416 protein-coding genes, 7 tRNA genes and 21 pseudogenes (1 of these 444 only partly in view) are annotated in these 449,698 nt (G+C 65.2%); 194 read left to right on the top strand and 250 right to left on the bottom strand.

Annotation, left to right across the window (positions count from 1 at the left end; all coding sequences use genetic code 11):
• The 4 genes in view from ACQCSW_RS03290 to ACQCSW_RS03275 are tightly spaced (at most 56 nt apart) and all read right to left on the bottom strand, a layout consistent with a single transcriptional unit that may run on beyond the window.
• Positions 1 to 125, bottom strand: the start of a protein-coding gene (locus tag ACQCSW_RS03290) for an enoyl-CoA hydratase (RefSeq protein WP_426989479.1). It extends 655 nt beyond the left edge of the window; only the first 125 of its 780 coding nucleotides appear in the window; the start codon lies at positions 123 to 125; its stop codon lies beyond the left edge, outside the window.
• Between the two features lie 56 nt (positions 126 to 181).
• Positions 182 to 1,126, bottom strand: a complete 945-nt coding sequence (mmsB, locus tag ACQCSW_RS03285) for a 3-hydroxyisobutyrate dehydrogenase (protein WP_426989478.1) — start codon at positions 1,124 to 1,126, stop codon at positions 182 to 184.
• Positions 1,119 to 2,252 carry an enoyl-CoA hydratase/isomerase family protein gene (locus tag ACQCSW_RS03280; protein ID WP_426989477.1) on the bottom strand — a complete coding sequence of 378 codons (1,134 nt, stop codon included), beginning with the start codon at positions 2,250 to 2,252 and terminating at the stop codon, positions 1,119 to 1,121. The genes mmsB and ACQCSW_RS03280 overlap by 8 nt, the downstream gene beginning before the upstream one ends.
• Positions 2,252 to 3,751 (bottom strand): CoA-acylating methylmalonate-semialdehyde dehydrogenase, encoded by a 1,500-nt coding sequence (locus ACQCSW_RS03275; protein WP_426989476.1) that lies wholly within the window; start codon positions 3,749 to 3,751, stop codon positions 2,252 to 2,254. Before ACQCSW_RS03275 ends, ACQCSW_RS03280 begins: the two co-directional genes overlap by 1 nt.
• Positions 3,752 to 3,916: 165 nt before the next feature.
• On the opposite strand from ACQCSW_RS03275, the gene ACQCSW_RS03270 reads away from it, so the two are divergent.
• Positions 3,917 to 4,723, top strand: a complete 807-nt coding sequence (locus tag ACQCSW_RS03270; RefSeq protein WP_426989475.1) for an exodeoxyribonuclease III — start codon at positions 3,917 to 3,919, stop codon at positions 4,721 to 4,723.
• A 34-nt stretch (positions 4,724 to 4,757) separates the two neighbouring features.
• Positions 4,758 to 5,771, top strand: coding sequence for a hypothetical protein (locus ACQCSW_RS03265; protein WP_426989474.1), 1,014 nt, complete (start codon positions 4,758 to 4,760; stop codon positions 5,769 to 5,771).
• Between the two features lie 93 nt (positions 5,772 to 5,864).
• On the opposite strand, the gene ACQCSW_RS03260 is transcribed toward ACQCSW_RS03265, so the two are convergent.
• The 5 genes from ACQCSW_RS03260 to ACQCSW_RS03240 form a co-directional block, all read right to left on the bottom strand.
• Entirely contained in the window at positions 5,865 to 6,917 is a 1,053-nt protein-coding gene (locus tag ACQCSW_RS03260; RefSeq protein ID WP_426990610.1) for a LacI family DNA-binding transcriptional regulator, read from the bottom strand.
• 97 nt (positions 6,918 to 7,014) lie between these two features.
• Entirely contained in the window at positions 7,015 to 7,269 is a 255-nt protein-coding gene (locus ACQCSW_RS03255; protein WP_426989473.1) for a hypothetical protein, read from the bottom strand.
• Positions 7,270 to 7,279: 10 nt separating this feature from the next.
• Entirely contained in the window at positions 7,280 to 8,170 is an 891-nt protein-coding gene (locus ACQCSW_RS03250; protein WP_426989472.1) for a carbohydrate ABC transporter permease, read from the bottom strand.
• Positions 8,167 to 9,204, bottom strand: a complete 1,038-nt coding sequence (locus ACQCSW_RS03245) for a carbohydrate ABC transporter permease (RefSeq protein WP_426989471.1) — start codon at positions 9,202 to 9,204, stop codon at positions 8,167 to 8,169. Before ACQCSW_RS03245 ends, ACQCSW_RS03250 begins: the two co-directional genes overlap by 4 nt.
• 7 nt (positions 9,205 to 9,211) lie before the next feature.
• Complete coding sequence (locus tag ACQCSW_RS03240) at positions 9,212 to 10,498, bottom strand: ABC transporter substrate-binding protein (protein WP_426989470.1); 1,287 nt, start codon at positions 10,496 to 10,498, stop codon at positions 9,212 to 9,214.
• Positions 10,499 to 10,624: 126 nt separating this feature from the next.
• On the opposite strand from ACQCSW_RS03240, the gene ACQCSW_RS03235 reads away from it, so the two are divergent.
• Positions 10,625 to 12,478 carry an alpha-amylase family glycosyl hydrolase gene (locus tag ACQCSW_RS03235; protein WP_426989469.1) on the top strand — a complete coding sequence of 618 codons (1,854 nt, stop codon included), beginning with the start codon at positions 10,625 to 10,627 and terminating at the stop codon, positions 12,476 to 12,478.
• Positions 12,479 to 12,560: 82 nt separating this feature from the next.
• Here ACQCSW_RS03235 and ACQCSW_RS03230 read toward each other — a convergent pair whose 3' ends face one another.
• The 9 genes from ACQCSW_RS03230 to ACQCSW_RS03190 all read right to left on the bottom strand — a co-directional run bounded on the left by ACQCSW_RS03230 (position 12,561) and on the right by ACQCSW_RS03190 (position 15,931).
• Complete coding sequence (locus ACQCSW_RS03230) at positions 12,561 to 12,875, bottom strand: hypothetical protein (RefSeq protein ID WP_426989468.1); 315 nt, start codon at positions 12,873 to 12,875, stop codon at positions 12,561 to 12,563.
• Positions 12,876 to 12,980: 105 nt separating this feature from the next.
• Positions 12,981 to 13,592 (bottom strand): hypothetical protein, encoded by a 612-nt coding sequence (locus ACQCSW_RS03225; protein ID WP_426989467.1) that lies wholly within the window; start codon positions 13,590 to 13,592, stop codon positions 12,981 to 12,983.
• Positions 13,589 to 14,158 (bottom strand): DUF6286 domain-containing protein, encoded by a 570-nt coding sequence (locus ACQCSW_RS03220; protein ID WP_426990609.1) that lies wholly within the window; start codon positions 14,156 to 14,158, stop codon positions 13,589 to 13,591. Before ACQCSW_RS03220 ends, ACQCSW_RS03225 begins: the two co-directional genes overlap by 4 nt.
• 74 nt (positions 14,159 to 14,232) lie before the next feature.
• The gene (locus ACQCSW_RS03215) at positions 14,233 to 14,610 is read right to left on the bottom strand and encodes a hypothetical protein (protein ID WP_426989466.1); all 378 of its coding nucleotides are present in this window, start codon (positions 14,608 to 14,610) and stop codon (positions 14,233 to 14,235) included.
• Positions 14,607 to 14,798 (bottom strand): hypothetical protein, encoded by a 192-nt coding sequence (locus tag ACQCSW_RS03210; RefSeq protein WP_426989465.1) that lies wholly within the window; start codon positions 14,796 to 14,798, stop codon positions 14,607 to 14,609. Before ACQCSW_RS03210 ends, ACQCSW_RS03215 begins: the two co-directional genes overlap by 4 nt.
• Positions 14,795 to 15,277 (bottom strand): Asp23/Gls24 family envelope stress response protein, encoded by a 483-nt coding sequence (locus ACQCSW_RS03205; protein ID WP_426989464.1) that lies wholly within the window; start codon positions 15,275 to 15,277, stop codon positions 14,795 to 14,797. The genes ACQCSW_RS03210 and ACQCSW_RS03205 overlap by 4 nt, the downstream gene beginning before the upstream one ends.
• Before the next feature lie 293 nt (positions 15,278 to 15,570).
• A tRNA-Phe gene (locus ACQCSW_RS03200) sits at positions 15,571 to 15,646 on the bottom strand.
• 48 nt (positions 15,647 to 15,694) lie between these two features.
• Positions 15,695 to 15,768: transfer RNA gene (locus tag ACQCSW_RS03195), tRNA-Asp, on the bottom strand.
• A gap of 90 nt (positions 15,769 to 15,858) precedes the next feature.
• Positions 15,859 to 15,931 (bottom strand) — tRNA-Glu (locus ACQCSW_RS03190).
• A gap of 168 nt (positions 15,932 to 16,099) precedes the next feature.
• On the opposite strand from ACQCSW_RS03190, the gene ACQCSW_RS03185 reads away from it, so the two are divergent.
• Positions 16,100 to 17,149, top strand: a complete 1,050-nt coding sequence (locus tag ACQCSW_RS03185) for a PHP domain-containing protein (RefSeq protein ID WP_426989463.1) — start codon at positions 16,100 to 16,102, stop codon at positions 17,147 to 17,149.
• Between the two features lie 53 nt (positions 17,150 to 17,202).
• Positions 17,203 to 18,147: a DMT family transporter gene (locus ACQCSW_RS03180; RefSeq protein ID WP_426989462.1), complete on the top strand. Its 945-nt coding sequence runs from the start codon at positions 17,203 to 17,205 to the stop codon at positions 18,145 to 18,147.
• 5 nt (positions 18,148 to 18,152) lie between these two features.
• On the opposite strand, the gene ACQCSW_RS03175 is transcribed toward ACQCSW_RS03180, so the two are convergent.
• The gene (locus ACQCSW_RS03175) at positions 18,153 to 18,782 is read right to left on the bottom strand and encodes a class I SAM-dependent methyltransferase (protein ID WP_426989461.1); all 630 of its coding nucleotides are present in this window, start codon (positions 18,780 to 18,782) and stop codon (positions 18,153 to 18,155) included.
• A gap of 73 nt (positions 18,783 to 18,855) precedes the next feature.
• Here ACQCSW_RS03175 and ACQCSW_RS03170 point away from each other — a divergent pair, with 73 nt between their 5' ends.
• Positions 18,856 to 19,284 carry a metallopeptidase family protein gene (locus ACQCSW_RS03170; protein WP_111907364.1) on the top strand — a complete coding sequence of 143 codons (429 nt, stop codon included), beginning with the start codon at positions 18,856 to 18,858 and terminating at the stop codon, positions 19,282 to 19,284.
• A gap of 10 nt (positions 19,285 to 19,294) precedes the next feature.
• The gene (locus ACQCSW_RS03165; RefSeq protein ID WP_426989460.1) at positions 19,295 to 20,215 is read left to right on the top strand and encodes a cation diffusion facilitator family transporter; all 921 of its coding nucleotides are present in this window, start codon (positions 19,295 to 19,297) and stop codon (positions 20,213 to 20,215) included.
• Here the strand turns inward: ACQCSW_RS03165 and ACQCSW_RS03160 are convergent, their stop codons facing one another.
• Genes ACQCSW_RS03160 through ACQCSW_RS03150 form a run of 3 tightly spaced genes read right to left on the bottom strand, consistent with a single transcriptional unit; the run spans position 20,216 to position 22,538 of the window.
• A complete protein-coding gene (locus ACQCSW_RS03160) occupies positions 20,216 to 20,713 on the bottom strand; it encodes a hypothetical protein (RefSeq protein WP_426989459.1) in 498 nt (165 codons plus the stop codon). It lies immediately after the preceding gene.
• Complete coding sequence (locus ACQCSW_RS03155) at positions 20,713 to 21,615, bottom strand: DUF692 domain-containing protein (protein WP_426989458.1); 903 nt, start codon at positions 21,613 to 21,615, stop codon at positions 20,713 to 20,715. Before ACQCSW_RS03155 ends, ACQCSW_RS03160 begins: the two co-directional genes overlap by 1 nt.
• A complete protein-coding gene (locus ACQCSW_RS03150) occupies positions 21,615 to 22,538 on the bottom strand; it encodes a TIGR04222 domain-containing membrane protein (RefSeq protein ID WP_426989457.1) in 924 nt (307 codons plus the stop codon). Before ACQCSW_RS03150 ends, ACQCSW_RS03155 begins: the two co-directional genes overlap by 1 nt.
• Before the next feature lie 263 nt (positions 22,539 to 22,801).
• Here ACQCSW_RS03150 and ACQCSW_RS03145 point away from each other — a divergent pair, with 263 nt between their 5' ends.
• Positions 22,802 to 24,265 (top strand): C40 family peptidase, encoded by a 1,464-nt coding sequence (locus ACQCSW_RS03145; protein ID WP_426989456.1) that lies wholly within the window; start codon positions 22,802 to 22,804, stop codon positions 24,263 to 24,265.
• Between the two features lie 61 nt (positions 24,266 to 24,326).
• On the opposite strand, the gene ACQCSW_RS03140 is transcribed toward ACQCSW_RS03145, so the two are convergent.
• The 6 genes from ACQCSW_RS03140 to ACQCSW_RS03115 all read right to left on the bottom strand — a co-directional run bounded on the left by ACQCSW_RS03140 (position 24,327) and on the right by ACQCSW_RS03115 (position 32,982).
• Positions 24,327 to 25,133, bottom strand: a complete 807-nt coding sequence (locus tag ACQCSW_RS03140; protein WP_354250137.1) for an ABC transporter permease — start codon at positions 25,131 to 25,133, stop codon at positions 24,327 to 24,329.
• A gap of 94 nt (positions 25,134 to 25,227) precedes the next feature.
• Positions 25,228 to 26,172 carry an ATP-binding cassette domain-containing protein gene (locus tag ACQCSW_RS03135; RefSeq protein WP_426990608.1) on the bottom strand — a complete coding sequence of 315 codons (945 nt, stop codon included), beginning with the start codon at positions 26,170 to 26,172 and terminating at the stop codon, positions 25,228 to 25,230.
• Positions 26,173 to 26,246: 74 nt separating this feature from the next.
• Positions 26,247 to 27,560 carry a LolA family protein gene (locus ACQCSW_RS03130; protein WP_426989455.1) on the bottom strand — a complete coding sequence of 438 codons (1,314 nt, stop codon included), beginning with the start codon at positions 27,558 to 27,560 and terminating at the stop codon, positions 26,247 to 26,249.
• A gap of 97 nt (positions 27,561 to 27,657) precedes the next feature.
• Positions 27,658 to 30,444 carry a PEP/pyruvate-binding domain-containing protein gene (locus ACQCSW_RS03125; RefSeq protein ID WP_426989454.1) on the bottom strand — a complete coding sequence of 929 codons (2,787 nt, stop codon included), beginning with the start codon at positions 30,442 to 30,444 and terminating at the stop codon, positions 27,658 to 27,660.
• A gap of 24 nt (positions 30,445 to 30,468) precedes the next feature.
• Positions 30,469 to 31,506, bottom strand: coding sequence for a universal stress protein (locus tag ACQCSW_RS03120; RefSeq protein WP_426989453.1), 1,038 nt, complete (start codon positions 31,504 to 31,506; stop codon positions 30,469 to 30,471).
• A 258-nt stretch (positions 31,507 to 31,764) separates the two neighbouring features.
• Entirely contained in the window at positions 31,765 to 32,982 is a 1,218-nt protein-coding gene (locus ACQCSW_RS03115; RefSeq protein ID WP_426989452.1) for an integrase catalytic domain-containing protein, read from the bottom strand.
• A 304-nt stretch (positions 32,983 to 33,286) separates the two neighbouring features.
• Between ACQCSW_RS03115 and ACQCSW_RS03110 the strand changes: the two genes are divergently transcribed.
• Positions 33,287 to 33,895, top strand: coding sequence for an FAD-binding protein (locus ACQCSW_RS03110; protein WP_426990607.1), 609 nt, complete (start codon positions 33,287 to 33,289; stop codon positions 33,893 to 33,895).
• Here ACQCSW_RS03110 and ACQCSW_RS03105 read toward each other — a convergent pair.
• Entirely contained in the window at positions 33,892 to 34,524 is a 633-nt protein-coding gene (locus ACQCSW_RS03105) for a copper resistance CopC family protein (protein WP_426989451.1), read from the bottom strand. The two genes, ACQCSW_RS03110 and ACQCSW_RS03105, sit on opposite strands and share 4 nt — an antisense overlap.
• 117 nt (positions 34,525 to 34,641) lie before the next feature.
• On the bottom strand, positions 34,642 to 37,035 hold the full coding sequence (locus ACQCSW_RS03100) for an ATP-binding cassette domain-containing protein (protein ID WP_426989450.1): 2,394 nt from the start codon (positions 37,033 to 37,035) through the stop codon (positions 34,642 to 34,644).
• 109 nt (positions 37,036 to 37,144) lie between these two features.
• Here ACQCSW_RS03100 and ACQCSW_RS03095 point away from each other — a divergent pair, with 109 nt between their 5' ends.
• Both ACQCSW_RS03095 and hutG read left to right on the top strand, forming a co-directional pair.
• Entirely contained in the window at positions 37,145 to 38,587 is a 1,443-nt protein-coding gene (locus tag ACQCSW_RS03095) for an NCS2 family permease (RefSeq protein WP_426989449.1), read from the top strand.
• Positions 38,588 to 38,749: 162 nt separating this feature from the next.
• Positions 38,750 to 39,733, top strand: coding sequence for a formimidoylglutamase (gene hutG / locus ACQCSW_RS03090; protein ID WP_426989448.1), 984 nt, complete (start codon positions 38,750 to 38,752; stop codon positions 39,731 to 39,733).
• Positions 39,734 to 39,767: 34 nt separating this feature from the next.
• Here the strand turns inward: hutG and ACQCSW_RS03085 are convergent, their stop codons facing one another.
• Both ACQCSW_RS03085 and ACQCSW_RS03080 read right to left on the bottom strand, forming a co-directional pair.
• Positions 39,768 to 40,433, bottom strand: coding sequence for a response regulator (locus ACQCSW_RS03085; RefSeq protein WP_426989447.1), 666 nt, complete (start codon positions 40,431 to 40,433; stop codon positions 39,768 to 39,770).
• Positions 40,430 to 42,037 carry a sensor histidine kinase gene (locus ACQCSW_RS03080; protein ID WP_426990606.1) on the bottom strand — a complete coding sequence of 536 codons (1,608 nt, stop codon included), beginning with the start codon at positions 42,035 to 42,037 and terminating at the stop codon, positions 40,430 to 40,432. Before ACQCSW_RS03080 ends, ACQCSW_RS03085 begins: the two co-directional genes overlap by 4 nt.
• Positions 42,038 to 42,287: 250 nt before the next feature.
• Between ACQCSW_RS03080 and ACQCSW_RS03075 the strand changes: the two genes are divergently transcribed.
• The 5 genes from ACQCSW_RS03075 to ACQCSW_RS03055 all read left to right on the top strand — a co-directional run bounded on the left by ACQCSW_RS03075 (position 42,288) and on the right by ACQCSW_RS03055 (position 46,320).
• Positions 42,288 to 43,298, top strand: coding sequence for a Bug family tripartite tricarboxylate transporter substrate binding protein (locus ACQCSW_RS03075; protein ID WP_426989446.1), 1,011 nt, complete (start codon positions 42,288 to 42,290; stop codon positions 43,296 to 43,298).
• Complete coding sequence (locus ACQCSW_RS03070; RefSeq protein WP_426989445.1) at positions 43,295 to 43,807, top strand: tripartite tricarboxylate transporter TctB family protein; 513 nt, start codon at positions 43,295 to 43,297, stop codon at positions 43,805 to 43,807. Before ACQCSW_RS03075 ends, ACQCSW_RS03070 begins: the two co-directional genes overlap by 4 nt.
• Positions 43,807 to 45,420 carry a tripartite tricarboxylate transporter permease gene (locus tag ACQCSW_RS03065; RefSeq protein WP_111907380.1) on the top strand — a complete coding sequence of 538 codons (1,614 nt, stop codon included), beginning with the start codon at positions 43,807 to 43,809 and terminating at the stop codon, positions 45,418 to 45,420. Before ACQCSW_RS03070 ends, ACQCSW_RS03065 begins: the two co-directional genes overlap by 1 nt.
• A 58-nt stretch (positions 45,421 to 45,478) precedes the next feature.
• The gene (locus ACQCSW_RS03060; protein WP_426989444.1) at positions 45,479 to 45,880 is read left to right on the top strand and encodes a universal stress protein; all 402 of its coding nucleotides are present in this window, start codon (positions 45,479 to 45,481) and stop codon (positions 45,878 to 45,880) included.
• A 182-nt stretch (positions 45,881 to 46,062) separates the two neighbouring features.
• Positions 46,063 to 46,320, top strand: coding sequence for a hypothetical protein (locus ACQCSW_RS03055; RefSeq protein WP_354249978.1), 258 nt, complete (start codon positions 46,063 to 46,065; stop codon positions 46,318 to 46,320).
• Between the two features lie 109 nt (positions 46,321 to 46,429).
• Here the strand turns inward: ACQCSW_RS03055 and ACQCSW_RS03050 are convergent, their stop codons facing one another.
• The 4 genes from ACQCSW_RS03050 to ACQCSW_RS03035 form a co-directional block, all read right to left on the bottom strand.
• Positions 46,430 to 46,666, bottom strand: a complete 237-nt coding sequence (locus tag ACQCSW_RS03050) for a hypothetical protein (protein ID WP_111907383.1) — start codon at positions 46,664 to 46,666, stop codon at positions 46,430 to 46,432.
• A 161-nt stretch (positions 46,667 to 46,827) separates the two neighbouring features.
• On the bottom strand, positions 46,828 to 48,420 hold the full coding sequence (gene hutH / locus ACQCSW_RS03045; protein WP_426989443.1) for a histidine ammonia-lyase: 1,593 nt from the start codon (positions 48,418 to 48,420) through the stop codon (positions 46,828 to 46,830).
• Positions 48,417 to 50,120, bottom strand: a complete 1,704-nt coding sequence (gene hutU, locus ACQCSW_RS03040) for a urocanate hydratase (RefSeq protein ID WP_426989442.1) — start codon at positions 50,118 to 50,120, stop codon at positions 48,417 to 48,419. The genes hutH and hutU overlap by 4 nt, the downstream gene beginning before the upstream one ends.
• A 262-nt stretch (positions 50,121 to 50,382) precedes the next feature.
• Entirely contained in the window at positions 50,383 to 51,222 is an 840-nt protein-coding gene (locus ACQCSW_RS03035; protein ID WP_426989441.1) for an IclR family transcriptional regulator, read from the bottom strand.
• Positions 51,223 to 51,461: 239 nt separating this feature from the next.
• Between ACQCSW_RS03035 and ACQCSW_RS03030 the strand changes: the two genes are divergently transcribed.
• Both ACQCSW_RS03030 and ACQCSW_RS03025 read left to right on the top strand, forming a co-directional pair.
• Positions 51,462 to 52,274 (top strand): GNAT family N-acetyltransferase, encoded by an 813-nt coding sequence (locus ACQCSW_RS03030; RefSeq protein ID WP_426989440.1) that lies wholly within the window; start codon positions 51,462 to 51,464, stop codon positions 52,272 to 52,274.
• Between the two features lie 28 nt (positions 52,275 to 52,302).
• Positions 52,303 to 53,217 (top strand): phosphotransferase family protein, encoded by a 915-nt coding sequence (locus tag ACQCSW_RS03025; RefSeq protein WP_426989439.1) that lies wholly within the window; start codon positions 52,303 to 52,305, stop codon positions 53,215 to 53,217.
• Here the strand turns inward: ACQCSW_RS03025 and ACQCSW_RS03020 are convergent.
• From ACQCSW_RS03020 to ACQCSW_RS03005, 4 genes are all read right to left on the bottom strand, one after another.
• On the bottom strand, positions 53,214 to 54,974 hold the full coding sequence (locus tag ACQCSW_RS03020; protein WP_426989438.1) for a DUF222 domain-containing protein: 1,761 nt from the start codon (positions 54,972 to 54,974) through the stop codon (positions 53,214 to 53,216). The two genes, ACQCSW_RS03025 and ACQCSW_RS03020, sit on opposite strands and share 4 nt — an antisense overlap.
• A 174-nt stretch (positions 54,975 to 55,148) precedes the next feature.
• Positions 55,149 to 56,120, bottom strand: a complete 972-nt coding sequence (locus tag ACQCSW_RS03015; protein WP_426989437.1) for an NAD(P)-dependent alcohol dehydrogenase — start codon at positions 56,118 to 56,120, stop codon at positions 55,149 to 55,151.
• Positions 56,117 to 56,350 carry a helix-turn-helix transcriptional regulator gene (locus ACQCSW_RS03010; RefSeq protein WP_354249984.1) on the bottom strand — a complete coding sequence of 78 codons (234 nt, stop codon included), beginning with the start codon at positions 56,348 to 56,350 and terminating at the stop codon, positions 56,117 to 56,119. Before ACQCSW_RS03010 ends, ACQCSW_RS03015 begins: the two co-directional genes overlap by 4 nt.
• Positions 56,344 to 56,817 carry a hypothetical protein gene (locus ACQCSW_RS03005; RefSeq protein ID WP_426989436.1) on the bottom strand — a complete coding sequence of 158 codons (474 nt, stop codon included), beginning with the start codon at positions 56,815 to 56,817 and terminating at the stop codon, positions 56,344 to 56,346. Before ACQCSW_RS03005 ends, ACQCSW_RS03010 begins: the two co-directional genes overlap by 7 nt.
• A 181-nt stretch (positions 56,818 to 56,998) precedes the next feature.
• Here ACQCSW_RS03005 and ACQCSW_RS03000 point away from each other — a divergent pair, with 181 nt between their 5' ends.
• A complete protein-coding gene (locus ACQCSW_RS03000) occupies positions 56,999 to 58,483 on the top strand; it encodes an amino acid permease (RefSeq protein ID WP_426989435.1) in 1,485 nt (494 codons plus the stop codon).
• 8 nt (positions 58,484 to 58,491) lie between these two features.
• Positions 58,492 to 59,112: pseudogene (locus ACQCSW_RS02995) on the top strand (LysE family translocator).
• Between the two features lie 84 nt (positions 59,113 to 59,196).
• Here the strand turns inward: ACQCSW_RS02995 and ACQCSW_RS02990 are convergent.
• The gene (locus tag ACQCSW_RS02990) at positions 59,197 to 60,060 is read right to left on the bottom strand and encodes an SDR family oxidoreductase (RefSeq protein ID WP_426989434.1); all 864 of its coding nucleotides are present in this window, start codon (positions 60,058 to 60,060) and stop codon (positions 59,197 to 59,199) included.
• Positions 60,061 to 60,183: 123 nt separating this feature from the next.
• Between ACQCSW_RS02990 and ACQCSW_RS02985 the strand changes: the two genes are divergently transcribed.
• Together ACQCSW_RS02985 and ACQCSW_RS02980 are read left to right on the top strand one after the other, a co-directional pair.
• Positions 60,184 to 60,585, top strand: coding sequence for a winged helix-turn-helix transcriptional regulator (locus ACQCSW_RS02985; RefSeq protein WP_426989433.1), 402 nt, complete (start codon positions 60,184 to 60,186; stop codon positions 60,583 to 60,585).
• A 321-nt stretch (positions 60,586 to 60,906) separates the two neighbouring features.
• On the top strand, positions 60,907 to 61,107 hold the full coding sequence (locus tag ACQCSW_RS02980) for a hypothetical protein (RefSeq protein WP_426989432.1): 201 nt from the start codon (positions 60,907 to 60,909) through the stop codon (positions 61,105 to 61,107).
• Between the two features lie 14 nt (positions 61,108 to 61,121).
• Here the strand turns inward: ACQCSW_RS02980 and ACQCSW_RS02975 are convergent, their stop codons facing one another.
• A complete protein-coding gene (locus ACQCSW_RS02975) occupies positions 61,122 to 61,871 on the bottom strand; it encodes a 3-hydroxybutyrate dehydrogenase (protein ID WP_426989431.1) in 750 nt (249 codons plus the stop codon).
• Between the two features lie 70 nt (positions 61,872 to 61,941).
• The gene (locus ACQCSW_RS02970) at positions 61,942 to 63,324 is read right to left on the bottom strand and encodes an MFS transporter (protein WP_426989430.1); all 1,383 of its coding nucleotides are present in this window, start codon (positions 63,322 to 63,324) and stop codon (positions 61,942 to 61,944) included.
• Between the two features lie 129 nt (positions 63,325 to 63,453).
• Here ACQCSW_RS02970 and ACQCSW_RS02965 point away from each other — a divergent pair, with 129 nt between their 5' ends.
• A complete protein-coding gene (locus tag ACQCSW_RS02965) occupies positions 63,454 to 64,437 on the top strand; it encodes a LysR family transcriptional regulator (RefSeq protein WP_426989429.1) in 984 nt (327 codons plus the stop codon).
• Positions 64,438 to 64,447: 10 nt separating this feature from the next.
• On the opposite strand, the gene ACQCSW_RS02960 is transcribed toward ACQCSW_RS02965, so the two are convergent.
• Complete coding sequence (locus tag ACQCSW_RS02960) at positions 64,448 to 65,413, bottom strand: spermidine synthase (protein ID WP_426989428.1); 966 nt, start codon at positions 65,411 to 65,413, stop codon at positions 64,448 to 64,450.
• Positions 65,414 to 65,530: 117 nt separating this feature from the next.
• Positions 65,531 to 66,127, bottom strand: a complete 597-nt coding sequence (locus ACQCSW_RS02955; protein WP_426989427.1) for a hypothetical protein — start codon at positions 66,125 to 66,127, stop codon at positions 65,531 to 65,533.
• Positions 66,128 to 66,329: 202 nt separating this feature from the next.
• Between ACQCSW_RS02955 and ACQCSW_RS02950 the strand changes: the two genes are divergently transcribed.
• The 4 genes and pseudogenes from ACQCSW_RS02950 to ACQCSW_RS02935 all read left to right on the top strand — a co-directional run bounded on the left by ACQCSW_RS02950 (position 66,330) and on the right by ACQCSW_RS02935 (position 69,599).
• Positions 66,330 to 67,358, top strand: coding sequence for a hypothetical protein (locus tag ACQCSW_RS02950; protein ID WP_426989426.1), 1,029 nt, complete (start codon positions 66,330 to 66,332; stop codon positions 67,356 to 67,358).
• A complete protein-coding gene (locus ACQCSW_RS02945) occupies positions 67,358 to 67,789 on the top strand; it encodes a phage holin family protein (RefSeq protein ID WP_426989425.1) in 432 nt (143 codons plus the stop codon). The genes ACQCSW_RS02950 and ACQCSW_RS02945 overlap by 1 nt, the downstream gene beginning before the upstream one ends.
• Positions 67,786 to 68,393, top strand: a pseudogene (locus ACQCSW_RS02940) (DUF3618 domain-containing protein). The gene ACQCSW_RS02945 and the pseudogene ACQCSW_RS02940 overlap by 4 nt, the downstream one beginning before the upstream one ends.
• 93 nt (positions 68,394 to 68,486) lie before the next feature.
• The gene (locus ACQCSW_RS02935; protein WP_426989424.1) at positions 68,487 to 69,599 is read left to right on the top strand and encodes a YihY/virulence factor BrkB family protein; all 1,113 of its coding nucleotides are present in this window, start codon (positions 68,487 to 68,489) and stop codon (positions 69,597 to 69,599) included.
• A gap of 196 nt (positions 69,600 to 69,795) precedes the next feature.
• Here the strand turns inward: ACQCSW_RS02935 and ACQCSW_RS02930 are convergent, their stop codons facing one another.
• From ACQCSW_RS02930 to ACQCSW_RS02920, 3 genes are all read right to left on the bottom strand, one after another.
• Positions 69,796 to 70,017 (bottom strand): hypothetical protein, encoded by a 222-nt coding sequence (locus ACQCSW_RS02930; RefSeq protein ID WP_426989423.1) that lies wholly within the window; start codon positions 70,015 to 70,017, stop codon positions 69,796 to 69,798.
• A 166-nt stretch (positions 70,018 to 70,183) separates the two neighbouring features.
• Entirely contained in the window at positions 70,184 to 70,861 is a 678-nt protein-coding gene (locus ACQCSW_RS02925) for an O-methyltransferase (RefSeq protein ID WP_111907405.1), read from the bottom strand.
• A 56-nt stretch (positions 70,862 to 70,917) separates the two neighbouring features.
• Positions 70,918 to 71,241 (bottom strand): thiamine-binding protein, encoded by a 324-nt coding sequence (locus ACQCSW_RS02920; RefSeq protein WP_426989422.1) that lies wholly within the window; start codon positions 71,239 to 71,241, stop codon positions 70,918 to 70,920.
• 120 nt (positions 71,242 to 71,361) lie between these two features.
• Between ACQCSW_RS02920 and ACQCSW_RS02915 the strand changes: the two genes are divergently transcribed.
• Both ACQCSW_RS02915 and ACQCSW_RS02910 read left to right on the top strand, forming a co-directional pair.
• Entirely contained in the window at positions 71,362 to 71,997 is a 636-nt protein-coding gene (locus ACQCSW_RS02915) for a TetR/AcrR family transcriptional regulator (protein WP_426989421.1), read from the top strand.
• 166 nt (positions 71,998 to 72,163) lie between these two features.
• On the top strand, positions 72,164 to 72,382 hold the full coding sequence (locus tag ACQCSW_RS02910) for a hypothetical protein (protein WP_354250003.1): 219 nt from the start codon (positions 72,164 to 72,166) through the stop codon (positions 72,380 to 72,382).
• Positions 72,383 to 72,441: 59 nt separating this feature from the next.
• Here ACQCSW_RS02910 and ACQCSW_RS02905 read toward each other — a convergent pair whose 3' ends face one another.
• The 5 genes from ACQCSW_RS02905 to ACQCSW_RS02885 form a co-directional block, all read right to left on the bottom strand.
• Positions 72,442 to 72,795, bottom strand: a complete 354-nt coding sequence (locus ACQCSW_RS02905) for a hypothetical protein (protein WP_426989420.1) — start codon at positions 72,793 to 72,795, stop codon at positions 72,442 to 72,444.
• Positions 72,796 to 73,222: 427 nt separating this feature from the next.
• Positions 73,223 to 73,534 (bottom strand): AzlD domain-containing protein, encoded by a 312-nt coding sequence (locus tag ACQCSW_RS02900; RefSeq protein WP_426989419.1) that lies wholly within the window; start codon positions 73,532 to 73,534, stop codon positions 73,223 to 73,225.
• Positions 73,531 to 74,358, bottom strand: coding sequence for an AzlC family ABC transporter permease (locus ACQCSW_RS02895; RefSeq protein WP_426989418.1), 828 nt, complete (start codon positions 74,356 to 74,358; stop codon positions 73,531 to 73,533). The genes ACQCSW_RS02900 and ACQCSW_RS02895 overlap by 4 nt, the downstream gene beginning before the upstream one ends.
• Positions 74,319 to 74,807: a hypothetical protein gene (locus tag ACQCSW_RS02890; RefSeq protein ID WP_354250007.1), complete on the bottom strand. Its 489-nt coding sequence runs from the start codon at positions 74,805 to 74,807 to the stop codon at positions 74,319 to 74,321. Before ACQCSW_RS02890 ends, ACQCSW_RS02895 begins: the two co-directional genes overlap by 40 nt.
• 47 nt (positions 74,808 to 74,854) lie before the next feature.
• Positions 74,855 to 75,763, bottom strand: a complete 909-nt coding sequence (locus ACQCSW_RS02885) for a glycerophosphodiester phosphodiesterase (protein ID WP_426989417.1) — start codon at positions 75,761 to 75,763, stop codon at positions 74,855 to 74,857.
• 50 nt (positions 75,764 to 75,813) lie between these two features.
• Here ACQCSW_RS02885 and ACQCSW_RS02880 point away from each other — a divergent pair, with 50 nt between their 5' ends.
• Positions 75,814 to 77,163 carry a DUF445 domain-containing protein gene (locus ACQCSW_RS02880; RefSeq protein WP_426989416.1) on the top strand — a complete coding sequence of 450 codons (1,350 nt, stop codon included), beginning with the start codon at positions 75,814 to 75,816 and terminating at the stop codon, positions 77,161 to 77,163.
• 91 nt (positions 77,164 to 77,254) lie between these two features.
• Here ACQCSW_RS02880 and ACQCSW_RS02875 read toward each other — a convergent pair whose 3' ends face one another.
• Together ACQCSW_RS02875 and ACQCSW_RS02870 are read right to left on the bottom strand one after the other, a co-directional pair.
• Positions 77,255 to 78,004, bottom strand: coding sequence for a LamB/YcsF family protein (locus ACQCSW_RS02875; protein WP_426989415.1), 750 nt, complete (start codon positions 78,002 to 78,004; stop codon positions 77,255 to 77,257).
• Positions 77,994 to 78,797 carry a hypothetical protein gene (locus ACQCSW_RS02870; RefSeq protein ID WP_426989414.1) on the bottom strand — a complete coding sequence of 268 codons (804 nt, stop codon included), beginning with the start codon at positions 78,795 to 78,797 and terminating at the stop codon, positions 77,994 to 77,996. Before ACQCSW_RS02870 ends, ACQCSW_RS02875 begins: the two co-directional genes overlap by 11 nt.
• 153 nt (positions 78,798 to 78,950) lie before the next feature.
• Here ACQCSW_RS02870 and ACQCSW_RS02865 point away from each other — a divergent pair, with 153 nt between their 5' ends.
• A complete protein-coding gene (locus tag ACQCSW_RS02865; RefSeq protein ID WP_426989413.1) occupies positions 78,951 to 80,300 on the top strand; it encodes an MFS transporter in 1,350 nt (449 codons plus the stop codon).
• Positions 80,301 to 80,348: 48 nt separating this feature from the next.
• Here the strand turns inward: ACQCSW_RS02865 and ACQCSW_RS02860 are convergent, their stop codons facing one another.
• From ACQCSW_RS02860 to ACQCSW_RS02850, 3 genes are all read right to left on the bottom strand, one after another.
• On the bottom strand, positions 80,349 to 82,682 hold the full coding sequence (locus ACQCSW_RS02860; RefSeq protein WP_426989412.1) for a glycoside hydrolase family 65 protein: 2,334 nt from the start codon (positions 82,680 to 82,682) through the stop codon (positions 80,349 to 80,351).
• 81 nt (positions 82,683 to 82,763) lie between these two features.
• Entirely contained in the window at positions 82,764 to 83,552 is a 789-nt protein-coding gene (locus ACQCSW_RS02855; protein WP_426989411.1) for an HAD family hydrolase, read from the bottom strand.
• A 525-nt stretch (positions 83,553 to 84,077) separates the two neighbouring features.
• Positions 84,078 to 84,695, bottom strand: coding sequence for an alpha/beta hydrolase (locus ACQCSW_RS02850; protein ID WP_426989410.1), 618 nt, complete (start codon positions 84,693 to 84,695; stop codon positions 84,078 to 84,080).
• Positions 84,696 to 84,846: 151 nt separating this feature from the next.
• Here ACQCSW_RS02850 and ACQCSW_RS02845 point away from each other — a divergent pair, with 151 nt between their 5' ends.
• From ACQCSW_RS02845 to ACQCSW_RS02825, 5 genes are all read left to right on the top strand, one after another.
• A complete protein-coding gene (locus tag ACQCSW_RS02845) occupies positions 84,847 to 85,104 on the top strand; it encodes a DUF6458 family protein (RefSeq protein WP_426989409.1) in 258 nt (85 codons plus the stop codon).
• A gap of 311 nt (positions 85,105 to 85,415) precedes the next feature.
• Positions 85,416 to 86,219: a DeoR/GlpR family DNA-binding transcription regulator gene (locus ACQCSW_RS02840; protein ID WP_426989408.1), complete on the top strand. Its 804-nt coding sequence runs from the start codon at positions 85,416 to 85,418 to the stop codon at positions 86,217 to 86,219.
• Positions 86,216 to 87,250: a 1-phosphofructokinase family hexose kinase gene (locus ACQCSW_RS02835; protein WP_426989407.1), complete on the top strand. Its 1,035-nt coding sequence runs from the start codon at positions 86,216 to 86,218 to the stop codon at positions 87,248 to 87,250. Before ACQCSW_RS02840 ends, ACQCSW_RS02835 begins: the two co-directional genes overlap by 4 nt.
• A 2-nt stretch (positions 87,251 to 87,252) precedes the next feature.
• Positions 87,253 to 89,280: a PTS fructose transporter subunit IIABC gene (locus ACQCSW_RS02830; RefSeq protein WP_426989406.1), complete on the top strand. Its 2,028-nt coding sequence runs from the start codon at positions 87,253 to 87,255 to the stop codon at positions 89,278 to 89,280.
• A 66-nt stretch (positions 89,281 to 89,346) separates the two neighbouring features.
• Positions 89,347 to 89,625 (top strand): HPr family phosphocarrier protein, encoded by a 279-nt coding sequence (locus tag ACQCSW_RS02825; RefSeq protein WP_426989405.1) that lies wholly within the window; start codon positions 89,347 to 89,349, stop codon positions 89,623 to 89,625.
• Positions 89,626 to 89,779: 154 nt separating this feature from the next.
• Here the strand turns inward: ACQCSW_RS02825 and ACQCSW_RS02820 are convergent, their stop codons facing one another.
• Both ACQCSW_RS02820 and ACQCSW_RS02815 read right to left on the bottom strand, forming a co-directional pair.
• Positions 89,780 to 90,211, bottom strand: a complete 432-nt coding sequence (locus tag ACQCSW_RS02820) for an SRPBCC domain-containing protein (RefSeq protein ID WP_354250020.1) — start codon at positions 90,209 to 90,211, stop codon at positions 89,780 to 89,782.
• On the bottom strand, positions 90,211 to 91,056 hold the full coding sequence (locus tag ACQCSW_RS02815; RefSeq protein WP_354250021.1) for a class I SAM-dependent methyltransferase: 846 nt from the start codon (positions 91,054 to 91,056) through the stop codon (positions 90,211 to 90,213). The genes ACQCSW_RS02820 and ACQCSW_RS02815 overlap by 1 nt, the downstream gene beginning before the upstream one ends.
• A 301-nt stretch (positions 91,057 to 91,357) precedes the next feature.
• Between ACQCSW_RS02815 and ACQCSW_RS02810 the strand changes: the two genes are divergently transcribed.
• Complete coding sequence (locus tag ACQCSW_RS02810; protein ID WP_426989404.1) at positions 91,358 to 91,624, top strand: DUF7218 family protein; 267 nt, start codon at positions 91,358 to 91,360, stop codon at positions 91,622 to 91,624.
• Positions 91,625 to 91,711: 87 nt separating this feature from the next.
• Here the strand turns inward: ACQCSW_RS02810 and ACQCSW_RS02805 are convergent, their stop codons facing one another.
• Positions 91,712 to 92,821: a Ku protein gene (locus tag ACQCSW_RS02805; protein WP_426989403.1), complete on the bottom strand. Its 1,110-nt coding sequence runs from the start codon at positions 92,819 to 92,821 to the stop codon at positions 91,712 to 91,714.
• 40 nt (positions 92,822 to 92,861) lie between these two features.
• Between ACQCSW_RS02805 and ACQCSW_RS02800 the strand changes: the two genes are divergently transcribed.
• Positions 92,862 to 95,387, top strand: coding sequence for an ATP-dependent DNA ligase (locus tag ACQCSW_RS02800; RefSeq protein WP_426989402.1), 2,526 nt, complete (start codon positions 92,862 to 92,864; stop codon positions 95,385 to 95,387).
• 122 nt (positions 95,388 to 95,509) lie between these two features.
• Here ACQCSW_RS02800 and ACQCSW_RS02795 read toward each other — a convergent pair whose 3' ends face one another.
• Together ACQCSW_RS02795 and ACQCSW_RS02790 are read right to left on the bottom strand one after the other, a co-directional pair.
• A complete protein-coding gene (locus ACQCSW_RS02795; RefSeq protein WP_426989401.1) occupies positions 95,510 to 95,770 on the bottom strand; it encodes a hypothetical protein in 261 nt (86 codons plus the stop codon).
• Between the two features lie 71 nt (positions 95,771 to 95,841).
• The gene (locus ACQCSW_RS02790) at positions 95,842 to 96,054 is read right to left on the bottom strand and encodes a hypothetical protein (protein WP_354250026.1); all 213 of its coding nucleotides are present in this window, start codon (positions 96,052 to 96,054) and stop codon (positions 95,842 to 95,844) included.
• Positions 96,055 to 96,556: 502 nt separating this feature from the next.
• Here ACQCSW_RS02790 and ACQCSW_RS02785 point away from each other — a divergent pair.
• Complete coding sequence (locus tag ACQCSW_RS02785) at positions 96,557 to 98,164, top strand: MFS transporter (protein ID WP_426989400.1); 1,608 nt, start codon at positions 96,557 to 96,559, stop codon at positions 98,162 to 98,164.
• Between the two features lie 215 nt (positions 98,165 to 98,379).
• A complete protein-coding gene (locus ACQCSW_RS02780) occupies positions 98,380 to 99,459 on the top strand; it encodes an FUSC family protein (RefSeq protein ID WP_426989399.1) in 1,080 nt (359 codons plus the stop codon).
• Here the strand turns inward: ACQCSW_RS02780 and ACQCSW_RS02775 are convergent.
• A complete protein-coding gene (locus tag ACQCSW_RS02775; RefSeq protein ID WP_426989398.1) occupies positions 99,425 to 100,192 on the bottom strand; it encodes an SDR family NAD(P)-dependent oxidoreductase in 768 nt (255 codons plus the stop codon). The two genes, ACQCSW_RS02780 and ACQCSW_RS02775, sit on opposite strands and share 35 nt — an antisense overlap.
• 67 nt (positions 100,193 to 100,259) lie before the next feature.
• Between ACQCSW_RS02775 and ACQCSW_RS02770 the strand changes: the two genes are divergently transcribed.
• Positions 100,260 to 100,484: a hypothetical protein gene (locus ACQCSW_RS02770; RefSeq protein ID WP_426989397.1), complete on the top strand. Its 225-nt coding sequence runs from the start codon at positions 100,260 to 100,262 to the stop codon at positions 100,482 to 100,484.
• 254 nt (positions 100,485 to 100,738) lie between these two features.
• Here ACQCSW_RS02770 and ACQCSW_RS02765 read toward each other — a convergent pair whose 3' ends face one another.
• From ACQCSW_RS02765 to ACQCSW_RS02715, 11 genes and pseudogenes are all read right to left on the bottom strand, one after another.
• Positions 100,739 to 102,595 carry an IucA/IucC family protein gene (locus ACQCSW_RS02765; protein WP_426990605.1) on the bottom strand — a complete coding sequence of 619 codons (1,857 nt, stop codon included), beginning with the start codon at positions 102,593 to 102,595 and terminating at the stop codon, positions 100,739 to 100,741.
• Positions 102,596 to 102,636: 41 nt separating this feature from the next.
• On the bottom strand, positions 102,637 to 103,242 hold the full coding sequence (locus tag ACQCSW_RS02760; RefSeq protein WP_426989396.1) for a GNAT family N-acetyltransferase: 606 nt from the start codon (positions 103,240 to 103,242) through the stop codon (positions 102,637 to 102,639).
• Positions 103,239 to 104,651, bottom strand: coding sequence for a lysine N(6)-hydroxylase/L-ornithine N(5)-oxygenase family protein (locus tag ACQCSW_RS02755; RefSeq protein WP_426989395.1), 1,413 nt, complete (start codon positions 104,649 to 104,651; stop codon positions 103,239 to 103,241). Before ACQCSW_RS02755 ends, ACQCSW_RS02760 begins: the two co-directional genes overlap by 4 nt.
• Positions 104,648 to 106,297 carry a pyridoxal phosphate-dependent decarboxylase family protein gene (locus tag ACQCSW_RS02750; RefSeq protein ID WP_426990604.1) on the bottom strand — a complete coding sequence of 550 codons (1,650 nt, stop codon included), beginning with the start codon at positions 106,295 to 106,297 and terminating at the stop codon, positions 104,648 to 104,650. Before ACQCSW_RS02750 ends, ACQCSW_RS02755 begins: the two co-directional genes overlap by 4 nt.
• A gap of 285 nt (positions 106,298 to 106,582) precedes the next feature.
• Positions 106,583 to 106,912, bottom strand: coding sequence for a GNAT family N-acetyltransferase (locus ACQCSW_RS02745; protein WP_354250032.1), 330 nt, complete (start codon positions 106,910 to 106,912; stop codon positions 106,583 to 106,585).
• Positions 106,909 to 108,252, bottom strand: a complete 1,344-nt coding sequence (locus ACQCSW_RS02740; RefSeq protein WP_426989394.1) for an acyltransferase family protein — start codon at positions 108,250 to 108,252, stop codon at positions 106,909 to 106,911. Before ACQCSW_RS02740 ends, ACQCSW_RS02745 begins: the two co-directional genes overlap by 4 nt.
• A gap of 207 nt (positions 108,253 to 108,459) precedes the next feature.
• Positions 108,460 to 108,864 carry a DUF1304 domain-containing protein gene (locus ACQCSW_RS02735; RefSeq protein WP_426989393.1) on the bottom strand — a complete coding sequence of 135 codons (405 nt, stop codon included), beginning with the start codon at positions 108,862 to 108,864 and terminating at the stop codon, positions 108,460 to 108,462.
• 99 nt (positions 108,865 to 108,963) lie between these two features.
• Entirely contained in the window at positions 108,964 to 109,815 is an 852-nt protein-coding gene (locus tag ACQCSW_RS02730) for a class II fructose-bisphosphate aldolase (RefSeq protein ID WP_426989392.1), read from the bottom strand.
• Positions 109,815 to 111,280, bottom strand: a pseudogene (locus ACQCSW_RS02725) (GntP family transporter). The gene ACQCSW_RS02730 and the pseudogene ACQCSW_RS02725 overlap by 1 nt, the downstream one beginning before the upstream one ends.
• Before the next feature lie 222 nt (positions 111,281 to 111,502).
• Positions 111,503 to 112,402: an NAD(P)-dependent oxidoreductase gene (locus tag ACQCSW_RS02720; protein ID WP_426989391.1), complete on the bottom strand. Its 900-nt coding sequence runs from the start codon at positions 112,400 to 112,402 to the stop codon at positions 111,503 to 111,505.
• Between the two features lie 61 nt (positions 112,403 to 112,463).
• A complete protein-coding gene (locus tag ACQCSW_RS02715) occupies positions 112,464 to 113,948 on the bottom strand; it encodes a four-carbon acid sugar kinase family protein (protein WP_426989390.1) in 1,485 nt (494 codons plus the stop codon).
• A 148-nt stretch (positions 113,949 to 114,096) separates the two neighbouring features.
• Between ACQCSW_RS02715 and ACQCSW_RS02710 the strand changes: the two genes are divergently transcribed.
• Both ACQCSW_RS02710 and ACQCSW_RS02705 read left to right on the top strand, forming a co-directional pair.
• Positions 114,097 to 114,801 (top strand): FadR/GntR family transcriptional regulator, encoded by a 705-nt coding sequence (locus tag ACQCSW_RS02710; protein ID WP_426989389.1) that lies wholly within the window; start codon positions 114,097 to 114,099, stop codon positions 114,799 to 114,801.
• A 105-nt stretch (positions 114,802 to 114,906) separates the two neighbouring features.
• On the top strand, positions 114,907 to 115,116 hold the full coding sequence (locus ACQCSW_RS02705) for a dodecin (RefSeq protein WP_056347910.1): 210 nt from the start codon (positions 114,907 to 114,909) through the stop codon (positions 115,114 to 115,116).
• A gap of 74 nt (positions 115,117 to 115,190) precedes the next feature.
• On the opposite strand, the pseudogene ACQCSW_RS02700 reads toward ACQCSW_RS02705, so the two are convergent.
• A pseudogene (locus ACQCSW_RS02700) lies at positions 115,191 to 115,867 on the bottom strand (helix-turn-helix domain-containing protein).
• A 198-nt stretch (positions 115,868 to 116,065) separates the two neighbouring features.
• Here ACQCSW_RS02700 and ACQCSW_RS02695 point away from each other — a divergent pair.
• The 3 genes and pseudogenes from ACQCSW_RS02695 (at position 116,066) to ACQCSW_RS02685 (ending at position 118,577) form a co-directional block, all read left to right on the top strand.
• Positions 116,066 to 116,887, top strand: a complete 822-nt coding sequence (locus tag ACQCSW_RS02695) for an aldo/keto reductase (protein WP_426989388.1) — start codon at positions 116,066 to 116,068, stop codon at positions 116,885 to 116,887.
• A gap of 1 nt (position 116,888) precedes the next feature.
• Positions 116,889 to 117,860 (top strand): aldo/keto reductase, encoded by a 972-nt coding sequence (locus ACQCSW_RS02690; protein WP_426989387.1) that lies wholly within the window; start codon positions 116,889 to 116,891, stop codon positions 117,858 to 117,860.
• Positions 117,854 to 118,577, top strand: a pseudogene (locus ACQCSW_RS02685) (NAD-dependent epimerase/dehydratase family protein). Before ACQCSW_RS02690 ends, ACQCSW_RS02685 begins: the two are co-directional and overlap by 7 nt.
• On the opposite strand, the gene ACQCSW_RS02680 reads toward ACQCSW_RS02685, so the two are convergent.
• Entirely contained in the window at positions 118,574 to 118,954 is a 381-nt protein-coding gene (locus ACQCSW_RS02680) for a nuclear transport factor 2 family protein (RefSeq protein ID WP_426989386.1), read from the bottom strand. The pseudogene ACQCSW_RS02685 and the gene ACQCSW_RS02680 sit on opposite strands and share 4 nt — an antisense overlap.
• A gap of 443 nt (positions 118,955 to 119,397) precedes the next feature.
• Between ACQCSW_RS02680 and ACQCSW_RS02675 the strand changes: the two genes are divergently transcribed.
• From ACQCSW_RS02675 to ACQCSW_RS02655, 5 genes are all read left to right on the top strand, one after another.
• Positions 119,398 to 119,625, top strand: a complete 228-nt coding sequence (locus tag ACQCSW_RS02675; RefSeq protein ID WP_426989385.1) for a helix-turn-helix domain-containing protein — start codon at positions 119,398 to 119,400, stop codon at positions 119,623 to 119,625.
• A complete protein-coding gene (locus tag ACQCSW_RS02670) occupies positions 119,540 to 119,833 on the top strand; it encodes a hypothetical protein (RefSeq protein WP_426989384.1) in 294 nt (97 codons plus the stop codon). Before ACQCSW_RS02675 ends, ACQCSW_RS02670 begins: the two co-directional genes overlap by 86 nt.
• A gap of 321 nt (positions 119,834 to 120,154) precedes the next feature.
• The gene (locus tag ACQCSW_RS02665; RefSeq protein WP_426989383.1) at positions 120,155 to 120,988 is read left to right on the top strand and encodes an aldo/keto reductase; all 834 of its coding nucleotides are present in this window, start codon (positions 120,155 to 120,157) and stop codon (positions 120,986 to 120,988) included.
• A gap of 132 nt (positions 120,989 to 121,120) precedes the next feature.
• Positions 121,121 to 121,387, top strand: a complete 267-nt coding sequence (locus tag ACQCSW_RS02660) for a GlsB/YeaQ/YmgE family stress response membrane protein (protein WP_058930334.1) — start codon at positions 121,121 to 121,123, stop codon at positions 121,385 to 121,387.
• 111 nt (positions 121,388 to 121,498) lie between these two features.
• On the top strand, positions 121,499 to 122,002 hold the full coding sequence (locus ACQCSW_RS02655) for a hypothetical protein (RefSeq protein ID WP_426989382.1): 504 nt from the start codon (positions 121,499 to 121,501) through the stop codon (positions 122,000 to 122,002).
• A gap of 149 nt (positions 122,003 to 122,151) precedes the next feature.
• Here ACQCSW_RS02655 and ACQCSW_RS02650 read toward each other — a convergent pair whose 3' ends face one another.
• On the bottom strand, positions 122,152 to 122,754 hold the full coding sequence (locus tag ACQCSW_RS02650; RefSeq protein ID WP_426989381.1) for a DM13 domain-containing protein: 603 nt from the start codon (positions 122,752 to 122,754) through the stop codon (positions 122,152 to 122,154).
• A gap of 123 nt (positions 122,755 to 122,877) precedes the next feature.
• Between ACQCSW_RS02650 and ACQCSW_RS02645 the strand changes: the two genes are divergently transcribed.
• Positions 122,878 to 124,827 carry a DUF222 domain-containing protein gene (locus tag ACQCSW_RS02645; protein WP_426989380.1) on the top strand — a complete coding sequence of 650 codons (1,950 nt, stop codon included), beginning with the start codon at positions 122,878 to 122,880 and terminating at the stop codon, positions 124,825 to 124,827.
• Positions 124,828 to 124,890: 63 nt separating this feature from the next.
• Here the strand turns inward: ACQCSW_RS02645 and ACQCSW_RS02640 are convergent, their stop codons facing one another.
• Positions 124,891 to 125,715 carry a putative protein N(5)-glutamine methyltransferase gene (locus tag ACQCSW_RS02640; protein WP_426989379.1) on the bottom strand — a complete coding sequence of 275 codons (825 nt, stop codon included), beginning with the start codon at positions 125,713 to 125,715 and terminating at the stop codon, positions 124,891 to 124,893.
• A gap of 255 nt (positions 125,716 to 125,970) precedes the next feature.
• Between ACQCSW_RS02640 and ACQCSW_RS02635 the strand changes: the two genes are divergently transcribed.
• Positions 125,971 to 129,039: an alpha-amylase family glycosyl hydrolase gene (locus ACQCSW_RS02635; protein ID WP_426989378.1), complete on the top strand. Its 3,069-nt coding sequence runs from the start codon at positions 125,971 to 125,973 to the stop codon at positions 129,037 to 129,039.
• A 94-nt stretch (positions 129,040 to 129,133) separates the two neighbouring features.
• On the opposite strand, the gene ACQCSW_RS02630 is transcribed toward ACQCSW_RS02635, so the two are convergent.
• Positions 129,134 to 129,826: a GntR family transcriptional regulator gene (locus ACQCSW_RS02630; RefSeq protein WP_354250048.1), complete on the bottom strand. Its 693-nt coding sequence runs from the start codon at positions 129,824 to 129,826 to the stop codon at positions 129,134 to 129,136.
• 140 nt (positions 129,827 to 129,966) lie between these two features.
• Between ACQCSW_RS02630 and ACQCSW_RS02625 the strand changes: the two genes are divergently transcribed.
• The gene (locus ACQCSW_RS02625; protein WP_426989377.1) at positions 129,967 to 131,748 is read left to right on the top strand and encodes an L-lactate permease; all 1,782 of its coding nucleotides are present in this window, start codon (positions 129,967 to 129,969) and stop codon (positions 131,746 to 131,748) included.
• Positions 131,748 to 134,573: an FAD-binding and (Fe-S)-binding domain-containing protein gene (locus ACQCSW_RS02620; protein ID WP_426989376.1), complete on the top strand. Its 2,826-nt coding sequence runs from the start codon at positions 131,748 to 131,750 to the stop codon at positions 134,571 to 134,573. The genes ACQCSW_RS02625 and ACQCSW_RS02620 overlap by 1 nt, the downstream gene beginning before the upstream one ends.
• A gap of 29 nt (positions 134,574 to 134,602) precedes the next feature.
• Here the strand turns inward: ACQCSW_RS02620 and malQ are convergent, their stop codons facing one another.
• The 4 genes from malQ to ACQCSW_RS02600 all read right to left on the bottom strand — a co-directional run bounded on the left by malQ (position 134,603) and on the right by ACQCSW_RS02600 (position 140,190).
• Positions 134,603 to 136,846: a 4-alpha-glucanotransferase gene (malQ, locus tag ACQCSW_RS02615; protein ID WP_426989375.1), complete on the bottom strand. Its 2,244-nt coding sequence runs from the start codon at positions 136,844 to 136,846 to the stop codon at positions 134,603 to 134,605.
• A gap of 114 nt (positions 136,847 to 136,960) precedes the next feature.
• Positions 136,961 to 137,965, bottom strand: a complete 1,005-nt coding sequence (locus tag ACQCSW_RS02610) for a LacI family DNA-binding transcriptional regulator (protein WP_426989374.1) — start codon at positions 137,963 to 137,965, stop codon at positions 136,961 to 136,963.
• A gap of 6 nt (positions 137,966 to 137,971) precedes the next feature.
• Positions 137,972 to 138,556, bottom strand: coding sequence for an HhH-GPD-type base excision DNA repair protein (locus ACQCSW_RS02605; protein WP_426990603.1), 585 nt, complete (start codon positions 138,554 to 138,556; stop codon positions 137,972 to 137,974).
• Between the two features lie 107 nt (positions 138,557 to 138,663).
• On the bottom strand, positions 138,664 to 140,190 hold the full coding sequence (locus ACQCSW_RS02600; protein ID WP_426989373.1) for an alpha-N-arabinofuranosidase: 1,527 nt from the start codon (positions 140,188 to 140,190) through the stop codon (positions 138,664 to 138,666).
• Between the two features lie 615 nt (positions 140,191 to 140,805).
• Between ACQCSW_RS02600 and ACQCSW_RS02595 the strand changes: the two genes are divergently transcribed.
• Positions 140,806 to 141,555, top strand: a complete 750-nt coding sequence (locus ACQCSW_RS02595; protein WP_426989372.1) for an ANTAR domain-containing protein — start codon at positions 140,806 to 140,808, stop codon at positions 141,553 to 141,555.
• Positions 141,556 to 142,116: 561 nt separating this feature from the next.
• Here ACQCSW_RS02595 and ACQCSW_RS02590 read toward each other — a convergent pair.
• Positions 142,117 to 142,189: transfer RNA gene (locus ACQCSW_RS02590), tRNA-Lys, on the bottom strand.
• A 203-nt stretch (positions 142,190 to 142,392) separates the two neighbouring features.
• Here ACQCSW_RS02590 and ACQCSW_RS02585 point away from each other — a divergent pair.
• From ACQCSW_RS02585 to ACQCSW_RS02575, 3 genes are all read left to right on the top strand, one after another.
• Positions 142,393 to 143,052: a hypothetical protein gene (locus tag ACQCSW_RS02585; protein ID WP_426989371.1), complete on the top strand. Its 660-nt coding sequence runs from the start codon at positions 142,393 to 142,395 to the stop codon at positions 143,050 to 143,052.
• Between the two features lie 268 nt (positions 143,053 to 143,320).
• A complete protein-coding gene (locus ACQCSW_RS02580) occupies positions 143,321 to 143,938 on the top strand; it encodes a DUF47 domain-containing protein (protein ID WP_426989370.1) in 618 nt (205 codons plus the stop codon).
• Between the two features lies 1 nt (position 143,939).
• Positions 143,940 to 144,953, top strand: coding sequence for an inorganic phosphate transporter (locus ACQCSW_RS02575; protein ID WP_426989369.1), 1,014 nt, complete (start codon positions 143,940 to 143,942; stop codon positions 144,951 to 144,953).
• A gap of 198 nt (positions 144,954 to 145,151) precedes the next feature.
• On the opposite strand, the gene pstB is transcribed toward ACQCSW_RS02575, so the two are convergent.
• The 4 genes from pstB to pstS form a co-directional block, all read right to left on the bottom strand.
• The gene (pstB, locus tag ACQCSW_RS02570; protein WP_111907468.1) at positions 145,152 to 145,931 is read right to left on the bottom strand and encodes a phosphate ABC transporter ATP-binding protein PstB; all 780 of its coding nucleotides are present in this window, start codon (positions 145,929 to 145,931) and stop codon (positions 145,152 to 145,154) included.
• A gap of 79 nt (positions 145,932 to 146,010) precedes the next feature.
• Entirely contained in the window at positions 146,011 to 147,123 is a 1,113-nt protein-coding gene (pstA, locus tag ACQCSW_RS02565; RefSeq protein WP_426989368.1) for a phosphate ABC transporter permease PstA, read from the bottom strand.
• Positions 147,124 to 148,056 (bottom strand): phosphate ABC transporter permease subunit PstC, encoded by a 933-nt coding sequence (gene pstC / locus ACQCSW_RS02560; protein ID WP_354250059.1) that lies wholly within the window; start codon positions 148,054 to 148,056, stop codon positions 147,124 to 147,126.
• A 102-nt stretch (positions 148,057 to 148,158) separates the two neighbouring features.
• Positions 148,159 to 149,280 (bottom strand): phosphate ABC transporter substrate-binding protein PstS, encoded by a 1,122-nt coding sequence (gene pstS / locus ACQCSW_RS02555; RefSeq protein ID WP_426989367.1) that lies wholly within the window; start codon positions 149,278 to 149,280, stop codon positions 148,159 to 148,161.
• 234 nt (positions 149,281 to 149,514) lie between these two features.
• On the opposite strand from pstS, the gene ACQCSW_RS02550 reads away from it, so the two are divergent.
• Positions 149,515 to 150,642 (top strand): FUSC family protein, encoded by a 1,128-nt coding sequence (locus ACQCSW_RS02550; RefSeq protein ID WP_426989366.1) that lies wholly within the window; start codon positions 149,515 to 149,517, stop codon positions 150,640 to 150,642.
• Between the two features lie 127 nt (positions 150,643 to 150,769).
• A complete protein-coding gene (gene radA, locus ACQCSW_RS02545) occupies positions 150,770 to 152,143 on the top strand; it encodes a DNA repair protein RadA (protein ID WP_426989365.1) in 1,374 nt (457 codons plus the stop codon).
• 47 nt (positions 152,144 to 152,190) lie between these two features.
• Here the strand turns inward: radA and ACQCSW_RS02540 are convergent, their stop codons facing one another.
• Positions 152,191 to 153,420, bottom strand: coding sequence for a beta-ketoacyl-[acyl-carrier-protein] synthase family protein (locus ACQCSW_RS02540; RefSeq protein ID WP_426989364.1), 1,230 nt, complete (start codon positions 153,418 to 153,420; stop codon positions 152,191 to 152,193).
• A 6-nt stretch (positions 153,421 to 153,426) separates the two neighbouring features.
• Positions 153,427 to 155,040 carry a peptide chain release factor 3 gene (locus tag ACQCSW_RS02535; RefSeq protein ID WP_426989363.1) on the bottom strand — a complete coding sequence of 538 codons (1,614 nt, stop codon included), beginning with the start codon at positions 155,038 to 155,040 and terminating at the stop codon, positions 153,427 to 153,429.
• 520 nt (positions 155,041 to 155,560) lie between these two features.
• Between ACQCSW_RS02535 and disA the strand changes: the two genes are divergently transcribed.
• Complete coding sequence (gene disA / locus ACQCSW_RS02530; protein ID WP_354250066.1) at positions 155,561 to 156,637, top strand: DNA integrity scanning diadenylate cyclase DisA; 1,077 nt, start codon at positions 155,561 to 155,563, stop codon at positions 156,635 to 156,637.
• Between the two features lie 133 nt (positions 156,638 to 156,770).
• On the opposite strand, the gene ACQCSW_RS02525 is transcribed toward disA, so the two are convergent.
• Positions 156,771 to 157,460 carry a hypothetical protein gene (locus tag ACQCSW_RS02525; protein ID WP_426989362.1) on the bottom strand — a complete coding sequence of 230 codons (690 nt, stop codon included), beginning with the start codon at positions 157,458 to 157,460 and terminating at the stop codon, positions 156,771 to 156,773.
• Between the two features lie 153 nt (positions 157,461 to 157,613).
• Between ACQCSW_RS02525 and ACQCSW_RS02520 the strand changes: the two genes are divergently transcribed.
• From ACQCSW_RS02520 to ACQCSW_RS02500, 5 genes are all read left to right on the top strand, one after another.
• Positions 157,614 to 158,588, top strand: a complete 975-nt coding sequence (locus ACQCSW_RS02520) for an A/G-specific adenine glycosylase (RefSeq protein ID WP_426989361.1) — start codon at positions 157,614 to 157,616, stop codon at positions 158,586 to 158,588.
• A gap of 65 nt (positions 158,589 to 158,653) precedes the next feature.
• Positions 158,654 to 159,085 (top strand): DUF3592 domain-containing protein, encoded by a 432-nt coding sequence (locus ACQCSW_RS02515; protein ID WP_111907478.1) that lies wholly within the window; start codon positions 158,654 to 158,656, stop codon positions 159,083 to 159,085.
• A gap of 3 nt (positions 159,086 to 159,088) precedes the next feature.
• Entirely contained in the window at positions 159,089 to 159,520 is a 432-nt protein-coding gene (locus tag ACQCSW_RS02510) for a DUF3592 domain-containing protein (RefSeq protein WP_426989360.1), read from the top strand.
• Between the two features lie 36 nt (positions 159,521 to 159,556).
• The gene (locus tag ACQCSW_RS02505) at positions 159,557 to 160,048 is read left to right on the top strand and encodes a hypothetical protein (RefSeq protein ID WP_426989359.1); all 492 of its coding nucleotides are present in this window, start codon (positions 159,557 to 159,559) and stop codon (positions 160,046 to 160,048) included.
• Between the two features lie 124 nt (positions 160,049 to 160,172).
• A complete protein-coding gene (locus tag ACQCSW_RS02500; RefSeq protein WP_426989358.1) occupies positions 160,173 to 160,466 on the top strand; it encodes a DUF3040 domain-containing protein in 294 nt (97 codons plus the stop codon).
• A gap of 52 nt (positions 160,467 to 160,518) precedes the next feature.
• Here ACQCSW_RS02500 and dhaM read toward each other — a convergent pair whose 3' ends face one another.
• The 5 genes and pseudogenes from dhaM to ACQCSW_RS02475 form a co-directional block, all read right to left on the bottom strand.
• Entirely contained in the window at positions 160,519 to 161,226 is a 708-nt protein-coding gene (gene dhaM / locus ACQCSW_RS02495) for a dihydroxyacetone kinase phosphoryl donor subunit DhaM (RefSeq protein WP_354250072.1), read from the bottom strand.
• Positions 161,223 to 161,855, bottom strand: a complete 633-nt coding sequence (gene dhaL, locus ACQCSW_RS02490; protein WP_354250073.1) for a dihydroxyacetone kinase subunit DhaL — start codon at positions 161,853 to 161,855, stop codon at positions 161,223 to 161,225. Before dhaL ends, dhaM begins: the two co-directional genes overlap by 4 nt.
• A 2-nt stretch (positions 161,856 to 161,857) precedes the next feature.
• Positions 161,858 to 162,858 (bottom strand): annotated as a pseudogene (dhaK, locus tag ACQCSW_RS02485) (dihydroxyacetone kinase subunit DhaK).
• A gap of 242 nt (positions 162,859 to 163,100) precedes the next feature.
• On the bottom strand, positions 163,101 to 163,616 hold the full coding sequence (locus tag ACQCSW_RS02480) for an amino-acid N-acetyltransferase (protein WP_426989357.1): 516 nt from the start codon (positions 163,614 to 163,616) through the stop codon (positions 163,101 to 163,103).
• A gap of 99 nt (positions 163,617 to 163,715) precedes the next feature.
• Positions 163,716 to 166,208: an ATP-dependent Clp protease ATP-binding subunit gene (locus ACQCSW_RS02475; protein WP_354250075.1), complete on the bottom strand. Its 2,493-nt coding sequence runs from the start codon at positions 166,206 to 166,208 to the stop codon at positions 163,716 to 163,718.
• Between the two features lie 107 nt (positions 166,209 to 166,315).
• Between ACQCSW_RS02475 and ACQCSW_RS02470 the strand changes: the two genes are divergently transcribed.
• Positions 166,316 to 166,585, top strand: a complete 270-nt coding sequence (locus tag ACQCSW_RS02470; RefSeq protein WP_426989356.1) for a hypothetical protein — start codon at positions 166,316 to 166,318, stop codon at positions 166,583 to 166,585.
• Between the two features lie 285 nt (positions 166,586 to 166,870).
• On the opposite strand, the gene ACQCSW_RS02465 is transcribed toward ACQCSW_RS02470, so the two are convergent.
• The 3 genes from ACQCSW_RS02465 to lysS all read right to left on the bottom strand — a co-directional run bounded on the left by ACQCSW_RS02465 (position 166,871) and on the right by lysS (position 169,060).
• Positions 166,871 to 167,200 carry a histone-like nucleoid-structuring protein Lsr2 gene (locus tag ACQCSW_RS02465; protein WP_111907486.1) on the bottom strand — a complete coding sequence of 110 codons (330 nt, stop codon included), beginning with the start codon at positions 167,198 to 167,200 and terminating at the stop codon, positions 166,871 to 166,873.
• A 145-nt stretch (positions 167,201 to 167,345) separates the two neighbouring features.
• The gene (locus ACQCSW_RS02460) at positions 167,346 to 167,525 is read right to left on the bottom strand and encodes a hypothetical protein (protein ID WP_426989355.1); all 180 of its coding nucleotides are present in this window, start codon (positions 167,523 to 167,525) and stop codon (positions 167,346 to 167,348) included.
• Positions 167,526 to 167,527: 2 nt separating this feature from the next.
• Complete coding sequence (gene lysS, locus ACQCSW_RS02455) at positions 167,528 to 169,060, bottom strand: lysine--tRNA ligase (protein ID WP_426989354.1); 1,533 nt, start codon at positions 169,058 to 169,060, stop codon at positions 167,528 to 167,530.
• A 67-nt stretch (positions 169,061 to 169,127) separates the two neighbouring features.
• Here lysS and ACQCSW_RS02450 point away from each other — a divergent pair, with 67 nt between their 5' ends.
• Entirely contained in the window at positions 169,128 to 170,015 is an 888-nt protein-coding gene (locus ACQCSW_RS02450; protein ID WP_426989353.1) for an alpha/beta fold hydrolase, read from the top strand.
• A 31-nt stretch (positions 170,016 to 170,046) separates the two neighbouring features.
• Here the strand turns inward: ACQCSW_RS02450 and ACQCSW_RS02445 are convergent, their stop codons facing one another.
• From ACQCSW_RS02445 to ACQCSW_RS02405, 9 genes are all read right to left on the bottom strand, one after another.
• Complete coding sequence (locus ACQCSW_RS02445; RefSeq protein ID WP_426989352.1) at positions 170,047 to 170,496, bottom strand: transposase; 450 nt, start codon at positions 170,494 to 170,496, stop codon at positions 170,047 to 170,049.
• Positions 170,496 to 170,705 (bottom strand): transposase, encoded by a 210-nt coding sequence (locus ACQCSW_RS02440; protein WP_426989351.1) that lies wholly within the window; start codon positions 170,703 to 170,705, stop codon positions 170,496 to 170,498. The genes ACQCSW_RS02445 and ACQCSW_RS02440 overlap by 1 nt, the downstream gene beginning before the upstream one ends.
• Positions 170,702 to 171,016, bottom strand: coding sequence for a transposase (locus ACQCSW_RS02435; protein ID WP_426989350.1), 315 nt, complete (start codon positions 171,014 to 171,016; stop codon positions 170,702 to 170,704). Before ACQCSW_RS02435 ends, ACQCSW_RS02440 begins: the two co-directional genes overlap by 4 nt.
• A gap of 214 nt (positions 171,017 to 171,230) precedes the next feature.
• Positions 171,231 to 171,917: an N-acetylmannosamine-6-phosphate 2-epimerase gene (locus ACQCSW_RS02430; protein ID WP_426989349.1), complete on the bottom strand. Its 687-nt coding sequence runs from the start codon at positions 171,915 to 171,917 to the stop codon at positions 171,231 to 171,233.
• Positions 171,902 to 172,873 (bottom strand): ROK family protein, encoded by a 972-nt coding sequence (locus ACQCSW_RS02425; RefSeq protein ID WP_426989348.1) that lies wholly within the window; start codon positions 172,871 to 172,873, stop codon positions 171,902 to 171,904. Before ACQCSW_RS02425 ends, ACQCSW_RS02430 begins: the two co-directional genes overlap by 16 nt.
• Before the next feature lie 100 nt (positions 172,874 to 172,973).
• Entirely contained in the window at positions 172,974 to 173,711 is a 738-nt protein-coding gene (locus ACQCSW_RS02420) for a GntR family transcriptional regulator (RefSeq protein ID WP_426989347.1), read from the bottom strand.
• The gene (locus ACQCSW_RS02415) at positions 173,708 to 174,508 is read right to left on the bottom strand and encodes a carbohydrate ABC transporter permease (RefSeq protein WP_426989346.1); all 801 of its coding nucleotides are present in this window, start codon (positions 174,506 to 174,508) and stop codon (positions 173,708 to 173,710) included. The genes ACQCSW_RS02420 and ACQCSW_RS02415 overlap by 4 nt, the downstream gene beginning before the upstream one ends.
• Before the next feature lie 89 nt (positions 174,509 to 174,597).
• Positions 174,598 to 175,485: a sugar ABC transporter permease gene (locus tag ACQCSW_RS02410; protein ID WP_354250092.1), complete on the bottom strand. Its 888-nt coding sequence runs from the start codon at positions 175,483 to 175,485 to the stop codon at positions 174,598 to 174,600.
• Positions 175,486 to 175,571: 86 nt separating this feature from the next.
• On the bottom strand, positions 175,572 to 176,894 hold the full coding sequence (locus ACQCSW_RS02405) for an ABC transporter substrate-binding protein (protein ID WP_426989345.1): 1,323 nt from the start codon (positions 176,892 to 176,894) through the stop codon (positions 175,572 to 175,574).
• Positions 176,895 to 177,134: 240 nt separating this feature from the next.
• On the opposite strand from ACQCSW_RS02405, the pseudogene ACQCSW_RS02400 reads away from it, so the two are divergent.
• Positions 177,135 to 177,987: pseudogene (locus tag ACQCSW_RS02400) on the top strand (alpha/beta hydrolase).
• A 34-nt stretch (positions 177,988 to 178,021) separates the two neighbouring features.
• Positions 178,022 to 178,852, top strand: a complete 831-nt coding sequence (locus tag ACQCSW_RS02395; protein WP_426989344.1) for an alpha/beta fold hydrolase — start codon at positions 178,022 to 178,024, stop codon at positions 178,850 to 178,852.
• Between the two features lie 143 nt (positions 178,853 to 178,995).
• On the opposite strand, the gene ACQCSW_RS02390 is transcribed toward ACQCSW_RS02395, so the two are convergent.
• Together ACQCSW_RS02390 and ACQCSW_RS02385 are read right to left on the bottom strand one after the other, a co-directional pair.
• Entirely contained in the window at positions 178,996 to 180,480 is a 1,485-nt protein-coding gene (locus ACQCSW_RS02390) for a DHA2 family efflux MFS transporter permease subunit (RefSeq protein ID WP_426989343.1), read from the bottom strand.
• 229 nt (positions 180,481 to 180,709) lie between these two features.
• Entirely contained in the window at positions 180,710 to 181,342 is a 633-nt protein-coding gene (locus tag ACQCSW_RS02385; protein WP_426989342.1) for a TetR/AcrR family transcriptional regulator, read from the bottom strand.
• A 125-nt stretch (positions 181,343 to 181,467) separates the two neighbouring features.
• Here ACQCSW_RS02385 and ACQCSW_RS02380 point away from each other — a divergent pair, with 125 nt between their 5' ends.
• Positions 181,468 to 181,737, top strand: a complete 270-nt coding sequence (locus tag ACQCSW_RS02380; RefSeq protein WP_426989341.1) for a hypothetical protein — start codon at positions 181,468 to 181,470, stop codon at positions 181,735 to 181,737.
• A gap of 821 nt (positions 181,738 to 182,558) precedes the next feature.
• Here the strand turns inward: ACQCSW_RS02380 and ACQCSW_RS02375 are convergent.
• The 15 genes from ACQCSW_RS02375 to dacB form a co-directional block, all read right to left on the bottom strand.
• Positions 182,559 to 183,488, bottom strand: coding sequence for a 4-phosphopantoate--beta-alanine ligase (locus ACQCSW_RS02375; RefSeq protein WP_426989340.1), 930 nt, complete (start codon positions 183,486 to 183,488; stop codon positions 182,559 to 182,561).
• A gap of 1 nt (position 183,489) precedes the next feature.
• Positions 183,490 to 184,380 carry a Rossmann-like and DUF2520 domain-containing protein gene (locus tag ACQCSW_RS02370; protein ID WP_426989339.1) on the bottom strand — a complete coding sequence of 297 codons (891 nt, stop codon included), beginning with the start codon at positions 184,378 to 184,380 and terminating at the stop codon, positions 183,490 to 183,492.
• Positions 184,373 to 185,950: a PH domain-containing protein gene (locus tag ACQCSW_RS02365; protein WP_426989338.1), complete on the bottom strand. Its 1,578-nt coding sequence runs from the start codon at positions 185,948 to 185,950 to the stop codon at positions 184,373 to 184,375. The genes ACQCSW_RS02370 and ACQCSW_RS02365 overlap by 8 nt, the downstream gene beginning before the upstream one ends.
• Positions 185,947 to 186,459 (bottom strand): PH domain-containing protein, encoded by a 513-nt coding sequence (locus ACQCSW_RS02360; protein ID WP_426989337.1) that lies wholly within the window; start codon positions 186,457 to 186,459, stop codon positions 185,947 to 185,949. The genes ACQCSW_RS02365 and ACQCSW_RS02360 overlap by 4 nt, the downstream gene beginning before the upstream one ends.
• Positions 186,440 to 186,973: a DUF3180 domain-containing protein gene (locus ACQCSW_RS02355; protein WP_426989336.1), complete on the bottom strand. Its 534-nt coding sequence runs from the start codon at positions 186,971 to 186,973 to the stop codon at positions 186,440 to 186,442. Before ACQCSW_RS02355 ends, ACQCSW_RS02360 begins: the two co-directional genes overlap by 20 nt.
• Before the next feature lie 3 nt (positions 186,974 to 186,976).
• The gene (gene folK / locus ACQCSW_RS02350) at positions 186,977 to 187,516 is read right to left on the bottom strand and encodes a 2-amino-4-hydroxy-6-hydroxymethyldihydropteridine diphosphokinase (protein ID WP_426989335.1); all 540 of its coding nucleotides are present in this window, start codon (positions 187,514 to 187,516) and stop codon (positions 186,977 to 186,979) included.
• Complete coding sequence (folB, locus tag ACQCSW_RS02345; RefSeq protein WP_426989334.1) at positions 187,513 to 187,872, bottom strand: dihydroneopterin aldolase; 360 nt, start codon at positions 187,870 to 187,872, stop codon at positions 187,513 to 187,515. The genes folK and folB overlap by 4 nt, the downstream gene beginning before the upstream one ends.
• 11 nt (positions 187,873 to 187,883) lie before the next feature.
• Positions 187,884 to 188,804, bottom strand: a complete 921-nt coding sequence (gene folP, locus ACQCSW_RS02340; protein ID WP_426989333.1) for a dihydropteroate synthase — start codon at positions 188,802 to 188,804, stop codon at positions 187,884 to 187,886.
• Between the two features lie 10 nt (positions 188,805 to 188,814).
• A complete protein-coding gene (gene folE, locus ACQCSW_RS02335) occupies positions 188,815 to 189,459 on the bottom strand; it encodes a GTP cyclohydrolase I FolE (protein ID WP_354250107.1) in 645 nt (214 codons plus the stop codon).
• Positions 189,460 to 189,469: 10 nt separating this feature from the next.
• Positions 189,470 to 191,536 (bottom strand): ATP-dependent zinc metalloprotease FtsH, encoded by a 2,067-nt coding sequence (gene ftsH / locus ACQCSW_RS02330; RefSeq protein ID WP_426989332.1) that lies wholly within the window; start codon positions 191,534 to 191,536, stop codon positions 189,470 to 189,472.
• Positions 191,537 to 191,657: 121 nt separating this feature from the next.
• Positions 191,658 to 192,725, bottom strand: a complete 1,068-nt coding sequence (locus tag ACQCSW_RS02325; RefSeq protein WP_426990602.1) for a LacI family DNA-binding transcriptional regulator — start codon at positions 192,723 to 192,725, stop codon at positions 191,658 to 191,660.
• A 96-nt stretch (positions 192,726 to 192,821) separates the two neighbouring features.
• Positions 192,822 to 193,373 carry a hypoxanthine phosphoribosyltransferase gene (gene hpt / locus ACQCSW_RS02320; RefSeq protein WP_426989331.1) on the bottom strand — a complete coding sequence of 184 codons (552 nt, stop codon included), beginning with the start codon at positions 193,371 to 193,373 and terminating at the stop codon, positions 192,822 to 192,824.
• A gap of 30 nt (positions 193,374 to 193,403) precedes the next feature.
• Positions 193,404 to 194,474: a tRNA lysidine(34) synthetase TilS gene (tilS, locus tag ACQCSW_RS02315; RefSeq protein WP_426989330.1), complete on the bottom strand. Its 1,071-nt coding sequence runs from the start codon at positions 194,472 to 194,474 to the stop codon at positions 193,404 to 193,406.
• A 96-nt stretch (positions 194,475 to 194,570) separates the two neighbouring features.
• Positions 194,571 to 195,704: a zinc-dependent metalloprotease gene (locus ACQCSW_RS02310; protein ID WP_426989329.1), complete on the bottom strand. Its 1,134-nt coding sequence runs from the start codon at positions 195,702 to 195,704 to the stop codon at positions 194,571 to 194,573.
• A gap of 245 nt (positions 195,705 to 195,949) precedes the next feature.
• The gene (dacB, locus tag ACQCSW_RS02305) at positions 195,950 to 197,434 is read right to left on the bottom strand and encodes a D-alanyl-D-alanine carboxypeptidase/D-alanyl-D-alanine endopeptidase (RefSeq protein WP_426989328.1); all 1,485 of its coding nucleotides are present in this window, start codon (positions 197,432 to 197,434) and stop codon (positions 195,950 to 195,952) included.
• Between the two features lie 154 nt (positions 197,435 to 197,588).
• On the opposite strand from dacB, the gene ACQCSW_RS02300 reads away from it, so the two are divergent.
• From ACQCSW_RS02300 to ACQCSW_RS02250, 11 genes are all read left to right on the top strand, one after another.
• Positions 197,589 to 198,077 carry an inorganic diphosphatase gene (locus ACQCSW_RS02300; protein WP_426989327.1) on the top strand — a complete coding sequence of 163 codons (489 nt, stop codon included), beginning with the start codon at positions 197,589 to 197,591 and terminating at the stop codon, positions 198,075 to 198,077.
• A gap of 204 nt (positions 198,078 to 198,281) precedes the next feature.
• Positions 198,282 to 199,610: a carboxylesterase family protein gene (locus ACQCSW_RS02295; RefSeq protein WP_426989326.1), complete on the top strand. Its 1,329-nt coding sequence runs from the start codon at positions 198,282 to 198,284 to the stop codon at positions 199,608 to 199,610.
• Positions 199,611 to 200,056: 446 nt separating this feature from the next.
• Complete coding sequence (locus tag ACQCSW_RS02290; protein ID WP_426989325.1) at positions 200,057 to 201,802, top strand: purine-cytosine permease family protein; 1,746 nt, start codon at positions 200,057 to 200,059, stop codon at positions 201,800 to 201,802.
• A 145-nt stretch (positions 201,803 to 201,947) separates the two neighbouring features.
• Complete coding sequence (locus ACQCSW_RS02285; protein ID WP_426989324.1) at positions 201,948 to 202,250, top strand: urease subunit gamma; 303 nt, start codon at positions 201,948 to 201,950, stop codon at positions 202,248 to 202,250.
• 9 nt (positions 202,251 to 202,259) lie between these two features.
• Positions 202,260 to 202,619, top strand: a complete 360-nt coding sequence (locus tag ACQCSW_RS02280) for an urease subunit beta (protein ID WP_426989323.1) — start codon at positions 202,260 to 202,262, stop codon at positions 202,617 to 202,619.
• Positions 202,616 to 204,358, top strand: a complete 1,743-nt coding sequence (gene ureC / locus ACQCSW_RS02275; RefSeq protein WP_426989322.1) for an urease subunit alpha — start codon at positions 202,616 to 202,618, stop codon at positions 204,356 to 204,358. Before ACQCSW_RS02280 ends, ureC begins: the two co-directional genes overlap by 4 nt.
• 24 nt (positions 204,359 to 204,382) lie before the next feature.
• Positions 204,383 to 204,865: an urease accessory protein UreE gene (gene ureE / locus ACQCSW_RS02270; protein WP_426989321.1), complete on the top strand. Its 483-nt coding sequence runs from the start codon at positions 204,383 to 204,385 to the stop codon at positions 204,863 to 204,865.
• Positions 204,846 to 205,538, top strand: a complete 693-nt coding sequence (locus ACQCSW_RS02265; RefSeq protein ID WP_426989320.1) for an urease accessory protein UreF — start codon at positions 204,846 to 204,848, stop codon at positions 205,536 to 205,538. The genes ureE and ACQCSW_RS02265 overlap by 20 nt, the downstream gene beginning before the upstream one ends.
• A 12-nt stretch (positions 205,539 to 205,550) precedes the next feature.
• Positions 205,551 to 206,168, top strand: a complete 618-nt coding sequence (gene ureG, locus ACQCSW_RS02260; protein ID WP_426989319.1) for an urease accessory protein UreG — start codon at positions 205,551 to 205,553, stop codon at positions 206,166 to 206,168.
• Positions 206,165 to 207,040 carry an urease accessory protein UreD gene (locus tag ACQCSW_RS02255; protein WP_426989318.1) on the top strand — a complete coding sequence of 292 codons (876 nt, stop codon included), beginning with the start codon at positions 206,165 to 206,167 and terminating at the stop codon, positions 207,038 to 207,040. The genes ureG and ACQCSW_RS02255 overlap by 4 nt, the downstream gene beginning before the upstream one ends.
• Positions 207,040 to 208,212: a HoxN/HupN/NixA family nickel/cobalt transporter gene (locus ACQCSW_RS02250; RefSeq protein WP_426989317.1), complete on the top strand. Its 1,173-nt coding sequence runs from the start codon at positions 207,040 to 207,042 to the stop codon at positions 208,210 to 208,212. Before ACQCSW_RS02255 ends, ACQCSW_RS02250 begins: the two co-directional genes overlap by 1 nt.
• On the opposite strand, the gene ACQCSW_RS02245 is transcribed toward ACQCSW_RS02250, so the two are convergent.
• Entirely contained in the window at positions 208,178 to 210,637 is a 2,460-nt protein-coding gene (locus tag ACQCSW_RS02245) for a phosphoketolase family protein (protein ID WP_426990601.1), read from the bottom strand. The two genes, ACQCSW_RS02250 and ACQCSW_RS02245, sit on opposite strands and share 35 nt — an antisense overlap.
• 187 nt (positions 210,638 to 210,824) lie before the next feature.
• Here ACQCSW_RS02245 and ACQCSW_RS02240 point away from each other — a divergent pair, with 187 nt between their 5' ends.
• Genes ACQCSW_RS02240 through ACQCSW_RS02230 form a run of 3 tightly spaced genes read left to right on the top strand, consistent with a single transcriptional unit; the run spans position 210,825 to position 212,798 of the window.
• Positions 210,825 to 211,442, top strand: a complete 618-nt coding sequence (locus ACQCSW_RS02240) for a hypothetical protein (protein ID WP_426989316.1) — start codon at positions 210,825 to 210,827, stop codon at positions 211,440 to 211,442.
• Positions 211,435 to 212,139, top strand: coding sequence for a hypothetical protein (locus ACQCSW_RS02235; protein ID WP_426989315.1), 705 nt, complete (start codon positions 211,435 to 211,437; stop codon positions 212,137 to 212,139). The genes ACQCSW_RS02240 and ACQCSW_RS02235 overlap by 8 nt, the downstream gene beginning before the upstream one ends.
• Before the next feature lie 59 nt (positions 212,140 to 212,198).
• Entirely contained in the window at positions 212,199 to 212,798 is a 600-nt protein-coding gene (locus tag ACQCSW_RS02230) for a hypothetical protein (protein WP_426989314.1), read from the top strand.
• 115 nt (positions 212,799 to 212,913) lie between these two features.
• Here ACQCSW_RS02230 and ACQCSW_RS02225 read toward each other — a convergent pair whose 3' ends face one another.
• Positions 212,914 to 213,180 carry a DUF1761 family protein gene (locus tag ACQCSW_RS02225; RefSeq protein ID WP_426989313.1) on the bottom strand — a complete coding sequence of 89 codons (267 nt, stop codon included), beginning with the start codon at positions 213,178 to 213,180 and terminating at the stop codon, positions 212,914 to 212,916.
• A gap of 368 nt (positions 213,181 to 213,548) precedes the next feature.
• Entirely contained in the window at positions 213,549 to 214,061 is a 513-nt protein-coding gene (locus ACQCSW_RS02220) for a helix-turn-helix domain-containing protein (RefSeq protein WP_426989312.1), read from the bottom strand.
• Positions 214,062 to 214,358: 297 nt separating this feature from the next.
• Here ACQCSW_RS02220 and ACQCSW_RS02215 point away from each other — a divergent pair, with 297 nt between their 5' ends.
• Positions 214,359 to 214,499 carry a hypothetical protein gene (locus tag ACQCSW_RS02215; RefSeq protein ID WP_426989311.1) on the top strand — a complete coding sequence of 47 codons (141 nt, stop codon included), beginning with the start codon at positions 214,359 to 214,361 and terminating at the stop codon, positions 214,497 to 214,499.
• A 113-nt stretch (positions 214,500 to 214,612) separates the two neighbouring features.
• On the opposite strand, the gene ACQCSW_RS02210 is transcribed toward ACQCSW_RS02215, so the two are convergent.
• From ACQCSW_RS02210 to serS, 3 genes are all read right to left on the bottom strand, one after another.
• Positions 214,613 to 215,473 (bottom strand): HAD family hydrolase, encoded by an 861-nt coding sequence (locus tag ACQCSW_RS02210; protein WP_426989310.1) that lies wholly within the window; start codon positions 215,471 to 215,473, stop codon positions 214,613 to 214,615.
• A 214-nt stretch (positions 215,474 to 215,687) separates the two neighbouring features.
• Positions 215,688 to 216,719 (bottom strand): hypothetical protein, encoded by a 1,032-nt coding sequence (locus ACQCSW_RS02205; RefSeq protein WP_426989309.1) that lies wholly within the window; start codon positions 216,717 to 216,719, stop codon positions 215,688 to 215,690.
• Positions 216,720 to 216,897: 178 nt separating this feature from the next.
• Positions 216,898 to 218,178, bottom strand: coding sequence for a serine--tRNA ligase (serS, locus tag ACQCSW_RS02200; RefSeq protein WP_426989308.1), 1,281 nt, complete (start codon positions 218,176 to 218,178; stop codon positions 216,898 to 216,900).
• A gap of 89 nt (positions 218,179 to 218,267) precedes the next feature.
• On the opposite strand from serS, the gene ACQCSW_RS02195 reads away from it, so the two are divergent.
• Positions 218,268 to 219,326 carry a diacylglycerol/lipid kinase family protein gene (locus tag ACQCSW_RS02195; RefSeq protein WP_426989307.1) on the top strand — a complete coding sequence of 353 codons (1,059 nt, stop codon included), beginning with the start codon at positions 218,268 to 218,270 and terminating at the stop codon, positions 219,324 to 219,326.
• 2 nt (positions 219,327 to 219,328) lie between these two features.
• Here ACQCSW_RS02195 and ACQCSW_RS02190 read toward each other — a convergent pair whose 3' ends face one another.
• From ACQCSW_RS02190 to ACQCSW_RS02180, 3 genes are all read right to left on the bottom strand, one after another.
• Entirely contained in the window at positions 219,329 to 219,538 is a 210-nt protein-coding gene (locus ACQCSW_RS02190; protein WP_354253219.1) for a hypothetical protein, read from the bottom strand.
• A gap of 124 nt (positions 219,539 to 219,662) precedes the next feature.
• Positions 219,663 to 220,601 (bottom strand): prephenate dehydratase, encoded by a 939-nt coding sequence (gene pheA, locus ACQCSW_RS02185; RefSeq protein ID WP_426989306.1) that lies wholly within the window; start codon positions 220,599 to 220,601, stop codon positions 219,663 to 219,665.
• A 39-nt stretch (positions 220,602 to 220,640) separates the two neighbouring features.
• Complete coding sequence (locus tag ACQCSW_RS02180; RefSeq protein WP_426989305.1) at positions 220,641 to 220,967, bottom strand: rhodanese-like domain-containing protein; 327 nt, start codon at positions 220,965 to 220,967, stop codon at positions 220,641 to 220,643.
• A gap of 111 nt (positions 220,968 to 221,078) precedes the next feature.
• Between ACQCSW_RS02180 and ACQCSW_RS02175 the strand changes: the two genes are divergently transcribed.
• Positions 221,079 to 221,822 carry a Type 1 glutamine amidotransferase-like domain-containing protein gene (locus tag ACQCSW_RS02175; RefSeq protein ID WP_426989304.1) on the top strand — a complete coding sequence of 248 codons (744 nt, stop codon included), beginning with the start codon at positions 221,079 to 221,081 and terminating at the stop codon, positions 221,820 to 221,822.
• Positions 221,815 to 223,269 carry an amidase gene (locus ACQCSW_RS02170; protein ID WP_426989303.1) on the top strand — a complete coding sequence of 485 codons (1,455 nt, stop codon included), beginning with the start codon at positions 221,815 to 221,817 and terminating at the stop codon, positions 223,267 to 223,269. The genes ACQCSW_RS02175 and ACQCSW_RS02170 overlap by 8 nt, the downstream gene beginning before the upstream one ends.
• Before the next feature lie 150 nt (positions 223,270 to 223,419).
• Here ACQCSW_RS02170 and ACQCSW_RS02165 read toward each other — a convergent pair whose 3' ends face one another.
• From ACQCSW_RS02165 to ACQCSW_RS02125, 9 genes are all read right to left on the bottom strand, one after another.
• Positions 223,420 to 223,881: a hypothetical protein gene (locus tag ACQCSW_RS02165; protein WP_426989302.1), complete on the bottom strand. Its 462-nt coding sequence runs from the start codon at positions 223,879 to 223,881 to the stop codon at positions 223,420 to 223,422.
• A gap of 115 nt (positions 223,882 to 223,996) precedes the next feature.
• A complete protein-coding gene (locus tag ACQCSW_RS02160) occupies positions 223,997 to 224,599 on the bottom strand; it encodes a DUF1349 domain-containing protein (RefSeq protein WP_426989301.1) in 603 nt (200 codons plus the stop codon).
• A 37-nt stretch (positions 224,600 to 224,636) separates the two neighbouring features.
• On the bottom strand, positions 224,637 to 224,852 hold the full coding sequence (locus tag ACQCSW_RS02155) for a hypothetical protein (RefSeq protein WP_426989300.1): 216 nt from the start codon (positions 224,850 to 224,852) through the stop codon (positions 224,637 to 224,639).
• A complete protein-coding gene (gene galE, locus ACQCSW_RS02150) occupies positions 224,849 to 225,871 on the bottom strand; it encodes a UDP-glucose 4-epimerase GalE (protein WP_426989299.1) in 1,023 nt (340 codons plus the stop codon). Before galE ends, ACQCSW_RS02155 begins: the two co-directional genes overlap by 4 nt.
• Before the next feature lie 2 nt (positions 225,872 to 225,873).
• Entirely contained in the window at positions 225,874 to 226,860 is a 987-nt protein-coding gene (locus ACQCSW_RS02145; protein ID WP_426989298.1) for an aldose 1-epimerase family protein, read from the bottom strand.
• Positions 226,861 to 226,899: 39 nt separating this feature from the next.
• Positions 226,900 to 228,669 carry a glycoside hydrolase family 35 protein gene (locus ACQCSW_RS02140; protein ID WP_426989297.1) on the bottom strand — a complete coding sequence of 590 codons (1,770 nt, stop codon included), beginning with the start codon at positions 228,667 to 228,669 and terminating at the stop codon, positions 226,900 to 226,902.
• Between the two features lie 73 nt (positions 228,670 to 228,742).
• Positions 228,743 to 230,098 (bottom strand): ABC transporter substrate-binding protein, encoded by a 1,356-nt coding sequence (locus tag ACQCSW_RS02135; RefSeq protein ID WP_426989296.1) that lies wholly within the window; start codon positions 230,096 to 230,098, stop codon positions 228,743 to 228,745.
• Between the two features lie 89 nt (positions 230,099 to 230,187).
• Positions 230,188 to 231,141 carry a carbohydrate ABC transporter permease gene (locus ACQCSW_RS02130; protein WP_426989295.1) on the bottom strand — a complete coding sequence of 318 codons (954 nt, stop codon included), beginning with the start codon at positions 231,139 to 231,141 and terminating at the stop codon, positions 230,188 to 230,190.
• A 3-nt stretch (positions 231,142 to 231,144) separates the two neighbouring features.
• A complete protein-coding gene (locus ACQCSW_RS02125; RefSeq protein WP_426989294.1) occupies positions 231,145 to 232,062 on the bottom strand; it encodes a carbohydrate ABC transporter permease in 918 nt (305 codons plus the stop codon).
• A 71-nt stretch (positions 232,063 to 232,133) separates the two neighbouring features.
• Between ACQCSW_RS02125 and ACQCSW_RS02120 the strand changes: the two genes are divergently transcribed.
• On the top strand, positions 232,134 to 233,219 hold the full coding sequence (locus tag ACQCSW_RS02120) for a LacI family DNA-binding transcriptional regulator (RefSeq protein WP_426990600.1): 1,086 nt from the start codon (positions 232,134 to 232,136) through the stop codon (positions 233,217 to 233,219).
• A 69-nt stretch (positions 233,220 to 233,288) separates the two neighbouring features.
• Here ACQCSW_RS02120 and ACQCSW_RS02115 read toward each other — a convergent pair whose 3' ends face one another.
• The 9 genes and pseudogenes from ACQCSW_RS02115 to ACQCSW_RS02075 form a co-directional block, all read right to left on the bottom strand.
• Positions 233,289 to 234,200: a carbohydrate ABC transporter permease gene (locus ACQCSW_RS02115; protein ID WP_426989293.1), complete on the bottom strand. Its 912-nt coding sequence runs from the start codon at positions 234,198 to 234,200 to the stop codon at positions 233,289 to 233,291.
• Entirely contained in the window at positions 234,197 to 234,352 is a 156-nt protein-coding gene (locus ACQCSW_RS02110) for a hypothetical protein (RefSeq protein ID WP_426989292.1), read from the bottom strand. Before ACQCSW_RS02110 ends, ACQCSW_RS02115 begins: the two co-directional genes overlap by 4 nt.
• Positions 234,336 to 234,963 (bottom strand): annotated as a pseudogene (locus tag ACQCSW_RS02105) (ATP-binding protein). The gene ACQCSW_RS02110 and the pseudogene ACQCSW_RS02105 overlap by 17 nt, the downstream one beginning before the upstream one ends.
• A gap of 61 nt (positions 234,964 to 235,024) precedes the next feature.
• A pseudogene (gene istA, locus ACQCSW_RS02100) lies at positions 235,025 to 236,023 on the bottom strand (IS21 family transposase); the annotation flags it as partial.
• Positions 235,977 to 236,936, bottom strand: a complete 960-nt coding sequence (locus ACQCSW_RS02095) for a carbohydrate ABC transporter permease (protein ID WP_426989291.1) — start codon at positions 236,934 to 236,936, stop codon at positions 235,977 to 235,979. The pseudogene istA and the gene ACQCSW_RS02095, both read right to left, overlap by 47 nt.
• Positions 236,937 to 237,006: 70 nt before the next feature.
• Positions 237,007 to 238,323, bottom strand: a complete 1,317-nt coding sequence (locus ACQCSW_RS02090) for an ABC transporter substrate-binding protein (protein ID WP_426989290.1) — start codon at positions 238,321 to 238,323, stop codon at positions 237,007 to 237,009.
• A 412-nt stretch (positions 238,324 to 238,735) separates the two neighbouring features.
• Positions 238,736 to 239,821, bottom strand: a complete 1,086-nt coding sequence (locus tag ACQCSW_RS02085) for a WxL protein peptidoglycan domain-containing protein (protein WP_426989289.1) — start codon at positions 239,819 to 239,821, stop codon at positions 238,736 to 238,738.
• A gap of 23 nt (positions 239,822 to 239,844) precedes the next feature.
• Complete coding sequence (locus ACQCSW_RS02080; protein WP_426989288.1) at positions 239,845 to 240,468, bottom strand: hypothetical protein; 624 nt, start codon at positions 240,466 to 240,468, stop codon at positions 239,845 to 239,847.
• Positions 240,469 to 240,572: 104 nt separating this feature from the next.
• Entirely contained in the window at positions 240,573 to 244,682 is a 4,110-nt protein-coding gene (locus tag ACQCSW_RS02075) for an RICIN domain-containing protein (RefSeq protein ID WP_426989287.1), read from the bottom strand.
• Positions 244,683 to 245,217: 535 nt separating this feature from the next.
• Between ACQCSW_RS02075 and ACQCSW_RS02070 the strand changes: the two genes are divergently transcribed.
• On the top strand, positions 245,218 to 245,421 hold the full coding sequence (locus ACQCSW_RS02070) for a hypothetical protein (RefSeq protein WP_426989286.1): 204 nt from the start codon (positions 245,218 to 245,220) through the stop codon (positions 245,419 to 245,421).
• A 94-nt stretch (positions 245,422 to 245,515) separates the two neighbouring features.
• Here the strand turns inward: ACQCSW_RS02070 and ACQCSW_RS02065 are convergent, their stop codons facing one another.
• Positions 245,516 to 246,115 carry a DUF4190 domain-containing protein gene (locus tag ACQCSW_RS02065; protein WP_426989285.1) on the bottom strand — a complete coding sequence of 200 codons (600 nt, stop codon included), beginning with the start codon at positions 246,113 to 246,115 and terminating at the stop codon, positions 245,516 to 245,518.
• A gap of 79 nt (positions 246,116 to 246,194) precedes the next feature.
• Positions 246,195 to 247,076: a nuclease-related domain-containing protein gene (locus ACQCSW_RS02060; protein WP_426989284.1), complete on the bottom strand. Its 882-nt coding sequence runs from the start codon at positions 247,074 to 247,076 to the stop codon at positions 246,195 to 246,197.
• 270 nt (positions 247,077 to 247,346) lie between these two features.
• Between ACQCSW_RS02060 and pgm the strand changes: the two genes are divergently transcribed.
• Positions 247,347 to 249,005 carry a phosphoglucomutase (alpha-D-glucose-1,6-bisphosphate-dependent) gene (pgm, locus tag ACQCSW_RS02055; RefSeq protein ID WP_426989283.1) on the top strand — a complete coding sequence of 553 codons (1,659 nt, stop codon included), beginning with the start codon at positions 247,347 to 247,349 and terminating at the stop codon, positions 249,003 to 249,005.
• A 117-nt stretch (positions 249,006 to 249,122) separates the two neighbouring features.
• Here the strand turns inward: pgm and ACQCSW_RS02050 are convergent, their stop codons facing one another.
• Positions 249,123 to 249,728 (bottom strand): malonic semialdehyde reductase, encoded by a 606-nt coding sequence (locus tag ACQCSW_RS02050; RefSeq protein WP_354251768.1) that lies wholly within the window; start codon positions 249,726 to 249,728, stop codon positions 249,123 to 249,125.
• A gap of 100 nt (positions 249,729 to 249,828) precedes the next feature.
• Here ACQCSW_RS02050 and ACQCSW_RS02045 point away from each other — a divergent pair, with 100 nt between their 5' ends.
• The 4 genes and pseudogenes from ACQCSW_RS02045 to ACQCSW_RS02030 all read left to right on the top strand — a co-directional run bounded on the left by ACQCSW_RS02045 (position 249,829) and on the right by ACQCSW_RS02030 (position 252,351).
• Complete coding sequence (locus ACQCSW_RS02045; protein ID WP_426989282.1) at positions 249,829 to 250,212, top strand: serine hydrolase; 384 nt, start codon at positions 249,829 to 249,831, stop codon at positions 250,210 to 250,212.
• A 99-nt stretch (positions 250,213 to 250,311) separates the two neighbouring features.
• Positions 250,312 to 250,469, top strand: a pseudogene (locus tag ACQCSW_RS02040) (transposase); the annotation flags it as partial.
• A 527-nt stretch (positions 250,470 to 250,996) separates the two neighbouring features.
• Entirely contained in the window at positions 250,997 to 251,470 is a 474-nt protein-coding gene (locus tag ACQCSW_RS02035; protein ID WP_426989281.1) for an acyl-CoA thioesterase, read from the top strand.
• Positions 251,467 to 252,351, top strand: coding sequence for a PaaX family transcriptional regulator (locus ACQCSW_RS02030; protein ID WP_426989280.1), 885 nt, complete (start codon positions 251,467 to 251,469; stop codon positions 252,349 to 252,351). Before ACQCSW_RS02035 ends, ACQCSW_RS02030 begins: the two co-directional genes overlap by 4 nt.
• A gap of 78 nt (positions 252,352 to 252,429) precedes the next feature.
• Here the strand turns inward: ACQCSW_RS02030 and ACQCSW_RS02025 are convergent, their stop codons facing one another.
• Positions 252,430 to 252,828, bottom strand: a complete 399-nt coding sequence (locus ACQCSW_RS02025) for a RidA family protein (RefSeq protein ID WP_426989279.1) — start codon at positions 252,826 to 252,828, stop codon at positions 252,430 to 252,432.
• Between the two features lie 134 nt (positions 252,829 to 252,962).
• Here ACQCSW_RS02025 and ACQCSW_RS02020 point away from each other — a divergent pair, with 134 nt between their 5' ends.
• The 6 genes from ACQCSW_RS02020 to ACQCSW_RS01995 are packed head-to-tail and all read left to right on the top strand — an operon-like array spanning position 252,963 to position 260,780.
• A complete protein-coding gene (locus tag ACQCSW_RS02020; RefSeq protein WP_426989278.1) occupies positions 252,963 to 253,856 on the top strand; it encodes a fumarylacetoacetate hydrolase family protein in 894 nt (297 codons plus the stop codon).
• A 5-nt stretch (positions 253,857 to 253,861) separates the two neighbouring features.
• A complete protein-coding gene (locus ACQCSW_RS02015) occupies positions 253,862 to 254,344 on the top strand; it encodes a cupin domain-containing protein (protein ID WP_426989277.1) in 483 nt (160 codons plus the stop codon).
• A gap of 5 nt (positions 254,345 to 254,349) precedes the next feature.
• Positions 254,350 to 255,240, top strand: a complete 891-nt coding sequence (locus ACQCSW_RS02010; protein WP_426989276.1) for an acyl-CoA thioesterase — start codon at positions 254,350 to 254,352, stop codon at positions 255,238 to 255,240.
• A 53-nt stretch (positions 255,241 to 255,293) separates the two neighbouring features.
• Positions 255,294 to 256,949, top strand: a complete 1,656-nt coding sequence (locus tag ACQCSW_RS02005; RefSeq protein ID WP_426989275.1) for an AMP-binding protein — start codon at positions 255,294 to 255,296, stop codon at positions 256,947 to 256,949.
• 14 nt (positions 256,950 to 256,963) lie between these two features.
• Complete coding sequence (locus ACQCSW_RS02000; protein WP_426989274.1) at positions 256,964 to 259,357, top strand: bifunctional salicylyl-CoA 5-hydroxylase/oxidoreductase; 2,394 nt, start codon at positions 256,964 to 256,966, stop codon at positions 259,355 to 259,357.
• A 52-nt stretch (positions 259,358 to 259,409) separates the two neighbouring features.
• Positions 259,410 to 260,780 (top strand): MFS transporter, encoded by a 1,371-nt coding sequence (locus ACQCSW_RS01995; protein WP_426989273.1) that lies wholly within the window; start codon positions 259,410 to 259,412, stop codon positions 260,778 to 260,780.
• Positions 260,781 to 261,024: 244 nt separating this feature from the next.
• Here the strand turns inward: ACQCSW_RS01995 and ACQCSW_RS01990 are convergent.
• Together ACQCSW_RS01990 and ACQCSW_RS01985 are read right to left on the bottom strand one after the other, a co-directional pair.
• A pseudogene (locus ACQCSW_RS01990) lies at positions 261,025 to 261,147 on the bottom strand (MerR family transcriptional regulator); the annotation flags it as partial.
• Positions 261,128 to 261,430 (bottom strand): annotated as a pseudogene (locus ACQCSW_RS01985) (DnaJ C-terminal domain-containing protein); the annotation flags it as partial. The pseudogenes ACQCSW_RS01985 and ACQCSW_RS01990, both read right to left, overlap by 20 nt.
• A gap of 249 nt (positions 261,431 to 261,679) precedes the next feature.
• Here ACQCSW_RS01985 and ACQCSW_RS01980 point away from each other — a divergent pair.
• Positions 261,680 to 263,032 (top strand): uracil-xanthine permease family protein, encoded by a 1,353-nt coding sequence (locus tag ACQCSW_RS01980; protein WP_111909299.1) that lies wholly within the window; start codon positions 261,680 to 261,682, stop codon positions 263,030 to 263,032.
• 42 nt (positions 263,033 to 263,074) lie between these two features.
• Here ACQCSW_RS01980 and ACQCSW_RS01975 read toward each other — a convergent pair whose 3' ends face one another.
• The 3 genes from ACQCSW_RS01975 to ACQCSW_RS01965 form a co-directional block, all read right to left on the bottom strand.
• Positions 263,075 to 263,938: an SGNH/GDSL hydrolase family protein gene (locus ACQCSW_RS01975; RefSeq protein WP_354251771.1), complete on the bottom strand. Its 864-nt coding sequence runs from the start codon at positions 263,936 to 263,938 to the stop codon at positions 263,075 to 263,077.
• Positions 263,935 to 264,753, bottom strand: coding sequence for a GAF domain-containing protein (locus tag ACQCSW_RS01970; protein WP_426989272.1), 819 nt, complete (start codon positions 264,751 to 264,753; stop codon positions 263,935 to 263,937). The genes ACQCSW_RS01975 and ACQCSW_RS01970 overlap by 4 nt, the downstream gene beginning before the upstream one ends.
• A 228-nt stretch (positions 264,754 to 264,981) precedes the next feature.
• Entirely contained in the window at positions 264,982 to 265,263 is a 282-nt protein-coding gene (locus ACQCSW_RS01965; protein WP_426989271.1) for an SDR family NAD(P)-dependent oxidoreductase, read from the bottom strand.
• A gap of 215 nt (positions 265,264 to 265,478) precedes the next feature.
• On the opposite strand from ACQCSW_RS01965, the gene ACQCSW_RS01960 reads away from it, so the two are divergent.
• Both ACQCSW_RS01960 and ACQCSW_RS01955 read left to right on the top strand, forming a co-directional pair.
• Positions 265,479 to 265,973, top strand: a complete 495-nt coding sequence (locus tag ACQCSW_RS01960; RefSeq protein WP_426989270.1) for a DUF6328 family protein — start codon at positions 265,479 to 265,481, stop codon at positions 265,971 to 265,973.
• A gap of 51 nt (positions 265,974 to 266,024) precedes the next feature.
• A complete protein-coding gene (locus ACQCSW_RS01955) occupies positions 266,025 to 266,330 on the top strand; it encodes a DUF6766 family protein (RefSeq protein WP_426989269.1) in 306 nt (101 codons plus the stop codon).
• A gap of 37 nt (positions 266,331 to 266,367) precedes the next feature.
• Here the strand turns inward: ACQCSW_RS01955 and ACQCSW_RS01950 are convergent, their stop codons facing one another.
• From ACQCSW_RS01950 to ACQCSW_RS01940, 3 genes are all read right to left on the bottom strand, one after another.
• On the bottom strand, positions 266,368 to 267,492 hold the full coding sequence (locus ACQCSW_RS01950; RefSeq protein ID WP_426989268.1) for a glycerate kinase: 1,125 nt from the start codon (positions 267,490 to 267,492) through the stop codon (positions 266,368 to 266,370).
• A 72-nt stretch (positions 267,493 to 267,564) separates the two neighbouring features.
• Positions 267,565 to 268,389: a class I SAM-dependent methyltransferase gene (locus ACQCSW_RS01945; protein WP_426989267.1), complete on the bottom strand. Its 825-nt coding sequence runs from the start codon at positions 268,387 to 268,389 to the stop codon at positions 267,565 to 267,567.
• A 53-nt stretch (positions 268,390 to 268,442) separates the two neighbouring features.
• Positions 268,443 to 268,829 (bottom strand): STAS/SEC14 domain-containing protein, encoded by a 387-nt coding sequence (locus ACQCSW_RS01940; RefSeq protein WP_426989266.1) that lies wholly within the window; start codon positions 268,827 to 268,829, stop codon positions 268,443 to 268,445.
• Positions 268,830 to 268,962: 133 nt separating this feature from the next.
• Between ACQCSW_RS01940 and ACQCSW_RS01935 the strand changes: the two genes are divergently transcribed.
• The 3 genes from ACQCSW_RS01935 (at position 268,963) to ACQCSW_RS01925 (ending at position 273,377) form a co-directional block, all read left to right on the top strand.
• Positions 268,963 to 270,588, top strand: coding sequence for an ATP-binding protein (locus ACQCSW_RS01935; protein WP_426989265.1), 1,626 nt, complete (start codon positions 268,963 to 268,965; stop codon positions 270,586 to 270,588).
• A 20-nt stretch (positions 270,589 to 270,608) separates the two neighbouring features.
• A complete protein-coding gene (locus ACQCSW_RS01930) occupies positions 270,609 to 272,147 on the top strand; it encodes a putative bifunctional diguanylate cyclase/phosphodiesterase (protein WP_426989264.1) in 1,539 nt (512 codons plus the stop codon).
• Positions 272,148 to 272,435: 288 nt separating this feature from the next.
• Entirely contained in the window at positions 272,436 to 273,377 is a 942-nt protein-coding gene (locus ACQCSW_RS01925) for an EAL domain-containing protein (protein ID WP_426989263.1), read from the top strand.
• An 88-nt stretch (positions 273,378 to 273,465) separates the two neighbouring features.
• Here ACQCSW_RS01925 and ACQCSW_RS01920 read toward each other — a convergent pair whose 3' ends face one another.
• The 4 genes from ACQCSW_RS01920 to ACQCSW_RS01905 form a co-directional block, all read right to left on the bottom strand.
• A complete protein-coding gene (locus ACQCSW_RS01920; RefSeq protein ID WP_426989262.1) occupies positions 273,466 to 273,654 on the bottom strand; it encodes a DUF6480 family protein in 189 nt (62 codons plus the stop codon).
• A gap of 143 nt (positions 273,655 to 273,797) precedes the next feature.
• The gene (locus tag ACQCSW_RS01915; protein ID WP_426989261.1) at positions 273,798 to 274,604 is read right to left on the bottom strand and encodes a glycerophosphodiester phosphodiesterase; all 807 of its coding nucleotides are present in this window, start codon (positions 274,602 to 274,604) and stop codon (positions 273,798 to 273,800) included.
• 27 nt (positions 274,605 to 274,631) lie between these two features.
• Positions 274,632 to 274,880 (bottom strand): hypothetical protein, encoded by a 249-nt coding sequence (locus tag ACQCSW_RS01910; RefSeq protein ID WP_426989260.1) that lies wholly within the window; start codon positions 274,878 to 274,880, stop codon positions 274,632 to 274,634.
• A 103-nt stretch (positions 274,881 to 274,983) separates the two neighbouring features.
• Entirely contained in the window at positions 274,984 to 275,802 is an 819-nt protein-coding gene (locus tag ACQCSW_RS01905) for an HAD family hydrolase (protein ID WP_426989259.1), read from the bottom strand.
• A 143-nt stretch (positions 275,803 to 275,945) separates the two neighbouring features.
• Here ACQCSW_RS01905 and ACQCSW_RS01900 point away from each other — a divergent pair, with 143 nt between their 5' ends.
• Together ACQCSW_RS01900 and ACQCSW_RS01895 are read left to right on the top strand one after the other, a co-directional pair.
• Positions 275,946 to 276,227: a glycerate kinase gene (locus tag ACQCSW_RS01900; protein ID WP_426989258.1), complete on the top strand. Its 282-nt coding sequence runs from the start codon at positions 275,946 to 275,948 to the stop codon at positions 276,225 to 276,227.
• A 14-nt stretch (positions 276,228 to 276,241) separates the two neighbouring features.
• Positions 276,242 to 276,628, top strand: a complete 387-nt coding sequence (locus tag ACQCSW_RS01895; protein ID WP_426989257.1) for a LapA family protein — start codon at positions 276,242 to 276,244, stop codon at positions 276,626 to 276,628.
• Between the two features lie 14 nt (positions 276,629 to 276,642).
• Here the strand turns inward: ACQCSW_RS01895 and ACQCSW_RS01890 are convergent, their stop codons facing one another.
• Together ACQCSW_RS01890 and ACQCSW_RS01885 are read right to left on the bottom strand one after the other, a co-directional pair.
• The gene (locus ACQCSW_RS01890) at positions 276,643 to 277,581 is read right to left on the bottom strand and encodes a PfkB family carbohydrate kinase (protein WP_426989256.1); all 939 of its coding nucleotides are present in this window, start codon (positions 277,579 to 277,581) and stop codon (positions 276,643 to 276,645) included.
• 173 nt (positions 277,582 to 277,754) lie between these two features.
• A complete protein-coding gene (locus ACQCSW_RS01885) occupies positions 277,755 to 278,015 on the bottom strand; it encodes a hypothetical protein (protein ID WP_426990749.1) in 261 nt (86 codons plus the stop codon).
• On the opposite strand from ACQCSW_RS01885, the pseudogene ACQCSW_RS01880 reads away from it, so the two are divergent.
• Positions 277,984 to 279,146, top strand: a pseudogene (locus ACQCSW_RS01880) (IS256 family transposase); the annotation flags it as partial. The gene ACQCSW_RS01885 and the pseudogene ACQCSW_RS01880 overlap by 32 nt on opposite strands.
• Before the next feature lie 58 nt (positions 279,147 to 279,204).
• Here the strand turns inward: ACQCSW_RS01880 and ACQCSW_RS01875 are convergent.
• On the bottom strand, positions 279,205 to 279,537 hold the full coding sequence (locus ACQCSW_RS01875) for a class IV adenylate cyclase (protein ID WP_426989255.1): 333 nt from the start codon (positions 279,535 to 279,537) through the stop codon (positions 279,205 to 279,207).
• Between the two features lie 75 nt (positions 279,538 to 279,612).
• On the bottom strand, positions 279,613 to 280,059 hold the full coding sequence (locus tag ACQCSW_RS01870) for a GNAT family N-acetyltransferase (protein ID WP_426989254.1): 447 nt from the start codon (positions 280,057 to 280,059) through the stop codon (positions 279,613 to 279,615).
• A 126-nt stretch (positions 280,060 to 280,185) separates the two neighbouring features.
• Between ACQCSW_RS01870 and ACQCSW_RS01865 the strand changes: the two genes are divergently transcribed.
• Positions 280,186 to 280,488 (top strand): antibiotic biosynthesis monooxygenase family protein, encoded by a 303-nt coding sequence (locus ACQCSW_RS01865; RefSeq protein ID WP_426989253.1) that lies wholly within the window; start codon positions 280,186 to 280,188, stop codon positions 280,486 to 280,488.
• A 116-nt stretch (positions 280,489 to 280,604) separates the two neighbouring features.
• The gene (locus ACQCSW_RS01860) at positions 280,605 to 281,132 is read left to right on the top strand and encodes a hypothetical protein (RefSeq protein ID WP_426989252.1); all 528 of its coding nucleotides are present in this window, start codon (positions 280,605 to 280,607) and stop codon (positions 281,130 to 281,132) included.
• Here the strand turns inward: ACQCSW_RS01860 and ACQCSW_RS01855 are convergent.
• Positions 281,115 to 281,959: pseudogene (locus ACQCSW_RS01855) on the bottom strand (IS5 family transposase). The gene ACQCSW_RS01860 and the pseudogene ACQCSW_RS01855 sit on opposite strands and share 18 nt — an antisense overlap.
• 258 nt (positions 281,960 to 282,217) lie before the next feature.
• Here ACQCSW_RS01855 and ACQCSW_RS01850 point away from each other — a divergent pair.
• Positions 282,218 to 282,652 (top strand): rhodanese-like domain-containing protein, encoded by a 435-nt coding sequence (locus ACQCSW_RS01850; RefSeq protein ID WP_426989251.1) that lies wholly within the window; start codon positions 282,218 to 282,220, stop codon positions 282,650 to 282,652.
• A gap of 15 nt (positions 282,653 to 282,667) precedes the next feature.
• Here ACQCSW_RS01850 and ACQCSW_RS01845 read toward each other — a convergent pair whose 3' ends face one another.
• From ACQCSW_RS01845 to ACQCSW_RS01835, 3 genes are read right to left on the bottom strand one after another with little or no spacing between them, the layout of a single operon-like run.
• Entirely contained in the window at positions 282,668 to 283,072 is a 405-nt protein-coding gene (locus ACQCSW_RS01845; protein WP_426989250.1) for a RidA family protein, read from the bottom strand.
• Positions 283,069 to 283,830: an IclR family transcriptional regulator gene (locus tag ACQCSW_RS01840; RefSeq protein ID WP_426989249.1), complete on the bottom strand. Its 762-nt coding sequence runs from the start codon at positions 283,828 to 283,830 to the stop codon at positions 283,069 to 283,071. The genes ACQCSW_RS01845 and ACQCSW_RS01840 overlap by 4 nt, the downstream gene beginning before the upstream one ends.
• Positions 283,827 to 284,843, bottom strand: a complete 1,017-nt coding sequence (locus ACQCSW_RS01835; protein ID WP_426989248.1) for a sugar kinase — start codon at positions 284,841 to 284,843, stop codon at positions 283,827 to 283,829. Before ACQCSW_RS01835 ends, ACQCSW_RS01840 begins: the two co-directional genes overlap by 4 nt.
• 210 nt (positions 284,844 to 285,053) lie before the next feature.
• Here ACQCSW_RS01835 and ACQCSW_RS01830 point away from each other — a divergent pair, with 210 nt between their 5' ends.
• From ACQCSW_RS01830 to ACQCSW_RS01815, 4 genes are read left to right on the top strand one after another with little or no spacing between them, the layout of a single operon-like run.
• On the top strand, positions 285,054 to 286,391 hold the full coding sequence (locus tag ACQCSW_RS01830) for an amino acid deaminase (protein ID WP_426989247.1): 1,338 nt from the start codon (positions 285,054 to 285,056) through the stop codon (positions 286,389 to 286,391).
• A gap of 10 nt (positions 286,392 to 286,401) precedes the next feature.
• The gene (locus tag ACQCSW_RS01825) at positions 286,402 to 288,060 is read left to right on the top strand and encodes an N-acyl-D-amino-acid deacylase family protein (RefSeq protein WP_426989246.1); all 1,659 of its coding nucleotides are present in this window, start codon (positions 286,402 to 286,404) and stop codon (positions 288,058 to 288,060) included.
• Positions 288,050 to 288,685: a bifunctional 4-hydroxy-2-oxoglutarate aldolase/2-dehydro-3-deoxy-phosphogluconate aldolase gene (locus ACQCSW_RS01820; RefSeq protein WP_426989245.1), complete on the top strand. Its 636-nt coding sequence runs from the start codon at positions 288,050 to 288,052 to the stop codon at positions 288,683 to 288,685. The genes ACQCSW_RS01825 and ACQCSW_RS01820 overlap by 11 nt, the downstream gene beginning before the upstream one ends.
• A 21-nt stretch (positions 288,686 to 288,706) precedes the next feature.
• Entirely contained in the window at positions 288,707 to 290,098 is a 1,392-nt protein-coding gene (locus ACQCSW_RS01815; RefSeq protein WP_111909330.1) for a GntP family permease, read from the top strand.
• 20 nt (positions 290,099 to 290,118) lie between these two features.
• Here ACQCSW_RS01815 and ACQCSW_RS01810 read toward each other — a convergent pair.
• Positions 290,119 to 290,225: pseudogene (locus ACQCSW_RS01810) on the bottom strand (IS982 family transposase); the annotation flags it as partial.
• Positions 290,226 to 291,219: 994 nt separating this feature from the next.
• On the opposite strand from ACQCSW_RS01810, the gene ACQCSW_RS01805 reads away from it, so the two are divergent.
• The 6 genes from ACQCSW_RS01805 to ACQCSW_RS01780 all read left to right on the top strand — a co-directional run bounded on the left by ACQCSW_RS01805 (position 291,220) and on the right by ACQCSW_RS01780 (position 295,507).
• Positions 291,220 to 291,522 carry an IS3 family transposase gene (locus tag ACQCSW_RS01805; RefSeq protein WP_426989244.1) on the top strand — a complete coding sequence of 101 codons (303 nt, stop codon included), beginning with the start codon at positions 291,220 to 291,222 and terminating at the stop codon, positions 291,520 to 291,522.
• A gap of 108 nt (positions 291,523 to 291,630) precedes the next feature.
• Complete coding sequence (locus tag ACQCSW_RS01800; protein ID WP_426989243.1) at positions 291,631 to 292,479, top strand: IclR family transcriptional regulator; 849 nt, start codon at positions 291,631 to 291,633, stop codon at positions 292,477 to 292,479.
• Positions 292,476 to 293,321, top strand: a complete 846-nt coding sequence (locus tag ACQCSW_RS01795) for a transporter substrate-binding domain-containing protein (protein WP_426989242.1) — start codon at positions 292,476 to 292,478, stop codon at positions 293,319 to 293,321. Before ACQCSW_RS01800 ends, ACQCSW_RS01795 begins: the two co-directional genes overlap by 4 nt.
• 28 nt (positions 293,322 to 293,349) lie before the next feature.
• Positions 293,350 to 294,084, top strand: a complete 735-nt coding sequence (locus ACQCSW_RS01790) for an amino acid ABC transporter permease (protein WP_426989241.1) — start codon at positions 293,350 to 293,352, stop codon at positions 294,082 to 294,084.
• Entirely contained in the window at positions 294,081 to 294,728 is a 648-nt protein-coding gene (locus ACQCSW_RS01785) for an amino acid ABC transporter permease (RefSeq protein WP_426989240.1), read from the top strand. Before ACQCSW_RS01790 ends, ACQCSW_RS01785 begins: the two co-directional genes overlap by 4 nt.
• Positions 294,725 to 295,507: an amino acid ABC transporter ATP-binding protein gene (locus tag ACQCSW_RS01780; protein ID WP_426989239.1), complete on the top strand. Its 783-nt coding sequence runs from the start codon at positions 294,725 to 294,727 to the stop codon at positions 295,505 to 295,507. The genes ACQCSW_RS01785 and ACQCSW_RS01780 overlap by 4 nt, the downstream gene beginning before the upstream one ends.
• A gap of 180 nt (positions 295,508 to 295,687) precedes the next feature.
• On the opposite strand, the gene ACQCSW_RS01775 is transcribed toward ACQCSW_RS01780, so the two are convergent.
• Positions 295,688 to 296,056, bottom strand: a complete 369-nt coding sequence (locus ACQCSW_RS01775; RefSeq protein ID WP_426989238.1) for a DAK2 domain-containing protein — start codon at positions 296,054 to 296,056, stop codon at positions 295,688 to 295,690.
• Here ACQCSW_RS01775 and ACQCSW_RS01770 point away from each other — a divergent pair.
• From ACQCSW_RS01770 to ACQCSW_RS01760, 3 genes are read left to right on the top strand one after another with little or no spacing between them, the layout of a single operon-like run.
• A complete protein-coding gene (locus ACQCSW_RS01770; protein ID WP_426989237.1) occupies positions 295,982 to 296,971 on the top strand; it encodes a dihydroxyacetone kinase subunit DhaK in 990 nt (329 codons plus the stop codon). The two genes, ACQCSW_RS01775 and ACQCSW_RS01770, sit on opposite strands and share 75 nt — an antisense overlap.
• A gap of 11 nt (positions 296,972 to 296,982) precedes the next feature.
• Positions 296,983 to 297,207, top strand: coding sequence for a hypothetical protein (locus tag ACQCSW_RS01765; protein ID WP_426990747.1), 225 nt, complete (start codon positions 296,983 to 296,985; stop codon positions 297,205 to 297,207).
• The gene (locus ACQCSW_RS01760) at positions 297,117 to 297,659 is read left to right on the top strand and encodes a DAK2 domain-containing protein (protein WP_426990599.1); all 543 of its coding nucleotides are present in this window, start codon (positions 297,117 to 297,119) and stop codon (positions 297,657 to 297,659) included. Before ACQCSW_RS01765 ends, ACQCSW_RS01760 begins: the two co-directional genes overlap by 91 nt.
• Before the next feature lie 70 nt (positions 297,660 to 297,729).
• Here ACQCSW_RS01760 and ACQCSW_RS01755 read toward each other — a convergent pair whose 3' ends face one another.
• Together ACQCSW_RS01755 and ACQCSW_RS01750 are read right to left on the bottom strand one after the other, a co-directional pair.
• Positions 297,730 to 298,455: a FadR/GntR family transcriptional regulator gene (locus ACQCSW_RS01755; RefSeq protein WP_426990598.1), complete on the bottom strand. Its 726-nt coding sequence runs from the start codon at positions 298,453 to 298,455 to the stop codon at positions 297,730 to 297,732.
• Positions 298,456 to 298,588: 133 nt separating this feature from the next.
• Positions 298,589 to 299,392: an alpha/beta hydrolase gene (locus tag ACQCSW_RS01750; RefSeq protein ID WP_426990597.1), complete on the bottom strand. Its 804-nt coding sequence runs from the start codon at positions 299,390 to 299,392 to the stop codon at positions 298,589 to 298,591.
• 1,056 nt (positions 299,393 to 300,448) lie between these two features.
• On the opposite strand from ACQCSW_RS01750, the gene ACQCSW_RS01745 reads away from it, so the two are divergent.
• The 3 genes from ACQCSW_RS01745 to ACQCSW_RS01735 are packed head-to-tail and all read left to right on the top strand — an operon-like array spanning position 300,449 to position 304,537.
• Positions 300,449 to 301,573, top strand: coding sequence for an S-(hydroxymethyl)mycothiol dehydrogenase (locus ACQCSW_RS01745; protein ID WP_426989236.1), 1,125 nt, complete (start codon positions 300,449 to 300,451; stop codon positions 301,571 to 301,573).
• On the top strand, positions 301,570 to 302,190 hold the full coding sequence (locus ACQCSW_RS01740) for an MBL fold metallo-hydrolase (RefSeq protein WP_426989235.1): 621 nt from the start codon (positions 301,570 to 301,572) through the stop codon (positions 302,188 to 302,190). The genes ACQCSW_RS01745 and ACQCSW_RS01740 overlap by 4 nt, the downstream gene beginning before the upstream one ends.
• A 28-nt stretch (positions 302,191 to 302,218) precedes the next feature.
• A complete protein-coding gene (locus ACQCSW_RS01735) occupies positions 302,219 to 304,537 on the top strand; it encodes an FdhF/YdeP family oxidoreductase (protein ID WP_426990596.1) in 2,319 nt (772 codons plus the stop codon).
• 126 nt (positions 304,538 to 304,663) lie between these two features.
• Here ACQCSW_RS01735 and ACQCSW_RS01730 read toward each other — a convergent pair whose 3' ends face one another.
• The 8 genes from ACQCSW_RS01730 to ACQCSW_RS01695 form a co-directional block, all read right to left on the bottom strand.
• A complete protein-coding gene (locus tag ACQCSW_RS01730) occupies positions 304,664 to 305,641 on the bottom strand; it encodes an ABC transporter substrate-binding protein (RefSeq protein WP_426989234.1) in 978 nt (325 codons plus the stop codon).
• Positions 305,642 to 305,716: 75 nt separating this feature from the next.
• Complete coding sequence (locus ACQCSW_RS01725; protein WP_426989233.1) at positions 305,717 to 307,750, bottom strand: ABC transporter permease; 2,034 nt, start codon at positions 307,748 to 307,750, stop codon at positions 305,717 to 305,719.
• Entirely contained in the window at positions 307,750 to 308,784 is a 1,035-nt protein-coding gene (locus ACQCSW_RS01720; protein ID WP_426989232.1) for a quaternary amine ABC transporter ATP-binding protein, read from the bottom strand. Before ACQCSW_RS01720 ends, ACQCSW_RS01725 begins: the two co-directional genes overlap by 1 nt.
• Entirely contained in the window at positions 308,781 to 310,334 is a 1,554-nt protein-coding gene (locus tag ACQCSW_RS01715) for an aldehyde dehydrogenase family protein (protein ID WP_426989231.1), read from the bottom strand. Before ACQCSW_RS01715 ends, ACQCSW_RS01720 begins: the two co-directional genes overlap by 4 nt.
• On the bottom strand, positions 310,331 to 312,028 hold the full coding sequence (betA, locus tag ACQCSW_RS01710) for a choline dehydrogenase (protein WP_426989230.1): 1,698 nt from the start codon (positions 312,026 to 312,028) through the stop codon (positions 310,331 to 310,333). The genes ACQCSW_RS01715 and betA overlap by 4 nt, the downstream gene beginning before the upstream one ends.
• 62 nt (positions 312,029 to 312,090) lie before the next feature.
• The gene (locus tag ACQCSW_RS01705; protein WP_426989229.1) at positions 312,091 to 314,586 is read right to left on the bottom strand and encodes a GcvT family protein; all 2,496 of its coding nucleotides are present in this window, start codon (positions 314,584 to 314,586) and stop codon (positions 312,091 to 312,093) included.
• Positions 314,587 to 314,656: 70 nt separating this feature from the next.
• Positions 314,657 to 315,616: a formyltetrahydrofolate deformylase gene (gene purU / locus ACQCSW_RS01700; protein WP_426990595.1), complete on the bottom strand. Its 960-nt coding sequence runs from the start codon at positions 315,614 to 315,616 to the stop codon at positions 314,657 to 314,659.
• Between the two features lie 68 nt (positions 315,617 to 315,684).
• Positions 315,685 to 316,035: a bifunctional 3-phenylpropionate/cinnamic acid dioxygenase ferredoxin subunit gene (locus ACQCSW_RS01695; protein WP_111908779.1), complete on the bottom strand. Its 351-nt coding sequence runs from the start codon at positions 316,033 to 316,035 to the stop codon at positions 315,685 to 315,687.
• Between the two features lie 233 nt (positions 316,036 to 316,268).
• Between ACQCSW_RS01695 and ACQCSW_RS01690 the strand changes: the two genes are divergently transcribed.
• Both ACQCSW_RS01690 and ACQCSW_RS01685 read left to right on the top strand, forming a co-directional pair.
• Positions 316,269 to 317,525, top strand: a complete 1,257-nt coding sequence (locus ACQCSW_RS01690; protein ID WP_426989228.1) for an NAD(P)/FAD-dependent oxidoreductase — start codon at positions 316,269 to 316,271, stop codon at positions 317,523 to 317,525.
• Positions 317,526 to 317,577: 52 nt separating this feature from the next.
• Entirely contained in the window at positions 317,578 to 318,714 is a 1,137-nt protein-coding gene (locus tag ACQCSW_RS01685) for an aromatic ring-hydroxylating oxygenase subunit alpha (protein WP_426989227.1), read from the top strand.
• A 57-nt stretch (positions 318,715 to 318,771) separates the two neighbouring features.
• Here the strand turns inward: ACQCSW_RS01685 and ACQCSW_RS01680 are convergent, their stop codons facing one another.
• Together ACQCSW_RS01680 and ACQCSW_RS01675 are read right to left on the bottom strand one after the other, a co-directional pair.
• Positions 318,772 to 319,581, bottom strand: a complete 810-nt coding sequence (locus ACQCSW_RS01680; protein WP_426989226.1) for an IclR family transcriptional regulator — start codon at positions 319,579 to 319,581, stop codon at positions 318,772 to 318,774.
• 135 nt (positions 319,582 to 319,716) lie between these two features.
• The gene (locus tag ACQCSW_RS01675) at positions 319,717 to 320,994 is read right to left on the bottom strand and encodes a LuxR C-terminal-related transcriptional regulator (RefSeq protein WP_426989225.1); all 1,278 of its coding nucleotides are present in this window, start codon (positions 320,992 to 320,994) and stop codon (positions 319,717 to 319,719) included.
• A gap of 131 nt (positions 320,995 to 321,125) precedes the next feature.
• Between ACQCSW_RS01675 and hxlB the strand changes: the two genes are divergently transcribed.
• The gene (hxlB, locus tag ACQCSW_RS01670; RefSeq protein ID WP_426989224.1) at positions 321,126 to 321,728 is read left to right on the top strand and encodes a 6-phospho-3-hexuloisomerase; all 603 of its coding nucleotides are present in this window, start codon (positions 321,126 to 321,128) and stop codon (positions 321,726 to 321,728) included.
• A 65-nt stretch (positions 321,729 to 321,793) separates the two neighbouring features.
• Entirely contained in the window at positions 321,794 to 322,417 is a 624-nt protein-coding gene (gene hxlA, locus ACQCSW_RS01665; protein ID WP_426989223.1) for a 3-hexulose-6-phosphate synthase, read from the top strand.
• Positions 322,418 to 323,045: 628 nt separating this feature from the next.
• On the opposite strand, the gene ACQCSW_RS01660 is transcribed toward hxlA, so the two are convergent.
• From ACQCSW_RS01660 to ACQCSW_RS01635, 6 genes and pseudogenes are all read right to left on the bottom strand, one after another.
• Complete coding sequence (locus tag ACQCSW_RS01660; protein ID WP_426989222.1) at positions 323,046 to 323,465, bottom strand: rhodanese-like domain-containing protein; 420 nt, start codon at positions 323,463 to 323,465, stop codon at positions 323,046 to 323,048.
• Positions 323,466 to 323,472: 7 nt separating this feature from the next.
• Positions 323,473 to 325,095 (bottom strand): beta-N-acetylhexosaminidase, encoded by a 1,623-nt coding sequence (locus ACQCSW_RS01655; protein WP_426989221.1) that lies wholly within the window; start codon positions 325,093 to 325,095, stop codon positions 323,473 to 323,475.
• A complete protein-coding gene (locus tag ACQCSW_RS01650; RefSeq protein ID WP_426989220.1) occupies positions 325,092 to 326,003 on the bottom strand; it encodes a carbohydrate ABC transporter permease in 912 nt (303 codons plus the stop codon). The genes ACQCSW_RS01655 and ACQCSW_RS01650 overlap by 4 nt, the downstream gene beginning before the upstream one ends.
• Positions 326,000 to 326,998: a carbohydrate ABC transporter permease gene (locus tag ACQCSW_RS01645; protein WP_426989219.1), complete on the bottom strand. Its 999-nt coding sequence runs from the start codon at positions 326,996 to 326,998 to the stop codon at positions 326,000 to 326,002. Before ACQCSW_RS01645 ends, ACQCSW_RS01650 begins: the two co-directional genes overlap by 4 nt.
• A 43-nt stretch (positions 326,999 to 327,041) precedes the next feature.
• The gene (locus ACQCSW_RS01640) at positions 327,042 to 327,650 is read right to left on the bottom strand and encodes an extracellular solute-binding protein (RefSeq protein ID WP_426989218.1); all 609 of its coding nucleotides are present in this window, start codon (positions 327,648 to 327,650) and stop codon (positions 327,042 to 327,044) included.
• Positions 327,651 to 327,813: 163 nt separating this feature from the next.
• Positions 327,814 to 327,876: pseudogene (locus ACQCSW_RS01635) on the bottom strand (hypothetical protein); the annotation flags it as partial.
• Positions 327,877 to 328,066: 190 nt separating this feature from the next.
• Here ACQCSW_RS01635 and ACQCSW_RS01630 point away from each other — a divergent pair.
• Genes ACQCSW_RS01630 through ACQCSW_RS01615 form a run of 4 tightly spaced genes read left to right on the top strand, consistent with a single transcriptional unit; the run spans position 328,067 to position 332,758 of the window.
• Positions 328,067 to 328,834 carry a TnsA-like heteromeric transposase endonuclease subunit gene (locus ACQCSW_RS01630; protein WP_426989217.1) on the top strand — a complete coding sequence of 256 codons (768 nt, stop codon included), beginning with the start codon at positions 328,067 to 328,069 and terminating at the stop codon, positions 328,832 to 328,834.
• On the top strand, positions 328,831 to 330,864 hold the full coding sequence (locus tag ACQCSW_RS01625; RefSeq protein WP_426989216.1) for a Mu transposase C-terminal domain-containing protein: 2,034 nt from the start codon (positions 328,831 to 328,833) through the stop codon (positions 330,862 to 330,864). The genes ACQCSW_RS01630 and ACQCSW_RS01625 overlap by 4 nt, the downstream gene beginning before the upstream one ends.
• The gene (locus ACQCSW_RS01620; RefSeq protein WP_426989215.1) at positions 330,858 to 331,874 is read left to right on the top strand and encodes a TniB family NTP-binding protein; all 1,017 of its coding nucleotides are present in this window, start codon (positions 330,858 to 330,860) and stop codon (positions 331,872 to 331,874) included. Before ACQCSW_RS01625 ends, ACQCSW_RS01620 begins: the two co-directional genes overlap by 7 nt.
• Before the next feature lie 2 nt (positions 331,875 to 331,876).
• The gene (locus tag ACQCSW_RS01615) at positions 331,877 to 332,758 is read left to right on the top strand and encodes a hypothetical protein (protein ID WP_426989214.1); all 882 of its coding nucleotides are present in this window, start codon (positions 331,877 to 331,879) and stop codon (positions 332,756 to 332,758) included.
• A 564-nt stretch (positions 332,759 to 333,322) separates the two neighbouring features.
• Here the strand turns inward: ACQCSW_RS01615 and ACQCSW_RS01610 are convergent.
• The 6 genes from ACQCSW_RS01610 to ACQCSW_RS01585 form a co-directional block, all read right to left on the bottom strand.
• On the bottom strand, positions 333,323 to 333,577 hold the full coding sequence (locus ACQCSW_RS01610) for a hypothetical protein (RefSeq protein WP_426989213.1): 255 nt from the start codon (positions 333,575 to 333,577) through the stop codon (positions 333,323 to 333,325).
• Complete coding sequence (locus ACQCSW_RS01605) at positions 333,574 to 334,635, bottom strand: ROK family protein (protein ID WP_426989212.1); 1,062 nt, start codon at positions 334,633 to 334,635, stop codon at positions 333,574 to 333,576. Before ACQCSW_RS01605 ends, ACQCSW_RS01610 begins: the two co-directional genes overlap by 4 nt.
• Before the next feature lie 12 nt (positions 334,636 to 334,647).
• Positions 334,648 to 336,444: a beta-galactosidase gene (locus ACQCSW_RS01600; RefSeq protein WP_426989211.1), complete on the bottom strand. Its 1,797-nt coding sequence runs from the start codon at positions 336,442 to 336,444 to the stop codon at positions 334,648 to 334,650.
• A 61-nt stretch (positions 336,445 to 336,505) separates the two neighbouring features.
• Positions 336,506 to 337,468 (bottom strand): hydroxyacid dehydrogenase, encoded by a 963-nt coding sequence (locus ACQCSW_RS01595; protein ID WP_426989210.1) that lies wholly within the window; start codon positions 337,466 to 337,468, stop codon positions 336,506 to 336,508.
• Positions 337,469 to 337,518: 50 nt separating this feature from the next.
• Positions 337,519 to 338,451: a carbohydrate ABC transporter permease gene (locus ACQCSW_RS01590; RefSeq protein WP_426989209.1), complete on the bottom strand. Its 933-nt coding sequence runs from the start codon at positions 338,449 to 338,451 to the stop codon at positions 337,519 to 337,521.
• A 25-nt stretch (positions 338,452 to 338,476) separates the two neighbouring features.
• Positions 338,477 to 339,358 carry a hypothetical protein gene (locus ACQCSW_RS01585; RefSeq protein ID WP_426989208.1) on the bottom strand — a complete coding sequence of 294 codons (882 nt, stop codon included), beginning with the start codon at positions 339,356 to 339,358 and terminating at the stop codon, positions 338,477 to 338,479.
• Positions 339,359 to 339,708: 350 nt separating this feature from the next.
• On the opposite strand from ACQCSW_RS01585, the gene ACQCSW_RS01580 reads away from it, so the two are divergent.
• The 4 genes from ACQCSW_RS01580 to ACQCSW_RS01565 all read left to right on the top strand — a co-directional run bounded on the left by ACQCSW_RS01580 (position 339,709) and on the right by ACQCSW_RS01565 (position 345,542).
• Complete coding sequence (locus ACQCSW_RS01580; protein WP_426989207.1) at positions 339,709 to 340,794, top strand: substrate-binding domain-containing protein; 1,086 nt, start codon at positions 339,709 to 339,711, stop codon at positions 340,792 to 340,794.
• A gap of 10 nt (positions 340,795 to 340,804) precedes the next feature.
• Positions 340,805 to 341,629, top strand: coding sequence for a sugar phosphate isomerase/epimerase family protein (locus tag ACQCSW_RS01575; RefSeq protein ID WP_426989206.1), 825 nt, complete (start codon positions 340,805 to 340,807; stop codon positions 341,627 to 341,629).
• Between the two features lie 794 nt (positions 341,630 to 342,423).
• On the top strand, positions 342,424 to 344,883 hold the full coding sequence (locus tag ACQCSW_RS01570; protein ID WP_426989205.1) for a polysaccharide lyase 8 family protein: 2,460 nt from the start codon (positions 342,424 to 342,426) through the stop codon (positions 344,881 to 344,883).
• A 401-nt stretch (positions 344,884 to 345,284) separates the two neighbouring features.
• Positions 345,285 to 345,542: a hypothetical protein gene (locus ACQCSW_RS01565; protein WP_426989204.1), complete on the top strand. Its 258-nt coding sequence runs from the start codon at positions 345,285 to 345,287 to the stop codon at positions 345,540 to 345,542.
• A 41-nt stretch (positions 345,543 to 345,583) separates the two neighbouring features.
• On the opposite strand, the pseudogene ACQCSW_RS01560 reads toward ACQCSW_RS01565, so the two are convergent.
• The 4 genes and pseudogenes from ACQCSW_RS01560 to ACQCSW_RS01545 form a co-directional block, all read right to left on the bottom strand.
• Positions 345,584 to 345,960: pseudogene (locus ACQCSW_RS01560) on the bottom strand (glycerate kinase).
• 185 nt (positions 345,961 to 346,145) lie between these two features.
• Entirely contained in the window at positions 346,146 to 346,985 is an 840-nt protein-coding gene (locus ACQCSW_RS01555) for a sugar phosphate isomerase/epimerase family protein (protein ID WP_426990594.1), read from the bottom strand.
• A 20-nt stretch (positions 346,986 to 347,005) separates the two neighbouring features.
• Positions 347,006 to 348,220, bottom strand: coding sequence for a dihydrodipicolinate synthase family protein (locus ACQCSW_RS01550; RefSeq protein ID WP_426989203.1), 1,215 nt, complete (start codon positions 348,218 to 348,220; stop codon positions 347,006 to 347,008).
• Positions 348,220 to 349,389, bottom strand: coding sequence for a Gfo/Idh/MocA family protein (locus ACQCSW_RS01545; protein ID WP_426989202.1), 1,170 nt, complete (start codon positions 349,387 to 349,389; stop codon positions 348,220 to 348,222). Before ACQCSW_RS01545 ends, ACQCSW_RS01550 begins: the two co-directional genes overlap by 1 nt.
• A 168-nt stretch (positions 349,390 to 349,557) precedes the next feature.
• On the opposite strand from ACQCSW_RS01545, the pseudogene ACQCSW_RS01540 reads away from it, so the two are divergent.
• The 3 genes and pseudogenes from ACQCSW_RS01540 to ACQCSW_RS01530 all read left to right on the top strand — a co-directional run.
• Positions 349,558 to 350,013: pseudogene (locus ACQCSW_RS01540) on the top strand (LacI family DNA-binding transcriptional regulator); the annotation flags it as partial.
• 1,396 nt (positions 350,014 to 351,409) lie between these two features.
• Positions 351,410 to 352,612: a tyrosine-type recombinase/integrase gene (locus ACQCSW_RS01535; protein ID WP_426989201.1), complete on the top strand. Its 1,203-nt coding sequence runs from the start codon at positions 351,410 to 351,412 to the stop codon at positions 352,610 to 352,612.
• Between the two features lie 218 nt (positions 352,613 to 352,830).
• Complete coding sequence (locus tag ACQCSW_RS01530) at positions 352,831 to 354,993, top strand: tyrosine-type recombinase/integrase (protein ID WP_426989200.1); 2,163 nt, start codon at positions 352,831 to 352,833, stop codon at positions 354,991 to 354,993.
• Positions 354,994 to 355,482: 489 nt separating this feature from the next.
• Here ACQCSW_RS01530 and ACQCSW_RS01525 read toward each other — a convergent pair whose 3' ends face one another.
• The 3 genes from ACQCSW_RS01525 to ACQCSW_RS01515 form a co-directional block, all read right to left on the bottom strand.
• Positions 355,483 to 356,055, bottom strand: coding sequence for a Tn3 family transposase (locus tag ACQCSW_RS01525; protein ID WP_426989199.1), 573 nt, complete (start codon positions 356,053 to 356,055; stop codon positions 355,483 to 355,485).
• A gap of 732 nt (positions 356,056 to 356,787) precedes the next feature.
• Complete coding sequence (locus ACQCSW_RS01520) at positions 356,788 to 357,066, bottom strand: hypothetical protein (protein ID WP_426989198.1); 279 nt, start codon at positions 357,064 to 357,066, stop codon at positions 356,788 to 356,790.
• A 647-nt stretch (positions 357,067 to 357,713) separates the two neighbouring features.
• Positions 357,714 to 359,660, bottom strand: a complete 1,947-nt coding sequence (locus ACQCSW_RS01515; RefSeq protein ID WP_426989197.1) for a DUF2264 domain-containing protein — start codon at positions 359,658 to 359,660, stop codon at positions 357,714 to 357,716.
• A gap of 177 nt (positions 359,661 to 359,837) precedes the next feature.
• On the opposite strand from ACQCSW_RS01515, the gene ACQCSW_RS01510 reads away from it, so the two are divergent.
• The 6 genes from ACQCSW_RS01510 (at position 359,838) to ACQCSW_RS01485 (ending at position 365,798) form a co-directional block, all read left to right on the top strand.
• Positions 359,838 to 360,950 (top strand): substrate-binding domain-containing protein, encoded by a 1,113-nt coding sequence (locus ACQCSW_RS01510; RefSeq protein ID WP_426989196.1) that lies wholly within the window; start codon positions 359,838 to 359,840, stop codon positions 360,948 to 360,950.
• Positions 360,951 to 361,083: 133 nt separating this feature from the next.
• On the top strand, positions 361,084 to 362,400 hold the full coding sequence (locus tag ACQCSW_RS01505) for an ABC transporter substrate-binding protein (RefSeq protein WP_426989195.1): 1,317 nt from the start codon (positions 361,084 to 361,086) through the stop codon (positions 362,398 to 362,400).
• 55 nt (positions 362,401 to 362,455) lie between these two features.
• Positions 362,456 to 363,388, top strand: coding sequence for a carbohydrate ABC transporter permease (locus ACQCSW_RS01500; RefSeq protein WP_426989194.1), 933 nt, complete (start codon positions 362,456 to 362,458; stop codon positions 363,386 to 363,388).
• Complete coding sequence (locus ACQCSW_RS01495) at positions 363,385 to 364,296, top strand: carbohydrate ABC transporter permease (RefSeq protein WP_426989193.1); 912 nt, start codon at positions 363,385 to 363,387, stop codon at positions 364,294 to 364,296. The genes ACQCSW_RS01500 and ACQCSW_RS01495 overlap by 4 nt, the downstream gene beginning before the upstream one ends.
• Before the next feature lie 107 nt (positions 364,297 to 364,403).
• Positions 364,404 to 365,312: a hydroxyacid dehydrogenase gene (locus ACQCSW_RS01490; protein ID WP_426989192.1), complete on the top strand. Its 909-nt coding sequence runs from the start codon at positions 364,404 to 364,406 to the stop codon at positions 365,310 to 365,312.
• A 195-nt stretch (positions 365,313 to 365,507) separates the two neighbouring features.
• Entirely contained in the window at positions 365,508 to 365,798 is a 291-nt protein-coding gene (locus ACQCSW_RS01485) for a transposase (RefSeq protein WP_426989191.1), read from the top strand.
• Positions 365,799 to 366,094: 296 nt separating this feature from the next.
• Here ACQCSW_RS01485 and ACQCSW_RS01480 read toward each other — a convergent pair.
• From ACQCSW_RS01480 to ACQCSW_RS01460, 5 genes and pseudogenes are all read right to left on the bottom strand, one after another.
• A pseudogene (locus tag ACQCSW_RS01480) lies at positions 366,095 to 366,316 on the bottom strand (FAD-dependent oxidoreductase); the annotation flags it as partial.
• Complete coding sequence (locus tag ACQCSW_RS01475; RefSeq protein ID WP_426989190.1) at positions 366,313 to 367,365, bottom strand: LacI family DNA-binding transcriptional regulator; 1,053 nt, start codon at positions 367,363 to 367,365, stop codon at positions 366,313 to 366,315. The pseudogene ACQCSW_RS01480 and the gene ACQCSW_RS01475, both read right to left, overlap by 4 nt.
• Before the next feature lie 286 nt (positions 367,366 to 367,651).
• On the bottom strand, positions 367,652 to 368,125 hold the full coding sequence (locus ACQCSW_RS01470) for an extracellular solute-binding protein (protein ID WP_426989189.1): 474 nt from the start codon (positions 368,123 to 368,125) through the stop codon (positions 367,652 to 367,654).
• A gap of 74 nt (positions 368,126 to 368,199) precedes the next feature.
• On the bottom strand, positions 368,200 to 369,150 hold the full coding sequence (locus ACQCSW_RS01465) for an ROK family protein (RefSeq protein WP_426989188.1): 951 nt from the start codon (positions 369,148 to 369,150) through the stop codon (positions 368,200 to 368,202).
• A 28-nt stretch (positions 369,151 to 369,178) separates the two neighbouring features.
• Positions 369,179 to 370,327: an ROK family protein gene (locus tag ACQCSW_RS01460; protein ID WP_426989187.1), complete on the bottom strand. Its 1,149-nt coding sequence runs from the start codon at positions 370,325 to 370,327 to the stop codon at positions 369,179 to 369,181.
• 117 nt (positions 370,328 to 370,444) lie between these two features.
• Here ACQCSW_RS01460 and ACQCSW_RS01455 point away from each other — a divergent pair, with 117 nt between their 5' ends.
• The 3 genes and pseudogenes from ACQCSW_RS01455 to ACQCSW_RS01445 all read left to right on the top strand — a co-directional run bounded on the left by ACQCSW_RS01455 (position 370,445) and on the right by ACQCSW_RS01445 (position 373,199).
• Positions 370,445 to 371,185, top strand: coding sequence for a copper homeostasis protein CutC (locus tag ACQCSW_RS01455; protein WP_426989186.1), 741 nt, complete (start codon positions 370,445 to 370,447; stop codon positions 371,183 to 371,185).
• Between the two features lie 76 nt (positions 371,186 to 371,261).
• Positions 371,262 to 371,351: pseudogene (locus ACQCSW_RS01450) on the top strand (molybdenum cofactor biosysynthesis protein); the annotation flags it as partial.
• Between the two features lie 843 nt (positions 371,352 to 372,194).
• Positions 372,195 to 373,199, top strand: coding sequence for an ATP-binding protein (locus ACQCSW_RS01445; RefSeq protein WP_426989185.1), 1,005 nt, complete (start codon positions 372,195 to 372,197; stop codon positions 373,197 to 373,199).
• Positions 373,200 to 374,031: 832 nt separating this feature from the next.
• Here ACQCSW_RS01445 and ACQCSW_RS01440 read toward each other — a convergent pair.
• Complete coding sequence (locus ACQCSW_RS01440; protein ID WP_426989184.1) at positions 374,032 to 374,703, bottom strand: GntR family transcriptional regulator; 672 nt, start codon at positions 374,701 to 374,703, stop codon at positions 374,032 to 374,034.
• A gap of 159 nt (positions 374,704 to 374,862) precedes the next feature.
• On the opposite strand from ACQCSW_RS01440, the gene glyA reads away from it, so the two are divergent.
• The 7 genes from glyA to purU (ACQCSW_RS01405) are packed head-to-tail and all read left to right on the top strand — an operon-like array spanning position 374,863 to position 383,673.
• Positions 374,863 to 376,251, top strand: coding sequence for a serine hydroxymethyltransferase (gene glyA / locus ACQCSW_RS01435; protein WP_426989183.1), 1,389 nt, complete (start codon positions 374,863 to 374,865; stop codon positions 376,249 to 376,251).
• The gene (locus ACQCSW_RS01430) at positions 376,248 to 377,468 is read left to right on the top strand and encodes a sarcosine oxidase subunit beta family protein (RefSeq protein WP_426989182.1); all 1,221 of its coding nucleotides are present in this window, start codon (positions 376,248 to 376,250) and stop codon (positions 377,466 to 377,468) included. Before glyA ends, ACQCSW_RS01430 begins: the two co-directional genes overlap by 4 nt.
• Before the next feature lie 27 nt (positions 377,469 to 377,495).
• Positions 377,496 to 377,813: a sarcosine oxidase subunit delta gene (locus tag ACQCSW_RS01425; RefSeq protein WP_426989181.1), complete on the top strand. Its 318-nt coding sequence runs from the start codon at positions 377,496 to 377,498 to the stop codon at positions 377,811 to 377,813.
• Complete coding sequence (locus ACQCSW_RS01420; RefSeq protein ID WP_426989180.1) at positions 377,810 to 380,773, top strand: sarcosine oxidase subunit alpha family protein; 2,964 nt, start codon at positions 377,810 to 377,812, stop codon at positions 380,771 to 380,773. The genes ACQCSW_RS01425 and ACQCSW_RS01420 overlap by 4 nt, the downstream gene beginning before the upstream one ends.
• Positions 380,766 to 381,401 carry a sarcosine oxidase subunit gamma gene (locus tag ACQCSW_RS01415; RefSeq protein ID WP_426989179.1) on the top strand — a complete coding sequence of 212 codons (636 nt, stop codon included), beginning with the start codon at positions 380,766 to 380,768 and terminating at the stop codon, positions 381,399 to 381,401. Before ACQCSW_RS01420 ends, ACQCSW_RS01415 begins: the two co-directional genes overlap by 8 nt.
• Positions 381,401 to 382,774 carry an L-serine ammonia-lyase gene (locus ACQCSW_RS01410; RefSeq protein WP_426989178.1) on the top strand — a complete coding sequence of 458 codons (1,374 nt, stop codon included), beginning with the start codon at positions 381,401 to 381,403 and terminating at the stop codon, positions 382,772 to 382,774. Before ACQCSW_RS01415 ends, ACQCSW_RS01410 begins: the two co-directional genes overlap by 1 nt.
• A 2-nt stretch (positions 382,775 to 382,776) precedes the next feature.
• Positions 382,777 to 383,673 carry a formyltetrahydrofolate deformylase gene (gene purU / locus ACQCSW_RS01405; protein WP_426989177.1) on the top strand — a complete coding sequence of 299 codons (897 nt, stop codon included), beginning with the start codon at positions 382,777 to 382,779 and terminating at the stop codon, positions 383,671 to 383,673.
• 131 nt (positions 383,674 to 383,804) lie between these two features.
• On the opposite strand, the gene ACQCSW_RS01400 is transcribed toward purU (ACQCSW_RS01405), so the two are convergent.
• Genes ACQCSW_RS01400 through ACQCSW_RS01390 form a run of 3 tightly spaced genes read right to left on the bottom strand, consistent with a single transcriptional unit; the run spans position 383,805 to position 387,241 of the window.
• The gene (locus ACQCSW_RS01400; RefSeq protein WP_426989176.1) at positions 383,805 to 384,788 is read right to left on the bottom strand and encodes a ribokinase; all 984 of its coding nucleotides are present in this window, start codon (positions 384,786 to 384,788) and stop codon (positions 383,805 to 383,807) included.
• Positions 384,785 to 386,212: an MFS transporter gene (locus ACQCSW_RS01395; RefSeq protein ID WP_426989175.1), complete on the bottom strand. Its 1,428-nt coding sequence runs from the start codon at positions 386,210 to 386,212 to the stop codon at positions 384,785 to 384,787. Before ACQCSW_RS01395 ends, ACQCSW_RS01400 begins: the two co-directional genes overlap by 4 nt.
• Complete coding sequence (locus ACQCSW_RS01390) at positions 386,213 to 387,241, bottom strand: nucleoside hydrolase (protein WP_426989174.1); 1,029 nt, start codon at positions 387,239 to 387,241, stop codon at positions 386,213 to 386,215.
• Positions 387,242 to 387,388: 147 nt separating this feature from the next.
• On the opposite strand from ACQCSW_RS01390, the gene ACQCSW_RS01385 reads away from it, so the two are divergent.
• The 5 genes from ACQCSW_RS01385 (at position 387,389) to ACQCSW_RS01365 (ending at position 392,676) form a co-directional block, all read left to right on the top strand.
• The gene (locus ACQCSW_RS01385) at positions 387,389 to 388,426 is read left to right on the top strand and encodes a LacI family DNA-binding transcriptional regulator (protein ID WP_426989173.1); all 1,038 of its coding nucleotides are present in this window, start codon (positions 387,389 to 387,391) and stop codon (positions 388,424 to 388,426) included.
• A gap of 54 nt (positions 388,427 to 388,480) precedes the next feature.
• Positions 388,481 to 389,590 carry a GTP pyrophosphokinase gene (locus ACQCSW_RS01380; protein ID WP_426989172.1) on the top strand — a complete coding sequence of 370 codons (1,110 nt, stop codon included), beginning with the start codon at positions 388,481 to 388,483 and terminating at the stop codon, positions 389,588 to 389,590.
• A 194-nt stretch (positions 389,591 to 389,784) separates the two neighbouring features.
• Complete coding sequence (locus ACQCSW_RS01375; protein WP_426990592.1) at positions 389,785 to 391,074, top strand: glycosyltransferase family 87 protein; 1,290 nt, start codon at positions 389,785 to 389,787, stop codon at positions 391,072 to 391,074.
• 61 nt (positions 391,075 to 391,135) lie between these two features.
• Positions 391,136 to 392,356 carry a glycosyltransferase 87 family protein gene (locus ACQCSW_RS01370; RefSeq protein ID WP_426989171.1) on the top strand — a complete coding sequence of 407 codons (1,221 nt, stop codon included), beginning with the start codon at positions 391,136 to 391,138 and terminating at the stop codon, positions 392,354 to 392,356.
• Between the two features lie 23 nt (positions 392,357 to 392,379).
• Positions 392,380 to 392,676 (top strand): hypothetical protein, encoded by a 297-nt coding sequence (locus ACQCSW_RS01365; RefSeq protein ID WP_426989170.1) that lies wholly within the window; start codon positions 392,380 to 392,382, stop codon positions 392,674 to 392,676.
• A gap of 47 nt (positions 392,677 to 392,723) precedes the next feature.
• Here ACQCSW_RS01365 and mptB read toward each other — a convergent pair whose 3' ends face one another.
• Entirely contained in the window at positions 392,724 to 394,343 is a 1,620-nt protein-coding gene (gene mptB / locus ACQCSW_RS01360) for a polyprenol phosphomannose-dependent alpha 1,6 mannosyltransferase MptB (RefSeq protein WP_426989169.1), read from the bottom strand.
• Between the two features lie 212 nt (positions 394,344 to 394,555).
• Between mptB and ACQCSW_RS01355 the strand changes: the two genes are divergently transcribed.
• A complete protein-coding gene (locus tag ACQCSW_RS01355) occupies positions 394,556 to 396,073 on the top strand; it encodes a SulP family inorganic anion transporter (protein WP_426989168.1) in 1,518 nt (505 codons plus the stop codon).
• Here ACQCSW_RS01355 and ACQCSW_RS01350 read toward each other — a convergent pair.
• From ACQCSW_RS01350 to ACQCSW_RS01340, 3 genes are all read right to left on the bottom strand, one after another.
• On the bottom strand, positions 396,070 to 397,221 hold the full coding sequence (locus tag ACQCSW_RS01350) for a diguanylate cyclase (RefSeq protein ID WP_426989167.1): 1,152 nt from the start codon (positions 397,219 to 397,221) through the stop codon (positions 396,070 to 396,072). The two genes, ACQCSW_RS01355 and ACQCSW_RS01350, sit on opposite strands and share 4 nt — an antisense overlap.
• 165 nt (positions 397,222 to 397,386) lie before the next feature.
• A complete protein-coding gene (locus ACQCSW_RS01345) occupies positions 397,387 to 398,040 on the bottom strand; it encodes a response regulator transcription factor (RefSeq protein ID WP_354251830.1) in 654 nt (217 codons plus the stop codon).
• A complete protein-coding gene (locus tag ACQCSW_RS01340) occupies positions 398,040 to 399,401 on the bottom strand; it encodes a sensor histidine kinase (protein WP_426989166.1) in 1,362 nt (453 codons plus the stop codon). The genes ACQCSW_RS01345 and ACQCSW_RS01340 overlap by 1 nt, the downstream gene beginning before the upstream one ends.
• A gap of 165 nt (positions 399,402 to 399,566) precedes the next feature.
• Here ACQCSW_RS01340 and ACQCSW_RS01335 point away from each other — a divergent pair, with 165 nt between their 5' ends.
• From ACQCSW_RS01335 to ACQCSW_RS01325, 3 genes are read left to right on the top strand one after another with little or no spacing between them, the layout of a single operon-like run.
• A complete protein-coding gene (locus tag ACQCSW_RS01335) occupies positions 399,567 to 400,682 on the top strand; it encodes an ABC transporter permease (RefSeq protein ID WP_426989165.1) in 1,116 nt (371 codons plus the stop codon).
• A 33-nt stretch (positions 400,683 to 400,715) separates the two neighbouring features.
• Complete coding sequence (locus ACQCSW_RS01330) at positions 400,716 to 401,471, top strand: ABC transporter ATP-binding protein (protein ID WP_426989164.1); 756 nt, start codon at positions 400,716 to 400,718, stop codon at positions 401,469 to 401,471.
• Between the two features lie 9 nt (positions 401,472 to 401,480).
• On the top strand, positions 401,481 to 402,185 hold the full coding sequence (locus tag ACQCSW_RS01325; RefSeq protein ID WP_426989163.1) for an alpha/beta fold hydrolase: 705 nt from the start codon (positions 401,481 to 401,483) through the stop codon (positions 402,183 to 402,185).
• Positions 402,186 to 402,200: 15 nt separating this feature from the next.
• Here the strand turns inward: ACQCSW_RS01325 and ACQCSW_RS01320 are convergent, their stop codons facing one another.
• On the bottom strand, positions 402,201 to 403,187 hold the full coding sequence (locus ACQCSW_RS01320; protein ID WP_426989162.1) for an MFS transporter: 987 nt from the start codon (positions 403,185 to 403,187) through the stop codon (positions 402,201 to 402,203).
• Between the two features lie 167 nt (positions 403,188 to 403,354).
• Between ACQCSW_RS01320 and arfB the strand changes: the two genes are divergently transcribed.
• Entirely contained in the window at positions 403,355 to 403,777 is a 423-nt protein-coding gene (gene arfB / locus ACQCSW_RS01315) for an alternative ribosome rescue aminoacyl-tRNA hydrolase ArfB (protein WP_426989161.1), read from the top strand.
• 174 nt (positions 403,778 to 403,951) lie between these two features.
• On the opposite strand, the gene ACQCSW_RS01310 is transcribed toward arfB, so the two are convergent.
• Genes ACQCSW_RS01310 through ACQCSW_RS01295 form a run of 4 tightly spaced genes read right to left on the bottom strand, consistent with a single transcriptional unit; the run spans position 403,952 to position 409,622 of the window.
• Positions 403,952 to 405,727 (bottom strand): biotin carboxylase N-terminal domain-containing protein, encoded by a 1,776-nt coding sequence (locus tag ACQCSW_RS01310; protein ID WP_426989160.1) that lies wholly within the window; start codon positions 405,725 to 405,727, stop codon positions 403,952 to 403,954.
• Positions 405,728 to 405,734: 7 nt separating this feature from the next.
• A complete protein-coding gene (locus tag ACQCSW_RS01305) occupies positions 405,735 to 407,435 on the bottom strand; it encodes a carboxyltransferase domain-containing protein (protein ID WP_426989159.1) in 1,701 nt (566 codons plus the stop codon).
• A gap of 19 nt (positions 407,436 to 407,454) precedes the next feature.
• The gene (locus ACQCSW_RS01300) at positions 407,455 to 408,804 is read right to left on the bottom strand and encodes an MFS transporter (RefSeq protein ID WP_426989158.1); all 1,350 of its coding nucleotides are present in this window, start codon (positions 408,802 to 408,804) and stop codon (positions 407,455 to 407,457) included.
• Positions 408,805 to 408,863: 59 nt separating this feature from the next.
• The gene (locus tag ACQCSW_RS01295; protein WP_426989157.1) at positions 408,864 to 409,622 is read right to left on the bottom strand and encodes a LamB/YcsF family protein; all 759 of its coding nucleotides are present in this window, start codon (positions 409,620 to 409,622) and stop codon (positions 408,864 to 408,866) included.
• 226 nt (positions 409,623 to 409,848) lie between these two features.
• On the opposite strand from ACQCSW_RS01295, the gene ACQCSW_RS01290 reads away from it, so the two are divergent.
• Positions 409,849 to 410,466, top strand: coding sequence for a GntR family transcriptional regulator (locus tag ACQCSW_RS01290; protein WP_426989156.1), 618 nt, complete (start codon positions 409,849 to 409,851; stop codon positions 410,464 to 410,466).
• A 17-nt stretch (positions 410,467 to 410,483) separates the two neighbouring features.
• Positions 410,484 to 410,819 (top strand): hypothetical protein, encoded by a 336-nt coding sequence (locus ACQCSW_RS01285; protein WP_426989155.1) that lies wholly within the window; start codon positions 410,484 to 410,486, stop codon positions 410,817 to 410,819.
• 70 nt (positions 410,820 to 410,889) lie between these two features.
• On the opposite strand, the gene ACQCSW_RS01280 is transcribed toward ACQCSW_RS01285, so the two are convergent.
• Positions 410,890 to 411,639, bottom strand: coding sequence for a LysR substrate-binding domain-containing protein (locus tag ACQCSW_RS01280; RefSeq protein WP_426989154.1), 750 nt, complete (start codon positions 411,637 to 411,639; stop codon positions 410,890 to 410,892).
• 112 nt (positions 411,640 to 411,751) lie between these two features.
• Here ACQCSW_RS01280 and ACQCSW_RS01275 point away from each other — a divergent pair, with 112 nt between their 5' ends.
• The 4 genes from ACQCSW_RS01275 to ACQCSW_RS01260 all read left to right on the top strand — a co-directional run bounded on the left by ACQCSW_RS01275 (position 411,752) and on the right by ACQCSW_RS01260 (position 413,920).
• Positions 411,752 to 412,156, top strand: a complete 405-nt coding sequence (locus ACQCSW_RS01275; protein WP_354252073.1) for a DUF5997 family protein — start codon at positions 411,752 to 411,754, stop codon at positions 412,154 to 412,156.
• Between the two features lie 185 nt (positions 412,157 to 412,341).
• Positions 412,342 to 412,611 (top strand): type II toxin-antitoxin system Phd/YefM family antitoxin, encoded by a 270-nt coding sequence (locus tag ACQCSW_RS01270; RefSeq protein ID WP_426989153.1) that lies wholly within the window; start codon positions 412,342 to 412,344, stop codon positions 412,609 to 412,611.
• Positions 412,608 to 412,991: a PIN domain-containing protein gene (locus tag ACQCSW_RS01265; protein WP_426989152.1), complete on the top strand. Its 384-nt coding sequence runs from the start codon at positions 412,608 to 412,610 to the stop codon at positions 412,989 to 412,991. Before ACQCSW_RS01270 ends, ACQCSW_RS01265 begins: the two co-directional genes overlap by 4 nt.
• 89 nt (positions 412,992 to 413,080) lie before the next feature.
• Positions 413,081 to 413,920 (top strand): DUF3883 domain-containing protein, encoded by an 840-nt coding sequence (locus tag ACQCSW_RS01260; protein WP_426989151.1) that lies wholly within the window; start codon positions 413,081 to 413,083, stop codon positions 413,918 to 413,920.
• Between the two features lie 127 nt (positions 413,921 to 414,047).
• On the opposite strand, the gene ACQCSW_RS01255 is transcribed toward ACQCSW_RS01260, so the two are convergent.
• Positions 414,048 to 414,428 (bottom strand): VOC family protein, encoded by a 381-nt coding sequence (locus ACQCSW_RS01255; protein ID WP_426989150.1) that lies wholly within the window; start codon positions 414,426 to 414,428, stop codon positions 414,048 to 414,050.
• Between the two features lie 158 nt (positions 414,429 to 414,586).
• Between ACQCSW_RS01255 and ACQCSW_RS01250 the strand changes: the two genes are divergently transcribed.
• The 3 genes and pseudogenes from ACQCSW_RS01250 to ACQCSW_RS01240 all read left to right on the top strand — a co-directional run.
• Positions 414,587 to 415,192: a hypothetical protein gene (locus tag ACQCSW_RS01250; RefSeq protein ID WP_426989149.1), complete on the top strand. Its 606-nt coding sequence runs from the start codon at positions 414,587 to 414,589 to the stop codon at positions 415,190 to 415,192.
• A 53-nt stretch (positions 415,193 to 415,245) separates the two neighbouring features.
• Complete coding sequence (locus tag ACQCSW_RS01245; protein WP_426989148.1) at positions 415,246 to 415,848, top strand: DUF6919 domain-containing protein; 603 nt, start codon at positions 415,246 to 415,248, stop codon at positions 415,846 to 415,848.
• 2 nt (positions 415,849 to 415,850) lie between these two features.
• Positions 415,851 to 415,985, top strand: a pseudogene (locus ACQCSW_RS01240) (FadR/GntR family transcriptional regulator); the annotation flags it as partial.
• An 83-nt stretch (positions 415,986 to 416,068) separates the two neighbouring features.
• On the opposite strand, the gene ACQCSW_RS01235 reads toward ACQCSW_RS01240, so the two are convergent.
• Together ACQCSW_RS01235 and ACQCSW_RS01230 are read right to left on the bottom strand one after the other, a co-directional pair.
• Positions 416,069 to 417,619, bottom strand: coding sequence for an APC family permease (locus ACQCSW_RS01235; protein ID WP_426989147.1), 1,551 nt, complete (start codon positions 417,617 to 417,619; stop codon positions 416,069 to 416,071).
• 53 nt (positions 417,620 to 417,672) lie between these two features.
• The gene (locus ACQCSW_RS01230) at positions 417,673 to 419,094 is read right to left on the bottom strand and encodes a flavin monoamine oxidase family protein (protein WP_426989146.1); all 1,422 of its coding nucleotides are present in this window, start codon (positions 419,092 to 419,094) and stop codon (positions 417,673 to 417,675) included.
• Positions 419,095 to 419,202: 108 nt separating this feature from the next.
• On the opposite strand from ACQCSW_RS01230, the gene ACQCSW_RS01225 reads away from it, so the two are divergent.
• Complete coding sequence (locus tag ACQCSW_RS01225; RefSeq protein ID WP_354252064.1) at positions 419,203 to 419,940, top strand: TetR family transcriptional regulator; 738 nt, start codon at positions 419,203 to 419,205, stop codon at positions 419,938 to 419,940.
• A 31-nt stretch (positions 419,941 to 419,971) separates the two neighbouring features.
• Positions 419,972 to 420,454: a hypothetical protein gene (locus tag ACQCSW_RS01220; RefSeq protein ID WP_426989145.1), complete on the top strand. Its 483-nt coding sequence runs from the start codon at positions 419,972 to 419,974 to the stop codon at positions 420,452 to 420,454.
• Positions 420,455 to 420,526: 72 nt separating this feature from the next.
• Here ACQCSW_RS01220 and ACQCSW_RS01215 read toward each other — a convergent pair.
• A tRNA-Leu gene (locus ACQCSW_RS01215) sits at positions 420,527 to 420,609 on the bottom strand.
• 331 nt (positions 420,610 to 420,940) lie between these two features.
• On the opposite strand from ACQCSW_RS01215, the gene ACQCSW_RS01210 reads away from it, so the two are divergent.
• The 7 genes from ACQCSW_RS01210 to pknB are packed head-to-tail and all read left to right on the top strand — an operon-like array spanning position 420,941 to position 430,265.
• Positions 420,941 to 421,684, top strand: coding sequence for an FhaA domain-containing protein (locus ACQCSW_RS01210; RefSeq protein ID WP_426989144.1), 744 nt, complete (start codon positions 420,941 to 420,943; stop codon positions 421,682 to 421,684).
• Entirely contained in the window at positions 421,681 to 422,163 is a 483-nt protein-coding gene (locus ACQCSW_RS01205) for an FHA domain-containing protein FhaB/FipA (protein ID WP_354252062.1), read from the top strand. The genes ACQCSW_RS01210 and ACQCSW_RS01205 overlap by 4 nt, the downstream gene beginning before the upstream one ends.
• A 2-nt stretch (positions 422,164 to 422,165) precedes the next feature.
• A complete protein-coding gene (locus ACQCSW_RS01200) occupies positions 422,166 to 423,803 on the top strand; it encodes a protein phosphatase 2C domain-containing protein (protein WP_426989143.1) in 1,638 nt (545 codons plus the stop codon).
• Positions 423,800 to 425,188 (top strand): FtsW/RodA/SpoVE family cell cycle protein, encoded by a 1,389-nt coding sequence (locus tag ACQCSW_RS01195; RefSeq protein WP_426989142.1) that lies wholly within the window; start codon positions 423,800 to 423,802, stop codon positions 425,186 to 425,188. The genes ACQCSW_RS01200 and ACQCSW_RS01195 overlap by 4 nt, the downstream gene beginning before the upstream one ends.
• Positions 425,185 to 426,645: a peptidoglycan D,D-transpeptidase FtsI family protein gene (locus ACQCSW_RS01190; protein ID WP_426989141.1), complete on the top strand. Its 1,461-nt coding sequence runs from the start codon at positions 425,185 to 425,187 to the stop codon at positions 426,643 to 426,645. Before ACQCSW_RS01195 ends, ACQCSW_RS01190 begins: the two co-directional genes overlap by 4 nt.
• Positions 426,642 to 428,309 (top strand): protein kinase domain-containing protein, encoded by a 1,668-nt coding sequence (locus tag ACQCSW_RS01185; protein ID WP_426989140.1) that lies wholly within the window; start codon positions 426,642 to 426,644, stop codon positions 428,307 to 428,309. The genes ACQCSW_RS01190 and ACQCSW_RS01185 overlap by 4 nt, the downstream gene beginning before the upstream one ends.
• 15 nt (positions 428,310 to 428,324) lie before the next feature.
• A complete protein-coding gene (pknB, locus tag ACQCSW_RS01180) occupies positions 428,325 to 430,265 on the top strand; it encodes a Stk1 family PASTA domain-containing Ser/Thr kinase (protein ID WP_426989139.1) in 1,941 nt (646 codons plus the stop codon).
• Between the two features lie 97 nt (positions 430,266 to 430,362).
• Here the strand turns inward: pknB and ACQCSW_RS01175 are convergent, their stop codons facing one another.
• Genes ACQCSW_RS01175 through ACQCSW_RS01165 form a run of 3 tightly spaced genes read right to left on the bottom strand, consistent with a single transcriptional unit; the run spans position 430,363 to position 431,959 of the window.
• Positions 430,363 to 431,004, bottom strand: coding sequence for an aminodeoxychorismate/anthranilate synthase component II (locus ACQCSW_RS01175; protein WP_111908708.1), 642 nt, complete (start codon positions 431,002 to 431,004; stop codon positions 430,363 to 430,365).
• Positions 431,001 to 431,171: a hypothetical protein gene (locus tag ACQCSW_RS01170; protein WP_181577402.1), complete on the bottom strand. Its 171-nt coding sequence runs from the start codon at positions 431,169 to 431,171 to the stop codon at positions 431,001 to 431,003. Before ACQCSW_RS01170 ends, ACQCSW_RS01175 begins: the two co-directional genes overlap by 4 nt.
• Before the next feature lie 2 nt (positions 431,172 to 431,173).
• Entirely contained in the window at positions 431,174 to 431,959 is a 786-nt protein-coding gene (locus ACQCSW_RS01165; RefSeq protein ID WP_426989138.1) for a class E sortase, read from the bottom strand.
• Between the two features lie 175 nt (positions 431,960 to 432,134).
• On the opposite strand from ACQCSW_RS01165, the gene ACQCSW_RS01160 reads away from it, so the two are divergent.
• Entirely contained in the window at positions 432,135 to 432,389 is a 255-nt protein-coding gene (locus ACQCSW_RS01160) for a cell division protein CrgA (RefSeq protein WP_354252055.1), read from the top strand.
• A 19-nt stretch (positions 432,390 to 432,408) separates the two neighbouring features.
• Positions 432,409 to 433,062, top strand: coding sequence for a DNA-3-methyladenine glycosylase I (locus ACQCSW_RS01155; protein ID WP_426989137.1), 654 nt, complete (start codon positions 432,409 to 432,411; stop codon positions 433,060 to 433,062).
• A 268-nt stretch (positions 433,063 to 433,330) separates the two neighbouring features.
• On the opposite strand, the gene ACQCSW_RS01150 is transcribed toward ACQCSW_RS01155, so the two are convergent.
• The 3 genes from ACQCSW_RS01150 to ACQCSW_RS01140 all read right to left on the bottom strand — a co-directional run bounded on the left by ACQCSW_RS01150 (position 433,331) and on the right by ACQCSW_RS01140 (position 435,893).
• Positions 433,331 to 433,804 (bottom strand): carboxymuconolactone decarboxylase family protein, encoded by a 474-nt coding sequence (locus ACQCSW_RS01150; RefSeq protein WP_426989136.1) that lies wholly within the window; start codon positions 433,802 to 433,804, stop codon positions 433,331 to 433,333.
• Between the two features lie 653 nt (positions 433,805 to 434,457).
• Positions 434,458 to 435,339 carry a rhomboid family intramembrane serine protease gene (locus tag ACQCSW_RS01145; RefSeq protein WP_426989135.1) on the bottom strand — a complete coding sequence of 294 codons (882 nt, stop codon included), beginning with the start codon at positions 435,337 to 435,339 and terminating at the stop codon, positions 434,458 to 434,460.
• An 8-nt stretch (positions 435,340 to 435,347) separates the two neighbouring features.
• Positions 435,348 to 435,893, bottom strand: coding sequence for a peptidylprolyl isomerase (locus ACQCSW_RS01140; protein WP_160675985.1), 546 nt, complete (start codon positions 435,891 to 435,893; stop codon positions 435,348 to 435,350).
• A 155-nt stretch (positions 435,894 to 436,048) separates the two neighbouring features.
• On the opposite strand from ACQCSW_RS01140, the gene ACQCSW_RS01135 reads away from it, so the two are divergent.
• Positions 436,049 to 437,032: a hypothetical protein gene (locus ACQCSW_RS01135; protein ID WP_426989134.1), complete on the top strand. Its 984-nt coding sequence runs from the start codon at positions 436,049 to 436,051 to the stop codon at positions 437,030 to 437,032.
• A 136-nt stretch (positions 437,033 to 437,168) separates the two neighbouring features.
• Positions 437,169 to 438,044 carry a glycosyltransferase family 2 protein gene (locus ACQCSW_RS01130; RefSeq protein WP_354252049.1) on the top strand — a complete coding sequence of 292 codons (876 nt, stop codon included), beginning with the start codon at positions 437,169 to 437,171 and terminating at the stop codon, positions 438,042 to 438,044.
• 20 nt (positions 438,045 to 438,064) lie between these two features.
• Here the strand turns inward: ACQCSW_RS01130 and ACQCSW_RS01125 are convergent, their stop codons facing one another.
• The 11 genes from ACQCSW_RS01125 to dnaN all read right to left on the bottom strand — a co-directional run bounded on the left by ACQCSW_RS01125 (position 438,065) and on the right by dnaN (position 449,391).
• Positions 438,065 to 439,009, bottom strand: coding sequence for a DMT family transporter (locus ACQCSW_RS01125; protein ID WP_426989133.1), 945 nt, complete (start codon positions 439,007 to 439,009; stop codon positions 438,065 to 438,067).
• A 70-nt stretch (positions 439,010 to 439,079) separates the two neighbouring features.
• A tRNA-Ala gene (locus ACQCSW_RS01120) sits at positions 439,080 to 439,155 on the bottom strand.
• Between the two features lie 72 nt (positions 439,156 to 439,227).
• A complete protein-coding gene (locus tag ACQCSW_RS01115) occupies positions 439,228 to 439,344 on the bottom strand; it encodes a DLW-39 family protein (RefSeq protein WP_220093096.1) in 117 nt (38 codons plus the stop codon).
• Between the two features lie 69 nt (positions 439,345 to 439,413).
• Positions 439,414 to 439,487 (bottom strand) — tRNA-Ile (locus ACQCSW_RS01110).
• 99 nt (positions 439,488 to 439,586) lie between these two features.
• Entirely contained in the window at positions 439,587 to 440,261 is a 675-nt protein-coding gene (locus ACQCSW_RS01105; RefSeq protein ID WP_426989132.1) for a DUF3566 domain-containing protein, read from the bottom strand.
• Positions 440,258 to 442,936, bottom strand: coding sequence for a DNA gyrase subunit A (gene gyrA / locus ACQCSW_RS01100; RefSeq protein ID WP_426989131.1), 2,679 nt, complete (start codon positions 442,934 to 442,936; stop codon positions 440,258 to 440,260). The genes ACQCSW_RS01105 and gyrA overlap by 4 nt, the downstream gene beginning before the upstream one ends.
• A gap of 59 nt (positions 442,937 to 442,995) precedes the next feature.
• Positions 442,996 to 445,086 (bottom strand): DNA topoisomerase (ATP-hydrolyzing) subunit B, encoded by a 2,091-nt coding sequence (gene gyrB / locus ACQCSW_RS01095; RefSeq protein WP_354252045.1) that lies wholly within the window; start codon positions 445,084 to 445,086, stop codon positions 442,996 to 442,998.
• A 374-nt stretch (positions 445,087 to 445,460) separates the two neighbouring features.
• Positions 445,461 to 446,018, bottom strand: coding sequence for a DUF721 domain-containing protein (locus ACQCSW_RS01090; RefSeq protein ID WP_111908392.1), 558 nt, complete (start codon positions 446,016 to 446,018; stop codon positions 445,461 to 445,463).
• Positions 446,005 to 447,213 (bottom strand): DNA replication/repair protein RecF, encoded by a 1,209-nt coding sequence (gene recF, locus ACQCSW_RS01085; RefSeq protein WP_426989130.1) that lies wholly within the window; start codon positions 447,211 to 447,213, stop codon positions 446,005 to 446,007. Before recF ends, ACQCSW_RS01090 begins: the two co-directional genes overlap by 14 nt.
• A gap of 45 nt (positions 447,214 to 447,258) precedes the next feature.
• Positions 447,259 to 448,143, bottom strand: a complete 885-nt coding sequence (gene gnd, locus ACQCSW_RS01080; RefSeq protein WP_426989129.1) for a phosphogluconate dehydrogenase (NAD(+)-dependent, decarboxylating) — start codon at positions 448,141 to 448,143, stop codon at positions 447,259 to 447,261.
• A 123-nt stretch (positions 448,144 to 448,266) separates the two neighbouring features.
• Positions 448,267 to 449,391: a DNA polymerase III subunit beta gene (gene dnaN, locus ACQCSW_RS01075; RefSeq protein ID WP_111908389.1), complete on the bottom strand. Its 1,125-nt coding sequence runs from the start codon at positions 449,389 to 449,391 to the stop codon at positions 448,267 to 448,269.
• Between the last annotated feature and the right edge of the window lie 307 nt (positions 449,392 to 449,698).

The following is a 449,698-nucleotide window of genomic DNA, read 5'->3' as shown; positions in this document are numbered from 1 at the left end:
ACGGCAGCCACCAGCTCATCCAGTGTGGCCTTGTTCAGCGCGTTCAGGGCTTCCGGCCGGTTTAAGGTCACCAGGCCCACCCGCCCGCGGCGCTCCACCAGGATGTTCCTGTACTGCTCTGTCATGCCTGACCCCTTACGTGGTTGGTCTTCCGTGCCGTCGAGCCAGGCTGCCGCCAATGCTACCGGCCTGACTTGTCCCGAATGTCCGTGATGATGCCGGAGAAGTCCCGATCTGCGCCGCCCTCAGCGGCAAAGGTATCGTAAATCTCCGAGGCCAGGGGTCCAAGGCGGGCGGCAACCCCGGTGCTTTCCAGCGCATTCAGGGCCAGTTTGAGGTCCTTGGCCATCAGCGCTCCGGCAAAGCCCGGCTGGTAATCCCGGTTGGCCGGGCTGGTGGGAACAGGCCCCGGCACGGGGCAATTGGTGGTCAGTGCCCAGCATTGGCCTGACGCCGCAGAGGCGACGTCGAACAGTGCCTGATGCGTCAGCCCCAGCTTCTCCCCCAGCACAAACGCCTCGCTGACGGCGATCATGGACACTCCCAGGATCATGTTGTTGCAGACCTTCGCGGCTTGCCCCGCCCCGTGATCGCCGCAGTGCACTATCCGCTTGCCCATCACCTCAAGCAGCGGTTTCACAGACTCGAAATCCTCCGGCGGCGCGCCCACCATAAATGTCAGGGTGCCGGCCTCGGCCCCCACCACACCGCCGGAAACCGGGGCGTCCATGGCACGGTGGCCGGCGCCCAGGGCGAGCGCGGAAGCTTCCCTGGCCTCGTCCACATTGATGGTGGAACAGTCCAGAAACAGCGTGTCCGGCCCGGCCACGGAGAGCAATCCTGGCTGTCCACCCACCCCGCGGTAGGCGTCCAGCAAGTGTTTGCCACTGGGAAGCATGGTCAGCACCACATCGGCTCCGGCAATGGCTTCCGCGGCGGAGTCCACTGTGGGGATGCCGTGTGCCCGCGCCGTTTCCAGGGCCGCCGGTACTACGTCAAACCCCACCACTCTGTACCCGGCCTGCACCAGGTTGATGGCCATGGGCCCACCCATATGGCCGAGGCCAAGGAAGGCGACATGCGCTTTTTGCGGCGCCGAGTCCATGGACGGAAGGTTCTCAGACATTTCCTGTCTCCTTTGACTGAAGTGCCAGCTCACGGTCGCCCAACGGCGCAAAGTACCTCTCGACGTCGGCCGCATTCACCTCGGAAAGTGCGGCCGGTTTCCATTGCGGGTTCCGGTCTTTGTCCACCACCTGCGCCCGGATGCCTTCGCGGAAATCAGGCCCGGCCAGGCATCGGAGCCCCACCCTGAATTCCTGGGCCAACGCTTCGTCCAGGGTCAGGCCCTTCACCCGGCGCAGCGATTCCAGCGCCACTTTGACAGCGATCGGCGATTTGGCTTCGATCGTGTCCGCAGCTGCCGCGGCAGCCACGCCGGATGTACGCAGCCCCCGGACGATCTCCTCGGCGTCGTCGGAGGCATAACAGGAGTCGATCCATTCGCGCTGGGCCTCCAGCGCTGAGCCCGGAGCCTCGGCCGTGAAGCGTACGACGGCGGCTTCCGCCGTTTCGTTTTCCAGCGCCGCCGCCAGTGCGGCGAGGCTGCCGGACGGCACCAGGTGGTCCGCGAGGCCCAGGAACAACGCATCACCGCCGCTCAGGTGCGCGCCCGTCAGTGCCGCATGGGTCCCCGACTCCCCCGGCGCGTGTGCAAGCAGCAGGGTCCCGCCGACGTCGGGCACAAAACCGATGGTGGTCTCCGGCATGCCCATCCGGGTCCGTTCGGTGACCACCCGCACCGAGCCGTGCGCGGAGATTCCCACGCCGCCGCCCAGCACGAGGCCGTCCATAAAGGCCACATAAGGCTTGGGGTACGCGGCAATCAGGGAGTTCAGCCGGTATTCGGCCTGCCAGAAGTCAGCCGTTTCCGTCCCGCCGCCAAGGATGTCCCGGTAGATCGCCACAATGTCGCCCCCGGCGCAGAGGCCACGCTCGCCGGCGCCTTGCACCAGGACGGTGCCCACACCGTCGTCGTCCGCCCAGGCCGTGAGCTGCCCCAGCATGGCGTCCACCATGCCGGCGTTCAGGGCGTTGACGGCCTTGGGCCGGTTGAGCGTGATGATGCCCAGGTGGCCGCGGCGTCCGAAGAGCACCTCGGCGGTACTGGCTTCCCCGACGCTTGCCTCCGCGGTGCCTGCTTCCGCACTGCCTGTTTCCGCACTGCCTGTTTCCGGCGGGAGACCGGTCATCAGCTGCCTTCCGGCATGATGAAGCTGGCGCCCTGGCGGATCCCGGACGGCCAGCGCGTGGTGACCGTTTTGGTCTTGGTGTAGAAACGGAACGCATCAGCGCCGTGCTGGTTCAGGTCGCCGAAACCGGACGCTTTCCATCCGCCAAACGTGTAGTAGGCGATGGGAACCGGAATGGGCACGTTGATGCCAACCATTCCCACCTCCACCCGGCTGGCGAAGTCGCGGGCGGCGTCGCCGTCGCGGGTGAAGATGGCCACGCCGTTCCCGAATTCATGCTCGGAGCATAGCCGGAGGGCTTCGTCGTAATCGGCGGCGCGGAGCACGCTGAGGACGGGTCCGAAGATTTCCTCCTGGTAGATCTTCATGCCCTTGGTGACGTGGTCGAAGAGCGTGGGTCCAACCCAGAAGCCGTCGTCGTATCCTTCCACCGTGAGGCCGCGACCATCGGCCAGCAGGGTGGCACCCTCGTCCACGCCGGACTGGATGTAGCCCTCGATCCGTTCCTTGGCACTCGCCGCCACCACGGGCCCGAAGTCCGAGTCCTTGTCCAGGCTGTGGCCCACCCTGAGGTGTTTGACGCGCTCGGTCAGCTTGGATACCAGCGCGTCCGCGGTCTTCTCCCCCACCGGGACGGCCACGGAAATGGCCATGCAGCGCTCGCCGGCGGAGCCGAAGCCGGCGCCGATCAGGGCGTCGGCGGCCATGTCCAGGTCCGCGTCCGGCATGATCACCATGTGGTTCTTGGCCCCGCCGAAGCATTGGGCGCGCTTCCCGTGGGCGGCAGCGGTGGCGTAGATGTACTGTGCGATGGGTGTTGAACCCACAAAGCCGATGGCCTTTACGCGGGGATCTTCCAGCAACGCGTCAACGGCTTCCTTATCCCCGTTGACCACGTTGAACACCCCGTCCGGCAACCCGGCCTCGGTGAACAGTTCGGCCAGGCGCAACGGAACCGAGGGGTCCCGTTCGGAGGGCTTGAGGATGAAGGCGTTGCCGGCGGCGAGGGCAGGGCCGGACTTCCACAGGGGGATCATGGCCGGGAAGTTGAACGGAGTGATGCCTGCGACCACCCCAAGGGGCTGGCGAAGCGAGTGGACGTCGATGCCTGCACCGGCGTCGTCGGAGAACTCGCCTTTGAGCAAGTGCGGGGCGCCCGCTGCGAACTCCACCACTTCAATGCCGCGCTGGATATCGCCCTTGGAATCGGCGAACGTCTTCCCGTGTTCAGAGGACAGCAGCGTGGCTAGTTCATCCATGTTCTCGTTGACGAGGTCAACGAATTTAAGCAGGATCCGGCCGCGGCGCTGCGGGTTCATGGCGCCCCACTGGACCTGCGCCTTCTCCGCGGCTGCCACCACATTCCGGACCTCCTCCCCGCTGGCCAGGGGCAGGCGCGCCTGGACCTGGCCCGTGCAGGGGTCAAAAACGTCACTGAAGCGGCCGGATGTCCCCGCCACCCGTTGGCCGTCCACATAATGGGATAGTTCGCGCACCATGATGCAATGCTCCTTCGCATGTGATCCAACTCATCTCTGAAAGCGAATATACTCGGACTTCCTACTAAATTCCAGACTCCCCCGGCAGCGGGTGGACAACGGCCTGCGCGGGCTTTCCCGGCCGCGGCAACGCCTCCGGGCAACAAGTTCGGTAAGTTAGGGACTGTGAAGATTGCTACCTGGAATGTGAACTCCCTCCGTGCCCGCGCCGACCGTGTGGAGGCCTGGCTGCAGCGCAGCGATTGCGACGTCCTGGCCATCCAGGAGACCAAATGCAAGGACGAAAACTTCCCGTGGGAGCTGTTCGAACGCATGGGCTACGAGGTGGCCCACTTCGGTGTGAGCCAGTGGAACGGCGTGGCCATCGCGTCCCGGGTTGGCCTTGAAGACGTGGAGCGCACGTTCCTGGACCAGCCCCCGTTCGGGAAGGCCGGCAAGGACCCCGTCCAGGAGGCCCGCGCCATGGCTGCCACGTGCGGCGGCGTCCGGGTCTGGAGCCTCTACGTGCCCAACGGCCGCTCCCTGGACGACGAACACATGCCGTACAAGCTCAAATGGCTCGCATCCCTCAAGGACCACGCCCAGGGCCTGGTCACCGCGAACCCGGACGCCCAGGTTGCCCTGATGGGCGACTGGAACATCGCGCCCCTGGATGAGGACGTCTGGGACATCGACCTTTTCCTGTCCCAGGGCTATACCCACGCCAGCCCGCCGGAGCGCGCGGCTTTCCACGCGTTTGCAGAAGTCGGCTTCACCGACGTGGCACGCCAGTACACGCCCGGTCCCGGCGTGTACACCTACTGGGATTACACCCAGCTGCGCTTCCCCAAAAAGGAGGGGATGCGCATCGACTTTGTCCTTGGCTCCCCCGCGTTGGCGGCCCGCGTCACGGGCGCATCGATCGACCGCGAGGAACGCAAGGGCAAGGGCGCCTCGGACCACGCCCCCGTTCTGGTGGACCTGGCGGACTGATGGCTGCAGCCGGGGCCCAGGAAGGGAGACTGTAATGACGGGCAACCTCTACCGGGGGCAGGCCGGCCTGCCATTCTCCTCCACCCTGCGCGTCTACGAACCGCTGGACGCCTTCCCGGAAGGACAGCGGAACGCCATCCGGACCGCCGGTGCCCGCACGGCCTCCCGGGCCGCCGTCGAAAACGCCGAACTGCTGGCCTCGCTGGGCCGGATCACCCGCTCGGGCGGGGACCCCTTCCCCACCGGGCGGACGGACCTGGTCCGGGTCACCAGCATTCCCGGAGTACCGCCCGGGCGGACCCCGCAGGCAGGAATGTCCGACGCCGGTGCTGCCGCGGGCCCCGGTGCTGCCGCCAGCCCGGGTGCCGAGGCCGGTTTGAGTGCAGGGACCGGCTCCGGTTCCGGCACTGAGCCTGACACTGGGGTCGCTGGGCACGACGCTGGGACCGGGCGCGTCCTGCTGTACTGCCCCAGCCAGCTGGTCCTGCGCGCCGGCCTCGCCGCCAATGCCCTCATGGAAGGCATCCACGGCCCGTTGGCCGAAATGCTGATTCCGGAAGAGCAGCGGGACAAGCACCAGGAACGGATTGACCAGGTCAAAGCCCGAGACGGCGCCATCCGCGTGCATACCCGCGCCTCCACCTGGGGCATCCCCTTCAGCTGGTTCTCGCTGTTTACGGAAAGCGACCATAAGGACGTGGTGGAATCGGGCGGGCGCATCCTCACCGTCAGGGTGTGGGCTCCCATCACCGAAGCCATGGAGCGGGCACGATACGCCGTGGCGCACCTGGCATTGGCCGCCCCGGACCTGGACATGCTGGACGACCTCGCCCAGCTGACCGAATGGCTGGCGCTGTTCCACGTCAATTCCATGGTGGAACTCGACTACGGCGCCGTGGCGGACAAGGTCTACCCGGACGAGTCGCCCATGGACATCCGGCTGGGCATCGAATGCCTGGCGGACGGCGACATGACGGGCGCGGCGGCGGCCTACCGCCGGCTGGCTTCCCGCTGGATTCCCATCCGGCAGCTCGCCCGCGCGTCCTGACCGCCGCGTCCTGAGCGCCACGTCGCGACAGCGGCGTCGCGACAGCGGCTTCCTGACCACGGCTTCCTGGCTGGGATGCCCCGCCACGCCTCCTCAGGAAGGAGGCGGCGCCGTCGTACGCCTGATGATGAGCTGGTGGGGCGCGACGGCGGACCGGACCGCCCCGACCGTGCCGTCCAGTTCATCGAGGAGCATCTTGGTGGCCAGCTCGGCCTGTTCATCGGGCCGCTGTCCCACTGTGGTCAGGCCCATCGCGTCGGCGAAATCGTGGTCATCGATCCCCACCACCGAGAGGTCCTCAGGGACCCGTACGCCCACGCGTGCGGCTTCGAAGATGACGCCCATGGCCATTTCGTCGGAGGCGCAGAAGATGGCTGTTGGCTTGGGGCCCGGCCGGGCCCAGAGGCGCCGGAATGCCTCCTGTCCGCTGCGGACCGTGAAGTCGCCCCATTCGTCCCACTCGGGGCGGGTGGGCAGCCCTGCTCCTGCCATGACGTCCTTGAAAGCCAGGATCCGCACGCGGGGAACGTCGAAGTTAAGGTCCGTTTCGTCGTCGCCATGCAGGAGGGCAATGTCCCGGTGTCCGAGGTCGATCAGATGCCGGACGGCTGTGGACGAGGCGGCGTAGTCATCGATGCCGATGTACGCACACTCCTCCACATGGCCGCCCACCACGATCAACGGGATATCAATCTTCTGGAGGTGGTCCAGCTCGTCGGGGCTGAGGGCCATACAAAGGACAAGCAGGGCGTCAATCTGTTTGTACACCATGGTTTTACTGAAGAGGCGTTCGCGGTTGCTGCCGTGTCCGCCCAGGTTGAAGAGGGAAAGGTTGTAGTGGCGGGCGTGAAGTTCGCGGTCCGCGCCCTCAATGGCCTTGGAGAAGAACCAGCGGCTCACGAACGGTGCCAGGACGCCAATGGTCTTGGTGCGGCCGGTGGCCAGTCCTGACGCCGACGATGACGCCACATAACCCAGGGCACCAGCCACCTCGAGGATCTTCTCCCGGGTGGCGGGCGAAACCCTGGGCAACCCGCGCACGGCCCGGGAAACGGTGGCAGTGGATACGCCTGCGGCTGCCGCCACGTCCTCAATGCTGACGCCGCTGTGGCCGCCTCGTTGAGACCTCTCAGTTGTCCGTGCCACCATTTCCCCTTTTAGACTGTCCGCAGAAGCCTAATGGCTCACTAGGGAATTGCCCCACCTCGCGCGCATCGGGGCACCGCATATGACGGACCAGCCGTCAGCCTCGGCGGGTCGCCGTCCTCTGGGGAAGGCGCCTGCGCAGCCTGATCATCCCGTAGAGCGCCAGCAACATGGCCAGCAGCCCCAGTGCCCAGCCGAGGGCCGGCTGCGCCGTCACCTCCATCCAGACGGTGACCACCAGGAGCACCACCGCCCAGAAGCCGAGGAATCCGATGATGATGTCGAAGTCCTCACCGGAGCGGACCCGGCGGTTTTCGCGCCGCACATTGCCGAGGTTGGACTTCTGGCTCACAGCTCCACCGTCACTTGACTGCACCGGCGGTGAGGCCCGCGACGATTTTGCGCTGGAAGACGAGTACCAGGATCACCAGCGGAATGGTGACGATGGTTCCGGCGGCCATGATGGCGGTGTAAGGAATCTGCATCGGCTGGGCGCCGGCGAAGTTCGCAATTGCCACTGTGACGGGCTGCGTCTTGTCATTGGAGAGCTGGCTCGCGATAAGGAATTCGTTCCAGGAGGAGATGAATGCCAAAATCGCCGTGGTAAAGATGGCCGGCGCCGCGAGCGGCATGATCACCTTCCGGAAAGCCTGCCCCTGGGTGCAGCCGTCCACGCGTGCTGACTCCTCGAGTTCCCACGGCATTTCGCGGAAGAAGGACGTCATCGTGTAAACGGTCAGCGGCAGTACAAACGAGATATTCGGAATGATCAGTGCCTGGTAGGTGCCGATCCAGCCGATGTTTGTGAACAGCTGAAACAGCGGGGTGATGAGGGCGACGCCGGGGAACATGGATGCCCCCAGGATGAAGCCCAGTACTAGGAACTTGCCCCGGAAGTTCAGCCGTGCCAGCGCGTACGCCGCAAAGACGCCGATCACCAGCGAGATGAGGGTGACCACAAGCCCGATGAACACACTGTTCAGCAACGCCTGGCCGAAGCGGTTGCCGAATGAAGTATCGAATGCCGTGTTGAAGTTATCTAGCGTGACATGCGTGGGCAGAATCGAGGTGTCGTAAGTGTAGGCGACTTCCCTGAAGGCCGTCACCACCATCCAGTAAGCGGGAGCGAGGCACCAGATCAGGATGACCGCGGCGCTGATATAGGTCCGCCCTTGCGCCCATTTCTCCCGGTTCTGGGCAGTCTTGCGGCCCCTGTCCTGCTCGGCGCGGAGGGCGGTCGTTGCAGTGGTCATTTCTTACCCTTACCCGTGCCGGTCTGCTGCTCCACGACGTTCGCCCCGAGGAACCGGACGAAGATGAAGGCGACAAGGAAGATGATGATGAAGGTGATGGTGGACAATGCGGCGGCCGCGTTGAACCCTTGCCTGATCTGGTTGATCACCAGGATGGACAGCGTGGTGGTGTTGTTGGCGCCCCCCGTGAGGATGTACGGAAGGTCGAACATACGCAGGGCATCCAGGGTGCGGAAGAGGACAGCAACCATGAGTGCCGGCTTCACCAGTGGCAGGGTGATCATTCGGAACCGCTGCCATGCAGAGGCACCGTCCACCTTTGCCGCCTCGTAGACATCGGCCGGGATCATCTGCAGGCCGGCCAGGATCAGCAGGGCCATGAAGGGGGTGGTCTTCCAAACGTCGGCGATGATGACTGCCCACTTGGCTGGCCATTCGCTGCCTGTCCACAGAATCGTGGTGTTGAACAGCTTGTTCGCGATGCCCTCAAAAGCGAAGATGAAGAACCACAGCTTGGCCGTCACGGCGGTGGGGATGGCCCAGGGGACCAGCACGGCGGCGCGCACCGCGCTGCGGCCCTTGAAGGTCCGGGCCATGATGATTGCCATCCAGAAGCCCAGCACCGTTTCCAGCGTTACGGTGACGATCGTGAAGAAAAACGTGGTGGCTGTGGCCGACCAGAACTGTGAGCCAAGCGTTCCCTGCGGGCATGAGAGTGTTCCGCCGCCCGGGGCCGCGCACTGCTGGGCCAGCCAGTTGACGTAGTTCTGGATGCCTGCCGGGCCGCCGGCCGTGAAGAGTCCCGTGAGGGGATCAAGGCCAGCATCCTTCTGGAAGGACATCACGATGGCGCTGATGATCGGGTATACGATCACGATGCCGAGGGCGATGATGGTGGGGGCCAGGAGCCAGGAAGCCCACCGGCCCTGGCTTGCGATCCTGTTGTCCTCGCCTACACCCTTGGGTGCGTGGTGGATTGGGGTCCCGCCCGACGCCGGTGACTTGACCGGCGTCGGGCCTACTTCGGTTGCCATGGCTGAGCTACGATCCTGCGCCAGCAGACTCGATGGACTTCTGCATGTCAGACAGCGCCTGCTCCACGGGCTTCTCACCCTTGATGGCCGCGTAGGCGTTTTCCTGAATGGCCTTGGTTACAGCTGGATAGAACGGCGTAACGGGGCGCGGCACAGCATTTTCGATAGACGTCTTCAGTACAGGCAGGTACGGAAGCTTGGCCACGAGTTCCTTGTCTTCGTAGAGCCGGGTGAGGACCGGAGCGAGCGACCCCTGCGTGGCGTAGAACTTCTGGGTTTCCTCGGACATGATGAACTTCAGGAAATCAAGCGCCGTGGCCTTGTTCTTCGAGTAGACGCTCACACCGACATTGTGGCCGCCGAGGGAGGAAGCACCGGGGCCGGACTTGCCGGGCAGTGGAGCCAGGCCGAGCTTGTCCTTGACGGTGGAGGAAGCTTCAGTGGTGGCCAGGTTGTAGACGTAGGGCCAGTTGCGGTGGAACAGCAGCTTGCCCTCCTGGAATGCCTGGCGGCCCAGCTCTTCCTTGTACGTGATGGCTTCCTTCGGAATGTTTCCGTCCGCATAGGCCTTGGCAAGATTTTCTAGGCCCGCCTTGGCACCCGCTGTGTTCAGGCTGGGCTTGCCGTCCTTGTCCAGAACGGATCCGCCGGCGGAGTTGATGGCCTCGGAAGCGTTCACCGTGAGGCCTTCATACTGTGCGTATTGGCCAGCGAAACAGCCGATGTTGTTGGCTTTAGCGATGGAGCACATGCTCATCATCTCGTCCCACGTCTTCGGCGGGGTGGGTACGAGGTCCTTGCGGTAGTAGAGCATGCCGCCGTCGGAGCTCTGTGGAGCCGTGTACAGGGTGCCCTTGTAGGAGGCACCGTCCACGACGGGCTTCAGGACATCGTCCGTCTTGACTGCCATCTTGTCCTTGAGCGGCTGAAGCCAACCCTTGGCAGCGAACTCAGCGGTCCACACGAGGTCAACGCTCATGACGTCGTAGTTGACGTTCTTCGCCTGGAAGTTCTGGACCAGGTCGTCGTGCTGCTGGTCCGCGCTTTCGGTCTGCTCTTTGAACGTGACCTTCTCGTTGGGGTGGGCGGCGTTCCACTTCTCGATCAGAGGGCGGACAACGTTACTGTTGTCCTTGCCCTGTACGTAAGTGATGGGCCCGCGGCCGTCCAGGTTGGCGTCGGCATCGGTGCCTCCGCCGCCGGTGGTCCCGCCGCCGCCGCCACCACAGGCGGAGAGCGTCAGGGCCAGGATGCCGGCTGTTGCTGCCGGGAGTAAGAAGTTACGGGATTTCATTGCTTGAGGCTCCTCGCTGAGTGACAAGTAAATAGTAGGTGCGCTTGATGTGGTGACCATCACACTAGTAACGTTGCGGTGAGAAATGCAAGCGTTTACATCAAAACGTTACACGAGAGGAACCAAATGCTCCCCACACCCGTTCCCACCCCCGGTTCCGGCATCACGGCATGGTGGGCCAGCGCTGTGGTGTACCAGGTCTACCCACGTTCCTTCGCGGATAGCAACGGTGACGGGATCGGTGATCTCCCCGGAGTTACGGCGCGTTTGCCTTATCTGCAGCGCCTGGGCGTTGACGCCGTGTGGCTTTCTCCGTTCTACAAGTCGCCCCAGGCGGACGCCGGCTACGACGTTGCCAACTACCGTGAAGTGGCCCCCCTTTTCGGGACCTTGGCGGACTTTGACGCAATGTTGCAGAATGCTCACGGCCTGGGACTCAAAGTCATTGTTGACTTGGTCCCGAACCACACGTCGGACGAGCACGTCTGGTTCATCGAGGCCCTGGCATCCCCACCCGGATCCAGGCAGCGGGACCGCTACATGTTCCGCCCAGGCAAGGACGAGGTCCCCGGTTCCGGCGACGGGAGCCTGGCACCGAACAACTGGAGGTCGATCTTCGGCGGCCCCGCCTGGAGCCGGGTCACAGAAGCCGACGGCACCCCTGGCGACTGGTACCTTCACCTTTTCGACACCAAACAGCCGGATCTGAACTGGACCAACGCAGAGGTGCAGGAGGAGATGCGCTCCGTGATGCGCTTCTGGCTGGACCGCGGGGTGGACGGTTTCCGCGTGGACGTCGCCCACGGCATGGTCAAGGAAGAGGGCCTTCCCGATTGGGAAGGCGTGGCGGCCATGGTGGAAGGCGCTTCCGACGCAGCCCGGGAATCTCATCACATGCCGCCCGGTGACGCCCCCGGCGCGCACACTGACGCGCAGGAGCCCCACCGTGCTGTGTCGCCGCAGTATCCGCCGTCGCCGTTCTTTGACCAGGACGGTGTCCATGACATCTACCGCGACTGGAACCGCGTGCTTGCCTCTTATGACGGCAACCGCATGCTGGTTGCCGAGGCTTGGGTGGAACCGGCGGAACGGCTGGCCCGGTATATCCGCAAGGATGAGATGCAACAGGCCTTCAACTTCGATTTCCTACTGGCTGGCTGGGATGCGGAGCGCATGGCCGAAGCCATCGAGTCATCCCTGGAGGCGGCCGCTTCCGTGGGGGCGCCGTCCACCTGGGTCGTCAGCAACCACGACACCGTCCGCCACACCACCAGGTTCGGGCTGAAGGATCCCACCATCTTTCCCAAGGGCGTCGGGGCCGGGGACGAGCAGCCGGACGAAGCCCTCGGACTGGCGCGCGCCCGCGCTGCCAGCCTGGTTTCCTTTGCGCTCCCCGGCTCTGCCTACGTCTATCAGGGAGAGGAACTGGGACTTCCGGAGCACACCACCCTGCCGGATGGGAGCCGCCAGGATCCCACCTTCTTCCGGACCAACGGCGCGGAAATCGGCCGGGACGGCTGCCGCGTACCTCTCCCGTGGAAAGCGGATGAGCCCGGTTTCGGCTTCGCAGCCACGTTCACCGGCGGGGCACAGAACGACGGCGGCACCTCCACCGGCGGCGAAGATCACGGCATGCCCGCGGCCCCGTGGCTTCCTCAGCCCGAAATTTTTGGCGAATATGCTGCAGACCGGCAGGAGGGCGTCGAAGGTTCCACACTGGAGCTCTACCGCTCCGCGCTGGCGCTTCGCGCCGACCACGGCATTGGATCCGGAACGTTCCAGTGGGCTGATGTCCATCAGCCCACGCGTGGTGTGCTGGCCTTCCACAACCGGGACGTCCTGGTACTGAGCAACCTGGGACCGGCCCCGGTCCCTGTTCCTCACGGGTATGCCGTGGCACTTTCCAGCGCTTCGGATGTTGCTGCACAGGCAGCATCATCCGTGCCGCCCAATTGCACGGTTTACCTGCTGGCCGTCTGACCCGGGACGCACCGCTGCCGGAACATCAAAAGACGCCGCGCTCCCAAAGGAGCGCGGCGTCTTTCCAGGCAAGGGCTACACGCTACTTGCCGCCCTTGAACAGCCCGGCGATCTTAGCGCCAAAGCCCTTCACATTCTCAGTCACATTGCCAGTGAGTTCCTTGGCGTTTTCAGTAACGTCGCCAGCAAGTTCCTTGGCGTTTTCGGCCACGTCACCGGCGAGTTCCTTGGCGTTCTCAGCCACGTCACCGTCGAAGAATTCCTTCACGTTTTCCGCAGCCTCGCCAGCGAATTCCTTCACGCTCTCTGCAGCCTCGCCAGCGAACTCCTTGGCCTTTTCTGCCGCGCTTTCGACGCCTTCGTTTGCTGCTCCGCTGCCAGTTACTTGCTCGCTCATGGTGTTCTCCTAGATTCCCCGGTCATTCCATCCGGACAGTGGTGGTGGCCCTTTGCCAGGCGATGTCCGCCGGCATCGGCACGATCAGATGTCCCCCGCATCACACTAACGGACGCGTTCGGCCCGGCTGAACCGTGTCCTGGCCCCGGCACCGATGTGGATCAGGACAGGCGTCGGCTTTCCCACCACCTGGTCCAAGGCATCCACGAGGGCAGAGACCTCGGCCGCCAGGAGGTGCGGCGCCACGCCCTGGCGCGGCTGGAGCCGGATTTTCAAGGCCGGGCTGCCCTTGACATCGTAAGTTGCCACCGTGGCACCCGCCAGATCGGGCCGTTCCGCCAAGGCGTGCTTCAACGCCTGTTCGGCCACTCCCCCGCTGATCCGCACGTCTCCGGCCACAGTCCCGGGATCGTACTCGGCCACCAGCAGGTTGCTCCGGCCTTTGCCCTGCTGCGCGATCCAGGCAACCATGAGCCCGATCAGAATCACCAGGGCAAGGGCCATCACAATCCAGAGCCAGCTTTCCGGCCGTCCCGGAATGCGGGTGTTATCGAAGGACTGGTTGACGCTGCGCCAGACCGATCCGGACCAGTCATGCCACCAAGTGCCGACTGGTGGAACCGTGGCCAGCAGGACGAGCAGGACGCCTACGGCGAGCAGCTTGAGTCCGAGGATGCCCAGCAGGATCCTGTTGAGGAGTGAGGGTGTGGACGTCATGCTCCAATCACTCCTACGGTGGAAATGTTGACGCGGACGTCAGGCAACGGGACCAGAGACATCCCGCTGAGCTCGTTCTGGACCGCGGACAGCACCGCCGCTTCGGCCACTGGAACCCCTGAGGTGGGGCGCACGTTCACGATGACCTGCCGCCGTGACACCACTACCATGACCTGTTCCGGGGTGACATTGGCGGCGAGCCGCGCGCTGCGCGCCAGGGCGGAGGCGATCACCTCGTCGTCGACCACCACTGCGGACGAGCTTCCGGTACCGTTCAGCACGTGCCGGGCGCGTCTTCCCGGCAGGATGGCGTTGAGCAGGAAAAACAGTCCGACCATGGCTACTACGGCGCCGCTGGCACCGAGCAGCAACGGCGGGATGCCCACCGGAAGTGCAACGATGCGCTCCGCCGCCAGTTGCGGTTCAATCAGCCAAGCCGGCTGTCCGATGGCGTGCACGGCCGATTCGAGAAGACCGTAGCCGGCCAGCCCCATCACCAGGACGGCTGCCAGCGTTGCCACTGCTGCCCGCGAGGAATGGGTTTCCCGGTAGACCACCCTGCGCATGTCGGGTTGCCGGTCAGTCCGGGCGCGGCTTGCTTGCCTCGAATCCGCCAAGTCCTGGTCAACTGATCCACCGCTCACTGGACCCTGCCTCCCTCGATCGGCTTCACGCCGCTGATGCGGATGTCCACCCTGCTGAGACGGGCGCCGCTGAGGGCTGTAACCGTCGAAAGGATCCTGGATTTAGCAGCGACCGTCCGGTCCCAAATGGAACCGCCGAACGCGGTGACCCGGCCGGCATCCCTGAGCACGGTAGCCAGCGGCGGGATCCTGATCGGTGACACCAGAGACAAAGCCAGCAGGCCGTCGTCGTCCGCCCAGTCCGCCCGGACGTCGTGGGGCTCCACACCGAGGGCTTCCGCGGCCGCCGTCCTGGCAAGGCTGGTCAAGGCCTGCGTGCTGATGCGGTTGTGTCCGCTCAGGACCTGCCCCGCGAAGGGTGCCGCTGACGTCATGACGAGGAGCGCCGGCCGGTGATGGCATCCAGGACGCCGCGCAGGTCAAGTTTCCCTTCCGCTGCGCGGCCCAGGAGGGCGCCGACGGCCATAAAGAGGAGCGAGACCAGGAAGCCCCACAGCCCGAACTGGAAGGACATAAACGCTACGAAGGCGCCCATGGCGATCCCCACAACGGTCAGATTCACAGCAGTGCCTCCCTCTCGACGACGGCGACGGCAGGGGCTCCGGCCTTCACCGGCGGCGCCACATAGACATCGGTTATTTCGACGTTCACTTCAATGACCTGCAGGCCGACGAGTTCCTCGACCGCGCGGTAAACGGCTGATCTGACCTGATTGGCCAGGGAATGCAGGGGCGTGCCGTAGGAGGCCACCAGACTGATGTCCACCGCCACCTGCGTCTCGCCGACCTCGGCGCGGACACCGGCAGCATGGTCCGAACTGCCGACGGCGTCCCGGATGGCTCCCAGCGCCCGGGACGGGGTCGAGCCCAAAGAATAGACGCCGGGCACGGCACGGGCAGCGATGCCGGCAACTTTTGCCACGGCGGTCTCAGCGATCACGGTGCGTCCATGCCCGGGCATGGACGCCTGGCTGGTGGCATGGTGGCTGGTAGCAAGCTGGCGCTCGACGCCCGCATCGGGTTGTGGGTTCTGGTATTCCATCAGGCACTCCCCCTTCTGTTGCTCCCAACCCTATCTCTAACGTGAGTTCCGGCGTCGGAATCTGCGGGAGAGTCCGCCTCCTCGCACAAGAGCCCGCCCCGCCCCAGTGCTGAGTTTTTGTCCACTTATTGCCCTGAAAAGCGCGAAAATCGGTGATTATCTGGACAAAAAATCCGAAGGTGGGGTGAAAGGGGAGGGAGGAGAAGGAGGAGAAGGGCGGGAGGGTGGGTTGCCCAGGTGGGTGCCGGGTTAAAGAAGAAAAGCACCAGTTCCGAAGAACTGATGCTTCCCAGTGGTGGCTCCGACCGGCGTCGATCCGGTGACCTTTCGATTTTCAGTCGAACGCTCTACCAACTGAGCTACAGAGCCTAGGTGACACGTCACCTTGACCGCCGGAATTTCTTCTGGCAATCAGAGCGACCCTGACGGGACTTGAACCCGCGACCTCCGCCGTGACAGGGCGGCGCGCTAACCAACTGCGCTACAGGGCCTTGATTTTCTTGCTTCGCGGCATCGCTACCGCTTTTTTCAAGACTTCCAGCTTACCAGACGTTTTCAGCCTGCCAGACCAGTTCCTTGCGTACCCCCAACGGGATTCGAACCCGTGCCGCCGCCGTGAAAGGGCGGTGTCCTAGGCCGCTAGACGATGGGGGCCAGAACCCGTTCGGCACAAAATAAAAGGCTTCGAGCCGAGGCCCTCAGTCTTTTCGTTTTGCAGTTGCTCCGAACTGGACTCTAAAACTATAGGGCCTCGGCGGGAATATCTCAAAATCGGCCCAGAGAGACCTGACCCAAGCGGCCGGAACAGGCGAAGATGGACAGATGGATGCCGTCGCCGCACTCAATGAAATTGCTTTCTGGTTGGAACGGGAACGCGCTGCCACCTTCAAGGTCCAGGCCTTCCGGAAGGCGGCCGGGATCATCGCCGGGCTTGACCCTTCCGAGGTGGCAGCCAGGGCCCGGGACGGCAGGCTCAAGAGCATGAAGGGCATCGGCGACAGGACATACCAAGTGGTCCTGCAGGCCGTGGACGGCGAGGTGCCCGAGTACCTTGAGGACCTGCGCCAGCGCGGCGTGGCACCCCTGGTGGACGGTGGGGCCGAGCTCCACGCAGCACTCCGCGGGGACCTCCACAGCCACAGCGACTGGTCCGACGGCGGCTCCCCCATCCAGCTCATGGCAGACGCCGCCCGCCTCCTGGGCCGCGAATACCTTGCACTGACGGACCACTCCCCCAACCTGACCATCGCCAACGGGCTCAGCGCCGAGCGCCTCACCGAACAGCTCGACGTTGTGGCCGCCATCAACGCCGCCTCCGCAGTTGACGGCAAAGAGGACGGATTCCGGCTCCTGACCGGCATCGAGGTGGACATCCTGGAAACCGGCGAACTGGACCAGTCGCCGGACATGCTGGACCGGCTGGATATTGTGGTGGCAAGCGTCCATTCGAAGCTTCGGGCGGACCGCCCCACCATGACCCAGCGGATGCTCCAGGGCATCCAGAACCCCCAGACCAATGTGCTCGGCCACTGCACCGGCCGCCTGGTGGAGGGCTCCCGTGGCACGCGGCCGCAATCGGACTTCGACGCCCGGGAGGTATTCGCGGCGTGCGCGGAATACAACGTGGCGGTCGAGATCAACTCCCGCCCCGAGCGGCAGGACCCACCGGACGACCTGATCCAGCTGGCCCTCGACGCCGGCTGCCTGTTCTCGATCGACAGCGACGCCCACGCTCCGGGCCAGCTCGACTTCCTCCAGCACGGGGCCGCCCGCGCCGCGCACAACAACGTTCCCGCGGAGCGCATCGTTACCACCTGGCCCCTGGAGCGCCTGTTGGAGTGGTCGGCCCGGGATTGGCAGAAACTCGACTAGACGTGACCGATTCCCGCCAGCTGCCGCCGATGCCGCGGGGATAGATTGGCAGCATGGTTTCAAGCACACCTTCCAGCGCAGCAACCACGGCGGCGCTTCGCCCACCACCGGCCCGTACAAACGCCCTCGGCGTCGCTGCCGTGGTGGTCACCGTGGTGCTCTGGGCTTCGGCATTCGTGGGGATCCGGGCCATCGGCCCCACCTTCTCCCCCGGTTCCCTGACCCTGGGCAGGCTGGCGGTTGCCGCCGTCGTACTCGGCGCACTGGTGCTGCCGCAGCTGGCCAAAAGCAAGGTGCTGCCCCGAGGCCGCGAATGGTGGCCCATCCTGGGGTACGGCGTGATGTGGTTCGGCGGCTACAATGTGGCCCTCAACGCCGCGGAACACCTGCTGGACGCCGGGACCGCCGCCTTGCTGATCAACGTCAACCCCATCCTGATCGCCATCATGGCCGGATTCTTCCTGAAGGAGGGCTTCCCGCGCTGGCTGATTATCGGGAGCCTGGTGGCGTTCGGCGGAGTTGCGCTGATCGCGCTCGGATCCGGCTCAGGTTCCGGGGAACGTTCGACGGCGGATGTGGCGGGCGTGCTGCTCTGCCTCCTTGCCGCCGTACTCGCCGCCGTCAGCGTCATCATCCAGAAGCCGGTGTTGCGGAAGTTCCCGGCGGGCCAGGCCACCTGGTTCGGCATCATGGTGGGGGCAGTCTGTTGCCTGCCCTTCAGCGGCCAGCTGGTGTCCGAGCTGCAGTCGGCACCGCTGCCGGCAACACTGGGCCTGGTGTACCTGGGCATCTTCCCCACTGCCATCGCCTTCACCACCTGGGCCTACGCACTGTCCCTGATTGACGCCGGAAAGCTGGCGGCCACCACATACCTGGTGCCGGGCACCACCATCCTGATCTCGTGGCTGCTCCTCAGCGAAGTCCCCGCCGTGCTGGGCCTCGTGGGCGGGGTGGTCTGCCTGGTGGGCGTGGGCCTGACGCGCCGCAGGTCCCGGTAAGCGGCTCAGCGAACCGCCGGCCGCGGCACTGCCGTACCCGCGATAATCGGCGTGGCCAGGGCAACCGCCGGAGCCTCAAACCTGCTGACTTCCGTGAATTCGAACCCGGCCTCGCCGATGGATGCCACCGTGTTCCGGTTGAGGTGGCAACCCGGCGCCACACATCGGCCCCAAAGACCGTCCAGCCTGTCCTGCCAGCGGCCCGCACGGCCCTGCCCGCGGACATGTTCCAGCACCGCGAGGGTCCCGCCGGGTTTGAGCACCCTGCGGGCCTCCAACAGGGCAAGCCGCTGATCCGGCACCGAGCACAGCACCAGGGTGAACACGACGGCGTCCGCAGCGCCGTCCGGCAGCGGCAGGTGCTCCGCATCGGCGTCGGAAACCTCCACCGGAACCAATGACTCCCCGAGTCGGGAGCTCAATCTGGCCCGCATGTAGCGGTCCGGTTCCACGAGGATTACCCGCTCGGCCTGACGGAAGTGCCGCAGGTTGGCCCCGGTGCCTGAACCGACGTCCACCACAGTTCCCGTCAGCCCGGAGAGCAGCCGCGCCCGGCGCGGAGCGAGCTCCCGGCGCTCCAGAGGGGCCGACAGCCTGTCATAGGCGGCGGCAAAAATGCGATGGCGGATAGACATCCGGCTCCTCACTAGGCAGTCAAGGACGGGTTTCAGTATGCGCGCCAACCCGGCTGCGGACTAGAGTCTGCTTATGCCCGCCAACCTGCCGCCCGGACTGCCCATCATCCCGGACGGCCCGCAAGAGCCGAGTCCGTTTGAGATGTCCGCTGACGATTTCGAAGCCGCCGTCACGGATGCCCTGGGCCTGATCCCCGCCAAGCTTGCGGCGGCCATGGACAACGTGGCGGTGTTTGTCGAGGACGACTACGTGCCCGGCCCGGGCGAGGACCCGGAGACCGTTCTGCTGGGTCTCTATGAGGGTGTTCCCTTGACGGAGCGGGATTCATGGTGGGATGCCGGTTCGTTGCCGGACCGGATCACCATTTTCCGCCAGCCCATCCTGGACATCTGCGGGTCCCGCGACGAGGTGATCCAGGAAGTGGCTGTGACGGTGGTCCACGAGATAGCCCACCACTTCGGCATCGACGACAGGCGGCTGCACGAGCTCGGCTGGGACTAGCCTTATAGGCATGGGACACGACCACAGCCACACACACGGGATCACGGCGACAGGCCGCCACCGCAAGAGGCTCATCGCCGTCCTGGCCATCACACTGGCGGTGGTGGTGGTCCAGGTTGTGGGCGCGGCGCTGTCCGGATCATTGGCCCTGCTGGCGGACGCCGGCCACATGCTCTCCGATGCGGCTGGCGTGACCATCGCACTCCTGGCCGCCTGGATCGCGGGACGCCCGGCGAGCGATCAGCGGACCTACGGCTACCAGCGGGCCGAGGTATTGGCCGCCCTGGCCAACGCGCTGATCCTGATTGTCATCTCGGTGGTCATCTTCACCGAGGCCATCCGACGGATCGGCTCCGCGCCCGATGTCCACACCGACATCATGCTCTTCGCCGCCATCCTGGGCGCCGTAGCCAACCTGGTCTCGCTGCTGATCCTGCGAGGCGCGCACCAGGACAGCCTGAACGTCCGGGGCGCCTACCTTGAAGTGCTGGGCGACCTGCTGGGCTCAGTCGCCGTTATCGTCGCTGCGCTGGTCATTCTGTTCACCGGCTACCAGGCGGCCGACACCATCGCCTCCGTGCTCATCGCCCTGATGATCCTGCCGCGGGCCTGGAGCCTGCTGCGCGATGTGGTGGACGTCCTCCTGGAGGCGACCCCCAAAGGCGTGGAGGTGCAGATGATCCGCGAGCACATCCTCAGCGTTGACGGAGTGGTTGACGTCCATGACATCCACATCTGGACGATCACGTCCGGCGTGCCGGTATTTTCGGCCCACGTGGTGGTGGAGGACGGCGTCCTTAATGCCCGCGGCGCCGACCAGCTCCTGGACAAGCTCACCACCTGTCTGGGCTCCCACTTTGACACCGAGCACTGCACTTTCCAGCTGGAACCCGCCAGCCACTCGGAGCACGAGTCGCGCCAGCACGCCTAGTCAGCGGGGACCGCTCAGCCAAACCCAGCGGCGGTGACTTCCGGCAGCCCACCAACGGGCACCCGCCACACGTACCCGGCGGAGCCCAACCCACGTGGCCGGGATCCGCTCCCCATCCATTCCCGGCGCGGTGTCCATCCGCAGCATCAGAGCCTCCCTGGTGGCAGCTGCGGGAAGGTTCCCCGCCCCATCCAGAAAATCGATCAGGCCGGCACCATCAGCAAAATAGCCAGGCCGAGCTTGGGGCTGGTGCGTAATGTGCCAGCCGAAATACAGGTCCCATAGTGCAGGATCGGCGCGTACGGCGGCCACCAGCGCCGGAAAATGCTGCCCCAGGCCACCCAGCCGTTTCCGGGCCAGCCCCAACCGGACAGCCGACACACGTTCGGGATCAAATCCCTCGGGAACAGGACCGTCGGCCACCAGCGCGGTCACCAGCTCCTGCTGCCGTACGGCCAACGCCGAACGTGCCGCCGCCAGCCTGGATTCCGCCCGCATCAGGCCAGGCCCCGGGCCTGAGCCCCCGGCGTCACGCGCGGAATACCGGCGGCGTCAGCAATAGCGTCCAGCTCAGCAAAGAAGACTTGCTCCGGCGGGAAATTGCCATCCCGCTCCAGCATCAGCGGCAGGGGCCCCGTGACCCTGGCGAGTTCGGCGGCAAGTTCCAAGACTTCCCGGGGTACCGGTTCCTGGTGTGTGTCCTGATAGAGGCCGTCCTGCACCGCTCCGCCGGCTAGGTGGCAGTACGCAATCCGTTCGAGCGGAAATTCAAGGAGGGCCTCCAAGGGATCCCGGCGGTTGTTTACGGCGTTGGCGTACACATTGGCCACATCGAGCACCAGCAGCGCACCTGTCCGCTCCAGCAGTTCGGACAGGAACTGTCCCTCGGTCATGGTGTTGTCCGGCCATTCGGCCAGTGCCGCGATGGGCTCCAGGGCGAGCGGCACGTCCAGGCCGGCCTGCGCCTGCCGCACATTGGCTGTCAGGACCAGCAACGAGTCGTTGTTCCGCGGCACGGGCAACAGGTGGCCGGCTTCAAGGAGATCGGCATGCGGTGCCCCTGCCGGGACCTGGCCGCCGGAGCGGACGAAGGCGATGTGCTCGCTGACGAACGGAGCACGGACAGCCTCTCCGGCTTTCCGCAGGTGCGCCAGCCGGGCTGGGTCCACCTCGCCGGCGGACCCCAGGGACAGTGAGATTCCATGGACGACGACGGTCGCACCGCCGTCGATCAGCTCTTGCAACGGTGCCGGGACCTCGATGCCCCGGCCGTGATTGTGCAGATTTTCAGCCACTGCCTCGACAAAGGACAGGCCTGACAGCCGCGCGATGGGTCCGGCCAGGCCCGGCCGCCAGCCGATCCCAAGGCCGGGCGATAGCAACCCACCGTCAGCCACCATCAGCCACCACAGCCGCCGCCACCACAGCTGCCGCCGCCGCTGCAGGACGAGCTGCCGCCGCTGCCCGAAGATGAGCCCGAGGATGACACCGGGTCCCCGTAATAGGTCCCCGCTCCGGCACCCGCGCCGGCCGCCGGAATGCCCATGGTGGCGGCGTAGGCAGGTGCGGCCACCCACAGGCCGGCAGTGCCAAAAAGCGCCGCGCCCAGCGCAACCCGTGCGGGGAAGGCTCCGGAGTAACCGGCCGGCCTGTCGGGCCGGAGGTCCTGGTTCTGCCGCCGGAGTTCACGAAGCGATTGGATACCGGGATGCGTGATGGTGGGGATTTTTAGGGCCAGGACAAACAGGGCGAAGAGGCCTGCGATGACTGCACCCACCAGGTCGGTGGTTGCGCGGCCGTTCAGCATGCCCGATACCACGCGCACCACACCGAGAACCAGAAGCAGGATGATGGCCCATTTCAGGACGCGAAGGACAAGCATGACGCCGCGGCTGCGCAACAGCCCGAGCCGGGCCAGTCGGGCGTGGCGGTCGTGGAGGCGCCCCTGGACGGAGGCATCGGCGCTGCAGGACTTAGGAGTGGCCGCTGCGTTCGCTGCGGCGCCGGAAACAGCCTGAAACAAGGGATCCTGCCAGTTGGCGTCCAGGAATCGCCGGTCTTCCGGCGACAATTGTCCGCTGCTTGGGTTAGTCCAGAGCCAATGGCTGACGGCCACCGCGTGGAGCGGGCCGCCGCTCAGGTAGGCCAGATCGAGCGGAACCAGGGAATGCGGGTCAACCTTTCGCCGGAGCGGGAGCAGACCGCCTGTGAACAGGCGAAGCAGAAAAATACTTACTCCCAGCAAAAACCCCGACGTCACGTACCACGCCAGAAAGTCTGGACCTTCGATGCCCCATGTCGGCTCCACGGCTAGCTCCCCCATCGCTGTAATACTGCCCCCAATGCTACGGCCCCGACGGCGGTTCGGGCATGGAGAGATCTACCCTGCGGAGGGAGTCGATTCCCCGACACGCCGGACCAGATGTGCCGGAATTACACTCTTGTTGTTTATGTTATTGATGTGACCAGTGTTGCCAAAGTGCACACGCTCACGTAGCCTCGGACTGCTGGGTGATCGGCAGAGGGGCTCCTTGTACCGCCACCAGACCTCGCTCCCCCAGCCTTACTACGTGCGAGGTTCTGCGAATGGGTTTGACCGGATCCGGCCTTAAGGCCGCCGTGCTCTGCACCGCCGCCGTACTTTTCGGCACCATGGCCCTCCCCGCCCACGCAGCGCCGCTGCCGCAGGCTCCGAGTCTCCAGCGCCCGGCGTCGCCGGAGCTTCCCACCCCGGAGGACATCGCCACAGCTAAGGCGAGTGAACGCGCGACGGCGGATCAGGTCGCCATCATCGAACGCCTCCTCGCAGACGCCACCAGCGCCCAGCAAGCCACGTTTGCCTTGTCGCTGCAGGCCAACAACGCCTACGGCGAAGCCCTGGTGGAACTGCAGGACCGCAGGATGGCGGCGGAAGTGGCCACGGCCAAGGCCACCGCTGCGACGCACGAGCAGGACAGGACCCGGAAGCAGGTAGGCCAGCTCGCCGGTGACCTCTACCGCAACGGCGGGCTGAACCCTACGCTGGGCACGTTCGTCAGCGGCAATGCGGAAGCCTTGCATCAGGCCGCGACGCTGGAAGCCATTTCGGCCAGCCGGAGCCGCGCCTTCGAATCGGCCGCATCCGCAGCGTCCGCAGCCCAGTCCCTGACGGCCGCCGCCGACGACGCCAACCGGGCCGCTGACGACGCCGCCCAGAAGTCCGAAGCCCGCAAAGAAGAGGCCGAACAAGCCAACGCCACCCAGGCCAAGGCCGTAGCCGAAGCCGCGGCGCAGCGGACAATCCTCGTGGATCAACTCGCCCAGCTGCGGAACACCACGGTGGCCCTCGAATCGGCACGCATTGACGCCTTGGACCGGCAGCGCGAGGAGGCCAGGCTCGCCGAACTGACTGCGGCTGCTGATCGGGCCGCAGCGGCGCAAGCAGCAGACCGGCCTGCCGCCGGACCGGCCGCCGGCGGGAACCTGCCGGCGGAACCTGCTCCAGCACCCGCGCCAGCCCCAGCACCCGCGCCAGCTCCAGCACCCGCGCCAGCCCCAGCACCCGCGCCAGCTCCAGCACCCGCGCCAGCCCCAGCACCCGCGCCAGCTCCAGCACCCGCGCCTGCACCGGCCCCTGCACCTGCTCCGGCGCCTGCGCCTGCGCCTGCTCCCGAGCCAACACCAGCCCCAGCGCCGGGCGGGTCCAACGAGACAGCCATCTCCGTGGCGATGTCCAAGGTGGGGGCGCCGTACTTCTACCACTACGGCGGCACCGGCCCCAACGGCTTTGACTGCTCCGGTCTCGTGCAAACGGCCTTCGCCGCCGCGGGCAAGTACCTGCCGCGCACCGCTGCGCAACAGTACGCGGCAGCTCCCGTTCACGTGCCGATCTCCCAGGCACGACGCGGCGACCTGCTGGTCTGGGGCTCAGCCCCGGGCTTCTATCACGTGGCCATCTACCTGGGCAACGGCCAGGTAGTGCAGGCGCTGAACCCGGACGAGGGTATCGGCGTGACCCAATTGAGCTGGATGGCCGGGATGCAGCTCCACCCTTACGCAGCCCGCTACTGACCCGGCCAGGGCCCCTGTCCGTGACTCCAGTCTCAGGGATCAAAGCGCAGGAAATCCAGACTCAGGACAGAACGTCCTTGGTGACGAACCGGCCATAGGCGAGCGCCCCGAACGCGGCCACGTAGCCTGCTTGCAGCACCGCGTTGCTGGCAAAAGAGTCCCACAGCACCGGCTGGCGCAGGACGTCAGCGAAGCCGAACCAGTAATGCGTAAACAGCCAAGGATGCAGCCATTCCAACTGCGGCAACTGGTCCAGCACCTGCGAGACCACTGACAGCACCACTGTGGCGGCCATGGCGCCGACGGGTACCACCGTCAGGGTGGACAGGAACAGGCCGATCGCCGAGAGTCCGGCCAAGGACACCGCAAGATACGCAGCAATCAGGACCAGCCGCAGCGCGGCCTCAGGGGGCTGGACGACGTCGCCGGACAGGAGCGTCACCGGCCCGACGGGGAACAGCGACGCTCCGATCGCCGCCCCGGCAAGGGCCACCGTGACGGGCGCGGCCAGGCAGAACGCCAGCGCTCCGGCGTACTTCACCAGCAGCAGGCGCACCCGCCCGGCGGGCGCCACCAGCAGGTACCGCAGCGTGCCCAGGCTCGCTTCGCCGGCGATGGTATCGCCCGCCACCACCCCAATGGTCAGGGGGAGGAACAGCGGGACGGAGACCAGCATCGCCGTGACCGCCACAAACAGCCCGTTCTGGCTGATCCGGTCCAGGAACGCCGGTCCCCTCCCGGGAGGAACGGATGACGAGAACCGGACGGCGACGGCGATCAGCACCGGTATCGCGGCGAGTGCCACCAGCATGGCCGCGGTCCGGCGGCGCCGGAATAGCGTCTTCAGCTCAGACGCCAGCAGGGACAGGCTCGACGGCGCACCCGAACCACTTTTGGCGTCGGAACCACTGCTGGCATCGGGAACGCTACGGGTTACCGGAAAACTGCCGGCCTCAGAAGCACTATTGGGCAATGTCGAACCCCTCCCCCGTCAGCGCAACAAAGCGCTCCTCCAGGCTTTCCCGCTCAACGGAAAAGCCCCGGACCCGCACCCCGGCCGCCACAAGCTCCGCCACAATGTCCTCCGGGGCCTCAAGCCGGGACGCAGCCGCGACGGCGGTCAGCACGTCCCCGTCCGGTTCAGGTGTTCCCTTTCCCGGGGACATGCCCAACCGCAGCAGGACCTCACTGGCCGTCCCGGCGTCGGGCGTTAAAAGGCGGATCCGGGTCTCGCCTGCCTGGCGGAGCTCCGCCAGCGGCCCCTGGGCCACAAGCCGTCCGGCGCTCATGATGGCCGCGTGCGTACAGATCTGTTCGACCTCCGCCAGGAGGTGGCTGGAGACGAAGACGGTGGCACCGTCCGCGGCCAGCGACCGGACGAGGCTCCGCACTTCCCGCGTCCCCTGCGGGTCCAGTCCGTTCGTGGGCTCATCGAGCACCAGCAGTTCCCGCGGCGACAGCAGTGCGTTGGCGATCCCCAACCGCTGCTTCATGCCCAGGGAGTAGGCATGGACCCGCTTGCCGGCGGCGTGTGAGAGACCCACCCGCTCAAGCGCGGCAGCAACGCGGGCGGACCGGCTAGCGGGCGCCGCGTGCCGGCTGGCGGCGTCCAGGCGGTGCAGGTTGGCGGTGCCGGAAAGAAACGGATAAAACGCCGGCCCCTCCACCAGCGCACCGACGCGTGGCAGGACCTCGTGCAGGCGCTGCGGCATCCGAAGCCCAAGGACGCTAACGGTTCCGGCCGACGCCGCGGCGAGGCCCAGCAGCATCCTGATTGTGGTGGTTTTGCCGGACCCATTGGGTCCCAGGAAGCCAAACACGGCGCCGTGGGGAACGGCGAGGTCCACGTTGTCGACCGCCAGCTGGTGGCCGAAACGCTTGGTTAGGCCTTGGGTCTCGATGGTCAGCCCGGCCGTTGCGCTCCCTCCAGCGCTGGTCCGGGCGGCGGCTATCCCGGCGCCAGCCGTCCCCCCGTCCGCGGTCACGCCGCGCCGGCGGCGGCCTGCAGCCGCTCCGCCGGGACCATCCCCACAAAGATCCTGCCGTCGTCGGTCAGCAGGACGTTGAGCAGTGCCGTGGACAGGAGCCGTCCGCCGGGCACGACGACGGCGGCCTGGGACAGGAGCGGATCCTTCAGCAATGATTCAGTCCAGGCGGCCCCCCGCCCGCCGGGTGCCGCAGGGAACCCGATCACGGCTTCCCAGCCTTTGCCGGTCACCGTTGGCCGGGGTGCATCACGGTGCCGCAGGCTAGTGTCGGTGCCGGGAATCTTATCCGGGGCGGTGGGCTGTTCCGGCGCGGGAACCTGATCCGGAGCTGTGGGCTGATCCGGGCCGCTGTCCGGAACTACTCCGGGCGTAATCCCACCGGGAACGGGCGGTAGAGCCGGCATGCCGGGCTGGAGCGGGAGCGGTGGTACCTGCAGCTCCTTGACCGTGGCGCCTGGCGGGGCAACGAACGTAAACACCGAGTCGTCCGGGACCGCCAGGGACAGGCTGGTGAAGCCAGCCTCGAAAGCCGGTTTTGCCTGGCCGCGTGCCATCACCGATACCCGCAGCGGCATTCCTGTCTCGCCGTCGACGGCGATGGCAACTTTCTCAACCAGCGTCCCCTGCGTCCTCGGCGCCAGTACCAGGCTGTACGCCGACCGGCCGGCGACTTCGACGTCCGGACCCACGGTCACTTCGGTCGAGCTGTCTACCGCTGCGAGGAACTTCCGGGCCAGGTCCTCGGGCGTCGGCAATACAGGTGGGCCCGGCAGGATAGGCATGGGCAGAACGGGCGACGGCAGGTCCGGGGCCGGCAGGTCGCCGGGCAGTGCGGGAGCTTCGGGGACCGGCAGCGGCAGGTCCCTGGCGAACGCCGGCAAGGCCAGGTGGGCGGCGCTGTTGTCCTTGGAGTTGTAGAACCACACGTCGCCGTCCCGCCGGATGACGTCCCGTTCAGCCAGCCGGTCCATCACCTGGACCCGCATCTTCGTTAGCCCATCCGTAAATATCCGGGCGCTGTGCTCACCGGCCAGGAACTCCAGGATTGAGGCGGCGCCACCAGCCGAGACCGGTCCGGACGTGGGACCCACAGCGGGCAGTTCGGGCAGGCCGAGCTCGGCGGATTGCTCGACTGTTCCGGAGAATGACCGGGTGCTGTGCTGGCCCAGGAGGGTCAGGACCTCAGCCGGAGACTTTTGCGGCAACGGATCGCCGGCCCGCGCCGGAATGGATCCCACCAGCACGCCGGCGGCGATCACTACAGGTACAGCTGCGGCAGGCATCCATCGCAGCCATGCGCGGTTCATGCCAGCCCCGCTTCATCCTTGGAGCCCATACTTCAGGTTACGCCTGGGGACCGCCGCGCACACGTTTCTTCTGGAAGTCATGCCGAGGGCACTCCGGCTACGAAGGCACCACAGTACCGGCGCCGCCGTCGACCGTTATTTCCTGCCCGGTGGAGAGCCGAAGCGTGGCGTCCGGGACGCCCACCACCGCCGGGATGCCGTACTCCCTGGCTACCACGGCCCCGTGGGAATTGGGCCCGCCCATCTCCATCACCAGTCCGCCCGCGGTGAGGAACAACGGTGTCCAGCCGGGGTCCGTGGACGGCGCCACCAGGATTTCTCCCGGTTCCAGGTGCGCGCCCACCGGGTCGAGGATCACGCGGGCAGTCGCCGTGACAACACCGGCCGACGCCGGGCTCCCGGTCAATGCGCCGGGCACGGTGGATGCCGCCGCAGCGTCGCCGGATGGTATGGCTTCCGGTTCCGTGCCGTCTGACAGCAGCACCCGGGGTACGTGGCGCCGTTCGAGTTCCAGGGCGTAGTCCGCGCGCCGCCGCTCTACCAGGTCGCGGAGGTCAGCTGTCCCTGTTCCGGAATTGAAACCGGCCCTGGCTTCGTCCAGATCCAGGAAAAAGATGTCATCCGCCTCGGCTACCGCCCCGGAAGCGGCCAGCGCTGTACCGGCCAGGGTCAGTTGTTTCCGCACTTCGGCGAGGCCCACCACCAGCTGATACTTGGGCAGTTCGCGCAATCCGGCGAAAAGTCGCGCCCGCCGCAGCGCCGCCCGGACCACCGTCCCGCGCAGCCGGCCGCGGCTCCGCGCCTCCGCCACGAGGCGGTCAACGCAGGCTTCGGCTTCTTCTGCGGCGTTGCTGAATTGGGCATCAGGCGCCAGCGCGGAACCCTCGAGCCGGAGATAGTTGGCCAGGACACCCAGGATGTGGGTGGAGTCATCGGACCAGCGCGGCATACCGACGTCGATCTCGGCCACGGCGCGGTGCCCGTACTGGCCCATAAACCGCGCCAGCCCGGACTGCAGCACGGCGGGCAGTTGGCCCGTGCGGAACTCTTTGGCCAGCTCGGCGGGTTTCCGGTCCGTCACGGCGGCGCGGGAACCGCCGTCGTTCCTAATCACCTGGGCGAGGCGCCACAGCTCCAGGTCCATCTCGGTGGTGACGTTGTTAGGCAGCCCGCGGAGCACAACCTGCAGGTCATCCCGCCGCCCGCCGCCCAGCAGTCTTCCGGCGAGTGCCAGCGCAGCGAAACCGAGCGCCGGGAGCGGCAGGATGGACGGCACCACCGAGAAGATGCGCGTGCCGAGCAGGTGTTCGGCGTGGTCCAGTCGCTGCAGCGGGGTGAGGCCGGCGGGCGGTTCGAGGGAGTCGGCGAACTCGCGCGCCCGCCGGTTGGTCCGGCGGAGGGCCGCGTCCGGGCGGAAGGCGGCCCGGAGCAGCGTCTCCGGAACCCTGGCATGCACCGCTGCAGGGACGACGTGCCGCAGCAAGCCCAGCGGCGTCCGGCGGGTCACCGAAAACCGCGGGTCCTCGAAAACCCGGCGCAGCACCGTGGCCGAGCGTGCTTCCATCACGTCAAAGACCCGGGGAACGATCCGCCGGCCGGTGGTGCTGCGGGCCACGGCGGTCAGGTCGAAGTAGATGCGCTGGGCCGCCACGGCATACTGCGACGGACCCTTGCGGGGCTCGGGCACATCGAACTGGGCCGCGCGGGCCACCGAGGAGGCAATGAGGCGGAAGGCTGACAGGCCCATGGGAGTGATGGGGCGGACCAGGCCCTGTGCCAGGCTGAAGCAAAGGTAAACGCGCGTGCCCTCCCCGTCGGACGCCCGCTGCGGGACGGGGAACAGCGTGGTGATGGGCCGCGACTGTGTCAGCCAGAGGCGCCCGTCGCCGGCGATGGCCCATTCAATATCCTGCGGCGAGCCAAAGTGATCCTCCACCCGGCGGCCCAGGGCAGCCAGTTCGGCGGCCTGCTTGTCCGTCAGGCAGGCCGCGGCCCCGCCATTGCTGATGGCCAGCGTCCGGGTGCCGCCGCCGGGGATCGGCCGGACCGCGATGCGTTTGTCCCCAAGCCGGCGTTCCAGCACGCGCCCGGTGAGTGGGTCAACGACGAAATGGTCCGGGTTCACCGCCCCGGACACCACAGCCTCCCCCAGCCCCGGGCTGGCATCGATCACGGCCTGGTGGCGGCGGCCCGTCAGCGGGTTGGCGGTAAAGAGCACACCGGCGGCGGTGGCATCCACCATCCTCTGGACTACCACGGCGAGCGCCACCGCGGCCGGGTCGATCCCCCGGCTTGCCCGGTAGCTGACAGCCCGGTCCGTCCAGAGGGAGGCCCAGCATTCACGCACGGCTTCCACGACGGCGGCAGACCCCACCACGTTAAGGTAGGTGTCCTGCTGGCCGGCGAAGCTCGCTGACGGAAGATCTTCCGCAGTGGCCGAGGACCTGACGGCTACCGGAACGTTGTCTCCCAGGGCTGCATATGCCTGTTCTACGGCGGCGGCTATCGCACTGGGGACCGGGGCCTTTCGGATCAGTTCCCGGGCCCGGGACGCCAGTGCAGCCAAGGCGGGGAGGTCGCCGTCGGGCGTTGCTTGAAGAGTCTCATGGACCTGGGCGAGCGGGCCGCCCCTTCGATGCGCATCCACGCCGGTGTACCCGCCCGCGGCGGCCCCGACCGCGGTGACATGGCCCGCGGCCGCCTGGCCAGTGGTGGCCTCGCGGTAGGCCTCCGTAGTGAGGCAGAAGCCGTCCGGCACGGGCAGGCCAGCGGCGAGCAACTCCCCCAGGTTGGCCGCTTTGCCACCCACCAGGGGAACCATTGCTGCCGTGACTGCCTCCAATCCGAGGATGGGAGGTGTGCTGCCGATGTCAGGCATTTTCATGCCTCCTGCTGCGAAGGTGAGGGGTTATGCGGCGCCGGGGATGGGTCCGTACTGCACCCGGTCCGCCAGCCGCGGATCGTCGCGGTCCGGAACCACCAGGACCGGACTCTTGGCATGGTGGAGCACGCCACCGGATGTGGAGCCCAGGAGCATGCCGGTGAACCCGCCACGGCCCCGGGTACCCACTACTACGAGCTCCACGTGCCGGCTGGCCTCCACCAGGACGTCCACTGCCGAGCCATCCAGCAGTTCCGACTCCACGGAAAGGTTCGGGTAATGGCTCTTGAGCCACGCCATCCCCGCGTCAAGTTGGATCCGGATGTCATCAAAGAGGGCTTTGCGGTCCATGGGGGCCGGGACCCAGGCCAAGGAACCGCTGAACTGCGGCACCGCACAGATCACGCGCAGGGTTGCCCCGAGCCGTTCAGCCTGGTCGGCGGCCTCCAGCACGGCGATCCGTGCCTGTTCGGACCCGTCCACGCCCACCACTACAACGTTTGCGACTTGCTTATGCCCTGGCTTGGCCTGCTCGGCCTTGATGCGCTTGTCTTCGGTGGTTTCGCCCAGCCGGTCCGAGCACACCAGCGGCACCGTCACCGTGGGGCACTTGGCGTGTGCCGGCAGGGCGCTGCTCACCGAGCCCAGCAAGCGGCCCACAAATCCGCCACGGCCGCGGGTGCCGAACACCAACAGATCAGCTGTCTCGGACATTTCCAGGAGCACGCCCGAGGCGTCTCCGTTCTCCACGGAGCCGTCAACCTCGATGTTGTAGCCGGAAACTTTGTCCAGCGCCTGCTTGACGATCGCTTCAGCGCCCTCGCGGATCACGGAATCATCCACGGTGGCGTACCCGCCATCCAGCCCGGACGCCGCAAAAATCGGTACTGAATACGCGGTGACAATATGCAAAGGCCGACGGCGGCGCTCGGCTTCCCGGGCTGCCCACACCAAAGCGCACTGGCCGTGGTCGGAACCGTCCACCCCCACAACAATCCCCACCGGAGCCGCCGAATTTCCGGCCCTGTCCTGTTCCGGATCCGGATGCAACTCATGTGCGCCCATGGGGCCGCCTCCTCGCGATACTGCCTTATGTTGCGGCTATTCTGCCAGACGCGGCGCGCTCCGCCCGCACCGGCCTCGATGTGGGCCCCGACGGGCTGGAGAACCCCGCTTCCGCTTCTCACTATTCTCGGTCCGTGGACACTTAGCAAGCGGCCGAGGGCCGCTGGATGGCCGGTTATCCACAGCCCGCGGCGAACGGAACGGGAAGCGTATTCATCGCGGAGAAGAATGTTTGTGTTTGGGCCCCGGGGAATCATGTCAAGATGCCCGCGTAGCGTTTATCGAAGAATCATTTGATTGTGCCCGGATGGTCGGTTGGCTTTTGGGGCCTTGCTTTGCCGTGGTGAGGGTGAGCAGTTCGGAGCATAGGGCTTGAACCTGACGTTGGATTGCCGCGGGATTCAGGGGCTTGTTCTCCCGCTTCAACTTCGCCTTCACGCTTGGCCGGACTGCGCCTTCGTCGGCCAGGACCCGCGCGTACGGGGTCGCCGGCCGGTCATACTTCTTGGTGATCTTTGCGCCGGTCCGGATCTTCTGGACGAGTTTCTGCTGGGGTCCGAAGTGATTGGTCAGCCGCCCCTGCAACGCCCAGATCCGGTTCAGCAGCTCGAGTTCGGCGGCCGTGTCGTAGCGGTGGTATCCGACGGTTTGCCGGACAACATGCCAGTTCTTCTGTTCCACATGCGCGCCGTCATTCTTGTTCCCGGACCTGGACCTGGTGAAGGTCAGTTGCTCCTGTTCACACCACCGCAGCAGCCCCCAATTGATGAACTCGCTCCCGTTGTCCGAATCGATCCCCCGGATCGGGAACGGGAACGCCGCGGTAGCTTCCTTGATCGCGGCGAACACCCATTTCTGGGCCTTGTTCCGCACCGACCGGGTCTCGGTCCACCCCGTGGAAATGTCAGTGATCGTCAGGGTGAAACAGAACTCACCCCTGGAATTGCCGCCCTCGTGCCCGACCAGATCAATCTCCACAAACCCCGGCACCGCATCGTCCCATTCGGCCCAGGTCCGCATCGGGATGGAGTCCTTGAGCAGTGTTCCGGGCTTGGTATGGGAGCGGCCCCTTGGGTCGAGTTTCCCCCGGTCTGCCTTGAGCCGGCGGTCGATGGTGGCCGGGGCGATCTTCAGCAACAACGCCGCCGTCCCGTCCCCGATCATCAGCTCCTTGAACCGGCGCAGCCGCGGCACCAAATCCGGCAGCGCTGCTGCCAGCAGACGCCCGCACGGGGTGCCCTGCACGGCCCAGCAGAACCGCAGCGCCTCGATCACGTCTTCCCCGTAGACCGGGGCCCTGGCCGGCCGGGACTTGACCTGCTTAAGCACCAGCGCCTGGCGCAGCGCCTTACGCGCATGGTCACGGTGCCACAGCGTCAGGGCACACAGCTCGTCCAGGATGGTCTTCTTGCCCGCACGGTCCGACCGGGCATATCGGAGGGCGGTGGTTTTCGTGACGGCCTTGCGTTCGCTCATCGAAAGCTCCATGGCTCACAGTGCCGGGCCAGCGGATACCACCCCAGCAGACGCGCCGCTACGCGGGCATTACCAAATGATTCTTCGATAGCAGCTACGCGGGCATCTTTGATGAGTCAACGCGTGGGCTATCCACGGCCCTGAATGTTCTGTAGTCTTCGAGGCATTGCCGGTCCGCCGACGCCCAATTCAAGGAGCGTCCCGGGCCGGTGCTGCGGCCGGACTTTGGGGGTAACGGAACGCGTGCGGGGCGACGCTGCCTGCATCCGGAAGCCTTTGAAGGAGGAAAACTGTAGTGTCAAGCATGCCTGTGAATGGCGGGACCGAACGGACCACCACGGTGATCATCGGCACGGGGCTCTCAGGCCTGGCTGTTGGCGCAGAACTGCGCCGCCGCGGCGTGGACGCCATCGTGGTGGACGGGCTCGACATCCTCGGCGCCGGACAACCGGCCAACACCGCTTCACTGCAGCGCTGCGACGCAGCAGACTCCGACTCCCTCCGGGAACGCAACGAGATCCTCCGCCACCTGCGCAACTACGCCGCCAGCCACCACATGGATGTCCGCAACACCACACGGGCAGTTCAACTGACCATGGTGGGCGGGGCATTGGACGGGTCGGCCCCGGGGTCCCCGTCCGGCCAGTGGGAAGTCCACACGCCCAACGGAATCCTGCTGGCAGACAACATTGTGCTGACCCGGTGCGCGCACAGCCAGCTGCGGCGCATGCTCAGCGACTTCGGCATCACGGTTGGCAGCAACCTGGTGGCAGCCATGCGGAAGATCGGCATCTACCTCGTGGGAGTGGGCGAGCTCATTACGCCCTCACCCAAGGAAGTCCTGCGTCAGGCGAAGACCGTAGGCCAGGCCATCTCGGCCACGGTCTACCCGGAAAGCGCCGCCGCCGTCTAGGCCTGTTCGTCGTCTTCGGCGTCGCTTCCTGCGGTGAGGCGGCGCTTCGCCAGGATTCCGATGGCCACCAGCAGCCCTACGGCCACTCCCGCAAAGATCACCAGGCTCCAAGGGAACGGTGCTGAGGCGTCTGCTGCCGGCGCCGGAGTTGCAACGGTTCCCGGCTGCGCGGTTCCCATCGTGGGAATAGCGGCCGACGGCGATGCTCCCGCCGCCGATGTTCCCGAGGGCGCGGCTCCCGCCGCAGCGGCGGTCGCCGTGAAGCCGAATGTCCCCTCGATCGGGTGGGAATCCGAGCTGACCACCCGCCAGGCCACGGTGTATGCGCCCGCCGGAGCGCCGGCCTTGAGCTTTTGGGTGGCAGTGCTGTCCACTATCTCGACGGCCCCGTCCGCCCATTCAGCCCCGGAGGAATCCTTGACCGAGAACTGCGCGCCGATGCCCAACGGGTTCTTGCTAAACGTGACGGACACCTGCGCCGGCGTAGTAGCCACCGTGGCGCCCTGCGCGGGGCTGCTGGACTCGGCGGCATCGTGTGCCGAAGCAGGGGCAGAAAATCCCATCAGCGCGGCGGCGAAAACGAAGGTCCCGAGCACAACGCTCAGCAACTGGCGGCGGATGGATCGCATCGGTGTACTGCTCCCTTGGGTTGGCGTCCTTCAAGCCTAGGCGAACTTCCCCTGGCAGCGGCGGCGCGCGCTGCCCGGCGCGCGCTGCCCGGGGCGCGCTGCCCGGGGCGCCGGTAATCAGCCGGCGACGTAAGCCGCGAGGTGCTTGCCGGTGAGCGTGGACTTGGCGGCCACGAGCTCAGCGGGCGTGCCCTCGAAAACGACCTTGCCGCCGTCGTGCCCTGCGCCTGGGCCGAGGTCGATGATCCAGTCGGCATGCGCCATGACCGCCTGGTGGTGCTCGATGACGATGACCGATTTGCCGGACTCGACAAGCCGGTCAAGGAGGCCCAGCAGGTTCTCAACGTCAGCGAGGTGGAGGCCGGTGGTCGGTTCGTCGAGGACGTAGACGTCACCCTTCTCGGCCATCTGCGTGGCCAGCTTGACGCGCTGCCGCTCGCCGCCGGACAACGTAGTGAGCGGCTGGCCGAGGGTCAGGTAACCGAGCCCGACGTCGACGAGACGGTCCAGGATGGTGTGGGCAGCAGGCGTGCGGGCCTCCCCTTCGCTGAAGAAGACCTCGGCCTCTGTCATTGACATGGCCAGCACCTCCGAGATGTTGCGGCCACCCAGCGTGAATTCCAGCACGGACGCCTGGAACCGCCGGCCCTCGCAGTCCTCGCATGTTGACTCGAAGGTGGCCATCACGCCCAACTCGGTGAAGATGACGCCCGCGCCGTTGCAGGTGGGGCAGGCACCTTCGGAGTTGGAGCTGAACAGCGCCGGCTTCACGCCGTTGGCCTTCGCGAACGCCTTGCGGATGGGTTCGAGCAGGCCCGTGTACGTGGCGGGGTTGCTGCGGCGCGAGCCCTTGATGGCGGCCTGGTCGACTACCACCACACCGTCACGTCCCGCCACGGAACCGTGGATCAGCGAGCTCTTGCCCGAACCGGCCACACCTGTAACCACGCAAAGCACGCCGAGCGGAACGTCAACGTCGACGTCCTGGAGGTTGTGGGTGGCGGCGCCACGGACTTCGAGGACGCCGGTCGAGGTGCGCACGGATCCCCTGACCTTCGCCCGGTCATCGAGGTGGCGGCCGGTGATGGTGTCGCTCCCGCGCAGCCCTTCCACACTGCCCTCGAAGCAAACGTTGCCTCCGGCAGTGCCGGCGCCGGGACCAAGGTCGACGACGTGGTCGGCGATGTCGATGGTCTCTGGCTTGTGTTCAACCACCAGCACAGTATTGCCCTTGTCGCGCAGCTGCAGCAGCAGCTCGTTCATCCGCTCGATGTCATGCGGGTGCAGGCCGATGGTCGGTTCGTCGAAGACGTAGGTGACGTCCGTGAGGGACGAACCCAGGTGGCGGATCATCTTGGTGCGCTGTGCCTCGCCACCGGAGAGGGTGCCGGCCGGGCGGTCCAGCGAGAGGTAGCCCAGCCCGATTTCGGCGAAGGAATCCAGCAGGTGCCGCAGGCCCTTGAGGAGCGGCGCAACCGACGGTTCGTCGAACTCGCGGACCCACTCGGCCAGGTCGCTGATCTGCATCTCGCAGAGATCGGCGATGTTCTTGCCCTGGATCTTCGAGGACCTCGCCTCGGGGCTGAGCCGGGTGCCCTCGCACTCGGGGCAGGCCTGGAACGTGATGGCGCGCTCCACGAAGCGCCGCACGTGTGGCTGCATCGCCTCGACGTCCTTGGACAGCATGGACTTCTGGATCTTGGGGATGACGCCCTCGAACGTGAGGTTGATGCCCTCAACCTTGATCTTGGTGGGCTCGGAGTACAGCATCGTCTCGAGCTGCTTCTTCGTGAACGTGGCAATCGGCTTGTCCATCGGGAGACCCATGCCCTCGAACAGCCGGCCGTACCAGCCGTCCATGCTGTAGCCGGGGACGGTCAGCGCACCGTCGCCGAGCGACTTGCTGTCGTCGTACAAAGCCGTGAGGTCGAAGTCGGAGACCGAGCCCATCCCCTCGCAGCGCGCACACATGCCACCCAGGTAGACAGCGTTCTGCACCACGGCCTTCTCGACCCGGCCACCGGCCTTCTCGGTGCTCATCACACCGCTGGCCTTCCGCGTCGGGACGTTGAAGGAAAACGCCGTGGGCGGCCCGACGTACGGGGTGCCCAGCCGGCTGAAAAGGATCCGGAGCATGGCGTTGGCGTCCGTGGCAGTGCCCACCGTGGAACGGGGGTTCGCGCCCATCCGCTCCTGGTCAACGATGATCGCCGTGGTCAGCCCTTCGAGGTGGTCCACGTCGGGCCGCGCCAGGTTGGGCATAAACCCCTGCACAAAGGCACTGTAGGTCTCGTTGATCATCCGCTGGGACTCCGCGGCGATCGTGGCGAACACCAGTGAGCTCTTGCCTGATCCGGACACCCCGGTGAACACCGTCAGGCGCCGCTTGGGAATCTCGATGCTGATGTCCTTGAGGTTGTTCTCCCGAGCACCCTGCACACTGATCAGATCGTGGCTGTCGGCGACGTGCGCCGCGGGGAGCTGCTGGTCTGTCGATGTGTCAGTAGTCATGGTGTCTCCAACATTTGCTCGGCATTGTGAGGTTCCTGACAGACATTCTAGGCGCGGCCCCCCCGCCCTCTAGGATCAAGTAACCCCAACAACACATCCCGGAGGACTAATGCTTAAGCAGGGCTCTGCCTTGGACCGGTACTTCAAGATATCCGAGCGGGGGTCCAACCTCTCCCGCGAGATCCGCGGCGGCTTTGCCACGTTCTTCGCCATGAGCTACATCGTGGTGCTTAACCCCCTGATCCTCTCCGGCCCGGATTCCAGCGGCAACACACTTGGTTTTGCCGCAGTGGCAGCTGTGACGGCTTTTGTGGCCGGTATCCTCACCATCCTGATGGGCGCCTGGGGCAGGCACCCATTCGCGCTGGCCGCGGGCCTGGGCGTGAACGCGTTTGTGGCCGTCACGGTAGCCACGAACCCGGGCCTGACGTGGCCGGACATGATGGGCCTGGTGGTCCTGTCCGGCGTGACCATGCTGATCCTGGTCCTCACCGGCTTCCGGACCGCCGTCTTCAAGGCCGTCCCTGACGGGCTCAAAACCGCCATAGTGGTGGGCATCGGTCTGTTTATCGCCCTTATCGGGTTGGTGAATGCCGGCTTTGTGCGCCGGATCCCCGACGCTGCCGGCACCACTGTTCCCGTGGGCCTGGGCTTCGACGGCAAGCTGCTGGGCTGGCCCACGGCCGTCTTTGTTTTCGGCCTGATCCTCACCATCGCCCTGGTGGTCCGCAAGGTCAAGGGCGCTATTCTGATCGGCATCATCGCCTCGACCATCATTTCCGTGATCCTTGAAATGACCCTCCACATCGGCCCCAGCTTTGACGGCACCACCGCCAACCCGCAGGGCTGGTCCCTGGTGGCGCCGTCCTTTACGGAGTGGAGCGCCCCGGACCTGTCGCTGATCGGCAAGGCCAACCCCTTCGGCGCTTTTGAACAGCTGGGCTTTGTGGCCGCCACGCTGCTGGCCTTTGTGATCCTGCTCAGCATCTTCTTCGACGCCATGGGCACCATGGTGGGCCTGGCCAACGAGGCCGGCACGGTGGACAAGGACGGCAACATCCCGGACGTGGACCGCGTGCTGCAGGTGGACGCGTTGGGCGCCATCGTGGGTGGCGGCGCCTCCGTCTCGTCGAACCAGATCTACGTTGAAGCCGGCGCCGGGATCGGCGAGGGTGCGCGGACCGGCGTGGCGTCCATCGTCACCGGCCTGCTGTTCCTGGTGGCCATGTTCTTCACGCCGCTGATCAACCTCGTTCCGTTCGAGGCGGTGGCCCCTGCCCTGGTGGTGGTGGGCTTCATGATGGTCTCCCAGGTGGGCAAGATCGACTGGCAGGACTGGGGAATCGCCATCCCGGCCTTCCTGACCTTGACCCTGATGCCGTTCACGTACTCCATCGCCAACGGTCTCGGCGCAGGCTTCATCGCCTATGTCCTGATCCGGACGTTCCAGGGCCGGGCTAAGGACGTCCACCCGCTGATGTGGGCGGTGGCCGGCGCGTTCCTGCTGTTCTTCGCCGTCGGTCCGATCGAGGCCGCACTGGGCATGCCCTAGCGCCCGCTCCCTCGCGTCCCCGCCGCCGAGATGGCATTTCGCGGCAGTGTTTTCGGGAAACACTGCCGCGAAATGCCATCTCGGCGCTGTGTTTCCGGTATTCCGGACAGCCCGACGGCGGCGCTGCTGGTTTTCGGGCCCGAGCTGCGGTGAGCTAGGGGCATGGTTTCTCCTGAGCTCACCGTTGACGTGCCCCCGCAGCCCTGGACAGGGCGGTTCGACGGCGACGGCGCCGAGCACCGTCGCTGGTGGCAGGCGGTTTCTCCCTACGCACCCGGCGCTGAATCGTCTGACAACCCGCGGCAGGCACCCGCCGCACACTCCGCCGCAGTCCCCGCGGTGATCCTGGGCTTTGCCAGCGACGAGGGTGTGCGCCGCAACAAGGGCCGGACCGGAGCTGCGCTGGCGCCCGCCGCCATCCGGGCAGCGCTCGCCCCACTCGCGTTCCACCTTGACCGCACCGTGTTCGACGCCGGGGACATCGTGGTCTCGGACGGCGCCATGGAGGCCGGCCAGGCCCGCGCCGGGCACGCGATCACCTCCATGCTCGACGCCGGCCGCCTCACCGCAGTGTTGGGCGGCGGGCATGAGACCGCGTTCGCAAGCTATCTGGGCGTAGCCGGATCAGACGCCGTGCGCGGCGGAAAGCGGCTGGGCATCCTGAACCTGGACGCGCACTTCGACCTCCGCGATGAGCCCCTGCCCAGTTCCGGGACGCCGTTCCTCCAGATGGCCGGAGCGGAAGCCGCCGCGGGGCGCGAATTCTGTTACGCCGTCGTCGGGATATCCGAGCCGAACAACACGCGGTCACTCTTCAACACAGCGGATCGGCTGGACGTGCGGTACCTGCTGGATGAGGACTGCACGGCGGAGCGCGTCCGGGCGTTTGTAGCGGACTTCCTGGCAGGCGTGGACGTGCTGTACCTGACGATCGACCTGGATGTCCTGCCGGCGTCGGTGGCTCCCGGCGTGAGCGCACCCGCTGCCTACGGCGTGCCGCTGCCGGTGATCAGCGCGGTCTGCCGGCAGGTGGCGGAAAGCGGCAAGCTCCTGCACCTGGACGTGGCCGAGCTGAACCCGCAGTTCGACATTGACGGCCGGACCGCCAAGGTTGCCGCGCGGCTGGTGAACACGCTGCTGCGCTAAGTCCCCCGGCTGGGGATACTGGCGGCCGGCGCGGCTAAACCTTCAGCACGTAACGCCGTTCCGGCCTGCCCACTCCGTACTTAAGCCGGACCTCCAGCACGCCTTCGTCGTGGAGGTACTCAAGATACCGGCGCGCACTGACCCGGGACGTGCCCAACTGGACGGCCACTTCGGCGGCGGACAGGTCGCCGTCGGCCTCTTTCAGGGCAGCTTCCACCAGCTTCAGCGTTTCGATGCTGCAGCCTTTCGGCAGCGGCCGATCGGTCCGGTCCAGCCCGAACACCCGGTTCACGTCCGACTGCTCCGCCACATCCTTGGCCGAGTCGAGGCCCTGGTAGGCGCTGCGGTAGTGCTCCAGCCGTTCCTGCAGGTCAGTCTGTGAGAAGGGCTTGATGAGGTAGTGCACAATCCCGCCGCGGAGGGCCTTGCGCACCGTGTCCACCTCACGGGCGGCGCTGATCACCAGGACATCCAGTTCCGGGGCCACCTCGCGCAGTTTGTTCATGAGGTCCAGGCCGTTGATGTCCGGCAGGTGGATGTCGAGCAGCACCAGGTCCGGCAGCAACCGGGCGGTTTCCGTCACAGCCTGGGCGCCGGTGTGGGCCACCCCGACGACGGCGAACCCGGGAGTGCGCTGGATGAACCCTGCATGGACCTTGGCCACCATAAAGTCGTCATCGACGATCAGGACTTTGATCATTGCTGCAGTCTCCGTGTTCGTTCCGGGCGGGTTCGTTCCAGGTGGGTTCGTTCCAGCCGGGCGGTGAAGACCGCCCCATTGTGGTTGGTTACCGTGAGGTCGCCGCCGCTCCGCCGGCAGACCACCCGGGAGAGCGCCAGGCCGAAGCCCCGGCTCCCGCCGGGGCCGGGGTCCTTGGTGGTGAAACCCTGCCGGAAGATTTCCCCCGCATCCCCCGTGACGCCGGGACCGGAATCACGGACGGTCACCGTCACGCCGCCGGCTGTGTCCTCCACGAGTACCCTGACCACTGCCTCTGGAAGCCCGGCGACGGCGTCGAACGCGTTGTCCACGAGGTTTCCGACGACGGTGGTCAGGTCCCGGGAGAGCTCATCGTCAACGCGCTCCAGCCCTGATTCCTGGTCGAGCTGCAAGGTGACTCCGCGTTCGGTGGCCAGGCTCGACTTCGCGATCAGGAGCGCGGCGAGCGCCGGGTCCTCGATGCGGCTGGTGACTTCATCGTTGAGCCGGGTCCTGTCCAGCGTGGCGCCGTTGACGAACTGGACCACGGAATCGTATTCCCCGATCTGGATGAGGCCGGAGATCACGTGCAGCTGGTTGGCGAATTCGTGGGCCTGGGCGCGGAGTGTGTCAGTGGCCGTCCGGGTGGCACCGAGTTCCCGCTCAAGTGCGGACAGCTCCGTGCGGTCACGCAGGGTGGTGACGGAGCCGATGTCGCGGCCGCGCGAACGGATGGGAACCCGGTTCAGCACCACCAGCCGGTCGCCAACGAGCACCAACTGGTCCGGCCCCGGCTGCTCGCGGGTGAGGACTTCCTTGAGGGCGGGCTCCACGGACAGACCGGCCAGCCGCTTGCCCACACAGTCAGCGGGGAGGCCCAGCAGCGCGCGGGCGCTGTCGTTGGCCACTGTGATGCGCTCGTACGGGTCCAGCGCCACCACGCCTTCCTTCAGGCCATGCAGCATAGCCTCGCGGTTTTCCACCAGCCCGGTGATTTCGCTGGGCTCCATCCCGAGGGTTTGCCGCTTCACCCTGCGCGAGAGGAGCAGCGAACCGGCCACGCCAAGGACGCTGGCTACTCCGAGGTAGGTGAGGAGGTTGGGAACAGCCTCGCCCAGCCGCTCCAATGCGGACGGATAGTTGCGGCTGATGGACGCAATGCCGATCATCTTTCCGGCGTCGTCCAAAACCGGGACGTGGGCTGACAAGGCCTCCGCGCCGGACCCGCCCACCACGCCGGTCCACGACCGGCGTTCCATCACGCGGCTGGGGCCAAGTTCCATCGGTTGGCCGAGCAGGCTGGGATCGGACGATGCAACCACCGTGCGGTCCAGCTTTGCGAGCGCCACGTTCGAGGATCCGGACACCGTCCGCACCGACTCGGCAACGGCGGGAAGGGCTGACCCGCCCCGAGGTTCCGCTGCTGGAAGCAGCTCACGCACAGTGGGGTTGGCCCCGAGCGCTTCCGCGGCGGACAGCGCCCGGCGGCCCTCGATCCGCTCGAATGCCGCGGCGGATTGTGCCAGCGAAATGGCTACCACGGCGACGAGGACCGCGAGGACGATCAGCAACTGCAGAACCAGGTACTGCCCCGCGAGGGACATTCCTCTTCGTCGAGTCACTGTGGTTTTTTCCTCTGGTTGTCGGGCCTCTCGTGGTCAGGGTACCGGAACTATACCCCAGCGCGCGCCTGCCCCCGGGTTGTGCGCAGGCGCCGGTGGACCGCCGGAAACGTGAACGCAATGAACTTAACTTTCTCTGCGTACACAAGAGTGATGCCGATCACTGACGGCCCTAGCATCGGAACTACAAGTCAGCCGCTGCTGATCAATTTTGATTGAGAAGAGGAACACCATGCGCCAGATCCGCGCATTGCGAATCGCCGCCGTCGCCGCCGGCATCGCCCTGATGGCCACCGGCTGCGGTGCCACCGGCAAAAGCTCCACCGACGGCGCCAGCTCCGGCGCCGCAGCAGGCCCCGTGACGGGGCTCCAGATCATGGTCCCCAACACTCCCGGCGGTGGCTACGACACCACCGCCCGCGTGGCGGCGAAAGTTCTCGACGACGAGAAGGTCGCCACCAACACCGAGGTCTTTAACCTTGCCGGCGCCGGCGGAACCGTGGGCCTGGCCCGCATCGTCAACGAAAAGGGCAACGGCGACCTCACCATGCTCATGGGCCTGGGCGTGGTGGGCGCGAGCTACACCAACAAGTCCGAGTCCAAGCTGACCGCCACCACCCCGCTGGCCAAGCTCATCGAAGAGCCCGGCGCCATCATGGTCAACAAGGATTCGCCCTACAAAACCATTGACGACCTGGTCACCGCCTGGAAGGCCGACCCCGGTTCCATCAGCGTGGGCGGCGGATCCTCCCCCGGCGGCCCCGACCACCTGCTGCCCATGCAGCTCGCCGGAGCCGTGGGAATCGATGCCACCAAGGTGAACTTCGTGTCCTACGACGGCGGCGGGGACCTTCTCCCGGCCATCCTCGGCAACAAGGTGGGTTTCGCAGCCTCCGGCGCCGGCGAGTACCTCCAGCAGATCCAGTCCGGCGAGGTCCGAGTCCTGGCAACCAGTGGCGAAAAGCGGCTCGACGGCGTGGACGCACCCACCCTCAAAGAGTCCGGAATCGACCTGGTGTTCAGCAACTGGCGCGGCATCGTAGCCCCTCCGGGCATCAGCGACGCGGACAAAGCCAAGCTGATCGCCGCCCTCGAAAAGATGCACGGCACCGACGCTTGGAAGGAAGCCCTCAAGACCCACAGCTGGTCCGACGCCTTCATCACCGGTGACGAGTTCAAAACCTTCCTGAGCGAACAGGACAAGCGGGTGGCGGACGTCCTCACGAAGCTTGGCCTGACGTGAGCTCCTCACCAACTTTGGCCTCACGGCTCAAAGGCCGCTCCGAGCTGGGGGTAGCCCTGCTGCTCGGAGCGGCGGGCGTCCTCGTCCTCGTCGACGCCATTGCCCTGGTAACCCCGTACTCGAAGTCGGATCCTGTGGGACCGAAGACCCTGCCTTACCTCGTGGCCGGTTTGCTGATCGTCTGCGCCATCATGCTGGCAGTCAACGTGCTGCGCGGTGGACAGGGCGAGGCCGAAGGCGGCGAGGACGTGGACCTCACGCACCCCGCCGACTGGAAGACCGTCCTGCCGCTGGCCGGAGCCTTCGTCGCCAACATCCTGCTCATCGACTGGGCAGGATGGGTGATCTCGGGAACGGTCCTGTTCTGGGGCAGCGCGTGGGCCTTGGGCAGCCGGCACTACATCCGTGACGGCATCATTGCCGTTGCCCTCTCCGTGCTCACCTTCTACGGTTTCTACCTGGGCCTCGGCATTCCGTTGCCCGCTGGCCTCCTGGAAGGGGTTCTCTGATGGATGTCTTCTCCTCCCTCATGGACGGCTTCGCCACCGCCCTGACCCCCATGAATTTCCTCTACGCCGTCATCGGCGTACTCCTGGGCACCGCCGTCGGCGTCCTCCCGGGCCTGGGCCCGGCCATGACCGTTGCCCTGCTGCTCCCGGTCACCTACGTCCTGGAACCCACCAGCGCCTTCATTATGTTCGCCGGCATCTACTACGGCGGCATGTACGGCGGCTCCACCACCTCCATCCTGCTGAATACACCGGGCGAATCGTCGTCGGTGGTCACGGCCATCGAAGGCAACAAGATGGCGAAAGCCGGCAGGGCCGCCCAAGCCCTGGCGACGGCGGCCATCGGCTCGTTCGTGGCCGGCACCATCGGCACCGCCCTGCTCGCAGTCTTTGCGCCGATCGTGGTGAAGTTTGCGGTCAGCCTGGGCTCGCCCAGCTACTTTGCCATTATGGTGCTTGCCCTCCTGGCAGTCACCGCCGTCCTTGGATCATCCCGGCTGAGGGGCTTTGCCTCGCTGGGGCTCGGACTCGCAATTGGCCTGGTGGGCATCGACTCCGTCACGGGCCAGCGACGGCTCACGTTCGGCCAGCCTTTGCTGGCTGACGGCTTGGACATCGTGGTGGTCGCAGTGGCCATCTTCGCCGTCGGCGAGGCACTGTGGGTCGCCGCGCACCTGCGCCGCAATCCTCTGCAGGTCATTCCCGTAGGCCGTCCGTGGATGGGCAAGGAGGACTGGAAACGGTCCTGGAAGCCCTGGCTCCGCGGAACGGCGTTCGGCTTCCCCTTCGGCGCGCTTCCGGCCGGCGGGGCGGAGATCCCCACGTTCCTCTCCTATGTCACTGAGAAACGCCTCAGCAAGCACCCCGAGGAGTTCGGCCACGGCGCCATTGAGGGCGTGGCCGGGCCGGAAGCAGCCAACAACGCTGCCGCCGCCGGCACCATGACACCCCTCCTTGCCCTGGGCCTGCCCACCAACGCCACGGCCGCCGTGATGCTGGCAGCGTTCACCTCGTACGGCATCCAGCCAGGGCCGCAGCTGTTCGCCAGCCAGGGGCCGCTGGTGTGGGCCCTGATCGCGAGCCTCTTCATCGGCAACTTCCTGCTCCTGATCATCAACCTGCCGCTGGCACCGCTGTGGGCCAAGCTCCTGCAACTCCCCAGGCCCTACCTCTACGCGGGGATCCTGTTCTTCGCCACGCTCGGCGCCTACTCCGTGAACCTGCAGGCATTCGACCTGGTCCTCCTGCTGGTACTGGGTGCGCTCGGGTTCATGATGCGCCGCTTCGGGCTTCCGGTGCTTCCGCTCATCCTTGGCGTGATCCTCGGGCCGAGGATCGAAGGCCAGCTTCGCAAGACGCTGCAGCTCAGCGCCGGCGACCCTGCCGGCCTGTGGAGCGAGCCGATCGCCGTCGGAGTCTACGTCCTCATAGCGCTCATCCTGCTTTGGCCCTTCCTGTTCAAGCTGATCCGCCGGAACCGCCCTGCAGCCATGCCTGCAGGGATCCTCGCAAAATCCGGATCCTCCGAACCGACGGACGCTGGAGGCAGCGGCAGCCATGGCAGCCACCGAGCCGATGCCACCTCAGGTGGCGACGGGGACGGCGACGGCTAGCCCGTCCTGGGCATCCGCCCCGCAGCAGAAGATCAACTTACAGAAAAGAGGTACAACCATGACGATCGTGGTGGGATATGTCCCTACACCCGAGGGCGAAGCAGCGCTTACGCAGGCCATTGCCGAGGTCCGGAAGAGCAACACCACGCTGCTGGTGATTAACTCCTCCAAGGGCGATGCCCTGGTGGACAACAGATACGCCCAGGAGCCGGAGATCCAGAGCATCGAAGACCGCCTGGCCACGCAGGGCATTGACCACGTGATCAAGCAGCCGGTCCGTGGCCACGATGCCGCAGCGGAGGTTCTTGACGCCGCGGAGGAGCACAACGCCGAGCTCATCGTGATCGGCCTGCGCCGCCGGACCCCGGTGGGCAAACTGATCATGGGCAGCACGTCGCAGAGGATCCTGCTCGAGGCTGATTGTCCCGTTCTGGCCGTCAAAGCGGGTATGGCGGGCTGATCCGGGCACCACCTTCGATCCGAAGTTTGTTCGCGCGACCCCGCCTTGACGGTGTGGTTCGGCGAACAAGCTTCGGATTTTGGGCGTCTGGGCGCGCGAGATAGCAGTCATCTGACATATGTAGAGCCGTAGCCGGTACAGTGGATCGAGCCCTTTGGCACGAGACACAGAAAGTTCGGCACATGACTACAGCTATATTTGAACGCCCCCTGGCCGCCGTCGCGGCCGTCGAAGCCCCGGCCGCCCTGTCCATCGACCTTCAGTTTTCCACAGCGCACGAGATGCACGAAGGCCTGGACAAGGCTGTTGCCACGCTGATCGAGCCGGCAAAAGACGCGGCCTGCGGCATCCTTGTTACGCGACTGCGCCCGGGACGCTTCACCGTGGCCCTGGACGAGTCGGTCCCCTTCGGTGAAACTTACGAAAGCATTGCGGCCTGAGCTGATTCGGCTTTCGGTCCGGGCTTCGATGCAGTCCGCGATCCACGCAAGAGTCCCCGCCATCCGGTAACGGAGGGCAGGGACTCTTTTGCGTTTTAGTCTTGCGTTCCTAGCTCCTGCGGACTTCTACACCGTCGGATTTAAGGAAAAGTTCCTTCTCTGACGGAGTGGCCGGCACGAGCCACAGCACGTTCCCGCTCTGCGATACTTCTTCCACTTCGCCCGCCGCAATGACGTGCGCGTGTTTGATGATTTCCACCTGGTCCCCAGCTTTGAGCGTTCCCCACTCCGAGATGGTGGCCGAATGGACATTGCGCCTCGACAGGACAGCCCCACGTGCTTTCATTTGAACTTCTACCCCTTTGTATACGTCCTGCGCCACAGCCTCGTTGATGTGACTTTTACTACACCTTCAGTTCTACTACACTTCCCCGCGTCGAATTGTTCGTGTTGCACCATATTTCGACATTGGCAGAATTTCGCGGCAGGACCGAAGAATATTCCCGCTCAGGCGAGAATTCCGACGGCGGATTCGGCGGCTGCACGGACCTTTCCTGAGGCAACCAGCCGGTCGGCCGCCTCCAGTTCCGGCGACAGGAACCGGTCGGTTCCGGGGCCTTCGACGACGGACCGCAGCACCCCGATCACGGCAGCGCCCGCCGGGCCCGGGGTGAGCTCACCGTCGGACAGCTGCGTCCGCATGTCGATGGCACGGGCACTCGTAACGAGCTCAATGGCCAGGACGCGGCGCAGGTTCTCCACGGCCTTGCGCAGCTTTCGGGCCGCGTGCCAGCCCATGGACACGTGGTCCTCCTGCATGGCGGAACTGGGAATGGAATCCACCGACGCCGGGACGGCCAGGCGCTTGTTGTCCGAGACCAGTCCGGCCTGCGTGTACTGCGCGATCATCAGGCCCGAGTCCACGCCCGGATCCGCAGCCAGGAACGCCGGCAGCCCGTGCGAGCGGGCCGGGTCAAGCATGCGGTCCGTCCGGCGCTCGGCGATGGAGCTCAGGTCCGCGACGGCGATGGCCAGGAAGTCCAGGACATAGGCCACCGGTGCGCCGTGGAAGTTGCCGTTCGAGCTGACCCGCCCGTCCGGCAGGACTACCGGGTTGTCGATCGCCGCAGCGAGCTCACGGGATGCCACGAGGGCGGCGTAGTCCACCGTGTCCCGCGCGGCCCCGGCCACCTGGGGGGCGCAGCGCAGCGAGTAGGCGTCCTGGACTTTGGAGTCCCCCACCCGGTGCGACGCCACGATCGGGGAGTTCGACAGCACGCGCAGCATGTTGTCTGCGCTGGCGGCCTGGCCGGGGTGCGGACGCAACGCCGCATGCAGCTCCGGCACGAAGACCTGATCTGTACCGAGCAGCGCCTCGACGCTGAGCGCGGCGGTGATGTCCGCCGTCGTCAGCAGCTGGCGGATGTCTGCGATGGCCATCAGGAGCATGCCCAGCATTCCCTCGGTGCCGTTGACCAGCGCCAGGCCTTCCTTCTCGGCGAGGGTGACCGGTTCGATGCCGTGGCCGGCGAGCAGCTCGGCGACGGGCGCCTCACCCCGCCCGCCGTACGTCACGCCGTCGGGCCCTTCCGCCTGCCCCTCGCCCATCAGCACCAGGGCGCAGTGGGACAGCGGGGCGAGGTCGCCGGAGCAGCCGAGCGAGCCGAACTCGCGGACCACCGGTGTGATGCCGGCGTTGAGCACGTCCACCATGGTCTGCAGGACGACGGGGCGGACGCCGGTGCGGCCGGATGCGAGGGTCTTGGCGCGCAGGAACATGATGCCGCGGACCACCTCGCGTTCCACGGCCGGGCCCATGCCGGCGGCGTGGCTGCGGATGAGGGATTTCTGCAGCTGGGTGCGCAGCTCGTTGGGGATGTGCCGGTTGGCCAGCGCACCGAAGCCGGTGGAGATGCCGTAGGCGGGTGTTTCGCTGTGCGCCAGTTCGTCGATGTGCGCACGGACCTTGGCCACCGCGTCCAGCGCTTCCTGGGCGATGGTCACCTGGGCGTTGTGACGGGCGACGGCGACAACGTCCTCGGGTGTGACGCCGCTGGAGCCGAGGGTGACGGTGAGCGGTGCTTGGGTGGTGATGGTCACTTTGTGATTCCTTCTTGCATCGGGATGCGGACGCCGCGCTCTTTGGCGACGTCGAGGGCGCGGTCGTAGCCGGCGTCGGCGTGGCGGATGACGCCCATGCCGGGGTCGTTGGTGAGGAGTCGTTCGAGTTTCTGGGCGGCGAGGTCGGTGCCGTCGGCGACGGAGACCTGGCCGGCGTGGATGGAGCGGCCGATGCCGACGCCGCCGCCGTGGTGGATGGAGACCCAGGTGGCGCCGGAGGCGGTGTTGAGCAGGGCGTTGAGCAGCGGCCAGTCGGCGATCGCGTCGGAGCCGTCGGCCATGGCTTCGGTTTCGCGGTACGGGGAGGCGACGGAGCCGGAGTCCAGGTGATCGCGGCCGATCACGATGGGCGCCTTGACCTTGCCTTCCTTGACGAGCTGGTTGAACAGCAGGCCGGCCTTGGCGCGGTCGCCGTAGCCGAGCCAGCAGATCCGGGCCGGCAGGCCTTCGAACTCCACTCGTTCCTGTGCCGCGTCGATCCAGCGGTGCAGGTGCTTGTTCTCGGGGAAGAGTTCCTTGATGGCCTTGTCGGTGACGGCGATGTCCTCGGGGTCCCCGGAGAGTGCAACCCAGCGGAACGGGCCGAGGCCCTCGCAGAACAGCGGGCGGATGTAGGCCGGGACGAAGCCGGGGAATTCGAAGGCGCGGGTGTAGCCGCCCGTGCGGGCCTCGTCGCGGATGGAGTTGCCGTAGTCGAAGACCTCGGCGCCGGCGTCCTGGAACTCGACCATGGCCTGGACGTGCTTCGCCATCGAGGCCTGGGCCTTTTTGGTGAAGCCTTCCGGGTCAGCGGCGGCCTCGCTGTGCCATTCCTCGACCGTGATGCCTTCGGGAAGGTAACTCAGCGGATCGTGGGCGGAGGTCTGGTCCGTGACGATGTCGACGGTGAGTTCGCCGGCGTTGTGGCGGCGCAGGATCTCGGGGAAGACCTCGGCGGCGTTGCCGACGTAGCCCACGGACCAGCCGCGGCGCTCTTCCTTGGCCGCCAGGACCTTGGCGATGGCGGCGTCGAGATCCGTTTCCACCTCGTCCAGGTATCGCTTGCCGACGCGGCGGCGCAGGCGGGTCTCGTCGACGTCGACAATCAGGCACGCGCCCTCGTTCAGGGTGACGGCGAGCGGCTGGGCACCGCCCATGCCGCCGCACCCCCCGGTCAGGGTCAGGGTCCCGGCGAGGGTACCGTCCTCGTCCCCGGTCAGTTTCCGGGCGATCGCGGCGAAGGTCTCGAAGGTGCCCTGCAGGATGCCCTGGGTGCCGATGTAGATCCAGGACCCGGCGGTCATCTGCCCGTACATCATCAGGCCCTCGGCCTCCAGCCGGCGGAATTCGGGCCAGTTGGCCCAGTCGCCCACGAGGTTCGAGTTGGCCAGCAGCACCCGCGGCGCCCATTCGTTGGTGCGGAAGACGCCGACCGGTTTGCCGGACTGGACCAGGAGGGTCTCGTCGTTTTCCAAGGTTTCCAAGGTGCGGGTGATGGCGTCGAACGCAGCCCAAGACCGGACGGCACGGCCGGTGCCGCCGTAGACCACCAGGTCATCGGGGCGTTCGGCCACCTCGGGGTCCAGGTTGTTCATCAGCATCCGCAGCGGGGCTTCGGTCTGCCAGGACTTGGCGGTGAGCTCAGTGCCGCGGGCTGCTTTGACCGGGCGGGCACCGGTAGTGAAATCGGCGGGTGCCATGAGGGCTCCTTCTCGTGTGGGTGTGTGTCGTGTTGGTGCGTGGGGAAGTGGTTCTATATCAACTAAAGCCGTTCCGGGCTGGGCCGGACAGGGCTTTCGGAGGGGTGGTGTCCGGGATTCCAGACCCGCCCCGCTCCTGTTGGATTCTGCTCAATCATTCGATTGGCTTATGGCGCGGGCCGCGATTTTCCGGACAGGCTGCAGCACAGGGCAGGAATGATTGAGCAGAATCCGACGACCACTGAGCCGTCGGCGGGCAGCGCTACTTGGCAGGGCGGCCGTGGATGCGCACCGACAGCTCGTCCGCTACTCTCTGGACCCGCGCGGCGAGCGCCGGCCATTGGTCCGCCGGCAATTTGTCCTCGAGGAACGTGACGGCGACTGCCGCCGTCGGCCATCCCACGTGGTCCGTGACAGCGGCGGCGATCGAGCCGAAGCCGGGCGTCACCTCGCCGTGTTCGGTGGCGTAGCCGCGCTGCCTGACCCGGTCCAGGTGCGAGGACAGCGCGGAGTACTTCATGATGGCGCCCTCCACCTCATGCCGGGCGGTAAACGCCTCGGCATTCGGGTAAAGCGCGCGGACCTGCGACTTCGGCAATGCCGCGAGAATGGCGCGGCCGCTGGCGGTGAGGTGGCTGGGGAGCCGGACGCCGACGTCGGTCACCAGGGACGGGCGGTTCTTGGCCCGTTCCTCCACGATGTACAGCACGTCGCGCCCATGAAGCACCGCGAGGTGCGCGCTCTCGCCGATCACGTCCACCAGCGATGCCAGCAGCGGCCGCCCCAGGCGGGACAGCGGTTCCTGCCGCGAATACGCCGAGCTCAGCTCGAAGGCACTGATCCCCAGCCCGTAGCGCTGCTCCTCGTGCAGGTGGAGGACAAATCCGTTCTCCTCCATCACCCCGAGCAGGTGGTAAACGCTTGAGCGCGGCAATCCCAAGGACGTGGCAATGCTCGACGCCGCCATCGGCCCCCGCTTCGAGGCCAGCAGCTTGAGGATACGAAGGGTGTTCTCGGCAGCGGGGACTTTGGACGCCGCCCTTAATTCACTGCCGGCCTCAGGCCTGGCTTCCGTGCTCGACACCACTGTGTCCTCCGTCATTTCTCGCGGGGCTTCCGGCCATGTCCGGGATCCCGTACTTAACCTTGCGCCCATGGCAGGTCCGTTCACCGCCATCCAAACACAGCATGTGTCCGGAATACCAGACTATGGCGTTCGGACCCGGTCCTGGTCCTGGTCCTGGTCCCGGTCCCGGTCCCGGTCCCGGTCCCGAGATGTTAGCCCCAGGTTTCCCTCCCGGTCCGCTCGGGTCCGGCGGCGCTGGTCGTAGGCTGAAGCGTATGGCCTCAACCACGGATATCCTTGCCGCGTATGATTCCCAGCTCCGCCGGCTGGTTCCACCAACGATTCCGACAGGCCACGACTATCAGCTGTTGGGCCCTCTACTACGCGTGACCGGACAGCGGCGGGGCTTCATCGAGCCGGCTCATGACCTCGGCGTGGAGGGCGGGATGCTCGACAGGCTGATCGTCGAGCAGCGTGACTACTTTGCCGGCCGCGGGGAAGCCGTCGAATGGAAGACCAGGGCACATGATCTCCCGAATGATCTGGAGTCCCGCCTTGGCGCAGCGGGCTTCGTGCCGGAAGACCGCGAGACCGTTCTGGTGGGTGAGACGGCTGCGATGGCGGGTGACCCGGCGGTACCGGAAGGAATCCAGGTGCGGCTGGCCAGCGAACGCCCCGACCTGGAGCGCATCGCGGCGATGAAGTCTGAAGTGTGGGCCGCCGACTACAGCTGGGTGGCCGCTGATCTGCAGCACCGACTGGCCTCCGACCCGGAAAACCTGGTGGTCTTCATAGCCGAGGCCTCAGGCGTTGTGGTGTCGGCGGCCTGGCTGGAGATCAATCCGGGTACGGACTTCGCTGGTTTGTGGGGCGGCTCGACATTGCCGGCATGGCGCGGGCGGGGGATCTACAAGGCCTTGGTGTCGGCGCGGGCTCAGCTGGCGGCTGCCCGTGGCGTGAAGTATCTGCAGGTGGATGCCTCCGCTGACAGCGAGCCGATCCTGCGACGATTGGGATTCAGGGCAATCACCACCACCACGCCGTTTGTGTGGACTCCTCCCGGAATCGGCAATTCCCATGCAACCTGAGTGGAGCCCCAGGATCGGCTGGGCTGAGATGCCAGACCATGTGCAGGCCGGCGTCGAACGGATTCTCGGCTCCCCCGTGGTTGAGGCGAAGGGCCAGCAGGGAGGATTCTCTCCTGGAACCGCGGACCGGGTCCTCACCGCCGCTGGCCAGCGCGCCTTCGTCAAGGCCGTCAGCCCGCAACAAAACGAGCACTCACCCGGAATCCACCGGAAGGAGGCAGCCGTTGCGGCCGCCCTGCCCGCCGGAATGCCGGTGCCGTCATTGATCGGAACCTACGACGACGGCGAATGGGTCGCCCTGGTGCTCAGCGATGTGGAAGGCAGGCATCCCCACATTCCGTGGCGCGCCGTCGAAGTTCGCCTTGTCCTCGATGCCCTGCTGCAGATTGCCCGGCAGCCGCTCCCGCCGGAACTCAGCCGGTTGCCCACTCTTGAATCTGAGTTCGCGGATCCGTTTCGAGGGTGGACCCGCATCCGGCGCAATCCGCCGGATGACTGCGATCCCTGGATCCTCCAGAACCTCGACAGACTAGAGCGCCTAGCGGAGCAGGGACTACGGGATGTGGCGGGCGCATCGCTGGCTCACACGGACGTCCGCGCTGACAACATCATCATCACCGCCACGAACGGGGCCGTTCTGGTGGACTGGCCGTGGGCTGCCGTCGGCGCAGCGTGGGTGGATGCCGTCACGGTCCTCGTGAACGTTCGCGTCTTCGATCACGCTTTCGATGTGGATGCGATGCTGGCTTCCCACGACGTCTTCACGACTCCCAACGCGACCAACGTCAACGGATTCCTGTCAGGCCTGGCCGCATACTTCATCGATGCTGCCCGGCAACCACCACCGCCCGGCCTTCCCACAGTCAGGGCTTTCCAGCAGCAGGGAGAAGCTGTCATTCATTGGCTGCGGGACAGACTGTCCTCCTCGGGTTCTGCGTTCTAGGACTGACGCTCCTGACTCCGCGCAGCCCGGAACAATGGGCCGCGCACTGCGCCACAGGCGAGGCTGCTGCGCTGGCAGCCTTTGAGAGGTCCCAGGAAGAAGCAGCCCGCGACGGGCTTTACTAAAGGTATTTGCGACACGTTTGCGGTCTCGGACGTCAAAAACAGCGCCCACTCCGGGAACGGGTCCTCGGGCAGGGGATCGTCTCGCAGCCGGTCTTCGGGCGGCTGGTCGTCCGGCGGGCATTCATCGTGATCAGGGTCTGGTTCTTCGATCGGCCACTGCAGCCCGACCCACTCCGGCAAGGGAAATACCGGGAGTAGTTCTTCGGGCATGGCTGGGCTTGGATCGTCTTGTCGTAACTGGTCCACTATCTGGTGTGGCCAGTGGGGTGGTTCCCAGTCGGGGTGTTCGCTGGCGTAGTGCCGTCCGGTGGGTGATATCCAGCCGGGTGGTTCATTCTTGGTGGCGCCGGTTGGTGTCCAGCCTGTCGTGTGGCGGAGCCTGTGGTGCTTGGGGCAGGGCTGGCCGAGATTGCTGATCCCGGTGGATCCTCCGCGCGCCCAGGCGAGGATGTGGTCTGCTTCGTTGTCCAGGGAGTGGTTGCCGCAGCCGGGGAACGGGCATTTGCCGTCGCGCAGTCTAAGCCATTGGCGTTGGGCTTTTGTGAGCCGGTAGCTGGCTCGCCCGATTTCCAGCGGAGCCCCGTCGCGGGGATCTGTCAGGACGCGGTGGAAGGAGTCCGCACCGTCGGCCATCAGTCGCCGGGCCATGGACGGCGGGATAGGCCCGTATCCGTCGAGGGTGGCCGGTTCATCTGTGACACCCAGCAGCGAGAGGACCGGAACCGTGATGAGGACCTGCGCCCGCGGTGACGGAACACCGCCATTCCCATCCACATCCCCGGCCGCATCACCGGTTCCGGCGCCGGCGAGGTTGTTGGTCAGGAGCCAGTTCGCGACGGTGTCGGCGCGGATCTGGCTGAGAGTCCGGTCCTCATGCGGTCCCTGCAACGCTCGGGCGGCGGCGGTGGTGCGGTCCCAGATCCCGGCCGCTTGATCGGCGGGGAGGTAGGCGGAGAGCCAAGCCATGCCATCGCGGTCAGGGGCATACTCCACCCGCCGATCCTGGACACCACGTGCGTGGCGTTTTTCGATGCTGAACGGATGATGCCGCTCCCGCCACGTCCGGGCCTTGTGCCGGAACCGCCCAGGCACGAGCTCACCCGCCGGGCACCCCCGCGCCGGATTCGCGACGTCCGGATCCAGGAAATGCGCCTCGAGCCCCGCAGCGGCCGGCCTGTCCAGGTTCACGGTTTCATCGACCATGATCCTCGCGTGCTGCCACGAAATCGTCCCCGCCTGCAGCGCCGATAACGTCAACGGCAGGGCCGTGGTGAGTTCGTGGGCCTCCGCTAGCAGGGCACCCGCGGCGCGTTCGCTGACCGTCAGCACGCAGGCGACCTCCGCGATCACAGCCATCTCCTGACCGGTGTGGTCCTGCGGCGACTCGGCCGGGCCCGCCAGGGCCTCGGCAGAGGCGGCATACACGGCGGCCGCGTGAACCTTCAGGGCCGCCATCTTCGCCTCCCCGCGGCCGACCTCAGCCAGAGTTTGCAAGGCAATATCGGCCCTCCGATGCAACGGATCAGGATCCCCGGAATCCGGCGATTCGGCAGCGCCACGCAACACCAGAGCCAGCTCAGCGAAGGACGCCGAAAGGGCCTCCGCCGTCGCCACAGCTCCTCTGCTATCCATACCCAAAGCATCCCCTGAGGGTCTGACAATAACGGCCTGGACGAATGCCTATGTGCATAACTCCGTTGGCATCATTTCCATGGCGCCAGAGCTGAGGGGTTCAGGTATCCCTCCGAGCGAAAGAGGGCGCCGCTTAGCTGTCCCTTCGTACCAAGTGTGGGAGGTTGAAGAGCGTCAGATGCTGACAACTACTTTGCCGCGGGACCGGCCCTCGTGCATGTATTCAACGGCGGCCGGCGCCTCAGCGAGCGCGTAGACCTTATCAACAGCAGGCTTCACGCTGCCGGCTTCAATGAGCGCTGTCAAAGCCTCGAGATCGCGGTAATTCTCCGTCGAGACTAGCCCTTTGAACTTCTGGCCGGAGAACAACGATACGAAGGGCGCGCCGAGGGACCGCTCAAACCCGCCGGTCAATTTCCCGCCGCCTTCGCCCCCAACGATCACCACCGTCCCCCGCGGCGCCAGCGCACGCCGCAGGACGGAGAGCGGCCTGTTGCCGGCGGCATCCAGGATGACGTCGTAAAGCAGCCCGGCACGGGCAAAATCGTCCAGGGTGTAATCGATGACGTGATCAACGCCGAGGGACCGGACCAGCTCCACTTTTCCGGTGCTGCAGACTCCGGTGACCACTGCCCCGAATGCCTTGGCCACCTGCACCGCAAAGGACCCCACTCCCCCGCCTGCGCCGATGATCAGCACCTTCTGGCCAGTACCGACCTGTCCGGCGTCGCGGACAGCCTGCAACGCGGTAACAGCAGAAATGGGCGCGACCGCGGCCTCCTCAAACGTAAGGGTTGCGGGCTTCGCGGCCACGAGATTCTCCTTGGCGCAGACCAATTCCGCGAAGGACCCCTCACACGTGCCGAACACTTCATCACCAGGCTGGAAGCGCGTCACGCCAGCCCCTACCGCCTCCACGACGCCGGCAACCTCGCGTCCGCGGACCGGCACCTTGGGCTTCTTCAGCCCGAAGCCGAAGAGCCGGATCAGGTAGGGCCGCCCGGTCATGAGGTGCCACACGCCCTGGTCGACGCCGGCCGCGCGGACCCGGATGAGCACCTCGCCGCTCCCCGGCGCGGGCTGCGGAATGTCCCGTAACTGGAGCACGTCGGCATTCCCGTAAACGTCCTGCACGATAGCCTTCATGATGCGTCTCCTTCGTGGTTGGGGTAATGGAACACGTCCTCGAGCGACACGCTCAACACATGGGCGACCTGGAACGCCATCTCCAGGGACGGCGAGTACCGGCCCTGCTCGATGGCAATGACGGTCTGGCGGGTGACACCCACACGCTCGGCAAGTTCGGCCTGGGTCATCTCGCCACGTTCGAACCGCAGGCGCCGGATGGAGTTGGTCACAAGGGTCGGCTTCACCACGGCTGGAACCCCCTGCGGTAAGCGACAGTCTTGGCCACGGAGCCCAGGATCGCGGATAGCACAAACGTCAGGTAGATGACGTTCGCGATCCAGAAGTGGTCCACCTCGGCCATCGCCAGGAGCAGCGCCGCGACGCCCCCGATGACCACAAACGACTGTCCGATGTACTCCCCGAAACGGGAGATCTCCCTGTCTCGCTGGTCCTTCTTGCCGGCGTCCCTGGGCGAGGAGATGCCGATCACAGCGTGCAGGGCGATGGACACACCAATGGAAGCTCCGATGGTCCACAGCAGTGGACCGACGTACGGAACCTCGGCAAGCGGCATCGTGCCGGCCAGGCCCAAGACGATGGCCAGGTACGCCCCATAAGAGGCCAATGCCACCACCCCCATGATCCAGGCGCTCTTCTCTTCGAAGGACATTTCCGCTCCTGCCATTTCCCAACAGATGTAAAACAAAGCTGACATGTCAAAAGTAAAGAAAACCAGACATGATGTCAAGAGTGTTGGACTCCGCCAGAAAGGAAAGGCCACACGCAGCCCCCAGTCTGAGATGGAAGACACCAACCGCCCGTGAGTCTCAGCACCTCGAGCGCGAAAGTGGTCTGCTGATTGGCGATCCCCCTCCCAATGACGAGAAGGTATTTCTATGCAGCAAGCACCAAGCACCGCCACGCAAGACGCAAGCCCAGCCGAAAAGCTCACGCCTGGATCCGGCGTCGCACACGTCCTGAACCGGGGACTGAACGTCCGCCATATCCGCTTTATGGCCCTGGGTTCGGCGATCGGCACCGGCCTGTTCTACGGCTCGGCCTCCGCCATCCAGAAGGCGGGCCCGGCGGTCCTGCTCGCCTACATCATCGGCGGAGCGGCCGTGTTCATGGTGATGCGGGCGCTCGGTGAGATGGCCGTCCGCCACCCCGTGTCGGGCTCTTTCGGCCAGTACGCCAGCCGCTACCTCGGTCCGCTGGCAGGTTTCGTGACCGGCTGGACGTATGTCTTTGAGATGGCAATTGTGGCCATCGCGGACGTCACGGCGTTCAGCATCTACATGGGCTTCTGGTTTCCGCAGGTGGACCGCTGGATCTGGATCTTGGCCATCATCTGCTTCCTGGCCGCACTGAACCTGCTCAGCGTTAAGGTCTTCGGCGAGCTGGAATTCTGGTTCTCGCTAATCAAGGTGGTGGCAATCATCGCCATGATCGTCGGCGGCGCCGCCATCATTGCCTTCGGTTTCCAGGCGGGCGGCTCCACCGTGGCACCGGGGCTCGGCAACCTCGTGGAGCACGGCGGGGTGTTCCCCAACGGCTTCGAGGGGCTTCTGGCCTCGTTCGCCGTCGTGATGTTCGCCTTCGGCGGGATCGAGACGCTCGGCATCACCGCCGGCGAGGCCGCGGACCCCAAGAAGGTCATCCCCAAGGCCGTGAACACGGTGCCGGTCCGCGTCCTGCTGTTCTACGTCCTGACCCTCGGCGTGCTGATGAGCCTCTTCCCCTGGAACGAAATCGGGACCAACGGCAGCCCGTTCGTCCAGATCTTCAGCGGCCTGGGCATCCCGGCCGCACCGCACATCCTCAACGCCGTGGTGATCACCGCCGCACTCTCCGCCATCAACAGCGACATCTTCGGCGCCGGCCGCATCCTGTTCGGGCTGTCCGGCCAAGGCCACGCGCCAGCAGTTTTCGGCAAGGTCTCGCGCCATGGCGTGCCGTGGATGACGGTAGTGATGATGGCCGGCATCCTCCTGGTGGGCGTGATTCTGAACGCGGTCATTCCCGAGGACGTCTTTATCCTGATCGCCTCGATTGCCACGTTTGCCACCGTCTGGGTGTGGGTCATGATCCTGGCTTCCCATGTCGCGATGAAGCGGGAGATCGCACGGAAGAGCCTGCCGGCGTCGGAATTCCCGTCCCCGTGGTGGCCGGCGGCCTCCATCCTGACCATCGCGTTTATGGCACTGGTCATCGCCGTCCTGGGCGCCTTCGAGGACACCCGCGTGGCGCTCTACGTGGGAGCGGTGTGGCTTGGGCTGCTGGTCCTCGCCTACCGGCTGTGGGTCAGAGGTAACGGACGACGCCGGGCCGAACTTGTGGACGAAACCTCACCACTGCCGGTGGTCACCCGCCGGAGCTAAGATCAGGCATTGTTCCGCTCTCAAACCTGCTGCATTTTGCGCTGGCATCCATGGTGCTGATCGCTGTGCCCGGACCCAGCATGCTGTTCGTGATCCGCCGTTCCCTGGCCCTTGGCTGGAAGGGCGGCGTCCTGACCGTACTGGGCAACTGGTGCAGGTGGCTGCAGTCGCGTTCGGCGTGGGCATTATCGTGGCGCAGTCCGTGGTTCTCTTCAGCGTGGTGAAGCTGGCCGGGGCTGCCTACCTGGTCTATCTGGGTATCAAAGCCATCCGGAACCGGCGGCACAACTCATTCGCGGATCGTCAGCCAATGGCCTCTTCGCCGCGACGGCTGGTGGCGGAAGGTTGGTGGTGGGTATCACCAACCCCAAGTCAGTGGTGTTCTTCGTAGCGGTAGTGCCGCAGTTTGTGGACTACCCGTCCGGGGCCATTCCGTTCCAGCTGGCGCTGCTGGGGCGGTGTTCCTGATGATCGCCATAGCTTCAGATAGCCTCTGGGCCATCACCGCAGGTTCAGCCCGCCAATGGTTCGCCCGGTCGCCCCGCCGGGTTTCAGCGGTGGAGGCAACAGGCGGGGCCTTGATGATCGGCCTCGGCGGAACGTTGGCCCTGACCGGCAGCAAGTCCTAGTTGCCCTGCCCTGAAGGCAGGGCAACTAGGACCCAGTGCCCACGGTGTCCGTCAGAGCCATGTGGCTCAGAAGGCGTGCAGGCTTCAGACCGCGGCGACGGCCGAACGGACGGCGACCGGCATTGGCGTCGTGGGCCGGCCGATCAGTTCGCGGAGGTCCGAGCCGCTGACCAGGAGGTCACCACGGGCAATGCCGAGGTCCGAGTCCGCCAGGATGTCGGCGAAGAGCTCCGGCACGCCGAATCCGGCAAGGAGTCCGGCGTAGTCGCTGGCCGGAAGATCCTGGTACACCACGGGCTTGTTGGCCGCGGTGCTGATTTCCTGGGCCAGCTCGGTGAGCGTGAAGGCGTGGTCTCCGCCCAGCTCGTAAACCTTGCCTGCCTGATTCTCGGCAACAAGCACGGCTGCGGCGGCCTCGGCGTAATCCACGCGGGACGCAGCACTGACCTTGCCTTCACCGGCGCTGCCGGCAAGCGCGCCCTGGGCCAGGGTGCCCTGCAGCTGGTCGGTGTAGTTTTCGAGGTACCAGCCGTTGCGGAGGATGGTGAACGGGACGCCGGAATCCTTCAGGATGGCCTCCGTTGCCTGGTGTTCGGCGGCCAGCTTCATACCGGTGGTGTCAGCGTTGGCGACACTTGTGTAGGCCAGGAGCTCCACCCCTTCGGCCTTGGCTGCCTCAATCACCGTACGGTGCTGGTCCACGCGCTGGCCAACCTCGCTGCCGGAAATCAGGAGGACCTTGCTGGCGCCTTGCAGTGCCAGCGCCACCGAGGCGGGGTCCGCATAGTCCATCGGCTTGACCTGGACGCCGCGCGCTGCGAAGTCGGCAAGCTTTTCAATGGACCGGCCGGCGGCCACTATCTCTGCTGCCGGAACGTTGCGCCGCAGGAGGGCCTCGACGACGTGACGGCCAAGCTGTCCGGTTGCTCCAGTGATGACGATGCTCATGGGTTGGTTCCTTTCACCATTTTTTAGGGGGTTACCCTCCACAACCAGCCATCCCGCCGATTACTTCCTGAAAGACAGTACGCACTTTTAGGTAAGGTACTCACCTTTTGGTAAGTTATGGATATGGACGCAACTGTATGGCCCGCCAGCCTGCCGGAAGGTCTCCGGGCACACCTGCCGGAAGGATTGGCCGACGGCGTGTTCCCGGCCGGGTGCCCCAGCCGCACCGTCCTGGACCACATCACCAGCAAGTGGGGAGTGCTGATCCTGCTGGCACTCTCGGAAGGTGAGCAGCGCTGGAGCGAACTCCGGCGCCGCGCAGAGGGAATCAGCGAAAAAATGCTGGCGCAGACCCTCAAGACCCTGGAGCGCGACGGCCTGGTGCTGCGGAAGGCCCAGCCGGTCATCCCGCCCCGCGTTGACTACAGCCTGACGCAACGCGGCTATGAACTATCCGGCCTGCTGGTTCCCCTGGTCACCTGGGCTTACAACAACGCTGACGACATCCTCAACGGCCAGCGCTGATTTCGGCCCGCCCTGATTCACTGCCAACGATGATCCCCGGACAGTGCTGACCGGGAATCCCCTAAGTAGGACTCCTCCGCGAAGACGAGTACCTGTTACTGGTGTGACTGGTGTGAATAGCGCCTAGCGTAAATGTAAGGTGCCAGCCAGGAATTGGAGGACCATCCTCTGCTGGGAGCGTTCCGGCAACCGCACCGACAGTGAGCGGACGAGCGCCGCGCTGAAGGAGTTGTACCGATGGTCAACGCTGCCCGTAATCCGGCCCAACACGAACCTCACCACGACCGCCGAGACGAAGCCGGCGCGAGACAACCGCGCCTTATGGCAAGGGCCTGGAACCGTGTCCGCACGGCGCCAGGCCCAGCAAGCCCCTACAAAATCGGTGACGCCGTGGTGGGAGACGATCCCTTCAGCGGCCGGCACGAGGGCACGGTGGTCTCTCGGACCACCGCCTTTGTTGGTGTGGGAACCGCAGAGGGCGTTGTCTACTACGATCCCCGCCAGGTCAGACGGCAGGAGTAGGCAATCCGCCCGGCCTACCGCGCCGACCAGCCGCCGTCCATTGTGTAACTGGACCCGGTGACCATGCCGGCGTGATCGGACGCCAGCCAGACAACCAGGGAGGCAACTTCCTCCGGTTCCACCAGGCGTTTCACGGCGGACTCGGTGAGCATCACCTTGGCCAGGACCTCGGACTCGGGGATGCCGTGCACTTTGGCCTGGTCTGCGATCTGCTTTTCGACGAGCGGGGTCCGGACATAGCCCGGGTTGATGCAGTTGGATGTGACTCCGTGCTCCCCGCCTTCGAGCGCCGTCACCTTGCTGAGCCCTTCCAGGCCGTGCTTGGCGGAAACGTACGCGCTCTTGAACGGGGAGGCCCGGATGCCGTGCACGGATGACACGTTGATGATGCGGCCGAAGCCGTTGGCGTACATGTGCGGCAGCGCGGCCCGGATCAGCAGGAACGGGGCTTCGAGCATGAGCGCGATGATCCGGCGGAAATCCGACGGATCGAACGCTTCGATGGGGCTGATGCGCTGGATCCCGGCGTTGTTCACCAGGATGTCGCAGTCCAGGCTCACGCTGGCCAGCGCGTCCACGTCCAGCAGGTCAACGGCCCAGGCGGTGCCGCCCACTTCATCGGCGAGTGCGGCAGCGCCGGCGGAGTCGACGTCGGCAACCACCACTTTTGCCCCGCGGGCGGCGAGCTCCCGGACACAGGCAGCACCAATCCCGCTGGCGCCGCCGGTCACCAGGGCCTTGCGGCCGTTCAGCGTGTTTTCCATTGCACTTCCCATCGTTTGCCTAGTCCTCAGTAGCTCAAGCGGCTCAAGCGGCTCAAGAGGCTCAAGCGGCTCAGCGTGAGCCGGTCGGGAGCAGTCCCTCGCGGGCGGCGTCGGCCTTGTCCACGTCCTCCAGCGCGATGCCCTTGGTTTCCGTCAGGCTCAGCACCGCCACCGTAGTGATAGCGCACGCAACCACGAGGTAGATGGCGGTGGGCAGCCAGGAACCGGTGTCCTTGAGCCACTGGATGGCCAGCAGCGGCGCAAGCGAACCGGCAAAGATCGAGGTGACCTGCGAGCCCAGCGATACACCCGAGTACCGCATCCGGGTGGGAAAGAGCTCGGCCATGATGGCAGGCTGGCCGGCATACATAAAGGCGTGCAGGCACAGGCCGACGGTCACGGCCAGGACAATCACGACGGCGTTGCGGGTGTCGAACATGGGGAAGGCGAAGAACGGCCAGGCCGCACCGCAGATGGCGCCGATGAGGTAGACCGGCTTCCGTCCCACCTTGTCCACGAGCCGCCCCACCTGCGGGATGACCAGGAAGTGGATGACGTGGGCGATCAGGAGTGCCAGCAGGAGCGAAGACGTGTCGTACTTGTGCACACTCTTGAGGTAGACGATCGCGAAGCTGACCACCAGGTAGTACATGATGTTCTCCGCGAAGCGCAGCCCCATGGCCTGCAGGATGCCCTTAGGGTATTTGCGGACCACTTCGAAGACGCCGTGGCTGACGGCCTGTTCCTTCTCCACCAAGGCCTTGGCCTCCAGGAAGATGGGCGCCTCGGTGACGTGGGTGCGGATGTAGTAGCCAACGAAGACAATCACGGCGGAGAGCCAGAATGCCACACGCCAGCCCCAGCCGAGGAACGCCTCGGGGCTCAGGGTGGTGGACATGATGAACAGGACCAGTGTTGCCAGGAGGTTGCCCACCGGCACGGCGGCCTGCGGCCAGCTGGACCAGAATCCGCGGGATTTGTTGGGGCTGTGTTCGGCAACCAGTAGCACCGCGCCGCCCCATTCGCCGCCGAGCGCGAAGCCCTGGATGAAGCGGAGGGCCACCAGCAGCGCCGGAGCCAGGTAGCCGATGTCAGCGAAGCCCGGGAGGCAGCCCATGAGGAACGTGGCCACACCGACGATCACGATGGTCAGCTGCAGCGTGGGCTTGCGGCCCAGTTTGTCGCCGATCTGGCCGAAGACGATGCCGCCGAGGGGGCGCGCCACGAAACCCACCGCGTAGGTGAGGAACGCCTGGATGATGCCGTCCAGCTCGTTGCCGGTGGCGGGGAAGAAGTACTTCCCGAAGACCAGGGTGGCGGCGGTGGCGTAGAGGAAGAATTCGTACCATTCCACTACCGTGCCCACCATCGAGGCGGCCACAATCTTCTTCAGTCCGGATCCCTTGGGTGCGGATCCGGCGGCATTGTCTGCCGAGCGCTGCTCTACGCTCATGAGTTTCTCCTTAGTGTCCACTGTGACACGCGCTGTGATCCACAGCACTAATGGCTCCACTGAGTATTACTGCACAAACATGCGCCTACAATGACCAATCCAGCACCAGGTGTGTGCACAATTGCAGATATGAAGGCGAATCCCGATGACCTCCTGGTCCTGCTCGAGGTATCACGCTCCGCAAAATTTACGACGGCGGCGCAAGCGTTGGGGCTGAACCACACCACCGTTTCGCGTCGGATAACCGCCTTGGAGAAGGCGCTCGGCGGCCGCGTCCTGGCCCGGGCGGCCGGCGGCTGGGAACTGACCGAGCTAGGTACGGAGGCTGTCCGGGTCGCCGAACTGGTGGAGGCCGCGGTGAGTGCGCTGGGACCGGCAGGCCAGGCACCTGACCCGATTACCGGCGTCGTACGCATGACGGCGACTGACGACTTCAGCGCCTACATCGCCGCACCAGCAGTGGCGCGGCTGCGCCGGAAACACCCGGGACTGAGCGTGGAAGTGGTGACCATGACCCGGCGCGCACTGCAGCAGCGCTCGGGCCTGGACATCGAAGTGGTGGTGGGCGAACCGCAGGTCCACCGGGCCGAAGCCGTCCAACTGGGCGAATACATGTTGGGGATGTATGCCTCGCGTGCCTACCTCGCCGAGAACGGGACGCCGGCGAGCGTTGCTGAGCTGACGGAGCACCCGCTGGTGTACTTTGTGGATTCGATGCTGCAGGTGGACGACCTGGACGCACCCCGGCGGCTGGTGCCGGCCATGCGCGAGGGGCTCACCTCCACCAACGTGTTTGTCCATGTGGAGGCCACCCGTGCCGGCGCGGGCATCGGATTCCTGCCGTGCTTCATGGGCGACCTGCACAACGACCTGGTCCGGCTGCTCCCCGATGACTTCGCCGAATTGCTCCCTTATTGGATGGTGCTGCGGCCGGATTCGATGCGCCGCCCCGCCGTGGCCGCCGTTGTGCAGGCATTGCGCGACCAGACGGCGGCGCACCGCGATGCCCTGCTGGGCAGGGCCCAGACTCCATCGATTGCTCCCCACCGGCCCTCTAACCTCACAAGTTCGGCCAGGGAACCCCGCCGGCGTGGACCCAAACCAGCCTCATAAAAAAGGGCTCCTACGGAGCAACCGACGGGGCGGCCGGGTCGTGACGCGCCGGGTCGTGACGCACCGGGGAGTTTGCGGCGAAGGCGCGCACCTGGGCGTCGTTCCAGATGTGGGCCGGGACGGCACCGCCCAGGAGCCGGCGGGCCAGCTGAGGGTCTCCGTCCAGCGGGGTGTCGCTGCCGGCCATCACCATGTTGCCGTAGCGTCGGCCCTTCAGCATGGAGGGGTCGGCGATGATGACGGTGTGTGCGAACGCGGCGGCAATAGTGGCGGCGTCTTCGCGAGCATTCAACAGGCTCGGGGCGTCGCCTGAGTTCACCACATAGATACCGCCCGGTGACAGGACCCGCTTGATGTGGTCATTGAACTCGGCGGTGGTGAGCGGCCGCGGCGTGAGCGAACCGGCAAACACGTCGCGGATGATGAAGTCGCGGCTGTCCGGCGTGAGCGTCTCGGTGACCTCGCGGGCCTCCCCCACGCGCAGTCGCAGCAGCGGCGCCTTGGGCAGGTCGAACCAGCCGCGGACATACTCGGCCAGTTTGCCGTCGAGTTCCACCACCACCTGCCGGGCGTCCGGATAGGCGGTGTGGAAGTACCGGGCCAGGGAACAGGCCCCGCCGCCCAGATGCAGCCCGCGCAGCCGCTCGGTCCCGCCCGCGGCGGGCGCGACCGCCTTGGCCCCGCCCTTTCCGGACTTCGGCGGCCAACGTGACTCAATTAGCGCCGCCATCCAGCGCATGTACTCAAAATCGAGGAATAACGGATCCGCGAGGTCGATGTGGGAGCTCATGACGCCGTTGATCTTCAGGAGCCACCCGTTGGAGTTGTCCTGGTCCGCAATGAGCTCGCAGTCGCCGGTATCAACGTAGTAGACGCCCTCAACCGGGCCATCAGGACGGGTTCCCTTGGGCACCTCGATGACACCCGCCGTCGGGCGCTGGCTGTTCCGGCCGCCTGACTTGCCGCGCTTTGCCATTACCCGTGTGCCGCTTCAGTCATGGATCAACCCTAGTTGTACACCCCAAATCGGCCCTCCTCCATGGCAGGCCATCAGCTTCGGGCGTTTGGCAGGGGTCCGACCAGGACGTACAGGCTAAATGCCGGAGCGCGGCGTGTCGCGATCGGCCCGCTCGCGACGCCTCCGCAGTTCCTCGGCCTGCGCAGGATCGGTGTGCGCATCGGCATCAGGGTAACCGTCACCATCGCCGTCGACGTCGCCACGGGACCGCACCCCTCCGGGCTGCGTTTCACCCGGGCGGGCTTCAGCTTGGCGTGCATCCAGGCGAGCATCCCGATCTGCACCCAGGCCTGCATCCGCATCCCGGCCCATATCCTCGCGCACGTCCGGGTCTATCGCGTTGGCCTTTTCGGTCTGCCTGGCTACCTCGTCACGGAGAGATCTCGCATCGCCGGCCTTCTGCTCGGCTTCCTGCTTCAGCCGTGCGGCATCGACCTGCGCCTGCTCCGCGTCAGCACGGGCGCGGCTCGCCCGGGCTTCCTTCTCACTCGCATCGAGCTCCACCTCCTCCGCCTTCCGGCGCATTTCGGCGGCTTTTTCGCGGTTCGATTCGTCCCGCTTCTGCTCAAGTGCCTGACGGCGACGCCCGGTCACCAGGAACACGACAAGAAGGACCACCACAACAATGCCAACTACCACCCAAACCCACGGTGCCACGTCCAAGCTACCCACCACTTTCCATTTCGCTGCGACCGGACACCGCAGCGCCGGACCGGCCGGCCGGCGCCACGGGACCGCTTGACATCAGTTACCTCGTCCGAAAATTAATTAGCAAGGGTACTTATGTTCCATTAGTAACCGTGCTTACTATTTTACGGCCAACATAGCTGATTCTTGATCAGCAACCGGCCTTCTTTGGAAAGAGAGAGCGAAGATGACAGAGAACCAAAGGCCCGAGGACTCGGCATTTACGGCTCCCCCGGGCGTTCCCAGCACCACAGGAGAACCCGGCATCACAGGAGAACGCAGCGCCAGCACGTTTCCCGCAACCGCAGCAACAAGCGCAGCCCCACCCGCAACCGCAGCGCCGCAGACGGGGGATGCCCTTGGCGCCTCCCGCACGGACGCTGTCAAGGAAGTGGCAGCAGACGTTGCGCGGACCGCGGCGGATTCGGCCCAGAGCGTGGCTGAATCCGCCAAGACCGAAGCGGCCAACGTCACATCCGAGGCGAAGGCTAATGCCAAGGATCTCCTTTATCAGGCGCGGAGCGACCTCACCGAGCAGGCTGGCGCCCAGCAGCAGAAGGTAGCCAATGGCCTCCGGTCACTTTCGGACGAACTGCACGCCATGGCGCGGGCGTCAGACCAGCCCGGAGTGGCCACAGACCTGGCCCGCCATGCCGCGGAGCGTTCCTCCTCCGTTGCCGCCTGGCTGGACGGCCGCGACCCCGGATCGCTCCTGAACGAAGTCAAGAGCTTCGCCAAGCAGCGGCCCGGGACTTTCCTGCTCCTGGCCGCTGGCGCCGGGGTCCTCGCCGGGCGGCTCAGCCGCAGCCTGAGCGCAGGCGCACCGGAGTCCGACACGACCAGGGCCGGCGGCCAATACGACGCGACCGGGCAATACGGCACCGGTGGCCAGTACGACGGCACCGGCGGTCAATCCGGCGCTGGCCCGGCCGGCTATACACCGTCGGGCGGTGGCACTGTCCCGCCGCCGCCGGTACAGTTGCCCGGCCCGGCCACCACCACGGCAGGGTTCGACGGCGGTGCGCGGGGGAGCAGCTACGGTGATCCTTCGCGTCCCGCCAGTCCCTTGGACAGCCCCCAACTCGCGGAACAGCCCTCCTCCGGGGACCGACTCGCCGACGATCCCCTGGGTGAACGGGACCTCGCCGACGATCCAATGGCCAACGCCCCCCTGACCCGGGACCGCTCGGCGGACGGTCAGACTGGCAGGCTGTGATGAGCAGCCAGATACCGGGGCCTCCCCCCTCAGCTGCGCACGCGAAGGCGGACAACACGTCGTTGGGTGACCTGCTCGGTGAGGTGACTCGCGACCTGTCTACTTTGATGCGCCAGGAAGTGGAGCTTGCCAAGGCCGAACTGAAGGAATCCGCCAGCAAGGCAGGCAGGGGCGGTGGCATGCTTGCCGGCGCCGGCGTAGCTGGCCACTTCTTGCTGCTGTTCCTGTCGATCGCACTCTGGGTCGCGTTGGGCGAGCTGATGGGACTCGGCTGGTCCGCCGTCGTCGTCGCAGTCCTCTGGGGCGCCATCGCCGCAGTACTGGCGTCCGTGGGCCGCAAAGAGCTCAAAGCAGTCAAGGGCATGCCCCAAACCGCTGAAACACTCCAGGAAATTCCCCCAACCCTAAAACCCGGTGAGGTAAAACGATGAGCGACAACCCGGACGATATCCGTTCAGATATTGAAGCAACCCGCGCCCGTCTGGGCACCAACGTGGACGCAGTGGCGGACAAAGTGACACCTTCGAACATCGTCCACCGCCAGACAGACAAGGTGAAAGACGCCGTCTTCGGAGTGAAGGAGAGAGTCATGGGAACAGCCGACGACGTTACCAACCGCGTGCACAGCGGAGTCCACGCCCGGACTGATAGTGCCGGCAATGCACTCAGCGATGCAGGCGCCGCCATTGGTGACGCTCCGCACCAGGTGAAGGCCAAAACGCAGGGTAATCCGATGGCTGCAGGCCTGATCGCGTTCGGGGCCGGCCTGCTCCTGTCCTCACTGATCCCTGCCAGCGAGAAGGAACGCGAAGCAGCAGATGCCCTCAAGACCGCGGCTGAACCGTTGACCACCGAGCTGACCGAGGCCGCGAAGGACATGGCCGAGGGGTTGAAGGAACCGGCACGGAAGCCATGGAAAACGTCAAGGCTACGGCAACCGATGCCGCCGAGCATGTCAAGGCCAAAGGGCAGGTTGCCGCTGCCGATGTCAAGGACCGTGCCGCTGACGCCAAGGACCACGTCCAGAACACGTAACGGCGCCGACGTCCCGCCAGCACCACGAAACAGGCCGCCCCCCCCTTTCCCTGGTGGGCCGGCCTGTCCATTACCAACCCGAGAGGACACCCCATGGCCGCTCTAGACTCATCCGAAACCAGCACTGCCAAGGCGGACCAAGCACCGGCGCCCGACGACTCGCGGAAACCGGACAGCCCTACCGATGTCACCAAGCCTTCCTGGAAGTACATAGCCAAAAAGACCCTTAGGGAGTTCAGCAAGGACCAGTGCCCGGACCTGGCTGCTGCCCTGACGTATTACGCCGTGCTGTCCTTGTTTCCTGCAATGCTCGCGCTCGTTTCTCTGATCGGCCTTTTTGGGGACCCGGAGAAAACAACCACTGCCCTGCTGGAGATCGTGCGGGGCTTCGCCCCTTCTGAGACGGTGAATACCGTTAGCGGCCCAGTTGAGGAGTTAGCTACCGCACCGGCGGCCGGGTTTACTCTGGTCATTGGCCTTGCAACCGCCCTCTGGTCCGCCTCGGGGTACGTTGGTGCTTTCGGTCGGGCAATGAACCGGATTTACGAGATCGATGAGGGCCGCCTTTTCGCCAAGCTGCGCGGGACCATGCTGGCCGTTACGCTCCTCGCCGTAGTCATCGTGGCCCTCCTGGCGGGCATGCTGGTGCTCAGCGGACCGGTGGCCGAGGCAGTCGGCGGTCTCATCGGGCTCGGCGGTGCGTTCCTCACCATCTGGAACATCGCCAAGTGGCCAGTGATGGTGGCGCTCATCATCTTCATCATCGCTGTGCTCTACTACGCCACGCCCAACGTCAAGCAACCGAAGTTCAAATGGATGAGCCTTGGCTCCGGGATAGCTTTGTTCATCTTCCTGCTGGCTTCGCTGGGGTTCGGCTTCTATGTGGCCAACTTTGGCAATTACAACAAGACCTACGGCGCGCTCGGCGGTGTGATCATCATGCTGCTCTGGCTATGGATCCTGAACATGTCGCTGCTGTTCGGGGCAGAGTTCGACGCCGAGATGGAGCGCGGACGCCAGCTCCAGGCCGGGATCGAGGCCGAAGAGACCATCCAGCTGCCGCCGCGGGACACCAAGAAAAGCGAGAAGATGCAGGAGCAGGAAAAGGACGACATCCGGCGCGGCCGCGACCTGCGTGAACGCCACCGGAGCGGCGCGGATCAGGCCGAACCGGACGCGCAGCCGGACAGGGCCAGGCGGGACTAGGCAGGGCCCGCCACTTGGAGGAAAATCAATATCAGCAGATTCCTTCAGGCTTCCCGGGTCTTCGTGTCCCGGGTGTCAGGCGGGGTCGGCGGCGAGGTGGCCTCTTCTGAGACCGAGGCCAGTCCCCCCAGTCGTCGTCGGCCCCCTCATTTTGTTCGCTTCTCAGCGTGCATGTGGTTCCATCGTTCGTGCTTGCTCAGCGTTCGAACGCAACGGCGGACTCCATGCCAAGGGCCAGCAGATAGGCGCCGAATCCCTGCGGCGCCCGGGCCTCGGTCCGCCCTGAGGTCAGGACGCGGACGGTGTCCGTGGACGTAATTCGATACCCGTACCGACGCAGCCGTGCGGCCAGCGCCCGGTCCTCCTGTGAGCGCTGACGGGGAAATCCACCAGCATGCAGGTAAGCCGAGGCCCGCACCCCGAAATTCGGACCATACACATGGGACCATCTGAAGGTTGCTAGCAAGGGTGGGTGACGCTTTCATCGTGTTCCTCCACTGCAGGCGGTTCCGGACGGGACATCGGCCGAACAGTCATCCTAAGCATACTTAGCAATATTCGGGATGAACGGGTGCGGTCAGCACTCAGCGGACGCGCGCCAAGGCGAACCCGTCCCAGCCTTTGGACCCGACAGTCTGGATCACGGTGGCGTCGAGCTGAGGATGTTGGCCCAGCACTTCCAGGGCGCTGATGATTCCGGGGGCGTTGACCTGGTCGATGGAAGGATCCAGGACCGCGCCCTCCCACACGGCGTTGTCCAGGACCACCACTGTTCCCGGCCTGCCCAGGCGCACGGCCCACTCGAGGTACGCTGCGTCGTTTTCCTTGTCCGCATCGATGAACACAAAATCGAACGGTTCCTGGCCCTCCGCCTGCAGCGCGGCCAATGTGTCCAGGGCAGCGCCCACCCGGACCTCAACCATGTCCGCCAACCCCGCTGCCTCCACATTCGCCTTGGCGATGTCCGCATGTTTGGCGAGATATTCGCACGTCACCAGCCGGCCGCCGTCGGGCAGTCCCTGCGCCATCCAGATGGTGCTGAACCCGGCCAGCGTACCGATCTCCAGCACCCGTCGGGCGCCGGACAGCTGGACCAGGAGCTTAAGCAGCTTGCCGGCGTTGGGCGTCACTTCAATGGGTGGCATGCCGGCGTCGACGGCGGAGCGCACCGCCTGCTTGAGCGCACTATCGGGATGCACCACGGTAGTCGTGAGGAAGTCTTCCACGGCCAGCCACCCTGGCTGGGTCTTGTGCTCAAACATGGCCACAGTCTGGCATGCAGGCAAGCGCCGGTCTAGGAGTCGGCGCAGAAACCAGTCTAGGAACCGTCTGCGAGGTCCTCTTCGAGGCGGTCCACCTTGGCGCTGAGCTCGCCCTTATAACCGGGCCGGATGTCTGCCTTGATGACCAGTGAGACGCGGCTGCCAAACTCTCCCACAGCTTCGGTGGCGCGCTTAACGACGTCGAACACCTCGTCCCATTCGCCCTCGATGGTGGTGAACATTGAGTCCGTCCGGTTGGGCAGGCCCGACTCCCGGACGATCCGCACGGCGGCCGCAACGGCGTCGTGCACGGAAGCGTCGGTGGGACGAGATCCCCCGGCGGGAGTACCGGACGGGGCGACTGAAAATGCAAGCAACATAGGGCAAGTCTGTCATGCAGCCCACCATGAAACGGGTTTGGCGAGGCTGGTGAAGCGTCACATAGCCGGCTACCCTCCGGTAACCATGATGGCTGCCTGCGGCATTGCTAACCTGAACGAATGAGCATTGCTGTCGTCCGCAAGCCACTACGCGCAGACGCTGCCCGGAACGTGGATAAGATCATCCTGGCCGCGCGCCAGTGCTTCCGCGAGCATGGTCCCGAGGTACCCCTCCAGACCATCGCACTAACGGCAGGCGTTGGCCCGGCCACCCTGTTCCGGAACTTCGCCGACAAGGAGGAGCTGGTCCTGGCCGCCCTCAACCGGCAGCTCCGCGAGACCGTGGACCCCGTCATGGCGGACGCGTTGGCTGACATCGACGCAACTGCGGGACTGCTGCGCGTCCTCGAAGCCATCATGGCCGCGGCCAGCGCTGATGCCAACCTGCTGGGCGCCGTTGCGGGCCGCCGCGAACTCCTCACCGGCATCACCGGCTCACTGATGGATTCCATGAGTATCCTGCTAGGCCGTGGCCAAGGTCAAGGCACCCTACGTTCCGATATTTCCATGACTGACATGTTCCGACTGCTCGCGATGCTGATCGGCGTCGTGGACACCATGGAGCCAGGTTCCGATGCCTGGCGCCGCCCCTTGGCACTGGTCGAGGACGCCATCCGCACTGAACGGCCCCACCGCCCGTTGCCTGCGCATGTGCCGCTGCCCGCCCCGCAACTACAGGGTCCACAGTTCACCTGACACCGCGCGCCTGAGCACGCGCCCCCAAGCCGACGCGGGCGCCCATTGTCGGTGTCCAAAACCTTGGATTAGACTCGAATAGGGTTACGCAGCCAGCCTCTGAATCTTCAGAGGGAGCTTTAATGAAACTCGTCCGGCGCAGCCAATCCAACACCATCACCCTCCGATGAACCACACGGATTTGTCCCGGGTCATCCACGACCCCCGCGGCCCGGAGGAGATCCTTCCTTCGCTGGCAGCGGAGGAATTGGCTAACCTGTTAGACGCCCTCTACCAAAACCTCGACACTCCCGCCCCGGAATTCGGTGCGCAGGCGTGGTACGAGCTAGCCGTCGAAGAAAGCGCCCGCCGGACCGGGTCGCCAGAGGATGAGCAAACGGCCTGACCGGCATACGCCCCAAACCCCGAGGGTGGCACTGCAGAGCCGACGATGATGAACCCCAGTCAGCCGCCGTTGCCCTCGGGGTCTTGTTCTTGGGCCCGGGATTCCTGGGGCTGGGGTTCTTCGGGCGGGGTTTCCTGGCGCCCGGCGCTGTCTTTCCCATTCGCCTTGCTGGGCTCCTGGCCGTGCTTGTGAGTCTCATGATCGTAGTGGTGAGGCACGTGCTCCTTGGCCTCCAACAGGTGCTGCTGCAGCTTCTCCTCCGCGTCGCGGCGACGGCGGGAAGTATCCCGCAGTTCCCGCGTCGATTCGGAGACACTGGTGTCGTACGCCGGCCGCGGCTTCGGGTCCGAACCCTGGGGGTTACCGGTGCCGCTGTCCGGGTCGGGTGCGTTGGGTTCAGGCTGATCATTCATCTAAGTGGCTCCTTTAGGCGTTGCAAAACCGCATCACGCCGACATTCTTCCGGCCTTCAATCGTCCGGTTCCGTTTCCCGGTTTCGGAGTTCGGCCCGTAACGCCGCGTGCAGAACGGTGATATTCGCGTCATGGCTGACGTCCAGAGCCAGCCTTATGCGCTCGGAGAGAAAATCCAGGTCCTCTGGCGGCAGGTCGGCCAGGGACCGGAACCGCGTAAAGAAGCGCTTGACCGGTAGCCCTGCTCGCCATCCGTCAGATGCCTGACGGCGGGCTTTGCCGGTTCTTGAACCGGCCGGGCGCAGTCTTATTTCCATGGTCAGCGCTCTCACGAGAGTCCACGGCCAACTGCATAGCCAGCCCAATGCTACAGCGCATGTGAGCCGCACCACCAGTGGTGCGGCTCCGGTTTTCACCGGAGGGGCCGTCAGTTCCATCCGATGAGCCGCAGCAGGGCTGCGGCACCGGCGCCCACCACAACTACCACCAGGAAGGGCGCCCGGCAAGCCAAAGCGACGGCGGCGGCGCCGAGGGCACCCAGCCGCGCGTCGGCGGCCAGCGTCTGGCCGGACGCCACAGTGTTGACAATGGTCAGGGATGCCAGAAGTCCGATGGTCATGGTGCCGGCAATACGCGACATCCGGGGGTCCTTCAGCAGCGTTGCCGGGACGAAATAGCCCACCAGCTTCCAGGCGTAGGCAAGGACGCACGCCAGCAACAACCAGATCCAGAGATTCATGTGCCCGCCTTCCCTGCCCGCCCGTGGCCCTCCCCGTGCAAGTCCCGATGCGTGTCCCTGTTTTTGTCCCGGCCCCCGTGGTGCCTGTCGTAAGGATCCACGTCCGGTTCCAGGCCTTCGTCACTGCGTCCGTGGCTGAACCAGCCGATCAGCGCAGCCACCACGGCGGCGATCAGGATGGGCACGCCCGCGGGAACGAACGGCACGGCAAGTACCGTGGCCAGGGCGCACACCACGGCAATCGCGGCCGGCTCCCGGCCCTTGAGGCGCGGCCACAGCAGGGCCAGGAATGCGGCCACGGCGGCACCGTCCAGGCCCCACTGTTTGGGATCGCCCAATCCGCTTCCTGCGAGGGCCCCCACGGCGGTGAAGAGGTTCCAGAGTATGTAGATGCCAATGCCTGCCGTCCAGAAACCACGGCGTTGCTCATCAGGATCAGTCTGCCCGCTGCTGGTGGCCGTCGACTCGTCAATGGTGACCTGCGCGGCGACATACCGCCGCCAGCCCGTCGGATGCAGGAGGGCGTTGAGCTGCATGCCGTAGATCCCGTTCCGCATGCCCAACAGCGTGGCCGCGCTCATGGCCGCAATACCGGAGCCGCCACCCGCCACCACACCGATGAACGCGAACTGGGAACCGCCGCTGAAGAGCAGCAGGCTGAGAGCCATGGTCTGCCAGAAATCAAGTCCTGAAGTGACGGACAGCGCGCCGAAGGAAACCCCGTAGAGGCCGGTGGCGATACTGATGGAAAGGCCCACGCGCACGGCCGGGGACTCGAGCAGCTTCACCGCCTTGGTCCCGGTTTCCGCAGGCTCCAGGCCCATAGGACCAGCGGCAGCTGAAGCGGCAACCTGACAGTATGCACCTTGCGCTGCGCCGGGGAACCGGCGGGGCCATAGGCGCGGCGAAGGGCGTCCACGTGGCCGGCCAGGAATACCGTGAACATTGCCGTCACGGCGGTGGCAGTTGCCCGCCGCGTCACCGGGATCAGTAGTCCGACGGCGGCACCCGCCTCCAGCAGTCCGCTCACCGCAATCCATTCCTCCCGTGACATCACCGCCAGGGGCCGCTTGCCGCCGTCGGGCGTTGGTGCTTCGCGCCCCTCCGGCGACTCGCCGCCAGCACTTGGCGTCTCCCTGCAAAGATAATCAGGGACCACTTGTTCGAAGAACCGTGGCTCGCGGAAGTGCTTCATGGCGCTGGTCATCAGCAGCGCGCTCATGGCCGCCGCGGAGACTGTTTGGGTGGCCCGGGGGGACCAGCGAAAAGGCATGTGTCCACTCAATCACAGCGCTGCCCCCGGGGACGAACAGCACCGGCTTAGGACGGCAGCTGGACCTGTTGCCCGCTCGATTGGAGCTGCGCCAGCACCCTGGCCGGTTTGTTCGTGGTGATCTCGTGGATCCCCAGCCCTTGGCAGAGCGCCACATCCCGCTCCGAATCCACGGTCCACACGCGGAAGCGGCGGCCGGATTCCAGCCAGCGCTGAACGGTCCGGGCGTGCTCGCGGACGTACATGATTCCCGGCCCCGCGAGTCCCACCTCGCACTCGTCCAGGATGCGTTCGCCTTCCTGCTGCGCGGCCTTCATCACGTTGGCGAGTGCGCCGCCCGCCAAGGGGCCGAGGCTCAGTTCGTCGCGGAGTTCGTCGACGTCGATGTCGTCTACCAACTGGCAGATGCATTCCGCCGGCACGCTCCGGAGCAGATGCTTCACCGAATCGGGGCTGAAGCTCATGAAGGTCACCCGGACGTTGTCCACCGTGGAGATTCCGGCGTCCCAGCCTTCGGCCCGGAGCACGTCCAGCACACGGTCTTCCAGTTTCAGCTGGTAGGGACTTGGATGCTTGAGCTCTATTGCCAGTCCGATCGGCCGGCCAGCGCCACGCAGGATGTTCAGGAGTTCCGGCAAGGTGAGGAACTGCTCAGACCGGGCGCCGTATTTTTCCGGGATCCGGGTGCCTTTCCAGGACGAAAAGTCCAGCAGCCGCAACTCCGCCAGCGTACGGTCCGCCACGGGGCCGGTTCCGTCCGAGGTCCGGTCAAGGTTGGCGTCATGGAGCAGCACGGCGTGTTGGTCCCGAGTGAGGTGGACGTCGCATTCCACCCCGTCCGCGCCATCCGCTATCGCCTGCAGGTAAGCGGCGCGCGTGTGCTCGGCAAATGCCGCGCTGGCGCCCCGGTGGGCAAACACCAGTGGCCGTTCCGGCACAGACTCCTCGAATGTCATGAGGACACGCTAGCGGACGCGGCCCGGCGGCGCGGGGCTAGGCTGGGCACATGCAGGTGAACTCTGAGCCAACTACCCGCCAGTCCCCGCCCGGGCCCGCAGGTCCCGAGCCGCTGTCCCCCAAGGCGGGGGCCGCCGTCGTCGGTCATCAGCTCAGCGCCGGGGACGCCGAAAAGGCGGCAGCGCTGCGGAAAATGAAGCTTCTGGCGCTGGGACTCCTGATTGCCATGGCGGTCGTTTTTGTGTTCGCGTTCGCGCTGCAGAAGGAGTATCCGTGGCTGCAGTACGTCCGCGCCGCGGCTGAGGGCGGCATGGTGGGCGCGCTGGCCGACTGGTTCGCTGTCACCGCGCTGTTCAAGTACCCCATGGGCATCAAGATCCCGCACACGGCCATTATCCCGCGCCGCAAGGACCAGATCGGGGCGTCGCTGGGTGAGTTTGTGGAGACGAACTTCCTGTCGGAGCAAGTGGTTCAGGACAAGCTGGCCAGCGTAAACGTCGCCCGGAAGGCCGGGCAGTGGCTCGCCGGGCCGGGTGGCGCCGAGCGTGTGGCGAAGGAGGGTGCCGCCGTCATCCGCGGTGCATTCAAGGTTTTGAACGACGACGACGTCCAGGCTGTCATCGAGGGAATGGTGCGTAAGCACCTGCTGGCCCCGCCGTGGGGACCGCCCGTAGGCCGGATGGCCGAACGGATTTTTGCCGACGGGCACCACCACAAATTGGTGGACCTGCTGGTGGACCGCGCCGCGGACTGGGTGGACGACAACCACGAGACCATCAGCCGGCTGGTGTCGGACCGCTCCCCCACCTGGGTCCCGCAGTTCGTGGACGGGCTGGTGGGCGACAAGGTGTACGTCGAGATCCTCAAGTTCACGCGCGCCGTGCAGTCCGATCCCAACCACCAGGTGCGGCAGCAGATCGACAAGTACCTGAACGACCTCGCGCAGGACCTTCAGCACGATCCCGCGATGATCGCCCGGGCCGAGGACATCAAGGCACAGGTTCTGGGAGATCCGGAGGTCCGCGAGTTGGCCTCCCGCACCTGGGGAACTATGAAGAGCGCCCTGCTCAGCGCCGTCGACGATCCGGACAGCGAACTGACGGTTCGGTTCAAGGCGGCAGTGCGCGATTTCGGCTCACGCCTGGTCAACGACGCCGAACTGGCCGGCAAGGTCAACGCCTGGATCGGCGACGCCGCCGGCTACCTGATGCGCACCTACCGCTCCGACATCGCTGGAGTGATCACCGATACCGTGGCCCGCTGGGATGCCGAGGAAACGTCGCAGAAGATCGAACTCCAGGTGGGCAAGGACCTGCAGTTCATCCGGATCAACGGCACCGTGGTGGGCTCACTGGCCGGGCTGGTCATCTTCAGCGCGGCGCACCTGGTCTTCGGTTAGCCCGGCCCTTCCAAAGCAACGCGGGGTCACTTACGGCCCATGTTGGCGCTCCGCATGGGCCGTAAGTGACCCCGCGTTGCAGTGGATGGGGCTACGCGAACGACTCCGGCTGTACGCCTGCCGCTTCGAGCCCGGCACGAACACCGGCGGCCATCTCCACAGCCCCGGGGGTGTCGCCATGGATGCACAGAGAATCGGGCCTGACCTGAACCACCGTTCCGTCCACTGCCACAACTTCGCCCTTCGTCGCGAGCCGCACGGCGCGCTCAACGATCGACTCGACGTCGTGCAGGACAGCACCCTCCTGGGAGCGCGGCACCAAGGTCCCGTCTGCCTGGTAAGCGCGGTCCACAAAGGCCTCAACAAAAACCGGGTGGCCAGCTTCCTTGGCCTGGATCAGCAGCTGCGAGCCCGGGAGTCCGAGGATCGGCAGGCCGGGGTCGTAGGCCTGGATGGCGGCAACCACGGCGGAGGCCTGCTCGGCGTCGTGAACCAGGCGGTTATATAGGGCGCCATGCGGCTTGACGTAGTCAACGGAGGCACCGACGGCGTGCGCCACGCCGTCGAGCGCGCCCAACTGGTAGAGCACGTCGCCGAAAAGCTCGTCGAAGGACATGTCCAGCGACCGGCGGCCGAAGCCAGCCAGGTCCCGGTATCCCACGTGCGCGCCGACGGTCACATCAAGCTCGAAGGCGGCTCGGCAGCTGTCCAGCATGGTGATGGGATCCCCCGCATGGAAGCCACAGGCCACGTTCGCGCTGGTCACCAGCCGGAACATAGCGGCGTCGTCCCCCATGTTCCACGAGCCGAACGATTCGCCGAGGTCAGCGTTAAGATCCAAGGTTGTTGCCTTCCAGAGTAAGTTTGTCCGGTTCCGCCGCCGTGGCCATGAGCTCCCCTGGGACAGTGTCCGGCATGGGGCCAAAAGCTTCCTTGGCGTTAGCCACCACGGCGCGGCCCATTATGAGGTTACCCGCACCGCCTACCACTGCGCCGATGCCAAACGGAAGCGCCCGGCCAAGAAACGCCGTTCCTTGGCGCTTGAGCAGATTCTTGAGGAAGGCCTTCTGGATCTTGTTCCGAATGGCCCCGAACCCCGAGGGCATGGACTTGGTCAGCGCGTTTCCCCACGCCTGCGTGGCGCTGGCTCCCTTGCCCATGGCCTGGCCGCTCAGGGTTCCCAGCAGGGCGGTGCCCTCTTCGCCCAGCATGATGGCCATCACCATGGTGCTGGCCTTTTCCGGGTTGGTCAGCCGGATGCCATGAAGTTCCGCCAGCGAGGTGGCATAAAGTGCCGTGGCTTCGAGGAAGCCAACGGTCGCCGCGGCGGAGAGTCCCAGGGAGGCCACGGTTCCGACGCCGGGTACAACGGCAGTAGCCCCGACCATCGCACCGCCGCCTGTCACCGCCCGCAGGTAGTCGCGCTCCAGGATCTCCGCGAGCTTGGCGGAGCTGGCGCGCGGGTGTTTGCGTTGCAGCCGCCGGACGTAAGCGAGTACCAGCGGCCGCTGGATTTCGACTGCCCGGAGGAGCACGTTGTGGACTCCGGGTTTCGGCTTGCCGTCGGCGTCGAACACCGCGTTATGGGCGGTCTCCTGTGCGATACGTACTGCGGCATTGCTGCGCTTGGCCATGGTCACCTCTGCTTCTGTACTGCTTGTGTCCGCTGGCAGTTTTGGCTGCGGCCCTGCCTTAACACTAAGGGTGCTTAAGACTAAGCGTTCCCGGCCCCAACCGAACCACGCCTTTGAGTTCCGCCGAAATCCAGCCGAGCCTAGACTTGCCCCATGCCCACACTCCAAGCCCTGCGGCCCTTTGCGCACCGCGAGTACCGGGTCCTCATCGCGGCGCTGGCCATCTCCATTTTCGGATCGGGAATGTGGGCCGTCGCCATGGTTTACCAGGTGATCCATCTTGGCGGCGGCCCACTGGAACTGTCCCTGGTGGCCACTGCCGGCAGCATCGGCCTGGTGGCGTTTGTGCTTGCGGGCGGGATCGCCGCTGACCGCGTGCCGCAGCGGCTCCTCATCATTTCCGTCGAAGGTGCCAACCTGGCCGTTATCGCGGCGATCAGCGGGCTGGCCATGGCAGGGTGGTTGCAGCTGTGGCATCTCGCCGTGGGCAGCTTTGTGCTGGGCGTGGGCGCCGCGTTCTTCTTTCCCGCCTACTCCGCGATCCTGCCGCGGATCCTGCCGCCCGAGGACCTGCTGGCCGCGAACGGCATGGAGGGGACCATGCGCCCCATCCTCCAGCAGGCGGCCGGACCCGCCGTCGCGGGCGTGGTGGTGGCGGCGCTCTCGCCGTCGCATGCCGTGACCGGGGTGGCCACCTGCCACCTGCTGGCGTTCATCGTCCTGAACTTCCTGGGGCGCCATGCCCTGGCGGCGCCCGCGAACGGTGCCGACGGCGGGGCTCACGGCGGGAGCACGACGGCCGGGGCAGACGCCGACGTCACCGCAACGGGCGCCGCGAAACCGTCCTTCTTCCACGACCTCAGCGAGGGCATCAGCTACACCGTCCGTACGCCGTGGCTGCTATGGACCCTGCTGTGGGCCTGCGTTTCGGTGCTGTTCCTGATCGGCCCCATCGAAGTGCTGATGCCATTCGTGGTCCGCGACCAGCTCGGCGGCGACTCTCGGATGTTCGGCTTCCTGCTTGCAGTTATGGGCGTGGGCGGGGCCATCGGCTCGCTCGCGACCGCGTCCCTGAAACTGCCGCGCCGCTACCTCACGGTCATGATGGTGTCCTGGGGTGCGGGCAGCCTGCCACTGGCCGCCGTCGGCATTCTAGACAGCTTCTGGACCGTGGCCGCCGCGATGTTTGTCTTCGGCGCCACGGGCAGCGTGGGCATGGTCATCTGGGGAACCCTGCTGCAACGACGCGTGCCCAGCCATCTGCTGGGCCGCGTCTCCAGCCTCGACTTCTTTGTGTCCCTCGCCCTGATGCCGGTCTCCATGGCACTGGCGGGACCGGCCGCCCAGGTGTTCCCCATCTGGGCGATCTTCCTCTTCGCCGGCGGCGTCTGCCCTGTCTTGGCGGTGATCGCCATGATCGCCGCCAAGATGGCCGCCGACGAACTGGCCCACCCGCTGGACCAGCCAGTTGAAGTGGAACGCACGACGGCGGCAGAAGACTGACGCCGCCCCTTCACCTGAGGCACACAGTCACCCCCGGGCGCAGGAGCCTCACCTCACAATGGGGAGGCTCGCCGTCGGGGGTCCGCTGGGGAAGACAGTACGTTCCGGAACCTCAAAGGGATCCAGGGCAACCCGGACCGGGTCCGCGCCGACGCTGTGCACGTGGCCGCGGACATCCACGTCCAGCGGCCCGCCGCTGCGGACGCTGAGCGTGAGTGCACCGGCGTCGAGCTCCACCAGCAGCAGCCGGCCCTGGATCTTCAGGTGGAAGGACAGTGCCTCCCACTCCGCCGGGAGCCGCGGATCGAAGAACGGCAGGTGGCCCTGGTCCCGGAGCCCGGCAAAGCCGGAGACCAGCGAGCTCCAGACACCCCCGGCGGAGGCGATGTGCACGCCGTCGATGGTGTTGCCATGGGTGTCGTCCAGGTCGATGAAAACGGCGTTCGTGAAGTGCTCCAAGGCAGCTTCGGGGTGCCCCACCTCGGCAGCCATGATGCCCTGCACGCAGGCGGACAGAGTGGAATCGCCGGTGGTGATGGGGTCGTAGAAATCGAATGCGCGGCGCTTTTCATCAGCGGAGAAATCCTGCCATTGCAGGAACATGGCCAGCACAGTGTCTGCCTGCTTGAGCACCTGGTGCCGGTAGATCACCAGCGGGTGGAAGTTCAGCAGCAGCGGGTACTTGGACCGCGGAGTGGTCCAGTCCCACGTCTCCAGGGTCATGAAGTCGTTGTCCTGCGAATAGACCTGCAGGTCATCGTCGAAGGGCAGCTGCATGCGGTTCGCGGCCTGCTCCCACAGTTCGCGTTCGGCGCCGTCGATCTCCGGATGGTCCAGCGCGGCGGCGGCGCGCAGGTTAAACCTGGCCATCACGTTGGTGTAGAGGTTGTCGTTCACAACCGCGGTGTATTCGTCCGGTCCGGTGACGCCGTGGATGTGGAAGAGCCCGTCCTTGCCGAAGAATCCCAGAGAGCTCCACATGCGGGCGGTTTCGATCAGGAGTTCGGCGCCCATACCCTCGCGGAAGGTTTCGTCGCCGCTGGCCCACAGGTAGCGGTTGGTGGCGAAGGCGATGGCGGCCGCGATGTGGAACTGCGCCGTGCCTGCTGCGTAGTAGGCGCTGGCTTCAAGGCCGTTGATGGTGCGCCACGGGAAGAGTGCGCCCTCCACGCTGAGCTCCTTCGCCCGGATCTTGGCGGCCGGCAGCATGTCGTGCCGGAACTCCAGGACCTGGCGGGCGCCGTCGGGGTTCGTGTAGGTGAGGTAGGGCAGGAGGTAGACCTCCTGGTCCCAGAAATAGTGCCCCTCATAGCCTGAGCCCGTGACGCCCTTCGCGGGGATGCCTGCGATGTCCGCCCGCGCGGTGGCCTGCGCCAACTGGAACAGGTTCCAACGGATGGCCTGCTGGAGTTCGGGCTGGCCGCCCACCACGATGTCCGAGGTGGCCCAGTACGCGCTGTAGTGCTCGCGGCTCTCGGTGAAGATGTCCTCCACAGTCCGGAGCCCGGCTTCGGCGGCCTCCGCCGCGTCCCGCGCCGAGTCCTGGACGCCGCGGCCCGCTGCATAGCTGACGCTCTTTTCCAGCCGGAACGGCTCGTCAGCGCGGACGGCCAAGACGTACCGGACGCTGCTGTCATCTTCGCCTGCCACGGTCTCGAACGGCTGGTGGCCGGCCGAGGTCCAGTGGTCCACGGCGATTCCCACGCGCTGCCCGGATTCCGCCGCTTCCCAGGAGAGACGGAGCGAGCCGTCGCCGCCGTCGGTCCTTACCGGCAGCAGGACCCGGCCTGCGTGCCGGCCTGCCCGGCGCGGGTCATGCGCCGAGTGGTCCTCCACAGGCTGGTCCTGGCGGTTGATGACGGACGACGTCACGTCGGCGGAGACCTCGCGGTCCGAAGCTACTTCCAGCGAGATGCCCAGGCTGCCGCGCGAAGCGAAGCCCACGGCGCGGCGTTCGGTGGTGGTCACCGTGGCACCGGACCGGCACAGCCAGGTGATGCGGCATTCGTAGATGCCGGTGGCGAAGTCAACGGAGCGGCGGTAGTCCAGGACGGCCGATTCGGCGAGGGTGAGGCTCTCGCCGTCGATGATCACCGTGAAGTTGTTCGCATCCGGGATGTAGATGATCCGCTGTCCCGTACGGGCGAATCCGAATGCGTTCTCCGCATGCTTGATATCCCAGATCTCGTGCAGGCCGTTGATGAAGCTGCCCGGAAGGTCGGCGTCCGCGGCCGCCCAGTGGGCGCCGCGGATACCCAGATGCCCGTTGCCGAGGGCAAAGAGCGTTTCCAGCGTGCCCGCGCTGCCCGGCTGGTGGTGTGTTTCCACAAGCTGCCAGGGGGTGTTGGGGAACCGTTCACGGTCCGCGGTAATAAGAGCCATGGTGTTGGGATCCTTTGGCGTTGTGCGGGGCGGGGAGGTGCTTCGCGTCTGAGGCCGGGGAGCGTCAGGCGGCGATTGGCGTTACAGCAGTTCGTCGAGGTCGTTGACCACACTCGTGGCCCCGGCATCGAGCAGGGTCTGCCGGCCGGCGCCGCGGTCGACGCCGATCACCGAGTGGAACTGCCCAGCGTGTCCGGCCTGGACGCCCGAGACGGCGTCTTCCACCACCACGCATTCTTCGCTGGGCAGGCCCAGTAGGTCCGCGGCGTACTGGTACGTGGCCGGACTCGGCTTGCCGGGCAGGCCTTCGGCCGCAGCAACCACGCCGTCAACCACTATTTCGAAGTGCCCGTTCAGGCCGGCGGCCTTCAGGACAGCCGGAGCGTTCCGGGATGAGGAGACGACGGCGACCTTGAGTCCGCGGTCCACCGCGGCTTCCAGGAAGCGCACTGAGCCTTCAAACGGTTCGACGCCGGCGCTGACGATGTCGTTGAAGACCTTATTCTTCCGGTTGCCAAGTCCCTGGACGGTGGCGTTGGCTGCGTCCTGCTGGGTGGCTTCCTGCCCGGCGTCCTCGGTGGAACCTTGACCGGCAGTGCCGTCACTTGGCGCGCCTTCGGGGAGCACGATGCCGCGCGACGCGAGGAAGTCACGGACGCCGTCGAACCTGGGCTTGCCGTCGATGTGATCGAAGTAGTCGTCCTCGCGGTAGCCGGGAACATCCGGACGGGACGCGAGGAAGCCCTCGAAGAGTTCCTTCCACGCCTGTTCGTGGACAGTAGCCGTGGGGGTCAGCACACCGTCGAGGTCGAACAGGATGGCAGAGGCCGTGGTCCAGTTGGTGCTTTGGGTTTTCAGAACGTCAGTCATGCGCGGTGTCCTCTCAGACGGCGGGCAACAGGCGGGATGTCACGGGCGGGTTAGTAGGCGGTACGTAAACAGGCAGATGTAGAGCGAGCAGAAAGTAGAGCGGCAGAAAAGCAGCGTGCCGCAAAGAGGGGCCCGAGCAGGAGCGGGGTGGGGCGGCCACGATGCCGCGGGGTCAGCAGGGGCGGCTAGGGGCCAGGGTGAAAACCGCGGCGGGCCGATGGGCTGCTGTGTAACGTCTTCTTCCATCATGGGCGCCTTGGCACAGCCTGACAACCTGGCGGAACAGGCGCAGCGGCGCAGGGCGCGCAGGAGGCCTGGCACGTGTCATGTGTCCGGCTTCCCTTCTGATGGTTTCAGCGGCCCGCAAAGTAGCAGTCCACCGACGAGTGTAAGTGCTTACAAATTTGGCGCGCAACTGTTTTTTCCCTGGCGTTCGCTCCGCCCACACCGAGGCCGGTATTGTGACGGAATTCTCGTCGGGGACACGCCCGATCAGCCGACGCGCCGTTCAACCAAGCAGACAGTTCAGCCCAGAACGTAGTGGCGCAGAAAGGCGCTGACGTCCACCATCTCCGTCTTGCTCATGGCGTGGCCCATACCGGGATACGTGCGGGCAGTCAGCCGGGTGGTTAGGTTGAGCCATTGCCCGGTGTAGGCCGTGGCGTCCTCATTGATCACCAGGTCCGCCTTGTCCCGCCCCCAGAAGAAGGGAGGCGGGGCGGTGAAGGATTCGGTCAGCGACAGCAGTTCGTTTTCCAGCACAAAACCGGAAAGCCCCACCGTTGCCTTGTAATCCGCGGGATGGAGCCGCAGCAGCGTGCTGGCCATGGCCATTCCCTGCGAGTAACCCAACAGACTCACGCTGCTGTGCTGGCCCCTGACGGAGTTGATCCACGCCTGGACGGTGTTGGTGGCGGTGATGACATCCGCGAAATCGTTGGCCAGGAAGTAGTCCAAGAGGAACCAGCCGTAGTGGTCGCCGATCACCATGGGAGCCCGCAGCGCAACACAAGTAAACTCGGCCGGCAGGTATTCGAACAGCCGCACCATCCGCGACTCATCGGTGCCGTAGCCATGCATCATGACCAGCAGCGGCGTGCCGTCCCGTTCAGCCTCCGGCTTGGACCAAACAACTGTCTCCATCAGATCAGCCTAACGAGCGGCAGGGCCCTGAACAGCCAAGACGCTGATGCGTCCTGGCTGGCCTAATCATTGAATCGCGCCCCGACGGGCTGTAACGTGAGCGTAAGACAGCATGCTTATCAAGTTCGGCACCACAGTTAAGGAGCAAGTCATGAGAATCGGTTCCTCCATCTTCCTTATTGCACTCGGTGCCATCCTGGCCTGGGCCGTCGCCCCAGGACTGATCCCGTTCATAGACCAGGTCATGGTCGGCTACATCCTGATGGCCGTTGGTGTCATCGGGCTGATCGCCTCACTCATCCTGGCCTCGCCGGGCCGCAGCCGCCGGGTCAGCGAAACCCGTTCGGCGGTTGATCCCAACACCGGCGAGCGCATCACCCGCAACGAAAGCCGCGACGGCGGCATCTAGGCTCCTCAACCACCCGGACGCCGGGCCGGACCGCAAAGGTCCGGCCCGGCTTTTCCGTTTCCGCGAGGAGTCCCGGCCCGGCTCACCCCGCCCCGACGGCCTTGAAAGCGAGTTTTTGTCCACTTATTGCGACTTCCGAGCCGTTCAACTCCCAATAAGTGGACAAAAACTCCAGGTGGTTCTGCGTTTTTATGGCTTTCGTTGACAAACCAACATAGACACAGATAAAGTCAAGTAATTCAACATCATGTGATGCCAGTCACTGGACTTCACAGCAGCTGGGATTCAGCACTTTACGCAATGGAGGGTACGTGTTCGCCGAAGAGCGCCAGCAGAAAATTGCCGAGCTAGTAGCCGGCACCGGCCGGGTCAGCGTGACCATGCTGGCGGAGCGCTTCCGCATCACCACCGAAACCGTCCGCCGCGACCTTGCCACCCTTGAAACCACCGGCACTGTACGGCGTGTCCACGGCGGCGCAGTGGCGGCCGACCGCTTCAGCACCACCGAGGAAAGCATCAACGAACGGACCATCCAGCGCCCGGACCAGAAGATGCGCATCGCGCAGGCGGCCCTCGCCCTGATCCCCCAGGCCAAGTCCGGCAGCATCCTGCTCGACGCCGGTTCCACCACCGAAGCGTTGGCCGACCTCCTCTCCCGGCGCGCCGCCGTCGTACCTTCCGCCACCGAATCCGGCGCCGAACTCGTGGTCATCACGCACGCCGTTCCCATTGCAGCGAAACTGTCCAGCGCTCCCGGAATCGCCCTCCAGATCCTGGGCGGCCGGGTGCGGGGCCTCACCCAGGCCGCCGTGGGGCAGTCAACCGTGGAGGCCGCGCACCGGATGCGCCCGGACATCGCCTTCATCGGCACCAACGGCATCCACCCCACCTTTGGCCTCAGCACCCCCGATCCTGAAGAAGCCGCCGTCAAGGCAGCCTTCGTCCATTCGGGCCGCCGCATCGTGGTGCTGGCCGATTCCTCCAAGCTGGACGCAGAAACCCTGGTCCAGTTCGCCTCCCTGAAAGATCTGGACACCTTGATTACAGACAGCGAGCCCAGCCCCGAACTGGCGGCGGCCCTGACCGAGGCCGGCGTTGACGTGGTGATCGCGTGATCGTCACCTTCACTGCCAACCCCAGCCTGGACCGCACCGTCGCCCTGCCCGGGCCGCTGGAACGCGGCGAGGTGCAGCGGGCCGTCTCTGTCAGCCAGGAATCAGGGGGCAAGGGCGTCAATGTGTCCCGCGCCTTGGTCGCCTCCGGACTGGAGACCCTCGCCGTGCTTCCGGGCGCGGAGAGTGATCCCGTGCTCGCCGGGCTGCGCGACGGTGGAGTCCCGTTCGCAGCCCTCCTCATCGGCGAGCCGCTGCGCACCAACGTGGCACTCACCGAACCGGGCGGCGTAACCACCAAGATCAACGAGCCTGGCCCCGTACTGAGCGAGGACCAGCAGGAAGCCCTGATCGGCCTGCTGCTGGAGCGCGCCCGCGGCGCAAGCTGGGTGGTCCTGGCAGGTTCCCTGCCTCCCGGCTTCCCGGCCGACTTCTACGCCACCGTCACCCGGCGGCTGCGCAACGGCGCCGGTTCGGGCACTGGTATCGGAGCCGACGGCGGCGCCCCGCTGATCGCCGTCGACTCCTCCGGCGGACCCCTCGTCGCCGCCGTCTTCGGCACGTCGCCGGATGGCACTTCACAGGACGGTGTGTCCGGGAAACCGGACCTCCTCAAACCCAACGCCGAGGAACTGGCGGAACTGGCTGCTGCAGCCGGCTTCGCCACGGCGTCCACCGCAGACGAACTGGAAGCGGATCCGGCGGCTGCCGCAGCGGCCGCCGCCGCCGTCGTACGTTCCGGTGTGGGTGCTGTGCTGGCAACTCTCGGATCCAAGGGAGCTGTCCTGGTAACGGCCGACGGCGCGTGGCTGGCCACGCATCCGCCGGTCGCCGCGGTCAGTACTGTCGGCGCGGGCGATTCATCGCTGGCTGGCTATCTGCTCGCCCACGGCCGGGGCGCCGCCCCGGCCGATTGCCTCCGTCAGGCGGTGGCACACGGTGCCGCCGCCGCCTCCCTGCCGGGTTCCACTGTCCCGGCAGTCCACCAAACCACCCCGGATGCCGTAACCATCACGGCCCTTCGAAAGGATTGACAGTGACTCAGCTCATTACCACCGAACTGGTCGAGCTCGACCAGAACCTGGGCACCTCGCCCGAGGACGTGATCCGGCACCTGGCCAGCAAAGTAGCTGCCACCGGCCGCGCGTCAGAAGTTGAAGGCCTCTTCGCCGACGCCTTCGCCCGCGAACAGAAGACAGCCACCGGCATCCCCGGCGGCATCGCCATCCCGCACTGCCGCTCTGCCGCGGTCATCGAACCCACGCTGGCCATGGCCCGGCTCAACCCCAAGGTGGACTTCGGCGCCAAGGACGGCCCTGCGGACCTGGTCTTCTTCATCGCCGCCCCCGAGGGCGCGGACCAGGAGCACCTCAAGCTCCTGTCAAAGCTGGCCCGCTCGCTGATCAAGAAGGACTTCACGGGGGCGCTGCGCGCCGCCTCCTCCCGCGAGGAAATCGTGGAACTGGTGGACGGCGCCCTGGCGGACAAGCCGGCAGCCCACGCGGCTCCTGCCGATGCTGCTCCTGCTGCCGGGGCTGGCGCCGCTGGGTCCGCTGGGTCTGCGTCCCGGCCGAAGCGCCTGGTGGCTGTGACCGCGTGCCCCACCGGCATCGCCCACACCTACATGGCCGCCGACTCGCTGGTCGCCGCTGCCCAGGAAATGGGCGTGGACCTGCAGGTGGAAACCCAGGGTTCCTCCGGCGCCAAGCCGCTGGACCCGGCAGTCATTGCCGCCGCTGACGCCGTGATTTTCGCGGTGGACGTGGATGTCCGCGGCAAGGAGCGCTTTGCCGGCAAGCCCGTCATCAACGCGCCCGTCAAGCGCGGCATTGACGAGCCCGCCAAGATGGTCCAGGAAGCTCTCGCTGCCGCTGACAATCCGAATGCGCGCCGCGTCCCCCACTTCGGGGCAGAGGAACAGGCTGAGAACGAGGCCACCGAAAAGGGTGAGCACATCGGCCAGAAGCTGAAGAAGGCGCTGCTGACGGGTGTCAGCTACATGATCCCGTTTGTGGCCGGTGGCGGTCTGCTGATCGCCTTGGGCTTCCTCCTGGGCGGCTACGACATCACGGGCGTCGCTGACAAGGTGGTGGTGGAGAACAACTTCGGCAACCTGCCCGAAGGCGGCCTCGCGATCTACCTCGGCGCGGTCATGTTCAAGATCGGCGCCCTGTCCATGGGCTTCCTGGTGCCCGCACTGGCTGGCTACATCGCCTACGCGATCGCCGACCGTCCCGGCATCGCGCCGGGCTTTGTTGCCGGCGCCGTCGCAGGCTTTATGGGCGCGGGTTTCCTCGGCGGCATCGTCGGCGGCCTGCTGGCCGGCTACATTGCGCACCTGATCGGGACCTGGCAGGTACCGCGCTGGCTGCGCGGCCTGATGCCCGTGGTGATCATCCCGCTGCTGGCCTCCATCTTTGCCTCCGGCCTGATGTTCCTGGTCCTCGGCGGCCCGATCGCCGGACTCACCACCGCACTGAACTCCTGGCTGTCGGGCATGACCGGCGCCTCCGCCGTCGTCCTCGGAATCATCCTTGGCCTCATGATGTGCTTCGACCTCGGCGGCCCGGTCAACAAGGTTGCCTACGCGTTCGCTGTTGCAGGCCTGAGTGCCGGCAGCGCCACCAACCAGGCACCGTGGCAGATCATGGCAACCGTCATGGCTGCCGGCATGGTCCCGCCGCTGGCGATGGCCCTGGCCACCGTCCTGGACAAGAAGCTCTTCAGCCTGGCTGAGCGTGAAAACGGCAAGGCGGCCTGGCTGCTGGGCGCCTCCTTCATCTCCGAAGGCGCCATCCCATTCGCCGCGGCCGATCCGCTGCGCGTCATCCCCGCCAGCATGGTGGGCGGCGCCCTCACCGGCGCTCTCTGCATGGCCACCGGCGTCACCTCGCAGGCACCCCACGGCGGTATCTTCGTGTTCTTCGCCATCGGCAACCTGGTGATGTTCGTCGTCGCCATCCTGGCCGGAACCGTGGTCAGCGCGCTGGCCGTGATCGCCCTCAAGCGTTGGGCAGCCGCCAAGCCCGCTGCTACCGTGGAGCCCGTTCCCGTAACGGTCTGACCCGGCCTTACCCACAACGATTCACGGCGCTGACCCAACGGGCGCCGAAAGACAAAAGGAGCAAAAATGCCAGAACGCGCCGCAACCGTCGCCAGCCGAGTAGGCCTGCACGCCCGCCCCGCCGCCATCTTTGCCGAGGCCGTCGGCGAGTTCGACCTGGACATCACCATCGCCCGCGCAGATGAGCCGGCCGATGAGGCAATGGACGCCGCGAGCATCCTGTCCCTCATGAGCCTTGGTGCCTCGCACGGCGACGTTGTGGTGCTCCGCGCCGAAGGTACCGGCGCGGACGACGCCCTGGAGCGCCTGGTCCGGATCCTGGAAACGGATCACGACGCCGAGTAAACAGCTTGACGCCAGCGGCCGCCGTCGCGCCTGTTCCCCTCTTGGGAAAGGTACGACGGCGGCCGTTGGCTTTAAGCGGCCCCACCCAAGTAGGTAGCAGTACGTGTCGTTATGGACGCTCATAACGACACTTACTACTACCCAGTTGGGCTGCTTAGCCGCGTTCGGCAATCTCCTTGACGTCCGCCACGAGCATGTCCCACATGCCCTGGGAGTGCTCCGCCGCGTCTTCGTTAGCGTTGTTGTCCTGCGAGAGCGTGAGCGTTGTTGCACCATCCTTGTCCTCGAGGGTCCAAGTGAGCGTGTGGTAATTTTCCGGCTTGTCCTCTTCACCGCCGAGCGGGCTGAAGTGCGTGTGGACCAGCTTGCGGCCGGGCTCTACCTCGAGGATCTCGCCCTTATCTTCGTAGGGTTTGCCCTCCCACTCGCCACGCCAGGCGATGGGCCCGCCCTCCGTCCAGTCGGTCACCAGGTCCGCGCCGAACATAAATTCCTTCACAGCGGCCGGATCGGTGATGATCTTCCAGACGCGGTCCGCCGGAGCATCAATGGTGATGGTGGATGTGGCCACAAGGTTCCCGGGCATTACCGGGCCTCCTTGGCGGTCAAGAGCAGATATTCCCATTCCATTTGCCATACGGCATCACCGTGGGCCTCGCCAAACGAATCGGCCAGTTCGGTAAGCGCTTTGTCCAGGGCCTGGGCCTTGTCCTGGTCGTCGCCGATGAACTTGTACACCGAGATGGTGGGACCGTAGTGGGACTTGAAGTACCGCAGGAAGTCCTCCGGCTGGTGGAAACTGCGGATGGCCAACGTGCGCTTTTTTGCCTGGATACCGGTGATCCTGTCGCCGAAGAGTTCCCGCACGTGGTCTTCGCTGCCCCACAGCGGCGGCGGCTGGGCGCCAGGCGGTGGCGGCGGGGCGAACGGTTTCATGGCCGCAAACATTTGCCCGATGAACCCCTCAGGCGTCCAACTGAGCAGGCCGATGGTGCCGCCGGGCTTGCACACCCGGACGATTTCGTCGGCCCCCGCCTGGTGGTGTTGTGCGAACATCACGCCTAGACAGGACGTGACCACGTCAAATGCGTCGTCCTCGAACGGCAGCGCCTCGGCGTCTGCTTCCACCCATTCAAGCCCGGCCCCGCGATCGGCAGCCTGCCGGCGTCCGGCGTCGAACAACTCCGGGGTGAGGTCGCTGGCCACCACATGGGCACCCATCATGGCCGCAGGGATGGCCGCGTTACCGGCGCCCGCAGCCACGTCCAAAACGTGCTGCTTCGGCTTGATTCCGCAGGCATCAACCAGGATGGCCCCGAGATCCTGCACTAATTCGCTGGCCAGTGCCGGGTAATCCCCCGATGCCCACATAGCCCGGTGCTTTTGCTTCAATGCCCGGTCTGCCTCGTCTTCTTCCGCTTTGTCATTCATGGTGGCGCCCCTCTCCTTTGACAGGCTTTTCCCTTGACAGGCTTCGAGTGACAGCACGCTGTTGCACAGGGCTGTAATGCGACCCATTGTGGCCGCAGCGGCACGGGCTGTAAAGCGTCTGGAGCTACGGGCTCCCCACGGAAGCAAGCAACCTTAGTGCTTCCTTGTGTTTCCAGAGTCCCGGAATTAGCGTGGAAACCTGACCAGCCAATACGGTGCGACGGCGTCCAGGATTTCTACAGGCACAATCACCGGTGATTGAGCCTGTCCGAGATCCCGGTCCCGGTTGAAGGAGGACGACATGCCCGGCAAGACGAACCCGAGCCTGAAAGATCCTGAACTCTACGAGGAACTGCGCGAGGACGGTGCGTCCAAGCAGAAGGCCGCCCGTATCTCGAACGCGGCCGCCACGAAGGGCCGCTCCGCGGTGGGCCGCAAGGGCGGGAAGTCCGGCGACTACGACGATTGGACCGTCCCGCAACTGAAGGCCAAAGCGAAGGAAATAGGCCTCACCGGCTACTCCGCGAAGAAAAAGAGCGAGCTTATCTCCGCCCTGCGGAACTCCTAGGCGGCGGCCATCTGCCTCAACGCAAAGTGTTCCCGGACCGAGGGTTCCCGGACCGCCCGCTCGCGGGCGGACTGCTCGCGGACAGCCTCAAGCACCCTTTCGCGCGGGCGTGGTGACGGCCTTCGCCGCAGGCTTCGAAGCGGCGGACTTAGCGGCGGTAGATTTTGCAGCGGTGGACTTAGTCGCCGTGGACTTGCTGACGGCAGTGGATGTGGCGGCGGTCTTGGTTCCGGAGGACTTCGCCGCAGCCGTCTTGGTTCCCGCGGCCTTTCCGCCGGCTTTGGCGGGAGCCTTCCCGCCGGAACCGTCGGCACCTTCTTCCGTGTCGGCGTCGTCCGCGTCCCCGGAGCCCGCATCCTCAGAGCCCGCATCCTCAGAGCCCGCATCCTCAGAGGCGGCAGGCTTCCCGCCGCCGCGCTTCCGTTCCAGGCTGCGCTTCAGCGCCTCCATCAGGTCGATGACCTCGCCGTTGCCGCCCTCACCCGCTTCTGCGCCGAACGTTTCGTCGGTATCGAGCGAATCGCCCTTCTCCAGCTTGGCCTCGATGAGCTTTCGGAGCTGCACCTGGTAGTCATCGGTGAAGCGCTCGGGTTCAAAATCGGCGGCCATCGACTCCACCAGGGCCGCAGACATTTCGCGTTCCTGGGCCGAAATCCGGATGGACGTGTCCAGCGCAGGGAAGCTGGCCTCCCGGACCTCGTCGGGCCACAGCAGGGACTGCAGCACCAGTACGTCCTCCTTGATGCGCAGCGCCCCCAGCCGCGTCTTCTCGCGCAGGGCGAATTGGACGATGGCCACACGGTCCGTATCCTCAAGCGCCCGGCGCAGCAGGACGTAGGCCTTGGGCGACTTGGAATCCGGCTCCAGGTAATAGCTCTTCTCGAACATCATGGGTTCCAGCTGCTCCGACGGGACAAACTGGACCACCTCGATCTCGTGGCTGTTCTCCGCCGGGATGGATTTGAGTTCATCCTTGGACAGGACCACCGTCCGGCCGTCGTCCTCAAACGCCTTGTCAATGTCCGAATAGTCGATGATCTTGCTGCACACCTCGCAGCGGCGCTGGTACCGGATCCGGCCGCCGTCGGCATTGTGAACCTGGTGGAGACTGATGTCGTGGTCCTCGGTGGCGCTGTAGACCTTCACGGGCACGTTGACCAGTCCAAACGCGATGGCACCTTTCCAGATGGCTCTCATCCCTCAAGTGAACATCACCCGCGGCCGGAGGTGAAGACCCATGGCCGGCCCTAAGGAACGCGTCAGGGTGGCGGGGCGGGAACTGACCCTCACCAACCTGGACAAAATCATCTACCCGGAGACAGGCACCACCAAGGCCGACGTCCTGGCCTACTACGCCGCCGTGGCCCATGTCCTGATTCCCGCGGCGGCCAACCGGCCCGCCACCCGCAAGCGGTGGGTCAACGGTGTGGGCACCGCCGGGCAGCCCGGCGAGGTGTTCTTCCAGAAGAACCTGGAGGATTCAGCGCCCGGCTGGCTCCCCCGCGCCGCCATCAAGCACAAGGACCGGACCATCTACTACCCGATGGTGAACGATCCCGCCACGCTCACCTGGTTCGGCCAGATCAATTCGCTGGAAATCCACGTCCCCCAGTGGCAAGTGGACTCCCACGGCAAGCAGCTGCACCCGGACCGCCTGGTGCTGGACCTCGATCCCGGCGACGGTGCCGGGCTGGAGGAATGCGCCGAGGTTGCCAGGCTGGCACGCGCCATCCTGCAGGACGTGGGCCTGGAACCTGTGCCGGTGACCAGCGGCAGCAAGGGCATCCACCTTTACGCCGGCCTTGACGGGACGCAGACCTCCGATCAGATCTCGGATTTTGCCCACGAACTGGCCCGCGCACTGGAAGCGGACCACCCGGATCTCGCCGTCAGCGACATGAAAAAGACACTGCGCAAAGGCAAGGTGCTGGTGGACTGGAGCCAGAACAGCGCCGCCAAAACCACCATCGTGCCGTACTCCCTGCGCGGCCGCCTCACCCCCACGGTGGCTGCCCCGCGGACCTGGCAGGAGATCGGTTCCCCCAAACTGCAGCACCTCGACTACAAAACCGTGCTGCGCCGGGTCAAGGCGGGCAAGGACCCGTTCGCCGCCGTCGGCCGCGGTGCCGGGCACCCTGGGGACACGGGGAACCCTAGTGCCAAGCCGGACGACGGCGGCGCGCACGCCCGCCTGGAGCGGTACCGTTCGATGCGGGACCCGGACGCGACGCCGGAGCCGTTCTCCGGCGCCTCAGGGACCGGGGATACCTTTGTGATCCAGGAGCACCACGCGAGCAGGCTGCACTTCGACTTCCGGCTGGAGCACGAGGGCGTGCTGGTGTCGTGGGCCCTGCCGAAGGGCGTCCCGGAATCCGGCGAGAAGTACCATCTGGCGGTCCAGACCGAGGACCACCCCCTGGACTATGCCTCTTTTGAGGGCACCATTCCCAAAGGCCAATACGGCGCCGGCGAAGTCACTATCTGGGACCACGGCACGTATGAACTGGAGAAATGGATCAACGGCCGGGAGGTCATCGCCACGTTGACCGGCGCTGCGGGCGGCGGTCTGGGCGGCACCAGGAAGTTCGCCCTCATCCACACCGGCCGGGGGCAGGGCGGAGACGGCGAAGGGCAATGGCTCATCCACCTCATGGACAAGGACCACCACACCTTTCATCCGCGGAGGGCTCCGGTGGAGGAGGATTCGGAGGGTGACCCTGCGGAAGCTTCGGCGGAGATCGACACTTCCGGGAATGAGCCTGCCGCGGACGATTCCCCGGCCCCGGCCGCGTCTTCCCCGCTTCGTGCTGAAGATTTCAGTCCTATGATGGCAACGTCCGGCACCGCCGCCGACCTTCACGGCAGCGACTGGCAGTTCGAGCTGAAGTGGGACGGGGTGCGTGCCCTGCTGGTCGCGGACGAAAAGAAGGTCCGGATCTTCAGCCGCAACGGCATCGACGTCACCGCAACCTACACGGAGCTGACGGACCGGACCTGCTGGCCGGAGGGGCCGTTCGTCGCCGACGGTGAGATCATCGCCGTCGGGCCTTCCGGGAAACCTGACTTCGGGCTGCTCCAGGGACGCATGAAACTGACCCGGCCCGGCGACGTCGCGAGGGCCCGTGCAACAATACCGGTCCGGCTGATGCTTTTTGACCTCCTGTCCGACGGCGGCGAGGACCTTCGCCGGCTGCCTTTCGCGAAGCGGCGTCAGCGGCTGGAGGAGTTCCATCACCCGTCGGAGTGTCCCGTGGAGCTGTCCGCCGTCCTGGACGAGAGGATCGAGCACATCCTGGAGAGCGCACAGGAGCTGGGCCTCGAAGGCGTGATGGCCAAACGGACCGACAGCCGCTACGTCAGCGGGCAACGGACCCGGACATGGATCAAGATCAAGCTGCAACAGACCCAGGAAGTCGTGGTGGGTGGTTGGCGGCCGGGCAAAGGCGGGCGGCAGAGTTCGGTGGGTTCGCTGCTGGTGGGTATCCCCGACGGCAACAAGCTGCGCTATGTGGGTCGCGTGGGCACCGGGTTCAGCATGCGCGAACTGGAGGAACTCCGGCAGAAAGTGGACGATCTGGCGCGCAAGACGTCACCGTTCGACGACGTTCCCAGCGAGGATGCCGCGGACGCCCATTGGGTGATTCCCCGGATGGTCGGCGAGGTGACTTTCGGGGAATGGACGGGCAGCGGCAAGCTCAGGCATCCGGTGTGGCGGGGCTGGCGGCTGGACAAGAACGCTGACGAAGTGGTGCCGGAGGCGTAGCACCTCCACGACGCCCAAATTTTCCCTGCGACACACAAAAAACCTGGCGACGCCCGAATACGGGTGTCGCCAGGTCTTTTGTGTGTCGTCAGGTCAGCTGCGCGTCGCCAACGTGGGTGGACCTAGGACGAGTGCGGCATCTGCGGGCGGCCGGTGCGGTGCACTGCCGTGACTGCAGCTTCCTGGCCCGTGCGGCCGTGGTCTGTACCCTGCTCTTTGGGGTGGCGGCGCTTGCCGTTGCCGTCCGGCCAGTGCTGCTCGCCGGCCATCGCCGTGGTCACCGCAATGGTGGCCGGTCCCGGCATGGACTGTGTTTCCATGCCTGCCGCGAGATGGTCCGCGACCTCCGGTTCGATTTTTGATCCAGCATGTTTTTCAGCCATTTTTCTTCCTTCCGCAATGAAATGAAGTGGTTACCCATAGGTAGGTCTGGCGTGCTGTCCGGGCGCTGGAATTACCAGCGGACCTTCTTTTCGGCAGGGCCCTGCTTGCCGCTGGCGTGCGTGGGCTTGTGGCTCTTGCCGACGCTCTGCAGGCCGGCGTCGCCGCCCCGGGATTTGCTGGCAAGCATGGCCCGCTGCGCTTCGGTCAGCCCGGCCCGGATGCCCTTGGCATCGGCGTCGTCCTGCGCGGATTCGGGCTGGCTGGGAGTGTTGTCTTCAGTCATTTGGTGGAACCTTTCTGAGGAGAATCAGTGTGTCTGACGAGATCAGCTGGACGGGGCCGGTGGTACCAGGCCGCAGGCGTCCGCCTACTCAAAAATCAGTGTTCCCATGGCTCAACAATAGGCAGTTTCAGGCTCGGTTGTGAACCCCCGGTTTCCGGCCCGCGTGTGGGGCCGGGTAGCGGTCTGAAAAGCGGCCGGGACTGGTGCCTGGATGGCCGTGGCGGCCATCACTTTTCCGCGCGATTCAGGGGAAAAATGGACCAAAAAAGGCGTCGTGAACAAAAAGATTCCGTAACGCTGGGCCTGAACCGCCCGAATCCCAGTGATAACGGGGCGAGAGCAGCCAAAAGAAATCCCTGAAAACCGGTGGAAACCGTCTCCGAGGAGGGCACTTTACGGTACAACCCTCTTATTTGCCATGGAATTCGCGTAAAATTGAAGGCCTGCCCAGAGCGGGGCAGCTACAAGTCGCAAGCAAATGACCTCCATAGGAGTCGCCCAAATGCCCACAGACCGAAGCACGACCGACTCTTCAGCAGGCGTGAACAACGCCAGCGGAACCAACAATGCAGTACCTAATAACGCACTACCAAGTGCGCGGAAACCTAAGATCCTTGCACACCGCCGGCTCAAAGAGTCCGACGTGAATGTTGTAAACAAGCCCATGCTGAAAAAAGCGCTCGGCGGAACCATCGTGGGTAACACTATGGAGTGGTTCGACGTCGGCGTATTCGGCTACCTGATCACCACCATGGGACCTGTCTTCCTTCCCGAGGCCGACAAGTCCGTCCAGACGCTGTTCCTGCTTGGAACGTTCGCTGCCACCTTCATTGCCCGTCCACTCGGCGGTGTTGTGTTCGGCTGGCTCGGCGACAAGATCGGGCGGCAAAAAGTACTCGCCGCAACACTGATGATTATGGCTGCGAGCACGTTCGCCGTCGGGCTGTTGCCCGGATACGCCCAGATCGGCATCTGGGCCGCTGCGCTGCTGGTAATCCTGAAGCTCGTACAGGGCTTCTCAACCGGCGGTGAATACGCAGGCGCCACCACGTTCGTGAGCGAATATGCCCCGGATAAGCGCCGTGGATTCTTTGCAAGCTTCCTGGATATGGGCAGCTACCTTGGCTTTGCCCTTGGTGCGGCGCTGGTTTCCGTCTTGCAGCTGACCCTCGGCCAGACCGCCATGGAGGAATGGGGCTGGCGCATTCCGTTCCTGGTTGCGGGTCCCCTGGGCCTCATCGCCATCTACTTCCGGAACAAGATCGAGGAATCCCCCCAGTTCCAGGCCACTCTCGATGCCCAGGAATCCATCGGGCAGGACGCAGCAGCAGCTGACGTGGACGCCGCCAAGACTCCGTTCGGAATCGTCAGGGCCTACTGGCGCTCCCTCATCGTCGCAATGATCCTTGTCGCGGCTGCCAACACCGCCGGCTACGCCCTGACGTCTTACATGCCGACGTACCTCACGGAATCCAAGGGCTACGATCCCGTCCACGGAACGCTGCTGACCATCCCCGTGCTGGTCATCATGAGCCTCTGCATTCCCCTGACCGGGAAGCTGTCTGATCGGATCGGCCGCCGTCCCGTGCTGTGGATCGGCGCCATCAGCACCGTGGTGCTGGCAACCCCGGCGTTCCTCCTGATCGGCATCGGCGACGTCTGGTCCACATTGGCAGGACTTGCCCTGATCGCCTTCCCAGTGACGTTCTACGTTGCGAACCTCGCCTCGGCTTTGCCGGCGCAGTTCCCGACAGCCAACAGGTACAGCGCCATGGGTATCGCCTACAACTTCGCCGTGGCCATCTTCGGCGGGACCACCCCGTTCATCGTTGCCGCGCTGATCACGGCGACCGGCGATGACATGATGCCGGCCTACTACCTGATGGCCACTTCGGCCATCGGCGCAGTGGCGATCTACTTCCTCAAGGAATCGGCGCAGCGCCCGCTGCCGGGCTCGATGCCCAGCGTGGACACCCAGGCGGAGGCACGCGAGCTTGTGGCCACCCAGGACGAGAACCCGCTGATCGATCTGGACGACATGCCGTTCGAAACCCAGGACATCACCGACGCCTCGGCAGCCTCGGCCGCCAAGGTTCCGGCCGGAGTCTAAGCAACAAACCACAACAGCAAACCGGCCTGTCCGGGCCGTCTTGTAGCCCGCGCTCAAAGGCCCGTCCCGCGCGCTTTCCTTGGGGGAAAGCACGCAGGGCGGGCCTTAGCCGTGCCCGGCCCGGCCCAACGACGCCCTGTGACCCACCTAATGGTGGCCATTCCGGGCTTCTGCTAATTTTCGAATACGGGCTTGATTGATAGGTGGTGTTGGCTGTGCGCAGAGTCATGGCCCATGCCCGCACCCTGCACGCTCTGGGCCCGGCGAACAACGACCGGCTTTCGGCCGTACGGGTTGCCCTCAGCGTGGCAGTGCCCTCCCTTGTACTCCTGGCCATTGGCCGCCCCGAGCTCACCATGTACGCAGTGTTCGGCGCCTTGACCGGCATGTACGGACGCTCGGAATCCCATCAGCTTCGTCTCAAGCACCAGTCGCAGGCGGCAGTGGTCCTGGTCAGCGGCATTGCGGTAGGCGTATTCCTGTCCGTCAACCACCTCCACTCCTGGTGGCTGGTCCTGGTGGAGGCTTTGCTGGCCGGTGTTGGCTCCCTGTTCTCCGACAAAGTCCGGCTCAAGCCGAACGGACCGTTCTTCGGCATCCTGGCACTGGGCGCCTGCGCCTCGGTCCCAACGAGTGTGCCTTTCCTGACGGCCGTGCTGATCGGTGCAGCTTCGGCCGGGTTCTCGATCCTGGTGGGCTTCGCCGGCTGGCTGCGGGTCCGGGCCTGGCAGGCGGGCGCCGTGCGGGACGTTCCGCGTCTCGGCGGTGAACTCCGGCAGTCAGCGCTGGTGCACGCCGCCCGCTATATCCTGGCCGTCGGTGCCGCCGGAACCATCGGAGTGCTCAGCGGCAGCGGACACCCGCACTGGGCGATGGCCGCGGCCGCCGTCCCCCTGGCAGGAGCCGACCTGCCCAGCCGCGTCCACCGCGGGATCCACCGCATCGTGGGGACGTTCGTCGGGTTGGCGCTGGTCGCCGTCGTACTTTTCCCGGGGCCGCTCTCCCCGCTGCAGTATTTCCCCGGCCACACCGCCGCCGTGCTGGCGCTGCTGGTGATCGCGTTCCAGTTCCCCACCGAGCTGTTCATGGCGCGGCACTACGGCTGGGCCATGGTCTTCTTCACGCCGGTGATCCTGCTGATGACGCAGCTTGCCGCGCCCGTGGACCCGGGCCTGCTGGTCACCGAACGCGCGGTGGAGACCTTCGTGGGCGCCGTGATCGGCATCGCCGTGGTGGTGGCCGTCCGCGCACCGAGGAAGACTACTGCTTCGGGCGGCGCGGCGGCCCGGACGTAAGCCGCGCCGGCAGCAGGCGCGAGATAGCGGCCACCAGTTTGTAGCGTTTGGTGGGGATCGAGACGCCCTTCCCGCGGGCGTTGTCGGCCAGGCCGTCCCGGACCACCCAGTCCGCCCGCAGCCACATCCAGTGCGGGGCCACCGACTTGTCCATGCCCATGCGGTCGTGGAACTCGGTGTGCGTGAAGCCGGGGCACAGCGCCGTGACGTGCACGCCGCGCGGCCCATACGCCAGGTTGGCCCAGCGGCTGAAGCTGACCTGCCAGGCTTTCGCAGCCGAGTAGCTGCCGCGGTTGGCGAAAGCCGCCACGCTGGCCACGTTGATGATCCGGCCGGAATGCCGTTCCAGCATCCCCTGCAGCGCGGCATGGCAAAGCTCCATGGGGGTCTGCACGTGCAGGCGCAGGTGCCGTTTCTCGTCCTCCAAGGAATTGTTTTCGAACGAATGCAGCAGCCCGATCCCCGCATTGTTCACCAGGACTTCAACCGGCCGAGCAGCGTCCGTGAGGCGCCCGACGACGGCAGCCACCCCGGCGTCGTCCGTCAGGTCGGCGGGCAGCACCTCAGCGGAAACGCTGTAATCACGCTCGAGTTCATCAGCGATCTGCCGGAGCCGGGCGGCGTCGCGGGCCACCAGCACCACGTGGTGGCCTTCCTGCGCGAGCTGGCGGGCGAACTCAGCTCCCAGGCCTGAGGTTGCCCCTGTCACGAGCGCTGTAATGGGTGTCTCCATGCGCCCAGACTAGCGGTGTTATGAAGCCGGCGGCTGGTACAGACCGAAGGCCGAGCCCTGGTCGTCTTTGCACACCTTGAATCTGCCGTACTCCGCCGCGTTGTCCTCCTGGGCCCAGCTCCGTGGCATCCACCGAGCCGCCAAGTTCACGCACCCGGGCCAAGGCGGCGTCGAGGTCCTCCACCCTGAAGAACAGGTAGGGCAGCGCGCCCTTGTCACCGCCGTGCAGCCCGCCGGGGATGCCGGGGGTGCCGATCACGGACCCGCCCTCACCGGACGGTCCGGGGCGTAAAGTCCCGGCGTGACGACGCACGGTCGGCACTCCTGCAAGCCGTTGCGCTGTGCGGGAACGCCGCCGAGCGCGCGGTGCTGGAGCGCAAGGTGGACGAGCTCAGCTGACCCTGGGCTGAGCCCACGGTCCAGCACTCGCAGCGGCCGACCCCGCTGCCGGATTCTGCTCCATCATTCCCTTATGCCCCGGGACCGGGCCCGGAATCACGGGCCCACCCGGCCGAAACCCGCGAAATGATGGAGCAGAATCCGACGCTACGCGAACCTGGCGAGCGGGTTGGCGAGCCGGCCGGCCATCTGCAGCCCTCCGGACGGGTCCGTGAGGTCAAGCATCTGCTGGTTGTTCCGCAGTTGCAGCCGGTTCAGGCACGACAGATCAAAGTCCGCGGCGAACAGGTCGTGGCGGGCGAACTGGTCCGCCAGCTCCGGGTTCTCAGCCTGGTAGTCCTGGATGACCCGCGCGGCCGTACCCCAGAACTCCTCCTCTCTGAGTTTCCCGTCCTCCACCAGCAGGGCACCGAGGAAGCGGAAGATGCAGTCGAACACATCAGTGAAGATGGCCAGCACCTTTTCGCCGTCGGGAATGTCCACCTGGATCCGTGATACCTCCTCGGGCAGGTCCAGCCTGTGCCCCATCACCACGATTTCCTCGGCGATGTCCTTCATAACTGCCCGCACGGGCACGCCGTCCTCCAACACCAGGATCACGTTCTCGCCATGCGGCATAAAGGCGAGTTCGTACCGGTAGAGGCAGTGGACCAGCGGGACGAGGTAAACCTCGAAGTAGCGGCGCAGCCATTCGGCGGGCTCCAGTCCGGAGCGCTCGATCAGGGCAGACACCATCGGCTTGCCGGCCGAATCGACGTGCAGCAAGGACGCCATGGTGGCAAGCTGCTGGCCGTCCTCCAGCAGCGGGAGCGGACTTTCCCTCCACAGCGCAGACAGCATCTTCCCGTAGGGCGAACCTTTGGCGGCCGCGGCCTCGTAGTAGCTGTTGTGGTAACCGATCGCAGCGATCTCGCTGATCATGGCCAGGCCGCGCTTCTGCAGGGCTTCGTCTGACCGGATCAGGTCCTGCAGCCAGTCATTGATGGCGGGAGTTGCCTTCATGTACTGCGGCGAGAGTCCCCGCATAAAGCCCATGTTCAGGACGGACATCGCCGTCTTGACGTAGCTCTTGGCGGGCGCGGCCGTGTTGAAGAACGTGCGGATGGACTGCTGGGCCTGGTAAATGTCTGCACCTGTCCCCAGGTGGATGATGTGCTGCTGGGCGATTTCGGCAGCGAACGTCACGGTGAGTTTGTTCTCCCACTGCCAGGGATGCACCGGCATCAGGAAGTACTGTGCGGGGTCCACACCCTGGGCCGCGAATTCGTCGTCAATCGACTGCAGCGCAGCGGCGCCGAGCTCGGCCTCCAGGTGGGCGCGGTAGTCCAGCCCGGCGCTGGCAGTGAAGACAGCCTTGCTGCGATGGACTCCGATCCACTCCAGGCGGACGGGAGCTCCGGTCTCCGGCGCGAACGCCCGGTAGTCACTGATGCCGAAGCCCAGCCGGCCGTTGTTGGCCACGAAACACGGGTGGCCCTCAGTCATGCTGCGTTCGATGGCCTGGAAGTCGGCGGCGGGGTCGGTGCCGCCCGTGACTCCTGCCGCGAGTTCCTCTGCGGACGGCTGTCCCAGCCATTGCTTGTAGGAGTGGCCAGCCAGCGTGCTGCTGACCTCCTCGAGGTATACCGGGAGCATCTCCTCGCGGATCCCCAACGTGTCCTTGAACTCGGTAATGAAGCGCAGGGCATCGGGGGCGGCATCCTCCCCGCTGCGCGTGCAGTGGATGGATACGGGGTCCACCGACCAGTGCTCCAGCTCAAGCACGCGGGCCGTGAACGAGTATGCCGTGAGGCCGTCGTCGCTGCGGACCACGTACACCGCGGGCTCCTCCGGACCTGTGGCACCCCCGCCGGAGCCAAGGCGCTGCGGCTCCAGGATGCGTTCGTGCAGGAATTCGGCGAGCGCCTTGCGGACCAGGTGGCGGTTGGCCGCAGCCCAGCGCTCCGGCGCGAGGTGGGGAACCGTATTGGCGGTGCTGTCCGGCCTATCGGCGGCGGCGTCAATGTCGGCGGGGTCAACGACAGCGGGGTCCAGCTCGATGGTGGTCACAGTGATGCTCCCTGGTGGATCGGGGCGGAAAGGTCATGGGAATGGTCTTGGGCGTGGTCTTGGGGGTGGCGCAGGCCTTCGCGCGCCGCGAGGTAGTCCTGGCGTGTGCAGAAGCTGAGCAGCGCTTCCTTGTCCGGCAGGTTGACCACCCCCGCCGGCTGGAAGCCCAGCCGCTCGTTAAGCACATGGATCTTCAAGTTTCTGGAGTCTGGTTCCACCACCACGCGTTCCACGCCTGGTTTTTCGAACAACCGTTCCAGTACGGCGTCCATCACCGCGGCCGTGTACCCCGGTTCGGGATCTCCCGACGGCGGCGCCACCAGAAGGTGCATGCCGATGTCGCCTTCCTGCACGGCATAGACCGCGGCCAGCGGCGAGGCGGCCGGCAGGTATTCCTCCATCAGGAAGACGGGGACGCCGTCGTCGTTAATCCCCAGCAAGGCATGGTGATGCCCCGTTGCCTGGATTTTCGAGTATTCCTCCACTACGCCGTCAACTGTGGCGGACAGCATCCCCCAGAACGACGCGTACGGTTGGGTGACCCAGCTGTGGAGGAGGGGTGCATCGGCAACGGCGTCAACACAGCGGAACGAGTAGCTCATGCGGACGCCTCCGCTGTCTGGATGGGAGCCGGTTCGGCGCTGAGTCCGGCCGGACCGGAGACTGAACCGGAGACCGGGCCCGCAGCATTTGGAACACTATGCGGCGGGCCGAACTGCTGGAACGCGATGCTGCGCTCCACGGGATAGACCTCGCGGCCGGTGATCTCACGCAGGATGCACGAATTGCGGTAGGCAGCCATGCCGAGGTCCGGGGTGACAAAGCCGTGCGTGTGCAGCTCGGCGTTCTGGACGAAAATTTCATCGGGTTCGACGCCGGTGCTGTAGTTGCGTGCCACGGCGAGCCGACCCGCTGTGTCCCTGGCAATCCGGTCCTGGATGCCGGCCAGGAAGTCCGGCTCCCGGTACGTGTAGCCGGTGGCGAGGATCACTGCTTCGCTGTCCAGTACGTAATCAGCGCCCTGTTCCTCGTGCCGGAGCTGCAGGGTGTGGGAACCGGCGGCGGGATCCCACACGGCGCCCGTGAGCGACGAATGCGTCAGCAGCTGGGTGTCCACCATGCCGGAGAGGCTCTTGGTGTACAGGAGGTCGTAGATGGCATCGATCAGCTCGGAGTTGATGCCTTTGTACAGGTTCTTCTGGCTCTTGATGAGGCCGTCGCGCTGGTCCTGAGGCAGTCCGTGGAAGTAATCCACGTACTCCGGCGAGGTCATCTCCAGCGTGAGCTTGGTGTACTCCAGCGGGAAGAAACGCCCGGACCTGGTGACCCAGTTCAGCTGGTAGCCATAGGTTTCCATGTCCTGCAGGAGCTCGTAGTAGATTTCCGCGGCGCTCTGGCCGCTGCCCACGATGGTGATGCTGCGTTTGGCCTGCAGCTCGCTCTTCCTCGACAGGTAGTCGGCGTTGTGGAGGACAAGTCCCCCGCCGTTCGCGGCCGCCTCGACTATTCCGTCACAGGCCGCCGGCACGTACGGCGAGGTGCCGGTGCCCAGCACCAGCCGCCTCGCCAGCAGCACCTCGGGCCCGTCCGGACCTTCCACCGAAAGGCAGTACACGCCGGCGTCGTACGTTAAATCCAGCACAGCTGTGCTAAAACGGACGGACCGCAGCTGGCCGGCCACCCACTGGCAGTACTGGTTGTACTCCGCGCGCAGCGGATAGAAGTTTTCTCGGATATAGAACCGGTAGAGCCGCCCGGTCTGCTTGAGGAAATTCAGGAACGAATACGGCGAGGTGGGGTCGGCCAGTGTCACCAGGTCCGCCATAAACGGCACCTGGAGATGGGCCGGCTCCAGCATCATGCCGGGGTGCCAGTCGAAGGATTCCCGCTGCTCCAGGAAGACGCCGTCCAGCCCGTCCACCGGCTCGCTGAGGGCGGCGAGCCCCAGGTTGAAGGGCCCGACGCCGATCCCGGCGAAGTCGAAAATGCGCGGTTCGGTGGAGGTGCTCATGCGGACACCTCGCTGGTGCTGGGGCTGGCACTGTCGCTGGCCAGCAGCTGCGCGCCGGAGCGGCGCAGCAGCTCGATGATCCCGCTGATGTCCTCCAGGGTCGCTTCGGCGTTGAGGAGGGTGAACTTCAGGTAGTGCCTGCCGGCCACCTTGGTGCCAGCCACCACGGCCTGCCCGGACGCGAAGACCGCCGCGCGGATGGCCGGGTTGAGGGTATCGGCCGCATCCTCGGAAAGCCGGCCGTGAGCATCGGTGAGACCGGCAGCGGCAAGGCCGGCAGGCGCATCAGTGCCGGACACAGTGCCGGACACGCGGGGCCGGTACCGGAAGACCAGCGTGCTGAGCTGCGGGTGGGCGGCGAGCTCGAAGTCGTCGTCGGCCGCCAGCACTGATCCCACGCGGGCGGCGAGATCGATCGCTTCATCAAACAGGGCGCCGATCGCATCCGCTCCCATGATGCGCAGTGTCAGCCACAGCTTAAGTGCGTCAAAGCGGCGCGTGGTCTGGATGCTCTTGTCCACCTGGTTGGGGATCTCGGCCAGGGCGGCGCTTTCCGGGTTCAGGTAGTCCGCGTAGTAGGTGACGTGCTGCAGCATGGCGCGGTCGCGGACCAGCAGGGCACTGGAGCTGACGGGCTGGAAGAACGTTTTGTGGAAGTCCACGGTGACGGAATCGGCCAGGCGGGTCCCGTCCAGCAGGTGGCGGTAGCGGCCGGAAACCATCAGCCCGCCGCCATAGGCCGCGTCAATGTGGAACCAGGCACCGTAGGCGCGGGCCAGGGCGGCAAGGTCTGCGAGCGGGTCCACCGCACCGAAGTCGGTGGTCCCGGCGGTGGCCACAACCGCCATCGGCACCAGCCCGGTGTCGTGCGTTTCCGCCATGGCCTCCGCGAGCGCTGCAGGGTCCATCTTGTGGTCCGCGGCGCACGGGACGGAGATTACGGCGTCGAAGCCCATGCCCAGCATGGACGCGGACTTCTGGATGCTGAAGTGGCTGTCTGCTGATGTGAAAATCCGCAGTTTTTCGAGCAGCGCGGGCAGTCGGAGTCCGGCGTTGGCCGGTTCCTGCCGCAGCCCGGCAACGGCGTGGTTGCGGGCGATCAGCAGTGCCTGCAGGTTGGATTGGCTGCCGCCGGAGGTGAACACGCCGTCGGCTGCCGCCCCCAGCTGCAGGCGTTCGGCGGTCCAGTCGATGAGCCGGCGCTCGATCATGGTGGCCCCGGCGCTCTGGTCCCAGGTGTCCATCGAGGAGTTCACCGCGGACAAGACGGCCTCCCCTACCAGCGCGGGGATCACCACCGGGCAGTTCAGGTGGGCCGCGTACTTCGCATCGTGGAAGTAGATGGCGTCCCGGAGGTAGACGGTCTCAAGCTCCTCCAGCGCCGCGGCGGTGTCCGGGAGCGGCTGGTCCAGGTCCACGGCGCCGATGCGCGCCTTCATTTCTGCAGGCCCGACGCCGGTGAACGGCCGGGTGGTGCGGTCCAGCCTGGTGGCCACGGCGTTGACGCCCTGCAGCACCTGCACCACGTACCGGGTGGAGTTCCGGGTGTTGAACAGATGGTTGGTGGCAGCGAGGGCCAGCTCCACACGGGAACCGAAATCCTGCCCGGGCGGGGTTTCGCTCACCCGATTTTCGTCCACGTACATCTCATCAACACGGGGCAGCAGCGGCACAGTGGTCATCCTTAGTTCGACGTTGGGGGGCTTTAGCAAGGCAAGCCTTACTTAGGTAAACCTTTTCGTCAAACTTTAGTGACTTATTTATCTGAACAGGCGTTCGTCGAGTCGTGTGCGCGTCATTGACTGGCCCCGATCGCTAATCGGGTGCAAAATACTCCGCGCGAACGGACACTTGAGGCCCTCCGGAGGAAAGTTTCCGGGGCTTAAGTGACCGCTCGCGCCCACGGAGAGGGGCTTAAGTGACCGCTCGCGCTAGTTGTCCGGCCAGTCGATGTGCTGTTCGTAGCCCTCGTGGGCGCGGAGGTAGCCGGCAATGAATGGGCAATGCGGGATGATCCGTTTGCCGGAAGCCACCACGTCGTCGAGCGCGAAATGGGCCAGCACTTTGCCCAGGCCCTGGCCCTTGAAGTCCTCGGCGGTGTCGGTGTGGAGGAAATCCACGTGTCCGGGCAGATCCCGGAAGAAGGACTGGACGGCGATCTTCCCGCCCACCCGCAGCTCGTAGCGGTGATGCTCGTCATCCCTGGACAGCGAGACGTCAGGGCTGAACTTGTCCTCTGTGGAAATCATGTTCTCAGTCATGGTTCGACATTGGCACTACTTGGCCCCGCTGGCAATGGCCCGTCACGCTGGCTGCCGACATGGTCCACCGGTTCGGCGCGGACATCGCCGGGGACGCGTTCCGGCATCCTGCCCAGCAACAGCACGGCCAACACAAAGCATGCTGCGCCGCCTCCGAGCAGGCCCAGCGTCAGGCCGTTGAGGGCAGCGTCCGCCACCGGAATGAAGACGACGACGGCGGCCGTCACCACCGCGGCGGCGGGCCGGCCGCGGGTGTGGACAGACGCCGTCGGACGTTCCTCAAGGCGGCCAAACACGGCCAGCACGGGGAGCAGCAGGGCGACAACCCCCAGGAGGACGAGCGGACGGGCCCACCACCATTCAGCGGTGCCTGCCGCGGGCTTGGGGAAGTCGGTGAGGAGCAGGAGCCCGGACATGGCCACGAGCAGCGGCAGGTGCCAGAGGTACACGGTCATGGAGCGGCGGCCGGCAACCATGACCACCGCGCGGATCCAGCGCACGCCGGAAACCCAGCCGAGCCCCGACCGGAAAAGCTGGAGAGCGGCAGCCTGGGAGACGCCCAAGAGCAGCAGGCAGAGGTTGGGCGGGTTGAGGTTGACCAGCATGTTTCCCGAGTAGAGACCCAGGCCGGTGACCAGCCCGAGCAGCAGGTTTGCCGCCAGGATGAGCCCAACCAGGCCGGAGCGCGTGAGCATGGCGAGGTGACCGTCGGCCATCAGGAAACCGAGCTGCTGCACGGCGCACCACAGGAAGACAAGATTTGCGTAGGCGAGCATCGGGAGCACTCCACGGAAGCAGTCGACGGCCACCACCAGGGCCGCCAAGGCGGCAAACGTCAGCCAGGGCGCGCGGTCATGGAACCGGCCCAGCAACGGGATGTTGAGCTGGGCTGCTAGGTAGGCGGCGAGGAACCACAGGGGCATGCCGGCTCCGGTGGCCATCAACTGGACCACCTGGGGGTCCACGCCGAGCAGCAGCGCCGCCGAGAGGCCCAGGAACATCATCGCCAGGAGAGCCGCCGCCGGGCGGACCAGCCGCAAGAGCCGTGCCTGGGCAAACTCGAAGCCGGTTCCGCCGCGGGCCTTCAGCCGCTGCCAGGACTGCAGGCCGGTGGTGCCGCCGGTCACGAAGAACAGCGGCATCACCATAAAGATCCAGATGACCGGCACGAACCAAGGCTGATCGCCCAGCGTGTTTTCCGTGGTCACGGTGCCGTCCGCGTGCAGGACGGGGCTGACCATCATGCAGTGGCCCACCACCACCAGGGCCAGGCAGACAAACCGGACAAGGTCGATCACCAGGTCGCGCTGGACCGCCTGCTCACCCTGTGGGGCCTGCATGGACCGTCTGGCCGGCCCATGCCGAGGGGTTGAATCCTCTTCCTTCACACCACTCACGTGCAGTCCCTACAAGCGCCGATGCTGTTGTTGACTCAATTGTCCGCCCGCGATGCGCTCCCGGCCAGAAGGCGTGCTCCCGGCGAGGAGGCGTGCTCCCGGCGAGGAGGCTGGGCAGCGCTTCAGCAGTGGTCGCCTAAGCCGCGACGCTCAGCCAGTAACGGCCAGCAACCCAAGCACGACGGCGAGCAACGGCGTCGCGCCTTGAGTTGCGGCGGCGCGGAGGTACTTTTTCCCACTGAGTGCCAGCACCACGGCGGCGAGCAGCATGGAGCCGCAGCAGCTGAAGATCAGCGTCCAGCCGATGACCTGCTGCGCCGAAGCGTCGGGGCCAAGCGCCACGCAGCCCACTCCGATGAACGCGCCGATGGCCAGGAACAGGTTGTAGAAGCCTTGGTTGTAGGCGAGGGGTTTGGTGGTCTCGGCGTCGGCCTGGGAGGCGAGGCCGAAGCGCTTCCACGTGGCCGGAGTGGTCCACGTGAGGGATTCCATGGTGAAGATGTACACGTGGAGCGCGGCGGCAATGAACGCAAAAAGGAGGGAGACCAGGATCATGTGCTGATCCTAGCCTCCCCGCTCACCTGCACCCCGGAGTTTTTGTCCAGATAATGCGACTTGCTCGCCTGCGAAGTCGCTTTAGCTGGACAAAAACTCTCAGCGGGTGAGCATGCCCAACGCCGACGTGGCGAATTCCCTGGCCGAACTGTTCCAGTGGCCCAGCAGGCCCTGGAGGTTCTCGCCGTCGGCCCGGTGCGCCGGCAGCTGTTCCTGGAGCGTGGACAGCACGCCGGCACGGAGTTCGGTATTGAAGTTCACCTTGCCCACGTTCATCGCGGCAGCCTTGACCAGCTCCCCCGCCGGGATGCCGGACGCGCCGTGGAGCACCAGCGGGATATGCGTCCGCACGGCAATGTCCTGCAGGACATCCCAGCGGAGCTGCGGCTCGCCCTTGTACTTGCCGTGGACGTTCCCCACCGCAACAGCCAGCAGTTCAGCGCCGGTCCGGGCCACAAAGTCCTCCACCTGGGCAGAGTCCGTCAGGCCAGCCACTGCCACACCGGCCTCGTCCGCGCCGAAGGCCCGGTCCTCGTCGCCGGCCAGGCCGCCGAGTTCCGCTTCAAGCACGACGTCGGCACCCAGTACAGCGCGCGCCTCGCGGACCAGCGCAATGTTGTCCTCATACGGCAGTGACGAGCCGTCCGCGAGGACCGAATCCGCCCCCGCTGCGACGGCGTCGGCCATCTCCTTGAGGTCTGTCGCGTGGTCCAGCTGGACCACCACCGGAACGGACGCGCCATCCGCCAGGCCGCGGAGCGCGGCGATCAGCCGCAGGCCGTTGGACGTGGCGGCCGTTTTGGGAGCCACCAGCAGGATGACCCCGTGGCCCGCATCCTCGGCCGCGCCCACAACGGCGAGCGCGGTGGTGAAGTCGTAGCAGGTGAAGGCGGGAACGGCCGAGCCCTGCTGGAGGGCTGTGGTGACCAGGTAGTCGAGTCGGGTGCGCATCAGACGCTCAGGCCTCCCACCAGGATCCAGGCCACGAAGGTCAGGAGGAAGCCAGCCACGCCCAGGACGGTGGTGAGGACGGTCCAGGTCTTGAGGCCATCCGAGACGGTGAGGCCGTAGTAGCGCACCACTGTCCAGAAGCCGGCGTCGGTCACGTGGGACAGGCCCAGCGAGCCGAAGCCGATGGCGATCACGATGACGGCGATCTGCGCCGGCGAGTAGCCGCCTTCCATCACGGCGGAGGTCAGCAGGCCGGTGGTGGTGACGATGGCGACGGTCGCCGAACCCTGGGCTGCTCGCAGTGCCAGGGAGATGACGAAGCCGAGCACAATCACCGGCAGGCCCAGGTGGTCCAGCGTCTGGGACAGCGCGGCACCGATACCGGAGGTCCGCAGGACCTCACCAAACACGCCGCCGGCCGCGACAACCATCAGGATGGACGCGATGGGAGGCAGTGCGCCTTCGAAGATCTCGCCGGTTTCCTTCAGGGACCAGTTGCGGCGGACCGCCAGCAGGAAGAAGGACAGTGCCACGGCCACCAGGAGGGCGAAGAACGGGTTGCCGATGAAGGCCGCCAGCCCGTACCAGGAGTTGTCTTGGGGATGGTGAGCGTGCCCAGGGTGCCGATGAGGATCTGCACGATCGGGGCGGCGATGAGGAAGATGATCAGGGCCGGGCGCGGCGGGGCGATGCCTACGGCGCCGGGGCCTTGGTGGCCGACCTTCACCAGGGAGTCGGAGCCGAATTCGTCCACCTGGGCCTTGACGCCGGGGAGGAGCTCGTACTCCTTGCGGTTCATGATGCTGGCAACCCAGTAGGACAGGAATCCGAGCGGGATGCAGATGAGCAGCGAGATCAGCGTGATGAGCCCGATGTCGGCGCCGAACACGCCGGCGCCTGCCACGATGCCCGGGTGCGGCGGCACGGCGACGTGGATGGAGAGCATGATGCCGGCCATCGGCAGGCCGAACTTGACCGGGTGCACGTTGGCGATCTTCGCAAAGGCGTAGACGATCGGGACGAGCACAATGATGCCCACCTCGAAGAACACGGGGATGGCCACCAGGAAGCCGACGGCGGTGAGGGCCACTGCGACGCGCTTGGCGCCGAGCTTCTCGGTGAAGTGCGCGGCGAGCGACTGGACGCCGCCGGAAACCTCGATCATCCGGCCAAGGACGGCGCCGAGCGCGATCAGCAGGGCTACCTTGCCCATGGTTCCGCCCACACCGTTGGCGACGACGGTGAAGACGTCCTTCAGCGGGATCTGCGAGGCCACGGCCACGGCGATGCTCACGGTCAGCAGGGCCACAAAGGCCTGGATCTTGAAGCGGATGATCATCACCAGCAGGACGGCGATGCCAACGGCCGCAATGGTGAGGAGCAGCGGAGTGCCAAGTTCTACTGCCGGTTTGATGGCGGGGGCGTCGGCCGCCCGCACCATCAGGGGGTTCATCAGGTGGTTCATGACGGTGTCTCCTTTGACGAGCCAGTCTTCCAGAAGACGGGCAATCAGGCGCTAACTGTTTCTGTTGGGGAACGCTGGAAGATACGACGACGGCGGAGGGGGGACCGCCGTCGTCGTACGTCCGGATCTTGGAGTTTTTGTCCACTTATCGCGACTTAAAGCGGTCCAGAGTCGCGATAAGTGGACAAAATCTCTCCAGGTCGCGGGGGGAGGTGGTGATGCTTAGGCGGTGCGCTTGGTGGGCGCGACGACCTTGATGACTGCCGAATCGTCGGCGGCCGCGAGGCCCTGGGCCTGGCCCAGGAGGTACAGCTGCTCGGCCGCGGCGGCAACGGGGGCTGCCAGGCCGGCGGCGCGGGTGGCCTTGCCGACGATGCCCATGTCCTTGACGAAGATGTCCAGGCGGGACAGGACCTCGGCGCCTTCCTCGGTGTAGGCCTCGAGGATGCGCGGGCCGCGGTTGGAGAGCATAAATGAACCTGCCGCCCCGGCTTCGAGGGCGGCGAGGGTCTTGGCCTGGTCGAGGCCTAGCGCGTCGGCGAGGGCCATGGCCTCGGCGGCGGCCGCAATGTGGACGCCGCAGAGGAGCTGGTTGACGGTCTTGAGGGCCTGGCCGTCGCCGGGCTTGTCGCCCACCACGGTGAGCGTGGAGGCCAGCAGCTCGAGGGCCGGGCGGGCCTTTTCCTGGGCTTCCGGGGAAGCGCCGACCACGATCAGCAGGTCGCCTTCGCCGGCGCGCCTGGGGCCGCCGGACAGCGGCGCGTCCACGAGCTCAACGCCGTATTCGGCCAGGCGTGCCACGGTGGCGGGGATCGCGTCGGTGCCCACGGTGCTGCCGAGGATGACAACGGCGCCCGGCTCCAGCACGGAGGCCACACCGTTCTCGCCGAAGAGGACATCGTTGAGCTGCTCGCCGTTGCGGACCGCCAGGAGCAGGGCATCGGCGCCCTTGGAGGCTTCCCGGGCGGAGGCGAAGGTGCGGATGCCGGCTTCTTCGGCGAGCTTCAGGCGCGGCTCGGCGATGTCGAAGCCGTGGACGGTGAGCTCGCTGGCCAGACGGGTGGCCATGGGCAGGCCCATGGCGCCGAGGCCCAGGACGGTGATGGTGTAGTTGCTGGTCATGGTGTTCTCCTTTGAATACTGGCTGGGCCCACGTGGGGGGCAGGCGGGGGGCAGACGGGGATTAGAAGGTGTTGCTGAGCTTGCGGGTGACGTCGGCGAGGGACTGGTCATCGCCCACGTTGCCGGCGAACACGATGTACGGGATGCCCTTGGCGGGGCCGTCCACCGGCTCCCAGAGCGAGACGATGCCCGGCAGCATGGGACCGCGGACAATGGCGTGGCGGATTTCCAGGCCATGCGCGGCGACGTCGGAGGACGTGATGCCACCCTTGGCGATGACGAACCGCGGCGGGAAGGTCTTAAGCGTCCGGTTCACCACGGCGACGACGGCGGCGGACACGGTGCGCGCGATCCGCAGGCTTTCGGCGGGATCGTCAGTCTTGATCAGCAGGCGGCTGGTGTGGACGATGACGTCTCCCCCGTGGAGCGCATCCACGACGGTAGCGACGGTCTGGTCGAGGTGGGCGTCCCCGGCGTCGCTGAGCAGCTTCTCGACGTCGATCTCCACAATGCGCGCGGCGCTGTGCTGCTCGGTGAGGGCCTTGAGCTGGCGGGTGGTGACGCCCACGTGGGAGCCCACCACGATCAGGCCGCCGGCCTCGGACGGGGTGTTGCCGGCGTAGGCTTCAGCGCCGGTGAGCTCGGTGCGGATTTCCTGGCCGATCCGGGCGCGGCCAAACGGCGGCCCCACGCGGTAGAGGAGCTTCTTGCCGCGGCGTTCGGCTTCTTCCAGGCCCAGGGACAGGGCGCGAAGGTCGTTCTCGGTGACGATGTCAGCGACGATCGGCGTGGAGTTGGTGGCGGGCTCGATCGCGTCGGCGATGGCGTTGGCGGTGATCTGCGGATCGGTAGAGGCGCGGATGATGTTCAGGTCAAGGACGATCACGGATTCCGCAGCGAAGCGGCCCTGCGACTTCTCTTCCACGTATTTGGTCATGTCCGAATTTGCGAAGCCGAAGCTGGCGTCCTTGGCGAATTCGGTCTCGGCCACGGGGGTGAGCTTGCCGGCGTCGTCCCCGGTGCCGCGCATGTAGTGCACGCCGCCGATGGTCACGCGGCCGGCGTCGGGGAACGCCGGCACCAGGACAACGCCGTCGGTGAATTCTCCGCTGACTTCAGCAACAGTTGCAGCGATGACGTCGGGCTCCAGCGGGTAGTGGCCGCGGAGGGTGGGGTCGCTGCGGCTCACGAACGCGAGCCGCAGGCTCGAACCGGCACCGGCATCTGCGGGCCCCGCGGCGGCCAGCGCATTGCGGACCACTTCCTCGTTGCGGGCTGCAGCTTCAGCGGGGTCCAGGCTCCGGGTGTTGGTGAGCACGTACACGGCGGGCTTCGCTTGGCCGAAGGCCCAGATGAAGTCCTCCACTTCCCAGCGGGTGAGCACGGGAAGATCCGCAATGGACTGCGTTCCGGTGGGGTCGTCGTCGAGCACTACGAGCATCCGGGGGGTCTCCGCACTGGACGCGGCTACGGCGTCGGCAACCAGGCGGGCGGGAATCCGGACTTCGGCCGGGAAGGCGGTCAGGATGTCTGCTTCAAGCGTCACAGTGCACTCCGTTGTGTGGAAATCTATAAGTAGTGAGGTAACTGTAAGATGTCTGACATCTAACATTTCAAAATTAGTGTGGCACAGGACATAGAAACGCGCAAGTAGACTTGTCAGACATATCTGGCGACGGCGGCAAGGGGGACATGTGGCACGGAAATCACTGGTGGGCGTTGTTGCAGACGAACTCCTGGACCGGATCATTGCCGGGGACTTTCCGCCCGGATCCAGCGTGCCCGGAGAGCTTGAACTCAGCGCCAGGCACGAGGTGAGCCGGATGACCGTGCGCGAGGCCATGAAAACCCTGGAAGCGCAGCGGATCCTCAGCGTGGAACGCGGCCGCGGCACATTCGTTAACCCGCTGAACCGATGGGCTTCGCTGGAAGCTGTCCTGCGGGCCGCGTCGGAGGGCCAGAACGAAGCCGCCGCCTCCGTTCAGCTCATTGAACTGCGCCGAATGCTGGAAACCGGGGCGTGCGAACTCGCGGCCGGCCGGATCAGCGACGCCGACATCCAGGCGCTGTTCGGCCATGTAGCGGCGATGCGCGCCGCCCATGAGATCAACGACGTTGCCGCCTTTGTGGAGGCTGATCTGGCATTCCATGACCTGATCCTGCGCGCCTCGGAGAACGTTTTTGTGGCGGTCCTTTTCGCGCCGCTGCACCGGGTGCTGGAAACGCGCCGGGCCGAAACATCGGCAGTGCCAACCATCCAGGAGCACGCTATCGGGCACCACCAGAACATTGCCGAGGCGCTGGAATCACGCGATCCGGGCCGGTCGCGGGAAGCCATGGACCTGCACATGCAACAGACCCTGGATGACCTCAAGAACCTTGTCCTCGAAGCTCCCTGACCAGCATCCACTCCGAAGTATTGGGTCTGGCCACGCCTGAGAAGTGCCACTAGTGTTCAAGGACGGCCCGCAACCGGGAATCGAAGGCGATCACGAGGAGCGAAGTTGTCCAACCACACGTACAGCATTACTGAAATTGTCGGCACCTCCGAAGAAGGCGTGGACGCTGCCGTCCGGAACGGGATCGCCGAGGCCGCCAAGACCCTGCGCAACCTTGACTGGTTCGAAGTGAAGGAAATCCGCGGCCACCTCGAAGACGGCAAGGTTGCCGACTGGCAGGTGCGGATCAAGCTCGGTTTCCGACACGAAGGCTGACCCTTCCAAGATCTCAGCAGTGATGGCCGCGTCCTTTGGGCGCGGCCATCACCGTTTAGCCTGTTTAGCTTCAGTTAGACGGGACGATGCCGCCTGCGCGCCCGATGCCGCACGGTGGTGCCGGCCCGGCTGCTGCTGGCGGCAGTAGCCTGCCCATTACTCCCGGTTTTCGGGGACCGCGGCCGGCGCCTCGGCCGCAAAATGCGGCGATGGAGCCGTACGCTGTCGGCGGGCCGCGTGGCTACGCGGTGCCCTGCCCACCGTTGACGGAAATGTTCGCTGTGGACAGCGAGTTCGCCGACCAACTGGGTGGCCTGCGGGTCGTTGGGATGCCGGCCGACATACACGCGGAGGGCACCAGCCGCTTCGGCGGCCCAGCACCATGGCCGGGATGTCCTCCACCGATTCCAGGAGTTGCCGCAGTGCCGGCCGTACTGCCTGCGCCGGTCCAGGGGAGCGTGTGCTGGCCGCACAGTTTTCCAGGAGGTCCATCATGTGCGCGTGTTGGCCCGTGTCCAGCCGGAGGGCGCGGGACACGGAGTCCAATACCGAGCGCTACGGGTGGATGTTCCTCCCCTGCTCCAGGCGGATGCAGTAGTCGGTGCTGACACCTGCAAGCCGTGCCACCACTTCACGCCGGAGGCCAGGAACCCGGCGCGCGCCGGGAGTGGCTTCCGCCCCCCGCATCTTCCGCACTCAGCCGGGACAGCATGGCCTTCAGGAATTTTCCGAACTCGGCGCTCTGACCCATGCCCCTATTCTGCACGGCCCTGGAAGGCACTTGCTACGACGAGGGTAGGACTGCCAGTCCTACCAAAAACAGGGACACGGTCAAGGACTGACTATCGGCGCGAAAGTACATAGGCTCGTACCGGAGCAATTCCCGAAAGCGGTTTCCGGCCGGACATCCCGTGCCAGGAACCACCCTTCAGCGCTACGAGGAGTCCCCATGTCAGAAATCTCGCTGAACAACGGCGTCACCATCCCCCAGCTCGGCTTCGGCGTTTTCCAGGTCCCGCCGGAAGACACCCAGCGGATCGTTGAGGATGCCCTGGCAGCCGGCTACCGCCACTTCGACACTGCCGCCGGGTACCGCAACGAAGCAGGCGTGGGCGCTGCCATCGCGGTCTCGGGCATTCCGCGCGAGGAAATCTTCGTGACCACCAAGCTCCGCAACGGCGACCACGGCCGGGCCCGGGACGCATTCCAGGACAGCCGCGAGGCGCTGGGTCTTGAGTTCGTGGACCTCTACCTCATCCACTGGCCGGTTCCGTCGCAGGGGCTCTACGTCCAGGCATGGAAGGACCTGGAGATCCTGTATGCAGCCAAGGAGATCCGTGCCATCGGCGTCTCGAACTTTCTCTCCGACCACCTGGACACCTTGCTCGAATCCACGGACGTGGTGCCCGCCGTGAACCAGATTGAGCTGCACCCCAGCTACCAGCAGGCCGAACTGGCCGCCAAGTGCCGTGCCCTCGGGATTGGTGTGGAGGCTTACAGTCCGCTGGGCCAGGGTGGCGATCTCAACGGAAACGCCGTCACCGCCGTCGCGCAGGCGCACAACGCCACCGCGGCGCAGGTGGTCCTGGCCTGGCATCTGGCCGCCGGCACCATCGTCATCCCCAAGTCGGTTGACTCGGCCCGGATGCGGGAGAATTTCGCGGCCGCGTCCCTGACGCTCACCACCGACGAATTCGCCTCCATCACCGCCCTCGAGCGGGGCGCGCGCATCGGTTCCGATCCCGCCGTCGCAACCTTTACGCAGCTGTAACATGCAGTACACGCACCTGGGCCGTTCGGGCCTGAAAGTTTCCCGGCTTTGTCTGGGCACCATGAACTTCGGCCCGCACACCGACGAGGCTGACGCGCACCACATCATGGATTCCGCCCTGGACGCCGGCATCAACTTCTTCGACACCGCCGACGTTTATGGCGGAAGCGGTCACCGCGGCTGGACCGAGGCGATCATTGGCCGCTGGTTCGCGAAGGGCGGCGAGCGCCGCGAACGGACCGTCCTGGCCACCAAGCTCTACGGCACCATGACTGACCGCCCCAACGAGTCCAAGCTGTCCGCACTGCACATCCGCCGTGCCCTGGACGCCAGCCTGAAGCGCCTGCAGACGGACTACATCGACATCTACCAGTTCCATCACATTGACCGGGACACTCCCTGGGACGAGATCTGGCAGGCCATCGAAGTGGCCGTTCAGCAGGGCAAGATCCTCTACTCCGGCAGCAGCAACTTCGCGGGCTGGCACATCGCCCAGGCACAGGAAGCCGCCCGCCGCCGGAACTACACCGGGCTAATAAGCGAGCAGTCCATCTACAACCTGTTCCGCCGTGAGGTGGAGCTGGAGGTCGTCCCCGCGGCACAGCAGTACGGCCTGGGCCTGATCCCGTGGTCCCCGCTCCAGGGCGGACTGCTGGGCGGCGTCCTGAAGAAGGAACGCGCGGGCGTCCGGCGCACCGAAGGACGCGCTGCAGAAACGCTCAAGAAGCACCGGGACCAGATCCAGCAGTTCGAGGATTTTGCGGACGGACTGCGGCACGAACCCGGCGACATCGCGCTCGCCTGGCTGCTTCACCAGCCTGCTGTCACCGCACCGATCGTGGGACCGCGCACGCAGGAACAGCTCGACGCCGGCATCCGGGCGTTGGACGTCACGCTCGACGCCGACGGCCTCAAGCGGCTCGACGACATCTTCCCGGGCCACCGCCCGGCACCGGAGGACTATGCATGGTGAATCCCTTGGATGCGGCGGCCGACACCGTGGCACCACAGAACATCCTCTTCCTCGGTGGCACCGGGGTGATCAGCGCCGCAGCGGCGGAACGCGCCGTCGCACTGGGACACCGGGTGACCATCCTCAACCGCGGCCAATCCGGCAAGCCAGCACCGGCTGGTGCGGAGGTCCTGCACGCGGACATCCGCGACCAGGACGCAGTGCGGGCGGTGCTGCAGGGCAGGGAGTTCGACGCCGTCGCGGACTTTATTGCCTTCACTCCGGATAGGCGCGATCCAGGGACTGCTCGGCCGGCCGCAGGCAGTGGGCGAGAGCTACACCATCACGTCGGATGAATACCTGCCCTGGAACCAGATCTACGGCCTGTTTGCGCGGGCGGCGGGGGTTGCCGATCCCGAGTTGGTCCATGTGCCCTCGGAAACCATCGCCGCGCACGGTGCCCGGCACAGTCCCCACCTGGGGCCAAGCCTCCTGGTCGACCGCGCCCACTCCGTAGTTTTCGACAACGCCGTGATCAAATCCTTGGTGCCTGGCTTTGCGGCCGCCATTCCCTTCGCGGACGGGACCCGGGAGATAGTTGACTGGCATGACAGCCACCCCGAACTGCAGGTTGTGGACCAATCGTTCATGGATCTGAGTGATGGGCTGATCAGGTGGCCGCGAAGGCAGCTGACTGACGGCACGGCCGCGGCGCCTCCTGTGGTGCCCCGGCGCTAGGCCTTTTCAACCCACTGGGCCCGCCATTCGGGTGCCTCGAAGGCTTCGCTCCAGTAGGCAGTCTCCTTGGCAATCCTGCCGTCCCGGAATTCGAAGATGAACACCGTTTCGTACTGTGGCCCGTTGTAGTCCAGCAGGGCTTCGGCCACTACCAGGTTCCCGCCGCTCAGCATCCGGCGTGGCGTGATGGTGGGCAGCTGCGGGAAGGCGTTGTAGATTCCCCGCCGGTTTTCCGCGCCGCGCACAACTTCCCCGGATTGCGGCCAATGCATCACGGCGTCGTCGTGAAACAGTTCGTCCATGACCTCAGTGCGGCGGTCGTTGATGCATGCGATCAGCCGGTTGACCACGTTCTCATTAGCGTTTGTTTCAACCACGATGTTGACCTGATTCCTCGACGTTTTAGTTTAGGGACCGCTAACCCTTGCATTGTGCTCCCTAAATCCGTCATGCACCACGGGACTAGCTCTCTCCGGGGTCTGTGCGCTCCCGCCCAGTTGCTTTTGGCCAACCAGCCGACATGCCGTGGCGCGGCGTAGTTTGCCGGCTTCGGAGTGGAGCAACCGGGCGGGAACGCACGCAGGGCCGCGTATTCGACCCGAGCCTCCCTGCAGGTCCTTGCCAGACCAATCGAATATCGATAGCCCTGCATTGTTATTCGATAGCCTAGGAGACCCAACGGGTAAGCTGCTCACCTCGCCCTGCGCGCCGTACTGGCGCTTGCGCTCTCCGGCGTTGTACTCCGGGTACTGCTGGCCCAGGCGGTGGCCCGCGACGCCGAGGCGAACCACCTGCGCGCCGAGCTGGGCGAGGTGATCTGATGCCGATCGTCGTTGACATCGATGTGATGCTGGCCAGGCGGAAGATGCCCGTGGGTGAGCTGGCGGACCGGATCGGGATCACCCCGGCCAACCTTACAGTTCTCAAGAACGGCCGCGCCAAAGCCGTTCGCTTCACCACGCTTGAGGCGCTGTGCGACGTCCTCGACTGCCAACCCGGGGACCTGCTGCGCTGGGAGCCCGGGGAAGAGGAAGCCGCGACGGCCTAACGACTGGAAGCGCGGCAGGCTGCTCACGGCCACGGACACCCGGTCCAACAACGGCACCAGAGGCACGCCGAGCCTCGTTGCAGACGTAGTGGGTGACTGGCTTATGCACGACCCGCAGTACCCGGGCGGAGATAGCCCGGCAGAACACCACCTACAACCAGCCGTCTTACGCGGACTTCTATCTGGCCTCGGACATGGACTTCGGTGATGTACCGCTGCGCGCGGCCTGGCTCCCGGGCAGCGTGAAGGCCCCTCCAGCAAACCATGCTGGACCTGGTTGAGTCCGGCGACGCAGGGGGCCCGGTCGCGAAGCAGCTGGCAGCGAGTGTGCAGCAGGCGGCAAAGGCAGTGGACGACGGCGGTGCCTCCCAAGCGGCATAGGCCATCCAGCGCTTCGTGAAGTTCCTGGACCAGCAAAAGAAGCCCGATCAGGTATCCGACGTGGCACGAACGGTACTCGACCACCAGGCCGGAAATATTCTCCGGGCATTCGAAGGCTAGGAACGCGAAAGCACGGCAGACTGTTGAAATGACTCTCTCACCGCTCATCACGCTCAATGACGGCTACAGCATCCCGCAGCTGGGGCTCGGCACCTGGCCGCTGGACGACGAACAGGTGACCGCCGCCGTCGTACATGCCCTGGAAGCCGGGTACCGGCACATCGATACGGCAGTGAAATACGGCAACGAGGAAGGCGTCGGGAACGGCATCCGCGCAGGTGGCGTGGACCGAAGCGAGATCTTCGTCACCACCAAGCTGGACGGCCAGTTCCAAGGCGAGGACCGCGCAGTGGCGGGGCTGGAGGGGTCGCTGACGCGCCTGGGGCTGGACTACGTGGACCTCCTGCTGATCCACTGGCCGCTCCCTGCGCGTGATGATTTCGTCTCGACGTGGAAAACGTTCGAGCGGCTGCAGGCGGAGGGCAAAGTCCGGTCCATCGGTGTCTCCAACTTCAAGCCAGCACACCTGGAACGGTTGCTGGCCGAAACCGACGTAGTGCCTGCCGTGAACCAGATCCAGCTGAGCCCGGAGATTACCCGCAAGGCGGAACGAGAGTTCAATGCCGGGCACGGAATTGTCACCGAATCGTACAGCCCGCTGGGCGGGTCAGGGGCCAGCCTACTGACCGCCCCCCTCCTTGCGCAGCTGGGCGAAAAATACGACAAGACACCGGCTCAACTGGTGCTGCGCTGGCATATTGAGCGGGGACTTGTAGTTATTCCAAAATCTGGAAATCCCGAGCGCATGCAGGAAAACCTGGACATCTTCGACTTCTCCCTGGACCGGCAGGATCTCGCGGAACTTGCCATCCTGGACGAGGGGCCGGGCGCCGGCAACGATTCGGACACGGCAGGGCACTGAGAGGGCCCCGAACAGGCTTTCCCGGAGATTCAGAGTGGCGAAAAGAAAGTAAGCATGATTAGTATTGGGGCAGAGGGATGAAGCGTGCCCGGGATCCGGGCACCTCCCTGATGTAGGAAGAAGGAACGAAAAATGGGTTTCTTTGCATTTTTGATTCTTGGCCTTATTGCCGGCGCGATCGCTAAGGCGATCCTTCCGGGCAAGCAGGGTGGCGGCTGGATCATCACCCTCATCCTCGGCGTTGTCGGTGCGTTCCTCGGCGGCTGGCTTGGCGGCCTGCTTTTCAATGCGCCGCTGCAGGAGTTCTTCTCACTGCAGACCTGGCTGCTCGCGATCGCCGGCTCGATCATCGTGCTGCTGGTTTACAGCATGGTCACGAAGCGCAGCGTCCGCAGCTAGCTTCGTCACCGGCATGAATACCGGCCCTGGGACAACATCCTGGGGCCGGTTTTCTTTCCCCCCGCCACGCGGATCGGGGACTGACACCTTCTCAACGAGCAGGAGTTCACTATGAAATCTAGACTTCTTTTGGGTATTGGCATCGCGGCAGGTTACGTCCTGGGATCGCGGTCGGGCCGGGCGGCGTACGACAAGCTCAAGGCCGGGGCTGCGGGTATCTGGGACAGCAAACCGGTCCAGGACAAGGTCAGTGCCGCCACGGAGGCCATCAAGGAGAAAGCTCCCGAGGTGGCGGACCAGCTGGGTGAGGCCGCCCGCCGGGCGGGCACCGTGATCGGCTCAGCCATGCACCATGACGCCGCGGCCAGTAATGGCAAGGCAAAAACGTCCGACGTCGACGCCTCGGTAGGTGCCTCCGGCACTGCTGCGGTTGGCAGCACTGCGGTTGGCGACCACGTTCCCGCCCACAGCACGCACCCGGAAACGGTGAATCTGGGAACATCTGACGTTGAATCCGACCCCGCCCTCAACGACACCCACGGCCAGGACTGGTCGGACGAAGGCGGCGCCACTCCTGCGGGTGCAACAACGAACGTTGACCCCAGACGGGAATGATCGAGGATCGTTGCCGGGACGTTACACGGGATTCGCCGTGTGACACGGAGGCCACGCTGAAGTTGTGCTAAAAATGATCGTTGCTGGCCGCCGCGCTCCTTGGGGGACGCGGCGGCCAGCAACGTTTCATGTCATGGCCACATGCCGGCTCAGGTGACCAGCTCGGCAGCACCGAACGACACGCTGAACTGAACGCACCAAAGGTCAACTGACGGGTACTTCGACAGATCAACGTCGGCGGGAATCTGGTAAACCTGATTGCCCTGATTTCCCTTGATCAGGCCGAGGTCGTAGTAATCAGCGGAGCCGGCGGTGAACCACCCGGCCGTCCCTTCCACCACGTGAGCGGCACTTACCCAGACGTGCACGTCCGGACCATTGGACGTATCCAGGTTTTCGAGCGTGAGGAGCCTGGCACCGTCAGGCTGCTGGACGATCCGGACGGTTCCCGTGGTCGTGTGTTCATGGCTGATCAGGGTACCCACAGCAAGCTGCATGGGGCCTGCAGGCAGGGGTGCCGGCGTCGGAGTCGGCGCAAGGGGTGTGGGCGTAGGCGGTGTCGGTTGTGCTTGCGCGGGACCGCTGGCCACGATGGGGAGCTGTTCATCCACCTTCACGTCCACAAAGAGGAGCCAGGGCTTGAACAGCACAAGCCCAATCACCAGTCCTACCGCTGCAACGGCCGCCGCAGCGATGATCCAGGTCCGGCGTCGGTTTGGAGTTTGCTTTCCGCTCATGGACTTTCCGCTCATGGAACCATCGTCCGCGTATCCGCTGTCCGGTGCAACGGACCAGCCGTAACCGGGCTAGCGGCCTTTTGGTGCGACGGCCGCAGTACGGTCATAAATGTCGTACCCCCTTGGCAGAGTGTTCCTATGGAAGCTTTCGGGGATCAGCTTGCGCGGAACGGCGGCACCACCGCCGTTCCGACGCCTGCCGGTTCGCCTGTCGGCGGCGCTTTCAACGCTGCACTATTCGACGGCGGCTTAAATGTCACACCCCCACGGCAGAGTACTCCCATGGAAGCTTTCGAGGATCAGGTTGCTCAGAACGGCGGCACCACCGCCTTTCTGACGGCCGACGCCGGGCTGGCTGCGGCGATCGTATCGGTGAACGCTGCCGCCGCGTCTGCTCCAGGGACGCTGGCAATGGCTGGCTACGTCGACGCCGCCGACTTCGCCGGCCTCGTCGAGGACCTCTCCCGGACCGTGGACTACCTCCAGATCCTCGCAGCCGGAGCCGTGGACCGTACCCGCACCCGCACCCGGGCCATCACCGCCGCCACAACAACCCGCACCACCCGGTCATGGATCACCGGCTGGGACAACGGAGCCGAAACCCTGAACGAAACCGACGCCACCTGGCCCGCCACCACCACCGCTGGAACCACGTGCCCGGTGCGGCGGTCACCGGCCGATGACGGCTGCAAGAACACCGCCGAATTCCTGCGCCTCCGGCTCCGGATCGGGCGCAGCGAAGCCCACCGCCGCATCCACCTCGCCCACAACATTCTGCCCGCCACCACCCTCACCGGAGACCCCGTACCCCCAATGAGGGAACACCTCGCAGCAGCCCTCTCCCCCACCGCCACCAGCAGCTCGACAGACACCAGCGCCGACGACGGCGCCGACGCAGTAACCCCGTTTCAGGCCGCGCCAGGGTCCGGGCCCGTGGTGTCCTCCCGGGCCGGGACCATCATCAGCGCCACCCTGGACCGCCTCAGGCACCACACCACCGCCGAGACCCTGGACCGGATCGAACACGACCTCACCCACACCGCCGCCACCGCGGACCCCGACTTCCTCGCCCGCGTCGCCCGCCGCTGGGCCGACACCATCGACGCCGACGGCACCGAGCCCACCGAAGAAGCACTCCGCCACACTCAAGGCGCGTTCATCCGCAAACCCCGCCACGGCCTCCACCACCTGGAAATCTTCGCCACCACCGACCAATACGAACACCTCGCCACCGTCATGAACGCCGCCACCAACCCCCGCGCCACCGCAGGCACAGGGACCGGCACAGCCACGGCCACGGAAGCCGCGTCCGGGTCCGGGACCGGCACTCCCGGCACCGGGCAGGGCAACAACGTCTGGCAGGACAACGACGTGGACCTGGACCGGCGCACCCGGTCCCAGAAACAACTCGACGGCATCATCGGCGCCCTCAAAGCCGTCCTGAGCACCAACCAACTGCCCACCACCGGCGGGAACCGCCCCCAAATCCTCGCCACCATCAACTACCTAGACCTCCTCCCCCACCACCGAGCCGCAGCCAACGGCACAGCCACCGACGCCGGCACCGGCCTGGCCGCAGGCACAGGCACAGGCACAGGCGCTGGCATACGCACTGGCACTGGCGTGAGCATAGGCGCGGGCGCGGGCGCGGGCAGCTTCACGTTCACCGGGCCCGTCGCGGCCACCACCTTGCGCAAACTCGCCTGCGACGCCGACATCATCCCCGTCCTGCTCGGCACCGGCGGCGAAATCCTGGACCTCGGCCGCAAAACCCGGCTCTTCACCCCCGCCCAACGCCTCGCCCTGACCGCCCGCGACCAAGGCTGCACCTTCCCCAACTGCACCATGCCTGCCCCTTGGTGCGAAGCCCACCACATCACCTACTGGTCAGAGCACGGCCCCACCAACGTTGGCAACGGAGCCCTGCTCTGCTCCCATCACCACCACCTCATCCACAAGGAACAATGGACCATCCACACCCGCAACGGCATCCCCTGGTTCACACCCCCACGCCACATCGACCCCACCCAAAAACCCCAACAAAACCACTACTTCAAACCACCACCCCCGCCGCCACAGCGCGAATAGACGCTGCCACAGCGCGAATGGGTAGCCGCCGTTGCCGGAATCGATACCTGCCGGCGCGCCGTTCTAACCAGCCCGTCCGACTACGACGGTGCCGTCCAGTTCTTCCGAGCGGACGGTCCTGGCCGCGAAGCCCGCACTCGCCAAGATCGACGCGGTCCCTACGGCCTGCCGCTCGCTGGTTTCGATGATGAGATTGCCGCCTGGTCGCAGCCATTCGTTAGCCTCCGCAGCGACGCGGCGGTGGAAATCGAGTCCGTCAGCGCCGCCGTCGAGCGACCACAACGGTTCGTGCTCGCGTGCCTCGTGCGGCATGGTGTTGATCGCGCCCGTCGGGACATAAGGGGCGTTGACCGCCAGAACGTGAATCTTCCCCTTGATGGCGGGCGGCAGTGCATCGAACAGATCGCCTTGGTGTACCTCACCACCCACACGGTCAATGTTCCGACGGGCGCAGGCCACCGCAGCCGGGTCGATGTCCGCTGCATGGAGCTCCAGCCCCGCAATCCGGAAGGCGATGGCAGCACCCACTGCACCGGACCCACAACAAAGGTCCACAACCATGGCGGGCTCCGAACCATTCCAGCGCTCCCGCATCGGGTCCGCCGAGAGCAGGGCTGCGGCCTCATTCACCAAAAGCCCGGTGCGGCGGCGCGGAACAAAAACCCCGGCATCGAGCTCAATCCGGAGTCCGCAGAACTCTGCCCAGCCGAGGATGTGCTCCAGCGGATACCCGGCAACGCGCCTTTCCACCGCCGAAGCGATCTGGGCCGGGCCGGACACTGCGGTCAGGAGAAGCTGGGCTTCCTCCTCCGCAAAGACGCACCCGGCCGAGCGTAGCCGCTCAGCGATCCCCAAAAGGGACTCAACATGAAATTCAGTGGCTGACATGGGTACACCTTTCCGCGATGATGGGCGCCGAGCGCCATCGCCCGCCTCTGAATGTACGCGAAGGTAGCCTCTGGCGGCCTGTCTCAAAAGACTGGATTTATTCAGTGCAAGCGCTTACAGTGTGCCGTGGTTCACATGGCGATCGTTCCCTGATTGCCTGCGCGAACCGCACATCTGACCGCCAACCGACGCCACCACACCCACATCTCCACAGCACCCTGTACTGCATCGCCGCTACCAGGAAGGTCTCCTGACGTGAATACACGCACCCTCAGAGGCTCAATCCAACGCCTCAACTACCCAATAACATCATGGCTGGGACTGCTCGCAGCAGCCGTGGCCGTGTCGGCTTCCGTCCTCCCTGCGCACGCGGCGCCGGGCCCGAAAGACCCGGGGTCGTCGTCGGCCCTTCACTCACTCCGCGCCCCGGTGACGGACGAGAATTTCTACTTTGTGATGGCCGACCGATTCAGCAACGGGGACACGACCAATGACGACGGCGGCTTGGGTAACGACCCCATGATGTCCGGCTTCGATCCCACGAAAAAGGGCTTCTATAACGGCGGCGACCTGGCCGGGCTGCTCGACAAGATCGACTACATCCAGGGTCTGGGCACCACGTCCATCTGGCTCACCCCCAGCTTCAAGAACAAGGCGGTGCAGCCCGAGGACAATTCAGCCGGCTATCACGGCTACTGGATCACCGACTTCACCCAGATCGACCCCCACCTGGGCACCAACGACGAGTTGAAGGCCCTCATCGACGAAGCCCACTCGCGCGGCATGAAGGTGTACTTCGACATCATCACCAACCACACCGCGGACGTGATCGGCTACGAAGAGGGCGCCCGCAAGACCTACGTTTCCAAGGACGCCGAGCCGTACAAGTCGGCTGCCGGCGACGAGTTCGATGACCGCGACTTCGCAGGGTCGAAGGATTTCCCGGAGCTTGATGTCAAGACGTCCTTCCCCTACGTTCCCGTTCTGGACCCGGCGGAACAAAACCTGAAAGTTCCCGCCTGGCTGAACGATCCCACGCTGTACCACAACCGCGGCGACACCACCTTCGTAGGCGAGGACTCCTACTATGGCGACTTCTTCGGATTGGATGACCTCTTCACCGAGAACCCCAAAGTGGTGGACGGCATGGAGGAGATCTACAAGACCTGGATCGGCGATTTCGGGGTGGACGGCTTCCGCATAGACACCATGAAGCACGTCAACAATGAGTTCTGGCAGGAATTCGGCCCGGAGGTGCTCAGCTACGCCAAGGCGCAGGGCAAGGACGAGTTCTTTATGTTCGGCGAAGTCTTCGACACGTCCAAGTCGTTCACCTCGCAGTTCACCACCCGCAACCAGATGCAGGCCGTGCTGGACTTCCCGTTCCAGGACGCCGCCCGCAACTTCGCCTCCAAGAGCCAGGACACCCGCTCCCTGCAGACCTTCTTCGCCGGCGACGACTGGTACACCGACGCCGACTCCAACGTCTACCAGCTCCCCACCTTCCTGGGTAACCACGACATGGGCCGCATCGGCAGCTTCATCGCGGCCGACAACCCGGGGTCAACCGACACGGAGCAGGTGGCCCGCGACCAGCTGGCCCACGAGCTGATGTACTTCTCCCGCGGAAATCCGGTGATCTACTACGGCGACGAGCAGGGCTTCACCGGCCCGGGCGGTGACCAGGACGCACGGCAGACGCTCTTCGCCAGCCAGGTGCCGGAGTACCTCGACGACGACCTGCTGGGCACCGATGCCACGCACGCCACCGACAACTTCAACGCCGATCACCCGCTGTACGCCAAGATCAGCCAGCTCGCCGCCCTGGCCAAGGAGCACCCGGCCCTGCGCGACGGCGCCCACCAACACCGCTACGCCTCCGAAGGGCCTGGGATCTACGCCTTTTCCCGCACGGACGCGGAGGACCAGCGCGAGTACGTGGTGGCCCTGAACAACAGCGAGCAGCCGCAGACCGCCGAGGTTCCCGCCTACATCGGCAAGCGCAATTACACACGGATTTACGGCACCGGCGCAGACGAGGTGAAGTCCTCCGCGGACGGCAAGCTGACGGTCACCGTCCCCCCGCTCTCCGCCGTTGTCTACCAGTCATCGGGCCGCATTCCGCACTCCAAGGCGGCTCCCGCCGTCGCGCTTCAGGAACCTGCCGCGGCACCTGCGGACAACGGCCGGATCAACGTAACGGCCGACGTCGGCGGGACTTCGTTCTACGAGGTCACCTTTGAGGCCAGGACGGCGGGCGGTGGCTGGGCGCCGATCGGCACCGACGACACCGCGCCTTACCAGGTGTTCCACGATGTCGCTGCCTTGGATGCCGGCACCGTGCTCGAATACCGCGCCACAGTGCTGGACAATGGGGGCCACAGAGCCACCAGCCAGTCCCGGACGGCGGCGGTTCCGGCGCCGGTCCTGACCATGCAGAAACCTGTGGAAGGCAGCAGCGTGGAAGGGTCAGTGGAGCTGAGCGCCACCGCAGATCCGGAGAAGTCCAGCCACGTGGTGTCCTTCGAGCGCAGCATCGCCGGCGGCGAATGGACCGCCTTGGGCTCTGATGACTCGTCTCCGGTGTACTCGGTGACCGATGACCTGGCAGCCCTGGACCTCGACGACGGCACCCTGGTCCAATACCGCGCCACCATGACCGGCCCCGGCTTCAGCGTGGCCAGCGAACCGCGGACGGCGACGGTGGGCGAGGCTCCGCAGCCGGACTCAGTGACCGTTGCGGGGTCGTTCAACGCCGAGTTGGGCTGTCCGAAGGATTGGGACGAAGCCTGCCCGGCGGCGTCCATGACCCTGGACCCGGCGGACAACATCTGGCGGCTGACAGTTGACTTGCCGCCCGGCCAGTACGAGTACAAGGCCGCGCTCAACGGCAGCTGGGATGTCAGCTACGGCGCTGATGGAGTCCTTGACGGGAGCAACATCGTCCTTGACCACCCCGGCGGACCGGTCACGTTCCGCTACGACAACCGCACGCACGCCACCACTGCCGTCTACGCTTCCCAGCAGCCGCAGGCGGTTTCGGCCGTGGGAAGCATGGGGTTGGAGCTTGGCTGCGCGGATGACTGGCTGCCCGGGTGTGACCAGACCCAGCTGACCCTGGACCCGGCAACCCTGGTGTGGAAGCTGATCGTGCCGGACCTGCCGGCGGGCAGCTACGAATTCAAGGCGGCTTTGGATCGTTCCTGGAGTGTCAGTTACGGGGTTGGCGGAGCATCCCCTGGTGCCAACATTCCGTTTGAGCACGACGGCGGAGCGGTCACCTTCCGGTACGACCACTTCACCCACCTGCTCACGGCGGGTTAGGGCCCAGCACTGCGTATCATCGCGATGCGGGGCGCCGGCGGTCGTTCCGAGGTTTCGGAGCTCCGCATGGTGACCCCGCTTTGCGGTGTGCCAGTTACTCCGGCAGCAACCCTGACGGGTACCCGGCCTCCGGACCGGCGCTTCCTCCCATAGCGGCGACCAGCCGTTCACGCGCCCGCCCAAGGTGTTCGTCCAGCAGTTCAGCTGCGGCCTCGCCTTGGCCGCCCTCTATCAGTTCAAGGATTTTCTGGTGTTCGGCCAGAATCAGTTCCGTGTCCAGGAGGTGCAAGGACTGGACCCGGACCATGCACAGCCGCACCTCACCCACAAGCGAGCGGTACATCCGGCTGATGCGCTCATTGCCCACTGCGTCGATCAGACTTGTATGGAAGCGCATGTCAGGTTCCACGACGTCCAGTGGTGCGCCCGTCTTCATTGCCGCGATGTCGCGGTTGGCCTGGACAGCCTCTTGCGGCACGTCTTTCGTGCGCGCCAACCGGCGGAGTACTTCGCTTTCCAGATATGCACGCGCCAGATAGATGTCCCGCACTGATTCCGGACCCAGGTCCACCACTCGTGCGGTCTTGTGCGTGCCCCGGTCCAGCAGCCCCTCCGCGACGAGCTTCTCGATCGAGGCCTTGGCGGTGGGACGTGCCACTTCATAGGACGTGGCGACGTCTGTCTCAGTGAGCGCCTCGCCGGAACCCAGCTCACCCGAGAACACGCGGCTCCGCAGATCCGCAGCGATCGCGTCCACGATTGAGACTGCTGCAATGCGGCCGGCCATGCACACTCCCTCTCCAAGGTCTTTCCCAGTTCCCCTAATCTTGCCAGACAAATCAACACATGCACTTGACCTACATGTGTACTTGTTAGACAATCGAGGGGCGCCACGGTGTTGTGACGCCTAACACAATCTGGAGACATATGTTTCAGCAGATCCTTGACCCCATTGCCGGGTCCCTAGTGATTTCGGCGCTTTGCGCGGCACTTCCCCTCGTCCTGCTCTTCGTTCTGCTCGGCGTTTTCAAGGTCAAGGCACCCAAGGCTGCCCTTGCCAGCCTCGCCCTGTCCCTCGTTCTGGCCATCGTCGGCTGGCAGATGCCAGTCAACCAAGCCTTGAGCGCCACCGCGGCCGGCATCTTCTATGGCCTGTTCCCCATCCTGTGGATCCTGGTCAACGCGCTGTGGATCTACCGGCTCACCGTGGCCACGCCCTGGTTCGAAGTGCTGGGGCGCACCATCCGTTCCATCTCGAACGACCTCAGGATCCTGTCCATCCTGATCGCCTTCTGCTTCGGCGCCCTGCTGGAATCCCTGGCCGGATTCGGCGCGCCCGTGGCGATCTCTGCCGCCATGCTGATGGCTGCAGGAATGAAGCCGTTGAAGTCGGCCATTGTGTCGCTGCTCGCCAATACCGCTCCGGTAGCCTTCGGCGCGATGGCCGCGCCGATCATCGCCCTGAACGGCGTCACGGGCCTGCCGCTGAATGAGCTTTCTTCAATGGCCGGACGCCAGACGCCGTTCATCGCCCTGATCGTTCCGCTTCTGCTGGTGTTCATCGTGGACGGCCGTCGTGGCGTGAAGCAGACCTGGCCCGTGGCCCTCGTGGCAGGCGTCGCCTTCGGCGCGGCGCAGTTTGTAACCTCCAACTACTTCGCCGTGGAACTCACTGACGTTGTGGCCTCCGTCGTAACTGTGGCCGCCGTGCTGCTGATGCTGAAGGTGTGGCAGCCAAAAGAAACCGTCGGAATGGGAGGCGCCGTGGAGGCCGCGGAGGAAGCAGCGCAGGCAGCTGCCGTCGGCGCCCGCGCAGGCGCAGGCGCCGGTTCCGCCGGTTCAGCGAGCGGAGCAGGCTCCGCCAGCTCAAAACACTCTGCCGAACCGCCCGCCTCGGGCAGCGCCGTGCCCACTGACAGCGCTGTGCCAACTGATAGTGGGGTGCCCACCGATAACACCCGGCCCGAACCGCGGCAGATCTGGATGGCGATCGCCCCTTACCTGATCATCATCGCGGTGTTCTCGGTGGCCCAGATTCCGTTCGTCAAGGCCTGGCTGAGCCAGGTTGGAAGCGTCACGTTCGCCTGGCCCGGGCTGGACATCACCGACTCGGCCGGCAAGCCTGTCGCGGCCACGAAGTTCAAGCTTGACCACCTCAAGGCGACCGGCACGCTGCTGATGCTCTCCGGCCTGCTGACCATGGTGCTTTACAAGATCACTGCTTCACAGGGCCTGCGCATCTACCGGGACACCCTGGTCCAACTGCGCTGGACGATCGTTACCGTGACCGCCGTCCTGGGCCTCTCATTCGTGATGAACCTCTCCGGCCAGACCACAACCCTGGGTTTCGCGCTGGCCTCCGCGGGCGGCCTCTTCGCCATACTCTCGCCCTTGATCGGATGGATCGGCGTCGCCCTCACCGGCTCCGACACGTCCTCCAACTCCCTGTTCGGCCAGATGCAGGCCACCGCTGCGGAACAGACCGGCCTGTCTCCGGTGCTGATGGCCGCTTCCAACTCGTCCGCAGGCGTGATGGGCAAGATGCTGTCCCTGCAGAACCTGGCGGTGGCCTCGGCGGCGGTGGGCCTTGACGGTGCTGAGGGCACCCTCTTCCGGAAACTTCTTGGCTGGAGCCTGGGCCTCCTGGCGCTCATCACTGTGCTGATCTTCCTGCAGTCCACCCCCGTGCTCGGCTGGATGGTCCCGTGATGACTCCGCTGGACCTCGCGGGCCTCCGGGCGGCGGTGCATGATCCCGCCCAGGTGAAGACCCGGGCAATCGACCTGCATGCGAACGCCCACGATGCCTCGCATTTCCTGCTGATCCCGCGGGCTGTGGTCACGGCCGCGAGCGCCGCCGAAGTCGGCGGGCTGCTGCGCGCCAGCGCCGCCCAGGGGGTGCCGCTGACCTTCCGCTCCGGCGGAACCAGCCTGAGCGGCCAGGCGGTTACCGACGGCGTGCTGGTGGACGTCCGCCGCAACTTCAGGGACATCGAAGTGCTCGACGACGGCGCGCGGGTCCGCGTCCAGCCCGGCGTCACGGTCCGGGCGCTCAACGCGAGACTTGCCCGCTACGGCCGGAAGTTCGGCCCCGATCCGGCAAGCGAGGCGGCGTGCACGATCGGCGGCGTGGTGGCCAACAATTCCTCCGGCATGAACTGCGGCACCGTGGACAACACCTACCGGACGCTGGAGTCCCTGACCGTGGTGCTGCCCTCCGGCACTGTCATCGACACCGGGGCAGCGGACGCCGACCAGAAACTCCGGGCCCTCGAACCGGAACTCTACGAAGGCCTGGACCGGCTGGCCGAACGGGTCCGGAACAACACGGACTCCGTGCACCGGATCAAGCAGCAGTTTTCGATGAAGAACACCATGGGCTATGGCTTGAACTCCCTCTTGGACTTCCAGAGCCCGGTGGACATCATGGCCCACCTGATCGTCGGCAGCGAAGGCACCCTGGGTTTCGTGGCGGAAGCGGTTTTCCGCACCATCCCACGGCTCCAGCACGCCGCCGCCGGCCTGCTGGTGTTCCCGGACCTTGAGGCCGCCAACGCGGCCCTGCCCGCCCTCGTCGAAACGGGGGCCGCAACCATTGAGCTGATGGACGCGCTGTCCCTGAAGGTAGGCCAGACGCTCAAGGGAACGCCCGCCGTCGTGCAGGACCTCGCGGTCCGGGACCATGCCGCCCTGCTCGTAGAGTACTCTGCCGGCAGCGCCGGGCAGTTGGCGGAACTCCAAGGGATCGGTGAGGGCATCCTCCCAGGGCTCAGGCTGTCCGCGCCAGCCCGGTTTACCGGTGACTCACGGGAACGCGGGCAGCTCTGGCAGCTGCGCAAGGGACTTTACGCCTCCGTCGCCGGGGCCCGTCCCCAGGGCACTACGGCGCTCCTGGAAGACATTGTGGTCCCCGTTCCGGTGCTGGGCCGGACCTGCCGGGAGCTGATCCGGCTCTTCGACAAGTACAGCTACGACAACAGTGTGATCTTCGGCCACGCCAAGGACGGCAACGTCCACTTCATGCTCACCGACGGTTTCGCCACCGCCGCAGAACTGGAGCGCTACAGCGCCTTCACCGAAGACATGGTTGACCTGGTCCTGGCCGAGGGCGGATCCCTGAAGGCCGAGCACGGGACAGGGCGCGTCATGGCACCCTACGTCCGCCGGCAATACGGCGATGAGCTCTACGACGTCATGCGCAGCATCAAGCAGCTTTTCGATCCCGCCGCGATGCTCAACCCTGGCGTACTGATGGACGAGGACCCGCTGGCGCACCTGCGGCACATCAAGACGGCGCCTCCGGTCGCCGAGGAGGTGGACCGCTGTGTCTCCTGCGGCTACTGCGAGCCGGTGTGCCCCAGCAAGGACATCACCCTGACGCCGCGCCAGCGGATCGTCACGCTGCGCGCCATCGAATCCGCGCGGCTGGCCGGGGACACTGCGCTGGTCAAGGAACTGGAAAAGGACTACGAGTACGAATCCGTGGACACCTGCGCCGTGGACGGAATGTGCCAGACCGCATGCCCGGTGGACATCAACACCGGATCGCTCGTAAAGAAGCTGCGGAAGGCCGACGCCGGCCCGCTCGCCAACGGGGCGTGGAATGCCGCCGCCAAGCACTGGGAAGGCGTCACCCGTGGCGCTTCACTGGCGCTGACTGTGGTGGACAAGCTCCCGGCCGCCGCCATCGCCCCGCCCAACAAGGCCGCGCGGGCAGTGCTCGGCACAGATACGGTGCCGCTGTATTCGGCGGAACTGCCGGGCGGGGGTTCCGTGCGGAAGCGTCCGACGTCGGCGGGCAAGGTGGACGCCGTCTACTTCCCTGCATGCGTGGGAACCATGTTCGGACCCGCGGGTGCGGCTCAGGACGGCCAAGGGCACGGCGTCCAGTACAGCTTTGAACAGCTCTGTGCCAGGGCAGGGATTACGCTCCTTGTCCCGGAAGGGATCGATGGCCTCTGCTGCGGCACGCCCTGGTCCTCCAAGGGTATGGCCGCAGGCCAAAAAACGATGCGGGAAAAGACTCTGGCAGCCCTCCGGAAGGCAACCAGGGACGGCGAGCTGCCCATCGTCTGCGACGCATCCTCCTGCACCGAGGGCCTGCGTCAGGCCGTCGAATCGGACAGGCCGGCAGCAGGGCCGCGTCCACTGCGCATGGTGGACGCCGTGGACTTCGCCGCGGAACGGATCCTTCCTGGGCTGCCCGACCACGGGAAGCTGGAGTCCCTGGCCCTCCACCCCACCTGCTCCTCCACCAGGATGGGCCTCAACGATGCCCTCGGAGCCGTCGCCGGCGCCGTGGCCGAGCGCGTGGAGGTCCCGGAAAACTGGGGCTGCTGCGCATTTGCCGGGGACAGGGGAATGCTGCACCCGGAACTGACGGCATCGGCAACCGAGAAGCAGGCCACAGAGGTGGCGGACATGGGCGCCGCGGCGCACGCCTCTTGCAACCGGACCTGCGAACTGGGCATGACCAGGGCAACGGGTGCGCAGTACCGCCACGTGCTGGAACTCTTGGAAGAGGTAACCCGCTGACCTAGGGCCAAGCAGGTTTCCGCCCAAGGTCAGCCGCGCAGCGCCTCCGCCATTGCGTCAAGGAGCGAGTTGAACCGCGGATTGCCGGGAAGATCGTCGATGAAAACGGGTTTTCCGGCCGGATCTCCCAGCGGGACCTGCCAGTTCGGGTACAGCGCCTCGGTGGTGCCGGGCTGGTTTTGCACCCGCCGCTCCCCCACGGCATCCACCAGTGCCACACCGAGAAGCACCGACGGCGTCTGGGCCAGCAGGCGGTGCAGCGCCTCTATGGTGCGTTCCTCGCTGCCGGGGCCGCCCCCAGAGCCAACGCCGGCGCCGGCGCCGTCCTCGGGCAGCAGGCCGCGTTCCCGCAGCAGCCCCATCATCTTTTCGAGCGTGGCTGTGTGCTCCGCACGTTCTTCCGCCTCGGAGCGTTCCAGGAGGCCCAGCCTGCTGCGGAGGGCCACATGGTCACCCGCCAGGTAGCCGGCGGTCGGCGGCAGGTCGTGGGTGTTGACGCTGGAGAGGGCCTGCGTCCGGTACCGCTCCGGCGGCAGTGGGGAATCGCCGTCGTTCTCAAACCAGAGGATCGACGTGCCAAGGATGCCGCGGGCAGCGAGGTAGTCGCGCACCCAAGGCTCGAAGGTTCCCAGGTCCTCGCCGATCACCACCGCGCCGCCGCGCTGGGCCTCCAGCGCCAGGATGCCGATCAGTGCTTCGTGGTCGTACGTGACGTAGGCGCCGTCGCGGGGAGAGTTGCCGGCCGGCACCCACCAGAGGCGGAACAGGCCCAGCACGTGGTCTACCCGGATGCCGCCGGCGTGCCGGAGCACGGTGGAGAGCATGTTGCGGAACGGCGCGTAGCCGGCCTCCGCCAGGCGGGCGGGATGCCACGGCGGCTGGTTCCAGTCCTGGCCCAGCTGGTTGTACATGTCCGGCGGCGCCCCCACGCTGATCCCGGGCGCCAGGACGTCACGGAGGGTCCAGGCGTCTGCGCTGCTGAGGTCAACGCCCACGGCCAGATCGTGCACCACGCCCAACCGCATCCCCGCCCGGCGCGCCGCTTGCTGCGCGTTCTCAAGCTGCTCATCACAGATCCACTGCAGCCAGCGGTGGAAGCCGATCCTGTCTGCCAGCTTTCGGCGCAGTGACTCCGCTTCAGGGGATCCCAGCGCGCAGTCCGGGTCGGCCCACAGGGGATCGTCCGGTGCCAGGTCTTCCCGGATGGCGGACCACAGCGCAAAGTCCTCCAGCCCGGAGCCGGAGATCCGGCAGAATTCGTCGAACGCTGCCTGCCTCGCCGGCGAGCGCCGGGCGTGATACAGGAGTTCCAGTGCCTGGAGCTTGGCTGAGTACACGGTGTTCCGGTCCAGCCGTTCGCCGTCCGTGTTCAGGACCTGGACCTGCTCCTGCAGCCTGTCCACCGTTGCACGCTTACGCGGCTTCAGATAGGCGATTTCCGGGATGGCCTCCACGCGGATGTACAGCGGGTTGAAGAAGCGCCGCGTGGACGGCGAGTACGGCGAGGGCTGGACCGGCGGCACGGGTTCCGCGGCGTGCAGCGGGTTGACCAGGACATAGTCTGCGCCACGGGCGCCGCTGAGCGTGGCCAGGTCCGCGAGGTCGGCGAAGTCACCGATCCCCCAGGACCGTTTGGACCGCACTGAGTACAGCTGGGTTGCCAGGCCCCACCCGCGACGCTCCACCAGGGAATCGGCGGTGGTGAGCCGCGCCGGAACCACCACCAGCGCGCCCTCGGCCGTGACGCCGTCGGACTCTGCCTGCAGCGTGTGCCAGCCCAGCGGCAACCCCTGCGGCACGGCGAAGGTGGCCCGGCCGGTCGGCACTCCGTCCACGTCCTGAGGCGTTACCCAGATGTCCTGCTGGACCGCTTCGACAGGTTCGCCCGCGCCCTCTTCCAGCACAACTGTCAGGCGGGCCGTGGCACCGTCCCGGACGTGGACGGGAACCAGCGCGGTTTCGCCCTGCTGAACCACGACGGCGGGCGGCAGCATCCGCCGCCACGGCGCCAGTTCCGCCTCGGCCAGGGCAGTTTCGATCAGTTCGTTTGTGCGGGCCGGGACACCCAGCGCCGCCAGGACCTTGGTCAGCGTCTCCGGGGCGACGCTGTGCGGAAGCCCGTCCCAGCCGTGGAACGACGTGCCAACACCATGGGCATCGGCCAGGCGTTGGAGGAGGTCCTGGTCCACGGGCTCACGACCGGCCGCATCACCGTCGCCAGGAGGAACGGGCGTTCCGGAGAACTGAGCGTACTGCTGGTCTGGAGCCTTCATGGATGTCCGCCTCGCCTGGTGTGATGGGCCCGAACTTACATTGCTTGCTGACACACGGGAGCAACACGCCACCGCGCAAGACTGTTGCAGCCAACGATAGTCCGGCTGCAGCCCTCAGGGCGCCGACTCCCGGATTTTCAGCGCAAAGCCAGCTTCTACATGAACGCCGTCTTCCCCCACCTCCAGCCCGTCAATCCGGTCGATCAGCAACCCGACGGACCGTTCCGCAATCTCGTCCATGCCGGGCGACACAGTGGTGAGCGACGGCGAGGCGAACCGTGCCTCGTCGATGTCGTCAAAGCCCGCCACCGCAACGTCCTGGGGCACCTTCACGCCACGGACGAGCAGTTCATGCATCGCGCCCAGGGCCAGGGCGTCGTTCAGGCCGAACACGGCGTCGAACGGAATGCCGCGCTCCAGGAGGCCGGCGACGGCGGCTGCTCCCCCGTCGCGGCGCCATTCACCGGGTGCCACGAGGACCGGATCAAACGGGACGCCGGCGTCCTCCAGCGCTCTCCGGTGACCGTTGAGCCGCAGTCCGGCAGATCCTGCTGACTCCCCAGTGTGGGCGCCGAGCACGGCAATACGACGGCGACCTCCCGCCACCAGGTGCGCGGTGAGGGCCTGGGCGGCGCCCTGGTTTCTCATGGTGACCAGATCCAGCCGGGGATCCAGAATGTGCTCCCCGAGCAGCACCACCGGCTTGGCGCCGCGGCGGGAGGCGACGGCGTCGGCCCCCATCACCAGGGGCGTGAAGAGCAGGCCGTCTGTCAGCTGCCGCAGCGGACCCTGCAGGGCGCCCAGTTCGTTGGCCCCCAGAGCACCGGACTGTTCCACGAGCACCCGGTAGCCACGCCGCTCCGCCACCGTCATCATCCGGGAGGCCAGCTCTGCGTAGTACGGCGCCGCGAGGTCGGACAGCACCAGGCCGAGCATGTGGGACTTCCCGGAGCGCAGGCTTCGGGCCGTCAGGTTCGCCTCATAGCCCAGTTCGGCGATGGCATCCTGCACCCGTTGCCTGGTGGCCGGCCGGATGAACTCGTAGTCGTTGAGCACGTTCGACACGGTCTTGAGCGAAACCCCGGCGGCGCGCGCCACATCGTTCATGGTCACGGCCATGCGCGGTCAGCCTTTGGCAGCCTTGGCCGCCGCCTTTGCTGCCTGCTTGCTGGCCCGCACCTTGGCGAGCGATTCAGGACTCACAATGTCGGCAACCGAGAGGAAGGCATCCTCCTGGCCGTAGTGGCCGGCGGCCTCGCGCCAGCCGGGCGCGCCCAGCCCGCGCTGCTTCCCTAGGAGCGCAAGGAAGATTTTTGCCTTCTGCTCCCCGAATCCGGGCAGTGCCTGCAGCCGGCGCAGCACCTCCGGGCCGTCGGGATCGCCCTTGGTCCAGATCAGCGTGGCGTCGCCGTCCCAGTCGTGCTGCACTGTCTCGGCGAGGGCCTGGACGCGCCCCGCCATGGAGCCGGGGAACCGGTGCACCGCGGGCCGTTCCTTGAACACCTCGACGAACGCCTGAGGTTCATACGCGGCCACCGCGGCCGGGTCGATGGACCCGATCCGGGCCCGGATCTTCTCCGGCCCGGCAAAGGCGGATTCCATGGTTACCTGCTGGTCCAGCAGCATGCCTGTCAGCAGCGCAAACGCGTCATCAGTCAGCAGTTTGTCGGCGGCCGGGTCACCGGTGATATGCAGTTCCATGGCCCTCATCTTTCCACCTCCGGCGGCCTGCGTCATGACCTTGAGTTTTTGTCCACTTATTGGGACTTCACCGTCGATTTTCGCGCATTATCTGGACAAAAACTCGGGGGGCACGCTTAGGAATCGAGCGCCAACCGGATCATGGACCAGGACACCGCCGGGAGTTCTGCGGTGAGCCGGCCGCCGTCGGCCTTGACGCTCACGTTGGCGGCGGGCAGGACCGACGTCGAATCCTCCACCGTTGCCCGCCAGTACAGGTCCTTGTTCGCGTAGGTGACCGCTTCCACCACCCGGACGCTGCCGAGGCCCGCGACGGCGGCGTCCAGTGTCAGGGGGTCCGTCGCCGAGCGGTTCACTGCGAAGATGACCGCCTCGCCCGCCTCGGCGTCCAGTGTTGCGACAGCCGACAGGGCAGAAAAGTCCTTTGTAGTTCCGCCGCTGATCAGCGGGGATTCGACGGCGAGCTGCAGCACAGCGCCGGCCGCGTGGCGGCTGGTGAGGGCGAACGGGTGGAAGGTGGTCTGTTTCCAGGCCCGGCCTCCCGGTACGGTCATGATGGGGGCAATGACGTTGACCAGCTGGGCCAGGCTCGCAGCGTGGACGCGGTCGGTGTTGCGCAGCAGGGTGATCAGGAGATCCCCGACGACGACGGCGTCCGCCACCGTATATTTGTCCTCCAGCAGGGCCGGGGCCACCGGCCAGTCCTTGCCGGTGGGTGCCTTTGATTCGGCGCGGCTCATGTGCCACACGTTCCACTCGTCAAAGGAGATGTTGACCTGTTTGGTGGATTTCCTGACCGACTTCACGTGGTCGATATGGCTCACGATGTCCCGGATGAAGAACTCCATTTTTTGTCCGGCGGCCAGATGTTCCTGCAGGTCACCGGCGCCCTCAAAGTACTGGTGGGCGGATATCAGGTCTATGACGTCGTACGTCTCGGTCAGCACCACGCGCTCCCACTCGCCGAACGTGGCCATGGTGGGCGCCGAACTGCCGCAGGCCACCAGCTCAAGGTCAGGATCGATCATGCGCATGCCGTGGGCGGTGTCTGCGGCGAGCCTGCCGTATTCGAGGGCGCTTTTGTGGCCGATCTGCCAGGGTCCGTCCATCTCGTTGCCCAGGCACCACATCTTGATGCCATAGCCGTTCTCAGCTCCGTTGGCCTTGCGCTGATCCGAGAAGGCAGTGCCGCCGTCGATATTGCAGTATTCGAGCAGGTCCAGCGCCGCCTGGGTTCCGCGCGTGCCCAGGTTGACCGCCATCATCGGCTCCACGCCCGCCTTGACCGACCACTTGGCGAACTCGTCAACGCCCACGAGGTTGGGATCGGTGGAGTGCCAGGCGAGATCAAGCCGGGCCGGGCGCTGCTCCACCGGGCCCACGCCGTCTTCCCAGCGGTACCCGGACACAAAGTTGCCGCCCGGGTACCGGACTGTGGAAACACCGAGTTCGCGGGTCAGTTCCAGGACGTCCGTGCGGAACCCGTCCTCGTCCGCCTGAGGGTGCTCCGGCTCGAAGATTCCGGTGTAGACGCAGCGTCCCAGGTGTTCCACGAAGGCGCCGAAAGTACGGCGCCGGACGGGTCCGACGGTGAACGCCGGATCGATGGTGAACTTGCCGGCGGCGGTCTTTGCTGTGCTCACTGTCAGTCCTTTGCTCCAGGGATTTACAACGTTGTACAAAAATCATTCTTGGCACTGCCGGCGTGAGAGTCAAGGACTCTGGCGGAGGATAATTCTTCAGCGCGGATTTGAGTAATCGGCCGAAAAACCAAGTACTACCTAACTTGAAAGACAAGTACCGATTACGCGGTCGCCCGGGCCCACGCCGGAACTACCTTCGACTAAGAGCTAAGACTCGCAAATCGCACTGGATTGGATGTCTCACTAGGGGGTTGTGGGAAGGATGAATACACGACGTGGCAGCCGCGTTTTCCCGTTCCTAGGAGTACGGGAAGTAAGCGGGGCCGGCGACGAGGAGGTCTTCGAGACCAAGGCCTCTCCCCCAGCCGTCGCCGGCCCTGTGTCTTCTACCGTTCATATTCATCGAACACCTCCAGTCGCTTCCCCGCGTCCCCTGGGGAGGCGGGCGTGAAGTCTTCCCGTTCCGGGGCTTCCCAAGCACACGCGTCGGCGGGCAGGCGGCCAGCGCCCGCTCATCCGACCCAACACGCAACCCAGCATGGAGTCCCCCATCCGGGGCCGGCAGCAATCCCGGACCGCAGACCCAACCCGGCACCGGCCGATCGTCCTGGCCCGGTGCCGACGGCGAAAGCGGTCACCATCGGGATGGCCAGCGCCGAGGGGCTTATTCCCGATCTTGCCACTGGCGCAAAGGACCTGTCGGAATCCCTGGAGATACTGGTCCACCTAGGAGCGGCCACGCTGAGCCGGCTAGCGGGTGTCCCCATCGAATGCGCCTTGGTCCTGAACCGGGTCAAATGCGTCAAAACCACCGCCGGAACCGGCACACAGACCGAACGGTTGGCCCGGTTGGAGCAGGAGGTCGGCGAGGGCCCCCTGCTGGAAGCCCTCGCCGGCACAGGTACCGCAGCCATGAACCATGTGGCCACCGACTTCCGCTGGGCCCGCTACAGGCTGTACCTGCAGGACGCCGGGTTCAACAGCGTCCTGGGCCTCCGGCTTTCCCTGGACGAAGGAACCGAGGCCGCCCTCGCTTTCTTCGCAGCAAGCCCCCAGGTGTTCCCGCTGCCGGTGATCGCCGAGGCCCGCGGCTTCACGGACATCGCGGCCCGCGGCCTCAGGCTGGTCCTTGAGTTGCAGTCGGCCAGCACCAGGGCGTCGGATCTGCAGTCAGCCTTGGAAAGCCGGACGTCCATCGACATTGCGTGCGGCGTCATCATGGCGCAGAACAGGTGCTCGTACAACGACGCGATTGACATCATCTCCAAGGCATCCAGCCACCGGAACGTCAAGCTCCGCAAGGTGGCTGAGGGCATCCTGGCGAACCTGCCGGGCGGTGCGCCGGACACTCATTTCGAGCACTAGGCTCCCGCCACGGGGCTTTCCGGGTTTCCGTCGATGTATTTGACGGTGCTTCTCATGAATACTTCGGCGTAATAGCTCGGGAGCGTAATTTACGGCGGAGGTTCTAGCGGTTGCGCCTCGCGGCTCCGTGGCTGGGAAGCACGACGCTGAGGAAGATGCCGAGGAGGCCGCGCCCCGCCAGAGTGCGGTCAGCAATCTCATGGCGAAGCCCGAGTACGAAGGCTGCCCGTCATTCCGAAGAACGCGAGCTCGTCATCGACCAGCCCTTCCGGGTTCTGCAGGGAATGTCCGCGGCGATAAGCAGAAAATGCTCACGGACAGTCAGGGACGGAAAGAACAGGTCGTCATCAAAGACCGCAGACACCTGCCGTCGAAACGGCACCGCATCAGGGTTCACGGGAAGCCCCCGCACCCTGACCTCGCCAGCCAAGGGAACCTGCCAGCCTACCGGCGCGAACTTTGCCGCTCGGCCCGGCTCCGGACAACGGGCCATTCGGCCGGGTCCACTGCCGCCGAACGAAAGAAGACCAGAGACGGAGTGTCTCTGGTCTTCTGCGTGGGTGGGCCCTGTGGGGATCGAACCCACGACCCACGGATTAAAAGTCCGATGCTCTACCAACTGAGCTAAAGGCCCCAGCTGACGGTCAAATGACCGATCAGCCCAGTCCATTTCTGGACGTAAAATACTTTACCCCACACACGGGGCGGCTTTGGCACGCAGGCGCGCGCCGCCGTCGTACGTTCCGGATTCCGCACAGCGTCACCGGCGCTGGCGCGGCGCATCCTGGCTGCGAACAGCACTCGATTTCCCGCGCGGCACAGGAGTAGCGTGGGGGCATGAGCGAACAATCAGGACCCAGTCACTACGGCGGAGCCAACCGGCATCACAAGCCCAAGCCGTTCGCCCCCATCGACTTTGAGCCGTTCGCCGGCGGTCCGGACCCTGCGCGCGTGTCCGAGGCCGCACACCTCGCCGCCCAGGCACTGGTGCGCCACGGACGCGACAGCGACGACCCCGTCATCACCGAACGCCTGGTCAAGCTGACGGACGAACAGGGCCTGGAAGCCATTGCGGAGATGTGGGCGGAAAGCCCGGCGCGTTCGCTGCCCGGTGCCCTCTGGCGGCTGTACGCCCTGCGCGCCGCCACCGTCCAGGACCCCGAACGGATCTCCGTGTACTTCCGCGCGGGCAAGGACACCGCGCAGGTTTCCAACGTGGTGGCCGGCGCCGCTGAACCGCCGGGAGCCGAAGAAATGCGGGCCATGGCTGACGCCATTCTCTCCGGGGCGTTCGACGGCGAGTTCGACGTCGCGCTGGAACGTTCCGCCGCGTTCTGCCGCGTGGTAGCACTCGGCCAGGCGACGATCGCCGACGGCGCCGAGCTCGGCAACGAGGCCCACGCGAGCAAGCTCACGCGCAACTCGCACCAGCTCGTGAAGACGGCTGAGGACCTTGAGCATGCGGCAAATGCGTGGCGGCTGGGCGAGCTTGACTGAACCACCGGCGCCCATCTGTCAATGTTGACTTGGGCCAAGCAACGTAGAACACTGAAACTGGTGTCGAGCCGCGAAACCCCCGGGCTTCAACAATTAGCCGCCTAGAGCGGCCTACCGCCGAGAGGCGTATCCGGTTCGGCACCATTTTTCATGCCTGTTTACAGGCCGCGGGCACCGGCCGGTAGAATCAACACAGCTGCTGGCCTGCGTCAAGTCACAAGTGGGCGGCCCCCGACCCCTGCACATCCCCGGAGACCGGTATCCCAACGTGAAGCTGCGCCTTTTTCCCCAGGAGCCCGCCGGGCTGACCCTGCTTTCCCAGATGGCCCAGCAAATTGTTCATGCCAGCGCCACCATGGCCGAGATCCTGGGCGTACCCGCCACTGAGCACGCCAAGCTGGTGGACGACATGCACAACCACGAGGCCAAGTCCGCCGAGTTGCACTTTGCCTTGCTGACCCACATGCGCACGAGCTTTGTGAACCCGCTCCCCCGCGAAGACATGTACGCACTGTCCCGCTACCTCAACGAGGCCCTCGAAAAACTGGATGGTGCCGCGGAACTTGTGTCCCTGTATCAGCTCGACCGCCTGCCGCGGCGGGCCGCAGACCAGCTCGAGATCATCAGCCGGCAGGCCGAGCTCACCGTGGACGCCATGCGCCGGCTCAACAACCTCGACGACCTCGAGGACTACTGGATCGAGATTCTCAGGCTTGCCAAACGCGCGGAACGGACCCACCGGATCTGGGTAGCGGACATGATCCGGGACATGAAGTGGGCGCAGTATTCCCGTAACCGCGACGTCGCCAACCAGCTGGTCGAAGTCACCAAGGACATGCGCCGCATCGCTACGCAGGTAGGCAGCATCATCGTCAAGGAATCCTGACGTGACAGCAGTGATTTTCGGCGTTGTGGTCCTGTTGACCGCAACGTTTGCCTTCCTCAACGGCTTCAGGGACGTCTCCACGTCCGTGGCGTTGGCTGTCCGCACCAGGGCGCTCACGCCCAGCGTGGCCGTGCTGCTGGCCGCCTTTTTCAACTTCGTGGGCGCCCTGATCAGCGCGACCGTAGTGGTTGTCATCAGCCACACCTGGATCCACCTGCCGGATGGCCAAAGCGGCCTCAGCATCCTGGTGGCAGCCTTGGCCAGTGCCTGCGCCTGGGGATTGCTCATGTGGTGGCGCGGCATCCCAGCGTCCTCCACGCACGCCCTGGTGGGCGGTCTCGCCGGTGCAGGGCTCGCCAGCCTGGCCGTGGGCGGAGTGGGAGTAGGCGGCGTTGACCAGTCCCTGCTGGTCCAGGTTCTCCTGCCGCTGCTGCTCTCGCCCGCCGTCGCCTACATTGGCGCGTACCTGTTGGTTTTCCCGGTGACCTGGGCGGCCCGGTATGCCCAGCCCAACGTCATCAACCAGCGCTTCCGCCGCAGCCAGGCCATCGCGGCCGGCGCCGTGGCGTTCGGCCACGGCCTGCAGGACGGCCAGCGGGTGGGTGCCGTACTGCTGCTTGCCCTGCTAGCGGCAGGCTATTCCGACGGCGAGAGCATCCCCCTGTGGGTGGCGCTGGTGTCCGCCCTGATGATCACAGTCGGAACGCTATTTGGCGGCTGGCGGATCTCCCACACCATCGGCTACAAGATCACCAGGGTGGACCCGTTGCGGGGCTCCGTGGCCCAGACTTTCAGCGCGGCGATGCTGTTTCTCGGGGCGATCGCGCTTCATTGGCCCCTCTCCACGACTCACACGGTGACCGCGTCAGTGTTGGGGGCTGGCGAGAACCAGCATTTCTCGGTCACCAACCGGAAGCTGGTCATGCAGATCCTGGTGCTGTGGGTCCTCACCCCCGCGGCGACCGCGGCCGGGGCGTTCGTGCTGGCCCTGGCGCTGTCACCGTTGGCGGCCTGAAGGCGGCCTAAGCGCAGCACCGTTGCGTAACGCAGCACCCTTGGCTTAAACACCGCATCGATTGCTCCGGCAGCGCCCTTCTGAGCTGTCAAAAGGGCACTGCCGGAGCAATCGATGCAAAGGGTGTCTGGGAGCCAGTGCTGGGCCCACAGCCGAAGGGGTCCCCGGGTGAGCTTGCGAGCCTGGGGCGGCTGGGGATTATCCGAAGCGGCCGGAGACGTAGTCCTCGGTGGCCTTCACGGTGGGGTTACTGAAGATGTTCTGGGTGTTCCCGTATTCGATCAGCTTGCCCGGCTTGCCGGTACCGGCGATGTTGAAGAACGCCGTCTTATCCGAAACACGGGCGGCCTGCTGCATGTTGTGGGTCACGATCACCACGGTGTACTGGTCCTTGAGATCGTTGATGAGGTCCTCGATGGCCAGTGTGGAGATCGGGTCCAGCGCCGAGCACGGCTCGTCCATGAGGATCACCTGCGGTTCCACGGCAATGGCACGGGCGATGCAGAGGCGCTGCTGCTGGCCGCCTGACAGGCCGGATCCGGGCTTCTCCAGGCGGTCCTTGACCTCGTTCCAGAGGTTGGCGCTCTGGAGGGATCTCTCCACCAGGACGTCGGCCTCGCCCTTGGAGATCTTCTTGTTGTTCAGCTTCACGCCGGCCAGCACGTTGTCCCGGATAGACATGGTGGGGAACGGGTTGGGCCGCTGGAAGACCATGCCGATCTGCGAGCGCACGGTCACCGGGTCCACGCCGGGGCCGTAGAGGTTTTCGCCGTCCATCAGGACTTCGCCTTCGACGCGGGCGCCAGGCAGAACCTCGTGCATGCGGTTCAGGGTGCGCAGGAACGTGGACTTGCCACAGCCTGAGGGGCCGATGAAGGCCGTCACGGACTTGGCCTCGATGTTGATGCTGATATCCTCCACGGCCAGAAAATCGCCGTAGTACACGTTCAGGTCTTTGACGTCGATGCGCTTAGACATGGTGTTCCTTCACTTGCTGGGGTACGGATTGAAGTCTAGGGTTTGGCCGCGAGGACCGGAATGGCCTGCTGAAAATTTTTCAACGGCCGGACTTGGGGGCAAAGATCCTGGCGATCAGCCGGGCGCCAAGGTTCAGGACCATCACCAGGATGATCAGCACCAGGGCGGCGCCCCACGCCCGCTGCGACGACGGGTCCGGGTTGGCCGGTGATGTGGGGTTCAGGATCTGGGTGTAGATGAATGTGGGCAGAGAGGCCATCCAGCCACCGAATACGTTGTTGTTGATGCTGGTGGCAAACCCGGCGGTGACCAGGATGGGCGCAGTCTCACCGATCACGCGGGCGATCGCCAAGGTGACGCCGGACGCGATGCCGGAGATCGCGGTCGGGATCACCACCTTGAGGATGGTGCGCCACTTGCGCACACCCAGCGCGTATGCCGCTTCGCGCAGTTCGTTGGGGACGATCTTGAGCATTTCCTCGCTGGAACGCACCACTACGGGGATCATCAGGACGGAAAGCGCGACGGCGGCGACGGCACCGGTTTTGGTGCCGGGCCCCACCACGGCGAAGAAGAACGCTGCGGCGAACAGGCCGGCCACGATGGACGGTATGCCGGTCATCACGTCCACAAAGAACGTGATGGCGCGGGCCAGGCGGCCGTCATTGCCGTACTCCACCAGGTAAATGGCGGTCAGCAGGCCGACGGGCACGGAGATCACGGTGGTTACCAGCGTGATCTGGATGGTGCCCAACAGTGCGTGGTAGATGCCACCGACCACAGGGGCGCCGTCTTCGACTGCCTTGTTGTCGTAAACGCCCGTGACGCCGTTCATGGAGCTGGTCAGGAAGCCCGGGGCGATCAGGCCGGGAACGCCGTTGACCAGCACCGTCCAGATCACGGAGATCAGCGGGAGCAGCGCGATCAGGAACGAGCCCACCACCAGGCAGGTGGCCAGCTTGTCCTTGGCCTTGCGGGAGCCTTCCACCACGGCGCTCCAGCCCACCAGGCCGGCGGCGAAGAGGATGGCCGAAACAATGCCCCAGCCGAAGGCGTTGAACCCGATCAGTGCAAGGATCGCGGCGCCCACGATGAGTGCGAGTGCCAGGACGACGTACGGCGCAAATGCGGGCAACTGGCCCTTGGTCAGGGCTGAACGCTTACTGCGCACGGGAGTGATAGTGGAGGACATTTAGTTTGCTCCCGAGAATTCTTTGTGCCGTGTGATGATCCAGCGGGCGATCATGTTGACTCCCAGGGTGATCACAAAAAGTACCAGGCCGGCAGCGATCAGCGTGCTGACCTTGAGGCCGCTGGCTTCGGGGAAGTTCAGGGCGATCTCCGCGGCGATGGTCTGGTTGCCGGACGTGATCAGGCTGGCGGTCAGGGCACCGGAGGAGAGGACCAGGGCAACAGCCATGGTCTCGCCCAGCGCACGGCCCAGGCCCAGCATGACGGCGCTGATGATGCCCGGGCGGGCGAACGGCAGGACTGACATTTTGATCATTTCCCAGCGCGTGGCGCCGAGGGCCAGGGCGGCTTCCTCGTGAAGCTTGGGCGTCTGCAGGAAGATTTCACGGCTCAGGGACGTGATGATCGGCAGGACCATCACCGAGAGCACAATGCCCGCGGTCAGGATGGTTTTGCCGGTGGCAGAGGCGGGGCCCTGGAAGATGGGCAGCCAGCCCATGTTCTCGGCCAGCCAGTTGTAGGCGGGGGAGATTTCCTTGGCGAGGAACGCCGCTCCCCAGGCGCCGTAAACCACCGACGGGATGGCAGCCAGGAGGTCCACCACGTAGCCAAGGCCGGAGGCGAGTCCGCGCGGGGCGAAGTGCGAGATGAACAGGGCCACGCCGATGGCGACGGGTGTTGCGATCACGAGGGCGATGACGGCTGCAATGAGCGTGCCAATAACGATCGGCCAGATGTAGGCGAAGAAGCCTTCGCCGCCCTGGATCTCGGCGGCCGGGGCGGTCAGCGCCGGAATGGCCTGGACAACGAGGAACAGGGCCACGCCGAACAGGACGGCGAGGATGAGGCACCCGGCGGCCAGGGCGGCGCCGGAAAAGATCTTATCCCCGGCGCGGCCTGCGCCCTGGGAACTGCTCAGGGGGGTGGCGGTCATTCCAGACCCTTCGGTTGTGGGTGGTGCCTAAATCGAGCTTGCAATGCCAAGTTCCCCGCCCCGCCTTTCGGCGTGGCGGGGAACATGGTTCAGGGACAGGTACTAGGACTTGACCTTGATGGATTCGATGGCCTTGACGGCCTTCTCGGCGAGGGCCGAGGAGAGCGGTGCGGACTTCGCGGAGTCAGCAGCTGCCTTCTGGCCGGCGTTGGAAACTACGTAGCTTTCGAAGGCCTTGACGAGGTCAACGGTTTCCTGCTTGTCGTAGGTGGTGCAGACAACGTGGTAGGAAACCAGGACCACCGGGTAGGCACCCTTTGCTGTGGTCTTGCGGTCCAGCTTGATGGCGACGTCGGTGGCGGAGCGGCCTTCGACGGGCTTGCCGGCTTCAACGGCCTTGGCAGCGGCGTCGGCGGAGATCTTGACGAACTCCTCGCCCACCTTGATGGACGCGGTGCCCAGCTTGCCGCCCACGGCGGAGTCATCCGCGTAGGTCACGGCACCCGGGGTGTCGGTAACGGTCTTGACGACGCCGGAGGTTCCCTTGGCGTTCTCGCCCTGCAGGGCTGCGGGCCAGATGCCGGCAGCCTTGTCGGTCCAGACATCGGCAGCAGCCGCGGCCAAGTAATCGGTGAAGTTAGTGGTGGTACCGGAATCGTCAGAGCGGTTCACCGGGGTGACCTTGAGGTCCGGGAGGGTGACGCCCGGGTTCAGGGCGGCGATCGCGGGATCGTTCCAGTTGGCGACCTGGCCACGGAAGATCTTGGCCACGGTGGCGGCGTCAAGCTTCAGCTCGGTGATGCCGGGGAGGTTGAACGCCACAGCGATCGGGGAGATGTAGACCGGGATGTTGATGGCACCTTCGGGGCCGCACTGGGTCTTGGAGCTGGCCAGCTCTTCATCCTTGAGGTACGCGTCGGAGCCGGCGAACTGGGCCGAGCCGTCGATGATTGCCTTGCGGCCTGCGCCGGAACCGTCCGGGGAGTACTGCACGGTGGCGCCGGGGTTGGCGGCGGCAAAGCCGGCCTTCCAGGCGTCCATGGCTGCGCCGGTGGAGGATGCGCCGATGCCGGTCAGCGTGCCGGTGACCTTGGGGCCGGCAGAAGTCTGGGTGCCTGCAGGCGTGGTGCCCGTGGCGTTGTCTGAACCGCAGGCGGTGAGCGCGAGTGCGCCGGCTGCGATTACAGCGATAGCCGCGTGGCGGCCGAAACGGAGTGCCTTCACTAGATGTACCCCTTCCAGGGATATTCAGTAGCGGGCAGGGCCGGAGACGCCCTGCAGCGCGATGCGTACGTTTTGTACCTTTAATGAAGGTATGGGCCGCAGGTAACGGGACGGGCAGCCACGGGTGAACAGAAGATTAACGACGGCGGCATATTGGCTTACAACTGGGGCGTCACCATTGCGCGCGTCACACTTTCGGTCTTAGGTGCCCGGGCGGCAAATAGACTGGTGGGCATGGCCGCAGCAGCAGGACTCTCAGCAAGCAGGCGTTTCCTGCGCGGACGCATCCGCACCGGCCTGGTCCGGAGCCGGAATTCACTTGTCCCCGCCGTCCAGATGACCTCGTGCGCAGTGGGGGCCTACGCCTTCGCCGAGTATGTTCTGGGGCACTCCGGTCCCCTCTTTGCAGCCACATCGTCACTGATCGCCCTGGGCTTCTCGCGTGACCCGCGGCTGCGCCGGGTGATGGAGGTGGGACTCGGCTGCACCATCGGGATCGCAGTAGGTGATCTGCTGCTGCACTGGCTGGGCAGCGGAATCTGGCAGGCCGCCGTCGTACTTCTGTTCTCCATCCTGCTGGCCCGTTTCCTGGACAGCGGCAACATCTTCACCACGCAGCTGGGGCTGCAATCCTTGCTGGTGGTGCTGCTGCCGGCGCCCGATGGCGGGCCCTTCACGCGCAGCCTGGACGCCGTGGCGGGCGGCCTTTTCGCCCTCCTGGTGACCGTCCTGATTCCCAAGGACCCACGCCGGGAGCCCCGCAAGGATGTCCGCAAATTGCTGCACGAGCTTGCCGAGGTGCTGCGGGAATGTGCCACCGCCCTGAGCAACAGCGACTCCACGCAGGCCTGGCACGCGCTGATCCGAGGCCGGAACTGCCAGCCGCTGGTGGACGCGATGCGCCATTCCCTGCGCGCTTCCGGCGAGGTGGCCATGCTGGCGCCGGCCCACCGCCGGCACCGCGACGAGCTGGACCGGCTGGAGAGTTCCCTTGACTTCATCGACCTGGCGCTCAGGAACAGCCGCGTCTTTGCGCGCCGGCTGACCAGCGCCATCAACCATGCCGCGCTGTCAGACAACGCCACCGAGAACATTGCAGACGTGCTCCAGGAAACCGCGGCCGCGATTGATGAACTGTCGCTCGGCCTGGCGGAAATGCACGACGGCGTGCGCCGCGCCCATCTGCGCACGGCCCGGCAGGACTTCAGCGAGATCGCGCTGCGGCTGCACCCCAAGCTGCTGGAGGTCGAGCGGCTTGAGGGCGAGACTGTGGTGATGCTGTTCCGGCCGCTCATGGTGGACCTCCTGGAGGCCACCGGCATGGAGGCGCGCGAGGCCCGGGACGTGCTGCCCGGCCTGTAGCGGTGGCGCCGGTGGTTGAGCGTGTCGAAAGCCGGTGGTTGAGCCTGTCGAAACCCCCGGGGGTTGATGGATCTCGACAGGCTCCATCACCAGAGGATTGTCGGTGCCCGCCAGTAGGGTGGAACCCATGGCAACAAAGACTTCCCGGGCGTCCAAAGCGCCGGCTTACAAGTGCGCCGAATGCGGCTGGACCACGGTCAAGTGGGTCGGGCGCTGCGGCGAGTGCCAGGCGTGGGGCACGGTTGAGGAAACCGGCGCCGCTGTAGCGCGTACGACGGCGGCCACCACAGTTCTGGAGCCGGCCCGCCGGATTGCCGAGGTGGATGCCACCACGGCGGCTTTCCTGCCCACCGGCGTGGACGAGCTGGACCGCGTGCTGGGCGGCGGCCTGGTCCCTGGCGCGGTCATCCTGCTGGCCGGGGAGCCTGGCGTGGGCAAATCAACGCTGCTGCTGGACGTCGCGGCCAAGTTCGCCCGCACCGCGCAGGACGTCCTGTATGTCACGGGCGAGGAGTCCGCCGCGCAGGTAAAGCTGCGCGCCGAACGGATCGACGCCGTCGCGGATTCCCTCTACCTCTCAGCGGAAACGGACCTGGGGCAGACACTGGGACAAGTGGAGAAGATCGAGCCCCGGCTGCTGATCGTGGACTCGGTCCAGACGCTCAGCAGCGCTGATGTGGACGGCAGCGCCGGCGGCGTCTCGCAGGTGCGTGAGGTTGCCGCGTCCATCATCGCGGCGGCCAAGCGCCGGAACATGACCACTTTGCTGGTGGGGCACGTGACGAAGGACGGGTCCATCGCGGGACCGCGGCTGCTCGAACACCTGGTGGATGTGGTGTGCCAGTTCGAAGGCGAGCGTCATTCCCGGCTCCGGATGCTGCGCGCGGTGAAGAACCGGTACGGGCCCACGGACGACGTCGGCTGTTTTGACCTGAATGAGAACGGAATCGAAGGGCTCACGGACCCCAGCGGACTGTTCATCAGCCGCACCAAGGAGCCGGTCTCCGGCACCTGCATCACGGTGACCATGGAAGGGCGGCGGCCGTTGCTGGCCGAGGTGCAGTCGCTGCTGGCCGAAAGCGCCAACTCCCAGCCGCGCCGCGCCACCAGTGGACTGGACAGTTCACGGGTGTCCATGCTCCTGGCGGTCCTGCAGCAGCGTGCCGGCTGCCTGCTGCACAAGGACGATTCCTATGTGGCCACGGTGGGCGGCGTGAAGCTGAGTGAACCGGCCACTGACCTCGCGGTTGCCCTGGCCGTCGCGTCCGCGAAGGCCCGCAAACCCCTGCCCATCCGGCTGATTGCCTTCGGCGAAGTCGGCCTGGCCGGAGAGGTCCGGCCGGTGCCCGGCATCAACCAGCGCATTCAGGAAGCGCACCGGCTGGGGTTCACCCACGCCGTGGTCCCGGCCAGCCACAACGGGCCGGGACCCGTCCCGGCGGGCTTCTCGGTCCGCGAAGTGGAGCACCTCACGGAGGCACTGAGCCTGCTTATCGGCTAGCGGCGCGGACTGATGAATCGGAGGCAAGGAAACGTCCACGCAACGGGCTAGCTCCCCGTAATCACCAAGGCAACACTGTGTCCGCCGAAGCCAAAAGCGTTCACCAGGCCGGCGGGGGCGGAACCGGGCGCCAGCGTGTGGGCCTTCTCCGTCACGACGTTCAGGTTCACCTCAGGATCCAGCGCCTCGACGTTCACCGTTCCGGGGAGCTGTCCGGTTTGCAGGGCCTGGACCACCACGACGGCGGCGAGCGCACCGGCGCCGCCCAGCAGGTGGCCGGTGTGGCCTTTGGTGGAGGTCACGGGCACGTCGGCACCGAAAATAGCGTTGATGGCCTGGGCTTCCAGCCGGTCCCCTACCGGGGTGGAGGTGGCGTGGGCGTGGACGAAGCCGATCTCCGAAGCCTTCATTCCGGCCGAGGCCAGGGCCTTCTGCATGACCCGCCGCTGCATGGCCGGGTCCGCGGCCACGATGTCGTTGGCATCGGAGGTTACCGCCCCGCCGGCCACTGCGCCGAGGATGGCGGCGCCGCGCGCCCGGGCGTGTGCCTCACTTTCAAGCACCACAATGCCGGCGCCTTCGGCGAGGACAAATCCGTCGCGGCCGCCGTCGAACGGGCGCGAGGCGCGCTGGGGTTCGCTGTTGCGTGTGGAGAGTGCCCGGATCTGGGAGAAACCGGTGATCACCAGGTCGTTGACTGAAGCGTCCACGCCGCCGGCAATCACGACGTCGGCCGCTCCGGAGCGGATCATTTCGGCACCCTGGACAATTGCTTCCGCGCCGGACGCGCAGGCGCTGACCGGGGTCCGGGCTCCGCCGCGGGCGCCGAGGTCAATGGAGACCCAGGCCGCGGGGCCGTTGACCATAAGCCGGGTGAGGGTGTGCGGCGAGACCCGGCGCGGGCCGCCGCTGGCAAGCGCACGGTCCTGTTCGAGGGTGGAACCGAGGCCGCCATAGGCGGAGCCGATCACTACGGCAAACCGTTCGGGGTCGACGTCGGGCGCTCCCGCCTGCTGCCAGGCTTCCCGGGCAGCCACCAGCGCCAGTTGCCCGCACCGGTCCATGCGCTTCAGCTCGCGCGTGGTGAGGTGTTCCGAAAGATCCGCGGTGACCTGTCCGGCCATGCGCACGGGCAGCTGCTCCGCCCAGTCCTCATCCAGCGCGGCGATGCCGGACTGTCCCGCCAGCAGGCCGGCCCAGGTCTCCGCCACGGAGGAGCCGAGCGGGTTGATGGTGCCGGCGCCGGTGATCATCGCACGGTGTTGGTCTGCAGACATTGGACGCTACTTTGCGGGGTTGTGGGTGCCGATGGGCACGAGGGTCAGATCGGGGTGGTTCTTCTCGATCCGGCGCAGGGCCCAGACGTCGTTGAACAAGGCGAGGTATTCGCCGTCGGACCTCAACAGCACCTCAGCGCCGGGCACGTTCGCCAGCGTGGGCATGGCGTCCGCCGTCGAAATCCTGGCGATGGAGTACGGCAGGCGTTCCAGCCGCATGGGGGCGCTGAAGTCATGCGCCATGCGGTCCTCCACCACTTCGAACTGCATCGGGCCGACGGCGGCAAGCACCGGCGCCTGATCGCCGCGGACGTCGGAGCGGAGCACCTGGATGACGCCCTCGTGCTCGAGCTGCTCGATGCCGCGGCGGAACTGCTTGAACTTGCTGGGGTCCTGGGACCGGGCCACCTGGAAGTGTTCCGGGGCGAACAGCGGGATGGCCGGGTACTCCACTGCGCCTTCGAGGAAGAGGCTGTCGCCGACGCGCAGCGTGGAGGCGTTAACCAGGCCCACGACGTCGCCCGGGTAGGCCTCGTCGATGACCTCGCGTTCGCGGCCGAACACCTGCTGGGCGTACTTGGTGGCGAAGGACTTTCCGGTGCGGGTCTGTGTGACCACCATGCCGCGTTCAAAAACTCCGGAGCAGACGCGGATGAAAGCGACGTGGTCTCGGTGAGCCTTGTTCATGCCTGCCTGGACCTTGAAGACAAAGCCGGAGAAGGACGATTCAACCGGGCGCGGGCTGCCCTCAATGTCCGGCCGGGGTGCGGCGTGCGGCGCGAAGTCAACCAGGGCGTCCAGCAGTTCCTTCACGCCGAAGTTCAGGGCGGCGGAGCTGAACAGGATGGGAGTGGCGGTGCCCGCATGGAAGGCTTCGACGTCGAATTCGAGATTGGACTCGACGACCAGGCCGGCCTCGTCCACGGCGTCGGTCCAGTTGCTGCCCTGCGTCTCCGCGGCCTCTTCGGGCGTGAAGTACTCGGTCAGCGCGATGTTGGCGCCGGAATTGTTGCGCTGGAAGCGGGCGAAGCGGTCCTGGCGGAGGTCCCAGACGCCGCGGAAGTCACCGGAGATGCCCACGGCCCAGGTCAGCGGCATGGGCTTCAGGCCGGTGCGCTCGGTGAGCTCGTCCATCAGCGCCAGGGCGTCCAGACCGGGCCGGTCCCACTTGTTGATGACGGTGATGATGGGCAGGTTGCGCTGCTTGCAGACCTCAAAGAGCTTCATGGTCTGTGTTTCCAGGCCCTTGGCGGCGTCCACGAGCATCACTGCGCAGTCGACGGCCGCCAGGACGCGGTAAGTGTCCTCGGAGAAGTCCGCGTGACCGGGGGTGTCCAACAGGTTGATGACGGTGTCCCGGTACGAGAACTGCAGGGCGGCGGAGCTGATGGAGATGCCGCGGTCCTTCTCCATCTGCATCCAGTCCGAGACCGTTTCCTTGCGGTTGGCCTTGCCGCTGGAGGCACCGGCGGTGCCGATCACCTTCGCATGAAGCGCCAAGGCCTCGGTGAGGGTGGATTTGCCGGCGTCGGGGTGCGAAATGACAGCAAAGGTCCGACGCCGGGCCGCCTGTTTGTGAATCTCGTTGACCCGGGCGGGGCTAAGGACATCTTGGGACACGGTGCTACTTTCGCTGCGATGGGGACGACTGCGGCCGGGACAACCCTGGCGCGTGAGAGGGAATAGGACTGGCCGAACGCCAAGTTCCAAGTTTATCGCAGTGCCGGGCTGGCGCCGAAGACTGAGCGCGCCCCGCTACGTCACAGAGGCTGCAGCGCGTTTCGACGCTCCTCTTCCCTTTCGACACGCATAATCCCTGGGGACCCTGATATACCCGGGTCCCCAGGGATCATGCGCGTCGAACTCCCGCTGCGGTCAGGCCTTGAGCTTGGGCTGCCATCTCCTGGTCGGCGCAGGGCAGGCGCACCGAAACGCCTCCCGGACAGCCGCCGTCGTACGCGTTCCCGAGGCACTTCGCGGCACCCCCTAACGAGGCACTTTGGGGCTTGTCCGTGCGGTTATTGCCGCTTCTTACCTCTATCATTGAGCTTGCGGGAAACTGAGTACTTTTGATCCTGCCGGCTGAGTGTAAAACCGGCATACCTGCGGGCGGCAGCCTGCACCTTTGAAGGGAACACCTATGGCTCGGAGCCCCGAAGAATCGCTCAAGGCGACTCTGGGCAGAGTGGCTCCAGGCACGCCGTTGCGCGATGGCCTGGAACGCATCCTCCGGGGACGGACCGGTGCGCTGATCGTACTGGGCTCGGACCGGACCATCGATTCCATCTGCTCCGGCGGCTTCGACATCGGCATCGACTTCTCCCCCACAAGGCTCCGCGAACTGGCCAAGATGGACGGCGCCATCATCTGCGACAAGGACGCTGGCAACATTCTGCGCGCCGCGGTGCAGCTGGTCCCGGACTCAAGCATCGAAACGCAGGAATCCGGCACCCGGCACCGCACGGCGGAGCGCGTGGCCATCCAGACCGGCGTTCCCGTGATCTCCGTCAGCCAGTCCATGCAGATCATCGCGCTGTACGTGAACGGGCTCCGCCACGTGCTGGAGGGATCCGAAAAGGTCCTGGCCCGCGCCAACCAGGCCCTCGCCACGCTGGAACGGTACCGTTCGCGGCTGGACCAGGTGACCAGTTCCCTGTCCGCCCTGGAGATCGAGGCCATGGTGACCGTCCGCGACGTCGCGGTCACCCTGCAGCGCCAGGAAATGGTCCGCCGGATCTCCGAGGAAATCTCGCAGTATGTCCTGGAACTTGGCGAGGACGGCCGCCTGCTGTCCCTTCAGCTCGATGAGCTCACGGTGGGCCGCGGCCCGGGCAGCGACGTCATCATCCGCGACTACGCCGGACCGGACGCGTCCGCCGAGGACATCGAACGGGCCGTCAGCGCGCTGGTGAACCTCGGCCCCACTGAGCTGATAGACCTGGGCAAGATCTCCGGGATCGTCGGTTTTGCCGGCGGCGAGGCCAACCTCGACGCCGTGGTGCAGCCCCGCGGTTACCGGCTGCTGTCCGGCCTCAAGGCAGTCCCAAACGCTGTTGCCGACCGCCTCGTGGACCATTTCGGCGGCCTGCAGTTCCTGATGGCGGCCACCATCGACGACCTCATGACCGTTGACGGCATCGGCGACCAGCGCGCCCGCACCGTCCGCGAAGGCCTGAGCCGCATGGCCGAAGCCAGCCTGCTGGACCGCTTCCTCTAAGCCTGCATCGATTGTCCCCACCGGCCCCCTCGCCTCGCAAGTCCCTACCGGCCAGGGAACCCTGCCGGCGTGGGCCCATGGCCCTTTCGAGCCCCCAAAAGGGCCCCTGTGGAGCAATGGATGGAGAGTGGAGTCAGCTGAGCTGGAACACAGTCTTGGGGCTGGCCCTCGAGCCGAGCTTGGCCGTGAAAATGTAGTATGCCCCGCCTGCTCCTGGTTTGGCTTCGATGGGGCTGCAGCCTTCCAACGTGCGGTTACGGGCCCACGGGAAGTTTGCCGTCTCGCTGGCGCCCGGGGCAATCGTCTTCACGAGGTCTTCGCTTTTGGCTTGGCAGTCCTTGGACGAGAAGATCCTGTCCGCGCCGCTGGTCACCAGGAACTCCATCTGGGACGTTCCGATGTTCACCTCGCACGGCACGGTTCCGCCATTGGTCACCTTCAGGGTGAGCAGCGGGTTCTCATCGGGGCCGTAGGCGGCTTTGTCGGTCGAAGCAGACACCGTCACCAGGTTTTGGTTGCAGGAAGGCGTAGGCGTGGGAGTGGGAGTGGGTTCGCTGCCCGCAGTTTCCGACAGCGAGGCGCCCGGGGCGGGGGCAGATCCGGTGGCGCCGTCGGTGGAGGATGCCGGCTCGGTGCCGCTGAAGGCACCGGCCACCGCAAAGCCACCGAAAGTGAGCGCCATCGCCATCAGAAGGGCTGTTCCCACAAAAAGCCGACGACGGCGGTAGACGGCCGCGCTCGGCTGCCGGGTAGCGCCGGAACCGCCCCTGGAACCGGGTGCGGATGCCGTTTTGCGTGGTGATGAATTGCCTTGCCTGCCCATCCTTCTAGGCTAGAGAACGCGCCGGATTCTGCCGTCCCACCACGCCGGTCCCCCGGCCACCGCTAACGTCACAGTTTGTCCGCGGCATCTTCGCGTGGGCTCCCGGGAATCCACTACAGTGTTGGGATCGACGCTACAACCCTTTCCCCAGTCATGCCCGCGGACGGCTCGTCCGGCACGGATGAACTCCGCCCCGACCAGCTCGCCGCGCTGCACCGCAGGATCACCGGCTGGTTCGCGGAGACGGCGAGGGATCTGCCCTGGCGTGAACCACACTGCTCACCGTGGGGAGTCCTGGTCAGCGAGATCATGCTGCAGCAGACCCCCGTGGTGCGGGTTCTGCCGGTCTGGCGGGAATGGCTCGAGCGCTGGCCCACGCCGGCCGCTCTTGCCGATGAGCCTGCCGGGGAAGCCGTCCGCTCGTGGGGCAGGCTCGGCTACCCCCGCCGGGCACTCCGCCTGCACGCGGCCGCCACTGCCATCGTCCGCAACCACGGCGGCAAGGTCCCTGGCAACTACACCGAGCTGCTGGCCCTGCCCGGTGTGGGCAGCTACACGGCCGCGGCCGTTGCCGCCTTTACCTTCGGACGCCGGGAGACCGTGGTGGACACCAACATCCGGCGTGTGCACGCGCGCCTGATTTCCGGCGTCGCGCTCCCCTCACCATCGCTGAACGCTGCGGAGATGCGGCTCGCGGCGGAACTCCTGCCGGACGACGTCGGGACCTCCGTGCGCTGGAACGCTGCGGTTATGGAACTGGGGGCACTGGTCTGCACGGCGCGGGCGCCTAAGTGCGCGGACTGCCCGGTGCGGGACGCCTGTGCGTGGCTGGCAGCCGGCGAGCCGCCGCCGTCGTACGTTCCCAAAGGACAGGCGTGGCACGGCACTGACCGGCAGGTCCGGGGTGCCGTGATGGCTGTGCTGCGGCTTGCGGACGCGCCGGTGCCGGCGGAAATGTTCCAGCGGGAGCCTGCCGACTTGGGCTTCGCGGCGGACGGAATCGGCGTCCCCCTGTCCGCACTGCACCGCCTGAACTCCGCGCCGGAACAGCTCGAACGTGCGATTGCCGGCCTCCTTGACGACGGGCTGGCCGAACTGCACCAGGGCGGCTACCGGCTGCCCGCCTGAGGCGTCTTTAGGGTGGCCCGCGGCTGAATGGCATACTTTCTGGTGACTCGAACCGGGGGAAATTCATGAGACTCGTGTTGTACATCATCTGGGCGCTGTTTGTTGCCGGTGTCATTTTTGCGCTGGTCCGTTCACTGCGGAAAACCAAGCGGCAGGAAAAACTGATCGCCAGCTGGCCAAAGGTGCGGGCGACCGTCACTGGAAACGTGGCGGGCTGGACACATGGCGGAGGCGGCTCAACGCGGAGCAGGCGCTTCTATCCCACCTACCAGTTCGCCGACCCCAACGGGACCCTATATGCGGGCGAATCCGAGGTCTCGTACGCCAACCAGCAGGCATCAGGATCGCTCCTGGAGGTGGCCTACAACCCGGCGAATCCCAACCAATCGTTCCAGGTGGCGTCCGAATCAAAAATGGTGATCGGGTGCCTGATGCCGGTCTTCGCATTTTTCGCCCTGCTGCTGTTCTGGGTCGCCGGCAACTTCCCGCTGGGCTGACCCGTGGACTCCCTGAAACTGCTGTTCATCGTGGTGCCCGGGCTTTTCCTTGCCGCGGGCCTGATCCTGATGGGGCTCTCCCTTGCCGCGTCTTTCCGCCGGAATCGTTCCATGGCGGGATGGCTTGAGGCTTCGGCCACCGTCACGGGAAACCTGCATGGCACGGACGGACCCGCGAGCAACGGCCGGAACCGGTTTGCGCCGTCGTACGAATTCTCGGACGCCGGGGGCAGGCGCTGGCTGGGGCAGTCCGATATCTACAGCCAGGACCAGGCGATCATCGGCACCCACATCCCGGTGGTCTACAACCCGGCCAATCCCGCCGAATCCACGCTGCCGGTCTTCGTTGTTGCCAAGGGCCGGCTGGCCACGGGTCTCATTATGGTGATCTTCGGGGCAGCGGCCATAACAATGTTTGCATCACTTTCCTGGTAGCAGTGCCGGCTTCCGGCTCCGGATTTAGGCTGAAGTATGGGCAAGCCCGGGGTACTTCTGGCACTGATGACGACGACGGTGCTCACCGCTGGCTGCTACTACTACCCCGTCCCGGCGCCGTGCCCCATGATTGCCCAGGCTACTGCAGTCTCGGTGACGGTGGCGCGGGAGTACGTGGCGCAGGTGGGATCGCTGCGCCTGAAGGCGTGCCAGGACGGCGTCTGCAAGGAAGCCGCCGTCGAGCTTATTCCCGGAACGGCATCCATTGACCAAGGCTGCGCACCGGACGGTGTCTGCTCTGCCACGGCCTCCCCGGACGGGACCATGATCGGGATGCTGATGCTGGAGTCCCTCACGGAGGCCCCGATGGCGCTGACCGCCACGGGTATTTCTCCGGGCGGATCGGCACTCCCTGTGCGCACCTTGGATTTCCGGCCCCGCGGCGCCTATCCCTTCGGGGAGCAGTGCGGGAGGTTCGTCACTGCTTCGGTGATCCTGGACGCCGGGGGCCTGCGACCGGCTGCGTGACTCTTGGGAGACAAGGCCCGCCTGCACCGCCCTTGACTTCCACTCAGGACACTTCTACGGTCTGTATTACTAGCATCGGCAACGCTGGATGTACAACAGGTTCGCCGCCCGGGAAGGGGTTACGATGCCACTCTCAGATAGGGAGCGGAAACAGCTCGAGGAGCTGGAATCGGGCCTGGCGGCAGACGACCCGAGGCTCGCCGAGGAACTCTCGTCCGGCTCCGTGGGCCTCAGGTTTGGGCGCCGCACCTACTTCGGTGCCATCGCATGCCTGCTCGGGCTGGTGTTGCTTATTGTCGGGGTCAGCACGCAGATCATCGTAATCGGCGTCGGCGGCTTCCTCCTGATGGGAGGCGGCACGTACCTGCTCGTGGATAAGCGCTCCTTCAGTCTGGGCCGCAGCAGCCAGGTCAAATAGGCGGCTAATCAGGCCGGCGCCTCTGCCAGCCACGCCCACATCAGTCCACGGCCTACGGCTCGCCGAAGCCCGCCTGCACCAGGCCGCCGACGTAGTTCAGGGCACGCTCGGCGTCGGGCCCCCAAGCCTCGATATGGAGCACGGATCCCTTGCCAGCCGCCAGGATCATCAAGGATGTCATTGAGGCGCCATCCACGCCGTTGACCGTGACTTCGGCGTTGAGGGACGCCAGACCGCCCGCGATCTTGGCTGCCGGACGGGCGTGCATGCCGGCCTCATTCACCAGTTCGAAGTCGCCGGTGAAGTCCGGCCCGGGACCCGTGACGGACCCTTCGGTGACGGTGCTGGCGGCGAGCACCGGCGAAGCAACCGCCACATCCGGCCCCAACCCGTAGACCGCTTCGGCGGCACGTTTGACTGCCTTCACATCGGCGCCACCCTGCGCGGCCACGGCGGCAGCCACGAGGCCTTCCACCAGGGGCGCGTCCGCCAGCAGTACACCGGCTGGCTCCTCAACGAGCTCCAGAGCCGATTCCGCCGTCATCACGGCCGATCCCAGGTCCGTCAGGACCACCACGCCATCGCCGCCGGCCGCCTGATCCAGGGCAGACATGACTTTCTCCAGGCTTGTTCCGATCCTGCCGTCGGCGGTGCCCCCGGCGGCGAGGATTACGACGTCGGGGGCCATCTGGGCGGCAAGCTCCACGGCGCCGTCGGCAATTTTTTCGCTATGGGACACCACCACCAGGCGTACCGTCACGCTGCGGCCCCAACAGCAGCCCGGAGAATGAGGGCGCTGGAGGCGGCGCCCGGATCACGGTGGCCCGCGCTCCGCTCCCCCAGGTAACTGGCGCGGCCTTTGCGGGCAACCAGCGGGTCGGTGGCCACGGCGCCGGCCTCAGCCGCCTCTGCGGCAGCGACCAGCACTCCAAGGACGGTGCCCGTACCGTCCGCCGCGGCGGCCTGCGCTGCCTCAGCGGCGGGGGTCCAGGCGTCGACCATGGTCTTGTCGCCGGACTCGGCCTTACCCCGGGCCACGATGCCGTCGCGGGCGGCCACGAGCGCATCGGCTAGGCGCCCCGGATCAATCTCGGCGGCGTCTCCCAAAGCGGTGGAGGCGCGCAGGAACGCGGTTCCGTACAAGGGTCCTGCGGCGCCTCCTACTTTGGACATCAGAGTCATGGCAGTCAGCTTCAGGGCCGCGCCGGGTGTCTCAGGCTGGGCTTCAGCCAGTTTCTCCAGCACAGCCTGGAAGCCGCGGTCCATGTTCTCGCCGTGGTCCGAGTCCCCGATGGCACGGTCAAGTTCGATGAGCCACACCCTGTGTTCCGCCATGGCCTGGGCGCAGAGCGTCAGCCACCTAACGGCCCAGTTCACGTCCAGCACCACGGTTACACGCCCCAGCGCAGGGCTGCGGTGTGCACGGGGGCGTCCCACAGCTGCGTCAGTTCATCGTCGAGCCGCAGCACGGAGATGGAGCAGCCCTGCATTTCCAGGGCGGTGATGTAGTTCCCCACAGCGAGCGTTCGACCGCGGCTCCACGTTCTGCGATCACCTGGGCAGCGCGGCGGTAGACGATGTAGAGCTCACTCAGGGGCGTGCCGCCCATGCCGTTGACGAACAGCAGGACTTTCTCGCCGCCGGTGATGCCCAGGTCGCTGAGGACCGGGTCAAGCAAGCGGTCGGTGATGCCGTCGGCGTTCTCCATCGGGATTTTGTGCCGGCCGGGCTCGCCGTGGATGCCGATGCCGATCTCGATTTCATCATCCGCCAGGTCGAAACTGGGCGTTCCCGCATGCGGTACTGTGCACGCGGACAGCGCGACCCCCATGGTGCGGACGTTGCTGTTGACGCGGTCACCGATCGCGGCCACGGCATCGAGGTTGTCGCCCCGCTCAGCCGCGGCGCCGGCGATTTTCTCCACCAGAACGGTGCCACCCACTCCGCGGCGGCCTGCGGTATACAGGGAGTCCTCCACCGCGACGTCGTCATTCACCAGAACCGTACGGATGTCCACACCTTCGGCCTGCGCCAGTTCCGCTGCGGTCTCAAAGTTCAGGACGTCACCGGTGTAGTTCTTAACGATATGGACGACGCCGGCGCCCGAGTTAACGGCGAGCGTCGCCGGAAGGATCTGGTCCGGCGTCGGCGAGGTGAACACCGCCCCCGGCACGGCGGCGTCGAGCATTCCCAGCCCGACAAAACCGGCGTGGAGCGGCTCGTGGCCGCTGCCCCCGCCGGAAACTAGTCCGACCTTCCCTGCCACCGGCGCGTCTTTGCGCGTGACGTACTTCGGATCGGCAGTGACGGTGACGAGTCCCGCGTGGGCCAGACCAAATCCCTCGACGGATTCGTCAACCACGGAACGGGGATCATTGATGAGCTTTTTCATGGCGGAACTCCTGGGGTGTGGGTGCTTCCTGGAGGATGCACTTTGACCCTACTACCGCAACATGAAGTCCGGTAGCCTGCGACGATCCGGTGGAAGCGGTAAGGGACAGCCCCCAATGACCGTCCCTTACGGCAGGACCCAAACTGCAACCTTGTCAGTTTATCCATCAATTCGCCATAAAGCTATCTTTGTCACAGGGTGACTTCTTGCCGCGGTCGCCCGGGCAGGATGATGAGGGGTGTCTACAGGGTCTTGATCATGCGGGTATTGCCCAGGGTGTTGGGCTTGACCCGCGCCAGGTCCAGGAACTCGGCAACGCCTTCGTCATGGGAGCGCAGCAACTCGGAGTAGACCACCGGGTCCACTGCCGTCTGGTCGGCCATGACCTCGAAGCCATGACGCTTGAAAAAATCCACCTCGAACGTGAGGCAAAAGACCCGCGCCACGCCCAGTTCACGGGCCCCTGCCAGCAGGCTTTCCACCAGCACGTGCCCCACCCCCTTGCCGCGCCACGCATCCGATGCGGCCAGCGTGCGGACTTCAGCGAGATCCTCCCACATAACGTGCAGGGCGCCGCAGCCGATGACTTCGCCGTCGTCGGCTTCTGCGATCCGGAACTCCTGGAGGCTCTCGTAATAGGCAACCGTCTCTTTCGCCATCAGGATCCGATGCTCAGCCAACGGGGCAACAAGGCCCTTGATGGCGGCCACGTCACTGGTACGTGCAGAACGGATACGGAAAGAGTCAGAGTCGGTCACACCACAATCCTACGAGGCAGGGGCGGCTGCGCATGACAACGCAAAGGCCCCGCCTGCTCCCGGTGGGAGCAGGCAGGGCCCTTGGCTGACGCAACGAAGTTAGACGCTCGGGGCGATCTCCGGGATGCGCGGCTTGGCGTTGCCGGCGAACGTGAACTTGGCGTCGTCGCCTTCGCCATCCACGTCCACTACAACGATGTCGCCCGCGTGGAGCTCGCCGAACAGGATCTTCTCGGAGAGCTGGTCCTCGATCTCGCGCTGGATGGTGCGGCGCAGCGGCCGGGCACCCATGGCGGGATCGTAGCCGCGGGTAGCCAGGAGCACCTTGGCCTTGGGCGTGAGCTCAATGCCCATGTCCTTGTCCTTGAGTCGCTTCTCCAGGCGGCCAACGAACATGTCCACGATCTCGATGATCTCGTCCTGGGTGAGCTGCGGGAACACCACAACGTCATCCACACGGTTCAGGAACTCCGGACGGAAGTGCTGCTTAAGCTCCTCCGTCACACGGGCACGCATCCGGTTGTAGCCGGTCTGTGTGTCTGTGCCGGACTGGAAGCCGGTGGCAACGCTCTTGGAGATGTCCCGGGTACCCAGGTTGGTGGTCATGATGATCACGGTGTTCTTGAAGTCCACCACACGGCCAGCGGAATCGGTCAGGCGGCCGTCTTCCAGGATCTGAAGGAGTGAGTTGAAGAGGTCAGCGTGCGCCTTTTCCACTTCGTCGAACAGGACCACGGAGAACGGGCGACGGCGAACCTTCTCGGTCAGCTGGCCACCCTCTTCGTAGCCGACGTAGCCCGGAGGGGCACCGAAGAGCCGCGAAACCGTGTGCTTTTCGGAGTACTCGGACATGTCCAGGGTGATGAGGGCATCCTCGTCACCGAACAGGAACTCGGCCAGGGCCTTGGCAAGTTCGGTCTTGCCGACGCCGGTGGGGCCGGCGAAGATGAACGAGCCGCCGGGGCGCTTGGGGTCCTTCAGACCAGCACGGGTACGGCGGATAGCCTGGGACAGGGACCTAATGGCCTCGTTCTGGCCCACCACACGCTTGTGCAGCTCGTCTTCCATGTGCAGCAGACGCGAGGACTCTTCCTCAGTCAGCTTGAAGACCGGGATGCCTGTGGAGTTCGCCAGAACTTCAGCGATCAGGTCCTCGTCCACCTCGGAGATATCGTCCATGCCGCCGGACTTCCAGTGGCGTTCCTTCTCCGAGCGCTCGGTGATGAGCTTCTGCTCCTTGTCCCGGAGCGAAGCGGCGCCTTCGAAGTCCTGGGCGTCGATGGCGGATTCCTTCTCCATCTTCAGCTTGGCGATCCGCTCATCCATGGCCTTCAGCTCCGGCGGAGCGGTCATCCGGCGGATACGCAACCGGGCGCCGGCCTCGTCGATCAGGTCGATCGCCTTGTCCGGCAGGAAGCGGTCCGAGATGTAGCGCTCGGAGAGGTTCGCAGCGGAGGCGAGGGCGCCGTCGGTGATGGTTACGCGGTGGTGCGCCTCGTAGCGGTCACGCAGACCCTTGAGGATCTCAATCGCATGCGCAACCGAAGGCTCCTTGACCTGGATCGGCTGGAAGCGGCGCTCCAGCGCGGCATCCTTCTCGATGTGCTTGCGGTACTCATCCAGGGTGGTGGCACCGATGGTCTGCAGTTCACCGCGCGCCAGCATGGGCTTCAGGATGGACGCAGCATCGATGGCCCCTTCAGCAGCGCCGGCACCCACAAGCGTGTGGATCTCGTCGATGAAGAGGATGATGTCGCCGCGGGTGCGGATTTCCTTAAGGACCTTTTTCAGTCGCTCTTCGAAGTCACCGCGGTACCGGGAGCCGGCCACCAGTGAACCGAGGTCCAGAGTGTACAGCTGCTTGTCCTTGATGGTTTCCGGGACGTCGCCGCGGACGATCGCCTGGGCGAGGCCTTCGACGACGGCGGTCTTGCCGACGCCGGGCTCACCGATCAGGACAGGGTTGTTCTTGGTGCGGCGCGAAAGGACCTGCATAACGCGTTCCATTTCGGATTCGCGTCCGATCACCGGGTCAAGCTTGTTCTCGCGCGCAGCCTGCGTCAGGTTGCGGCCGAACTGGTCCAGAACCACGGAGCCGGCAGGAGTGCCTTCGGGCTGACCGGGGCCGACACCTGCGCCGGTGGTTTCCTTGCCCTGATAGCCGGAGAGCAGCTGGATGACCTGCTGGCGGACCCGGTTGAGGTCTGCCCCGAGCTTGACGAGCACCTGGGCGGCAACACCTTCACCCTCGCGGATGAGGCCCAGCAGGATGTGCTCCGTGCCGATGTAGTTGTGGCCCAGCTGCAGGGCTTCGCGCAGCGAGAGTTCCAGCACTTTCTTGGCGCGTGGGGTGAAGGGAATGTGACCGGACGGGGCCTGCTGGCCCTGGCCGATGATCTCCTGTACCTGCTCGCGCACGCCGTCGAGCGAAATGCTCAAGGACTCAAGAGCTTTGGCGGCAACGCCCTCACCTTCATGGATCAGACCCAAGAGGATGTGTTCGGTACCAATGTAATTGTGGTTCAGCATGCGTGCCTCTTCTTGGGCAAGCACAACTACGCGACGGGCACGGTCCGTAAATCGCTCAAACATTTCGCCACACTCCTAGCTACGACGTACTTTGATGCTACGTGGCAGACCCACTCTTGGGGAGCGTGTTCGCCACAGGGGAAACATGACGTGTTCAACCTCCCGTCACCATGGCCGCCTTGGATCAATGCAAGGACCTCAGGCAAGGAGAACGTCATGGAAGTCATCACCCTGCTCATGACCGCCGCGAACGTAGCCCTCGCCGGGATCGGGGGCTCTACTACTCCTTCGCCTGCTCGGTGATGCCGGGGCTGCGCGCCACCGATGATGCGACATTTGTCAGCGCCATGTCCCGGATCAACGCCGCAATCCAGAATCCGGTGTCCGCGCTGAGCTTCGTCGGCGCATTCCTCGCCTTGGCGGGCTCGGCAGGCCGTTAATCGCCGAGACCCGCTAATTACAGACATTCCAGGCTCCCGCCACGCAAAGATTCGAGTGGGCGAATTCGAGCGGGCGTCCCAGACCGAAGGCTCAAACCGAATCGCCGGCTCATCCCAGGGAAATTGCGCGACGATTAGCCCAACGGTACGCCCGGAGGCCGTTAGTCAGCACGGGTTTTGCGCCTACTCAAGTCCGTCTTTAAGCATTCACAATTGGCATCAAAAAACCCTGCCCCCACCCGAAGGTGAAGACAGGGCCTAATACGCAGCCGGAGAGGCGGAAGGTCAGGAATTCGCCTTTTGGTAGGCTTCCTGGATTTCAGCCTGAATTCGGCCGCGGCTGTTAACCGTGTAGCCGTTATCCCGTGCCCATTGGCGGATCTGTGCGGAGTCGTTGGCGCGGGCGCCTGCAACCGCTTTGGTGCGGGTGGCCCTGCCGGCCGAGGTCTTGCGCCCGGCGGCAACAAAGCGCTCCAGGGCAGAACGGAACTCGGCCGCGTTGGCCGAGGACAGATCGATTTCGTAGCTGACCCCGTCGAGGCCAAAACGGACGTTCTCGTCCGCAGATCCGCCATCCAGATCATCGACGAGGATGATGTTTACTTTCTGTGCCATTAAATAGTCTTCCTCCCGGAAAGGTTCGGTTTGTCAGAAAATGAGGATGTTCCTGTAAAAAGTATGAACCTCTCTATGGCAACGCGTCAAAGCGTCGAATCGTTCCTGCGGATATCCACAGGAACCCGCAGAAAGTTCTTTCGATTTATTTATCAGGTTCCGGGTTCTGTTCGTTCAATGGCACACCGGAACGCGATTCCGCTTCGGCCTGGGCCCGTGCTTCGGCCTTACGCTCGGACTTATCGGCATTGAAGATGGATTTCATGGCGAACCAGAAAAGCAGACCCACCACCAGTGAGGGCAGGAGAACGGCTACATATTCCATGGTCAGTGCCCTTCAGGCTTCAGAAGTGGGAAAAGGATGGTCTCGCGGATACCGGCGCCGGTGAACAACATAACCAGCCGGTCAATACCCAAGCCGATGCCACCCATGGGCGGCGCGCCGTATTCGAGGGCGCGCAGGAAGTCCTCGTCCAAGTGCATGGCCTCGTCATCGCCCGCGGCCGCGTGCCGGGACTGATCGGTGAGCCGCTCCCGCTGGATGACGGGGTCGATCAGCTCGGAGAAGGCCGTGCCGCGTTCCATGCCGCCGATGATGAGGTCCCAGGCTTCGATCAGCCGGCCGTCCTCCCGGTGCGGGCGGGCCAGGGGCTGGGCGGACGGCGGGTAGTCGTACACAAAAGTGGGGTTCAGCAGGGTGGGTTCCACAATTTCGCCGAACAGTTCCACGGCCAGCTTTTCGGCGTCCCACTTCGGGTCCACCTTGACCTCGTGCTTCTCTGCGATTTCGCGCAGCACCTCAAGCGACGTGTCAGGCGTGACTTCCTGGCCTACGGCGTCGGACAGCCCCGGATAGACAGAAACCCAGGCCCAGTCGCCGTCGAGGTTGATCTCCCCGGCTCCCGTCTGGAGGGTGCGGCCGACACCCACGGCGTCAGCGGCGTCGAGGATGATCTCCTTGATGCGCTCGGCCATGACGAACTGGTCCGCCCAGGCTTCGTAGCACTCAAGGGTGGTGAATTCGGGGCTGTGGGTGGAGTCCACACCCTCGTTGCGGAAGACGCGGCCCATGTCGTAGACGCGATCGATCCCGCCCACAACAGCACGCTTGAGGTACAGCTCGGTGGCAATGCGAAGGGTCATCTTCTGGTCGAACGCGTTCATATGCGTCTCGAACGGGCGGGCCAGGGCGCCGCCGTGGACCAGCTGCAGGATCGGAGTTTCCACCTCGACGTAGCTGTGGCGGTGCAGGCTCTCGCGGATGGAACGGGTAATCGCGGCGCGGGTGTAGACCATTTCCCGGGCTTCGTCGCGCACCATCAGGTCCACATAACGCTGGCGGACGCGGGTTTCCTCGTTCAGTTCCGCGTGCAGCACCGGCAACGGGCGGAGTGCCTTGGAGGCCATGGACCATGACTCGGCCATGACGGACAGCTCGCCGCGGCGGGAGGAAATCACTTCGCCCTTAATGAACACATGGTCGCCGAGGTCCGCCAGCGCCTTCCAATCCGCGAGCGCTTCCTCGCCCACGTTGGCAAGGCTAATCATCGCCTGGAGCCGGGTGCCCTTGCCGTCAACGCCGCCTTCCTGGAGCGTGGCGAAGCACAGCTTGCCGGTATTGCGCACAAAAACCACGCGGCCGGTGACGCCCACAACGTCGCCGGTGGTGTCGTCAGCCTCAAGGTGCGCGTACTTCTCGCGGATCTCTGTGAGGGAATGCGTGCGTTCCACTCCCACCGGGTATGCCTCGGTACCGCGTTCGATCAGCTTGACGCGCTTGTCCATGCGGATGCGCATCTGTTCGCTGGCGTCGAGCGGCTCTGGGGCGTTTTTGGGGGCGGGGGTGTTTTGGGAAGTCACAATCCCCAAGTTTACCGGGAGTTCGCCCCACCGGTTCCCGGCGAACGCCCAGGCATAGACTCGGGCTGTGGAGACGTGGAAAGTTGAAGCGGAGGACGGCGGGCGCCTCGACGTGCACTCGTTCCGCACCCCGGCGGGACTGGGCCCGAGCACGGCGGCGGGACCTCCCGGCGTCGTACTCATCCACGGCACTTTGGTCACCGACGCCCTCTACCGGCCTTTTGGCCGGAAGCTCAGCGTCCTGCTGGGCCGGCCGGTGCACTGTTACAACCGCCGAGGCAGGGCGGGGTCAGCCCCGCAGCCGGCGGACTATTCGGTGAAGACGGAGGTCAGCGACCTTGCGGCGGTCATGCGCGAGACGGGTTCCACGGACGTGGTGGCCCACAGCTACGGCGGCTTCGTGGCGCTGCAGGCGGCCCGGACCCTGCCCATGGGCCGGCTGGTGACCTATGACGCCGCGGTATCGCTGTCCGGAAACCTGAGCCACCGCTGGCGGCCGGAGCTTGAGGATGCAGTCACCGCGGGGCAACTCAACCACGCCTGGGCGCACCTGGTCCAGGGCCTGTCCACGGCCGGCCCGCTGTCCTACCTGCCGCTCGGCGCGCTGCGCATGCTGAGCATCCTCTCCGCCAGGACCAACCTGGGCGCGGAAATGCGCCAACTGCTGCCCACGGCCGTCACCGAAATGCGTGCCGTACTCGACGCCGACGCCGAACTGGACAATTTCACCGCCCTCACCACCCCCATCCTGATGCTCAGCGGCGGCTGGAGTCCGGCCTACTTTGCCGAGACGGGCCGGCAACTGGCCGCCGCTGTGCCATCCATCAATTTCCAGGTGGTCCCCGGCCAGCTGCATGAGGGTCCCATCCGTCCCGGCAAGGGGCTGGTCGTGCGGATTGCCCGGTTCATCAACGGCAGCGACGGCCAGGTCCGGAGGCTGGGGAGGCGCCGGTAGGGCTTCATCGGAAGGCCGCTTCGCCGCGCGCCTACCCAGCCTCGGGCAAGGACCTGTCTTCGTTCAGCGGGATGTCGCGGTTGGCGGGGCGGACGCGCAGGGCCAGGAAGCGTGATGTCATGGCCGCGGTCCGGTTCCCGGGTCCGGTTTTGGTGCCGTGGCGCCAGGTGGCCTGGTGCAGCTGTGTCCGTCCCGCGGCGAGGGCGAGGTCCCGCGGCGAGGAAGGCTTCTCCCGGTACGGGTCCGTCCCGCGGGGCCCCCGCCCACTGCAGTGCGCGGGTCCGGGCTCCGCGGTGGCTGGGTGGGTGCTGGTGGAGGCCTTGAGCACGAGCATGTACCCGATACGCCGTTCGGTCAGGCCCTGGCGGAACGCGGTGATTTCCCCGTACCCGGCATCGGCCACGACCACCGGCGGGGCCAGTTGCCAGACGGCGGCCTCATCAATCATTTCCGGCTCTCCTGTCGTGAATGTGGGTGGCATTATTTCTGGTACGGGAGCCCGATCTTGATGGGGCCGCAGGCGAGCGTGATCAGGGCGAGTGCGGCGTGTTGGGTGTGGAATCCGTAGGACCTTCCGGTCATGGTGCGGATCTTGTTGTTCAGCCCTTCATCCCGGCCATTGGACAGGCCCCGGGTGACGGCCGCGTGGATCCCTTGGGTGTGGCCTCGGATGGTCGCTGCTGCCTTCATGAATGCGGGGAAAACCGGAGCCCGTGGCCGCCTCGCGCCATCGACCGATCATGTCCATGACGTCGGCTGAGTTCAGGTCCCCGGCGAAGATTTCCCGCCCTCACGGACTTGATGAATGCCAGGCCCATATCCATGCTTACCGCCTCAATCGTGGCCGTGTTCTCCGGGCCGATCTCCTCGAAGAACCCGTCCATCGTCGCAGCGTTTTTCCCCAGGGCGCCCCACACGATTTTCGAGGTCTCATGATCCGAAACCAGGGTCAGGTAATTGTGGTTTTTCTTCCACGAAATCTCATCCGCGCCCAGGTTCACCAGACCCTTGAATCGCGCTCCGGAACGGTTTGGGCAGTGTGAGAACTTCCAAACCTACCGGGTTACCCATGCTTTCTCATTTACCACAAAAATCCTGACCCACACATCTGTCAGGAGAGCCGTTTTAGCTCGGCTGCGCACCGAATCTGAGCTACAGGTTTGAACGTCCGGCAGCTGTTCGCTTCGTCGGAGCCGAACGCGACTCGACGGCCCGCTAGGCGGTGAGTGCATCCTTGAACCAGCCGGTGACGGAGGCTGGGTGTGTGATGGCCGTTCCTACCACCACAGCGAACGCACCGCGGTCAAGTGCGAGGCGGGCCTCGGCGGGCGTGCGGATACGACCCTCAGCGAACAGCGGCACCCCAAGATCAGCGGCGGCTATTTGGGTGATCAGGTCAAGATCCGGCCCCTGGGTCTTCTCGCGTGAACCCGTGTAGCCGGCCAGGGTGGTTCCGATGATGTCCGCACCGGCGTCGACGGCAGCAACGGCGTCGTCGAAGGAACCGCAGTCAGCCATGACGAGAGCGTTGGAGTCGGCGTGGACGGCCTTGATGGTGGTGGCGAGGTCCAGTCCATCGGGCCGTGGGCGCCGGGTGCCGTCGAGTGCCACGATGTGGGCCCCGGCGTTGGCGCAGGAAAGGGCGTGGCGCAGCGTGGGCGTGATGAAGACATCCCCGAGACCATCTTTCCAGAGCCCGATCACCGGTACTTCCACGGCGCTTCGTGTGAATTGGATGTCCGCGATCCCCTGCACTCGGACTGCGGCGGCTCCTCCGATGACTGCCGAGGCAGCGATCTGGGCTATGGTCCGGGGGTCTCGCATCGGCTCTCCGGGGTAGGCCTGGACAGAAACTATCAGCTGGCCTTTGAGCGTCTCGAGATCGATCAGTTTGCTGGGCACGGTAACTCCTTTTTGGGACCTTCTTGTCTCAATACGAGGCTGGCCGCGCCAACGATGGCGGCCTTGTTGCCGAGGCCGGCCGGGACAATACGCAGTCCTGACAGCGGCGGCATAAGTTCAGCTTTCGCCGCGGCCACCATGGTGTCCCACCACAAGTGTCCGGCGTCCGCCAGTCCTCCGGAGACAACGACGACTTCCGGGTCCATGATGTTTCCCAGGCCGCCGACAGCCTGCCCGGCGGCACGGGCGGCGTATGAAATGGCGGCACGCGCGATCGGTTCGCCGGTGTTAGCGCGGTCGAAGACCTGCCGGGTGTCCGAGGCGGACGGATCCCCTCCGGCACGAAGATAGTGGGCGTGGAGGGCAGGACCCGACGCTATTGACTCGACATGACCGTAGTGGCCGCAGGAGCATTTTAGCAGGCCCCCTGCTTCGTCAACGGCGTAGCTGGAAGCGAAGTGGCCGACATGGCCTCCTACGAACCGATGCCCCAGTAAGGGCTCTCCGCGGCTGATGAAGGACCCGCCAACGCCGGTTCCGAAGGCCACCATGAGCGTGCTTGAAGCACCCGCCGCGGCTCCCACCCATGCCTCGCCCATAGCGTGGGCGTGGACATCGTTGACAACGCGGACCGGCAGCCCGAGCCGGGCAGTGAGTGTGGTGGCGATCTGCGTTCCGGCCCAGCCGGCAATAGCATCCGTGGCGGAAATGACGCTGCCCTGTTCGGCGTTGATCACCCCAGCGGAGCCGATCCCAAGGGCGTAAACCGTGATTCCCATGGAAGCTGCCCGTGACCGCAGCCGGGATGCCAGCCGTTCGGTGGCGTCGAGAATTGCCTCCGGACCGCTTCGGTTCAGCGTGGGGGTCTCATCCGTGAACAGCAATGATCCGTCCGCCCCGACGACTCCGGCCGCGGTTTTCGTGCCGCCAAGGTCTATGCCAATTGCGTGGGACATGCCATTTCCTTTGCAAGGACGAAGAATGCTTTTCACCGTTGCGGCCCTACGGTTTGAGGCTGCATCCACGTCCGGGTGGCTGCTCCGACGGCGGGTCGGCTCATTTTTCGGGTTCCCGGGTCACGGCCAGCTGGAACGTGTATCGATCAGCCCGGTAGATTGTGCGGGCAAACTCGATCAGGTTTCCCTTACGGGACGAGCCGACGCGGGTCACGAGAAGAGCTGCCGCGCTGGGAGAGACCTCCAGGAGTCTGGCCGACTCTGCGTCAAGAGTGATGGCCCTGATTTCCTGGTCGGCCCGGACTATACCGTGCCCGCCAGCACTGAGCTGCTGGTAGAGGGATTCGCGCAACTGAAACTGTTCAATGTCAAGCACTGCGCGGGGCAGGTACACGTCTTCGATGGCCATGGGTTTGTTATCCGCCAGCCGAAGTCTGCGGATGTGGGTGCACTCCGACCCTGAGGGGATGCCGAGGGACCGGGCGATGCTCTCGTCGGCATGTTCGTAGGACAACCCCAGTATCCCGGAGGTGGCCTTATATCCGCGGTTGGCCATGTCTTCGCTGAACGAGGTGAGTTTGGGTGTCTTGTAGACGAGGTCCGAGGACCCCACGTAGGTTCCGGAGCCGTGTACGTTGTAGACGAGTCCCTCGTCTGCGAGTATGGCGATGGCCTGGCGTACGGTCATCCGGCTAACACTGTATTGGGCCATGAGTTCGCGCTCGGAAGGCAACGCATCGAAGGGCGACAGCGATGAGCGGATGAAGTCCCGCAAGGCGACGGCGACCTTTTCGTACTTATAGATTCTTGGCATGATGGATTGCTCTTGCGTGGTCATCCCTTAATTGCACCAGCTGTGAGGCCGCTTACCAGGTACCGCTGGGCGAAAACCGCGAAAATCAGGGGCGGAAGTGTCGAAAGAAACGAGGCGGCGGAGATATCTCCCCAGCGGATGCCGGTGCTGGTAATAAAGTTCGCCGCCCCCAGTGTCACAGGCGTCGCGTTCGACGTGGACAGTACCAGGGCGAAGAGGTAGTCGTTCCAGGAAAAGATGAAGACCAACACGGCGACCGCCACCATGGCCGGGGCCAACATTGGAAGAACGATGGCCGACAGCGTCCGGTAGACGCTGGCCCCGTCCACGGCTGCCGCTTCCTCGATCTCATTGGGGATGTCGCGAAGGCTGGCGGCCAGCAATATGACTGCGAGGGGGAGATTGAGGAAGGTGTTTGCGGCAATGAGGCCGGGGACGGTGTCCTGCAGGCCGAGCACGGAAAACAAGAGGAAGAACGGTACGACAAAGAAGATCGCGGGAAGTAACCGAAGTCCAGAGGCGCTGCTGATGATCCACCGGCCGCCGAATCCCAGTCTGACGATCGCGTATGTGGCGGGCACGGCGAGCAGGAGAACGACGAGTACCGTGCCGAGGGAGATCATGGCCGAGTTGAGGAAAAACTTTGGAAAATTGTATCCCGATCCGTACAACACATTCGCGTAATGGGCAATGGTCGGGGCCAAGGGCAGCGAAAGCGGGTTCTGCGCGATTTCGCCGTCGGGCTTCAAACTGACGAGGACGGAGTTAATCAGCGGGATGTTGACGCCGAGGGCTATTATGCCGACGATGGCCGTGAACATCCATCGCCGGTTGCCCTGGCCGCCCCGGAGTCGCTTCCGTGACACGGGAATTTCTGGTTGTGTCCTTACCAGGCGGTTTGTGGCGGAGCTCATTTTTTGACGTCCATTCCGGTGGAGGCAATGCGTTTGACCATGAAGGGCACGAACGGGAGGAGACAGATCAATACAACAAGCGCTGCCGCTGCGGCCTTTCCGAAGTCACCCGATTCGAATGCGGTCTTGTAGATGAAGATGCTCAGGGTGGTCGTGCTCGTGCCTGGCCCTCCCGCGGTCAATACATAAATCACGTCGAAGGTTCTCAGTGCGTCGATTGCGCGTAGGAAGAAAGCGGCGAAGAGGACGGGGGCCAGGACCGGCATCACGATGCTCCCGAGTGAGCGGAAGTAGCCGGCGCCGTCCATGGCGGACGCCTCGAGCAACTCGGTGGGGAAGGACTGGAGGCCTGAATAGATGATCAGAAAGGTAAATGGTGTCCATTGCAGTACGTCGAGAACGACCAGGAGCGGTACTACCGAGTCGGGGGAGAAAAGGGAGACGCTCAGTCCCAGCTGCTGCAGCACGGCGGGAACGGCGCCGATGTCTCCGTTGAGCAGGAGTCGGAACATGATCCCCAGCAGCGCCGGGGCCACCATGATGGGCAGCAGAATCATGGTGAAGAACACTTTTTTACCGGGGAACTGTCGGTTCACGAGTAGAGCTAGCCCGAATCCTAGGACCATTTCGATGCTGACTACGACGGCAGAGAAGCCGAGGGTGAATCCGGCCGATTTGGCGAATCCGACGCTGGTGAACAACGAGGCGAAGTTTCGGATGCCGTTGAAGTCCGTCGAGGGGTCAAGGAGTGTCGCCGATTGGAATGCCGTGAGAATGCCAGAGGACAGCGGGTAGAGAACAAAGATGAGGGCGAACAGGATCAGCGGGGTGCTGAGCAGTAGGGCGGCGGCTGATCTGCTGCTGCGTCTGGCAATGGAGGCCATGACTTATTCTTTCGTTGGTATCGGGCCGGGGGCGGGGTCTGCTGCTGCAGACCCCGCCCTAACGGTTGGTCAGAAGTTGTCCTGGACTAGCCGAGGAGCTCTTGAAGGTTAAGGTTTGCTGTTTTGACTGCTTCGTCCACCGGAGTCTGTCCAACCCATGCGCCGCTGAGGTCTTCAGCGATTTTGCTGTAGGCATTGAACGTTTTGGGGAAGACGGGTTCGGCAAAGCCGTGCTTTGAGATGCTCTCCGAAACCTGTGCAAACGCCGGGTTGATGGACTTTTTCGCTTCCAGGACCTGAGGCATGGCCGGGATGCCTCCTGCTTCGGCATATTGCGTCATGGCGTCAGGTGTCGCAAGGTAGGTCAGCCACTTCTTTGCGGCGCCCTTGTTGTTGCTGTACTTGTTGAGGGAAACGGCCAGCGCGTGTACGTGGGTCTTCCCGCCAGGAACAGGGGCGATAGCGATCTTGCCTGCCACCTGCGGCGACTTGGCCGGATTATTGAGGTCGGCAAAGGCCGCGGACCACTGGATGGCGAACGCCGCGCTTCCGGACTGCAGGGCCGCTTGGGTCTCGGGGAATTCTGCTTGGGAGCTGTCCGGCGAGGTCCATTTGTTCTTGTAGATGTCTGCGTACAGCTGGACTGCCTTCTTGCCGGCGTCGCTATCGAGGCTCGCCTGACCGTTGCTGGCCCAGTTTCCGCCGAAGCCCCACAGGATGTCGTTCCAGATCATCGTGTTATACAGCAGGTTCTTGCCCTGCAGGATTGTTCCGTACTGAGTGGGGGAGTTCACGTTCTCAGCCTTTGAGAAGAATGCGGCCATCGCCTTGTAGTCGTCCAGATCCCAGTTCTGCGGGTCCTTGGGTGCGCGGGCTGTTCCGAGGACAGCGGCGCTGATCTTCGCATACTCGGCCTGCGCGGAAGGATCCGTCAGCAACGCATCCACGAGGTCCTTGCGGTAGAGCAGGAAATGGTTGCTCACATCCAGCGGGAGGCCGTACAGCTCGTCTTTGTACTTGAGTCCGTCGACGGCGACCGGGAAGTAGTTCCCGGTGTCGATCCCCTGCAGCGGTTCCAGCGATCCCGCGAACTGGCCCACGTTATAAGACGCAGTCCAGTAGATATCCATGTCCGCGGATTTGGACGCCATGAGTGCTGTCTCCTTGGAGAACGTGTCCTGCCGGGACAGCAGCGACAGCTCGACCTTGATCCCGTCCTTTTTTCCCTGGTTGCTGTTATAGACGTCTACCACCTTGGCCATGGCGTCACCCTCCGGGCCAGGCCAAGCCACCATTTTTACTGTTCCTGTGGCAGTTTCCTCCTTAGTTCCTCCGGACGGGCTACAAGCGGCGAGAGCTGTTGCGGCCAGCAGCGCCGCCCCCACGACTGCGAGACTTTTCTTAATCATGACTCTCCAAGTGATCTAGACCAATTTCTATAGAAAGAGACTGACATCACAAGCTAGCCGTGTCAATAGCCGGAGGCTATTGACTAAACTCACCAACTGGTCCGAACCAGTGGTTCTGGTTCTATTCCGTGATTTGAGGGCGGTCGGGTCAAGGAGTCATCGCTGCGCAACCCGGGACCTGAACAGCCTGCTAGTAGTACTTAGCGGTCCAGCGCCGCTGGCGCTCCGTGGATGGGGAGCGTGAAAGAACGGACAGTCCCCACGCACGACGGCGGCTGGCTGGCTTTGTACAGCTACGGCAGCGAGGATGCGCCTGGAGAGCGCCGGGTGGTGGTCATCGGCGGAGCGTTCCTCACCGCCCTGATCTACCGGCCGTTCTCGATGGCATTGGCCGACGGGCTGGGCGACGGGTGGGCAGTGGACGTCTATGACCGGCGCGGGAGGGGTAACTCCACCGAGCAGCCGGCCGACTATTCCATGGCCACCGAAATCGCCGATGTCCGTACGGTCATGCATGCCACGGGCGCCCGTAACCTCCTGGGCCACAGCCTGGGCGGGTCGGTGGCGCTGAACGCTGTCCAGGAGTTCGCGGGCACACCCTACGAACCGGACAAACTGGCGGTCTACGATGCGGCGGTGAACATCGACGGCAGCATCGATATGTCCTGGCTGGACGACTTTGAAGCAGCGGTCAATGCGGGCAAGGTGGGGCATGCCATGGCCCGGATGAAAAAGGGCATGCAGCCGGGCACTGCACTTGCAATGGTCCCCGAGCCTGTGCTTGCAGGTCTGATGGCCGTGGTGTCCCGGACGAAGGTGAACAGGATGTTCAAGGAACTGATGCCCACCGGCGTCGGTGAGCTGCGGGCCGCATACGACGAAGCCGAGCATGTCAGGAACTTCGCAGTCCTGCCCGCGAACACGCACTTTATGGTCGGTGGCAAGCCCGAGCTACTACAGGGTCACGGCCCAGCGCCTTCATGCTGCCGTCCCGGGGAGCACGTTCGAGCTCTCACCCAAGGGCTTCCACGGCTCCATACCGGCCGCCGTGAAGGAACTTGTCACGGACATCGCGGAATACTTCAGGGGCTGAGGCATTCCGCAGGTTGCTCGGCTAGGCTCGGATCATGACGAGCAAGAACATCAAGACCCCCGACGGCGGCACGCTGGAGCTCTTGTCCACTGGTGCTGAACTGGCGTCCGCCGGCTCCGGCGTGGTTGTAGTGCCGGCCTCCATGGTGACCGCGGCCGACTACACAAAGTTCGCGCAGAAACTCAGCGCTGAGTTGGGCCGCCCGGTGCACACGTTCAACCGCCGCGGCCGGGGTTCATCGTCGCCGCAGGCCGAGGATTACACGCTGGACGCGGACATCCGGGACCTGGACGCCGTCATGAAACACACGTCCAGCACGGACGTCTTTGGCCACAGCTTCGGCGGCGCGGTGGCCCTGCACGCTGCCCGGACCCTTCCGGTGGAGCGGCTGGCTGTGTATGACCCCGCCGTGTCCGTGAACCACAGCGTAAAGGCCGACTGGACTGCTGAATACGAACGCGCCACGGCCTCCGGGGACGACGACCGCGCCCTGGCCGTACTCACCAAGGGCCTGGAGACCGGCGCCTTCTCACGGATGCCGCTGTCCATGCTCACCATCGCCAACAAGCTCACCGCCGGTACCCACGTGGGCAAACAGATGCGCGAACTGATGCGCACCGGCGTCCGGGAAATCAAGGCGATCATCGCCGCGGACATGCCGGCCGAGCCCTTCCTAAAACTGCCCCTGGAAACGCTGATTATTGTGGGCGAGAAGAGCCCCGCGTACTTCGGTGTTGCGTGCGGCCAGATCCACGATGTCCTGTCCGGCTCCAGCTACACCATCCTGCAGGGGGCCGGCCACGACAGCGTCCTCCGCGCCCCGGACAAGCTCATCACCGAACTGAGCGACTTCTTCGCCGGTTAGCCCGGTCGTGTCCCCGGCGCGAACGGACATTTAAGCCCCCGCACCCTGAAGCGCGAACTGGCAGCAGATGACCTCAAATCCGGGATTTGAGGTCATCTGCTGCCAGTTCGCGCCGTTGCGAGAGGTGGCGGCGGAGGTGTCCGTTAGTGGCTGCCGTGGCCGGGTGCGGCACCTTCTGTTTTGCGCATCATCGCGGAAAGCACGACGGCGGCGAGGGCTATGACGGTTGCCGTCAGGAACGCGGCGCTCATGCCGGCAACGAGCCCTGACGCGGCCGAGACCACGGCAAAGATGGACACCAACAGCGCCGTGCCGGCAGCACCGGCTACCTGCTGGGCGGTGCTCATGATCGCCGAGCCGTGCGAGTAGAGATGCGGCGGCAGCGGGTTCAGTCCGGTGGTAAATGCCGGAGTGAACAGCAGCGCCAGGCCGAAACTGAGGCCCACGTGGAGGGTGACGATCCACCAGACCGGAGTGCCGGCGTCGAGCATTGAGAACTGCCACAGGGCCAGCACCATCAGCACGGAACCGGTAACGGTGAGCGGCAGCGGCCCCACTTTGTCGAACAGCCGGCCGATGAACGGGCCCAGCAGGCCCATCGCCAGCCCGCCGGGAAGCAGCGCGAGCCCGGTCTCCAGCGAACCCAGCCCGCGGATTTCCTGCAGGTAGAGCGGCAGGAGGATCACGCCGCCGAAGAGCGCCATCATGGCCACCACCATCAGCAGCACGGAGACCGTGAACATCCGGAAGTTGAAGGCGCGGAGGTCCAGCAGCGGAGCTTCGGCCTTCTGCAGCCGGAGCTGGCGGAGCACAAAGACCGTCAGGCTGGCTACGCCGATGACCAGCGCGGCGATGGCTACGGTGTTCGGACCGCTTTGACCGCCGTGTCCGCCGCCGATCTGGCTGAGACCGTACACCAGGCCACCGAAGGCAGGAACTGTAAGAAGTACGGAGAGGAAGTCGAGCTTGGTCTTCTCAGTTTCGCCCACGTTCGTCAGGTACTTGGCGCCGATGGCCAAGGCGGCCAGGGCTACCGGCAGGACAAAGACGAACATAAAGCGCCAGGTGAAGTGCTCCAGGATCAGCCCGGAGACAGTCGGCCCCATGGCCGGTGCCACGGAGATGGCGATACTGACGTTGCCCATGACGGCGCCGCGCTTGGCCAGAGGCACCAGGGTGAGGATGGTGGTCATCAGCAACGGAAGCATGATGGCCGTACCGCCGGCCTGGATGACGCGTGCGAGGAGCAGGATCTCAAAACCGGGAGCCACTGCCGCCAGGGCGGTGCCGCCGGCAAACAGTCCCATGGCGAGCATAAAGACGGCTCGCGTGGACAGGCTTTGGAGGATGAACCCGGTGGTGGGAATGACCACGGCCATAGTGAGCATAAAGCCGGTGGAGAGCCACTGAACGGTGGGCGCGTCCACTCCCAGGTCAACCATCAGCCGCTGCAGGGCAACATTCATGATGGTCTCGTTCAGGATCACCACAAAGGTCGCCACGAGCAGGGTCCCGATGATGGTCACCGATTCGCGGGACATTTTCTCCGGTGCGGAGGACTTCGGCGCCGCCGCGTGCGCGGACTGCCCGGACTTGCCGGAGGCGTTCGAAGAGACTTCTGTAGACATGGGTGTTCCCTCAGGGAGTAAGAATGAAGTGTCGCGCGAGCATCGTCGCTGCAGATTCAAACACTGTACCGGCCGGAGTAATTCCGGCGCACAGGTTTTTTCTTCGGCACAGGAATTTTCCAACTCCCGGCGTACGCCTGTTCGGGAGGTGCCGTTCGCGCCATAGGCGGGGACTTAAGTGTCCGTTCGCGCCATAGGCGGGGACTTAAGTGTCCGTTCGCGCCGGGAGTCAGCTGCGGTGGTGCTCGATCAGCCAGCCAGCCATCTGTTGGGCCCGCTTCGCCGCTAGGGTGTCCCCCTCGGCGGCTGAGACGATGGACCCCTTCATGAGAATGTGCCACGACCGAGCGAAATCCTCCGGGCGGTCCAACCCGGCCTGCTCCGCGAGGGCCTGCACATGGCCCCTGATCCTGGCCAGGTACTCGATGCTGGCCAGGCCCAGCGGATGTGCCGGCCCCATCTCAAGCAGAATGTTGATGAAGGAGCACGCCTCGAAGTCGTCGCGCAGGAACCAGTCGCCGAAGACGTCGAAAATGGCCAGCAGCTGTTCAGTGGGGGTGGTGCCGCGCAGTTTGGCCTGGCCAACGATGGAATCAACTGTCCATATCTGGTCCCGCTGCTCCAGGAACGCGAGGACCAGCGCGTCCTTGGACGGGAAGTGCCGGTAAAACGTTGCCTTGGCCACGCCGGAGCGCTCGATCAGTTCATTCACACCCACGTCCCGCACACCGCGGCGGGAAAACAGTTCGTAAGCCGCAGCTAGGATCCGGCCCCGGGAATCGGCAGAGACAACTGCCGCCTCGGCGGGGAAATCCGCATGAGCCAGCGCGGGTTCGGCACTGTGGTCTGCATCGAAAATCATCGTAAGAATACTTTACCCCGAGGGCAGACAGACCGGTCTTACTCACGGTAATGTTTTCCCAGACGCTTATGACGCCGACAGGACCCTCCCCGAGTGCCCCGTCGGCTTGGTGCAAGGAGGCCCCGATGTCAGCAGAGCGAACCTACGGTTTTATCCCGTGTGATGACTATGACCCGTGGATGGAAAGTACTGCAGCGTCCGCCGAGGTCCGGCATTTCGCGCGGGAATCCCTGAGGTGGCAGGCGCAGGAAATCATTGATGAAGTGCTCCGCGGAACGGCTCCCGGCGAGGAGCTGGCCCGGGCCCGATTGCGCCGCTGCGTGGCCCGGAACCCTGGAAGGCCCGAACGTGCGCTCCTGCAGCAGCTGATGCTCAACCGCGACCTGCAGGGCTAGTCAGTGCAGTAGAGCAACACGTTCCTGCGCCCCGCGCCCGGATAACAACGCGGGGGCGTTACAACGTAAGGCTGCGGTCCACAAGGCGCCCGGCGGTCACATGCCCGCGCCCAAGCAGGGTGCAATGTCCATGGTGAGCCTCTGATCCCTCATTCATCCCGCTGTGAAAGGAACCGGCTGCAGGCTGACGGGACGGCGGAGTCGTCACCTCGAGGATACGCATTGCCGCGAATCCACCGACTATCCGGTACCGCCATGGGGCGGTCGTTCCTCACCGAAGGCATTCACCATTTCTGAGGTTGCCATCAGGTGGGCCAGTTGAGCCTGTTCCGGCGACCCCGGATGGGCGGCCAGGCAGCCGCGCAGACGCCATTTGATCTCGGACAGTTCCGGGGATTTGTCCGCCAGGACGGAGGCGACGATTTTGGGTCTCTCCGAAAGGTACGGCCTCGCTGACCACAACGGTGTAGGTGTCGTGTGCGTGGTGGGTCCCCAGAATCCCGCACAGGCCGGTGTTGGCTGCAAACGAGCGGGCCAAGTCCACGGCCGAGTTCAAATAGACGTCCAAGACGGACGCGTCATTCACTTTGACGAGATAAGACAGCCCGTCATCTACTGTGCGGATCATCGGATCGGTCCTCCGGAGAGTACGCCGAAATAAGGCGATGCCAGGGGCAGGGGCAGGGGCAGGGGCAGGGGCAGGGGCAGGGGCAGGGGCAGGGGCAACAATTTCAGCACAGCCCATGCACAGAACGACGAACAAAGATCCGAGGCCTTGCGTGCCACGAACCGCTTGCGTGCCACGAACCGGACGCTACATATCAGCTGCTCAGCGGCACGTTATCGATCAGCCGGACCGTCCCCACCTTGGCCGCGATGATAGCCAGGCCTTCGCCGCGGAACGGGACTTTCCGGCAGTTTTCGGCCACCGGCTCAAGGGTGCGGGGATCCACCACGTCGAAGTAGTCCAGTCCCACCAATGGCTGGGATTCCACCATGGCCTGGGCCGATTCGAGGTCCAGCGGCTGGTGGGCGGTTGCCCGCTCCGCCAGGAGCCGCAGGGCCCGCGACAACACCAGGGCGGCCTCGCGCTCCTCCGCGGACAGGAAGCGGTTGCGGCTGGACAGGGCCAGTCCGTCGGCAGACCGGACTGTAGGCACGGCAACAATTTCGACGGGGAAGTTCAGGTCCGACACCATCCGGCGCACCAACGCCAGCTGCTGGGCGTCCTTTTGCCCGAAATACGCCCGGTAGGCCGGCAATCCCCCCCCGGTGCCGGAGACGAAGGCCCCGGCGGCGGGCAGCCCTGAACCCGGGATGCCGTAGTGCAGCAGCTTGGCAACCACGGTGAGGGCCCCGTCGAAATGGCCTGGCCGTGAGGCACCTTCCCACTTCTCCCCCAAGGATCCGGCGGTCACGCGGACCAACGGCTCGCCGCCGGGATAGACCTCTTCCACCGGCGGTGCGAAGACCAGGTCCACGCCCTGTTCTTCCAGCAGGGCAAGATCGGCGTCAAGCATGCGCGGGTACCGGTCCAGGTCCACCGTGTCGCCGAACTGCAGCGGGTTCACGAAGATGGACGCCACCACTACGTCGTTCTGTTCGACGGCGGTGCGCGCCAGCCGGGCGTGCCCTTCGTGCAGCGCGCCCATGGTGGGCACCAGTCCCTGGGAACTGCCCCCCTTCTGCACCAGCAGCCGGGCACTCGCCTCCCGGAGCTCTGCGGCAGTTGTCACCAGTTGCGTGGGCATGTCAGTCTCCCCCGTCCAGGGCCGCGCGGAGGGCCCCCAATTGATCCGTTTTGAGCAGCCCCCGGCTGCTTGCCCGCCGTGCTGTGGCTCGGGCCATGGCGAGGTAAGCCTCGAGTACATCGCCGTGCGCACCGGCGTCGTACTCCCGCAACGCTTCGGCGTGTGCCGCCACTGTCCCCACGTCGCCGCGGGCCACCGGCCCGGTCAGCGCCGATTCGCCGGAGGCGAGCGCGTTCTCCAGCGTGGCACGCAGCAGAGGGCCCAGCATCCGTTCCGGCGCGTCCACGCCCACGTCGCGGAGCAACTCGGAGGCCTGCGCAACCAGGGTGACCATATGGTTCGAGCCATGGGCAAGGGCCGCGTGGTAAAGGGTCCGGTCCCCCTCGGCGATGGCCACGGGTTCGGCGCCCATCTCCACCACCAGCGCCTGCGCGATGGGCAGCATCGCGGCATCTGCGGTAACGCCGAAAGTGCAGTCCAAAAGGCGCGTCAGGTCCAGGCTCATGCCCGTGAACGTCATGGCGGGGTGCAGTGCAAGGGGGATGGCTCCGGCGGCGCGCACCGGGCGGAGCACCCCGACGCCGAATCTTCCTGAGGTGTGCGCCACGATCTGTCCGGGCTGCCACGCTCCGAGTTTGGCGAGGCCGTCCACCAGCCCGGCCAAGGCGTCGTCGGGCACGGCCAGGAGCACCAGTTCGGACCGTTCCACAATCTCCGGGATCTCCAGGATGGGCACGCCCGGCAGCAGCGTCTCTGCCCGTTCACGGCTGGCCTCGGACACCGCGGAAACCCCGACGACGGCGTGCTCGGCCGAGCGCAACGCGGCACCAAGGACGGCGCCCACTTTCCCGGCACCAATGATTCCGACGCCAAGGCGCCCGGGCTTAGCCACGTTGCGGGCCTTCCTGTTGGAGAGTTTGTTGCGGCGCGGGGGTATCGACCGGCTCAACCACCGGGGCTTCCGGGGTTTCGACAGGATCAACCACCGGGGCGGGCTCAACCACCGGAGCCACCTGCGCCAGCCATTGTTCGCTGGTCTGCCGCTTGCGGGCGAGCCGGGCGCGGGCGGACTGTGCATCAAAAAGGGCACGGGCCTCGTCAAGTCCGGCCTGGGTGAGCCGCGGCGAGACCGGCCCCGCCGTGGTGTGCAGGACAACGTCTGCCACGCCGAACCGCCGTGCGAGCGGACCCTGGTGCAGTGCCATTGACTGGGTGCGCTGGTGCGGGACCATCACCAGTTCCCGCCACCATCGGCCCGAGCGGATCAGCAGGGCGGTGCCAGTGGTGGCGAAGCCGTTGCGGCGCCAGCCCAGCGGCGCCAGGAACCTGCCGCGGCGCGGCGTGGTGACAAAACCGCCGTCGGAATTCAACCCCGAGAGCCCCGCCGCGATGACCTTTCCGGGCTCCGGTGTGCCAGGGTCCAGCAGAACGAGTGCGAGCATGCTCATCACGTCGGGCAGCTTGCCCACGGGCAGCAGCGTGGTCCGGGACGCCGTCTCGCCGTTGCTGCCGGCCGCGCCGTACCCGGCCACGTTGACCTGGATCCGGTACCAGCCGAAGATCCGCCACAGCGGGGACTGAGCCACTTTCAGCGCCTGGATCCTGCCCGGCGGGAGCGTCTGCGCCTGCGTGTCCAACAGTCCATACCGGAGCCGGATCCCGTCCGGCGAAATGGCCGCGGTGAAGTTGTAGCCCTTGTTAAAGGAGCCCCAGTAGCTGGCTGCAAGACCCAGCACCGCCGGGATCAGGTAGAAGAAGAAGCCGCGGTTTTCCGTCACGGCGGACAGGATCACGGAGGCAATGCCGCCCACCACCACAAAGAAGCTCTGCTCGCTGAGGAGCAGCGAACCGATAAGGCGCGACGGCGGCACGGACAGGACCGGATATTCGGGCGCCTCGGGTGCGGCCTCCTGCGGCCGGGCCGGGTCCGGGACCACGCCTGCGGCCCGCGCCAGGATGGTGGCCCGGAGCTGGCGGGCCTCGTCCATCCGCAGGTAAGCCAGTTTGACGGCCGATTCGCCGGCGTCGGCCACCTCAAACTTGAGTTCGGCCAGGCCGAAGATCCTGGCCACGAGGGGCTGCACGATGTCGATGGCCTGGACGCGGTCCAGCCGGGCCTGCCGCTGCTGGCGGAAGAGGAAGCCGGAGTTGACCCTGACGTACCCTTCGGAGACCTGGTACTTGGTGAAGTACCAGGTCAGGATGAAGCCCAGCACGGTCACCACCAACACGATGCCGCCGCCGGCGACCAGCCACGGTGCCCGGCCCGCGAGGTCCTCCCCGGAGATCGGACGGCCCTGCAGCAACCGCTCGAAAATGTCCCGTCCAAAGAAGAAACCAATGGCGGCCAGCGCCACCCAGCCGCGCACAAATGGGGACGCCGGGTGCACACGCAGCCACTCGCCGTCGGGCGCTACCGGAACCGCACTCGGAGCGCCGGCCTCCGGAACGTTAGCCGTCACAGCCCCGCCAGCCTCGCTTCGCCGCGGGCGGCGAGCTGCTCGCGCAGGCGTGCCCCCTCCGCAGCGGGCAGGCCGGGGATGGTGGCGTTGGTTCCGGGTGAGGCGGTGTGGAGTTTAAGCGTGCAGAGTCCCAACCCGCGTTCCACCGGGCCCACCCCGATGTCCACGTACTGCATGCGGCCGTAGGGAACCGCCATGGTCCGTTGGAAGAAAATGCCGTCCCGGACCAGCAGGTCATCGTCACGCTCGGCGTAGCCGATGGCGCGCACCTGGCGCGGGATCAGCACCAGCCGCCAGATGGCCAGGACCAGAGTCACCGCCGGGACGGTGACGGCCAGCCACAGCGGCGGCCACTGCCACCAGCCGAGCAGGACAAAGACGAGGGGCAGAGCCAGGACGATCACCGTGACCAGGTTCCCGATGGCCCACTGCACAAGCCGCACCGTGACGTATTTCGGGGACACCCGCTGCCATGAAATGCCCGGTGGATCAATCGCCTCTGTACGCATATTCGCCTTCCCCTGTGGCTTCGCCGACTACCCCGCGGCCGGGTTTCCCGTCACCGGGCGTTGCATCGCTGTCCTCGGGCGGGATCTTGCAGAACCGCTCCACCAGCAGGCCGACGACGATCATCACCAAACCGCCAGCAGCGATCGCGATTGCCACCCAGGTGATGCCCTGGTCACTGCGCAGGTTCCAGATGCGCAGCTGGTCCACGAAGATCCCCACGTGCCAGCCCAGCAGGACGGTGCCCGCGTAGGCGCAGGCCTGGGCAAGCACCAGGGTCCTGGCGGCAAGGATGGGGTCCAGCGCCTTCTTGCGTTTGGTGCTGTTGCGCCACCGGAGCACGCGGATGCCAAGAACCAGCGTGATGGCAACAATCACGCCCATGGTGGCCAGCGCGGTGGCCGGAAGAACCGGCGTGGCCATGCTGTAGCGTGTGGTCACCACGGTGGCCGACCAGCCCGCCACGGTCAGGACCAGGCCGATCAGCAGCAGGCGGACAGGGTTGATGGGCTTCACTGGTTACTCGACCGCCCCGGCTGTCGGGGCGCCGTCGTAGTCGCCGAAACCGTCGAACGGGGCGAGGTCGTCAAAGTCGGCGGCGCGGGCAGCCAGCTCGCTGATGCGTTCCCCGCCCAGGGTGGCCGCCGGGTCGATGAGCGACCACGGATACAGCACAAAGGCGCGTTCGGCTGCACGCGGGTGCGGCAGGGTCAGCACCGGGTCGTCACTGGTGAGGTCGCCGTAGGTGATGATGTCGACGTCGAGCGTCCGGGGCCCCCAGCGCACTTCACGCACGCGGAGGTGCTTGTTTTCCACCGCCTGGCAGTGCTTGAGCAGTTCCGCCGGGGACAGCGTGGTTTCCACGGTGATGACCATGTTCAGGAAGTCGGGCTGGCCGGCCGGGCCGCCAACGGCTTTGGTCTGCACCACCGGGGAAACGGCCTGCAGGCGCACCTCCGGCGGGTCCACCAGGTCAGCAACGGCTTCGGACAGGGTGTCGTTCCGCTCGCCCAGGTTGCTACCGAGGGCCAGGACGGCTTTGGTGTACCCGCCGCTCATGTTCTCTCCCGGTGCACGCTGACAGCCACATCCCCGAAGGGCACCTCGATGGGTGCCTTGGGTTTGTGGACGGTGATGTCCACGGCCTGGATGGTGAATTCTGCGAGCAGGCCATCGGCGATCCGGACGGCCAGGGCCTCGATCAGGTTCAGCGGCTCCCCCGTGATCCAATCCTTGATCCGCTCAGCCACTTCGCCGTAGTGGGCGGTGTCCCGGACGTCATCGGATACTGCGGCTTTGGCGAAGTCCAGATGCAGCACGGCGTCCACCACAAACGGCTGGCCCTCACGGCGCTCGAAATCGAAGACTCCGTGATGGCCGACGGCGGTGACACCGCTCAGCGTGATCCTGTCCATGGGTGCCCGGCCTAGGTGGTGGTAGGGGCGGCGGCCATCCGCGCGGCCACCTTGACGGCGTCAAGGCTTGGACCGACGTCGTGCACACGGACGGCCCAGGCCCCGCGGAACGCGCTGATCGCGGTGATGGCGGCCGTGGCGTCGTCGCGTTCCTCCGGGGCGGCGGACTTGCCGGCGACTGTAAGGAGTGTGCCCAGGAAACGCTTGCGGGAGGCAGCCACCAGGATCTTGTGCCCCAGGCTGTCCAGCTGGTCCAGGTGCTGCAGGAGCTCCCAGTTCTGGGCGTCGTTCTTGGCGAAGCCCAGACCCGGGTCAACGATGATCTGCTCTTTGCTCACCCCGGCTGCGTAGAGCTTGTCGCGGACGCCAGCCAGTTCTGCCACCACTTCGCCGGCCACGTCCTGGTATTCGGCGAGGGAGTTCATGGTGCGGGCGTCGCCGCGGCGGTGCGTGAGGACATACGGCACTTTGGACGCGGCTACGAGCTCGGCCATCTCAGGTTCGATGGTCAGCCCGGAAACGTCGTTGATGATGGCGGCGCCGACCTTCAGGGCAGCGGCGGCCGTGGAGGCGTGGGTGGTGTCGATACTGACTAGGGCGCCCGCTTTGACCAGGGCTTCGATGACGGGGATCACCCGGCGCTGCTCTTCCTCCGGGCTGACGTCCTCCGCGTCGGGGCGCGTCGATTCGCCGCCGACGTCGATGATGTCCGCTCCGGCGTAGAACATCCGCAGGCCGGCCGCGATGGCGGTGTCCGCCGTCGCGTGCTTTCCGCCGTCGCTGAAGGAGTCCGGGGTGACGTTCAGGACGCCCATGACCAGGGTGCGGCCGGTGGGCAGGTCCGCGAATTTCGCGGCAGGGCGCGGTTTGCGCAGGATGGGCAGCGGAGATGTCGCGGGCCCGGTTCCCGGGGCTGCAGCTAGTGAGTCCATGGTCTGTTACTTACCTTCCGAGGATGAGGCTCATGGCTTCGGCACGGGTGGCCGGGTCATGAAGCTGCCCGCGGACCGCGCTGGTGACGGTCTTTGCTCCGGGCTTGCGGACACCGCGCATGGACATGCACATGTGTTCGCATTCGACAACGACGATCGCGCCACGCGGCTTGAGGTGGCTGACCATTGCTTCGACGATCTGGGTGGTGAGCCGCTCCTGCACCTGGGGACGCAGGGCATAGATGTCCACGAGGCGTGCCAGCTTGCTCAGGCCTGTCACTTTGCCGTCGTGGGAGGGGATGTAGCCGACGTGGGCAACCCCGTGGAACGGCACCAGGTGGTGCTCGCACGTTGAGTAGAACGGGATGTCCTTAACCAGGACCAGTTCTTCGTGGTCCAGGTCGAAGGTGGTGGAGAGGACGTCTGCGGGATCGTGGTGCAGTCCCGCGAACACCTCGGCGTAGGCCTTGGCTACCCGCCTGGGGGTGTCCACAAGGCCGCCGCGGTCCGGGTCCTCGCCGATGGCCAGGAGGATTTCACGGACCGCCGCCTCAATCCTGGGCCGGTCAACCTTCTCGTGCTTTTTGTGGTGGGATCCGTCCTCCGCCGGGTGTCCGGCGGAGGCGGGGGCGTCGTCGTCGTCGAAGTGAGTCACAGAAGAAAGCTTAGCCGTGCATGCCGTCAGGCCCCGAGTCGGGGATGCCGCCCTGGAACGGGGCGTCGTCCGGGACACCCTGCGGGTGCAGCGGCTGCGCGTCCAGCGGTTCCTCGAGGCGGGCCTGCTTGGCTTCCTCCTGGGCTTCGCGCTCAGATTTCTCCAGGCGGGATTCCACGGGGCCGGCCTTCTGGACCGGACGGGTCTCCTTGGACAGCCACACCTCGCGGAAGTCATGCTTGCGGATGTCCGTGAAGATGTGCGCGATCTCGGCCTGGTTGAGGGTCTCCCGCTCCAGGAGTTCCAGGGCCAGCTGGTCCAGGACATCGCGGTTTTCGGTAAGGATGGCGTAGGCCTCGTCATGCGCCTGGTCGATCAGGCGGCGCACTTCCTCATCCACCACGTAGGCGATCTGGTCCGAGTAGTTGCGCTCGTGGCCCGCGTCGCGTCCCAGGAAGGGTTCGCCGCCGCCCTGGCCCAGGCGTACGGCGCCGACGCGTTCGCTCATGCCGTACTCGGTGACCATCTTGCGGGCCGTGGAGGTGGCCTTTTCGATGTCATTGGAGGCTCCGGTGGAGGGGTCATGGAAGACGATCTCCTCCGCCACGCGGCCGCCCATCGCGTAGGCCATCTGGTCCAGCAATTCGTTGCGGGTGATGGAGTACTTGTCGTCCTCCGGGACCACCATGGTGTAACCCAGGGCGCGGCCGCGGGGCAGGATGGTGATCTTGGTGACCGGCGCGGAGTTCCGCAGGGCAGCCGCCACCAGGGCATGTCCGCCTTCGTGGTACGCGGTGATTTTGCGCTCGTGTTCCTTCATTACGCGGCTGCGCTTCTGCGGGCCGGCCATGACGCGGTCGATGGCCTCGTCCAGGGCGCGGTCGTCGATGAGGTTGGCGTTGGAGCGGGCCGTCAGCAGCGCGGCCTCGTTGAGCACGTTGGCGAGGTCGGCGCCCGTGTAGCCGGGAGTCTTCTTGGCTACGGCCTTAAGGTCAACACCCGGGGCCATCGGCTTGCCCTTGGCGTGCACCTGCAGGATCTGGTCGCGGCCGATCAGGTCCGGGGCGTCCACCGAGATCTGGCGGTCAAAACGGCCCGGACGCAACAGTGCGGGGTCCAGGACGTCGGGGCGGTTGGTGGCGGCAATCAGAATGACGTTGGTTTTGACGTCGAAGCCGTCCATCTCCACCAGGAGCTGGTTAAGGGTCTGCTCGCGTTCGTCATTGCCGCCGCCGATGCCGGCGCCGCGGTGCCGGCCGACGGCGTCGATCTCGTCCACGAAGATGATGGCTGGAGAGTTGGCCTTGGCCTGCTCAAAGAGGTCGCGGACACGGGACGCGCCCACGCCGACAAACATTTCCACGAAGTCAGAGCCGGAGATGGAGAAGAACGGCACGCCGGCTTCGCCGGCGACGGCACGGGCCAGAAGGGTCTTGCCGGTTCCCGGGGCGCCGTAGAGCAGCACGCCCTTGGGGATCTTGGCGCCCACGGCCTGGAACTTGGCCGGTTCCTGCAGGAACTCCTTGATTTCCTGGAGCTCCTCCACTGCCTCGTCCGCACCGGCAACGTCAATGAAGGTCACCTGTGGCATGTCCTTGTTGACCATCTTGGCCTTGGACTTGCCGAACTGCATGATCTTCGAACCGCCGCCCTGCATCCGGGTCATCAGGAACCAGAACAGCGCACCAAGCAGGATGACAGGGATGAGCAGCGAGAGCAGGCCGGAGAACCAGTTGCTTTCGATCGGCTGGTCCGTGTAGCCGTTCGCGGGCTTGGCGTTAGTGACGGCCTTGACGACGTCGGCGGCGCGGGCGTCGACAAAGAAGAACTGGACGCTCTTGCCCTTGTCCTGCCCGTTGAGGTCCAGGTTGTCCTTGAGGGTCAGGTCAACGCGGTTTTCACCGTCGAAGATCCTTGCCTGCTCAACCTTGCCGCTGTCGGCGAGGAGCTCAAGGCCCTTGTCCGTGTCGATCCGTGCCGCACCACCGGGAGCCAGTGTTGCAAAGGCCACGAGAAGCATGGCGATCACAACAACGATCCAGATGCCCGGGCCCTTGAAGAAACTCTTAGCTTTCATCTGTTCGGGGGCTGGCCCCGTCCCTTCTGGTAGTGCTGCACGGCGAGTGGGTCTGCGCGCGTGTGGTGCTGCATCAGCTACTAGCTATACACCGTTCGGAGTAATTCACGCACGGTACTGCTCAAAAGTTCCCTCTGGGCGTAGCGGGATCCGGCGGCGGTCCCACAGATCCCCGGGTCACGAGCGGGCAGTCCAGAACCGTGGGATGCGGCGCGAGTCCGGCCAGATTGGCTTTGCCCTCGATGGCGTCAATCAGCGTGCCTGTGGCCCAGGCACCCATTTCGTAGTGCGGCAGAGCCACCGTGGTGAGGCCCGGATAGAGGTTGCCGGCGATGAGCTCCTGATCATCGAAGCCCACAATGGACAGGTCAGCGGGGATGGAAAGCCCCACCTCGGCCGCGGCCCGGTAGGCGCCCATGGCCATCCTGTCGTTATAGCAAAAGATGCCGGTGGGAGGTTTGGTGAGCTGCAGCATCCTGAGCGCCGCCTCGTAGCCGCCCTGCACTTCGGCTGGTCCGGTTTGAACGGGCGCGGTACCGCCGTCGAGCCCTGCCTCCCATAAGGTATCCGCAAATCCGCGGAGGCGGCCGCGGCTGAAAGGCGCGTCATCCGTGCTGTTCAGAAAGCCGATGCGTGTGTGACCGGCGGCCAGCAGGGCTGTGACCGCCGTTTTGGCCCCGCCTTCTTCGTCGGGGACAACGGCGGCGATGGATGACCCGCTGCTGACCGCGTTTACCAAGACCGCCGGGACGGTACCGAGGTTGCCGGGAACATCCAGAATGCGGTGGTACTTGGGGGCGCACAGGATGCCGTCCACCCGGCGCTCCAGAAGCGCCTCAACGTCTGCGTTCCGGGATCCAGGGCTGGCCGAAATGGAAGTGTTGACGATCATGAGATTATAGCCGCGGGCACGTGCGGCGTCGTCTGCGCCAAGTATGATCCTGCCCGCATGGGGCATGGTGGCGATGTCCTCACTGACCAAGCCAAGCAATCCCGTGCGCTGCGTGCGGAGCGCCTGGGCCAGGCGGTTGGGGCCATAGCCGAGCTGCGCCGCTGCAGACTTCACCCTTGCCCGGGTTTCGGTGCTTATCCGCGCGTACGAGACATCATTCAGGACGTGCGAGACGGTGGTGACGGACACTCCGGCGGCGACGGCGACGTCCTTGATGCCAATATTCTTGTTGCTCAGCTCCTCTTCCCCCGATCGCTTAAATGCAGCGAGATGGCATTTCACGGCAGTGTTCAGTCGTGGGACTGCCGTGAAAAGCCATCTCGGCGGGAACTGTTACTCGTAAACGTGCGGGGCGAGGGTGCCCACGAAGTCCAGGTTGCGGTACCTCTCGGCGTAATCCAGGCCGTAGCCCACCACGAACTCGTTGGGGATGTCGTAGCCGACGTACTTGACGTCGATCTCCACCTTGGCGGCCGTGGGCTTGCGGAAGGCGGTGCAGATCTCCACAGATGCGGTGCCGCGGGATTCCAGGTTGGTCTTGAGCCAGGACAGGGTCAGGCCGGAATCGATGATGTCTTCGACGATCAGGACATCCTTGCCCATCAGGTCCGTGTCCAGGTCCTTGAGGATCCGGACAACACCCGAGGACTGGGTACCGGAGCCGTAGGACGACACTGCCATCCAGTCCATCGAAACGTGGCTGTGGAGCGCGCGGGCGATGTCAGCCATGACCATCACAGCACCCTTGAGCACACCGACCAGAAGGATTTCGCGGCCTTCGTAGTCCTTGTCGATCTGCGCAGCGAGCTCGCCGATCCGCTGTTGGATTTGTTCCTTGGTGTAGAGAACGTGCTTGAGGTCTGCCTGGACGTCGTTTGAATCCACCAATGGCTCCTGTGTAGATGCTGGGTGCGACTATTCTTGGGGCGGTTTTTGAGGCCGGAATACTAGCTTCCCACAGCGGGCCGCTTCGCGGGGAACGCGGGCGCCGCCGCCGGGCCCGTTTGGGGTCCCGGGCCGTCTTTCCGCCGCGTCCCGCTGGGCCAACTCGGCGAGGGAGAGCCGGTACACGCTCACCCCGCCAGGCAGCTCCACGGGACCGGCGGAACCATGCCGCCGCAGCAGCGCTTCCGCCGCCAGAAGGCGCTGGTAGCTGGGCTGTTGGCCCCCGACGTCGGCCGCTGCCTTGGCGATGACCCGGAACCTGATGGCCGGGGAAAGTTCCCCCAGAGCCTCCTCCGGGAGGCTGATCTCCAGTCCGGACCGCTCGGCCAACTCGGCAAATGTGCGATCTGCCACGTCCTCCAGATAGTCGGCGTCCTGCTGCAGGATGGACGCCGTCCGGGCGAGCGATTCCGCCACGCCGGGCCCGAGCTTTTCCTCCAGCAGCGGCAGCACTTCCACCCGGGTCCGGGAGCGGGCAAACGACGGGTCGGAATTGCTGGGGTCATGCCAGGGCTCGAGGTCCTCGACGTCGCAGATCTCCAGGGTATCCGCTCGGCGCAGCCCCAGAAACGGCCGGAGCAACAGGCCACGGGCAGGCCGCATGCCAGCCAGCGAGCGCGTGCCGGAGCCGCGGGCAAGACCCAGCAGGACCTGTTCGGCTTGGTCGTCCAGAGTGTGGCCAAGCAGGATAGCGCCGGCCCCGTGCTCCTTGGCCGCAGCCTCCAGTGCTCCGTGGCGGGCATCCCGGGCGGCGGCCTCCGGGCCCATCCCGGTACTGGCGACGTTAACGGTCCGGAGGTCCACCGGGGAGAGGCCAAGTTCCTTCAGTGCCTGGACGGCGGCGCCAGCCACTTGGGCCGAGCCCTCCTGCAGCTGGTGGTCAACCACCACGGCGCCGACCGTCAGAGGGTGCCCGTCAACGTGGCCGCGGCGGGCAAAATAGGCTGCCACCGCCGCGAGGGCCATCGAATCCGGGCCACCACTGCAGGCCACCAGCACGTGCGCCGGATAGCCGGCGTCCGCCAGGGCGTTCTGGACCATTTTGCGCGCCTTGCCGACGACGGGCGCGAGCCGGCCGGGCCGTCGTCGTCCGCTTGAAGCCGTGCGGGCGTCCGGCACTTTTGGGGCGTGCGGCACCTACCGGCCCATCCGGTCAAGCCACAGCTTGGCGTCGTGGATTTCAGGCTCGGTGGGAAGGTTGTCCGCGGATTCCCACACCCGGTTGAAGCCCTCCATCCCGGCCACCTCCACTACGGCGCGGACAAACTTGGCGCCATCGGAATACTGGCGCATCTTCGCGTCCAGGCCCAGGAGGCTGCGGATGAATTTCTCCATCACGCCGCGGTCCTTGCCACGGTCGGTGAAGCGCTGCCGGATGGTCCTGACGGACGGGACGATGCTGGCGTCGACCGCGTCCATCACCACGTTGGCGTGGCCCTCCAGCAGGCTCATCACCGCCGTCAGGTGGGACAGGGACGCCTTCTCCTCGGGGTTCTGCAGCAGGTCCAGGATGGCGCCGCGGCCGGGAGTATTTCCTGTGGCGGTCCGGTCCTTGAGGGAACGCGCGGCCGCGGACGCACGCTCCATCAGCGAATCAACGTTGCCCAGCAGGTGCCCGCTGAGGTTGTCGATCTCGGAAAGCATGTGGTGGCGGAGCCACGGCGCGGCCGCGAACTGCACACGGTGCGTCTGTTCGTGCAGGCAGACCCAGAGCCTGAAATCCTCCGGCGTGACGTTGAGCTCCCGCTCCACCGCCACGATGTTGGGCGCCACCAGCAGCAGCCGGCCGGCGGCAGGCGCTTTGGAACCTTCGGCGAGCGCCGCGAACGGATCGTACTGGCCCAGGACCTTGCTGGACAGGAACGCCAGGACAGCGCCGAGTTGGCTGCCCGTGATGGCGCCGCTAACGCTGGCCACCGCCGGGCTGACGTTGCCGCGGCGGCTTTCGAGCATTTTTTCCATGGCGGGTTTGAGCATCACGGCGAAGCTCTGTGTGTTGGCCTTGGCCCAATTGGCCCGGTCCACCACCAGAACAGAGGAGTCGCGGAGGTCCCGTGCGGCTTCGAGGCCCGTGATCTCGTGGACGTGCGGAACCGAGGCGTCCGCGAGGCGGCGCAGGCTGTCCACAGCTTCGCCGATTTCCGCCGAGTTGAGTGTTGGCCCCGCGGAGGCCAGCCGGGCCGCCGTGGACGCGGCCAAGTCCCAGTTGATCAGGGCCTGGGCCGGGCTGGATGATACCGGGGCTGACGAATCACGTGCAGTGGACTCCATAGTCCCCATCACATCACAGCCGACGGCGGATGGTCCTTAAGTTCGCTGACCGGCGAACGGCCGCCTGGCACAGCTGGCGCACAGGATGCCGAAAGCGCCCTGCTAACAAGCGCGGGCACAGTAGTGACAGCCGAACCGTCCGCATCCAGGAGAACCCCATGATCCCGTACCGCCCCATCGCTCCCCTGTCCCCCGGGCCCCGCAGTGGCTGGAGATCGGCGGTCGCCGCCGTCGTGATGATATTCCTAGCGACAGCCGCAGCCGGCGAGCGCCGTGGCGGCCCGGTCCAGGGCTTCCGGGTTCCCGGCCGCGCCAGGCGCCAGACCGTTGCCTATGAAGGAGAAGACCAGGAGCCGCCCGTCTGCGTCCACCACGTAGCCGCTGAGTGCGATCACGGAGTTCAGGGTCCCGGTCTTGGCCCGCACCAGGCCGGCACCGCGGGCAGTGGCGTCATCCCCAAAGCGGGTGCCCAGTGTTCCGGTCAGCCCCGCTACCGGAAATCCATCCAGCGCAGCCCGCAAACGGGTATCGGTCCCGGTGGCGATGGCACCCACCACTTCCACGAACTGGCGGGCAGAGACCTGGTTGGCCAGCGCCAGCCCGGACACGTCCGCGACCCGCATGGTGTCCGTGGGGATCCCCAGGTCCGCGAGTTGTGCGCGGACTGCCACGGTGGCGCCGTCGTTACTGGCGGGCTCCCCCGCAGCCGCCGCTGCCATCCGACCCAGGACCTCTGCCAGGTAGTTGTCAGAGGTCTGCAGCATCAGGTCCACCTGCTGGCCGACCGTGCCGGACTGGACCTCGGCCAGGACCGCCGGCTCCTCTGCGGGAGGCCCATCGCCCGAAGGCGCGGTGTAACGCTCGACGCCGGCCGCTACCGTGAGTCCCGCAGCTGCACCTGCCGCCTTGAGCTGCGCGGCAAACGCCTCCGCGGCGGTGAGGGCTGAGTCCTGGGGGCGCGGGCCGGTGGTCACCGCCGGGTCAAAGCGCGCCGAGTTCAACGCCAGCGGGTACAGCGGGGCCACCTCGCCCGCCGCAACGTCCCCCTCAGCCCAGGCGGGGTTCAGGGCGGGGCCGCTGAACAGGGAATCGTCCACCAGGACCTTCAGCTCGCCAGTTGTTCCTGTAGCTTGGAGCGCGTTCACGGTGGCGGTGGCAAGGGTGGCGAGCCCGGCGTGGCTCATTACCTCGTTGGGCGCGGATTCCCCGGCGCCCAAGAGGACGTCGCCGCCGCCGGTCAGCACCACATCGTTGGCATCTGCACCGGCCAGAACTTTGGTACTGAAACGGTGGTCCGGCCCGATTGCCCGGAGGGCGGCCACCGCGGTGAGCAGCTTCATATTGGAGGCGGGGATCCGGCTCTCCGAACCGCCGCGATCAAACAGGACCTGGCCAGTGAGCGCATCCTGGACCAGCCCTGTGAAGCTGCCGTCGCCGTCGGGGGTTAACAAGGCATCCAACTGCGCGGCGACGGCGGAGGGCAGCGGCACGGACGCCGACTCCGAGAGCGGAGACAGGCCCTGCCGGGCGGAAAGCGTCGCCGGGAGCTGCTGCCAGGCAGGCACCACGGGCGTCGCCACTGGTGCCGGACCGACGAAAGCAGGGGAAACCAGCCACGCGGCCGGCAGTGCCAGGATGACGATCACGGCCACAAGCAGGGCGGTGGGCCAGGCACGCAGCCCGCGCTGGACGGTGCGCCGGAACGCGCCGGGGCCCGATGATTCCTTCATGCTGGTGCTGGTCCTCAAGTCCTGAAATTTCCCCGCAAGTTCCTGAAACCTGGGCCTCTCGCTATATCCTCAATAGTAGTCGGCGGCACGGACACTCCTTTTTGTTGTTCGTCTCCTGTGCCGCGAACCCCCTGCAATTGCCGAGGAGCATTCCATGAAGCATGACGTGACCATCGAGATCCCCAAGGGATCACGAGTCAAGTACGAAGTTGACCACGAGACCGGCCGCGTCCGCCTGGACCGCGTCCTCTTCACCTCCATGCAGTACCCCACGCACTACGGATTCTTCGAGGACACCTTGGGCGAAGACGGCGACCCGCTGGACGCACTGGTGCTCCTGCAGGACTTCGATCTGCACCCCGGCGTCATCGTTGAGTCGCGCCCCATCGGCGTTTTCAACATGACCGACGACGGCGGCGGAGACGCCAAGGTCCTGTGCGTCCCTGTTGACGCCCGTTTTGACCACATCCAGGAAATCAGCGATGTCAGCGAATTCCTGATCAAGGAAATCGAGCACTTCTTCACCCGTTACAAGGACCTGGAGCCGGGCAAGTGGGTCAAGGCTGAGGGCTGGGGCGACCGCGCCGCCGCCGAGGCCGAACTGGAAGCCTCCATCAAGCGTTACGTGCCGGCAGCCCACTAGTCCCCACCGTCTCCCTCACCTCGCTTCGCTCGGTCAGGGAACCCTGACGGCGTGGGCCCAGCCGACGGTGGGAGCCGGGTTCGCAAGAGCCCGGCACCCGCCGTCGTCATCTGTGAGTTTTTGTCCAGATATCGGGGCTTCAGCAGCGGCAAAGGCACGATATCTGGACAAAAACTCCGAAGGAATCTGTGGGATCGTTGCCCTGTGAGTTCCGAGCCTTCGTTTAATCCTCCGTGCGGCCCGATCACCGGGTGGCGGGACGGTGACGTGCTCCGCGCCACCGGGATCCCCTACGCCACGGCGGGCCGTTTCCAACCTCCCGTTGCACCGTCCGACTGGACCGCCGATTTTGCCGCCACCACCCTCGCACCAGCCTGCCCGCAGGGCCCTGTTCCGTTCCTAGACGACGTCCTGGGTACCCGGTATGGCGAACTCCCCGGAAGTGAAGACTGCCAGTGCCTGTCGATCACCGTTCCGTCCAGGCTTGCCGCCGGCGAGCAGGTCCCGGTCATGGTGTGGCTGCACGGCGGTTCCTACACGTCGGGCTCCGGCGACCTGGCGATCTTTGACGCCAAGTCCCTGGTGTCCGAGAACCGGGTCATCGTGGTTTCCGTGACCTACCGGCTGGGCCTGTTCGGATACCTGGCCACCGGCACAGGCCGGCCCGCGAACCTCGGCCTGCTGGACCAGCTGGAGGCGTTCCGGTGGGTGCAGCGCAACATCGCGGCCTTCGGCGGCGACCCGGGACGTGTCACCGCGTTCGGGCAGTCCGCAGGCGGCGACTCCGTAGCCCACCTCATGGCGACGCCCGAAGCGCCGTCCCTGTTCCAACGGGCCATCATCCAGAGTGCACCGCTGGGGATCACCCGCGGCCGGCACAAGATGAGCCGTGCCATGGGCATCGCGGCCGAAGCCGTCACGGAAGACACCCCTGCCATGGACGTCGTGGCCATTGAGGACCGCGTGTCGCAGGTGGCCCGGAAGTACGGGCTGATGGCGGCAATGCCGTTCGGCACGCAGTACGGGCACGCCCCGCTGCCGCCGGAATCACGCGTTGAGGCCGCCTGGAACGCCACGGCCCCGGGCATCGAAGTGCTGATCGGGCACACATCCGACGAGGCCCGCCTGTTCCTGCCACGGAGTCCCGTGGTCAGCCGACTGGGCAAAGTCCCGGTGCTGGGTGCGGCCGCCGTGAAAGCCATCAACTGGGCGGTGACGGAGGCGGTCTACGGCAGATCCGCCCGCAAGTTTGCCCGCCGTCACGCCCGTGCCGGCGGTAAGGCGTACAGCTACGTGCTGTCCTGGGGTGCGCCTGGGAACTACTACCGCGCCGCACACACCGTTGACCTGCCGCTGCTCTTCGGAAACCAACAGACCTGGGCCGCCGCCGGGCTCCTCAGGGGCGCAACCTGGGATGAGATCGACGCCGTGGGCCGTGAGATGCGTCGGCTGTGGGCCGCGTTCGCCCGCGGCGACGGCCTGGATGAGACAGGTGGCGTTCCGGGCGCACTTCAGTACCGGCAGGCCGCCTGAGGACGCTGGGCATCGATCTTGCCGCGGCGACCAGGAAAACGGCCGTCGCGGTCCTGGCATGGGACGCCGCCTGCTGGCCTACCGGGACACTGACCGCTTCGTCACCGGCACACCGGGCTGATCCCGCTCAACGTCTCTGCCGACAGGCTCGCCCACCCGGATCGCACGCGGCCGCAGCTTTGACCGCCGGCTGGATCCATGTGCCGTCCAGCCAACTGGCCGGTCTCAGAACCGTGCCGAGCCGGTGAGGCAGTATTAACGCAGCCGTTACAGAACGGTGACTGCAAAGACACAGCTCCCGAATAGTTTTGGTTGGAATGAGTTCCGGGGCCCGCCGACGGCCAGCTTCATCCCTAAGACGGGCATGTTGCTGTGCGACGCGGAGATAGGTGTTCCATAGAGGCAGGAAGCCGCCCCGGGGTACACCATTACCGAAAGCAGGGACGATGCAAGACCCCATTGAGCACGCGGCAGGGAGCGGCCGGCCGCCCCAAGGCCCAGCCACGGCAATTCTGGATCGAGGCGCCGACGGCGGCCGGGGCGGAAGCCCGGAAAATAGGCGGGACGCCGTCAGCGCGACCAAGGAAAGCCTGGAAGACTACACACTGCGTTTCGCGCCGCGTTCCTACCGCAAATGGGGCACCGGGGTGGTGGCCACCAGTGCGCTGGGCGGCATCGCCTATCTCGCCGACTTCTCCATCGGCGCGAACATTGGAATGGCATACGGAACAGCAAACGCACTGCTGGGAATTGTCGTCGCCGCAGCCATTATCTTTGTCACCGGATTCCCGCTCGCTTATTATGCCGCAAGGTACAACATCGACCTGGACCTGATTACCCGGGGATCGGGATTCGGGTACTACGGCTCGGTGCTCACCAATGTCATCTTCGCGGTATTCACGTTCATTTTCTTCGCGCTCGAGGGGTCGATTATGGCCCAGGGGCTCGAGCTGGGACTTGGAGTCCCGGAGGCGATCGGATACGCGGTGTCCACCATCATTGTGATTCCGCTGGTGATCTACGGCATGAACACCCTGGCCAAGCTGCAGGTGTGGACCACTCCGTTGTGGCTTCTGCTGATGGTCGTCCCACTCGTTTACCTGGTCGCAACCCACCCGGGCTCTGTGCAGGACTTCTTCAACTACGGCGGAGCGGACGGCTCCGGCGGTACCAGTTTCGCGTCCGTTATGTTGGCCGCCGGAGTCTGCCTCTCCTTGATTGCGCAGATCGCCGAACAGATCGATTACCTGCGCTTCATGCCTCCCAAGACCGCGGAAAACAGCCGATCCTGGTGGCGTGCCGTCATCCTTGCCGGACCGGGCTGGGTGATTTTCGGAGCGCTGAAGCAGGCGATCGGGCTCTTTATCGCCGTCTACCTGATCTCCTCCCTGGACCCTGCGGCCGCCAGCACGGCGAATGAACCGGTGCACCAGTTCCTTGGCGTCTATAAGGAGATGATGCCGCAGTGGCTCGCCATGGCTCTGGCAGTCGTCCTCGTCGTGATCTCACAGATCAAGATAAACGTCACCAATGCATACTCCGGGTCGCTGGCATGGACCAATTCCTTCACCCGCCTGACCAAGCACTACCCTGGCCGGCTCGTGTTCGTGATCGTCAACGTCACCATCGCCCTGATTCTCATGGAAACGAACATGTTCGAGTTCCTCAACACCATCTTGGGTTTCTACGCCAACTGCGCCATGGCATGGATCGTTACTGTCGCCACCGACATCGCGATCAACAAGTATGTCCTCAAGATCTCCCCCAAATATCCCGAGTTCCGGCGGGGCATGCTCCACGCCATCAACCCGGTCGGGTTCGTCTCGATGCTGCTCTCCGCCGGAATCTCCATCGCGATGTTCTTCGGCGCATTCGGGCCGACAGTCCAGCCGTACTCTCCCATCTTCTCCGTGGGAATCGCCTTCTTAGCCACACCCCTGATGGCTCTCCTGACCAAGGGCAGGTACTACCTGCGCCGCAGCCATGACGGCGTCGACCTTCCGATGCTCGATGCCGACGGCAACCCCTCCGATGTGATGCTGCGGTGCCACGTGACGGATCTGGAATTCGAGCGCCCCGACATGATCCTCTCTGCTGAGCGGGGGCCGGACGGGAAAAACCAGTACATCTCGTCGCTGTCCCTGTCCACGGACAAGACCGGGCGTTATGTCCTGGATGCCCATCAGCCGTAGCAGTCCTCCCTCCGGCAGGGTGCGAACACGCCGGAGGAGCTGATGGGAAGGGCCCACGAAACCTGCAGGAAATATCCCAGGACTACGCTGGCAACACCGCGGTGCCTTCATGCTGCCGTGTTGCCAGCGCAGAAGGGATTCACTGATGCATCTGATGCCCCGTGAGCAGGAAAAGCTTATGATTGTGGTGGCCGCCGATCTTGCCCGGCGCCGGCAGGCCCGTGGCCTGAAACTGAACTTCCCCGAGGCCGTGGCGGTCATCAGCTACGAACTGATTGAGGGCGCCAGGGACGGCCGCACGGTTGCCGAGCTCATGAGCTACGGCACCACCCTCCTCACCCGCGAGGACGTCATGGAGGGTGTCCCGGAAATGATCCATGACGTCCAGATCGAGGCCACGTTCCCTGATGGCACCAAGCTCGTCACCGTCCACAATCCGATCCGATAGGGCAGGCCCATGATCCCAGGCGAATACATCCTTCGGCCCGAACCCGTGACGGTGAACGCCGGACGCGAGGCGGCCGCCGTCGTCGTCACCAACACCGGTGACCGTCCCGTCCAGGTGGGGTCGCACTTCCACTTTGCCGAGGCGAACCCCGCGCTCAAGTTTGACCGGCAGGCCGCCTACGGCCGCCGGCTGGACATCCCCGCCGGGACCGCGGCGCGGTTCGAACCAGGGGACAGCAAGACCGTCCGGCTGATTGAACTCGCCGGCAGCCGCGAGGTACATGGGCTCAGCAACGCCGTGAACGGCCCGCTCGATGCGGCCAGTCCAGGCGTCCCCAACACCGACGCCGGTAAGGAGGACGCCCAGTGAGCTTCGACCTTCCCCGCAGGCAGTACGCGGACTTGTACGGCCCGACGACGGGTGACGCCATCCGCCTGGCGGACACCGAACTGTTCCTCGAAATTGAGAAGGACCTCACCGTCTACGGTGAGGAAGTCGTGTTCGGCGGCGGCAAGGTGATCCGCGACGGCATGGGCCATAACGGCCAGATGAGACGGGATGAGAACGTCCCGGACACTGTCATCACCAACGCAGTCATCCTGGACTACACCGGCATCTACAAGGCCGACGTCGCCCTCAGGGACGGGCACATCTTCAAAATCGGGAAGGCCGGCAACCCGCAGATCACCGATGGGGTGGACATCGTGATCGGGGCCAGCACCGAAATCATCGCCGGGGAACGGAAGATCCTTACCGCCGGCGGCGTGGACACCCACATCCACTTCATCTCCCCGGACCAGGTGCCCACCGCCCTCACCAGCGGCGTGACCACCATGGTGGGCGGCGGTACCGGCCCCGCCGAAGGCACCAAGGCCACCACCGTCACCCCCGGAAAGTGGCACATCCAGCGGATGCTGCTGGCCGCCGAGGGCCTCCCCATCAACATCGGGGTGTTCGGCAAGGGCCACGCGTCCGCCGTCGAACCGCTGGCCGAGCAGATCCGCGCCGGGGCCGTCGGACTGAAGGTCCACGAGGACTGGGGCTCCACCGCCTCATCCATCGACACCTCCCTCAAGGTGGCGGACGAATACGACGTCCAGGTGGCCATCCACACCGACACCCTCAACGAGTGCGGCTTCGTGGAGGACACCATCCGCGCCATCGACGGCCGGGTCATCCACACCTTCCACACCGAAGGCGCCGGCGGAGGCCACGCCCCGGACATCATCAGGATCGCCGGACTCCCCAACGTCTTGCCGGCGTCGACCAACCCCACCTTGCCGTACACGCGGAACACCATCGAAGAGCATCTGGACATGCTCATGGTCTGCCACCACCTCAACCCGAACATCCCCGAGGACGTGGCGTTCGCCGATTCCCGCATCCGCGCAGAGACCATCGCCGCCGAGGACGTCCTGCAGGACCTCGGCATCTTCGCCATTACTTCCTCCGACTCCCAGGCCATGGGCCGCGTCGGCGAGGTGATCACGCGCACCTGGCAGGTGGCGGACAAGATGAAGAAGCAGCGCGGGGTTCTGAAGGACCCCCGGGGGGATATCGCAGCTGGCGAGCACGGTTCCGAAAACAGCGACAACTTCCGCCTCAAGCGCTACGTCGCGAAGTACACCATCAACCCCGCCATCGCTCAGGGCATGGCCGACTCCATCGGCTCGGTGGAGGAGGGCAAGTTCGCGGACCTGGTGCTCTGGGATCCGGCGTTCTTCGGGGTCAAGCCGGAGCTGGTGCTCAAGGGCGGGCAGATCGCGTACGCGCTGATGGGCGACGCCAACGCCTCCATCCCCACACCGCAGCCGCGCACCATGCGCCCCATGTTCGCCACCTTCGGCAAGGCAGTTCAGCAATCGTCCATCACGTTCCTGTCCCAAGCCGCCATCGACGCCGGTGTCCCCGAGGAACTGGGCCTGGAGAAAATCATCCGGCCCGTCTCCGGCATCCGGACCCTGACCAAGGCAGACCTCAAATACAACGGCGCCACCCCGGACATCCAGGTGGACCCGGAAACATACCAGGTGACCGTGGACGGCGAGGACGTCACGTGCGAGCCATCCGACGTACTGCCCATGGCGCAGCGCTACTTCCTCTTCTGACGTCCCCACCATCCGGAGCCTTAAGTGATTATCGAAAAAGTCCTCGGCAACCTGCACGAGCTGCCCGCCGGTTCGTCCAAGTACGCCGGGCTGCACCGCGAGAAGGTGGTGCTGCCCAGCGCCCAGCTGGTCAAACGCATCCAACGCGTCACCACGGACCACGGCAAGGAGATCGGCATCCGGCTGCCCGCCGGCTCCGGGGACCTGCGCGACGGCGACATCCTGCACGTGGCCGAAACCAACATGATCGTGGTCTCGGTGCTGCCCACTGACGTCCTGGTCATTGCTCCGAGGACCATCCACGAAATGGGTGTGGTGGCGCACTCCCTGGGCAACCGGCATCTGCAGGCCCAGTTCTTCGACGCCAACTCCGGGTACGGCGCCGAAGTCATGGTGTGCCAGTACGACCACACCGTGGAGGACTATCTCAAGCACGTCGGAGTGCCCTACGACCGCCAGGAACGCGTCATGCCCGTCCCCTTCCGCCATGCCGAACACAGCCACTAGCCCTTTGGCCGGTTACCAGCTCGCGTTACAGCAGCTTACAGACTCTGCGCTTCCTACCGGGGCTTTTGCTCACTCGCTGGGGTTTGAAGCCTATATTGAGCGCGGGTTGGTCTCGGATGAGGGGAGCTTTGAGGTGTGGCTTTCTGCGTTTGTGGGGCAGCAGCTTTCCTATTCCGACGGGTTGGCTATCCGTTTTCTTTATGAGGGGTGGGATGTTGGGGAGCTCGATGTCCTGCTTTCTGCGCAGCTGTTGCCGCGGCAGGTGCGTGAGGCGAGCCTCAAGATGGGAAACCGTCTGCTGGAGATTGGCTCCGAGGTTTTTCCGTCGGCCGAGCTGGGACTGTACCGGGGGCTGGTGACCAGCGGCCGGGCTGCCGGCCATCAGCCGCTGGCGTTCGCCGTCGTCGCCCGTTCCCTGGGCGTGCCGCCCACCGAAGCGCTCGGCGCCTACCTGTTCGCCACCGTCACGTCGCTGACCCAGAACGCCGTGCGCGCCATCCCGCTGGGGCAGAACGCCGGTCAGCGTTTGCTGCGGAACGCGGCCGACGGCGTCGCTGCCGCCGTCGAGCGGATCGGCCGCCTGATACCGGACGACTTCGGAGCCGTCAGCCCCGGACTGGAAATTTCGCAGATGCGGCACGAGCGTCAACGTGCCCGCATGTTCATGAGCTAGCAGGAGGACAGAATGAGTGAACCCATCAAGATCGGCATCGGCGGACCGGTTGGTGCCGGCAAGACGCAGCTGGTAGAGCGGCTCACCCGCCACATGAGCCGTGAGATCTCCATGGCCGCCATCACCAACGACATCTACACGATCGAGGACGCCAAGATTCTGGCCGCCAACGGCATCCTGCCCGAGGACCGGATCATCGGCGTCGAAACCGGCGGCTGTCCGCACACCGCCATCCGCGAAGATACGTCCATGAACACCGCCGCCATCGAGGAACTCAAGGCGCGGCACCCGGACCTGCAGGTGATTTTCGTTGAATCCGGCGGCGATAACCTCTCTGCCACCTTCAGCCCGGAGCTGGTGGACTTCTCCATTTACATCATCGATGTGGCCCAGGGCGAAAAGATCCCGCGCAAGGCCGGCCAGGGCATGATCAAATCTGACCTCTTCATCATCAACAAAACCGACCTCGCACCCCACGTCGGGGCCGACCTTGCCGTCATGGAACGCGACTCACGCGAGTTCAGGGGCACCAAACCGTTCTGCTTCACCAACCTCAAGACCGACGAAGGGCTCGACGCCGTCATCGAATGGGTGCGCAGGGACGTCCTGATGCTCGACCTGGCCCAATGAGTACGACGGCGGCCACTGTTCGTCCGACGGCCGCGTCGCCTCGCGGCGTACTTGAGCTCGTCATCAGTGAACGGCGCGGGCGGTCGGTTGCCTCGAAGCAGTTTCATCAAGGCGCTTTAAGAGTCCTGCGGCCGCATTATCTCGATGATTCCGGGCAGGTTTGTTATGTCGTGGTCAATCCTGGCGGGGCGTTTCTTGGGGCTGATCGCTTCCTTGTTGAGGTCGAGGTCCAGGACGGGGCCTCGTTGGTGCTGACGACGCAGTCCGCGACGAAGGTTTATCGGACTCCCGGGTCCTTTGCGGAGCAGCGGATGACGCTGCGGCTGGGGAAGGACTCGCGGCTCGAGCTGCTGCCTGACCAGCTGATCGCCTACCGGGAGGCCAGCTACCGGCAGAACACGCATATCACGGTGCGCCCTTCGTCCAGCCTGGTGATGGCTGAGGTGGTGACGCCCGGCTGGTCGCCGGACGGTGCGGCCTTCCGCTACGAGGAACTGCGGCTTCGGACTGAGCTATGGGTGGTGGGACCGGACGGGACGGACTTGCTGGCGCTCGATAACCTGCTGATCCGGCCCCCGCTAAACGATGTCACCGGCATGGGCTTCATGGAGGGCTTCAGCCATCTGGGCTCGCTGATGGTGGTGGACAAACGGGTTGGTCAGGCGCTCGCCGACGATCTGCACGGCCTCACCGCTGGCCACGACGCCCATACCGGAATCTCCCTCACCCGCACCGTGGCTGGTACCACCGGGCTGGTACTGCGCTCGCTGTCCAACAGCACTGAAGAACTGAACCGGCTGGTGGGCGCCTGCACCGCCTTGCTCCGGGACCGCTGGCATGGGCAGGCACCCCTGGACCTGAGGAAATACTGATGAGCGCACTGACCCGGGTGGCCGTCATCTACCGAAGGCGGGGCACCCTGCCGCTCCGGACCCGGCTGCTCTTCACCTTCGGCGCGGTGGCCGCCCTCCATGGCGCCGCCGTCGGACTTCTGCTGGCGGGCGCCGCAGGAGCCGGCCAGCCGCTGGCGATGGGGCTCGTCCTGACCGCATACCTTGCGGGCGTGAAACACAGCTATGACTGGGACCACCTGGCCGCGATCGACAATTCCACCCGAAAGTTCGCCGCCGAGCACAAAGACCCGGTGAGCGTGGGCTTCGCGTTCAGCCTGGGCCACAGCTCCGTGGTAGTCCTCGCCGGGGTGATGCTGGTGTCTGGTGTCGCACTGGTGGGCAGCTTCATGGCCGAGGGAACTGCGGGCAATCTGCTGCTCGGGCTGATCGGGAGTGGCGTATCCGGGCTCTTCCTGCTGGCGATGGGCATCTTCAACGGTTCGGCCTTCTTCCGGACTGTCAAGGCTTACCGAGGCGCACTCAACGGAGCTAGGGTCACTCAAGCTGATCTGGCCGCGGGAGGCTTCGTGGCCCGGCTACTCACACGGCCCTTGGCCCGGGTCCACCATCCCCGGCACATCTTCGCGATCGGCTTCCTCTTCGGGCTCGGTTTCGACACCGCCACCACCATCGGGCTGCTGATTACGGCGACGGCGGCATCCCTCGCAGGCGTTTCCCCGCTCACCTTGCTCGCACTTCCGCTGGCCTTCGCCGCCGCCATGACGCTCTGCGACACGATCAACGGCGTGGCCATGATGCGGATGTACCGCTCGGCACTGGCCGATCCCCGATGCAAACTGGCCTTCAACGCGGTCATCACGGGCATCTCCGCCATGTCCGCCCTCTTCATCGCGGTCATTACCCTGGGCAGCATTCTCCAGTCGGCCCTGGGCCTCCGGGATCCGCTGACCGGGTGGCTGGCTTCCGTTGATCTGGGCGATGCCGGGCTGCTGCTGGTCGGGGTGTTGCTGGCCTGCTGGGCAGCCGCCTCTGTACGCTGGCGATTGGACCCCCCAAAAGGCGACGATGCACAAGGTGACGGTCGAGCGCATGGCAACGCCACCCGACTGGGTCCGAAACAGTCAGCGCGAAGTCAGGACGAGACGAGTCGCTCCGTTACACCCGGCGCTCGCCGAGCGACCAATTACTGATCTCCTCCGGGTCCTCTCCGTGGGTGCGGGTGTGTTCACGGGCCTGGATCCGGCGGTCCTGAAGGTTCTGCCGCAGCAGCGAGTGCTTTTCGGCCAGCCCGGGTACGCGGTCAATCGCGTCGATGGCCAGCTGGAAGCGGTCGATCCCGTTAAGCATGGCCATGTCGAACGGCGTGGTGGTGGTTCCCTCCTCCTTGTAGCCGCGCACGTGCAGGCCTTCCTGGTTGGTGCGGCGGTAGGCCAGCCGGTGGATCAGCGAGGGATAGCCGTGGTAGGCGAAGATGATCGGTTTGTCCGGGGTAAAGATGCCGTCAAAGTCCGACCCCGGAAGGCCGTGCGGGTGCTCACTCGCGTCCTGGAGCCGCATCAGATCGACGACGTTCACCACACGGACCTTCAGCCCCGGGACACCCCGCTTCAGGAGTTCGGCCGCGGCCACCGTTTCCACTGTGGGCACATCCCCGGCACACGCCAGAACAACGTCCGGGTCTTCCCCCGGCACCTCCGAACCCGCGAACTCCCAGATGCCCAGCCCCCGCCTGCAGTGGTTCGCCGCGTCGGCCGGTCCCAGCCACGTGGGCGATGGCTGCTTGCCGCTGACCACAATGTTCACGTAATCGGTGGATGCCAGGCAGTGCTCCATGACCGACAGCAGGGTGTTCACGTCCGGCGGCAGGTAGACGCGGATGACCTCGGCTTTTTTGTTCACCGCGTGGTCGATGAAGCCGGGATCCTGGTGCGAAAAGCCGTTGTGATCCTGCTGCCACACATGGGAGGAGAGCAGGTAGTTCAGTGACGCCACGGGCCGGCGCCACGGGAGCTTGCGGTGGACCTTGAGCCACTTGGCGTGCTGGTTGAACATGGAATCCACAATGTGGATGAACGCCTCGTAACAGCTGAAAACTCCGTGCCGGCCGGACAGGAGGTAGCCTTCCAGCCAGCCCTGGCACAGGTGCTCGCTGAGCACCTCCAGAACGCGGCCGGAGCGGGCGAGGTGCTCGTCGACGTCGTCAATCCGGTACTGCCAGACCTTGTCGGTCACTTCATAGACGGCATGAAGCCGGTTGGATGCCGTCTCATCCGGCCCGAAGAGGCGGAAGTTCTCCATGTTCAGCGAGATGACGTCCCGCATCCACGGGCCCAGGGTGACCATGGGGCTGATCCGTTCCGTTCCCGGCTCCGCGACGTCGACGGCGTGGGCGGCGTAGGCGGGCAGCTTCAGCGGTGTGCGGAGGAGTCCGCCGTTGGCGTGCGGGGTGGCGCTCATCCGGAGGTTCCCGGTAGGCGCATTGGTGGCTACGTCGGGCCTGAGCCGGCCCTCGGCGTCGAACAGCTCTTCCGGACGGTAGGACTTCAGCCACTCCTCCAGCTGTTTCCGGTGCGCTCCATTGGTACGGACTTCCGCCAGCGGGACCTGGTGGCTCCGCCAGGTGCCCTCCACCTGGAGTCCGTCCACTATCCGCGGTCCCGTCCAGCCCTTGGGCGAGCGCAGCACAATCATGGGCCAGTGCGGCGCAGCGCCGTTTCCGGGGGCACCGGCTGCAGTGCCGCCGTCGTGCGCTTTTCCGCCCGTCCCGTCCGCCCCGCCCCGGTGGGAGTCCTGGATGGCGCGGATCCCGGCCAGGCAGTTGTCGACGGCGGCCGCGAAGTCCCGGTGCGCCTGCTCCGTGTGGTCCGGGTCCTGGACGGTCACAAAGTACGGTTCGTGGCCGTAACCGCGCAGCAGCTGCTCCAGCTGTTCCTGCGGCATCCGCGCCAGGATGGTGGGATTGGCGATCTTGTAGCCGTTCAGGTGCAGGATGGGGAGCACCGCACCATCCGCGGCAGGATCCAGGAAGTTGTGCGAGTGCCAGCTCGCCGCGAGCGGCCCCGTTTCGGCCTCGCCGTCGCCGATCACGACGGCGGTGATCAGCTGGGGATTGTCGAACACGGACCCGTAGGCGTGGGCCAGCGCGTACCCGAGTTCGCCGCCTTCGCTGATGGAACCCGGGGTCTCCGGCGCTGCATGGCTGGGAATGCCGCCGGGGTAGGAAAACTGGCGGAAGAGTTCGGCCATTCCTGCCTCGTCAGAGCCCACCTGGCCGTAGATTTCCGAGTACGTGCCCTCGAGCCAGGCGTTCGCCACAACAGCAGGACCGCCGTGGCCCGGACCGGCAATGAAGAGCATTTCTTGGGCGTCCCGGCGGATCACGCGGTTCAGGTGTGCGTAGACAAAGTTCAGGCCCGGCGTAGTCCCCCAGTGGCCCAGGAGCCTGGACTTGGTGTGGTCCGCGGCGAGGTGCTCCCGCAGCAGCGGGTTGGAGCGCAGGTAGATCTGTCCCACCGAAAGGTAGTTCGCGGCCCGCCACCACCGGTCCACAAGGTCCAGGGTGTCCTGCCCCAAGTTGTCCTGCCCCAAGTTGTCCTGCCCCATACTTCCGGCCATGACCATCCTCACGTAGCTGCGCGCCGCCGTCAGCAGCTGAGCCTCCATCGCAACACCTATCGGTACGCGGCACAACCTCTTGGCAGGGCGGGCATTCCCCATGGTCAGGTGTCCCCATCGCGACATCCGGCGCGGCACGGTAAGTTGAACCTGTTTGATTTGGGCTGGAATTTCTTGGGGGAACATCGTGGCAGGACATCAGGGCGCGGACAACTTCGCCTATATTGCGGATCCAAAATTGCTGGAAAGCGTCCGCAAGAGAACCAAGGTCCTTGGCAACGGGACGTCTGTGGTCGAATCCACTGGCTGGCAGTCGTTGGGAGCGTGGGCCGTGGATTTCGGCCTCGTGGCGGTCATGGCGGCCGTCGCCTGTATTTCTGTTCTGGGTTCGGGTGCGGGGACGGCAGGCAAGGCCCTGGCTGCGGCCGGCGCTGTCTGGGTTGTGGCGCCGGGGCTGTACGGGTTCTGTTGTGCCGGTGGAATCTCCCTCGGTTCCCTGGCTACCGGCACGCGGCTGGTGCGCTTCGGCACCGGAGGGCGCCCGGGATTCTGGCGGGCAGGGTGGGTCATGTTTGCCAGGATGGTGCTTTTTCCCGTTGTCGTCCTCGTATTCCTCCTCGCGGCCGCCGGCGGCTCAAGCCCCTCCGGGGACGGCCCAAGAACCCGCCACATCACCCTTGACCGGAGGTTTCCCGTGCCGCCCCCGCCTGTCCACCCGAGCGTGGTGGGGGCCGCAGCGGAGGACGCCGCGGCCCGGCATCGCCAACTGCCCGGCCTCTACGACCAAGGCGGCCAGCGTGGCTGACGCCGGGAGAACCTGGCTGGTCCGCCGTGCTGAACGGCTATACGGAGACAAGCTGGGGCGGCTGCGGCACAGCGAGCTGTCCTGGCATATCGCTTGGAAGTGGCTGCCTCCTCTCGTAGTGGTCGGATTCATTTACGGCACGATTTTCCAGTTCACGGGGCGCCCCTCGTCCCAGCGTGACCCGGCTCTCTTCTCCGACATCCCGCTCTTCCTGGCGACGAGCCTCCTGACTGGACTGGTCCTGTGGTCCCTGACCCTCTTCTGGAGCTTCCGCCGGGTGCTGGTGTTCGACGGCGGCCTGTTGTACGGGTACGCCCAGAAACACACCGCCCGCGCCATCTTCTGGCTGGACCTCGATCCCCGGTCGCTGCGGACCGTCGAGGCCCCGGCCGGCGTCGCTGCGGACAGCCTGCTCAAGACCTTGAACAAAAACGGCAAAACCTCGTTGGGCGTGCGCGGGCGGTACGCAGTTGTGTTCCACGGAGCTCCCACGGCGCTGGCCGCCAGCGCCGTGGGCGGGTCCGGGGCACCTGAGCCGGGGTTCTTTACGTTCAGCACGGCAGGGGCACCCGACAGGCTTGTGACCGAGATCCAGCGGGCCATGGCGGAATCCGGCGTCCACCGGGAAGGATCTCCCGCGCTGCAGGCGCTGCATCCCGTTCAGATCAGCACGGCCACGAGGCTTGACCTTGCCTGAATCAGGACCCGTCGCCGACTTGCCTTGGGCCAACTACTAACCGGTAGTCTTTGATCCACATGTTCACGTTGACCATCAACCAGACCGATAGCCGGCGCGACGGCGACCGCGTCCCTCAGCTGCTGAAGGACCTGCGGCACATACCCGCGCGCCTGGATTTTGACCGGTCTGTGGAGGATGAAGTCCAGGGCATTGTGGACTGCCCGCATCAGGCGGTGGAGGCTGCCCTGATCGCCTTGCGCTGCGGCTCCTGGTACGTGGGTATCGGCGTCGGGCCGGTCAACGAGCCGCTTCCTAACCAGATCAAGGATGCCTCCGGCCACGGCCTGATCTATGCCCGGCGCGCGGTGGACCGGCTCCGCAACAGCAAAGAACGCATCCCGGTTGCCGTGGAAGGGCCGCTGGCGGACGTCGCCCACGAAGCCGAGGCCGTGCTGCGGCTCTTGGGCCATATTGTGCGGGACAGATCCGGGGCTGAATGGCGCGTCCTGGACCTCATGACGCCGGGCGTCCGCGGACAGCAGAAAGCCGTGGCCCAGGAACTCGGTATCACCACGCAGGCCGTCAGCAAGGCAGTGGCCAGGGCCCAATGGAACGAGGAACACGCTGCCCGTCCCGCCGCCGCACGGCTGCTGGCGCTCATCCTTGAGGTGCGCTGAACCGAGGTGCGCTGAACCGAGGTGCGCTGAAAGCAGCGAAGCCCATTCGTTCTGGGCCCCTGTTGCAGGCGCCGTTACTGCATGGCGCCGATGATTGCCCCCATTGCCGAGAACGTCACGATGTTTTAGCTGGCGTTGATGGCGTCAGGCTGCGGCGTTCGAAGAGGTAGTTGACGCCCAATGCGGCCGCCACCCAGGCCGCGCCGGTGGCCAGCCCGGCAAGAGTGCCGAATCCCGCGCCGCCGTCGCCGATAAAGGCGGCGAGCACTACGGCCATCACCGCTGCGAGCAGGAACGATCCCGCAAACACCCGCACCATTCCGTGCTTCAGCTGCTCATCTGTTAAGCCGGCCTCGCGTTGCCATACCTTAGCGATGAGCACCGACTACCAGAGCCCTCCCACGATGAAGCCCGCCAGCGCGGCCAGCAGCACGGCCAGCCAGTTGATGTTCACTTCCACCGCAGTCACCCTTCCCGCAGACGCCGTTCGGGGGCGCCGACGGGGTGGAGCCTACGGCAGCCTTCCCCCTGCGTCTTGTAGAAAAGCCGCACCGCGCGGCAGGCAGGGTCCGAACGCGCTGAGCGGACCGCCGTCGGGGTTTCCAAGGGAACGAACGTGGCGAAATCGGGGCCGAGTTGGCGGATGAGGCGGAGGTATTCCGACGGCGTGAATCCGCTGAAGTGCCGGAAAGTGCGGATCAGGTGGGGCTGGTCATAGTAATCGGCCAGGCCCAGAAGCTCCCGGCCGCCTTAACTGTCCGCTGGCAGCAGGGCTGCGGCATTGACGAAACGGTAGAAACGGCATACGTCGGCGTAGCTTTTGGGCGTGATTCCGCAGTCGCGGATCATGATCCGCTGCAGGGTTGAAGGGCTGATGCCCAGGCGGCGGCTCAGCTCGGCCACCGGTATGTCTTCCTCCGCCAAGAGGGCCACCGCCGCCCGCGTACGTTGGTCCACGCCACGACGGAGCCGGGACGTCAGGAAACCGTCAAGCGCCTCGAAAGCGGCGACCGGATCGGCGTCAGCCAGTCCGTCACGCAGGGCCGAAAATCCGGGCAGGAACCCGTCCGTGTCCTGCGCCGTGCCCTGCAGTTGCGACGGCGGCGCGTCAGTCAGCGCGGCGATGCCGTAAGGCTCCAGCACGGCCCCGATATTGACCAGCTGCGGCGGGTTTTCGCTGATGAGATAGGTGCGCTGGACGCCGGAATAGAAGCCGACGGCGACCTCCGCGGCGCGCCATTCTGTGGCGCCCCGCTCCGGCACCTCGGCAAACGGGTCGATCAGGGGGTAGGGCGAGGACAGGTTGAGAATCAGGTGCGCGGACGGGCCGGAAGGATCTTTTCGTACTTCGCAGTCGGAGCTCCGCGCACAAACCAGAAGCGCTTCCCAGACGCTCCAAGGCCAAAAAGAATTCCGCGCGATCGGACGACGAGTAGCTCCGATAAGTCCGATTCAGGGTCAGCGAAGCGGACGGACCGGAAGACCGGTACCTGCGCCTGGACGGCTGGACGAAGGGCAGCGCCCACCTCAACGGCTTCAACCTGGGCCGCTACTGGAGCCGTGGACCGCAGCGCACACTACGTGCTGGGGCCGCTCATCAGGAAAGGCAGCAACGTCCTGGCCATCCAGGAACTTCAAGGCAGCACCACATGCGACGTCCGCTTTGTCTCCGGGCCGGACCTCGGACCGGACGAGAGGTAGCCCCCAGCGGGGAAGCCCGCCCTCGAGGAGTTTGTCCAGATAATGCCCGTTTAGAGGCGTTAGGCAGCGTTATCTGGACAAAAACTCGAGGCAAGGCTGCGGCGGAAGCAGCCCTACGGCAGGAGGCTGCGCAGCACGTGCGCGGCGCCGTCGTCGAACACGGAAGCGGTGACCTCATCGGCCACCGCGATGACTTCCTCCGGGGCCTGGCCCATGGCGACGCCCCGGCCAGCCCAGCCCAGCATTTCGATATCGTTCCGGCCGTCGCCAATAGCTACTGTCCGGTGGGGTTCAGTCCCCAACTGGCCGCGGAGCCGTTCGAGCGCGCTGGCCTTGGTGACGCCGGCCGCGGCGATGTCCAGCCACGCCGTCCAGCCGACCGAGTAGGTGACGCCGGCCAGGCCGATCTCCTTGATCGTCGCGGAGAATTCTTCAGGCGTGTTTTCGGTGCTGAACACCACCAGGCGGACCGCGGTGGCCTCCAGCAGCGTCTGGAAATCGACGCCGATGGCCTCCACGCCGAAGCTGGCGTCCTGGAAGCGTTCCGTGGACAGGAAGTTGCCGTCCTCGTCCTCCAGCGCGTACTTGGCCGTGGGCAGCTTCTCCCGCAGCGCCCGGAGCGCCGGAGCCGGATCGAAGGTGGCCTTGTGGATGATTTCGTAGCCGTCAGTCAGATCCGGATCCAGCCGGAGCGTCACGCCGCCGTTGCAGCAGACGGCATAGCCGCGGTCGATGCCGATCTGTTCGATGATGGGCAGCGTGGCGTTCAGAGAACGGCCGGTGGCGATGAGGACGTCGTGTCCCGCGGCGACCACGGCCTGGGCGGCCTCCCGGACAGGGGCGGACATGTGGCCGTCGTGGTCCACCAGGGTTCCGTCCACGTCCAGGGCAACCATGAACATGGTGGTGCTGTTTTCGTTTGCGATCCGCTGGTCATCGATGCCAGCGACTGTGGTTTCAGTCAATGTAGTCATACATCCAGTAGACCAGAGACCCCTGACACCGGCTAGGACGCAGGCCACAGCGCCCATGAACACCCGGTAAATACTCACAGGGTTATCCCGGGGTGTGAGTGTTAACCTTCGGCACGCTGTCCGCCCGCGTGCCAGCCGTAGATTCTCCGCCGCGCGTCCCAGAAATTCCTAGTCTTGTTCGCAGATCCTGACCATGAAGACCCAGATACGCGAACTAGAGCCTGTTCCCTGGGGCCCGTGGATTCCGAGGGCGCAGGCCCGCGGACAGGAGTTTGCGCCTGAGCCGCTCAGGGTTATCCACATCGGACCAGCTCCAGCGAAAAAACCCATATCCAAGCGCACGGATCCGATCCTCGCGCAGCTTTTCGCGGTAAACAGCTTCTTCGGCGGTCAGGTCGCCACGGATGCCGGCATCAACATACTTGGCCTTGCCGTCGAACTCACCCACAACACCGTACTCCGGCCACCAGCAGTCGCTGCGGCCAATGAAGCCGTCGTCATCCCTAAGCTGGTGCTGGAGTACGGGCTGCTCAAAGCCGAGGAATTCGAAAGCAGCCCTGCTGTAAGACTCCCCCACCGATTCCGCCAGAGGACTAGCCAGCCGCGCAACCTGCTCCGCACGGCGCCGGGCGGCCCCGAACGGATGGGCTGCGAGGCCATCGGAGATGTCCGCCACGGCCAGCAGATTGGCGTCTGTGGCCAGAATGCCTTCGTCATGCAGCCGTCGAGCCAGCCCGTCAGCAACCACCAGAGCCTGGCTCAGCTTGCTCGACACCATGACATCCACTGCAGTCTGGATCAGCCCCGTGCATCGGAACTCACCCTGCACGACGGGTTCCACCGTGGTCCTCAGCCGGTACCGAAGCGGATAGGAACGCGTTTCCCGCACTTCTTTGGCTGCCGATTCCTCACCGAGAACCAGCAGTGGCGACCGCCGCGTCCCGCTGCGTCCGGGGAGTGTCGTTGCAAGTTCAACGAACGCGGGCGTCCTGAGGGTGGGCAGGCCGTTGGCCAGGGCAGCCGTTTCTCCGCACAGCACGGCGCCCTTGACTGATCTGGCAACCGCCGTCGTCGACCAGGCGAAGCGCTCCGAGGGGCGGGCACGAAGCCACTCCGGTGTGCTGACATAGAATCCGCGGCGGATCCTGACCAGCTTTCCTGCCCTGAAGTCGCGGTGGATGGAATCAGTGCCGGCCTGTGTACGCAGGATGGCAGCTGAATCAATCAGTCCGGGCATGATTTCCATGCCATCAGGCTGCCCGCACGTGGCCCGCCTGTCAGCAGGCCACAGGCGCTATGTGGACAAACCAGGCGTCGGAGGAAGTCGCGGAAAGAAGGCTCCTAGGCGTATCCGCGGATCCGGACCTTCAAGGTTCGGATCCGCGGACAAGCCCAGGAATGGTGCGGGGCCGGTGGGCCGGAGCCTAGAGGACGGGGAAGACTTCCATACCACCCAGGTACTTCTGCAGTGCGGCCGGGACATTGACCGATCCGTCGGCGTTCTGGTGGTGCTCCAGGATGGCCACGATCCAGCGGGTGGTGGCCAGCGTGCCGTTCAGGGTGGCCACGGCGCGGGTACCCTTGGCAACGCCTTCGTCGTTGACCACACGCTCGCGGATGTTCAGGCGGCGGGCCTGGAACGTGGTGCAGTTCGAGGTGGACGTGAGCTCACGGTAGGCGCCCTGGGTGGGGACCCAGGCTTCGCAGTCGAACTTGCGGGCCGCGGACATGCCGAGGTCGCCGGCGGCTGTGTCGATCACCCGGTAGGGAAGCTCGCACTTGGCCAGCATCTCCTCTTCCCAGGCCAGGAGCCGTTCGTGTTCGGCTGCGGCCTTTTCCACCGTGGTGTAGATGAACATCTCCACCTTGTTGAACTGGTGGACGCGGATGATGCCGCGGGTGTCCTTGCCGTGTGAGCCGGCCTCACGGCGGTAGCAGGAGCTCTGCCCGGCGAACCGGATGGGGCCGGCCGTCAGGTCCAGGATCTCGTCCGCGTGGTAGCCGGCCAGGGCAACCTCGGAGGTGCCCACCAGGTACAGGTCGTCCTCGGCGAGACGGTAGATCTCGGCGTCGTGCTTTACGTCAAAACCGGTGCCCTGCATGGTTTCGGGGCGCACCAGAGTAGGCGTGATCATGGGAACGAAGCCGGCCTCGATGGCCTGGTCCATGGCCATCTGCAGCAACGCCATCTCCAGGCGTGCACCCACGCCGCGCAGGAAGTAGAAGCGTGAGCCGGACACCTTCGCGCCGCGCTCCATGTCGATCGCGCCGATCAGCTCACCGATTTCCAGGTGGTCCTTCGGCTCGAAATCGGGGAACTCGCGGGGCGTGCCAACGGTTTTGACCACCACGTAGTCGTCCTCGCCGCCCTCGGGGACGCCATCCTCAATAAGGTTCGGGATGGTGCGCAGCAGTTCGTCCTGCTTGGCCTGGGCAGCGTCCGCTTCGGCCGATGCGGCCTTCACAGTGTTGGCCAGTTCCTTCACCTCGGCGAGCAGGGCCTTCTTCTCATCGCCCTTGGCCTGCGCCACCTTCTTGCCGAAGACGTTCTGCTCGGCGCGGAGGTTTTCAAACCGGATCAGGGCGGCACGCCTGGCGGAGTCTGCGGCGATGATCGCGTCCACCACTGATTCGTCTGCGCCGCGGGCGCGCTGGCTGGCACGGAACTTGTCCGGGTTTTCGCTGAGGTCTTTTACGTCGATCACCAGACAAGAGTATCGAATCCGGCGGAACCAACACTGCCCGGCCGGACGGGGGAATCGCGGCGCCGCGGCCGGGATACTGTTGAAGCACCATGAACGACTGGCTTCTTTACGTCCTGAGCGCGGCGGCGCTGGCTTTCGCCGTCTCCAGCTGGTGGGGCGTCCGCAGGCTCAAGGCCCTGCACATCCGCAGCGCAGTCCACGAAGAAGCACACGAAACCGGCCTCACCCAGCAACGCGTGGCGGTCATCCTCAATCCCGTCAAGGCACGTGCACCGGAAGCGAAGGAAGCCATCCAGCGCGCCTGCCTGACAGCCGGCTGGGACGAGCCCCTCTTCCTGGAGACGACCGCCGAGGACCCCGGATACTCCCAGGCCCGGTCGGCGTTGGACTACAAGGCCGACGTCGTTCTGGTGGGCGGTGGCGACGGTACTGTGCGGGTGGTGGCTGAGTCCCTCGCGCATACGGATGTGGCCATGGGCCTGATTCCCCTGGGGACGGGAAACCTCCTGGCGCGAAACGTGGAACTTGACGTCAACGACCTTCACGCCAACGTGCAGACAGCGCTTTTCGGCCACCAACGCTACATCGATACCGCACGGATGGGCATCGAAAATTCCCGCACGGGACACTCCTCCGAGCACGCGTTCCTGGTGATCGCCGGGATCGGCATGGACGCCGAAATTCTCGCTGATACGAATGACGGCCTCAAGAGAGCTGTGGGTTGGCTCGCTTATACCGAGGCCGGAATGCGTCACCTGCCCGGGCGGCGAAGGAAAGTATCAGTCGCGATGGATGACAAGCCGGAGCAGGTCCGGAACATCCGCAGCGTCCTCTTTGCCAACTGTGGGCTGGTCCCGGGCGGGATCGACTTCATCCCGGAAGCCATGATCGATGACGGCATGCTGGACGTGGTGGTCATGAGCCCCCGCAGCGCCATCGGCTGGCTGGCCATGTATGCGAAAATCCTCTTCAAACACAAGGGCAACCTGCCCATTATGACGATGTACCGGGCCGGGCGAATTGTCATCAAGTGCCCGGAGCCCATGCCCACACAAATCGACGGGGACACGTCCGGGTTGGCCACCAAGCTCACCGTCCAGGTGGAGCCGCGGTCCCTCCTGATAAGGGTGAAAGGCCTGCAGGCCTAGCCTCAGGCGGTTGCCTTCTTGACCGCTTCAGCCTCTGCGGCAGCCTTCGCGGCACGTGCCTCGGACTGCTCGCGGATCAGGGCCTGTTCCTCTTCGAAGCGCAGGCGGTCGGCGCGGTCAGCCTCATCGCCGTCCCAGTCCTGGTTGTCCGCCGCGGGCTTGGGATTAACGATCATGCCCTGGCCGTCATTATCTGTGCTGCTGGTACTCATGACCTGCTCCCTTCGTTAGGGGCCATCCCCCAAGTGGATCAAGCAAGCATACGCACAGTAACTATCGTGGGGAAGTACCTTGACCTACGCTGTGGGCGAAGCCCTAAGCGTCGTCAAGCTGCACTCATTCCCCCTGCAGAATCTGCCCGACCCACTCATGCGCCGCCCGGAATGCCTCGTCAGACGTGTGTTGCGCGACGCTGGAGCTTTGGGCGTCCGCCCGTCCATAGGAGCCTAGGAAGCGTGTGGCCGGGCTGATGCGGTGAAGACCGGCCAGGGCATCTGCCACACGGGCGTCGCCGATGTGGCCGTCAGCGTCGATGCTGAAGAAGTAGTGTCCCAGGTACTGACCGGTCGGCCGGGATTCGATCCGGCTGAGGTTCACGCCCCGCGTGGCGAACTGGTCCAGGATTTCCATCAGCGCACCCGGGCGGTCTTCCGGCAGCGGGACTACCACCGTGGTCTTATCCGCACCGGTCCGTTCGGGCAGTGCGCCCGGCTTGCTCACCAGGATAAACCGCGTTACAGCACCCGGATTGTCGCCGATGTTCTCCGCCAGAACGGTCAGCCCCGGCTGCTCCTGGGCCACAATGGGCGCACAGATCGCGGCGTCGTAGTGGGCGTCGTGGCCCAGGAGCCCCATTGCGGCCGCCGCGGTGGAGGAGCCGGCAACATATTCGGCACCCGGAATATTCGCGTCCACCCAGAGACGGCACTGCGCCCAGGCGTGGCCGTGGGTAGAGATCCGGCGGATATCCCCCACGTCCACGCCTAGACGGGCGACCAGCACAAAGCTGATGGGCACCAGAACTTCTCGGATGATCCGGAGTTCCTGCCCGCCCGCAATGGCGTCCAGGGTGGCCGTGACTCCGCCTTCCACCGAGTTCTCAATGGGGACCATAGCCGCGTCTGCAGAGCCGTGGCGGACCATGTCCAGCGCCGCGTTGACGTTGGACGCCGGGATGCGGGTGGCGTCGGCGGCATCCGGAACCTGCATCAGTGCCGCCTCGGTGAACGTGCCCTCGGGCCCCAGGAAGGTATACGTAACGGATGACGGGGGCATGAATTCCTCTGTGGTGACAGGATGCAGGTTCGGGCTGAACTACAGGATGAGTGGCTTGAGGCCGTTGTCGGACACGAGCGGCTTGCCGGACTCGAGCCACTGGTCCATCCCACCGGCCACATTGATGGCCGCATAGCCCTGTCCGGTGAGCCATTGCGCTGCCCGGAAGGACCGTCCGCCGGTGCGGCAGATGACATAGACGTCCTGGTCCGGGTTCAGTTCGTCAAGCCGCGTCGGAAGCTGATCCAGGGGGATGTGCACGGCGTCCTCAGCGTGCCCGGCTACCCATTCGTAGTCTTCGCGGACGTCCAGGATCACGGCGTCGGCTGGGACGTCGTTGACGGGCACGGTATCGAAATCGCTCATGGGGGTCCTCTTTCGGAGAATCAAGGGTCTCCGTCCAGCCTAGCGCCAGCCGATGTGCCCGTTCCTGAAACCGGGGACAAGTTACGCTGTTGATGACCCCTAGGAGAATCCTTGCCCGCTGACCAGCCCACCATCCTGGCCACCTCCGGAGGCTACAAGCCGGGCGTCCGGACACGCCTGGATTTTGACCGCCTGCTGCATTACGCCGTGGAGCTTTCCGGCGTCAGCGGACGGCCGCCGCGGGTCACCCACGTGGGTACGGCGGCAGGGGATCAGCACGGGTTCAATGCGGAAATGGACGAGGCTGCGCGCCTGGCGGGCTTCGATTTCAGCCACCTGAACCTCTTCACCATGCCCAACCACGCGGACCCGGAGGCTCACCTCCTGGAGCAGGATGTGGTGTGGGTGAACGGCGGCTCCGTGGCGAACCTGCTTGCCGTCTGGCGCGCCCACGGGCTGGACGGGATTCTCCACCGCGCGTGGCAGCACGGAGTTGTGCTGGCGGGGGTTTCGGCCGGATCCATCTGCTGGTACCAAGGCGGCACCACTGATTCGTTTGGGCCGGAGCTGCGTGCAGTGACCAATGGCCTGGCCTTCCTCCCCTACGCCAATGGCGTCCATTACGACTCCGAGGAAAGGCGGCGCCCGCTGGTGCACCGGCTCGTGGCTGACGGAAAGCTGGGGGAAACGCACTGCACGGACGACGGCGTGGGGCTGGTCTATCACGGCACGGAGCTTGTGGAAGCGGTTGCCGAAGTCCGGGGCAAGGGCGCCTACATCGTCACCGCGGAAGCCGGTGGGGCGGGTGGGGCCACCGCTTCCGAGAGACGCCTGGAGCCTCGCTTCCTTGGCTGACATCCACGAACTGAACGCCGTCCAACTCCGGGATGCGCTCCACGCCGGAGAGCTCTCAGCGCGGGACGCCACTGCACATTTCCTGGCACGAATTGCGGGGCAGAATCCGTTGTTGGGCGCCTTCGTCACGGTCACGGCAGATCAGGCGATGTCCGATGCCGCGGCCGCCGATGCCCGCTACGCCCGGTTCCGAAAAGACTTCGGGAACGACTCCGCGCAGGACTCCGTAGGCAGCGCGGACGGCCTGCCACTCCTGCACGGCATGCCGGTGGCGTTCAAGGACCTGACCGATGTCGCCGGCGTGGTGACCACCCACGGAAGCGCTGCACTTGACCACAAACCGGCGCCCGCCGACGGCGCCCTGGCCGCTGTCCTCAGGGCCGCAGGCGTTGTCTCACTGGGCAAGACGCAGGTTCCGGAGTTTGGACTTACGGCGTACAGCGAAAACCGCATCGCACCGCCGTCGCGCAATCCCCATGCCCCGAGCCGGAGTTCCGGCGGCTCCTCCGGGGGCAGCGCTGCCGCGGTGGCAGCGGGCCTGCTTCCGTTCGCGCCAGGGACCGACGGCGGCGGTTCCGTCCGCATCCCGGCAGCCGCCTGCGGCCTGGTGGGCCTCAAACCCGGCCGCGGCGTAGTGCCGTCCGGCGAGAGTTCAGGCGATCCCGCGCGCCTGGTTGTGGCGGGACCGCTTACCCGTAGCGCCGCCGACGCGGCCCTGCTGCTGGATGCGCTGGCGCCGGCCGCTGCCGGCAGTTATCTCCACGCTGTGGCACACGAACCGCGCCCGCTTCGCATCGGCCTGACCCTGGACAGCCCGTGGTCCACCACCTTTCCGTTCACGCCGGAACCCGAAGCCTTGGCTGCGTTGCAGGCGGGCCTCGAAATGCTGGAGCATGCCGGGCACGCCGTCAGCGAAGCCGCCATCCGCTATGACAACCGCTACCCGGACGCCTTCACCAGCGCGTGGACCGCCGCCGTCGGAACTGCCCGGATCAGTCCGCACCGCGAAGCGCTTCTGGCCCCGCTGACGCGCACGTTCAGGCGCCGGGCCCAGCAGCGCAGCGCCGCGAAGCTCAATGAATCACTGGCGTTCCTGCGGCAATTCGAGCGCGACACCATCACGCAGTACGGCGGCTGGGACCTGATGCTGATGCCGGCCCTAGCGCAGACGCCCCGCCCTGTGGGCTGGTTTACGGGCGCCACGCACGGTGACGAACCATGGCCGGCTGCGGAATGGCCCGGGGATGCCGACGGCGACTACCGCCGGCAGTGCGAATTCGCCCCGTGGTCCTCCATGGTGAATGTCTGCGGCCTGCCGGCCATCACAATTCCGGTGTACTGGACCGGCGGGCAACCGGCCCATGGCCTGCCGATGGGAATCCAGCTCGTGGGGCCGCCGGGATCGGACATGCTCCTGCTCCAGGTAGCGGCCCAGCTCGGCTTCTGATGCCAGTTTGAATTGCTCCGGGTGTCGACTCCGGGGCCGATCCGGAGGACGATAACGAGGAAAGACCGGCATCGCCTTAGACAGCGCCGGTGCCTTGGTTTCGATGAACGTGCCAACAGCGGGCTGACCTGGATACGACAGCCATCGTGTTCACACGTCAGCGAAAACAGCGCCTACTGGCTTCAGCTTGGTCTGTGGCATATTGGTCGCGCCACAGATGGGCCGGTTCGAACCCGGGACGGCTCCGGGCCTTGTCGATAGAGACGAGCGTTTCAAATTCGCCAAGCCCTGGACGCACACCGAGACGCCGGGGAAGTGGAGTGCGGCGAGCTCTGCTGCGGGGATCGCACTGCCGGTGTCCGACGCGGCGACGTCGTACACCTCGAAGCCGGGCACCGATTGCTCAAGCGCGAGCGCAACGGCCGTCGCTCCATCCCTTGAGTCGATGTAACTAAACGTCAGATCAAGGCGGTACGCGGGATCCGATGCCCGGGCGAAGGTGCCGTAGTCGCCCGGGGCGACAACATTGGTGAACCGAAGCGAGCTGATGCTCAGGTCCGCTTCCCAGCGTACGAGCTGGGCCCACATCGCCTCTTCCGCCACTTTGCCCAAGGCATAGGTGTCCGAGCGGTGCCCACGGAGCTGCCCACTGGACTGTGCCAGTCCGCATCCCGGTCCTGACCACCATGGTCGCGCGTCCCGAAATTGGTCGCGATTATCGAAGAGATTAGCTGCCGTCGCGCAGGTTTGAGGGCGAGTGACTGGTGAATTCGATGCTGTCGAAGCGCGCCACGCAACTGTCCCCCATCGGCGCCTGGGCCAGGAACCCCACGCGCACGGATTTGTCCGTGTGCAGTCGGAACACGCGTACGAAGCACCAGTCCAAACCATTGGCGGATGAATGGAAGGCCCATGCAGGGCCCAGTCGGCTGACCCGCAGATACGTCCATGGGCCCGAAACGAGATTTGCATTGGAGTCGTCGGAATACGTGTTGGTGACGACGCTGACGATCATGGCCTCCCCTTTGGGAGAGTATTCGAAACAGAGCTTGGCCCAGTGGTCCTTGTCCGCCCAGAGGCTCAGCACTCCAGCGTCAAAGGTTGTCCTTGGAGAGACAACCATGACCCTGGCCGACAGCGAGAAGTGCGCGGGAGCCGTAAAGCCCAGTGCCGAGGCGCGGTGTTGCTGCTCTCCTCCGATCGAATCGTTGCTCCAATCCACGCCCGGAGCAGCCGTGAGGGTCAGTGCGTTCCCGGCCTCGTCGTAGCTGACTTGACCTGCTGCGGATGTCCAGGCCAGTGGTGGTAGCCCTGCCATGTCGGGGATCATTTCCTACACCTTTCTGTTCATCAGACCAGGTCATTCTTCAGAATCTCTGCTTTTCATACGTGAAGCCGTAGGGAACGTCCGGGGACAGTTCGACAGTGAAGGACGCATAGTCAACCCTGGTAACCAGAACGCCCCGGCGACCGTCGCATTGGGCCACCAGCTCAGCTGCCCGGACGGCGGTGTTGAGGTCGTCATCCAGGGTGGTTTTGGTGGTGGCGGTGATGGTAGCCAGCAGTTCCGGGTCCTCGTTCATGGTTTCTCCTTTGAATGTGCGGTGGGGTTAGGACGAGGAACTGCCAAAGCGGCGATGCTGCTTTCATGGCCGGCTGCGATCCAGGCGCTCGAAATCATGTCGCGGAGGGAGTGTCGGGGCTTCCAATCGATATCGCGGAGCGCCAGTTCGCCGGATGCCACAATGCGGGCAGGATCGCCCGGACGGGCCGCACAGATTTGCGGGGTGAAAGGTACACCTGTAACTGCGGCCATTTCGGTCATGATCCCCCGGACCGAAACCCCGGAGCCGCTGCCCAGGTTGTAGATCGTCTCCAGCTCCACGCCGTCCTGCAGCTTTCGGGCAGCTGCCACGTGGGCTGCCGCGACGTCGGAGACGTGGACGTAGTCCCGGACGCAGCTGCCGTCAGGGGTGGAGTAGGCCGTGCCGAAGATCTTCGGTGTCTTGCCTGCTTTCAGGGCTTGGAACACCAGCGGGAAGAGATTATGGGGGCTCGTGTCGCTCACGTCCGGGGTTCCCGAGCCAACGACGTTGAAGTATCGCAGTGAGGTATGCCGCAGGCCGGTTGCCCGTGCTTGGTCAGCTATGAGCCATTCCCCGATGAGCTTCGACTCACCATAAGGGGATTCGGGGTTTGTGGGGGTCGTTTCGGTCACAAATTCAGCTGCGGTGTTCCCGTAGACGGCAGCACTGGAGGAGAACACGATCGCCTGTACGGAGGCCGCTTCCATGGCAGCCAGCAGGTTGCCGGTTCCGGTTACGTTCTGGAAATATGTGTGGAGCGGCCACTCGACCGAGACCCCTGCGTACTTGAAGCCCGCCAGATGAACCACACCGGCCACGTCGTGACGGGCAAAGGCGTCGTTGAGAAAGACGGGATCCAGCAGGGATCCTTCTTCGAAGGTGGCGCCGTTTGGCACGAATTCGCGGCGGCCACTGGACAGGTCGTCGATGACCACCACATCGTGGCCGTCATCCATGAGTGCCCGAGCTACGTGCGAACCGATGTATCCGGCCCCACCTGTTACAAGCCATGCCATAACTACTTGCCTCCTCTATCTTTGGTACCGCGTCGGTTGCTGAAGTTGTGTGAGATACCCCAGGATGAGCACCAGCTCTCCCCCGGATCGAGCCAGCGCAGGCCGGCCCCGGAGTTGAAGGCATCCGGAAGCGCGGTCATGGGCTCCAGCGCGATCGCCGTCCGCGAACCGCCGGCCCCCGGGTACTCGTTGGTTGTGTAAACCTGGGCGTACCCGTAGTTGTGGTCGCCCCACACGTCCACGGTGTCTCCATTGGGGGCCTCGAGGGTGTGCCGATACGTCCCGTCCGGAGCGGGCGTGAGATCCAAAAAGGCGGTGTCCAGGTCCAGGGAGCCCACTGTTGCCCCGACTGACAGGTCGAACGGGGTCCCAGCCACCGGCGCGGACCCTGTCGGGTTCAACCGTTCATCCACCACAAGGTATGAGGCGGCGTTGACGGTGAGTGCGAGATCCTCGGTGAGTGCAGCGCCCACCCGGACGTAGGGGTGTGAGCCGATGGCCACGGGAGCCGGCCGGGCTGAATCGTTGGTCACCACGTGCCGGACCGTGAGTCCCTCAGAAGTCACCGAATAGGTTGTCTCGACGTTCACGGCGAAGGGGTAACCCTCGCACGGCAGGACCTGGACACGAAGCGTCAGCCCGGTGTCAGACTGGCGAACCATCGTGTGTGGCTGGTCCTTTACCAGTCCGTGAAGGGCGTTGCCCCGCTGTGGTTCATTGACGTCCAGCTGTAGCACTTGCCCGTCGTGCGGCCATTGTCCGTCCCGGACCCTGTTGGGCCAGGGAATGAGAATCTGCCCTTCGCAGTGCTCCGGGAGCCCCGACTCCGGAAATTCCTCGATCAGCGGCTCCCCATCCACAGTGAGGCTGCGGATGGTGCCGCCGATCTCCGTCATGACCGCCCTGACCACATGGCCGTCACGGTCAGAACAGATCCCAAACTGCCGGCCTGTGGGTGAAGCCAGCCCGCTCACCAGCAGATCATTCATGGGCGGATCGTCCTTTGCTGTGTGTTGGTCGGTCGCATGTCAGAAGTCGGTATGGCCCAGGTCATGGGCTGCGACGAAGGAAACAGTCCGGGTGCTGGCTGTCTGGAGTTCAAGGACCGTGATCTCGTTGCCATGCTTTCGCAGCAGCGGCCCCGGAACGTAGAGCGTGGACTGGGGACCGCGTGACCAGTACCGTCCGAGGCAGAAGCCATTGATCCAGACGACTCCCTTGGTCCACCCGCTGGTGTCCAGGAACAGGTCTGCGGGTTCGAGGAGGTCAAAGCTTCCGTGCGCGAAGGCCGGACCTGTCACCCCGCTGTCCTGGCTCGACGATGCCTCCGCCAGTGCCTCATTGACGGGGCTGATGTCCTGCAGCTGAAGTGGAAGAAGGTCCCAGTCCCGAAGAATGGTGCCGTTAATCCTGGCTGCACCGATCAGGCCCTTCGCTTCCCCGAGCCGGGGTCCGTAGTCCACGCGCCCTTGGTCCTCCACCAGGATCTCCAGCGTTCCACTGGCATCGGAAGGTAGAGCCACAGAGTTCTCGTGGTGGTCCCGCGACAGGGTTCCGAGGATTTGCCTGTTGAGGAAGACCTGCGCGCGGTCACGGACCTCGTCAAAGGTCAGGACCGCGGGCCCCGTGAGGTCGATTCTGGTGCGGTATAGGGTGAACCCCGAGTAGTGTCCAATGTCGTCAGCGGTCCGCAGGCCACCGTGCGATGTCCAGTAGCCCAGCTTGTCGATGCACTCCCAGAGGGGTAGTGACTTGGTCAGTGGGACGGTCAGTTCGGCGCCCGGCCGCTGCGGTGCCGGGACATCGTCGTGGTCGAGTTCCGTGTACTTCGAGATCACGTCACGGAAGGCCCAATACTTCGGCGTGGGGTTTCCCGTTTCGTCCAAGGGCGCGTCGTAGTCGTAACTGGTCACGATGGGCTGATAGACGCCCTTGTCGTTCGCTCCGTTGGTGAGGCCAAAGTTGGTGCCGCCATGGAACATGTAGATGTTCACCGATGCGCCACGGCCCAGCAGCACATCGAGTTCTTCAGAGGACTGCTCCACGGTGGTGGTGTGATGGTGTGCGCCCCAGTGGTCAAACCACCCCACCCAGAATTCGGAACACATTAAGGGTCCGGTGGGTTGGTGGCGGCGCAGCGTGTCCAGCCGTTCGGCGGCGCGGGATCCGAAGGACCCTGTCTTGTGCAGCTCCGGTAGGCTGCCGTTGGCCAGCATGTCGTCCTGGGGCTGGTCGACAGTGGTGAAGGGCACCATCAACCCGATTTCCCGGTTGATTTTGACGAGCTTTTCCAGATAAAAGCGGTCAGCGCCGTAGGCGCCGTACTCGTTCTCAATCTGGATCAGGATGATCGGGCCACCGACATCCACCTGGCGCGGAACCAGGATCGGTGCGAGCTGCTCAAAGTACCGGGATACGGCCGTCATGTATACGGGGTCATCGGCACGGATGGCCGAAGCGCCACGGTCGAAGAGCCAGGCGGGCAGTCCCCCGTTGTCCCATTCGGCGCAGATGTACGGTCCGGGCCGGACGATCGCGTGCATGCCTTCCGCGGCGACGAGGTCGAGGAAGCGCCCCAGGTCCAGGCCGCCGGTGGTGTCGAAGGTCCCCGGGGCGGGAGCATGGGCGTTCCAGGGGATGTAGGTTTCGATGGTGTTCAGCCCCATCTGCCGCGCCTTCCGGATCCGGTCGGCCCAAAGATCCGGATGGACGCGGAAGTAGTGCAGGGCGCCGGAGAGGATGCGACGGGGCTGACCGTCAAGCATGAAGTCCTGCTCGCCGATAGTGAAGGTTGGCATGGGAGGGAATCCAATCTGATGGTGGAGCGGAGGTCCAGGGCCGCGTGGTGCGGCCCCGGACCTCCGCCGCGTCCTACTTGGTGGAAACGGTGAAGCCCTGCTGCTGGCCGTACTTGGTGGTGGCTTCCTGCCAGGCTTTCAGTCCGTCGTTCAGGTCGCTGCGGGAGCCGTAGGCCTGACCGACAGTGTCGCTGAAGATGCTGTTGGCGTAGGTCTGGAAGGGCAGGTAGTGCCAGCCCGGGACAACGTCCTTGGAGGCCTGGACCAGGACTTCGTTGATCTTCTGGCCGCCGAAGTACGGGTTGGCTGCGTTCAGGAACGAGTCGGTTTCCAGATCGGCAGTGGTGGACGGGAACCCGCCGTTTGCGGCGTGGATCTTTGCACCCTCGGGGCCGTTGGAGAACTGGAGGAACCCGTAGGCCGCTGCCTTGTTCTTGCTCTGCTTCAGCACGGCGTCGCCGCCGCCGCCGTTCTCGGCCGCTGCGGCCCGGCCCTTTTCATAGGTCGGCATGGGGGCTACGCGCCAGTTGCCGCTGCCGGCAGCCGCACCCGATTCCAGGCTGGCGGGCATCCAGGCGCCGATGATCAGCGTGGCGATGCTGCCGTCGGAAAGTCCCTTGTACCATTCGTCGCTCCAGCTGGTGACCGGCGCCAGCAGCTCGTCCTTGACCAGGGTGTTCCAGGTCCCGGTCCACTTCTTGGAGCCTTCGTCCTGGAGGTTGACGCCCACGTCAGTGGTGCTGTTGATGGTGTACGGCTGTCCGCCTGCCTGCCAGATCATGCTGGTGGCAAAGCCGGCGTCGCCGGTGTCGCTGGTGATGTACGCGTTGGGGTCGGCGGTGTGCAGGGTCTTGGCGGCCGCAACGTATTCGTCCCAGGTGGCGGGGACGGCGATGCCGTGCTTTTCGAAGACGTCGGCCCGGTAGAACATGGCCATCGGGCCGGAGTCCTGCGGGAGGGCGTAGATGCCGCCGTTGAGGTTCACCGAGCCCCAGGTGGAGGCCGTGTAGTCGTCCTCCAGTTCGCCGGCGCCGTATCCGTCCAGGTCAACCAGCGAGTCGGAAAGGGCGAACTGCGGTAGCGCGCTGTACTCGATCTGCGCGACGTCGGGGGCACCGCTGCCGGCCTTCACCGCATTCTGGAGCTTTGTGTAGTGAGTGTTGCCGGTGCCGACGTTTTCGAGGTTGACGTGGACCTTGGGGTACTTCGCTTCGAAGGCCTCCACGATCGGCTCGAGCTGCGGGGCCCAGCCCCAGACGGTGAGCGTCGTTTCGGTCTGCAGCGCTTTGGCGATGTCCTCGGCGCTTGCTCCCTCGCTGGCGGCGTTTCCGGTTGATGCGGAGCCGCCGCAGGCGGCGAGGCTGCCGACAAGGAGGCTGCCGGCCAGGACGGCTGCTGCTGCCCGCCGCAAATGGTTGGAGTTCTTCATGGTTTGGTGCCTTTCACGTCATTGTTCTTGGGACAGGTCATGCGTTTGGGGGAACGTACGACGGCGGGAGGCCGCCGTCGTACGTTCCTTTACTTCACGCTTCCGGCGGACAGTCCTGACTGCCAGTAGCGCTGGAGGAAGAGGAACGCGCCCACGATGGGCACAATGGTCAGCAGGGATCCGGTGATCACGAGGTTGTAGATGGCCTCGCCTCCGGCCGTGGTCGCCTGGGCGTTCCAGCTGTTGAGGCCCACCGTCAGGGGATACCAGGCTGATTGGCTCAGCATGATCAACGGCAGGAAGTAGTTGTTCCACGTGGCCACCACCGTGAACAGCAGGACCGTGATGAATCCCGGCGCGAGCATCCTCAGCGAGATGGTGAAGAACGTCCGGAACTCCCCTGCCCCGTCCATCCGGGCCGCTTCGAGCACTTCGGTGGGCACCGACTCGAGGGCGTAGATCCACACGAGGTAGAGCCCGAAGGGACTGATCAGCGACGGGATGATCACCGACCATGGCGTGTTGGTGAGACCCATTTGGCTGAACATCAGGAAGGTAGGGACGGCAAGTGCAGTCCCGGGAACGGCGACAGCACCCAGGACCACGGCAAAGACGCCGCGCTTGCCCGGGAAATCAAACTTGGCCAGTCCGTAGCCGGCCAGGGTGGCGAGGAACGTCGCCCCGCCGGCACCCACCACGACGTACAGCACCGTGTTAGCCAACCAGCGAAGGAATTCGCCGTCGTTGTACGTCAAAGCGCCGGTGATGTTCTCCCACAAGGCGAAGTCGCCGGAGAACCACAGACCGAATGAGCTGAACAGGGATGACTGGGTTTTCGTGGAATTAACGAGCAACCAGAACAGCGGAAGAAGGGCGTACACCGCCATCACGCCCATCACTATCGTGAGGAGGATCGACGAGCGTTTCCGGCTGGCACCCCCGCGGCGCGGAGCTGCGAACTTCGGAACTGGCAACTTCGACGCCGGCGTCATCCTTTCTGGGGACGGCGCGCCGGTCTCGGGAGGGCTCAAACGTATGGACATGGGCTAGGCATCCTTTCGCGAGCCGGAAATCTGGACAATGTAGGCAACGATCACGGTGAGGACGCCCATGATGATGGAGATCGCCGCTGCATAGTTGAACTGCTGGCCGGCAAACGAGAGGTTGAACGCGTACATGTTGGGCGTGAAGTAGGAGCTGATCGAGTTCGGGGCAAGGGCTTTGAGGATGTTCGGCTCATTGAACAGCTGGAAGCTGCCGATGACCGAGAAAATGGTTGCGATGCCGATGGCTCCCCGAATGGAGGGAAGCTTGATGCTCCGGATGACCCGCAGTGGGCCAGCACCGTCAAGGTTGGCCGCCTCATAGAGTTCGGCAGGAATGACCTTGAGCGCTGAGTAGAAGATCAGCATGTTGTACCCGGTGAACTCCCAGGTGTTAATATTCCCGATCGCAGTAAGGACCCAGCCAGCAGAGAGTGGCTCCGGAAGGTTTAGGCCGAAGAAGTCGTTGATGCTGCCGAACAAGCCAAACCTCGGACCGTAGATGAAACCCCACATCAGCGTCGCCACCACGGCCGGCACCGCGTATGGGAGGAAGATCGAAATTCGGAAGAACGACGCCGCACGCAGGCGGCCGCTGTCCAGTGCCAGGGCAGCAAACAGCGCCAGGAACAACATGATGGGAACCTGGACCACCAGGAAGACGGCCACCCTGGTCACCGAGTCCCAAAACTGCGGATCGGCAAGAGCCTGGAGGTAGTTGGCCGCCCCCACAAATCTGTCGCCCCCGACCATCTGGTTCTGGAAAAGACTCAGGTAGAACGCGTAGAGGACCGGGGCGATGAATACCAGCACAAAGACGAACATGAAGGGTCCGACGAACGCCCACCCCATCCAGCGTCCAGTGTGTTTCCGGGTTCTCACGGCGGGTGGTGCGTCGGCTACCGGCGACGTCGTTGTCATGATGATCTGAATCTCTTCTCGCTATGTTTACGCAAACATCTTGAGAAGAACTGTAGCATGTTTAGGTGAACATGCAAGAGGAAAGCACAAAAGCCAATTCCCCCGCCAACCCTCCCAACGGCACGCGGAAAGCGGGGTGGAGGTCGAACCGCGCGGCAAGGGGTCCGTCCATCGCGGACGTGGCGAAGGTTGCCGGCGTGTCCTCGCAGACCGTCTCGCGGGTTTCGAACGGCCTCACGAATGTCGAAGAATCCACGAGGAAGCGCGTCCTGGAGGCCATGAAGGAGCTCGGCTACCGGCCTAACAGGGCGGCGAGGGCGCTCAAGAGCGGCCAGTTCAAATCCATCGGGGTCATCATGTTCACGCTCTCAAGCTTTGGCAACATGCGCACGCTGGACGCGATTGCCACGGCCGCCTCGCAGGCCGGATACTCCATCACCCTCATCCCGCTGTCGGACGCTACGACCGGCAACGTCTCCGGGGCATACCACCGGCTACGGGAGCAGGAGGTTGACGGCGTCGTCATCATTTTTGAGGCCCACTTGCTCGACGATGCTGACATCACGCTGCCCGAGGACCTCCCAGCTGTCGTGATCGACTCCAACGCCGGGTCCGGCTATCCGATGGTGGATACTGACCAGGCCGAGGGCGCCCGCCTGGCCACGAGGCACCTCCTTGACCTCGGACATACACAGGTCTGGCACATCGGCGGCCCCACGTCGTCGTTCTCGGCGCTGCACCGGGCTGAATCCTGGAAGCAAACCCTGGAAGAAGCCGGGATCGACGCGCCGCCTGTCCTACACGGCGACTGGTCGACGGAATCCGGTTACCAACTTGGACTGGAGCTTGGCCGCAACCCCGAGGTCACCGCCATCTTTGCGGCGAACGACCAGATGGCGCTGGGGGCGATGCGCGCCCTGCACGAACTCGGTCGTGCCATTCCGGAGGACGTCAGCATCGTTGGGTTCGATGACCTCGAGGAGGCGACCTCCTTCTGGCCGCCATTGACCACCATTCATCAGAACTTCCACGCAGTTGGACGCCTGAGCATCGAAAACCTGCTCCAGCAAATAGCCGGCAACAGCCCGGCCAATGACGTCACGAAAGTGCCCACACGCCTCATGGTCCGCAACAGCACAGCCGCTCCTGCGCAGTGAGGGTCCGAGGCATGGCGAAGCTGCGGCCACGGGGATGACCCGCGACCGCAGCCAGCATGCTGTGTTCTGTTACCCCTTGCTGGAGCCCAAGGTGAGTCCGGCCACGAACTGTCGCTGCAGGACCAGATAGATGAGCAGGGTGGGAATGAGTGTGATCATGGCGCCGGCCGCGATCAGGTTGTAGTTGCTCAGGAACTGTCCCTGAAGGTTGTTGATGGCCGTGGTGATGGGCAGCCTGTCCCCGCTCTGGATGAACAGCAGCGGCCAGAAGAAGTCGTTGTAGATGAAGATGACTTCCAGGGTCCCCAAGGCCGCGAGTGCCGGACGGCACAGCGGGAGGATGATGTTCCAGTACTGCCGCCAGATACCGGCCCCATCCACCAGCGCCGCTTCCGTCAGGTCTGCTGAGAGCGCCTTCATGTAGTTGGACAGCACAAACGTGCAGAAACCGATCTGGAATGCAGTGTCCACCGCGATGACAGCGATGTAGGTGTTGAGCAGATTGCCTGAATCGCTGAACGAATAGGGCAAGGAAACATGCTTGAACATTTCGAACAGCGGCGCGGCCAGGACCTGCGGTGGCAGGAGGTTGCCGGCCGTGAACATGATCAGCAGGGTGATGTTGAATTTCCAGCTGACGCGTGAAACCGCGAAGGCCATCATGGACGCGAAGAGGAGCGTCAGCAGGACCGCGGGGACCGTGATCAGGACCGAGTTCAGGAAGTATTTGGAGAATCCTCCTTGGTTCCAGGCCTGCACGAAGTTCTCGAAGCCGAAGCTGCCTCCGACGCTGAAATAGCCGTACTTGTCGGTGTCGGCTTTGGGCCGGAGTGCCGTGTAGAGGGACCAGCCGAGCGGAGTGAGCCACATCGCGGCCATCACCATGAGGAAGATGTGCGTCCCGTAGTGGCGCTTGCCGCCTTTGCTAGCCTGGCCGGTTTTGCTGTTCTGGACTGGAAGGGTGCGGGCGATGACGCTCATGCCTCTTTCTCCTTGCCGAAGGTGCGGATGAGGTAGAAGACAATCGGCACCAGAGAGACCACCAGCAGCACGACGGCGAGGGCCGAACCGACGCCGATCACTTGGCCTTCGCCGATTACGCGCTGGCCAGCGCGGTCAGGTGCCCGTCTCAACCCAGATCGTGTTGTGGATGATCCGGTCCATGATCGCGTCCGCATGAACACCGGAGCCGAGGCGCTGGTGCCAGTCCTTCTGCGAATGCTGGGTGCAGAACACCGTCGACGTTTCGCCGTAACGGCGCTCCATCAGCTCCAGCAGCATGGTGCGCATCGACTCTGTCGGCCGGTCCATGAACGCGGCGTATTTACGGAGGAACTTCCGGACCCGCCGGGACTTGAGCGGCGATCAGGTTCCTCGAGGTCGGGCATGCGGACGTAGTGGGCGCGGACGCGGTGCTCGCAGGCGCGTTTGGCGATCGCGCAGCCCAGATACGACTTCCCCGACCCGGTGATTCGACGTTCTGCTGCCGGTCCACGAACGAGCAGGTGCCGAGCTGGCTCAGCAGCGGCCGGTTCAGGCCGCGCTCGTCGAGCAGGTCGATGCGGCGTAAATCCGCGTTCGGATAACGCAGCCCCGCCCGCCGGATCAGGCCGGCGACCTTGGAGTGCATGAAGGTGGAGTAGGCGTCATCGACGACCAGCCTCACCCGCTCTTCGAACGACAGACTGATCGACAGCGTCTCGTCCTGGGTGTCGATGGCCTCGAGCAGCTCGCTCGCGTTCATCTCCCTGAGCTTGCGTTTGGTCTCCCCGTCCACGGCTCAACGGGTCCCACCGGCGTAGTAGATACCGCGGGGAGCGGATCGGCCCTCGCAGCGCGAGCTGACAGGCCGCTTCGACCCGGGCCGGGGAGAACCGGCGCGATAGGCGCAGCACTGCCAACGCCGGGTCGAACCCGGCCTCCTCGATGGAGGCTGCTTCGAAGATTTTGCCGATCACCGTCACCGTGGCCGGGCCCATCCGGGCTGCCCAGTCCTCAATCCGGGCCCGGTCCCAGGCCTGCCAACTGCCCCCTCGGGCAGGTCCGCGTCGTTCGTCTGAAACTGATTCACCGTGCTTGCCGGCAGCAGCAGGTGGCTGGTCAGGCGCTCGTCAGCCTTATAGACCTCCAGCATTGTGTCCGTGACGCGAAGGTCAACGAGCGAGCCGATGTGGCTGAAGGGGACGGAGTAGAAGTTCTTCGCCCAGACCACGTGGGCGTTCTTGTTCACCTTGCGCCGGTAGGACCACGTGCTGATCTCGAACGGGGCTGCCGGCAGCGGTTGCATCAGCGGCAGTTCCTCAGTGGTGAAGACGCTCAGCCGGGACCCGGCGCGTTTCTGGAACGGTTGCCGGTTATAGGCATCGATCTGCTCATAGACCCGGGTGCGCAACTGCGCCAGGGACGTGAACTGCTCGTGCCTGAGCCCCGCGATGACCCAGTCGCGACATGAGAGACCGTGTTCTCGACGCTCGCCTTGTCTTTCGGAGCCCGAACTCTGCCCGGCAATACCGCGGCCGAGTAGTGCGCCGCCATCTCGCGGTAGGCGTCATTGAGAACGACCTCTCCCTCCCGGGGGTGGAGATCACCCCGGTCTTCAGGTTGTCGGGCACCAGGCGCGGGACGCTGCCGCCGAAGAAGGCGAACATCGCCGCATGGGCGCGCAGCCACGACTCCTGCCGCATATCCAGGCTCGCTTCCACGAACGCATACCGGCTGAAGGGCAGGCAGGCGACGAACAAATACACCTTCGAGATCTCACCCGTGGTCGGATCCAGCAGCTGCATCGTGGGACCGGACCAGTCGGCGTGCTCGCCATAGAGCGATCACATGGTTTTGGATCACCAGCGCGCTGAGCAGTTCCAGCCCGTTGGTACCGCGGTTGATGACGTAGACGATGTCGAACGCCCGCAGGGACTCGATGATGGTGATGACCACTATCACGATGTTTACCGGACGCATGGCCGGGAAGACCACGCGGAAGAACGTCTGACCCGCGTTGGCTCCGTCGATCGAGGCCGCTTCCCTAAGCGTTGGATCCACGCCCTTGAGGCCGGCCAAATACAGGATCATCACATACCCCGCGTGACGCCATGTGGCCGCGATCATCGCGGCCCAGATGTTGACGTTCGAATCGCCGAACCAGTCGACTGCCTGAGGGGTGCCGGCGGTGCCGAGCAGGTAGTTCAACAGTCCGCTGTCGCGGTTGTAGAACAGCTGCCAGATGATGCCGATGAGGGCCAAGGAGAGCATCACCGGGGTGAAGAAGATGCTCTGATAGATCTTGCTGCCCCGGATCTTCTGGTCCAGCAGCACTGCGAGCAGCAGGCCCAGCGGGGTTGCGATGAGCGCCAGGAAGGCGAGCCAGAGCACGTTGTGCTGGATAGCCGGCCAGAATGGCGGATAGTTCTGGCTGATGAACTCATAGTTGTCTGCTCCGCCCGGCCGGATGTCGGCAAGGTCAAGGCCGTTCCAACGGGTGAAGCTCAGCCCAATCGAGAACAGAGTGGGCAGCCAGACAAACAGCAGCTGAATGAGTGTGGGAAGACCGACCATGACCGCCAGGACGATCTTGTCGCGGCGGCTGAGCCGGCGAACCTTTCCGCTCCTTTTGCGTGGTTTTCCGGAAACAGCCTGGACGCCTGCTGTCCGGTGCTGGGCTCCGCCGGCGGGGATACCGCTATTGGGGGAAGCCGGTTTTTTGGCTGTGGTACTCATGCGAAATCCTTTTGGTGATGGGCGCAGGGGCCAGATTCGAAGTTATCCGCGTCTGGCCCCTGCGGGTCGGCTACTGTGCCGCGTAGAGCGATTTGGCCTGGGCCTCGAGGTTCTTCACATCGACGCTGCCGTCCTTGATGAAGGACTGCAAAGCAGGAATCATCACGTTGTTCGCCATGGCCGGCAACGCGTCGCGGTCCAGGAACTGGCTGATGTACTTCGCGTTGGCGATGGTGTCTGCGCACTTCTTGTTCAGCGGCGAGAATTTGGCAGTGTCTGCGCCCTTGACCGTGGGGATGTTGGAGGAATCCACGGCGGCGTAGGCATCCTGGCCTTCGGCGGAGCCCATGAACGCCATGAAGTCGCGGGCACCCTGGTTCTCGCCGCCCTTCTTGGACAGCAGCAAGCCATCGATGGGGGCTTCCACAGCGTCGGTTCCTTCCACTGCAATCTCGGGGAACGGGAAGAAGTCGATATCTGCCAGGACAGCCGGGTCCGTGAATTGCTGCGTCACGAACGAGCCCAGCAGATACATGCCGGTCTTCTTGGCTTCGAGGGCCTTGGCCGCATCCTGCCAGGTCTGGCCGAGGGCCGCTGGATCCTGGAAGGGCAGGAGTGCCTTCCACGTGTCGAAGACGTCGCTGACCTTCTTCTGGTCCCAGCTCTCCTTGTGGGCTGTCAGGTCGATGTGGAACTGGTAGCCGTTGAGGCGCATGTTGATGTAGTCGAACGTGCCCATGGCGGGCCAGCCATCCTTGTCAGCGAAACCGATGGGAATGATCCCGTCAGCCTTCATCTTGGCAGCCAACGTGGTCAGTTCGTCGAAGGTGGCCGGGACTGCATAGCCCTTTTCTGCCCAGAAGCTCTTCCGGTAGAAGAATCCCCACGGATAGTTGTAATTGGGAACCATGTACAACTTGCCGTCCGGGCCGGTGGAGGCCTTCTTCATGGCCTCCGAGAAGTTCCCGCCGATCTTCTCCCAGACATCGTCGACAGGAGCCAGCAACCCCTTTTCGGCGTAGTACTGCATGCGGTATCCGGCAAACCACGTGAACGTGTCATCCGGGCTGCCCTGGAGGTAGGAGTTGATCTTGTTCTGGAAGTCGTTGTGGGGCACCACGTTGGTGGCCACTGCAATGCCGGATTTCTTCGTGAAGGCATCAGCGACTGCCTTGTAGGCGTTCCGGGGAACTTCGTCCGAGGATCCTGAACCGAACGTCAGGCTGCTAGATGCAGAAGGACCGGCAGGGCCCGAACCGCCGGTGCAGGCAGAGAGCAGGGGAATGCCTGCCAGTCCCACGGCCCCGATCCCCAGCGTCTTGAGGAAAGTCCTCCGCCCTGGACCGGCATCCGCCGACGCCAGAAAGGGACCAAAATTTGTTGCCATGACTGCTCCTATGGATCGTGGTTCTGTGTGCATCGTCGCGCACGCATGTCTTGCATTTTTTGGTAAATACCGAAGAGCCTCAGTCTGCCCCTGCTAGGGCAGCAAGTCGCTAGTTTCTTCGTGGAAATAAGCCCTGACCGACCCCGACCTCAACCTCGATGTTCGCGTAAACATCAATGTACTTAAAGTTTACGTAAACATTAGGAGGTTGGCAATGGAATGAGCCAAATTTTGTCAGAAGAGGGAAGGTCGCCGGCATTCGGCCGCAGCACGCTCCTTTGCGCAGACCCGCAGAAGGACTCCGCCTCCGCGGGCGATGGAGCCTGAAACAGACACGCCGCGCACGTCGGCTCCTGTCCCGGGAAGAGCCGGGACAGGACATCCAATTCCGTTCCAACAAACTTCCCGAACTTCACCTAACCACCTGTCGGTGCTCTGCTTCACGGCGCCCGGTCTCGCGCGCCTCGGCAACGAGGCTCGCGAGCTGCTTGTCCCGGCGTCGCCGCCCCCAGAAGGATCCGGAAGTCACAAGGAACAGGGCAAAAATAATAACCAACTGCGGCACAGGGATCGCCCATACAGCGACGTCCTGCAGAAGCGGCTCCAGGCCATTGATCGAGCCGTCCGGGGCGACGACTCCCTGTGAGACGGTCAACGGCACGGTCATGATGCCAAGTGGCCACACCTGCCGGCTTTGAAGGTGGAGCGTTCGCCGGTCACCAGGCATGAGCTCCATCGGACGGGCCTCTTCAGTCCCTGCAGCGGGTGCACGCGAACCGTTCAGTGTGGTGGAACCGTCCACGGAGAGCCTGACGTTTCCGGTGTTTTCAAGGACGACGGAAAGTTCGACGGACCCCGGCTCGAAGGGGTTCCAGGACGTTTCATAGTTGCCCTCTGCCTGTGCCTCGAGGCGCGGCTGGACCTCTCCTGTTACCCGGGTCATCACCCGGAATCCAATACGACTTTCGACGCCCAGCCGTGCACCGTCCTGGGCGCCTTCGGAGAAAGTGGAGGCAGCGATACCCGCCGCGTGGTCGCCTGGAGTAGCGTTCCCGGGCACCTTGACGGTGAACGGCACCACCGTCGTCCCGCCTGCGGCCACGTTGACCGTCTTCTCCATGGAGATCCACGTGCCTGCGTCCATCGACTCCTTGTCCGACGGGAGCATGTTGAAGCGCCCCGTGGGGGTCAAGTACCCGTCCGCCGCCGTGAGGGAAAACGTAACATCACGGTCACCGAGATTCCGGACAGCGAAGTGGTCGCGGGCAGTCGCCCCGGGATCGAGTTCAAGCTCCACCCACGAGCGCCCGTCCGGGCCCGAGGCGCCAGACGGGCCCACGGCCCAAGTAATGGGAGTACTGCCGGTATCGTCGTTGGTGGCGGACGCTGCGGGCACGCCGCCGATGCCCGACAGGATGGTCCCAGCAACCACAAGGATGCCGATGACGATGCGGCGATTAAGGCCGACGCCGGCCCGGGCTCGTGTGTCAGGTTCCATGGGCGGAGGACGTTAGCGTCGGGCTATTCGAACAGCGACAGGGTCAGCTGCGCGGCATAGTCGCCGGGAGTGACCGTTGCAGGCGTACGCAGGAAGAGGTCCGCCGTCGCCGTCCATTGGCCTTCAGTCGCAATGGCGCCGGAATCGAATGCCAGCGCGAGTAGCTCCTGGTCAACCAGTCCAACCGCATTCGGCCCCGAGTCCATCGCAGTGCCCACCTGGCCGCCTTCAGCGATCAAGCCCAACTCCCCGCCGTCGATGAGCTGCGGCTGCCAGCCCAAGTGGGCGGCACTGATGGCGGGCTGACCCGAGCCGCCCACGAAATCGGTCGACGTTCCCAGGACGTACCAACCGGCGCCGAGGGGGATCTGATCCGCTGCCCGGGTGTCGGTAACCGTCACCGTCGGCAGCGTGCCTTTGAATTGCCTGACCATAGGTGTGGATCCGTCCTCGGTGAGCGTTGTAGTGGTGCCCGCAACGCTCATGGCCAGGACCCCGGGTTCTTCCGGTTGGCTGATCTGGACATTGACGTCCACGTCCTGGTCGCCGCGGTTCTCATCAGCCATGGCCATTCCGGCCACACCGAAAAGCATTGCCGTCCCGGCCGCGACGGCGGAGCACCGGACAGCGAATCCGATTTTGTTCATCTGACAAATCCTCTGCATGGGTCCGACCTAGGGCCGGGGTAAATCGGTCGGAAATGGGAGGGCAGTGCCGGTGGCCCGCCGGGTGACGGGCCACCGGCACTGAGTCAGTTGCAGGACACTGCGCCGTACGCCGCATTCTTAGTCACGGTGACCGGTTGCCCGTTCACCGTGCCCTTGGCCTCGACTGCCACGGTGCCGGCCGGTATGGTCTTCGCGCGGGTGGCGAAGGAGTAGACGGCACTCGCACCGGGATTGACCTGGGCGAAGGACTTGGTCCCGTAGACCGAGGTGAACTTCATCTGGACCGATGATGCTTCATTGTTGGTCGCCTGCACGTTCACCACTGCCTTGCCGGCAACGCACTTGGTGCTTGCTACCGCGGATACGTTCAGGGTCGGCGACGTCATGGGGGCCGGGACATGGTTGGCGATCATCAGCCAGCTGAGCTGGACGTCCGGCCCCCTCGTTGGGCTGAGCGAGAACGTAATCTTCCCGTCGGTACCTACCGTGACGTTCTGGTAGGCAGCGGACTGGTATTCCCCGCTGTAGGCGTGGTCGGCTTCCACCACGACGCCGTTGACGGTCACCTTGGCACCGCGGTTATTCCACTGTGCCCACGGGTCGTAGTAGCCGGCGTACACCGTGTAGGTTCCCGGTGCCAGATCGTTGAAGCGGTATGTGAGGTCGCGGCCTTGGGTGGCGTAGCGGAGCGTCGTGAAGATGTTGCCGTCGGCAGTGCCGGTAACGGCGCTGTCCTGGCTCTCGTAGCCCCACGTCTTGCCGGTTGCGGGGTCCGCGCCGTACGCCTGGTCGGCCTTGCTGTTCAGGACAGCTCCGCCCTGTGCGGCAGCGGCCATCAGCGCGGTCCAGTCGGACGTTTGCTGACCGCCGGCGTTCACTGCGTAGCGGACGCCCGCAGGCACAACCGGGATGGTGCGGGTGAACGTGCGGCCGCCAAAGCCGGCAAGCGTACCGGTGGCGGTGATGACTCCGGCCGTGTTGGTGTTGCCGGTGACCTGCCAGGTCACGGGCTGGGAGGTGCTCTGCCCGTTCTGGGTGACCGTCACGGTGTTGACGCTGAATGTCTGGCCCACATTGAGGCTGGCGGGAACTCCAGTCACGTTCCATGCGGCGTTGCCGCTGAGGTCCTCAAGGTGCCATTCGGACGGGGAGAGGATGCTGATGGACTTGCCGCCTTCGCCCATCTGGATGGGCAGCCAGACCATGGGCGCGGTGGCCAGGGCCTGGTCAGACCCGCCGTTCCAGCGGTCACCCATGTAGATGAACTTGCCGTTAGCGGCATCGACCGGAATGACGGAAGTGGGCTGTGAGTTGTTGGAGTTCCACGCGACATCGCTGCTGAACGGTTCGCCCTGATCAGTCCAGTCACCGAGGATGCTGGTTGCCGTGCCATACCTGGCCGGGTTCGGCGACCAACCGGTGGTTCCGGAGGTGATGTTGAAGTAACGGCCCTGGTACTTGAAGATGGCCGGCGATTCACGGGACTGGTTGACGAAGGTGCGCCGGAAATCGACGCCCTCCACTGCGGTGTCCGGTGATGCCGACAGGTTTGTGTAGTCCGCGTTGAGCTTCGAAATGAACATCGTCTTGTTCTCTTCGCTGGAGTAGATGATGTAGCCAGTGCCATCATCGTCCACAAAGAGGTTCATGTCCCGGGCCATGCCCGGATTGTTCGGCGCGAAGTTGGTGGGATCGCCGGCAGCTGCCTTGTGGAGACGGTAGCTGTCGATGTAGCGGAACGGTCCAAAGGGTGAATCGGAAACCGCGACGCCGGCATTGGCCTTCGCGTATTGCGCGGTCGACGTCGCCGAGGGGCCGTCGGCGTGGACCCACATGACCCATTTGTTGGTGGCCGCGTTGTAGATGACCTTGGGCCGTTCGAGGATGGGCGGGGTTTCGCCGTTGACCGGCACGGTTCCGAGGTCACGGTACACGGCGGTCTTCTGTGCAGCGGAGTAGCCGGAGTACAGGCCCTGGAAGTAGGGGTCGGTGGTGAACTGGTCAGCGGATGACATCGCCTTCAGGGCAACGCCCCGGTCCTTCCAGTTGTAGAGGTCGTAGGAGCTGTAGGCATGGACGCCCGGTGACGAGTGGTAGCCGTTGGTGCGGTCCTCGCCGTACAGGTAATAGATGGTGCGGCCGGTCTCGTCTTTGGAAGTGACCACTTGCCCGCCGTGCGCCTGGATCAGATTGCCTGAGTCGTCCTGCCAGTCCTGGCCGGGCCTGAAGCTCGTGTAGCCAGTACCTACGCTCGCACTCCGCAGCGTGAACGCCTGGTTGGCGCCGCCGTTCGAGGTCCACAACCCGATCCAGGAGCCGGAGGCCGTGGACTGGTTTGAAACATCCAATACCTGTTCGCGACCGGCGTTGAGGAGGCTGAACGAGGTCCCGTCCGTGGTGCTCAGGAGCCACTGGGCGGAGGTGTCCGTGGCGGCCTGGGCATCGGTGAGTGTACTCAGGACGGTGCCGTTGGCATCTGCTGCTAGGGCGCGTCCGTCAGCGAGCCTCAGGACGTAACGGTCACGGGTGGTGCCGTCCTCATCGGCGATCCGGGTGGCTTTCCAGACCTGGGTGGGTGAGGCGACGGAGTCGCCCAGCACAGTCGCCGGGCTTCCGGCCGACGCGGTCAGGGCCCTGCCGCTCTGGACGCCCACGAAGCTATAGGACTGTCCGTCCTGCAGTGCGGGCGCATCGGCTGCGACGCCGGATGCCCCGTTGATCACGAAGGTGGTGACGGAGTTGGCGGGTACCGTCAGCGTTGCCGAGCGGGTAACGGCATCGATGGCGACGGCGGTGCCGCTCACCAGTGCGTTGGCGGTGGGGTTGCTGGCCGGTGACTCGGTGGTAACCACCGGGGTAACGGTGGCGCCGGCGCTGATGGTGCCAAACTTGGACAGGTCCAGCTTGACGGTGCGGGCCAGGTCGGATTCGTTGGTGTGCACCATGACGAGCCCGGAGCCGTCGCTCTTCACTGCGGAGGTGGTGCTGGCATCGCTGGTGGGAATGATCCGGTCGCCCGGTGCGATGTAGTGGGTGAAGTTACGGATGGTGTTGTACTTCGAATTGACCGCGGTGCGGCAGGAAGGATCGGCGGCACCATCTGCGATGCGGCGGGCCGAGTTGCCGGCGGCGTTGCAGTCGAAGTCGATGAAGACGGAGCCCCAGTTCTTCTTCTCGACGAGCTCCATGTTGTAGAGATCCTCGACAGGCTGCCACAGCACCCAGGATTCGGGGTCGAGCTCGCGAAGATCATCGGTGATACGGGTGGCCATGCCGAGGCCGTTCTTTATGCTGTTCGGATTCCACGAGTCACCGCCCCAGTTGCCTTCCACTTCGCTCATCGACAGCGGCTTGTGGGCAGCCTTGGCGACGTCGCGGACCTTCATGCGGTCTCCGGTGGAGTACGTGTGGACGTTGAGCTGGCTCACGGCCTGCTTCGCTTCCGGGGTCCAGCCGTTCCAGTCTTCGATGAATTTGCTGGGGGAGGTCTCATCCGGACCGGAGACTTTTGCGCCCGTGGTGGTTCCGGCTTCCGCCAGCTCGGCTGCCATGGCAGTCAGCACCTGGGACTGCAGGGCGGGGCCGGCGTGGGCGCCTTCCTGTCCTCCGCCGTTCGGCTGGCCGTTGCCGCCGATGGTGGTCTTCCAGTAGTCCGTGTTGGGCTCGTTGAGGGGGTTGATCGTATCGAAACGGATGCCCGCGGTCTGCTCAACGTGCTGGGCGGCGGTCTTGAGGTAGTTGACGAACTTGCCGATTGCTTCGGGTTTGATCTGGTCTGCGTTCGGGTCGAGCCCGCCGCTGACGTAGCCGCTCTGCGTCATGAAGTAGGGGGGCGAGTTGCTGAATGCCTCCCACCTGGTCACTTTGTTCTTGATAGCAGCGATCCAGGCCCGCTGCGAAGCGTCGGCGTCGAGGTTGTAATCCGAGGCGTTGGCGCCACTCCAGGCTGCAAGGAACCGGTCCCGGTCCGCGTAGCTGGTGCTGATCGGGCCGGCCTGGTCCGAGAGTCCGGAAGCCGGGTTCCACCAGCCGGGAACGGCTCCGCCCGGGCGGAGGTAGTTGGGGATGTCGGTGGCGTTGCCGCCGCCGATGTTGTAGCGGGCGATGTTGAGGTTCAGTCCGTCGACACCGAAGACCTTGTCAATCAGATCATTGCGGATAGCCTCCGGATACTGGCCGGTAGCATTGGCCATCCAGGCGAGGCTCGTGCCCCACCCCTTAAACGCAGGTCCCGCCTGGGCGGGGTTCGGGGTCAGGAGTACAGGATTGTCCGCAGCGGTTGCGGCTGGGGACAGCAATGGGAGTGTAGCTAGGGCGAGGGTTGATGCGGCGATTGTCGCAACGATGCGATGACGCCACGCTGCGTTCGAGGTCGACAACATTGTCTAAATCCGATCCATTCATGTTTACGTTAACACGGGGGTGGTTACGTAAACATACCTGCAGCTGTGAAACCCGTCAAGACTGAAACTGCGCGCTTTGCGCGGAATGTAGCTCCGCTCTCATTCGGTATGCGCTTACCCAATTTGAGGCCCTTACCGCCTGCGGGAGAAATTTCACCTGCAGTGGAGCATTGCCCCGGGAATGGCCATAGGATCCCGATGCCGCACGGCTGCTTGGGCGTCCGCAACCGTTGCGGAAATTGGACTTCAAGGGGTCCCGTCCGGTATCGACTCCGCGACCGATCCGGAGGACGATTAAGGGGCAGTCACTATGAGGAGGTTTGTGATGTGTTATTCATCGATGGAGGATTTCGGGTGGCGCGCCAAGAAGGAAGCCGACCGGAAGCCCGAAGCGCGGCAGGAAACACCGCCGGACCGTCCGGAGCCGCATTACACGGCCCAGGACTTCACTTTCTGGGCCTTCCCGCGTCGCCGGAGGACCCACGAAGCCCAGGAACCGGCTGCTGAGCGCAGGCGTGAGACAGTCTGATTTTGCCAGTCAGGCCCACCTGAAGAAAGGCCCCCCAACGGGGGCCTTTCCGCTGCCTGGAGTCTGCTTAGGCCGGGGTCAGCTTCGACCGGGCTCAGTAACCGTAGGTGGAGCTGTACGCCATCAGTCCGATGATGAGGAGCAGCCAGAACGCTCCGTAACCCAGCAGGCAAAGGTAGCCAAGGACCAGCCCGGTGATGGACATGCCCTTGCCGGAGGGTTCACGGCGGAGGGCCAGATGGCCGGTGATGATTGCGGCGATCTGCGGAATCATGAACCAGCCAAGGATGACCGAGGAAATACCGAGGACCATGCTGGCGATGCTCAGGCCCTTGGGCTGCTGGGCCGGCATGCCGTAGTAAGCGGGTTGCCCATACCCCGGCTGGCCATACGGGCTGGCACCCTGGCCGTAAGGGCTTGCAGGCTGGGCATACGGCGAGCCGTACTGACCGCCAGGCTGGCTGTACGCGCCAGGTTGGCTGTACTGCCCCGGCTGGCTGTACTGGCCTGCGCCGTACTGGTTCTGGCCGTACTGATTCTGGTCGTACTGGTTCTGGTCATAAAGAGGCGGCGCCGGAATGCTGGGACCCTGCGGCGGCACAAACTGCGGCGGCTCGTAGCCTGCTGGCGAATCACCTGGTCCCTGGGCACCGGACCCTTGCGAATCAGGGCGCGGAGTTGGCTGGTCAGTCATGGTTTTTCCCCATTCGAAGTCTTCGTTTCCCAGCCTACCGCCGCCTGCATTACAGGCCTATCGCCGCCCTCTTCCAGCCCTACCGCCCCCAATACGGCAGCACGTAGACAGCAAAAACTACAAAAGCAGCCAGGAACATCAATTGGGTCATTCCACTGGCAGCACGCCGCTGGGCCTTCGACTTCGTGGCGCGTCCGGATCCGCCGCTGCCCGCCCCACTACGCGCCCCGCGGCCGGTGCCGTGGGCGAGTTGCCGGGGTCCCGGCCGGCCCCCTGTCTGCCCGGACCGCGGCGGCCCAGCCACCGGCGTCCGTGCGGCCGCCGGCTTCGCGGTCAGTGAGTTCACCGTCAGCGAGTTCACCGCGGGACCTTCCACAGCCAGTTCCTGCGTGAGCTGCTGGCCGAGGTGCGCAAACAGGCCCACCACCGTCTGCTGGTCGAGCACTGGGGGCAGCGCCAGGACGGCAGCAACAACGCGGTCCGCCCCTGCCACGGCGACGTCGGAAGTGGTGATCCCGAAGAGGTCCGGCTGCCCGGCGAGGCAAATCAACGGGCGGACGAACCGCCGGTGGGGCGGCGCCAGCACGGACGCGACGGCGGCGCACTGCGCCAACGCCCCGTCCACGGACTGTGTCCTGGCAAAACGGCCCTGCCACAGGACACCGGCGGAGACACGGACCTCGCCGGTCCAGTTCTTGGCATCAACCACCACCACCCCGCCGGGACCCACCAGCACATGGTCAAGGTTGGCTTTGGGCCGCCCGGGGAAGTGCACATCGTTGAGCAGGTACCAGCCGTGTGGAATGAGCCGGCTCAGCCTGTCCGCAACGAGCCGCTCGCCCAACGCACCGGATTCCCACGACTTCGTGGCACGTTCGGCCTGATCGAGTTGGCGTTTCAGCCGCTGCACGCGTTCTGCAGCCAGCCTCGACTGCTCGGCCGCGCCGTCTCCTGCCCCCATGACCTGCCCCCTGATTCCCGCGTGCGGACTTACTGCAGTGCCCGACGCCTACTGCAGAGCCCGACGGCGGCGCTCCCCGCCGTCGGGCATTCTTTCCTGAGTTTTTCCGAAAGTAGCAGCGCCGCAGCGAGCCGGTATATAGGTACTTTTATGGCCAGTACTCGCTTTAACTACTTGCTGCCCACAGTCCGGAGGGGACTTTCCGCGTCATAGGGGCCGGATTATGGACCGGGCGTTTTGACTCCAGCCCACGTCTGGCATGCTGGTGCCATGGCTAGCCGCGCGGGCACAGTTGCCCAACCCCAGGACCTTGTTGACATCACTGCGCTCCTCGACGCGTATTACGACATCACGCCCGATCTCGGTGATCCCGGCCAGCGCGTGGCGTTCGGTACGTCCGGGCACCGCGGCTCGAGTCTCAAGGCGTCGTTTAACGAAAAACATATCGTCGCGATCACGCAGGCGATCGTGGAATACCGTGCCGGGGAGGGCATCACCGGCCCGCTTTTCCTGGCGAAGGACACCCACGCCCTCAGCGAACCGGCGCAGAACTCCGCGCTGGAGGTCCTCGCCGCCAACGGGGTGCACGTGCTGATCGATGCGCGGCACGGCTACACCCCCACACCGGCACTGAGCCACGCGATCCTCACGTACAACAACAACCGCCAGCCGGGCACTCCGGAGGCGGACGGCATTGTGGTCACGCCCAGCCACAACCCGCCCGGAGACGGCGGCTTCAAGTACAACCCTCCGCACGGCGGCCCGGCCGACTCCGACGCCACGGGCTGGATCGCCAACCGCGCCAACGAACTCCTCGAAAACGACCTGCGCGGGGTGAAGCGCATCCCCGTCTCGGACGCCCTGGCAGCGGACAGCACCGGCAAGTTCGATTTCCTCAGCAGCTACGTTGACGACCTCCCGTCCGTGCTGAACCTGGACGCCATCCGCGAGGCCGGCGTCCGCATCGGTGCCGATCCCATGGGCGGTGCCGCAGTGGATTACTGGGGCGAGATCGGCGAGCGCCACCACCTGGACCTGACCGTGGTGAACCCCACTGTGGATCCCCAGTGGGCCTTTATGACCCTGGACTGGGACGAAAAGATCCGGATGGACTGCTCCTCACCGTTCGCGATGGCCTCCCTGATCAACAGGATGTCCGACGGCGGCAGTTCAGCCGCGTTCGACGTCGCCACCGGCAACGACGCCGACGCCGACCGGCACGGCATCGTGACCCCTGACGGCGGCCTGATGAACCCGAACCACTACCTCGCCGTCGCCATCGATTACCTCTACCGCAACCGCAGCGGCTGGAAACCCAACTCGGTGGTGGGCAAGACCCTGGTTTCGTCCTCGATCATCGACCGTGTGGCGGAAAGCCTGGGCCGCAAACTGGTTGAGGTCCCTGTGGGCTTCAAGTGGTTTGTGCCGGGACTTCTGTCCGGCGAAGGCGCGTTCGGTGGCGAGGAGTCTGCCGGCGCTTCCTTTAATAAGTTGGACGGCAGCGTCTGGACCACTGACAAGGACGGCATCCTGCTGGCGCTGCTGGCCTCGGAAATCACCGCCGTCACGGGCAAGTCACCGTCACAGCTGTACAAGGGCCTCACCGACCGGTTCGGCGCCCCGGTCTACGCGCGCATTGATGCCGCAGCGACGCGTGAGCAGAAGGCGGCACTCGGCAAGCTCTCGCCGTCGGACGTCACTGCAACGGAACTGGCCGGCGAAACCATCACCGCCAAGCTGACCGAGGCGCCCGGCAACGGCGCGTCCATCGGCGGGCTCAAGGTGGTCACGGAGAACGCCTGGTTCGCTGCGCGCCCGTCCGGGACCGAGGACGTCTACAAGATCTACGCCGAGTCGTTCAAGGGCGAGGAGCACCTCAAGCAGGTCCAGGCGGAAGCCAAGGCCCTGGTGGACGGCGTCATCGCCTAGCCTGCCACGGCACCTGGCGACACGCTAAATACCCGGCGACACGCAAATGCGCTGGCGCTCCTGGAATTCCTGGAGCGCCAGCGCATTTGCGTGTCGTCAGTCCGAAGCGGGCTGTGACTAGACGGTGCGGACAACGTCCTCGTAGCTGAACTTGGGCTTCGCTGCACCCCACGCGTCGGCGCCGGCCTGGCCGATGTTGACCACCAGGAAGCTCTTCTGGTCGCCGGCAGGGAAGAAGGCGGCGTCGATGGCGCCGAAATCGGCTCCGGTCATCGGGCCCGCGGCGAGGCCGATGGACCTGACGGCCAGGATGAAGTAGCCGGCCTGCAGGTGTGCGTTGTTGTTGCCGGTGGACGCGGCCAGGTCCGGAGCGGCGTCATACATGGCCTTCGGAGCGTTGTACTCGGGGAGGAAGTTGTCCCACTGCTCGGCCCAGGCAGTGTCGTAGCTGAGCACGGCAACCAGCGGCGCGGAGGCGGTCTTGGCCTTGTTGCCATTGGCCAGCGTGTCAACGAGCTGGGCGCGGGCCTCGTCAGAGCGGACGTAGGTCACGCGGAGGGGCTGGGAGTTGAAAGCCGTGGGGCCGAACTTGGTGAGCTCGTAGATGGCGCGGGCCTGGTCCTCGGTCACCTCACCGGTGAAGGAGTTGGCCGTGCGGGCCTCGGCAAAAATGGCGTCGACGGCGGCCGAATCGATAACCGCTTCTTCGTGGGCAATAGTCATGGCGTACCTTTCGCTGGGCCCGCTCATCGCAAATGATGGCCGGCGGTCTGCTTTCCATAGTTGTAACTTCAAGCACGCCTGTGCTCTTCCCAATACGCGCGTGACGTTCACCACAGTGGAGGCGGGTTTCCGCTTGACCCTTCCGGTGAGCCTGAGGAACATGGGCGGTATGGGCGAAGTCTGCCTGGTCGTGCTCCCCGCAGTCTTGCTGGTCACCGACCCGGTCCGCGTCGCCAGCGCCACCAAGTCCATGGTGGCCGTTTCGGTCCCGAAGCTGGTGGAGGAAGGCGTCATCCAGCTCCAGGACCCGGCGGGAAAGCACCTCCCCGAATTCGACACCCTGATGAAGCCGCCAGGCCCTGTCACGGTGGACCATCTCCTGCGGCACACCAGCGGACTCTTGTCACAGTTCAAGTGGCGGTTTTCGGTGTCGTGTTTATCCAAGGCGGGGCGACGTAAATTCACATACCTGTTGTCCCTTTGACGCCGCCATTGTTGGTTGTGGCGTACATTGAACCGGACTACCTGCGACCACGACATAGTTTCGGGGCGGAGTCAGATCGTCCGCGGAAATTGGCCGCGTGAGATGGGCCTTTCCCTCTACGCCAAGGGCCTGACGACAGCGCGCACTTCACTGAAACCTACGGCGCCGAAGTGTCAAAGGGAGACCATCAGCAGGATCACCGACAGGGTGCCCGAAGAGAGATGACCGCCTGGCAGAACCGGCCGCTGGAACCGATTCCGGAAGTATTGCCGCTTCCTTCCATGATGTGAATGGGTCGGCCGACCTTGGGCGTCGGGGGAAAATTTTCGAGGCCCCTGGGCCGCCGTGATCTTAGGTCAGGTTCCCCGGCAGTACCCCCAGCTGTGGCTCGAACGCTCCCAACCGGCCTTCGATCCGCTAAGCGTGTTGGGGCCCAGGGCGAGGGTTTGTGGTCCTCTCGGAAATTCGTTCCATAGGGTGAAAATTTGAGAAAGGACCGTGCCCGATTCAGAACCACGTGAACCTTGCCCGCTTCAGTCGAATCCAATCCGGCTTGACGAAACGGACCGCTTCATCCTCCACGAGCTCATACTGAATTCACGTTTTCCCAACAACGTACTGGCCAGCACCCGGAAAAATCTGGGGTTCGACCATTTGACTCCGACTCACGGCTCGCAGCAGTGATGGCTGCCCGTGTTGTGGCATATTTTAGACGGTCGTCGCCTTTCAGATATATACTGAAATGGCGGCATGGGGTCCACGCCATGCCGTTGAAAGGGGCGCCATGAACGACGAAGCCACACCAACCCGGCATGCAAGCATCGAACGCACCGTCGAATGGGTGGATACCGACGCTTCCGGCCACCAGCACAACTCCGCCATCATGCGATGGGTCGAATCCGCCGAAGCGGAGCTCTTCCGCGGCCTCGATCTGCCGGAATACTTTCCGAGCGCCCCCCGCGTCCAGCAGGTCGTCAACTTCAAGTCCAAACTGTGGTTCGGCCAACGCGTCACCGCGACTGTGGGGATCCAGCGGCTTGGCCGCACCTCAATTACATATGGTTTCGAGGTCCACGGCCACGCCCACGCCGGATCCGAGGGCGGAATCGCCGCCTTTGGAACCGTGACCGTTGCACACGTACCCTCCGGTTCTGCGGCTGCCCAACCCTGGCCCGCGAACATCCGTGAAGCAGTCAGTCCGCACCGGCTCGACAACGGCGGACTGGAGAGCGCCGGAATGGGGAGCTCGCTACCATGATGACCATTCCCGCCCCGCAGGTGCGTCACCAGCAACTCATCGTCACGATCTACGGCCTCTACAGCCGCAACCTAGGTGACGCAATGCCGGTCTCCGTACTGATAGAGATGCTCGGAGACCTTGGTTACGATGCGCCGGGCGTGCGCTCTTCCGTCTCGAGGCTGAAGGCAAAGGGAGTCCTCCAGAGCGTCCGCGCCAACAACGTCGCCAAATACGAACTCTCAGAGCAGGTCATGGATGTCTTCCATGAAGGCGACCAGAGAATCTTCGCTCCCGAGGCATCCAATCCCGAGAGTGGCTGGGTGCTGGCGATCTTCTCGGTGCCCGAGTCCTTGCGGAAGCGCCGGCACCAGCTGCGGACCGAGCTTTCCGGCCTCGGGTTCGGATCCGTGGCATCGGGCGTGTGGATCGCCCCTGCCACAGTTCTGGACCAGGCCAGGAAGCGGCTTGAAACGCGGGGCTTCAGCCAGTTCGTGGATTTCTTCCGGGGGGATTACCTTTTGGACGGCCCCATGCGGCCTAAAGTTGCTCACTGGTGGGACCTCACGGCGCTCGACGAGCAATTCGGGGACTTTCTCTCACTCTACGGCGGCGCCGTCCAACAGTGGTCTGCGCTGGTCGGTGAGGATCCTGGCGACGCCCTCACGGCATCGACCCCTGAGCTGCGGCGGGAAGCCTTCAGGTACTACATCCCCATGTTGACCCTGTGGCGCCGCTTCCCCTATCGCGATCCCAGCCTGCCCCTCGAGTACCTGCCGGAAGGCTGGAAGGGCCCGGCCGCGAGGAAAGCGTTCCTTTCCACACACCGGCTCATCGCCCCGCTGGCCGCAGCCCATGCGCATGAACTGATCCACAGCGGCGCCAGATTGGCTGCGCCGTAGCCCCATCAGGCTCTCCCCAACAAGAAAGAGCCGGCCGGGATTCACTCCCGGCCGGCCTTTCGCCAAAACTTCGGACGCCTATCGGCCCTGGATCACCGCGACGCCCTGGATCTCGATCAGGGCCTCTTTCTGCCACAGCCGGGTGACGCCGATTCCCGCCATGGCCGGGTACTCCGACCCCGCCATTTCGCGCCAGAGCTTCCCGATCTCGCGTCCGTTTGCCATGTAGTCATCCACGTCCGTGAGATAGATGGTCACGCTGACGAGATCCTCGGGCTGCCCCCCGGCCTTCTTCAGCGTTGTCAGGACATTGGAAAATGCCTGCTTGAACTGTTCAACGATGCCGCCCGGCACGATCTTCATTTCCTTGTCCAGCGCCGTCTGCCCGCCCAGATACACGGTATTCCCGGCAAGCATGCCGTGTGCATAGCCGGACGGCTTGGGCAGCGACTCGGGATTGATGGTCTTGTTGCTCATGCTGTTCCTCCTCGTAAATGGCGACTTCGAAAACTTCGAAAAAAGACCTGTGCAGATCCCTTCCACCGTGCTACGTTGAGCATATGTGACGATCGTAAAAAAGTCGACATATCGATTCGAAGGGAATGAAACGGATGAAACTGGCCACTTTGCGGACCGGCGGTAACAGTACGACGGCGGCCCTCGCCATGGGTGCCGACGCGTACCTGCCTCTGCCGTCCCCGGACGTCGGTGCGCTGCTCTCCGATCCGCGATGGCGGAATACTGTTGAAGCAATTGCTGCCGCGGCGTCGGACGCCGATGTGGTCCATGCCTCAGCCGCCGAGTTGGCCCCGCTGCTGCCTCAGGCAGGGAAGGTAATCTGCTGCGGGCTGAACTACAGCGATCACATCCGGGAGATGGGCCGGGAGCTGCCCGAGTTCCCCACGCTCTTCGCGAAGTATGCGGATACCCTGACCGGCGCAGCCGACGCGATCGAAGTACATGGCAGCTCGAAGGTTGATTGGGAGGCCGAGCTGGCCGTGGTCGTCGGATTGCCGCTGTTTCGTGCTGACGAGGAGCAGGCACGGCACGCCATTGCCGGCTACACCGTCGCCAATGACGTCTCCATGCGCGACTGGCAAAACCGCACCCTGCAGTGGTTCCAGGGCAAGGCGTTCGACTCCACCACCCCCGTGGGACCGGTCATGGTGACCACAGACGACGTCGACGGCGATTTCGACGTCCGCGGTTACGTCAACGGCGAGCTGGTGCAGTCGGGGAACACCAGCACTCTGGTGTTCAGCCCCGCGCGGCTCCTCTCCTATATCTCGCAGTTCACTGTGCTGCGCCCTGGGGACCTGGTCCTCACCGGCACTCCCGGCGGTGTGGGCATGGGGATGAAGCCCCCGCGCTTCCTTAAAGACGGCGATGTCCTCGCCACCGAGATCGACGGCATCGGACGACTGGAGAACAGCGTCCGAATCCACCAGAACGACGCCGGCGCGGCTGTCCGCACGCCGGTCACCGTAACCAGCACCAAGGAGTGAAATCAATGACTAACACCAGCACCGAATTCCTCACCGAGGGCGACAATTCCATCTACGCCGGAGCCGACGGCAAGGTTGTGCCCGTTGTGACCCGAGCCGGCGAGGAGGACACCAACACAGCACAGTCAGGCGACGCAATCCGTGTTTCCGGCGTCTCCATCCAGCACACCCCGGCCACCAAGATCTGGTTCGGCCAGGTTTCAAACGTCCCCGGCTACCGCTCCCTGCCCCACCACCACGGCGAGGCTGAAACCGGCGGCTACGTTCTCCGCGGTCACGGTCGCATCTACTACGGCGAGAACTACCAGGATTTCCTGGATATGAAGACCGGCGACTGGGTGTTCGTCCCGCCGTTCATGCCGCATGTCGAGGCCAACATGTCCGTCACCGAGGAACTGGTCTGGCTGACCGCCCGCACGCCGGAAAACATCGTGGTGAACCTCGAGGACGTTGCCGACCACACCCTCGCCGACTTCCGCAGGGCGTAGCGGACATGAACACCGGAACAGTGACGTCGGAGACCTTCCTCAAGGCCATCGGGCTGACGGCCGTCCAGGCGCAGGTTCACGACGAAGCCTACGAGGCAACTACTCAGTACGTCCCGTGGCCCAAGTCCTACGGCGGCGACATGGTGGCCCAATCGGCGGCCGCCATGATGCGCTCGGTCGACGCCGACCGGACGCTGCACTCCATGCACAGCTACTTCATGCGCCCCGTGGACATCGGTGCCACCGTGCGCTACGAGGTTGAACGCCTGCGCGACGGACGCGGCTACTCCACCCGCAGCGTCCGCGGCCACCAGAACGGCAAGACCGTCTTCGCCGCGATGGGGTCATTCCACGTTCCCGAGGACGGGACGGACTTCCAGCCGAATGCGCCCGCCGCCGTCGAGCCGGAATCCCTGCGCAGCGCCGCCGAGGTGCTGGAAGGCGTCGATGGTCCGGCCGCCGAATACTGGGCTTCCGGGCGCAGCTTCGATATGCGCCACATTCCCGGACCGGTGTACGTCGAGGTGGAGGGCGAGGCTTTGCCGCAGCAGGCCGTCTGGGTCAAGGCATTCGACCTGTTGCCCGACGCCGCCGACGAACGTGCCACCGCCAATCTGCACCGCGCCGCCCTGGCGTACGTCTGCGATTACACCATCCTTGAGCCGCTGCTCCGGGTCAACGGGCTGCACTGGTCCTCCCCCGGGCTGTCGACTGCCAGCCTGGACCACTCGATGTGGTTCCACCGGGATGGCCGCGCCGATGACTGGGTGCTCTACGCCCAGGAGGCCGTGTCCGGGCAAAACAACAGAGGACTGGCCCTGGGCCGCTTCTTCGACCGGAACGGACGCCTGCTGGCCACCGCTGCCCAAGAGGGCATGATCCGCGCCGGATCCTGACATCCCACCCGAAACACCACCAACCACCCGCCGCACCACTGAAAGGAATGGCCATGACAATGACATCGGCCCACGTGGACACATTTACCCGCGACCATCTGCCGCCGGCCGAGACCTGGCCGGCGCTCGAGTTCACCCTCCCGGAACTCCAGTACCCCGAGCAGCTCAACGCGGCGGCCGTTCTCATCGACGACGCCGTCGCCAAGCACGGCGCCGACCGCCCCGCGCTGCACACGCCTGACGGCACCACGTGGACCTACGGGGAGCTGCTTCTCCGGTCCAACCAGGTGGCCCAGGTGCTCACCGAGGACTACGGCGTGGTCCCGGGCAACCGGGTGATGCTGCGCGGGCCCAACAACCCGTGGATCGTTGCGGCCTGGCTCGGTGTGCTCAAGGCCGGCGCCGTCGTCGTCACTACGATGCCGATGCTGCGCTCCAGCGAGGTCGCTACGCTGATCGGGCTCACCCGGCCGACGGTCGCGATCTCCGACCATCGTTTTATGGACGAGCTGACAGTGGCGGCAGGCGACGACGTCGCGGTCCTCTCCTACGGGTCCGACGACGGCGCCGACCTCATCGCCCGCTGTGCCGCCAAGAGCGGCGAGTTCGCCACCGTGCAGACCGCCGCGGACGACGTCGCGTTGCTCGGTCCGACGTCGGGCACCACCGGTGTGCCGAAGGTGACCATGCACTTCCACCGGGACATCCTGGCCAACGCCGACACCTTCGCCCGCTACATCCTTCGCCCCACGGCAGATGATGTCTTCGCGGGTTCCCCGCCGCTCGCGTTCACCTTCGGCCTCGGCGGACTGGTGGTCTTCCCGCTACGGTTCGGGGCCTCATCGCTGCTGACCGAGCGGGCCGCGCCCGTGGAACTGGCCGAGAATGCCGCTGCCGCCGGGGCAACCATCCTCTTGACCGCGCCGACCGCCTACCGCGCCATCCTGAAGGCAGGACGCGGCGAGCTGCTCAGCCGTCTTCGCATCGCCGTCTCTGCGGGCGAACACCTGCCCAAGGAAACGTGGGAGGCCGTCCACAACGCCACCGGAGTCCGCCTGATCAACGGCATCGGCGCCACAGAGCTGCTGCACGTGTTCATCTCCGCTGCGGGCGACGACATCCGGCCCGGAACCACGGGCCTCGCCGTGCCAGGGTACCGGGCAGCCATCCTCGACGAGGAGGGTGAGGAGCTCGGGCCCAACCAGATCGGCCGGCTGGCCGTGATCGGCCCCACCGGGTGCCGTTACCTCGACGATGAGCGGCAGGCGAACTACGTCTGCAACGGCTGGAACGTCACCGGGGATACGTTCACGAAGGATGAGGACGGGTACTTCACCTATGAAGCCCGCTCGGACAACATGATCGTGTCCTCCGGCTACAACATCGGCGCTCCCGAGGTGGAAGCGGCTATCGACCAGCACCCGGACGTTGTGGAAAACGCCGTCATCGGCCGCCCGGACGCAGAACGCGGCAGCGTTGTCTGCGCGTTCATCGTCCTGCGCGACGGCGTCGAAGGCGACGCCGCCAAGCGCAAGGACATCCAGGACTTCGTCAAACAGACGATCGCCCCCTACAAGTATCCGCGGGACATCCGGTTCGTCGACGAACTGCCCCGCAACCCCAGCGGCAAGCTGCAGCATTTCAAGCTGCGTGACCGTCTCGACAACGAACCAGACCAGCTTGCGGCCGCAGGCCTGTGCCAGGCCTGAGAAGGAGCACCACCATGAAAATCGCAATCGTCGGAGGCGGCCCCGGAGGCCTGTACTTCGCAGCACTGATGAAGCAGCTGGACCCGTCCCACAACATCACCCTGTGGGAACGCAACGCCGCCAGCGACACCTTCGGTTTCGGCGTCGTGTTCTCCGATGAGACGCTCGGCGGCATCGGAAACGCCGACGCCGTTGTGGCCGAGTACATGAGCCGGCGCTTCGCCCGCTGGTCGGACATCGACGTGCACTTCGGCGGCGAGACGGTAACGGTCGGCGGCCAGGGGTTCGCGGCGATGAGCCGCAAGGAGCTGCTGGAGCTGCTCCAGCGCCGCTGCGCCGAACTCGGCGTCGACGTGCGGTTCAGCACCATGGCCCCGCCGATCGCCGAACTTGAGGCCGGCTACGACCTGGTCCTCGCCTCCGACGGTGTGAACTCGCAGATCCGCGCAACGTATGCGGACTCGTTCGGCCCGGACCTGGATCCGCGGCCCAACAAGTTCATGTGGCTGGGCACCGACCAGGTGTTCGAGGCGTTCAAGTTCTTCGTCAAGGAAACCGAGTGGGGGGTGATGCAGATCCACGGCTATCCGTACTCCGACGAGGGCTCCACGTTCATCGTTGAGATGTCCCCCGATGTCTGGGAGGCCGCCGGCTTCGGCGAAACTGCCGATACCGTCTTCGCCCCGGGCGTTTCGGACCAGCTGGCAATCGACAAGATCCGGTCAATCTTCGCCGAGGAGCTCGACGGCCACGAGGTGCTGGCCAACAACTCCAAGTGGCTGAACTTCACCACGGTGCGAAACCGGAGCTGGCGTCACGGGAACGTCGTGCTGCTCGGCGACGCCGCCCACACCGCCCATTTCTCCATCGGCTCCGGCACCAAACTTGCCATGGAGGACTCGCTCGCCCTCGCCGCCTGCCTGCACGAACACGCGGACCTGGAGTCCGCCCTGTCCGCCTACGAGATCGAACGCCGCCCCGTCGTCGAATCGACCCAGCGTGCCGCCCAGGCCTCGCTGGAGTGGTTCGAACGGATCAGCCAGTACAAGGACCAGCAGCCGACGCAGTTCGCGTTCAACCTGCTCACCCGCAGCCGCCGCATAACGCAGGAGAACCTGCGCCTGCGCGATCCGGAATTCGCCGAGGCCGTGGACCGGAATTTCGCCGAGTCCCAGGGCCTAACCGAGACGGCTCCTGCGATGTTCCAGCCGTACCGGATCGGCGGGCTGGAACTGAAGAACCGGATCGTGGTCTCCCCCATGGACATGTACTCCGCGGTCGACGGCGTTCCGGGCGACTTCCACAAGGTCCACCTCGGGTCCAAGGCACTTGGCGGTGCCGGGCTGGTCATGACGGAGATGGTGTGCGTGTCCGAGGCGGGGCGGATCACCCCGGGCTGCACCGGCCTGTATACGGACGGCCAGCGCGACAGCTGGAAGGAGATCGTGGGCTTCGTCCACGGCAGCTCGACGGCGAAGATCGGCGCGCAGATCGGCCACGCCGGCCGCAAGGCCTCCACCCGCGTGATGTGGGAGGGCATCGACGAGCCGCTCGAAGCCGGGAACTGGGAGGCCGCCGGCCCGTCGCCGCTGCCGTATGGCCCTGACAGCCAGACACCGAGGGAACTCGACCGCGTCGGAATGGAATCGATCAAGGCGGAGTTCGTCGATGCGGTCCGCCGCGCGGACCAGGCGGGGTTCGATCTCCTCGAGATCCACGCGGCCCACGGCTACCTGCTCTCCTCTTTCCTCTCGCCGGTCTCCAACCGCCGTACGGATGAGTATGGAGGCAGCCTGGAGAACCGCCTGCGCTTCCCCTTGGAGGTCTTCGAGGCCGTCCGCGCCGCCTGGCCGGCGGACAAGCCGGTCACCGTCCGCATCTCCGCGACCGACTGGATCGAGGGCGGCAACGACGCCGACGACTCAGTGGAAATCGCCCGGGCGTTCGTCGCCCACGGCGCCGCCGGCATCGACGTTTCCACCGGTCAGGTTTCCAAGGAGGAGAAGCCGTCCTTCGGCCGCAGCTACCAGACGCCGTTCGCCGACCGTATCCGCCAGGAAGTGGCCGGCCCGGCGGGAGTCGCCGTGATCGCCGTCGGAGCCATCTCCACCTACGACGACGTCAATTCAGTCCTGTTGGCTGGTCGCGCCGACCTGGTGGCACTGGGCCGCACGCACCTGTATGACCCGCAGTGGACACTGCACGCGGCCGCCGAGCAGGAGTACCAGGGCCCGGGAACCCAGTGGATTCCGCAGTTCCGGGCCGGCCGTCGCAAGCCGCCGAGCGCCCGCACTGATGCGGTCCGCCCACGGCTGTCCCTGTTGAAGGAGCCCGGGTCTGACTCATTGAACGCACACCTTCGCTGGACACCCGCCAAGGCCGCGGCCGAAGCTGTCCTGACCCAGTAGCAAAGCACCACCCGCATCATCTCTCGTACCTCCAAAGTGAACTGAGGGCAATATGGCTAGCGCACCTGCAAATGATTGGAATGTGCCGAAACGGACCACAGGAATTGTCCTGTTCTGTTGTTGGCTGGCGATTCTCGCCGAAGGCTACGACGTCGGCGTCCTCGGAGCGGTGCTCCCGGCGTTGGCCGAATACAAGGCATGGGACCTAACCCCGCTGCAGCTCGGCGGGCTCGGTGCCTATGCCTTGGTGGGCATGCTGATCGGAGCCCTGTTCATCGGCACGCTCAGCGACATCGTGGGCCGTAAGAAGATGCTCCTGGCATCGATGGTTATTTTCACGCTCACCCAGGCTGGAGCGGCCCTGGCCACGACTCCCGAAATGTTCGGACTCTTCCGGTTGATCGGCGGCCTGGGCATGGGCGGTGTCATCCCGGTGGCGGCTGCACTGACCATCGAGTACTCGGCCCCGAAGAAGCGCTCCTATAACTACGGACTGATGTACTCCGGGTACTCGCTGGGCATCGTCGCCGCGGCGCTGGTTGCACTGTTTGTGCTTCCGACGGCGGGATGGCGTTGGGTGATCGGCTTCGGCGCGCTGCCCATCGTGTTGCTGCCCATCATCTGGAAGCTGCTTCCCGAGTCCCTGGAGTATCTCGAATCCAAGGGGCGCCGGAAGGAAGCCCGTGATCTCGCGGTCAAGCTGAACATCAGCGAATACGCACCCGTGTCAGCCCCGGCGGCAGCCCCCACGGGCGAGTCTGCACCTTGGTGGAAGACCATCACCATCATGTTCTCCCCGAAGTACCTGCGGTCCACAGTGTTTTTCTGGATGGCGCTTTTCTGCGGCATGGTCCTGGTCTACGGATTGAACACCTGGCTGCCATCGATCATGAAGCAGGCCGGCTACGACCTCGGCTCATCGCTGACCTTCCTGCTTGTGTTTAGCCTCGCGTCCGCCGTCGGGGGCCTGGTCCTGGGCCGCGCAGCCGACAAGTACGGCCAGAAGCTGATTCTGGTGGTGTTCTACGTGCTCGGCGGTCTGGGCATCCTGCTGCTGATGTTCCCCAACAACATGGTGGTGAACCTGGTGTTCGTCGCATTCGCCGGTATCGGATCCATTTCGACGTCGCTGGTCCTGACGGGCTACATCGCCGACTACTACCCGGCCAAGATCCGTGGCACGGCAACGGGCTGGGCGCTGAGCTTCGCCCGTATCGGTGCGATCTCCGGACCGTTGATCGGCGGCTGGATCGGCAACGCGAAGCTGCCGTTCGAATACAACTTCGCCATCTTCGCCGGAATCGCTGTTGTTGCGGCCGGCGCTGTGGCGATGATCCCCAAGCGGCGAGTCGAGGACCCCGTATCCACGCTCGAGCTCGACGGCGATGCGGACGACGGGAGGGTCAAGGCGGCGGCCGTGTAGCCACAACGTCGCACTGAGATGTAGGGGCTCGCCGGAACACCGGCGGGCCCCTACCCGCCGGTGTACCTGAGGGGCATGAAATCCCCGGCCAGATCAGGACCCGGTGTGAGCATCCAGCGCTCCTGTCTTCTTCATGGCTAATCACCATGGACGGATCCACGAGAAGAAGAACCGATTTCAGTAACCTTGACGGCCCGGATCAGATCCCGGTTGGCCGTACGAATCCAAACGTCACCCCTTGAAACTCCTTTGACAGCCGCTGGACCTCACGGAGCATGTTGATGTCCCGCTGAGAGTAACGGCGGGACTTGCCCGCCGCACGGCTGGGCGAAACGATGCCCAGCCGGTCATACTGCCGCAGCGTCCGCGCCGGCGGTGGCAGCAGCAAACGCCTTGACGGCCTCTTCCGCTTCCGTGCTCAGGTTCTGCGGAACCGCGACGTCGATGGTCACCAGCAGGTCGCCGGTGACCTTTGCGCTCTTCACGCCATGGCCCTTGACCCGGAGCGCGCGTCCGGAGGGCGTGCCGGCAGGGACGCGGACCCTGACTTTATCGCCGTCGATGGTTGGGACTTCAATGTCGGCGCCCAAGGCAGCCTCCGGGAACGAGACCGGCACGTGGATGCGGAGATTGTCGCCGTCGCGCGTGTACACGGCAGGATACGGAACCATGGCCCTGACAACCCCGGACGCCAGGCGTCAGTTGACCATTACCCTCGCATATCCTCCTGAACCTTTTAACCTCACCCCCTACGTGCCCGGCAACGAGCTGGCCTGGGAAGTATTGAGGATCGGGAGGAAGGCATTCGACAGCAGCTGCTGATCCCTGGCCGGGCCGCGCGGTATTGTTGCACCGGAAGATCCCAGCCCCAGCGGCAACCCCCTTGAAAGGCCCCGACCATGAGTATGCTCGGAATGAAATGGAAGCTCCACGGCACCGGCAAATCGATTAAGCCCGGCCACGTGGTTGCTCCGGATGAGCGGCTGGCTTGGCCCCTGACCATCGGCGTGGGCATGCAGCACGTCGTGGCCATGTTCGGAGCCACCTTCCTGGTTCCCATCATCACCGGCATGCCGCCGGCCACCACCCTCTTCTTCTCTGGCATCGGCACTCTGCTGTTCCTGGTCATCACCAAGGGGCGCGTTCCCAGCTACCTCGGCTCCAGCTTCGCGTTCATCGCGCCCATTATGGCGTCCCAGCAGCAGTTCGGCGTGCCCGGCGCGCTGGGCGGAGTGGTGCTCGCCGGCGTCGCGCTGGCCCTGATCGGTGCGATTGTGCAGAAGTTCGGCGCAGGCTGGATCAACCGGCTGATGCCGCCCATCGTCACCGGCGCCATTGTGGCGCTGATCGGCTTGAACCTTGCCCCCGCGGCGAAGATGAATTTCGACGCCGCCCCCGTCACCGCCGTCATCACGCTGGCCACCATCATCCTGGTGAGCGTTCTTTTCCGCGGAATCGTCGGCCGGCTCAGCATCCTTGTGGGCGTGGTGGTTGGCTACCTGGTGGCCATGCTGCGCGGCGAAGTGAGCTACGACAAGATGGAGGCCGCCGCCTGGATCGGCCTGCCGCATTTCCAGACCCCCGAGTTCCATGTGGGCGTGCTGGGCCTCTTTGTCCCCGTGGTGCTGGTCCTGGTGGCCGAGAACATCGGACACGTGAAGTCCGTGGCGGCCATGACCGGCCAGAACCTTGACGGCGTCTCCGGCCGCGCGCTGATGGCGGACGGTGCAGCCACGGTCCTTGCCGGCCTGGGTGGCGGTTCCGGCACCACCACGTACGCGGAGAATATCGGCGTTATGGCGGCCACCAAGGTGTATTCGACGGCGGCGTACTGGGTTGCCGGCGTCTTCGCCATTGTGCTGAGCTTCTCGCCGAAATTCGGCGAACTGATTGCCACGGTCCCGCCGGGCGTGCTGGGCGGCGCCGCCACCATGCTCTACGGCATGATCGGCATCCTGGGCGTGAAGATCTGGGTGCAGAACAAGGTGAACTTCTCCAACCCCGTGAACCTGACCACGGCCGCCGTCGCGCTGATCATCGGCATCGCGGATTACACCTGGACCATCGGGGAACTGACGTTCACCGGCATCGCCCTCGGCTCAGCCGCCGCCCTGGTGATTTACCACGGCATGAAAGCCATCGCGAAGGCCCGCGGCTCGGTGGCTGAACCGGAAACGGAGCAGGCGGGCCTGCCTCCCGCCGTCAAGGCAGCCGTCAACGCAGCAGCCAAACGCTCGCCGAAGAAGCGCTGACCCGTCCGCAGGTGCGTCAAGCTGTTGCCTCAGGCTGTTGCGTCAGGCTGCGTGACCGCCGCCGATAAATGGTCCGGGCGGGGTTCCGATGCCGAAAACCGGACGCGGCTGAGGACGCTTGGCGGTCAGCTCCGCTTCTGGCGGGTGCCTCAGTTGCCGGATCGCCCAGGGAACGAGATATTCCCGTGCCCAGATGAGATCCTCGGTCCTGGCTTCCTTCCAGCTGTGGGGCAGCGGTGGCTTAGGCTCCAACGGCTCCAGTGTGTGCGGGACTCCCAGGGCCTTTAGCACGGCCGCGGCGATGGTGTGGTGCCCCAGCGGCGAGAAGTGCAGCCGGTCCGGATCCCACATGCCCGCGTTCGACAGTTCGCGCAGGAACCACAGGTCAACCATGACCGCGTCGTGGCGGGCGGCCACCGCGTGGAGGTTCTCGTTGAAGATGGCCACTTTGCCGCGGATCTGGCTGAAGACCGGTGTCGCCCCCCAGTCCGGCCCGGCAAAGAGCACCACGGTGGCGCCGGACCGGGCCAGTTGTTCCACGCCGTCGTCGATCTTTTCTGCCAGCCGGTCAGGGTCGCTGCGCCGGAAAACAATATCGTTGCCGCCGGCGGAGAGCGTAACCAGGTCGGGTTTGAGGGCCAGCGCCGACGCAAGCTGCTGGTCCAAGATCTGCTGCACCAGCAGGCCCCGGACGGCAAGGTTGGCGTAGGCGAAGTCAGGCTGGTTCGCACTGAGTTCCTCGGCCACGCGGTCTGCCCAGCCACGCAAACCTCCCTCGCTGCGCGGCTCGGGGTCACCGATACCCTCGGTGAAGGAGTCGCCCAACGCAACCAGCCGGTGCCACGGGTGGGGCGCCGGTTCCACAGAGGCGTTCTTGGCTGCAATGTCCTGCTTCCAGACGTTCATGCCGTGCTCCCTGTTTTGTAGGGTCCCTGGTGGAGTGCGCGTGTTTCAACTTCAGCGACTCCCCGGACGGCGGCATTTTCCCGGCCGGGTCCTGCCGGGTCCGGGCGCGAGGCAGCCACAATATTCAGGGCAGTCTCGCGAAGCCCCTGGCGGGTGTGCCGTGCGACGGTCCGGAGGTACTGCAGGGCCGCCTCATGGCCGAGCCCGTAATCAGATTTGAGGGTGCTCACTGCCAGGTCCATGAGCACCATGGAGCTTTGGGCTACCGCCAGTTGCGCGCCGGCTTCGGCCCGCTCCGCCACACACACCACCATCCGCAGCGAACGGGCCACCTGCCGCGCATACCGGCGCGTCCTGATGATGTCTTCACTGGTGAAGGCATGGGGAGTGGACGCATAGAGGCTCAGTGCGGCACTCCGGCCGGCAGCGGCCACAATCGGCATGGACAGCAGCGACCGGACGCCGTGGTCCGCGGCAGCGCTGGCATAGCCTGGCCACCGCCGGTCGAGGGCGACGTCGGCCAGGTGCACAAAATCACCCCCGCGCACGGCTTCCAGCACAGGTCCGTCCGCAAAAGAGCACTGTTCTTCGTCCGCGGCACGGGCGGCGGCGGTCCCGGCGGCGGCGGTCCGGGCCGATCCAGGGTGGAAGAAGGTGACAGCCCAGCTGATACCGCGGGAATCGCCATTGATGTCGCGCATGAACTCGCGAGTGACCGCAGCAAGGAAGTCCTCAACATCCGTGCTGTCGAACACCACATCCTGGGGGTCGGGAAGCGATTCCCAGCCCGGCTGCCCCGTTGTCTCCGCGGCCATGTTCCACGCCTAGGTTTGAAACGCGTGGCCCACTGCAAAACCTGTTTCTAGGATACGTCCGGGGACCGGTCCGCGGGCGGGGTCCAGCCACATAAAAACCCCAGTCCGGGCGCAGAACAGTGCCGCCCGGCACGCAGCCGGACGGCACAGCTCCACCGCCGGGCCGCTGGTCCGCTGGTCCGGCAGGGGCACTCAACGCGCTGGCCGGCGTCGAAACTTTCCTCCTCGTCATTCTTCGGTGATTTGTCCTTGGGGCGGTCGGTTCCGCTGCCGTCCGCCGGGCAGCAGCAGCGCGCTCTGGCGCGCTTTGCGGATCCAGTCGGCGGTGTCCTGGGCATCTTCCTCTTCTTCCGGAAGGTAGGAAATTGCGACGTCGGCCCCCTCGCGGGCGAAGGCGATGGCGGCAGCCTTGCCGATTCCGGAGTCGCCGCCGTTGATGAGCGCGGCCTTACCCTGCAGCTCACCGCGCCCTTCGTAGCTGAGTTCGCCGTGGTCCGCCTTGGGATCCATGGGCGCGGTGAGGCCCGGCTGCTTCTGTCCCTGCTTCGGGAAGGGCCCGGAGTGATAGCTGTCCCGGGGTCTGTGGGCGGGTCTGTCCGCTTCTGCGTGTCGCTCATAGTCCACCGCCCGGAGGAAATAATCAGTAAACTTATCAAACGTTGCCCCTGGCGCAACTTGGGCCTAGTTTTGGAGCACGGTGATACGCCCCGGAAGGGAGGAAACCAATGTCGGATGTTGAGGACTTCACCGGCAGCACCGGCCGGAATGAAACCCGGGAAGAACAGCTGGACCGGAACTGGGCCGAGCTGCTGCAGGAACTCAGGGTGCTGCAGACCGGGGTCCAGATCCTTGCCGGATTCCTCCTGACGCTCCCGTTCCAACAGCGGTTCGAGGACCTGGACGATTTCCAGGTGGTCCTCTATCTCGTCAACGTGGTGATCGCGACGCTGACCACCGCCTTTATCCTGCTACCCGTCAGCGTCCACCGCCGGCTCTTCCGCCAACGGCTCAAGGAAACCCTGGTCTCCAGCGCCGACACCATTACCAAGATCGCCCTGGCCGGCGTGGGGATGCTCAGTGTCGGGACAGCCGCCCTGGTCTTTGACGTGACGGCCGGCCGCACCGCCGGCCTGACCGCCGGCGGAATCCTGCTGGCGGCCCTCCTGGTCCTGCTGATCTACGTCCCGCTGCGGCTCAACAGGCGCGCAGCGGCACGGTAGACACGCCACCAAGCCAGCAAGGCGCCGGGGATCCAATCGAAGGAAGCGCACATGCGCAAGTGGGCCAAGGAACACGGGCTTTTGCTCGTCAACGCCGGACTGTTCCTGGCGTTTTTCGGCGGCCTGATCCTCTCCGGGGCTGCGGCATTCAGCGAGGATCAGGCGGCCCACGGGCAGCCGGGAGTCACGGCTCTGGAGTACCTGTCCACCGGCGATTTTGTCGAAGCCACGTTTGAGAACTGGGAATCCGAGTTCCTCGCCGTGGCGGTCCTGGTGGGCGCCTCCGTCTATCGCCGCGAATGGGGCTCACCGGAGTCCAAGCCGGTGGCCGAGCCGCACTACGAGACCGGGGCCTAAGCAGAAGCAGTAAGCACAATGCCTCTGGGCCGTGGCTTCAGGCGCCTTCCAGAACCTGGCTGGTGGCCCAGGCCAGGTATTTGGCGGCGTTGGCGACGGCGTCTTCCGGGCTGGACGCAACATCCAGCAGTTGCGCGGCGGCTACCACGCCGTGTCCCGCCAGGTCCTCGGGCGTGACCAGGATCCGCCCCGCCACCACGATCACGGGGATCCCGCGTTCCCGGGCTGCGTCGGCGAGCGCGATGGGGGCCTTGCCGGTCAGCGACTGCGAGTCCATGGATCCTTCGCCGGTGATCACCAGGTCTGCGTTGTCCAGCTGGTCGGCGAGGCCAGTGAGTCCTGCGACGAGCGCGAACCCGCCTTCCAGCCGGGCGCTGGTGAAGGCAAGGAACGACGCCGGGAAGCCGCCCGCCGCCCCGGCGCCCGGGATGTTAACGTCCCGGCCCGTGGCCTCGCGGAGCACGGACGCCCAGTTACGCAGACCGGCGTCGAGCTGTTCCGTTGCTTCGTCGTCGGCGCCCTTCTGGGCGCCGAAGATGTGGGCCGCCCCTGCGGCACCATAGAGCGGGTTCTGGACGTCCACGGCGATCCTGAACGAGACGGCGGACAGGCGGGGATCCAGTCCGGAGGTATCGAGGGCTGCAACGTCGGCGAGTGATCCGCCGCCCAACGGGACAACGTTGCCGGCCGCGTCCAGCGGCTTGAGGCCCAGCGCGCGCAGGGCCCCGCTGCCGCCGTCGGTCATGGCCGATCCGCCCAGGCCCAGCATAATCTCGGTGGCACCCGCGTCAAGGGCCGCGGCGATCAGCTGCCCGCAGCCGTAACTGTGGGCCCGCAGTGCGTTGGCGGGGGTGGGTTCCATCTCAGCCAGGCCGGAGGCCTGCGCCGTCTCGATGACGGCGGTAGCACCGCCGTCGGCGTTCTTCCGGATGGCCCAGGCGGCTCCCACGGGAGCAAGAATGGGGCCCACAACGGCGTTGAGCCGCTCCTCGTAGCCGGCCGAAACGGCAGCCTCCAGGGTTCCCTCACCGCCGTCGGCGATCGGGAACTGGTTGGCTACAGCATCCGGGTAGACACGCAGCGCACCTTCGGCGATGGCGGCGGCGGCCTCCGCGGCGGTGAGCGAGCCCTTGAACTTGTCCGGAGCGATGAGAATACGCATGCCGTCCATCATGCCAGCCAAGCATGGGAAAGCGCTTGCCCAATCCGGCATGCGGACAGCTCGGGACGCCCTCTACCGGCTGGCGTCGAGATCCTTGGCCTTGAGCACCGCAAAGTAGCCCGGCACGCTGCTTTTTCCCGCAGCGTCCATCAGCGGGTTGGTCTCGATGGTTGCAGCCCCGTCTTCCACGAGCGTCCACCGGTCCTTCGGCATCACGCGGGCAAGCTCCTCCGGTCCGAAGTGGCCGGGCATGGGCAGCTTCCGGATAGCCAGCTCCAGCGGGGCCGGGATGCTCCGCGGCGACGCACCCAGGTGCGCGACGTACTCCACCGGGTTGCCCTGGAAATTCGTCTCCGCCAGGAAGACTGTGCCGCGGGCGCCCACGAGCTGCCTCAGATTTTCCATAAGCGCCGCCTGATCGGCCGGGGCCAGGACGTGCAGCACGCCGCGGACAAAGACGTTGGCATCCGTGGATTCCACCAGACTCGCGCCGGCTCCTGGCTCGGTCATGTCACGCGCCAAGTAGCTGACACCGTCAACTCCTGACGATTCGTCACGAGCACGGCTCACCGCATGCGCAGACACGTCAACGCCCAGGACCTGCGGTGAAAACGCCATCAGGGCGCGGCTGAATGCGCCATGCCCGCAACCCACATCCACCACGGGAAGGCTTGGATCGAAGTGCCGCTGCAGGACGTCGCGGTAGCCCAGCAGTTCGTGGTCCGTGCCGGAATCCCACAGCACGTCGCTCCGGGCGCCCGTCCTGGCGATCCCTGCCCAGTACCTGTCCCAGGCCACGGCCCTGTTCTTGGGAGCAGCCCAGGACAGCCTGATCAATTTGGGCAGGATCAAGTACTTTCGCAAGGCGGAGAGCACCGGTTTCGCTGGGGATGACATCTTACAAATATAGGACCCCAACCGCGCCGCCGCGGTTTGCCGGCCTGATCCGTTCAGGCTGTGGCCGCGGGTTCCTTCAGCAGCCAGGCCATGGCGTCGTCGCGGGACGTAAAGAACCGGGTGGGGCAGGGCAGTTTGTTGATGCCTAGGATGAAGTTGGCCAATACTTTGTCAACCGGCGACGCCCCCAGCAGCGCAATGCGGGAGGCCTGGCAGGGGCGGCCAAAAACGGCACGGGCTCCCCGGCTGACCTGGGCCGTGGTGGCCATATCCACCAGCATCGGATGGCGGTGGGACCCGCACAGCTCGTTGACGTTCCGCATGGCGGCCTCGGCGTCGGATTCCGCGATGGACACGCCCCGCAGCCACTTCAGCTGGACAACACTTTGTTCATCCAGCGTCAGGTCCGCCTTGTTCGCTTCTGCAGGCTGACTCGTCACGATTACCCTCCGCGCATTTTTATAGGAACAGTGGTGCTCCGTCACCCTACAATGTACTCAGTCAGGAGCAAACGTGAGCTCACTCAGGAGCGAAGGGGGCAGGTTGCCAGCGGACACACCACATTTCGCAACCGTGCCATACCTGGCGGTCGTTGCGGACCCCGACGCCGGGCGCCGGGAATTCACGGCGGCGGCACTGGAGGCGGCGGGCTTCACGGTCAGCGCTGTTGGCAACGCCACCAGCCTGTCGGCCCTTCTGGACCAGCGCGAGCCCTCCGTCCTGGTCCTGGACAGTTCACTCTCCGACGTCGACGCGACCGCCCCTGTGCTGGTCCTCGTGGATCTCGATAGTCCGGCAGAGGTCAAGTCAGTGGAGCATGCCGGCATACGGGACTGCATCGCCAAACCGCCTGCTGCCAAAGAACTCGTCCACCGCGCCACGGCCCTGATCAACCTGGTCTCCCGCCGGAGTGAAGCACGGCAGGAAGCGGAGACGTTACGCGAAAGGCTGCGGCAGGTGTCGGCGGCGGTCCGGGGAACCAACCATCCGCAACAGATCGCCGACTTTGTGGTCAGGGGGTTCGGTGAGACTTTCGGCGCGGACCGGGTCTGGCTGACCACGTTCGACGACGACAGGGTGCCACCCATCACCGCCCAGTGGCACCGGCCCGGCCTGGCTTCGCTGCCTGAAGGAATGTTCACGGACGAAGACACGGTGCGCAGGACGGCAGACGTCCTGTGGGCGCGGGCTGAGGCCCTGACGGCGGACGGAGCGTTCGCGCCGCTGGGCACGGGCGACGTCCGGCTGCCGGCGGAACTCGCGAAACTGCGCGCCGCCGCGTCCGTGGCGGTCCCGATGGGGGACGGCAGCTCCTCGCTGGGAATTATCTGGATCGCCCTGCTGGATTCCCCCAGGGAATGGTCGCGGGCTGAGTTGGCACTGATCCAGCACGTGGCCGGCAATACCGCCCACGGCCTGATCCAAAGCCATCTGATCACCAGCCAGCAGCAGGTGGTCAAGCAGCTCCAGCAGCTGGACAAAGCCAAGACCGACTTCCTGGCCACCGTCAACCATGAGCTCCGCACACCGCTGACATCGATCATGGCCTACCTGGACATGATCCAGGAGAATACGTCCGATCCGGTGTCCAGCGAGGTCCACCAGATGTTGGACATCGTGGTCCGGAACACCGAACGGCTGCGATTGCTGATCGAAGACATGCTGAGCGTTTCCCGCAATGGGCATGAGCAAAGTCCGCTGCACCTGACTCCTGTCCGGCTGGCGCGGACGCTCGAGATCGTCACCGCTGCGCTCAGGCCGCTCGCAAAAGTTCAGAACGTCGCTATTGCCATGGCACCGGCCTCGGAGGATCCGGAAATCCTGGCGGATGAAGTGCAGCTGCAGCAGGTTTTCACGAATCTGGTCTCCAATGCCATCAAGTTCACCCCCGACGGAGGACAGATCGACGTCGTCAGTCTGACGCGGACAGATGCAGACGGCACCCGCTGGGCGACGGTCACCGTCTCGGACACCGGGATGGGGATCTCCAGTGACGAGATAGCCCACATCTTCACCCGCTTTTACCGCGCCTCGAACGCGATGTCCGGGGCGGTTCCGGGCACCGGACTCGGGCTCGCCATCACGCAGGACATCGTCCAACGCCACGGCGGCCGCATTGACGTAACCTCGGAGCTGGGTGTTGGCACCACTGTCACCGTGACCCTCCCCCTTGGAGCCCACGCGTCCCACGAAACCTGAACCCGGAAAGGAGGCACCAGATGTTCGCTGACGATGACCCCAGGCTCTCCCAGCTGTTCGATGGCATCGTCCGGCTTGCCTCCGGAGACCTCCAGTGGCGGATAGAAGTATCGCCGGCCCGGGACGAGCTCGACGCCATCATCATGGGCACCAACCTCCTGGCCGAGGACCTGCAGATCACTTACGAAGAGCTGGAGCAGCGTGTTGAGGTCCGCACGCAATTGCTGCACGAAGCCCACCGCGAAATGCAGATCATGGCCATGCAGGATCCCCTCACCGGCCTCGCCAACCGCTCGGCGCTTCTGGCTGCGCTGAAGTCCCCCCAGGACCACGACGGCGAGGCCCCCAGCCAGACCGTTCTCCTGCTCCTTGACCTTGACGCCTTCAAATCCATCAACGACACTCTCGGCCACACTGCCGGCGATCAGGTGCTGATCACTGTGGCCCAACGCATCCGCAGCGCGGTCCGGGCCACCGACGTTGTTGCCCGGCTGGGCGGGGACGAGTTTGCCATCGTTATGCCGGCCACGGGCGCCGACCAGGCCGCCGTCGTAGGCCAGCGCATCCTGGCAGCCATCAAGGAACCCATCGACCTGCCTGACCGGACCGTCCGCTGCGGGGCGAGCATAGGACTCAGCCTCGGGGAGGCTGGGCGGAAGGCCGAGGACCTGCTGATGGAGGCCGATGTGGCCATGTACGCCTCCAAAGCCGAGGGCCAGAACCGGCTCCACGTCTTCGAACCTGGGCTCCTGCTCATCCGCAGGCTCCGCAGCCAACTGCTGGAGGACCTCCGGGCCGCCATCAAGGGCCAGGGCCTGGTGCTGCACTACCAGCCCGTGATTGAACTGGGCACCGGGCAGATTGAAGGCGTGGAAGCTCTGATCCGCTGGGACCACCCCACCCGCGGCCGCGTTATGCCCGACGAATTCATCCCGCTGGCAGAAGACGCCGGGCTGATCTCCGAGCTGGGCCTGTGGGTACTCAGCACGGCTGTTGGCCAGCTTCGCCGTTGGATTGATGCCGAAGTGGTGGACAGCCGGTTTTCTGTCCGGATCAACATCTCCGCGACGGATCTGCAGAGCCTGCACTTCATCGAAGACGTCCGCGCCGTGCTCAAGGAGACGGGTGTCCGTCCCGAGCAGGTTGTCCTGGAGCTGACAGAAGCGGCCATCGTCAGGGGCAACGATCTGGACCGGTATTCCTTAGGCGGGCTTCGTGGGCTGGGCGTCGGAATCGAGATCGACGACTTCGGTACCGGATATTCCTCCATCAGCTACCTGCGCCGGCTCCCGGTGGACCGGGTCAAAGTGGACCGGTCCCTGATCGAGGGCCTGGGCACAGACCCCAGCCAGCCGGCACTGGTGGCTGCAGTCCTGCAGCTGGTGCGCGCCTGCGGGCTCGAAGCCGTGTGGGAAGGCGTGGAAACAGCGGAACAGGCCGAGCACCTCAGGAACCTCGGATGCCTGAGTGCACAGGGCTATTTCTTCAGTAAGCCCGTCCCGCCCGAACAGATTCCTGCGCTGCTGGCCGAAACTTCATCCGAGAGTAATAGAGCTTGATCGATTAAGGGCTGCACTTTTGGATCATCCCGATATAAGATCAAGTGGCGGTAACCGATTCTTTGAGGCTAGGAAGATCGGCATTAATCAGAAGTAGCGCATTCCGAAGGCATCTGGAAATTTGAAAATAAAGGGGCCAAGGAGCCATTACTTCGTCAACTGGGGGCGTTGCTAATGACGGTTCGCGTACAAGCTTGGGGAGTTATTGCTGCGGTTTTGGCGGATTCCGATCCTGCCGGGGCGGCAATACGTCAGCGCCTTAGCAGCCGCTTGGGGGAAAACCCCGGTATGCCGGAACGGGCCCTGCTGGAATATCTTCTGGAACGCCGGCAACAGGACACCACAGACGCGGAAACCCCCGACACCGCGCGCTTCCCGCAGCCTCCCAGCGTCATGCCGCCACAGCTTGCCGAGCGGCTGGATTCCCTGCGCAGCCTGTCGCGGATCAGCGCGCTGCTGGAAAACCAGATGCTAATGACCGCGTTCCAGCCGATCTACGGCCTCGAATCCAAAGGCGTTGTGGGCGTAGAGGCATTGTCGCGCTTTGTCAGCGACGACGGCGCAAGCGCGGAGCTCTGGTTCGCCGAGGCGGCCGCCGTTGGCTTGGGCGCCAACCTGGAATTCTCGGCCCTCGCGTCCGCAGCCGCCGCTGCCGCGAAACTCCCCGCGCACCTCTACGTCTCCCTGAACATCTCCCCCGCATCATGCCTGGATCCCCGGCTACCCGAATTGTTTGAACACATCGAGCTGCCAATAGACCGCATTGTGCTCGAATTGACGGACGAAATTCCGGACGAGGAATACTCGCATTTCGTTTCCGCAATTACGCCGCTCCGGGAACGCGGGCTGCGCATTGCAATCGATGATTCACACCCCAGCGCGGGCGCCCTAAGCCGGATGCTCCATCTGCGGCCTGACTTCATCAAGGTTGGCAGGAACGTGATCAGCGGCGTGGACACGGATGCCTCCCAGCACGCCTTGGCCGCGTGCCTGGTGGACTTTGCCGAGCAGATCGGCACCGTTCTCGTGGCGGAAGGGGTTGAAACGGCCGAGGAACTGAACGTCCTCACCGTGTTGGGCTTCAGCGCCGGCCAGGGCTACCTGCTGGGCCGGCCCTCCGTCCGGCCGAAGGACTGGGCGGCGTGGAATACGCCGCTCGACCCCGACGGGCTCCGACACCTCGCCGCCGCAGCCGATCACGCCACCCACCGTCCGGGCGGCTCCGACTGACGTTGACCGCACGGCGGCACAGGGGCTGCCAGCACCGATAGACCAACCCTCAGGCCACCGCGCCTCGAACAGGCAAACCCGTCCCGGGCTATTCGCTGTGCCCCTGGTCGCCGCTCATCTGGTCTTCCGCCGGCGGGGTTTCGCCCGGCGGCACTCCCCCGCCCGGCTCCAGTCCGGTGATATTTCCCTCTACGGGATCAGGATTGGCTGACGCTGCAGAGTCTTTGGACTGCTGAGACTCTTTCTCTGACTGATCGGAACCCGGCCTATCAGACACTGGCTGGTCCGGGTTCGTGGGATCAGCCGAAGAGGAAAAGGCGCCGGGTCTGAAGCCCGGCCCGGGTAGCTTGCCGGAAGGCGACGAAGACCCGTCCACGGGATTGGGACGCGGCTGACCGCACCCGCCACAACAGATCCGGGTCAGCTGCCGGGCCACTCGCCGCGTTCCTGCAGGACCTGCTTGAGCAGATCCGCGCGGTCCGTCACGATCCCGTCCACGCCCAGGTCGAGCAACCGGTGCATCTCGGCGGGGTGGTTGATGGTCCACACATGGACCATCAGGCCCAGGGCGTGCGCCCGCCGCACATAGGCAGGCGTCACCACCCGGATCGCCCCGTAGCGGACCGGAACCTGCAGGGCCTGGACATCCCGCAATGGGCCTCGCAGCACAAAGCGCAGCCAGGTGGCCGGAAGCACCGGGCCCAGCAGGACAAAAAGCGCGTTCGTCACCATCCCTGCCGACGACGCCACCGGACGGCTCAGCAGGTTCAGCACCGCCCGGCGGCGGCGGTCTGAAAAACTGGCCACGAGGACCCGGTCATGCGCGCCGTGCCGTTCGATGCCGGCGGCCAGGCTTTGCACGGAGTTCCAGTCTTTGACGTCCAGATTCAGCCTGGCAGCCGGGAAGGCCGTCAACAGGTCATCGAACAGCGGCACGGGCTCGCGCCCGCAGATCCGCGCGGTGGAAACCTCGGCGGCGGTCAGCTCGGAAATCCGGCCACGGCCATCGGTGACCCGATCCAGTGTGTCGTCGTGGAAGAGCAGCAGCACGCCGTCGGAAGTGGTGTGCACATCCGTCTCGAGGTACACATAGCCAAGTTCGGCGGCGGCCCGGAACGCGGCCATCGAGTTCTCCAGCCCCTCCCGGGAGAATCCGCGGTGGGCCATGGCGATGGGACGCGAGGGACGCGCAGCACCGCCGGAAGCATCGAAAAACGGCTCAGTCACGCTTGTGAGCGTACCGGAGCCGCTGGGCTATGCGTCCTGCGGCACAATCTCCACGCCGTCACTGCAGTGCAGGAGCGTGCGGCCATGGCCGGCGTCGAGATCCACCCACACAGCGGTATGGTCCCACGTGATGGCGTCCACGAACCCGCCGGTTTCGTATCCCGGGGCGAGGCGGACGCGCACGCGGTCTCCCTCTTTCAGTGCCTTCCAGTGCGCGGCGGGTTCTGCTGGGCGCAGCGGTGCGTTGGCCGCCCTCTGGTTGCCGTTCCTTGCCATGACTCCCCCTCAAGCTGCGGATGGTTATCCACCGCCCACGTTAGGGGGCAAACGTGAACGCAAGGTGAGCGGAAGCTGTGAATTCCGGCTACGGGAGCCGGGATCAGGACAGCCTTACCCCCAACGCCGCGAGCCTGGCCTCCAGAACCTGGGCCACGCCGTCGTCGTCAAAGTGGGGTGCCTGCTGCCCGGCGGCGCTGATGGCGTCCGGATGGCCGCTGGCCATGGCGTACCCGTGGCCTGCCCAACGCAGCATCTCGACGTCGTTGGGCATGTCCCCGAACGCCACGACGTCGGCCGCGTCGATCGAGAGGGTTTTGGCGTATTCCGCCAGGGTGACTGCTTTGTTGACGCCGGGGAGGGACAGTTCCAGCATCGCCACGGTCGGCGCGGAGTGCGTCGCGGACGCGAGATGGGCGACGGCGGGCCGCACGGCTGCCAGGAAGTCGTCCGCGGTGCCATCCCTGACAATCGCCAGGAACTTCACGACGGCGTCGTCCGGGGTCAGCGTTTCGGCCAGCGGGGCGGGGGTAAATTCGGCCAGCAGCTCGCTGGAACCGTTCTCGATGAAACCGGGCTCAAGGTGGAATCCGGTCAGCGTTTCCGCGGCGAAGAGCGCGGCGGGGCGCAGTTCCTTGATGATCCGCCGCAGTTCCAGCACCGCATCGATGCCCAGCGTCCGGGCGGAAACCAGCCGGTCCGCTTCGAGGTCCCACACCACGGCGCCGTTGGAACAGATGACCGTGCCGGTGTGGCCCAGCTGTTCCTCCAGCGGGTGGAGCCAGCGCGGCGGGCGGCCGGTGACAAAAACGAGTTCGATCCCGGCGTCCCGGCATGCGTGGAAGGCACGGACGGTGCGCTCGCTGATCTTTCCGTCGTGCCCAAGAATCGTTCCGTCAATGTCACTTGCTACCAGCCGCATCCTGCCAGTCTACGTGGGCGTGGAGTTTCCCGGGCCGTGCCGCTTCCTCCCTGACCGCTGGCCCCTTGGAGTCGCGCGGCGACGTTTTTTGACGCCGCGCGACGTTCTGTTGAGCCTGCGCGTCGTCGGCCGCCACCCGCATCGTGGCCGGCCAGACTTCCACTCCGAAGCGTCCGCTCGGCCTGAAAATCGGTATCGTAGACGGCATTCTGGCCCTGGGCCACAGCTTCCGCGACGCCGACGGCCGGCAGCTCTACGGCAGCGGCAGGGCCCTGGGCCGGATCCACACCATCCACCGGACCTCACTCCCCGAGCTGGCCGACACCGAACTCATCGTTGCCAGCGACGTCCACAACCCGCTGCTCGGCCCCAACGGTGCCTCCGCCCGTGACGTGTGGGTAAACGCCCGAATCCGGTGTAGCTGAGAGACAATGACGGTATGAGCTCAGAAGAACCGCTGCCACGTGCCGTTGTCCCGCCGACACCGGATTCCCAGCCCACGGTCCAGAAGCCCCCGGGTCAGCGCGCCGAGCCTGCCGCGCGTCCTCCCGCCGGTGCCGCTCCCGCCCGTGTCACCCGGGCCGCGGTCATCTGGAGTGCCGTGGCGGTCAGCCTCGCGGTGCTGGTGCTGCTGATCATCTTCTTTATCCAGAACCAGGACATGGTGGCTGTTAAGTTCCTTGGCTGGGAGGGCCGGCTTGCGCAGGGCGTGGCCTTCTTCATTGCAGCCGTCGGCGGCGGCATCCTTGTGGCGATCGCCGGCGGCGCCCGCATCCTGCAGCTGCGCCACAGTGAACGACGGCGGCGCAAAGTCACCGACGGCTAGCAACCCCGCCCGCGCTACTCCGCCGGAACCGCGTTCAGTTCGCCACGCGTGGGCGGGTTGGCGCCCGGGCGGGAAACAGTGACGGCCGCCGCGCGGGCAGCGTGGGCCAGGAGCTCAGCCAGACCCTCGGCCGGAAGCTGGCGCAGGTCCTTCCGGTTCTGCGCGCCGTCAAGGCCCCGGTCCACGATCCCCGAAAGCAGCGCGGCCATAAAGGAATCACCGGCACCCACGGTGTCGGCCACTTCCACGCGAGGCGCGTCAATCGCAGCTTCACCTGCGGCCGTAATCCCCCACGGACCGGCCGCGCCCCGCGTGACCACCACCAGGGACGGCCCCTCGGAACCGCCCAACGACAGCCAGCGGCGCGCTGATTCCAGCACGTCCACGCCCGGGTACAGCCACTCCAGGTCCTCGTCGGAGGCCTTAACCACGTCTGAGAGAGTGACAAATTTCTCCGCCTGCCGCCGCGCATAATCCACGTCGGAAATGATGCTGGGCCGGCAGTTGGGATCGAAACTGATCGTCGCGGCGGGGTGGGCGTGCTCGACGGCGGCGAGCACCGCTGCTGCGCCCGGCGCCAGCATCGTGGCGATGGAGCCGGTGTGCAGCAGGGTGGTTCCCTGCAGCATAAAGGCGAGGCGGTCCGCCAGGGCGGGAAGCTCCCAAGCGAGATCGAACGTGTAGGTGGCGGCGCCGTCGTCGTCAACTACGGCGGTGGCCACGCTGGTAGGCAGCTCGTCGGGGCCCAGCGGCAGCATGACGGAGCTGGAGCGCAGGTGCGCCGCCACTGAATCCCCGTAGGCGTCGCGGCCATAGCGGCCGATGAACTGCACGGGATGGTCGAGACGGGCCAGCCCTACCGCGACGTTAAGGGGGCTGCCGCCTACGTGGGCTTCGATTCCGGAGGCGCGCTGGACAACGTCAACAAGGCCTTCGCCGATAACTGTGAGCATGGTCATACTCTGCCAGACAAACGCCCGGCCCACACAGGCGTATTACACGTCCCCTACCATGGAGATATGACATCCCATGTCCTCCAGCCAATGACGGCTGCCATGTCGAACGCGTCCTCGCGGTCCGGGGCACCGGCGGCTACCGGCAATACAGGGTCCCCACCCTCGCCGTCTCACGGCAGGGCACCCTGCTGGCCGCCTACTACGGCCGCCCCAACCTCGATGACCTGCCGAGCCCGATCGACCTGCTGCTCCGCCGGAGCACGAACAACGGCCGGACCTGGGGCGCGCAGCAGGTGGTGCGGAAAGGCGGCGGCCTCAATGGCTACGGCGATCCGAGCCTCCTGGTGGACGTGGAGTCCGGCCGGATCTTTATGTTCCACGCAGCCGGAACGCGCGCCGGGTTCTTCGAAGATGCTGACGAAGACGGTCATCGAGACGGCCCTGGACGAGGAGATGACCGAGCATCTCGGCTATGGAAAGCACGAGACCGCGGCCAAGGACACCGCCAACTCGCGAAACGGCACCCGGGTCAAAACGGTCCTCACGGAAACAACCGGACCCGTCGAGATCGAGGTGCCGCGGGACCGGGACGGCACGTTCACGCCCGTGATCCTCGCGAAGCGCCAGCGCCGCCTGACCGGCGTCGATGAGATGGTCCTCTCGCCCTATGCCAAAGGTTTGACCACCGGGGAGATCAGCGCGCACTTCGCCGAGATCTACGGGGCGTCTGTCTCAAAGGAGACGGTCTCGCGGATCACCGACAGGGTGCTCGAGGAGATGGCCGCCTGGCAGAACCGTCCGCTGGACGAGGTCTACGCCGCGATCTTCATCGACGCCATCGAAGGTCAAGATCCGGGACGGGCAAGTCGCCAACCGGCCCATCTACGCCGCCATCGGCGTCACCTTGGACGGGGAGAAAGATATCCTCGGGCTCTGGGCCGGGACCGGCGGTGAAGGCGCGAAGTTCTGGATGAGCGTGCTCACCGACATCAAGAACCGCGGCGTGAAGGACAGCTTCTTCCTGGTCTGCGACCGGCTCAAGGGCCTGCCCGAGGTCGTGGCGAACGTGTGGCCTCTGACGACCGTGCAGACGTGCATTATCCACTTGATCCGGAACACCTTCCGGCTGGCCTCGAAGAAGGACTGGGACGCCCTCAAACGGGATCGTGTTGCCCATTTACACCGCCCCGAACGCCGCCGCGGCCAGGGCAGCGTTCGAGGAGCTCAGGGAGCGCTGGGGCAAGAAATACGGGGGGATCGTGCGGCTCTGGGAGAATGCATGGGAGGAGTTCATCCACTTCCTGAACTATGACGTGGAAATCCGGCGGGTCATCTGCTCCACGAACGCCATCGAATCCTTGAACGCGAGGTACCGGCGCGCCGTCGAGGCACGGGGTCATTTCCCGACCGAGCAGGCTGCGCTAACGTGCCTTCATCTGGTCACCCGGTCCCTCGATCCGACCGGTGCCGGCAAGACCCGATGGGCCGTGCGTTGGAAGCCAGCTTTGAACGCCTTCGCCATCACTTTCAGCGACCGATTCCCGGCAGCTGAAAACTACTAAATGAAAATGCCGGATACACCGTTAATGAGATAGTCCCTGCCTGCAGTCCAGATACCTTCTACTGCCGCGACGAGGCGGTGCGGCACTGTTTTCGAACTCGCCCAGCATCGCCGTAGGCATCAACCAAGACTGATCGGAGCCCGTCTGGGTCCGACGTTTCTGAATGGACATAGAACGAAGGCTTCGGCCCGATATTGTCTGCCCTGCGGTAGTAGATCAGCACTCCCTGGCTTTTGCGGAAAACTCGAAGCTTGAGACGGCCGTTCGGGCAGGTAAAGGAGGTGTCATCCTGGACAACGTACTCGGGTCCCTCATCTGCCAATGACGCGACTACCGGCAGCAGCTTTTCGAGACTACCCACGCGCGCTTCGATTTCGATGTCCGTTGGCATGATTCCACTAGACCTTGCCGTGATCGACGGGCGGGTATCCCGAGCTGCCCGTAAGCCGGTCCGCTCAGCGAACCTTTACCGGGCGGTAAAGGTAAAGAATGTCACAGGGGACGCCGCGGCTCCCTGTGCCCGGTAGAAGTCGAGAGCGTGCTTGTCTTCGTTGTCGGCTGGCACAAATACCTCGCCGAAGCCTGCTGACGCTGCGGCTTCGCGTAGTTCGAGAACCAGCCTGCTTCCAACGCCCTGCCTCTGGTGATCCTGGCGCACTGCAAGGTCATAGATGAATACCTCTGACGATGGGGATCGCGTCATTGGCAGAATGTGGGCGGTGATGCCGCCAACAATGTCGTCACCGGCGAATGCGGCGATGGCCCAAAACGAATCTCGATCGAGAAGCCAAACAAGATAGTCGTCGGAGAGCGGCTCGGCATCCTCTGCGAATACAGCAGCCATCATCGCGAACATGTCACGCGCCGCTGTCAGATCGCCTCGGACGAGCCGCTTTGTCCAGAAAGTAGTCACTTTGCAATCGTGGCATGCCCGATCCGCACGAACAATGCCGTCCGCAACAGCAACTTGGGCTCGAATCACCACTCTGGATTAGGTCCGTCACGGGAACGATCTTCGGGAATCTGCGAGACTTGCCCGATGATTACCGAACACGCGTTGCTTCCCGTTATTTCTGGCCAGGAAGAAGATTTTGAGGCAGCGTTCGATCGGGCTCGTTTGATTATTGCGTCGATGCCTGGCTTTGTCTCGTTGTCGCTCTCGCGTTCGATCGAAACTCCCTGCACCTACTTGCTGCTCGTGCAGTGGGACAGTTTGGAGGACCACACCGTTGGTTTCAGGGGATCCCCTCAGTATCAGCAGTGGCGGGAGCTACTGCACAGGTTCTACGAGCCGTTTCCCCTGGTCGAACACTACAAGCTCGTGAACTCTGCTCCCCAATAGAGAGCCCTTAGGCTGCCCGGCGGCCGTCGCCCCGGAAGGGGAACCTTCACCGAAACACCCCGCCATCTCGAAAGACGACCTTGAGCGGGACATCACTGATCCCCCGTTGACCGGTTGTGGCTGGCAGGGCAGGCTGTGGAGGACATCCATGGTACGGGATCAAGTACCTACGCACCTCGGCCGCCGTCGCGGCGCTGCTCGGGTTCGCCCTTGCCTGGTGCCAGCCGGCAGCCGGGCCGTTGACGGTGGGACCGACCGCGACGGTGCCAAGCCCGTCGTCGTCCGAGCTCGCGGCCATCGTCCAGGCTGCCGTCGAGGATCGCAACGGCACAGTTCTCGACGTTCCCACCGCCCCGCGCCTCGCCAACGGGCAGACGACGGCGGCCTACCGGGCCAAGCGCGAGCGGGACCTCCCAGTGGTGGCCCGGTCGAAGACCGGATTCAAATCAACCGGGTTCTGGTATACGTCCTTTTCGACGACGGTGATGGTGGAGTCAATCGACGTGACCGGTTCGGAGATGACCGAGGAATACCTCAGCTCGAAGACAAATGGGCCGCGCAGCGTCCCGGCGGGCTACTCGTTGCCGCAGACCGCGACGTTCCGGGCATCCGCGGACGGCTGGCAGCTAGGGCGTGTCTCCTAATAGTGCGCTCCAGATGATGACGGTGTGCAGAACGGCCGCTGAGCGGTAGGTGAGGGCCAGTTTGTCGTAGCGGGTGGCCAGGGAGCGCCATTGCTTGAGGGTGTTGAAACTGCGTTCGACGACATTGCGGCGCTTGTAAGCGTCCTTGTCGTAGGTGACGGGCCGGCCGCCGGAGGAGCCCTTGCGTTTCCGGTTGGCTTTCTGGTCTTCCTTTTCTGGGATGACGCATTCAATGCCCCGCCCGCGCAGGTAGCTCCGGATCGCTTTGGATGAGTAGGCTTTGTCAGCCATGGCCCGGTCCGGGCGGCCGCGCGGGCCGTCCGGGACCTTCCCGTTCGACTTTCAGGGCATCCATGAGGTTTTCAAACATGGGCGAGTCCCCGCCCTGACCGGGCCCCAGGAGCAGGACCAAGGGGCGCATGTTGCCGTCAACCAGGGCATGGATCTTGGTTGTCAGGCCGCCGCGGGAGCGTCCGATGGCATGATCATCCGGCTCATCAAGCAGATTCCTGTAATTCGAGAGGTCCCCCTGTGTGGCGGGGAAGGTTCGTGCCGTGCTGGTGGGCACGGTTCACCGTGGAGTCCACTGACACCTCCCAGTTGATCAGCCCTTGCGCGTCGGCACGGGTCAACAACGCAGCCAGTACCCTGTCCCAGATCCCGCTGGCGCTGTTGCGGCGGTGGTGCTTCCATACGGTCTTCCACGACCCGAAATGGGAAGGGAGATCCCGCCATGGAATACCTGCCCGGTAGCGGTAAATGATGCCCTCTGTCATCAACCGGTGGTCATTGAACGGCCGCCCCGGTTTCCCCGAGGAATCAGGCATCAACGGGGCAATGAACTCCCACTGGGCATCGGACAACAAGGCATAACGCGAACTCACCACTCAATTTTGCCAACAAGCCACCCCCAGCATTAGGAGACACGCCCTAGATAGCATCGCCCCTTCCGTGCACGGTGGCGGCTTGCCGATGTCCGTCCTCGAGGGCTGAGAACTGTCCGTCACAGGATCCCTCACCGAACAGGGACGCCAGGGTGGTTCAATGCGCGCCACGAAACTGCCGCCGTCGGGTAGGTTGTTCGCATGAACACCGCTGCCGAGTATTTCCGGGCCAAACTCCGATTCGAGATCGACATCATGGATGTTGCCGAGGCCTATCGCGGAGACGCCTTCGTGCTGGTCGACACCCGGCGGCGGGCCTCCTGGGAACACGGCCATGTGCCGGGTGCCGTCCATCTGCCGACCGCGGAGATCCCGGCGCGGGCGCCGGAAATGATCCCGGCCGGCAGCAAAGTGGTGGTTTACTCTTGGGGCCCTGGCTGCAACGGCAGCGCTGTTGCTGCATTAGCTTTCGCCGAGCTTGGTTACGAGGTGCGGGAGATGCTCGGGGGCATTGAGTATTGGGCCAGGAACGGCCTGCCCGTGGAAACCGCAGACGGCGTCAGGTCCGGGGCCGCAGACAGCCTGGTAACGGCGCACCAGCCCGCCGCCCCGGAACTGCCGCCGTCGACGTCGTAGCGAGTTCCGGAGGACCTACGCGGTAACCGCCAGCGCGTCGATTTCGACCAGCATCACTTCGTGCGGCAGGTCAACAAAAACGGTGGTGCGGCTGGGAAGTGCTCCGCTGGGGACGTTTTCGCGGATGAATTCACCGTAGACATCGTTCATGGCCGCGAAGTCGTCGCGGGTGGTGAGGTACACGCGGAACATCAACACGTCCTCCACAAACGAGCCGCCGGCTTCCAGGATGGCCTTGACGTTCTCGAGGGTGCGGCGGGTCTGGACGCGGACGTCGCCTTCGCCGATGTACTGGTTGGTGGCCGGATCCATGGGGCCCTGGCCGGACACCTGGAAGAGGCCGCCCTTCTTGATCCCCTGGGAGAAGACGTGGGCGGGGGCGGGCGCGTTTTCGGTCAGTACAACTGTTTTGTCGCTCATGGTGTGGTCCTTTCGTGGCTGATCCAGCCGAGGTCACGCGAAATGGCCTCGGTGCTGGCTTTGAGGTCGGGCAGCAGCTCCAGCAGTCCTTCATAGCTGAGCATCACCACCGGTACCGAACAGGAGGCTGCGGCCACGACGGCGCCGCTGGCGTCGCGGATGGGTGCCGCGACGCAATGCACGAAGGCTTCGTGCTCGGTGTTGTCGTGGGCCCAGCCCTGGATCCTGACCTGCTCCAGTTCGGCCAGCAGGGCCTCCGGTGAGGTCAGGGTATTGTCGGTAACTTTTATGTAGTCCAGTCCCGCCGCGATGCGCTCCTGCTGGCTGCGCGGCATGTCAGCAAGGAGGACCTTGGACACGGCGGCCGAGTGCAGCGACGCGGTCAGGCCGATTCGCGAGTACATCCGGACAGGGTGGTGGGACTCGAACTTGTCGATGTACACCACTTCGTTGCCCTCGAACGCCGCCAGGTGCACAGTGTGTCCGGTGCGGCCGTTCAGTTCGGCCAGATGGGGGTGGGCCACCTTGCGGATGTCCCGCTGCTCAAGGGCCAGCGAGGATAGTTCGAAGAGTTTGGAGCCAAGCTGGAACCGCTGGTTCTCATCGCGGACCACGAAGCGTTTCTCCTCCATGGTGTGCAGGAGGCGCATCACGGTGGTTTTGTGCACGGACGCTTTCGAGGCGAGCTCGTCCAGGGTGGCCGGCCTGGCGGCGAGTTCCGCCAGCAGGTCCATGGCCCGCATCAGGCTCTGGCTCATGGTGCCACGCTCCGCTTCCGGGTGCTGAAGTTGCCGCCCGAGACGTGTATGGCGGCCCACTGGGCATCGGTCGAGTCCAGGATGGCGGCGAGCTCCCCGGCGTCGGGGAGGGGGCCGCGGTCGCCGTGGACCGTGAGGGTGCAGGCGGCGGCCACGTGGCCCCGGCGCAGGCTGGCCTTCTGGTCCAGGCCGAACCGCCTGCCGCTGAGGTAGCCCGCGGCAAATGAATCGCCGGCTCCGACGGGTTCGAGCACGTCCACGGACAGGGCGGCAACTTCCTCCCGGCTGCCGTCGCGGAGCAGGGCGATGGCGCTGGCGGCTTCGTTCTTGACCACCAGCACGGACGGGTCCGGGAGCAGGCGGCGGAGCTCGGCCTCATCGGTGGTGCCGAAGGCGTGTTCCGCCTCGTCCTTGCCCACCAGCACCACGTCGGCAAGATTCGCCAGCCGCCGCAGCACGGAGCGGTCCTGGCCCGCCCAGAGGGCAGCGCGCCAGTTGACGTCGAAACTGATGAGCCGGCCCTGCCTCGGGGCGGCCAAGATGGCCTCCGTCAGCTCCCGGCAGCCCTCAGACAGGGCGGCCGTGATGCCGCTGAGGTGGATGAGCGCCGCGTGCTCCAGGAGACGTGCGACGGCAGGGTTGGCCAGCGTGGCCGGGCCCATGGCTGAGGCGGCAGAACCCTGCCGGTAGTACAGGACTGAACTGCCGCCGTCGGTGTCCGATTCCTGGGCCGGGACCTTCACGTACAGGCCGGTGGGCAGCTGGGGGTCAACCTCGACGCCGGTGACGCCCACGCCGTGGCCGCGGAGCTCATCGAGGATCCGGGTGCCGAAACCGTCCCGGCCCACCCTGCCCACCCAGTGGGACTCCAATCCCATGGCTGCCAGGCCCATGGCCACGTTGGATTCCGCACCGCCCACGCCGAAATGTAGCGAGGTGGCCTGGTGCAAGGGCACGGGCTGGTCGGGGGTGAGCATTGCCATCGTCTCGCCAATACACACAGCTGAAAGCATGTGAATCCTGAACTCCCTCTTGCGCTTTTCAGCGGCACTCGGCACGCCGCGGAACTAGCCGTCCGGCGGCGGATGGGGTCCCTTCCCGGTAGGCACCGGCCTTGACTCCCCGTCCGGCACCATGTTAGACATATCACCAACAGCTTTGCAACACGCGTTGCAAAATACGCAACGCAATCGAAGAATGCTCCCCCGAAGGGACCCAACTCTGTGAATACCTCCCTCTCCGGCGGCCACGCCGAAGCCCCGATCGCTGCGGACGCCGTTGCCAGGCTGAACGCAGTCGGGCTTGATTGGCGACACAAGGCCGTGCCCGCCACCGCTGCCGGACTCACCGCCGGTGACTTTCTCGGGACCGCCCCGCGCCTGGCCGATTTCCAGACCCCGCTGCTCACCCTCGACGCCGGTGCCCTGCGAGGCAATGCCGACCGCCTGGCCTCGTGGTGCGGCGAACACGGCGTGCTGCTCGCCCCGCACGGAAAGACCACCATGGCCCCGCAGCTGTGGGCCGAACAGCTCAGCCGCGGCGCGTGGGGCATCACCGTGGCCACCTTCGCCCAGCTCCGGGTGGCCCGCGAATTCGGCGTCCGCAGGCTGCAGCTGGCCAACAGCCTCACCGACCCGCACGCCATCGAATGGGTGGCCGGAACCGCCTCGGCGGAGATGCCCATCCTGTCGTGGGTGGACTCCACCGGCACCGTGGACGTCATCGACCGTACCCTCGAGGCCATCGGCAGCACCGCAGTCCTGGACGTCCTGGTTGAACTTGGCGGCACCGGCGGACGCACCGGAGCCCGCGGCGTTGACGCCGTCCTGGACGTGGCCCGGGCCGTCTCAGCGTCCGGGCACCTGAGGCTCGTTGGCGTGAGCGGCTACGAGGGTTCCCTGGCGCATGCCGCCGACGCGGACAGCCTGGCCGCTGTGCGGGCGTACCTCGGCTCGATGAAGGAGCTCCACGGGAAGCTTCTGTCCGAGGGCCTCTACGGCGCGGATACCAGCATCATCATCACCGCCGGCGGCAGCGCCTACTTCGATGATGTTGTTGATGTGCTGGCGTCCTGCATCACGGCAGGCACCGCGGAGGGCGGACCCGCCGTCGAGCTTATGATCCGCAGCGGCGCGTACATCATCCACGACGACGGGTTCTACCGCGGAATCTCGCCCTTTTCCCGCGACGGCGGCACCCCGTTTGCCGCCGGCATGCACGGCTGGGCGCGCGTGGTGTCCCAGCCCGAGCCCGGCCTGGCCATCCTCGACGCCGGCAAGCGGGACCTCCCGGTGGACAAAGGACTGCCGCGTCCGCAGCTGATCGGCTCCGCCCTGGGCGGCCCGATGACGCCGCTCACCGGCGCCCAGATCACCGCCGTCAACGACCAGCACAGCTATATGGCGTTCGACGCCGGCACCACCACGGTGCGCCCGGGGGACGTGGTGCGGCTGGGGCTCTCCCACCCGTGCACGGCCTTCGACAAGTGGACGCTCATTCCCGTGCTGGCGGATACGGACCGGGACCAGACCGTCGTGGATCTCATCCACACCTTTTTCTAGGAGCCGCCGGATGAAAACACTCATCAGCAACGCCGTGCTGGTGGACGGCACCGGCGGGCCCCGCCGGCCGGCGGACGTTCTCCTGGACGGCACCCTCATTGCGCAGGTGGCCCCCGCCGGACATCTCACGGCCGACGGCACCGGCGCCGGACGGACCATCGACGCCACAGGCCTGGTCCTCAGCCCCGGGTTCATCGACATGCACGCCCACTCGGACCTGCAGCTGCTCGTTAGTCCGGACCACTACGCCAAACTCAGCCAGGGCGTCACCACCGAACTGCTGGGCCAAGACGGCCTGTCCTACGCCCCCGTGGACGACGCCACCCTGGCCGGGGTCCGGGAGAAGATCGCCGGCTGGAATGACAACCCCGCCGACTTCGACTTCTCCTGGCGGACCGTGGGCGAGTACCTGGCCCGGCTGGACACCGTCCACGACGGCGGCCGGATCGCCACCAACGCCGCGTACCTGGTGCCGCAGGGCACGGTCCGGGCCATGGTGATGGGCTTCGCCGAGGGTATTGCGACGCCGGAGCAGCTGGAGCAGATGCAGGCGGTCATCCGGACGTCCATGGAGGAGGGCGCGGTGGGCATGTCCTCCGGCCTGACCTACACGCCCGGAATGTACGCCAGCACCGAGGAACTCGCGGAACTCTGCCGGACGGTGGGGGAGCTGGGCGGCTTCTACGCACCGCACCACCGCTCCTACGGCAAGGGCGCGCTGGCGGCCTACGCGGAGATGATCGGGCTGAGCCGCAGCACCGGCTGCGCCCTGCATCTCTCCCACGCCACCATGAACTTTGCCGAGAACAAGGGACGGGCCGGCGAACTGCTGGACCTCATTGATGAAGCGCTCGACGGCGGCGTGGACATCACGCTGGACACCTACCCCTACCTGCCCGGCGCCACCACACTCTCGGCAATCCTGCCCAGCTGGGCCTCCTCCGGCGGAACCGAGGCAACGCTGGAGCGGCTCAGCGACCCCGCCACCGCGGAACGGATCCGCGAAAGCGTGGAAATCTACGGTTCGGACGGCTGCCACGGCGTGGTGGCCGAGTGGGAAACGCTGGAAATCAGCGGTGTGCAGAACCCGGCGCTCGCCGCGCTCGTTGGCAAGACCGTCGCCGGCATCGCCGCCGAAACCGGGGAACCGCCCTTTGACGTCTTCGTCCGGATCCTGCGCGAGGACCGTCTGGGAACGGGCATCCTGCAGCATGTGGGCCACGAGGAGAACGTGCAGACCATCATGAAGCACCGCAGCCACACCGGCGGCAGCGACGGCATCCTGGTGGGCGCCAAGCCGCACCCCCGCTCCTGGGGTACCTTCAGCCGCTATCTGGGCCACTACTGCCGCGAACTGGGCCTGCTCACGCTCGAAGAGACCGTCCACCACCTCACCGGCCGCCCTGCAGCCCGGCTGAAGCTGCACCGGCGCGGACTTGTCCGCGAAGGCTACGCAGCAGACCTGGTGCTGTTTGACCCGGACACCGTCCGCGATGAAGCCACTTTCGACAACCCCCGCCAGGCATCCGCCGGCATCCACTTTGTGTTCGTCAACGGCACGGCAGCGATCGACGGCGGGCAGCCCACCGGCGCCCGCTCCGGCCGCGCCCTCCGCCGGCAGCGTGACGGACGCACCCGAATAGGAAGCACCGAAACCCATGACTCCTGAAGATTTCATCCGGCAGCTCGAAGCCGACCGCACCCTCGCGGTGGTGCGGGCGCCCTCCATCCCCGACGCCGCGGAACTCTGCAAGGCACTGGCCGACGGCGGTATCCGCACAGTGGAGCTGACCTTCACCACCCCGGACGTGCTCCGGCACGCCAAGCGGGCGGCGGAGACCGCCGCACAGCACGGTGCCGCCGTCGGAATCGGAACAGTGCTGACCGGCGACCAGGCCCGCGCGGCAATCGACGCCGGCGCGCAGTTCCTGGTGACTCCCGGCCTGCGGCCGGATGTCGCAGCGGTTGCCACGGCGGCGGGCATTCCGTTCAGCCTCGGCGCCATGACCCCCACCGAGGTGGCGAAGGCACTTGATCTGGGGTCCCAAGTGGTCAAGATCTTCCCCGCCAGGCAGCTCGGACCGGCCTACATCAAGGACCTCCAGGGTCCTTACCCCGGAATCCGGCTTCTTCCCTCCGGTGGCATCGATGCCGCCAACGCCAAGAGCTATCTCGACGCCGGCGCCATGGCCGTCTGTTGCGGAACCAGCGTTGTTCCCCCGGCAGCGGTGGCAGCCGGCGATTGGGCCGACATTTCGGCCCGGGCCGCCGCCTTCACCGGCATCCTTAACTGATCCCTCCCAGAAAGAACCCTTATGAACGAGTTTTTGACCTGGCTGCGGCACGACACCGCCGGCCTCCTCCTCCTCGCGGGAGTGGGCATTGCCCTCCTGCTGTTCCTGATCATCAAAGTCAAACTTGAGCCATTCATCGCCCTGGTGGGTACCGGCGTGATCGTGGCCCTGGTGGGCGGGGTCTCCGTGGAGGCCCTGGTGGGCTCCGCCACCAAGAGCAGCGACGCCCTGATTGAAAAGGGGTTCGCCGGAATCCTGGGTCACATCACAGTGATCATCGGCCTCGGAACGGTGCTGGGTGCCATCCTTGAACGGTCCGGCGGCGCCGAGGTGCTGCTGGGCCGCCTGGTGAAGATCTTCGGCGAAAAGGGCACCCCGCTGGCCATGGGCATCACAGGCTTCGTGTTGGGCATCCCGGTATTCTTCGACATCGGCATCTTTGTCCTGGCACCCCTGGTCTACGTGGCAGCGATCCGCGGCGGGAAGTCCCTGGCACTGTACGCACTGCCGCTGCTGGCCGGCCTGTCCGTGACGCACGCCTTCCTGCCCCCACACCCCGGCCCCGTTGCAGCGGCCGGACTGTTCCACGTTGAGCTCGGCTGGATCATCATCATGGGCCTGATCTGCGGTATTCCGGCGTGGTTTGCCTCGGGTATCCTCTGGGGCACCTGGATCGGCAAGCGCGTGATGATCGACGTTCCCGAGGACCGGATCATCGATGAGGCCGAGGAAGCCAGGGGCCACGAACCGTCCATCGGCCTGGTGCTGCTGGCCATCGGCATGCCGATGCTCCTGATCCTAGGCGGAACCTTCGGCAACATCTTCGCGCCCGAAGGCCCCATCAAGTCCACCCTGGTGTTCTTCGGCAACCCGGCCATTGCCCTGACCGTGGCAGTCCTGCTGGCCATGTGGCTGCTCGGCATCCGCCGCGGCATGACCTCGGCTGAACTCAGCGAAATCACCTCATCTTCGCTCCGCCCGGTGGGCATGATCCTGCTGGTTGTTGGCGCAGGCGCGTTCTTCGGCGCAGTGCTTTCGGCCACCGGCGTGGGCACCGCGGTGGCGGGATCGCTGTCCCAGGCTGGACTGCCGATTATCGTCTCAGCGTTTGTGATCAGCGCCGGCATGAGGATCGCGCAGGGCTCGGCCACCGTGGCCATCGTTACCACCGGCGGCATCCTGGCCCCCAGCCTGACCACTGGAGCCTTCTCCCAGCCGCAGCTGGCCCTGATCGTGGTGGCCATTTCGTCCGGGTCCATCATCGCCAGCCACGTGAACGACGGTGGTTTCTGGATCATCTCCAAGTACTTCAACATGTCCGTCAAGGACACGCTGAAGACCTGGACCGTGCTGGAAACCGTGCTCTCCGTGGTCGGCTTCGGCATGGCGGCCCTGATCTACCAGTTCGTCTAGATGATTGAGTCCGATTGGGTTTAGTGGTCGTAGGCGATGAGGGATCGTTTGCGGGGTGCGTTGACGCGCCGGTTGTGCCAGATGCCGGCGGCGAGGCCAGGAGGCGGGCTGCGACTCTGGCGTAGAGCGTGGCATTCCGCCAGACGGACAACGACGGGATCAGCCCGTCGTTGTCCGGTCACCGGACTCGTAGCCTACGCCCGCGGGGTGAGGTGGCCGTGTCGGTGACCAACAGATGGACCTTCCCCCGTTGTTTTTTGCCTGCTGGCGAAGCATCGCGTAGCTGTGCCTGACGGAGGCGGGGCAGCCTGAAGGGCAAGGTTGCACAGAAGGTGTGAGGAAACAGGCGCAGCGCCGATCGCCTTGTGTGCAACCGCAGCCGGCCGCAGGCGGGTTTCCCCGCCGGAGCGGGCACGTAGGATCCGAAGAACAGCAGCAAAATAGAGAAGAATGCTTTCCACTGCCCGAGCGAAGCGAGGTCCGCAGTCCCGGTGCGAGCCGGTGAGGAACCCTTGGGAGCCGCCGCAGTACCTGTCCGCCGCTACATCAGAACGGAAGCTGGCTGCGGAACGGTTTGCGGACATGTGCAGTCAGGAATTGACGGCCTGGTCATCAACGCGTCGGGGCAGCTGTATGCGGGCAGCCAACGCCTTTGGCTAAAGGTGAAGCACAGCGACACCTTCGACGGCATCTGTGGAGCCATTGTCGGGCTGATGACTCAACCGGCGGAGGTCGTCGCCGAACCAGCACTGGAAGGCCCTGGCTGCGGATCGTCGGCCGCTCAACACCACCGTGGGCGACAACAGCTCGGTTCCTGACGGGAGGACGCGCCAGGCGCCTTGAGGCCGATGTCCATGGCGCCACGGTGCAGGGCGCCACCTTGAACAACGGTTGACAACCATAGAAGGGTCAAAGGTACCACCACCTTGTTCGCCGCTCTGGAGGTGCTCACCGGCAAACTCAGCGCGAACGCCTTCTACCAAAAACACACCGACATCGAGTCCTCGATTTCCTGGGCCGGATCGCCCACGCCCACCCCGGGGTCGAGCTGCATGTCATCTGTGACAACTATGCGACCCATAAGCACCAGAACGCGAAGGACTGGCTGGCCGAACCCGCGCGTGACTCTGCATTTCACCCAGGCCAGCTGTTCCTGGCTGAACATGGTGGAGATCTTCTTCGGGATCATCACCCGCCAGTGCCTAAAACGCGGGGAATTCAGCTCCGTGAAAGAGCTGGAGGAAACCATGGAACGCTACATCGAAAACTACAACCAGGACGCCAAACCATTCACCTGGACCAAGTCAGCGGAGTATCTCCTGGGCAAGATGAAACGCAAACAAACCACTAACACGGAACACCAGGCAGTCAACAACTCTCCGAACCACTTCGAAACGAGCGTCTCTACGCCTTCCAGATCGTGAAACGTGGTTGTGCATGGCAAAAGACATTTTTGGTTAGTTGGCAAAAAGCCATTGCCTAGTCTGAATACCGCGTCTACGATAAAGCAACAAATGAAATGGAGTTTTGCAATGCAAAACATTGAAGACGAAGCGCTCCCCGTCAAACGTAATGACTCGTCGTCGCTGCGGAAGGCCTTGGGAATCCTGGGTGCACTGACGGGGCCCACAGCCTCAGGTCATGGTGCGTCCCTGAGTGAGCTTTCATTGGTCCTTGGGATGAACAAGAGCACTCTTCTTCGCCTCCTTGAACCCTTACGGGATGTCCAGCTTGTAGAGCAGAACCGTGACGGCCGATACCGTCTCGGCGTCATGGCGGTCACCTTGGGCGGCGCATACCTTTCCGGACTGGATCTGAGAGAGCAAGCGAGGCCCATACTGGAGCGCCTGGCTGCAACGACCGGCGAGACCGTTCATCTGCTTGTCTATGGAGAAGGCCAGGTGACATACATCGAAAAAATTGCTGGCCCGTCCTCTATTCAGATGGCGTCCAGAGTCGGAGACAGGGCACCGGCATATTGCACGGCCTCCGGAAAAACATTCCTTGCCTATCTACCCTCCAGCGAATTCGAGGCTGTGGTGGCCGCCGGCATGCCCGCGCGGACACCGCACACGATTACAACTGCAACGCGTCTGCTGGACGAGCTCGAAGCCATCAGGGAAGCCGGGTACGCGGTCGATGACATCGAGAATGAACTCGACATCCGCTGTGTCAGCGCGCCCGTTTTCGACCACAACGGTCACATAGTGGCCGCCATCAGCGCCTCCGGACCGGAGACCCGGATTCACGGCACCATCGTTGCGGCAGTGGCCCGCGCTGTACGCAACGGCGCCGATGACCTCTCCTTGCGCCTAGGTGCTCCCCAAACGCTACTTCCCGTTCACGCCAATATCGATCCAGAACAAGAGGCAACAAAATGAAAGTTTCCAAGCGATTCAGAGGCATCACAGCAGCGCTGACGGTGGCCGCCGCGACACTCGCAGTCTCGGCATGCACACCCATCGCAGGCGGCGGCCCGGGTGCCGCCGGAGGCGATTCCACGTCAGCACTGGCACAGATCCAGCAGCGGGGCACCCTGAAGGTTGCCGACTGCCTCAGTTTCGCGCCCTTCGGATTCAAAAACGACCAGGGACAGCCTGACGGCTACGACATTGACATCGCCAATGCCATGGCAAAGGATCTCGGGGTCAAGCTTGAGGTGACGGACACGACCTCAGCCAACCGCATCCCGAACCTCCAGACCGGCAAAGTCGACTTGGTGATCTGCAACTTCACCCGCAACGGTGAACGCGCAAAGCAGATCGAGTTCACGGACCCATACGTCGTTGCCAGCCAGGCTCTGCTGGTCAAGAAGGACAGCACGATCAACACCGTCCAGGACCTTGAAGGGAAAACCGTCGCCGCCGTCAAGGGATCCACCAACACCGACGTATTGAAGAAGGTCGGAAGCAGCGCGAAAACCCAGGACTACGACTCCTCCGCGGCTGCCATCCTCGCCGTGCAGCAAGGCCAGGCCGACGCCTTCATCGAGGACACCAACTTCCTGGCCTACCAGGCGAAGCTGGACAACACACTGCGTGTCACCAAAGACCAGCTGGTTCCGCTGGAATACAACGCCATGGGCATCAAGCAGGGCGACCAGGTCTGGCTGAACTGGGTCAACCAGTTCCTCTTCCGCTACAACGCATCGGGTGAGAACGCGAAGGCCTACCAGGAGCGGTTCGGCGTGAAACAGCAGTACCCGCTCAACCCCCAGTACTGATACCCATGGCACCGAACGGAGGTACCCCATGTACCAATGGCTAACCGTCTTCAGCTACCTGGAGGAATTCCTGCAGGCGGCACTGCTCACCCTCGAAGTCACACTGCTCGCCTTCGCCCTCGCGGTGGTTCTGGCCATTGCGGCCGCGCTCGGGAGGGACTCCCACAGGGCCGTTCTGCGCCTCGTGGCCGGATTCTATGTCGAAGCGATCCGTAACACCCCGGTCCTTCTGCAGATCTTCGTCGCCTACTTCGCCATCCCGGCCATGGGTATCAACCTCACAGCCTTCGCCGCCGGAATCATCGCCTTGGGCGTCAACGTCGGCGCCTATCTTGCCGAGGTGTTCAGGGCCGGCATCTCCTCGGTCCCGACCGGACAGATCGAAGCCGCCGGCATCCTGGGGCTGAACCAGCACACGATCTTCACCAGGGTGGTCCTGCCCCAGGCCCTGCGCAACGTCTACCCCGCCGTGATCAACAACCTGATCCAAATCCTGCTGGGCACATCCCTGCTTTCGGCCATCGCCCTGCCGGAACTGACCGGTACAGCGTTGACCATCAACTCGCGGACGCTGATCTTCCTGCCGGTCTTCGCCATGGCACTGGTGCTGTATTTGGTCCTCAGCAACGGGCTGTCCTTCATCGGAGCGCTCATCGGACGGGTCGCGTTTAAACCGGCCCTCGTACTACCCAAGGCAAACCTGGGCGCGCGGCTGGTGGCCCGGCGGGCGGCCTCGGCCCGGAAGAAAGAAATGGCCACATGAACCTCTCGCTCCTGATCCCGAGCCTGCCGCTCCTCGTGCAAGGACTGGGTGTGACGCTGGCACTGTCGCTGGCCGCCATCGCCGGCGGCACGCTCCTTGGCCTGGTGGCCGCAACCCTGCGGACATCCCGGCTGCCGGTTCTCTCCCAGATCGCCCGCCTCTATATTGAAGTCCTGCGCGGATCCCCGCTGCCGATCACCTTGTTCTTCGTCTATTTTGGCGCCGCGTACGCCGGCTACGACATGAACATCTTCGCCGCCTCCGTGGTCGGCATCAGCATCTACCAGGGCGCCTACATCGCCGAAATCATCCGCGGCGGCATCGAAGCCGTTCCCAAGGGCCAATGGGAGGCCTCCAGGATTCTGGGGCTGTCGACGAGCCAGACCTTCCTCTCGGTGGTCCTGCCCCAGACCCGCCGCATATCCCTTCCCCCCCTGGTCGGGCAGTACATTGCGCTGATCAAAGACACCTCGATTGCCTTCGTCATCGGACTGGCAGAGCTCGTCCGCCAGGGCCAGTCCGTGGTCGACAGAATAGGCCAGCCCGTCATCGTCTACCTGGTGATCGCCCTCATGTACTTCATCATCTGTTATCCGCTCTCACGCTGGGTGAGCGGCCTGTCCAAAAGGAGCCAAGCGGCATGACAAACCAAAACGCCGGGACCAGCCCGGTTATCAAACTCTCAGCCGTCACCCCGGTTATCAAACTCTCAGCCGTCACCAAGTCCTTCGGTCCGGCACAGGTCCTTAAGGGGATCGACCTGCACGTCAATGAAGGCGAAGTCCTGACCCTGATCGGAGCGTCAGGCTCGGGCAAGAGCACGGTACTTCGAATCATGAGCGGTCTTGAAACCTCCGACGGAGGGGAAGTTTGGGTCAACTCCGTCCCGCTGCACGACCCGCGCCGGGCCAAGGAAATACGCGGCCATGTCGGTATGGTCTTTCAGCAGTTCAACCTCTTTCCACACCTGACAGCCCTGGGCAACGTCACCCTTGCCCTGGTCAAGGCACGAAAGATGTCCGCCGTGGACGCCAAAGCCAAAGCGATGGCAGCACTGGAGCACGTCGGGCTGACGGAACGCGCGGGCAACTATCCCTCCCAACTCTCCGGTGGACAGCAGCAACGCGTGGCCATCGCCCGCGCCCTCGCCGTGGAGCCGGCCATCATGTTCTTCGACGAGGCCACCTCCGCGCTGGACCCTGAACTCGTGGGCGAAGTCACCGGCGTGATGCGCAACCTCGCCAGTGAAGGAATGACCATGGTCGTGGTCACCCACGAGATGGGCTTCGCCCGCCAGACCGCCGACCGTGTCGTCTTCATGGACCAGGGCGTCATCGCCGAGCAGGGAACCCCGGAGGAAGTGTTCGGCAACCCCCGCAACGACCGGACCAAGCAATTCCTGCACCGCGTCCTCGATGTCTGATCGCCCCTGGACCCAGCCGTCCCCGGGTGCGGACCCGCATTACAAGTCCGCACCCGGGGACGGGCGCAGCCCCCTTGCATAACGGCCGCTACCAGTAAGCCACCCAGCCAAACCGTGCAGTGCCCGGCTAAACGCCGGTGTTCTCCGATAAAACTGCGGTCTGAATGGGTGCGAGGCTGGTCATGGCTCGGTCGAGCAGCGGACCGCGCGCAGTCGCCAGGCGTCGGCGAGCGAATGGATGAGGAGCGCGGATGAAGCCGCACCCGGGTCGAGGTGACCTGCGCTCCGCTCGCCGAGATAGCTCGCGCGCCCCTTGCGCGCCACGAGTGGTCGGGTCGCGTTCATTCCCGCGGTGGCTGCGCTTGAGGCGGTGGTAAGCACCTGTGATATGTCGGTCGTACGAGACGCAGTCGACTGAGCTCCAAGGGCCGCGCTGAACAGGGTGTCCACCATCGTCTTGTCGCCGCGGTCCGCATGGCCTCGTGCGACTACGCCGACGACATCATCGCCGAGGCCCTCGACGGTCTCGCTCTCACATACCCGGAGCATGTTTCCTGGCACCCCGAGTCGAACGTCATCAGCCGCGCTAACCGCGCCGTCAACAAAGTCGGGCTCGTCTCCGGCGGCGGCTCAGGCCATGAGCCGCTTCACGCCGGGCTCGTCGGGACCGGCATGCTCGACGCAGCGGTCTGCGGCGCCGTCTTCGCCAGCCCCAAGTCCGAGCAGATCCAGGCTGGAACCCGAATCGCCCACAGCGGCGCTGGCGTGCTGCACATAGTGAAGAACTACACCGGCGACGTCCTGAACTTCGAAATCGCCGCGGAACTCGTCAGCGACGACGGCATCGGCTTGGACACCGTCATCGTTGACGACGACCTCGCCTCCCACGGTGCGTCCGATGGCCCGGGCCGCCGCGGCACGGCCGCTGTAGTCATAGTGGAGAAGATCTGCGGTGCTCTCGCCGAATCCGGCGCCGACCTCGCCACCGTTGCCGCTCGAGGTCGCGACGTCGTTTTACGATCGCGTAGCCTCGCTTTGGCGCTCGACGCCTGCACGCACCCGGGTGAGTCCCGCCCGGCATTCGAACTGGCCGCCGACGAGGTCGAGTTCGGCATCGGCATTCACGGTGAACGCGGCGTCTCCCGCATCCCGTTCGCGAGTGCAGATGAGCTCGTCGAACAGCTGACCACTCCCCTCGCAGGAGAGCTCGAGCTGGAGCGTGGACAGTCCGTCATCGCGATAATCAACGGTCTTGGCGGCGCGCACCCGTTGGAGCTGGCCGTCATCGCCCGACAGGTCCACCGCCTCCTCGACGCCCGCGGCATCGTGATCGCACGTTCCCTCGTGGGCTCGTATGTCACTTCGCTCGACATGCACGGTGTGTCCATCACCCTCACGGTCGCCGACGACCAGCTCGTCACCGCCTGCGACGCCCCTGTCCGCACCCCCAACCTCACGCGGTAAGGAAACACACGATGACCAACACACTCACCGGCACTCATGCGTTCGACTGGATTACACAGTTCTCCAACGCGTTCCACGGTGCACAGCAGACCCTGACCGATCTCGACCGCCTCGCCGGCGACGGCGACTTCGGAACGAACATCGCATCCGCGCTGCGCCGCACGGCCGACGGGCTCCCGGACCGCGAGATCGCCAGCTTCGCCACCGTGTTCGGTGCGACTTCACGGGGTTCCTAGCCACCGGAGGCACCAGCGGGCCTCTGTTCGGCATGTGGTTCCGCGACATCTCGCGATGCGCTTCCCCTGCTGGGGCGAACGCATCGAAACTCGCTTCCGGAGTAGCGGCCGGACTGGCCACGATTCAGAAGCTCGGAGGTGCGAATGTCGGTGACAACACGACGATCGACTCATTATCCCCTGCAAGCGACGCTCTCACTGCGGCTGCTGCTGCAGGGGAGTCGGTCGGAGAAGCTCTCATCGCGGCAGCGGCTGCTGCCCGTGCCGGAGCGGAGTCGACCGCGGACCTGGTCGCCTCTCGCGGTCGAGCCAGCTACGTCGGCGAACTCGCTCGCGGTGTCCTCGACCCAGGCGCCGTGACCATTGCACTGTTTTTCCAGACCGCAGCGGCGACCTGCGGCACAACAGCGGCACATGAACCACTCGCCTGGCTGAGTTCCGCATCTCAGTAGCGGCACGTTCGAGTGAGGCGGGAGAGTCGGCGGCCTGTACTTAGCCTTGATCCACCGATGTGGATCAAAGCTAAGCAGCCGGGACGTCCTTGAGTTTCAGGCGGATGCCGTCAAAGTGGCGCTGCAGGCGTTCGGACGCAAGGGCCTTGTCCTTGTTGGCCACGGCCTCGAAGATGTCCCAGTGGTCCTGCGTCTGCTGCTCGAGGTTGACCGGGCCGGTACCGAGGGCCAGGTGGATCGTGCGGTAAACCTGCCAGAAGACATCCATGAGGTTGATCAGCAGATCGTTGCTAAGGGGCGCGTACAGCCGGCGGTGGAACTCGGCGTCGTGCTCATATAGCGGCTCCCCTTTCTTGGCCGCGTTCTCCATGGCTTCCATGGTGGAACGCAGATCAGCCAGGTGCTCGTCGGTGAGCAGGTCAATGGCCGATCCGATCAGCCCGGATTCGAGGGCCTGGCGCACATCGATGAGCTCCATGGCTTCTTCGCCCTTGTGGCGGAGGGACAGCCGGCCGCGGAAGGTCAGGCCGGACACCAGGGCGCTGAAGTTGTTGGGTGCCACGAACATGCCGAAGCCGTGCCGGATCTCGATCACGCCCAGCGCCTGCAGCACTTTCAGGGATTCGCGGACGGTGTTCCGGCCCACGCCGAGTTCGGCGGAGAGCTCACTTTCGGTGGGCAGGGCGTCACCGACGTCCAGGCCGCGGTCCAGAATGAGGTCCATGATCCGCGTCTGCAGGGCATGCGAACGGAGCTGCGCGCTGAAACGGGCGGGCGATACTTCTTGCGATGTGATGGCCACGTGGGTCTCTTCCTTGCCGCGCTTAGGGGTCGCGACTCGTCCTACCTTCAAGGGTAACAGGAGATGGGACGTCCAATGTCTAGGATGGCGAACCTGTTTTTAGGAGTTCTTACCGGAAAGACCGAACCTAACCCAGGAGGGACCGGACCAGCTCGCGGCACGCCCGATAACCAGGCGTTTTGGGATCGATCAGCGCGTAATGGTCCCCGGGAACCCTGATCAGCCGGGTCTCCATGTGCGCGGTGGTTCCGGCGTTGACATAGGACTCGGACTGGCCCAGCGGAACGGTGGTGTCCTCGGATCCATGCACAGCGATGACAGGCACGGCCAGCGGAAGGGCGGTCATGGGGTCGGCGTATCTGTAGCGGTGCGGATATTTCGACGACGACCCGCCCAGGAGGTTGCTCACGGCACCGTTGCTGAGGTTCAGTTTCTCCGCCTCGGCCAGGTTGAGCAGGCCGGACTGGCTGACCACGCCGGTGAGGTGCACCGCTGAGGCGTCTGATGTCCGAGGCACTTGGCGGTCGGCGTCCGGCACTCCCAGCTGGGCGAGCTTGCCCCTGCCGGCTGCCCATGCAGCCAGGTGTCCGCCGGCTGAATGACCCAGCGCCACCACCGGACCAAGGTTCAGGGCATGGTCGGCCGCAAGGTCGCCGAGCTTGTCGATTCCGGCGAGCACGTCCGCGAAGGTATTTGGCCAGCCGCCGCCGTTTCCGGCCCGGCGGTATTCAAGGTTCCAGGCGGCCATGCCATGCGTGGCCAGGTCCCGGGCAATCGGCTCCCCCAGCTCTGCGCCGTACTGCGAGCGCCAGTAGCCGCCATGGATCACCACCACCACACCGCGGTGCTCGCCGCCGTCCGGCAGCGCCGGCAGGAAAAGCTCGCCCCATTGACTGGCGTCCTCGCCGTACTGGTACTTGTGCCGCTTCACTGCTTCCCCCTTGGCGCCGCCACCGGCGGTACCGTCCCGTTCGGCGCCGGGCGAACACGCGGTGCCGAGAGTTCCAACGGCCGCCGCGGCCGCCGCGCCAACCAGCGTGCGGAACACAAACGTCCGACGCCGCAGATCAGCCATGTGCCGAGCCTACAGCGTGCCTAGTGGCCAAGGTTGCAGATACGTCCCCGGCTGGCCCCACCAACCCCGATGGCGCTGACCGGCCTCCCAGGTAAGCCGGTGGCCGCCTTCACCACGGCAGTCCCCACGGCAAGGTTCAGGAAAATCTTTGCCCCTGACGAAGCCGCCGAACTGATGCCGGATACGCTGCATCCTGGACAACACGGGCTACCGTCCAATGGCTGCACGGCTGGATCCACTGCTTTCCGCCGTAGCGAACACGCCCTGATTCCATTTCTGCGGGCGCTCCCAGCCCACCCTCTAGTACATCGCAGGGACCACGCTCGGCCGTCCTGGAAGGGCGTATTGTCGATAGGTCGATAGTAGGAGATTTGGGCTGGCCCATGGGTCCGGGGTTGAATGTACGGACCGCGCGCGAAATAGATCGCGCGGCCGCCAGCCTAGTCGTGTGACCCCGGCGACGCCTGGAATTGAGGCCGCATGGCCGAGAATGATGCTGTGCCGACGGCGGAGCAATTACAGGACCTGCTTCTTGAGAGTCCGGGTTTCACAGAATTCTTCTTGGGACTGACAGCGATTTCCGCGTCCCCAGCCGGAATCGGCGGGTTTCCGCATCCCGCTCCACGAGGTTTTCCTGTTCGAACGTAGCCAGGATCCGCGACTTGCGTCCATGCTCCACCCGGACAGCGGAAGACCGCTGCAGAGGGCGCTCTATTGACACCCTCCGTGGCGGCTGACATATTTTCGAGTACGCGCTATGTGCATCGCGTTGTGTAATACGCAATAACTCACGTCCTCGCACCCAGCGGGCCAGGAGCTGCCGCGTGAGAACCTTTGAACCCGACGGGTCGGCTGGATTGCCAGCGGCGCCGTCGCCCAAGAGTCCCTGTACTCAGGAAAGGACACCAGCTAATGGTTCACAGAGTCAAGGCGGTCATCGCCAAGGAAAAGAACGCTCCGGTCTCGGTGGAGACCATCCTGGTGCCAGATCCCGGTCCGGGCGAGGCGCTGGTGGACATCCTCACCTGCGGCGTCTGCCACACCGACCTGCACTACAAACAGGGCGGAATCACTGACGATTTCCCCATCCTGCTGGGCCATGAGGCCACCGGCGTGGTCAGTGCCGTCGGTCCCGGCGTCACCGAGGTGGCCCCCGGCGACCGCGTGATCCTGAACTGGCGTGCTGTGTGCGGCGAATGCCGCGCCTGCGCCAAGGGCCAGCCGCAGTACTGTTTCAACACCCACAACGCGACGCAGAAGATGACGCTCGAGGACGGCACGGAACTCTCCCCCGCGCTGGGCATCGGCGCCTTCGCGGAGAAGACCCTCGTTGCCGCCGGGCAGTGCACCAAGGTTGACAACGACGCCGATCCCGCCGCCGTCGGCCTCCTCGGCTGCGGCGTCATGGCAGGCATCGGCGCGGCCATCAACACCGGTGAGGTCAAGCGGGGCGAATCCGTCGCCGTGATCGGCTGCGGCGGCGTGGGCATCGCCGCCATCGCCGGCGCCAAGCTGGCCGGCGCCACCACCATCATCGCCGTCGACATTGACGCCAACAAGGTGGACATGGCCAAGTCCCTCGGCGCCACGCACGGCGTGGACTCCAGCAAGGAAGACCCCGTCGAGGCCATCCGGGCCCTGACCGGCGGCAATGGCGCTGACGTCGTGATCGAGGCGGTGGGACGCCCCGAAACGTACAAGCAGGCGTTCTACGCGCGCGACCTCGCCGGCCGTGTGGTGCTGGTGGGCGTTCCGACGCCGGGCATGTTGCTCGAGCTGCCGCTGCTGGACGTCTTCGGCCGCGGCGGATCCCTGAAGTCTTCCTGGTACGGCGACTGCCTGCCTTCCCGCGACTTCCCGATGCTGGTCCAGCAGTACAAGCTGGGCAACCTGAACCTGGACGCCTTTGTCACCGAGCGCATCACCATAGACCAAGTGGAGGAGGCTTTCACCAGGATGCACGAGGGCAAGGTGCTGCGTTCGGTGGTGGAAATCCGCCCGGCCGCTGACGCCGGGTCAGGGGCGGAGACCGCATGAGCGTCACCATCGAGAACCTGGTCATCTCCGGGACGTTCGCGCTCGACGGCGGCACCTGGGACGTGGACAACAACGTCTGGATCGTGGGAAACGAGGACGAATGCGTGATCATCGACTCCCCGCATGATGCGGCGGCGATCATCGGCCAGGTCCGCGGCCGGAAGGTGAAAGCCATCCTGCTCACGCACGCGCATAACGACCACATCGGGGCCGCGCGTGCCGTGGCCGAGGCCGTGGACGCGCCCATCTACCTGCACCCCGGTGACCTGATGTTGTGGGAACACGTCTATCCCGGAGTCCAACCGGACCATGACCTCGCCGACGGCGATGAGTTCCAGGTGGGGGGCGCCACCCTGAAGGCCATCCACACGCCTGGCCACTCACCCGGCTCCACGTGCTTCCTGCTCGAGGGCGAAGGAACGGTCTTCACGGGAGATACCCTGTTCAACGGCGGCCCGGGTGCCACCGGCAGGTCCTACAGCGACTACCCCACCATCATCGAGTCGATCCGGGAACGGCTGCTCACCCTTCCGCCGGAAACCGTGGTCCGCACCGGCCACGGCGAAAACACCACCATCGGCGCCGAGCGGGAAACCCTGGCCCAGGTAGCACTGTGAAGCAGGTGGCCCAGTGAAGGTTGGACCGGTGAAGTTCGGGAAGCAGCCCGCCCCGGTCGCGGACATCAACGAGGACGAACTCGACGTCCACAAACCGAAGAGGGAAGCGGCCGGCGTCAAGGCGGTGATGGTTGCGCTGGAGCGCGCCGTGGCGCAGGCCGGCGTGACCCGCACGGCACATTCGTTGTTGCGGATCAACCAGCGCGGCGGCTTCGACTGCCCCGGCTGCGCGTGGCCGGAATCGGACAAGAAGCGCAAGGTTGCCGAGTTCTGTGAGAACGGCGCCAAGGCGGTGGCCGAGGAGAACACCCTGCGGACGGTGGGGGCGGAGTTCTGGGCCCGGCATTCCATCGCCGAACTCGCGGGAAAGACGGAGTACTGGCTTGGAAACCAGGGCAGGCTCAGCGAACCGGTGGTCATCCGAGAGGGCGAGACCCACTATTCGCCGATTTCCTGGGCGGAAGCCTTCGACCTGATCGGCGAACACCTCCGGGCCAGCACGCCGGACCGCTGCGTCTTTTACACCTCCGGCCGCACCGCGAACGAGACGGCGTTTATGTACCAGCTGTTCGCGCGGGCCCTGGGCACGAACAACCTGCCGGACTGCTCGAACATGTGCCACGAGTCCTCGGGCTCCGCGCTGAACCCGACCATCGGCATCGGCAAGGGGACCGTCTCTCTGGACGACATCCACGATTCGGAACTCATCTTTGTCGTCGGGCAAAACCCCGGCACCAACCATCCCCGGATGCTCTCGGCGCTGAAGGAGTGTAAGGACAAGGGCGGCACGGTGGTGGCGGTCAATCCGCTGCCCGAGGCCGGACTGTTCAACTTCAAGGATCCGCAGACCATTTCAGGGGTGGTGGGCGGCGGCACCCCGCTGGCTGACGAGTACCTGCAGATCAAGGTGGGCGGTGACCTGGCACTGTTCCAAGCCCTCGGCCACCTGCTGCTGGCGGCGGAAGAGCGGAACCCGGGCACCGTCGTCGACCGCTCCTTCATCGACGCGCAGACCGACGGTTTCGACGCCTACCGCGACGCCCGCGGCGAGCTGGACTGGGAGGAGACCGAGAAGGCCACGGGCCTGGCCCGGAATCAGATCGAGGACGTGGCCGGCATGCTGATCCGGTCCAAGGCCACGATCTTCTGCTGGGCACTGGGCGTGACGCAGCAGCCGCACTCCGTGGACACCATCAAGGAAATGGTCAACGTCCTGCTCCTGCAGGGCAACTTCGGCAAGCCCGGCGCTGGCGCCTGCCCGGTCCGCGGGCACTCCAACGTCCAGGGCGACCGGACCATGGGCATCTGGGAGAAACCCAAGGAATGGCTCCTCGACGCTTTGGACGCCGAGTTCGGCATCACCTCGCCCCGCCCCCACGGCTACGACGCCGTGGAAGCGATGGAGGCCTTCGAACGCAACGACGTGGACGTCTTTGTGTCCATGGGCGGCAACTTCTCCCTCGCCTGCTCGGACACGGAAACCCTGGAAGCGGGGATGCAGCGGATCGGCCTGACCGTGCACGTGTCCACCAAGCCGAACCGGTCCCACGTGGTGCACGGCCGCACCTCGCTCATCCTGCCCACCCTGGGGCGGACGGACAAGGACGACAAACACCCCACCGGGGCACAGTTCCTGTCCGTGGAGGACTCCATGTCCGTGGTCCATTCGACCCAGGGCAGGCTCCAGCCGGTGTCCGGGCACCTGCTTGCCGAGCCGGTCATCATCGCCCGGATGGCGGAGGCCACCTTCGGGCCGGACCACCTTGTGGACTGGAAGGCCATGGCCGCGGACTACGACGTGGTCCGGGATCACGTCTCCCGCGTCATCCCGGGCTTCCAGGACTTCAACGCCCGGATCCGGACCAAGAACGGCTTTGTGCTGCCCAACCCGCCCCGGGACACCCGGTCCTTCAAGACGGACATCGGCCGCGGCCGTTTCACCGTCAGCCCGCTGGAATACCTGACCCCGCCCGACGGGCACCTGGTCCTCCAGACCATCCGCAGCCACGACCAATACAACACCACCTTCTACGGCCTGGACGACCGGTACCGGGGGATCTCGGGCGGCCGCCGCGTGATCCTGGTGCACCCTGAGGACCTGGCGGAACTCGGCTTCCAGGACCGGGACCTCGTGGACGTGGTCAGCACCTTCCGCGGCCACGACCGGCAGGCGGACAAGTTCCGGCTGGTGGCCTACCCCACGGCGAAGGGCTGCGCCGCGGCATACTTCCCCGAGGCCAACGCCCTGGTCCACAAGGAGAACGTGGCACGGGAATCCAACACCCCCGGCTTCAAGGCCATGTTCGTCCGCTTCGTGCCGCATATTGAAGTGGCCGTGCCGAAGTAGCCCTCACCCAACCGCGCAGCCCGTACACAGCCAGCGTCAAGCTTGACCCAGAGGAGCCGGCAGCAAGTCACCCACCCACGGATCTCCGTGGGTGGGTGACTTTTTCCTGGCCCGGTTCGGTCGCGCTTAGTTGAGCCAGGAATCAACAAGCTGCTGATTCGCGTCCACCCACTTCTTAGCGGCAGCCTCGGGCGCCATGCCGCCCTGAATGTCCGTGGCAACGGCATTCTGGTCCTCATTGGTCCACGTAAAGGCTTTGGCCAGCTTGGCTGCAGGTGAGCCGCCGTCCTCGAACTTCTTGGAAATGATCTTGTTCAGGGTGTAGGCCGGGTAGTCGCAGGCCACCTTCTCCGGGTCGGCGTCGCAGCCTTCGGTCCACGCCGGCAGATTGACCTTCTTGAGTGGAACCTCGGACAGGAACCACTGCGGCTCGTAGAAGTAGCCCAGCAAAGGTGTCTTGTTCTGCTCCGCCGTCCGGAACGACTGGATCAGAGCCGCTTCCGAACCCGAGAAAACCACCTTGTAGTCGAGGCCGAGGTTTTTCACCAGCGCCTCGTCGTTGGTTACGAAGGCCGGGTCGCCGTCCAGGAGTTGGCCTTTTCCGCCGGATTCTGACGTTGCGAACATAGAAGCGTATTTGTTCAGGTTCTTGCTGTCGGTGATGTCCGGGTACTTTTCTGCCATCCATGGCGGTACGTACCAGCCGATATGTCCTTCATTGCCGGTAGGGCCGGCGTCGACAGCCACTTTCTGCTCCGTGATGTACTGCTTGACCAGATCCTCATGCCCCCAGTTTTCGATCACCACGTCCACTTCGCCGGATGCAAAGCCCTGCCAGGCGATCTGCTCGTTAAGGTCCTTCTGGACCACAGTGCAGCCGAGCTTGTTCTCCGCCACGTAGCTGTACACAGCGGCGTTGGCCGTATACCCCACCCAAGCGTTCATCGCGACATTAACACTTCCGCAGGGCGCGTCGGCCGCACCGGTGGCAGCAGCCACCTGGTTCACCGAGGCGCCGCCGCAGCCTGCCAGGAGCAGGGCGGCGGCCGCAGCTCCAGCCACCGCCGGGACGGTTCGTTTCAACAGCAGTCCAGCTTTTTTCATTTTTGGTCTCCTTGTTGGGGGAATGCGTGGGAGGTCCTCTATGCCCTGCGCCAGGCGCAGGACGGTTACATGCGGTTAGGTTGACGCTGAGTTGCTTGAGGGGATTTTCCGCACCGGGGTGGCTGCGGCAGCCTGGGTCATCCTGTCCAGCAGGATGCCGAGGAAGACGATGGCAATGCCTGCGGCGAGGCCCTTGCCGAAAAGCGCGCTTTGGACGAAGCCGGCGACAACGTCGTACCCGAGGCCGCCCGCCCCCACCAGCGCACCCACCACCACCATGGCCAGGACGTAGATCAGGCCCTGGTTGGCGGCAAGGGCGAGGGAGGGCCTTGCCATCGGAAGCTGGACCTTGGTAATGACTTGCCAGGGCGTTGAACCACTGGCGACCGCGGCTTCGACTACGGTGGGGGAAATCGCTGCGATGCCATCGGCCGTGATCTTGATGGCAACGGGGGCGGCATAGATAATGCCGGCGACGATCGCGGTGAAGCGGGTGGCTCCGAAGAGGCCCAGGAACGGCACCAGGTACACAAAGGCGGGCATGGTCTGGCCCGCGTCCAGCAGGGGCCGCAGGATCTGGTCCATCCGCTCGGACCGGCCCATGGCGACGCCGAAGACCACACCCAGGACCATGACCACGGCGGTGGCTACCAGCGTGCCGGCCAGGGTGACCATGGAGTCGCTCCACAGTCCGAGGTAGATGATCACGCCCAGGCATGCCGTGGTCAGGGCGGCGAGCTTCCAACCGCCCAGCGCGTAGGCCGCAACGGCAATGACGGCGACGAGGATATAGAAGGGCGTGTCCGTCAGCAGTGACTGGAACGGGTTAAGGATCCCGGTGGTGACGGCTTCCCGGAAGGACACCGTGAACAGGGACAGGTTGGTCTGCATCCACTGGCTGGCCGAGCCTACCGCCTGGACGATCGCCGTGCCGATGTTGAGGTCTTGCGGGAACACCGCAGCCCACAGCATGGTCCGGGAGAACTGCACCATGGCCAATGCCAGCACCAGGGTGACGCCGAGGAGGATGTACCTGGTCCTGCGGGAAACCCTGCGGTTCCGGGCAGCCCCCGGTTCCGCACGGCGGCTGGCGGCGGTGGTGACCCGGTCCAGCACGATGGCCAGCAGGACGATGGCGAGCCCGGCGTTTACGGCCGTGCCGACGTCGAGCGATTGCAGCGCGCGTACCACCACCTGGCCAAGCCCGGGCGCCGCGATCAGCGCCGCGATGGTGACCATGGACAGAGCCGCCATGGTGCTCTGGTTGATTCCCATGACGATGGTCCGCCGGGCCATGGGAAGCTGCAGGGTGACCAGCCGCTGCAGGCCCGTTGTGCCCAGCGAATCGGACGCTTCGCGGGTGTTCTCCGGGATGCTGCGGATGCCGTGGGCCGTCAGGCGGATAACGGGCGGTGCTGCGTTGATCACTGTGGCGATGACGGCCGACGCCGGACCGATGAGGAAGACCAGGGCAAGCGGGGCCAGGTACACGAATGTGGGCAGCGTCTGCATGAAGTCCAGCACCGGCGTGATCATCTTGGCAGCCCGGCCGTAGACACCGGCCAGGACACCGAGCGGGATCCCGACCAGAAGGGTCAGCAGCACCGCGGTGAGGACCAGTGCGAACGTGTAGGTGGCCTCGACGAACAGGCCCTGAAGGCCGAAGAAAGTAAAGACGGCGGCCGTCAGCAGTGCGACCCGCGCGTTGCCGATCGCGAAGGCGATCCAGCCCAGCAGGCCCACCGTTCCAAGCCAGCCGATCTCCGGCAGGCGCAGGCCCGTGGGAGTCGCAGCAAAGATGGTGATGAACAGGTTGGCCACGGCGTCGACGGCGGCACGCAAGGGCGTGAAGATGTACAGGAAGACGGGGTTGTCCGCGCGGTTCGCTGCTACCCAGGCGTTGAACTGGTTCAGGGACCGGTGCAGGTCCGTCAGCTCTGAGGCGGGCAAGGCCAGGGTTGCGGTTCCATGCAGGACAAGAAATCCCAGGATCCAGACGACGACGGCGCCTCCCAGCAGGATGGTACGGCGGCTCGGCCTGCGGCGCGGTTCACGGACGGGGACGGGCGTGGGTTGCGCCGTTGCCCGATCTCGGACGAGGGTAGACATTAGGCCGCTGCTTCCGTGGGCTGCAGTACCGAAAGGATGCTGTCGCGGTCGATCTGCCCCGTAATCCTGCCGCCCTCTTCCACCAGCACGGGGCAGGAGGAGTGCATGACCGCCGCTATGGCATCCCGGATGATCATCCGGGAGCTGAGGACCGGCGCGTCGCCCGGTGTACCGGCCGCCACGGGCCGGGTGATCCATTTCAGGGTCAGGACGTCCGCGCGAGGGACTTCGGACACGAAGTCCTCAATGTACTTATCCGCCGGGGACCCCACCAGATCGTCTCCCGTGCCGCACTGGACCGTCTCGCCGTTGCGCATGATCAGGATGCGGTCTCCGAGCTTGAGCGCCTCGGAGAGATCGTGGGTCACGAACACCATGGTCTTGCCCATGTCCTTGTGCAGCCGGATGACTTCCGCTTGCATGTCCCGGCGGATGAGCGGATCCAGTGCGGAGAAGGGTTCATCGAAGAGGATGGTGTCCGGATCGCCGGCCAAAGCCCGGCCCAGGCCGACGCGCTGCTGCATTCCTCCGGACAGCTGGTCCGGGTAGTGCTGTTCGTAGCCTTTCAGGCCCACCAGTTCGATGATTTCCCGGGCCCTGGCATAGCGTTCGTTCTTGCCCGACCCGCGGATCTGCAGGCCGTAGGAGACGTTGTCCAGCACGGTGCGGTGAGGGAGGAGGCCGAAGTGCTGGAAGACCATGGACATCTTCCGGCGGCGCAGCTCGCGCAGCTCGGCAACGCCTGCCTGCAGGACGTCCTTGCCGTCCACCAGGACCTGCCCGGAGGTGGGTTCGATCAGCCGGGTCAGGCAGCGGATCAGGGTGGATTTGCCGGATCCGGAAAGTCCCATGACCACGAAGACCTCGCCCTTGGCGACGTCGAAACTCAGGTTGCGGACGGCGGTCACACAGCCGGTGCGTTCCAGCAGTTCGGCGGAGTTGAGGGCCGAGAGTTCAGGATTGTCGGGAATCTTGTCGCCCCCCGGTCCGAAGACCTTCCAGAGGTTGCGCACTGAGATGTCGGGACTGTTCATTGCTGTACTCCTGCCTGTGGAGGCTCGAACCAGTGACTGGGCTTGGGGTTGATGTTTTGCCAGATGTGTTTGGTTTCGCGGTATTCCGCGAGACCTTGAAGTCCCAGTTCGCGGCCGTTTCCGGACTTTCCGAATCCGCCCCATTCCGCCTGCGGGACGTACGGGTGGTAGTCGTTGATCCACACAGTGCCGTGCCGGAGGGCGCCCGCCACGCGCTGCGCGCGGGATCCGTCATTGGTCCACACGGCTCCGGCCAGTCCGTAGGCGGTGTCGTTGGCCAGCATGATGGCTTCCTCTTCCGTGCTGAAGGTCTCCACAGTCAGGACCGGTCCGAACGACTCATCCTGGACTGCGTTCATGGAGGTGTGGCAACCGTCAAGGATGGTGGGAGGGTAGTAGCTGCCGAGTGCCAGCACACCGGCGTCAGGGATATAGCCGCCGCACAGAAGGTTGGCGCCTTCGTCGATGCCGGCCTGGACGAAGGCATGGACCTTGTCACGGTGCGCGGCCGAGATGAGCGGGCCGGTCTCCGCGAGCTCGTCGAAGGGGCCGCCAAGCCGGATGGCCTGTGCACGCCGCACCAGTTCCGCCACAAACCCGTCGTGGATCGATTCCTCGATGATGAGCCTGGTGCCGGCCGAGCACACCTGCCCCGAGTGCAGGAACACCGCGGTGAGGGCGTTGTCCAGTGCCGACTCGCGGTCGGCATCAGCGAAAACGATGTTCGGATTCTTCCCGCCCAGTTCCAGGGCAACCCGCTTCACCGTGTTGGCCGCGCTCTTCATGATGTTGATCCCGGTGGCCAGGCCACCGGTGAAAGAGACCAGATCAACGTCCGGGCTTTCGCTCAGGACTGCGCCGACGCCGGGACCGGGGCCGGTGACGAGGTTGGCTACTCCGGCCGGCAACCCGGCCTCGAGGAGCGTATCCATCAGCAGGATCGAAGTGGAGGGAGTCAGTTCGCTGGGTTTGAGGACGAAGGTATTGCCGGCCAACAGGGCCGGTGCCACCTTCCAGGAAGCCTGCAGAAGGGGGTAGTTCCATGGCGTGATGAGCCCGCAGACACCCACCGGGGCGTGGACCACCCGGCTGATGGTTCCGGGAACCCCGGTATCGATAACGCGGCCGGCGTCCGTTCCGGCGATGCCGCCGTAGTACCGGAAGCAGGCGGCGATATCGTCGATGTCGTATTCCGCTTCGACGTAGCGCTTGCCTGTATCGAGGGCTTCGGCCCGGGCGTAAAGCGCCTTGTCGCGTGCCAGCAGTTCGGCGGTGCGGAGCAGGACCTGTCCGCGTTCCTTTTCGCTGGTGCCGGGCCACGCTCCGCCGTCGAAAGCCCGGCGGGCGCTGGCGACCGCTGCCCCGGCGTCGGCGTCCGTGCATTCAGCAACTTCGGCCACTTGTTCGCCGTCGGCCGGGCATGTGATGATCCGCGTATTCCCGGCGGCCGATTCGCTCCACCGGCCGTCCACGAACAAGCCCCGCACCGGCGCCGCATCCTGGTCCACCACGGCCTGGCCGCCGCTTTCGGCAAGCTGGACGCCGCTCATGCGCGGCCCAGGCTTGGCGCGGCTTTGGGATCCGCGGCGGGTTCGTGCCGGTAGAAGGCCGCGTGCTCGGGTGCCAGCGGCGTACGTCCCAGGATGAGGTCGGCAGCCTTCTCCGCCAGCATCATGACCGGGGCGTAGATGTTGCCGTTGGTCACGTAGGGCATGGCAGCGGCATCTGCCACGCGGAGGCCCGAGGTGCCGTGGACCTTCATGGTGAGCGGGTCAACCACAGCCATGGGGTCCGAGGCCGGTCCCATCTTGGCGGTGCAGGAGGGGTGCAGGGCCGTCTCGGCATCCTTCGCCACCCACTCCAGGATTTCCTCGTCCGTCTGTACGGAGGAGCCGGGCGAGAGTTCCCCGCCGCTGTAGGGTGCGAGGGCCGGCTGGGAGAGGATGTCGCGGGTGACCCTGATGGCCTCGACCCATTCCCGCCGGTCCTGTTCCGTGGAGAGGTAATTGAACTGCATTGAGGGGTGGGCGGCCGGATCCGTGGAGGTGATCTTCAGGCTTCCGCGTGCGTCGGAGTACATGGGGCCCACATGGACCTGGTACCCGTGCTTGGCGTCGGCTTTCTGGCCGTCGTAGCGCACTGCCACCGGCAGGAAGTGGAACATCAGGTTGGGGTAGGAAACGTCCTCGTTGGAGCGGACGAACCCGCCTCCTTCGAAGTGGTTGGTGGCTGCGGGTCCCTTCCGGCCGAGCAGCCACTGGAGACCGATCAGTGGGTAGCGCCACAGGCTGAGGTACGGCTGCATGGATACCGGCGGCTTGCAGGAATGCTGGACGTACACTTCCAGATGGTCCTGCAGGTTTTCGCCGACGCCCGGCAGGTCCACCACCGGCTTGATGCCCAGCGACTTCAGGAGCGCAGAATCCCCCACGCCGGAGAGCTGCAGCAACTGGGGCGTATTGATCGCGCCGCCGCAGAGCACCACTTCCTTGGCATCGACGGTGTGCAGCCGGCCGTTCCGGCGGTAGGTGACCCCCGTTGCCGTTGTGCCGTCGAAATTGACCTTGGCCGCAAGCGCACGGGTGCGGACCGTCAGGTTCTTCCGGCCCTTGTTGGGGCGCAGGTAGGCGCGCGACGCAGAGAGCCGCTGGCCCTTGTGCACGTTCCGGTCGAACGGGCCGAAGCCCTCCTGCCGGTACCCGTTGACGTCATCCGTTCGCTTGTGGCCTGCCTCCTCCGAAGCCCGGAAGAAGGCCTGGAACAGGGGATTGCGGGCGGGTCCGCGCTCCAGGACCAGGGGTCCGTCGTGGCCGCGCAGCTCGTGGTTCGGAGCAGAGGCCAGCGCAGTTTCCATCCGCTTGAAGTAGGGCAGGCAGTGGGCGAAGTCCCAGGTTTCCATTCCGGCGTCGGCTCCCCAGCGCTCGTAGTCCAGCGGGTTGCCGCGCTGGAAGATCATGCCGTTGATGGAGCTGGAGCCGCCCAGGACCTTGCCGCGGGCGTGGGCGATCCGCCGTCCGTGCATGTGGGGTTCGGGATCGGACTTGTATTGCCAGTCGTAGAACCTGTTCCCGCTGGGGAAGGTCAGCGCCGCCGGCATCTGGATGAAAAGGTCCCACGGGTAGTCGCTGCGTCCGGCTTCAAGGACCAGCACGGTGTGCGTCCCGTCCGCGCTCAGCCTGTCCGCCAGGACGGATCCGGCGCTTCCGCCGCCGACAATCACGTAGTCGTAGCTCTCGTTCGTCATCAGGTAAATCTCCTTGGGGCGTGGTCTGGGAGTCGTGTTAAAGGGCCTGGATGGGTCCCGGTTCAGCCGCGCAGGCGTTCCATGCCCGGGTCCACCAGCGGCTCGGCGCTAACCGTTGCGGCGATCCGGGTGCCGAAGTATTCGATTTCCACGGCATCGCCCTCGGAGGCGCTGGCCGGGAGCCAGGCATAGGCGATCGGCCGCTTCACCGTGTAGCCGTAGGCTGCGCTGGTCACGTAGCCGGCGGCTTCGCCCTTGAAATACACGGGTTCCTTGCCCAGCACCACCGAGGTGCCGTCGTCGACCGTCAGGCAGCGCAGCTGCATGGCAGCCGGTTGCGCCCGGCGTTCGGCGAGGGCTTCGGCGCCCACGAAGGCGTCCTTGTTCTTGGCGATCGAGAAGCCCAGGCCTGCCTGGTACGGTTCGTGTTCGGGCGTCATGTCCGTCCCCCAGAGCCGGTATCCCTTTTCCAGCCGGAGGCTGTTGAAGGCGCCACGGCCGGCGGCGATGATGCCCTGTTCCTGGCCGGCCTCGAAGAGGAGGTCCCACAGCTTCAGTCCGTGTTCGGCGGTGGTGTACAGCTCCCAGCCCAGCTCGCCCACATAGGACAGCCGCATGGCCGTCACGGGGATGCCGCCGATCCGCACCTGCTTGGTACGGAAGTAACGAAGACCGTCATTGGTGAAATCATCGGTGCTGACCTTAGCAATAACTTCGCGTGCCAGCGGCCCCCAGAGCCCGATGCAGCAGGTGGATCCCGTAATGTCGCGGATCTGGACCCACTGGCTGACGTCATCAGCCGTCTGCTTGCGGGCCTCCCGCGTGAAGTAGTCGAAGTCGATGTTGCCGTTGGCGCCTACCTGGAACGTGGTCTCCGTGAGCCGCGCGATCGTGATGTCGCTGCGGACGCCGCCGTCGTCGTTCAACAGAAGGCAGTAGGTGACGGCGCCTGGCTTCTTGTCGACCTGCCCGGCGCTGAGGCGCTGCAGCAAGGCGAGGGCGCCGGGACCCGAAACTTCCAGCCGCTTGAGTGCCGTCATGTCGTAAAGCGCGACGGCGGTGCGCGTCTTCCATGCCTCGGCGGCGGAAATGGGGGAGCTGAACATTGCGGCCCAGGGGCCGCGTTCGGGCGCCTGCCATTCAGCCGGCAGCGCGTCCAGGAGCGGGCGGTTGGCCTCGAACCAGTGCGGGCGCTCCCAGCCGGCGGCCTCGAGGAAGAACGCTCCCAGTTCCTTCTGCCGGCAGTTGAACGGGCTGACGCGCAGCTCCCGGGGCGATTCGCGCGGCTGCAGGGGGTGCAGGACGTCGTAGATCTCCACGAAGTTCTGCTGAGACGTCTCGCTGACGTAGCTGTCCGCGGTCTGAACGGCTTCGAAACGTGAAACTTCGCACTCGTGAAGCGGGATGCGGGACTGGCCCTCGATCAGCAGTTCGGCTAGCGCACGTGCGACTCCCGCCGAATGGGTCACCCAGACCGCTTCCGCGACGTAGAAGCCCTCAAGCTCCGGGGCCTGCCCGATCAGCGGGCCGCCGTCCGGCGTGAAGGAGAAGATGCCATTGAAGCCGTCGGCGATCTCCGCACCGCGGAGGGCGGGCAGCAGTTGCCGGCTGTCCTCCCAGCAGGGCAGGAAGTCTTCTTCCGTGAATTCGAGCCGGGATGGCATGCGGTGCTCGGACATCTGACCGGGAGCCACTTCAGGCAGCCGGTCCAGGTCCACGGGCATAGGCCGGTGGGCGTAGGAGCCGATTCCCATCCTGTCGCCGTGCTCGCGGAAATAAAGGTCTTTGTCCTGGTGCCGGAGGATGGGCATCCGCGCCCCGTTGGAGGGGTCCAGGGGATTGGCGCCCACGAGTTCCGGCACCGCGGTGGTCTTGACGTACTGGTGGGCCAGCGGCAGCAGCGGCACGGCCATGCCTGCCATCGCTCCGATCTTGGGGCCCCAGAAGCCGGCGCAGGAGACCACGATGTCCGCCGGGACCACGCCGTCGGGCGTCTGGACACCGGTGACCTTTCCGCCGGCCTGCTCGATCCCGGTCACCGGCGTTGATCCGATGAACGTGACGCCGGCGGCCGTGGCCTTGCGGATCAGCAGCTGAACGGCGCGGGCTGCGGACGCGAGGCCGTCGGACGGGACGTGGAGGCCGCCGAGGACCATGTCCGGATTCAGCAGGGCGTAGTGCTTGCTGCACTCGTCGGCGTCGATGATCCGGCCTTCGATGCCCCAGGACGTGGCGTAGCCGAGCTTCCGCTTGAGGTCCTCAAGCCGTTCCGGGGTGGTGGCGATCTCCAGGCCGCCCACCTGGTTGAAGCAGGAGACACCCTCGTGGCTCAGGGAGAGGAGCTTGTCCACGGTGTAGGCGGCGAACTGCGTCATCGTCTTGGACGGGTTGGTCTGGAACACCAGTCCGGGCGCGTGCGACGTGGAGCCGCCAGCGAGGTTGAGTGGTCCCTGATCCAGTACGGTGACGCTGGTCCAGCCTCGGGTGGCCAACTCGTCTGCCAGATTCGCACCGACAATGCCGGCGCCGATGATGACGACGCGGGGTGTAGCGCTCATACGGAAGCTCCTGTTCGTGACTTGCTGCGTGTTGTGTGGAGGCGGCCCGTTCCCGGCCCGCGGTGTGGCTCTAGCGGAAGACGACGGTCCGGGAGCCGTTGAGGAGGACGCGGTGTTGGCAATGCCACTTCACCGCGCGGGAAAGGGCGATCGCTTCGGCGTCGCGGCCTGCCGTTACGAGGGAATCCGGATCCACGCCGTGGTCCACGCGGAAGACTTCCTGCTCGATGATGGGACCTTCGTCGAGGTCGCCCGTGACGTAGTGGGCAGTGGCCCCGACCACCTTCACGCCGCGTTCATAGGCCTGGTGGTAGGGCTTGGCCCCTTTGAATCCGGGCAGGAAAGAATGATGGATGTTGATGGCCCGGCCGTGGAGTTCCCGGCAGAGGCCGTCGGACAGCACCTGCATGTAGCGGGCCAGTACCACAAGGTCCGCGTCGTATTCGTCCACGAGTTCCAAGAGCCGGAACTCCGCCTGCGGTTTGGTGGACGCCGTTACGGGTACGTGGATGAAGGGAAGCCCTGCTGTTTCCGCCATCGGGCGCAGGTCCTCATGGTTGGAGACGACGGCGGCGATGTCCGCCCCGAGGCTCCCGGCGCGCCAGCGGAAAATAAGATCGTTGAGGCAGTGGCCGAACTTGGAGACCATCACCAGGATGCGCTGCGGCCTGTCGTCGTGGAAGCTGTAGGTCATTCCGAATTCGTCGGCGATTTCCGCGAAATCGGCGGACAGGGAATCAGCTGTGCTGTCCGCCCTGTCCGCCCTGTCCGCACCGTTACCGTTGGCGCCAGCCGCGCCGGCCAGGGTGCCGGTGAAGGCGGTCCGCAGGAAGAGAGTGTTGCTGACGTGGTCGTCGAACTGCTGGTGCTCGGCGATGTCGAATCCGCGCATCGCCAGGAAGCTGGACACGGCGTGGACGATCCCACTGCGTTCGGGACAGGCAACGGTGAGGACGAACGGCGTCGCCTGCTGCCCGGATGCTGACCGGGGCTGCCCGGCGGAGGCCGCGGAACGGGTCCGTTCCTGCAGCTCGTTGCTCAGTTGTAGGGTCAAGAACTTCACCTCTTAGCTTGAAATGGAGTACTGCGTGGTGGTGCCTAGACGTGGCCGTTGATGGTCAGGCCCGGTGGAAGGTTGGGCGCCTCGCTGGATTCCTCGACCATGATCTGGCCGTCCACGACGGAGACCTTGTGGACCCGTACGGGTAGCTTGGCCGGCGGCGCGTCCACTTCGCCCGTGCGGAGATTGAACTTGGATGCGTGAAGGGGGCATTCCACCTCGCAGCCTTCCACCCACCCGTCCGCAAGAGATGCGTCCTGGTGGGTACAGGTGTCGTCGAGGGCGAAGAGCTCGCCGTCCTCCGTGTGGAAGACGGCGATCGGTGGGGACGTGTCGAGACGGACGGCGCCTCCGGGGGCCAAAGCGGTGAGTGGGCAAGCAATGTGCATCTGATAAACCTCTTTCCCAGTTGACGGGCTCAGCCCGGCCGGCGGGTTGTGCCATCATCAACGCCGATCACAATACGCAACAGAGTGATCCATGCCACTCTGCCTTGTCAAGGGTTTCCCCTTAATAAGGCCGACCCTTGACACCCCCTAGTGGTCTGCGTCACGCTGTCTCGCATACAGAACGTTGTTGCGTCATACGCAATTAGTTGCATTCAGATAACAGGAAGGCGGCCATGCAGACATTGGCAATAGTGGGGGCATCCTTGGCGGGAATTTCAGCCGCCCGTGCCGCCCGCGCCCAAGGCTTTGCCGGAAGGCTCATCCTCATCGGCGACGAGCCGCACCGGCCCTATGACAGGCCCCCCCTGTCCAAGGATTTCCTCGCGGGAAAAATCAGTCCGGAACACCTTCGCCTGGAGACTCCAGAGGAAAGTGAAGGCGGAGATCCGCTCCAGGCCGAATGGCTGCTGGGATCACCGGCACGCAGCCTGGATACGGCGTCCCGGACGATAACACTCAACGACGGCACGGAAATAGAGGCCGACGGCGTGGTCATCGCCACCGGGGCATCCGCCCGGACCCTGCCGGAACTCGCCGGGCTGGCGAACGTCTATACCCTGCGGACAATGCAGGACGCGCAGGACCTCGCTCCCGAACTGGTGCCGGGGACCAGGCTCGTCATCGTGGGCGCCGGTTTCATCGGCGCCGAAGTAGCCTCCACCGCCCGCGCCCTCGGAGTTGAAGTCACCGTCGTTTGCTCGGGCGCCGTTCCGCTCAGCCGTCCTCTGGGTGAAGAGATGGCGGGCGCCCTGGCCGCGTTGCATGGAATTAACGGGGTGGAGCTGATTTGTGACGCGGCCATCGAGTCCTATTACAGCGGCGAGGGAGTAGTCAGCGGGCTCCGCCTCGCGGACGGCCGCTACGTGCCTGCCGACGTCGTCCTGGTGGCCATCGGGGCCGTACCCAACACAGCGTGGCTTGCCGACTCTGGCCTTGAAATCGGCGACGGCATCCTCTGCGATCCGATGGGCCGTACCAACGTGCCCGGCGTCGTGGCCGTCGGCGACTGTGCTGCCTGGCTCGACGAAGAGTCCGGAAAGCACCGGCGCGTGGAGCACTGGAGCGGTGCAGCGGAGCGCCCGGCCCTCGCCGTCACCGCGCTCTTGGATCCCGGGGCCGCGCACCAGCCGCTGAACCTGCCGTACTTCTGGTCCGACCAGTACAACGTCCGCATCCAGTTCGCCGGTCACGCCCGGGACGCTGACCGGGTGGACATCGAGGCCGGAGATCCCTCAACCCACAGCTTCGTGGCCGTCTACTACCGCGACGGCCGGCCCGTAGCCGTCCTTGGCGCCAACCAGCCCCGCCTCTTCACCAGGTGGCGCCGGCAGCTCAACGCCGCACGTGCAGCTGCAACCCAAGCCACTCCAGCCCAGACCGCCCCCGCCCCCGCCCCGCCTGTGCTGGCAGCATCCGCCAGTTTCGCCTGATCCCCCACAGACCTTCCAAACCCGACGTCAGTCACCGCAGAGGAGTAAAAGAATGACCACCGAAGTCTTCACGCCCAGCCTGATCCCCACCCTCCCAGGCCAGGCCTACGTCAGCGAAGAGATCTTCCGCGCCGAGCAGGAGCGGATCTTCGAGCAGATGTGGTTCTGTGCCATCCGCTCGGCCGACCTGGACAAGCCTGGCGCCTGGCGGACGGTCCAGATCGGGCGGGAGAGCGTGCTGATCAGCCGCACCCGCAAGGGCGGGATCCGCGCCTTCTACAACGTGTGCCGGCACCGGGGCGTCAAGCTGTGCATGGAGGAACAGGGTGAAGCTGCGCGCTCGTTCCAGTGCCCGTACCACGCCTGGACCTACGATTTCGAAGGCAAGCTCATCGCGGCGCCCAACCTCACCAAGATGCCGGATATCGACCGTGACGAGTACGGTCTGGTGAAGGTCCACATCCGCGAATACCTGGGCTACGTGTGGGTGAGCCTGGCGGACGAGCCGCCGTCGTTCGAAGAGGACGTGATGGGTGCCATCGAGGAGCGGCTCGGCGACCTGAAGGCGATCGAGGGCTACGACGTGGCCAACCTCAGCCTCGGCCGCCGCATCCGCTACGACGTGAAGGCGAACTGGAAGCTCATCATTGAGAACTTCATGGAGTGCTACCACTGCGCCACCATCCACCCGGAACTGACGGAGGTCCTCCCGGAGTTCGCGGACGGCCTGGCCGCCCAGTACTTCGTGGGCCACGGCGCCGAATTCGGCGAGGATATCAAGGGCTTCACCATTGACGGCTCCGAAGGGTTCGACCTGATTCCGGGAATCGAGGACGACCAGGACCGCCGCTACTACGCCATCACCATCAAGCCCACAGTGTTTGTGAACCTGGTCCCGGACCACGTGATCATCCACCGGATGTTCCCCATGGCCGCGGACCACACCATCGTGGAATGCGATTGGCTGTACGTGCCCAGCGTCGTGGAGAGCGGCAAGGACGTCAGCGCTTCCGTGGAGCTGTTTCACCGCGTCAACCAGCAGGACTTCGACGCCTGCGAGCGCTGCCAGCCGGCCATGGGCTCGAAGGTCTACGCCAAGGGCGGCGTGCTGGTGCCGAGCGAGCACCACATCGGCGCCTTCCACGACTGGGTGCAGCAGAAGGTGGGGGACGTCAAGCCTGTTGGTTGAGCTTGTCGAAACCAACCCTGGTGGTTGAGCCTGCCTAATCGGGCGGGCTCAACCCGTTTAACGCCGGGAGTAGCCCATCTTTGCGCTGAGCTGCAGGCCCGCCTGTTTCAGCGCCTCGAGGAGTCCCGGCGCCTTCTCCGGATCAAAACGGAAGGCCGGGCCGGAGATGCTGATAGCGCCGATGACCGAGCCCATGTGGTTGTACACCGGCACAGCCATCGAGTTCAGCCCGATCTCGAACTCCTCCCGGATGACGCAGTAGCCGTCACGGGCGACGTCGAGCAGCTGGGTTTCGAGCTCTTTCCTGTTGGTGATGGTCCGCGGAGTCCGGGCAGGGAGCCCGGTTTCCTTCAGGATCCGGTCCCGCTCATCCGCGGAGAGCGCCGCCAGCAGGACCTTCCCGCTGGACGTTGCGTGCAACGGGGTCAGACTGCCCACCCAGTCGTAGGTGGCCAGCGTTGACGGGCCCATGGCCTGGTCCACGTTGACGGCGTAGTTGGAGCGCAGGACCGCGAGGTTCACGGTCTCCTTGAATTCTTCCGCCAGGCTTTCCAGCACCGGCCGGGCTTCGCGGACCAGGCTGAGCCGCCCGGGGATGGAGCTTGCCAGCCGGAGGATGCCGAAGCCCAGCTGGTACTTCCCCCGCTCGCTGTTCTGGTGGACCATTTCCCGGCTGACTAACGAACCCAGCAGCCGGGAGACGGTGGATTTGTGGATGCCCATCTCTTCGGCGATGTCACTCACGCCGGCGTGGCCGTCCCGCGCCAGGATCTCCAGGACCGCCAGGGCCCGGTCCACGGACTGGACACCGCCGTGCTGGCCTGTGTCCGCATCAACGTCGGATTCGCGGTCATTGTTCGAAGCCATGATCCATACTCTCAAGTAGTGTGCGGCTTGCGTGCCCGCCACGAAGGCGCTCGGAGCGTCCTCTCGGTTAGTTCGACGCTTTCGATCCTATGCCGCCAGACGCATGGGAGCCGGCATTGCGTTACGGCGGCTGGTTCAGCGCAGACCGTTCCTGTGGGCCATCGCAACGGCTTCCGTTCGCGAGGAGGCACCCACCTTGCGGTAGATGTTGCGGAGATGGAACTTCACCGTGTTTTCGCTGATGTGCAGCTTGGCGGCGATTGCACGGTTCCGCTGGCCGGATGCCAGCAGTTGGAGGACCTCAAGTTCGCGGTCTCCGAGCTTCCAGTCGGAGACGTCGGCCAGCTGCCGGGCCGGCGGGTCCAGCGGGAGGGACACGGCGACGTCGGCACCCCAGCCGGGCATCACATCCACCGACATGCTGCCGTCCAGGGCCTCGACGCGCTGGGCGAGGCGGGCCATGGCGGGCGCCGTCGCGGACAGTTCGCCGGGACCGTCGTCGCGGACGTTGACCAGGAGGTTCTCGCCGTCGCAATCCCACTGCGTGCGGATCCGGCGGACTCCGGCCTGGTCCACCATGGCCAGGACCAGCCCACGGACAATCGCCCGGGCCGCATGGGCCACTTCGCCGGGGAGGGCGCGGCCGTTGACGGGCGGTTCGATGAACTGGACGTCGATCCCGCTGAAGTTCATGAGCGGTCTAAGGTCCTCGCGGAGGCGCTGGAACGCCGTGGCGACCGGCTCCTCCACCAGTTCCGTGGTGCGGTCGCTGAGCGTGCGGAGTCCAACCAGGGCCCTGGTCGCGGCGTCGGTGGCGGACTTCCGTGCCGCACCGTCACTGAGCGCGGGCGATCTCAGCGCGGCGAGCAGGGTTTCGAGGGTGGTGGAGTGCTGGTCCACCAGTTCGGCGGTGACCCTGACCCGCTCGGCCGACGCCGCGCGGGATTCGATGAGGTACGACGGCGGCGCGTCGGCCACCTTTTCCCGGATCCGCTCGGCCGCCAGCGTCCAGAGGTAGCGGAGGATCCATTCTGCCTCGGCTCGGTCTGCGGCGTCCGTCAGGGCTTGCGGATCTGCAAGGACCAGCAGGGCTTTGCTCGGCGAAGACAGAGCGAGGACCGGGCGCGGCCCGCCGCCGAGCAATACCTGTCCGCTCCAGGCCTCGTTCTCCCGGCTTTCGCCGGCCGCTAAGGCCCGGATGTGGTCCAGTTCGGCGATGGACACACGGCTGATGATGGCTTCGTCGCCGGCCTTCTTCTGGGGCCGTCCCGTGCAGTCCTCGGTGAAGATGACCAGGGCGCTGCTGCCGAGATAGGGCAGGGTGGCCTCCCGCAGCCGCTGCGCGATGGTGGCAAGCGGGGCGGTGGACAGGGCTGCGATGGCCTCGAGCAGGGCTGACTTGGGCGATTCCACCTGCCCAGTTTACGTGCGCGATGTTCATCTGCCTACCCGTTTAGGTAGTCACGACCGTCCGATTATGGCGTTGGATCCGCCCAACGGACGGGACAGGATGAAAGAGTCACAAACGAAGGAGGCTGGCGCCAATGAGTGTCATCGCAGAAACCAGTCCGGCCGGCCTGGCCGGAACGTCCAAGGCCTTTGAGCGGAACCGGACCCTGGTTCAGGACGAGATCAGGGCAGTATTCCAGCGCGTTGACCCGGCGCAGGTCGCGGCCCTCGTAACCGAGCTCAGGCTGGCCGACAGGATCTTCGTGACCGGCGCCGGACGCAGCGGCCTTGTCCTGAAGATGGCGGCCATGCGGCTCATGCATCTCGGGCTGACGGTGCACGTCGTGGGCGAGACTACGGCACCAGCCGTCCGCGCCGGCGACCTGCTGCTCGCAGCCTCCGGTTCCGGAACCACCGCCGGCGTCGTCAAGGCGGCGGAAACCGCGGCCGCCCAAGGTGCCCGGGTGGCTGCCTACACCACCAGCTCCGGTTCCCCTCTCGCGGCCATTGCTGCCGCCGTCGTACTTATCCCCGCTGCCCACAAGACGGACCACACCTCGGCCGTGTCACAGCAGTATTCGGGCAGCCTCTTCGAGCAGGTGCTGTTCACCACCACCGAAGCGGTGTTCCAAAGCCTTTGGGACGAGGATGCGTCGGCTCCGGAGGACCTCTGGCAGCGCCACGCGAACCTCGAATAGCCAAGCCGCGCCATCCCAACCCTGTTTCCAGCAAGACCGCTCCCCCAACCCGAAAGAGACCACACATGAAACTCCAAGTCGCAATGGACGTCCTGACCGTCGAAGCCGCCCTCGAACTCGCGGGCAAGGTCGCCGAATACGTTGACATCATCGAGCTCGGAACGCCGCTGGTTAAGAACGCCGGCCTGTCCGCCGTAACCGCCGTCAAGGCCGCCCACCCGGACAAGATCGTCTTCGCAGACCTGAAGACCATGGACGCAGGCGAGCTCGAAGCCGACATCGCCTTCAGCGCGGGTGCAGACCTGGTGTCCGTCCTCGGCGGCGCCGACGATTCCACCATCGCCGGCGCGGTCAAGGCAGCGAAGGCCCACAACAAGGGCATCGTTGTGGACCTGATCGGGGTGGCGGACAAAGTGACCCGTGCAAGGGAAGCCCGCGCCCTCGGAGCCAAGTTCATCGAGTTCCACGCCGGCCTGGACGAGCAGGCGAAGCCGGGCTACAACCTGGACGTCCTGCTCAGCGCCGGGGAGGAAGCGCGCGTGCCGTTCTCTGTTGCCGGCGGTGTGAACATCTCCACCATTGAAGCCGTGCAGCGCGCCGGTGCCGACGTCGCAGTTGTTGGCGGCTCCATCTACAGCGCGGACGATCCCACCCTCGCCGCCAAGGAGCTGCGGGCCGCAATCATCTAGCTGGAGTGGGCCGGCGCCGGCCAGGCGCCAGAAAACGTCCGACGGCGGTCCCCTCCTTGGTGGGGACCGCCGATTTGGTTGCGGCGCACCAGCATAGATTTAGTGAAGCTTCGGCTCATATCTGCGGTGTTTAGACGAACTGGTAGATCAGTGCTGCCATGCCGAATCCGACCACGGAGAGCACGGTTTCCAGGACGATCCAGGTCTTGAGCGTGTCCTTGACTGACATTGAAGTACTTGGCGATGATCCAGAAGCCGCCGTCGTTAACGTGGCTGGCGATGATGGATCCGGAGGAGATGGCGATCGCGATCAGCGCCAGCTACCCGGTCCGACCTGGCGTAACGGGTAGCGATGGTCTTCGTGACAGCCCTGCGTTCACTCATCGAAAGCTCCGTGGCTCACAATGCCGAAGCGGCGGACATCGGCCCGGCGGACACGCCGCTACGCGGGCATTCTCAGATGATTCTTCGAATACAGCTACGCGGGCGTCTTTGATGAGTCAACGCGGGTGGTTGACACGGAACTTCGCCCAGGACACCCAACCGGCCTGACGACGCGTGGATTCACGTGTCCTCACCCGTATTTGCGTCCTCGGGAAACTTGCGCGTCGCTAGCCCGCGTGCGCCGTCACCAGCCCGTCGGGCTTCCCTGGCTAACACCCGAGGCTGTCTCCACAGGATGGCCGTTCCGGGCCCAGTATTCGATGCCGCCGATCATTTCCCGCACACGGTAGCCCAAGGCGGCGAACGCCAGGGCCGCGAACGTGCTGCCGTTGCAGCCCGGCCCCCAGGAATAGACCACCACGTCGGTGCCGGCGGGAATCAGGTCCGGGGCGCGGGACGGGATATCGGCGGTGGGCAGGTGCACGGCACCGGGGATATGGCCGTGGTCCCAGGACGCACGCCGCCTGGTATCGACGAGCACGAATCCTCCGGCAGGGAAGTTCTCGGCCACATCCATGACGTCGATCTCAAACCTCAGTTTGGCGCCGAAGTACGCCTCTGCGTCATCGTCTACGGCCCCGACGGCCGCGCCTGCAGTAGTCACTTGTGTCCTATCCGGCGGCGGTGCGCTGTTCGGCGTCGTAGTCTCGTTTCCAGCCCTCCACCCCGGGCCGCTGCTGCCACGGGTTGGGTCCCGACACCGGCCGGTATTCCACTCCCATGGCGTCCAGCCGCATCAGGTGGGCTCCGGTGAGCCGGGCCAGGAACCCATCGTAGTCACGCTGTTCGGGCCGGGACCAGAACACCTCGGCGACGGCGCTCAGACGCGGATAGGCGGCGTAGTAGACGCGCCGCGGCGAGTCCAGGTGCTCGGTCCAGATGTTGGCCTGAGCGCCCAGAAGCTGGCCGGGGAACTCCGGATCCACGTTCTCCGGGAGCGGCTCGAAATCGTAAACGGCCTGCAGGGTGGTGACAAAACCGACCGGGACCGGCTCGGCGTCGCCGTGGGCCTGCCGGTGGTCGAGGTACAGCTTGTGCTCAGGGCACATCACGACGTCGTAGCCGTTCTTCAGGGCTTCGATCCCGCCCTCATAGCCGCGCCAGGACGCCACGAGTGCGCCGTCCGGCAGTCCGCCGTCGCCGATTTCGTCCCACACGGACGTGGCCCGTCCGTGCCTTTCAAGATGCATGGCCAGCTGCCGCACGAACCAGCTGTGCAGCCCGGCCACGTCGGGCAGCCCCAACTCGGCCGCCTTGGTCTTGGCCAGGTCGCTGGCCTGCCACTGGGTCAGCGGCACTTCGTCGCCGCCGAGGCTGATCCAGGGGGACGGGAAGATCTCCACGACTTCGTCCAGCACGTTGCGGTAGAACTCCAGCGAGGTGTCCGAAGTTTCCAGGACGGTTCCGCTAATACCCCAGCGGGTCCAGACCTCCACCGGCCCGGCGCCGGCGCCCAGTTCGGGGTAGGCGGCAATGGCAGCCTGGCTGTGGCCGGGCACATCGACTTCCGGGATGACGGTGATGTGCCGTTCGGCCGCGAAGGCCACCACTTCGCGGAGGTCCGCCTGCGTGTAGAAGCCGCCGTGCGGCAGCGAGTCGAAGACCCCTGCCCGCCAGGATCCGCGGGAGGATTCACGCCGCCACGCGCCCGTTTCGGTGAGCTTCGGGTAGCGGTTTATCTGGATCCGCCACCCCTGGTCGTCCGTGAGGTGCAGGTGCAGGACGTTGAGCTTGTGCATGGCCATCACTTCGATGAACCGCAGCAGGTTGTCCTTGGGCATGAAGTGGCGTGCCACGTCCAGCATGGCGCCCCGGTAGCCGAAGCGGGGGCGGTCCTGGATGGACGTCCGGGGAACCGGCCACGGGTCCGCGGACCGGTCGGCCGGAGCGGCGGGCGCCTGGCGCAGTGCCGCCGGGCCCATCAGCTGCAGCAGCGTCTGGGCGGCGTAGAACGCCCCGGCGGGCCCGCCCGCCTGGATCACGACGGCGGTGTCCACGTCCAGGCGGTACGCCTCGGCGTCTAGTTCCGGGTCCAGCCGGAGGCTGATGGTGGCAGAGGCCGCCGGGTCAGGCATCAGGTCCCAGCCGGTGGCCGCGCCCAGGGCACGGGACAGCCAGCGGCGTGCCGTGTTCAGTTCCCGATCGGCCCCCAGGGTGGTGGCACCGTCCAGTTCCAATACTCCGCAGCCGTCCTGCACTGACCACGGCGCCGGGACCAGGTGGTGCGCGGTCATCCTTTCACCGCCCCTGCCAGTCCGGATACAAGCTTGCGCTGTACAGCGATGAAGAAGATCAGCACGGGGATGGTCATGATCACGGAACCGGCCATAATGGCGCCCCAATCGTTCTGGTCGGGCTTGAAGAAGGTCAGCAGCGCCATGGGCAGGGTCTGGTTCTCCTGGGCCGAGATGATGAACGTCTTCGCGAACAGGAAGTCGTTCCACGTTGAGATGAAGGAGAACACCGAGCAGGCCACCACACCCGGCGCCACCAGCGGGAACAGGATGGATCTGACGAAACGGAAGCTGCTGGCACCATCCAGGCGGGCCGCCTCCTCAATTTCGACCGGCACCGCGGCCAAAAAACCGCGGAGCATCCAGATGGCGAACGGGATACTGAAGCCCACGTGAACCAGCACTAAGGAACCCAACTGGTTCAGCCCCACCAGTGGGATGGCTTCGCCGGCGTTGCGGAGCAGGAAGAACAGCGGGATGGTGAGTGCTTCCACGGGCACCATCTGGGACACGAGGATTATGATTAGCAGCTTGGTGCGCATCTTGAAGTTGTAGCGGGTCAGCGCCACCGCGGCCAAGAACGCCAGAATGGTGGAAATAACGACGACGGCCAGGGCTACGATCACGCTGTTCAGGAAGTACTGGCCGAAGTTGTTGACTGCCAGGACCCGGCCGAACGATTCGAGCGACGGTTCCAGAGTGAACGGCGCCGCATCGCCGGCATCCAGTGCAGTTTTGGGCTTCAGCGCCGAAAGCACCATCCAGAACAGCGGGAAAGCGACCACCACGGCGATGGCGAGCGCCGCGGCGTCGGCGCCGAACCGCCGTCGTCCGTTCCTGCGGAACTTCTGCGGCGCGTCCGCCGCGGAAGGCGCGTTGGTGCGGGGTGAAACGTTGATGGCGCTCACAGGGCTTCTCCCGTTCTCTTGAGGATGCGGAGGTAGACGAGGGTGATGGCCATGAGCAGGGCGGTCATGATGACTCCCAAGGCCGAACCGAGCCCGTAGAGGCTGGCCGCGAACGCCTGCTCGTAGCCGTAGACGTTGAGCACGAGGTTCTGCCCGGCGATGCCGCCGCCGTTGGTCATGATGTAGATCTGCGAGAAGATCTTGAAGTTCCAGATGATCGACTGGATGGTCACCACGATCACGATGGGCCGCAGCATGGGAAGCATGATGCTGCGCGCGATCCGGGGCATGGTGGCACCGTCGATCCGGGCCGCTTCGATGACCTCGGTAGAGATGGCCTGGATGCCGGCGTAGACGGTAACCAGGACGAACGGGAACGAGCACCAGACCACTTCGCTGGCGACGAGGCCGAAGCCTGACCATTTGTCGTAGGTCCAGGAATGGCCGTCGAACTGGGTCAGGCCGATTGACACGAGCGTCTTGTTGACCAAGCCGAGCGTGGGGTCGAAGAGGAACAGCCAGACGGCGCTGCCGGTGACGGCGGGAGTGGCCCACGCCCCCAGCGAGACGATGAACAGGGTGGAGCGGACCCACGGCCGTAGCCGGGTGGCCAGCACCGCGAGCGTGCTCCCCACCAGCAGGGTGAGGACAACGCAGGCGGCGGCGAACATCACCGTGTTGCCGAGCACCGTCCAGAACTGCGGGTCGGCGAAGAGCTTCTGGTAGTTCTCCAGCCCGGTGAACCGCAGCGGCGCCTTGCCGCTGACCTGGGCCTGCCGGTAGTCGTACAGCGAGACGTTGATCAGCTGGAAGATGGGGTAGCCCAGCAGGGCGATCAGGACGATGAAGGCCGGGGCGAGGTACAGCCACGGTTCCAGCCCGCGCTTGACCTTCGAACGCCGGACCGGCCTGCTGTCCGCCGTCGGGGTGCCGCTGGGCCGGGTGCTGTTGTTGCCGCGCGGCGATTCGGCCTGCAGCGGCGCCAGGGCCGTCATGCCGCGCCTCCCGGCGCGAAGGTGGATGAAGGAATGCGTGACATTACTTGGCTCCGAATGCCTTGTTCATGGCGTCGGCGGCTTCGGTGGTTGCCGTATTGACGTCCGCCTTGCCGGTGACGATCTTCTGGTACATGCCGGTGAAGACGCCCTGCGCGTCGATGGTTGACCAGGACTCCGTGACGGGGACTAAGTTGGTGCCGGCGCCGAGGGTCTGGATGAAGGGCGCCACCTGGGCGTTGGAGGCGGCCACATCCTTCTGGACGTCCGAGAAGGTGGGCAGGTTGCCCATGGAGTCGAACATCTTCTGCTGGTACTTCTTGCTGGCCAGCAGCTTCACGAAGTCGGCAGCCAGTGTGCGGTGGGTGCTGCTGTTGAAGACTCCGAGGTTGTTGCCGCCTGCAAAGGCCGGGGCAACGGAACCCGCCGTTTTGCCCGGAACGGCGACCACGGCGAACTTGTCCTTGACGGCGCTGGCCGCCACGGCCTTGTAGTTGAAGTCGCCGCCGATGGTCATGGCCGACTTCCCGGCAATGAACTGCTGGACGCTGGCGTTGCCGCCGAATTCCGCGCAGGTCTGGGCGGGGCAGATATCGTCCTTTAGGAGGCGGGTGTAGGCGGCCACGCCCTCGCGGGATTCCGTGGAGTCCAAGCCGGAGACGAGGTGTCTCCCTCTCTGGTGGCGATGCTGCCGCCGTTGGCCCAGAGGTACGGCATGGCCGAAAACTGGGCTGCACCGCCCACCGGATGCCGAGCATCCCGGGGTTGGCCGTCCGGACGGCGCGGGCAACGGTTTCAACGTCGGCCAGGGTCTTGGGGACCTCCAGGCCGAGTTGCTGGAGCAGGTCGGTGCGGTAGTAGAGGGCACGGACGCCCACGAACCAGGGGACGCCGTAGTTCTTGCCGTCGATTTCGGTGGTGGCCAAGTGTCCTGTCTCATCTAACTTGAGGCAATCTCACTACAGATGAGGCATTGCCCGTTTTTGTCTCATTGCTGTTAAGGCATTGGCGCGGCGTGTCTCACTTCACTTAAGGCATTGGCCGGTTTGGTCTCATTACAGTTGAGGCATGGGACACGCTGCGGCGGCCGAGGCTTATGCCGGACGCGACATTGCTCCAGGCACCCTGACCTACAGGGAGCAGTTTTCCTCTGCACCCAGGACGGGGCATCTTGCCGAGTGCTGGATGATCCCGTTTGAGAACTCCCTCCCGATACGACGCCTGACGGCCTTCAAGGGGCAACGCAACTTTGCCGGCCTCTGGTGGTGCGCCACGAACCAGCGGCACGTCGGCTTCGAATCCTGGTGCGAACGCGACAATCTGATGCTTCTGGACTTCGACCCCGACGTCGCCGGGTTCTCATCCCAGCCCTTCCGGATCGACTTGCCTGCCTCACTCCCCCAGAGTTCGCACGTGCCGGACTATTTCATCCGGCTGGCGGACGGTTCGGCCGTGGTGATCGATGTCCGGCCCGATAGCCGGGTGACTCCGGCGGATCAGGAGATTTTTCAGGCGACAGAGGACCTGTGCGCGACCGTGGGCTGGGCCTACAGGCGCCTGGGCGGCTTGCCTCCTGTTCTTCTGGCAAAACTGCAGTGGCTGTCCGGCTACCGGCACCCGAGGTTTTTTCGGGCATCGGCAGCGGCCAAGCTCCTGGACAGGCTCGCCGTGGATGGCCCGATGTCAATACGTAGCCTGGCCATTGCAACCGGTGACCCTGTCACAACCCTTGCACCGCTGTTCCACCTTCTCTGGAAGCAGCAGATCAGCACCGACGTGAGGCGCCGGGTCCTTCATTACGACACGGTGGTCTGGCTGAATAGCGAAGCGCCGTGACAGGCCATGCGGTATTGGCCCTCGGCGATGACGTTGAGCTCCGAGGGGTCATCTACCGGCTCACCGCCCTTGACGGGGACGTCGCCATGCTTGCCGTTGCCGGCGAAGCACCTGTCGCGATCAAAGTAGGGGCACTCCTGGCCGATGAAACCTTCAGGTTCGTGGGAACACGGCCGACACGGCGGCGGATAGCCGGTCCGTCACCGCTGTTCGAATCGTTGCCAGCCGACGTGCAGGAAAAAGCGCGGTGGATGGAAGGCCACATGACCGAGGTCCTGGACGGCGTCCCCTGCAACGCCGACCCGGGCCAGATCGCCAAAAGAACCTTCGATGTTGCATTCACATCCTTGCGGCAACTGCGCCATGCCTACGAGAAAAAGGGAATCCTGGGGCTGGTTGACCGGCGGCTCATCCCTCAAACGTCGCCAACGGGCCGGACGGACCCACGGGTTGTCGACGCCATTCTCTCTGTGCTGGAAGCCAACACCCATCAGTCCTCAGGAACCACCGACCGTCTGATGCGCCAGGTACGCAAGCAACTCGAAGCCATGTACGGGCCGGACATTGTTCCGTTGCCGTCGAGGGCTACCTTCCACCGCCTTATCGGCAGGCTCGCCGAGGGCCGCCACGCCACCGGGTCAGCCCGGACCCGGCGCACCCTTGCCCAGCAACCCTCTGGCCCGTTCGGTGCCGTCTACCCGGTCAGGCCCGGGGAACTGATGCAGATTGACTCCACCCCCTTGGACATCGCCGTTGAACTCGACGACGGCATCATCGGCCGCGTGGAATTGACCGCCATGGTTGATATCGCGACCCGCAGCATCCCGGCAGCCGTCATCCGGCCGACAACCAAGGCCGTGGACGCGGCGCTGCTGCTGGCCAAGTGTCTGACGCCCGAACTGATGCGGCCGGGGTGGGCCCAGGCGGCGTCGATGGCCGCCTCCGCCCTGCCCTACCGGTCAATGCGATCCATCGATGAACGGCTCGAAGGGGCCGCAGCGAAACCGGTCATCGTGCCCGAAACGATTGTCTGTGACCATGGCAAGGCCTACGTCTCGAACACCTTCAAGAGCGCCTGCCGCAGCCAGGGCATCAGTCTGCAGCCGGCCCACCCCGATACGCCCACGGACAAGCCGGTCATCGAGCGCACCCTGCAGTCCATCGGGACGCTGTTCGCCCAGTACGTCACCGGCTACCTTGGTTCCTCGGTCGAGCGGCGCGGCAAGAACGCCGAGCACCAGGCCGTGTTCTCACTGCTGGAGATCCAGGACCTGCTCGATGAATGGATCGTCACCGGCTGGCAGAACCGCCCCCACGACGGGCTGCGGGACCCCTTCACCCCCTCCCGGGTGCTGACACCCAACGAGAAGTACGCGGCCCTGCTGGCCGTCGGCGGCTACGTCCCGGTCCCCTTCGGGGCGGAGGACTACCTGGAACTGATGCCTGCCGAAACACGGGTGATCAACAGCTACGGGGTCAAAATCCGCCACCGCGTCTACGACACCGCCGAGCTGAATCCCTACCGCGGCCAGAAGTCCGGGATGAAAGCGCTCAAGGACCTCTGGGAGGTCAGGTACGACCCCTACGATGCTGGCTGCGTCTGGATCCGCAACCACCACGACGGCGGCTGGATCACCGCCTACTGGCGACACCTGTCCGCCTCGCCCCAGCCCTTCGGGGACGACATCTGGAACTACGGACGCCAGATCGTCGCCGGCCGTGGCATCACCAGCCCCTCCGAGGAAACCATCAAGGCCGCCGTGGCCGCCATCCTGGACAAAGCCTCACCACCGGCCCCGCCGCGGAAGCGGAACCGGAAAGACCAACGCGCCACCGCCCGCAACACCGCAGCCGTCAGTGCCCAACGGCCACGCCCCCACCGCGATCAGCCACCACCTCAACATGAGCCGGCCCCGCAGCCGGACGCAGCAGCTGAACCGGCGGAACACGAAACAGATGCCCCGCGGCTGGCGAAGATCATCCCGTTGAAGATCTACAACCCCCAGGAAAAGGCCGACGAGTGGTGGTAGAAGCAGCAGAACTTCCCAGCGCCAGCCGGGCGCCGACCACGACCCTGCAGGGCTGGCGGAGCTTCGTCAATTCAGTCCCGCCCACGATGGACCCGCCCGATACGGCTGCGCTGGCGGCGATGAGCGCTACGGAGCGCGAACACTACGACGAGCAACGTATCAGCTACCACTCCGAACTCGTCATCGTCGAAACCTCCACCCTGCGCTCCATCACCAACCAGGGCCGGCTGCTGATGATGCTCAACCAACGCGAGATCAGCGCCCGCCGCGGCCTGGTCGTGTCCGGCCCCTGGGCATCGGGCAAGACCACGGCCATCAAGCTCCTAGGCAAAACCCACGAACTGCTCATCAGGCGCAAGTACCCCACCCAGGACCGGATCCCCGTCGTCTACATCACCACCCCGCCGAAAGGCTCCCCGCGGAAACTGGCCAGCGAATTCGCCAACTTCCTCGGCCTGCCCCAACGCCCCCGCCAGAACGTCACCGACATCGCCGACGCCGTCTGCCAGGTCCTCACCAACGCCAAAACAGACCTCGTCATCGTTGACGAGATCCACAACCTGAACCTGGCCACCAGCGCCGGCGAAGACATGTCCGACCACCTCAAATACTTCACCGAACACATGCCCGCCACCTTCGTCTACGCCGGCATCAACGTCGAAAACTCCGGCCTCTTCACCGGACTCCGAGGACGGCAGATCTCCGCCCGCTCCGTACTGAAGACCACCGGCCCGTTCCCCACCGAAGAATGGGAGGCCCTGGTCGCCACCCTCGAGAACGGCCTGCGCCTGCACCACCACGAACCCGGTACCCTCACCGCCCAGGCCCAGCATCTGCACTACCGCACCGGCTGCAGCATCAGCAGCCTCTCCCACCTCATCCGCGAGGCCGCCATCATGGCCATCCTCACAGGCACCGAGAAGATCGACCGCGAACTGCTCAATGAGATCAGCATCGACCACGCCGCGGAATCCCTCGCACCCCGCCCACCCGCCACCACCAAACCCTAGCTATGAGGAACCGGCCCGTTATTCTGCTGCCCGCCCGGGCGCTGCCCCGCCCCGTCCGGCCCTACCAGGACGAGACCACACGCTCCTTCATCCGGCGGCTCGAAACCGCCAACACCCTGCAGCACGGCACGCTCCGGTCGCCGTTGAACGGCAGCCGCCGGCCCTGGATCGAAAGTCTGACAGCATGGACCGGCTACGACGCTGCCATACTCATGCTGGCCATGCCCCAACTCGGCATGCACAACCCGGATCCATCACTGCGCCGGAAACTGGCAGGGCGCCCCACCCGCACAACCCACACGGCCGCCTGCCACCGCTGCACCCTCGCCCGCGGCGCCGGCCGGTACGTGGAGGTCTACAGCACCCACGAACGGGTCATCTGCCCACTCCACGGCCTCTGGACCGGCGGCGTCACCGGCTTCACCGACCAGTTCTCCATCCGTGCCGCCCCGGAGATCACCGCCGCCTGGCAGCACCACCAGAACCTCATCACCCGGCACGGACGCCCGGGAGTCCGCAAGGCCTTCCACATCGCCAGCACCATCAACCGGCGCTGGTACGACCAGTTCCACCACTTCACCGCCACCACCGACACCTACGACGAACTGGCAGCCGACCAGCCCCGGCACGCCAACAATCAAGCCGTCGTAGCCGCCTCGCTCTACCCCGCCATCGTCACCCTCACCGCAGCCATCGCTTCACCCCACTGGGCCAAAATCGCCCACTCAAGCAGGCCGGACCTCTTCCTAGACAGGATCAGTGATGAAGTCACCGAAGGATGGCGGCCCCGCGGAGCCTTCGACCCCCTGCGGCATTGGATGGACACCGACTGGCTACCCGGATTCCGCGGGTCTGACGCCATCAGTGCACCCAAGCCCCGATGATCGACCTTGGCCATGAAGAGCCATCACACGGGTAAGTAGCCGGGGGGATTCTCACCCCCTGGCTCTCGCAGAATCGTACGTGACAGTCTCCTGTCATACGGCTCCCACAGGTCGGCTTCCGGTGGATTGGGTAAGGCCCCTGTGGACGAAGAGCCCGGGCTCTCGCTGTTGAACAGCAGAGAGCCAGGCCCACGCCTTAGCAGGCCTTCGCCGCAGTCGCTTGAACTTGTGCATCCCCCATCGAACAAGGTGCTGATGATCCGCGATGCAAGGCTAGACCTAGCCCTTGAGTGAGGGAGTGCGTTGGGACTTCGTCCGGCCTGTCGAAGAAGCGGGCGCTGTCTTGGCTTGTCTCATCTGTGAGCGTTTTATCCGGGTACGTGAGCTCAGGGATGAGGTCGGCTCGTTGAAGCCGATGTGTCCAGTGGAGCCGATTCCCAGCAGTTGGAGGTCGATTCCGCCGGAGGCTGTGATGCGTTCCTCGTAGCTGGCGCAGGCTCCCTGCAGGTCTGTGGCATTCCCGTCCGGGACGGACTCGTTCCGGATCCAGTCCGAGGGGCTTCGTCACTTCGCGGTCAATGACTGCGTGGTAGCTCTCTGGGTGGTTAGGGCTAATGCCCACGTATTCATCGAGTGCGAAAGCGGACAAACCTGACATGCCGTCCGGGCGGCGGACGGCCAATTCCCGGTAGACGGCAGCGGGGAGGATCCGGTAGCGACGCCGAGGACCTTCATGCGGCCGCTCGTAATCCGGTTTTCGATCATGTCTGCGACGTAGGCGCCGATGTCGGCGGAGGTATCGAGGATGGCGATTTTCATGGGTGTCCTTGGTGCTTCCTTAGGTCTAGGGTCAGTTGCAGGCTTGTGTCTTCTCCCAGCGCCAGTGGGCTCCCATCGGCGACACCTCCCGGGCTCCAGCGGGTGCCGGCGTCCGGGGAACCAGCCGCCCGGAATCCCAGGATGGCCGCCCCGATTTGTCCCGCCCGTGCGCCCAGAAGTGAGCGCTGCAGTGCTGGCGGGCGGCGCCAGGCCAGGAGCGATGACATGGCCTGTTCGAGCGGGTGCAGGAGTTTTTCGCCGGCTTCGGACAGTCCACCGCCGATGATGATCGTTCCGGGGTCAGTGAGCAGGGTGAGGGTGGCCAGCGCGAGGGCGAGGGCATGGATCCCCTCGCCCCAGATGCGCGCACCGGTGTCGCCTGCCTGGCCGGTTGCGATTTCTGCGGCGGTCATGGCCAGGTCTCCTCCCTGGCTGCGGTATCTGCGGACGAGGCCGGCACCGGAAAAGTAGGCTTCGAGGCACCCGCGTTGGCCGCAGGTGCATGTTTCACCGCCGGGGATAACGGGGATGTGGCCCAGTTCGCCGGCGGAGTGCGTGGCCCCGGTAATCACGGTGCCGTCGGTGATCAGTGCTGCACCGACTCCGGTGCCGATGGCGACGAAGACGGAGTTCTGGCCTGGAGCCGGTGGCAGGAGGCGGGCTTCTGCCAGTCCGGCGGCGCGTGCATCGTGGCTTATGAGAACGGGGAGGCTGAATTCTGCGGCCAGCAGGTTCGCGACAGGCATGGTGGTCCAGCCCAAGGATGAGGCGTATTCGACGACGCCGGTGGTGGAGTTCACCAATCCAGGAGTTCCGACGCCGATGCCGACGGGATGCAGCCCGCGCTGGAGCGATTCGGCCATTAATGCCCGGAGGATTGCCAGTGCGCGGTGCATAACACTTTTGCCGGGGCGGCCCGTGGGGATGGTCTGCGTGATGAGGGTGCGCCCAGCGGTATCCACCGCCGCGCCCTTGAGGGTGGTTCCGCCGATGTCCAGGGCCAGGGACACCTGCTGTGAGGGCGCATGGGTGTTCCATGCTGTTGTTGCTGTTGTCATAGTGGATCCCGGCTACAGTTCCGCAGCGCAGATTTTTCCCGTGCTGGGCGTGCCCAGGTCCGGCTTGATACGCAACTCAATGTGCGTGCCGTTCTTTTCCAGATCCAGGAGTTGGATGCGGTTGGTCCCTGCGTGAAGGAGGGGTGCGGGCACATAGAGGGTTACCTGTGGCCCGGCTTCCTGGTAGCGGCCCAGAAGGAAGCCGTTGATCCAAACGAATCCGTTACTGAAGCCAGGGAATGCCAGGAAGGTATCGGCAGGTGCGTCGATGTCCAAGGTTGCCGAGGCGAGGTGTTCGAGTTCCTCTGCTCCCCATTCGGCCAGCGGAATGGGAATCTGGGTCCAGTTGAAGGTGCGCCGCTGGTTCACGAGTACCCCGTCCAGGATTCCCTTGCCCCGGCCGATCAGTGGCCCGTAGTTGATCCTGCCCCGGTTCTCGACGAGGATCTCCAGTTGCACGGGGGATCCTGTCCCGGTGAGCATGAGCCCGTCGGCGGCATTTTGGTCATCGAGAATTCCGATGAAGCTGCCGTCCACCCAGATGTAGGCGCGGTCCGCGAGGCCCAGGATCCGCAGCGGTGTTTCCGCCAGTTTGTCCGGCCTTCCTGGAAGGACGGGGTGGGAGGTGTACAGAACCATGCCGGCGTCCAGTCCCAGCTGCTCAAAGCTCACTGGCCGCACACTCGTGACGGGACGGGCAGCTTCGCGCAGGAGCGAAAGCAGGGGTTTGCCCGCGGCAACCGGCACGGACTGCGCCGGGAGCACTGGCGCCGGTTCCAGGAGTGCGGGCGGGAGCGGCGGCGGATCGGTGATTCCCTGGGCACGGAAGAACTCAGCCCGCAGCGCGTGGTATTTCTCCGTGAGGACGCCGTTCTCTGCGATGGGGGCGTCCGAGTCGTAGCTGGTGGTGGTTGGCTGCAGTTTCGTGCCGTCGTGGTTTGCGCCGGAATACAGGCCGAAGTTGGTTCCGCCGTGGGCCATGTACAGGCAGATGGAGCCGCCAGGATCCAGGATTTTGCGAACCTCGTCGTTTGCTTCAGTGATGTCGCGGACGTGATGGTTCCCCTCTCCCCAGTGGTCGAACCAACCTCCCCAGAATTCGACGTTGAAGAAGGGCTCACCGGGGCGGCGGCGTTGCCATGTTTCCACTGCTTCATCTCCGCGGGAGCCGAGGGTGGCGGCCGCCCAGGTGCCGTCCAGGGCACCGCCGTCCAGGAAGTAGTCGGTTCCGCCGTCGGCAGTGAACAGCAGTTCGGTGATGCCCCGCTGCTCAAGTGCATTCCTGTTCCAGCGCAGGTATTGCTGGTCATCGCCGTAGCTGCCGTATTCGTTCTCAATCTGCACCGCGACGACGGGACCACCGTGCGCGGCCTGCCGCGGAATGATGATGGGCAAGAGCTGGTCGAGCCAGATTTCAATGGCGCTGGTGAACACCGGGTCCATGCAGCGCAGTCCGATTCCAGGTTGCCCGGTGAGCCAAGCAGGGAGCCCTCCGTTGTCCCATTCGGCGCAGATGAACGGGCCCGGACGGACGATGACGTCCAGGCCGACGTCGGCTGCGGTGTCGATAAAGGCCCCCAGGTCCCGCCAGCCGCTGAAGTCAGGTGCGCTGTCTTGCCGGGGCTGGTGGAAGTTCCAGGCCACGTAAGTGTCAACGGTGTTGGCGCCCATCGCCTGGAGTTTGAGCAGCCGGTTCCGCCACTGTTCGGGGTGGACCCGGAAGTAGTGGATGGCTCCAGCAAGGATCCGGTGGGGCTGATTGGACCGGAACAGCTGGGAGCTTTGGTAGCTCAGGATGGGGTCGGGCAACGGAATTTCCTTAGGCTGATGGGCGCGCTGACTACGCACTAACTGCTGGTGCGGGGTTGCGTCAGGCGGTGTGGGAGAGGACTTCTGCTTTAACCGGGTTCAGGAGGGGCCTGCCTGCGATGAACCGGGTGACTTCCCGGTACGCGGCTTCCCCGAGCCGGTGCAGCTCATTACCCTGGGATCCGGCGATGTGCGGGGTGAGCACGAGGTTCGGGGCGTCGAAGAGAAGGGATTCCTCCGGCAGCGGGTCCGGGTCGGTCACGTCGATGACGGCGTGCAGCCTGCCAGACTCGAGCTCCGCTGTCAGTGCCGCTGTGTCCACCAGTGACCCCCGGGCGGTGTTGATCAGCGTGGCGCCGTCCCGCATGAGGGACAGCGCATCTTTGTCGACCATATGGAAGGTCTCGGGGACCTCAGGTGCGTGGAGGGTGACGACGTCGCAGGTTCCCAGCAGTTCCTCCAGGGTGGCGGGCCGGGCGTCGAGGATGCCATGTTGCACGAACGGGTCGTAGAAGACGACGTCGATGTCAAAGGGTGCGAGCAGCTCTATCACTCTTCGGCCGATGCGCGAGGCACCGATGACGCCGACTTTCAGGCCGTGGTTGCCCCAACGCGCGGGCTCCACCTCGAAGGGGCGGTATTTGCGGCTGTGCATGTATTCGCGGGCGAGTTCCAGGACGCGCTTGCCGGAGAGGAGAATCATGGCCAGCGTGTACTCGGCCACCGGCAGGGCGTTGGTGTCTGCACCTGAGGTGACGGTGATGCCGCGGTTGAACAGTTCGTCAGTGGCAAACTCCTTGACCGAGCCGGCTGTGTAGATGACGGCTTTGAGGTGGGGCATCCGGTCCAGGATCTCCTCATCGAGCCGGGGGCAGCCCCAGCATCCGATGATGAGCTCGATGTCCTGCAGTGGGTAATCCGCTGCGTTGGCTTTGGTGAGCAGGGCCGGTTGCAGGTCCACCAGGGTCGTCAGGTCCTGGAACACCGATGAGGTGAAGAGTCTTTCCGGGAGGTCGGTTTCCATGGCGAGGACGGCTTTGGGCCGCCGCGCCAGGGGCGTGCGCTGGTTCGTGGCTATTTGAGGGCTCCTGACCCGATGCCGGCTTTCCAGAACCTCTGCAGGGAGATGAAGAGGATGATGACCGGGATGATGGTGACGAGCGAACCGACGACGACGAGCTGGGCGTACTCGGGGTCGCCGAGTGTCCTTCCGTGCCAGGAGTAGATGCCCAGTGCTGCCGGGAACAGGTTGATGTCGCTGAGCATGACCAGGGGGAGGAAGAAGTTGTTCCAGATGGCGCTGAAGGTCATGAGGAACAGGGTGACTATTCCGGGCTTCATCAGGGGCGCGGCGATGGTGAGGAAGGCCCGGAATTCACCGGCACCGTCCAGCCGTGCGGCCTCGATGATTTCCTTGGGCACGTAACTGGCGCTGAACATGCGTGCCAAGTAGACGCCGAAGAGGCTGGCGATCTGGGGCAGGAAGACTCCCCAGAAATTGTTGACCAGACCGAGGTTGGAAGCGAGCAGGTACAGCGGCATGGTGGTCACTGCGGCGGGCACGAGGACCCAGACCAGGACGAAACCGAACCAGCGTTCCTTGCCGGGGAAGTCGAATTTATCGAAGGCGTGGCCGGCGAGGAAGGATACGGCGACTGAGGCGCAGGCGCCGAGGCCGGCGTAGGCGCCGGTGTTGGCCATCCAGCGCAGGAAGGTCCCGTTTTCCCAAGTGAACAGCTGAGTTAGGTTCTCGATGAGGTTGAAGTCGGCGAAGGCGAACCCCGCGGTGCCGTGGAGGTCGGAGGTGTTCTTGGTCGACGCGACGATGAGCCAGCTCAGCGGCAGCAGGGTGTAGAGGCAGAACAGGCCCAGCATGATGTTTACCGCGAGTTTGGAGGACCAGGCGCTCCTGGACTGACGCCTCTTCGGTGCGGCTGCGGGGGGCAGGGCTGCGGGGGGCAGGGCGGTGGTGCCGGTCGTTGCCGGTTGTGTGGTCAGGGGGCTCATGATTCCACCTTTGATCCGAATTTGGTTACTCCCCAGGACAGTGCTCCGATGAAGACAGCAAAGAGCAGCGCTGTTGCTGCCGCGTAGCCGAAGTCGTGCTTGTCGAATGCGGTCTGGTAGACGAACATGTTCGGGGTCCACGTTCTGCCTTGAACGTTCCCCCGCCCGGGGGGAGGGTGATGTCCTGAGTTAATGCGAGCCGGCTTGAGGTGGTGTCGGTCGTGATGCGCAGCGCGTTGGTACCTGAGTAACCGTCGGTCTTGCCCACGGTGCCGGTTCCGGCTGCGTTCCAGCGGCCCCAGGCGTCCGGGATGGTTCCCGTGAAGGCTTCAAAGCTGCCGTTGGATGCCAAATTGGAGGCTTCGTCATAGATGCTGAAGTCAATGTCATCGAGCTGCATGGACCCCTGCATGGTATCCACCATCGGCTCGACGCGAACGGTGCTGGCACCAGTGGGGACGTCCAGGTAAGCGGTGACCTGGCGCCAGGAAGAGGCGGCATCAATCCCGTAGAACTGGCTGGGCGTACCGGGGAAGGTAACGCGGATCCCCGCCTTGCCGGTGCCCGTGAGGGTCCCCTTCTTTTGCCAGAACGTCAGGCGAAGCTTCTTCGCGGTAGCGGGCACCGCGGCGTCCTGTACCAGGAAGCCACGGCTGGTCGCGGTTCCGGTGGCGATCTGGACAGCGCCGCTGCCGTCCCGACCGGGAACCTGGGTGTAGGTGTCGGTGCCTGACGGAGTCCCCGTCCCCCATGATGTGGGCCCGGACGTGCCGAAGGCCTCGAAGGAGGCGTTGGTGACCAAGTTCCGGATAGCTGCCGTGGCGGAGGGGACCACCACGGTGGTACTCAGGGCAACAACGGTCAGTGCCGCTGCCAGTTGCCGCAATGTCTTCAGTGCGGATTTCATGTTCTTCCTGGGGATAGGGCCCGCCTTGAGGGCAGGGTGCGGTTACGCCAAGAGGGGCACCATTGCGGACCATATCCATGCCTTGGGGGCCGGAGAGGACATGAAGAAACAGAGGGACTCTGTGTGGTGCGCATCGTCCATTGAGCGATTTTTTGATGCTACAGGCCCCTGCGAGAGCTATCAATGAAAAAGATCATATGATCACTCTTGCCTCGATTGGTCGGTCGAAAAGGCCGTGAAACTACTCCCTCATGTCCGAATACGCAGTCATTATCGGGGATCGGCTGCCTCATGTGGGTATGATCAAATTGATCAACATTCGTTCAAAGGGGTTTGCGTTGGCGCGAAGTGTGACTGAGAGACGGCAAGCTATTCTCGACATCGTCCAGCAGGAAGGCTCTCAGGGCGTTCTGGAACTGGCCCGCCGGTTGAAAATCTCTGCGGTGACCATTCGCAGGGACCTGGAGGAACTCGCCGCGCAAGGACTGGTCCACCGGACGCACGGTTCGGTTGCGCCAGCTGCGGAGCCCACCTCGAAGGTGTTGGACCGGCCAATGACCATTGGCCTGGTAGTACCCCACAGCAACTACTACTTTGACGGCGTCATCGCAGGCGCTAAAGCGGCCGCGGCGTCAGCGGGAGCGAGGCTGGTCCTGGGGGTCTCGGATTATGACAAGGCCACTGAGATGAATCAGGTGGCCCGACTCATTAACAAGGGCGTTGATGGTCTCCTAGTCGCCCCTACCCCAGACTTCATCAGCGGCGAACTCGACGCCGAGCAGCAGCAATGGCTCGTGTCTCTGTCCGTTCCCGTTGTCTTGGTCGAACGACCTGTTGCCTCCACCGGGGTTGCTTCGATTCTGGACTCAGTCGGCTCCTCCCACTCCGCCGGAGCGGCCCTGGTGATCCGGCACCTGGCCGAACTGGGCCACCGCAAACTGGTCGGTGTCATGATCTCCGGTCCGAATACTCCGCAGGTCCGGTCGGGCTACTTGTCCGCGGTGGAGTCGATGGGGCTGGAATCGCGGGGGGTCATCGACGAAGGCGGCGCCGGATCCGCGGACGCCGCGGAGCTGCTGCTTCAGGCTGTTCGTGAGGGTGCCACAGGCATTTTCGTTCACAACGACCAGCTCGCTGTCCGGTGCATGATGTGGCTGGAGGACGCAGGTATCGATATTCCCGGAGAGGTTTCCCTTGCCGGCTACGACGACGTCATTGCCGGAGTAGCCCCCATCCCGCTGACGGCCGTAGCGCCCTGGAAAAGCGTCGTCGGGCACCGAGCGGTCCAGCGGCTTCTCAGCCGCATCGCGGAGAAAGCAGCGGGAGGGAACCCAACTCGGCCTAACCAACCCATGGCCACCGAGCACCTCGAGTTCGTCCCGCGGCTGCACATCCGCCAATCAACGACTGAGTTCTCGCCAGAGAGCCGTGTCTAGGATGGCGGGAATGAAGCTCGCATTTTCCTCCCTCGGGATGCCGGGAGCAGGGATTAATGAGCTGATTCGCTGCGCTGAAGCAGGAAAAGCCGAAGGCCTGGAGCTTCGAATCGCCGCTGGCGACGCAATCAGCCAAGACATGCCGGCGTCGGCCCAGCGATCAGTGAAGCAACGTCTCGAAGATTCCGGCCTCACACTCATAGCCCTGTCCAGCTACATACAAATCTGCTCACCCGAGCCCGATGAGGACGTCATCCGCGCCCTTCATCAATCGCTGGAACTTGCCGCTACCCTGGGAGCCGGCGGTGTCAGAATTTTTCCCGGTGCCGATAGGGGCAATGGCGAGACAAAGGACTGGGACCAGATTGCCGCCGGACGGCTGTCCGTTGCTGCGGAAGCGGCGTCCGGCTTAGGTGTCGACCTGCTCCTGGAGACACATGACTCCCACCCTACCGGCCGGGATATTTCCCGGATTCTGCGCTTGGTTGAACCGGCCGGAACTACCAAAGCCATTTGGGACGTACTCCATCCCTGGCGGCACGGGGAGCGTCCTGAAGAGACTGCCAGCGATCTGCAAGGCTCGCTGGCGTACTGCCAGTTCAAAGACGCGGTGCTCGGACCAGAACCAGGAAGCGTTATCCTTACGCTTCCTGGCCGGGGCGCCATTCCTATCACCGAAATTGCGCGTATTGCCGAAGAGGTAAGCCGGCGCCAGGGTGACCAGACCTTCTGGGCGTGTCTGGAGTGGGAGAAAGCATGGCACCCGTATCTTGAAGATCTGCCTGCGGCCCTGTCAGCATTTCGCGCCATCCTCAAGCCAGAGGCAACCCCTTGAGAGTTACGTCTGGGCCCCAAGGGGATGGGTTTTGCAGTGGCTGGGGCAGCCCTCCGAGCAGCTAACAGCTGGCCAATTTTGCGACCACCGACACCAAGAGTGTTTGAGACTTAGGACCGCATGGGTTGCATCAAACGACTGCGTTGCATGCGGCACAGCGAAAGGCAGAACAGCCGGCGATGCCAGAACCGGAACTTCTCAGAATCATCCTTGACCCCAGAGGGCCGGAGACGACTATCTCCAGCTTGTCGGATTTAGAACTCGCAAGACTACTGGATGCCCTCTACCGGAACCTTGATACGCCGAGACCGGAACCGACTGCCCTCTTCTGGTACGAAATAGGCGTCGGAGAAAGCCTCGGCAGAGCCAACATAAGCCGGTTTCCCACCTCAGGCTGAGCTGTACGTGCCGGTCCCGACCACTCGCAAACCTACAGTGGCCGGAATACGTGGAAAGGTCCTTTTGCCACCTCAAGCAACGGCGCACAGATTTTCGAACACTTCTCAGACGGCCCGTTCGGAGAGTTTCTCGTCCAGGCGGCCGTCCGGGAGAACGCGGTCTCCGTCTCATCTGTTAACACTCATCGCCCTCTCCTACTCTCGCCGCTAGTTCATCCCCTCACGAAACTTCCAAGCCCAATCCAGGGCGGAGGAAGACGGTTCGAAAGATTCGAAAGCGAGCAGCTAGCCTGATCCCCCCCACCCGGTCTACCCTCAGTGATGCGCCTCACGCCTAACAAAGGCCCCGAGCGAGCGCCGCACAAGTTTTCAGTGAAGTTCTGATGAGAGGCATCAATGACCACCCCTTTTTCGACGCCGGAAGCCGGTTCGATCGTGAACCGCCAGCTTTCCCGCCGCGGCCTGCTTCTGCTGGGTGCCGGTGCCACTGCCGCTGCTGCGCTGGCCGGACAAACGTTCTGGGCACCGCCTGCCCGGGCCGCCGATGAATTCGATGGCCTGCGCCAGCGCTGGGCCGACTACATCACAGGCGGTGCCGGCCTGGACACCTCCCATCCCACCATCGCAGCGCAGCTCCGATCGATGTCCGCGGATGCCGCGCGCTTCTGGGACAGCAGCGTCAAAAACCCTGCCGTGGACGGGCACATCTGGAGCGACTACCCGATGTCTAAGAGCGACGCGGCCAACACCAGCAACACGTACTCCCGCATCCTCGCCATCGCAAAAGCTTGGGCCACCGTAGGCACTGACCAGTTCGGCAACGCCGAGATCGCCGCGAGTCTCGTCGTCTGGTACCGCCGCATGTACACCGATTGGTACACCGTCAATCCGCCCAAGCGGACGGGCAACTGGTGGTTCTGGGAAATCGGCATCCCGCGCACGCTGGCCGATCTCTCCATCCTCGTTGATTCCCTCCTGACCATCGAGGACCGCAGGACCGTGAGGGACGCCATCGTTGTCCAGGTCGCAAACCCCAACATTCGCCGCGACATTCCGTCGCTTTCCGAGACCGGTGGAAACCGCGCCGACAAGGCTCTCGCCTGCATCCTGCGCGGCATCGTCGCCCGCAACGCTGATGACATCGCCCTGGGCCGCGACGCCCTGAGCGATGTTCAAGGTGGCGGCAAGGCGAGCCTCTTCCGCTATGTCACCGCAGGCAACGGCTTCTACGCTGACGGTTCCTACATCGACCATGACAAGCTGCCGTACGTTGGCACGTACGGCAACGTTGCGGTCGCCGGCGTCGCCCGCTCCCTTATGCTCGTAGCAGGCAGCACCTGGGATGTCACGGACCCGAACAAAACCGCCTTCCTGGACGCTGCCGTTGATTCCTTCGCACCGTTTATCTTCAGCGGCCGAATGATGGCAACCGTCCGTGGACGTGCAGTGTCCCGCCAGCGCGAGCAGGACTTCCACAATGCGTGGTCAACTGCGAATTCCCTCCTGCTCATTGCCACGCAAATCGCTGAGCCGTACCGCAGCACCTACAAGTCCCTGGCCAAGGGCTGGCTGACCAGCTGCGATGTTGACTACACCGACTTCGCAGGGCTTTCCGACCTCTCCCGGGCGCTCCCGCTGCTGGCGGACGCCAGCATCACGGGCCAGGGCGAGGCGCCTGGCCACCGCCAGTTCGGAGCCCAAGAGCGCATGGTCCACCGAAGCGTCTCTAACGGCGCCACCTGGGCCTACACCGTCTCCACATCCTCCACGCGGATTGGCCGCTACGAGTGGGGCAATAACGAGAACAATGTCGGCTGGCACCACGGGGACGGCGTCGGCTATCTGCACCTCACGTCCGACCAGGGCCAGTTCTCCGGGGGCTTCTGGCCGACAGTGGATCCCTACCGCATGCCGGGCACCACAGCGTCCCTCACGCCGCGCCCTAACGGCGCGATGAACGGTACCGGCATCCCGGGCGCTTCCAACAACTGGGGCGGCGGCGTTGGCCTCTCCGGCACATGGGGCACGGCCGGCATGAACCTCACCAACAGCCTCGGAAACGTGAGAGCCAAGAAGTCCTGGTTCCTGCTTGACGAATTCGTCATCGCGATCGGCTCCGACGTGCACGTCAGCGGCGCAGACGCGGAGACCGTCGTCGAGAACCGGTGCTTCCCGGCTAACGCCTCACCGCTGCTCACTGTGAACGGCGCCCCGGTGACATCCACGACAACCGGGCAAACCGCGTCGTACGCCCACCTGGATGGCATTGCCGGCTACATCTTCCTCGGCAAGCAACCCGTTCGCGCTACTGTGGCACAGCGGACCGGCACCTGGTACGAAATCAACTCTGGCTCGGACACCGGCGGAACCAAGGACCCGGTCACCTGCACCTACGCGACGCTCTCGGTGCAGCACCCGGCGGGCACCAGCGGCGGCAGATACGGCTACGTGATCGTTCCTGGCGCCTCCGCTGAGCGCACCCGCGACCTCGCAGGCGAACTCGAACTCGAGATCCTTCGCCAGGACGACTCGGCACATATTGTGCACGTCAAGCAGCAGGGCCGCTGGTTTATGTTCGCTCACTTTTTTACCGCCGTTGCTGACGGTCCGATCCGCTCCGACGCGCCTTGCGCAGTGCTGGTCTCCGGCACAGACCTGAACGCTCAGGTTGCCGTATCAGACCCCACCAAGTCGGTGGTGGCAGCGCACATCGAGCTCGAGCTCGACCGCCCGTACCGCAAGATCATCACCTCCCACGAGCGCCTCCAAGTCCAGGGCGGCGCTCGCGTGATGATCGATGCAAATCTATCCAAAGCCGCAGGCGCATCCTTCGAGGCAACACTGAAAGTCGTCTAGCCCACCGGCAGGCCGGCAAACAAGGGCGCCTTCCGGATTCTCGACCCACTCTGTCAGGTCCGCAAGGCGTTCCTTTTTTTCCCGGCTAACGGCGTACCAGACCGCTGACTTCGCCCTATCTGCACGTCCGAAGCCCGCGCTCGTTAAATCAGGTTGGTAGCGTCTATGCACCAAAGTTACCGCGTTGTCCCACCTGCTGCCTGAGACATTGCCAGCACCTCCCGTCATTTCTTGGACCCTGACAAGGGCTATTCCGTCAGCCTGAGAGCAATGAAGGATTATCGCTGCCGTGTGATTGGACAGCGCAGGCGGCGGATAACTTCAGACCAGCACCTCCTGGTGCCGCCGCCGCATGCCCTATCAGGGGAATGGTGAAATTCCTACGTATCGAAGGCGACGCCGTGAGTAGGACCCATCTTGATGAGTTCGTCAGGGACACCATCAACGGCGACCCGGGCAGTGAAAAGGGGTTGAGTTCCGAAGAACTCTTTGGGCTTTACACCAGCTGGTGCCTGCTCACCGCATGTCCGCAGGAATCCGCAGACGCCCTCTGGCAGGCAATTCTCCTCAGGGGTATCGTCCCCGGGCACAACACTCTTGCAATGACCGGGCCAGCCGCAGCAGACTACATTCTTTCAAGCGCGCCCGGGCTTGTTTGAGGATGGCGCGGTTGAGGGCTTTCGGCTTTCCCTGACACCCGCTATGGGTGGCTTGTTGGGCGCCCTTTGCGGCTCTCCCCCGCAGACTTCTGCATGTGTTCAAGGCCTGGCGCCCGGGCAGTTTCGATCAATGCGCTGGTGGCACCGGACGCATCCTTGCGCAAAGCCCACTCTGCCTCGATGGGCTTGCCTGTCGGTCCGGCTACGGTGGTGAGCCTTTTCTCATAGCCAGCGCAATACGCTGCGCCCAACGTACCCTCACCGCCGTCGGCGATGGGAAACTCAACAACCGTCGCCTTGGATACACGCGTCGGACGCCTTCTGCGATGGCGGAGGCCGCCTCACTCGCGGTGGATGAACCCTTGAATTTGTCGGGGGCGATCAAGCATGTCCCGTCCTCAGTCGTTGGGGGTCGCACGACGTTGCCTTGCTGGGTGTGTTGTTTGCACTGCTCTGGGAGACCAAGTCATTGCGGATGCAGGGTGCCAAAGCGCAGATGTTGTCCACATCAGCGGGCGCGGCAGGGCATATAGCTGCTCTCGCCTACCGCGGGGCCACGATGTTCATCTGGCCCCGCGGTCTGTGAACCGCGCAGTGTTGCGTTCATGAGTGGGGCAGTACAAGTTCCGCGTAGCGGTCCTTCATGGTCCCGAGGACGGTGTCGCCCTCGGCGTTCCAGATGTCCTGGTTGAAGATTTCCACTTCGATGTCTCCGGTGTAGCCGGCGTCGCGGACCCAGGTGCCGATTGTGGCGAAGTCGATGACGCCGTCGCCCATCATGCCTCGGGACAGCAGCGCGTCCGTTGCGATGGGGAGGTTGAAGTCGCACACCTGATAGGATGCGATCCTGTTTTCCCCCCCGGCCCGTTCGATCTGCATCTTCAGTTCCGGGTCCCACCAGACGTGGAAGGTGTCGATGGCGACGCCGACCGCCTTCGCGTCGTAGGGGGCGGCCAGGTCCAGGGCCTGCCCCAGGGTGGAGATCAGGGCGCGGTCCGCCGCGTACATTGGGTGCAGGGGTTCCAGCACCAGCCGGATGCCGTTTTTGACGGCGAACGGCACTAGGTCCTCGAGGCGGTCAGATATACGCTGGCGGGCAGCTGTCACGTCCTTCTCCCCCGGCGCCAGACCGCCGACCACCAGGAACAGCTCCTGCGTGTCCAGGGCCACGGCCTCAAGGATGGCAGCACGGTTGTCCGCCAGTGCTGCAGCCTGGCCGGCGGCGTCGGGCGCCGTGAGGAACCCGCCACGGCACAGCGAGGACACGCGCAGGCCGGCGTCCCTGATCAGCCTTGCGGACTTGACCAGGCCGGTATCGTGCACGATGTCCCGCCAGGGGCCGATCGCCGGGATGCCGGCACGGACGCAGCCGTCGACGGCCTCGGCTAGGGTCCATTTCTTGGTGGTGGCGCTGTTCAGTGACAATCGTGAAAAGTCGGACAGCCGTGAAAGGTCGCTCATACTCATACTCCCACTCCATTGATCCGCAGGAAATCCGACATCCGGGAGGCGGCCAGGGCGGGGTTCGGGAACAGTCCGGCCTGGTCTGCGAGTTCGAAGGTTTTCGCCAGGTGCACCACGGACCGCCCGGAATGCAGTCCGCCGACCATCTGGAAGCCGGGCTGCTTGCCGTTGAGCCAGGACATAAAGGCGATGCCGGTCTTGTAGTAGAAGGTCGGGGCGCTGAAGATGTGCTTGCCCAGGTCCCGGGTGGAGTCCAGGATGGCGCGAGCCTTGACGGCGTCGCCGGCGTCGTAGTTCTGCAGGGCGGCCGATGCGGCCGGGTAGATGGCGGCGAAAATGCCCAACAGGGCATCTGAGTGGTGCGTGCCGTCGCCGTCAATGAGTTCGGGATAGTTGAAATCGTCGCCGGTGTAAAGCCGCACGCCCTCGGGCAGGGCTTTACGCAGGGCCACTTCGTGGCCGGCGTCCAGGAGCGAGACCTTGACCCCGTCTACCTTGTCAGCGTGTGCCCGGATTAGTGACAGGAACGTGTCGGTGGCCCGGGCAACGTCGTCGGAGCCCCAGTACCCGGCCAGCGCCGGATCGAACATCGTGCCGAGCCAGTGCAGGATGACCGGCTGGTCCATCTCCTGCAGGAGGGTCGCGTAGACGTGCAGGTAGTCATCCGGGCCGCTGGCCACCTTTGCCAGCGCCCGGGATGCCATCAGGATCACCTTCGGCCCCGCTGCAGTGACGACGGCGACCTGCTCGCGGTAGGCGTTCAGGACTGCCTCGATGCCGGCCGCGCCGGAGGGAAGCGTTCCTAGGTCCAGCTGGTCGGTCCCGGCACCGCACGAGACGAGGTCGCGGACAGTCTTGCCGGCCGTTGCGGCAGCGCCCGAGGCAACGACCGAAGCTGCTTCGACGCCCGTGCGCTTGATGAGCTGCTGGGTTGCGTCCCAGTCCAGGCCCATGCCGCGCTGGGCGGTGTCCATGGCATCGGCGACGCCGAGTCCGTAGGACCACAGCTCGTGGCGGTAGGCCAGGGTTGCGTCCCAGTCCAGGCGCGGCCGGGCACCAGGTGTGTTTTCGGCGGTGACTTCGGGAATGACGTGGGCCGCCGCGTAGGCGTGGCGGGAGGTGATGGGGGCAGACGGCTTGGCCCAGGCGGGTGCCGATTGGAGGCGGTATTCGCGGGTGCCGCCGTCGTGGGTGGGAAGGATCAGGGATGTCATCAGAGTGTGATCTCCGGGATGTCGATGGTGCGGCGCTCGTCGTTGGACTGCAGGCCGAGCTCGGCGAGTTGGACGCCGCGGGCGGCGGAGAGCAGCCCGAAGCGGTGTTCGCGGCCCGCGACGACGTCGCGGAGGAATTCTTCCCACTGCAGCTTGAAGCCGTTGTCCAGTTCGGCGTTGGCGGGGACTTCCTGCCACTGGCTGCGGAAGGATTCGGTGACGGGCAGGTCCGGGTTCCAGACAGGTTTGGGCGTGTGGGCCCGTTGCTGGGCGACGCATTTGTTCAGGCCGGCGGCGGCGGAGCCGTGGGTTCCGTCGATCTGGAACTCGACGAGCTCGTCGCGGTAGACGCGGACGGCCCAGGAGGAGTTGATCTGGCCGATGACCGGGTCGCCGCCGGGGGTTTCGAGTTCGAAGATGCCGTAGGAGGCGTCGTCGGCCGTGGCCTGGTATTCGTTGCCGGCTTCGTCCCAGCGCGCCGGGATGTGGGTGGCGGTCTTGGCGTTGACGCTCTTGACCTTGCCGATGATGCCTTCCAGGACGTAGTTCCAGTGGCAGAACATGTCGGTGGTCATTCCGCCGCCGTCTTCCTTGCGGTAGTTCCAGGACGGGCGCTGGGCGGCCTGCACGTCGCCTTCGAAGACCCAGTAACCGAATTCGCCGCGGATGGAAAGGACGCGGCCGAAGAAGCCTTCATCGACGAGGCGGCGCAGTTTGACCAGGCCGGGGAGGTACAGCTTGTCGTGCACGACGCCTGCGGTCACGCCGGCTTCCCTGCCGATCCGGGCCAGCTCGATGGCTTCCTCAAGGGTCTCCGCCGTGGGCTTCTCGGTGAAGATGTGCTTGCCGGCGCGCATGGCCTTCTTCAACGTGGCGGCGCGGAGGCTGGTCATGGAGGCGTCAAAGACGATGTCAACGGTGGGGTCGTTAATGACTGCGTCCAGGTCAGTGGACCACTCGGAGACTTTGTGCAGCTCGGCCAGTTCGCGGATCCTGGCCTCATTGCGGCCCACCAGGATGGGTTCGATCTGGATCCTGGCGCCGTCCTCCAGCAGGAAGCCCCCGGCGTCACGGATGGGAAGGATTGAACGCAGCAGGTGCTGGCGGTAACCCATCCGGCCGGTAATGCCGTTCATGGCAATACGGATCGTCTTCGTTTCGTAACCCATGGGTTCGTCGCTCTCTGTCGGTCGAATCTACAGCGGGAAAGCGCATTCCCGCTCTTCAATGATGCACTTTGGTAGCTCTACTGGCAAGCGCATTCCCAAATTTTCTGGCGCCCTGTCACAATGGTGAGAGAGCGTCGGAAACGCTCACGCGTAGATCAGGAGATACATGTGGCTGCAACTACCTTGGTCGAGGTAGCGCATTCGGCCGGCGTCTCCCCCGCCACCGCTTCGCGCGTCCTCAACGGTTCCGCCAAGACGCCCGGCCCGGACATCGCGGAGCGCGTCCGGAAGGCGGCCGAGTCGCTTGGCTATATTCCAAATGCCTAGGCACAGGGCCTTGCCAAGTCGAGTTCGGGTCTCATCGGGTTGATCGTCCACGACATTGACGATCCCAATTTTTCGGCTATAGCCCGGGGCGTGCAGGCAGCTGCGCGCGATGACCACAAGATGGTGCTGTTGGCCACCACCGAGGGCACGCCTGCCGACGAGCGGGCCGCCGTCGCTGCCTTCGCCGCGCGCAGGGCAGACTCAATCGTGATTGCCGGCTCCCGCTCGACGCGTGTGCAGGACCGGGAAGGCAACGCACTGCTTGCCGCTGAGCTTGACCGGTACTGTCGTAACGGGGCTGCCTCCGCGAGTCCTGCGGATCCTGGCCGCTGTGTTCGCGGTTGCTGCAGCCGGCTCACTGGTGCTGGTGGCGCCGAACTCGTCGTCGCCCGGCCGGCCGCGGGCGACGTCTTCATCGCCTTCCTGAATAGCCTGGCGGCCGTGGCGTTGTGCCGCCGGAGTTCCGAATAAGCCTGGACATGACGAAGGGGCCGGCGGGCGGCCGGCCCTTCGTCGCTTCCCTCTGCAAAGGAAATCTGGTGTGCAGCGTCTCGCTACCTGTTGGTTAGAAGTTGTGATGTTCTTGGGCCCAGCCGGTATCCGCGGGCCCCGTTTGGTTCGCCGGCGGTGAGCAGACGAATTTCAATGACGTCTTCAGCCAGGCTGGGGTCGGCGTCTGGCTTGTCACCGGCAACACTATTCCGCCAACTTCGGCAGAGACCGCTAAAGGGAACGTGGCCTTCAGTGGCCCCTTCATGGATTATGCGTTTCCCACGTCCCGGTTTGAGGCTGGCCCTGCGATCTGGTCACGATGTTCGAAGAGCCGACGCCGGGTGTTGCTCGGCGGCGGACCTGGAACACGTCAAAGACCTTGAAGCCAGTGGAGCCACGGAGTTCTTCATCTCCACCCGGCGGATGAAACACGGACGCCCGGTCCCCGAAGCACCCAGGGGTAGGATCCCGGCAAATGCCACCCCGGCCGAGCGGATGGCCCGGAAACTGAAAACGAAGAAGGGCCGGACGGTCTACGCCCGGCGCAAAGCCATCGTGGAACCGGTCTTCGGACAGGTACACGCCCGGCAAGGCAAACACGTTCTGTTGCGCGGGCTAGAGAAGAATCGAGCAGGACGAAATACCGGCGGGCCAGGGTGATGTCCACTTTGGCCCCCGCGTCGGGTCCGTTGCGTTGGGCGGGGTCGGAGACATGGCTGCGAATGCGCCCAGTCAGAGGCCCTAGTCCTTCGGATTCTTCCGCGGCGATGCGCAGAAGGGCGACGGCGGCCAGTCCAGCGTGGTCGTAACTCAGTCCCACGGAGTCACCCGTCCTGGTTCTGTAACAGTCCCCATACGTCAGGGACTTCTTTCCCTTCGTCCCCGGTCCTCAGCATGTTCCTGACTGAAGCTTTCCAGGGCCAGAACCAGAGATGAGGTGTCCAAGAGGTCCACTGGCCGGGATCCCGCAAGCGTTCGGGAAGGGCCCACCATCCAGGCCACGAAGCAGTTGTGCGGGATCTTCAACGCCATCGCCCGCACGAACAAGTCTCGGACGGTTGGGTGGAGCTGGCCGCCGGCGAGAAACTGGAACCCCGGGCAGAATGTGCCATCGTCGATGATCTGTTTACCGGACTAAGTCGATGGTTAACGACGCGTGTCGCCGGCCCGGGACGAACCCTGTCAGCGTCATGCTTTGGTCATGGATCTCTCGGATCGCAGTTGGGATCGGCATCGAGCGGAGGGACTGACTGTCGCGAACGTCGGGCGGGTGATTCCTCGCTCCGGTGTTCCCGGGTTCGTGGTCCTCGACGCGAAGGGTGAGGAATTCGCTCCTGCCACGGAGTATCTGCTTGAGCTGGCAGCGACGGACCGTTCGCCTCAAACAATACGAACCTATGCCTTGTCGTTGCTTCGGTTCCTCCGATTTTTGTGGGCCGTCGGGGTTAGCTGGGAGCAGACAACGTCCCTCGAAGCGCGCGACTTCGTATTATGGGCGCGCCAGGCCGAGAAGTTCGTCGGGAATCGTAACGTCCCTCAGCGGCGTGGGAGCCGGAACCTTGTCACGGGAAAGAAGCATCTCGGAATGCGTTACTCACCCTCGACGATCAACCACACGACGACGGTGTGTAAGGAGTTTTACGCTTTCCAGCTTCGGATGGGAGACGGGCCCATCGTGAATCCTTTCGAGCTGCGCCGCGGGCGAGCCCATGCGCACCATGATCCTCAGCGGGAGTTTGCCCCGGTGCGGCGCCAGCCCTTGCGTCAGCGCGAGGCGCACCGGGTGCCAAGATCAATCCCGGATGGGAAGTTCAACGATCTGTTTCGCCGCTTGCGGTCCAACAGGGACCGGGCGTTGGTGGCGTTTTATGTCAGCAGCGGTGCACGGGCGAGCGAGCTGCTCGGGATCACGGGCGACAGGGTCAACGTGGGTGACCAGCTAATCGGCGTTTACCGCAAAGGTGGCCAGCTGCAATGGTTGCCCGCGGCGCCTGATGCTTTCGTATGGCTTCGGCTCTATCAGCTCGAAGGAGGCGTCGCCGGCCCGGATGAACCGGTTTGGCTCACGCTGCGGGGCGAGCCCCGTCCTCTGACCTACGAAGCCATGCGCGCCGTACTGAGACGCTGCAACGACCTGCTCGGTTCGAACTGGACGCTGCACGATCTGCGGCACACGTTCGCGATCCGAGCGCTCGAGGGCGGGATGGGCCTTCACGAAGTCCAGGAGTTACTGGGTCACCAGTCGCTGACTACGACCACGGTCTATGCGGTTCCGCATATGGAGGAAGTCATCGAGCATTACCGGACCCATCTGAGCAGCAGGACTTCCCCTGCCGCTGACAGTTCACCGGCCGGTCAGCCCTATAACCCCGATGAGTTGCGCGTGCTTTGGGGGAACCAGTGACAACTCCGCCCATCAATAAGATCCAGACCGCACGACGAAGCTGGAATGACCACACGCCGCCACCACAGGAACAACAACCGCCTGCACTGCCGCCCATCCCTTCTGGACCGCTGACCAGCGCCAGCATTGAGGACATCATCAACCGTCTTGAGGACTGCAGCCCGTACTGGCCACAGGTGCATGAGCACAGGGCGCGCATTCGGCGCTTACTCGGTCATTTGAGGCAGTTGCCGGGTGAATCCTGGCAGGACCGCTGGGCGCTGTTCGAGGGCCAGGTCGGGCATGACGCTCTGACGTGGCGGCTCAGAATAGCCGGCGGTTCAAGCAAGAACACGAAGAATCGCAACGAGGTCGAAGGGCTCAATGCGGCGATGGGACCGCTGCTGGCTCTGGACGTCATGCGCCCGTCCCACCGGTGGCTCGCGGGTCAGCGCTTTGCCTTCTGGAAAGCACTCAGCCGGTTCCGGGATCCCGCCCACACAGCTGAACTCGAAAACGCCCTCCTCCATGCGAAGGCTTCACCGGCCCAGGCCACTAGCGGGATCCTCACCTTAGGTCGCATTCAGGCCCATACAGGCAAATCGATCCGCCAGCTCACAGCCGAAGACATCCTCGACCTGACTACCCAGCTTCCCGGGAAGCTGATCGACGTCAGCCGCAGCGGGCTGACCGCCGTATGGCCTGTGCTGCACGGGCTGGGATGGATCAGACACGATTCCGGGACCATGCCCACACGGCTCCGCGTCGGACCGAAAACGGTGGATGAGATGGTCGACTACTACGACATCACCGGCCCCTGCCGGGAACCACTCATCCGCTATCTTCGGGTCCGGTCGGCTGGCCTCGACTACGCCTCGCTCTGTGCTTTGGGCAGGTATCTGGCCGGCCTCTTCTTCGCCGACATCGTCAAGCACTACCCTGACCAACGCAGCTTCGCACTGACCCCGAAGCAGGCGGCTGGCTGGAAAGCCAGGGTCAAACTCAAAGCCGACGGCTCGCCGCGCCGGGAAGTTTACAGCGTCTTCTTCTCCGTCCGGGCGTTCTATCTCGACATCAGCCAATGGGCACTCGAAGATGCCTACTGGGCGCAATGGGCAGCCCCAAGCCCCATAACCTTCGCCGAAACCCGCGGTTACGTGAAGCACCGGCGCGCCACCATCGCAACGATGCAACAGCGCACCCGTGAACTGGCTCCCGTGTTGCCCCGTCTGGTGGAGGCTGCCGAACAGGCCCTCCGCACGGCAGAAACAACCCTGGCGGATGCCACCACGGCCGGCACCGGCCAAACCATCGACATGAACGGTGAGGCTTGGGAAGTCTTCCAGAGCAGTGAACATGCGCATGTGCGGATTCGGCGCAATGGAAAGGACCGGGACCTGTCCTTTGAAGAGGACAACGCCTTCTGGACTTGGGCGCTTGTTGAGACACTTCGACACACCGGTGCACGGATCGAAGAAGTCCTCGAGCTGGTGCACATGAGCATCCAGCCCTATAAGGTTCCAGGGACCGGGGAGACCATACCGCTGCTGCACTTCGCTCCGAGCAAGACCGATACCGAGCGTCTGATGGTGGCAGGCCCTGAGCTCGTGCACGTGCTCTACCGAGTGCTTTCGCGTGTCACCAAGGACACGGGTGGTGCACCTCTGACACAGCGATGGGACTCAGCTGAGAAAGTGCTGAGCTCACCTCTTCCGCACCTGTTCGTCCGCCGCCGTGGCGCCGGACCGCCGAACGTGATGACGACGGCCACCGTATCCACGCTGCTCAATGACTTGGCGCGACGCGCGCATATCAATGTCAGCGGTGCCGAGGTGAGGTTCACCCCGCACGATTTCCGTCGCATCTTCGCGACCGAGGCACTTGCCAGTGGCCTGCCTCCACATATCGTGCAGGTGCTGATGGGGCACGCCAGTCTGGCGACGACTCAGGGATACGCAGCGATTTATCCCAGGGACATCATCCGGCACCACCGCACCTTCATCGAAAAGCGACGGGTCATTCGGCCCACCGAAGAATACCGCGAACCAACCGCCGCTGAATGGGACGAATTCGAGGCCCATTTCGTGCAGCGCAAACTCAGCCTGGGCAGCTGCGGCCGCGCCTACGGCACCGGCTGCCAACACGAACACGCATGCCTCCGCTGCGCCCTTCTCCGTCCGGATCCCAGCCAGATCAACAGGCTTCAGGACATCATCGACAACCTCGAAGAACGCATCACCGAAGCCGAACAACACGGCTGGCTCGGCGACGTCGAAGGGCTGCGCGTCACCCTCAACAGCGCCGAAATGAAGCTGGCACAGATGTATAAACTTCAAAGCCGCAATGACCGAGGGACCGTCGAACTCGGGACCCCACGAGTCAGGGAGGCAAGAAGCCTATAGAGACCGAACCAACAGTTACCTATCGTTCCTGATGCAATCTTGTTAGCTTTAGCCATGTATCGAGAAAAGTTGCATCAGTCATCCGTAGCTAGGTTAAGTTCCTTGAGATTGAGCTCGTTTCTCATTGGTACAAGTCTTGTTCTCTCCAGCATTGTGTTGTTTGAGTGGGACATGTCGGTGAAGACTTGGGTAGCCGGTGCGGTGTTCGCGTGCGCGCTCGTCTCCTTCTATCGGGGAACCCTTGCCTGGTTTGAGCTGAAACGTCGCGCGCGCCCGCTGCCCGGCCAAAATGCCAGCGTTGGCGATTGATGTCCATCTGGCGTCATAGCGGCGCCGCGCTGGCGGGAATGTCGCCTCAGTAGTCCGGATAAGAAGACCCGGACGAGCTGCCGCATCACCGGTTCGGGATCCTCCATCAGCTCGGAGAGCCGTTGACGGACCTGGCCCACCGCAGGCAGCGTGAACTCAGCCCTGATCCCTGCCCACACCTCATCGCTGATCGGTTGCCAGTTCACCGTGTGGCCTACCTAGAGCGCCGAGCTGGTCTTCCTGTCCCTCCCGGTAGGCCCGGTGCAGTTCGCCTTTGCGCCCGTGGAAGATTGGCCGGGCCAGGGCATGGCGGCCCTCTTGAAGGTTTCGCATGCCCTTCATCTCCCGCCGATATTGGGGGTCATCGACGAATGTCAGGACGTGGAGTGTTTTGAAGATACGCCCGTAATGAGCGAGAGCTTCGCCAACGTCGGTGGGGCGGCCGTCACGCTGGAGAACGCGGATGACGTCGTGGGCGGAGACTTCCCGGGTATGGACGGAGGCAACCACGCGCAGGATATCGGGCCAATGGCGGCGGATCTTCCCCACATCGATCCTGCCCCGGGCGGCCTTGTCCAGAGCGCCATAGTCGGCGCCGCCGTTGATACGCCACAGCTTTACATCCGGCAGATCGGCCAATACGGGCCTGTAGTCAAAGCCCAGGAGAGTAACGAGGCCGAACACGATGTCTGAATATGACCCCTCAAATTGGACCGTACCACTTCGGTCCGCTGCTGTTCGCCTGTGGATCATTTAGGCAGCTGAGCAAACGAGCACCAGCGCACCTTGGCGCTGACTAATCGGATACCCACCTCCGCGGCCCGAATCATCGATCGGCGCATAGTTCTGGCTAGTATCGGCTGCAGTTTCTAGAGGATGCGGCTGAGGAAAAGGCGCACTCCTACCCTGTCTTTCACCCCGTCCGGATCACGTTCGAGTCTTCAACGTGCCAGATGGAAACAAAACTCTGCTCTGACAGATCGATTCGACCTCCCTCGATAGCGACAAGGATTTCTTTTCCCTGCGCCCTGCCCTGATGACCCCACCGATAACGGCCGGCGCGGGCCACCTGGGCGATGGTCCGGGGATCTAGCACGTGTTGAAGCGAGATCCTACCAGTGGGGTACTTCTTCCACTTCTTGGAAACGAAGGATTTCAATAACCACCATCCGGAGCCCGCAGAAGCTGAGGAAACATTATGACCATTCCGCCGCAGATGCTGCTCCAGCTATGGACTCAGCGTCACGGCGCCGCTGACCCACTGTGCGTAGCTGTCGCGTTATCGGCGTGCCCGGGTGCGGTACGGCCTCAGCCACCTCGCGGGGAGACGGCCGCAACAGACCGCTTCCTCGTTTTCGCTCATAATCGGATCGTCCCACGTCACCGCGAAACTGCAAAGGCTGTGAGGCCACTCCGCTCAACCCCGGGAGACTCGGCCCGGACGACCGGATCCGTGAACAGCGGAGGGGCCGTCGGCGCTGCAGTTCATGGCTGTCTCCAGGGTGAGAATCCTGTGCGTGCGGGCAGCAGCGCATAGGCGGGGATCAGCCAGGCGGGCAGGAACACGCATAACTGCTCAGGCCCCCTCGCCAGGCGGGTGAGCAGGAAGTAGAAGACCGCCCAGCCGACGGGCACCGTAACGGCGGCGTTGAGGAGCCGTTGCCCTACCGCCAGGACCGTTGCCCAGCGGCTCTGCCGCCGGTCCTGCTGGCTGTCCGCCCGGGCACGGTCCCGATCGGCCTGGTCATCCTCACCGGGCGTCACTGCGTTTTCTCCTTCTGATGCCGGAGCAGAGTGTGATGGGAGTTTCTGGCTGGTTGCCACAACCTGCTCAAACTCTTCACCTACCGCACCCAAACCGGGGCAGCAACCCCCGGCCCGAGCAAAGAAGCCAGTGCCCGTCACGGCGTTGCCAAGGTCCCCCGGGCCCTCCAGGCCATACCGAGCATCCCTCGGGACCGCAAACGTCTACTCACGGAAAACCGGTGCGAGCCCTTCGGAATCAACAATCCTCGTGGTCGGAGCATCAAACAGCCAAACCACTACCGACGGTGATCCTAGCCAACCGGCGGCCTCTCAGCGCGGCACTTACTGTCGTCGCCGTTGTACACGCTGCCACCTCGTCCCCGGTGATGGCGGTGTCCAGGGCGCAGACTTCGTCGATGGAGCCGCTCCAGAAATCGCCGAGCTGGCCGCCGCATTTGGCGCGTCCCACTGACAGTGGACCGTTGCTGACACCGTCGGTGCCCGGCGGAACAGTGGCCACGTTTGCCCGTCCACAAAGAGGCTGAGGCCGGCCGGCCCACCCCGGCAATCAAAGCCACCAGCTAAAACTGAGACAGATTATTTGAACTGGGCGTCGCAACAATGCGAGATGCGCCTGATCCGCTATCCCGGTTGCCTGCGGCAGGTTAAAAGCCGAAGGATAGCCTCAGAATAAGGGGCACTGGGGCCGGGTGGTTTCCAGACAGAGTGGCTGCGGCACTTACCCGCGTTCCGTCGTAGCGCATGTCGAAGGCCATGGGAAAGAGCTCCGGCTCACCGACGCCCAAATAGATCAGGGACGCGAAGCAGCTCCGTGACCCCGTGAAGCTGCCATCCAGGTACCCGCAGGCCGCGTGGTCCCCCAATGGCGACACACCTTCAAAATGCATGTCCCCGGCCCCCGAGTATCCTGCCAGCGGCCATATGCCAGTCTTGAGCCCCTCGCGTTCCAGAAGCACACCGGGCGCACTTAGTGGCTCCGGATCATCGTCCCGTTTGTTCGTACGGGTAACCATTGCCTTGAGAGGCCGGGAATCAGCCAGCGGGTAGCCGCCCTCGCGGATGGCCAGCGTGACGCCTCGGGTCCCCGCACCGGAGTCAACCACGTGCACCCGCAGCTCGTAGCCGGCCGCCGCCGTTGTGCCCGTGGCCACCCGCCAGGGTGAATCGGCCTCATCCTCCGCGTCGGACCATACGGGGCGGTAGAAGCTGGCGGCCTGCCTGCCTTCCGCCCGCAGCCTGTGAATCCGGGAACGGCGGCTCGGCAATCCAGCTTCGTTCATGACTGCGAAGTGGTTATCAACCGGCCCGTCGGTGAACAGCGGTGCCGTGTGACTGGAGTAAGCCAGTCTTCGGTACTGGGGATCGTCCGGGCCGGGGCCATAGTATTTGTCGCTGCCGTGGTTAAGAAGGCGTGTAATGCCGTCGCTGGCCGTGGAGTGCAGCAGATAATTGGGCGCCGCACTGAACTGCACGTGATCGGCGGTTTCCACCGGCGCCGGTTCCTCGACGGCGGTCCAAACGGGGTGAGTGGCCGGCAACAGGAGTCCGACGAAAGCCTTGCTGCTCCAGTACGGCGACGCCGGACCGGAATACTCCTGCGTCATGGGTTCGAATGAGCCGAACCAGCCAAGAGTTGGCAGGCCTCCCGGATACGCTCCGCCGTCGAGGAAATACTTGGCGGCGCCGCTGGCGATCCTCCGGGTCTGGCCGGGGCTGAGGGGGCTGCACTCACGGGCTGCGCCAAGGAACAGGGGTGCGACAGCTGCATACCGGTAGATAAGTGAGCGGCCCTGGAATACAGGGGCTCCGTTGCCGCCGAAGAATAGGACATGATCCTTAAGGAATTCGGCGAGACGGCCGGTGAAGAGGTGATTCAGGGCAGGGGCATCAGGGTGCCGTCCTGAAGCGAAGGTGGACCACAGGATTGCGTACAGGTGCATTGCCCAGCCGCAGTAGTAGTCGAAGAAATCGCCGGTGCCGCCGTTGTCCCCGTCGCGGTACCAGCCGCCGTCGACGTACCACTCCTCCAGGCGGAGGAGAGCCTGCTCGATGTGCGCTTCATTGTGTTCGAATCCCGCCCCAGCAAGAAACTCCGCGATGAGGAGCTGGAAGAGCACCCAGTTGTTGTCCACACTCACACTTGTGGACGAACCTTGGAGCCAGGCGGCCACCTGGGCGTGCTCCCGTCCACTCAGCGTGTCCCACAGCCATGGTTTTGTCAGCTGCAGCGCCAACACCACGGAGGCCGCCTCCACCATTGGCTGCTTCCGGTCCTCGATAGGCAGCCAGGCCTGTGGACTCTCCGGATTTGTACCTGCCAGCAATCCGGCCCGGTAGACCTCAAGGTGCCGGTGGGGATCGGCTCCGTCAGCCCCTGCCACCCGGAACGCGGCGAGCATAAAGGTCCGGGCGAATCCTTCCATGCCGTCCGACAACGATCCTGACCAGGACGGCTTCCCGGGCAGTGAGATAAGGGACCTCGTGGTGGACACGTACGGGCGGACAGCCAGCAGCTGCTGGTCAGCGAAGGCCACCCAGTGGTCCCGGGTCCAGCCGGTAATGGGACTCCGCTCATAGTCCGGTGGCGGCATCAAAAAGCCACCAGCCGGGGCGCCGCCGTGACGCCCCGGGTCCGGGCTTTGGGGATGGGCCGCTTCCGGCCGTTCTGCACATTTATGTTTAGACATCTTGACTCCACACGATATGTCCGTTCTAGTTCATAATGACCGAATTGAACACTTTTGAACTAACTCCAACGGGGGCCAGGCATGTTGTCCGAGGATCGCCACGAAGTAATTCTCAGGGAACTGGCGCTGCGCGGCTCGCTGAACGTCACGGAATTTGCCGCGAGGATGGGAATTTCGGGCATGACAGTCCGGCGTGATCTGGCGGCTCTGGATTCCAAGGGATTGCTGCACCGTGTCCACGGTGGTGCAACGATGGGTGGGCCGGCCGGACCCAGCGGCGCAGGCCGGGCGTCCGGCAACTCCATGGCGGGCGGCTCCTGGCGCTCCGGATCGAGGCATCCGCTGGCCACCATCGGCATGGTGGTTCCGTCAGCCTCATACTATTTCCCCGGAATCATCCGGGGAGCGGAGGCTGCTGCCCGGGAGTCGGGCGTCCGGCTGGTGCTGGGGATTTCCAATTATTCGGGCCCGGAGGAGCGCCGCCAGATCCGCCGCCTGTTGGACAGCGGTGTGGACGGCCTCATGGTTACCCCGAGCGACGAGACTCTGGCCGGCAGCGAAACCTTGTTGCTGCTGGCCAATGCTGACGTGCCCGTGGTGGTGGTCGAGCGTTCCATCGAGGATGCCCTCGACGACGGCAGCCTGGAGTCCGTTCGCAGCGACCATGTCCGCGGAGCGGAGATCGCCGTGAACCACCTCCTCTCGCTCGGACACCAGCGGATTACACTCTGCATTCGGGAAGGAAGCCCCACCGCCTCCCGCTTGAGTGAGGGGTACTTTCTGGCTATGAAGCGTGCCGGCATTCCTCAGGATGAGGGCATGGTGGACAAGATTTCCCGCGCCCAAAGCGATCCCCAAGGGCGGCGGCAAATGATTGACCGCATTTTGGACTGGTGCGTTGAAAACCGGCTCACTGCCGCGATCGTCCACAATGACGAGGACGCGCTGCAGTTTGCCAATTCATGCCAGGAACGGGGGATCAGGGTTCCCGAAGATCTGGCAATCGTCGCTTACGACGACGAAATCGCCGCCCTCGGCGCTATTCCCCTGAGCGCCGTGGCACCGCCCAAGTATGACGTGGGCCACCAGGCGCTGACGATGTGCCTCAACCGCATTGTCCGGCGTCCCGGGGGCGCGCTGCAGCGTGTGAACCTGTCGCCCACCCTTGTCATCCGGGATTCAACCCGCAGCTAACAGTCTTGGCTTGGGCGTGTTCGTTTAAGTTCGAAACGTTGAAGATATTCACAATTGTCGCTTTCATTGTGGACAGTCCGGGTGGCCCGGAGTGCACCACGACTTCGCATCGTGAATTTCAAAGGAGAACACAATGAAGCGTCGCCAACTCTTGCTGGGGGCAGCCAGCCTGGCCGCCACCGCAGCCCTTTTGGCCGGTTGCGGCAGCGGCCCCACCGCAGCACCGTCCACGCCCACCCCCACGACCGATCCCACAGGCACCATCACCTTCTGGTCCTCTATGGCCGGAATGGACAAGGTGGCCGCGGCCTTCAACGCCAGCCAGGACAAGATCAAGGTCACCTTCGAGACCATCCCGAACGGCGGCGGAGGTGGTTACGCCAAGCTTTCCACTGCCATCACGGCCGGCAACGGACCCGACGTTGCCACAATCGAGTACCCGCAGCTCCCGCAGTTTGTCAGCAACGGCCAGATCCAGCCGCTGGATGGCCTGATCAACAAAGCCAACACTGTCGACAAGCTCTCGGATCAGATCCGTCACCTCATCCAGTTCGGTGACAAGACCTACGCCCTGCCATACGACGCCGCACCCATGATCATGTGGTATCGAAAGGACATGCTGGACAAGGCTGGCGTGTCGATCCCCAAGACCTGGGACGAGTTCGAAGCGGCCGGCAAGAAACTCAAGGCCGCCGACCCCAGCGCCTTCCTCGCCAGCTTCAACCCCAACGATCCGGCTCTGACCGCTGCGCTGTCCTGGCAGGCCGGCGCCAATTGGTTCGGCACGGAAGGCGACAGCTGGAAGGTCGGGATTTCCGATGACGCGAGCAAGAAGGTTTCCACCTACTGGCAGAAGCTCATTGACCAAAAGATTGTCAAGGTTGAAAACGCCTTCAGCGATGAGTGGACCGCAGACCTCGCCAGCGGCACGGTAGGAGGCGTCCTCGGTGCTAGCTGGAGTGCACCCGGCATCCAGAAACGGACCGAAGCCTCGGGCCAGCAAGGTAAGTGGATTGCCGCGGAGGTTCCCAACTGGGGCCAGCCGGGCGGTGCCTTCTATGGCGGCTCGAGCTTCAACATCACCAAGAGCAGCAAGAACCCCGCCGCTGCGGCCAGGTTCATCGAGTTCCTCTCTACCAATGAAGCAGCTGTTGCAGCCCGAGGCAACAACGGTTCCGCCTTCCTCGCCTACCCGGGTCTGACGGACGTTGCCAAGAAGACCTACAACGCCAGCTACTTCGGCAACGACATCTATGCGGTCTTCGACAAGGCCTACGCATCCATCACACCGGGCTGGCAATGGGGCCCGAACTGGGACATCACCAACACGGCGCTGAAGGATTCTTTCGGCAAGCTGGCGACCGGGGGCACAGTCGAGAGCGCTCTTGACTCGGCACAGAAGGCCACCGTGGCCGGACTCAAGCAGAACGGCCTTTCCGTCAAGGAGTAGGTTCCACCGACGGGGCGGCCTGTATCGGGGCCGCCCCGTTTCTTAGGAGATTTCTATGGCAAATCAAGCCGTCCTCACAGCCGCACGCACCAAAAGTCGGGCCACCTCCGGAACGGGTGGAAGAGCTGCTTCGCTTTTCCTCATACCGTTCTTTACGGTCTTCACCCTGGCCATGGTTACTCCCGTGGTCTACGCAATCGTTCTGAGCTTCTATGCCCAGCAGAAATCCGGTCTGGGCTTCGGAGAAGCCAAGACCTCGTTTGTGGGTCTGGAAAACTATGTCCAGGTTCTTCAGTCCGAGACATTCGTTGAAGGCCTTGGCCGGCTGGTGCTCTACTGCGCCATCTATATCCCCTGCATGGTGGGCGGGGCAATCATTTTCGCCTTGTTGTTGGACGCTGCCGTAGCACGCGCCCGCAAGCTCTTCCAGCTCCTGGTGTTTCTGCCACACGCCGTTCCCGGCGTCATCGCGGCACTCATCTGGTCCTACCTTTACAGCCCAGGCGTCAGCCCCTTGGTCTCGGCGCTGGCATCGGGAGGCATTCAAGTCAATTTCCTCGATGTCCACTACGTTCTTCCGTCAATCGTCAACATCGCAGTGTGGGAGTGGACTGGCTACAACGTGATCATCCTGTTCACCGCCCTGCAGGCGGTGCCGCGGGAAATCCTGGAGGCAGCCCGCGTTGACGGCGCCAGCGAAATCCGCACAGCCCTCAGCGTCAAGTTCCCACTGGTCCTGCCGGCCCTGGGGGTCATCATGCTGTTCACCATCATCGGAACGCTTCAGCTCTTCACCGAACCGTCGATCGTGGCGAAGGCAACGGCCTCCGTCACCGGCACCTGGGTCCCCAATCTGTGGGCCTATGATGCGGCCTTCAACAGGCACAATCTCAACCAGGCAGCCGCTGCATCGATCATCATCGCGCTGATCGCCGCCGTCATGTCCTGGGTGGTCACCCGATTCACCGCAAGGACAAATAAGTCATGAGCACAGATACCTTTCCGCGCACCTACCCGGACAAAGCGCCGAAATTGGCCAGGCGGAAGCACTGGGCAAAGAACGGCGGCATCGGCAGCGTTTTCACCGTCAATGCACTCCTGATCATCGGCTGTGCCTACATGGTGCTGCCTGTACTTTGGCTGTTCTCCGCCTCCACCAAGACGACGTCGGAACTCTATTCCTCGAACGCGTTTTCAGTCACGCAGTTCGCCCTTTTCGAGAACATTTCCGCCGTCCTGGCCCAGGATGGCGGGGTCTTCCTGACCTGGATGTGGAATTCCGTCTTCTATGCAGGGTTCGGTGCCATTTTCGGCGGACTCATCTCGGTGATGGCCGGCTATGCATTCGACAAGTTCAATTTCCGCGGCAAGAACTCCCTCTTTGGCGTGGTTCTTGTGGGCGTGCTGATTCCGAACACCGCGACCGTGCTGCCGATGTACCTGCTGGCATCAGTGGTTGGCGCCACCAACACCATCTGGTCCATCCTGATCCCGGTGATCTGCAACCCGTTTGGCGTCTACCTGGCCAGGGTCTACGCGTCGGCCTACGTACCCAACGAAACCCTGGAAGCAGCACGTGTGGACGGCGCCGGGCCCATCCGGTCTTTCTTCTCGCTGGGTCTGCCGATGATGATGCCGGGCTTTATCACCATCGGGCTGTTCCAATTCGTTGGTGTGTGGAACAACTTCATGCTGCCCCTGGTCATGCTTCAGGACCAGAAGCTGCTCCCGGTCAGCGTTGGCATCTCCATCTGGCAGGGTTACTCCATCCCACAGCCTGAGTTTGTGTCCCTGGTTATTACGGGATCGTTGCTGTCGGTTATCCCCCTGCTGATTGCTTTCATCATGTTGCAGCGCTTCTGGAAGTCCGGACTGACCGCGGGAAGTGTCAAATGAGCTTCCACCGCACGCCGTTGAACGTTGCCCTGGCCATGCCCGGCGACGTCGCGGACAGGCTCTTCACCACCCGGCAACTCGAATCGTTGGGCGCGGGACTCCGGTTGTTGAGCACCAGCCCCATTGGCGATTTCCATGAGGCCGGCGCCAAAGCAATTCTAGCCGAAACCGATGTGCTGATCACCGGCTGGGGTTGCCCGCCTGTGGGCCAGGAAGTTCTGGACATTGCGCCGCGGCTGCGTTACATACTTCATGCCGGCGGCAGCGTGAAACACCACGTGGGCGATGCCTGCTGGTCGCGCGGCATCCAGGTCAGCAACGCGGCCGACGCCAACGCCATACCGGTGGCCGAATTCACCCTCGCGATGATTCTGCTGGCCAACAAAGGGGTCCTTCAGACCGCACGTACCTTGCACACGGTCAAGGCAGAAGTCGTTCCTGAACAACTGTTTCCGGATATGGGGAACTACGGCAAGCGCATCGGAGTCGTCGGCGCATCCAAGATAGGCCGGCATGTCATCCGGTTGCTGCGTCCGTTTGAGCTGGAAATTGTGGTGGCCGATCCTTTCCTGAGCGCGACTGAAGCGGCCGAACTCGGAGTCGGCCTGGTATCCCTGGAAGAACTTGCGGAGACCAGCGACATTGTGTCGCTGCACGCCCCATCACTTCCCACGACGGTGAGTATGATCAACGCCGGGTTGATCGCCCGTTTCCGGACGGGAACAACGTTCATTAACACTTCCCGCGGTGAACTGGTGGATCAGGATGCGTTACTGACCAGACTGGAGCAGGGTGATCTTTACGCGGTGCTGGACGTCACCACGCCCTGGGTGCTGCCGCCCGATTCAGGCTTTTACAAGCTGCCAAATGTGTTGCTCACGCCGCATATGGCAGGGTCTCTGGGCACTGAACTCGAACGGCTGGCGGTTAGTGCAGTGGAAGAAGCACAACGGCTTTCCCGTGGCGAACCACTGCGGTTCCCGGTGCGCGTTGAGGATCTTGCCTTCACGGCCTGAGTCTCGATCCCCCGACGCTGGCTGCGGCGCCGCCAGCAGTCCCCAAGTCCGAAAATGAGGTGAGGTGCCTGTGGTTGGCGCGGGTGGGGGTATCCGGGGGCGAGGATCGTGAAGATTGGAAGTCAGGCTGCGGGGGTCAGGGTTACGGTTGCGCCCGTATGGTGATTTGAGACAGGGTTTAGGAGAATCTGTTTCATGTCTAGCCGTCGTAAATACAGCCCGGAGTTCAAGGCAGAGGCCGTTGAGTTGGTGGTTTCCTCGGGCCGTCCTGTTGTCCAGGTCGCGGCCGATATAGGGGTCAATGAAGGGACGTTGGGGAATTGGGTGCGGGTCTGGAAGGAAGAGCATCCGGAGGTCGCCGCCGATGAGCCGGGTCCGGTGGAGTGGGCGAAGTACAAGGCGCTGCAGGCCGAGAACGCCGAGCTGAAACGGGAACTAGAATTCCTGGGAAAAGTCAGCGCCTTCTTCGCCGCGAAGCAACGATAGACGACTACTACGCGTTTATCCGGCAGGAGAAGGCCAACTACAAGATCGACTGGATGTGCCGGCAGCTGGGGGTCCCCAGATCCTCGTATTACCGATGGACGATGCCGAAGGAACCGACCCCGACACAGGTCCGCCACGAGAAGCTGACCCTGGAAGTGGAGCGCGTTTTTGGACGCGAGAAAGGCATGGCCGGGAGGGACCAGATCACCATGATCCTGGGCCATGAGGGCGTCTCGGTGGCCCAGGGCACGGTGGGCGCCATCACGAAAAGCAGGGACTGCGGCCCGGTAGTAGTCGCGGATGCCGTCGCGCAGCGTCCGGTAGGAGGCTGTGACACCGAATTGCTCGACCCACGTATGCTCATCCGGCGGAACGGCCTGGCTGGTCAACTGCCCACCCAGCCAAGGGTATTGCTCCGTGAGCACTACCTTGCGTCCGGCCTTGAGCGCAGCCAAGGCAGCAGCGACACCGCCAAGGCCACCGCCGACGATCAGAACCTCGGTTTCAAGATGATTCACAGAACGTTTCCTTTGTTAGGTACGGCCAGCGTTGCGCCGTCCTTGACCTCGCAATCAAGGAGCGTGCGCAATTCAGACCCACTGGGGTTGTCGTTGCTGGAGAGGATCCGGCCGAGCAGCCCGACGGCGCTCGAGCCAAGGAGGCCCCTCGGTGGGCTAAGTCTTGTAAAATCAACGCCACGGCCATCCGCCTGAGACGTTTCTTCGAGGACCACCATCGACAAATCCCCGGGGATCGCGAGGCCGGCTTCTGTGGCCAGCCGGTACAGGGACTCCGCCCGCTCCGCCCTGTCCACGAACAGCACGGTCGGTCTGAATTCCCGGATCGCTGCCCAGTCCGCGGCGATATCTGTCCCGTCGCTCGCCCGGATGGCAACCTCAACAAAGGGAAGGGCCCGCAGATCGTCCATGGCTCGTTTGCGGTCGCGAACCGATTCGGCAGGACTGTCGAAATGAAGATAGTAGAAACGCTCATGTCCCAATTCGCGAGCCCGGCGTGCGAGCTCTGACGTTGCCGCAACATAGTCGACGCCGACGTAGGGCACTCCCTCGACATCGCGTCGGCCTACAGCGACAAATGGAAGCCGGCTTTCGACAAGCCGCAGGAGGTCGTCGTGGGCCATCTCCCGTCCGAGCAGAAGGCACCCGTCAGCCAAGGCAAGCCGGTTGTTCTCGTGAAAAATCCGCCGGCGTCCATTTTCAACCGGAGCGCTGGTGAACATCAACAGGTCGCAGCCCAGCTCCTCCGCTTTGGCCTCGATACCAAGAAGGAGCGGCGTATAGAAATCGGTGGAGTTATCCGCGAAGGCGGGCTCATAAGTGAAAACACCAAAGATCTTGTTTCCGACTCCAGCCAGCCGACGTGCTGCCGGATCGGCCACGTAGCCGGTCTCCCGGATGACGGCCATGACGCGGTCTCTCGTTCCCTTGGGAATGCGGCTGATGGCATCCGCCTTGCCATTAAGGACAAGGGAAACCACCGATTGGCTGACGGCGGCGCGTTCCGCGATGTGGCGCTGAGTGATGCGCCGGGCTTTCGGGTAGTCCATACGGTGGTTCTTCCCTCCCTGAAACCGTCCGTTTGCCTATCGAATCAACCTGCAAATGCGCATTAGCAGATTCTTATCCAAGATAACACTGTGATCTACGACACTGTCAAGGGTGGGCTCAAAGGAATGCGGGCAGCGGGACGCTGCCGGCATTCCGGAGATGCCAGGAGCTTGAAACAACGGCGTCGTACCCATCATTAGTCCAAGAAGCAGACGCGGTCATCTGGTCAGGATTCGACGGTTTGAGACAACTAAAGTGAGACAAATCGTGCCACCTTGTCTCACTTTAATTGCACAAAATCGCGTAATCCCGGGGGCGATCTGATTCAACTTGGTTGAGACGGGACACCAGGATCTTGCTGTCCAGGTCCCTGGCCTCGTCCCAGGCCTTGATGTCTTCAGTGACATTGGCCAGGCCGCCGGACGCCACGTAGCTCGCCAGGTCGGTGTTGCCGAATTCGGCGACGTCCGGGGCGCTGGAGGGATCGTTGAAGGCGGCCTTGAAGCGTTCGGCCCGGCTGTCAACGGGGATGTACTGGACGTCGATCTTGGCGCCGCTGTGGGCTGCCTCGAACTCGGCGACGGCCTCGTTGACCACGGCGGACTTTGGGTCCTGGTTGACTTCGGAGAACAGCCACACGCGGACGGTTCCGGTCTGCTCATCCGAGGACGAGACGGCGTTGTCCGAGGTGGGCGGGGCGCAGGATGTCAGTGCGAGGGCGGCCAGGGCGACTGCCGCGGCGGTGCGTGCGATTTTCAAAATTCCTCCATTGGAAAAGTGGGATAACCGGTTGTAATGTGCGGGACGGCCTGGCATTCCGACAGCCAGGACGTTCAGGTGAGGGCTTCGTGAGGGGTTTTTATCTGCCGCGACAGCGCCGCGGCGCCCAGCGCGGCCAGCGGAATGTCCGACGGGAGCAGCTCAAAGCGACCTGGGAGCCCAAGGGACTCGAGAAACTGGGACTTCTCGGCACGGTGTTTGAGTTCGGACCGGATGCCATTCAGCAGGGACGGTCCCAAGGCGGCGAGGCCTCCGCCGATGATGATGCGGTCGGCGCCCGTGGACAGCACGAGGACCTGGATCGCCAGGGCGACGCCGCTGCACAACACCGCAGCCGCTGAGCGGGCCTGTTCGTCGCCGGCGAGCGCTGCCGCGAAGGGATCCCGTCCGCCGCCCGGCGGCGGAGTCCACATCCGGGCGAGCGCAGACCCGGACGCGAGGGTTTCCAGGCAACCCACCTGGCCGCAGACGCAGGGGACGTCCCCACCTACCGGCAGGTGGCCGATTTCGCCCAGCATGCCGTCTGGTCCGCGCAGCACGCTGCCGTTCCGGACGACGCCGGCGGCCAGGCCGGTGCCGAGGTTCAGGTACGCGAGGGTCTCATTCCGACCGGAACCACAGGTCGCCGGTCGATGGGCAGTTCGGGCCGTGAGGGCGCCGTGGGCTCCGAGGGCTGCGGCCTTCACATCGTTCTCGACGGCGACAGGAGATCCGAGCAATTCCTCCAGCTCACCCGCCAGGTTGAGGGTTTCCACGCCCAGATTCACGGCGTGGAGGACCACGCCGGTGGACGGATCCACCAGACCGGGCATGCACGCCCCTATGGAGTCCAGCCGTTCACAACCGGCCTCGGACATGGCGTCCCCGGCCAGGGCTGCGGCCACCCGGACCACTTCGTCCCCGCCGTAGCCGGAAGGTGCGGTGCGAAGGGCCGCCAGCGAGCCGTCGTCGTGCAGTATCACGGCGGCTGTTTTGGTTCCGCCGATATCCAGTCCGAGCCTCATGACGCGGGTCCGGTCAGTATCGGTCCCATCAGGCAACGCCCAACTGGTTCCAGAGCACCAGCACGGAGGTTCCCCGCAGGACGATGTCGGGGGCATCGTCCGCCAGCCGGACGGACACCGGCGCCGGGTCCTGCTTCAGCAGCCGTGAGAGCAAGGTCGCCTCGACAGACTCGAGCAGCTGCCCGTCCAGCAGGTGCGGCGGTCCGCTTAGGACCACCTCCGAGAGGTCGAGGGCGCCGACTACCGGTGCCAGTGCGACGGCGAGCCGTTCGCCCGCTTCACGGAACAAAGCGTCGGCTGCAGCCTCCGGTTCGGGGCTTGCGGCCGCTTCGGCCATCTTCCGCTCCAGGTTGGGGACGGACATCCAGGTTTCCAGGCAGCCGGTCTTTCCGCAGTTGCACATGGCCCCGCCGTCGGTGCCGACAGTGACGTGGCCAATCTCGCCTGCGCCGGAGTGCGCGCCCCGGACACGCCGGCCACCCACGATCAGCCCGGAGCCGACGCCGCGGCCGATCTTCACCAGGATCATGTCGTCACTGCCGTCCCCGAAGGTGCACTCCGCGTGGACAGCGGCGTCGGCGTCGTTGGACACCAGCACCGGCAGGCCAGTGTGCTGCTGCAGCAGGTCCCGGAGACGCACGTTCTTCCAGCCCAGGTTGGAGGCCTCGACTACGACGCCATCAGGGTTGACGATGCCCGGGGTTCCGATGCCGATGCCCAGGAGCGGGGCGGTGGCCAGCTCCACGGCGTCGGCGGCGAGCCGGAGGACCTGGCTGACCACGGCGTCGCCAGTTTCCGGTCCGATGGAACGCTCGAGCCGGTCCACGATGTTGCCGTCAAGGTCCAGCACGGCGGCGCGCAGTACGCCGTTTTCCGCCAGGTCCATACCGATGATCTGCAGCCCGCGGCGGTTGAGGTCCACCAGGATGGCCGGTTTGCCCGGGCGGCCCTTCTCGGACTGGCCCAGCTCCACCACGTGGCCGCGTTCCATCAGATCGGCGACGAGGTCCGAAACGGTCACGCGGGTCAGGCCGAGAGCCCGTGAAAGATCCGCACGGCTCATGGGGCCGGAGGAGTGCAGGGTCTGGCGCACCAGTGAAAGGTTGCGTGCGCGGCCATCGGAGGGAAGGATGCCACTAGCCGAGCCGGCTGTGCGAACACCTGGAGATTCGTTCATGAATGTTAGTAAACTATACTAACATTCAATAAGCAATGGTTTCTTTGGCCTGATACTCGGACTCGATACTGACCGGGTGGGCCGCCGCGACTGACCGCCCTTCCACAGGAGCTTTCCGTGAAACTTGAAATTGCCGTGGTCAGTGCCGAGGGTGCGGGGATTGCCGCCGCTGAGGGTGCCGACCGGATCGAGCTGTGCAGCAGCCTGGAGCTCGGCGGCATCACGCCGTCCCAGGGCCTGATGGAGGCGGCCGCGGAACAGGTTGACGGCAGGCTGGAGATTCATCCGCTCATCCGCTGCCGACCCGGAGATTTCAGCTACTCCTCCGCTGAGCTGGACACCATGGAGCGCGAGATCCGCAGCCTGCTGATTCAGGGGGCACACGGGGTGGTGCTTGGGGCACTCAGGCCCGGCGGGGAACTGGATATTCCCGCCACGCGCCGCCTCGCTGAGTCCGCGCGGAACTCAAACCCGCTGGCGCAGCTTACGTTCCACCGCGCCATCGATCAGACCCCTGATGCAGTGGCAGCCGTGGACGTACTGGTGGACCTCGGCTTCACCCGGGTTCTGAGCTCCGGCCAGTCCGCGTCAGTGCACGAAGGCTTGGACACGCTCGCGCGGATGGCCCGGCGGTCTGCCGGACGCCTTCAGGTGATGGCCGGCGGAGGGCTCAGGATTGCCGACATTCCGGCCGTAAAGCGTTCCGGGACGGACGCCGTGCACCTGTCCGCTAAGCAGAAAGCGTCCCCCGCAGCACCCCGCGCTTTCTCACTGGGCGCCTGGAATGGAACCGATCCAATGGCGTATTACGTGACGGACGCGGCGGTGGTGCAGGCGGCCCGTGTGGCGTGCGGCTGAAGTCGAGCCGGCAAGTGCACCTGTCATCGCGATGGTGGATAGCCTTAGGGCATGACGGGCAAGCTACAGGTACGACGTGGAAGTCCTTCATCTGCTCGTGTCACCGGCGATCGCTTACTTCAGCCGCGCACGCGAAGGGGCGGTCGACGTCCCCGCCACAGACGCCGCCCAGGGGTCAAGACACCGCTAACCGCCGCCACCGTTCGTGTTGATCTAAAAGCCGCCATGGATGGCCAACGGTGAACTGCTCCCACGGTCCTGTCAGCATTCCCCTTCACATCATTCAGGACCAGCAAATTCGGATACAGGGGGCCGCCACTTACCTGGCGGAGGACTTCGATGATGCCGTCGCCATGATTCGTCGGGGCCTGGTTAAGCCTCGGGACTTCATCACAGCCACATTCCCGCTTAATCGCGCCGCCGAAGCTTTTGCCGCCGCCGTCTCGGGCCAACACATAAAGGTGCTTGTGACGTCAGTGACTTAAACTCACGGTCCTGAACGGCTCCGACGCCGCTATCCGCTGTGGCCGTCGCCCGAAGATCGCGTGAACGAGGTAAAAACGGCCTCAGCCGGTAGGCACAGCGCGACTGTGTAACAGGGGCTGCCATCAGGCAGCTCCTGTGGGGGAATTGCACTATATGGCGGCGGCATATTGCTCTGGCACTGCGTAACGCGGGGAATGCACCGGCGGTGCGCTGAATAGTTGGCCTGACGTCCTCCGGTCCATTGACATGGAACAACGACGCATTGGTGTACATTGCAGTCCGCGAACGCCCCGGATGCCGGCAGCGTCGTCAACGAACTGGACGAAGCCGCGCCGAGTTTTCCGAGTGCGGTAAGCAGCCATCCAGTGGTTATTGGCACCATACAACCTGTCCTTCTCTAAGTTGGGGCTCCGCGACAGCGTGGTCCAGCCCAATACTAGCAATATCTACCGATATCTATCGATATCTATCGTTTTGCTATAGTTGTATATATTTGGCTAGTCATTCGTAGAGGTGAGGCTGCATGGACCCTGTATCGAATCCCTACTCGCCCGGAGCAGGACGAAAACCGGCGGCCCTTGTCGGACGCGACCAGCCCCGCCGGGATTGGCAGGTTGCCATCGAACGTGTTGAAGCAGGTAGGACGGCTCAGCCTTTCGTTCTTTACGGGTTGAGGGGGGTGGGCAAGACAGTTCTGCTCTCGGATTTCCGCCGGTCCGCGAGCGACCGGGACTGGCTGGTCGCACAAGTCGAAGCGGGCGCCGGCAAGGCACTGCGCGGGGCGCTGGGAGAAGCCCTTCACGCGCCTCTTGCCGATCTGGCACGCCCGTCGGCCGGGCGCCGACTACTCAAGGCCTTGAAGACAGCCGTCAGCTTCAAAGCATCTTATGACCAGAGCGGAACCTGGAACTTCGGTCTGGACCTTGCAGGAGCCTCCGGTGGAGGAGCGGACACTGGCGTCCTCGAAACCGACCTCCGCAAGCTCATCCACGACCTGGCATTAGCTGCAGAGGAGGAGAACGTCGGCCTGGCCATCCTGATCGACGAAGCTCAGGATCTTGATCAGGCCGAACTAGTAGCGCTTTGCGCCATCGCCCACGCCGCCGCCCAAGATGACTGGCGTGTACTTTTCGCCTTTGCCGGCCTGCCGAGCCTGCCCAGAGTCCTCGCGGAAGCGAAATCCTATGCCGAACGGTTCAACTACGAAAAAATCGAGGAACTCCGCGGACCCGTCGCCTCGGAAGCATTGACGAAGCCCGCAGCCGAGGATGGGGTCGAGTGGGACGACTCCGCCGTCGCTCTAATCGTCAACGAAAGCGCTGGCTACCCGTACTTCCTGCAACAATTCGGACAGGACACGTGGAACGCCGCCACCGGCGTGAGCATCACATACGAGGACGCCCGCGTCGGTGCAGCTAACGGCCGGGCAGGCCCTGGACAGCGGATTCTTCCGCGCCCGATGGGACCGGGCAACCCGAGCCGAACAGAACTACCTCAGGGCCATGGCCGAAGACAGCGACAAAGGTAGCTCATCCGGGGAAATAGCAGCGCGCCTGGGACGTAGTCCGGCAAGTTTCGGCCCGATTCGCGCAAACCTGATCGCGAAGGGCCTCGTCTACGCTCCCGAACATGGAGTCATCGCCTTCACTGTCCCGGGAATGGCGTCCTTCATCAAACGCCAATCCAATTGAGCGTTGAGCTGCCGTGAGATGACAGGACACCACGACGTTCTCATCTCCGAACTTGCTCCTCCAACACAGCCGGCATGGACTCGCTAGGGCGGGGAATGCTAGCCTTAACTCGGCTGCGCTCATGTCCTATCATACTATCAACTTTACATAAGGCTCCTTATCGGCACTGCGGACCCATCGGCCCAAGCAGGGGTCCCCGGTAGCGCCCACGGTGTCCGTCTGGCCTGCCGCACGTTGGCGCTGTCAAGATCAATGAGTCCCGCCGACACCAGGTCAGTGCCTCCCGCGGCCGCCTTCCCGATCGACGTGCTGAGTCGCACGCCCTTCATTGCCCAGCGACGAGCTCTTCTGGAAGCGAATACGCCCAACATTGATACGCAGGGTGCCAGTAGAAGTGATCCTTTTGCAGAATCTGCAGAATTGGACTCTGTGATACCGCGTCACCCGTCCGGGTACCTGGACCCTTGAAGTCCGCCCCGCTACAGGGATCTGGGCCTATTCGAGGACTCGCTGGGCCGACGCCCGGATAGAAACGTCTACGAGTTTGGGGTGCCGTGTCGGCTGTTAATTCCGCGAATTTTCGAGGTTTCCTTGACATGGGTGCGGGCAGCGATCATCAGATCTCGAAAAGCTCGATCCCCGGGCCGCGGCTCAACCGACCGGGACGCTTTACAGCACCTTGCGGATGGTTTCCTCAAAGCTGGTGACGTGATGCAAGGCGAGCTCGCCTGCCTTCTCGGCGTCGCCCTCAGCGACCGCCTTGAGCAACTCCACGTGCTCCGTGATGTGGCCGCTGACCGAGGGAACCTTGTCCAGGACCAGGCACCAGATACGCGTCGCGAGGTTGTCGTAGCGGATCAACGTGTCTTCCAAATGGGGGTTGGCAGCCGCCCTGTAGATCAGCCGATGCACAGTCAGGTCATACCGCATGAGGTCCCGGGACTCCGCGGCGCTGGGATCCAGGGTCGCAATGGTGGCAGCGACGTCCAGGAGCTCCTGCCGCATCGCGCTGCTGGCCCTTTTGGCCGCCCGGCGCGCCGCCAGCGGCTCCAGCAATTCCCGGATCTCCGAGACATCCGCCAGCTCGGTGAAGTCCACATTGGTGGCAAAAGTTCCGCGCCGCGGATAGGAAACCACCAGGTGGTCCACCTCCAGCCGCTTGATCGCCTCGCGCACTGGGGTCCGGCCGAAGCCAAGCTCGGCCGCCAGCTGCCCGTCGTTGATGGGTTCACCGGGCCGGATCTCCAGCATGATCAGCTTGTCGCGCAGCTGCCGGTAAGCGGCCTCCGCCTGGGACGGCGCTTCGTCCTCGGCGGGAGGCATGACAGGAAGTGCTTTCAAGGCGGCCGCTCCGTTCTTCTCTACTAAGGTTCCGACTTACAAGCGGAAGCTCCGTGCCACTTTGCTTCCAGCTATTGACTCTCGTGTGACCTCAATCATACCATTGACCTCACACTGATATATCAGTCATCACAACAGTGGTATTTCAAAGGAGCATCCGTGGTTGAGCAGTTGAACGAGCGACTTTCCGCAGTCGATCCCGAGGTCCAGCAGGCCATTAATAATGAGCTGGGCCGCCAGCAGTCAACTCTGGAGATGATTGCCTCGGAGAATTTCGCCCCGTCCGCCGTGATGGAGGCGCAGGGCTCGGTCCTGACGAACAAGTACGCCGAGGGCTACCCCGGCAAGCGCTACTACGGCGGCTGCGAACACGTTGACGTGATCGAGCAGCTGGCCATCGACCGGGTCAAGGCACTGTTCGGCGCGGAATTCGCCAATGTCCAGCCGCACTCGGGCGCGCAGGCGAACGCCGCCGCCATGTTCGCCCTGCTGAACCCGGGCGACACCATCATGGGTCTGGACCTTGCACATGGAGGCCACCTCACCCACGGCATGCGCATCAACTTCTCCGGCAAGCTCTACAACGTGGTCCCGTACCACGTGAGCAAAGACGATCATCTGGTGGACATGGCCGAGGTCGAGGCGCTGGCCCTGGAACACCGCCCGAAGCTGATCGTCGCCGGCTGGTCCGCCTACTCCCGCCAGCTGGACTTCGCCGAGTTCCGTCGGATCGCCGACCTCGTGGACGCCTACCTCATGGTGGACATGGCGCACTTCGCCGGCCTGGTGGCCGCAGGGCTGCACCCCAACCCGGTGCCCTACGCCGACGTCGTCACCACCACCACGCACAAGACCCTCGGCGGCCCCCGCGGCGGAGTCATCCTCGCCAAGGAAAAGTACGCCCGCAAGATCAACAGCGCCGTATTCCCCGGCCAGCAGGGCGGCCCGCTGGAGCACGTCATCGCGGCCAAGGCCGTGGCTTTCAAACTCGCCGGCACCCCCGAATTCAAGGAACGCCAGGAACGCGTCCTGCAGGGATCCAAGCTGCTCGCCGAGAGGCTCCTCCGCGACGACGTGGCCGCGGCAGGCATCTCCGTGGTCAACGGCGGCACCGACGTGCACCTGGTCCTCGTGGACCTGCGGAACTCGGAGCTGGACGGCCAGCAGGCCGAGGACGCCCTGCACCGGATCGGCATCACGGTCAACCGGAACGCCGTTCCGTTCGACCCCCGCCCGCCGATGGTGTCCTCCGGCCTCCGGATCGGCACACCTGCCCTCGCCACCCGCGGCTTCGGCGCCGTGGAATTCACCGAGGTAGCGGACATCATCGCGACGGCGCTCATCGCCGCGGCCGGTAACGGCACCAACACCGACCCCGGGGACGGCACCGGCAGCAGTGCATCCCTCAGCGACGACACCGCCGTCGAACTCCGCGCCCGGGTCACCGCCCTGGCCGACCAGTTCCCGCTTTACGCGCATCTTTCCCAGGACGACAGCGGCGCCGAGATCGCCGCATTCGAAACAGCAATGATTGGAGCAGCCCAGTGAGCACGGACCAGCTTCCGGAACACCCGGATTTCCTCTGGCGGAACCCGGAGCCTAAGTCCTCCTACGACGCCGTGATTGTGGGCGGCGGCGGGCACGGCCTGGCCACCGCCTACTTCCTGGCGAAGAACCACGGCATGACCAACATTGCCGTCCTGGAAAAGGGCTGGCTGGCCGGCGGCAACATGGCCCGGAACACCACCATCATCCGTTCCAACTACCTCTGGGACGAGAGCGCGGCCATCTACGAGCACGCCCTCAAGCTCTGGGAGATCCTGCCGGAGGAGCTCGAGTACGACTTCCTGTTCAGCCAGCGCGGCGTCATGAACCTCGCCCACACCCTGGGCGACGTCCGCGAAAGCATCCGCCGAGTGGGCGCCAACAAGCTCAACGGCGTGGACGCTGAATGGCTGGACCCGGCCCAGGTCAAGGAACTCTGCCCCATCCTGAACATCAGCGACAACATCCGCTACCCCGTCATGGGCGCCACGTACCAGCCGCGCGCGGGCATCGCCAAGCACGACCATGTGGCCTGGGCCTTCGCCCGCAAGTGCGACGAGCTGGGCGTGGACATCATCCAGAACTGCGAAGTCACCGGCTTCCTCAAGGACGGCAACCGGGTGGTGGGCGTCAAGACCAACCGCGGCACCATCAACACCGAAAAGGTGGGCCTGTGCGCCGCCGGGCACAGCTCGGTCCTGGCGGAGATGGCCGGCTTCCGGCTCCCCATCCAGTCGCACCCGCTCCAGGCGCTGGTCTCCGAACTGCACGAGCCCGTGCACCCCACGGTGGTCATGTCCAACCACGTGCACGTCTACGTCTCCCAGGCCCACAAGGGCGAGCTGGTCATGGGCGCCGGCGTGGACTCCTACAACGGCTACGGCCAGCGCGGTTCCTTCCACGTGATCGAGCACCAGATGGCCGCCGCCGTCGAACTGTTCCCCATTTTCGCCCGGGCGCACGTGCTGCGGACCTGGGGCGGGATCGTGGACACCACGCTGGATGCCTCGCCGATCGTGGGCCTCTCCCCGGTGGAGAACATGTTCGTGAACTGCGGCTGGGGCACCGGCGGCTTCAAGGGAACCCCCGCGGCGGGACTGACGTTCGCGCACACCATCGCCACCGGGACCCCGCACCAACTGAACCAGCCGTTTGCGCTGGAACGCTTCGAAACCGGTGCCCTGATCGATGAACACGGCGCAGCCGCCGTCGCCCACTAGCCGTCGTCCCCTAGAAAGAAGACGCACATGCTGCTTATTTCCTGCCCCAACTGCGGCTCGCGCGACGAGACCGAGTTCCACTACGGCGGCCAGGCCCACGTGCCCTACCCGGAAAACCCCACCGGGCTGAACGACCGCGAATGGGCCGAGTTCCTGTTCTACCGCGACAACACCAAGGGCGCCTTCGCCGAGCGCTGGCTGCACAGCACCGGCTGCCGCCAGTGGTTCAACATGCTCCGCGACACCGTCACGTACGACATCCAGGCCATTTATCCGATGGGTACGCCCCGGCCGGCAACGGCCGCTGCAACCAGCATCACCGCCCCGGAAGGAGCAACCAAGTGACTTCCCAGAACGCCCGCCTCGCCGCCGGCGGACGCATCGACCGCACCATCTCCTGGCGCTTCACTGTGGACGGCGAGGAATTCACCGGACACCCCGGCGACACGCTCGCCTCCGCCCTGCTCGCCAATGGCAGGATCGCCGCCGGTAATTCGCTCTACGAGGACCGGCCCCGCGGCATCATGTCCGCCGGGGTGGAGGAAGCCAACGCACTGGTCAGGATCGAAGCACGGTTCCCGGGCCACGTGGCCGAGTCCATGCTCCCCGCCACCACCGTCACCCTGGTGGACGGCCTGAAAGCGGACCTGCTCAACGGGCTGGGCCGCCTGGACCCTGAGGAAGACCGCGCCGAATACGACAAGAAGTACGTGCACACCGACGTCCTGGTGATCGGCGGCGGCCCCGCCGGCCTGGCCGCCGCCCGCGAAGCCGTCCGCACCGGTGCCCGCGTGATGCTGATGGACGACCAGCCCGAACTGGGCGGCTCGCTCCTGTCCGGATCCACTGCGCCCGGACTGGCCGAGGCCATCGAAGGCATGCCCGCTCTGGAGTGGGTGGCTGACGTCGAAGCCGAACTCATTTCCGGAGCCGAAAGCACCGTCCTGAACCGCACCACGGCCTTCGGCGCCTACGATGCCAACTACGTCATCGCGGTCCAGAACCGCACCGACCACCTGTCCAGCCCGGCCGCCCCCGGCGTTTCCCGGCAGCGGATTTGGCACGTGCGTGCTAATCAGGTGGTGCTGGCTCCCGGCGCCCACGAACGGCCCCTGGTCTTCGAGAACAACGACCGCCCCGGCATCATGCTCGCCTCGGCCGTCCGCAGCTACCTCAACCGCTACGCCGTGGCCGCCGGGCAGCGCGTGGTCATCAGCACCACCAACGACAGCGCCTACGCCCTCGCCGCGGACCTGCGCGCCGCCGGCGTCAGGGTTCAGGCCGTGGTGGACGCCCGTCCAGCGCTGAGTGCGGTGGCTGCTGCCGCCGTCGAAGCCGGCACCCGGGTGCTGATCGGCAGCGCGGTGGCCAACACCGCCCCCGGTGTCAGCGCCGATGGCCGGCTGGAGGGCGTCACCGTCCGCAGCATCAACGACGACGGCGAACTCACCTCCGGCGTCGAACAGATCGCCTGCGACCTGCTGGCAGTCTCCGGCGGCTGGAGCCCGCTTGTCCACCTCCACTCGCAGCGGCAGGGCAAGCTGCGCTGGGACGAGGACCTGGCAGCGTTCGTGCCGAGCACCGTGGTCCCCAACCAGCAGAATGCCGGTTCCGGCCGCGGCAGCTTTGAACTCGAGGACTGCCTGGCCGAGGGCATCGCCGCCGGAGCGGCGGCCGCCATTGCGGCGGGCTTCACGCCTGAAAATTCTGACGGAGTCGTCGTTCCTCTCGTCCTCGGTGAGCCGACAGCTTCAGCCCCGACCCGCCAGCTCTGGCTGGTCCCCGGACAGACGGGCACGCCGGACGACTGGCACCACCACTTCGTCGACTTCCAGCGCGACCAGTCCGTGGCCGACGTCCTGCGCTCCACCGGGGCCGGGATGCGGTCCGTGGAGCACATCAAGCGCTACACCTCCATCAGCACCGCCAACGACCAGGGCAAAACCTCCGGCGTCAACGCGATCGGCGTCATCGCCGCCGCCCTCCGCCAGGCCGGCGAAGCGTCCCGCGGCATCGGCGACATCGGCACCACCACCTACCGGGCACCGTTCACCCCGGTGGCGTTCGCGGCCCTCGCCGGACGCCAGCGCGGAGAACTGTTCGACCCCGCCCGCGTGACCTCCATCCACCCGTGGCACGTCGCGCAGGGGGCACTGTTCGAGGACGTGGGGCAGTGGAAGCGGCCCTGGTATTACCCGCAGGACGGGGAGGCGATGGATGAAGCGGTGCTCCGCGAGTGCGCCGCCGTCCGCGACTCCGTGGGTTTCATGGACGCCACCACCCTCGGCAAGATCGAAATCCGGGGCAAGGACGCCGGCGAGTTCCTCAACCGGATCTACACCAACGCGTTCAAGAAGCTCGCACCGGGGTCCGCCCGCTACGGCGTGATGTGCATGGCGGACGGCATGATTTTCGACGACGGCGTGACCCTTCGCCTCGATGAGGACCGGTTCTTCATGACCACCACCACCGGCGGCGCAGCGAAGGTGCTGGACTGGCTGGAGGAATGGCTGCAGACCGAATGGCCGGAACTGGACGTGCACTGCACCTCGGTGACCGAACAGTGGTCCACCATTGCCGTCGTCGGGCCCAAATCCCGGGCGGTGCTGGCCAAACTGGCGCCGGACCTGGCAGCTGGCGGCGGGCTGGAAGCAGAGGCCTTCCCGTTCATGACGTTCCGCGAAACCACCCTCGCCTCCGGCGTCCGGGCGCGGGTCTGCCGGATTTCCTTCTCCGGCGAACTGGCCTACGAGATCAACGTGCCCGCCTGGTACGGGCTGAACACCTGGGAAGCCGTGGCCGCGGCAGGGGCCGAATTCAACATCACCCCCTACGGCACCGAAACCATGCACGTCCTCCGCGCCGAGAAGGGCTACCCGATCGTTGGGCAGGACACCGACGGGACAGTTACCCCGCAGGACGCGGGGATGGAATGGGTGGTGTCGAAGGCCAAGGACTTCATCGGCAAGCGCTCCTACGCCCGGGCCGATGCCCAGCGCGCGGACCGCAAGCACCTGGTCAGCGTCCTGCCCGTCGACGGGACGTTCCGGTTGCCCGAAGGCACCCAGCTCGTGGAGAAGGGGATCACCACGAACCCCGCCTACGGCCCCGTGCCCATGCAGGGCTTCGTGACCTCGAGCTACCACAGCGCCGCGTTGGGCAGGTCCTTCGCGCTGGCACTGATCAAGAATGGCCGCAACCGCATCGGCGAGACCCTCGTGGCCGCCGCCGGCGACCAGCTGGTTGACGTTGTTGTGGCAGAAACCGTACTTTTTGACCCCGAAGGGACCCGCAAAGATGGCTAACACAGCAGCAATCAATGGCATCAATGGACTCCGGGACATCCGCCGCAGCCCGGCCTCCCACCTGGCCGCTGCCCTGGAGGCCGGTTCCATCCAGGGGACGGTGGTCCTGAAAGAGGGCCCGTTCCAGACCATGGCGGGCGTCCGCGTGGACCCCCGCTCCGAGGAAGGCGCACGGATCGCCGCCGTTGCAGGCAGCCTGCCGGCACGCTGCGGCGACGTGGGCGGCACGGACCGCGTCACCGTCCTCTGGCTGGGACCATCCGAGTTCCTGGTGGTGGCACCGGAAGAGGCCCACGATTCCCTGGGCGGTGACCTCATCGGCTCCCTCGTGGCCGCGCTGGGCGAGGCTCCGGGCCAGGTGGTGGACCTCTCCGCGAACCGCACCACGTTCGAGCTTTCCGGCCCGCGGGCCCGTGCGGCCCTGGAAAAGGGCTGCGCCCTGGACCTGCACCCGCGCAGCTTCACCGTGGGAACCGCCCTGTCCACGGAGATCGGCAACATCCCGGTGGTCCTGCAGAAAACCGGCGAGGAGAGCTTCCGGCTCTTCCCCCGGGCCTCGTTCGCGGACTTCCTGGGCCGGTGGCTCCTGGACGCCATGAGGGAGTTCGCTTCCCCCGAGGTGCCCTGATGGCGCTCAGCGCCCTGGACCTGTTCTCCGTTGGCATCGGGCCCTCGTCGTCACACACGGTGGGCCCGATGCGGGCGGCCAAGCTTTTCGCCGACGGACTCAAAGGCGGCGGACACCTGAGCTCCACCACCCGGGTCCAGGCCGAACTGTTCGGCTCCCTCGGTGCCACCGGCCGGGGCCACGGCTCCGACAAGGCCGTGGTGCTGGGCCTGCAGGGCTTGGACCCGGAAACCGTGGACACCGCCACGGCCGACGACCAGGTGGCCGCCGCCGCGCTCGACGCCGAACTCAGGATCTGCGGGGACCACCGGGTGGACTTCAACTGGGACGAGGACGTGGTGCTGCACCGCCGCAAGTCCCTGCCCGCCCACCCCAACGGTATGACCTTCCGGGCGCTGGACCACACCGGCGCCGTCCTCAACGAACGCAGCTACTATTCCATCGGCGGCGGCTTTGTGGTGGACGGGGATGCCGACGCCGGCGACCGGGTGGTGGCCGACGCCACCGTCCTCCCCTACCCCTTCACCACCGCCGACGAACTCCTGGCCATCTGCAGCCGCGAAGGCATGTCCATCTCCGACGTGATGCTCGCCAACGAGCTGGTGTGGCGCAGCGAAGCGGAACTCCGCGAAAAGCTGCTGGCACTCTGGGCCGTGATGCGCGAATGCGTGGACAACGGCTGCGCCGCGGAAGGGATCCTTCCCGGCGGCCTGAACGTCAGGCGGCGGGCGCCGTCGTTGTTCCAGACCCTGACCGCGGACACCGGCGTCACCGACCCGTTCCGGGCGATGGAATGGGTGAACCTGTTCGCCCTTGCCGTCAACGAGGAGAACGCCGCCGGCGGGCGAATCGTCACGGCACCCACCAACGGCGCGGCCGGCATCGTCCCGGCGGTGCTGCACTACTACATCAAGTTTGTTCCGGGAGCCAACGACGACGGGGTGGTCCGCTTCCTGCTGGCCGCGGCCGCCGTCGGAATCCTGTTCAAGATCAACGCCTCCATTTCCGGCGCCGAAGTGGGCTGCCAGGGCGAGGTGGGCTCGGCCTGTTCCATGGCGGCCGCGGGCCTGTGTGAGGTCCTCGGCGGCACGCCGGAGCAGGTGGAAAACGCCGCCGAAGTGGGCATCGAACACAACCTCGGCCTGACCTGCGATCCGGTGGGCGGGCTGGTGCAGATCCCCTGCATCGAACGGAACGCCATCGCCAGCGTGAAAGCCATCAATGCCGCCCGCCTTTCCCTCCACGGGGACGGCAGCCACAAGGTGTCGCTGGATAAGGCCATCAAAACCATGCGTGAGACAGGAGCGGACATGAAAACCAAATATAAGGAGACCTCCCGCGGAGGCCTCGCCGTCAACGTGATCGAGTGCTAGCCATGACTGCTATCCAGGATGAGGCGTCGCTTGCGCGGCCCGTCACCACCGTTGAACACGTGCTGACCCTCGACTGCCCGGAGCAGCCCGGCATCGTCCACGCGGTTTCCGGCTTCCTGCTGGAGCACGGCTGCGACATCGTGGACAGCAAGCAGTTCGGCGAGCGCTCGGAGGGGCACTTTTTCATGCGGGTGCATTTTGCGTCCGACGGCGACGCCTCCACTGCGGATACGCTGCGGGCCGCTTTCGGCCCGGTGGCGGACCGGTTCGGGATGCGCTGGCGGCTTGAGCCGCAAGGTTCCAAGCGCCGCGTGCTGATTATGGTGTCCAAGTTCGGGCACTGCCTCAACGACCTGCTGTTCCGCGCCAGGAGCGGCGAACTGCCGGTGGACGTGGCGGCCGTGGTCTCCAACCACACGGACCATCAGACGCTGGTGGAATGGCATGGCATCCCGTTCTTCCACGTGCCGGTCACCGCCGGCACCAAACCGGCGGCCGAGGCCCGGCTGCTGGAACTGGTGGACGGGTTCGACGTGGAACTGGTGGTGCTGGCCCGCTACATGCAGGTCCTCAGCGACGACCTCACCCGCAAGCTGGACGGGCGCGCCATCAACATCCACCACTCGTTCCTGCCCAGCTTCAAGGGCGCCAAGCCGTATCACCAGGCCTACGCGCGCGGCGTCAAGACTGTGGGCGCCACCGCGCACTACGTCAATGCAGAGCTCGACGAGGGACCAATCATCTCCCAGCAGACAGTGGAGGTGGACCACACCTTTGGTCCGGAAGACCTGGTTGCGGCCGGACGGGATACCGAATGCAAGGCCCTCAGTAATGCCGTCCGATGGCACTGCGAAGGCCGGGTGATCCTGCAGGGAAACAGGACGGTAGTGCTGAAGTAGGAAGCTGGTACGCCCCATTTCGTGGGTTCCCTGCGCACACGATGTTGCAAAGCGTCGAAAGCGCAGGGAACCCACGAAACGGGCGCTAACGTGCGGTACAAGAATCGCCGTTCCGTCAGTCCGTCAGTCCGTCACAGAGAGCGGACACCCGAAGCGAGCACGCGCTCCACGTCCGCCACCTCCGGATAGGCTGCCTGCGTTCCCTTGCGGGTGGTGGCCAGCGCGGCGGCAATCGAGGCGAAGGTGGCGGCGTCAGCCAGCGGCGCGCCGGCTGCCAGGCGGGCGGCCACCGCCCCCGTGAAGGCGTCGCCCGCGCCGGTGGTGTCCACGGCCTTGACCTTGATGGGTGCCACCCGGACCAGCTGCTGCCCGGAAGGAGCCAGCGAATCCAGCACCACGGAGCCGTGGGCCCCCAGCGTGACCAGTACGCGCTGGAGTCCCCGCTCGGCGAAGCGCAGCCTGGCCGCTTCCCAGTCGCTGGCATCCGCGTCGCTGCCGGGAATCGCGGCGGAGCCAAGGAACAGCGACGCCTCATGGGCGTTGACCAGCAGGACGTCGGTCAGGTCCGCCAGCTGCTGCCGGATCTCCGCGTAAGGCGAGAGATTGAGCAGAACTGTGGCGCCCGCGTCGTGCCCTGCCCGGGCGGCGGCCTCAACCGTGTCGAGGCTGACCTCGAGGCAGAGACAGACCACCGCGGCGCCGTCGAACGTTTCCGCCGCGGCCGCGACGTCCGCCGGCGAGAGGGTGCCGTTGGCGCCGGCGGAGACGATGATGTTGTTCTCACCGCTGGAATCCACGGCGATGACGGCGACGCCGGTGGCCTCAGTTGTTGCGGTCCGCACGCCGGACACGTCCACCCCGGCGCCGGCAGCCGAGGACAGGAGCATGTCGCCATTGGCGTCCACCCCTACGGCACCGACCAGGCTGACCTCCCCGCCCAGCAGGCTGGCGGCGACGGCCTGGTTGGCGCTTTTACCACCCGGGTTCACGGCGAATCCGTTGCCGTGCACCGTCTCACCGGGCAACGGCAGCCGCTCGCAATAAATCGTCAGGTCCGCGTTCAGGGACCCGACGACGACGATCCCGCCTTGGGAGCCGGCCGTTGCGGCGCTCATTCGGTCACCTCAGCCTCGACGGGCTTGGGGATGAGGAGCGACGCGGCGAACGCGGCCACCGTGATGACCAGGCCCGTCACCACCACCGTGAGGTAGGACGCTTTGGCGTCCCCGAGTGCCGAGGTGGCCACCAGCACGGCGGGCAGCACCAGGAAACTCAGGCCGGCACCCAGGTTGAAGGCGCCCGCGTTCATGCCGGGCAGGAATCCCGGGTTTCCGTCGGGTGAGAGGACAACTCCGAGTCCGTTCAGCATGATGTTGACCGTACCGGCGTACATGATGCCCAGCAAGACCGTTCCGGCGATCATCATGGGCAGGCTGCTGAGGCCGAAGAACGCGATGATGGCGAGGGCGGCGATGCTGCCCAGCATGCCGATGCGCAGGACCTTGGTGTAGCCGAGCACCGGCGCGAGCCTGCCGCTGATGGGACCCACCAGCCAGCCGAGCAGGGCGTACGGGGTGAGGATGATCAGCGACATTTCGGTCGGGCCGATGCCGAATCCCGGGTCAGCCGCCTGCACATAGGCCGGCACGATCCCGTTGATGACGGCGAAGATACCGGTCATGGTCAGCGTGGTGGTCAGCAGCGGCGCCCAGGTGGAGCGCTGGCGCAGGTGGACCGTTTCCACCATGGGCTGTTTGGCGCGCTTTTCCACGGTCCAGAAGCAGTAGAACGCGACGGCGGCAACCACCACCAGTCCTACGGCCAGCAGGAGGGTGCCGGGTGCGAAGCCGCCCACCAGCTTGGAGCCCTCGTTGAGGGCGGTGAGCAGCGCACCCACGGCGACGACGATGAAGAACACGCCCAGCCAGTCCATGGAGGTGCCGGCGGCCGGCTTGCTCTCGCCGGCGAGGAAGGCGATCAGAGCCGTGGCGACGAGCACCAGGACCACCATGAGCCAGAAGATACTGCGGAACCCGAAGTGCTCGGCGAAGTAGCCGCCCACAAAGGAGTCGACGCCGGCCACACCGCCGTTGACCGCTGTGATGAGGCCCATGAGCGTCCCGTATTTGCGCGGGTTGCTGACGGCGGAGCGCAGCATGATCAGGCACAACGGCACCGTGGGGCCGCTCACGCCCTGGATGATGCGGCCCACAAAGAGCCAGGTAACGTCCGGGGCCATGGCCGCGATGACGGAACCGACGGCCATCAGGAGCATCATGCCGATCAGGATCTTCTTGCGTCCGATGATGTCGCTCAGGCGGGGCAGGAAGAGGGAGAACAGGGCGGCCGCGGTGAAGAACCACGTCTGGGAAAGGCCGATGACGGCCTGATCGGTGTTCAGTTCCTTGCCCATGGTGACCAGGGCGGGGCTGAGCATGGAGGCGTTGAGCTGGAAGGCGACGCACGCGGCCAGCAGGGCGACCATGAGGGCGGTGACGTTGCCCCGGCTGGTCTTTGCCTCGGTGAGGGTGGCGTTCATTTACTTGGCTCCCCTGGCTGCTTCAAGAACGGCCGGTTCAAGAACGGCCGGTTCGCCGATACGCACGAGGGCATCCGTGACGAGGTCCCAGAAACGGGCATGGTCCAGGTCAACGGCCACGGAGGTGGTGCAGTCGTCCGGTGCGGGGGCGCGGAAGTCGGCCACGGTCATGCCGAGCGTCAGTGTGCCCTGCAGTTCGATATCCACCGGAACCTTGCGGGTGGTGACGATGCTGGGATCGATCACGTAGGCCACGGCGCAGGGATCGTGCACGGGCGGGAAGTCAAAGCCCTGGGCGTCCTTGTAGGTCTGGGTGAAGAACTCCATCAGTTCCATCACGAACCTGGCGGGTCCGGTACCCACGGCCGCAATCTTCTCCACCACGTCCGGAGTGGCCAGGGCCTGGTGGGTGAGGTCCAGGCCCACCATCACCACGGGCCATTTTTCGTTGAAGACGATATGGGCGGCCTCGGGGTCGATGATGATGTTGAATTCGGCCACGGCGCTCCAGTTGCCAACGTGGTAGCCGCCGCCCATGAGGACAACTTCCTTGACGCGTTCCACGATGCGCGGTTCCTTGCGGGCTGCCAGCGCGATGTTGGTGAGGCCGCCGGTGGGAACGAGGGTGACGGTGCCCGGTTCGTGGGCCATCACGGTGTCGATGATGACGTCGACGGCGTGGCGTGGGTCCAGTTCGATGGTGGACTCGGGCTGCGCGGGGCCGTCCATGCCCGTCTCGCCGTGGATGGACGGTGCGGTTTCGATGGTGCGGACCAGGGGCCGGCCGCAGCCGGCGGCAAAAGGCACCCCGGTGATCCCGGCGATGGTCCCAACGGCGAGCGCGTTCCGGGTGACCTTTTCGAGTGTCTGGTTGCCCACAACGGTGGTGACAGCCAGCAGTTCAATGTTTGGGTTGCCGTGAGCGAGCAGGATGGCCACGGCGTCGTCATGCCCGGGGTCGCAGTCAAGAATGATCTTCTTGGCGGCGGGTTTCATCGGTTTGGATTCCACGTTAAATCTCCACGTCATTGGGGCCTGCCGGGGCAGTGGCCGAAAGTATTCAGTGCGATCATGGCACCTGCCCGGGCCGCGCGTCAAGCGCTTGACGTTGCTGCGCGTCAAGCGCTTGACACCTTGCTGTGTGGTTCTATGTCCCCCGTCTACTACGATCGGGGTATGGAATCCGTTGAGCAGGTGCAGCACCCTGGACGCACGGCGCGGATCACGGCGGCCATGGTCGCTGCCCGCGCCGGCGTCTCGACTGCGACGGTTTCCCTGGTGGCCAACGGCAAGACCGCCGGCCGCGTTTCTGAGGACAATATCGTCAGGGTGCGGGAGGCCATTTCCGAGCTTGGGTACGTGGTGGACGGAATCGGCAGCTCGCTGGCCAAAGGTGTCAGCTCCATCGTTATCCTCGTGTCTCCGGATATCTCCAACCCGTTTTTCGCCAAGGTGATCGCCGGTGTCCGGGAGTCACTCGGGGCTGATTACCAGCTGCTGCTGTCCGTCACCGACGCGGGTAAATTTCCGCAGGCCGGCGATGTGCGGAAGCTGATGGCGCTCCGGCCGGCCGGGCTGCTGGTGGGTGCCCCCAACGCCGAATTCCTGGAAGAACTTTCCGCCGCCGGCCCCGTGGTCCTGCTCGATGCCCCGGGGCTGGAGGCCTACGCCCCGTCCGTCAATCTGGACGTTGCGCACGGCGCGCGCCAGCTGGCCGCGCACTTGGCCGGGTCGGGCCACCGCCGGGTGGCCTACGTGGACAGCGTGACAGGCACGGCCACGTTCGCCATCCGCCGCGAAGCCTTCCTGGACGAGGCCGCGGCCCACGGAATATCGGTGGGGCCCGACCACATCATCAGTACCACCATCGACGTCGGTGCGTCCGCCGCCGCGTTCGCCGCCGTATGGCCGGCGTGGCAGCGGTCCGGGGTGACCGCCGTCGTCTGTTGCACGGACACTCACGCTTACGGAGTGCTGCAGGAAGCACGGGTGGCAGGCGTGCAGATCCCGGGCCAGCTGGCCATAGCCGGCTTCGATGATTTGCCGTACTCTGCAACGAGCAACCCCAGCCTGACCAGCGTGCACCTGCCGGCAACCTCCCTGGGACTGAAGGCAGGCGGGCAGCTGCGCCGGCTCATGGAAGGCCGCCGGCTGGAGCAGCCGCAGCTGACGCTGGAAAGCTCCCTGGTGATCCGCAACTCCACATCGGCATAAGGCCCACCGGAACATGACAACTCTGTGTCACACCCCCCGCCGTAAGCTGGGGGCATGCCGAGTAACTGGGACAGCCTGGACATCAGCCTGCGTGAATCCGTGCAGGAGAACGTGGAGATCTACGAGCGCGTCCGCCCTGCCCTGAAGCTGGTCACCAAGGACGTTCTCTACATCCTCCGCGACATTTTGAAGGACACCGAGGTCACGCCGCTGTTTGTCACCGGCCGCACCAAATCGGTGGAATCGTTCCGGGAGAAGATTTCCCGGATTGAGGACCCGCTGGAACCCGGCGGGCCACCGGTGCTGAAGTTCCCGGACCCGTTCCGCACCCTCAACGACATGGTGGGCGTGCGCGTCATCACCAAGCTGCCTACCGAGAATGCCCTCGTGGCCAACATCATCAAACGCCAGCGCCAGGTGTTCGACTGCCGCGGGGACCGCGAGAAGGACATCGGTTCCATTGAGTCCGGCACGTACGGCTATTCCAGCCGCCACCTGATCCTGCGCACCATCCAGAATGAAGCGGTCAGGGATTACCAGCAAGCCTTCAACCCAGATACCCCGGCCAATGGCAGCTACTTCTTCGAATGCCAGATCCGCACCGTCTTTGCCCACGCCTGGAGCGAGATCGAGCACGACATCCGCTTCAAGGCCGAGGACCCCCGCGCCTGGACGCCGCATTTCGACCGGCAGTTCACCGCCACCGCCGCCATGCTGGAAACAGTGGAGAGCGCCTTCGCGGACCTGCACGAACGCTATGAGGAAGTCCGCAGCTACTGGGACATGGAGGGCGAAGGCGCCGCGCAGCTCACGCCCAACCGGATCCGTGACGTCTGGCGCACACTCCTGCCGCACGTGGACCGCAAAGTCGATGACGACTGGGGCTGGGCGGCCGAGCTCATGGCAGCCCACGGCCTCAACCAGACCGTCCAGCTGGCCGGCCTGCTCAGCGCCCAGCGGATCACCGAGGTCCGCAAGGCGCTGGACCACCGTTACTCCCCCGGCCCGGACCGCCTGCTGGATGACCTCCTGCTCTGGCAGTACGGCACCAAACACATTGACCTCACCGCAGAGGAGCCCGACGCCGTCCCGCACCCGCGGCGCGACAGTCTCCTGCGGCGGCTGAAACAGATCGAGCGCTACCGCCAGACCAAGTCCGAGTAGACCAATCGCGGAGCCGCAGGATTATTGGGCACCACTGACATTCAACTACCCTTGACTCAAGGTGGAGGCTGTTGTAAGCGGACCTCCGATGCTCCCGGCTCCAGCCCAGCGGCAAGATCCGGCACCTGTTTTTGCCCCTCTCTGACAAGGATTCCGCCATTTCCACGGACGCATTCTTCGCCACGCTCACCCGGATCCGTAACGTCATCCTGCCTGCGGCCGCACGGTCCTGGCTGAACACGCCGCGTGGACTGCTCACGGGCTTCATCCTGGTGCACCTGGGGTTCCTGATCTTCGCGGCGCTGCTGTCCCTGCGCGGCGAAGCGTTCAGCGACACCTTCATTTACCGCGACTGGGCCCGGGCGGGCTTCGACGAAGCGAACCTCAGCGGCGGCCCCAGCCCGTGGGTGTACCCCATCCTCGCGCTGATCCCCATGGCACTGGCAGGACTGGCCGGCCCCGGACCGTTTTTCTTCCTGTGGGTGCTGATGACCACCATCCTCAACGGCTGGGCCCTGGCCAAGCTCACGGAGCGGGGCCACAAGCCGGACGCCATTCCGGCAGCCTGGTGGTGGCTTGTCTTCACCCTGCTCATGGGCTGGCTCGGCTTTGCCCGCGTGGACGGCCTCACCGCCCCGATCGTTTTGGTGGCCCTGGCCTACGGCGTGGGCCGGCCGTTTATCGCCTCGGTCCTGCTCGCCGCCGCGACCTGGGTGAAAGTCTGGCCGGCCGCCGTCATGCTGGCCCTGTTCGCCGTCGTCAAGAACCGCCTCCTGGTGGTGCTGGCCGGCGTGGCCACGTCAGCGGTGGTGGTGGCACTTGCCGCCACGATTGGCAGTGTGCCCAAGCTGCTGAACTTCCTGACCCAGCAGGGCGATAGGGGCATGCAGCTCGAGGCAACATTCACCACTCCGTGGCTGTGGCTGTCCGTGCTGAACATCGGCGACTCCCGGATGTACATGAACACCGATATCAACTCCATGCAGGTAGACGGCCCCGGCACCGCCGTGATGTCCGTGCTGATGCAGCCGCTCCTCATCCTTGCCGCGCTGCTCGTCGCCGGACTGACGTTCTGGGCGCTGCACAACGGCAAGCTCAACGGCAACGGAAAGATCGACGGCGGCGTTGACCGGACCGAGCTGCTGCTGGCCGGAGCCCTCACCCTGGCCACCGCCTTTGTGGTGTTCAACAAGGTGGGTTCGCCCCAGTTCATGGTGTGGCTGGCCCCGGCCGTGGCCGTGGGCCTGGCGCACAGCTGGCGTGAATGGCGGGTCCCCGCGGCCATGCTCATCGCCATCGCCGTGGCCACGTTCTTCATCTACCCGCTGTTCTACGATGCCCTCAGCCACAACAACCCCCTCATGGCCGGTGTGCTGACCATCCGTAACGTCCTCCTGGTGGTCCTGTTCCTGTGGTCCGTCCGGCGCCTGTACTCGCTGGGCAAAAAGACTTCCGCGTCCGTCCCCGCGCTCAAGGAGTCCTGAGATTTCCACGAAGTTCTTCGACCGGCTGGTCAGCGTCCGCAGCACCCTCCTGCCCGCGCGCGTGGTGGACTGGTTTGCCCGTCCGTCCAGCGTCTGGTGGGGCTTCGCAGTCATCCACCTGTATTTCCTGGGCTGGATGGCGTCGTTCTTCCTCAACGGCGATACGTTCAGCGACACGGAGCAGTACCGCCAGTGGGCCATGGACGGCTACAACCCGGACAGCCTGGACGGCAAGATCAGTCCCTGGGTGTACCCGGTGCTGGCGCAGATCCCCATCTTCCTCGCGAACATTGCCGGACCCAGCCTGTACCTCCTGTCCTGGTACCTGATCATCACAGCCCTCAACGCCGTCGGGCTTGCTTTTCTGACCCGCGGTCCGCGGAAGGTGAAGGGCATCGCCCCGGCCTGGTGGTGGCTGTTTTTCACCCTCTTTATGGGCTACCTCAGCTTCGCCCGGGTGGAGGGCATCACCGCCCCCATCGTGCTGATTGCCCTGCTGTACGCAGCCGAACGCCCCATGGTGGCGGGGATCCTGCTGAGCGTGGCCACCTGGCTCAAGGTGTGGCCGGCAGCGGTCCTGGTGCCGATCGTCATTGCCAGCCGCAAGCGGATCCAGGTGCTGGCGTCCGGCGTCGCAGTCACCGCCGTCGTGGGCCTGGGCACTTACCTTTCCGGCGGCCTGCCGCACATCATGGACTTCCTGACCAACCAGGGCGAGCGTGGCATGCAGCTTGAAGCCACGTTCTCCACGCCGTGGGTATGGCTCAGCGTGTTCAACATCGCCGGTTCCAAGATGGCCGACAACACGGCCATCAACTCCACCGAGGTCTACGGCCCGGGCGCCGACGTGGCCGCGTTCCTGATGCAGCCGCTGCTGATCCTCGCCGCTGTGGTGGCCGCGGTTCTGCTGGTCCGGGCACTGAACAGGGGTGCCGAGCGGGAGGAACTCTTCCTCGAGGGCGCGCTGATGATGACCACGGCGTTCATCGTGTTCAACAAGGTGGGTTCGCCGCAGTTCATTATCTGGCTGGCGCCGGTGATCATCGCGGGCCTGACGCACGACTGGGAGCGGTGGAAGGTCCCGGCGGCGCTGCTGATGGGAATCGCGGTGACCACCTTCGTGATCTACCCGCTGTTCTACACGCCGCTCATCCACGCCCACCCGGTCATGGCCGCCATCCTCACCACGCGCAACGTGCTGCTGGTAGTGCTCCTGTGGTGGTCCGTGAAGCGGACCGCGGAGCTTGGCCGCAAGTCGCAGACTGTGCCGCAGTCCGCCTGACCCGGGCGCACTAGGGTAGTGCCATGACTATGGGGGAAGACAACACAAACAGGCCTGGGCTCCGCCGCTTGCGGTCGCTGCTGGTACCGCTCTTTGCGGCCGCAGCGGTTGCCACCGGACTTGCTGCAGTCTTGGCGCCCCGGCAGGAAATCGGGTGGTTCGCCTACGCGCCCCTGTCCAACCAGACCTTTACATCGGACACGATAGTCCTGATGGACAGCGGCGCACGGACCGGTTACTTACTCATTGCTGTAGGCCTGCTGACACTGGCGTTCTGGCTGGGTTACCGCCTGGGACTTCGGCGCAAGGCGGCGTCTTAGTTCATCTCGCTGACTGGCAGGCCTTATTGACGGAGATGGCCCGCGCCTCAGCGGTCGCTCCGGCGCTGGTCCAGGACCCAGCGCCAGCCACGCCGGGCCCAGTCCGAGGGTTTGCCCTCGATCAGCAGCTTCCGCGTGTGGATGTCCAGGACCAGCAGGTAGAACGTGAACAGCAACGCCGTCACGAACGCCAGCGACGACGCGTCCACGGTCAGCTGCACAAAGGACCAGACGGAGAGCTGGTCCTGCGCGCCGAACACCACAAAGAATGTCACGCCCACGTAGAGGCAGCGGATCTGCCAGTCGTTCCGGATACCCGTGACGGCCAGGAACGGCAGGAACCACAGGATGTACCAGGGCTGGATGATGGGCGAGAGCATCACGACGGCGGTGAACGCCAGGGCCAGCCGGCGCACCGCCCGCGAGTAGTCGCCGCGGAACATCAGCAGCAGGACCAGGCCGATGGCCGCCCACTTCATGCCGGTCCGCAGCAGGTCCGCGATGGTGCCCCCCGGGAGACCCAGCCCGTTGCCGAGGAACTCAACCTGCTGCCCCAGGAAGCCAGACGGCGAATAGCCGGTGTAACCCTGCGTTGGGTCCATGATTGCCCAGACCCAGCCCAATCCGAGGTTGTACGGGATCCCGCTGACAGCCAGCACCGCGAAACTGATTCCCGCCGTCGCACCCCAAATGAGGAACTTCCGCGTCCACGAGGCGGCCGGCCCCGCCCACATAACCCCGATGAACGGGAGCAGCAGCACGGTGATCGGCTTGATCCCGATGGAGGCCGTGACCAGCAAGATTCCGGCCAGGTAGCGCTTCGTCGCGGCGAAGTAGACACCGGCGACGGCGAGGCCCACCATCAGCGCGTCGTTGTGGGCGCTGGCCACGAAACTGATGAGGAACAACGGGTTGGCCACCGCGATCCAGAGTGCCCGCGCGCCGTTGATGCCGTGCAGTTCGGCCAGCTTGGGCACGTAAATGACGCAGAGCAGGACCCCGACGCCGGCGAGCAGGCGGAACAGCAGCACGGACGCGTCGGGCTGTGCCCCTGTCAGCCCCACCACGCCGCGGGCGAGCCACAGGAAGTAGGGCCCGTAGGGGGTTCTGTTCTCGGCCCAGGCAGGGTCCGCGCCGAGCGCAAACCAGTTATTCAGCGTGGAGATGCCCACCGTGTAGGGGTTCTGGCCCTCCATGACCAGGCGGCCCTGGCCCGTGTAGGCGTAGACATCGCGAGAGAAGATCGGGACGGCCAGCAGGAGCGGCAGGGACCACGCGGAGATGGCGATCACCACCGACCGCAGGGAATGTTCGCCCCAGTCCCCCAGCCGCTGGCCCAGCCGGAGCCAGGACCGCATCAGGAGCATCGCCCCCACTGTCAGGAGCACGGTGGACAGCGTCACGCCCCAGCCCTCGGTCCGCAGCGCGATGACCACCGGCTGGCGGATCATGGGTGAGCCGTTGGCGATCCAGCCCGTTCCGATCGAGCCCACAAACATCATCAGGGCGCCGAGGAACCCCTGCCAGGTGGCGATGTACACCCGGCGCTTCGGGGGGGGAGCTACGGCGGGCGCGGCGGACTTCGGGAGCTCCGCGCCGGCCGCCGTCTTTTTCGACGGACCTGGGACGCTCTCCGAAGTGCTGATGTGTGAACCGCCTGCCGTCATGTCTTTTGTTGTCCCCTACTTAAGTTACGGCGCTGGCTGGACTAGCTATAGGCCGGTCTACAACCCAGTCATTTTAGCAGTTGGCTTAGCGCGTGCCCCAGACTGGGAGGGGCGGACGTGCCCCCTATTTCGCAATGAGGCGTCGCGCCGCCCGTCCCCGCCTATGAATGAAGCCACCTCTGCGGGCTTCACCAGCACGATTGGACCCAGCCATGGCCGTACCACGCGTCCCCGATGCCCGGACCAGCACGCCTCAGCAACTCCAATCAGTCCGCGCCACCCTCCGCTCGCCACGGCGACTGAAGACCGAGGCGCTGGCGGGCCTGGTGGTGGCGCTGGCGCTGATCCCGGAGGCGATCGCCTTCTCGGTGATCGCGGGCGTGGATCCGCGGATCGGCCTGTTCGCCTCGTTCACCATGGCTGTCACCATCTCCTTTGTGGGCGGCCGGCCCGCCATGATTTCCGCCGCCACCGGCGCCGTCGCCCTGGTCATCGCCCCGCTGATGCGCAGCCACGGCCTGGACCACCTGATCGCGGCGGTGATCCTAGCCGGCGTTTTCCAGATTCTGTTGGCGGTCCTCGGCGTCACCAAGCTGATGCGGTTCATCCCGCGCTCGGTCATGGTGGGTTTTGTGACCATCCTGGTGTTTATGGCCCAGATTCCTGAACTGATCGGCGTGCCGTGGATGGTTTATCCGCTGGTGGCGATCGGTTTGGTGATCGTAGTGGGACTGCCAAGAATTACGACGGCGGTGCCCTCACCGTTGGTGGCCATCGTAGTGCTCACCCTTTTTGCCGTGCTGGCAGGCGTGGACGTCCCCACTGTCCAGGACAAGGGCCAACTGCCGGAGAGCCTGCCGTCGGTGTTTATCCCCAACGTCCCGCTGACCTGGGAGACGTTCCAGGTCCTGGCGCCGTTCTCGCTGTCCATGGCCTTGGTGGGGCTGCTCGAATCCCTGCTGACCGCCAAGCTGGTGGACGACATCACGGACACGCGGTCCAACAAGACCCGCGAGTCCTGGGGCCAGGGCGTGGCGAACATCGTCACCGGCTTCTTCGGCGGCATGGGCGGCTGCGCCGTGATCGGCCAGACCATGATCAACGTCAAAGGATCCGGCGCGCGGAGCAGGGTGTCCACGTTCCTGTCCGGCGTCTTCCTGCTGGTCCTTGTGGTGGTGCTCGGCGACGTTGTGGGCCTGATCCCGATGGCCGCGCTGGTGGCCGTGATGATCTTCGTTTCCGCCATCACCTTCGACTGGCATTCCATTGCCCCACGGACGTTGCGCCGGATGCCCAAGTCCGAAACCGCCGTAATGCTCATCACCGTGGCAGTGGTGTCTGCGACACACAATCTGGCCATCGGCGTCGGGGCCGGCGTGCTGGCGGCCATGGCACTGTTCGCCCGGCGGGTGGCGCACTTCGTCACGGTGGAGCGGACCGTCGTCGAACTTAACGGCGAGAACGTGGCCACCTACACCGTGGACGGCGAGCTGTTCTTCGCCTCGTCCAACGACCTGTACACGCAGTTCGAGTACGCCCTGGACGCCGAACCGGACATCAGCCGGGTGATTGTGGACCTGCACGCTTCCCACGTCTGGGACGCCTCAACCATCGCGGTCCTGGACGCGGTGACGGAGAAGTACCGCCGGCACGGGCGGGCAGTGGAGCTGATCGGGCTGAACGCCGCCAGCGTCCTTATGCGCGAGAGGCTGGCAGGCAAGCTCAACTAGCCGGTCCGGTCGCTGTGAACGGTGCGGTTCCGGCCCAATGACTTGGCGATATAGAGGGCCCGGTCAGCGGAGGCGATGAGTTCCTCCAGGTCGGAGGTCCCGGCGTCGTACAGTGCTACGCCGTAACTGACGGTGGGCATCTCCATCCCGTCGCCGGTGGGGATCTGGGTAAGGCGCCTGCTGACCTCCTCGGCGATTTTCTCCGCCCGCCCGGCGGAGGCACCCGGAATGAAGAGGACAAACTCTTCCCCGCCGTACCTGCCCACCAGGTCCGTGGACCTGACGGTGTCCCGGCACGCGCCGGCGAAAGCCCGGAGCGCAAGGTCACCGGCGGCATGCCCGTGGGTGTCGTTGACTGCCTTGAAATGGTCCAGGTCAGCGAGGATCACGGCGCCCGCTCCCTGGGTCGCTGCCGGGCCTCTCAACACCGCCGCGGCCAAGTCCAGGAAGGCTTTGCGGTTGAGCAGCCCCGTCAGATCGTCCCGGGTGGCCACCATGTGCAGGGCCCGGGTCTGCTGTTCGCTGATGAGACCGGCCATGCTGAAAGACACCACCACCAGCAGCACCATGGTGAGCATGGTGGTGATTGCGGAGCCGAAAAACAACTCGAAGGTGGGTCCTCCGGGCCCATCCGCGAGAAACGCAATAAGGCGGCCCGTATAGAAGACGGACACCAGCCCGACAGATACCGTCATGGGGATCCGGACCCGGGTGTAAGCGGGTCCGGACGGCCACATCTCCCTTGTGGCCAGCCCAAACATCAGGGCCATCGAGGCCAGAAAGACCGGTCCACCTGCCCACGTGTTCGTGGCCGGACTGTCAAGAGCGCACGCCACCAGGGTCGCTGCCGGCGCAGCGACGAACATCAACGGCTCTGGCGGGGACCGCCGCAGCGTACGTGCGCTTGACCAGACGCTCACCGCTCCCGAAACCAACAGGACATGCCCCATTGGATTAGCCCACCGTTGAAGGGGCGTGCCATCGAGCAGGAATGCAAGGGCTCCGGTGAGAAACAGCGCCAGGGCCACGCACCACCAGCCGCTGTACGGTGCGTGCGTGGTGCGGTAGACGAAGAAGTAGAACAGCAGGCCAAGCAAAAGAGCCATCAGGGCGAACGCGACCCGCAGCGTTGTTGTATCCAGGACCATTTCAGAAGTTCCCCCCGACCGCCGAGTGATGCAGACCTCAGTATCGCACCGCCGTCGGACATTTTCGCCGCAGCCGGGACCGCCCCACCCGCAGAGTTTTTTGTCCACATATTCCGCTCTGGAGGTCATTCAGGGGCCGATATCTGCCCAAAAACTCGGGGGAGGTTACTGGCCCGGCGTGCGGATGATTCGTCGTTGCGTGGCCAGGGCGATGGCGGAAGTCCGGTTGTCCACGCCGAGCTTGCCGTAGATGTGCACCAGGTGGGTTTTGACGGTGGCCTCGGAAATGAAGAGCCGCCGGGCGATGGCGCGGTTGGTCAGGCCGGTGGCCAGCAGTTCAAGCAGCTGGACCTCGCGGGTTGTGAGGGCGGTTTCGGGGCTGCTGATCCGCGACATCAGCAGTGCCGCGACCTTGGGCGCCAGCGCCGTCTGGCCGGCCGCCGCCGACAGTACCGCCTGGCGGATCTGTTCCGGCGGGGCGTCCTTGAGCATGTAGCCGCTGGCGCCTGCCTCCACGGCGGCCAGGATGTCCGCCTCGGTGTCATAGGTGGTCAGGATCAGAACCGGCGGCGGGGAGTCCAGCTGCCGGATCGCGGCGGTGGCAGTAACACCATCCATGCCAGCGCCCATCTGCAGATCCATCAGCACCACGTCCACGCGCTCCCCCAGGGTCCGCAGCCGCGCGAGTTCGCGCAGCGCCGCGTCCCCGTCCGCGGCCTCGGCAGCCACGCTGAAGTCCTCGAATTCGGTGAGCATGGCGCGCAGGCCAGCGCGGACCACGGGGTGGTCATCCACCAGCAGAATACGGAGCTCCCCCATCAGTCTTGCTCCCCTTCCGGGCCAGGCAACGGCGGACCAGGCAGCGCCCCGCCAGACAGCGGCAACCGAATGGCAACGACGGTCCCCTCGCTGGGTGCCGTCTCCACGTCCAGTGAGCCGTTCAGGTCAGCCACCCGGGCAGCCAGCGAGCGCAGCCCGAATCCGCTGCCGTCTGCGCGGCCAGCCACGCCGGGACCCGGCGCTTCCGGCACAAAGCCCGTGCCGTCGTCGTACACGTCCAGGGTGACCTCGTCTCCGAGGAACGCGAGGGTGACGACGGCGGTGCTTGCCTTGGCGTGGAGCCTGACGTTGGCCAGGCTGGCCTGGGCGGCCCGGAGCAGGGTGACGCTGTACTGCGGCGGCAGCTCCGCCGGGTCGCCCACCAGCTCAAAACGGCAGCGGAGTCCGTCACCGCGCGCGGCGGCCAGGGTTTCGGTCTCGCCACAGAGCCGCTGCAGGCTTTCCGGGAGCGACGACTCCTGGAGCTGGGGTGAGGTGAGCCCGCGGACAAAGCTGCGGGCCTCCGCGAGGTTTTCCGACGCCGTCTGCCGCACCAGCGCAAACCGCTCGGCGGCGGCGGCAAAATCGCCGCTGGCCAGGGACTTCTCTGCGGCCCGCGCAACCAGGACGATGCTGGACAGGCCCTGTGCCAGGGTGTCGTGGATTTCGCGGGCGAGGCGCTCACGTTCAGCTGCGACGCCGGCCTCGTGCTGGGTTCTGGCAAGTTCGGCCCGGGTCCGCCGGAGTTCCGCCGCGGCCAGCCGCTGCGCCTCACTCTCTTGGTAGAGGCCCCGATAAGCCAGGCCGGTGACCACGGCGAACCCGGCACCCAGCATCGGCCCCAAAACCATGGGCTGGGTGGGCGACGGCAGGCCGCTGGCCACCCACTGCGAGGCCACGACGGCGGCTGTCATCGCTGCGATGGTGAGCAGTGCAATCCGCCGCGGCAGAACATGCAGGTGAAGGAAGAAGAGGGGAAAGGCGACCCAGGAGAACTCGGCGCTGCCAGCGAGGAGGACGCACCACAGCACCGTGACAAGGCCCAGCCACGGGGCGGCGTAGGGGTGCGGGTTGAAGCTGGAGCGGCCGGCGGCGAAGCGCTTCTCCAGGACGGTGCCGGCGAGATAGGCCGCAGCCAGGGCAAGGGCGAGTGCGGACCAGGCGAGACGCTGGCCGGCCGCTGTGCCTGCTGGCAATGCGGCGCCGGCCGCTCCGGTGGCGCCGTCCAGGCCGCCGTCCGCGAAGTGGAGCCGCAGGATGGCGACCAGCAGCAGCACAGCAAACCCGACATGAAGCGTCACCCGCAGGAACCGGAGGATGGCAGCCCCCGACGGGCTGGTCTGTGGGTCCGCGGCAGGCATTTCATCAGCTTATGCGCCGGCGGGGGCGTGCGGATCAACCAAAAGGTTGACCGCCCCGTCAGCCCTTTGTCCCGCCCGGCTCAACCAAGTCCCCGATGTGGGCCGGGCCGCTGCGCCGGAGAGTGGATTAAGAAGGAATTCCACCCCCACTGAAGGAAGTACAACGTGTTTCTCGCTATTCGCGATATCCGGTTCGCCAAGGGCCGATTTGCCCTGATGGGCGGTGTGGTGACCCTGGTAACGCTGCTCCTGGTGCTGCTGTCCGGCCTCACCGCCGGCCTGGGCGACCAGTCCACGTCAGCCATCGGGAAGCTCGGCGCTGGCCAGCCGGTGGACAGCATCGTTTTTGGCGCACCCGGCACCAACCAGCCCACGGCGTCCTTCACCGAAAGCGAAGTGACGGCGGCGCAGGTGGACAGCTGGAGGCACGTCCCGGGGGTGGCCAGCGCCGAGGCCCTGGGCATCAGCCAGTCCCGGCTGCAGGGCGGCGACGGCGGCACCACCAACGTGGCGGTGTTCGGCGTGGCCGCCGACGGGCTGCTCGCGCCGTCGCCGGTCCGGGCGGGGTCGGTGGTGATCGGCTCCACCGTCGCGGCAGACCTTTCGCTCGCCGTCGGAGACAAAGCCACGGTAGGTGGCACTGAATTGACCGTCACCGCCGTCGTGGATGACCAGTGGTATTCCCACACCGGCGTGGTGTGGACGGCGCTGCCGACCTGGACCGAGGTGGCGCACCTGGTGCCGGCTGCCGGCAGCGCGCCGGGGAGCATGCCGGTGGCGACCGTCGTCGCGGTCACCTACCAGGACGGGGCCGTGGTGGACGAGGCATCGGCCGATGCGATGGCCCGCACGGTCAGCACCAGCCGCACAGGTTCGTTCCCGGCGCTGGGTTCCTTCAAGAGCGAAAACGGGTCGCTGATGCTGATGCAGGCGTTCCTCTACGGGATTTCGGCGCTGGTGATCGTGGCATTCCTGACGGTCTGGACCGTACAGCGGACCCGGGATATCGCCGTCCTCAAGGCCATGGGAGCGTCCGGCGGCTACGTGCTGCGCGATGCCATGACCCAGGCCGCCATTGTGCTCTTGGCCGGTGCAGGCCTGGGCGGGGCAATCGGAATTGTAGGCGGGTTCGCCGCAGCCCAGGCCGCGCCTTTCCTTGTCACGCCGGCCACCACGCTGCTCCCCGTGCTTGGAATCGTGGCCTTGGGCCTGGCGGGCGCCGCGCTGGCAGTCTGCCGGGTGACCACCGTCGATCCGCTGATTGCCCTCGGCGGCAACTGAACTCCTTCTTCACCCTTCCGAAAGGTCCTTCCCATGTCTGTTACTACTGCAGCACTCCTCGCCACATCAACCGCCGGCCCCGCCCTCACCCACCCGCTGACCCTCACCAACGTCACCCTCGAATACCCGGACGGAGGCGGAACCATCAAGGCCCTGGACAGCGTCAGCCTTCAGGTCGCAGCCGGCCGGATGGTCTCGCTGGTGGGCCCGTCGGGCTCGGGCAAATCCAGCCTGTTGGCAGTCGCCGCCACCCTGGTCCGGCCCAGCAGCGGGGACGTGGTGATTGGCGGGATCAACACCGCCGGGCTGAAGGACAGGGAGCTGACCGCGTTGCGCCGGGAGAAGGTGGGCATCATCTTCCAGCAGCCCAACCTCCTGGCGTCCCTGACCGCCGTCGAGCAGTTGATGATCGGCCACCACCTGCGCGGCAAGCCCCTGAAGGCCGCGCGTTCGCGGGCCGCGGGACTCCTGGATCTGGTGGGCTTGGCCGCGTCCGGGGACAAGCGTCCGCACCAGCTCTCGGGCGGGCAGCGGCAGCGGGTGAACATTGCCCGGGCCCTGATGGGCAACCCGAAAGTGCTGCTGGTGGACGAGCCGACGGCGGCGCTGGACCACGCGCGCAGCGCGTCGATCGTCGGGCTGCTGCGCACGGTCACGGACGAGTTCCAGGTGGCCACGGTGATGGTCACGCACGACACGGAATTCGTCCCGCTGACCGACGCCGTGGCTGTGATGCGCGACGGCGGCCTGACCGCCCCGGTCTTACCCGGCGCCGGGGGCGCGGAGTAGGGTTCCTGCATGGACATCATCCTGGTACCCGGTTTCTGGTTGGACGCGTCGTCGTGGGAGAAGGTGACGCCGGCGCTGGTGGCGGCGGGGCACACTCCCCACCCGGTGACGCTGCCCGGCCTTGAATCCGTCGATGCACCGCGGGCCGGCATCAGCCTGCAGGACCATATTGGCGCCGTCGTGAATTTTGTAGATGGCCTCGATGGTCAAGTGGTGCTGGTGGGGCATTCGGGCGGGGGCGCGATCATCCACGGGGTGGCGGACGCGCGGCCTGACCGGGTGGCGCGGAACATCTACGTGGACAGCGGACCCCTGGGCGAGGGTGGCGCTATCAATGATGAACTGCCGGCCGATGGCGACGATGTTCCGCTGCCGCCGTGGGAAGGCTTCGAGGACGCCGACCTGGTGGACCTCACCGACGAGCTCCGTGCGTCGTTCCGGGCGCGCGCTATTCCGCAGCCCAAGGGCGTGGCCTACGGCCGGCAGCACCTGCACGACGTCCGCCGGTACGAGGTCCCCGCCACGGTGATCGCGTGCGAATTCCCGTCATCGCTCCTTACTGAATGGATCGACGCCGGCCACCCCTTCGTCGCCGAACTGGCCCGCATCCGCGACATCGAGTACGTGGACCTCCCCACCGGGCATTGGCCCCAGTTCACCAAACCTGTGGAGTTGGGCCAGGCGATCCTGGCAGCGGTGGAGCGCGCGGGGTGACCGCCGTACGTCGGATTACTTCGGCCCGGGAGCCTTGCGCTCCTTCCTGACCAGCCCGAGACAAAGGACGGCCGCTGCCGCGGAAACGACTGCAACGATCCCGAAGGGGACGGCGTCGTTGGCGCCACCGATGCCCACCAAAGGTGCGGCGATGCCTCCGAAGGCGTACCGGGCCAGCCCCAGCAATGAGGAGGCCGTCCCGGCGATATCGGGATAGTCCTTGAGTGCCAGCGAGGTCGCCGGCGGGCTGGTGACGGCCACACCGCTGACCATGGTGAACAGGGACAGGACGATGGCCATCAGCGGCAGGTGCAGGAGCGCCGTCGCCAGCAGCCCCAAGGCGCCGGCCGCCGTCATGACGAGGCCCAGGGTGAGCGTTCCCCGTTCGGACCACCGTTCAGAGAGTCGGCCGGCGATGAAACCGAAGACCATGAACGACGCCAGCAGGACCGCGACGCCGACGGCTGCTAGGAACAGGAAAACTCCGCGCCAGTCGGTGACGGTTGCGAGTTGCCCGCCGATGACCGGGCCAATGATGGCGGCCAGTCCCCCAAGAACCGTGAGGCGGCCGTAGTAGCGAAGCAGCTTGGCGCCCGAGTAGACATCCCGCCCGGCAGCTTGCGCGATGACGATGCCGACAGCTCCGGCCAGGCCCTGGACGAACCTGGCGACGATGAGAGTCTCGACGGTTGGGCTCACCGCACAGAGGGCCGATGTGAGCGTGTAGGCGATGACTCCGATCAGCAGCGGCGTCCGCCGCCCAAGGCGGTCCGAGAGTGGCCCTGCCACGACTTGGCCTATTGCGAGGCCCAGCAGACAGGCGGTGATGGTCAACTGGGCCACCGACGTCGTGCTTTGAAGCTCGGCGGTGAGGGCTGGAAGAACCGGCAGGTAGAGGTCCATGGAGATCGGACCGAAGATGGTCAGCAGGCCAAGCACGATCGCCAGGGGACGGCCCACCGCCTGCTCGCGTGCGGGAATCGGGGTTTCGACGGCGGTCACGCTGGCTCCGTTCGGGATGTGATGGGGCGGGACGGGGTTCACGTTCAATACAACGCGGTCATGCCGGCCCTAGCGAGGGCTCTGCCTATCAGGGGTCTGCCAGTACCTCCCTCTGCTGCGCCGGACTGAGGGCTTCGATCGCGCCCATAGTGTGCAACGCTGGTTGCATGGATCTGGAGGTGTCGCCCGCGCTCACGATTCCGGCGTCGGAACTCGGCTGGCGGTTCTCGCGTTCGTCCGGGCCAGGCGGTCAGCACGTCAACACGACGGACAGCCGCGCCGAACTCTCGTGGAACATCGCCGGCTCCGCCGTACTTACGGATGACCAACGGCAGATGCTGCTGACGCGTCTCGGACCACGCCTCGTCGCCGGGGTGATCACCGTGGCCGCCTCCGAGCAGCGCTCCCAGCTGCGCAACCGCGAGAGTGCCCTGGCCAAGCTCGCCGACCTTGTGGCTGAAGGTCTGGCACCCGAAGGCCCCCGCCGGCGGGCGACCAAACCCACCAGGGGTTCGAACCGCCGGCGCCTCGCCGCAAAGGAACAGCGGTCGGCGACGAAACGGCAACGGCAGCGGCCGTCCGCCGAGTAGCGCCGTCGAGCCTGCCGTCCCAGGCTCAAACGATCCCGGCACCCGGCCCTAACCCTGGTGTCCGCCTCCATCACGGACAGGTCAGCACCCACATACGGGGCAAGGTCCTTTTCTGCGCGTCCTTATCGCCGCGGTCTTGACCAGCCTATAGAACGGGTCTCAGAGCGTGAAGCATCAGCCGATCAGCGCCAGCACGGCCCCGGCGTTCACAACGCCGCCGGCTTCTGCGCGGATCCCGGTCAGCGTACCGGCGCGGTGGGCGGCCACCTGGGTCTCCATCTTCATCGCCTCAAGAACGACGACGGCGTCTCCCGCGGACACTTCGGCGCCCGGTTCCACGAGCCACTTCACCACAGTCCCGGCCATGTCGGCCCGCAACTCGCCGGGATCAGCGGCGCCTGCTGCGGCACGGCCGTTGGCCGCGCCATCCAAACCAGCCCCGTCAAGGGAAACCCCTGCGGGAACGGCCGCACCGGATCGCGCCCAGCCATCCAGCAGGTCAGCGGGAAGGCCGACGGCGAGGCGCCGGCCGTCGACGTCGACAGTAATGGTGCGCCGCTCACCGTCCGGGACGGACGTGCCGAACTCCGGATCCGCCGCGATGGATTCCGCGAAGTCAGTCTCGATCCAGCGGGTGTGGATGCCGAGCGCGGTCTCGGACGTGAAGTCCGGCGCCTGGACCACGGCCCGGTGGAACGGCAGGACGGTGGCCACGCCGGTGATTTCCATTTCCGCGAGGGCACGGCGGGCACGGCGGAGCGCCTGCTGCCGGTCGGCGCCCGTGACGATCAGCTTGGCCAGCAGGGAATCGAACTGCGGCGCCACAATGGAGCCGGAGCGGACCCCGGAGTCGAGCCGGATGCCCGGACCCGTCGGGCCGCTGAACGTGGCGATGGTTCCGGGCGACGGCAGGAATCCCCGGCCAACGTCTTCGGCGTTGAGCCGGAACTCGAAGGAGTGGCCGCGCGGCTTGAGATCGGCGGTGAAGTGCAGCGGCTCTCCGGCGGCGATGCGCAGCTGCTCCTGGACGAGGTCGACGCCGTTGGTCTCCTCGGTGATGGGGTGCTCCACCTGCAGGCGCGTGTTCACCTCGAGGAACGCGACGGTGCCGTCGGCGGCCACCAGGAACTCCACCGTCCCGGCCCCGGAATAGGAGGCTTCGCGGCACACTGCCTTGGCGGCGTCGTAAATCTGTTGGGTCTGCTGTTCAGTCAGGAATGGGGCGGGGGCCTCTTCCACCAGTTTCTGGTGCCGGCGCTGCAGCGAGCAGTCGCGCGTCCCCACCACCACCACGTTGCCGTGCTGGTCCGCCAGGACCTGGGCCTCCACGTGCCGGGGCCGGTCCAGGTACCGCTCCACAAAGCATTCGCCGCGGCCGAAGGCCACCACCGCTTCACGCACCGCAGAATCGAAGGATTCCTCGATCTGGTCCATCTCGCGGACCACTTTCAGCCCGCGCCCGCCGCCACCGAAGGCCGCCTTGATGGCGATCGGCAAGCCGTGCTCCTCGGCGAACTCGCGGACCTCAGCAGCCGAACCCACCGGACCGTCGCTGCCGGCCACCAAGGGGGCGCCGGCGCGGACGGCGATCTCGCGCGCCGTGATCTTGTTGCCCAGCTGACGGATGGCCTCCGGCGTGGGCCCGATCCAGGTGAGGCCGGCATCCAGGACCGCCTGGGCAAACCCGGCGTTCTCGGACAGGAAGCCGTATCCCGGGTGCACCGCGTCCGCCCCGGACTCCCCGGCCACGCGCAGCAGGTTGGGGATATCGAGGTAGGTTTCCGACGGCGCGTTGCCGCCCAGGCTGTACGCCTCGGTGGCGGCGCCAACGTGCATGGCGTCGGCATCAACGTCCGCGTACACAGCCACGGATTCCAGTCCGGCGTCCTCGCAGGCGCGGGCGATGCGGACGGCGATTTCTCCGCGGTTGGCGATCAGGACCTTGCGCATCAGTTGCTCACTTTGTCTGGGAAATGTCGGGGGCAGAATCGGTAAGGCTGGTGGGCAGCCCGTAGCCGGGGGCCCAGCGGAACCGGATGAACCCGCCGATGGGAACCTGGGCGGCCAGGTCCAGCTGGTGGTCCACCACAACGGCTATCACGGGGTAGCCGCCGGTGATGGGGTGGTCGGCCAGGAAGAGCACGGGCTGCCCTTCCGGCGGGATCTGCAGTGCGCCGGCCATGGTTCCCTCGCTGGGCAGCTCCCCGTCCCGGCTCCTCCGCAGCGGCTCGCCGTCCAGGCGCATGCCCACGCGGTTGGAGCGCGGCGTCACCGCCCACTCCTGGGCGCAGAGCGATTCCAGCGCGGCGGCATCAAACCAGTCATCGCGGGGTCCGGGAACGATGTCCAGGACCGTGACCCCGGTGTCCGGGAAGTCGGGCTGCAGTTCGGGGTTGCCCACCACGTTGGAGGACGTGGCGGCGCCGGCGCCCAGCAGCTGCCCGGCAGCCAGCTGTGCAGGCCCGATCCCGGACATGGTGTCCGTGGACCGGCTCCCCAGCACCGCATCCGCCGCCGCCCCGCCGCGGATGGCCAGGTAGCTGCGGAAGCCGAGCTCGGGCGCTCCGATGGTCAGGATCTCGCCGTCGAGCAGGGCAAACGCCGTGGCCATGGGCACCTCGCGCACCCGTTCTGACTGGTCACCTTCGTCCTCCGGAGCGTCTGAGTCGGGAACGTCCGACGGCGTCACTACAGTCAGTGCCGACGGCGCGCCGGCCACAGCCAGCACCTGGTCCCCCACGGCCTGCACGCGCAGCCCGCCGGCAACGGATTCGACGACGGCGGCCGACGGGTCGTTGCCCACGATCCGGTTGGCGCGGCGCAGGGAGGAGCGGTCCAGTGCCCCGGCTGATGACACCCCGAGCCCGGCGTGACCGGGGCGGCCGAGGTCCTGGATCAGGCTCTGGAGTCCGGGCGACAGGATCCGCAGGCCGGACCGGACGTCCGGTTCCTGCGCTGCGGATGCTTCTGAATCCGCCGCCCCAGCCTGCGGCTGTGCGACTTCAATGAGCTCGCGCACTGCACGGAACTGCACGCGGTCACCGGGCGCGGCCAGGGCCGGCTGCTCCCGGCCGAGGTCCCACATGGGGGCCGCGGTGCGGCCGATCAGCTGCCAGCCACCCGGGGACTTCCGCGGGTACACGGCCGAATAATTGCCGGCCAGGGCCACGGAACCTGCGGGGACGGCCGTCCGGGGCGAACTCCGGCGCGGAACTTCCAGCACCTGGTTCGCCCCCACCATGTAGCTGAACCCCGGCGCGAAGCCACCGAACGCAACCGTCCAGACCTGCCCGGTGTGGGCCGCGATGACTCCGTCAACGCCCAGCCCGGTGAGCCGGCCCACTTCGGCGAGGTCGTCGCCGTCGTACACGGTCTCGATGAGCACCAGCTTCCCCTCAGCGTGGGACCGGACCGTCAGGTCCATCTCCAGCAGCCGGGCCGCCATCCTGCGCGCCGCAGCGGGTGAATCCGCCTTGACCATCACGGTTTCGGCGGCGGCCAGGACGTCCACCTGGCCGGGCAGCGGCTGCTCCAGCAGGAGGGCCTGCAGGGCCAGGACGTCGTGGAGCCCGGAGAGTTCGGCGAGCACCGCCGTCGTACCTACCGGCCTGACGGCGAGCACCCGGGCCGCGGCAGCGGGCTTGCTGACTGTTTCCATGGGGATCAGGCCGCGCCGCTCAGGCGTGGCTACCCTGCGCGTCGTCGCGGTGCAGCAGGCGGAGGTCCTCTTCCGGCTGCGGGTTCCGGCCGATGGCCAGGCCCACGATGGTAACGATGGACGCCAGCAGCAGGTAACCGGCGATCAGGTACCAGGTGCCGGAGGCCGCGTAGAGGGCGGTGAAGATCAACGGCGCCACGGCACCACCAATCACACCCGCCAGGGTGTAGGCCAGGGAGCTGCCGGCGTAACGCAGGCGGGCCGGGAACTGCTCGGTGATGTAGGCAGCCTGTGGTCCGTACATAAAGGCGTGCAGGGCCAGGCCCACCACAACGCCGATGATCAGCATGACCTCGGACCGGCCCTGGATGATGAGGAAGAATACCGGGATCCAGGCGGCAGTTGCGGCGGCCGCAATGCCGTACACCATTCGGCGGTTGAAGCGGTCGGTCAGGGCGCCGGCGGCCGGGATCAGGAAGAGCTGGAACGCGGAGCCGATCAGGATGGCGGCCAGCACGTCGCCGGTGGTCATGCCCAGTTCCTTGGTGGCGTAGACGGCCACAAACACGGTGAAGAGCGCGTAAAGGACGTCCGGGCAGACGCGGGACAGTGCGGCGGAGATCAGCGCGCGGGGCTGCGTGGTGAAGACTTCCTTGATCGGTGCCTTCGGCTGGTCGCCGTGGGCCGCGATGGCCTTGAACACCGGAGTTTCCTCAAGCTTGAGGCGGATGATCAGGCCGAAGACCACGAGCAGAGCCGAGGCCAGGAACGCCACGCGCCAGCCCCACGAGAGGAATGCTTCAGTGCTGAGGGAGGCGGCGAGGATCGCCAGGACGCCGTTGGCCATAAGGTTGCCGGCGGGCGGGCCGATCTGGGCTGCGGAAGACCAGAAACCGCGCTTCTTGGGGTCGCCGAACTCGCTGGACAGCAGCACAGCGCCGCCCCATTCGCCGCCGACGCCGATGCCCTGGCCCAGGCGCAGGAGCACCAGGATGATGGGGGCCCAGATCCCGATCACGGAGTAATCAGGCAGCGCACCGATGAGGACGGTGGCGACGCCGATCAGCACCAGCGTGAAGACCAGGACGTACTTGCGGCCCACCTTGTCTCCGAGGCGGCCGAACACGATGCCGCCGATCGGGCGGGCGAGGTAGCCCACGGCGAACGCCGAGAAGGACAGCAGGAGTCCCACGAATTCATCGTTCGAGGGGAAGAAGATCTTGGGGAAGACGAGGGCTGACGCCACCGAGTAGATAGCGAAGTCGTAGTACTCCAGCGAGGTGCCGGTGAGGCTGGCGACGTACGCCTTGAGCGCACCGGGCGGCGGCTTCCTTGCCGCGGCCTTTGCTGCCTTGTTTGTGCTGGTCATGGTTTCCTCCGGGGGGATGAGGGGTGGTGCGGGGGCCTGTGTGCGGCCATGGGATGGGGCTAGAGGAACGAGCCGATGCTGACACCGGCGTCGCCGAGAGCGGACTTCACGGCAGTTGCCATTGCGACAGCCCCGAGTGAGTCACCATGCACGCAGATGCTTTCTGCGCGGATTTTGAGGATGGAACCGTCGATTGCGCGGACCGCTGATTCAGTGGCCATCCGTAGGACATGTTCCGCCACCCGTTCGGGATTCTCAAGGACTGCGCCGGGTTGGGAGCGCGAGACGAGCGTGCCGTCCGGGTTGTACGCCCGGTCCGCGAACGCTTCGGAAACTGCCCGAAGACCGGCTTTTTCTGCAAGCCGCAGGACTTCCGAACCTGGGAGGCCGAGGATCGGAAGGTTGGGGTCAGCCGATTTCACGGCGTCGACGACGGCCTGGGCCTGCGCGGTGTGCGTCACGATGGCGTTGTAGAGCCCGCCGTGCGGCTTCACGTACCGGACCCGGGCTCCCTCAGCCGCGGCCAGAGCCTGCAGGGCACCGATCTGGTACACCACGTCGTCGGCCAATTCTGTGGGGCTGATGTCCAGGAAGCGGCGACCGAAACCGGCAAGGTCCCGGTAGCCGACGTGGGCACCGATGACCACGCCGGCAGCAACCGCGTCGCGGCAGGTTTTCCGGATGACGCTGGGATCGCCGGCGTGGAATCCGCACGCGACGTTCGCGCTCGAAACCGAATCGAACATCGCCAGGTCATCGCCGAGGCTCCAGCGTCCGAAGGACTCGCCGACGTCGCTGTTCAGGTCAATCGTTGCCATTTGTGATCCCCGTCTCATTGAGTGGTCCTACTAGGATGCACTAAATCTACGGATTGTTCAACAATCCTTCGATTCAACAATGTGACGATCGTGTAAATTCTCGTGTATGGCCTCTTCAGACCCGCACGTCTCTTCTCCCCGCACCTTGACGAATGACTTGTCGGATCGGGGGACCAAGACCGCTGCAGGCCGCCTTCGGGTGGCAGTTCCGTCCGTGGCGGAGCGGGTGGCTGATGAACTTCGCCTCCAGTTGGCGGAGGGAGCCCTGCTCCCCGGAGCGCGGCTCACCGAATCCACCATTGCGGAGGACCTGGGGGTCTCCCGCAACACGGTGCGTGAGGCCTTCGCCGAACTCGCCAGCGAACGGCTGGTGGTCCGTCATCCCAACCGGGGGGTCTTCGTCGCAAGCCTGGAGGCAGGGGACGTCCACGACGTATATACAGTCCGCCGCGCCATCGAGGTCAGCGCCCTCCGCGCCGGAGGCAGCCCGGAGGATGTGGCCGCCGTCCGGGCCGCCGTCGAGGAAGGGAAGCGCGCCGCGGCAGCCGGTGACCACGAAGCCCTGGGCACCGCCAACCAGCACTTCCATGGCGCCATTGTTGCCATGGCCAAGAGCCCGCGGCTGAACAGCATCATGGGCCAGGTCCTGGCCGAGATGCGACTGTTCTTTCACAAGGCCACTGTGGACGCGCAGTTTTACCAGCACTATCTGAAGGACAACGAGACGATCTGCCTGGCCCTGGAATCCGGGGAACCGGACCGGGCGGCTGACCTTCTACTCGCGTATCTGGACCGCTCAGAGGACAACCTGGGCGAAGTGCACGGCGAAGCCGGAACAGACTGAGCCGGTAGGCTGAAGTGATGAAACGCCGCCTTGCCGCCCTGTCCGCCGTCCCCCTGATGCTCCTGCTCTCCGCCTGCGGATCGGTCCAGGAAGTCGCTGAAAACACCGCGAACGATGCCGCCTCCAAGGTGGCAACCGCAGCCTCGGACGAGGTCAAGAAGCAGGTCTGCACCGTGGTGGAGGACGGGCTGGTCAGCGTTCAGGACAAGGCATTGCTGGGCGGGCTGGTGTCCTCCGCGGACGCTGCCGGGGTCCCCGCGGAAATCACGACGCCGTTGGGCCAGATCGCCGAAGCCGGAGACCAGGTGCCGGCTGAGTCAGTCGCAGCACTGACGGAAGCCTGCTCGGCTTAGTTCGGACTGTTGCCGGCCTCCGGCAATGCCACCAGCTTCGGCAACACAGCCGGCACCGCCGGAAAATTTGCTAGCGCTTGCCTTTTTTGCGTGAGCCCTTGCCGCGGCCCTTGTCCGGATTCGGGGCGTACCGCTGGGCCACCTTCGGCTTCTTGACGGCTGGTCCGCGCCGGTCCGGCTTCGGTTCCTTCTTGGGCTTCTCCTGCTGGGCCGAGGGCTGCCGGGAGCTCGCCGCTGTGCGGCCGCGGACAATCCCGACGAATTCCTCAATGATGTCGTCTGTGGAATCGCTGGGCCAGGCCAGCGCGATTTCCGTGCCCGGGGCACCCGTCAGCCGGCGGGCCACGGTGTCCTTGACGTTGAAATGCCGGGCCACTGACATGGGCAGGATCACCAGGCCCGCGCCGGACGCCACCACCTGCATGGCCGCTTCCGGGCCACCCATTTCGGCGACGTCCAGAAAAGTCTCTGCCGACAGGTCGGCCAGTGCCACTTCCTCAAACACAGAAATCTCGTGCCCCTTGGGCGCCACCACCACGGGCTGCTCCTCATACAGGGGAATCACGTTTAGGCCGTCGCGCTCCACCGGAAGCCGGACAAAGCTGAGGTCCGCGGAACCGTCACTTAATACAGACAGCTGGGCGCCGTCGTCGGACATAAACGACTCCAGCGGGATGTCGAGCACGCGCTCTTCCCACCGGCGGATCCACTTGCCCGGAGTCACGCCGGCCACGTAGGCGAAGCGGAGCACGCGGGGCGACTCCTGCTCCGGCGATTCGGCGGGGCTGGCGTTCTGCGGGGATTCATTGTCTGCGGGCACGTCTTCACAGTACCGCCCGCGCGGCCCCGCAATGCCGGAACTGGTGCAGGGTGGGTGCAGAGCTGGTGCGGAGCTGGTGCCTTTCAGGCGGGCAGCCGGATACCCTTGAACCATGACCTCTGCAAACTCCCAGTCCATGAAGCCGGCCACCGTTGCCAAGAAGCTTGGCATCTACCTGCCGGCAACACCGCAGGAGTTCCAGGATTCAACCATCAGCCGCGCCGATTTCGCCGAACTCCAGTCCAACCCGCCGGAGTGGCTCGCGGAGCTCCGCCGCAACGGCCCGCACCCCCGGCCGGTGGTGGCCCAGAAGCTGAACGTCTCCATCAGCGGCCTGGCCCGCGGCGGTGTTGAGGAAGCCCTGACGACGGCGGAAATCACCGCACTGCTGCAGGCTCCCCCGGCATGGCTGGTCACCGAGCGCTCCACCCACGCCGCCGTCCGCACCGAAGCCCAGCGCGTCAAGGACGAGGCTGCCAAGAAGGACGCCAAGAAGGCCCGCGCCCAGGCCGAGTAGCCTCCGCTTTCTGAGTCACCTGCGCTTTTCCCAGGCTTGTTCGCGGATCCGAACCTTGAAGATTCGGATCCGCGGACAAGCCTCTGTTGTTGCCGGGGCCCGACGGTCGTAGCGCCGCCTAGCGAAACGTCTGGATTCTGTTGCTAACCGTAGAACAAGGGCTACATCAAGCGTAGAATGCAGGCATGGACAAGGTAGGGGTTCGGGAACTCAAGCAAAATCCAAGGGCTGTCCTTGAGCGGGTTGAGCACGGAGCCACTCTTGAGATAACCCTCCAAGGCCGGTCGGTTGCAGTGATCTCACCTGTAACGCATCGCAAGAAGTGGACTTCAGCCGCTGAAGTGGCAATGGCCCTGAAGCTTGCCCAGCTCGGCGCAGACCAGACCGGGTGGCTCACGGAACATGAAGAATCCAGAGATGCCGGTCCCCTTGTTGATCCGTGGACTACCCTGTGATCCTCCTTGACACGAATGTCCTGATCACACCACCGGCCGTGTGGCCGGCCGGCGCCGTGCTCGGCTCGAGCATCATCTCTCTGGCGGAGCTCCAATTCGGAATCCGATCGTCAACGTCTGAGGAGATCCGCCGCAACAGAGTGCACCGCCTTGCCGTCTGGCGGGAACTGATGGACTGGATTCTCTTTGACGAGCATGCCGCCGAGAGTTATGGCGAGCTGGCTGCGCGGGTCAAGCGCTTGAGGCCCCAACACGCCAGAAGTCAGGACATAATGATCGCCGCCCAGGCCCACTCGCTCGGCATTCCGTTGATGACCCGCAACGCCAGGGACTTCGAGTTGGTCGAAGATGTGGTGGAGATTCTAGGGGTAGGCGACTGAGAGCGGGGTCGATAATCCATCCCATTCCGGGGCACGTCCGGCCGCCGAAGCGATAGCCTGGACGCTATGCGCACGGGGAGCGAAACACTTTGACGGCCAGAGACTGGTCAGGAGCTGAAATCGCGGCAACTGTTGCCAGCTACCTGGAGATGCTGCGCTTGGAAGTGCTCGGGCAGCCCTACAGCAAGACGATGTTCCGGGACCGGCTACGGGCCCTGTTGAACAACAGGACCCACACCGCCGTCGAGTACAAGCACCAGAACATCTCGGCCGTCATGATGAGGCTGGGCCTTCGCCCCATCAAGGGATACCAGCCAGCCAAGAACTACCAGCACGCCCTGATCACTGAAGTTCAAGCGCAGCTGGCTTCCTCCCCTTCCATCATTGAGCAAGTCTTGGCCGAGGCGCTCCACACGCCCGACGCGGCAGCAATTGGCGCACTCGACTTCGAGTGGTCCCCGATCCCCAAAATCGTCCTCCCGGATGCCCGGGCCGGCACCCGGACAGCGCGACGCTACGACTACGCAGCAGTGGAAGCGAGCAACCGCAAGCTCGGCGACGGCGGCGAGGAGGCCGTCGTCGAACTTGAACGACGGCGGCTGCACAGTGCTGGAAAGCGCAAGCTTGCGGACTCGGTTGAGCATGTGTCCAAGACCCGCGGCGATGGTCTCGGGTACGACATCCTGTCCTTCGAAGAGAGCGGAAAAGAACGGCTCCTCGAGGTCAAAACCACAAAGTCGCGCGCCGAGACGCCGTTCTTCGTGTCCCGCAACGAATTACAGCTTTCCCAAGAGCAACCTGAGGTCTTCCACCTCATCAGAGTCTTCAACTTCGGCCCTACACCCCGCTGGTACCACCTGCCAGGCAGCATCGATACGACGTGTGAACTGCAGGAAAGCACGTTCCTTGCCGTACCGAAGGCCGGCTAGTGTCGCGTGCGTGCCCCCGCGCCAAGGCTGAGTAGTCCCGCTCGCGCTCGATCATAGGCTTGTTCGCGGATGCAGGCCCTGATGGTTCGGATCAGCGGACAAGCCTCTGTTGCTCCCGGCAGGAAACTCAGTCCTGGTGCAGCTGCACGAAGTTGCCGCAGCCGTCGTTGAAGACTGCGCTGATCCCGGACGGATCCTCTGACGGTTCGCCCTGGAACGTCACGCCGGCAGCCACCAGCCGGTTGTACTCGGCCTGCACGTCCGGAACTCCGAAGGTGATGGCGGCGATCCCGGCGTCGTGCAGTGCGTTCATGTAGTTCGCACCGATCGGGTTGTCGCTGGGCTCCAACAGCAGCCCCACCGACCCGGCATCGGCGCCCGGATCCTTGATGATGAAGAGGTTGTACTCGGGCATCGCCATCAGTGTCTCGAACCCGAGGGTCCCGGTGTAGAACGTATGGGCGGCGGCCGGATCCTGGACGTGGATGCTGCACATTTTCAGTCTCATGCTCCCAAGCTACCCGGCCCGCGGCAGGTGGGGGGAACCTCCAGCGCGGAAGCCCCGCCGGTTCTGCCGTGCCCCCATTGACCCCGGTGTCTGGAGGGGTTGCAATGGAAGTAGCAACCCGGAATCCTGGGCCGGGCCTGACGCGGGGAGGTGCCGCAGTGCCTGCATTTGCAGAATCCGTCCTGTTTGGAGCGTTGCAGCTGGGTTTCTGGGGTGCAGTGCTGGTGTGCGCCGTGGCTGCCACCGTCCTGGCTGTCCGCCGGCATTCAACGCCGGACCCTGCCGGCCGCGCCCCGGACCCCGTGTTCTGGGACGTCTTTATGGGCTCTGCGGTGGCACTTCCGGCGATCCTTATTCCCACGCTGTCGTCACCGTGGTCCGGCGCAGTCCTCGCCGCGTTGGGGACAGGGGCAGGCGTGGCCGCCTACCGTGGCAGCCCGCGGATCTTGGCTTGGCAGTCACGCCGCCGGCAGCTGAGGCAGGACCAGCCCATTCACACCGCCGCGCAGGCTGAACATGACGCACTCCTGTCCCGGTGGAGCCGCTACGAACTGGACCCTGCCAGCTGCATCGACTACCCCGCCATGACGGACGTCCGGCTGCCCGAGACATCCGCGCTGATCCGCGCCATGAGGGAGGCGGAGAAGCTGCGGGCGGTGCCGCACCAAGGGTACGCTCCCGCCGTCGTTCGCTTTGGCCTTGCCCTCGCCGCGGCGGAACGGGCTGCCGGGATCCCTGCCGGAACCACCGCCGGCAGACATTAACTGCTGTGTCGCCGCCGCTGGAGTCCCGCGGCGGGGCGCCGTAGCATCCGAGGATGGAACCCACAGAAGCGGAAGTCCGTGACCAGTTCGGCAGGCGCCTGGAGGATAAGGGGGCCTGGCGGCAGGCCATCACCCTTGCAGCGGCCGGGGAACTGACGGCGCGCTGGCTGGAGGGCAAGAGCGAGTACCAGGCGGCGACTTTCACTGTCCGCTACGACGCCGAAACAGAACCCATCGCGGCGGAGCTGTCCGCCCTGAACCGGAACGGGCTGTTCACCAAGGAGTCCCAGCCCGGGCTGCGTGTTGCCGGCAGCGTCCAGCGGCAGTACGTGACCGGCTTCTGCGGTGCAGAGGTGGCCGTGGAACTCCTGGCCCTCTCCACCCGCACTGAGCTGGTGACGGTGGCCCATGCCCCGGGCGAGGCCAGCAGCGCCGCCATCCCGGTAACGCTCGACGGCGACGAGGTAGTTACCGTCCTCGGCTCCAGCGAGACTCCGCTGGAGGAGGAGCAGATCCAGGACTGGGCGGAGGAAACCAATGAAACGCTGGCCCTGCTGCTCGCCGACTCCTGGTACGTGGAAGTCCTGGATCCGGTCTGGGGCCGGAATGATGTGCTGTTGCCCGCCGTCCTCGCCGCGCTGACTGCCCTGCAGTAGCCCAGGCGGTTCACGAGCACCGGTCCATCGCTGCCGCCATCGCCGATGGCCATGAGACCGCCGCCTCGGCCGCCATGCGCAGCCACCTTGCAAATTCCCGACGGCGGTTCAAGGCTTCGGTTCGCCCGCCCGCCTAGGCTTCTCGAGGCCACGGCTCAGCATGCCGAGGCCGAGGCAGGAGGAGCTAGGGCTGGAGCTTGGGCAGGAAATGCAGGAACGCTCAGTTCCCGCGGGCCAGCACCTGACCCTTGAAGAACTCGGGCCGCAGCCGGGACATCACCAGCATGATCACCACGCCCAGCAGGATCACGCCCATGCCCATGATGAACACCATCCCCAGCCCGCCCACCGATGATCCGGAGCCGTACTCGGGGTCCATGGAATCGACGGCGGTCTTGAAGAACATCACCAGCAGGATGACGCCGCCCAGAAGCGGCGCCAGGAACTTGAAGAAGAAGGCGCGGCCATTGCTGAACGCCTGTGCCCGGAAGAACCAGACGCATGCCAGGGCTGTGATGCCGTAGTAGAAGCAGATCATCATGCCCAGCGCTGTGATTGTGTCCCACAGCGCGTTCTCAGAGGTGGTCCGGGTAATGACGTAGAAGGCTGCAGCGGCAACGCCCGCGGCAATCGTGGCGTAGTTCGGGGATTTGAAGCGCGGGCTGACCTTGCCGAAACGGGCCGGGAGTGCCTTGTAGTGACCCATCGCCAGCATGGTCCGCGCCGGCGACACAAACGTGGACTGCAGCGAGGCGGCCGAACTGCTCAGAATGGCGAGGGACATCAGGATGGCGAACGGCCCCATCACCGGCCCGGACAGGACAGCAAAAATGCTCGACTGGTTGTCCGGATTCCCGGCGCCCAGGCCGGTTTCACCCACGCCTGCAAAGGACAGCGTTGCCAGCGCAACGGTCATGTAGATCACCACAATCACCACCACGGTGACGGTTGCCGCCCGCCCCGGAGTCTTCTCCGGATTTTTGGTTTCCTCGTTCATGGTCAGAGTGACGTCCCAACCCCAGTAAATGAAGATGGAGAGGGAAACCCCGGCAGCAAAGGCTGAGAAGGATCCAACAGCGAACGGATTAAACCAGTCCGGTGAAATGGCAGTCGCATCAAAAGCCGAGCCGTTGGCCACGTGGCTGAAGGCAGCAACGGCAAACCAGCCCAGCACCAGCAGCTGGAACGCCACCAATACGTACTGAACGCCCTTGGTGGCTTCCACGCCCCGATAGGAAATCCAGCAGGCCAGGGCGATGAACACCAAGGTGGTGGCGATGTTCAGCGGCAGGTTCTTGCTCAGCTCGCCCAGTTCCGGGTTCCCGAACAGCTGGGCCAGCATGAGGTAGAAGAAGTCGACGGCGACGGCCGCCAGGTTGGACAGCACAATGATGGTGGCCGCAATCAGCCCCCAGCCACCCATCCAGCCGATCCACGGACCAAAGGCGCGCGATGCCCACGTGAACGAGGTGCCGGCGTCGGGCATGGCACTGTTCAGTTCGCGGTAGCCGAACGCCACCAGAATCATGGGGATAAAGCCCACCAGGAAGATCGCGGGCAGCTGAACCCCCACTTCCGATACCGTTGGCCCCATCGCCGCGGTCAGCGTGTAAGCAGGCGCGATGCAGGAAACACCGATCACGACGGCTCCGACCAGGCCCACCGCACCGGCCTTCAGGCCCTTCCCGCTCAAGCCCTTTTCAGCCAGGCCCTTGTCCAGGGCGCCGTTCAAGGTGCTGGGTGGCTGTGCTCTCACTACTTTGGGACTCATGGCATTGGCTCTCGTATGATCATTCGACGCTGAATGGGTTGGGGCTGGTGCGGTCAGCCGACGGCGACCGCGGCCATATTTGCCGCACCGGAAGCGTCCGCCGCGGCCACGATGCGCGCCGCGGTGCGCTGACCCATGCGGACGGCTCCGTCCACATGCTGATAGCCTTCGGCGGCGAGGTCGGAGGAGCACCAGTAGATGGGGCCTACGGGGGCGTGCTGGTCCTTGCCATAACGGTGCAGGCCGCCCAGATCGTAGCTGGAGGCGTACGCGCCCCGGGTCCATTCCTCGGAGCCCCAGTCGGATTCGTAGTAGACCTCGGCGTCCAGCGCCTTGTCCCCCAGGAACCCTGCGATCGATTCCAGGACGGCGCGGCGGCGGTCCTCGGCACCCAGCTCAAAGACGGCGTCGGCCTTTTCATCCGAGATGAAGCCCACCAGCGTTCCCCGTGAATCGCCGTGGTTGGTGTTGTCGTAGACCTCCTGGACCAGCGAACCGGCACCGAAGCCCGTGCCGGACAGCCCGTCTTCACGCCAGAACGGCGTGCTGTAGACGGCGTGGACCTTGATCACAAGGCCCAGCGACTGGTGCTGGTGCATCTGGTGCTGCCGACGCGGAAGCGGCGGGTCAAAGGAGACGCGCGAGTAAAGGTTCGGCGGCACGGCCATGATCACAAAGTGCGCGTTCACTGTGGCACGCTCCGAACCAACGGTCACGCGGTGGCGGCTGCTGATTCCGTCGTCGGGATCCTCGCTCCAGTGGATGGTGCGCACCGGACTGTAAAGTACGACGTCGGCACCCAGTTCCGCTGCCTGCAGCAGGGACACCTGCTGCATCCCGCCGATGACCCGCTTGTCCAGGATGAAGTCCTCATCGGTGAGGTGGCTGAAGGACCCGGCGGAGGCGGCCATCAGCACCGCCTGCAGGGCCGAGAAGGCGTGCGCGGGCTTGGTGAGCATGCCGCCGGCGATGAACAGGCCGATGTTGTTGCAGGCCTCCTCATCGTTGGAGTTCCGGCGCAGCCAATGGTGGAAGGAGATGGTATCCAGTTCACGGGCCTTGGGGTGTGCCCAGGGCTCGGTGGCGCCGATTTCCGCGGCGAGGCCGTCCAGAATGCCGATGAGCTTGTCCATTTCCACGCCCGTGGTTTCACTCACCGGGAAGGAATCACCGGTGTAGCGGGTCTTCTTGCCGTCCGCGCCGACATAGACGGAGTCACCCTCACGGTAGCGGGAGTATGTCTTCAGGCCGAGCTCGTCCAAGAGTTCCAGCAGTGCAGTCTGGTCCGGGGAGACCCACTGGCCCCCGATTTCCAGCATGGCCCCGTCAACGTTGTCGGTCCAGGTTCGGCCGCCCACGCGGTCCCGTGCTTCCAGTACTGCCACGCTGAGGCCGGCTTTCTTCAGCTCGCGGGCAGCGGTGAGCCCGGAAGGTCCGGCGCCAACGATCACAACGTCGCGGTCAAGATTCAGCATGATGTCCTCTCTGTGGCCGTCCGAGTGACATGAACCACTAAATGAATGCCATTCATTTATTAGAACTATAGCTGCTACGCGGCCCGCAAGGAAGAGCCGGGTGGAATAATGCTCGGGATACTGCCCGCAGAAAGGCCAGCAATGCCGGCATCACCAGCCGATTCACGAAGTACCACTGAGCGCGAAACCGTTCCGAAAACTGGTGCGGTACGGCGCCGCGCGGGGCGGCCCGCCGCAGCCGTCCTGGACCAGGCGGGCATCACGGCAGCAGCCCTGCGGCTCATCGGCAAGAACGGCTACGACGGACTCACCATGGCCGCACTGGCCCGCTCACTGAACGTGGCGCCGTCGGCCCTCTACAACCATGTGGAATCCAAGCGGGACGTGCTCCTGCTCGTGGAAGACCACTTGACTGCCCTGGTGGATGTGACCGCATTCGCGGCGGAACCCTGGGATTCCGCGGTGCGGAAATGGGCCTGGAGTTACCGGGACGTCTTCGCGGAACACACGCCCTTGATTCCCGTCATCGCAGTACTTCCCGTGACGGACGCACCGCAGACCCTCGCCATGTATGAGACCGTCAGCGCCGGATTCGGCCGGGCCGGATTCCCGGAGGAGCGGATCGTGTCCGCCATCGTGGCCCTGGAATCATTCATCTTCGGATCCGCCTACGACGTCACGGCCCCCGCCGACATTTTCGATTCCGGCAACATGGCGGAGTCGACGCCGAGCTTCACGGGTGCCGTCCGAAGCCTGGCCGCGCAGGGGCACGAGAAACCTGCGGACGTGGCGTTCAGCCTGGGGCTCGAAGCGCTGATTGCGGGCTTCGGGGCGTTACGGGTGTAGAGCCGGCGGGAATCGCCAATTCACTTGGCGAATGCATTCAACTACGCCAGCGGAACGGACCGGTCGACATACAGCCACATCTCCGCGCACTCCTGTCCTGCGTCTCGCCCCTGTTCTGGACCATCCCTCAGTCCGGCCTCCACCCGCCCGCCCTCGCCCGGCCATCGCCATCTTCAACTCGCTGGGCAACCGGGGCGACTTTGTGGCCCCGTTCGGGTTCGGCATCATCAAGGAGAGCACTGGCAGTGTGGTTCCGGGCCGGTTCGTCCTGGCGGCGGCGTCCACGGTGGCTGCAGGCCTGGTCTACTTCCTCAAAGAACGGCGCAGCACGCCGTCGCCGTCGTCGGAGCGTGGGAAGGAATCGGAGCGCGGGACGGAGTCCGGCAAGGCACCCGTCCCGGCGGAGGCCTTGGAGCCAGTCATGGCCCGCCAGGAAAAGCCCCACCCAGCACGGATCCTAGGCTTGTTTGCGAAACCTAACCTTCAAAGCAAGGACCCGCGAACAAGCCTATGACCGGCGGCGCACTTGCCGGAGCCCAGACGCAAAGGAACCCCGGTCCGAAGACCGGGGTTCCTTTTGATTGCGTGCGCGAGGGGGGATTTGAACCCCCACGCCCTTTCGGACACTGGCACCTGAAGCCAGCGCGTCTGCCGTTCCGCCACTCGCGCGCAACTTCTTTTCCATGAATAACGGCCGGTTTCCCGGATCCGCAACCTTGTAAAAGCAGCGAGATCAAGCATAACGGACATCGGCGGCAAAACACCAATTGAGCCCCGGGCACGGTCAAATTCCCCGCCGGAGGGGGCCCGGCGGGGAGCGCGCAGCGAACTTTTCCGGAGGCCCGGCCGTTGTGGATTAAGGTCATTCACAGGCCTGCCCAGTAGTATCTGATGTAGTAGTGCCTGCCACTGCCAGGCAGGCCGCCGGGTTCTGAACTGCGTTGTTGGTTGAGTTCCGGAACGAAAACTGCCCCGCAGCCGGGGGGAAGGGAGAAGGACCATGGGATTGCTGGACAAGGTCGAGCGCGGCATCGAAAAAGCCGTCCGCGGTGTCTTCTCCACCGGTTCGCGCGCCCAGGTGGAACCTGTGGAAATCGCCAGCCGGCTCCGCCGCGAGGTGGACAACAAAGCCCTCACCATTGCCGCCGGCCGCACGCTGGCCCCCAACGTCTTCGACGTCCAGCTCAGTGACGACGACTTCAGGAGGGCCCAGGACTGGGGCACGCCGCTGGCCGAAGAACTCTGCGACGTCGTCATCAACCATGTCCGCAGCCAGGGCTACACCCTGCAGGGCTCGGTGCGGATCTCCTTCCGTCGTTCCGAGGAGCTGCGCGCTGGCAACTTCGAGATCGTCTCCTCCACTGAGAAGTCCAAGGCCGGACCCGGAGTCGCGTCGGCCAGGCCCAACCTGCCGGCAGCCCCCAGCCGCCCGCCCGTGCGGCTGCAGCCCGTCCTGGACATTGACGGCCAGCGTTACTCCCTCAATGCCCCGTCCGTCATCCTGGGCCGGTCTTCCGAGGCCGACATCCTGGTTGACGACACCGGCGTATCTCGCCGCCACCTCGAAATCCGCACCGCCAGCGGGGTAACCAGCGCTGTGGACCTCGGCTCCACCAACGGCAGTTACGTCAACGGCCATAAAGTGGCAGGCAGCACCGAACTGACCGACGGCTCCACCATCACGATGGGACGGACAAAGATCATCTTCCGCCTGCTTCCCGCCAACCCTGGTGGCCGCCCATGAGCGACCTGACCATCACTGCACTGCGGTTTGGCTTCCTGATCCTGCTCTGGGTCCTCATCTTCAGCATCGTTTCGGCCATGCGCCGGGACCTGATGGTGGGCCGCAAAGCCGCCGCCGGCACCCCGACCGCCCGGCAGGTCCGCAAAAATCCGGACCTGGCCGAGGCTCCGCCGCAGCCCCTCAAGCAGCAGGCCCACCAACTGGTGGTCACCGAGGGCCCGCTCAAGGGAACCACGATCCCCCTGGCCGCCAGCCCCATCCTGTTGGGCCGCGCGCAGGAAGCCACGCTGGTTCTTGAGGACGACTACGCCTCAGGCCGCCACGCGCGGCTGTTCCCGCAAGGCAGCCGATGGTTCATCGAGGACCTTGGCTCCACCAACGGCACCTACCTGGCCGACCAGCAACTTACCCGGGCACTGCCCGTTGAGCTTGGCGTACCCGTGAGAATCGGCAAGACGGTCATCGAATTGAGGCCATAGCCATGGCCGCTGACCTTCCCGCCGGCGAGTCCACGCCCGTCCAGCGGCCCCTCATCATGCACTATGCGGCGCGCTCGGATGTGGGACGCATCCGGGCCAAAAATGACGACTCGGCGTACGTCGGCCGCCATTTGGCAGTGGTCGCAGACGGAATGGGCGGCCACGCGGGCGGCGATGTTGCCTCCGCCGCCACCGTGCTGGACATGGTGCACCTGGACCACGGCGACTACGAGGGCGATGCCGGCACGGTCCTGGCCGACGAAATCCAGACAGCCAACTCACTGCTCTCCGAGCTGGTGCACATCAACCCCAAGCTCGCCGGCATGGGCACCACCGTCACGTCCCTGCTGCTTGCCGAGGGCAAGCTGCACTTCGCGCACATCGGGGACTCCCGGGCCTACCGCCTGCGCGACGGCGAATTTGAACAGATCAGCATTGACCACACGTTCGTCCAGCGGCTGATCGATGAGGGCCGGCTCCGTCCCGAAGAGGCCGAAACCCACCCGCACAAGAACGTCCTGATGCGCGTGCTGGGCGACGTTGACGCCAGCCCCGAGCTGGATCTGGACACCCTGGACGTCAAGCCCGGAGAGCGTTGGCTGCTGTGCTCGGACGGGCTCAACTATGTGGCCGGACACGTGGTGGAGCGGACAGTCCGCGAGACAAAGGACCTGCGCGAGTGCGTCGAAACCCTGGTTAACCTCACGCTTGAAGCCGGGTCACCGGACAACGTCACCGTTGTGATGGTGGAAATTACCGAGGAAACGCCCGACGACGTCAGTACCGCCGCCGTCGACATCATCCCTTCGCAGCTGCTCACCGAAGCCCCCGCCGCGGACATCGACTCGCCCGGTGCCGCACCTGGCCCCGAGGCGGCCGACGACAAAAAGCCCGCCGCCGATAAAGCCCCGGAAAAGCCAGCTGCCGAGGAACCGCCACCCTCCACCGACCCCCATCTCGGCGAGCACCTTTCGGCCGAAGTCCTGCGGCAGGAACTCGCATCGCGCCCGCACGAACTGGTCGGTGCTGCGGCCACCGCGGCCGAGTCGGGCTCCATTCCCACCATCGCCGGCCGTACCGTGGCCCGCCGGGCCGCCACCGTCCTGACTCACAAGGCCGACGCCCCTGTTGCGGAGGCGGATGACCTTCTGGGACAGCCCAAACCCCGCCGCTGGGTCACCATGTCCATCGCCGCGTCCGTGCTGGTGGTGCTGACCGTGGGCCTCTGGCTCGGCTATGCGTGGACCCAGACCCGCTACTACATCGGGGAATACGATTCCCGCGTGGCCATCTACAACGGTGTCTCCCAGCGGCTCGGCCCCATCCAGCTTTCCACCCTCGAAGCCGTAACAGAGATCCGGATGGATTCCTTGCCCCAGTTCTCCCAGCAGCGCGTCCGGCAGACAGTTCCCGCGCGTGACCTCTACGACGCCCAGCGGATCGTGAAGAATCTCGAAGGCACCGGCACCATTGCTCCGGCGGATGAGTGCCTTACGCCGTCGCCCTCTCCGGCCTCAACAACTCCGCCGGCGGCGACACCCGCCACGCCTGCCCCATCACCAGACCCGTCGGCTCCTGCGGCGGCCCCGGCCCCGTCCGCCTCACCCGGCCCCACTGCCACCTGCGAGGTGGGCCAATGAGCCAGCTCAGCACCATACCCAAACCCCGGCGCAACGTGGAGTTATTGCTGCTGGTCATCGCCCTGTCTGTGGGCATCGGCGCCAACATGCTGGTGGGCGTCGACCAGGAGAAGGCGTTCGATTCCGATTTCTGGTTCCAGTCCAGCCTGCTCGCGCTGGCAGCAGTGGTATTCCACGTGGTCCTGCGGATCCGGGCCAAATATGCCGATCCGGTAATACTTCCCTTGGTGGTTGCACTCAACGGCTTGGGTCTTGCCATGATCCACCGCCTCGACGCCCCCGGGGAGGACACCGGCAATAACCAGCTGCGCTGGACCCTGATCGCAATGGCCGTTGCCATCGCCGTGATCTGGTTCCTCAAGGACCACCGGGTACTGCGCCGCTTCACATACATCTCGCTGGCTGTGAGCGCGCTCCTGCTGATTCTTCCGCTGGTGCCCGGCATCTCGGCCGGCGAAATCCTGGGCGCCCGGGTCTGGGTCCGGGTGGGTCCCATGACCTTTCAGCCGGGTGAGATCGCCAAGATCACCCTGGCTATATTCTTCGCCGGTTATCTTTCCTCGAACCGCGACCTCATTCTGCTGGCCGGCCGCAAGATCGGCCCGCTGCAGTTCCCCCGGTTCAAGGACATGGGGCCCATGATCACCGCCTGGCTGGTGAGCATCGGCGTGTTGATTTTCCAGCGCGACCTCGGGTCGTCTGTGCTGTTCTTTGGCCTGTTCATCGTGATGATCTACGTGGCCACCAGCCGTGTCAGCTGGGTGGTGATCGGTGTGGCCCTGATCTTGGGTGGCGGCTTCGTGGCAGCCCAGGTGTTTTCCCATGTTGAAGTCCGCATCTACGGCTGGCTGAACGCCTTCAGCCCAGACGTGTACGAGACCGGCAGCCGGCAAGTCATCGAGGGACTCTTCGGCATGGCCAACGGCGGCCTGGTGGGTACCGGCCTGGGCCAGGGCCGGCCGGACCTGGTCCCCTTCGCCAACAGCGATATGATCATCGCCTCCATCGGCGAGGAGCTGGGCCTGATCGGACTGTTCGCCGTGGTGCTGATGTACGTGCTGCTGTTCACACGAGGGTTCCGGGCGGCCCTCGGCACCCGGGATGCCTTTGGGAAACTGTTGGCCTGCGGACTTTCCTTCGCCATCGCCCTTCAGTGCTTCGTGGTGATCGGCGGAGTCACACGACTGATCCCGCTGACCGGTTTGACCACGCCGTTCCTCGCCGCCGGCGGTTCATCACTGCTGGCCAACTGGATCATCGTGGGCCTGCTCCTGCTGATCTCCCATACGGCGCGGGGACCGGTGGACACCACCCCACTTCCACCCGGTGGCGCTGCGGAACCTGCAGGAATTGATACTCCCACCGAGGCGGTGAAACAAGCGTGAACCAAGCAATCCGTAATTCCTGGGTGGCAGCGATCGCCATGTTCGCCTTAATCTTCGGCGCCATCAGCTTCGTCCAGGTGGTGGGTGCCGATGACCTCAAAGGCAACCCCCTGAACCAGCGCGCTATTCTGCAGAATTACTGCAACGACCGCGGCGCCATCATCGTGGGCGGGGACCCCGTGGCCGAATCGGTGGAAGGCACCTCCGAGGTCTGCCAGTTCCAGCGGACGTACGCACAGCCAGCACTCTATGCAGGCATCACGGGCTACTTCTCGAAGAACTACGGTGCCACCGGCCTGGAAGTTGCGATGAACGATCAGCTGGCCGGCAGCTCAGACCAGCAGTTCTTCGACCGGATCGGCCAGCTGTTCCTGGGCAAACAGCCGAAGGGCGCCTCGGTGGAACTCACCATCGATCCCGCCGTCCAGAAGCTCGCCTACGACCTCATCCCGGACGGCCAGCGGGGATCCATTGTGGTCACAAACCCCAAATCCGGCGCCATCCTGGCCATGGCGTCCAAGCCGTCCTATGACCCCAACCTGGTCGCCACCCAGGACCCCGCCGCAGAAACCACCAACATCAATGAGCTGGTTAAGGTCCCCGGCATCAACCTGAACCAGAATGTCAGCGGCCCCACGGGAGAGCTGCTCGCTCCGGGATCGGTGTTCAAGCTGGTGGATACCGCTGCCGCCCTCAGCTCCGGGAAGTACAACAAGGACAGTGTGCTCCCCAATCCGGCCCAGATGCCCTTCCCGGGGATCCAGTACACGCTGCCGAACTATGCCGGGGGCAACTGCTATACCCAGGACACGGCCAGCTTTGCCTTCGCCCTGCAGCAATCCTGCAACACGCCGTTCGCCAGCATTGCCATCGACCTCGGACGTGATGCGATCGCCGAGCAGGCGGCAAAGTTCGGCTTTGGGGAGGAGCTGGGCGACCGGCTGAAGCTCGCCTACGCCAAAGGCAGCGGCTTCCCCGGTGACCTGAACGGGCCGGGCCTGGCCCAGTCTGCGATCGGCCAGAAGGACGTGCGCGCCACTCCGCTGCAAATCGCCCTGATGACCGCGGCCATCGCCAACAACGGCGTCCAGATGAGCCCCAGCCTCGTCAAGACCGTGCGGTCCCCGGACCTTCGGGTTATTGACGAGCCCCAGCCTAAAGCGCTCCGGACGTCCACCACCCCGGAAATTGCCCGGCAGATCACCGAATGGATGACCAGTGCGGTGAGCCAGGGCATCGCCCGCGGCGCGGCGGTCCCCGGTGTGCAGGTGGCCGGCAAGACCGGAACAGCTGAACTGGGCAACGGCCTGAACAACTCCTGGTTCACCGGGTTTGCCCCGGCGAACAACCCGGAGGTGAGTGTCACCATCGTCATGGAGGGTGTAGACATCACCACCGGCGCAAAGCTAACCAGTCCGAACGCGAAGAAGATTTTTGAGGCGGTGTTGAATAAGTGAGGCCTACAACGGGAATCACCCTCGGCGGCAGATTCCAGCTGACCACGCGGATTGCGATCGGCGGGATGGGAGAGGTCTGGAAGGCCAAGGACCAGGTCCTGGGACGCATCGTCGCCATCAAGGTCCTCAAGGAGGAGTACACCGGGGACCCCGGTTTCCTCCAGAGGTTCCGCGCCGAGGCACGCCACACGGCCCTGCTGAACCACGTGGGCATCGCCAATGTCTTTGACTACGGCGAGGAGGAGGGCTCCGCGTACCTGGTCATGGAGCTCGTTCCGGGCCAGCCGCTGAGCAGCATCATCGAGCACGAGCAGGTACTGTCCCCGGACCGGACGCTGTCCATGATCGCGCAAACCGCCCGCGCGCTTTCGGCGGCCCATGCCCAGGGGCTGGTCCACCGCGACATCAAGCCGGGCAACCTGCTGATCACCCCCGACGGCCGGGTCAAGGTCACCGACTTCGGCATCGCCCGCCTGGCCGACCAGGTCCCCTTGACCCAGACAGGGCAGGTGATGGGGACCGCCCAGTACCTCGCCCCCGAACAGGCCACTGGCCAGACCGCCACCGGCGCCTCGGACATCTACGCACTCGGCGTGATCGGCTACGAGTGCCTCACCGGGCACCGGCCGTTCTCCGGAGAATCCCAGATCGCCATTGCCCTGGCCCAGGTCAACGACGCCCCGCCGCCGCTTCCGGAGACCCTGCCCAAACCGGTCCGGGCGCTCCTGATGTCCATGCTGGCCAAGGACCCCAAGAACCGCCCGGAAAACGCCATCAAGCTGTCCGAAGCCGCGGAAGCCATCCGCAACGGCGATGTGAACGCCGCGCACGCCGCCGTTCCCGGCATGCTGCTCTTCGAGGCAACTACCGGCCCCATCACCGCACCGGTGGACCTTGCCACTGCGCCCACCGGCGTCATCGCCCAGAAGGACAGCAGCACGACGTCGACGTCCGCCCTGCCCGTGCTCGGCGCCGCTGCGGGCGGTGCTGCTGCCTCGGGCGCCGCCACTGGGGCCGGAAGCACGCTTTCGCGTGCGGACGCGCTAGCCGCGGAGCGCAGCTGGGTGCAGGAGGAGGAAACGTACGACGACGAACCCGCCGACGAGCCCGAGCGTCGCGGCCGCAGCCCTTGGACCTGGCCGTTGATCGCCTTGATCGTGCTGGTTCTGTTCGCGCTGGTGGGGTTCTTCCTGACACAGCAGGGGATTTTCTCCCCGGCGAACACCGTCACCAACCCGGCGTCCAGCAATCCGCCATCCACCCGCGCCAGCCCGTCAAGCACCTCGGCATCCGCTACACCTACCCCCAGCCGGACAACCGACACGCCCACGCCAACGCCCACCCCCACCACGGTGGACATCATTTCGGCGGCATACCTCGGCAAGGACTACCGTCAGGTCCAGGGGACGCTTGAAACCATGGGCCTGTCCGTGCGGGTCATCCCGCAGCAGAGTACTTCCGCTGCCGGAACGGTGTTGCAGGTCAATCCCACGGGCACAGTGCCCAAGGGCGCTGAAGTGACTGTGACCTACGCGGTGCCGACGCCCACCAGCAGCCCGACCGCTCCGCCGTCCTCGCCGGCCGCCTCGGCTGAGCCAACGTCCGCCCTGCCCAAGTGCAACCCCGGCCAACTGCCGGGACTGCCCGCAACCTGCGCACCTTAGCTGCCAGGTTTGACAGTGAATGAGTCGCCGCGTACGCCGCTCCACCGGGAGGACAGCCTCCCGGTGGATAACCAGCGTGTCCTGAGTGGCCGCTATGAACTCGGTGGAATCATCGGCCGTGGGGGGATGGCCGATGTCCACCGCGGAGTGGATACCCGGCTTGGCCGGACCGTTGCCGTCAAGCTGCTTCGCCCGGATATGGCCCGCGATCCGCAGTTCCAGGCGCGTTTCAAACGGGAAGCGCAGTCCGTAGCGGCGCTGAACCACCCGTCCATCGTCGCCATCTACGACACCGGCGAACACACGGTTCCGGACGGCTCGGAGGACAGTGTCCGGGTGCCCTACATCGTGATGGAGTTTGTCGAGGGAAGGACCATCCGTGACCTGATCCGGGCCAAGGAAGTCAGCATTGACCGGGCCATCGACTTCTGCCTGGGCGTGCTGTCCGCCCTTGAGTACAGCCACAAAGCCGGCATCGTCCACCGGGACATCAAACCCGCCAACGTGATGTATTGCGATGGCTCCAATTCCGTGAAGGTCATGGACTTCGGTATTGCCCGGGCCATCGCCGATTCATCCGCCACCATGACCCAGACGCAGGCTGTGGTGGGAACCGCCCAGTACCTCTCACCCGAGCAGGCCCGGGGCGAAACTGTGGACGCACGCAGTGATCTCTACTCCGCTGCCTGCCTGCTGTACGAAATGCTCACCGGCCGCCCGCCCTTCGTCGGTGACAGCCCCGTCTCCGTGGCGTACCAGCACGTCCGGGAAATCCCGGAGCCAGCGAGCAGCGTTAACCCGGAGGTCTCAGCCGCCCTGGACAGTGTCCTGGCCAAGGCCTTGCAGAAGAACCGGGCGGACCGTTTCCAGGACGCAGCCGCCTTCCGGCGTGCCTTGCGCGCTGCCCGGGCAGGGGTACCGGTTCCGGCGCTTGCCGCAACCGAGGCCCCCACCGATCCCAACGACCACGTCCCGACGCCGGAACGCGCGCCCGCAACAGAAGCGTTCGCGCTCACCGGTGCCAGTTTCCTGGACGATGCCCCCACCGGCCGGCAGCGCAACGCGGACGACACCCGCACTGACGGGAGCATACCCGTTATGGCGGCCGCCGCCCGCGAACCGTCGGATGTCGACGAACTGCCCCTGGACCTCCCGCCGGAACGTGAGCGGACCGCGCGGCAGAAGTCCCGTCGTCGTACGTGGATAGCTACCCTGGTGATCTTCACCCTGCTAGTCCTGGCCGGCGGCGGCCTGTGGCTGTTCCAGATGATGAACCAGCCTCCCCCCGCGCCCCCCAAGGTAGAGGTGCCCGTGGTCGCGGCACTGACGGAGTCCGCGGCCCTGCAGGAACTTTATGGCGCCAAACTCAGCCCAAAGATCCAACGCTACAAGCACGAGACGGTGCCAAAGGGAACCGCCATCGGAACGGATCCGGCGGGCGGAACGTCGCTGGATCCCAACGCGGAGGTGATCCTGAACATCTCAGAAGGCCCAAGCGCCGTCAAGATTCCGGAGACCCTTCCGGGCCAGACGGAGGCCGCGGCCCGGGACATCCTGCGCCAGGCCGGACTCGTGGGAGCCCCCTCCACCACCACCGCCAACAGCGCCACTGTTCCTGTCGGCAGGGTCATCACCACCAGCCCGGCTTCGGGGCAGATGGTGGGTGTGGGCACCACGGTGGAGATCGTCATTTCCACGGGGAAGGTGTCCATGCCTGAACTGCGCGGCCGCACGCGCGCCGAGGCGGAAACGGCGCTGAAGGAACTGGGCCTGGTCCCGAACGTCCAGGAAGTGGAAAACTCCCAGGTGGAAGCGGGCCGGGTCACGGATCAAAGTGACCCTGTGAATGCCGTCGTCGATCAGGGCAAGACAATCAATATTGTGGTGGCCAAGGAACCGGCCCCGCCGCCGACTTCATCGCCAACGGCCACGCCCTCAGCCACCAAAAAGGGCTGACCCCCACTGGCTTCTTAACGCAACGAGGGGTCACTTCGCGCCCATGTTCCCCTACGGGATGGGCGCGAAGTGACCCCTCGTTGTTTGTGTGTTCCGGTCAGTGCTGGATGAGCGGGCTCAGTGTGGCGGCGCGGGCGGCCGCTCCCGCCATTCCCAGGGACTCGAGCCAGTTGCCCAGCATCTGGTAGCCGCCTTCGGTCAGGACCGACTCCGGGTGGAACTGCACGCCGCACAGCGGCGCAGTGCGGTGCTGCAGGCCCATCACGACGCCGGTCGCTGTCTCGGCGGTGATCTCCAGGACGTCGGGGATGGTGTCCCTTACCGCTGCCAGCGAATGGTAGCGCGTCGCTGTCACGGGGGAGGGGAGTCCGGCGAACACGCTGGTGCCGTTGTGCTCCACCAGCGACGTCTTGCCATGCATCAGTTCCGGCGCGTGGGTCACTGTGCCGCCGTAGGCTTCAGCCAGTGCCTGGTGGCCCAAACAGACACCGAACATCGGCTTGGTGTTCGCACCGCACCACTTGATGAGTTCGATGCACACGCCAGCTTCGGCAGGATTGCCGGGACCGGGTGAGATGAGGACGCCGTCGCGCGTTTGGGCCATTTCGATGGCTTCTGCGAGGGTCACGTCGTCGTTGCGGACAACGGCGGTCTCGGCGCCGAGCTCCTGGAGGTAGCCCACCAGGGTGTAAACGAAGCTGTCGTAGTTGTCTACGACCAGGATTTTGGTTGTGGTCATGGCTGGCTTGCAGAACCAATCGTTGAGTCGGTGAATGCGGTGAACCCGGACATCCAGGGGAACAGGAACTGAACCATCAGGATCAGTGCGCCGGCGATGAGCACAAGCGAGGTGAATATCCGCAGCCAGAGGGGGCCGGGCAGGTGGCGGAAAATCCAACCGTACATACTCAGCTTCCTCCCACCGCTGCGGCTACCTGGGCGGCGATCTCGGCCGGCGGCCCCGCCGAGGCAGGCCGCCAGCTGTCCAGCAGCGCGTAGGCGATGATGCGTTCCTCGGCGCCGAAGCGCGGATTGCAGCTGGTCATGGTGAGGAAGCTTTCGGTGGGAGTGATGCCGGGACGGGTGGGGACCGGTTCCAGGACATCGGTCCGGGACGGCATCACAATCTGGTTGTTGCGGAAGACATAGATGTAATAGCCATCCTTGGTCTGGACGTAGATTTTGTCCCCCGGAACAAGGGTGTGGATATTGTCCAGGACGGCACCATGGGTTTGCCGGTGACCGGCCACGGCGAAGTTCCCGACGGCGCCGGGCATGGCCGTGTTAACGTAATGGCCAAGCCCCAGCGTATCCAGGACATCCCCGGTGGTTCCCTGCACGATGGGCCGGGTGTAGTTGGTGCCAAACCGCGGGATGTACATGATGCCGATGGTGCCGGCATGGCCTGGTGCCACGGAAACGACCGGGGCACCGTAATCCACGGGCGCTGCCGCTGGACCCGGTTCCGGGACTGCGGGCACCGTACCGCGCAGCCCCAGGGCGAATTCCTTGATGACTGCACTCTGCTTGGCGTCGGATTCCACGTTGGTCCACCACAGCTGCCAGCCCACAAAGAGCAAGAGAATAATGCCGGCCGTGATGAGAAGTTCGCCGAGCACCTGCACGGTCCCACGCAGAATAGTGGCGCCTGCGCCCGGAACAACGGCGGGCCTCGCCTTCTCCTGCAATACCACGCGTTCTCCTCCGGGGTGGCCGCGATGGGCGTTTGAGTGCCCTGAACTACGGCTAGAATTGACTGCTAGTAAGAATCCAGATTTGACCAAGATCGCGCAGACCGCTGGCAACTTCCTTCTTGCAGGATATCAAGCCCGAGACGCCGAGCTTGCTCCAGTCCGCCAAGGAGAGCACGTGCCCGAGTCAAAGCCACGCAAGAAGACTTCCAGCGCCGCGCAGCCCGCTTCCGGGGCTCAGACGTATAAGCCCAACGCTGTCTGGTTCAAGCCGGTGATGTTCGGCCTGATGATCATCGGGCTCTTCTGGATCATCACGTTCTACATCAGCGAGGGCCGGTTCCCTGTCCAGGCCTGGGAATCGTGGAACATCGTGGCCGGCTTCGGCATTGCCATCATCGGCTTCCTGATGACCACGCGCTGGCGTTCCTGACCCTGGCCGCCGGACCCGTATGACTCCCGCGGCCGCCGCCCAGCCCCGAAACGAGGGTGTGGACGGAACCGTCCTGGGCGACGACGGCCTCGCCCGTCCGCCGTGGGCCGCCGTGGATCCGCTGTTGCGCGAGTACTACGATGCCGAATGGGGCCTGCCTGTCCGGGACGAACAGGGCCTCTATGAACGCATCTGCCTTGAGGGATTCCAGGCAGGTCTGTCCTGGGCCACCATCCTCCGGAAGCGCCCTGCCTTCCGTCAGGCTTTCCTCGACTTCCATCCGGACGCTGTTGCCGCTTTTACGGAAGCGGATGTTGAGCGGCTGCTCCTGGATCCCGGCATCGTCCGCAACCGGCTCAAGATCCGCGCCGCCATCACCAATGCCCAGGCCACCATCGCGCTTCGCGAGCGGGAAGGCCTGGTTGACTTCGTCTGGCAGTTCCAGCCCCGAACGACTCCCCAGCCGGTCACGCACGCGGAGATCCCCACGCAATCACCGGAATCGGTGGCGCTGTCCAAGGCGCTGCGGAAGCAAGGGTTCTCGTTCGTTGGCCCCACCACCATGTTCGCGCTGATGGAAGCCATCGGCATGGTGGACACCCATCTTCTGGACAGCCACCGGCGCGGTTCCTCAGGCGTCTGGACCGGCCTGACCGGGCGTCCCGCGGGGTAAGTTTTCCCCAGCTGTTGGAAAAGTTATCCACACTGTGCATAACTTTCGCCCAAGCCAGCGTATTGGCATCAGTTGCAGGCCCTGACGCACGGGACGCGAGCCAGAGTGCTCCAGCGCACAGTTATTAACAGTGTGGATTAGCTGTGGATAATTCACACCGCCCCCAAACTCGGCGTCCTTGGTGTTCCTCGCCCGGGGCGCTCTCGACTAGCGCCTGGCCCGCTCAGCGGTCGGGGCGCTCTCGACTAGCGCCTGGCCCGTGGCCCGCTCAGCGGTCGCGGCGGACCGGATGGTGGCTGGTGATGGACACCCGGTTAAAAGCGTTCATGGTGATCACCAGCCAGCTAACCACCGAGAATTCGTCGGCACTGAGGTGCTGACGGGCATATCCTTCCTCAACCTCGCGGGCCCGGTGGTCCGGCAGCTCGGTGATGCATTCGGCCAGGGCCAAGGCCGCCCGCTCCTTGTCCGTGAACAGGACCGTCTCCCGCCATGCCTGCAGGACGGCGAGCCGCTGGTGGCTCTCCCCGCCCTCCACGGCGTCCCGCACATGCATGTCGAGGCAATAGGCGCAGCCGTTGATCTGGGAGGTCCGCACGTTGAGCAGCTCAATGGTCTTGCGGTCAATCCCGGCTGCGTCGGCGGCTTCGCGCACTTTCAGCCCCAGACCGTTGAGGGCACGCCATACCGCGGGGTGCTGCTTGTCGAGGTAGATGTGCTGGGTTGTGGCGGTGGCGCTCAAGGCGGTCCTCCTGGCTGGAAGGTTGTGGATCGGATGCTGCGTACGAACACCCTCGCACAGACAGGTGTTTTCCACTTACTAACACTGCGCTACCCACAACTTATCCACAGGTGTGGACAACAATCCACGGGGAGGACCGTGGGGACCCCCTCAGGTGCCCCAGTCTGGGAAACACCGAAGGTTAACTACACGTCTGTAAGTTATTAACACTGTGAACAACCCTGTTGATACGGGCAGCCCGGATCCCCTCCTGTGGGCCCGCAACGCGGAAAATGGCCAAGATATCCACAGACCCGGCTCAAATGGCGTGTTTTTCCACTTAAGCACAGGCGCACCCCCAGGTGTTTTCCACAATTGTGGACAACAGGAGGATCAAATCCGGGAAAAGGGCGGACATCCGGGAGTAGGGGAACATCGCAATCCTGAACTACACCCGTGTAAGTTACCAACAGTGTGGATAACCCCTGTGGGTAACTTAAGTGGGTCCCAAGGGCTGGCCGCTGACCTCGCGCTGCTCGCCCGCCGAGAAGGCCAGGAAGTATGCGGCAGCGCTGTGCGGGGGCCTCACAGGGCACAGCAAAAGACCCCGGCGTCCGCTGGGACACCGGGGTCTTGAAATGGTCTGTAAGAGGTGGGTCCGAGGACCCGGGCGGTCAGCCGGCCGTGACGCGGAGCCAGCTCGCCAAGGCCAGAAGGAGAACCACTCCTACCAGTCCGGCCGCGTGCAGCACGCCCTGCCGCGGGCCCCCGGGCGTGTACGCAATCACGGCAGCGCAAAGGGCGCCTGTGACGAGCCCGCCCAGGTGCGCCTGCCAGGCGATCTGGGGGACCACAAATCCGATCACGCCGTTGATGGCGATCAGGACCCATAGCTGCCGCGTATCCCCGCCGCGGTGACGCTGCACCAGGAGCATCGCCCCGAAGAGTCCAAAGATCGCACCCGAGGCGCCCACCACTCCGGCAAGAGGCACGCCAGGCGCGTAGCCGGGGGTCAGGAGAAGGTAGCCGACGGACCCCCCGATGGCAGAGATGAGATACAACGCCAAGAAGCGGACCGGACCCAGGAGCGGTTCGAGTGCCTGGCCGAAAATCCACAGCATGTACATGTTCAGCACAATGTGGAGGATGAATCCCTGTGAGTGCAGGAAAGCCGCCGTCAGCATCCGCCACGGCTCGAACTCACCAAATTCGGGAGTGGCAAACACATTGGCGAACGCCAGGTTCTGGTAGATCCATTCGCCGGGAACCACCCATTGCAGAACGTACATCACCGCGCACACGGCGATGATTCCAAACGTCACCATCGGCTTGCCGGTTGCCGCGGCGCCGCCGTAGACAGTCTTGACTGCCGGCGTCGTCCGTTTGGTTTCGTTGACGCAGTCAACACACTGGAATCCGACGGCGGCCGCCCGCTGGCAGTCCGGGCACGCTGGGCGCCCGCAGCGCTGGCAGCGCACATAGGAGGGCCTGTCCGGGTGCCTGGGGCACACCGGAACCTGCGCGGACGGCTCAGCCGCCGGAATTCCGTAGCTCATGCGATGGGCTAGAGCTGCTCGATGTCGATGCTGTTGATGGTGACGTCCTCAACCGGGCGGTCACCCATGCCGGTGCGGACACCCTCGATGGCGTCGACGACCTTCTTGGAGTCTTCGTCAGCAACCTCGCCGAAGATGCTGTGCTTGCCCTGCAGCCAGTCGGTGGGGATGGTGGTGATGAAGAACTGTGAGCCGTTGGTGCCCTTGCCTGCCTGGATGCCGGCGTTGGCCATAGCCAGCTTGTAGGGGGCATTGAAGCTGAGTTCGGGGTGGATCTCGTCGTCGAACTTGTAGCCCGGTCCGCCCACGCCGCGGCCCAGCGGATCGCCGGCCTGGACCATGAAGTCCTTGATGATGCGGTGGAAGATGGTGCCGTCGTACAGCGGCGTGCCCGTCTTGTCCTCGCCGGTCTCGGGGTGGGTCCAGGCCTGCTCACCGGTGGCCAGGCCAACGAAGTTCTTGACCGTCTTCGGCGCATGGTTGCCGAAGAGATTAACGACGATGTCGCCGAGGCTGGTGTGGATGGTTGCTTTTGCAGTTGCGATTGCAGTCATGCCGCCTATTCTTTCACGGCAGGTCAACGCGGAAGGGGCTGGACCGGCAGTTCCGCGCTGGGTGAAATCAGCCGTAAATCCGCGGGAAGAATAGCCGGTGCAGGTCAAGGCACGTAGGCTAACAACAGAACCGTCACATTAATCGGGAGGTAGTTGTGAAGAAATCGGATCGTATTGCCCGCGACCTTGAACAGTCAGTCAACAGCGCAGTTGAGAGTGCCAAGGACTGGGCATCCCCCCGCGTGGAAGCAGCAGTGGATTGGGCCGTTCCCCGCCTCCAGCATGGCCTGGACACCGCATCTCCCAGGATCCAGGAAGGGCTCAAGACCGCGGCCCACAACCTTGCCGACGGCGTTGCAACAGTGACACCGCGCATCCAGGAGGGGCTCGCCCAGCTCGCCCCGAAAATCCACGACGCCGTTGAGGTCGCCACTCCGCGCCTGTACGAAGCCCTGGACAAGGCCACTCCCGTCATCCAGAACGCCAGGGACCGCGTGGTGGTGGAATACCTGCCGCGCCTTTCGGACCAGATCGGCCACGCGTCCGACGCCGTCCACCGCACCTTGGAAAGCGCGCCGTCCCACGTGGACGCCGTCGCCCAGCGACTTGCCGATTCCGGAGTAGTGCATTCCCTCCAGGAACAGGCCCAGACGGCCGGCACCCAGCTCAAGGCCGCCGCGCACGAAGCCGGTAAGGCTGTAGGGGTCCAGATCGCCCAGCCCCAGAAGCCCAAGAAGCGCGGCTGGCTGGTGTTCGGCATCATCGCCGCGGCCGTCGCCGCCGGCGTCGCCGCCTGGAAGGCCTCCAAGACCGTGGAAGACCCGTGGAAGACCCCGTCTCCTGTCACGCCAACTCCTGCACCGGTTCCTGCCACCACAGTGAACGACGCCAAGGACACGGCCGAGGACTCAGCCAGCAAGGCTGCAGCCGCCGCGGCTTCGGCCGCTGACGCCGTGGCCGACCAGGCGAAGGATGTCGCCGCGGACGCGAAGGACACCGTGGAGGACGCGGCAGAGAAGGCCAAGCACGTCGCCGACGAATCGGCCGACGCGGCAGCCAAGGCGTCCACCGATGCCAAGACCGCCATCAAGAACATCGCGGCCAACATGAACGGTTCCGCGGACAAGAGCAGCAACTAGCACTTCCGGCGCCGTCGCGCCGTCCATTGAAGGGGCTCCGCCAGGTGCGGGGCCCTTTCAGTGTTTTCCCAGTGTTTGTCCGGACTGGACCCAGTCGTTGGCAGGACAAATCCCGATCGGTGCTAAATTTGAACTGATGTCAGCCGATAAATCCTCTGGGGATGCCTTGAACGACGCAGCACAGCTGCCGCGCGTGTCCGTTGTCATCCCGGCCTACAACGAGGAAAGTGTCATCCGGCAGTGTCTCATCGCTGCGGTGTATCAGTCGGTGCCGGCCCACGAGATCATCGTGGTGGACAACCTCTCCACTGACCGCACCGCCGCCATCGTGGCGCAGATGCAGCTGGAGTATCCGGAAAGTCCCATCATCCTGCTCAGCCAGGACCGGGACCAGGGCCTGATTCCCACCCGAAACTTTGGCCTCAACCACGCCACCGGCGACGTCCTGGGACGCATCGACGCCGATTCGGTTGTAGAGCCGGACTGGGTGGAACAGGTCCAGAAGGCCTTTTTTGACCCGTCAGTCCAGGCAGCCACCGGACCGGTGGTCTACTACGACATGCCGATGCGGCGGTTCGGGCTCAAGGCAGACGACAAGATGCGCCAGCTGATGCTCAAGCTCGCCAAGCACCAGTACCACTTCCTGTTCGGCTCCAACATGGCCCTGCGTGCTACGGCATGGGAAACCATCCGGGACGAAACCTGCCGTGACGAGAAAGACGAGATGCACGAGGACATCGACCTCTCCCTGCACCTCGCCGACCACGAACTCAAAGTCCAGTACTGGCCCCAGATGGTGTCCGGGATGTCCGCCCGTCGGCTCGAGGATTCACCGCGGGACTACCGGTATTACGTGACCCGCTTCGACCGTACCTACAAGGCCCACAACGTCAAGAAAATGGCCCTCAAGGCACCCATGGTGGTGTTCTTCTCGGTTTACTTCCCGGCGAAGCTCCTGCGGGCGATCCACACGGTCAACACCGCCCAGCCTGTCCGCCGCGGCGGACAATAAGCCCGCCTCCCGGGCGGGCCTCAGTCCGTTCCGAGTTCAGCCAGACGGTCCGACGGCGGTTCATCCGCACGCGCGCCGGAGCCTTCGCGCCGCTTCCTGAAGCCTGACCGCTGTCCCAGAACCACGACGGCGAGGCCTACGAGGATGAGCCCCAGCCCGCCGTAGGTGCCGGCGGGCAGAGTCTCGTGCAGGAAGACCGCGGCCAGGACGGCTGCGCCGGGGATTTCGAGCAGGATGATCATCGACACCAACAACGGGCTCATGGTGGCCAGCAGGTGATTAAAGGCGGTGTGACCCACCAGTTGGGCACACACGGTGATGGCCAGGATCCCTACCCAGCCAACGGCGTCGAACCCCACCAGCGGCTGGCCACTGAAGAGCGCCAGCACCGCCACAATGGCCGCGCACATCCCATAGCAGAGCGTGGTGTACGTTCCCGTGGTCATGGTCTGGCGGGCCTTGCCGCCGGCAAGCGTGTAGAGGCCGGCCAGGGCTCCGCCAGCGACGGCCAGCAGGTCGCCCAGGAGCGCCTCAGGCGAGGGTCCCATGTCGAACCCGGTGATGGTCACAACGCCACCAAAGGCGATCCCGAGACCTGCCAGCACCTGCCAGCGGTGCCTGGTTCCGCGGAAGAGCTGGAAAACCGCGATCCAGGCCGACTGCAAGCAGACCAGGGCGGTGGCAGCAGCCACGGAGGTGAGCTGGAGGGACGTGATGAAGCAGGCAAAGTGCAGGGCCAGGGCGACGGCGGCCAGCAGCGACCATCGGAACTCGGGGCCGGTGATCCGGCCGAACTGCCGGGGTTCGCGGACCAGTGTGGGGGTGGCCATCACGGCAGCCCCGATGGCGTTGCGCCAGAAGGCGATGGCGAGGGCACTGACGGTGGTGGCACCGAGGGTCGCGGCGATCAACGGCCCGGACGACGCCACGCCCAGGACGCCAACGGCCGCAAGAAGAAAGTTCACCGTTCAACCATACTGTTCTGCATTAACGAAAAAGTCCCGGACAGCGTTTCGGCTGTCCGGGACTTTCTTATGGTGGAGGCACGGGGACTCGAACCCCGAACCCCCTGCTTGCAAAGCAGGTGCGCTACCAATTGCGCCATGCCCCCATAAGAAGCAACCCGTCAATCATACCCTAGAACCATGGAGCCTTTTGCAAGCTCCCGGTCCGGGAATCCGGCCTATTCAACCTTGTCGGTCGACTGGCTCCAGACTATTTTCCGGGCCTCGGATTCCTGTGCTTTCCTGTAGAGCAGGACGCCTGCGATCGCAGCTGCAAGTACCAGCAACTTCTTCACATGCTCCCCGTTCCGGTCCCGCCTGCCGTGAAGCAAACCGGACCTTCCTTTGAACCTGCACAGGTTCCGTGGGCGTACCAGGACTTGAACCTGGGACCTCTTCGTTATCAGCGAAGCGCTCTAACCGCCTGAGCTATACGCCCCGATGCCTCATCGGGCCGAGACATGACTTTACAGCACATCCCGGCCCGATCTCAAATCGAGGCATTTCGCCGGAGAATTTCCGGTGAAATTATGGGTTTTCAGTCGTCCGTGAGGGTGACGCCGATGCCACCAACAAGCGTTGCGGAGATGTTGTAAAGCACCGCTGACAGCATGGACAGCGCCGTCAGCAGGACAACGTTCACCACGGCGATGATCGTGGCAAAGGAAGCCACCTGGCCCAGGGACGCGACTTTCTTCAGTTCGAACCCGCCGCCCTCAGAGCCTGCCAGGGTGCCCAGGAGGCTGTCCACCTGGTCAAAGATTCCCGTGAGGTCCAGGACAGTCCAGAGGACGATGGCGGCCACGACGGTGACGATTCCCAGCGCCACCGACAGGAGGAATGCCATCTTCAGGACAGACCAGGGATCCACCTTGCTGACCAGCAGCCGTGCACGCCTGACCTTGGCCTTGGGTGCAGGCTTGACCAGGCCGGGCTGGCCCTGCGGAGACCGGCCCTGCACTGGGCGCTGGCTGGTCTGACCTGCCGGTGGCCTGCCCTGCCCGGCGCGCTGTCCTGCCTGGCCTGCCGGAACCCGATCCTCCGCAGGAGGGCGCTGGCCGGGAACGGCCGGACGCTGCCCTGGCGCGCCGGTAGGGGCCGGCGGGCGCTGCTGCGGACGGACGGGGGCGTTCACCCGGGGTGCGGCCGCGGGCGGCGGCGTTCCGCCGGGGACATTGCTGCTCGGTTTGGGATATGAGTCGGGATTACTCACTCGTTACCTCCGGTGTAGTCTTCGTTCGGCTCAGCGTCGCCGGAGGCGTCCTCTGGCTCAACAGCCGGTGATGTTTCTGCCGTTGATGCTGACCCTGCGGATCCCTCGGGGGACCCGGCCTCTTCAGCCAACGTTACGTCATCGTCCACGGATTCTTCGCCCTCGAGGCCGCGTTCGCTGTTCCTGGCCACTTCAATGATGCGGTCATTCTTGTCCGGCTTCGCGAAGATAACGCCCATGGTGTCGCGGCCCTTGGCAGGTACGCCGGCCACTGATGAACGGACAACCTTGCCGCCTTCCATGACCACCAGGACCTCGTCCTCTTCCTGGACAATCAGGGCGCCCACGAGGTGGCCGCGTTCCTCCTGGTACTTGCCCACCTTGATGCCGAGGCCGCCGCGGCCCTGCAGGCGGTATTCCTCCACGGCGGTGCGTTTGGCGTACCCGCCTTCGGTGACGACAAAAACAAACGAACCATCCGTGACGACGTCTGCCGCCAGCAGTTCATCGTCCTCGCGGAACTTCATGCCTGTGACACCGGATGTGGCCCGTCCCATGGGACGCAGGGCGTCGTCGGTGGCGGTGAAGCGGATGGACTGGCCCATGCGGGAGACCAGCATGAGGTCATCCGTTTCGGAGACCAGCTGGGCGGAAACCAGTTCGTCCTCGTCACGCAGGTTGATCGCGATGACGCCGGCGGAGCGGTTGGTGTCGTAGTCCTCCAGCCGGGTCTTTTTGACCAGGCCGCGCTTCGTGGCCAGCACCAGGTAAGGAGCCTGCTGGTAGTCCCTGATGTCCAGGACCTGGGCGATGTGTTCGTCCGGCTGGAAAGCCATCAGATTGGCGACGTGCTGTCCCTTGGCATCTCGGCCGGCCTCCACCAGTTCATAAGCCTTCGCCCGGTATACCCGGCCGAGGTTGGTGAAGAACAGGAGCCAGTGGTGGGTGGTGGTCACGAAGAAGTGCTCCACCACATCGTCACCGCGGAGCTGGGCGCCCTTGATGCCCTTGCCGCCGCGCTGCTGCGACCGGTAGTTGTCGCTTCGCGTGCGCTTGACGTAACCGCCGCGGGTGATGGTGACAACCATTTCCTCTTCGGGGATCAGGTCCTCCATGGACATGTCGCCGTCGAAGCCCATCAGGATCTTGGTGCGGCGGTCATCACCGTGTTTGGCCACGATCTCGCCCAGCTCGGTGCTGATGATTTCGCGCTGGCGTTCCTCGGAGGCAAGGATCGAGTTGTACTCGGCGATCAGGGCCTCGAGTTCGGAATGGCGGTCCTGGATCTTCTGGCGTTCCAGGGCTGCCAGGCGGCGCAGCTGCATGTCCAGGATGGCCCGGGCCTGCAGTTCGTCGATGTCCAGCAGTTGCATCAGTCCGTCGCGCGCGGCTTCGGTGGTGTTGGACGCACGGATGAGCGCAATGACTTCATCCAGCGCGTCCAGGGCCTTCAGGAGGGCACGCAGGATGTGCGCCTCTTCTTCGGCCTTGCGCAGGCGGTACCGGGTCCGGCGCGCAATGACGTCCATCTGGTGCGTTACCCAGTGGCGAATGAAGGCGTCCAGGCTCAGCGTCCGCGGAACCCCGTCCACGATGGCCAGCATGTTGGCTGAGAAGTTGCTCTGCAGATCGGTGTGCTTGTAGAGGTTGTTCAGCACCACCTTGGCCACGGCATCGCGCTTGAGCACAATGACCAGCCGCTGGCCGGTGCGGCCGGAGGTCTCGTCGCGGAGGTCCGCGATGCCGGAAATCTTGCCATCCTTGACCAGCTCCGCGATCTTGATGGCCAGGTTGTCCGGGTTGGCCTGGTAGGGAAGTTCGGTGACCACCAGGCACGTGCGGCCCTGGAGTTCCTCGACGTTGACCACGGCGCGCATGGTGACGGAGCCGCGGCCCGTCCGGTACGCGTCCTCAATGCCCCTGTGGCCGAGAATGGTTGCGCCGGTGGGAAAATCGGGTCCCTTGATACGGAGGAGCAGCTCCTCGAGCAGCTCCTCGCGGGTGGCCGTCGGATTGGTCAGGTACCACTGGACGCCGTCAGCCACTTCCCGGAGGTTATGCGGCGGAATGTTCGTGGCCATGCCCACGGCAATGCCGGAGGAGCCGTTGACCAGCAGGTTGGGGAAACGCGCCGGCAGGATGGTGGGTTCCTGGTTCTTGCCGTCGTAGTTGTCCTGGAAGTCGACGGTTTCCTCGTCGATGTCCCGGACCATCTCCATGGCCAGCTGGGACATTTTCGTTTCGGTGTACCGCGGGGCGGCGGCACCGTCATTGCCCGGCGAACCGAAGTTGCCCTGGCCCAGGGCCAGCGGGTAGCGCATGGTCCAGTCCTGGATCAGGCGGACCAGCGCATCGTAGATCGCGGTGTCGCCGTGGGGGTGGTACTGGCCCATGACCTCGCCCACCACACGGGCGCACTTGTTGAACGACCGTTCCGGCCGGTAACCGCCGTCGAACATCGCGTACAGCACGCGGCGGTGCACGGGCTTGAGGCCATCGCGCACGTCAGGAAGGGCACGGCCCACAATAACGGCCATGGCGTAGTCCAGGTACGAGCGCTGCATTTCCGTCTGCAGGTCCACCTGCTCCACACGGTCAACCAGCACGTCGCCTTCAAGAACGGTTTCCGGAAGATCGGCGGATTCCGCCGGGTTCTCGGGTGTCTCGTCACTCATCGTTTATATTTTCCGTTTCAGGTATATGTCGGGCTTGGAATATCTACTCGGTGAACCGGTCAGATATCCAGGAACCTGACGTCCTTGGCGTTCTGCTGGATGAAGTTTCGGCGGGACTCCACGTCTTCGCCCATCAGTGTGGAGAAGGTCTGGTCCGCTGCCAGGGCATCATCCATGGTGACCTGCAGGAGGGTGCGGTGGTCCGGGTCCATGGTGGTGTCCCACAGCTCGGTGTAGTCCATCTCGCCCAGGCCCTTGTAGCGCTGGATGCCGTTGTCCTTCGGAATACGGCGGCCGGCGGCCTGCCCGGACAGGAGCTTGGCATCGCGCTGCTTGTCACTGAAGACGTAGTCGTGCGGCGCGTTGGACCACTTGATCCGGTACAGCGGGGGCTGCGCCAGGTAGACGTAGCCGTTTTCGATCAGCGGGCGCATGTAGCGGAACAGCAGCGTCATAAGCAGCGTTGTGATGTGCTGGCCGTCAACGTCAGCATCGGCCATCAGCACGATCTTGTGGTACCGGAGCTTGCTGAGGTCGAAGTCCTCACCGATGCCGGTACCGAACGCGGTGATCATGGACTGGACCTCGGTGTTGCCCAGGGCCTTGTCCAGCCGGGCCCGCTCCACGTTCAGGATCTTGCCGCGCAGCGGCAGGATGGCCTGGGTTTCAGGGTTGCGGCCGCGCTTGGCGGAACCGCCGGCGGAGTCGCCCTCCACGATGTACACCTCGCAGCGGGCGGGATCCTTCGAGGAACAGTCGGACAGTTTGCCGGGCATCCCGAAGGATTCCAGCGGGCTCTTGCGGCGTGCATTGTCACGGGCCTTCCGGGCGGCCATCCGGGCCTGGGCCGCGGAAATGGCCTTGCGGATGACATCACGGGCGGGGCCGGGGTTGCGCTCCAGCCAGTCGCCCAGGCCGTCGGTGACAACGCGCTGGACGAAGCCCTTGACCTCGGAGTTGCCGAGCTTGGTCTTGGTCTGGCCCTCGAACTGCGGCTCGGCCAGCTTCACCGAGATGACCGCGGTGAGGCCTTCACGGATATCGTCACCCGTGAGGTTGTCATCCTTTTCCTTGATGATGCTCTTCTCCCGCGCGTAGCGGTTGATGAGGGAGGTCATCGCGGCGCGGAAGCCCTCTTCGTGGGTGCCGCCTTCGTGGGTGTTGATGGTGTTGGCGTACGTGTGGACGCTCTCGGAATACGCGTTGGTCCACTGCATCGCCATTTCCAGCGCGATGTGCCGTTCCGTATCCTCGGTTTCGAAGGAAATAACGTCCTCGTGGACGACATCAACTTTTTTGCCCGAGTTCAGGTGTTTCACATAGTCCAGCAGGCCGTCGTCGTACTGGTACACCACGGTGCGGTGCTCAGCGGTGACTTCACCTTCGGTGACCACCACGTCAAGGTCAAGGTCCTCATTGGCGTCCGCGCTTGCCGCTGCGGTTCGCTCGTCCGTGAGGGTGATGCGCAGGCCCTTGTTCAGGAAGGCCATCTGCTGGAAGCGTGCCCGAAGGGTCTCGAAATCAAATTCCGTGGATTCGAAAATGCCCGCGTCCGGGTAGAAAGTCTGGGTGGTGCCGGTCGTCTCGGACTCTTCACCCTTGACCAGCCCGCCCTGGGGCTTGCCTCCGTCGGCGAAGGACATCCGCCAGACGTTGCCTTGGCGCCGGACTTCAGTGTCCACCCTGCTGGACAGCGCATTCACCACGGAAATACCCACACCGTGGAGGCCGCCCGAGACGGCGTAACCGCCGCCGCCGAACTTGCCGCCGGCGTGCAGGATGGTCATAACAACTTCAACAGTGGGTTTGTGCTCGGTGGGATGAATGTCCACCGGGATTCCACGGCCATCATCAACAACTTTGACGCCGCCGTCGGCCTGCAGGACAATTTCGATGTGCGTGCAGTACCCGGCCAGCGCCTCGTCAACAGAGTTGTCCACCACTTCATAGACCAGGTGGTGCAGGCCGCGCAGTCCGGTGGAACCGATGTACATGCCCGGGCGTTTCCGGACGGCTTCGAGGCCCTCAAGTACGGTGATGTCGCTTGCGCCGTATTCCCGGGGTGTCACGGCCTCCGCCGGCGTATCGGGGGTAGGTACGTCCTCCGCTGCGCGTTCCACTGCCTGGGTATCTGTATTGTCGTTAGCCACAGGTGCTGTCGACTCCTCTTTTTCGATGATGGCCGGCGGCGTCCTTCCATGGGAAAGCATCCGCCAACAGGCACAAGCTGATGGCGCTGACGGATACGTCGACGTGCGGGACCGAAGTCCGCCTGCGGAGAGCGTGCGGAAAACGGACTCAGTCAACGTTTCACCGGCGCCCAGTTATCTGCTGTGATTCTATCGTGAAATGGGCTGCAAACCCGCATTCCGGCGGGCGTCGCGGGACCCGGATGTGCCTATGCGAGGCCATTGACCCCGCCTAGGGCGCCCTCGCGGTCCCGCCTCCGGGTTCCTATACGCCCCAAGGGCGTTGGACCGCCCTACACGCCGCCGGACGAATATTCAAGAGCCGACGGCGGCGCCTAGCCATATGTATCGCGCGGCCCGCGGCCGTTGACGGTACGTCCGCCCTTGCGCCAGCTGGGTGCCGACGGTCCGAGCACCTGGATGCTGGTGACCACACCATCGCCCAGTTCCGTGCGGAATTTCTCCAGCAGGCTGTTGCTCAGCAACCGCAGCTGCGTGGACCAGGCCGTCGAGTCGCAGCGCACGTGAAGGGTGGTATCGGTGAAGCTCTCCGGGGTGCAGTGCGCTGAAATCTCCGGGCCAACCAGTGTGGCCCACTCTGCCATGACCGAACCCACCGCTACCGGGGAGCTCCAGCCACGTTCGGCCACGAGGCGTCCCACTACTTTGCCGAGCCCCAGCGGATCACGGCCGGTGGAGTGGAACTGACTGAAACCCCGGGTATCCCGGATCCCGCGCTTTGTCTTGGCGGCGCCGGCCTTTGGGGGTGCCTTTCTGCGGATTTCGCCGCGCGCTGCCGCGGCCTCACGCATGCGGTTCAGCGCAGCCTGGGGCGCATCGATATTGTCAGGATCCCGGCCGGGCTGCATCCCGCCCTTTTCATCCTTGTTCATCGATTCCTCCCGGAATGACCTTCACCCGCCGGCCGGAGAGTTCCTCCGGGATATCGGCGTCGACGGCGGCGGTCACCAGGACCTGTTCCGCGCCGGAGACTATTGCCGCCAGTTTACGCCGGCGCTGCACATCCAGCTCGGCGAAAACGTCGTCGAGGATGAGGATCGGTGCAGACCCACCGGTCCTGGCGTCATCGAGCATGACGTAGTAGGAGGCGAGCCGGAGGGAGAGGCACATGGACCAGGTCTCGCCATGCGAGGCATATCCCTTGGCAGGCGCTTCGCCGAGGATCAGTTCCAGCTCATCCCGGTGCGGCCCCACCAAGGAGATTCCGCGTTCAAGTTCCTTGCGGCGGGAGGCAGCAAAGGCCTGGACATAGCGCCCGGTGAGGTCCTCGACGGTGAGGCCCCCCAGGTTGTCGACAGCGGCGGACTCTCCCGCCAGCGAACCGCCGCCGGCACCCGGTGCTGCGCCGCCGTCGTCGTCCATCAGGTTTTGGAGGGTGGACCGGTAGACAGCGTTGGCTTCCTTGGAGCCATCCGTGAGCTGGGCATACGCCTTGGCCAAATGCGGGCGCAGTAGTTCCACAAGCTCCAGCCGTGCGTGCAGCAGCTCGGCGCCCGCCCGGGCCATGTGCTGATCCCAGACATCGAGGGTGGCTTCATGGCCGGCAGTGAATTTTCCGGCCCGGGCGGATTTGAGCAGGGCGTTGCGCTGCTTCAGGACACGGTCATAGTCCGTGCGCGTCGCCGAGTGCCGGGGCATGAGGCTGACCAGCAGCTCATCGAGGAACCGCCGGCGGTTCGACGGATCTCCCTTGACCAGCGCGAGGTCCTCGGGGGCGAACAGCACGGTCTGGCAGATTCCGAGGAGATCCCGGGCCCGGACGGGATTGCTGCGGTTGATCCGCCCCCGGTTGGCACGGCTGGCATTGATCTCAAGTTCCAGTACCGTGGTCTGCCCGCCGCGGACCAGGCGGGCCCGGACCAGCGCGCGGTCCGTACCGAACCGCAGCAGCGGAGCGTCGGAACTGACCCGGTGCGAGCTGAGCGTGGCCAGGTACCCGATGGCCTCCATGAGGTTGGTTTTGCCGATGCCGTTTGACCCGACGAGCACGGTGACACCCGGTTCGAGGGGAAGGTCAACCTGGGCGTAGCTGCGGAAGTCAGTGAGCGAAAGGTGTTCTAGGTACACGCGGTGTTCGACAATTCTCGGAACCCGCGGGTCCCGGGGTGGATGTTACTTGGCGGGACGGGTGGCATGCCCGCCGAACTGGTGACGCAACGCTGAGACCATCTTCATCGCGGGCGAGTTTTCTTCGCGGGAGGAAAAGCGCGCGAAAAGTGCAGCCGTGATGGCAGGCGCCGGAACTGCGTTGGCAATGGCTTCCTCAACGGTCCAGCGTCCCTCGCCCGAGTCCTCGACGTAGTCATCGATGGATTCGAGTCCCGGGTCCTCGTCCAGAGCCTTGACCATCAGGTCCAGCAGCCAGGACCGGACCACGGTGCCCTTCTGCCAGGCGCGGAATGTACCGGGCAGGTCGTCAACAATGTCCTTGGCGGCCAGCAGTTCGTAGCCTTCGGCGTAAGCCTGCATCAGACCGTATTCGATCCCGTTGTGGACCATCTTGGCGTAGTGTCCGGCACCGATTCCGCCGACGTGGACAAAGCTGTCCGCCCGCTCGCCTTCGGGACGAAGCACATCAAAAACCGGCAGTGCCCGCTCAATTTCGGCGGCGTCGCCGCCGGCCATAAGTCCATAACCGTTCTGGAGGCCCCACACTCCGCCGGACACACCGCAGTCCGCGAAACGGATGCCCTTCTCAGCCAGCGAGGCACCATGTTTCTGGTCCTCGGTGAAACGGGAGTTGCCGCCGTCGACCACCAGGTCGCCGGCGTCGAGCTTGCTCCCGAGTTCGGTGATGACGGCATCAGTGATGGCGCCGGACGGGACCATGACCCAGATCAGCCGCGGAGCCGGAACGGCAGCAATCAACTCATCCACGGAGGCAACATCGGTGACCTCCGGGTTGCGGTCAAAACCCGTAACCTCAATGCCACCCTTGCGCAGACGTTCGCGCATGTTGAAACCCATCTTGCCAAGGCCGATCAGTCCAATATGCACGGGAGTCTCTTTTCTGCATTGGGTGTCGGTTGTCGTTTTGGGGCCCAGAACGACAACGACTGCCTGGGCCCACGCCGCCAGGGTTCCCTGGCCGAGCTTGCGAGGCGAGGGGGGCGGTGGGGACTAGTTGGGGAGTCGGACGGGCATGACCAAGTAACGGTAGTCGTCCTGGTCCTCACCGTCGGCGTCTGCCTGGGCCGTGATCATGGCGGGCTTCGGCGCAGTGGTGAAGGAGAACCTGACGTACTTCGTTTCGATGACGCTCAGGCCTTCCACTAGGTAGTGCGGGTTGAAGGCAACAGTGATGTCGTCACCGGAGAGCTGGGCTTCGAGCTCTTCCGAGGCCTGGGCGTCTTCGCCGGTGCCGGCATCCAGGTGCAGCAGTCCTTCGGTGAAGGCGAGGCGTACCGGTGTGTTGCGTTCGGCCACCAGCGACACACGGCGGACGGCTTCCACAAGTTCCTGCGTCTGGACGGTTGCGTGGATGGGGGTGGAATCCGGGAACAGCGAGCGGATCTTGGGGTAATCGCCATCCACGAGCAGCGACGTGGTGGTGCGGCCGCCGCTTTCGAAGCCGATCAGGCGGCTGTCATCGTCAGCAAGGGCGAGGTTGATGTCGCCGCTGTTTCCAAGGGTCTTGGCCACTTCGTTCAGGGTTTTTGCCTTGACCAGTGCACTGGTGGAAATTCCCGGTGTGGTGGGCTTCCACGGCACTTCGCGCATGGCCAGACGGTAACGGTCGGTGGCCAGAAGAGTGATGAGATCGTCCTCGATCTCCATCCGGACGCCGGTGAGGATGGGGAGGGTGTCATCCTTGCTGGCCGCAATGATCACCTGGGACACAGCCTGGGCAAAAGCGTCACCAGGGACGGTGCCGCTGATGGCGGGCAACGCCGGCAGCGGCGGGTATTCGGCCTCGGGCATGGTGGCCAGGTGGAAGCTGCTGCGGCGGCAGGTCAGCGTCACTTTGTTGCCATCGGTCTCCACCATCACCGGTGCGGAAGGAAGGCTGCGGCAAATGTCTGCGAGGAGGCGGCCGGAAACGAGGATGGTTCCCTCAGCGGTGATGTCCGCGGGGATTTCCAGTCGGGCGGAGGTCTCGTAGTCAAAGCTCGAGAGGCTGACCGTGCCGGCTTCAGCCTTCAGGAGCAGGCCGGACAGCACTGGAACCGGCGGCCGCGGAGACAACGACCGGGCTGTCCAGGTGACGGCTTCTGCCAGGACGTCCCGATCGACTCTGAACTTCACGGAAGGGTGCCGCCTTTCATTGCTGCTGCCTTGTCTGAACCTGAAACTCCCATGGGGAGCCCAAAAGTATTGGCGCCCCAACAACGGAACCTGCATGGTTCTTCGATTGCTGAACCACAAAGAAACCCGAGGATGGGAGCGCTGCTGACAGCTTAGCCGGAAGACCGCTGATTAACCCATCCCCGGTCAGGACGCCTGGGGTCCGGAGGCCCTTGGGCCTGGGCCGGTGCGGGGTGCGGATCGAGATTGTTATTTGAGGGAAATCAATTTCTTGGGATTAGTAGTGTTAATAACTGCTGTGGATACT

Origin of the sequence: Pseudarthrobacter sp. Y6 (assembly GCF_050156205.1) — a bacterium.
Taxonomy (GTDB): domain Bacteria; phylum Actinomycetota; class Actinomycetes; order Actinomycetales; family Micrococcaceae; genus Arthrobacter.
This window is presented reverse-complemented; position numbering and strand designations above follow the sequence as displayed.

Excerpts from the sequence above, each read along its gene's own strand:
- ACQCSW_RS01585 (WP_426989208.1), bottom strand. The coding sequence starts at position 339,358 with ATGAAATCCGCACTGAAGACATTGCGGCAACTGGCAGCGGCACTGACC.
- ACQCSW_RS02060 (WP_426989284.1), bottom strand. The coding sequence starts at position 247,076 with ATGGGGGCAGGAGACGGCGCGGCCGAGCAGTCGAGGCTGGCTGCAGAA.
- ACQCSW_RS02190 (WP_354253219.1), bottom strand. The coding sequence starts at position 219,538 with ATGAGTACCAGCAGCACAGATAATGACGGCCAGGGCATGATCGTTAAT.
- ACQCSW_RS02250 (WP_426989317.1), top strand. The coding sequence starts at position 207,040 with ATGAGCGCACTGACCCGGGTGGCCGTCATCTACCGAAGGCGGGGCACC.
- ACQCSW_RS01400 (WP_426989176.1), bottom strand. The coding sequence starts at position 384,788 with ATGAGCGCCGCAACGGCCGGCTCCCAAGGCGGGATCGTCGTCGTCGGG.
- ACQCSW_RS01300 (WP_426989158.1), bottom strand. The coding sequence starts at position 408,804 with ATGACCAGCACAAACAAGGCAGCAAAGGCCGCGGCAAGGAAGCCGCCG.
- ACQCSW_RS02145 (WP_426989298.1), bottom strand. The coding sequence starts at position 226,860 with ATGAATGATCTGCTGGTGAGCGGGCTGGCTTCACCCACAGGCCGGCAG.
- ACQCSW_RS02695 (WP_426989388.1), top strand. The coding sequence starts at position 116,066 with ATGTCAGAAATCTCGCTGAACAACGGCGTCACCATCCCCCAGCTCGGC.
- purU (WP_426989177.1), top strand. The coding sequence starts at position 382,777 with ATGACTGCTATCCAGGATGAGGCGTCGCTTGCGCGGCCCGTCACCACC.
- ACQCSW_RS03035 (WP_426989441.1), bottom strand. The coding sequence starts at position 51,222 with ATGACGGAGGACACAGTGGTGTCGAGCACGGAAGCCAGGCCTGAGGCC.
- ACQCSW_RS01980 (WP_111909299.1), top strand. The coding sequence starts at position 261,680 with ATGAGTATGCTCGGAATGAAATGGAAGCTCCACGGCACCGGCAAATCG.
- ACQCSW_RS02775 (WP_426989398.1), bottom strand. The coding sequence starts at position 100,192 with ATGGAGACACCCATTACAGCGCTCGTGACAGGGGCAACCTCAGGCCTG.
- ACQCSW_RS03125 (WP_426989454.1), bottom strand. The coding sequence starts at position 30,444 with ATGAAAATGCCTGACATCGGCAGCACACCTCCCATCCTCGGATTGGAG.
- ACQCSW_RS02900 (WP_426989419.1), bottom strand. The coding sequence starts at position 73,534 with ATGAATCTCTGGATCTGGTTGTTGCTGGCGTGCGTCCTTGCCTACGCC.
- ACQCSW_RS02950 (WP_426989426.1), top strand. The coding sequence starts at position 66,330 with ATGACAGAGAACCAAAGGCCCGAGGACTCGGCATTTACGGCTCCCCCG.
- ACQCSW_RS01130 (WP_354252049.1), top strand. The coding sequence starts at position 437,169 with ATGTCAGCCGATAAATCCTCTGGGGATGCCTTGAACGACGCAGCACAG.
- ACQCSW_RS01140 (WP_160675985.1), bottom strand. The coding sequence starts at position 435,893 with ATGACTGCAATCGCAACTGCAAAAGCAACCATCCACACCAGCCTCGGC.
- ACQCSW_RS01790 (WP_426989241.1), top strand. The coding sequence starts at position 293,350 with ATGTACCAATGGCTAACCGTCTTCAGCTACCTGGAGGAATTCCTGCAG.
- ACQCSW_RS02440 (WP_426989351.1), bottom strand. The coding sequence starts at position 170,705 with ATGAAGGCAGCAGCGACCATCCGAGGCCACACCCAAGGGATCCACGCG.
- ACQCSW_RS03265 (WP_426989474.1), top strand. The coding sequence starts at position 4,758 with ATGACGGGCAACCTCTACCGGGGGCAGGCCGGCCTGCCATTCTCCTCC.
- ACQCSW_RS02360 (WP_426989337.1), bottom strand. The coding sequence starts at position 186,459 with ATGCGTACAGAGGCGATTGATCCACCGGGCATTTCATGGCAGCGGGTG.
- ACQCSW_RS03175 (WP_426989461.1), bottom strand. The coding sequence starts at position 18,782 with ATGTCTATCCGCCATCGCATTTTTGCCGCCGCCTATGACAGGCTGTCG.
- ACQCSW_RS03275 (WP_426989476.1), bottom strand. The coding sequence starts at position 3,751 with ATGGTGCGCGAACTATCCCATTATGTGGACGGCCAACGGGTGGCGGGG.
- ACQCSW_RS02915 (WP_426989421.1), top strand. The coding sequence starts at position 71,362 with ATGAGCATTGCTGTCGTCCGCAAGCCACTACGCGCAGACGCTGCCCGG.
- ACQCSW_RS01535 (WP_426989201.1), top strand. The coding sequence starts at position 351,410 with ATGGATCTCTCGGATCGCAGTTGGGATCGGCATCGAGCGGAGGGACTG.
- ACQCSW_RS01960 (WP_426989270.1), top strand. The coding sequence starts at position 265,479 with ATGTCGGATGTTGAGGACTTCACCGGCAGCACCGGCCGGAATGAAACC.
- ACQCSW_RS01975 (WP_354251771.1), bottom strand. The coding sequence starts at position 263,938 with ATGAACGTCTGGAAGCAGGACATTGCAGCCAAGAACGCCTCTGTGGAA.
- ACQCSW_RS03005 (WP_426989436.1), bottom strand. The coding sequence starts at position 56,817 with ATGTCAGCTTTGTTTTACATCTGTTGGGAAATGGCAGGAGCGGAAATG.
- ACQCSW_RS02970 (WP_426989430.1), bottom strand. The coding sequence starts at position 63,324 with ATGAGCGTAGAGCAGCGCTCGGCAGACAATGCCGCCGGATCCGCACCC.
- ACQCSW_RS02000 (WP_426989274.1), top strand. The coding sequence starts at position 256,964 with ATGAAAATCGCAATCGTCGGAGGCGGCCCCGGAGGCCTGTACTTCGCA.
- ACQCSW_RS02655 (WP_426989382.1), top strand. The coding sequence starts at position 121,499 with ATGAAATCTAGACTTCTTTTGGGTATTGGCATCGCGGCAGGTTACGTC.
- ACQCSW_RS03165 (WP_426989460.1), top strand. The coding sequence starts at position 19,295 with ATGGGACACGACCACAGCCACACACACGGGATCACGGCGACAGGCCGC.
- ACQCSW_RS01725 (WP_426989233.1), bottom strand. The coding sequence starts at position 307,750 with ATGTCTACCCTCGTCCGAGATCGGGCAACGGCGCAACCCACGCCCGTC.
- ACQCSW_RS01305 (WP_426989159.1), bottom strand. The coding sequence starts at position 407,435 with ATGGAAACAGTCAGCAAGCCCGCTGCCGCGGCCCGGGTGCTCGCCGTC.
- ACQCSW_RS01645 (WP_426989219.1), bottom strand. The coding sequence starts at position 326,998 with ATGACGGCCCTGGCGCCGCTGCAGGCCGAATCGCCGCGCGGCAACAAC.
- ACQCSW_RS02070 (WP_426989286.1), top strand. The coding sequence starts at position 245,218 with ATGTGTTATTCATCGATGGAGGATTTCGGGTGGCGCGCCAAGAAGGAA.
- mptB (WP_426989169.1), bottom strand. The coding sequence starts at position 394,343 with ATGACGGCAGGCGGTTCACACATCAGCACTTCGGAGAGCGTCCCAGGT.
- ACQCSW_RS01890 (WP_426989256.1), bottom strand. The coding sequence starts at position 277,581 with ATGCTCACAGTTATCGGCGAAGGCCTTGTTGACGTTGTCCAGCGCGCC.
- ACQCSW_RS02095 (WP_426989291.1), bottom strand. The coding sequence starts at position 236,936 with ATGAGTACCACAGCCAAAAAACCGGCTTCCCCCAATAGCGGTATCCCC.
- ACQCSW_RS01355 (WP_426989168.1), top strand. The coding sequence starts at position 394,556 with ATGGCCGTACCACGCGTCCCCGATGCCCGGACCAGCACGCCTCAGCAA.
- gyrA (WP_426989131.1), bottom strand. The coding sequence starts at position 442,936 with ATGAGTGACGAGACACCCGAGAACCCGGCGGAATCCGCCGATCTTCCG.
- ACQCSW_RS03155 (WP_426989458.1), bottom strand. The coding sequence starts at position 21,615 with ATGGTGGCTGACGGTGGGTTGCTATCGCCCGGCCTTGGGATCGGCTGG.
- ACQCSW_RS02865 (WP_426989413.1), top strand. The coding sequence starts at position 78,951 with ATGCCCACACTCCAAGCCCTGCGGCCCTTTGCGCACCGCGAGTACCGG.
- ACQCSW_RS02850 (WP_426989410.1), bottom strand. The coding sequence starts at position 84,695 with ATGGAGACAGTTGTTTGGTCCAAGCCGGAGGCTGAACGGGACGGCACG.
- ACQCSW_RS01200 (WP_426989143.1), top strand. The coding sequence starts at position 422,166 with ATGGCCGCTGACCTTCCCGCCGGCGAGTCCACGCCCGTCCAGCGGCCC.
- ACQCSW_RS01850 (WP_426989251.1), top strand. The coding sequence starts at position 282,218 with ATGAACACCGCTGCCGAGTATTTCCGGGCCAAACTCCGATTCGAGATC.
- radA (WP_426989365.1), top strand. The coding sequence starts at position 150,770 with ATGGCAACAAAGACTTCCCGGGCGTCCAAAGCGCCGGCTTACAAGTGC.
- ACQCSW_RS01825 (WP_426989246.1), top strand. The coding sequence starts at position 286,402 with ATGAAAACACTCATCAGCAACGCCGTGCTGGTGGACGGCACCGGCGGG.
- ACQCSW_RS02030 (WP_426989280.1), top strand. The coding sequence starts at position 251,467 with ATGATGACCATTCCCGCCCCGCAGGTGCGTCACCAGCAACTCATCGTC.
- ACQCSW_RS02550 (WP_426989366.1), top strand. The coding sequence starts at position 149,515 with ATGGCCGCAGCAGCAGGACTCTCAGCAAGCAGGCGTTTCCTGCGCGGA.
- ACQCSW_RS01925 (WP_426989263.1), top strand. The coding sequence starts at position 272,436 with ATGCCGGAACGGGCCCTGCTGGAATATCTTCTGGAACGCCGGCAACAG.
- ACQCSW_RS03020 (WP_426989438.1), bottom strand. The coding sequence starts at position 54,974 with ATGGATAGCAGAGGAGCTGTGGCGACGGCGGAGGCCCTTTCGGCGTCC.
- ACQCSW_RS01820 (WP_426989245.1), top strand. The coding sequence starts at position 288,050 with ATGACTCCTGAAGATTTCATCCGGCAGCTCGAAGCCGACCGCACCCTC.
- ACQCSW_RS03130 (WP_426989455.1), bottom strand. The coding sequence starts at position 27,560 with ATGAACCGCGCATGGCTGCGATGGATGCCTGCCGCAGCTGTACCTGTA.
- ACQCSW_RS02820 (WP_354250020.1), bottom strand. The coding sequence starts at position 90,211 with ATGCCCGGGAACCTTGTGGCCACATCCACCATCACCATTGATGCTCCG.
- ACQCSW_RS01425 (WP_426989181.1), top strand. The coding sequence starts at position 377,496 with ATGCTGCTTATTTCCTGCCCCAACTGCGGCTCGCGCGACGAGACCGAG.
- hxlA (WP_426989223.1), top strand. The coding sequence starts at position 321,794 with ATGAAACTCCAAGTCGCAATGGACGTCCTGACCGTCGAAGCCGCCCTC.
- ACQCSW_RS03030 (WP_426989440.1), top strand. The coding sequence starts at position 51,462 with ATGGCCTCAACCACGGATATCCTTGCCGCGTATGATTCCCAGCTCCGC.
- ACQCSW_RS02300 (WP_426989327.1), top strand. The coding sequence starts at position 197,589 with ATGAAGCATGACGTGACCATCGAGATCCCCAAGGGATCACGAGTCAAG.
- ACQCSW_RS01630 (WP_426989217.1), top strand. The coding sequence starts at position 328,067 with ATGGGACACGCTGCGGCGGCCGAGGCTTATGCCGGACGCGACATTGCT.
- ACQCSW_RS01505 (WP_426989195.1), top strand. The coding sequence starts at position 361,084 with ATGAAGCGTCGCCAACTCTTGCTGGGGGCAGCCAGCCTGGCCGCCACC.
- ACQCSW_RS01690 (WP_426989228.1), top strand. The coding sequence starts at position 316,269 with ATGCAGACATTGGCAATAGTGGGGGCATCCTTGGCGGGAATTTCAGCC.
- ACQCSW_RS02085 (WP_426989289.1), bottom strand. The coding sequence starts at position 239,821 with ATGGAACCTGACACACGAGCCCGGGCCGGCGTCGGCCTTAATCGCCGC.
- ftsH (WP_426989332.1), bottom strand. The coding sequence starts at position 191,536 with ATGAAAGCTAAGAGTTTCTTCAAGGGCCCGGGCATCTGGATCGTTGTT.
- ACQCSW_RS02285 (WP_426989324.1), top strand. The coding sequence starts at position 201,948 with ATGCATCTGATGCCCCGTGAGCAGGAAAAGCTTATGATTGTGGTGGCC.
- ACQCSW_RS01220 (WP_426989145.1), top strand. The coding sequence starts at position 419,972 with ATGCATTCAACTACGCCAGCGGAACGGACCGGTCGACATACAGCCACA.
- ACQCSW_RS02140 (WP_426989297.1), bottom strand. The coding sequence starts at position 228,669 with ATGCCAACCTTCACTATCGGCGAGCAGGACTTCATGCTTGACGGTCAG.
- ACQCSW_RS02405 (WP_426989345.1), bottom strand. The coding sequence starts at position 176,894 with ATGATTAAGAAAAGTCTCGCAGTCGTGGGGGCGGCGCTGCTGGCCGCA.
- ACQCSW_RS02020 (WP_426989278.1), top strand. The coding sequence starts at position 252,963 with ATGAAACTGGCCACTTTGCGGACCGGCGGTAACAGTACGACGGCGGCC.
- ACQCSW_RS01605 (WP_426989212.1), bottom strand. The coding sequence starts at position 334,635 with ATGACAACAGCAACAACAGCATGGAACACCCATGCGCCCTCACAGCAG.
- ACQCSW_RS02870 (WP_426989414.1), bottom strand. The coding sequence starts at position 78,797 with ATGGCCAAGCGCAGCAATGCCGCAGTACGTATCGCACAGGAGACCGCC.
- ACQCSW_RS02910 (WP_354250003.1), top strand. The coding sequence starts at position 72,164 with ATGAACCACACGGATTTGTCCCGGGTCATCCACGACCCCCGCGGCCCG.
- ACQCSW_RS02660 (WP_058930334.1), top strand. The coding sequence starts at position 121,121 with ATGGGTTTCTTTGCATTTTTGATTCTTGGCCTTATTGCCGGCGCGATC.
- ACQCSW_RS01800 (WP_426989243.1), top strand. The coding sequence starts at position 291,631 with ATGCAAAACATTGAAGACGAAGCGCTCCCCGTCAAACGTAATGACTCG.
- ACQCSW_RS02375 (WP_426989340.1), bottom strand. The coding sequence starts at position 183,488 with ATGCCCACGCAACTGGTGACAACTGCCGCAGAGCTCCGGGAGGCGAGT.
- ACQCSW_RS02015 (WP_426989277.1), top strand. The coding sequence starts at position 253,862 with ATGACTAACACCAGCACCGAATTCCTCACCGAGGGCGACAATTCCATC.
- ACQCSW_RS02585 (WP_426989371.1), top strand. The coding sequence starts at position 142,393 with ATGAGCGAACAATCAGGACCCAGTCACTACGGCGGAGCCAACCGGCAT.
- ACQCSW_RS01715 (WP_426989231.1), bottom strand. The coding sequence starts at position 310,334 with ATGAGCGGCGTCCAGCTTGCCGAAAGCGGCGGCCAGGCCGTGGTGGAC.
- ACQCSW_RS01695 (WP_111908779.1), bottom strand. The coding sequence starts at position 316,035 with ATGCACATTGCTTGCCCACTCACCGCTTTGGCCCCCGGAGGCGCCGTC.
- ACQCSW_RS02965 (WP_426989429.1), top strand. The coding sequence starts at position 63,454 with ATGAAGGCGAATCCCGATGACCTCCTGGTCCTGCTCGAGGTATCACGC.
- ACQCSW_RS01740 (WP_426989235.1), top strand. The coding sequence starts at position 301,570 with ATGAGCGTCACCATCGAGAACCTGGTCATCTCCGGGACGTTCGCGCTC.
- ACQCSW_RS01590 (WP_426989209.1), bottom strand. The coding sequence starts at position 338,451 with ATGAGCCCCCTGACCACACAACCGGCAACGACCGGCACCACCGCCCTG.
- ACQCSW_RS02795 (WP_426989401.1), bottom strand. The coding sequence starts at position 95,770 with ATGGCTGAAAAACATGCTGGATCAAAAATCGAACCGGAGGTCGCGGAC.
- ACQCSW_RS01610 (WP_426989213.1), bottom strand. The coding sequence starts at position 333,577 with ATGAAAATCGCCATCCTCGATACCTCCGCCGACATCGGCGCCTACGTC.
- ACQCSW_RS02755 (WP_426989395.1), bottom strand. The coding sequence starts at position 104,651 with ATGAGCACCTCCACCGAACCGCGCATTTTCGACTTCGCCGGGATCGGC.
- ACQCSW_RS01545 (WP_426989202.1), bottom strand. The coding sequence starts at position 349,389 with ATGGGTTACGAAACGAAGACGATCCGTATTGCCATGAACGGCATTACC.
- ACQCSW_RS02290 (WP_426989325.1), top strand. The coding sequence starts at position 200,057 with ATGCAAGACCCCATTGAGCACGCGGCAGGGAGCGGCCGGCCGCCCCAA.
- ACQCSW_RS02785 (WP_426989400.1), top strand. The coding sequence starts at position 96,557 with ATGCCCACAGACCGAAGCACGACCGACTCTTCAGCAGGCGTGAACAAC.
- ACQCSW_RS01465 (WP_426989188.1), bottom strand. The coding sequence starts at position 369,150 with ATGAGGCTCGGACTGGATATCGGCGGAACCAAAACAGCCGCCGTGATA.
- ACQCSW_RS01655 (WP_426989221.1), bottom strand. The coding sequence starts at position 325,095 with ATGACCGCGCACCACCTGGTCCCGGCGCCGTGGTCAGTGCAGGACGGC.
- ACQCSW_RS01325 (WP_426989163.1), top strand. The coding sequence starts at position 401,481 with ATGGACATCATCCTGGTACCCGGTTTCTGGTTGGACGCGTCGTCGTGG.
- ACQCSW_RS01225 (WP_354252064.1), top strand. The coding sequence starts at position 419,203 with ATGCTCGGGATACTGCCCGCAGAAAGGCCAGCAATGCCGGCATCACCA.
- disA (WP_354250066.1), top strand. The coding sequence starts at position 155,561 with ATGGCTCGGAGCCCCGAAGAATCGCTCAAGGCGACTCTGGGCAGAGTG.
- ACQCSW_RS01230 (WP_426989146.1), bottom strand. The coding sequence starts at position 419,094 with ATGCTGAATCTTGACCGCGACGTTGTGATCGTTGGCGCCGGACCTTCC.
- ACQCSW_RS03280 (WP_426989477.1), bottom strand. The coding sequence starts at position 2,252 with ATGACCGGTCTCCCGCCGGAAACAGGCAGTGCGGAAACAGGCAGTGCG.
- ACQCSW_RS02160 (WP_426989301.1), bottom strand. The coding sequence starts at position 224,599 with ATGATCCCCGACATGGCAGGGCTACCACCACTGGCCTGGACATCCGCA.
- ACQCSW_RS01705 (WP_426989229.1), bottom strand. The coding sequence starts at position 314,586 with ATGAGCGCTACACCCCGCGTCGTCATCATCGGCGCCGGCATTGTCGGT.
- arfB (WP_426989161.1), top strand. The coding sequence starts at position 403,355 with ATGGATCTGGAGGTGTCGCCCGCGCTCACGATTCCGGCGTCGGAACTC.
- ACQCSW_RS01895 (WP_426989257.1), top strand. The coding sequence starts at position 276,242 with ATGAGCTCAGAAGAACCGCTGCCACGTGCCGTTGTCCCGCCGACACCG.
- ACQCSW_RS02420 (WP_426989347.1), bottom strand. The coding sequence starts at position 173,711 with ATGACCACGCAAGAGCAATCCATCATGCCAAGAATCTATAAGTACGAA.
- hutG (WP_426989448.1), top strand. The coding sequence starts at position 38,750 with ATGGTTTCTCCTGAGCTCACCGTTGACGTGCCCCCGCAGCCCTGGACA.
- ACQCSW_RS03225 (WP_426989467.1), bottom strand. The coding sequence starts at position 13,592 with ATGACGTCCACACCCTCACTCCTCAACAGGATCCTGCTGGGCATCCTC.
- ACQCSW_RS02210 (WP_426989310.1), bottom strand. The coding sequence starts at position 215,473 with ATGACTACATTGACTGAAACCACAGTCGCTGGCATCGATGACCAGCGG.
- ACQCSW_RS03085 (WP_426989447.1), bottom strand. The coding sequence starts at position 40,433 with ATGATCAAAGTCCTGATCGTCGATGACGACTTTATGGTGGCCAAGGTC.
- ACQCSW_RS01395 (WP_426989175.1), bottom strand. The coding sequence starts at position 386,212 with ATGAACGCCACCCTCACCGAGGCAAAGACCAGCCGGGGCAACGTCACC.
- ACQCSW_RS02610 (WP_426989374.1), bottom strand. The coding sequence starts at position 137,965 with ATGGCCGTGACCATGAACGATGTGGCGCGCGCCGCCGGGGTTTCGCTC.
- ACQCSW_RS02860 (WP_426989412.1), bottom strand. The coding sequence starts at position 82,682 with ATGGCTCTTATTACCGCGGACCGTGAACGGTTCCCCAACACCCCCTGG.
- ACQCSW_RS01785 (WP_426989240.1), top strand. The coding sequence starts at position 294,081 with ATGAACCTCTCGCTCCTGATCCCGAGCCTGCCGCTCCTCGTGCAAGGA.
- hxlB (WP_426989224.1), top strand. The coding sequence starts at position 321,126 with ATGAGTGTCATCGCAGAAACCAGTCCGGCCGGCCTGGCCGGAACGTCC.
- ACQCSW_RS01615 (WP_426989214.1), top strand. The coding sequence starts at position 331,877 with ATGAGGAACCGGCCCGTTATTCTGCTGCCCGCCCGGGCGCTGCCCCGC.
- ACQCSW_RS02675 (WP_426989385.1), top strand. The coding sequence starts at position 119,398 with ATGCCGATCGTCGTTGACATCGATGTGATGCTGGCCAGGCGGAAGATG.
- pgm (WP_426989283.1), top strand. The coding sequence starts at position 247,347 with ATGGCTAGCCGCGCGGGCACAGTTGCCCAACCCCAGGACCTTGTTGAC.
- ACQCSW_RS02885 (WP_426989417.1), bottom strand. The coding sequence starts at position 75,763 with ATGACATTCGAGGAGTCTGTGCCGGAACGGCCACTGGTGTTTGCCCAC.
- ACQCSW_RS01410 (WP_426989178.1), top strand. The coding sequence starts at position 381,401 with ATGGCGCTCAGCGCCCTGGACCTGTTCTCCGTTGGCATCGGGCCCTCG.
- ACQCSW_RS02750 (WP_426990604.1), bottom strand. The coding sequence starts at position 106,297 with ATGTACGTGGACGAAAATCGGGTGAGCGAAACCCCGCCCGGGCAGGAT.
- ACQCSW_RS03115 (WP_426989452.1), bottom strand. The coding sequence starts at position 32,982 with ATGAGCGAACGCAAGGCCGTCACGAAAACCACCGCCCTCCGATATGCC.
- ACQCSW_RS01945 (WP_426989267.1), bottom strand. The coding sequence starts at position 268,389 with ATGTCATCCCCAGCGAAACCGGTGCTCTCCGCCTTGCGAAAGTACTTG.
- ACQCSW_RS01460 (WP_426989187.1), bottom strand. The coding sequence starts at position 370,327 with ATGAACGAATCTCCAGGTGTTCGCACAGCCGGCTCGGCTAGTGGCATC.
- ACQCSW_RS01235 (WP_426989147.1), bottom strand. The coding sequence starts at position 417,619 with ATGAGTCCCAAAGTAGTGAGAGCACAGCCACCCAGCACCTTGAACGGC.
- ACQCSW_RS02845 (WP_426989409.1), top strand. The coding sequence starts at position 84,847 with ATGAGAATCGGTTCCTCCATCTTCCTTATTGCACTCGGTGCCATCCTG.
- ACQCSW_RS01995 (WP_426989273.1), top strand. The coding sequence starts at position 259,410 with ATGGCTAGCGCACCTGCAAATGATTGGAATGTGCCGAAACGGACCACA.
- ACQCSW_RS02090 (WP_426989290.1), bottom strand. The coding sequence starts at position 238,323 with ATGGCAACAAATTTTGGTCCCTTTCTGGCGTCGGCGGATGCCGGTCCA.
- ACQCSW_RS02665 (WP_426989383.1), top strand. The coding sequence starts at position 120,155 with ATGACTCTCTCACCGCTCATCACGCTCAATGACGGCTACAGCATCCCG.
- mmsB (WP_426989478.1), bottom strand. The coding sequence starts at position 1,126 with ATGTCTGAGAACCTTCCGTCCATGGACTCGGCGCCGCAAAAAGCGCAT.
- ACQCSW_RS02415 (WP_426989346.1), bottom strand. The coding sequence starts at position 174,508 with ATGTTCACGGCCATCGTCGGCATAATAGCCCTCGGCGTCAACATCCCG.
- ACQCSW_RS01770 (WP_426989237.1), top strand. The coding sequence starts at position 295,982 with ATGGCCTCGTGCGACTACGCCGACGACATCATCGCCGAGGCCCTCGAC.
- ACQCSW_RS03250 (WP_426989472.1), bottom strand. The coding sequence starts at position 8,170 with ATGACCACTGCAACGACCGCCCTCCGCGCCGAGCAGGACAGGGGCCGC.
- ACQCSW_RS01255 (WP_426989150.1), bottom strand. The coding sequence starts at position 414,428 with ATGAGACTGAAAATGTGCAGCATCCACGTCCAGGATCCGGCCGCCGCC.
- ACQCSW_RS03150 (WP_426989457.1), bottom strand. The coding sequence starts at position 22,538 with ATGGGGGAGCTAGCCGTGGAGCCGACATGGGGCATCGAAGGTCCAGAC.
- ACQCSW_RS01145 (WP_426989135.1), bottom strand. The coding sequence starts at position 435,339 with ATGAGCTACGGAATTCCGGCGGCTGAGCCGTCCGCGCAGGTTCCGGTG.
- ACQCSW_RS01720 (WP_426989232.1), bottom strand. The coding sequence starts at position 308,784 with ATGAACAGTCCCGACATCTCAGTGCGCAACCTCTGGAAGGTCTTCGGA.
- ACQCSW_RS02205 (WP_426989309.1), bottom strand. The coding sequence starts at position 216,719 with ATGGAAATCATGCCCGGACTGATTGATTCAGCTGCCATCCTGCGTACA.
- ACQCSW_RS02475 (WP_354250075.1), bottom strand. The coding sequence starts at position 166,208 with ATGTTTGAGCGATTTACGGACCGTGCCCGTCGCGTAGTTGTGCTTGCC.
- ACQCSW_RS02890 (WP_354250007.1), bottom strand. The coding sequence starts at position 74,807 with ATGCCTTTTCGCTGGTCCCCCCGGGCCACCCAAACAGTCTCCGCGGCG.
- ACQCSW_RS01390 (WP_426989174.1), bottom strand. The coding sequence starts at position 387,241 with ATGACGTGGAGATTTAACGTGGAATCCAAACCGATGAAACCCGCCGCC.
- ACQCSW_RS02155 (WP_426989300.1), bottom strand. The coding sequence starts at position 224,852 with ATGAACGAGGACCCGGAACTGCTGGCTACCATCACCGCCACCACCAAA.
- tilS (WP_426989330.1), bottom strand. The coding sequence starts at position 194,474 with ATGGTCCAGAACGCCCTGGCGGACGCCGGCTATCCGGCGCACGTGCTG.
- dacB (WP_426989328.1), bottom strand. The coding sequence starts at position 197,434 with ATGAAGGAATCATCGGGCCCCGGCGCGTTCCGGCGCACCGTCCAGCGC.
- ACQCSW_RS03105 (WP_426989451.1), bottom strand. The coding sequence starts at position 34,524 with ATGCGATCCATCCGCCGCCAGTTGCTGAGCGTTGTGCTCGGGACCTTC.
- ACQCSW_RS02065 (WP_426989285.1), bottom strand. The coding sequence starts at position 246,115 with ATGACTGACCAGCCAACTCCGCGCCCTGATTCGCAAGGGTCCGGTGCC.
- ACQCSW_RS03240 (WP_426989470.1), bottom strand. The coding sequence starts at position 10,498 with ATGAAATCCCGTAACTTCTTACTCCCGGCAGCAACAGCCGGCATCCTG.
- ACQCSW_RS01840 (WP_426989249.1), bottom strand. The coding sequence starts at position 283,830 with ATGAGCCAGAGCCTGATGCGGGCCATGGACCTGCTGGCGGAACTCGCC.
- ACQCSW_RS03075 (WP_426989446.1), top strand. The coding sequence starts at position 42,288 with ATGCGCCAGATCCGCGCATTGCGAATCGCCGCCGTCGCCGCCGGCATC.
- ACQCSW_RS03220 (WP_426990609.1), bottom strand. The coding sequence starts at position 14,158 with ATGCGCAGGGTGGTCTACCGGGAAACCCATTCCTCGCGGGCAGCAGTG.
- ACQCSW_RS01815 (WP_111909330.1), top strand. The coding sequence starts at position 288,707 with ATGAACGAGTTTTTGACCTGGCTGCGGCACGACACCGCCGGCCTCCTC.
- ACQCSW_RS02310 (WP_426989329.1), bottom strand. The coding sequence starts at position 195,704 with ATGGAGTCCACTGCACGTGATTCGTCAGCCCCGGTATCATCCAGCCCG.
- ACQCSW_RS02380 (WP_426989341.1), top strand. The coding sequence starts at position 181,468 with ATGTCAGCAGAGCGAACCTACGGTTTTATCCCGTGTGATGACTATGAC.
- ACQCSW_RS02135 (WP_426989296.1), bottom strand. The coding sequence starts at position 230,098 with ATGAAGAACTCCAACCATTTGCGGCGGGCAGCAGCAGCCGTCCTGGCC.
- ACQCSW_RS03215 (WP_426989466.1), bottom strand. The coding sequence starts at position 14,610 with ATGACGTCAGCGGCACCCTTCGCGGGGCAGGTCCTGAGCGGACACAAC.
- ACQCSW_RS01910 (WP_426989260.1), bottom strand. The coding sequence starts at position 274,880 with ATGGCAAGGAACGGCAACCAGAGGGCGGCCAACGCACCGCTGCGCCCA.
- ACQCSW_RS02385 (WP_426989342.1), bottom strand. The coding sequence starts at position 181,342 with ATGATTTTCGATGCAGACCACAGTGCCGAACCCGCGCTGGCTCATGCG.
- ACQCSW_RS01415 (WP_426989179.1), top strand. The coding sequence starts at position 380,766 with ATGGCTAACACAGCAGCAATCAATGGCATCAATGGACTCCGGGACATC.
- ACQCSW_RS02180 (WP_426989305.1), bottom strand. The coding sequence starts at position 220,967 with ATGAGCGATTTCGATACCGTGCCCGTCAACGACGTCCCAGCCGACGCC.
- ureG (WP_426989319.1), top strand. The coding sequence starts at position 205,551 with ATGAGTGAACCCATCAAGATCGGCATCGGCGGACCGGTTGGTGCCGGC.
- ACQCSW_RS02630 (WP_354250048.1), bottom strand. The coding sequence starts at position 129,826 with ATGGCCGGCCGCATTGCAGCAGTCTCAATCGTGGACGCGATCGCTGCG.
- ACQCSW_RS03015 (WP_426989437.1), bottom strand. The coding sequence starts at position 56,120 with ATGAAGGCTATCGTGCAGGACGTTTACGGGAATGCCGACGTGCTCCAG.
- ACQCSW_RS02025 (WP_426989279.1), bottom strand. The coding sequence starts at position 252,828 with ATGAGCAACAAGACCATCAATCCCGAGTCGCTGCCCAAGCCGTCCGGC.
- ACQCSW_RS02990 (WP_426989434.1), bottom strand. The coding sequence starts at position 60,060 with ATGAGCATCGTCATCACTGGAGCAACCGGACAGCTTGGCCGTCACGTC.
- ACQCSW_RS02115 (WP_426989293.1), bottom strand. The coding sequence starts at position 234,200 with ATGAGCGTCATCGCCCGCACCCTTCCAGTCCAGAACAGCAAAACCGGC.
- ACQCSW_RS02935 (WP_426989424.1), top strand. The coding sequence starts at position 68,487 with ATGGCCGCTCTAGACTCATCCGAAACCAGCACTGCCAAGGCGGACCAA.
- folP (WP_426989333.1), bottom strand. The coding sequence starts at position 188,804 with ATGGACTCACTAGCTGCAGCCCCGGGAACCGGGCCCGCGACATCTCCG.
- ACQCSW_RS02645 (WP_426989380.1), top strand. The coding sequence starts at position 122,878 with ATGGAAGCTTTCGGGGATCAGCTTGCGCGGAACGGCGGCACCACCGCC.
- ACQCSW_RS03110 (WP_426990607.1), top strand. The coding sequence starts at position 33,287 with ATGCCTGTGAATGGCGGGACCGAACGGACCACCACGGTGATCATCGGC.
- ACQCSW_RS02075 (WP_426989287.1), bottom strand. The coding sequence starts at position 244,682 with ATGGCCAATGCTACCGGCCAGTATCCGGAGGCTATCCGCAATGATCTG.
- ACQCSW_RS02505 (WP_426989359.1), top strand. The coding sequence starts at position 159,557 with ATGGGCAAGCCCGGGGTACTTCTGGCACTGATGACGACGACGGTGCTC.
- ACQCSW_RS02735 (WP_426989393.1), bottom strand. The coding sequence starts at position 108,864 with ATGATCCTGGTCTCCCTCCTTTTTGCGTTCATTGCCGCCGCGCTCCAC.
- ACQCSW_RS02805 (WP_426989403.1), bottom strand. The coding sequence starts at position 92,821 with ATGAGAGCCATCTGGAAAGGTGCCATCGCGTTTGGACTGGTCAACGTG.
- ACQCSW_RS02390 (WP_426989343.1), bottom strand. The coding sequence starts at position 180,480 with ATGTCTACAGAAGTCTCTTCGAACGCCTCCGGCAAGTCCGGGCAGTCC.
- ACQCSW_RS01780 (WP_426989239.1), top strand. The coding sequence starts at position 294,725 with ATGACAAACCAAAACGCCGGGACCAGCCCGGTTATCAAACTCTCAGCC.
- ACQCSW_RS02010 (WP_426989276.1), top strand. The coding sequence starts at position 254,350 with ATGAACACCGGAACAGTGACGTCGGAGACCTTCCTCAAGGCCATCGGG.
- ACQCSW_RS02605 (WP_426990603.1), bottom strand. The coding sequence starts at position 138,556 with ATGAGGGCCATGGAACTGCATATCACCGGTGACCCGGCCGCCGACAAA.
- galE (WP_426989299.1), bottom strand. The coding sequence starts at position 225,871 with ATGGCATGGCTTGTAACAGGTGGGGCCGGATACATCGGTTCGCACGTA.
- ACQCSW_RS03055 (WP_354249978.1), top strand. The coding sequence starts at position 46,063 with ATGACTACAGCTATATTTGAACGCCCCCTGGCCGCCGTCGCGGCCGTC.
- ACQCSW_RS02975 (WP_426989431.1), bottom strand. The coding sequence starts at position 61,871 with ATGGAAAACACGCTGAACGGCCGCAAGGCCCTGGTGACCGGCGGCGCC.
- ACQCSW_RS01445 (WP_426989185.1), top strand. The coding sequence starts at position 372,195 with ATGGACCCTGTATCGAATCCCTACTCGCCCGGAGCAGGACGAAAACCG.
- ACQCSW_RS02410 (WP_354250092.1), bottom strand. The coding sequence starts at position 175,485 with ATGGCCTCCATTGCCAGACGCAGCAGCAGATCAGCCGCCGCCCTACTG.
- ACQCSW_RS01550 (WP_426989203.1), bottom strand. The coding sequence starts at position 348,220 with ATGACATCCCTGATCCTTCCCACCCACGACGGCGGCACCCGCGAATAC.
- ACQCSW_RS01775 (WP_426989238.1), bottom strand. The coding sequence starts at position 296,056 with ATGCTCCGGGTATGTGAGAGCGAGACCGTCGAGGGCCTCGGCGATGAT.
- ACQCSW_RS02740 (WP_426989394.1), bottom strand. The coding sequence starts at position 108,252 with ATGCAGGCCCCACAGGGTGAGCAGGCGGTCCAGCGCGACCTGGTGATC.
- hutU (WP_426989442.1), bottom strand. The coding sequence starts at position 50,120 with ATGGCACCCGCCGATTTCACTACCGGTGCCCGCCCGGTCAAAGCAGCC.
- ACQCSW_RS01155 (WP_426989137.1), top strand. The coding sequence starts at position 432,409 with ATGACTCCCGCGGCCGCCGCCCAGCCCCGAAACGAGGGTGTGGACGGA.
- ACQCSW_RS02245 (WP_426990601.1), bottom strand. The coding sequence starts at position 210,637 with ATGGCCGGAAGTATGGGGCAGGACAACTTGGGGCAGGACAACTTGGGG.
- ACQCSW_RS02125 (WP_426989294.1), bottom strand. The coding sequence starts at position 232,062 with ATGACAACGACGTCGCCGGTAGCCGACGCACCACCCGCCGTGAGAACC.
- ACQCSW_RS03205 (WP_426989464.1), bottom strand. The coding sequence starts at position 15,277 with ATGGAATACCAGAACCCACAACCCGATGCGGGCGTCGAGCGCCAGCTT.
- ACQCSW_RS02265 (WP_426989320.1), top strand. The coding sequence starts at position 204,846 with ATGCCGAACACAGCCACTAGCCCTTTGGCCGGTTACCAGCTCGCGTTA.
- pstC (WP_354250059.1), bottom strand. The coding sequence starts at position 148,056 with ATGACCGCCACCCCCCTGAGCAGTTCCCAGGGCGCAGGCCGCGCCGGG.
- ACQCSW_RS03025 (WP_426989439.1), top strand. The coding sequence starts at position 52,303 with ATGCCAGACCATGTGCAGGCCGGCGTCGAACGGATTCTCGGCTCCCCC.
- ACQCSW_RS02985 (WP_426989433.1), top strand. The coding sequence starts at position 60,184 with ATGGACGCAACTGTATGGCCCGCCAGCCTGCCGGAAGGTCTCCGGGCA.
- pstA (WP_426989368.1), bottom strand. The coding sequence starts at position 147,123 with ATGTCCTCCACTATCACTCCCGTGCGCAGTAAGCGTTCAGCCCTGACC.
- ACQCSW_RS01385 (WP_426989173.1), top strand. The coding sequence starts at position 387,389 with ATGGAATCCGTTGAGCAGGTGCAGCACCCTGGACGCACGGCGCGGATC.
- ACQCSW_RS01595 (WP_426989210.1), bottom strand. The coding sequence starts at position 337,468 with ATGGAAACCGACCTCCCGGAAAGACTCTTCACCTCATCGGTGTTCCAG.
- ACQCSW_RS02395 (WP_426989344.1), top strand. The coding sequence starts at position 178,022 with ATGACGAGCAAGAACATCAAGACCCCCGACGGCGGCACGCTGGAGCTC.
- ACQCSW_RS02470 (WP_426989356.1), top strand. The coding sequence starts at position 166,316 with ATGGCCGCCTTGGATCAATGCAAGGACCTCAGGCAAGGAGAACGTCAT.
- ACQCSW_RS01845 (WP_426989250.1), bottom strand. The coding sequence starts at position 283,072 with ATGAGCGACAAAACAGTTGTACTGACCGAAAACGCGCCCGCCCCCGCC.
- ACQCSW_RS01350 (WP_426989167.1), bottom strand. The coding sequence starts at position 397,221 with ATGGTCCTGGATACAACAACGCTGCGGGTCGCGTTCGCCCTGATGGCT.
- ACQCSW_RS02255 (WP_426989318.1), top strand. The coding sequence starts at position 206,165 with ATGAGTACGACGGCGGCCACTGTTCGTCCGACGGCCGCGTCGCCTCGC.
- ACQCSW_RS01380 (WP_426989172.1), top strand. The coding sequence starts at position 388,481 with ATGCCGAGTAACTGGGACAGCCTGGACATCAGCCTGCGTGAATCCGTG.
- ACQCSW_RS01475 (WP_426989190.1), bottom strand. The coding sequence starts at position 367,365 with ATGGACTACCCGAAAGCCCGGCGCATCACTCAGCGCCACATCGCGGAA.
- ACQCSW_RS03095 (WP_426989449.1), top strand. The coding sequence starts at position 37,145 with ATGCTTAAGCAGGGCTCTGCCTTGGACCGGTACTTCAAGATATCCGAG.
- pstB (WP_111907468.1), bottom strand. The coding sequence starts at position 145,931 with ATGTCTAAGCGCATCGACGTCAAAGACCTGAACGTGTACTACGGCGAT.
- ACQCSW_RS03170 (WP_111907364.1), top strand. The coding sequence starts at position 18,856 with ATGCCCGCCAACCTGCCGCCCGGACTGCCCATCATCCCGGACGGCCCG.
- ACQCSW_RS01515 (WP_426989197.1), bottom strand. The coding sequence starts at position 359,660 with ATGCCGCCACCGGACTATGAGCGGAGTCCCATTACCGGCTGGACCCGG.
- ACQCSW_RS01510 (WP_426989196.1), top strand. The coding sequence starts at position 359,838 with ATGTTGTCCGAGGATCGCCACGAAGTAATTCTCAGGGAACTGGCGCTG.
- ACQCSW_RS01285 (WP_426989155.1), top strand. The coding sequence starts at position 410,484 with ATGAAACGCCGCCTTGCCGCCCTGTCCGCCGTCCCCCTGATGCTCCTG.
- ACQCSW_RS02790 (WP_354250026.1), bottom strand. The coding sequence starts at position 96,054 with ATGACTGAAGACAACACTCCCAGCCAGCCCGAATCCGCGCAGGACGAC.
- ACQCSW_RS03145 (WP_426989456.1), top strand. The coding sequence starts at position 22,802 with ATGGGTTTGACCGGATCCGGCCTTAAGGCCGCCGTGCTCTGCACCGCC.
- ACQCSW_RS02130 (WP_426989295.1), bottom strand. The coding sequence starts at position 231,141 with ATGTCCATACGTTTGAGCCCTCCCGAGACCGGCGCGCCGTCCCCAGAA.
- ACQCSW_RS02120 (WP_426990600.1), top strand. The coding sequence starts at position 232,134 with ATGCAAGAGGAAAGCACAAAAGCCAATTCCCCCGCCAACCCTCCCAAC.
- ACQCSW_RS03000 (WP_426989435.1), top strand. The coding sequence starts at position 56,999 with ATGCAGCAAGCACCAAGCACCGCCACGCAAGACGCAAGCCCAGCCGAA.
- ACQCSW_RS01295 (WP_426989157.1), bottom strand. The coding sequence starts at position 409,622 with ATGGCAACGATTGACCTGAACAGCGACGTCGGCGAGTCCTTCGGACGC.
- ACQCSW_RS02810 (WP_426989404.1), top strand. The coding sequence starts at position 91,358 with ATGCCCGGCAAGACGAACCCGAGCCTGAAAGATCCTGAACTCTACGAG.
- ACQCSW_RS01885 (WP_426990749.1), bottom strand. The coding sequence starts at position 278,015 with ATGACCGTCTTCGTCAGCATCTTCGAAGAACCCGGCGCGCGTTCCGGC.
- betA (WP_426989230.1), bottom strand. The coding sequence starts at position 312,028 with ATGACGAACGAGAGCTACGACTACGTGATTGTCGGCGGCGGAAGCGCC.
- ACQCSW_RS02035 (WP_426989281.1), top strand. The coding sequence starts at position 250,997 with ATGAACGACGAAGCCACACCAACCCGGCATGCAAGCATCGAACGCACC.
- ACQCSW_RS01835 (WP_426989248.1), bottom strand. The coding sequence starts at position 284,843 with ATGCTTTCAGCTGTGTGTATTGGCGAGACGATGGCAATGCTCACCCCC.
- ACQCSW_RS01175 (WP_111908708.1), bottom strand. The coding sequence starts at position 431,004 with ATGACCACAACCAAAATCCTGGTCGTAGACAACTACGACAGCTTCGTT.
- ACQCSW_RS01525 (WP_426989199.1), bottom strand. The coding sequence starts at position 356,055 with ATGATCCACAGGCGAACAGCAGCGGACCGAAGTGGTACGGTCCAATTT.
- ACQCSW_RS02925 (WP_111907405.1), bottom strand. The coding sequence starts at position 70,861 with ATGTTTGAGCACAAGACCCAGCCAGGGTGGCTGGCCGTGGAAGACTTC.
- ACQCSW_RS01090 (WP_111908392.1), bottom strand. The coding sequence starts at position 446,018 with ATGAACAAGGATGAAAAGGGCGGGATGCAGCCCGGCCGGGATCCTGAC.
- malQ (WP_426989375.1), bottom strand. The coding sequence starts at position 136,846 with ATGAAGGCTCCAGACCAGCAGTACGCTCAGTTCTCCGGAACGCCCGTT.
- ACQCSW_RS01950 (WP_426989268.1), bottom strand. The coding sequence starts at position 267,492 with ATGCGTATTCTCATCGCTCCGGACAAGTTCAAGGGCTCGCTCACCGCC.
- pheA (WP_426989306.1), bottom strand. The coding sequence starts at position 220,601 with ATGCCCCCGTCATCCGTTACGTATACCTTCCTGGGGCCCGAGGGCACG.
- ACQCSW_RS02625 (WP_426989377.1), top strand. The coding sequence starts at position 129,967 with ATGTTTCAGCAGATCCTTGACCCCATTGCCGGGTCCCTAGTGATTTCG.
- ACQCSW_RS03185 (WP_426989463.1), top strand. The coding sequence starts at position 16,100 with ATGGATGCCGTCGCCGCACTCAATGAAATTGCTTTCTGGTTGGAACGG.
- ACQCSW_RS03235 (WP_426989469.1), top strand. The coding sequence starts at position 10,625 with ATGCTCCCCACACCCGTTCCCACCCCCGGTTCCGGCATCACGGCATGG.
- ACQCSW_RS03065 (WP_111907380.1), top strand. The coding sequence starts at position 43,807 with ATGGATGTCTTCTCCTCCCTCATGGACGGCTTCGCCACCGCCCTGACC.
- ACQCSW_RS02745 (WP_354250032.1), bottom strand. The coding sequence starts at position 106,912 with ATGACTGAGAACATGATTTCCACAGAGGACAAGTTCAGCCCTGACGTC.
- ACQCSW_RS01685 (WP_426989227.1), top strand. The coding sequence starts at position 317,578 with ATGACCACCGAAGTCTTCACGCCCAGCCTGATCCCCACCCTCCCAGGC.
- ACQCSW_RS02080 (WP_426989288.1), bottom strand. The coding sequence starts at position 240,468 with ATGAACAAAATCGGATTCGCTGTCCGGTGCTCCGCCGTCGCGGCCGGG.
- ACQCSW_RS02960 (WP_426989428.1), bottom strand. The coding sequence starts at position 65,413 with ATGGCAAAGCGCGGCAAGTCAGGCGGCCGGAACAGCCAGCGCCCGACG.
- ACQCSW_RS02640 (WP_426989379.1), bottom strand. The coding sequence starts at position 125,715 with ATGTCAGCCACTGAATTTCATGTTGAGTCCCTTTTGGGGATCGCTGAG.
- ACQCSW_RS01270 (WP_426989153.1), top strand. The coding sequence starts at position 412,342 with ATGGACAAGGTAGGGGTTCGGGAACTCAAGCAAAATCCAAGGGCTGTC.
- ACQCSW_RS01275 (WP_354252073.1), top strand. The coding sequence starts at position 411,752 with ATGACCTCTGCAAACTCCCAGTCCATGAAGCCGGCCACCGTTGCCAAG.
- ACQCSW_RS02445 (WP_426989352.1), bottom strand. The coding sequence starts at position 170,496 with ATGCCACCCACATTCACGACAGGAGAGCCGGAAATGATTGATGAGGCC.
- ACQCSW_RS03120 (WP_426989453.1), bottom strand. The coding sequence starts at position 31,506 with ATGGGCGCACATGAGTTGCATCCGGATCCGGAACAGGACAGGGCCGGA.
- ACQCSW_RS01965 (WP_426989271.1), bottom strand. The coding sequence starts at position 265,263 with ATGGATCCCAAGGCGGACCACGGCGAACTCAGCTACGAAGGGCGCGGT.
- folB (WP_426989334.1), bottom strand. The coding sequence starts at position 187,872 with ATGGACAGGATCACGCTGAGCGGTGTCACCGCCGTCGGCCATCACGGA.
- ACQCSW_RS01970 (WP_426989272.1), bottom strand. The coding sequence starts at position 264,753 with ATGGCCGCGGAGACAACGGGGCAGCCGGGCTGGGAATCGCTTCCCGAC.
- ACQCSW_RS03100 (WP_426989450.1), bottom strand. The coding sequence starts at position 37,035 with ATGACTACTGACACATCGACAGACCAGCAGCTCCCCGCGGCGCACGTC.
- ACQCSW_RS01210 (WP_426989144.1), top strand. The coding sequence starts at position 420,941 with ATGGGATTGCTGGACAAGGTCGAGCGCGGCATCGAAAAAGCCGTCCGC.
- ACQCSW_RS01495 (WP_426989193.1), top strand. The coding sequence starts at position 363,385 with ATGAGCACAGATACCTTTCCGCGCACCTACCCGGACAAAGCGCCGAAA.
- ACQCSW_RS01955 (WP_426989269.1), top strand. The coding sequence starts at position 266,025 with ATGCGCAAGTGGGCCAAGGAACACGGGCTTTTGCTCGTCAACGCCGGA.
- ACQCSW_RS02730 (WP_426989392.1), bottom strand. The coding sequence starts at position 109,815 with ATGCGCACCCGACTCGACTACCTGGTCACCACAGCCCTCCAGCAGGGC.
- ACQCSW_RS02465 (WP_111907486.1), bottom strand. The coding sequence starts at position 167,200 with ATGGCACAGAAAGTAAACATCATCCTCGTCGATGATCTGGATGGCGGA.
- ACQCSW_RS02945 (WP_426989425.1), top strand. The coding sequence starts at position 67,358 with ATGAGCAGCCAGATACCGGGGCCTCCCCCCTCAGCTGCGCACGCGAAG.
- ACQCSW_RS02760 (WP_426989396.1), bottom strand. The coding sequence starts at position 103,242 with ATGAGCTACTCGTTCCGCTGTGTTGACGCCGTTGCCGATGCACCCCTC.
- ACQCSW_RS02540 (WP_426989364.1), bottom strand. The coding sequence starts at position 153,420 with ATGTCTGCAGACCAACACCGTGCGATGATCACCGGCGCCGGCACCATC.
- ACQCSW_RS02500 (WP_426989358.1), top strand. The coding sequence starts at position 160,173 with ATGCCACTCTCAGATAGGGAGCGGAAACAGCTCGAGGAGCTGGAATCG.
- ACQCSW_RS02815 (WP_354250021.1), bottom strand. The coding sequence starts at position 91,056 with ATGAATGACAAAGCGGAAGAAGACGAGGCAGACCGGGCATTGAAGCAA.
- ACQCSW_RS02980 (WP_426989432.1), top strand. The coding sequence starts at position 60,907 with ATGGCAAGGGCCTGGAACCGTGTCCGCACGGCGCCAGGCCCAGCAAGC.
- ACQCSW_RS03180 (WP_426989462.1), top strand. The coding sequence starts at position 17,203 with ATGGTTTCAAGCACACCTTCCAGCGCAGCAACCACGGCGGCGCTTCGC.
- ACQCSW_RS01485 (WP_426989191.1), top strand. The coding sequence starts at position 365,508 with ATGTCTAGCCGTCGTAAATACAGCCCGGAGTTCAAGGCAGAGGCCGTT.
- ACQCSW_RS02920 (WP_426989422.1), bottom strand. The coding sequence starts at position 71,241 with ATGTTGCTTGCATTTTCAGTCGCCCCGTCCGGTACTCCCGCCGGGGGA.
- ACQCSW_RS01205 (WP_354252062.1), top strand. The coding sequence starts at position 421,681 with ATGAGCGACCTGACCATCACTGCACTGCGGTTTGGCTTCCTGATCCTG.
- ACQCSW_RS01865 (WP_426989253.1), top strand. The coding sequence starts at position 280,186 with ATGATTACCGAACACGCGTTGCTTCCCGTTATTTCTGGCCAGGAAGAA.
- ACQCSW_RS02690 (WP_426989387.1), top strand. The coding sequence starts at position 116,889 with ATGCAGTACACGCACCTGGGCCGTTCGGGCCTGAAAGTTTCCCGGCTT.
- ACQCSW_RS01765 (WP_426990747.1), top strand. The coding sequence starts at position 296,983 with ATGACCAACACACTCACCGGCACTCATGCGTTCGACTGGATTACACAG.
- ACQCSW_RS01730 (WP_426989234.1), bottom strand. The coding sequence starts at position 305,641 with ATGAAAAAAGCTGGACTGCTGTTGAAACGAACCGTCCCGGCGGTGGCT.
- ACQCSW_RS01500 (WP_426989194.1), top strand. The coding sequence starts at position 362,456 with ATGGCAAATCAAGCCGTCCTCACAGCCGCACGCACCAAAAGTCGGGCC.
- ACQCSW_RS02050 (WP_354251768.1), bottom strand. The coding sequence starts at position 249,728 with ATGACTATTGCCCACGAAGAAGCGGTTATCGATTCGGCCGCCGTCGAC.
- ACQCSW_RS01905 (WP_426989259.1), bottom strand. The coding sequence starts at position 275,802 with ATGCGGCTGGTAGCAAGTGACATTGACGGAACGATTCTTGGGCACGAC.
- ACQCSW_RS03230 (WP_426989468.1), bottom strand. The coding sequence starts at position 12,875 with ATGAGCGAGCAAGTAACTGGCAGCGGAGCAGCAAACGAAGGCGTCGAA.
- ACQCSW_RS01745 (WP_426989236.1), top strand. The coding sequence starts at position 300,449 with ATGGTTCACAGAGTCAAGGCGGTCATCGCCAAGGAAAAGAACGCTCCG.
- ACQCSW_RS01330 (WP_426989164.1), top strand. The coding sequence starts at position 400,716 with ATGTCTGTTACTACTGCAGCACTCCTCGCCACATCAACCGCCGGCCCC.
- ACQCSW_RS02515 (WP_111907478.1), top strand. The coding sequence starts at position 158,654 with ATGAGACTCGTGTTGTACATCATCTGGGCGCTGTTTGTTGCCGGTGTC.
- ACQCSW_RS02460 (WP_426989355.1), bottom strand. The coding sequence starts at position 167,525 with ATGGAATATGTAGCCGTTCTCCTGCCCTCACTGGTGGTGGGTCTGCTT.
- ACQCSW_RS03060 (WP_426989444.1), top strand. The coding sequence starts at position 45,479 with ATGACGATCGTGGTGGGATATGTCCCTACACCCGAGGGCGAAGCAGCG.
- ACQCSW_RS02005 (WP_426989275.1), top strand. The coding sequence starts at position 255,294 with ATGACAATGACATCGGCCCACGTGGACACATTTACCCGCGACCATCTG.
- ACQCSW_RS01245 (WP_426989148.1), top strand. The coding sequence starts at position 415,246 with ATGGAACCCACAGAAGCGGAAGTCCGTGACCAGTTCGGCAGGCGCCTG.
- ACQCSW_RS02855 (WP_426989411.1), bottom strand. The coding sequence starts at position 83,552 with ATGACTGACGTTCTGAAAACCCAAAGCACCAACTGGACCACGGCCTCT.
- ACQCSW_RS02425 (WP_426989348.1), bottom strand. The coding sequence starts at position 172,873 with ATGTCCCACGCAATTGGCATAGACCTTGGCGGCACGAAAACCGCGGCC.
- ACQCSW_RS02895 (WP_426989418.1), bottom strand. The coding sequence starts at position 74,358 with ATGGGCCTGGAGCCTGCGGAAACCGGGACCAAGGCGGTGAAGCTGCTC.
- ACQCSW_RS01575 (WP_426989206.1), top strand. The coding sequence starts at position 340,805 with ATGAAGCTCGCATTTTCCTCCCTCGGGATGCCGGGAGCAGGGATTAAT.
- ACQCSW_RS03080 (WP_426990606.1), bottom strand. The coding sequence starts at position 42,037 with ATGTCCCTCGCGGGGCAGTACCTGGTTCTGCAGTTGCTGATCGTCCTC.
- ACQCSW_RS01875 (WP_426989255.1), bottom strand. The coding sequence starts at position 279,537 with ATGCCAACGGACATCGAAATCGAAGCGCGCGTGGGTAGTCTCGAAAAG.
- ACQCSW_RS02525 (WP_426989362.1), bottom strand. The coding sequence starts at position 157,460 with ATGGGCAGGCAAGGCAATTCATCACCACGCAAAACGGCATCCGCACCC.
- ACQCSW_RS01930 (WP_426989264.1), top strand. The coding sequence starts at position 270,609 with ATGTTCGCTGACGATGACCCCAGGCTCTCCCAGCTGTTCGATGGCATC.
- ACQCSW_RS02825 (WP_426989405.1), top strand. The coding sequence starts at position 89,347 with ATGCCAGAACGCGCCGCAACCGTCGCCAGCCGAGTAGGCCTGCACGCC.
- ACQCSW_RS02905 (WP_426989420.1), bottom strand. The coding sequence starts at position 72,795 with ATGAATGATCAGCCTGAACCCAACGCACCCGACCCGGACAGCGGCACC.
- ACQCSW_RS02650 (WP_426989381.1), bottom strand. The coding sequence starts at position 122,754 with ATGAGCGGAAAGTCCATGAGCGGAAAGCAAACTCCAAACCGACGCCGG.
- ACQCSW_RS01680 (WP_426989226.1), bottom strand. The coding sequence starts at position 319,581 with ATGGCTTCGAACAATGACCGCGAATCCGACGTTGATGCGGACACAGGC.
- ACQCSW_RS01195 (WP_426989142.1), top strand. The coding sequence starts at position 423,800 with ATGAGCCAGCTCAGCACCATACCCAAACCCCGGCGCAACGTGGAGTTA.
- ACQCSW_RS02195 (WP_426989307.1), top strand. The coding sequence starts at position 218,268 with ATGAACGACTGGCTTCTTTACGTCCTGAGCGCGGCGGCGCTGGCTTTC.
- ACQCSW_RS02800 (WP_426989402.1), top strand. The coding sequence starts at position 92,862 with ATGGCCGGCCCTAAGGAACGCGTCAGGGTGGCGGGGCGGGAACTGACC.
- ACQCSW_RS01340 (WP_426989166.1), bottom strand. The coding sequence starts at position 399,401 with ATGCCTGCCGCGGACCCACAGACCAGCCCGTCGGGGGCTGCCATCCTC.
- ACQCSW_RS01570 (WP_426989205.1), top strand. The coding sequence starts at position 342,424 with ATGACCACCCCTTTTTCGACGCCGGAAGCCGGTTCGATCGTGAACCGC.
- ACQCSW_RS02880 (WP_426989416.1), top strand. The coding sequence starts at position 75,814 with ATGCAGGTGAACTCTGAGCCAACTACCCGCCAGTCCCCGCCCGGGCCC.
- ACQCSW_RS03050 (WP_111907383.1), bottom strand. The coding sequence starts at position 46,666 with ATGAAAGCACGTGGGGCTGTCCTGTCGAGGCGCAATGTCCATTCGGCC.
- ACQCSW_RS02520 (WP_426989361.1), top strand. The coding sequence starts at position 157,614 with ATGCCCGCGGACGGCTCGTCCGGCACGGATGAACTCCGCCCCGACCAG.
- ACQCSW_RS02280 (WP_426989323.1), top strand. The coding sequence starts at position 202,260 with ATGATCCCAGGCGAATACATCCTTCGGCCCGAACCCGTGACGGTGAAC.
- ACQCSW_RS01310 (WP_426989160.1), bottom strand. The coding sequence starts at position 405,727 with ATGCGCAAGGTCCTGATCGCCAACCGCGGAGAAATCGCCGTCCGCATC.
- ACQCSW_RS01795 (WP_426989242.1), top strand. The coding sequence starts at position 292,476 with ATGAAAGTTTCCAAGCGATTCAGAGGCATCACAGCAGCGCTGACGGTG.
- ACQCSW_RS03160 (WP_426989459.1), bottom strand. The coding sequence starts at position 20,713 with ATGCGGGCGGAATCCAGGCTGGCGGCGGCACGTTCGGCGTTGGCCGTA.
- ACQCSW_RS02720 (WP_426989391.1), bottom strand. The coding sequence starts at position 112,402 with ATGACCAGCAACTACACCATCACCGTCCTGGGCCTCGGCGCCATGGGC.
- ACQCSW_RS02620 (WP_426989376.1), top strand. The coding sequence starts at position 131,748 with ATGACTCCGCTGGACCTCGCGGGCCTCCGGGCGGCGGTGCATGATCCC.
- folK (WP_426989335.1), bottom strand. The coding sequence starts at position 187,516 with ATGAGCGGCGGGTACACCAAAGCCGTCCTGGCCCTCGGTAGCAACCTG.
- ACQCSW_RS02230 (WP_426989314.1), top strand. The coding sequence starts at position 212,199 with ATGTTCACGTTGACCATCAACCAGACCGATAGCCGGCGCGACGGCGAC.
- ACQCSW_RS01345 (WP_354251830.1), bottom strand. The coding sequence starts at position 398,040 with ATGGGGGAGCTCCGTATTCTGCTGGTGGATGACCACCCCGTGGTCCGC.
- ACQCSW_RS01365 (WP_426989170.1), top strand. The coding sequence starts at position 392,380 with ATGACTATGGGGGAAGACAACACAAACAGGCCTGGGCTCCGCCGCTTG.
- ACQCSW_RS01170 (WP_181577402.1), bottom strand. The coding sequence starts at position 431,171 with ATGTACGGTTGGATTTTCCGCCACCTGCCCGGCCCCCTCTGGCTGCGG.
- ACQCSW_RS03245 (WP_426989471.1), bottom strand. The coding sequence starts at position 9,204 with ATGGCAACCGAAGTAGGCCCGACGCCGGTCAAGTCACCGGCGTCGGGC.